Genomic DNA, 461,373 nt, shown 5'->3' with positions numbered 1-461,373 from the left:
GCGCGGATCCGTTCGACGTCCTTCGGCTCGAAGTGCGGCGAGGTCAGCGCCATCCGCAACAGGTCGTAGGCTTCGTCCTTGTTGTCCTTGAGCATGCGCAGCGAACCGCGGAATTGATCGCGGTTCGACTGGAAGCTGAGCTCGATGGCGCGGCGCTCGAGCCGCTCATGGTAGGTTTTGGAATCGAGATCGCCGGAGCCCTCGTCGAGCAGGTCGGCGACCAGATTGCCGACGCCGGGCTTGCCGGGCGGATCCTGGCTGGCGCCGCCGCTGAAGGCATATTCCATCGCGATCAGCGGCACGGTCGCGTCCTGCACGAACCAGGCCTCGATGCCGCCGGGCGATACCAGCCGCTGGATCTTGGCCGCGGCCTGCGAGGGCACTGAAGTCAGCGTCAGCAGCGCGGCGCAGGCGCCGCCGATCAGCGCCGCACGGCGGGTGAGGGAATAGATCACGAGCGCTTCTCCTCACGTTTCGGCGCAGTATCCTTGATCAGGTAGCCGGTCACCGACCGCTTCTTGTCGAGCCAGCTGGCGGCGGCATTGCGCACCTGCTCGGCGGTGACGGCGCGGATGCGGTCCGGCCAGCTGCGGATATCCTCGATGCTGAGCCCGGTGGTCAGCGCGCCGCCATACCAGCGTGCCAGCGTCGCCTGGTTGTCCTGGGCGTAGATCGCCTCCGCGATGAGCTGGGTCTTGACCCGTTCGAGATCCTCGGCGCGCGCCGGGTTCTGCGCGAGGTCGGCGATCACCTTGTCGATCGCGTCCTCGATCTGCGCGAACTCGACGCCGGGTTTCGGCGTCACCGAGATCGAGAATTGCGACGGATCGAGCGAAGTGCCCTGGTAGCCGGCGCCGGCCGAGATCGCGAGGCCCTTGTCGATCACCAGCGAGCGGTAGAGATAGGAGTTGGCGCCGCCGCCCATCAACTGCGCGAGCACATCGAGCGCCTGGCTCTCGCCTGAAGCGGCGGTTGTCGCCGAGGGCACCAGGTAATAGCGGCGCAGGCTCGGCTGTTCGACGCGCGGATCCGACAGCGTCACGGTGCGCGGCGCGGCCGGTGTCGGCTCCTGCGGCCTGACCCGCTTCTCGGGGATCGCATGCTGCGCCGGGATCGGGCCGAAGTTCTTCTCGACCAGCGGGCGGATATCCTTGACGTCGACGTCGCCGGCGATGACCAGGATCGCGTTGTTCGGCGCGTAGAAGCGGCGGTAGAAGGCGAGCGCATCCTCGCGGTCGAGCTTCTCGATCTCCTGGTGCCAGCCGATCACCGGCCGGCCATAGGGATGGTTGAGATAAAGCGCGGCCATGATCTGCTCGGTCAGTCTTGCATCCGGGTTGTTGGCAACCCGCATGTTGAACTCCTCGAGGACGACATCGCGCTCGGGCAGCACGTTCTCGTCCTTGAGGATCAGGCCGGTCATGCGGTCGGCCTCGAACTCCATCATGGTCGGCAGCTGCTCGCGCGGCACGCGCTGGAAGTAGCCGGTGTAGTCGACCGAGGTGAAGGCGTTCTCATTGCCGCCGACGCGCAGCACGGTCTGCGAGAACTCGCCGGCCGGATGCTTGGCGGTGCCCTTGAACATCAGATGCTCGAGGAAGTGCGCCAGGCCGGACTTGCCGGGCGTCTCGTCGGCCGAGCCGACCTTGTACCAGATCATCTGCGTGACCACCGGCGTGCGGTGGTCGGGGATCACCACGACCTGCAGGCCGTTGTCGAGCGTGAAACTGGCGGGGCGTTCCGAGGTGACGGTGGTCTGGGCGCGGAGGCTGGCACCCGGCAGCGGGATGGTGGAAACGAATGCGGCAGCGAACAGGGCGATCGATCGGCGAGAGCGCATCATGGTCCTTATGAAAGCCCGGACCCACGGCCGGGGCGCGAAAGCATGCCATCGTACACGGTCGTTCCCGTGCCGATGGTCACGAAGCGGAGAGACACCCGCCGCCCCGCATTAAGCTTTGCTCATGTCAGCCTTCGCCCGCGGAGGCCAAGCGATCACTGTACCGGTTTTCCGCTCATGACGTCGTATTGGCCTTCTTGCGACTTCGGCATCATCGGTCCGGTGCCGTAGGCAAAGCCCGAGGACGGGGTCTGGTAGCCCGGCGGCGGCTCGGTCAGCGAGTCGCGCGTCGGCTCACCCTTGAACGGTTTGGACTCGCTGCTGTTCCCCTTGAACATGCCGAGTAGGCCGCCGGTGTAACCGAGCTGGCTCGGCATCAGCGACGGATTGGTGCTCACGCCGGGCTCCAGCGGCTCCTTGCGGCCATCGGTGGCCGTCTGCTGCTTGCGGCCCGCCTCTATCTCGGCCGGCGTCAACGCCACCGCGGACTGCCACGGCTCTTTCTTGACATCCTTCTTGCGCGCCGCGATCGCAGCCTTGCGCGCCGCGATATCAGGGTCCTTCGGCCAGTTCGGCGCGTTGACCTGGGCGGTCGATGCCGGCGGGGGCAAATCCAGCTTCGGCGGCACCACCAGCGGCGAGCGCTCTCGGTAGTCGATGCCCTTGCTGGCCGCGCTCTTGGCGCCGAGCCCGGTCATCAGATTGTCGACGATCCGCTCTTCGAAGGTCAGTCCATCGTCGCCGTCATCCTCATCGTCGCCGGCGCGCACCGGGCCGGCCGTCATGACAAGGCCGATCCCGGCTGCGACGAACGCCAGGCGCAGGCCGCGCATCAGCGGCATCCGGGACGTTTCGATCAGGTAACCGCGGGCTTTGGTGTTGCGCATCGCGCCATTCCCATCTCAAAATTCGCCAAAGCGATCACTGGCTTAGGCACAGTTCCGCTTGAGCAGGTGTCGACCGCTGACCGGCTCGTATCGGCCGGGATCAGGGCGCTTTTACGGCGGGGGTCCCCACCACGGAATCATACAATAGGGCTGCCACGCCAGCAACGATGGCTACGTCGGCGAGGTTGAAGATGTACCAATTGAAGGTTTTTCCCCCGATCTCGGCATGAAGCAGGGCAAAATCGACCACCGCGCCATAGGCGAAACGGTCGATGCCGTTCCCGATGGCACCGCCGATGATCAGGCCGAGCGACACCGTCGCGAGCCAGGTCCGCGACCGCGCCATCCAGATCGCCAGCGCGATCACGGCCGCGGCCTTGATCACCATCAGCAGGATCTGGGCCGCCGGGGTCTCGCTCTGGAACCAGCCGAAACTGATCCCTGGATTCCAGGCCAGCACCAGGTCGAAGAACGGCGTCACCCGCACCGGGGCGTGATGCACGATGTCGAGGACATGGAGCAGCCAGAGCTTGGAGGCCTGGTCGGCGATCAGGGTGATCACCGCCGCAAGCACACCGGCGCGAACGGGCGAGCTCAAGCCGAGACCTCCAGCGCCTTCCATTCGCGCAGCGCTTGCGCGTCGCGCGGCGAGACGTCGGGATATTCGGGGTCCTCGCCCACCGTCGGCAGAATCTTCCACGAACGGGCGCATTTGGTGCCGACCGCCTTCTCGACCACGACAGCAACTCCAGGCACGGCATCGAGGCGGAAGGCTGTGGCCGGCGCCTCGCCCTTGCGCACCTCATAGTTCGAAGTGATGCAGACTTCGGCGAGATCGATGTCGAACAGCGTGGCCAGCATCTCCCTGTCGGCGACGTAGATCACCGGCGATGCCTCGAGCGAGGAGCCGATCCGCTTGGCGGCGCGTTCGAGCTCGAGCGCGCCGGTGACGACGCGGCGGACGTTGCGGACCGTTTCCCACTTCGCGGCAAGCGCGTCGTCGCGGAACTGCTCGAGACCTTCAGGGAACAACGTGAGATGCACCGAAGGCTCGGCGTTCGGCCGATACATCCGCCAGGCTTCGTCGGTGGTGAAGCTGAGGATCGGCGCCAGCCATTTCAGTATCGCGTCGCAGAGCAGATCGATCGTGGTCAGCGCCGCCTTGCGCGCCACCGAGGACGGCGGATCGCAATACAGCGTGTCCTTGCGGATGTCGAAGTAGAACGCCGACAGCTCGGAGTTCATGAAGGCCGCGAGGCTTGCGACCACGGTCTTGTAGTCGAAGTCGGCATAGGCCTTGCGGATGGTCTCGGTGTGGCCGGCGAGCTCGTGCAGCATCAGCCGCTCGAGCTCGGGCATCTCGGCAAAGGCGACCTTCTCGCTCGGCTTGAAATGATGCAGCGTGCCGAGCATCCAGCGGATCGAGTTGCGTAGCTTGCGATAGGTCTCGATGGTGTTCTTGAGGATCTCCGGGCCGATGCGCTGGTCGTCGGCATAGTCGGTGGCGCACACCCACAGGCGCAGGATATCCGCGCCGGAATCCTTGATCACCTTCTGCGGTTCGACGGTGTTGCCGAGCGACTTCGACATCTTGCGGCCGTTCTCGTCGAGCGTGAAGCCGTGGGTCAGCACGATGTCATAAGGCGCGCGGCCGCGCGTGCCGGCGCTTTCCAAGAGCGACGAGTGGAACCAGCCGCGATGCTGGTCGCTGCCTTCGAGATACATCACGGTGTCGTTGCCGCCATCGACCTTGCGGACGATGTTGCCGAGCTGCGGGAAGTTCTGGCGGTCTTCCAGCACGAAGGCATGCGTGGAGCCGGAATCGAACCAGACGTCGCAGATGTCGTCGACCTTCTTCCAGTTCTCGGACGCGCGGGACCCGAGGAAGCGCTCGCGGGCGCCGTCCATGTACCAGGCGTCGGCGCCTTCCTCCATAAACGCTTCGGTGATGCGCTGGTTGACCACCTCGTCCTGCAGGATCTCGGCCGAGCCGTCGCTGTTCTCGCGCACGAACACGGCGATCGGCACGCCCCAGGCGCGCTGCCGCGAGATCACCCAGTCGGGGCGATTTTCAATCATGCCGTTGATGCGATTGCGGCCCGCTTCAGGAACCCACTTCGTTTCACCGATAGCAATTAGTGCTCGGTTTCGAATCGTGTCCAAAACAGGTTCGTCATCAACAAAGTCTACGTCGTCGACCCGCGATGCCGGAAGTTCAGGAAGGAGTTTCGCTGTGATAGGCTTATCCATCGCGATAAACCATTGCGGTGTGTTGCGAAAGATCACCGGCTTCTTGGAACGCCAGGAATGCGGATACTGGTGCTTGAGGCGGCCGCGCGCGAGCAGCCTGCCGGCCTCGATCAGCGCCTTGATCACGGCCTCGTTGGCATCGCCCTTCTCGCCCTTGTCGTTGAGCACGCGTTTGCCGGTGAAGCCCGGCGCCTGTGCGGTGTAGGCGCCGTTCTCGTCGACCGTATACGGGATCGCGGTCGGGATGCCGCGCGCATCGAGCTCGCGGGTGTTGGCCGTCCAGACGTCGAAGTCCTCGCGGCCGTGGCTCGGCGCGGTGTGCACGAAGCCGGTGCCGGTGTCGTCGGTGACATGCTCGCCGGCGAGCAGCGGCACGATGAATTCGTAGCCGCCACCGAAGCCGCGCAGCGGATGGGCGCATTCCACCGCGTCCAGCGTGTCGCCGGGAATATCGCGGACCTTCTCATAGGACGTGACGCGGGCCTGCTTGAACACCTCGGCGGCAAGTGCGTCGGCCAGGATCAGGAGATCGCCGGTCTTGGCCCAATTGTCCGCCGGCGCGTCCGTCACCTTGTAGAGGCCATAGGCGATCTTCGGCGAGAACGAAATGGCGCGGTTGCCGGGCAGCGTCCACGGCGTGGTGGTCCAGATCACGACCGAGGCATTGGCCAGCGCGCCATGCGCCGGCGAGGTGACCGGGAATTTCACCCACACCATGTCGGAGGTGTAGTCCTCGTATTCGACCTCGGCTTCGGCAAGCGCGGTCTTCTCGACCACGCTCCACATCACCGGCTTCGAGCCGCGATAGAGCGTGCCGTTGGCGGCGAACTTCATCAGCTCGCGGGCGATCTGGGCCTCGGCCGGATAGCTCATCGTCTGGTAGGGATGGTCCCAGTCGCCGATGATGCCGAGCCGCTTGAACTCCTCGCGCTGCACGTTGATCCAGTGCGTCGCATAGGCACGGCATTCCTTGCGGAACGCGACCATCGCCGCCGAGTCGCGGAAATCGGGCTTCTGCTTGCCCTTGGAGCGGTAGTTCTCCTCCTCGATCTTCCATTCGATCGGCAGGCCGTGGCAGTCCCAGCCCGGCACGTAGTTGGAGTCGAAGCCGAGCATCTGCTGGCTCTTGGTCACGACGTCCTTGAGGATCTTGTTCAGCGCGTGCCCGATATGGATGTTGCCGTTGGCGTAGGGCGGGCCGTCATGCAGCACGAATTTGGCGCGGCCCTCGGCTTCCCGGCGGAGCTTGTCGTAGAGGCCGATGTCGTTCCAGTATTTCAGGATTTCCGGCTCGCGCTGGGGCAGGCCGGCGCGCATCGGGAAATCCGTCTGCGGCAGGTAAAGGGTCTTGGAATAGTCCCTAACGTCAGTCTTTTGGGCGTCGATCTTTTGCGGCTTGTCGGACATGAAAGCTCTGATTTGGCAGGTGCGGGCGCGGATACGCGATCAATCGCGGGTGAAACGGCGAAGTCCCGGTCTTGCGCCGAGCCTTCAGGCTCAGGCGGAAGCCGGGCCGCTAATCCGTATGATGCGCCGCGAAAACATGGGGTTTCCATAGCAGCCGGACGGGGAAATCGCAAAGCCCCCGGTGGCTCGCAGGGCCGCGCATGGCGCGGTTCAGGCCGGCCGTGCCCGGGCCGGATTTCCCGCCACGATCGCGCCGGGGGCGACGTTCCGTGTGACCACGCTGCCGGCCCCGACCAGGGCGCCGTCGCCGATCGTGATGCCGGGCAGAATGATGGCCCCCCCGCCGATCCAGACGTCGCTGCCGATCCGGATCGGGCGGCCGAATTCCAGCCCGGCGCGGCGGGTTTCGGCATCGCGCGGGTGGTCGGCGGTATAGATCTGCACCGCGGGTCCGATCTGGGTCCGATCGCCGATCGCGACCTCGACGACGTCGAGGATGACGCAATTGAAGTTGAGGAACACGCCGTCGCCGAGGCTGATATTGCTGCCGTAATCGCAGAAGAACGGCGGGCGGATCACGGCATCCCTGCCGACCTTGCGGAAGCGCTCGCCGAGCAGCGCGTGCAACTCGGCCGCGGACGATGCGCCCGACGCATTGTAGCGTGCCATCCATTGTTCCGCCGCTGTATGCTCGGCGGCGAGCTCTGCATCCGGGCGATACAGCTCGCCCGCCAGCATTTTTTGCTTTTCAGTCCGGTTCAACCAATCACTCCGAGCTGCGGGAACGCGTCGGGCGCCGCGGCCAGCACCGCGCGCGCCTTGGCGCTGTCGTCATCCATCTGGCGTATCAACGCCTCGATGGTGTCGAATTTCAGCTCTTCGCGAATGAAACCGATGAATGCGACATCAAGGACCGCGTCGTACAGATCGCCCTTGAAGTCGAACAGGAACACCTCGAGCAGCGGCGCGCCGTTGTCGAAGGTCGGCCGGCGCCCGAAGCTTGCGACACCGTCGAACCGTTGCGAGCCCTTGCCGACCCGCACCGCGTAGATGCCGTGCTTCAAGCCGCAATGCTTGTCGAGGCGGATATTGGCGGTGGGGTAACCGAGATCTCGGCCGCGCTTCTCGCCGTGGACCACCTTGCCGGTGACGAACCACGGTCCGCCCAGCATCGTGGTCGCATCCGCGATCTCGCCCTCGGCGAGCGCCATGCGGATGGCACTGGAGGAAACCGGACGTTCCTCGATGTCGACATGGGCCTGCACATCGACCTCGATGCCGAGCCGCGGCGCTTCGCTGACCAGGAGGCTCGGGGAGCCCACCCGGCCCTTGCCGAAATGGAAGTCGTAACCGACTGCGATCCCGCTGATGCCGAGCCGGCCGATCAGGTCATGGTGAATGAAATCCTGTGCCGAGGTCCCGGCGCGCGCCTTGTCGAACGTCATCACGACGGCACCGGCGAGCCCGGTGGCCGCGAGCAGCCGCAGCTTGTTGGTCTCGTCCGTGAGACGGAATTGCGGGGTGTTCGGGCTGAAGAAGCTGCGCGGATGCGGCTCGAAGGTCACGGCAAGCGCGGGCACGCCGCGTGCTCTGCCCATCGCAAGCGCCGCGCCGATCACGGCGCGGTGACCGAGATGGACGCCATCGAAATTCCCCATCGCGACCACGGCGCCTTTCGGAATGGCGCTTGCGGGGGTGTTGTCGCGGATAACGGTAAAGCCGGTGCTCATGAGCGGTATTCTTCAAGGATTCTTAAGCATGATTGGTGCGGGCCGGACCGTGACGCGGCGGCGGCGTGGAAGTCAAGGCTAACGAAAATCGCGTCAAATCCGTAACAATCCGGATTCAGCCGGTTAACGCGCTGTTTAACGGCTGCTGTTAGTCGTTGGCGGAAAGCTGCGTTTGTGCAGAAGCCAAGTTGCGTTTGTGTTTTGGGGGGAAAGATGGCGGTTGATTTGTCCATGCCGGTTCTGGTGGTTGATGATTACAGCACCATGATCCGCATCATCCGGAATCTTCTCAAGCAGCTTGGATTTGAAAATATCGACGATGCCTCCGACGGCTCCGCAGCGCTGAACAAGATGCGCGGCAAGAAGTATGGCCTGGTGATTTCCGACTGGAACATGGAGCCGATGACCGGCTACGACCTGCTCAAGGAAGTCCGCGCCGATCCCAACCTCGCGACCACGCCCTTCATCATGATCACGGCGGAATCCAAGACCGAGAACGTAATCGCGGCCAAGAAGGCCGGCGTGAACAACTACATCGTCAAGCCGTTCAATGCGGCCACGCTGAAGACCAAGATCGAGGCGGTGTTCCCGGACATGGCCACCGCGTAACACGCCCGTCCATCCCATCGATTGAAATTCACGTCATGCCCGGGCTTGTCCCGGGCATTTGCATTTGATCACGCTTCCCTTCACCCCGCCCCGCTTGCGGGACGAAGGGGGCGGCATGATTTCGGAATACTAGAAGAATATCGCTGAGTTGCCCGACGTGTCAAGGCGCCTGGTCGAACACTGTCAGTAGCTCGTGATCTGTCGCCTGTTTGTAGCTCGTGAAGTGTCGTGTTTTCGGTGCTCCGGAACAAAGGGGGCGCGATGGGCACGGCATCCATTCACGAGGGTGTACGACGGATGCGGTTTTCAGATTTGCTGGATCGGACGGAGGCGAAGGAACTGACGCAGGAGGCAGCATCGGAGGTTCTTGGGATCAGTGTTCGGACGTTTCAACGCTGGGCGGAGCGCTATGAGGCGGAGGGCGACGACGGGCTGGTCGACCGCCGGCTGGGGCGTCGTTCGCCACGGCGGGCGCCGGAGGAGGAACTGGAACGAATGCTTGCGCTGTACCGGGACAAGTACGCGGACTTCACGGTGAAGCACTTCCACGAGCAGATGCAAAAGCGGCATGATTATGTGCTGGGCTATACGGTGACGAAGCTGGCGCTGCACGCGGCAGGGCTGGTGCGGAAGGCTCCGAAGCGTTCGGCGCACCGCAAGAAGCGGCCGCGGCGGCCGCTTCGGGGCATGCTGCTGCACCAGGACGGATCGCGCCACGTTTGGATCGAAGGCCTGCCCGCGAGGGACCTGATCGTCACGATGGACGATGCGACGAGCGAGATCTACTCGATGGTGCTGGTCGAGGAAGAAGGAACGGCCTCGACCTTCCAGGCCTTGCGCGAAGTGATTGGCGAGCATGGCCTGTTCTGCGCGCTCTACACCGACCGCGGCAGCCATTATTTCCTGACCCCAAAAGCTGGCGAGAAGATCTCGAAGACGCAACAAACCCAGGTGGGACGGGCTTTGTCGCATCTTGGGATCGAGCATATCGCAGCCTATTCGCCGCAGGCGCGCGGGCGCTCCGAGCGGGTGTTCGGCACCTTGCAGGACCGGCTGCCGAAGGAGCTGCGGCTTGCCGGGATCACGACGGTTGAGGCTGCCAACGCGTGGCTGAAGGCGCATTACATCCCCGGGCACAACGCCGCGTTTGCGATCAAGCCCGAACAGGAAGGCTCGGCATTCGTGGCCGACCGGCATGAGGCCTGGCGCGAGGCGCTGTGCGTGATCGAGGAGCGAACCGTCGCCAACGACAATACCGTTGCATGGAACGGTCGGCGGCTGCAGCTGCCGGAGAGCCGGCTCAGACCTCACTTCGTCAAGGCTGTGGTGCGCCTACATGAGTATCCCGATGGCACCGTCAGCGTGTTCCTTGGACCGCATCGATTGGCGAGGTTTGCGCCTGACGGACAGCAGATCAGCCCCGACGCGCTTCAGCCTGGCGGCGTGCTCGGAACCGTCAAGGACAAGCCCTGGCGGGCGCGCAAGCGCGCGTCCTTGACCGCTCCTGCGCGCGCCGCCGTCGAGACAGCGCGGGTCGGGACGGAGAAACGGGCTTCAAGTCGAACAAAGAAACTCACCCACAGGGCTAAAACCGCCACAACAGCCGTGGCATGATCAATCAGGGAAAGCCGTCCCCGCCTTCCGGCTCCCCTGCAAATCAGAAACGAAGGCGACAGATCACGAGCTACAAAAACACGACATCTTCACCCGCTACGGACAGGCGCCTGGTCGAACACCGGGCGCCATGGGCTACTTTGCATGGGGTTGTTTTCGATATTTTGGCAGCGCGCCCCTTTACCTCGCCCCGCTTGCGGGGAGAGGTCGGATTGCATCGAGAGATGCAATCCGGGTGAGGGGGTACAGGTCTCTCGGCATCCAGCGCTTGGGGAGGCAGCCCCTCACCCCAACCAAGAGCGAGCTTTGCTCGTCTCGACGCCGCACAAGAGCGGGGCGAGGGAGTCCGACGACTTTTTGGCTACCACTTCAGCTCGCGCATCAGCGCGCGCGGCGGATGGCCGAACAATTCCTTGATCGAGGCTGCATCGAGCTGCTCGATGCCCTCGAACTCTTCGGAATGGATGCCGCGGGTGACGAACAACAGATCGATGCCGAAGCCAAGGGCGCCGGTGAGATCGGTGCGCACGGAATCGCCGATCGCGAGCACCCGGCTGAGCTCGGTCGGACGCCCGCGGCGCTCGGCGGCCAGAGCCATGGCGCGCTCATAGATCGGCCGGTGCGGCTTGCCGTAGAAGATCACCTCGCCGCCGAGCTCGCGATAGAGTTCGGCGACCGCGCCGGCGCAGTAGATCAGCCGGTCGCCGCGCTCGACCACGATATCGGGATTGGCGCAGACCAGCGTGAGCTTGCGCTCGAGCGCCTTCAGCAGCGTGTCGCGATAATCTTCGGCCGACTCGGTCTCGTCGTCGAACAGGCCGGTGCAGATGATGTAGTCGGCCTGCTCCAGCGGCACCAGCGTGGCGTCGAGGCCGCGGTGGATCGAGCTGTCGCGCTCCGGGCCGATCCAGAAGATCTTCTGGCCCGGATGATCGGCCACGAAGTGGCGCGTCAGGTCACCCGAGGAGACGATCGCATCATAGGTCTCGTCGGCGACGCCGAGCTTGCGCAGTTGTCGCTGCACGGAATCGGCCGGCCGCGGCGCGTTGGTGATCAGGATGACCGTGCCGCCCTGCTGGCGGAAGGTGTGCAGGGCCTCGCAGGCCTCGGGAAAGGACTCGAGCCCGTTGTGCACGACGCCCCAGATATCCGACAGCACCACATCGACGCCGCCGACGAGGTCGCGCAGCTGCTCCACGAAACGCAGTGAGGTCATGATGCGAATTGCCGGCTAATTTGGACCGAGGGCGCGGCGCGCCAGCGCGGCGCTGCCGGTTGCGCGCGGCGGAGCTGCGGGGCTGGAGACAGGGGTTGAAGTGCTGGCGCCATTAAGATCCTGGGGGTTGGTCTGTGGAGTCTCGGCGGTAGCAGATGCCCCCTCCGGCCGCAACGGCCGCGGCGGCGCGAACAGGAACCCCTGGCCGAACCGGACATCGTAGTCGAGCAGGTCGACCACCGAGCGTTCGCCCTCGATCCGTTCGGCGATCAGGTCGATGCCGTAGCGGCCGAGCAGGTCGGACAGATCCGAAGGATGGATATCGGTGCTCGCGATCTGCTTGGCGTCAAGCAGCAGCGCCGCCGGCACCTTGATGAAGCGGACGCCGCGATCGGCGAGCTCGCGCGGCTCGAGGCGAAGGTCGCTGACATGGTCGATCGAGAACCGGTAACCGCGCTGCGCCAGCGCCGCGAGGTTCTCGCTCTCGGTCGGGCCGAGATTGCGGAAGGTCGCCTGCTTGAACTCGAGCACGAAGGACGGCGCCAGCGCGCGGTTGGCCTCGAGGAAGTCGAGACACTGGGTGAAATGCGCCGGGTTTGACAGCGTCGCCGCCGAGACGTTGCAGAACACGCCGACATCCTTGCTGCGGATCATCAGGCGGCGCAGCACCTGGACGCAGCGAAGCATCACCATGTGATCGATGCGGCCGATCAGGCCGCCGGCCTCGGCCGCCTCGATGAAATCCTCGGCGGCCAGCACCTGGTCGCGCTCGTCGCGCAGCCGCGTCACCGCCTCGTAGTAGCGCACCTTGCGCTGCGGCAGCGTCACCATCGGCTGCAGGTAGATGTCGAGGCGGTTCTCGTCGATGGCCTGCTTGATCGCGCCGATCAGCTGGGTCTGGCTGCGCGAGACCTCCGGCGGAGCCGCAGGTGGCGGCGGAGGCGCAACCACGACGGTCGGCGCCGGCGCAACCCGTTGCAACACATCGTCGCGCGGGGACGCGACCGGCTGCACCGCCGGAGCCGCCGCCAGCAGGTCCTCGTGATGGGCGACGGATGCCGCAAGCTGCCGCACCAGTCCGCCGAGCTCGCTGATCTCGCCGGCCATGCCCTGCATCCGGTCGGCGCCAGAGGAGTTGGCCGAGGCGACGCGGCCTTCGACCGCGGCCAGCCGGCGGCCGAACTCGGCGACCTGGCGGGCAAGGTCGGCGGTGCCGCGCGACAGATCCGCGATCTGGCCGCCGACGTCGCTGCGGTCACGCAGCCGCATCGAGACCGCATTGTAGAGGATCAGGCAGGTGAGGGCGGCGAGCGCCACGATCGCCGATTCCGATCCGCTGATGCCTGCCACCGAATACAGCACGAAGCCGAGCGAGGCTGCGACCAGCACCATGCAGATGGCGATGAAGATCGTCGAAATGCGAATCATGTCGCGCGCCCGCGCCCTCTGTCCGAACGTCCCCGGACCGCGACCTTAGCACCATTGTTGATTCGACGGGCCAGCGATCTTCGGAACCGGCTGGAACTGCACACGATTTTCGCTTCGCCCGGATCGGGCTCCGCAAATCGCCGGAGCCGGCGGCGGCACGCCGGTCAGAGGTCCGCGGCAGCGATCCAGAACACCTCGCCCTCGGAGTCCTCGGTGTCGAGCCAGAGCAGCGGCAGGTTCGGGTAGGCGGCCTCGAGATTGCCGCGGCCGCGGCCGATCTCGCAGAGCAGGCCGCCCTGCGGGGTCAGATGTTGCCTCGCCTCATCGAGCAGGCGACGTACGATGTCGAGCCCGTCAGCGCCGCCGTCGAACGCGATCTTCGGCTCGGCACGGCACTCACGCGGCAGCGCCGCCATGCCTTCGGCGTCGACATAGGGCGGGTTCGAGATGATGAGATCGTATCTGTTGTCGCCGAGCGGCTTGAACAGGTCGCCGCGATGCAGCGTCAGGCGATGGTCGAGGCCGTGATCGGCGACGTTGCGCGCGGCGACCTCGAGCGCGTCCTTTGAAATATCGACGGCATCGACCGCGGCGTTGGGGAAATGCCGGGCCGCCAGGATCGCAAGGCAACCGGAGCCGGTGCAGAGGTCGAGCACGCGTTCGACCTCTTCGGGATCGCCGATCAGCGAGGTGCCGTCCTCGTCGCCGCCGAAATGCGAATCCAGCAATTCGCCGACGAAGGAGCGCGGCACGATGGTGCGCTCGTCGACATAGAACGGCAGGCCGCGCATATAGACCTTGTTGACGAGATAGGCGGCCGGCTTCCGCGTCGCGATCCGGCGCTCGATCAGGTCGAGGATCTGCTTGCCCTCGGCAATCGTGACGCGCGCGGTGGCAAAGTTCTCGAACTGGTCGGGATGCAGGTGCAGCGTTTCGCAGATCAGGAACGCGGCCTCGGCCACCGGATCGGTGGTGCCGTGCGCGAACACGAGCTTGGCCGCGTTGAAGCGGCTCACGGCATAGCGCAGGAAATCGAACAGGGTGTGCAGCTCGCCGGCGCCGACTTTCGGCGCTTTCGGCACGGCGAGGCTGCGTTTGGCCGGCACTTTGCTGCGCTTGGCCATCAGGATTTGGTCCAGCGCGCGGCGGCCGCGTCGTCATGGCCCTGCGCCTCGATCCAGCTCGCGCCGCGCGTGCTTTCCTCGCGCTTCCAGAACGGTGCGCTGGTCTTCAGATAGTCCATCAGGAACTCGGCGGCCTCGAACGCGGCCTGCCGGTGCGCCGAGGCGGTCACGACCAGCACGATGTTCTCGCCCGGCGCGATGCGGCCGAAGCGATGGATGATGGTGAGGCCCTGCAACGGCCAGCGCGACAGCGCCTCGTCGGCGTGGCGTCCAATCTCTGCTTCCGCCATGCCCGGATAATGTTCGAGCGTCAGCGCCGCGATCGGCTCGCCCTGTTCGTTGCCGCGGCAGATGCCGCTGAAGCTGACGACCGCGCCGACATCGGTGCGGCCTCGGCTCAAGGCCGCGATCTCCTGCGCGACGTCGAAGTCGGCTTGCTGGATACGAATGGTCGCTGCAACGGTCATGTGGACTTCTTTGCTTGACGCGTTTTCTTCACGCGAACCGGTACCCACTTCGCTCGAAAACGCTATCCTACCCGCCGGTCATCGGCGGAAAGAACGCGATCTCGCGGGCGCCGGAGATCGCCGCGTCCGATTTGACATGGGCGTGGTCGATCGCGGCGCGGATCACCGTCGGCTTCTCGAAGGCATAGGCATAGGCTTCATCGCGCGCGGCAAGCCATCCGATCAGCTCGCCGACGGTGCGCACCTCGGCCGGCGGCTCGACGATCTCTTCGGCCTTGCCGATGCGTTCACGCACCCAGGCGAAATATTTCAGCTTCATCCCTCATCCTCCTTGATGAGGTGATGGATGCCGGCACGGAAGTAATCCCAGCCGGTGTAGATCGTGAAGATCGCCGACATCCAGAGCAACACGATGCCGATCAAGGTGGTGGCAGGGAAGACCTGCTCGCCCGCTTCGCCGGCAATCAGAAAGCCGATCGCTACCAGCTGGATCGTCGTCTTCCATTTCGCCAGCTTGGTGACGGGAACGCTGACCCTGAGCCCTGCGAGATATTCGCGCAGGCCCGAGACCAGGATCTCGCGGCACAGGATCACGATCGCCGCCCACAGCGTCCAGCCATGGATCGAATTGTCGGCGGCCAGCATCAAGAGGCTGGAGGCGACCAGGAGTTTGTCGGCGATCGGATCGAGCATCCGGCCGAAGGCGGACTGCTGGTCCCAGATCCGGGCATAATAGCCGTCGAGATAGTCGGTGACCCCCGCCGCGATGAACACGGCCAGCGCCACCCAGCGCAGCCACAACGGGCCGTCCAGGATCGATTGCCAGTAGACGCAGCCGATCACCACCGGGATCGCGGCGATCCGGGCGTAGGTCAGGATATTCGGGAGGGACATGGTCTTGGTCTGTCCCCGGGTCGTGGCGATGTTCATCCGTTCTACCAATACCGCTGAAGCGAGAAGGTCAACCGTGCGGACGCGTCAAGCGCGACCAGATTGCGCTTCATCGTCATAGCGCCTTAGCCCGTTGTTTAAGCATGATCTTTTCGGATAACTGCCTCACACTTTTCCGCATCATGCCCTAGATGCCCTGTCGCAGGCGACGCCCTGATGACTCGCCTTTGGTTTAACCCGGCTGGGCGTGGAAAAACTCGAAAATCTTGCGGGCGCTCTCGGCGCTGACGCCGGGAACCTTGCCGAGGTCGGCGATCGAGGCCCGCTCGATCTCCTTGAGCGTTCCGAAGTGGTGCAGCAAGGCACGCTTGCGGGACGGGCCGATGCCCGGGATCTCCTGCAGGCCGGCCTCGCGGATGTCCTTCTTGCGCAGCTTGCGGTGCGAGCCGATCACGAAGCGATGGGCCTCGTCGCGCAGCCGCTGGATGAAATAGAGCACCGGGTCCCGCGGCTCCAGCTTGATGGCCTCGCGGTCGGGCATGAACAGGGTTTCGCGCCCGGCATCGCGCTCCGGACCCTTGGCAACTGCCATCAACGAGACCTCGGTCAGCCCGAGATTCTGGAAGATCTCCCGGACCGCGTTGAGCTGGCCGCGGCCGCCGTCGATGATGACGAGGTCGGGCCATTGCGGGAACGAATCGTCATCCGCTTTCGTCTTGGCTGCGGCCTCGCCCTCCGGCGGCTTCAGCAACCGCTTGAAGCGGCGTTCCAGCACCTCGCGCATCATTCCGTAATCGTCGCCCGGCGTCAGCCCTTCGGACTTGATGTTGAACTTGCGGTACTGGTTCTTCATGAACCCGTCGGGTCCCGCCACGATCATCGCGCCGACCGCGTTGGTGCCCTGGATGTGGCTGTTGTCGTAGACCTCGATCCGCTTGGGTCTGTGCGGCAGGCCGAGCGTGCTGACCATGCCCTCCAGCAGCCGGCTTTGCGTCGCGGTATCGGCGAGCTTGCGGCCGAGCGCCTCGCGCGCGTTGGTGAGGGCGTGGCCGATCAGCTCCTTCTTCTCGCCGCGCTTCGGCACGGTGACCTCGACCTTGGATCCGGCCTTGACCGACAGCGCGTCGGCGAGCAACGCGCTTTCCTCGATCTCGTGCGAGAGCAGGATCAGCTTCGGCGGCGGCTTGTCGTCGTAGAATTGCGCGAGGAACGAGGACAGCACCTCCTCGGGCGTGAAGCTCTTCTCGGCCTTCGGGAAATAGGCGCGGTTGCCCCAGTTCTGGCCGGTGCGGAAGAAGAACACCTCGACGCAGGAGTAGCCGCCCTCCTGGTGGATTGCGAACACATCGGCCTCTTCGACCGTGCGCGGATTGATGCCCTGCTGCGACTGGATCGCCGACAGCGCCGCGAGACGGTCGCGGTACAGCGCCGCGGTTTCGAACTCGAGCTCGCCGGAGGCCTTCTCCATCTCGGCCGCGAGCAGCTCCTTCACGGCGTGGCTGCGGCCGGAGAGGAATTCGGTCGCCTCGCGCACCAGTTCGCTATAGCCGGGGAAGTCGATCTCGCGCGTGCAGGGACCGGCGCAGCGCTTGATCTGATAGAGCAGGCAGGGCCGGCTGCGGCTTTCGAAGAAGCCGTCGGTGCAGGAGCGGATCAGGAACGCGCGCTGCAGCGCCGTGATGGTGCGGTTGACCGCGCCTGCGTTGGCGAACGGGCCGAAATAGCGCCCGGGCCGCGACTGCGCGCCGCGATGCTTGAGGATCTGCGGCGCCCAATGGTCGCCGGTGATCAGAATATAGGGAAACGACTTGTCGTCGCGCAGCTGCACATTGAAGCGCGGACGGAGCTGCTTGATCAGATTGGCTTCGAGCAGCAGCGCCTCGGTCTCGGTCATGGTCGAGACGATCTCGACCTGCGTGGTCGCCGCGATCATACGCAGGATGCGCGCCGGCAGCGGCGCGTTGGCCCGCGCATAGGACGACAGCCGCTTTTTGACGTTCTTCGCCTTGCCGACATAGAGCACGTCGTTGGCGGCGTTGAGCATGCGATAGACGCCGGGCGAGGTCGGGGCGAGGCGGACCGCGTTCTCGATCGCGGCATGTCCGACCGAGAGCGTGCCCTCGGCGACCGCCTCGGCGGCGTCCTCCGAAGCCTCGGGCAGGCGTGCCTCGTCGTCCTCCTCGGCGGCGGAGGTTTCGGGATCGACGTCGCTTGTATCGAGCGCCAGATCGTCCTGTGGCAGGTCGGACTTTGAACCGCGCCGTGGCTTGGGGTCAGCCTTGGAGTCAACCTTGGGGGCCGGCGTCGGGCGCTCGGGAGAATCGTGAACCATGGGCCGTAAACTAAGTGCTTGGGCGACCGGTCGCCAGCGCTGACGGCACCAACAAAAAGCACCTCGATTGCAGGAGGTTACCGGGGCCCCGCGCGCATGCGGGAGGGGTGTGTAACACCTTGTTAAGACTGATGAGCGGGCCGGTAACCGGGCTTAACAGCCCTTTAACTTAAAACTCTCGATAAACCTTAGCGAAAAAAGTGGAATTCCGTAACCACGCCGGCCCTGGCCGGCGGGCTGCGGCAGTTGCGTTCTGGAGAGTACCAATGCCCCGGTTTGTTGCGCGTGCGCTGGCACTGATCGTTGCAGGCTGGACGACCTCGGCGGCGTCGGCCGATCTCAACTACGGATCGCCCTATACCGTCTATCAGCCGCTCAATGCCTATAGCTGGGCCGGCCCCTATCTCGGCGGCAATGTCGGCTATGGCTGGGGCTCGGTGGAGAACAACCCGACCAAGCCGTCCGGTTTCGTCGGCGGTGTACAGGCCGGCTACAACTTCCAGAACGGCTCCCCCTGGGTGTTCGGTATCGAGGCCGATATCCAGGGCACCACAGCCGACGACCGGTTCGCGCCGTGGAAGTTCTCCAACCCGTGGTTCGGCACGGTGCGCGGCCGCGCCGGCTATGCGGTCAACAACGTGCTGTTCTACGCGACCGGCGGTCTCGCCTTCGGCGAACTGCGCGGCGAGACGTTCGGCATCACGGAGAGCCACACCAATGCGGGCTTCACCGTCGGTGCCGGCGCCGAAATGGGCTTTGCCCCGCACTGGAGCGCCAAGATCGAGTATCTCTACGTCGACCTTGCCAACAGCAATTTCACGATCACCGGTGGCGTGTCGAACGGCTACAGCTTCAGCCTGGTTCGCGCCGGCATCAACTATCACTTCTGAGAACAAGAAACGTCGACCATTAACTCCCGGCCGCGCCGTGCACGGCCGGGTTTTTCTTTGTGTTGATGATCTCAACGTCGCGCACGGCCGTGTACACGCCGCGGCGTGCGCGAATCCAATCGGTGGGCCGCACGTGTGGGATATGCGGCTCCGCCGGTCGCGTCCGCATCATGCAGGTGGTCATCCAGCGAGCGCCAGCCACGCGCTCGGCAGCCAACTCACACGCAACGCCTCATTCGGTGTTCATTCCGAGCCGCGCATCGCGAGCGCTCGTCATGAGACCACCAGGTTGACCGCCTTCGGGCCCTTGCCCTTCTTGTCGGGCTCAACCTCGAACGTAATGCGTTGTCCTTCAGTCAGGTCCTTCAATCCTGCACGCTCGACAGCTGTGATGTGAACGAACACATCGCGGCCGCCATCATCAGGCTTGATGAAGCCGTAGCCACGCTCTCCGTTGAAGAACTTGACTGTCCCAGTCATGGCCATCGGGAAACTCCTCCCCCGTATTGCTCCACCGCTACGCGCACGCCGCGTAGCGGTTGACCGACATTCGCTTGTCGGAAGCTTGGCCACCTGAACAGGCCGGCGTCACGCCGCCGGTCTGCCTGGATTTATTTCGGCCTTGTCACTCCGCCGCAACCATTCGCGGAAGCGGAACGTAAAGCCAGTCGTAACAGGATGAGCATAATACGGTTCCGCGCAAATTGCCTATGCTCAAAATTGAACTTTTCAGTAGGAGGTTGTCGATCATGGTTTAGGCGTCTCGAGTCTGAAGCGTCCCGCGCCGCCTTGACCGAGCGGCTTCTCGAGTTCGGGCAGGATGATCTTCAACTCATTCGCCAGCGTCCACGGCGGATTCACCAGCAAAAGCCCTGTGGAAACGAGGCCTGCGCCTGCTTCTTGCGGTGCCACACTGAATTCCAATCGCAGGCATTTGCCGGCGGGCCGGCTGCTTGCTGCTGCAGCAGCCACACTGCGCGTTAGCTCATCGGTGGCTCTCCGGGTTTTTACGGGGTACCACAAAAGATACGAGCCGGTCGGCCACTTCGCGTACGCTTCCGTGAAAGCACTGGCCAGCCGCTCGAACTCGTCCTTCGCTTCGAACGGCGGATCGATCAGCACCAGGCCGCGCCGTTCGTTCGGCGGCACGAATGCGGGCAGCGCCATCCAGCCGTCGAGATCGACGACGCGCGCTTGCGCGTCGCGTCGCAGCGCGTCGATCAGTTGTTTGCGCGCCGTCGGTTCGATCTCGCAGGCGGTGAGGCGATCTTGCGGACGCAGCAGCGCCCGCGCGATCAACGGCGAACCAGGATAGGCTTTCAGCTCGCCTTTCGGATTGAATGCTCTGACGATGTCGAGATAGGGCGCGATCAGCGGCAATGCCTGGTCGGAGAGCCGCGCCTGCATCAGCCGCGCGATGCCGGTGAGCCATTCGCCGCCGCGCTGCGCTTCGCTCGACGTCAAATCATAGAGACCGGCGCCGGCATGGGTGTCGATGACGCGGAACGGCGCCGGCTTGTCCTGCAGATAGGTGAGCATGCGCACCAGCACGATGTGCTTGATGACGTCGGCAAAGCTGCCGGCATGAAAGGCGTGACGGTAGTTCATGTGATGATCGTGCTGCGCTCCCAAAGGGTGCGCATGTTGTACTCGTCATGCCCGGGCTTGTCCCGGCCTTCGCTAAAGCTTCGGCGGGGGTAACGTCCGAGCTCGGCGAAGCCTTGGCGTAGCCGGCTCCCGGGCATCTGCGCCTTATCTTGCTTGTTTCGCGATGGCGCAGGTGGCCGGGACATGCTGCGCGACGACGCGCAGCGCGGGTCTGCCGGCCATGACCCAGAGTTTCAGCCGCCGCGAACCGGCGGCATCAGCACCTGATCGCGGCGGCAGGCGCGGCGGTCGATTTCCTCGCAGGAGCGGAATTGCAGATCCTTGCTGAGGCAGATCCGCACCTCGCTGAGCCGCTTGCTGTCGCAGGTCACCGAGATCGCGGAGTTGCTGAGGCCCGGATTGACCTTGATGAATGCCGTCTCCAGCTCGTCGGGCGCGACCGTCTTCGGCTCCGACAATTGCAGGAATTCCTCGGGGATCTTCACCGTGGCGCGGGCCTTGCGGATGGCTTCGAAATAGGCGCGCTCGCCGAGACCGGAGCAGGTGCCGTGCTTGTCCCACTCGTTGTAGATCAGCCCGGGCGCCGGCATCAGGTCGAGCATCGAGCTCATGATGCTGCGGGCGAGTCGCGGCGAGGGCCGCTGGCAGTATTCCGGAAAGCCCCGCTCATATTGCGGCCACAGGCCGTGTACCACGAAGGAATAGGGCCGTCCGCCGCATTGCGCCTGCGTGCCGCGGCCGTTGTTGCCGCGCTCGCTCGCCGCCTCGCAGAACGAGGGCGACCACGACAGCGACAGCACATAGAAATCGAACTCACCGGGCGCATTCTGGCGGCGATCCTGGGCCGACGCCCCGACCGCACCGCACAGAATAATGGCAACCGAAATCAAAAATCGGGAAATCGTGTCCAACCGAGGCATCAAACGCTCCCTCACTCGACCGCCCAGAGCCTAGCAGGCTGCGAGAACATTTCAAGAACAAAAAGCCGCCGTCCAAATGGCGGCGGCTCCTGCTTTAGCAATCTGGTCGGAGATCAGGGCCGCGCGGCCTTGCAGGACGGGTTATAGGTCCAGTTGCGGTCGAGCCCCGCGACGCACCATTCGACGCCCTGATTGATGCTGGCAAAGCCGCCGTCCTCGATGATCGAATAGTGCACCTTGCGCACTTTGCCGTCGCTCAGCATCGCCTCGCCCGTGCAATAACGGCGCGGGATATTGTCGGACTGCCAGGGGCGGAAGGCGGTTTCGTGAATCCCGTTGAAGCCGGTGATCACGAGCGGCGAATTCCAGAAGGTGGCTTCCTTTTCCTGGAATTGCGTGCTGATGACCGTCAGGGCCTTCTCGCATGGGGCCACATTGCCGTCATAGCGCGGGCCGGACAGCCAGAAGTTCATTTCGAGCGGATTGGCGGCCTGGGCCGTACCCCCGAAAGCCAGCAGGCCGACCACGAGTGCGGCGCCGAGGCCGAGCTTGCGGCCGAGTTTATTGCGGGAGTTGAACAGGTTGCGCATGGGAATCCACCCGATTATCCGATGCCGCGGACGGTGCCGCGAAGCCCCGGCAAGGTCAAGTGCAGGGCGGCAACACCTGCGGAGAAGTCCACTTTGGGGAGCCGGCTCGTTCTTTTCACGGTCGCCGGCGCACTCTATGTTGGCTCGAAGCGAAATGGAGTCTGCGATGCGAAGGAAATTGGCCGCGTGCCTGGTTGCCGTTTGCGGGATGCTGGCCGTTGTGCCGGCGCGGGCGGATTGGATGCAGCCGGTACCGCCGTTCAAGGGCAATGATACCGGCGGTATCATCGCCTATACGCTGGCGACCCAGAGCGACGCCCGGCAACTCGCAGTCGATCACTGCGCCTCCTACGGCAAGGTGGTTAAGTTCCTTGCGATGCAGAACTATCCGGGCGGCTACATCTCTTTCGCCTGTCGCTGGGTGCCCTATGGCGCAGCCCAGAGGCCGCTGCGCACGCTCTACTGAGCGCGCACCGGATCTTTCGATCGTTCAGCCGGGAGCCGACCGCATGACCCGACAGCTTGCCTTGCTTGGTTCGGCTGTGTGCCTTGTCCTGTCCGCTGGCGCCGCAAGTGCCGTCGACCTGCCGATCCGCAAGGCCGGTCTGTGGGAGATGAAGATGGTGCGCACCGGCGGGCCGATGCCCGAAATCACCATGCAGCACTGCACCGACGAGACCACCGACAAGGAGATGAGCGCGGCGGCCTCGCCGATGGCCAAGGAAGTCTGCTCGAAGCAGGATATCCAGAAGACCGCGACCGGCTATGTCAGCGACAGCGTCTGCAGCGTCGCCGGCATGACGATGCAGAGCCATGCCGAGATCGTCGGCGATTTTAATTCCGCCTACACGGTGAAGAGCACCTCCCATGCCGAGGGCGGCGCGGCCGGCTCGCGCGACACCACGATGACCATCGAGGCGAAATGGCTCGGCGCCTGCAAGAGCGACCAGAAGGCCGGCGACATCATCATGCCCGGCGGCATGAAGATGAACGTCAAGGACATGGAAAAGCTGAAGGGCCTCCTGCCCAAGCAGAAGTAGCGCGCAGCGCATCCGGCTGTTGCCGCGCGCCTGAATGCATCGCCTCGCACGCTGAGAGGCGGCGCCGCTTGCCGCACCATCATTTCGAGTAGCTCGCGACGAAAATGCGGAGCAAACCTTGCGCTGACGCGATGCGCAATCCATCCGATCCTTCCCGTCACCCCCAGGGCTATCGCATATGCCCCTTGGCGACCGCGCAAGTGCTTGGCCTCGTGGTTCGAGACGCGCCGCAAGCGGCGCTCCTCACCATGAGGGTCTACTATTGTGCCGCAGAACAAGACCTCATCCTGAGGAGCCCGCCGAAGGCGGGCGTCTCGAAGGATGGCCACGAGCACGCCGCCACGAAATGCGATAGCCTTTGCGCGGAGATGACGGTTCACCGCGTTCGTGCGCTCCTTGGCGCGCGATGACGTCGACGGGATGCAACATCATTGAATGATCGCCGCGTGCTCCCGCGTTCGAGACTCTCTGCGAGAGACGACGCGCATCGCATTCGTCGTGTCGAAAGCCTGACCCGCCAACATGTCGTTTTGAATCGTTCCAGTGATGCGCATCTTGAACCACTCCAGTGTTGCGCTTCGTTGCTGCTTCCATCGATTCTATTTTGCGCGTGTGGAATTTCGATCATCCCGCCGATAGAAGTCCGCCCCAATCGATGTCGGCCTTGTCGCAAACGCGACTCGATCGATGTCGGCGTAAGGCAATGTGGGGATTTGTTCGGTGGGAATGGCTTCGTTGCGGAGCAAGCGCGGCTTGCTCGCATCAACGGCTGCGATCAATGCGGCGCTACTCGGTTCGGTCATACTTGTGCCAATGGGTGCAGACGTCGCCAGCGCTCAGGCGCAGACAAGTCCTCCGCAGAGCAATGTCAGCGAACTTCCCGCAGTGACGGTGGATGAACCTGGCGCCGCAAGGAAGCGCGGTGCCGTCGTTTCAAGCCAGAACACCAGGACTTCGCGCGCGGTCGCGGCGAACCGGCGCCGCAGTGCCGCGGCGCCCGCCCGGAGCCAGGCTCCGCGGTCGCAAGGCACAGGAGGCGCGATCGGTACGACCACGGGGTACGTCGCAACCGCGAGCACGGCCGGCACCAAGACCAGCACAGCGCTGATCGAAACGCCGCAGTCGCTTTCGGTCGTGACGCAAAAGGAGCTAAGGGATCGCAACGTTCAGACGCTCAAGGACGCCGTCAGCTACACGCCCGGCGTGACGACCACGGCGTTCGGCTATGATCCAAGGTTCGATAGTTTCTACATCCGTGGCTTCGACGCGACCTATACAGGGATCTATCGCGACGGCCTGCGCCAGGGCGGCGGCAACTTCGCAATTCCCAAGATCGAACCTTACGGTCTCGACAGCGTGTCGATCCTCCGCGGACCAGCCTCGGGCCTCTATGGCCTCGGCTCTCCGGGAGGCATCGTGGATGTCACGACCAAGCGGCCGCCGTTGACGGCATTCGGTGAGGTGCAGCTGCAGGGCGGCACCTACGACCGTTACCAGGGCAGTTTCGATGTCGGTGGTCCGGTGCCCGGCAGCGATCAGCTGCACTACCGGCTGACGGGCCTGCTTCGCGACGCAAAGACCTGGTACCCCGGCAACGACGACGATCGCGCCTATATCGCGCCGGCGCTGACCTGGCGGCCGGACGCCGACACGTCCTTCACCATCCTCAGCGAATATCAAAAGAGCCGAACCGCCGCCAGCATCGGCAATTTCCGCACGCCTGACGGACAGTTGACCAACATCTATTCGAATGATCCGGCGTTCAGCGCGATGGATCAGAAGCAATATCGCATCGGCTACGCGTTCGAGCATAATGTCGACGACGTGTGGACGGTGCGGCAGAACTTCCGCTTCTACCAGGTCGACGTCGACGCGAAATACACCCAGATCGATTCAATCGACAGCAGCACCAATCTGGCGTCGCGGTCCGCGTGGCGGATCCTGGACAGCTTCAACACGGTGACGCTCGACAATCAGGCCGAGGCCAAGTTCATGCTCGGCGCGATCAAGAATACCGTGCTGTTGGGCGTCGACTACGGTCACTCCTACTACAACGACAAGATCGGTTACGGCCCGGCGCCCGATCTCAATCTCCTGACCATGAACTACGGCGCCCAGGCCATCGCGACGCCGGCATTCTCGATCTTCAACAAGCAGTCGACCGACGAGGTCGGTGTCTATGCGCAGGAGCAGGCCAAGCTCGGAGGCTTTATTCTGACGCTCAACGGCCGCCAGAGCTGGGTGTCGCAGACCACGACCGCGGGTCTCGACGGCGTGCCGTCAACGCAGAAGGCGACCGCCTTCACGGGCCGTGCGGGCCTGAGCTACGTCTTCGACAACGGCATTGCGCCCTATATCAGCTACGCGACGGCATTCGCCCCGCAGGTCGGCGTCGACGCATCCGGATTGCCGTTCAGGCCGACCACCGGCGAGCAGAAGGAAGTGGGCATCAAGTACCAGATGCCGAACGTTCCGGTGCTGTTGACCGCCGCGGTGTTCGACATCACGCAGGACAATGTGCTGCGTACCGATCCGAACAACATGGCATTCCAGGCAGCGACCGGGCAGGTCGAATCCAAGGGTGTGGAGCTCGAGGCGAAGCTCGCGCTCAAGCAGGGATTTGATCTCACCGCCGCCTACACCCATCTCAACGTCGTGATCACGCAGGGCAATCCCGATACGACCGGCAATGAGCTCTCCGGCATTCCGAGGAATTCCTTCGCCGCCTTCGGCAAGTATACGTTCCAGTCCGGCGTGCCCGTCGAAGGCCTCGGGCTTGGTCTCGGCGTGCGTTATATCGGCACGAACTTCGGTAACGACCAGAACACGTTCCAGAACGCTGCGACGACGTTGTTCGATGCGGTGATCGATTACGATCTGGGCAAGCTGGACCGGCGCTTCCTCGGCGCCACGATGCGCGTCAACGCGACCAATCTGTTCGACACGCACTACCAGACCTGCCAGTCCGGTTACTGTTATGCCGGCGAACGGCGGCAGGTCATCGGCACCTTGTCCTACCGCTGGTAGGTTACACCGGCACCCGCACGACGGCGCGCAGGCCGCCCATCGGACTTTCGCTGAGCATGATGTCGCCGCCATGCGAGCGGGCGATGTCGCGGGCGATCGCAAGCCCGAGCCCGGTGCCGCCTTCGTCCTGGTTGCGGGCATCGTCGAGCCGCAGGAACGGCTTGAACACTTCCTCGCGCATGTCGGCGGGGATGCCCGGCCCGTCGTCGTCGACCGTGACGTTGAGATAGCGATGGTCGCGATGGCCGGTGATCGAGATCGTGTTGGCGTGGCGCGCTGCATTGGAGACGAGGTTGGCGAGACAGCGCTTGAACGAGGCCGGCTTCACCGTGACGACGGGCAGGCCGTGGAATGCAACGGTTGCGGTGTGGCCGTGGCGCTCGGCGTCGCTGCGCAATTCCTCCAGCGCCAACGCCATGTCGGTCGGCTGCGCGACCTCGCCGGAATCGCCGCGCGCGAAGGCGAGATAATCCTCCAGCATCATCGACATCTCGTCGACGTCCTTGCGCATCGCGTCGATCTCGGGGCCTTCGCCGATCAGGGCAAGCTCGAGCTTGAAGCGGGTCAGGATGGTGCGCAGATCGTGCGACACGCCGGCGAGCATCGCGGTGCGCTGCTCGATCGAACGTTCGACGCGCGCCTTCATCTCGATGAAGGCCTGCGCCGCGCGCCGCACCTCGCGCGCGCCGCGCGGCCGGAAGTTCGGCGCCTCGCGGCCCTTGCCGAAACTTTCGGCGGCGTCGGCGAGCCGTAGGATCGGCTTGATCTGGTTGCGCAGGAATAGCACGGCGACGATCAGGAGGATCGTCGAGGTGCCGAGCATCCAGAAGATGAAGATCTCCGAATTGGAGGCGTAGGCCGCGCTGCGCTGGGCGAAGATCCGCATCACCGAATCGTCGAGCTGCACGCGGATCTCGACCAAATTGGATTTGCCGACGGTGTCGATCCAGAACGGGCGGCTGATCTGGCGGCCGAGCTGCACCGAAAGCGTCTGGTCGAGCAGCGAGAAGAACGGCTTCGGCCCCGGCGGCGGCATGTCGCCGGCGGGAAGGAAGTCGACCACCAGCTGCAGTTTCTGGGCGATGCGGCGAAGCTGCGCGCGGTCCTTGTCCTGCGGGTAGCTCTTGTAGACGTCGATCAGCGCGGCAATATCGGACACCACCGCGGCCGACAGGCGCCGCGTCACCGTGTTCCAGTGCCGCTCCATGAACACGAACGCCACCACGGTCTGCAGGATCACCATCGGCACGATCATGATCAGCAGCGCGCGCGCATAGAGGCCGGTCGGCATCCAGCTCTTGAACGCATTGCCCATCCAGCCGTTCGCCTTCGAGACGCGCTGCGAGGCGTTGCGGATCAGGGTCAGGCCGGAGTCGAGCGTGCTCATGTTCGATACTTATAGAGCGATGGGATTTCGTAGCCCGGATGAGCGAAGCGATATCCGGGGTTTGCCAACCCCGCATATCGCTTCGCTCATGCGGGCTACTTTCTGGGTCATGCTCAGGGCGAAGCCACTAGGCGATAGCCGATGCCGCGCACCGCCTGCAGAAACAGCGGATTGGCAGGATCGTGCTCGATCTTGCGGCGCAGGCGGTTGATCTGCACGTCGACCGCGCGTTCGTTGACGGTGCCGCCGGAGGTCAACTCGGCGCGCGGCACGGTCTCGCCGGGCGCGCTGGCGAGGATGCGCAGCATCTCGCGCTCGCGATCGGTGAGGTGGATGATCTCCTCGCCCTGACGCAGTTCGCTGCGCTCGATGTGGAAAATATAGGGGCCGAACGCGATCTGCTCGACGACTGCGACCTGCGGCGGCGCGCTGCGCTTGAGGATATTGCCGATCCTGAGCACGAGCTCGCGCGGCTCGAACGGCTTGGCGACATAATCGTCGGCGCCGATCTGCAAGCCCTCGATGCGGGCTTCCGCCTCGTGGCGGGCGGTCAGCATGATGATCGGCACCGTCGAGGAGCTGCGGATGAAGCGGGCGAGGTCGAAGCCGTTCTCGCCGGGCATCATCACGTCGAGGATCAGCAGGTCGAAATGCAGCCCGAGCAGCTTGGCGCGCGCATCGGTGGCGCTCATTGCCGTCGTGACCCGGTAGCCTTCGCCGGAAAGAAAGCGCGACAGCAGGTCGCGAATGCGGCGGTCGTCGTCGACCAGCAGAAGATGCGGCGCGTCGTCGGCCGGCTCGACCGGCGCGCGCATCATGGTTGCAGCCTGCACCAGCTCACTCCCTCGTTTTTCTGCCGCCGCCGAAGATCGCTTCGAGCACCTTGTCGGGATCGTCGCGGTCGATCATCGCGCGGAGGAATTGGCGAACCGTCTCGACGCCGGCCGGATCGATGCCGGCGACCGCCCGGTTGATGCGGTCGGTCTGCAGCCCCGCGAGCTTGGCGACCAGCGCCTCGCCCTTCGGGGTGGCGTAGAGCAGGCGCTGCCGGCGGTCGTTGTTGCCGGTCTTCTGCACGATGTAGCCCTCGTCGAGCAGCTGCTTGAGCACGCGCCCGAGCGACTGCTTGGTGATGCGCAGGACGTCGAGCAGGTCGGCGACCTTCAGGCCGGGATAGCGGGTGACGAAGTGGATGACGCGGTGGTGGGCGCGGCCGAAGCCGAACGCCTCCAGTTCCTGGTCGGCATCGCCGACAAAGTCGCGGTAGGCGAAGAACAACAGCTCGATGATGTCCCAGCGCAGGTCGCGCGCCCCCGCCCCAGGAGCGTTGTCGTCTCCCTGCGAATCGGGCTTGGCAGCCATGCCTGAGAAATTTATGTCAGTCATATTGACGTATCTTGGGTTCAATGTTACAAAACCGCCTGTCACGACGAAACATTAGGTCGTTTTGTCCTCGACAGCGCTTAAGGCGGCCTGAACGAGCCTGTGAGGCGGTTTGGGCCGCAAATTGGACTACCGTGCGATTGTCGAGCGGCATTTGGGCAAACATACTGGACTTCAGCATTCCGCAAAAGCATGTCTAAACGGCATGTTGGCGATGGAAGCCGGCGGCGCGGCCGGCGGTGGTGAAGTTCGGGCCAGCCGAGCCTGATGGCTCCGGGGGAAACAGGCCGGCGCCGGGTATCGCGCCGGTTCCGACAGCGGAAAGCAAGAAAAATGACTTTGAAATTTGATATCCAGCCTTCGCCGAATGCGACATCCGACAAGGATCGCGCGGCGAAGCTCGTGGACCCTGGCTTCGGCCGGGTCTTTACCGATCACATGGCGATCGTCCGCTACAGCCAGGGCAAGGGCTGGCACAGTGCCCGCATCGAGGCCCGCGCGAATTTTCCGCTCGATCCGGCCGGCGCGGTGCTGCACTACGCCCAGGAAATTTTCGAAGGCCTCAAGGCCTACAAGCGCGACGACGGCGGCGTGAACCTGTTTCGGCCGGACGCCAATGCCCGCCGCTTCCATGATTCGGCCGAGCGCATGGCGATGGCGCCGTTGCCCGAGGATTTGTTCATCGATGCGGTCGAGCAGTTGGTGCGGATCGATCGCGCCTGGATCCCGGGCGGCGAGGGCAGTCTCTATCTGCGGCCCTTCATGATCGCGAGCGAGGTCTTCCTCGGCGTGAAGCCGTCGGCCGAATACATCTTCTCGGTCATCGCCTCCCCGGTCGGCTCCTATTTCAAGGGCGGCCCTGCGCCGGTGTCGATCTGGGTGTCGGAGAATTACACCCGCGCCGCGATCGGCGGCACCGGCGCCGTCAAGTGCGGCGGCAACTACGCCGCCAGCCTGCGCGCGCAGGCCGAGGCGATCGAACGGGGCTGCGACCAGGTCGTGTTCCTCGATGCGGTCGAGCGCCGCTACATCGAGGAGCTCGGCGGCATGAACGTGTTCTTCGCATTCGACGACGGCTCGCTGCTGACGCCGCCGCTCGGCACCATCCTGCCCGGCATCACCCGCGACTCGATCATCGCGCTTGCCAAGGATGCCGGCACGCGTGTGCGCGAGGAGCCCTATACCATCCAGCAATGGCGCGCTGACGCCGCCAGCGGCAAGCTGAAGGAGGCGTTCGCCTGCGGCACCGCGGCCGTCATTTCGCCAATCGGCAAGGTGTGCTCGGCGAGCGGCGACTTCCAGATCAGCGGCGGCGTGGCCGGCCCGGTCGCCATGGGCCTGCGCAAGAAGCTGGTCGACATCCAGTACGGTCGCACCAACGACCCGCATAACTGGATCAGGAACGTCCAGTGACGGACGCAACGTCATTCCGGGGCGAGGCGCAGCATCGAACCCGGAATCTCGAGATTCCGGGTTCGCGTCGTTCGACGCGCCCCGGAATGACAGCGTAGCGGCACCGGTTGCCGCCTTGCGCGCCGGCTGGTAAACGGCCGCTCATGGCCGAGAAACCCAAAAAACCCCAGAAAATGAAGGCGCGCCTGCCGCGCGGGCTGGAAGATCGCGGCCCGGCCGCGATCAATGCCACGCGGGCGATGGTCGAGAAGATCCGCGCCGTCTACGAGCTCTACGGCTTCGAGCCGGTGGAGACGCCGGCGATGGAATACACCGACGCGCTCGGCAAGTTCCTGCCCGACCAGGACCGGCCCAATGAGGGCGTGTTCTCGTTCCAGGACGATGACGAGCAGTGGATATCGCTGCGCTACGACCTCACCGCGCCGCTGGCGCGCTATGTCGCGGAAAACTTCGACGCGCTGCCGAAGCCTTATCGGTCGTATCGGTTCGGCTATGTCTTCCGCAACGAGAAGCCCGGTCCCGGCCGCTTCCGCCAGTTCATGCAGTTCGACGCCGACACGGTCGGCTCGGCGACGCCGGCGGCCGACGCCGAGATTTGCATGATGGCGGCCGACACGATGGAAGCGCTCGGCATTCCGCGCGGCTCCTATGTCGTGAAGGTGAACAACCGCAAGGTGCTCGACGGCGTGCTCGAGGCGATCGGCCTCGGCGGTGAGGAGAATGCGGGCCGCCGTCTCACGGTGCTGCGCGCGATCGACAAGCTGGACAAATTTCCCGCCGACGAGGTTCGCAAGCTGCTTGGTCCCGGACGATGGGATGGCGGCGAAGAAGGCAAGGGCGACTTTACCAAGGGCGCCGACCTGAGCCCCGCGGATGCCGATATCGTCCTGGCCGTCACGCAGCAGCGCGACGATTGGCGAGAGGCGATTGCTGCGGCGGAGACCTATCTGGCGAAGAGCGAAGTTGGTCAGGCCGGCGTGAGCGAGCTCGAGGAGATCGCCAAGCTGGTCGCGGCGTCCGGCTATGGCGCGGATCGCATCCGCATCGATCCCACCGTTGTTCGCGGCCTCGAATACTACACCGGCCCGGTCTACGAGGTTGAGCTGCTGCTCGACACCAAGGACGAGAAGGGCCGCCCGGTGCGGTTCGGCTCGGTCGGTGGCGGCGGCCGCTATGATGGTCTGGTCTCGCGCTTCCGCGGCGAGCCGGTGCCGGCAACCGGCTTCTCGATCGGCGTGTCGCGCCTGCAGGCGGCGCTGACGATGCTCGGCCAGCTCGACACGCAGGCCGAGTTCGGTCCTGTCGTCGTCACCGTGTTCGACCGCGATCGCGTCGCCGACTACCAGAAGATGGTCGCGCAGTTGCGCCAGGCCGGCATCCGCGCCGAGCTCTATCTCGGCAATCCGAAGAACATGGGCAACCAGCTCAAATATGCCGATCGCCGCAACTCGCCCTGCGTGATCATCCAGGGCTCGGACGAGAAGGCGCGCGGCGAGGTGCAGATCAAGGATCTGATCGAGGGCGCCAAGGCCGCCGCTGCGATCGCCTCCAACCAGGAATGGCGTGAGACGCGTCCGGCGCAGTTCTCCTGCGCGGAGGCCGATCTGGTCGCCAGGGTCCGCGAGGTCCTGGCGCGGCATGACGTGGCGTGGGGATAGCCATTCGCTTGTGACGTCATGCCCGGCCTTGTGCCGGGCATCCACCTCTTGTTTGATGCGCGGCGACGTGAATGGCCGGGAGGAGCCCGGCCATGGCGACAACAAGAGGGAGAGCAACAATGCCTGAGATCACCGTGAGCATGGCCGCCGGCCGCACCGACGAGCAGAAGCTCGGCATGATGCGCGACATCACCCAGGCACTGGTGAAGAATCTCGGCGTCGATGCCGACGCGGTCGTGATCCAGATCAACGAAGCGCCGCTGCATCACAAGATGAAGGGCGGCAAGTCGTTCGTCGAGCGCGCGGCTGCGGCGAAGAAGTGACGCGCGAAAGCGCGTCATCCCGGGGCGCGCATTAGCGCGAGCCGGGGATCTCGATCAAAATCTCCAGATTCCCCGATGCGCGATTGCGCACCTGAGGTTCACGCTTCGCGTGCCCCGGAATGACGAGCAAGGCATCCATGGACGCACGCGATTTCATCAGGATCGGCATGAGCGCCGAGCGCATGCTCGTGGTGCCGCCGGAGCGCACCGTCGGGCATTTCGTGCCGGGCATGCCGATGGTCTATGCGACGCCGATGATGATCCTCGAGATGGAGATGGCGTCGGGCGATGCCATTCGCGCCGCGCTGCAGCCCGGCTGGGTCACGGTCGGGACCGAGGTCGATATCCGCCATCTCGCCGCCGCGCTGGTCGGCGCCACCGTGCGGACGACCTCAAAAGTGATCGCGGTCGAACGCCGCGTGATCCGCTTCGAGGTCGAGGCCTTTGAGGGCTCGCGCAAGCTCGGCGAAGGCCGCCATGCCCGCGGTCTGATCAATGTCGAAAGCTTCAACAAGCGGCTGGCCGGGACGTCGGGTTCGGCGCAGTAGGCGGCCTGTGTCGTTGGTCCGGCGAACTCGTCATGCGCGGGCCTGACCCGCGCATCCATCAAGGAAGAAAGCGTCCTTGTTCGATGGATTGCCGGGTCAAGCCCGGCAATGACGGTGCATGCGCTACTTCGCCAACTCCCTTGAGCGCCTTGTCGCGGCGGCAATCGCGCGGGTCATCAGCGGCTGCATGCCGTCACTGGCCATCAGCACCTCGAGCGCCGCAGCCGTGGTGCCGCCGGGCGAGGTGACGTTCTGCCGCAGGGTCGCCGACGGCAGATCCGAGCGATGCAGCAACTCGCCGGAGCCGGCGACGGTCGCCCGCGCCAGCGTGGTCGCGAGCTGCTCGGGCAGGCCGGCCGCAACGCCGGCGCGCGCCAGCTCCTCGGCGAGCAGGAAGACATAGGCAGGGCCCGAGCCGGAGACCGCGGTCACCGCGTCCATCAGGCTCTCATCGTCGACCCATTCGACGAGCCCGGTCGCTTTCAGCAGCGCATCGGTCATCGCGCGCTGCCCGGCGGTGACGCGCTTCGACGGTACAGCGACGGTGATGCCGCGGCCGATCGCTGCCGGCGTGTTCGGCATCGCGCGCACCACCGCGCCGCCGACAACCTCTTCCAGCGCTGACATGGTCGTGCCGGCCATGATCGAGACGACGAGTGTCGAGGGACCGACGAAGGATTTCAGTGCGGCGCCGGCGTCGCGGAACGATTGCGGCTTCACCGCGACGACAAGCGTGTCGACCGTGCCGAGATCCTTCGCCTGCGGATTGAGCCGCACGCCCTTTGCGGCAAGCACGGAAATCTCCGGCGAGAGATGCGGGTCGATCACCGCGACGCGCTCGGGTGCAAGGCCCTGCGCGAGCCAGCCGGTCAGCATGGCGCCGCCCATCTTGCCCGCGCCCGCGAGCGCGATGGTGCCGGTCGAGTTTTTCAGTGCGCTGCTCGTGCTCACAGGCGTCTCCACAAACCCGGTGTCGTCCCGGCGAAAGCCGGGACCCATAACCACAGGCGGTTCTAGTGAAGTGAAGCGCGAGCCACAAGCTGCCAAATGTCATTGCCGGGCTTGACCCGGCAATCCATCGGAATGAAAGCAGCTTTGTCGGATGGATGCGCGGGTCAAGCCCGCGCATGACGATTGAGTCCGTGGAGCTTACGCCTCGCCCTCGGTATCGAACATCGCCGCGGCCATCGCGTCGGCGGTCGACTTGCCGGCCCACACCACGAACTGGAACGCCGGGTAGTAGCGCTCGCAGGCGTGGATTGCGTTGACCACCATGGCCTCGCACTGCGCGGTGGAGGCGGTGAGGCCGCCGGGCAGCACCAGCGCCTGACGGTGCATCACCATGCCGGTGTGGGTCCACAGATCGAAATGGCCGACCCACAATTGTTCGTTGATCGCGGCGACCAGCCGCTGCACCTCGGCGCGGCGCGCCTGCGGCATCTTCATGTCGAAGGCGCAGGCGAGATGCAGCGCCTCGATCTCGCCCATCCAGGTGAACGAGAGCTGATAATCGATCCAGTCTCCCTTGGAGACGATCGTCACCTCGTCTTCGCCGGAACGCTCGAACGCCCAGTTGTTGTCGGTGGCAATATCTTCGACCACCGCAAGCGGGTTATTCCGGGAATCGATAATGCTTTCGAGGAGGGACATGCCGTCTCGGACCTTGTTCTTATGATCGCTTGATACGCACACGGAAGCCGGCACTTGCGACATACTGCGTCGTGGCCGAGTGCAGTTCCTGATGCGGGCTTCCGGATGCCCCTGGACCTGACGCCGATGAAGTGATGTGATTTGCGGAATCCGCGCAACCGCACGCCGAGTCCGTCCACAGCCAAAGCGCGCATCGTCCACAGCTGATCTCCGCCACATCTGTGATTTTGAGAACAAATCGGAATCTAGGCGTTTGCGTAACGCTTTGTTAACCATTTGCCGGCGCTTCGCCGCGCCTGTGAATCAGCTGTCGGGCCCTCGCATCAACCTCGCAGAGCCGCAACGCGCTCATGGGGACATGCCGTTTCCCCATGCCAAAGGCCTTGCCCGGCTGTCGCGCTTTGGTCATATTTCTCCTCAGGCACGTCCATCCCGGGCGTGCCGAGTTCTCAGGGCGGGGTGAAAATCCCCACCGGCGGTAAGGGTGATGAGCCCAAGCCCGCGAGCGCCTTCCTCCGCGAAGCCGGCGGAAGGGTCAGCAGATTCGGTGCAATTCCGAAGCCGACGGTTACAGTCCGGATGAAAGAGAACGGTTGCGGCAGCCAACGCGATTTTCGCGTGGGCTCGTGTCGTTGTCCGTGTGCCCTGATTCTGGTCCTGAAAGAGGAAAGCCATGAATCAGATGTTGCAAGATCAAGACGTTCAAGCTTCTCAAGTCCAAACCCCCCAGGCAGAAATCGCTCCCGATACGCCGGCCAATCCGCCGACGCCGGAGCATCCGCACTTCGCAAAGCCGCAGCGCGTTGCCTTCGTGCAGTCGTCCTGGCATCGCGACGTGGTGGAAGAGTGCCGCATCTCCTTCCTGAAGGAGATCGAGGCGCGCCATATCACCAATGTCGACGTGTTCGAGGTGCCGGGCTCGTTCGAGATCCCGCTGCATGCCCAGCTGCTGGCGAAGACCCGCCGCTACACCGCGATCGTCGCGGCCGGGCTCGTCGTCGATGGCGGCATCTACCGCCACGAATTCGTCGCCGACACCGTGATCAAGGCGTTGATGGATGTGCAATTGCGCACCGAGGTGCCGGTGTTCTCGGCGGTGCTGACGCCGCAGCAATTCCACGAGACCGAGGTGCATTACGAGTTCTTCCGCAAGCACTTCGTCATCAAGGGGATCGAGGTCGCGGAAGCCTGCGCCAACACGCTGCTCAGCCTCGAGCGTCTGCGCGGCCAGGTCGCGGCGGGGATCCCCGGCTAGCATCGGCGGAAAAGCGATTCCGGCATGCGTGCCGGGATCGCTCTCGCCTGCGGCGCGTTCGGTTATGCTTGCGGCATAAAACCAAAACGCGCGGGAGGCGCCCCATGACCGAACAACATTCTTCCGACTGGCTCGGCCTGTCGGGCCGCGTTGCCGTCGTCACCGGCGGAGGCGGCGGTATCGGCCGCGCCATCGCCGTCAGTTTCGCGCGGGCCGGCGCCAGGGTCGCCGCGCTCGATCGCGACGAGCGCTCCCTCGCGGAGACCAAGGCAAAGCTTGGCGAGTTCGGCGACGGTCATCTCGTCGCGACCTGCGACACGACCAGCGAGGACAATGTCGCGGCAGCCGCCGACGCCGTCGCGCGCACGCTCGGCGCTTGCGACATCCTCGTCAACACAGCGGCGGTGCTGCGCCCGGGCGGGCTCGACACGCTGCCGCTCGCGGAGTGGAATGCGGTGCTGGCGGTCAATCTCACCGGCTATTTCATCTGCGCCCAGGCGTTCGGCCACCAGATGCGCAAGGCCGGACGCGGCAGCCTCATCCACGTCGCCTCGATCGCTGCCAGCAATGCGCAGGGGCAGAGCGGCGCCTACAGCGTCAGCAAGGCCGCGGTCGTCATGCTCTCGCAGCAACTCGCCGCCGAATGGGGGCCGCATGGCATCCGCAGCAATGTGGTCAGCCCCGGCCTTGTCGTGACGCCGATGAGCCAGGCCTTCTACGACACGCCAGGGGTCACCGAGCGGCGCACCGCCGTGGTGCCGATGCGCCGGATCGGCGCACCGCAGGACATGGCGGACGCGACCCTGTTCCTGGCCAGCGACCGCTCGTCATACGTCAATGGTGAGGAGATCATCGTCGATGGCGGCTATGCGCGGACGCTGATGAGCCACGTTCCACGGCCGGGGTTTTAGCGGGGTGGCTGCCACATACTCGGTGTCGTCCCGGCCTTGAGCCGGGACCCATAACCACCAATGCGAATTGATTGACAACGCTGGAGCCACAGCCTTCGCAACAACAAGGCCTGTGGTTATGAGTCCCTGCTTTCGCAGGGACGACAGCAAATATCGATTTAATCGAACAGGCTCGAAACCGACTCTTCCGCCGCGGTGCGGCCGATCGCTTCGGCGATCAGGCCGGCGATGGAGATCTGGCGGATGTTCGGCGCCTTGTTGACGGCTTCCGTCGGCAGGATCGAGTCGGTGATGACCAGTTCCTTCAGCCGCGACGAGGCGATGCGCGCGGCGGCGCCGCCGGACAGCACGCCGTGGGTGATGTAGGCCGAGACTTCCTTGGCGCCGTGCGCGATCAGCGCCTCGGCCGCATTCACCAGAGTGCCGCCGGAATCGACGATGTCGTCGACCAGGATGCAGTTGTAGCCGGCGACGTCGCCGATCACGTTCATCACCTCGGACTCGCCGGGGCGCTCGCGGCGCTTGTCGACGATGGCGAGCGGGGTGTTGATGCGCTTGGCGAGGCCGCGGGCACGCGCCACGCCGCCGACGTCGGGCGACACCACCATCACCTTGGCGAGGTCGAACTTTTCTTTGATGTCGCGCACCATCAGGGGCGCCGCGAACAGGTTGTCGGTCGGGATGTCGAAGAAGCCCTGGATCTGGCCGGCATGCAGGTCGAGCGTCATGACGCGGTCGACGCCGGCGTGCGAGATCAGGTTGGCGACCAGCTTGGCCGAGATCGGCGTACGCGAGCCGGACCTGCGATCCTGCCTGGCGTAACCGAAATAGGGCACCACCGCGGTGATGCGGCGCGCCGAGGAACGGCGCAGCGCGTCGGTGATGATCAATAGTTCCATCAGATTGTCGTTGGCCGGAAACGACGTCGACTGCAGGATGAACATGTCCGAGCCGCGGACGTTCTCCTGGATCTCGACGAAGATCTCCATGTCGGCGAAGCGCCGGACCACGGCCTTGGTCAGTTCGATGCCAAGTCCCTTGGCGATGTCCTGCGCCAGCGCAGGATTGGAGTTGCCGGCGACGAGTTTGATTGATCCGTTCTTTGCCGACATCGATGCTTCCCCCCGCGCCTTGCTGGATACGACGTTCAGCATCTCAAGTCCTTACAGAACCGGCGGGTTTTCGGTGCGCGAGGGAATATCAGGCAGGCGCATCCGATGGCAACCCATTAGCCGGCTTTGGCCGCCGTTTTCCTGGGCAAAAAACGCATTTCCCCGGGCGATAACGGGGTTTAGTCGGCGGAATAGCCGAGCGCCACGGTCTCGGGCGCGGCGGCGGCCGGGGCGCTTGCCACCGTGGGCCCGCGGAGGTCCGGTGCCGGGGCGGGCGCGGGGCTGTCCGCCGGGCCGCCATTGATCATGCCGGACAGGCCGCTGAGGCCGGCCTGGGCGATCTTGCGCAGCACCAGGTCGTCGGCGGCGGCCCACGCGTCGCGGCCGGCCTTGCCGGCGGGCTCCTCGCCGGAGAGCCGCAGCGCGCGTTGCTGGTTGCTGTCGTAGACGTCCCACACCCAAGCGATCATGGTGCGGCCGCGCACCACCTGCGCCGACAGATAGCTGCGCACGCGATAGGCGGCAGCGCCCTGGCGCGACACGATCGACAGGCTGCGCAGCTTGGACTCGCTGTCGAGCACGCCGACCATGCGGTCGAACACCTGGGGCGGCGGGCCGTCGATCGATTCGAACGCAACGGTTGCGCCGCTGCTTGCCGGCGTGGCCATGGCGTAGGAGTCGGCCACGTTGCCGCCGGCCGCGCAGCCGCCAAGCGCGCACGCGACCGCGAGCCACGAACATGCGATCGCGGCACGCACGGCTGTCCCAGTTTGAAACTGGCGGTTCGACGCTTCCCTCATTGCATCCTGCGATATCGTTAAAACGGCTTAACGTCTAGGGCAGGACGGCCACAGCACTTAACCGATCCGGGCGGCGCGCCACGAGGTTTCGGATTTCCCTGCTCAGTCAGAGAGATGGTGCCGCATGGCTGCGGTGATCCAGGCCCATTCGCGGTTCGGGCTCGCGTCCGGCGATTGCCCGCGCATGATGGCGACGAGCTCCCAATAGCGCGCCGCACGGGCATCGTGCAGGGCATATTTGCCGCGGATCCAGTTGCGGAATTCCAGATCAGGTTTTCGCTTCAGCAATCGCGCCGATGTTTCCAGCCAGTCGCGCGCCAGCGCCTGGCCGGCCTCCGACGTCGGGCCGAGGTCGCGCGCGATAATCTCCTTGGCTCTCGCCAGCACGGTTTCGTTGGCCGCTTGCCAAGCGGCGAGATCCAGCACGTGGTGATTCCAGACGTCCTCCGCGTTGGCGCGGATGTTGGCGACGAGGGAAGGGTCGTTGAGCATTTCCGAAAGCTCGATCCAGGCATCGCACTGCTCGGGCGTCGGCTCGTCCGGCAATTCGGGCACGCTGGTCTCGATCATCTGCCGGATCCATTTCCGGTCGATGTTGATGCCGTCGGACACTTTCTCGAAAAAGCGTTCGACGACGTTGCGGCGCTCGGTGCGGGACAGCTGCGTCATGGTCAAAAATCTCCTCAAGTCTGCTTCGGTGAGTTGCGGTGAACGCAACGCAGCCCGTAGGGCCGAGGCGACGCGGCGCTGTGCCGCGATCTCCGCTTCCAGCGTCTCGAGGCGAAGCTGCAGCGCCTCGACCAGCGAGAGTTCCTTGGTCAGAACCTCACGGATGGCATCGAGACCGAGCCCCGCATCGCGCAGGCAGCGGATCAGGTCGAGGCGAACCAGTTCGTCGTCGGTGAAGACGCGATAGCCGCTCGCGGTGCGGCCGGCCGGCGGCAGCAACCCCTGGTCCGAATAGAAGCGGAGCTTGCGGACGGAAATTCCGCTGAGCCGCGCCGCCTCGCCGATGCTGTAGGTGCGTTGTGTCATGCGCCGCTTGTCCGGTCTCCAGCAGGTGGAGAGTCAAGACGCTTGTCGCACAAAAATCGCGGGAGTGCCCGGCGTCAGCCTTCCAGCGCGATGGCGTGAACGAGCCGGCCGTAATCGGCTTCCTTGCGATGCACGGAGCGGCGGTAGCTGAAGCAGCGCTCGTCGGAATAGGTGTCGATGCCGAGATCGTCGATCATCAGCACGCCGGCATTTTCCAGCCGCATGCGGATGAAGCCGGCAAGATCGAACATCGCGTGTCCGTCGCGTTCGGCGGGCATGAAGAACATGCCGTTCTCCGCATCGGCCTCGATGAAGCGTTCGACGAATTCGTTGCCGACCTCGTAGGACTCCTTGCGGATCAGCGGGCCGATGGCGGCGACGATGCCGCCGCGCTCGGCGCCGAGCTTCTCCATCGCGTCGATGGTCGATTCCAGCACGCCGGTCAGCGCGCCCTTCCAGCCGGCATGCGCCGCGCCGATCACCCGCGCATTGGGATCGACGAACAGGATCGGGCCGCAGTCGGCCGTCGTGACCGATATCGCAAGGCCCTCGGTGCGCGTGACGAGCGCGTCCGCCTTCGGGCGCGCGGCGCCATTCCATGGACCGGTCACGGCCACGACGTCAGGCGAGTGAACCTGATGCACGCTGACGAGGTGATCGAGCGGCACGCCGAGCTGCGCCGCTATCCGCCGTCGGTTCTCCGCGACCTTGGCCGGATCGTCGCGCGAGCCGAGCCCGCCATTGAGGGCGGCATAGATGCCCTCCGACACGCCGCCCTCGCGCGAGAAGAAGGCATGGCGCAGGCCCGGAATGGACGACAGCAGCGGTGATCCTAATGTCATTGTTCGGTCTCGTCAGGCTGATCGCTCAATCCGGCGATCGAGGTGAGGCGCGGGTCGGAGATGGCCATGACCTTGAACATCGAGCCCATCCCGCCTCGTCCGGAATCGGTCAGCCGCTTCAGCGCACCGGCGACGTCGGCGGAGACTTCGGGGCTTGCTTTCGCCATCAGTCCGGCCGCACGGGCCTCGACGCCGAGGCGCTTGAGGAAGTCGCCCTGCGTCGCCGGTCCGTGGACGCGCGCGCCGACATCCTCGGCGGCGCGCGCCAGGGCCTGGAAATCGACATGCGCGGTCACGTCGGCCTGTCCCGGGTTCTTCAGCGGGTCGGCGAAGCTGTGGCGCGCGATCGCCTGGAAGGTGTCGCCGGCGTCGCTGCGCAGATGGCCGTAATCGATGATCAGCGCGGCGCCGTCCTGGTCGCGCAGCCGCGTGGCGAGCTTCATGATCTCGTTGTCGGGCCGCCATTCGAACACCGCGCCGAGCGGGGCGGCGCGCACCAGCGGCGGCAGCAGCACCTCGAAATGCGGCGTCGGCTCGGGCGCGGGAGCGAAATACAGATTGCCATTGGCATCCATCCCGACGGTCCGCTCGTGCCAGCCGGTCTCGCGCCGGACCATCTGGTGAATCGGCAGCACGTCGAAATATTCGTTGGCGAGGATCACCGCCGGTCCCTCGGGCACGTCATCGATGCTATCGTGCCAGGTGATGTTGCGCACGCCCGCCAGCGTCGCGTACTGCTTCTCGCGCAGCACCGGGTTGACCTCGACGAGGTGGATGCTGAGCGACTGGTAGAGCGGCGGCAGCACGCGTAGCGCACGGAGCGCGTCGGACATCATGGTGCCGCGGCCGGGCCCGAGCTCGATCAGGCGGAACGTCTCCGGCGAGCCGATCGCGCGCCAGATCGAGGCGCTCCACAGCCCGAGCAGTTCGCCGAACATCTGGCTGACCTCGGGCGCCGTGGTGAAATCGCCCTCGCGGCCGAGCGGATCGCGCGACAGATAGTAGCCGTACCGCGGATGCATCAGGCACAGTTCCATGTAGCGCCAGACCGGCATAGGCCCGGACAGCTTGATCAGCTTCCTGATCTCATCCAGCAGCGGGGAGGGTTCGTTCACGGCCTTCCTTGGATTGCACTTGCTTTAGATTGAACTTGTTCAGGTTGAACTCGGTGCCGGACCGTTCGCCCTGCGGCGGACGGCGGCCGTGATGATGATAACGCCCACGATGATCATTGGCACCGACAGCAGCATGCCCATGGTAAGTCCGCCCCACAGGAATCCGAGTTGCGGGTCGGGCTCCCTGAAGTGCTCGCCGATGATTCGGGCAACGCCGTAGATCGTGATGAAGCTGCCGAGGATCAGGCCGGGACGCTTGAGCGCGCCCATCCGGATCATGATCGCCAGCGCCGCAAACAGCACGATGCCCTCGAGCCCGGCTTCGTAGAGCTGGCTCGGATGCCGCGGCAGCGGCCCGCCATTGGGGAAGATCATGGCCCAGGGCAGGCTCGGATCGGCGTGACGGCCCCATAATTCGCTGTTGATGAAATTGGCGAGCCGGCCGAGGAACAGCCCGATCGGCGCGACCGCGGTGGTGATGTCGCCGAGCGACAGGATCGGGATGTTGTTGCGGCGGGCAAACAGCATCACCGCGGCGACGCAGCCGAGGAAGCCGCCATGGAACGACATGCCGCCCTTCCACAATTCGAGGATTTCGGCCGGATGCGCGATGAAGAAGGGCAAATTGTAGAACAGCACATAGCCGGTGCGGCCGCCGACGATGATGCCGATGGTGACCCAGAGGATGAAATCGTCGAGCTGCGGCAGCGTGATCGGTGCCGGGCCGCCCCACAGCCGCTCCTTCTTGATCAGCGAGCGGGCGTAGATCCAGCCCAGCACGATGCCGACGATGTAGGCCAGCGCATACCAGCGGATCACGATCGGCCCGAGCGAGAGCGCGACGGGATTGAACACCGGAAAGTCGATCAGCAGGAACGGCATCGTGCGTCTTGAGGCTCAGCCCACGAGGTTGCGCCGGTAAAGCGCGAGGAGCCGCTCCCAATGGCGTTCGGCGGCGTCGCGGTCATAGACCGGACGCTTGGGGAACGCAAAGCCGTGATGCGTGCCGGGATAGATCTCGACCTCGTTGTTCGATCCCTTCATGCCGGCCTTCACCTGCTCGATGATGTCCTGTGGCGCGTAGATATCGGTCTCGGCGCAGGCGAAATAGAGTTCGGCCTTTGTCTTTTGCGCGGCAAGATGCGGACTGTCGGGCTGGTCGGTCGCCAGATGCGTGCCGTAGACCGAGGCGGCGGCCTTCACGCGATCGCCGAAATGCGTCGCCGCGTTCACCGCATAGCGGCCGCTCATGCAATAGCCGACGGTGCCGATGATCCTGGTGTTGGCGGCCTTCTGCGTCTCGGCATAGGCGAGCAGGCCCTTGGTGTCTTCCATCACCAGCGGAATGTTGAGCGAGTGCATCAGCTCGAACATGCGCTTGCGCTCGGGCGATTCCGGATCGGGATTGATCGGGCCGAGCTCCATCACGCCGGCGCGGTAATACATATTGGGCAGCATCACATAATAGCCGGACGTGCCGAGCCGACGCGCCATGTCGCGCAGCTCCTCGCGGATCGCCGGCGCGTCCATGTAGAAGATGACGACGGGGAAGGGGCCGCCGCGCTCGGGATGGGTGATGAAGGTGGTGGTCTTGCCGTCCTTGGTCGGGATCTCGACGGTCTGGTCGATCATGGCGTTTCTGCTCGCGTTATGTGTGCGATTTCTGTTGTGAGTTCATACGATTGCAAGGAAACCGGAGCATGACAAGGCAAGCCTCGGGAGGCCTGCCATTCGCGGCGGACTTGAACCGGATGGCTGAGATCGCCATTGTCTTTGGCGCGAGGCAGTGAACGCGGAGAGTTTTGCGAGATGACCCAGACCAGCAACCGGTTTTTCGATGAGATCGGCCGTCTGATGAACGATGCCGCGGGCGCCGCCCAGGGCGTCAAGCGCGAGGTCGACACGGTCATGCGCAACCAGGCGGAACGGATCCTGCGCGACCTCGACGTGGTCAAGCGCGAGGAATTCGACGCGGTCAAGGACATGGCCCGCCTGGCGCGCGAGGAGAACGAGGCGCTGAAGGCGAGGATCGCGGCGCTGGAAGCCAAGCTCGGCGGTACGGCCGGCTGAAAAGGCCCGGAGCGCAGCCCCGTAGCCCGGATGGAGCGAAGCGCAATCCGGGGCCGGCCCCGCGGAGGCAGTGGTCCCGGATTTCGCTTCGCTCCATGCGGGCTACGATCCTCGCTCGGTAACCCAAGAAAAATCCCTTCATTTCCTTGTCATTTCGGCCCTTTGGGGCTAAAAGCCCGCCACGTCCGCGGCCCCCGCACCCCTGGAGGCTTGCTGTGGACCTGAGCATGGGCCGCGCTGCGGCCTTTAACTTTTTAAATACAAGGACTTAACGCTATGGCGACCGTCAAGGAATTGAAGGCGACCGCGCGTCCGAAGAGCGGCAAGGGGGCCGCCCGGGCAGAGCGTCGCGCCGGGAGAGTTCCCGGAGTGATCTACGGAGACAACCAGCCCCCCGTCACCATCTCGGTCGACGACCGTGAACTGCGCCAGCGCATCCTGGCGGGCCGGTTCCTCACGACGCTGTTCGATATCGATCTCGAGGGCAAGAAGCACCGCGTGATTCCGCGCGACTACCACCTCGACCCGGTGAAGGACTTCCCGGTCCATGTCGACTTCATGCGGCTCGGCGAAGGCGCCACCATCCGCGTCAGCGTGCCGCTGCACGTCGTGAACGCGGAAACCGCCCCCGGCATCAAGCGCGGCGGCACCGTGAACATCGTCACCCACGCGCTCGAGCTCGAATGCGCGGTCGACAACATTCCGCAATACATCGAAGCCGATGTCGGCAGCCTCGAGATCAGCCACTCGCTGCATCTCACCGACATCAAGCTGCCCAAGGGCGTGAAGTCGCTGACCCGCGAGGACGCGACCCTGGTCACCCTCGTGCCGCCGTCCGGCTACGCCGAAGAGCAGAAGGCCGCGGCTGCGGCTGCTGCCGGTGGCGCTGCTCCGGCCGCGGGTGCTGCAGCTCCGGCCGCTGCGGCCGCTCCGGCTGCGGGTGCTGCAGCTCCGGCCGCGGGTGCCAAGGCTCCCGCCGGTGGCGACAAGAAGAAGTAACCGATCAGGTCGGCGCGCGATCGTCTGATGGCGCGCCGACGCGGGATGCCGCGCCATGCGCCTTTTTGTCGGTCTCGGTAATCCCGGCGCGAAATACGCCAGCAACCGGCACAATATCGGTTTCCTGGCGGTCGAAGAGATTGCACGGCGTCATGGTTTCGCACCATGGCGCCGTCGCTTTCAGGGCGAGACCTCCGAGGGCGTCGTCGATCGCGAGAAGGTCGTGCTGCTGAAGCCGACCACCTACATGAACGAGTCCGGGCGCGCGGTGCAGGAAGCGGCGAACTTCTTCAAGCTCGCGCCCTCCGACATCACCGTGTTCCAGGACGAGCTCGAACTGCCGCCGGCCAAGGTGCGGGTCAAGATCGGCGGCGGGATCGCCGGCCACAACGGCCTGCGCTCGATCTCCGCGCATATCGGCAACGAGTACCGGCGGGTGCGGCTCGGGATCGGTCATCCCGGCGTCAAGGAGCTCGTGCACAGCCACGTGCTGTCGGACTTCGCCAAGAGCGACCGGGCGTGGGTGGAGGCCCTGTGCCAGGCCGTCGCCGACAATGCCGGCCTGCTGGCTGCGGGGCACGACGCGTCGTTCGCCAACAAGGTGCATCTGACGATGCAGGCCAAGGGATTTTTCGACAAGGGTGAGAACGGCGGCGAGAAGCCGGCCTGATCTCCCTTATTCGTCATCGGCACGAGCCCGCCATGACGAACCAGAGAATATTGAGGAAGACATGGGATTCAAATGCGGGATCGTCGGGCTGCCTAACGTCGGCAAGTCGACGCTGTTCAATGCGCTGACCGAGACGGCGGCCGCCCAGGCGGCGAACTATCCGTTCTGCACCATCGAGCCGAATGTCGGCGAGGTGGCGGTGCCCGATCCGCGGCTGGAGAAGCTCGCGGCGGTCGCGAAGTCCGCGCAGATCATTCCGACCCGGCTGACCTTCGTCGACATCGCGGGCCTCGTCCGCGGCGCGTCGCAGGGCGAAGGTCTCGGCAACCAGTTCCTCGCCAACATCCGCGAGGTCGACGCCATCGCCCATGTGGTGCGCTGCTTCGAGGATTCCGACATCACCCATGTCGAAGGCAAGATCGCGCCGCTCGCCGACATCGAGACCATCGAGACCGAGCTGATGCTGTCCGATCTCGACAGCCTCGAGAAGCGCGTCGACAACCTCTCGAAGAAGGCCAAGGGCAACGACAAGGAAGCCAAGGAGCAGCTCGAGCTGGTCAACCGCGCGCTGGTGTTGCTGCGCGACGGCAAGCCTGCCCGCGGACTGGAACGCAAGCCGGAGGAGGAGCGTGCGTTCCGCATGCTCGGGCTCTTGACCTCGAAGCCCGTGCTCTACGTCTGCAACGTCGAGGAAGGCTCGGCCAAGGACGGCAACAATTTCTCCAAGGCAGTGTTCGAGCGCGCCAAGGAGGAGGGCGCGGTCGCGGTCGTGATCTCGGCCAAGATCGAATCCGAAATCGCGACGTTGTCGCGTGAGGAACGCACTGACTTCCTGGAGACGCTGGGTCTGGAAGAGGCCGGCCTCGATCGGCTGATCCGCGCCGGCTACCGGCTGCTCGATCTCATCACCTATTTCACCGTCGGCCCGAAGGAAGCCCGCGCCTGGACCATCGACCGCGGCACCAAGGCGCCCGCTGCCGCCGGCGTGATCCATACCGATTTCGAGAAGGGCTTCATCCGTGCCGAGACCATCGCCTATGCCGACTACATCGCCGGCAACGGCGAAGCCGGCGCGCGCGATGCCGGCAAGCTGCGGCTTGAAGGCAAGGAGTACGTCGTCGCCGACGGCGACGTCATGCATTTCAGATTCAATACCTGAGCATCGATTTCGAGAGAGCTTTTTCCCCACGTCGTCCCGGCGAAGGCCCATAGGCGCTAAGATAGTTTGATCATAGTCTGATAGTGGCGCTTATGTCTGGGTGGCTCGCGTAGATGTCGCCGGAGAGCGTGACTGGCTCTGCAGAGTAGAGCGATTGCGGGCTGTGGAATGATCGCTTGCCGTAGCGAAGCTACGAGCTGGCGCAGCAGACGCCACGTCACTGGGTGGGTCAGGCGGCGTCGGCCAAGCGGGGAGAGTCTTCGAGTTCGTCGACGAGCGGCTCGAGCAATAGAATGATCAGCAGATGAGCGAGGATATGGGGTCTGGCGGACCGCTCGTCGGTTCCGGGAGGTCCCTTCAGGCCAATCAGGCTTTTCAGCCGCTTGAAGCCGAGCTCAATGCGCCATCGCAGCCGATAGAGGGCGAGGATATCTGCAGTCGTGAAGTCCTCTGGCCTGAGTGAGGTCACCAGGATCACCCAATCTGCGGCGTCAAGTGTTTGCCTGGAGAGCTGATGACCTCCCTTTTGTGCAGTCCGGCGCGCCTTGCGTCGCGCAGCCGCAGCAGCTTGCGCCGGCTTCTTCGCGGCAACCAGACGCACTGCGAGCGGCGGCGCACCTGACTTGCGCTTTATCCAAATCGGCCGATCGATCAGGCCACGCGCCGAGGCGTTGCGCAGTTCGGCAGTGAGGTCAACAAGATTACCTTCGGCATCGAGCCAGCGCGCGCTCTTCCAGCCGGCCCGGATCACGAAGTCCGCATCGGCATCGACGAGATGCGCCATGCGCTCCGGTTGCAGATAGGCGCGATCGGCAAGACGGATCTCACCGGCAACCGCCGGTATCCGATCCAGCGTCTCGCCCGCTCGCTGATCGGTCAGTTCGAAGTGACCAAAGCGCTCCTGCGGAAGATCGAACGCGCTATGGATACGCCACACTGCGTTCTTGTTCCTGCCGCTCGTCCCAGCCTTGGGGACCGTCGTGGCGTCAACAATACGGATCAGACGACCGCGGCTCGCCTTCGGCGCCGCGGCGGCAAGCGCCTGCTCGACCAAGATTGCCAGCCAATCTCCGCACTGACGTAAGCGATACAACAGAGCCACGTTGGAGATATCGACAAGCCCAACCGACGTGGCCCATGCCGCCGTCAACCGCAGCCCTTTCTCACCAAGGCAATAAGCCAAGATCAGGCGCAGCAAGTCGACCGCATTGCTGATCTCCCGCGGACGGACAAACGCCTTCGTCTTGCGCGCGCTAATGTTCAGAGCCTCGGCTCCGCCAAGTCGGGCGACAACGCGCGCCCAATCTTTGTTCACAAGCGATTCGTGTGCCATTCCATCTTGGAATCACAAGCGAATCCAAGGCGCAAATCCTATTTTAGCGCCTATGGGCGAAGGCCGGGACGACACTGAGTGTGCGGGTGGCGCTCTTTCCCACGTCGTCCCGGGCAAGCGAAGCGCGACCCGGGACCCATAAGCACAGGGTCGTGTTGTTGAAGCGAGCTGTGGCCCCAGCGCGCTTCATCGCCACGTCCTGTGGTTATGGGTCCCTTGCTTTCGCAGGGACGACATCGAGTATGGGGCGGCGCTCGCCTCACCTATCCGCGCGCCCGATCACGTCCATCAGTTCGGCGATCTTGCGCCGCTGGTCGGCCTTGTCGCCGGACGAGATCGCATGCTCGACGCAATGCGCCACATGATCGCGCAGCACCTCTTCCTCGACGCGGCGCAGCGCCGCGCGCGCGGCCGCGATCTGCGTCACCACGTCGATGCAATAGCGGTCGTCCTCGACCATGGCGGCCAATCCGCGGATCTGACCTTCGATCCGTTTGAGCCGTTTTAAGCAGGATGTCTTGACCTCGTCTCTCATAGGTCTCATATACCCCCCTAGGGTATCTAAATCAAGAGGTCGGGTTACCGGCCGGGAAGAGTTTCGTGGCACACGCAAAGCACGACCATTCGCACGCGGATCATCACCACAATGGCGCGGCCGCGCATTCCTGCTGCTGCGGCAAGCATGATCACGACACGCCGCCGGCCGAGGCGGCGTTCGCTATCGATCCGGTCTGCGGCATGAAGGTCAATCCGGTGACCGCCAAGCACCGCTTCAGCTACCAGGGCGAGGAGTACCTGTTCTGCAGCGGCCGCTGCCGCGAGCGCTTCGAAGCCGACCCTGAGAAGTATCTCAAGCCGCGTGAAGAGGAGCCGCCGGCGCCCGCGGGCACCATCTACACCTGCCCGATGCATCCCGAGGTGCGCCAGGTCGGCCCCGGCAGCTGCCCGATCTGCGGCATGGCGCTGGAGCCCGAGCAGGTCTCGCTCGACGACGGTCCCGATCCCGAACTGATCGACATGACGCGGCGGTTCTGGATCGGCCTCGCGCTGACCTTGCCGGTGTTCGTGCTCGAGATGGGCAGCCATCTCGGACTGATGCAGCTGGTGCCGCTGCACTGGTCGAACTGGGTCTCACTCGTGCTGGCGACGCCGGTCGTGCTGTGGGCCGGCGCGCCGTTCTTCGTGCGCGGCTGGCAGTCGCTGGTCACCCGCAATCTCAACATGTTCACGCTGATCGCGATGGGCACCGGCGTTGCCTATGTCTACAGCGTGGTCGCGACGCTGGCGCCGCAGCTGTTCCCGCCCGCGTTCCGCGACATGCACGGCGCGGTCGCGGTGTATTTCGAGGCGGCAGCCGTGATCACGGTGCTGGTGCTGCTCGGCCAGGTGCTGGAATTGCGCGCCCGCGCGCAGACCTCGGGCGCGATCCGCGCGCTGCTCGGTCTCGCCCCCAAGACCGCGCGGCGCATCACCGAACATGGCGACGAGGACATCGACATCGACGCGATCAAGGTCGGCGACCGCCTGCGCGTGCGGCCGGGCGAGAAGGTGCCGGTCGACGGCGTCGTCATCGAGGGCAGTGCGGTCATCGACGAGTCCATGGTCACAGGCGAGTCGATGCCGGTCACGAAAGCCGAAGGCCAGAGGGTGATCGGCGGCACCGTCAACCAGAGCGGCGGCCTCGTGATGCGCGCCGAGAAGATCGGCCGCGACACCATGCTGTCGCGGATCGTCGACATGGTGGCGAAGGCGCAGCGCTCACGCGCGCCGATCCAGCGGCTGGCCGATCGCGTCGCCGGCTGGTTCGTGCCGGCGGTGATCGCCGCTGCCGCGCTCGCCTTCATCGCCTGGACGGTGTTCGGCCCCGAGCCGCGCCTGACCTTCGCGCTGGTCGCCGCCGTCACGGTGCTGATCATCGCCTGCCCCTGCGCGCTGGGGTTGGCGACGCCGATGTCGATCATGGTCGGCGTCGGCCGCGGTGCGCATTCCGGCATCCTGATCCGCGACGCGCAGGCGCTGGAGCGGATGGAGGCGATCGATACGCTGGTCATCGACAAGACCGGAACGCTCACCGAGGGCAAGCCGAAGGTCGTGCGCGTCATTGCTGCCGAAGGATTCGACGAGAGCGATCTGCTGCGCGTTGCCGCCAGTGTCGAGCAGGGCAGCGAGCACCCGCTGGCGCAGGCGATTATCGCCGCTGCCAGGGAGCGCAAGCTCGCATCCGCCGCCGTCAGCAATTTTGCCTCGCCCTCCGGCAAGGGCGCGACCGGCACGGTCGAGGGCAGGCAGGTTGCGCTCGGCAACGCGGTGCTGATGGCCGAGTTGAAGATCGCGACGGCAGCGCTCGACGAGGCGGCCGAGGCTGCACGGCGGGACGGCGCGACGGCGATCTATGTCGCGGTCGACGGCCGCATCGCCGGGGTGATCGCAATTGCCGATCCGGTCAAGCCGTCCGCGACCAGCGCGCTGCAGGCACTGCGTGCCGAGGGCCTGCGCATCGTGATGCTGACCGGCGACAACGAGACAACCGCGCGGGCGGTGGCAAAGACGCTCGGCATCGACGACGTCGAGGCCGGCGTTCTGCCGGAGCGCAAGAGCGAGGTCGTGCAGCGGCTGCGCGGCGAGGGGCGCACCGTCGCGATGGCGGGCGACGGCGTCAATGACGCACCGGCGCTCGCCGCCGCCGATGTCGGCATCGCGATGGGCGGCGGCACCGACGTCGCGATCGAGAGCGCCGGCGTCACGCTGCTCACCGGCGACCTGATGGGCCTGGTGCGCGCGCGGCGGCTGTCGGTCGCGACCATGCACAACATCCGCCAGAACCTGGCATTCGCCTTCGTCTACAACGCGGCCGGCGTGCCGATCGCGGCCGGCGTGCTGTATCCGCTGTTCGGCATCCTGCTGTCGCCGATGGTCGGCGCCGCCGCGATGGCGCTGTCTTCGGTCAGCGTGATCGGCAATGCGCTGCGGTTGGCGAGGACGAGGCTGGATTGAGCCAGCAAGATCGGTAGCCCGGATGAAGCGCAGCGTAATCCGGGGCCGGTCTCGCCACGTGGAGATGCCCCCGGATTTCGCTGCGCTGCATCCGGGCTACAAGACTTAGGCTGGCAGCAGCAGCTGCGCGCGGCGCTCTATCTCGGCATCGAGCCAGGTTGCGAGATCCTCGCTCACCGCGACCATCGGCAGCCGCACCTCGGGGCTGTCGATCAGCCCCTGTCGCCACAGCCAGTGCTTGGCCGGCGCGGGGCTCGGTTCGGCGAACAGCAGCCTCGTCAGGCCGACGACGCTCTGCCAGGCGGCCAGCGCCGCGTCGCGCTGGCCCTGCTGCAGCAGCGTGCGGATCGCAGCGAAGGTGTTCGTTTCCAGATGTGCGGACAGCAGGATCGCGCCGTCGGCGCCGTCCGAGAGCGCATCGAAGGTTTGCGCGTCCTCGCCGGTCAGCACGCGAAAGCCGGCCGGCCGGCGGTTGAGGAAGTCGATCGACTGCGCGCGGTCGGCGCAGCAATCCTTCATGCCGGCGATGTTCGGATGGTCCGCGAGCGCCAGCAGCGTCTCGTTGGTCAGGTTCACCGCCGTGCGATAGGGGATGTTGTAAAGCACGATCGGCCACGACGCGTGATCGGCGAGCGCGTTGAAGTGCTGCACGAGCCCGCGTTGCGAGGGCCTGATGTAATAGGGGCTGGCGATCAGATAGCCGTTGATCGGCCAGTCGGCCGTATCATCCAGCGCTTCCTTCATCCGGGCGGTCGAGGCGCCGGAGAGCCCGAGACAGACCGGCAAATGGCGGGAGCTGGCACTGAGCTCGTCGAGCACGACGCTCACCAGCCCCTCCAGTTCGTCCACGCTGAGCGCCATGCCCTCGCCGGAGGTTGCGCCGAGAATGAACCCGTCGACGGGGCCATTGGCGTAGTGCCGTACGAGACGCCGCAGCGACGTGACGTCGAGCTCGCCGTTACGGAATGGCGTGATCAAAGGCAGCCAGAGGCCCTGCAATTGCTGATGTAGATCGGTCATGTTCCATCTCCTTAAGAAGGCAAAGCCGGAGACGGGACCAACAAAAAACCCCGTCCAGGCGGCGGGGTTTCGGGATCGGTCTGAATGCGAAGGTGATCTTATCGCGCGCGATCTCGTGTCCCCGGGAGGGGAGCTTTTTTCGACGACAGAACGGCGCACGAAGTCGTGATCATTGGATAATGATGCTGCGCTGCGAGGTTGTTGTCAATGCACATGCTGATCGGCGCGTGCGGCGCGTTTTGCGCATGACGTGGAGGTGAAAAGGCACGGCGATGAAAAAAAGCCGGGCTCGAGTGAGCCCGGCTTAAGGTATTGGCCACGTGAGGCCGACACAATCACCTTCCAAGAGGGATTACTGAACTTCCGCGCCACTGGAGGAGGGGGACATATGCGCGACGCGAACGCTCAGCGTGTAAGCACTATGATCCCCATCGACGGCTTGCAGCAACTATCCAGGTCGCATGTCAGTCATGCGGAGACCGGGGGCAGCACGGATATCCCTATAAAGCAGCCCTATAAGGGCGGCTTAATCACGACGGCCAGCGCTGCGCCTTGCTGACCACGAAGTCGCGGAACACCTGCACCCGGGCCACCGTCTTCAGCTCTTCCGGATAGACGAAGTAGGTGTCGAGCGCGATCGAGTCGGACTCGCCGAACAGCTGCACGAGGTTGTTCTGTTCGACCAGATAGTCCGGCAGCGCGGCGATGCCGAGGCCCTGCTGGCAGGCGCGCACGAGGCCGAGGATGTTGTTGACCTTGAAGTAGGGCTCGCGCGGACCGGAGCCGTTGCGGCCGGCATCGATCAGCCAGCTGCGGTTCTGCAGATGCGCCGGCACCTGCGAGTCGCCGAGCATGATGATGCGGTGCGAGTCGAGATCATCGAGCGTGCGTGGCGTGCCGAAGCGCTTGATGTATTCCGGCGAGCAGTAGGCATGGAAGCCGATCGAGAACAGCTTGCGCTGGATCAGGTCCGGCTGGGTCGGCTTGCGGGTGCGGATCGCGACGTCGGCCTCGCGCATCGAGAGGTCGAGATCCTCGTCGGTGACGATCAGCGAGATCCGGATGTCGGGATAGAGCGCGGTGAACTCGTCGAGCCGCGGGATCAGCCAGTTGATGCCCAGCGCCGGCGGCGTCGTGATCTTGAGGTCGCCGCTCGGCCGCTCGCGGCTGTCGGTGAGCTTTGCGCGGGCCGCCTGCAGCTGCATGAACACGTCATGCGCGGTGCGGAACAGGAGGTCGCCCTGTTCGGTGAGGATCAGGCCGCGGGCGTGGCGGTGAAACAGCGACACCGAGAGCTCCTGCTCCAGCGCGCTGACCTGGCGGGAGACCGCCGATTGCGACAGGCCAAGCTGTTCGCCGGCATGAGTGAAGCTGCCAGCCTCCGCCGCTGCGTGAAAGACCTTCAGCTTGTCCCAATCCATATCCGTAAATCCGTCGCGAGATCGTGCCATGATTATTCCGCCGCTGCGCGATCGCTCGCGCGAAGAGCCAGGAAGCGTTCCGCCTCGAGCGCAGCCATGCAGCCGAGGCCGGCGGCGGTGACCGCCTGCCGGAAGGTTTCATCCGCCACGTCGCCCGCGGCGAACAGGCCGGGCATCGAGGTCGCGGTGGAGTTCGGCGCAACCTCGACATAGCCCGACGGTTTCAGCTTGATCTGGCCTTTGACGAGCTCCGTCGCCGGCGCATGGCCGATCGCGATGAAGACGCCGTCGGTTTTGAGGTTCGTGAGCGCGCCGGTCTTGACGTTCTTTAGCCGCACATGGGTGACCTTGTTCGGGTTCTCCGATCCGCAGATCTCGTCGATTGCCGAATCCCACACCACCTTGATCTTGGGATGCTTGAACAGCCGCTCCTGCAGGATGCGCTCGGCGCGGAAATGACCGCGGCGATGCACGATGGTGACCTGGGAGGCGTGATTGGTCAGGTACAGCGCTTCCTCGACCGCGGTGTTGCCGCCGCCGACCACCACGACGTCCTTGCCGCGATAGAAGAAGCCGTCGCAGGTCGCGCAGGCCGACACGCCGCCGCCCTGGAACTTCTCTTCCGAGGGCAGGCCGAGCCAGCGCGCCTGAGCGCCGGTGGCGAGGATCACGGTCTCGGCAAGATAGACGTCGCCGGAATCGCAGGTCAGGCGAAACGGGCGCTGGCCGAGTTCCAGCTTGTTGACGTGATCGGTAACGATCTTGGTGCCGACATGGGCCGCCTGCTTCTCCATCTGCTCCATCAGCCAGGGGCCCTGGATCACATCGGCGAAGCCGGGATAGTTCTCGACGTCGGTGGTGATGGTGAGCTGCCCGCCCGGCTGGATGCCCTGGATCAGCACCGGCTCGAGCATCGCGCGTGCCGCGTAGATCGCTGCGGTGTAGCCGGCGGGGCCGGACCCGATGATGACGACCTTGGCGTGGACAGGCGCGGGCATTAGCTGATCCCTCTCTGCTGGGGACTTTGACGGGGACTTGTGTGGGAAGCACCCCGGAAGCAGGTCACGGCGGTGCTGAAAGTGTCAAATCCAAGTCTAAGATATCTGGGAAGCTATGCAAGATTTGCAATCCATGGCAGCGATTTTTCCCCGGAACTGAAGTCACATTCGCGAAATCGTGCGCTGCACGCGCAATAAAATTGCGCAATGCCAGCGGGCTGCGCTATGAGAGTTGCCGGCGGATCCGCCAAGCCTTCCAAACCCCTAGGGAACTGTAGTCGCGTGTCGAAGAACCTTGACGAGATCGACCTCAAAATCCTCGCCGAGATCCAGGCCGATGGCCGAATCACCAATGTGGAACTGGCCAAACGCGTCGGTATCTCGCCGCCGCCCTGCCTGCGCAGGGTCAGGGCGCTGGAGGAGGAAGGCTACATCCAGGGATACCGCGGCCTGCTCGATCCGCGCCGCCTCGGCTACGACGTCACGGTGTTCGCCTCGGTGCATCTGTCGAGCCAGGCCGACGCCGATCTCCGCGCCTTCGAGAATTTCGTGCGCGCCGAGCCGCTGGTGCGGGAATGCTGGATGCTGTCGGGCGAAGTCGATTTCATCCTCAAATGCGTCGCGCCCGACATGGCGACGTTCCAGGATTTCGTCACCCACCTGACGGCGGCGCCGCATGTGCGCAACGTCAGGACGTCACTGGTGCTGCACAATTCGAAGTACGAGGCCGCGGTGCCGCTGGGATTGAAGGCGGTGGGCTAGAGCGCTGTGCGCGTCATTCCGGGGCGATGCGTTAGCATCGAGCCCGGAATCTCGAGATTCCGGGTCTGACGCTAACGCGCCATCCCGGAATGACGTCATCAAGGAGTGGGAAGCGCCTAGCGCTGCTACCTCTTCCCCATCGCAGCGTCGACGCTGATCGGACCCGGGCCCGAGGTCGCGAGGTAGAGGCAGGCGAAGCAGAACGCGATCGCCAGACTGCCGTTATTGAGCAGCGGGTAGAACCCTTTTGGGAAATGGCCGATGAAGTAAGCGAAGGCCATTTCACCCGCCAGGATGAAGGCGACGATCCGCGAGAACAGGCCAATCATCAGGAGCCCGCCGAGCACCAATTCGAGTGCGCCGGCCGCGCCGATCAATGAGAACAACTCGACCTTCTCGAACATTGTCCCGGGTGGGAATTTGAGAATCTTGGCAACGCCGAACTGAAACAGCAGCAGTCCGGTGATGAACCGGAACAGGCTGAGCGCCACCGGCTGGAGCTTGGAGAACATCTGGTCCATTGTCATTTACCCCCTGTTTGACACACTGGAACGTTGCAAGATGCAGAAACACACGGTGTCCGCCACCGGAGTGTGATGTCAACACCTTGCGCCTGGAATCATTCCTCGCGCGATGGCAGTTGCGAGAGAACGCGGCAGCGGCACGGTGACGCGCAGCGATCCGTGTTGCGACGCGATCGTCAGCCCGAACTCCGTCCCCCGACATGATTATACTGCATAAACATGTCACGGCCTCACTGGCATGGCGTGCAGCGGCTCTCCATTCACATTGCTGTCAGACCGGGGAGAAACGCGGGGCATAAAAAAAGCCGCGTGCGGGACGCGGCTTTTCTGCACCAGTCACGTGAAGGTAACTACCGCCACTCGACCTTGGTGATCTCGTAGGCCTTGGCGCCGCCCGGCGCCATCACCTCGACGGTGGTCCCCTTCTTCTTGCCGATCAGCGCGCGCGCGAGCGGCGAGGTGATGGAGATGCGGCCCTTCTTGGCGTCGGCCTCGACTTCGCCGACGATCTGCCACACCGCCTTCTTCTCGGTGTCCTCATCGATCAGCGTCACGGTCGCGCCGAACTTGATGGTGTCGCCTGACAGTTTCGAAATGTCGATGATGTCGGCGCGCGCGAGCTTGTCCTCGAGCTCGGCGATGCGGCCCTCGTTGTGCGACTGCTCTTCCTTGGCGGCGTGATACTCGGCGTTCTCCGAGAGATCGCCGTGCGAGCGCGCTTCCGCGATGTGTTCGATGATGCGCGGACGATCCACCGATTGGCGATGCTTCAACTCGTCCGTCAGCGCGGCGTATCCGCCCGCGGTCATCGGAACCTTATCCATCATCTTCGTCCTTCATCGCGCGCGCCCGGCGGCCGTGCACGAATATCCAGTTCAGCTAACGCAGGAATCAGGGCGCCAACGCGCCCGGAAGCCCAGTGATATTCGGCCCCGCTAAGGGCCGTGACAACATCCAATCGCGCGGTGAGTTCCAGCCATTCGGCTAATTGACCGCTTCGGGCCTTCAGCCCGGGCAGCGGTCAGCTTTCGGAAAAGTAACTCTGAAGCGTGCGGACCTCAAGGTCCCCGGCCCGATAGGCCCGGATTCCCCGTGCGGCCGCCACCGCGCCCGAAAGAGTGGTGTAATATGGCACTTTATGCAAGAGGGCAGCCCGCCGCAGCGAGCGGCTGTCGGCCAGCGCCTGCGGACCTTCGGTGGTATTGAAGACCAGCTGGACGTCGCCATTGGTGATGGCGTCGACGATGTGCGGACGGCCTTCGAGCACCTTGTTCACCTTTTCCGTCGGCACGCCGTTGTCGCTGAGGTAGCGCTGCGTGCCCGAGGTTGCCATCACCTTGAAGCCGAGCGAGTGCAACAGCCGCACCGCATCCGCGATGCGCATCTTGTCGTCGCCGCGCACCGAAACGAACACCGTGCCCTGCCGCGGCACGCGTGTGCCGCCGCCGAGCTGGCTCTTCGCGAACGCGACCTCGAAGGAGCGGTCGATGCCCATCACTTCGCCGGTCGAACGCATCTCCGGTCCGAGCACGGTATCGACGCCGGGGAAACGCGCGAACGGGAATACCGATTCCTTCACGCCGACATGGCCGAGCTTCTTCTTCTTCAGCTTGAAGTCAGCGAGCTTTTCGCCGGCCATGATCCGCGCCGCGATCTTGGCGACCGGCGTGCCGATCACCTTGGCGACGAACGGCACGGTGCGGGATGCGCGCGGGTTGACCTCGAGCACGTAGATCTCGCCGTCCTTGATGGCGTATTGCACGTTCATCAGGCCGACCACGTCGAGCCCGAGCGCGAGCTCGCGGGTCTGCCGCTCCAGCTCCTCGATGGTCTTGGCGTCGAGCGAATGCGGCGGCAGCGAGCAGGCGGAGTCGCCGGAATGGATGCCGGCTTCCTCGATGTGCTCCATGATGCCGACGATGAAGGTGTCCTTGCCGTCGCAGAGGCAGTCGACGTCGACTTCGGTCGCGTCGGACAGATAGCGGTCGAACAGCAGCGGGTTCTTGCCGAGCACGGTGTTGATCTGCCCGGTCTTGTCGTTCGGGTAGCGCGCCTTGATGTCGGCGGGCACCAGCTCGGGCAGCGTTCCCAGCAGGTAGTCGTTGAGCTGGTTCTCCTCGCGGATGATCTGCATCGCGCGGCCGCCGAGCACGTAGGACGGACGCACCACCAGCGGCAGGTCGAGATCGGCGGCGACGAGGCGGGCCTGCTCGACCGAATAGGCGATGCCGTTCTTCGGCTGCTTGAGACGCAGCTTGTCGAGCACGCGCTTGAAGCGGTCGCGGTCCTCGGCGAGGTCGATCGCATCAGGCGAGGTGCCGAGGATCGGCACTTCAGCGGCTTCGAGCGCGCGGGCAAGCTTCAGCGGGGTCTGGCCGCCGAACTGCACGATCACGCCGTGCAGCGTGCCGTTCTTGCGCTCGGTCGCGATGATCTCGAGCACGTCCTCGGCGGTCAGCGGCTCGAAATACAGCCGGTCGGCGGTGTCGTAGTCGGTCGACACCGTTTCCGGGTTGCAGTTGACCATGATGGTCTCGTAACCGGCGTCCTCGAGCGCGAAGCAGGCGTGGCAGCAGCAATAGTCGAACTCGATGCCCTGGCCGATGCGGTTCGGGCCGCCGCCGAGGATGATCACCTTCTTGCGGTCCGACGGCGCGCTCTCGTCGGCGAGTTCGCCGGCGAACGGCCGCTCATAGGTCGAATACATGTAGGCGGTCGGCGACGCGAACTCCGCCGCACAGGTGTCGATGCGCTTGAACACCGGGCGCACCCCGAGCGCGTGGCGCTTGGCGGTGACGTCGGCCTCGATGGTCTCCGTGAGCACGGCGAGCCGCGCGTCGGAGAAGCCCATCGCCTTCAGCATCCGCATGGCGAACGCATTGGTCGGCAGGCCGCTGCTGCGGATCTTGCCTTCCATCTCGACGATGGCGCGCAGCTCGGCGAGGAACCAGGGATCGATCTTGCAGGAATTGAAGATATCCTCGTTGGACCAGCCGAGCCGCATCGCCTGCGCGACCTGCAGCAGGCGGTTCGGCGTCGGCGTGCCGAGCGCCGCGCGGATCGCGTTCTTGTCGTCGCTGCGGCCGAGGCCCTCGATGTCGATCTCGTCGAGGCCGGTCAGCCCGGTCTCGAGCCCGCGCAGGGCCTTCTGCAGGCTCTCCTGGAAGGTGCGGCCGATCGCCATCACCTCGCCGACCGACTTCATCGAGGTGGTCAGCGTGGAGGAGGCGCCGGGGAATTTCTCGAACGCAAAGCGCGGAATCTTGGTGACGACGTAGTCGATCGTCGGCTCGAACGAGGCCGGCGTCGCGCCGCCGGTGATGTCGTTGGCGATCTCGTCGAGCGTGTAGCCGATCGCAAGCTTGGCGGCGACCTTGGCGATCGGGAAGCCGGTGGCCTTCGAAGCCAATGCCGAAGAACGAGAAACTCGCGGATTCATCTCGATCACGACCATGCGGCCGTCGTCCGGATTGATGCCGAACTGCACGTTGGAACCGCCGGTCTCGACCCCGATCTCGCGCAGCACCGCAATCGATGCGTCGCGCATGATCTGGTATTCCTTGTCGGTGAGCGTCAGCGCCGGCGCCACCGTGATGGAATCGCCGGTGTGCACGCCCATCGGATCGACGTTCTCGATCGAGCAGATGATGATGCAATTGTCCTTTTTGTCGCGCACCACCTCCATCTCGAACTCTTTCCAGCCGAGAACGGATTCCTCGATCAGCACCTCGTTGGTCGGCGAGGCGTCGAGGCCGCGCTCGATGATGTCGAGATATTCTTCCTTGTTGTAGGCGATGCCGCCGCCGGTGCCGCCGAGCGTGAAGGAGGGGCGGATGATCGCGGGCAGGCCGATGTCGGACAGCGCCATCAGCGCTTCGGCCAAGGCCTGCTGCTGGTAGCGCTTGCGCCGCTCGTTCTCGCCGCCTTCCCACTGCCGTTCGAAGGCTTCGAGCTCGGGGCCGGACAGCTTGGCCTGATCGGCGAGGTACTTGTCGCGGTCGGACTTCTTCAGCGCCGACGCATTGGCGAGCCGCGACCTCGGCGTCTGCAGCCCGATCTTCTCCATGGCGTCGCGGAACAGCTGGCGGTCTTCGGCCTTGTCGATGGCGTCGGCGGTGGCGCCGATCATCTCGACGTCGAACTTCTCCAGCGTACCCTGCTTGCGCAGCGACAGCGCGCAGTTCAGCGCGGTCTGGCCGCCCATGGTCGGCAGCAGCGCGAAGCCGCCGGGCACGACGTGGCGTTCCTTCTCGATGATCTTGGCGACGATTTCGGGCGTGATCGGCTCGATATAGGTCGCATCCGCCAGCTCCGGGTCGGTCATGATCGTCGCCGGGTTGGAATTGACCAGGACGATCCGATAGCCCTCTTCCTTGAGCGTCTTGCAGGCCTGCGTGCCGGAATAGTCGAACTCGCAGGCTTGGCCGATCACGATGGGACCGGCGCCGATGATCAGGATGGTGGAGATGTCGGTTCTTTTGGGCATCGGCTCTCGCGGACTGGAATTTAGGCACAAAAAAAGGGCGCGCTTCCCGCGCGTCCCTCGAGCCATGCGCTACATGTTGTAGCGCTGGAAGCGCGATCCCTCGCGCGCGGGTGGTCTTTAGACCAGTTTCCGCACCCGCGAAACCCCCAAAAACGCGCAATCAACCGCGATTCTGGGGGAAAATCCGCATTCGGCGTATGCCCGTTGGGGGCGAGGGATGGGGAGGGGGCTATCGGCCCGGCTTCGCCCTGCGGGCTACGCCGCGGCAGCCTTCGCTACGAGAAGGCCTGCCGAGCCGAGGCTGCGTCAGCAGCGAAGGCTGGAGGCCCGGCCTGGATTTGAACCAGGATAAACAGTGTTGCACCACTGCCGCGTCGAAGCTTCCGCCACCGGGCCGAGTGGATCATTGCTGATTATTTCAGCGGCCGCCACGTTTACTGGTGGGTAACGTTAATAGCTGGCGCAACCCTGGATCAGTGGTGCGCCACGAACGTCATTCGCCACGGATTGTGCCCGATGTTGCGCGGCGCGCGCCGGGCGCTGAACCCCGCGGCCCCGAGCTTGGCGATCATCTCGTCCTCGCGGTAGCGCTGCAGTCCGATCCTAGTGCGCAGCTGGCGGTAGTCGGACAGCGCGGTCGAAGCCAGCCCGACCAGCGCATCGCGCAGGAAACCGTGGGTCGCCGCAAAGCGCAGCAGGGCCACGACGTCCCTCGCCATCCCGACTTCGGGCCGCAGGATATCGCCGAGCACGAACCGGCCCGAGGGCTTCAGCAGGCGGTGGATCACGTCGAACGCGGAATCGAGCTCCTGCGGCGTCATGTATTGCGCCACCGAGTTCATCACCACGAGGTCGATCGAGTCCGCGTCCATGTGCTTCAGGTCATCGAGCGAGCGGACACGGATGCGGGTGTCGGGCGCAAAGCGCGCGACCAGACGGCCGCGTACGCCGGGCGCCGGCTCCGCCAGATAGAGCTGGGCGCAGGCATTGGCGACCTTCGCCGCCGACAGCGCCTCGCCGCAGGCATAGTCGAGCACCACGGCATCCGGCGAAGCGATGTAGCCGATGATGTCGTTTGCGATGATCTGGAAATGCAGGTCACGGTGCAGTCGGCTCGCATAGATCGTATGCGTGGAATCGTAATAATCGATCCATTCATCCATCGCGTTTGGTATCCGGCAGAACGGGTTCCTGGCCTCAGGAACGGGTGGGCTGATGATGCGTTAGCGGTCCGGCGGCCAATGTTCAATGCGCCGAAATACGGGTTCCTAACAGGAAGGTCCAACGTGAGCAAAGCCAAGACTGACAAGATCTCGCCCGATCTCGACACGCCGAGCGACCTGCCGCAGGCTGCGGTTCACACGATCTCGGCCTCGCTCAACACGCTTCTGGCCGACGCCTTCGCGCTCTATTTGAAAACCAAGAATTTCCATTGGCACGTCAGCGGCCGGCATTTCCATGATTACCATTTGTTGCTGGACGAGCAGTCGGAGGCGATCTTCGCGACCACCGACCAGCTCGCCGAGCGGGTGCGCAAGCTTGGCGGCGCGACGCTGAAGTCGATCGGCGATATCGCCAAGCATCAGACCATCAAGGACAATGACGACGATTATGTGCCGCCGCGCGAAATGCTGCGCGAGTTGATGGAAGACAACAAGCACATGGCGGCTGCGATGCGCAAGGCGCACAAGCTGGCTGACGACCAGGAGGACTCCGGCACCGCAGGCCTGCTCGAAACCTTCATCGACGAAACCGAGCGCCGCACCTGGTTCCTGTTCGAGGCAAGCCGCCAGGAAGGCAGTAACGCGGCGTAAGCTGCGCGCCCGCACCCGCGAGGAAGCAGTCCAGAGCTGTGCAGCAATCCAGAGCTGTTTTGCTGCGGATTGCTTTGCCAAGGTCGCTGTCTAGCCGCTCGGCAGCGGTCAGTGCGGTTGAAGCTTACTGAGCCGAGAAACCCACCGTCGTCTGCGATCTCTCGATCGGCGGAGGATTCCACTTTCCGGTCAGCGCCTCCGATTTCGGACTGTAAAGGCGCATGGTCAGGTTGAAAGCGCCCTTCGGCGCCGGGAGCCAGTTGGCTTGCTTGTCCGCGCCCGGACTTTCGTTCTGGAAGTAGAGATCGAGCGAGCCGTCCGGGTTGTATTTGAACGGCATCCAGCTGGAGACCGCGAAGCGGTTCAGCACGTTGCCGACCTGGAATCCTTCCTGGTCGTAAAGCGTGATCGACCAGAAGGCATTGACCGGCGGGGCCGCGCCCTTCTCAAAGGTGATCGTATACTTGTTGGCGCCGTCGAGCGGTTTGCCGGTACTGTCGGCGAGATTGAGCGGATAAATCGCGTCCTCCGGCAGGTTGGCGCCAAGCCCGAGCTGCGCGACGATCGCACGCTTCAAATAGTAGTTGCCGTAAACGCCCATCGTGTCGGTGTTCATCGACCAGCCGTTCGCAACGCGCGCCAGCGTCGGCACCTTCCATGCCATCAGCTTCTGCCCGTCCTGCGGCGCCGTCTCCAGCGCCCGTTGCAGCACCGGGTCCACCTTGCTGATTTCGAAGCTCTTGCCGGGCTCGATGCCGATCCTCTTCATCTGCGCGATGATTGGTTCATCGGTGATGTGCGGCGGGTGAAGCTTGAGCAGCTCGGCGGCCTGCGCGAAGTAGACGCCGGCCGACATGGTATCGACCTGCACCTTGGGCGCCGTCTTCATGTCGACGCTGGGATCGATCCTGACCTCGGTCGGCTTCTGAGTCTTGCCGAACTCGGAAAGAGGCGTGACCTTGTAGCCGGCCTGGATCTTGTGGACCGCATCGTAGTCCGGCGGGCCGTCCGTCTTGGTGCGGCCAATGACCCAGACGTAAGGCGTCGGCGCGTCGATGCGCTGGGTATCCTTCGGAAGCTTGAACTCCTCCGCAAACCTGTCGCGCAGATCAGGCCGCCATCCCGGAGCCGTCACCAGAAAGGTCCCCGCTTTGGTGCCCGTGGTGCGCCAGCCGGGCGAGGCGAACACATCCGACCACATGTCCAGCATCGGGAGCAAATAGAAGCGTCCATCGGTATCGGGAACGGAGACGACAACCGGCTCCTTGGTCATGTCCAGCCATGAAACGGAATAGAGCGTATCGAAGTTGGACCGCACCACGCCCTTGAAATTCGCCGGTGGGTATTCGGGCACGTTGACGAAGGTATTCATCGGGCCCTTGAAGTTGTCCTTGCCGGGCTCGACGTTGGTGAACTGCTTTCGCGTGATGTCCATCGTCAGGAGCGGGTAGAAGTAAATATAGGCGTCCACCGCGATCGCGTGTGCCTCCTGCTCGTTGATTGCCGGCGCCGTCTGGGCCAGCGCTGCAGGCGCGGTAGCCGCGCCAATGCAGAGCGACAATGTCAGCGTCAGAATTCCTCGAAACATGTCGAATTTCCTCTTCTGATATGTGTTGCGGTTGCTTGTGGGAAGCGCGGAGCATCTGATGCCGTCAGGTGATGTGTATGACCTCCATTGCTCATGCAAAAAAGCAGCAGCGGACGCGGAAGTGTTGTTACCCCCTAGATAAATCGCGCGTCTTGATGGGTCATTGGCGGCATAAATCGCCGCGGCGCATGCTGACTTAAATCAAGGAGCTTGGAAATGTGAAGCCGGCAGGCTTGATTGAAATGGCCTGCAATTCCGATGATCGATTCAGGTTGCCTGTATCCGGTCACCTCTCGCGAGGGGGCAGGGCAAGAGCAACCCGTTCGACCATCCTAGATCTTATCGCTTCCACAGCCGCACCAGCGGCCCGTCCTTGCCCATCACCGGATCGGTCGCGGGGGTCGCAACCTGTGGGATCGTCTTCAGCGCCTTGGCGTGGTTCTCCGGCGTCAGCCGCTGCAGATCCATCGGCGGGCCTGGCGGATAGGCGCCGATGACGCAGAAATCGTCGCTCGCCGACAGGCATTGATGCCCGGTGCCGGCCGGCAGGATCGCAGCGTCGCCGGCCGCGATCTCGATTGCTTGCCCGCGTTCGCCGCCAAACTGCACGCGCGCGCGGCCGCGCGCGACGCCCAGCACCTCGTGCACGGTGGCGTGGTAATGCGCGAAGTCGTAGACGCTGTTGCGCCACATCGCGCCCCAGCCATTCTTGCCGAACAGCTGCTCGATGGTGGCCTCGGGATTGCTGCTGACGTCGACGGCGGCCTTGTAGACCAGGAACGGCATCGGGTTGTTCGGCACCAGGCCGTCGTCCTGGAAGACGATGGTCAGGGGTTCGATATCGGTACGGACGACCGACATGGTGGCTCTCCAGCGCTGCGAGGTGCCGTGGTCTTCAAACCAACAAACCCTCGGTCCGCAAACCGTTCCAGCTAGATTTTGAACTTCAGCACGTCTTCCTTAAATTTGAGCCCGTGCCCGGGCCGCTCCGGCGCGGTGATCATGCCGTTGGCGATTTCGGGCGGGTCGACCCAGAGATCGTCGATCAGCGCCATGTTCTCACACCAGATGCCGTTCGGAATCGAAGCCAAGAGGTGCACATTGAGTTCGGGAAACAGATGCGGCGCGATCGTGATGCCGAACGTGTCCGCAAGCGCCGCGATCTTGCGCAGGTCGGTCATGCCGCCGCGCATCGGGTCGGGTTGCAGGATCGGCAGGCAGGGATTGAGAAAGAACGGCCGCAGATCGTAGCGCGTGAAATGCGTCTCGCCGCCGACGACGCGCATGTCCAGCGCCGCCGCGATGCGCTGATAGCCGGCGAAATCATCGGCCGGCACCGGCTCCTCGAGCCAGTAGATATCGTACTTCTCGAACTTGCGTCCCATCTCGATGGCGACATCGGCGCTCCAGCCCATGTTGACGTCGATCATGATGTCGATGTCGGGCCCGAGCGCCTCGCGCATGCGGCGCACATTGTCGAGGTCCTGCGCCGGAGTGTGGACATGCGCGACCTGCATCTTGATCGCCTTGTAGCCCTGCTTCACGAAATGCAGCGCCTTCTCGATCATCCCGTCGCCACCGGCGCCCCGGAAGCAGCCGGAACCATAGATCGGGATTTCGGAGCGATAATGCCCCCACAGCCGGTGCAGCGGCAGGCCGGCCCGTTTCCCGACCGCATCCCACAGCGCGATGTCGAGCGCCGACATGGCCATCGCGGCGATGCCGCCGCGGCCATAGGTCATCGTCGCCGTCCACAGATCGCGCCAGATCGCCTCGATCGCGGTGGCGTCCTTGCCGATGACGCGCGGGATGATGCACTCGTCGAGACAGGCCGCGATCGACTTCATCGCCGGCTTGAACACGAACAGATAGCCCATGCCGGTAACGCCGCCGGACGTTTCGACGTCACAGATCAGAATGTCGCGCGTCGCGCCGAGCGCTGCGCCTTTCAGCCAGAGATCGTCGGCCCAGGGCAGCCGCAGCATCGTCACGCGGATGTCGCGGATGGTCATGTCTGAATGGGCTGAAATCATCGGCGTTTCCTTTCCAGGCCGGATCATGTTTGCCTGATCTCGGACAGGGAAACTCAATCACAGAGCGCAGGCCGCGATCCAGCGCGCTTCGTCATGGCTCCAATGCGCCAAGATCTGGCGCCAAGATCTGGCGCCAAGACGCAATTGCCCTCAGGCATTCTTGGGCAGCTCGAACACCAGGCAGGTCGTGGTGGCATGCGCGAGCAGCTTGCCCTTGCCGTCGGTAATCCGCGCTTCCGCGGTCGCAATCCGGCGGCCGGCGTTGAGCACGTGGCCCTCGGTGCGGATTTTGCCGGTGTCCCGGCTCATGCCGCGGACAAAGGAGATCTTGAACTCCAGCGTGGTGTAGCCAAAGCCCTGCGGCAGCGTGGTCTGCACCGAAAGCCCCATCGCGGAATCCAAGAGGATCGCGGCGTAGCCGCCATGCACCGAGCCGATCGGGTTGTAGTGGCGCAGGCCCGGGATGCTGTGGATCACCACATGGCCGGTCTCGGCGGTGCAGTCGAACGGCTCGACATTCTCCATGATCGGCGGCTCCGGCAGGGTCCGGGCGAAGATGCCGCGCACGAAGTCGAGCCCGGACATCGACGTCATCACCGCCATCGAGGAGACGCCGTAGACGGGCTTCGGGGTGGCGGGGGCGGTCATGTCGAGATTTCCCGTGATGTGATGCGAAGACGCATTGCTGCTGTCGGTGCCAGCCGCGCGCATGCCCGGACTTGATCCGGGCATCCATCTTCTTCAAGGGATGGATTGCCGGGTCAAGCCCGGCAATGACGATCGGGCTCTAAGCCGCGCGCTTGTTCTTCCGCATCAGATCGGCGAAGCGCTGGAACAGATAGTGCGAGTCGCGCGGGCCGGGCGAGGCTTCCGGGTGGTACTGCACCGAGAACACCGGCTTGCCCTCAAGCGCGATGCCGCAATTGGAGCCGTCGAACAGCGAGATATGGGTCTGGGTCGCGCCTTTCGGCAGCGTCGCCTGGTCCACGGCAAAGCCGTGGTTCATCGAGGTGATCTCGACCTTGCCGGTGGTCTCGTCCTTGACCGGATGGTTGGCGCCGTGATGGCCCTGATGCATCTTCATGGTCTTGGCCCCGACGGCAAGGCCAAGCATCTGATGGCCGAGGCAGATGCCGAAGGTCGGCGTCCCCGACGCGATCACCTTCTGGATCACGGGCACGGCATATTTGCCGGTGGCGGCGGGATCGCCGGGGCCGTTCGACAGGAACACGCCGTCCGGCTTCATCGCCAGGATGTCTTCGGCGGCGGTCGTCGCCGGCACCACGGTCACCTTGGCGCCGACGCCGGCGAGCAGGCGCAGGATGTTGCGCTTGATGCCGTAATCGATCGCGACCACGTTGAATTCCGGCGCGGTTTGCTGGCCGAAACCGTTGCCCCACACCCAGGGCGTCTCGTCCCAGGTGAAGCGCTGGCCGGAGGTGACCATCGGCACCAGGTCCATGCCCTCGAGGCCGGGCCATTCGCGGGCTTCTTCCTTCAGGCCGTGCAGGTCGAACTCGCCGTTTCTGGCGTGCACGATCACCGCATTGGGCATGCCCTTGGAGCGGATCAGCGCGGTCAGTGCGCGGGTGTCGATGCCGGAGAGGCCGATGATGCCGCGCGCCTTCAACCACAGGTCGAGATGGCGGGTGGCGCGGTAATTCGAGGGATCTGATATCGCCGAGCGCAGGATCACGCCGCGCGCGCCGGGCGTCGCCGCCATGTTCACCGTCTCGATGTCTTCTTCGTTGGTACCGACATTGCCGATATGCGGGAAGGTGAAGGTGATGATCTGGCCGGCATAGGACGGATCGGTGAGGATCTCCTCATAGCCGGTCATCGCGGTGTTGAAGCAGACCTCGCCGACGGCGTGGCCTTCCGCGCCGAGACCGAAGCCTTCCAGCACGGTACCATCGGCGAGCACAAGGAGCGCGGTCGGTTTATGGTCCGGCCAGGCGGGAGCGTTTTCGGATGTTGTCATGAGCCCTTTAAATAGACGCCGCACCCTGCGGCGTCAAAGCGAAAGGGCACGGATTCACACGGCAATACCGGCCGATTTGACAGGCCCGAACGGCCTTTTAATCTAAAGTTCCCTGAAGCGGCCGTTTGCTTGCCGAAAATGACCCGTCCGGAGCTCCCGCATGGATAATACGATGCCGATCCTGCTCGTCCCGGGCCTCATCTGCTCGCCGCGGATTTTCGCCCCCGTCATTCCGGCGCTGTGGCGATGCGGGCCGGTGACGGTCGCCAACCATATCAGGGACGACAATATGGGGGCCATCGCCCGCCGGATCCTGGCCGAGGCGCCGCCGCGCTTTGCGCTCGCCGGGCACTCGATGGGCGGCTACATCGCCTTCGAGATCATGCGGCAGGCGCCGGACCGGGTTGCGAAGCTGGCGCTGATGAGCACCCAGGCGCGGGCCGATACGCCGGAAGCGACCGCGCGTCGCCGCGGCATGATCGAGCGTGCCAGAAGCGGCCAATATCGCAGCGTGGTCGATGAGCTGTTTCCGGGCTTCGTGCATCCGTCGCGGCAGGGCGATGCAAACCTGCGCCGGATCGTCGACGACATGAGCGAGGACGTCGGCGCCGAGGCTTTCATCCGCCAGCAGAACGCGGTGCTCAGCCGGCCGGATTCGCGGCCGAGCATGGCCTGGATCAAGTGCCCGACCTTGGTGCTGACGTCGGATACCGACAACACCGTGCCAAATTCGCTGTCGGACGAGATGGCCAACGGCATTCCCGGCGCAAAACTTGTAGTGCTCGCCAATTGCGGTCACCTGCCGCAGCTGGAACTGCCGCAGGCCTGCGCCGATGCGCTGGTCGAATGGCTGAGGAACTAGGTTGTTCTGCCGGTGCAAACTGCCTAGATGAGGGGATTGCTGGCTCAAGGACAACGAAATGCTGCGCGACGACATCAATACTGCGGTCAAGGAAGCGATGAAGGCGAAGGACGAGCGCAAGCTGTCCACGCTGCGCATGGTCAATTCGACCATCAAGAACGCCGACATCGACGCGCGCGGGCAGGGCAAGCCGCCCCTCTCCGATGCCGACCTGCTCGGCCTGCTGCAGAAGATGATCAAGCAGCGCCAGGAGTCGGTCGAGCTCTATGACAAGGGCGGCCGCGCCGAGCTAGCGGCCCAGGAGCGCGAGGAGATCGCCGTGATCTCGGCGTACCTGCCGAAGCAGATGTCCGATGACGACGTGAAGGCCGCGATCTCGGCGATCATCGCCGAGACGGGTGCCGCCGGCATCAAGGACATGGGCAAGGTGATCGGCGCGTTGAAGGCGAAATACGCCGGCCAGATGGATTTCGGCAAGGCCAGCGGCCTGGTGAAGGCGGCGCTGACGGGCTAGCCGTTCGTCCCGGCTGGCTTGCGGCGCAAAGTGCCGCGGACCGAATTGTGGGAACCTTTCTGCTGACGGAGCATCTGACGGGCATGACCTCGCGATGACTCCGCAAAGGAAAGGCCCCGATGAACCCGATTGTGCATGCGCTGGATCATGCAAGAGCCGCTCAAACCGAATCCGACAAGCCGACCCGGGCCGAAGTCGAGGCAGCAGTCCGCACCATCATCCGCTGGACTGGTGACGATCCCGAGCGGGATGGTTTGCTTGAAACTCCGGCGCGTGTGACGCGTTCGTTCGAGGAATTCTTTGCGGGTTACGACCAACGTCCCGCGGAGATCCTGGAAAAGACCTTCGAGGAGATCGAAGGCTACGACGAAATGATTGCCCTGCGGGGCATCCGCTTCGAGAGCCATTGCGAGCATCATATGGCGCCGATCATCGGTCAGGCCTGGGTTGCCTACATCCCGAACGGCCGCGTGGTCGGCATCAGCAAGCTGGCGCGGGTGGTCGAAATCTATGCCAGGCGTTTGCAGATCCAGGAGAAGATGACGGCGCAGATCGCCAACACCATCAACGACGTCTTGAAGCCTCAGGGCGTAGGCGTCATCATCAAGGCATCGCATCACTGCATGACGACCCGCGGCGTGCACAAGCCGGATACCGATCTCGTGACCAGCCGCATGCTGGGTTGCTTTCGCGACAATGCGCTAACCCGCCAGGAATTCCTCGGCATAGCGGTTTAGAGCGTCACAGGGCGATGGAGGAATGATATGGCCGATCAGCAAGCTCCTTCCGGTCCCGATCTGACACAGGGCGTGGCACTCTCCGACTTCTCTGGCGCGATGTTGCTCGGCCATGTCGGCGACGAGGACGTGCTGCTGGTGCGTTCGGGCGCGGATATCTTCGCCATCGATGCGCATTGCAGCCATTACCACGGCCCGCTCGCCGAAGGCCTCCTTGAGGGCGAGACCGTCCATTGCCCCTGGCATCACGCCTGCTTCGATATTCGCACCGGTGAAGCGACCGCCGCGCCCGCCTTCAACGCGCTCGCGGTCTGGAAGGTCGAGCGCGAGGGCGATCGCATCATCGTGCGCGAGAAGCGCGCGCAGCCGAAATTCCGCGTCAAGGGCCCGGTCGATGCGCCCGGCAGCATCGTGATTGTCGGCGGCGGCGGGGCAGGGTTCGCCGCCGCCGAGATGCTGCGGCGGCAGGACTATCGCGGCAGCATCGTCATGTTGAGCGGCGAGGCCGCGCCACCGGTGGATCGTCCGAACCTGTCGAAGGACTTCCTCGCCGGCAGCGCTCCGGAAGACTGGCTGCCGCTGAAACCGGACGATTTCTATCGTGATGCGGCGATCGATCTCAGGCTCAGGACCGAGGTCAAGTCGATCGATACCGGCCGCCGCAATGTCGTGCTCGCCGGTGGCGAAGTGCTCGCCTATGACCGGCTGCTGCTGGCGACCGGCGCGGAGCCGGTGCGGCTGCCGATCCCGGGCGCGGATCAGCCCCACGTTCATGTGTTGCGCACCGTCGACGATTGCCGGGCCATCATCGCCTCGGCCAGCGGAGCGCGCCGCGCGGTTGTGATCGGTGCGAGCTTCATCGGCCTCGAGGTGGCGGCCTCGCTCCGCGCGCGGGAAATCGAGGTCCACGTGGTCGGGCTGGAGCAGCGGCCGATGGAACGCGTGCTCGGGCCTGAGATGGGCGATTTCGTCCGCGCGCTGCACGAAGAGCATGGCGTCGTCTTCCACCTCGGCGACACGGTGACCGCGATCGAGGGCAAGCGAGCCCGCCTGAAGAGCGGGCCTGTGCTCGATGCCGATCTCGTCGTGGTCGGTGTCGGCGTGAAGCCGCGGCTGGCGCTGGCGGAAGCGGCCGGGCTCGCCATCGACCGCGGCGTGACAGTCGACGCCTATCTCGAGACCAGCGTTCCCGGCATCTACGCGGCCGGCGATATCGCGCGCTGGCCCGATCCGCACAGCGGCGAGACGATCCGGGTCGAGCATTGGGTGGTGGCGGAGCGCCAGGGCCAGACCGCCGCGCGGAATATGCTTGGGCAGCGCGCGGTGTTCGACGCGGTGCCGTTCTTCTGGAGCCAGCATTACGACGTACCGATCAACTATGTCGGCCATGCCGAGCAGTGGGACGAGATCGCGGTGGATGGCAGCATTGCCGGCAGGGATTGCGTGCTGCGCTACAAGCGCGGCGGGCGCGTGCTCGCGGCCGCATCGATCTATCGCGACCTCGATAGCCTCAAGGCCGAGGTCGCAATGGAGCAGGCGGCCGCCTGACGGCTTTCTCCTCAAGGATGGTCGTAGCCCGGATGCAGCGAAGCGAAATCCGGGTGAGTCCGTCCGCTCGATGAGAACCCCGGATTGCGCGGAGCCTGTCATCGGGCGCGTTCGCGCGATCCGTTGGCTCCATCGGGGCTACGCATTGTTCATCCGGGCGCCACTTTCTTCGTCAGCCCGGACTTGTCCCGGGCATCGACGTCCTTACAATCTGCCGCAGCAAATGCGGATGGCAGGGGAAAGCCCGGCCATGACGAGGGACGGAAGCAAAACACACCATGCTCAAGGAAGCCGCTACTTACGACGAGCTCTATCGCAACTTCCGCTGGGACGTTCCCGCGCGCTTCAACATGGCGACCGCGTGCTGCGACCGCCATGCCGACGGCACCGGGCGGCTCGCCCTGGTCTATGTCGACGAGGATGGCGGCACCACGCGCACCTCGTTTGACGAGGTCGCGGACGCCTCGCGCCGCTTCGCCAATGTGCTGACCGCCGACGGGCTGGTGCGCGGCGACCGTGTCGCGGTGTTCCTGTCGCAATCGCTCGAACTGCCGGTCGCGCATCTTGCGGCGTTTCGCGCAGCGATGATCTCAATCCCGCTGTTCGCGCTGTTCGGCGAGGACGCGCTCGAATTCCGCCTGTCGAATTCTGCTGCCAAGGCCGTGATCACCGATGAAGCAGGCTGGGAGAAGATCGCGAAAGTCCGCGATCGTCTGCCCGAGTTGAAGAGCGTCTATATCGTCGGCGATGAGACGCCGGCGGGGACGAAACCGTTCTGGAGCGCGGTCAAGTCGGCATCGCCCGAGTTCGCGACCGTCGACACCTCGGCCGACGATCCCGCGCTGATCATCTACACGTCGGGCACCACGGGTAACCCGAAGGGCGCGCTACATGCGCATCGCGTCGTGCTCGGCCATCTGCCCAATGTCGAGATGTGCCACAACTTCCTGCCGAGGCCCGGCGACCTGATGTGGACGCCGGCCGACTGGGCCTGGATCGGCGGCCTGATTAACGGCCTGTTCGCATTCTGGTACCACGGCATCCCGATGGTTGGACACCGCGCCCGCAAGTTCGAGCCGCAGGCGGCGATGCGGATGATGGCCGAGCTCGGCATCCGCAACGTGTTCCTGCCGCCGACCGCGCTGAAGCTGATGCGGCAGGCCGATGTGAAGAATTCCGGCGTCAGGCTGCGCAGCATCTTCACCGGCGGCGAGTCGCTCGGCGGTGAATTGCTGGATTGGGTGCGCGACACCTTCGGCATCGACGCCCATGAGGTGTTCGGTCAGACCGAATGCAACCTCGTGATCGGCAGCAATTCCAATCTGTTTCCGATCCGTCCGGGCTCGATGGGCCGCGCTACGCCGGGCTTCGACGTCCGCATCGTCGACGAGAAGGGCGAGGAGCTGCCGCGGGGCCAGCGCGGCATCATCGGCGTGCGCCAGCCGTGCCCCTGCACCATGATCGAGTACTGGCGCAATCCGGAAGCGACCGCGAAGAAATATGCCGGCGAATTCCTGCTGACCGGCGATCTCGGCGTGCAGGATGAGGACGGCTATTTCTGGTACGTCAGCCGCGAGGACGACGTCATCACCACGGCCGGCTATCGTGTCGGCCCGTCCGAGATCGAGCACACGCTGATGAAGCATCCGGCGGTCGCGATGTCGGCGGTGGTCGGCATCCCCGATCCGATCCGCACCGAATCGATCAAGGCCTGGATCGTGCTGCGGCCGGGCTACGCGCCGGGCGATGCCCTGGCGCGCGAGATCCAGGAGTTCGTCAAGGTCCAGCTCGCCGCCCACGAGTATCCGCGCTTCGTGCAGTTCGCCGACAGCCTGCCGATGACGGCGACGGGCAAGGTGCTGCGGCGGGAGCTGAGGGCGCTGGGCTAGATTCTCTCGGACAAGTTCGTCACGATACGCACATGCAAAAGACTGCCTCGCAGGCCCCCGGCCTGCATCGCGCCTCGCTCAGGAAGCTCCATGAACTGGATGCGGCGCTGGAGCTGATGTACTACGGCTGGCGCGGGATGACGCTGGCGGCTGACCAGTATCTTGCCACGGTTGGCCTGTCGCGCCCGCACCATCGCATTCTCTACGTCGTTGCGCGGCGGCCCGACATCTCGATCGGCTCGCTGATCGAGGTGCTCGGCATTTCCAAGCAGGCCCTGAACCGGCCACTTGGCCTGTTGCTGGAGCGTAAGCTCGTGGCGGCGAAGCGGTCGCCCGAGCAGCATCGTTCCAAATTGCTGCACCTGACCGCAGCAGGGCAACGCATCGAGCAGCGCGCGTCCGACCACGAGCGCGAGGTGCTCCGTGAGGCGTTCGGTCGTGTCGGCGCGCCCGGCACCGCCGCATGGATGGCGGTGATGGGAGCGATCGCCGACAACAACTAGGCTAATGTCAACATAGTTGACGTGAGAATGCCGCCGTGCCAGTCTTCCCGCGGTCACCGAGGGGGAGGGCAGTCGAGTGGGCGAACAGATCATGGACCGGGCGGCCGCCGGACGCTTTGTCGAGGCGTGGTGCGCGAACTGGTGCAGGGTCGATATCGACGCCGTCGTCGCGCACTTCGCTGAGAATGCCGAGATGCGCAGCCCGTTGGCGCTCAAACTGACAGACTCACCCGTAGTCACGGGGGCCGAGAATATCCGCGCCTACTGGCGCAAGGCCTATGGCAGCATCGCAAGCGCGGACCTCAAGATCCTGAACTGGAGCTGGGACGAGACGATCGCGCGCCTGACGGTGTGGTGGCAACTCGGCGATACGCGCGCCAGCGAATTCATGGACTTCGATGGCGCCGGCCGGGTGGTGCGCAGCGAAGCATTCTACGGAAAATAGCCCATGCGATTTTTGGATGTCGTCCTGCTGCTCAACGCGCTCTGGTTCGGCGCTGCATTCGTCCAGTTCAGCATTGCCCAGCGCAACACGCTGAAGATCCTGGTCCCACGCGAGGAGCGTGGCAATCCAATTGCGCCGACCTTGTCGGCCAGCGTCGCGTTTCTCGGCGGCATCAATCTGCCGATCGGGCTGCTCTCGATGTATTTCCTGGTCGCAAGGCCACCGTTCTTTCAGGGCGTTGAGGCGCAGCTCTCACTGTTCCTGTTCTTCGCCGCGTGTCATTTCAGCCAGTTCGCCTACAATTTGCCTGTGCTGATGCGCGGCGGGCGCGTCGGGGTCGCTTACTGGCCGGTGCTGAAGGGCCCGATGCTCAGGATCTTCGTCATCGACGCGACGCTGTTCGTGGCGAATCTGATCGTTGCTCTGCTGCTCGTGGCGTGAGTTACCGGTGCTGGGCGCAATCTCTCCCAGCGTCGTCCCGGGCAAGCGAAGCGCGACCCGGACCCATAACCACAGGGCGAAATTGTTGCGCGACGCTGTGGCCCAGCGAATGCCACACGCAGAGCGGTGGTTATGGGTCCCGGCTTTCGCCGGGACGACGGCGGAGTATGGAGCGACTGTGTCGCTATCATCACGTCGGCATCGCGATTCCCAATTCCTTCAGCGCGGCCATCATGCGCGCTGGCGGCTGCATGGGGATCACCATGGCCTTGCCGGTCTCCACGAGGCTCTTCAGGCTGGAGAGGATCGCCGGCCAGCCGGTGCGGCCGCCTGCGAGAATGTCGTCGCTGATCGGACGGTCATGCGATTGCAGGAGCGTCAGCTTCACGCCGTCGCCTGCCGGTTCGATCTCCCAGGTGACGAGCGTCGGCCCGAGCTTTTCGACCAGCTGCGGCCAGTTGACGTTGAAGGTGACGGTCAGCCGCTTCAGGGGATCGCACTCGATCACCTCGCCGGAGATGTGCAGCGCGCCGTCGGGCGTCCGCACGACGTAGGCGCCGCCGATCCGCAGGTCGACCTCGATCGCGTTGCCGGAGAAATACTGCCGGCTGAATTCGGCAGTCGTCAAAGCCTGCCACACCTTCTCGGGCGTGGCGGCGATGTAGATTGCGTAGACGATTGCCGGTTTGAATTTCTCGATGTTCATGTCCGTTCGCACCCGTCGATAGATTTTCATTGTCATTCGAAGCCGTCGATCCCGAGCGCGGCCGGCGGGATCGTGACCGCCTTGCCGGTCTCGAGCAGGCTCTTGAGTCCCGACAGGATCGCCGGCCAGCCCTTGGAAATGCCGTCGAGCAGCTTGCTGCCCGCGCCGAAGCCCTCATGGGTCACGGTCAGCTTCACGATCTTGCCATGGGCTTCGAGCGTGAAGACCACCTTGGTTGCCGGCTCCTTGCGCATGTCCTCGTCGAGCACGTGCTTGAAGGTGTAGGCGAGGCGCCGCGGCCGGTCGGCCTCGAGAATCTCACCGGTGTCGGTGGTCTTGCCGCCCATCACCAGCGCGAGCGGCGAGCCGACCTTCCAGTCCGATTGCAGCTCGGTGTCGAACCAGTATTGCCGCGTGAACGCGCTCTTGGTCAGCGCGTCCCACAGTTTGTCCGGCGTGGTCTCGATGTAGGTGACGTAGGCGAATTCGGGCTTAGGCATGGTAGGCCTCCCTGGCGCCGCTGGTGAGCAGGTCGGCCGGCAGCTCGCGCCCGGTCTCCAGGAAGCTCTTCAGGCTTGCGATCACCATCGGCCAGCCGCCGGAGATGTCGCGCAGCGTCTTCGGGCCGAGATTGTCGTGCGTCACGGTCAGCTTGACGACCGTGCCGTGCGGTTCGATGTCGAAGGTGACGCGCGAGACCTGTTCGCGCTCGACGCCTTCCTTCACGACGTCCCAGCTGTAGGCGAGCTTGTTCGGTGGATCGGCGATCAGCACCTCGCCCTGCACGCTGCGTCGCCCGTCCTTGGTAAGACAATAAAGCGAGCCGACCTTCCAGTCGGAGCTGACGCGATAGCCGAACCAGAAGCGTTCGGTGAATTCGCTCGAGGTCAGCGCGTGCCACAGTTTCTCGGCCGTGGTCTCGATATAGGTGACGTAGACGTAGTCCGGTTTACTCATCACGCTTCTCCAATTGTCTTTTCAACTCGCTCAGCGCGGCGAGTTTCCCGCGCTCGAACTTCCTGATCCACCGCTCGCCGATCTGATGGATCGGAACCGGGTTGAGATAGTGCAGCTTCTCGCGGCCATGCTTGATCGTGGTGACGAGGTTGGCCTCCTCGAGAATCACAAGGTGCTTGGTGACGGCCTGACGCGTCATGTCGAGGCCGTCGCAGAGCTCACCGAGCGTCTGCCCGTTCTGATCGTGAAGTCGGTCAAGCAGCGTTCGCCGTGAGGCATCCGCGAGGGCTTTGAAGACTTCATCCATGGGTCGGATAATAGGCAACCAAATGGTTGCATGTCAAGAGCGTGTGTTTTGGCATCGGCAGCACCGTGCTAGCCTTGCCGGCAGCCAACGCAGATTGGTGTGGAACATTGGGTGGTGCGCATGGGCGGTCGCGTTACGGCAGTTTGCTGCACGTTGGTTCTTGTCCTGCTCGCGAATGGTGCGAGCGCCCAGCAGAAGATCGGCGATCCGCCCGAGGCCTCCAACATGAGGCTGGTTGGAACCAACGATTTGCAGGCGCGCAGCGCCTATCAGCCGACCATCCATCATCAGGGCGACAGATGGATCGCCTATATCGGTCATCACGGCGGCACCGACGACATCCCCGATCCCGTCAACCCGATGACCGGCAAGGCCGAGCCGAACGGCACCTCGATCGTGGACGTCACCGATCCCGCGTACCCGAAATATCTGCGGCACATTCCCGGACAGGAAGGCAAGTATGAATCCGGCGGCGCGCAGATGGTGCGGATCTGCGACGGCAAGGATCTGCCGAAGGGCGATCGCAACGCGGTCTACATGCTGCGCACCTTCGGCAGCGAGGCGCACGAGATCTGGAACGTCGCCGATCCCGCCAATCCGGCGCTCGTCACCCGGATCGGCGGCCTGAAGGACACGCACAAGAGTTTTTGGGAATGCGGCACCGGCATCGCCTTCCTGGTGTCGGGCGCGCCGGACTGGCGCACGCGGCGCATGACGCAGGTCTATGATCTCTCCGATCCCGCGCACCCCACGAAGATCAGGGACTTCGGCCTGCCCGGGCAGGAGCCGGGCGCGACCGGCGCGGTGCCGACCGAACTGCACGGGCCGATCTCGACCGGGCCGCAGGGCAATCGCGTCTATTTCGGCTATGGCACCAACAAGGGCGGCTTCCTGCAGATCGTCGACCGCGACAAGCTGCTGAACGGACCGAAGGAGCCGACGCCGGACAATCTGAAATTCCCGGAGATCGCGCGGATGCCGCTGTCCGCCATGAACGGCGCGCATACGGTGTTTCCGATGCCCGGCATGCCGATCGCCGAGTTCGCCCACGACAAGGATGGCAAGAGCCGCGACATCGTGATGATCGTCGACGAGGCGATCCAGAACGAATGTGGCGAGGCCCGGCAGATGGTGTGGTTCGCCGACGTCACCACCGAGGCGCGGCCGATGCTGATCTTGAGCTACACGGTGCCCGAGGCCTCCGGCGCGTTCTGCGCGCGCGGCGGCCGGTTCGGCTCGCATTCGTCGAACGAGAGCATGGCGCCGGTCTACTACAAGAAGCTGGCCTTCATCGCCTTCTTCAACGCCGGCGTCCGCGCGCTCGACATCCGCGATCCCTATCATCCCAGGGAAGTCGGCTACTTCATTCCCTCCATCACGGCGGCGACCGACAAGCGCTGCGTCACCATCGACGGCAAGGACCGCTGCAAGGTCGCGATCCAGACCAATAATGTCGAGACCGACGAGCGCGGCTACATCTACGCGGTCGACCGCGCCAACACCGGCCTGCATATTCTCGAACTGACCGGCGCGGCGCGCGCCGTCGCCGGTCTGCCGTGAGCGCGCGATGATGCGCTCCTGGCCGGTCATCGCGGCGATGGTCCTCGTGCTCGGCGGGCTCTCCGCAGTTGCGGGCTACGAGATGGCGCCGCCGCGCGCGGCCGCGTGGCGCGAGATCGCCTGGCCGTTCCCGCGCGACGGCTGGCCCGCCGGCCGCGCCTTCCGTTGCGGCGCGGCGGAGTGCGGTGACGACCTCGAGGTTTATCTCAGGCCAAAACTCGGCTTTTGCAACTGCGACAGCGGCGTCGCCGATGACGACGAGGTCGACCGCGTTTCCGACGTCGACATGACCAGCCCGCGCTTTGTGCCGCTGAAGGCCGGCGATGTCGTTGCTGTCGCCGATATGCCGGGGCGGATCAGGGTCTATGATCTCGAGATGCCCAACGGGAAGCGCACTGCGATCGGCATCGCGGTGTCGCATCGCTGCGACCTGATGGCGGTCGTGGCGCAGGGGAGCGGCGATGTTGGGCGCGTGCAAGGCGCGACGTTGAAATTTCTGGAGGGGCGAGAGATCAGGTCATGGATGATCGCGGCAATGGAAGGCCGTTGAGCGTGATCTCTCTTCACCTCGCCCCGCTTGCGGCAGGGGTGTCCGGGGAATGATTCACTGTGTCGCGGTGCATGCTCGGCAGGACCGAGGCAAATCGGTCTTTTCTGGTTGTCGAGACACAGAGGGCCGAGCATGCGATATCGCGGTAGCATTTTTGGAAGGCTGCTTGAACCGATCAATCGACGGCAGTTTCAGACGGTTGTGGATCGTCTGGACGGGGATGCCTACGACAAGTCGTTCAGGAGCTGGGATCATCTGGTGGCGCTGATCTATGCCCAGCTTAGCGGCAACAGCAGTCTGCGCGGGGTGGTGACTGGCTTCAACGCCAATTCGCAGCATCACTATCACTTGGGAACCGGCAAGCTGTCGCGCTCGACGTTGTCCGATGCCAATGCCCGCCGTCCGATCGGCATTTTCGCGCAAACCTTTGCGGCGCTGTCGGCGATGGCGCGTCGCCAGCTGCGGAGTGAAGGCATGGAGATGGTGCGTCTGATCGACGCCAGTCCGATCCCGCTCGGCAAGGTCTGCAGTTGGGCGACGTGGAACGGCCGCATCCGCGGCATGAAGCTGCATGTCGTCTACGACCCAAGGAGCGATGTCCCGACCTGCGTCGAGATGACGGCCGCGAACGTCAATGACATCGAGATCGGCCGACAGACCCCAATCCAGCCCGCCACCACCTATGTGTTTGACAAGGGCTATTGCCGTTTCGACTGGTGGCAGAAGATCAATGATAGCAAGGCTTTCTTCGTTACCCGGGCGAAGACGAGCATCCGTCTTCGCTCGCTCAGGCATCGCGCCATCCGCAAGCGTAACGGGGATGGCTTCGAAATCCTTGCCGATGACGAGGTGAAGCTCACCAGCAAGGGCGATTCGCGCCTTCCAATCCCGCTCCGCCGCATCAAGATCAGACGCGAGAAAGGCGGCAAGATCACACTCCTGACCAACGACCTTGCCCGTAGCGCCGTCGAGATCGCCGCCCTCTACAAGAGCCGATGGCAAATCGAGCTGCTGTTCCGCTGGATCAAGCAGCATCTCGATATTCGCAAGTTCCTCGGCGCCAACGACAACGCGATCCGCCTTCAGGTGCTCGCTGCGATGATTGCCTACCTGCTGCTGCGCATCGCCGCTCACACCAACTGCATCAAAATGCTCCCGCTCAGGTTCGCCGAACTCGTCGGCCAGCTCCTGCTCACGCGTCGATCCCTCGCTGCCATCGACAAACCTCCGCCCATCAACCCCAGCCGTCGGAAATCAACCATCTCACCTGACCAGATGGAGCTCCGCTATGCCTGAATTTCCCCGGACACCCCTGCGCTTGCGGGGAGAGGTCGGATCGCATCGCCAGATGCGATCCGGGTGAGGGGTACAGGTCTAACGACTCGCACCGCCTGGCGGAGAGAGCCCCTCACCCCAACCCTCTAAGAGCGAGCTTCGCTCGTCTCGACCCCGCGAAGAACGGGGAGAGGCGGCGGGCCGCTTCCATGTTCGGCTCTTGCGTGCATAATGACGATAAGAAACAAACGAGCTCTCCCATGTCCCTGCAAGCCTATTTCGCCTTCGTCGCCGCCTGCATCGCGCTGGCGCTGCTGCCCGGTCCGATCGTCACGATGGTGATCGCCAACGGGCTGCGCTACGGCACGCGCGCCGCGCTCACCAACGTGCTGGGCGCGCAGGTGGGACTTGCGATCGTGATCGGCACCGTCGCGGTCGGGTTGACCTCGCTGATGGCGACGATGGGGTACTGGTTCGACTGGGTGCGCTTTGCCGGCGCCGCCTATCTGGTCTGGCTCGGCTTCAAGCTGATCCGCTCGCCGGTCGAGGGCGTCAGCACCGACGACACGCCGCCGCCGCCGCGCGGCGGCTTCTTCCTGCAAGGCTTTCTGGTGCTGCTCTCGAACCCGAAGGTGCTGGTGTTCTTCGGCGCCTTCATCCCGCAGTTCATGGATATGGACAAGCCGCACGTTCCGCAGGTGGCGCTGCTCGGCCTCACCTTCATGGCGACCGCCGTGCTGACCGACGCCGCCTACGCCTTGGCGGCCGGCCGCGCCCGCAAATTCTTCTCCAAGGAGCGGACCCGGCTGATGTCGCGCATCTCGGGCGGCTTCATGATCGGCGGCGGCATCTGGCTGGCGCTGACCCGGGCGCGATAGACCCGCTGGGCGACAGCCTCAAGGTCGTCGTTGACAATGCCGCCGATTTCCAGCCTGGGTAAGCAGCGCAGACGTTTGCTCTAGCCCGGAGGCCGTCAGCCGTGCTTTGATCGGCGACGAAAATTAACCCCTCGTCCGGGGGCATGTCCTTGACCACCGATAGCATGGATCGGCGTCTGGCAGCGGTTCTGGCGGCCGATATCGCCGGCTACAGCCGGCTGATGGGAATCGACGAGGAAGGCACTCTGGCCAAGCTGAAGTCGGTCAGGCGAGCGTTGCTGGATCCAGCGCTGGCGGCACATCGCGGCCGCGTCGTCAAGACGACCGGCGACGGAATCCTCGTTGAATTCGCCAGCGCCGTCGACGCGGTGCGCAGTGCCGTCGAAGTGCAGCGCCGCATGGCCGATCAGAATGCTGCCGTGCCAACGGAGCAGCGGCTCGAATTCCGAATCGGAATCCACGTCGGCGACATCATCTTTGATGACAACGATATCTTTGGCGACGGCGTCAACATCGCAGCGCGCCTGGAGGGGATTGCCGAGCCGGGTGGCGTCTGCATTTCCGATGACGTGCAACGGCACATTCGCGGCAAGGTCGATGCGACCTTCGAGGACATGGGGCCGCAGGTCCTGAAGAATATTGCCGAGCCTATTCGGACATGGAGAGTTCGCGTCGGCGGCGCCTCCGCAGCGGCCGCGATCGCGAAGCACGCGTTCACTGCACCGGCTTCCCCAGCCGCGATTGCCGAGAAGGCCTCCATCGCGGTGCTGCCGTTCCAGAATATGAGCGGTGATCCGGAGCAGGAATACTTTGCCGACGGCGTCGTCGAGGACATCATTACCGCGCTGTCGCGCTTCAGATCGCTGTTTGTGATCGCGCGCAATTCAAGCTTCACCTACAAGGGGAAGTCCGTCGACATCAAGCAGGTCGGGCACGAGCTCGGTGTGCGATACGTGCTGGAGGGATCAGTGCGCAAGTCGAGTGGGCGCGTTCGGATCACCGCGCAACTGATCGAGGCCGGCAGCGGTACGCATCTCTGGGCGGACAGGTTCGACGGCGAACTGAGGGATGTGTTCGACCTGCAGGACCAGGTCACCGCGAATGTCGTCAGCATCATAGCTCCGAAGATCCAGCAGAGCGAAATCGAACGAACCCGAACCAAGCCGACCGACCGTCTCGATAGCTACGATCTCTTTCTGAGAGGCATTGCGGCCTATGCAGATCGCTCCAAGTGGGGCGACGCTGAACTCGGCGAGTGGTTCAACAAGGCCTGCGGGCTTGATCCGAACTATGCAGCCGCTCAGGTCATGCTGGCCTATTCGTCGCTGCTGAAACAGACCACGCGCGGCACGCCCCCCGGCGCGCAGGAGTTGGCGGAGGCGCTGCGGATCGCCGAATTCGCCTGCGTGCTGGCGAGCGACGATCCGTTCGTGCTGGCGCGCGCGGCTCACATGTTTGCCTATCTCGGCCACGACTACGATCGCGCTGAAACCATGATCGAAGAGGCGATCTCGCTCAATTCGAACGATGCTGCGGCGTGGGGATATCGCGGCTGGATTTCGCTCATGTGCGCGCAGCCGGCACGCGCGATCGAAAGTTTTGAGCACAGACTCCGGCTCAGCCCGATCGATCCCGGGCGGGCGTCGATGTGGAACGGAATCAGTTTCGCGCATTTCATGCTCGGTCAGTATGAGCAGGGCCGCGCGGCCGCCGCCAAGGCGCTGGTGATCGGCGAAGACGCACACATGCTCAGCGCGTTGATCATGAACGAGGTTGGCTCGGGGCGCCTCGACGAGGCGCGCGTCATCGCCGGCCGGCTGCTCAAGCTGCGGCCCGATTTCCGCGCGTCCTACGCGCGGCAGAATTTTCCGACCAGATCCGCCGAATGGGGCGACCGCATGGTCGCCGTGCTGTGTGAGGCCGGCATACCGGCGTAGGAATTCCTGGATCTATGCATTCCAGACGCGACGCTGTCTCGAGGCGGCGAATGGGCGCTTGATCCTACGCCACGATCCGCTCGACCACGTCGCGCACCAGGCCCGTCAGCAGCTCGAGCTTGTATCCGGTCATCGGCAGCGGCCTGGCTCCCGAGATCGCCAGCTCGGTGGCTTGCGCGATGGTCGCCGCGTTAATCTGCTTACCCTGCAGCGCCGCCGCGGACGCGGTCAGACGCAGCGGGACCGGGGCGATGCCGCCGGCGGCGATGTGGACCTGCTGGAACGCGCCGCCGGAGATCACCGCACGCACGCAGATCTCGACCAGCGGCCATTCCGCATGCGTCCGGCTGATGGCGCGCTTGTACAGCGCGCGCTCGCCGGCCAGCGGAACGGGAAGCTCGATCCGCTCGATGCGTTCGCCCGGTGCAAGCAGATTGTCGGCCGCGCCGTTGCTGCCGTCGCCGAGCAGCTCGGAGATCGATAAGCCGCTGCGCCGATCGGTGGTGACCTTCGCATCATAGGCGAGCAGCGCCATCGCCATCGTCGACGGATGCGGCGCGACGCATGGGCCGAGATCGAACGCGACGTGATAGAGGTGGTTGCCGGATCGCGCCGGGCAGTCGGGGCCGCCCTTCTTGAGACAGGCGATCTGCGGATTGCGGAAATACCAGCAGCGCGAGCGCTGGGCGAGGTTGCCGCCGAGCGTCGCCATGTGCCGGATCTGCGGCGTAGCGAGGCCCTGCGCGGCGGCGGTGATGCCGGGGTAAGCCTGGGCAAGTCGCGCGTCGGATGCGATCGCAGCGATCGTGGTCAGGGCGCCGATGCGGGCCGAGCCGTCCGCATTCCACGCAACACCGATCGTATCGGGACTGGCGGCGAGATCGATGATCGAGCCGCACGACAGGCCGCTGCGGCGGCGCTCCGACAGATCGGTGCCGGCGGCGCGGAATTCGGGCGCGGAGATGACGTCTGCAGTCGCGACACTCATGCGGCATCCCTCCCTTTCAGCGCGGCGACGATGCGATCGGGCCGGATCGGAATCTCGGTGAGGCGGACGCCGATCGCGTTGTGGATCGCGTTGGCGACAGCGGCCGAGGTCGGCACCGTGGACGCCTCGCCGATGCCGACGCTGTTGCCGAGCACATGGTCGAAGCCGGCTTCGTCGAAATGGACCTCGATCTCCGGCGTGTCGGCGATCCCAGGGATGCGATAATCCTCCATTCCCGCGGTCAGGACGTCGCCGGTCTTCGGATCAAGCTCGCGCGCCTCGTAGAGGGCGTAGCCGAGGCCCTGGATCACCGCGCCGCAAGCCTGGCTGCGCGCCAGCGCGGGCGCTGCGATCTTGCCGACCGCGATGCCGGTATGCACGTTGAGCACGCGGACATGGCCGAGCCAGGTGTCGACCTCCACCTCGATCACCTGCACCGAGCTCGGCACGCCGGCGCCGACCGCGATGTTCGAGAAGCGGCGCATCATCCAGCCGAACACCATGCCCATCAGGCCGACTTCGCGCAGCGGCGAGCGGATGCCGGGCGCGGTGTTCTTGCCGTCCTCGCCGCGCGTCTCCACCACCGCGATGTCGGGCGAGCGCGCGATCAGCTCGCGCCAGGGCGCGTTCGAGCCGGGCGCCGGCTTTCGCGTGGCCTGTTCGAGCATCGCGGCCTTCAGTTTCCGCACCGCCTGCAGCGTCGGCGGCATCACCGAGGCGGTGACGCGGCTGCCGCCGGAGCCGGGGCCTTCGGGCAGCGAGGAATCGCCGATCCGCACATCGATCTCGCCGGGTTCGAGATCGAACTCGCGCGCGATCGCGTCGGCAAGCACGCTGCGGGTGCCGGTGCCGATGTCCTGCGTCGCCGTGCTGGCGACGATGCGGCCGCCCTTGACCGCGACCTCGACCTTCACCTTCGGCTGCCACAGATAGAGCCAGTAGCCCGTGGCGACCCCGATGCCGCGGCGATAGCGGCCGTTCTGCGCCGGCTTGCGGTTGCGCCAGATCTCGAGCCCGGATGCCCAATCGTAGAGCCGCTGACGGTTGGGATCGGGATCCCAGCGCTTGCGCAAGGCGATCGGATCGACGTTGAGCCGCAGCGCGGCCTCGTCGATCGCCTGCTCCACCGCGAACGCCATCGGCGGACCGCCGGGGCCGCGGAAGGCGGCGCCGGGCGGCAGATTGCTGATGACGTCGAAGTCCGAAAGATCCTTCGCCTCGGCCGGATAGATCAGCCGCGCCAGTCCCGCGATGGTCGAGTTGGTCGCGGCCCCGGTATCGGCATGCGCGGTGACCGAGAGCGCCTTCAGGCCGCCTTGCTCGGAAGGTAGCAGCGCGACCTTCAACTCCGCGGCCGGCCGATAACCGGCGACCGAGAGTTCTTCCTGGCGATCATAGGCGACCCGCACCGGCGCTTTCGCCGCGCGGGCCAGCTCGATCGCGGCGATCGTCTCGGTGCCGAGGCTCGCTTTCGAGCCGAAGCCGCCGCCGACGTGCTCCGCGATCACGCGGACCTTGTCGTGATCGAGCTTGTAGCGTTTTGCGATCTGCTCCTTCAGGTGAAACACCTGCTGGGTCGAGGCGTGCAGGGTCAGCCGGTCGCCGTCGAAGCGCGCCACCGCGGCGTGGGGCTCGAGACAAGCATGCTGCTGCGTGGCGGTGCGGAAGGTGGCTTCGACGAGTAGCTTGTTGTTGGCCTGGCGCGCCTCGTCCACCCAGTTGCGGGCCTTCTTGGCGCGGGTCGAGAAAACAGCGGTCGGCCCGCGGATGTTCTGCTTCCAGGGCGCCGGCCCGCCGGCCGCTTCCGAGACGTTGCCGGCCCGCTTGCGGCTCGCCTTGTCGAACACCACGGGCGCATCATCCTTGCGTCCGGCGTCGAGCCCGACCACCGCGGGCAGGCGCTCGCTGGTCAGCTTGATCGCGGCCAGCGCGGCCAGCGCCGTCTTGCGATCGCGGGCGGCAACCGCCGCAATCGGCTCGCCGACATAGCGCACGACACGGTCGTCGCCGAGCAGCGACACCGCGGTAACGCCGGGGAGCGCGCGCGCCGGCGCCAGATCGAGCGTGGCGATGCGCGCATGCGCCTCGCGCGAGCGCAGGATCAGGCCTTCGAGCTGGCCGTCATGATGGATGTCGACGGTGTATTTCGCCGCGCCCGTCACCTTGTCGCGGGCCTCGATGCGGGGCGCCGTGACATGATCGCCGTCGAAACGGCCGGCACAGGCATCCGCCACCGCGCGGAAGATCCCGTCATAGGCGCCGCAGCGGCAGAGATGGCCGGACAGCGCCGCGCCGATCTCCTCGCGCGACGGCACCGCCGTTCCCCTGGTCGCGCGCCAATGGTCGCAGAACGCGGTCGCTTCCACGATGAAGCCGGGCGTGCAGAAGCCGCATTGCAGGGCGTCATGCGCCATGAACGCCTTCTGCACCGGATGCAGCCCGGACGCGCCGATGGCTTCCACCGTCGTCACCGATTTGCCGGCGGCGGCGTGTGCCGGCATTAGGCAGCTTGCGACCGGCGCGCCGTCGACCAGCACGGTGCAGGCGCCGCAGACGCCGGCGCCGCAGACGAGCTTGGTGCCGGTGAGCTTGAGCTGGTCGCGCACGATGTCGATCAAGAGCGCATCGGGATCATCGGGCAGGGATTCGACGCGGCCATTGACGGTCGTCGTGCTCATGGATGTCCTCCAGTTGTCCTGCGTGTCGGCCTCTTGGGGATTGCCGCCCTCTTGACGTACGGCTTCTGCGGTTTCGGCAAGGATTTGGACTTGAATTTCGGCTTGGCGCCGGCGCAGAGCGTCCGCACGATGATCGCCATGTCCTTCAGGAACGCTTCCGCCGGCTGCATCGCCGGATACTGCGACTTCGCTGCGTGAATCGACATTTCGACCAGCCGCGCGAACTCGGCCGGCGTCAGGTCCTGCGGCAGCGCAAGCTGCTGCTTGCGCACGATCCGCGTGATCGTCGCGACCATGCGCTCCGCATAGCGCGCAGCGTAGGTCTGGAAGAGGTCGCGCGCATGCACGAGGTGCTCGGAATACAGTTCCTCGAGATGCGGCGAGCCGTCCAGCGACCCGATCATGGTCGACATCCGTGCGGTCATGCCCGCGGCGAGGATGTCGCCGAGATCGCCGCCCGCGGTCTCCGCCGCGGCAAGGGCGGTCTCCTCGGCCGCGATCGCGGACTCATGCACGCGCTCGATCACGGCACGGAACAGCGCTTCCTTGGATTCGAAGTGGTGATAGAGCGCCTGCCGCGTCAGGCCGGCCGCCTCGGCGACCTGCTCGATCGAGGAGCGGCGAAAGCCGTGCCGACGGAACACCAGCATGGTGGCATCGAGGATGCGGGTTTTCGGTCCCATTTGACGATTTTGACAAATATGGAAAAACTGTCAAATCGCGATTTGGTGAGGAGGCGGTGCTGGGGCTTGATCACCATTCCGCGAGGCCGCCGCGCGGCCGGCGCCCATGTGAACCGCCTTGCGAATGGTCGCGTCGAAGAAACGTGGAGCTCCAAAGATGACCTTCTGGTCCGGAGCTTGCGAGGATACGCACATGACCCAGGTCTTTTTCCATTGCTCGACCACGCACGGGGTGCTGATGGATCGCCGCGGCACCTCGGTGACAAGCCTCTCGGAGGCCTGCGAGGCGGCGACGTGCATGATGCGATCGCTGGTCGCAACGGTCAGCCTGGAAGACTGGCGCGACTGGGTCGTGCATGTCAGCGACGAGTCCGGCGAGGAGATCGTGATCCTGTCCTTCGCATCCGTGCTCGGCAAGCCGCACTGAGAGGGCGCCATGCTGTCACCGCACGCATCATTGCTCCTTCTGCGCGACAGCTGGAACGCGATTACGGCGGGCTTGCAGAATCTGATCGCGCGAATTCGCGATCCCTACCGGCCCGAGTTGCACTACATGCGCGGACCGGGTCCCAAATGGCATGCCAAGCATGCCGTGCGAGCCGCGCCGGCCGGTTGAACGCGGCGCTGTTCAGCTCTCGCTTCTCGCCGGGCGGTACATCTCGCGCCGCCACGCCGCCGGGCTGACGCCGACCACGGCGGAAAACACCCGCGTGAAGTGGCTTTGATTGGCAAAGCCGGCCGAAATCGCGATCTCGGACAGCGACAGGTCGCGCGCCGCCATCAGCTGCTTGGCCACCTTCAGGCGCTGCTGAAGCAGCCATTGGTGCGGTGGCAGGCCGGTGGAGATGCGGAAGGCGCGCGAAAAATGGCCGACCGACAGATCGAGCTCGGCCGCAATCTGCTTCAGCGAAATCTTCCCGCTGAGGTCGGATTCGAGCTTTTCGCAGGCGCGGTTGATCTGCCAGGCGGCGAGGCCGCCGCGGGCCGGTCCGGTCGGGTGTTGTATTCCGCCATAGGTGCGGGTGACGTGCGCGGTCAGCGCCAGCATCATGTGGTCGATGAACAGCTGGTTGGTCTCGTCCGGCCGACGCAATCCCTCGCGCAGCAGCGCCCCGACATGACGAATGACGCCATCGTCGTGACCGGTGCCGATTTCGCAGGACAGTTCACCGATGCGCGGCGAGCCGGTCTGTTCGGCGAAATCAGTGAGCGCCGAGCGCGGCAGATAGAAGAACAGCGAGTGGAACGGCTTGTCGATCACGTAGCGCGGATCGCGTTTGAGATCGTAGAGATAGGTCGCGCCCGCCGGGATGTCCCGCTTCATGAGGCACTTGCCGCCCTCCCACAATTCGCAGTCCGGATAATCGTGCAGCTTCAGGCTGACCAGAAAGGCATCCTCGGCGGTGAGCGATCCGGACAGCCCGGGCACCGGGTTGTCGTCCCGGGTTTCGGTGACCGCGAGCTCGGCGCTGCGCAGCGTGCGCGTGATCAGCGCCGGCGGCGTATCCCTCAGGCGTAGGAATTGCCCGAGCCGCTGCCCGTAGGCGCCCGCCTGTGCCATGCGTGTTGAGTCCATCATTGATGTGCAGCCGGGCAGGGACTTGTCAGTCAGCCTGCGAAGCCGTCACTCATTATCCGGGATTGCTGCGGCGCAGTCCAGTTGTCTCACGCGATCATGAACGATGCTGCCGGTCGTTCAGCGCAATGCGATTCCGGAATGAATTCAACTGCTTTGGTCCAATCGACCGTGCCGGACGCAGAAATGTCGCAGCCGCGCGCTTGGCGCAGAATTGGGCAAAGCATGGCCGTTTCAGGAAAGACATTCGAACTGCGCGGCGCTTAGGTCCGGCGGGCAGTTCCGCGCCTCATGGGTCCGACAGACCGGCCCGCAAGGAGGGAGCGCATGAGCCTTCAAACGCGAGCACAGGTGATGAGTAAGCCGATCCTGCACGATCCTTTGCGGGATTCGCCCGCCGCATCCGATGCGCGGCAGGCCGAGGCGCCGGCCGGTCCGCGCTGCCCGGCCGGCCAGGAGATGGCCCGCGTGCTCAAGACGCAGCCGCTTCGCATGGCGGCCGACCCGTCGAGCGGCGCGATCGCCTATTGGAAGCATGACGCGCTGCACGACGTGGTCAGGCCGATGGTCGACCACGTCGTCATGAGCTATCCCGCAGGCTCGCAGCGGCTGGAGCGGCGCACCGGCAGGGTGGCTTCGATCGGAACGGCCCGGTCCGGGGTCGTGACGATCATCCCGGCCGGCTCGAGCTCGCGCTGGGATATTCACCAGTCGGTGCATGTCGTTCAGCTCTATCTTCCGCATGCGACGCTGGCGCGCGTCGCCGGCGAGGCCGACACCGCCGCTCCCGGCGATCTGCTGGAGCGCACCGGGCATCCCGATCCGATTACATCGCGGTTGCTGCTGAGCGCCGCTGATGCGCTCGATGGCAGCGCGGCGCTGGATGCGCTGTTCCGGCAGCAATTGACGGATCTTTTGGCCACGCGCCTGCTGTCGGCGCATGCCGGCGTGCCTGCCACGGTTCAGGCGACCGTGGGCGGTCTGGCGCCGACGGCGCTGCGCCGCGCCATCGAGCGGTTGCGCTCGGACAGCGATACGGACGTCTCGCTCGCGGCGCTGGCGGCGGATGCCGGCCTGTCGCGCTTTCACTTCTGCCGCGCCTTCAAGGAGAGCACCGGGCTTTCGCCGCACGCCTGGCTGCGCCAGCACCGGCTCGAGCAGGCCATGAACATGCTGCGCGACACCGACGCATCCGTGGTCTTGATCGCGGCGGCGCTCGGCTACAGTTCGCAGACCGCGTTCGCGGCCGCGTTCAGGAAGCTGACCGGCGAAACCCCGAGCGATTGGCGGCGCCGTCTGCGGTAGCCGCAATCGCTCTTCAGGTCGGGCAATCGCTCTGGGGCACTCATAAGGCCAATTCGCTAGATCACCGTGGCGCCCACGCCAACAACGGAGACAAGCGATGGCCTGGAAGGATTTCGGTAGCTCCCTTGCAATCACGCGGCGACGCCGGGTTCTCGCGACTGCACTGATGTACGGGCTTACGCTCACCGTCCGCTTCACGTCGGCAACCGGCGAGGATGCCGATGCGCCGGCGCAGGCCGTTCAGGGCGCCGATGCCATGACGTCGGTGATGATCAGCGACGCCGCCCAGGCGCTCTACCGCGATTGGCTCCCGGGCGCCGCACTGCCGATCGGCCTTCAGCATGGAGCGCTGTCGGGCGCGAGAGGCTGCCGCGCAGCGTGCATGCCCGGGGCGCGCACGCCGTTCCTGTCGAGCTGCGCCCGGCAATAGGCGCTCGATTTTCGTTTCACCTCTTCGCGTCGCCGATCGCGACAGGCTTCGCCGCAAGCGGCAGGCAGCGGCGGCAACGCGCGGACATCAGAGACTGCCAACCCAGAGGAGATACCCATGCGAATTGTCATCATCGGCGCCGGCTTTGCCGGCATGTACGCCGCGCTCTCCGCAGCCCGCCTGCGTGACATCAAGGGCGTCTCGCCCGAGGAGCTCGAGATCGCGCTGGTCGCGCCGGAGCCGACCCTGGTGGTGCGCCCGCGGCTCTACGAGCCGAAGCCGGAGACACTGACCGCGCCGCTGCTCGACGTCTTCAACGCGATCGACGTCGTCTATGTGCAGGGCAGCGCCGAAGCCGTCGACACCAAGGCCCGCACCGTGCAGATCGTCACCGCCAAGGACGCGCGCAAGACGCTGCCTTATGATCGCCTTGTGGTGGCGACCGGCAGCCGGCTGTTCCGTCCGAACGTGCCCGGCCTCGCCGAGCATGGCTTCAGCGTCGACAATCTTGCGGACGCGATCGCGCTCGACCGTCATCTGCATGGCCTCGCCAAGCAGCCGGCCTCGGTGGCGCGCGACACCGTCGTCGTCGCCGGCGGCGGCTTCACCGGCATCGAGGCGGCGACCGAGATGCCGGCGCGGCTGCGCGAGATCCTTGGCAAGGACGCCAAGCCGCGCGTCGTCATCGTCGATCGCAACGCCGCGATTGCACCCGACATGGGCGAGGGCCCGCGCCCGATCATCGAGGACGCGATGCGCAAGCTCGGCGTCGAAGGCCGCTTCGGTGCCGGCGTCGCCGAGGTCAGCAAGTCCGGCGTCACGCTCTCCAGCGGCGAGCATATCGAGGCCGCGACGGTGGTCTGGGCGGCAGGCATTCGCGCCGCGCCGCTGACCACGCAGATTCCGGCGGAACGCGACAATTTCGGCCGGCTGCTGGTCGATCGTGATCTGCGCGTGCCGTCGGTCGCGGGCGTGTTCGCCACCGGCGATGCGGCGCGCGCTGCATGCGACGATGTCGGCAATTACGCGCTGATGTCGTGCCAGCACGCGACGCGGATGGGCGCCTTTGCAGGCAACAACGCCGCGGCAGAGCTGCTCGGTGTCGCGACCAGGCCGTATCACCAGAAGGCCTATGTCACCTGCCTCGATCTCGGCGAGGCCGGCGCGCTGTTCACCCGCGGCTGGGAGCGCAAGGTCGAGATGGTCGGCGACGTCGCCAAGAAGACCAAGCGGGAGATCAACACCGTCTGGATCTATCCGCCGCGCGCCGAGCGTGCCGCGGCGCTCGCATGCGCCGATCCGGAGCACGTCACCGAAGTCTGACGCTGAGCTCGGCGAGAGCACCGCAATTGCGATCATCGCTTCCGCGCACGGCGTCGTTCGATCGCTGTGCGCGGAACTGACTCGAAGTATCGCGGAGCGAAACGCAGTTTAGAATCGTCCTTAGAAGCGCTCGAAAAATCTGAGGCGCATTGACGCAGTTTCGCTGCGTTCACGTTGCGAGCTCGCAACACCATCGGCGATAAGCCCAACACTGGACGTGTTCTAATCACCGATCAGCTGCGTACGTCTTTCATCGTGTTAGTGACGGCGAGGATGAAGGCGATGTGAGTTGACGGGGGTCGGATGTTTCGTCGCACTGCGCTGGCGGCCGGATACATGGCCGGCAGCGGTTTGTTCGTGCTGAGTGTGGTGATGCCGCGTGAAAGCGTTGCGCAATCGGCGCTGCCGCCGGTGACGGTCGAGGCGCCGAAACAACAGCAGCAGGCGCGGCGGACGCTGCCGGCGCGACGCGCGGCGCGTCCTGCACGTACGACGCCGCGATCGATCGCGAACCGGGCGCCCGCGCAGAACGTTCCAGCACCGGGGGCAGGTGGCGGCGGAGAGCGCGGCAACGGGCCGGTCACCGGCTATCTCGCCAGCCAGAGCGTCACCGCAACCAAGACCGACAGCCCGGTGCTGACGACGCCGCAGTCGATCTCGATCGTCACCCAGGATCAGATCCAGGCGCAGGGCGCGCAGAACATCACCGAAGCACTGCGCTACACGCCCGGCGTGACGATCGAGAGTTTTGGCGCCAACGCGTTCTTCGACGAGTTCAAGCTGCGGGGGTTCACCGCGCCGCGCTATCTCGACGGGCTGCGGCTGCCGACCGACACCACGACCTTCGCGGTCCCGCGCATCGAGACCTATGGTCTCGAGCGCATCGAGGTCCTGAAGGGCCCGTCATCCGGCCTGTATGGACAATCCGATCCGGGCGGCCTGTTGAACCTGGTCAGCAAGCGGCCCACCGAGACGCCGCATTACGAGATCGAGGGATCGTTCGGCTCGTTCGATCGCTTCCAGGGCGCCTTCGATATCGGTGGTCCGGCCGACAAGGACGGCCGGTTCCTTTACCGCATCGTCGGCCTTGGCCGCGACAGCAACAGCCAGACCGACTTCGTTCAGGACAACAAGCTGTTCATCGCGCCGAGCTTCACCTGGCGCCCGACCTACGACACCAGCTTCACCGTGCTCTCGCAGTACCAGAAGGTCGACAACAAGGGTTACCAGCAATACGTCCCGGGACAGGTGTCCTTCCTGCCCAACCCCAACGGACATATTCCTTACAGCCGTTACCTCGGCGAGCCCGGGCTGGATGGCTATCATCTCGAGCAGTTCGCGGTCGGCTACGCGTTCGAGCATCGCTTCGACAACATCTTCCAGTTCCGGCAAAACCTCCGCTACACCCAGGTCAGCAACGACCTCGCATCGGTGCGGACCGAGGGCATGGTGACGGATCGTCTGGTCGCGCGCACCTACAACTACGTCAAGGCCAACGCCGCCAATGTCGCGCTCGACAATCAGCTGCAGGCGGATTTCGCCACCGGGCCGCTGGTCCACAAGGTGCTGGCCGGCGTCGACTACTTCGATCTGTGGGCGAACACGGACTATCGCACGACGCCGATTGCGCCGATCGATGCCTATAGTCCGGTCTACAGCACCGCCGTTCCGTCAGCCAGCTCGCTGGCGCCTTTCATTCTGCGCGACGACAGGCAGTCGCAGCTCGGCGCCTATCTGCAGGATCAGATCAAGCTCGATCGCTGGACGCTGACCATGAGCGGCCGCCAGGACTGGGTCAGCTCCGGCTTCACCAGCATGGCGTTCTATCCGCCGGCCGGCCACTATTCGCGCGATGACTCGGCGCAAACCGGGCGCATCGGCCTGAGCTACCTGTTCGATATCGGCCTCGCGCCCTATGTCAGCTACGGGACCTCGTTCACGCCCAACCTCGGCGCCGACAGCGCCGGCCGGTCGTTCAGGCCGACGACGGGCGAGGGCGCGGAAGTCGGCGTCAAGTTCAAGCCGAACGGCTCGAACTTCATGGTGACGGCGGCAGCGTTCGATATCCGTCAGCAGGACGTGCTGACCGCCGATCCGTTGAACCCGCTGTTCAACGTGCAGACCGATGCCGTGCGTGTCCGCGGCCTCGAGCTCGAGCTGAAGGGCAATCTCACGCGCGAGCTCGAGATCACGGCGGGATACACCCATCTCGATCCGCGGGTGACGACGAGCATCGCCGGCTATGCCGGCAAGTACATGATGAACACGGCGCAGGACCAGGGCGCGGTCTGGGGCAAGTATACCTGGTATGACGGCGCGCTCGCGGGCCTTGGGCTCGGCCTCGGCGTGCGCTATGTCGGCGAGACCTACGGCGACAACTTCAATACCTTTGTCATTCCCTCCTATGCCTTGCTCGATGCGTCGGTCAGCTACGACTTCGCCTATCTGCGGCCGGACCTGAAGGGATGGAAGGCGCAGGTCAACGTCACCAACCTGACCGACCACTTCTACGTTGCATCCTGCCTGACCGGGCTTCCCTATTGCGGCCTCGGCAATGGCCGCACGGTGCTGGGCACGATGAAGTACACCTGGAACTAGGTAACGAAATTGACTGCGACGACCAGATCCTTGCGGCGATGGGGCGCCGTCCATAAATGGACCAGCCTTATCTGCACGTTGTTCATGCTGCTGCTCTGCATCACCGGCCTGCCGCTGATCTTCCACGAGCAGATCGACGATCTCCTGCACAGCCAGGTCAAGCCGCCCGACGTGCCGCCAGGCACGCCGCCGGCCAATCTGGACCGTCTGCTCGGCAACGCGCTGGCGCAGGCGCCCGGGAAGGTGCCTCACTTCCTGATCTGGGATCGCGACGATCCGAGCGCGATGTTCGTCAGCGTCGGTCCGACGATCGATGCCGATCCGACCAACAATTTGCTGATCCGGATGGACACCCATACCGGCGCCTATCTCGATGCGCCCGATGTGACAGGCCGCTTCACCTACATCATGTTGAAGCTGCACACCGACATGTTCGCCGGGCTGCCCGGCAAGCTGTTCCTCGGATTGATGGGGATCCTGTTCTGCGTCGCGATCATCTCCGGCATCGTGGTCTATGCGCCGTCGATGCGGAAGCTGCGCTTCGGCGCCTACCGCGCGCAGCGGACCCGTGTCGTGCGCTGGCTCGACGTCCATAATCTCGCGGGCATCCTGCTCGTCGCCTGGACGCTGGTCGTCGGCTTCACCGGGGTGATCAACACCTGGGCCGACCTCGTGCTTAAGATGTGGCAGTTCGGCCAGCTCGCCGAAATGACCGCGCAGTACAAGGACCGGCCGGTGCCGTCGAAGCTGACCTCGCTGAATGCGGCGGTCGAAGTGGCCACCCATGCGGTGCCCGGCATGACGCCGAGCTTCGTTGCTTTCCCGGGAACCCTGTTCAGCAGCAAGAGCCACTACGCCGTGTTCCTGCATGGCGATACGCCGCTGACCTCGCGGCTGCTCAAACCGGCGCTGATCGACGCGGAAACCGGCAAGCTGACCGACACAAGGGACATGCCCTGGTATGTGACGACCCTGTTCGTCTCGCAGCCGCTGCATTTCGGCGACTATGGCGGCATGCCGCTCAAGATCGTCTGGGCACTGCTCGACATCCTGACCATCTTCATCCTGGTGACCGGCGTGTATCTGTGGATGCGCCGCCGCAAGGCGGGCGTGAGCCAGGAACGCGCGATCGCCAACGCCGCCTCCCTCGACAACCCCGCATTATCGTCGTGACGCCAGCATGGTCTCGCATCGTTCATTGACCCAGATCTTCGCCGCCCCGCTCGTCATCGCGATCGTGAGCACGGTCGGATTGATCAGCGCGCTGGTCGGCGACGGCTGGTGGGATGCGGTCTCGTGGGCCGGGCTCGGCCTGCCTGTGCTGCTCTATCTGGTGTTCATCTGGCGGCGCCAGCCGAATTGATCGGGTTCGCCTGATCGCGCTTCGAACCGGCCGGGCAATCAGCAAAGCCGGTCCAATCGGAATATGCCGATCCCTGCGGTGTCTCATCCGCGGAGATGCGCAAGAAGCCGTACCGGCAACCGAACAAGCAGTCGCGGCCGCGCAGGTGCCTGGCGTGCGGCATCGGTCTTCACTCCGGGAGCCCCGCCATGCGTAGCGGGTTGACCAATGCGTCCAGGTCGCCCTGTCGACGATACGGCAGCAGCCCCGCCCAGCGGGCCAGGCTGAAATTGGGGTGGCCCGCCAGCAAGTCGCTTGAGATCATCCGCGCTTCATCTTGCCGGCCGAGATTCCAGAGCGCCGCTATGAGTGTCGACTGCGCGGTCAGCCAGAGCGGCCGCTGCCTCAGCACGCGGGAGGCTATATCGTGCGCCGCCGCGAAATCTCCGAGATGAAATCTTGCGCGCGCTTCGTCCACCATCGATTCGTTGCGCTCAATCGGACTGAGCCGTTGGGCGTGTTCCTCGTAGAGGACGGCCTTTCGGAAATTGCCGGCGTAGCCGTGGTACATGCCCGCCATGTGATGGGCGTCAGAGCTGCTGGGAGCGAGGCTGATCGCCGTTTCTCCTGCTGCCACAGCCTCATCATGACGACGTTGATAGGTACGAACATAGCCGATCACCAGGTATGCTTCCCCGAAGCTCGGGTCGGCGGCGAGAGCCCGATCAGCGCAGCCCAGTGCGGCTTGATACGCTTCATTTTCATCCTTGATCCAACCGAAGCGCGCCTGGTCGGTCAGGGTCAGACCCAACAAGTAGAGCGCCGGCATAAACGAGGCATTGATCTCCAGCGCCTGTTCAAAAAGCTTCCGGGCCTGTGCGTGAGTTTGCCTTGCGAAATTAACGTACAGGGCGCGTCCCTTTAAGACATACTCATAAGCCAGCGGACTGCCCGAGCGCTTTCTCCACACCCTTGCGCGTTCGCCGACCGTCAACTGGACCTCGAGCGCTTCGACGATCTCTTGCGTAATTCGGTCCTGGAGATCGAACACGTCGTCCAGGTCTCCGTCAAAGCGATCCGCCCAGAGATGGCCGCCGTCTCGACCATCAATCAACTGCGCCGTCAACCTGATGCGATTGCCGATCTTTCGAACGCTCCCCTCCAGCAGATAACGAGCACCCAGGATCTGCCCGATTTCGCGAATGTCCCGGTTCTGCCCCTTGAACGCGAAGCTCGAGTTGCGAGCTATCACCATCAATTCCTGTATCTTTGACAGGGTCGTAAGGACGTCTTCCGCGATCCCATCCGCGAAATACTCCTGCTCGCTGTCGCCGCTCATGTTCTGAAACGGCAGCACCGCGATGGAGGGCTTTCCCGAAAACGGGCGCATGTGATGCGATTCGGCGGGAGTTGGATGGCGCTCAGGCGAAGGTCTGGCGCCAATCTTCATTCGCCAGGCGCGGATCGGCTCAGTGATGTTTTTCAGATTCTGTTGGCCCATGTCTTCGAAGGCTGCATCGACCTTGCTCCGGATCTGCCGGTAGGCGTCGTCAGACAGGCATATGCCGCCCGGGTCCGCGATGTTCTCCAACCGCGCGGCGATGTTGACGCCGTCGCCGAAGATGTCGTCGTTGTCGATGATAATGTCGCCGACGTGAATGCCGATGCGAAATTCGATCCGCTGCTGTTGCGATGCGGATGCGTTAAGCTCCGCCATCCTGCTCTGGACCTCTACAGAGCTGCGCACTGCGTCGACGGCGCTGCCGAATTCGACCAGCATACCGTCGCCGGTCGTTTTGACGATGCGGCCGCGATGAGCGGCGATCGTTGGATCAATGAGATTCTTTCTGGCCGCCTTGAGCCGCGCGAGCGTGCCTTCCTCGTCCGTTCCCATCAGGCGACTGTAGCCGGCGACATCTGCCGCCAGCACTGCTGCCAGTCGCCTTTCCACTCGCTCGGGCGCCACGGACTACCCTAACTTGGAAGTTCAACCCGGCCAATTAAAGCACGTCGAGCCGCCTTCGGGCTAGAGGCCACGCCCTGGCTGACCGTCAGTCGCTAGATCAGCGCTTCCGTGCGCAGCGTCGCCTCGATCTCGCCGAGGATGCGCGCCAGCCGTTCGGCCCACGCCGTCTCGCCGGCCTGGTCGGAGATCAGGTCCTGGCGGATCTCGATGCCCGAGTTCATCAGGCCGCGTGCCTCGCCATGCACGGGGATCGTGTAGTCGGTCTCGTCGCTGACCGCATAGGGCTCGTTGTCGCCGACCACGAGATCGCCCTCGGCGCGCAGATGCTTCAACAGCAGCGGCGGCAGCATCGTGTCGCGGTGGTAGAGCGTGCCGATGTGCCAGGGTCGCGCGATGCCGGCGTAGATCGGCGTGAAGCTGTGCAGCGACACCAGCATCGTCGGCAGGCCCCGACGCGCACGCGCGTCGATGATCTCGTCGATGCGTTTGTGATAGGGATCGAAGATCTGCGCGCGGCGCATCTCGGCTGCCTCGCGCGACAGGCCTTCATTGCCCGGCACCGTGGTGGCCTCGCTGATCAGCGGGATCGAGCTTGCGACATGCGGCGGACGGTTGCAGTCGATCACGAGCCGCGAATAGCGCTGCGCGATCAAATGCGCGTCGAGCCGCTCCGAGAGCCGGGTTGCGACGCCGGCGATGCCGATGTCCCAGGCGATGTGCCGCACCAGCTCATCTTCGGGCAGGCCGAGGTCGCCGAGCGGAGAGGGAATCAGCCTGCCGTAGTGGTCGCAGGTGAACAGGAACGGCGAGCGGCCGTCGGCATTGTGTTCAAGAACCGGTGAAGCGTCGGTGCTCGCGAGCAGGAACGATGGACCGCCTCCGTAATTCAAGGGCTTTTTTCCTCAACTTTGCCTATTCAGGCGGCATGCTGATCTGGAATCGGGCAGCTTTCTCTATAGATTATGCAGCCCGAAATCACGATGATTGTTTGAAGATGCCGCTGCTGACTATTCATCACAAGACCGTTTATCGCTACGCGCGCCCGGTGGCGTTCGGCGAGCACCGCATCATGCTGCGCCCCCGTGACGGCCATGATCTGCGCGTGCTCGACAGCGCACTTGTGATCGATCCACAGCCGATGTCGCTGCGCTGGATCCACGACGTGTTCGGCAACAGCATGGCGATCGCCGCCTTCGACGAGCGCGCCGACATGCTGTCCTTCGTCTCGACCGCGACGGTGGAGCACAATCCGGCCGATACGTTTGCGCTGACGCCGGACGATCCCGCCTATTTCTATCCGTTCCTCTACGACGATGAGGAATTCCCCGATCTGCAGCAGTTCATCACGCCGCAATATGGCGACCCGAACGGCGAGCTGTCGGCCTGGGCGCGGCGCTTCCTCGATGTCGAGGCGCCGACGCCGACTTTCAAGATCCTGAGCGGCATGACCCACGGCATCCGCGAGGCGTTCAGCTATCGCAAGCGCTATGAGCAGGGCACCCAGCATCCGCTCGACACGCTCCGCACGCAGTCCGGCACCTGCCGCGACTATGCGCTGTTCATGATCGAGGCGCTGCGCCGGCTCGGCGTCGCCGCGCGCTTCGTCTCCGGCTATCTCGCCATGCCTCCCGGCAGCGCGCACGGCTATGTCGGCGGCGGCTCGACCCATGCCTGGGTGCAGGTCTATCTGCCGAGCGCGGGCTGGATCGAGTTCGATCCGACCAACGGCATCGTCGGCACGCGCGATCTGATCCGCGTCGCGGTGGCGCGCGACCCGCGCCAGGCGATCCCGCTGCACGGCGTCTATCTCGGCGCGGCGGACGCCTTTCTCGGCATGGATGTCGACATCAAGGTGGTCTCGGTCGGCGAGAATGCGGAGCAGGAGACGGCCTGACGATGCAGATCAAGGTCGGCTTCGAGATCACCTACACGGCGGCGCAGCCGACCCCGATGGTGATCATGCTGTCGATCCATCCGTCGCGCTACGCCGACATCGTCGGCACCGAGCGCCTTTCGACCGAACCGGACGTGCCGATCGGCCTCTATCGCGACGGCTTTGGCAATGTCTGCGGGCGGCTCGTTGCCCCCAGCGGTGGCGTCACCTTCCGCGGCAGCGCGCTGGTGCGCGATTCCGGACTGCCGGATCCCGTCAATCCGGCGGCGCAGCAGCTGCCGATCGAGCAATTGCCTGACGATATGCTGCTCTATCTGATGCCGAGCCGCTACTGCGAGACCGACAAGCTGACCGACATTGCCTGGTCGCTGTTCGGCAACACACAGCAGGGCTGGGCGCGGGTGCAGGCGATCACCGATTTCGTGCACCACCACGTGACGTTCGGCTATCAGCACGCCCATCACATGAAGTCGGCGCACGACGTCTATGAAAGCCGCGCCGGCGTCTGCCGCGACTTCGCGCATCTGACGCTCACCTTCTGCCGCTGCATGGGCATTCCGGCACGCTACTGCACCGGCTATCTCGGCGACATCGGCGTGCCGCCGGACCCGGCGCCGATGGATTTCTCCGGCTGGTTCGAGGTCTATCTGTCCGGCCAGTGGTACACCTTCGATGCCCGCCACAACACGCCGCGGATCGGCCGCATCCTGATGGCAACCGGCCGCGACGCCGCCGACGTCGCCCTCACCACGAGCTTCGGCCGCATGACGCTGACGAAGTTCGTCGTCGTGACCGATGAGGTGGCGGCGGCCTAGCGTCCCCCGGGATTTTCTGTCATTCCGGGATGGTGCGTTAGCACCAGACCCGGAATCTCGAGATTCCGGGTCTGGTCCTTCGGACCATCCCGGAATGACAACTGAACCCATGACCCCCGATCTTCTTTTCGTCTACGGCACGCTGATGCGCGGCTTCGACCATCCGATGGCGAAGCTGCTCGCGGGCAATGCCGAGTTTCTCGGGCCGGCGCAGTGCAGCGGCCGGCTCTATCTGGTGAAGCATTATCCGGGCCTGGTCGTGTCGGACGATCCGGCCGACATCGTGCATGGTGAACTGTTCCGCTTGCGTGAGCGCGAGGCCATGCTGCGTGAATTCGACATGTACGAAGCCTGCGGCGAAGGCTTTCCGCCGCCGACCGAATATGTGCGCGAGATGCTCAAGGTCACGCTTGCCGACGGCAGCGCGCGCGAGGCGTGGACCTATCTCTACAACTGGCCGGTCACCGAGCTGCCGCGGATCGCGTCAGGAAAATTCCTCGAGCATTAGCGCCCGGACGTACCGCATCTTTCGTCATGGCCCGGGCTTGACCCGGGCATCCATCTCACTTCGCAAGAGTCATTCTTTTGATGGATTGCCGGGTCATAGGCGAGCGGAAGCGACGCCGTCTTCTGACGGCTGTGCCGGCCACGACGAAAGAGAAGTCAATCCTCCCGCACCACGCGGATATCGACCTCGCGCTCGACATAGGTCCATTCCTCGGTCGCGCGCAGCATGCCGACCAGTTCGTCGAACAGGGTGACGTGGTCGGGTGCGAACTCGAACCAGGTCAGGAAGTCGAAGGGCATGCCGAGGTCGCGCGAATGAAACAGCTGGCGGGCGATCGCAGGGAGGAATTTCAGGGTGCCTTCGATGTGGTGCGACTTGTCCTCGAAGATCTTGCGGCGCTCCTCCTGCGTCAGCTCCCACCACGCCGCGGATTTCCGGATCGGAATCAGCGCCGCGTGGGTTGCCTCGCTGCGGCCGAGCCCGGCCTGCACGGCCAAGAGCTTCTCGCGCTCCTCCTTCTCGGTGTAGCGCAGATGGCTGGCGACGCCGGCGAGCCGCCAGGAGGTCTGCGCCGGCAGCAGCGGCAGCGCGATCGACTCGCTCGCAACGATCGACAACGCCGCGACCTTCGGCAGCGTCTCGCCCTTCACCCGCGTGATGGACGTGACCTGCCAGCCGCCGCTCTGTCCGCCTCTGAATGTCGTGAACATGGCCTATCCAATCCCGGAAGCGGGGAGGGGGCAAGCTTGCCGCACAGGCTCTCCACCGTGGATTTGGGGGTAGCCCGCTCGACGGAGCCGTGACGGGCCAGACCTGTGAATAGCCCGGAAAAGCCCCACATTGTTCGGCATGGCGGGCCGTGCCGCTATATGGCTAACCGGTTGTCCGCGATTCGCCGCCCGAGCCCAAAATCCTGACTGATGCGTTTCACGCCCGAATTCCTCGATGAGCTGCGCGCCCGGCTTCCGGTCTCGGAAGTCGTGGGCAGGCGCGTCAAGCTCAAGAAGGCGGGCCGGGAGTGGAAGGGGCTGTCGCCGTTCCAGCAGGAGAAGACGCCGTCGTTCTTCGTCAACGACCAGAAGCAGGCCTGGTTCGACTTCTCGTCCGGGCTGAACGGCAACATCTTCGACTTCCTGATGAAGACGGAGGGCGTGACTTTCCCCGAGGCGGTGGAGCGTCTCGCCGCGATGGCGGGTGTCCCGCTGCCGGCGGTGACGCCCGATGCCGCACGGCACGAGCAGCACCGCCGCACCCTGCACGACGTGATGGAACTGGCGACCAAATTCTTCGCCGACACGCTGGCCTCGCGGGGCGGCGCCAAGGCGCGCGGCTACCTCGCCGACCGCGCCATCTCGCCGGCGACCCAGCTCCAGTTCCGGATGGGCTATGCGCCGCCGGACCGCTTCGCGCTGAAGGAGCATCTCGGCGCGTTAGGGATCTCCACCGACGACATGGTGGAGGCCGGGCTTCTGGTGTCCGGCGAGGACAAGCCGGTGCCGTTCGATCGTTTCCGCGACCGCGTCATGTTCCCGATCACGGATGCCCGCGGCCGCGTCATCGCCTTCGGCGGGCGTGCGCTGGAGAAGGACGTTCCGGCAAAGTACCTGAACTCGCCGGAAACCACGCTGTTTCACAAGGGCGACAATCTCTACAATCTGTTCACCGCGCGGCAGGCCGCGCATGACGGCGCGCAGCTGATCGTCGTCGAGGGCTATGTCGACGTCATCGCCATGGTCACGTCGGGCTTTCCCGGCGCCGTCGCGCCGCTCGGCACCGCCCTGACCGAGAACCAGCTCGGCCTGCTCTGGAAGATGGTCGACGAGCCGATCCTCTGCTTCGACGGCGACCGCGCCGGCCAGAAGGCGGCTTATCGTGCTGCCGACCTTGCATTGCCGCAGCTCAAGCCGGGCAAGAGCCTGCGGATTGCGCTGCTGCCGGAAGGGCAGGACCCCGACGATCTCGCCCGCTCCGGCGGCCGCGGCGCGATCGAGGACGTGATCTCGGCCGCGCGTCCGCTCGCCGAAATGATCTGGTCGCGCGAGATCGAGGGCGGCAATTTCGACACGCCCGAGCGCCGCGCCGCGCTGGAGGCGCGGATCGGCGAGCTCACCAATGGCATCCGTGACGAGGTGGTGCGCCGCTATTACCGGCAGGACCTGCAGGAGCGGCTGCAGCGCAATTTTGCGCCCGAGGGCGGCCGCGGCGGTTATGGCCGCGGCGGCTACGGAAGGGGCAATTTCGGCGGCGGCCGCGGCGGCGAATCACCCCGCCAGTTTGTCCCCCGGGGACCTGCCCAAAACGGCCGACAGGGAGGCCCGCAGGGCGGCCGGTTCGGTGCCACCCCCGGGATTTCACGGGGTCCCTATCAGGCCGCCAGCCCCCAACTGGCCAACAGCCCGATCATGCGCGGCCAGCGCAGCGCGGTCTCCCGCCGCGAGGCCCTGATCCTGCAATCGCTGATCAACCACCCCTGGCTGCTGCACGACCATCTCGAGGAGGTGGCGGCGCTGGAGCTCGCCCATCCCGAGGCCCACAAGCTCAGGGCCGCCATCATCGCCGCCTTTGCCCACGACCATCACCATTCCCCTGACGCCGAGGAGCAGGCCGAGAAGATGCGGGCCGACCTCGAAGCGGGCGGATTATCCCCGATTCTTCAAAGGGTTGAGCGGGCGATCACAACCCAGGCGGTGTGGGGCGCGCAGGTCGGCGCGGCGCGCGAGGATGTTTTATCAACCTGGCGTCAACTCGTTGCCTTGCATCAGAAAACCCACGCCTTACTTAGGGAAAGAAAAGATGCGGAAGCGGCTTTGGCTGAAGACTCCAGCGAGGCCAATCTGGCATGGTTGCAGGATATCCAGGCCCGGATGGCAGAAGCCGACGGGACCGAAGCCCTGATTGAAGGGTTCGGCGAATTATCGGGCCGGTTCCAGCGTAATGTCTGATAACAAAAATGCTGCGGACGGCGCTGGCCGCACCCGCGAAAAGACTCGCCAAATCCATGGTTTGGCTGCAAAAACAGGGTTAAGCGAAACTTAATAGCTACCGTAGCATTTTCAGGCGAAGTGGTTCCCGGTTCGCCGTCAGAAAATGCGTCAGATCTAGATCTGTCGCGTCTTCCGATCGTAAAACCGGTGTCCACTTTTACGGAAGACGCGACGGGCTATTGCAGATTGGAAACCGTCGAGACGGATGACAGGGGTGGCGAGATATTGCGCCGCCCTTTGTGCGTCGAGAGAGTAAATCTAGATTTCGTGCGGATGCGCGTGCGTGGCGCCATTTTGCATGACCGCGTTTCGGGAGCTTAGTGAATGGCCACCAAGGCAAAGACGCTGCAGGTTAAGGACAAGGAAAAGGACGACAAGGCAGCGGATGCTCCTGAGAAGGATGCCGCTGACGCGCCGTCGCCGTTGCTCGACCTGTCGGATGCCGCGGTGAAGAAGATGATCAAGCAGGCCAAGAAGCGCGGCTTCGTGACCTTCGATCAGCTCAACGAAGTGCTGCCCTCCGATACGACCTCGCCCGAACAGATCGAAGACATCATGTCGATGCTGTCCGACATGGGCATCAACGTCACCGAGGCCGACGATAGCGAGGGCGAGGACGAGAAGGACGACGGCGACGACGAGACCGATAACGAACTCGTCGAGGTCACGCAGAAGGCCGTCACCGAGGTCAAGAAGTCGGAGCCCGGCGAGCGCACCGACGATCCCGTGCGCATGTATCTGCGCGAGATGGGCACCGTCGAGCTGCTGTCGCGCGAAGGCGAAATCGCGATTGCAAAACGCATCGAGGCCGGCCGCGAGGCGATGATCGCGGGCCTCTGCGAAAGCCCGCTGACCTTCCAGGCCATCATCATCTGGCGCGATGAGCTCAACGAAGGGAAGATCTTCCTCCGCGACATCATCGATCTCGAAGCCACCTATGCCGGCCCCGAGTCGAAGGGCGGCATCAATCCGAACCTGATCGGCAACAACGGCGCCGAGGGCGCCGCCGCCGAAGGCAATGGCGGCGACGCGCAGGCCGGTGCACCGGCCCATGTCGCGCCGCCCGCAGCGCCGCCGTCGCCGACCCCGTTCCGCGCCGCGCCCGCCGGTGGCGAAGCCGCCACCGAGGAGAAGGATCCCGCCGAGGCCGCCGCCGAAGGCGACATGGACGACGACGAGTTCGAGAACCAGATGTCGCTCGCCGCCATCGAGGCCGAGCTGAAGCCGAAGGTGGTCGAGACCTTCGACAAGATCGCGTCCGAGTACAAGAAGCTGCGCCGCCTGCAGGAGCAGGACATCGCCAACCAGCTGCAGAGCGAGTCGCTGTCGCCCTCGCAGGAGCGCAAGTACAAGAAGCTGAAGGACGAGATCATCGTCGAGGTGAAGTCGCTGCGCCTCAACCAGGCCCGCATCGATTCGCTGGTCGAGCAGCTCTACGACATCAACAAGAAGCTGGTCTCGTTCGAGGGCCGCCTGCTGCGCCTCGGCGACAGCCACGGCGTCGCGCGCGAGGACTTCCTGCGCAACTACCAGGGCTCCGAGCTCGACCCGCGCTGGCTCAACCGCGTCTCCAAGCTGTCGGCCAAGGGCTGGAAGAACTTCGTCCATCACGAGAAGGACCGCATCAAGGACCTGCGCCACGAGATCCAGTCGCTGGCGGCGCTCACCGGGCTCGAGATCGGCGAATTCCGCAAGATCGTGCACGGCGTGCAGAAGGGCGAGCGCGAGGCCCGTCAGGCCAAGAAGGAGATGGTGGAAGCCAACCTCCGGCTCGTGATCTCGATCGCCAAGAAGTACACCAACCGCGGCCTGCAGTTCCTCGACCTGATCCAGGAAGGCAATATCGGCCTGATGAAGGCGGTCGATAAGTTCGAATATCGCCGCGGCTACAAGTTCTCAACCTACGCCACCTGGTGGATCCGGCAGGCGATCACCCGTTCGATCGCCGACCAGGCCCGCACCATCCGCATCCCCGTGCACATGATCGAGACGATCAACAAGATCGTCCGCACCTCGCGCCAGATGCTGAACGAGATCGGCCGCGAGCCGACCCCGGAAGAGCTCGCCGAGAAGCTCGGCATGCCCTTGGAGAAGGTGCGCAAGGTCCTCAAGATCGCCAAGGAGCCGCTGTCGCTCGAAACGCCTGTGGGCGATGAAGAGGATTCGCATCTTGGCGATTTCATCGAGGACAAGAACGCGATCCTGCCGATCGACGCTGCGATCCAGTCCAACCTGCGCGAGACCACGACGCGCGTGCTGGCCTCGCTCACCCCGCGCGAGGAGCGCGTGCTGCGCATGCGCTTCGGCATCGGCATGAACACCGACCACACGCTGGAAGAAGTCGGCCAGCAGTTCTCGGTCACCCGCGAACGCATCCGCCAGATCGAGGCCAAGGCGCTGCGCAAGCTGAAGCACCCGTCGCGGTCGCGGAAGCTGCGGAGCTTCCTGGACAACTAATATTTCCGATTGCCATTGCCGGGCTCGACCCGGCAATCCATCGAGACAACAACGGCGGGCCTGGGCCCGCCGTATTCATTTTGATCCGGCTCCGACGTCATTGCGAGGAGCTCGGCGACAAAATTGCGAAGCAATTTTGCGCTGAAGCGACGAAGCAATCCATACTGCGCCTGCAGCACGATGGATTGCTTCGCTGCGCTCGCAATGACGTGGATAGAACTAACTGGACGCCGCTACTTCTTCTTCGCGCCGACGCGCTCGATGGACTTGATCTCGAGCGGCGGGCGGCCGCCCTTTTCGGCGATCTCGCGGTCCTGCTCGCGCAGGAAGGCGCGCACCGGCTCGTCGCCGTCGAGCCCGCCAATGAGCTCCGACGGCACGCGGCGGTTGGAGCGCTGCGAGCCGTCTTCATAGAAGACGTTGAAGAAGGCGAATTCGCCTTTGGGATTGGTCCCGGGTTTTTTCGGCATGCGCGGCTTGTCCTCGATCGGGGCGCCGCTGTCAAAGCAAATCGCCTGCGTCCGCGCGCCGGTCTGCCCTGCGCGATGGGGTTGCGTGCGGCCCTTGCGCAACGTCGGGCGCAGTTCGGCACGGCATGCGCTCGCGGCGCCCGCCCGGTCACATCAACGACATATACGGCTCAGCCCTCGAACAGCACGAACGCCGCCCACACGCTGGCGTCGCCCGCGCCCGCGACCTTGCCGTCGCGCGCATCGCGCCTCGTCTGGCGCAGCGCATCCGAATAGGTCAGGCCCTCCGCGAGGTGCTCGTAGAACCGCACGGTGAAGTTCGCGGTCCCCTCGTCGGCGACCGGCCACAGCGTCAGCAGCGCGCGCCGTGCGCCGGCGATGCCGAGCGCGGTCGGCAGGCCGCGCAGGCCGCTGACGAAGCTCTCGTCGCCGCGGCCGGTTTCGCAGGCCGACAGCACCAGCAAGTCGAGCCCGGACAGGTCCCAGTCCATCAATTCGAAGGCATAGAGATAGCCGTCGTTCTCGTCGCGCAGCGGAAATCGGCTGTCGCCGGCGCCCGACAGCACGATGCCGCTCTGCCAGAGTGTGTCGAGGCCCGACGCCGTGCTGTCGTGATAGAAGCCGTGCGTCGCCAGATGCGCGATGCGCGCCTTGCCGATCGCCGCGCGCAGCGTGCCTTCGCTGACGTTGCGCCCGGTCAGCATCTCGACCGGCGCGCCGCGGGTGCGGGCGAGTTTGGCGATCGCCTCGATCTCGGTCCGCGTCGCGGGCAGCGGCATCGGCCCCGGCTCGCCGTATTCGATGCCGCCGGCGAGCAGCATCGCGCCCCGCTGATCGAGCGTCTCGCGCGCATGGATCGCGATCAGCGCATCGGGGCTGGTCAGCATCCGGATCGTGAACTTGTCCTCCAGCAGGCCGCCGCCACTGCCAGGCAGCAGCGCGAACGGCACGGCGAACAGGAAGCCGTCAGGCACGACATAGAGCGTGGTCTTGTCCTTCAGCAGCGGCTCCAGCGGCGCGAACAGCCGCGCCCGGAGGTTCTGGAAGCGGCCCTTGACGTCGGGCGCGTGCGTGTCCGGATCCGACGCAGCGGCCCGTGTCGCGCGCAGCCGCGCGATCTCGGTGCGCACGCCGGTGTCGACCATCCGGCCGGGATCGCCGAGATCGACCACGCGCGCCTCGCTCGTTGCGGTCTCGACGATCGCGTAGAGCACGGTCGCCGCCAGCGGCGCATTCGCCTGGCGATCCGCCTTCCATTGCCGGGTGATGAAATAGTTGACGACGGCTTCCTGCGCCGCGAGCAGCTGTGACGGACGGATCGGGTCTTGCGGCAGCTTCGCACCGATCGCATCGAGCCGCTTCTGCAGCGCCTTCTCGGCGGCGTCCTGCCGCCCCCACACCGACCTCGCCCAGTCGTCGATATTGCCCGACGAGAACAGCTCCTGTTTCTCGCCGTTGAGCCGGAGCGCCGTCCGCAGCAGCGTCGCGGTCTCCTCGTCCTTGCCGGCGACCTCCGTCTCGAGCTGGCGCAGCGCCGTGGCGTCGGCGCCGCCGAGCGTCTTCCAGCGCAGCACGGCGCCGGTGGCGAAGCGGCCGAACGCGAACAAGAGATGGTCGGCATGGGCGCGGATCGCTTCGGCGACGGCGCGATCGCCCGATGTGCCGACCTCGCGCTTCATCCAGTCGAACATCTCGCGGTCGAGCGCGGCGAAGGCCTGCACCGCGCGGCTCGGATCATCGGCGATCAGGGCGGTCGCGATGCCGAGCTTGATCTCGAAGCTGATCGGATGCTGCGCGGTGAAGGCGCGGCTCGAGATCGCCAGCGCGGTCTCGCGCAGCCGCATCCCCTTGTCCCGCTCGCCGCGCTGCTCGCGTTGGCCGGCAGCCAGCACCGCGGATTTGATGCGCAGGAAATCCGCAAAATTCGCCTCATTGGCGACGATCGCCTCCAGCCGCGCCAGATCGGCCGGCGCGATCGCGGCATCGCCGGCGGCGAGCATGTCGGTGTAGAACAGCCAGGCGTCGGCCTGTCCGGCAAAGCTCGGATCCTTCGGCGCCATCGCGGCCGCGATCGCGCGGTGGCGGCGGAAATAGCGGCGGGCGTCGTCGAAGCGGCCGAGATTGAGGAAATCCTGGCCGGCGTTGTTGACCGTCACCAGCGTGTTGAGATGGTTCTCGCCATAATGTCTGGCGCGCTTCTCGATCGCGAACAGATCGAGCTCGAGCGCCTTCGCCGGCGCGCCGATCTCGCGCAGCATGTCGGCATAATTGTTGGCGAGCTTCCAGGTGGTGCGGTGGTCGGGCCCGAGCGCCTTCTCCGCGCGCTCGAAATTGTGCCGGCCCAAATTGGTCGCCGACGCCGCCGAGCCGTTGGCGGACAGCGCGACCGCGAGCTTGTCGTTTGCGATCAGCGATTCCTCGGAGCCTTCGCCCCAATAGGCGTTGAACGCCGCGATCGCCTTCATGTAGAGCGGAACGGCTTCGGCGATCCTGGCGTGGTCGGACAGCAGGATCGCGTACATCAGCAGCACGTCGGCATTGCCGGGCGGCCGTTGCGCCGCCGCCTTGCTCTGGAACGCGCGCACGAACAGTTTTTCGGCGAGATCGTCGCGCTTGACCGCGCGCAGCGTCGCGGTCGCGTCGAAATACTGCTCCATGACGAACTGGGCGTCGTCGAGCTTGTCTGCGGCATCCAGTGCTGCAAGCAGCTGTGCATAGCCGGCGTCGAACTTGCCGCTGCGTGTCAGCGCGATGGCGTTCTTCAGCTGCGCGGCGATCGCCTGCGTGCTGCCGCCACCTTGCGCCGGCGCACGCTTGGCGGGGAGGTTCTGCGCGGCGGCGGTGTCGATCGCTGCGCTCAAAACAGCGCCGAGCGCGAGCACGACACCGATCGATGCGGCAGCCCTGCGCGCGCGTGCGAAACCCCCGGCGATCGTCATCGGCAGCACACCCTCATCCCCAAACGCGTCATCGGATGGCATCCCCAAATGACGGCGGCGTTGCAGCCGGCGTGCCTGGCTTTAGCGGCGCGGCGTTGCATGAACAAGACAGCGCGGCCGGCCGCGTGGCGGAAGCGGCTTGCCCGGCCCGTGCTTCTTGGTCGCGGCCGGCGGCTTCGGCGTTCATGCGTCGCGTCCTCAAATGCTGCCGTGCGGTGCGTCGCTCGCCGCCGACCGCCGCTTGCTGCCACCGGCAGTCAAGCCAACGGATGATGTTACCGCCGGTAGGCCGGCCGGCCCGCCGTGGCTGGCGGCGGAGCCGCGCAGCGCGCAAACGAACGACGGCCGAAAGCTGAGCTTTTTCTGACCATCGTCACTTGCGCCATCCCGTCCGATTCGCGTATGAGGCGCATCTCTCTCTTTCTACAACCTTTCCTTCGAGAATCGATCGCCGATGTCCAACGCCACAATCGACGCCAACAAGGCGCTCGTGCTCGCGCATTACGACGCCGTGACCAACCGCCACGATCCCGAGGCGATCCGCGCGCAGTTGGCGCCCGACTTCTTCGACCATGCGGTGGGCAAGCGGCTGAGCGCCGAGGACGTGATCGCGCATTCGGCCGCGATGCACGAGACCTTCGCCGACCTGTCGGCGGTGGCGGAATGCCTGGTGGCCGAGCGCGACATCGTCGCCGGCCGCTTCGTCTGGCGCGGCCGGCACCGCAGCCCATGGCGCGGCATCGCGCCAACCGGCCGCCAAGTCGAATTCCGCGGCATGACGTTCTGGCGGATTCAGGACGGCAGGATTTCCGAGCGCTGGGCGGAGATCGATTTTGTGGACCTGGAGCGCCAGCTCAGGGATTGAGCTTCGGCTACGTGCCGATCGGTTGATGGATGCGCCGTGGTCATTCACCGTGCGAACATGGATGGAGGCGCGTAGCTGCCCGCCGAGGATGGAGTGTCGTGCCGACGCTTTGACTGCCTCGTTTGCTCCATGGCATGATCGGCCAATCGAAGCAGGGGGATTTTTTGCATGCTCAGGTGTCGTTTGGCGGTTGTGTTCGGCGCCTTGCTGCTTGCCACCCCCTCCTACGCCGCGCGCTGCGGCGGCAGTTTTCCGACCTTCGTCCAGTCGTTCTCGCAGGAGGCGGCGAGCGCCGGCATCCAGCAGGACGTGATCTCCGCGGCGCTCGGCGGCGTGCAGCAGGATGGCGGGGTGCTCGCCTTCGACCGCCGGCAGCGCTACACCTTCAACAAGACCTTCGAGCAGTATGTCGCAACCCGGGTCGGGCCCGGGCGCATCAATGGCGGCCGCGCGATGCTGCAGCGGCACGCCGCGCTGCTTTCGAAGATCGAGCAGCAGTATGGCGTGCCGCGCCAGATCCTGGTCGCGATCTGGGGGCTCGAGACCGATTTCGGCAAGGGCGACATGGGCAAGCTGCCGGTGTTCCGCGTGCTCGCGACGCTGGCGCATGATTGCCGCCGCACCGACCTGTTCCAGGGCGAGCTACTCGCCGCGCTCAAGATCGTGCAGCGCGGCGATCTCCGTCTCAACGACATGATCGGCGCCTATGCCGGCGAGATCGGCCAGACGCAATTCTTGCCGTCGTCCTACATCAAGTATGGCGTCGATTTCGACGGCGACGGCCATGTCGACCTGCGCCACTCGGTCGCGGACGTGCTGGCCTCGACCGCGAACCTCCTGCACACCAGTGGCTTCAAGATGGGCGCGCCCTATGGCGAGGGCACCGCGAATTTCGAGGCGATGCGCGAGTGGAACAGGGCGGTGATCTATCGCAAGACCATCGGGTATTTTGCCGATCAGCTCGTGGGGCGGTGAAGGCGCGGCGGCCTTGTCCGTCATTGCGAGCGGAGCGAAGCAATCCATCTTTCGGCAAATGCGGGACGATGGATTGCTTCGTCGCTTCAGCGCAAAATTGCTTCGCAATTTGTCGCCGAGCTCCTCGCAATGACGATTGTTTCCATCGGGCCGCATCACGCATGGAAAAATGGATTCCGGGTTCAGCCCTGCGGGCTGCCCCGGAATGACGGTTGAGAATTCTGGTGTCTCCATGGAAACCATCGGCAGCCAAAAAATCTGGTCGTTCTTCGACCGCCGCGGATGCCAGGTCGCGAAGAACTCGGCGGTGCGGGAGGGGCCGGGCCATCGCGTCGGCTCCTATCTCGAGCTCGCCACCAAGATCGCCGAGCTGCAATTCCTCAACCGCGATCATGTGCTGCTGTTTCGCGGCCAGGGCGCCGACTACAGGAACATCAAGCGCAACTCGTCGCTGAAGCCGACGCTGTTTCGCGGCGGCCGCGGCAATCCCGATCAGGCGACGCTGGTCGGGCGGTTCGATGCGCTGCAACGCGCCGAGCGGATCCTGATCGCCGAATACGCCAGCGAAAAGCTGCTCGGGCTCGAGCGGTTGAAGCGGCATCGCATCCTGCGCTGGTCGATCCTGCAGCATTACGAGGTCTGCACCACGCCGCTGCTCGACGTCACCCATTCGATCCGGATCGCCGCCTCCTTTGCCTCGCTGGCGGAGACCGGCACCGCCTTCCTCTATGTGCTCGGCGTGCCGAATCTGAGCGGCGCGATCACCGCGAGCGCCGAGGCCGGCCTGCAGATCGTGCGCCTCGCCAGCGTCTGCCCGCCGTCGGCGGTGCGGCCGCACATCCAGGAGGGCTATCTGCTCGGCGAGTATCCGGAGATGTCCGGCACCGAGCAGAAGGAAAACTACTTTCCCTACGAGATGGATTTCGGCCGGCGGCTGGTCGCCAAATTCTCGTTCGCGCCGGCGTCGTTCTGGAAGAACGACAATTTCCCGCAGGTCGCGAAGAGCGCGCTCTATCCATCGGAGCGAAGCGATCCGCTGTTCCGGCTGGCGCTCGGGGTGAGGAAGCAGCTGGGCGGGTAATCTCGTGTCGCGATGACGCGCAGGCGTGACTCGCAGGCATGGTATGACCCGCGGGCCGTGCAACATCCCCGGTGTCGTCCCGGGCTTGACCCGGGACCCATAACCACAAATGTCCGTGTTGCACGACGCTGTGGCCCCCGGCGTGTCTCGCCAACCCAATCCTGTGGTTATGGGTCCCGGCTTTCGCCGGGACGACGGCGGTGCGCGGGTTACTCCGCGCTATCGTGCTACTGGCTCGCCCTCGCGGCATCGCGCGCGATCCGCCGCGCCGCCGTCTTCTCCATCATCCGTTGCATCGTTTTCCAGTAGGTCGCCGGGCGGAAGCGTTGCAGCAGGTCCATGAAGTATGCGTCCTTGCCGATCAGGATGCGCGGCTGGTTCTTCTCGATGCCGGCGATGATGCGCTGCGCGGCCGCGGTCGGCGTGGTCCTGGCCAGTGCGTCGAAGCGCTCGATCGATTCGGCGCGGCGGGCATTGTCGGTGACGCCGGTGCCGGCGCGCGAGTTGCGCGCGATGCTGGTGGCAACGCCGCCCGGATGCACCACGGACAGACGCACCGGGCTGTTCGCCACCGCAAGCTCGTGGCGCAGGCTTTCCGAGAAGCCGCGCACCGCGAACTTGGCCGCGCAATAGGCGCTCTGGCCGGGCGGGGCGATGATGCCGAAGATCGACGAGATGTTGACGATATGCGCCTCGCGCTGCCGCGAAAGCTGCGGCAGGAAGGCGCGGGTGCCGTGCACCACGCCCCAGAAATTGATGTTGAACAGCCACTCCATCTGCGCCTGATCGAACTCGCCGAACTCGCCGAGCAGCGCGACGCCGGCATTGTTGACGACGATGTTGAGCGAGGGGTGCGCTGTAACGGCGGCCTCCGCGAACGCCGTGATCTGGTCCGGCTCGCTGACATCGAGCCGATGCACGGTGACCTTGCGCGGGCTCGCTTTCGCGATCTCCGCGGCGGCGGCCTGCAGGCCGGCCTCGTCGCGGTCGGCGATCGCCAGATCGCAGCCGCGCAGCGCCAGTTCATGCGCGAGCGCGCGGCCGATGCCGCTGGCGGCTCCGGTCACGGCAGCGGCGGATCCAGGGATCGCGGTCATGTCGGGTGAGCTCCATCTCAACGGGGGTGGTGGTTGCCAAGCGAGGAACACGGCATTTCCACGCTTTTCTCAAATTGGAACTGAACCATCCAGTGATTTTGGGCATTTAATCTATGTTACGCGCTCGAAGCGAAGCATTCAAACCAAGGGAGCCACACCCATGGGACAGTCAAAGCCCTACCGTGCGAAGGCCCTGGTGGTTGAGGACGACCCGATGCAGCGCGAGATGATCGGGCTGCTGCTGGAGGAGAGCGAGTTCGACGTCATCGCCTGCGAGAGCGCCGAGGCCGCCGAGCTGGTGCTGCAGGGCAACGGCGACAACGTCGTGCTGATGATGACCGACGTCGAATTGGCCGGAAACATGACCGGCATCGAGCTCGCTTATGCCGCGAAGAAGTACAGACCCGATCTCGACGTGATCGTCACCTCGGGCAAGCCGCTGCGGCAGCGCCTGCCCGAAGGCGCCTTGTTCTGGGCCAAGCCCTGGGCGCCGCTGGACGTGATCCGGGTCGCCGAGATGAAGGCGTCGGAGCTTTCGCATCGCGGATGGCGCAGGTCGTCATAACGGGGTGTCGACGCTGGCGCCGGGCGGAGGCCGGCAGCCGCTTCCGCCGTCCCCGTCGCCGTGATATTGGCGGACGATGTCCCGTCCGCCTGTCCCGCCCGCCGAGGATTTGAAGTGACCTGGTCCTTTCTGCTGACGTCGCTGATCGTGGTGGCCTCGCCCGGCACCGGCGTGCTCTATACGCTGGCGGTGGCGCTGACCCGGGGAGCGCGGGCGAGCGTCGCGGCGGCGTTCGGCTGCACGCTCGGGATCGTGCCGCAGATGATCGCGGCGATGCTCGGGCTCGCCGCCATCCTGCACACCAGCGCCGTGGCGTTCGCGGCGCTGAAATGGGGCGGCGTCGTCTATCTGCTCTACATGGCCTGGCAGGCGCTGCGCGAGCGCGGCGCGCTTGCCGTCGACACCGAGATCAAGCCGCGCTCGCGCCGGCGGGTGATCGTGACCGCGATCCTGATCAACATCCTCAATCCGAAGCTGTCGATCTTCTTCCTGGCCTTCCTGCCGCAGTTCATCGCGGTCGACGAGCCGCACCCGCTGGCGCGGATGGTCGAGCTCAGCTGTGTCTTCATGGCGATGACCTTTGCGGTGTTCGCGGTCTACGGGCTGTTCGCCGCCTCGGTGCGTGACCGCGTCATCACCCGGCCGAAGGTGATGGCCTGGCTGCGGCGAAGCTTTGCCGCGGGCTTTGCCCTGCTCGGCGCCAGGCTCGCCTTCGCGGAGCGCTGACGTCGCGGCCGTCACGCCCGGACGCAGGCAATAAAAAAGCAGGCGTTGCGCCTGCTGCCTTGCGCCCCGTCAGTTCGGGGCCGATCGATGTAGGGTGGTGAATTCGAGGTTGACGTCGCTGCGACCGGTTGTCCCGGTCCGGGTGCCCGGGCAGGGCAAGAGCCGCTACCCGGGCTGGAATTCGTTACTTCTTGGCGGCCTTCTTCTTGGTGGCCTTTTTCGCCTTCGCCTTCTTCGCCTTCTTCGCCTTCTTCGCTTTCTTAGCCATAGTATCCTCTCAGGGTTTCATGGATTGAACGCGACTCCGAGGCATGCTTGGCGGAGGGCCAGCCTCGCAACATCCTCGATATCAAACTCAGCAGATTCGGAGGCTGCTGCCGCGTGCTGTCACGGCGTCGTCATCGTGTTATCCACAACTGTTACGCGTTTTCGCCAGCTTTTTCGCAAAGCGTTGCGCATGTCGCGCGTCGCGGCGTCGGCGCATCCGTCATGCTTAACGATGCGCAAACGGCGGATGCGCAGATCTTCATCAATTCAAAACCACGGCGCGGATTGGCACGTTGTGGGTGACGCTCCGTTAAGCGGCGCGGCCGCATGCTGTTCCGTAAGACAACGGGGATTGTCATTTGAGGAAACGCCCGGAGGGGGCAGACGGTCATTTCAGGAGAGGCGAGGCCGATACGGCTCTCGAACAGGGGCGATGTTGAGCGTTCCGACGCTTTGGACGGTATTCATTATCAATTTTCTCGCGCTCGGGCTGATCTGGGCCTATGTCGCGCGCAGCTATCCTGCTTTCGGCGCGGCGCGGTTCTGGACCGCGTCGGCCCTCGTCGCCTCCGCCGGGGCCAGCTGCGCGATGCTTCGCGTGATGCTGACGGACTCGCTGCTGCCGCTGCTTGCGGCCGGGACCTTGATGGTGTTCGCCGCCGGCCTTGCCGCGATGGGCATCGAGCGGTTCTACGACAAGCCTGCGACCTGGCGCGCCACCCTGCTGACCACGGCGCTGGCCTTCGCTGGTCTCGGCACCTTCATCTTCGCCTATGACAGCATGCCGATGCGCATCCTGGTCTACACCATTGCCCAGGTCACGCCGTTCGCGCTGACGCTGAAGCTGTTGCTGTCGTCCGAGAACGGCCGCGTCAGCCCCGGTGCCCGGCTCGCCGGCATCGTCGCCTCCGTGCTGATCGGCATCTATGCGCTGCGTGCCGTCGGCGCGCTGCTGCAGCCCGGCGAGTTCTCCTTCGTCCGCTTCTCTGCGGGGCAGTCGCTGGTGATCCTGCTGATGGTGTTCCTGTCGATGGCGCTCAATTTCGGCTTCCTGCTGATGGCGATCGACCGGCTGCGCAACGAGGTCGCCGACCTCGCGCTGCTCGACGATCTCACCGGCGTCGGCAACCGCCGCCATCTCTTGCAGCGGCTGACCGAGGAATGCGCGCGCTCCGACCGCAACGGCGAGGCGTTCGCGCTGCTGGTGATCGACCTCGACGGCTTCAAGGGCATCAACGACACCCATGGCCACGCCGCCGGCGACGCCTGCCTGCAGCATTTCACGCTGATGGCGCAGACGCGGCTCCGCCCGGGCGACATGCTGGCCCGCACCGGCGGCGACGAGTTCTGCATCGTGTTGCCGTCCTCGACGCTGCGCGAAGGCGCGATGATCGCGCGCCGCGTGCTCGAGGTCTGCCGCGCCGATGCCGAGCAGTGCACCGGCAGGGACATTCCGATCGCGGTCTCGATCGGCGTCGCGCAATGGACCCGCGAGATCGGCCTGCATCCCGATCGCCTGGTCGCCGCCGCCGACCACGCGCTCTACGACGCCAAGAAGGGCGGCAAGAACGGCTACGCGACCTACGAGCCGAAGCCGGCGCCCGAGACGGTCGAGGCGAGCCTGCGCAAGCGCGCCTGAGCGTGCTAACGAGAGACGACACCGGATCTTCCGTGATGATGCCTCGCCTGCTCACCGCGCTCGTCGCGCTGGTCCTGTCCGCTGCCGCATCGGCCGAAACGCCCGATCTCGCGACTATCGCGCGATCGCAAGGCACGCCCGAGATTCCCGGCTTGAAGATGGTCTGGCTGGCGCCCTGGGGCGACGTCGCCAAATCGCATCCCTGGCGCAACATCATCGTGCACCAGACCGAGGGGCCGCAGGGCTCGGCGCGATACGGCGCCGAGGCGCAGCACAAGAACCCGACCCGGCGCGGCGTCATGGTCTGGGTCGAAACCGACGGCACGGTCTATTGGGCGGTCTCCGACAACCTCGTTCCGACCCACACAGACGGCGCCGATCGCAACGACAACAAATACATCGACAACAGCAAGACCTATCACCAGGTGAACAAGGACACGTCGATCGGCGTCGAGTTCGCCGGCAATTACCCCGACGTCACGACCGGCCCGACCGACGCACAGGTCGCGGCCTGGCGGGTGCTGGTGAAGTTGCTGCGCGCGCGTTACGGCATCCCGCCGGAGCGCGTCTACGCCCACAACTGGATCGACTTCAAGGATGCCCGCTACTGCGAAGGCTGCGCGCTCGCCACCATGGCGCGGCAGTGGGGCGAGTAGGGCGGCGTACTCATCAAAATCCGGGACGCCTGCGTTCGGGGACGAAGCGGCAACCCGGCCCGGCCTCAGCGATATCGCCTTCTGACGCGAAGCGGTCATCTGGCTGTCCCAACCCCAACTCCCACCTTAAAGGTGACAAATTTTCAGACATTGAGAAGAGCGGACGCAAGTTGTTGCGTGACGTCGGAGTGCACTAGGATGAGCCCTTCTGGAGCTTTGATCGCGATCCTGCCGTGCAATGACCTTGATGCGTCGGAGCGGTTCTACAATCGGCTGGGCTTTGCGCGCCCGGACAGCGAAAGGCCTGCTCCGGGAGAGCCCGACACCTATCGCATGCTGTCGAACGGGAAGGGCGGATATCTACATCTGACGGACGCGGTCGAGGGATGGCTGACGCCGGGCAGAAACCCTTTTGGGCTTTATCTTTACCTCGAGAGTGTTGATGCTGCGGCGCGCGAATTTCAGCAATCACCCGAAGACAAGCCGTGGGGGATGTACGAATTCGCGATCTCTGACCCGGATGAAACGTTGGTCCGTGTCGGTTGGCCAACCCGTCTCCGCGCCGAAGCGCAATAATTCGTCTGCTTTTGGCCGATTTTGTTGCAAAAGTCGGCTGCTCGCGATGGATTGTTCGGCCATCTCGCCAAGGACGACCGGCTTTGGTTTGCCGGCCCTGACGCTCTCTACGCAACTCTACGCGGTGTACACCGTGTGTGCCGGTGGCGGCCGCGCGACCAGGCTCGCGAGCCGCCGTAGGTTCTGAGCGATGGCGGCCAGAACAAACTCATCCTGGGCGCCTCGTGGGCCACGCAGTCGCAGTCGGCCGAGCCTCAGGATGCGCTTCAGGTGTGCGAACCGCATCTCAATCTTCTTTCGCTCACGTCGCGACTGTTCAAAGGCCTCGGTGCCAGCGAAGGAGCGTGCAACGTCTCGGGCGCGCTCATGGACGTCGCGCGGGATCTTGCGTGAGGGCTCCTTTGGGCAGCACTGCGGTTTGAGCGGGCAAACATCGCAGTCGAGCTTGCTTGCGCGGTACAAGAGCGTCTTGCCCTCGTGTGCTGTGCCGCTTGTCCCGAGCCGCTTTCCGCCTGGGCAGTGGTAGACGTCGCCGGCCGGATCATATCGAAAGTCGTTGCGCGAGAAGGTGCCATCCTCGCGCTTTGACTTGTCGATGACCGGAATGTGTGGCGCGATGTCCTTCTCTACCAGCCAGTTCAGCATCGGCGCCGATCCATAAGCGGTATCGGCCGCGAGCCGCTCCGGCTTGAGGCCAAAACGTTCCTCTGTTCGTTCGATCATTGTCTTTGCGGTACCGACTTCGGCTTGCCGAATGGCACGAGACGCCTCGACGTCCAAGATGACGCCGAACTTCATGTCGATGAGATAGTTGTCAGAGTAGGCGAAGAATGCCGCCCCTTTGTGTGCGCCGGTCCACTGCGCCGCGGGATCGGATGGCGAGACGAACTTCGGCACAACCTCCGTAGCGGCACCCCATGCCGTGTCTTCGAGAGTCGCCAGATACTCCTTCACGGCGCGGCTGGACCTCGCCGGATCGCGATCCCTGCGCCAATCCTGACCCGCGATCGAGCGCCGCTTGTTGGCGTCGGCCGCAATCAGGCTCGCATCAACTGCAAAGCCTTCACCACCAACCAGACCGGCCGCAATACACGCCTCGACGACCCGCTCAAACACATGGCGAAAAACATCTCCCTCGCGGAAACGCTCGTTGCGGGCACGCGAGAACGCTGAATGGTCGGGAATAGCATCTTCGATGCCAAGCCTGCAGAACCAGCGATAGGCGAGGTTCACCTGTACTTCGCGGCAGATCAATCGCTCCGAGCGGATCGCAAAGACATACCCCACCACCAGCATCCGGATCATCAGTTCAGGGTCGATCGACGGACGACCCATGGACGCATAATGGGACGCAAGCTCGCCGCGAAGCCACGACAGATCGAGAGCAGCATCGATCGTCCGCACCAAATGATCTTCGGGGACCGCATCGCCAAGACGAAACTCGTAGAACAGTTGACCTTGGTCACTCTTCAGACGGCCCATCATGGATCGACCTCGCCGAGAATCGCGTCAACACAACGGAATCATCGTTCGAGGCCTCACTCAACCGACTTTTGCAACAAAATCGGACCCTAGCCGAAATAGCCAAGAGCGCCTGTTTTGTCCGCTTCGTAGGATGGGTGGAGCGCAGCGATACCCATCAAGCTTGTGCTGCGCGGTGGGATGATGGGTATCGCTGCGCTCCACCCATCCTCATATGGGGATTTGTGAGTCAAGTCTCTTCGCGAGGTCTGGGTTGGTGTTTGACGGCAAGAGGGCGGCGCGCGGAGCCGAGCGTAGCGCAGCGCGACGACCGGGCAACGAACAGGGATTGGCTTCCGAAGATTGCTGCAGTTCACTGCATCACCTCATATCCGGTCGGATTGTTTGATCCGTACCCACTTTCCGCATGCTTGCGGCGAGGAAGCCTGGCGAGGATGAGACCCATCTACGAAACGGCGGTTGAAGCCCTAGGATGGCACGGTCATCATCCATCCCGCACGGAGCGCGGCGAAGCCGCGGCGCGTGGTGGGGTGGTCGGTTTTACGCCTTGATCACGGCCTGGTCGGGGACGAGGCCGGTGGTGAGATAGCGCCACAATGCCACGATCAGCTTGCGCGCCAGCGCGACGATGGCGATGCGTTTGGCGCGCTTGCCGGCGTCGGCGGTGCGGGTGCGGAACCAGCGGCTGAGCGTGCTGTCGCCTTGATGACGAAGCCACAGCCAGGCCAGTTCGATCGCCTTGTGGCGGGCGCGCCGATTGCCGGCCTTGCTGATGCCTTGCTCGCGATCGGTGCCGCCGCTCTTCCAGGGACTGGGCGTCAATCCGCAATAGCTGGCGACCTCGCGGCGGTTGCGGAAGTCCTTGTAGAACAGCTCGTTCACCAGCGTTGCCGTGAAGGCCGGGCCGAGCGCCTTGAGCCGCTGCAATTGATCTCGTCGCTCGACCATCGGCGTCGGAACCGCCGGAGAAGTGTCCGCAGCCTGGGTCTGCTCCAGCGCCGCGAGTTGCTCACACACCAGCATCAGCCGGGCGTGCTCGCGCTTGATCTCGGCCAGAAGATGCGGCGGCAGCGCCTCGCCCTGCCAGTCGCGCTGCCGCTCGAGCCAGGTAAGCCAGTCGCGCCGCCGCGGATTGCCGACCGCCATCCCCCGAAGACGCAGCAACGCCTTGATCCGGTTGCTGTGGGCGGTCTGCTCGGTGACCAGGCGGTCGCGTTCGCGGCTGGCGCGCCGGGCATCCTCCGCTTCCACGCGCGGCACCCGCACGATCCGGACCACCCGCGGCTCACCCCGCAAATAGGCCATCAGCGTGCGCAGCAATAGCTCGCCGTCGATCCGGTCCGTCTTTGCTCGCCGTGCCCGCTGCTCCACCGCAATGCTCGCGGGGTCGAACACGAAGTTCAAAATCCCGGCCGCCTCCAGCAGCCGGTGCAGCCAAAAGCCGTCATAGCCGGCTTCATAGCAGCTCACCACACGCGGCACCGATCCGAGCTTCTCCGCCACCCGGGCGCGGGTCCGTTCGATCAACGCCAGCAGTTCGGCGTGATCGCCTCCTTGCAGCTTGTGGCGCGACATCCGATCCCGGTCCGGGCTGTGCAGCGTCACAAGCCACGTCTTCTGACTGAGTTCGATCGCAACAAAAATTGTGCCACAATGGCTGGCGGCGGGCGTCCCTGCGGTCGATGCTTGCATCTGACTTCTCCGATGGTTCGAGTGTGGAAACCCAAATCTATCGGAAAGGCCACGCTCACCGCCCCATGGAATCTACGGACTGGCCAGGGCAGCCTTGACCCATCGCGGACATTTCCTCGTCTTCATCCATTGATCTGGATCAATGCGTCCCCTCACGCTCGCGTTGGCATCGTTCGTTCTGCCAATCCATACGGAGGGTACTATGGAAAGCGCATGCAGGTATCCCTTAGCGTTGATCGTCTTTGCGTTGGCACCGTCTGCTTTCGCCGCCGAGCTCCCAAAAGAAGGCAACTTCGATTACACGGCGTGCTGGTCGGGCGCGAGCAGCACTATCTCATTTTCCAAGACCCACATCGCGCGAAGCTATGAGCATACCGGCTCTATCCGAAGCAATCCTCCGGGTGGGCTTTTCGACAAAGATACATTCCGGTGCGTAGGGGTTAGTGCGTCTCTTGGTGGGAAGATTACTGGCACCACGGTCTGCGAGTCCATTGACCGAGACGGTGATAAGCGACTTTCGTACTTCTCGACGTCAGAAGGAAAGGTAACCAGAGAGACAGTGGCGGGGACTGGGAAGTACGACGGCATGGTCATGACCGCAACGATACAACCCTTAGGGCCTTTCCCGGTCATCAAAGAGGGAACCTTTCAAGACTGCAATCACCAGACTGGTACCTATACGTTGAAGTGATGTTGCATCTTTGCGCGAGGGCCGCCTTTGGGCGGCCCTTGCTTTGCCCGAACCGGCGATCGAATGTGGACGATGGGTGTTGCAGCACAGGGGCTGGCGTTAACGACGCTTGGCGATTTCCAGCCTGGGCGACATCGCTTCGAAGCTTGTTAAAATTTGCCGGATACCCCTTCCGGGCACAGCGATCAGGGGAGAGGTATGGGTAAGCGGGCCAAACGTGGAAAGACCGAGACGCTCGCGCTACCAGTGGCCGGAAGAGTTGTAGTTGGCGTCGTGGCCGCTGCCGCATTGGGGTACGGCTTGCTGTGGCGGCCGGCGAGCGTTCAACCGATACGGAAGCAAGCCGCGCACCAGGTGCCGGCACCATCTAGTCCTACGCCGTCGACTCCCATTCACGTAGCGGCGGCGGTTCAGGCTCCAGCGCCAGCTCCGGTTCCGATCCCGGTCCCCGCGCCCCGGATCGAAACACCAAAAGCCGCTGACGCTCCCGGAAAATTTGCTCGGCAGGTGGTTGACTACGTCAGTCATCAGCCGCCGGGCACCGTCGTCATCGATACCGGAAACACATTCCTCTATCTGGTTCTGAATGGCGGGCAGGCGATGCGCTACGGCATCGGTGTCGGCCGCGAAGGTTTCACATGGTCCGGTGAGCAGGTCGTGGCCCGCAAGACAGAATGGCCGGATTGGCGTCCGCCGGCAGAGATGATTTCGCGCCAGCCTTATCTGCCGCGGTTCATGGCGGGCGGTCCTGGCAATCCGCTCGGTGCCCGGGCGATGTATCTGGGCGATACCGAATACAGAATCCACGGCACCAACAAGCCCGATACGATCGGGAAGCGGGTTTCATCCGGCTGCATCCGGCTGACCAATGACGACGTCATGGACCTCTATGATCGGGTGAAAGTCGGCGCGAAAGTGATCGTGCTTCCGGCACCAGCTGCCCATCGACCATCCCCGGGCGCGCCGCCCGACGCCGCCGTCTCATCGCAGGAACCGGCGTCGCCGTCGAGCCGGCCCTCGGCAGTCAACGCGCAACCGCAGGCTTCTCGATCGAAGATGGCCGACGCCCAGTAACTCAATTCTTCTGTCCCAGATCTACAACTTGAGAAGCAGCCCCGTTCAAAATGGGCTGGGTGGCCGCACCGTAACCTGCGGCATGCCAGGCGTCGGTGCGCTGTATGAGACCGTATGATCGCGTGCGTGGGGCATTGGTAGTAGCGCGCTGCAGCAACAGCGGTTTCTTGTGGATCAAATTCGGGAAAGTCGTAGCGTCGTGAGTAGAGGCTGTGCCGCTACAGCCTTCCAGCCCCGGCAGCCCCAGCTCACCCCCTGAGCTGGGGCTTGCTTGGTTCCTCGTTCGATGGTCGATCGGGATGGATGGCGTCGAGTACAGCCTGATAGGTCTAGCGATAGTTTTCTTCGTCGTCGGCGGGGGCGCTCTTCTGCTCGGATGATCAGCGCTACAACCCCCACACCATCGCGACGGCCAAGAGCACCAGCATGCAGGGACCGCGGTCACAGGCGCCCTTTCGCGTTAGCGATCACGTCTCACTGAGCACATCGTAAATCGGCAAATGCCCGCGGCAATTGCCATTCGGAACTGGTCCTAACCAACAGACGGGCAGGCAAATCGCATGCGCAAAAGTAGTAGCGCGCCGCAGCATTGCGGTTCGTAGTGGATAGAAATTGGGAAAAAGGCGCAATGTAACGTCGTGGGCGGAGGGCGGCCGCTACAGCCTTCGAAGCCGCGTCAGTCCCAGCTCAATCCGCCTTCCAGCTGGGCGCACCGGACGGGGAGGGAGATCTCATGAGGGCAGCGCTCTTGGCATTATCGCTCGTTGGTCAGCCGCCCGTACAAATTTCAGACAGTGTTCCCAACTTCGACATCAAGTCGCTTTGCGCGGACGTTTCCGTTGACGATAAAGCGTCGGGACTTCCCCAGGACGCGAGCAAGTGCGTGAGTGACGAGGCGGTTGCGCGGCAGCAGCTAAACTCGATCTGGCTAACTGTCCCGGCGGGACCGCGAGAAAGTTGCGAACTCATGGCAGGGTCAGGGCAAGTACAAAGCTATGTCGAACTCCTCATTTGCTTGAAAATGATTGACTGGGACTCGCCATCGACAGTGCCCTCTCAGAGGCCCAAGCAAGGTTCGAAAACGCCAGGCAATTGAGCGCCGTTCGATGAATTGCGACGGAGCGCTGTGAAGCGTGCGGAGAGGTCACCATTCAGTCTCCCGAGCGCAGTGCCGCTTCGATGCGCTGGATCAGCCGCTCCCGCAGCGAAGGCACCGCGTTGCCGAGAACGGCGAAGGTGCGGACGATGGGCAAATACGGCTCCATTGCCGCCGTCAGCTCCGCGAGAGACATGCCGGCCAGCCGAACATATTCGGATTGCGCCGCCGCATTGGTCGCGCGCGGCCGCTCCGGATTGTCCGCGACTTCCGGCCCGAGCTCGGACAGGATCACGTGCAAGAACCCAAGCTCGAGGACGGCGGGCCCGCGCATCGCGCTGACCCAGTCGACCAGCCTTGGGCCTTCCGCTGTCATGATCACGTTACCGGGGCTCAGGTCGGTATGGCAGAGCCCGTCGCCCGGCGGCAAGCGATCGATCAGCGCGAGGATTTCAGTCGCGATGTGCTTCGGGAGCTTGCCGTCGTCGTGCTCCAGCTGAGCCTCCATATACTCGCGCATGGAGAGGACCTCCGGCGGCAGGGGCGTCCTGTGAATGGACATGGCAAGAGCCGCGACGATCGCGCCGGCCTGTTCGAACGTCACCGCGCCGGTTCGGGTTAGCTGCAGCAGGGTCGGTCCGTCGAGGCGCTGCAGCACGATGCCGAAGCGCCCGTCCAGGGTCACCTCGCCGAACACCTCCGGCACCGGAGCGCCGGCGGCGTGGACGGCGCGGATCATATGCACCTCGAACCAGGGCATCCGCCGCGGCAAGCCGGGCTTGAACAGTTTGACGACTTGCCCTGGCGCCCAGGCGTAGGCTTCGGAGTAGGCGCCTTCACCGATCTTTTCCCCCAGCGATCCCTGCATCTTTAGCCTCCGTGTTGCTGTGACCCTCACCCTATGGTCACTCGTCATAGGCGGAGCGAAGCGACGCCGTTGTTCGAACGGCCATGGCCGGGCATGCCGCCTTCGCTGAAGCTTCGGCGGCCGAGCGAGTATGTCGGCCCGGCGTAGCCTTGGCGTAGGCGGGATGACCGGGAGTAATCACCCCGCCGGGCGCAGGGCCGCCTCGACGCGCTGGATCAGCCGCTCCCGCATCTCAGGCATGGCTCCGCCGAGCAGGAGGAAGACGCGGACGATCGGCAAATAGGGCTGCATCGCCGCCGTCAGCGCCGCAGGGGCTATGCCGGCCAGCCGCGCATACTCCGCCTGCAGAACCGAATTGACCGTGGCCCGCTCCGGATCGTCGGCGTGTTCCGGGTCAAGCTCGGCAATCAGGACATGGCACTGTGCAATCTCGTAGGCGGCGGGCGCACGAGCCGCGCCGAGCCAGTCGATCAGTCTCGGACCCTGCGCCGTCATGATCACGTTGCCGGGGTGAAGATCGGAATGGCACAGCACGTCATCGGGCGAGAGGTGCTCGATCAGCGCGAGGACGCCGGTGGTGATGCGCTCCGGAAGCACGCTGCCGCCGAACCGCAATCGGGCGTCCATCGCCTCGCGCAGCGAGGGTGCGTCCGGCGGCGGTCGCGTCTTGTGGACGGCAAGGCAGAGCGTCGCGAGGATTGCGCCCGCTTGTTCACGCGTGATGGCGCCGGTGCGCGTAGCCTGCGTCAGGGTCGGCCCATCGAACTGCGGCAGCACGATGCCAAAGCGGCCGTCCAGGGTGACTTCGCCGAGCACCTCCGGCGCCGGGCCGCCGGCGGCGAAGACCGCGCGGGTCATTTGCATCTCGTGCCGGACGACCCACTGCGGGATACTTGGCTTGGACAATTTGACGACCTGACCGGGCGCCCAGGCGTGGACATCAGCGAAGACGCCTTCACCGATCTTTTCCCCCAGCGATCCCCGCATGCCCGTTCTCCGCCGTGCAGAGGAAACACCGGCGGCGAGCAAAAAGGAACCCCCTCCGTCGCGGGGGCCGCGGACACCATCGCTGACGGCCTGCGTGACCATCGAGAACGCCGGGTCTTCGAGGTGAACCGGAAGTCCCTCGGTAGCGGCAAGGCTTTGGCGAGTCTCGTCCGAGCCTTTAGCTCGGTTCAATCCAATGGGAAGGATTCGAGACGTACATGGTTCCTCGCGTCAAGAAAGCGGACAATTCAAGTCCCACACCTAAAAACGGCAAGTCGAGCACAATGACGCCCGAGCCCTTGGCTGCCTCGAATCCTCCGTACAGCGTGTGGAGTGCATTTCTCACGTTCTGAAGCAAGCCGATAGCCGTAAAGGTGTTTCGCGTATTCAGCGCGGGTGCCACGTACCTGCCGTTTTTCAAGCCATCGATGAAGTACTTGCTGTTATGGATCGATTGTAGTGCCGATTTCGAGATCAGCTTTTCGGTAAATGCGACATTGACGCCCCAGTCATTCAGGGGTTCACGGTGCAACTCATATGGAACGCTGAAACCAAAGCCGATAACAGCAACCGCCCCTCCGCTGCCTCCAAGACCCAGTCCCCACCGGCTGCTAATAATCTGGAGATCAAAGGTCTCCAAATCTCCCAGGTTCACGACGTACGCGGTCGTGCTCTCGATGCCGCCGATCAACAACTGTCCGCCAGACTTGACGCCGAAGCCAAGCCAACGTTTGAAGAATTTGCGTTCCTCCGGATAAAATTGAGGTTTCGGTTGAGGCGGCGGTGGTGGCGGCGGCGGCGGTGGATTTGGCTTATTCCAAACCGAGATGATCACACCACGCCAGGCTTCGTTTTCCACCCCATCCATTTCACCTGCATACCTGGCCGCGCGTTCCCCTTTCGCCACCTCGAGCGCAACTTTGAAATTGTTGGGCACTTGCTTGCGAAGCAAATCAATTACAGCCCGCAGCCTATTCTGCGACAATTCCATGTTGAAATCGTCGCTGCCGGTACGACTCGCAAGTCCTATGATTGTAAGGCTTCCTCCGCTCCTCAATTTTGGAGCGACGACACTGATCAGCCAATTGGAATGTTCCGGCTTTATGGCGAACTTGCCGACTTCAAAGTTGAATAACTTCGCCGCAATCGTATCCGGTGCCTGCGATCCGTACTCCTGGATTTTTCCAGGTGATGCCATGTTGACTATCTCCCAACGGAGAGACCGACTGCGGAACGGGTAGGACCCGGATTGAAATATCCGCGTATCAATATCCGCGTATCAATGGGTCGCTTTGGAGTTTATGCCGGTTCATCGTCGCCCTCGGAGTCCCGGCGGCTACTTGAAGGTGCCGTCGAAGTCGGTGAAGGCGAAGCCATAGGACACTCCGTGGTTTTCGGCGGAATGAGCGTGCGCGGCTCGGGTTTCATTGCGATGTCGCGGCGAAGCGCGGCAGTGGGCGAGTAGGGCCGCGTACTCCATCAAAATCCAGAACGCCTGCTTTCGGGGACGAAGCGGAAACCCGATCCAAGTTCACGGATATCGCCTTCTGACCCGAAGCGGTCCTGTACGCGGATGGCGCGTCGTCGCGTGCGCCATCCGCTCCTGCAATCTATCTCTTGCTATCTTTTGCGAAGAAAAAGAGCCTTAGGCCTTCAGGTCCGTGATCCGCATGATCGCGACCACATTCCCATCGTTGTACGCCTGCTCTTTTGTTTCCTTGTTACAGGTCCAGACAAAATTCTTCTTGCCCGTAAAGGTCTTTCCGTCCTGCTCAAGCCGAAGCTCCCCTTCGGTGATATGGCAGATCATGGCATTCATCATCGGGGGGCCCATGGTCTTCGATCCCGGCTGCATAATGACATCGCGCATTGAGACCGTCTTAAATCCTGGGATCAGGGATGGTGTCTCGCCTTCATATTCACGCACCACGACACCTGGCCAAGGTGCCGCATCCTTGTAGCCCGTGGCTTGAGCCTTGGCGGGCTTGATCATGGCAGTCGAAACCGCTGCCAACGCGATTCCCAGTGCGGACCTTCGATCGACCTTCCTCATCGCTTTTCTCCCGACGTTACCGAACGAGCGGCCGCAAATGCAGCGCGCAAAGTTCGTGGTGAACGGTGGTGTGAAACCGAAAAAAGAACGGCCTCTAGGAGAGCGTGTGCCTGCCGATAGCACCTGTGCTGCTCGTTTGCCCGGACGGTGATTTCGGCACGTCCCGCTTCAAGGGCCGTGACATTCTACGCCACCTGACGCATCCGGGGAACAGGTGGCGTTGCACGAAGACACTGCAGCCTGTCGGGAAGGTCCGAAACTGGCCCCTTAGCCGGCATGACCGAGTGCGCCTCGCGGGTCCGCACCCGAGGCTGATGCGGACATTCGTCGGCAGGCGGATTGATGGCTACACGCCCCGGATCGAGGTGCGTGCCGAGCACCACTTTGCAAACAACAAAAAAGCCGGCGTTGCCGCCGGCTTTCGTGTCTGTTGGCTCGCTGCTGCGCGATCAGTGCGCGGCTTCGAGCGCGGCTTCCTGCCGGGCAATCGTGCCCTTCACGGCCGACTGCACCTTCTCGAACGCGCGGACCTCGATCTGCCGCACGCGCTCGCGCGACACGCCGAACTCGGCGGCGAGGTCTTCCAGCGTCATCGGCTCGTCCGCCAGACGCCGCGCCTCGAAGATGCGGCGTTCGCGCGGGTTGAGCACGCCGATCGCACCGTTCAGGGCCTGGCGGCGATGATCGAACTCCTCGCTCTCGGCCATCAGGGCTTCGGCGTTGGGCGAGTTGTCGACCAGCCAGTCCTGCCATTCGCCGGCTTCGCCGTCGTCGCGGATCGGGGCGTTGAGCGACGCGTCACCGCCGAGGCGGCGGTTCATGTCGATCACGTCCTGATCGGTCACGCCGAGGCGCTTGGCAATCAGCTTGACCTGGTCGGGGTGGAGATCACCCTCTTCCAGGGCGGAGATCTTGCTCTTCGCCTTGCGCAGGTTGAAGAAGAGCTTCTTCTGGTTCGCGGTGGTGCCCATCTTCACGAGCGACCAGGAACGCAGAATGTACTCTTGTATTGACGCCTTGATCCACCACATGGCGTAAGTGGCGAGACGGAAGCCCTTCTCGGGCTCGAATCGCTTCACCGCCTGCATCAGGCCGACATTGCCTTCCGAGACGACCTCGGAAATCGGCAAGCCGTAGCCGCGATAGCCCATGGCGATCTTGGCCACGAGCCTGAGATGGCTGGTGACGAGCTTATGCGCCGCGTCGCGATCGTCATGCTCGCGCCAACGCTTGGCGAGCATGTACTCCTGCTGGGGTTCCAGCATCGGGAACTTGCGGATCTCGGCGAGGTATCGAGAGAGGCCGGATTCTCCATTGAGGACCGGCAACGTAGCTGTACGGGCCATTTGAGCGCCCTCCAGTGGTTCAGGCCCCCGATAGCGGCGGGCCCGGCAGGTGGCCGCTGGGTTAAAGCCGGCCATGCTGCGATGTTCCGCGCTGGATATTCAGCGCAGGTGCAACATACACCAAACTGTCCGTGATAGGGAAGGATTGCTGACGTCACGTCCCCGTGTGGCAGGTATAACCTGTTGTCATAACGCGGCTTTTCCGGAAGGGGTGCGTCATACCGCCGCTTCCAGCGCCCGTTGCAGAAGAAGCAAATCCTCCGGCAAAGGCGCCTCCCAGTGCAAAAGTTCTCCGGTCCGGGGGTGCTCCAATGCCAGCAGATAGGCGTGCAGGGCCTGCCGGCCCAGCGCAGTGAGTGTGTCCTTACCTTCCGCGCCGAGCTGCCCGGCCTTGGTCTTGAAGTGGGCGCCGTAAACGCTGTCGCCGAGCAGCGGATGGCCGAGATGGGCGAGGTGCACCCTAATCTGATGGGTCCGCCCGGTCTCGAGCCGGCACGCCAGCAGCGAGGCGACCGGCTTGCCGTCGCGGCCGGCGAAGCTCGAGAGCACCTCGAAATGCGTGATCGCCTCGCGGCCGCCCTGGCGCACCGCCATCTTCTCGCGGGCGTGCGGGTGGCGGTCGATCGGCGCGTCGATGGTGCCGTGGGGCCGGTTCGGCACGCCCCAGACGAACGCCATGTAGCCGCGCTCCATCGGCCCGGTGCGGCCATGGTCGGCGAACTGCGCGGTCAGCGACTGGTGGGCGTGGTCGTTCTTGGCGACCACCATCAGCCCCGTGGTGTCCTTGTCGAGGCGGTGCACGATGCCCGGCCGCTTGACCCCGCCGATGCCGGACAGGCTCGAGCCGCAATGGGCGATCAGCGCGTTGACCAGCGTTCCGCTGGCGTGGCCGGCGGCGGGATGCACGACGAGGCCCCTCGGCTTGTCGATGACGATGATGTCGTCGTCCTCGAACACGATATCGAGCGCGATGTCCTCGCCCTGCGGCTCGGCGGGCGCGGCCTCCGGCACGTCGATTATGATCGTATCGCCTTTGGCGACATGATAAGCGGGGTCGCGGACGACGGCGTCCTTGACGGTCACGGAACCGGCGAGGATCAGCGCCTTCAGCCGGGACCGGGACAGCTCGGGACTGCGCTGCGCGAGCACGCGGTCGAGCCGGGCCGAGCCCTCGTCGCCGGCGACGACGACCTCCAGCTTCCGACCGCCATTCGAAGAGACTTGTTGCGAAGACACTTGCAAAGATAGAGCCTTGTGATGACCGACACCGCTGTGACCGAACCGACCCCCGACCAGGCCGCGCTGATCGCGCGGGTGCGGCGCATGATGCTGATCGCGGGCCTGACCTCGGCACTGGCCGTGGCCGTCGTATTGATTGCCATCGGCTACCGCCTTTATCGCAGCGAGGGAAGCCCCGTTTCCGTTTCCGACGTCACTGCTGCGCTGCCGAAAGGCGCGCGCATCGTCGCCACCGGTGTCGCCGGCGAACGATTGGTCCTCACGCTTGACGTGGGCGGTGCAACAGAGATTCGCACATTTGATGCAAAGACGCTGAAACCTGTCGGCAGGCTGAGCTTCGTCAACGAACCCTGATCGCAGCAGTCGCGAAGCCGCGTCGTCGATCAACCGAAAGCTGCAGCGTATTTTTTGCGCATGCGTTCGCGCATCGAGAAGGTGTGCCGCCATCTTTTCGGCCGAGTTGCACGTTCAGCTTGCGCCATGTCGCGATCCAACCCGAGCGCTTCCATCGAACAGTCTGGTGAGTCCGATCTGTCGGGCTCGTGCGCCGACCCGACGCGCCGCGCGGTGTTGACCGCGCTCGCAGGCTGCGCCTGCCTCGCCGCGATCGAGCCTGCGGCCGCCGATGATGACGAACAGCCCGGCGCCAATGAGCGGCCGCAAAAAGCGGATCGGCTCGTGCGCGCCGAGGGCGACAAGGCGGGCCAGGTCATCAAGTCGGAAGATCTGACCTTGGGCGGCCCGCCCATTCGCGCCTGGCCGCAGGATCCGAAGACCTCCGTCATCCGCAAGGGCTCGCGGCTGAACGAGGTCGTGCTCGTCAAGCTCGATCCGAGCGAACTCGACGATGCCACGCGCGCCCGCGCCCCTGACGGCATCGTCTGCTACTCGGTCGTCTGCACGCATGCCGGATGTCCGATCACCGCCTGGTTGAAGGAAGAGCAGGGCGACAAGAACGTGCTGAAATGCCTCTGTCACAACTCCGAATACGATCCGCGGCAGAATGCGCAGGTCGTATTCGGGCCGGCGCCGCGTCGCCTCGCGGCATTGCCGCTGACGGTTGCCGACGGCGCGATCACGGTCGCAGCGCCATTCGTCGGAAAGGTGGGTGCTCAGCAGGGAGGATGAGGCCACATCGGGATTTCTGCATGACCTAAACTGAAAAAATCAAAACAGAGCAGGGAGGTAGCATCTCATGACAAGCAAGCAGTGGTTACTGTCGAGTTGTGTCGCATTCACGTGCCTCATTTCGACCTATGCCGTCGCAGGGCCGATCGAAAACTACAGTTCGGTGACCTCGGCGCGTCTCGAAAATCCCGAACCCGGCAACTGGATGCTGTATCGCCGGACCTATGACGGACAGGGGTATAGTCCGCTCAACCAGATCAACACCTCCAACGTCAAGAGCCTCAAGCCGGTCTGGACCTTCTCGACCGGCGTCATCGAGGGCCATGAGGCGCCGCCGATCGTCAACAACGGCGTGATGTTCGCCGCGACCCCGATGGGGCAGGTGATCGCGCTCAACGCCAAGACCGGCGAAGAGTACTGGCGCTACAAGCGGCAGCTTCCCGACGATCTGTTCCAGCTGCATCCGACCAGCCGCGGCGTCGGCCTGTGGCAGGACAAGGTCTACTTCGCCACCACCGACGACCATGTCGTGGCGCTCGATGCCAAGACCGGCAAGGTGGTCTGGGACACCAAGGTCCAGGACTACAAGAAGGGCCAATACCTGACGCTGATGCCGCTGGTGGTCGATGGCAAGGTGATCGTCGGCGGCTCCGGCGGCGAGTTCGGCGTGCGCGGCTATGTCGTCGCCTACGATGCCGAGAGCGGCAAGGAGCTCTGGCGCACCTTCACCATCCCCGGCGAAGGCGAGCCCGGGCACGAGACCTGGAGTGGCGACGACTGGAAGTCGGGCGGTGGATCGGCCTGGATGACCGGCACCTACGACAAGGACAACAAGACGATCCTCTGGGGCGTCGGCAACGCTGCGCCGTGGCCGGGCTCGGCTCACGCCGGCGACAACCTCTACACCAGCTCGGTGATCGGCCTCGATCCAGAGACCGGCAAGATCAAGAAGCACTTCCAGTATCACCAGAACGATTCCTGGGACTGGGACGAGGTCGATGCGCCGATGCTGGTCGACCTGCAGCGTGACGGACGTTCGTTCAAGAGCCTGATCCACCCGGGACGCGACGCGATCTTCTGGATACTCGAGAACAAGCCCGACAAGATCAACTACGTGTCCGGCTGGCCGTTCGTGAAGACCAATGTCTGGAAGGGCATCGAGGCCGAGACCGGCCGGCCGATCGTCGATCCCGAGCACAAGCCGGTGCTCGGCAAGCGGGTCGAGTTCTGCCCGTCGCTGTGGGGCGGCAAGGATTGGCCGTCGGCGGCGTACAGCCAGAGCACCAAGCTCGTCTACGTTCCCGCCAACGAGAACTTCTGCGGCGGCTTCACGGGCGAGAAGCAGCCGCTGGTACCCGGCCAGCTCTGGCTCGGCACCAAGCCGGAGGACATCGGGCTGACGCCGGCACCGAACGCCGATCATTTCGGCGAGTTGCAGGCGTGGGATCCGGCCACCGGCAAGAAGGTCTGGCAGCACGACTTCAAGACGTCGCAGCTGTTCGGATCGGTGACGGCGACCGCGGGCGACCTGGTTCTCGCCGGCGGCACCAACGACCGGATGTTCCGCATCTTCAACGCCAAGACCGGCGAGCTGTTGTGGGAGCAGAAGACCAACTCCGGCATCATGGCGATGCCGATGTCCTATGAGGTCGATGGAACGCAGTACATCGCGGTCCAGTCGGGCTGGGGCGTCGACGCGCAACGCATCCAGGATGCTCTGGCCGGCAAGGTCAAGGGCTTCGAGAACAACGTCCCGCAAGGCGGCGTGATCTGGGTGTTCGCGCTCGACAAGAAGTAAGCGACGTGATGTGAGCTTCGGTCCTGATTGAATCAGGACCGAAGCTCCGGCTTGTTAAGACGCGTTTTCTCCAAGCGAAACGGTGTTCGTTTCGTTCGAAAACGCTTCTCACCTATAGGGGGCGATGCGATCGGGAAGCGGCGGATGGGGAGACCGCCGCTTCCCGGTCCGCGCTTGCTTTATTTGCCCTTGGTATCGACCTTCCGCTTCTCGTCGTCGTTCATCTGCTTGACCGTGGGATCGCGGCTGGCCTCGCCGGTGGTCTGGCCGGTGGTCGCTGGCGGCCCGCTGCTCGGAACCGAGCTCTGGTCGGGCAGCACCCGCGCCGGACGGGTCGCCGTCGCGCTTGGCGGCGAGGCGGTCTGGGCAAGCGCCGTCTGTGTCGCAAAAAGCAAGACGCCCGCGGACAGGGTTGCCGCGAGCGTCCCGAATGTTTGAGGTGGGGTTCTCATCGATCTGCTCCAATGGATCGATGAGAACGACCTATCCCGCCTGACGTTCCAGCCTCACGTCTCCAGCTGCTTGCCGATCGGAAGGGCGCGGATGCGCTTTCCGGTTGCGGCAAAGATCGCGTTGATCAAGGCCGGCGCAAACGGCGGCACGCCGGGCTCGCCGACGCCGCTCGGCGGGGTGTCCGCGCCGGGCGGCACGATGTAGACGTTGGTGATCACAGGTGACTCGTCCATCCGGATCACCGGGAAGTCGTCGAAATTGCCCTGCTGCACCTTGCCGTCCTTGAAGCTGATCTCACCGTATTTGGCGAGACTGAGCCCCATGATCGCAGCGCCTTCGATCTGCGAGTGGATTCGTTCCGGATTGACGTAAGTGCCGCAATCGATCGCGGTGTCGACCCGCGGCACCGAGAACTTGCCCTTGTCGTCGACCGCCACCTCGACGATGGTCGCGATGTAGCTGACGAACGAGCGGTGCACCGCGATGCCGAGGCCGTGGCCCTTCGGCACCTTGCGGCCCCACTCGCCCTTCTCGGCGACCAGCTCGACCACCTTGCGCAAGCGCGCGGTGTCGATCGGGTAGCTGTCATAGGGCTCGCCGTAGTTCCAGGGATCCTTCACCGAGGACAGGTTGACGATCCGCGGGCTTCCGATCAGCTCCAGCAGCATCTCCTTCTGGTCGCGGCCCGTCGCATGCGCGATTTCCCCGACCATGGATTGCACCGCGAAGGCGCGCGGGATGTTGGAGACCGAGCGGAACCAGCCGATCCGCGTGAACGCGGCCGCTTCCGGATTCTCGCACTGCAGGTTGGCGATCTCGAACGGGTTGTCGATCAGGCCCATGCCGAGCTCGAACGGCGCCTCGTGATTGGCGCCGGCGGCGAAGGTCGAGGCGATGGTTGGCGCCACGCTGCGGTGCCGCCACGCAATCACCTTGCCGCTCTTGTCGAGACCGGCCTCGATCCGTTCCACCGAGACGGTGTGCAGGAAGTCGTGATGCACGTCGTCCTCACGGGTCCACTGCACCTTGACCGGCGCGCCGAGCTCCTTCGACAGCAATGCCGCCTCGAGCGCGAAGTCGCATTTCGACTTGCGGCCGAAGCCGCCGCCGAGCAGCGTCACGTTGACGGTGACATTGTCCTCGGGAATGCCGAGCGTCTTGGCGACGTCCTCGCGGGTGCCGCCGGGGCTCTGCACCGGCGCCCAGATCGTGGCCTTGTCACCCTTGACGTCGGCCACCGCGACCGGCGGCTCCATACTGACATGGGCGAGATGCGGGAGATAATACTCGCCCGTGATCACCTTGTCGGCGCCCTTCAGCGCCGCATCGACGTCGCCTTCCTTCCGCACCACGAGGCCGGGCTTGCGCGCGGCTTCCTCGAGCGAGGCACGATAGGTGATGGAGTCGTATTTGGCGTTGGCGCCGTCGTCCCAGACGATCTTCAGCGCGTCGCGGCCCTTGATCGCAGCACCCGTGTTGCGCGCAATCACGGCCACGCCGCCGAGCGGCTGGAACTTGGACGGCCAGGGCCAGCCCTTGACCTCCATCACCTTCTCGACGCCCGGCACCTTCTTGGCCGCGCTGTCGTCGAACGACTTGAGCTTGCCGCCGGTGACCGGCGGACGCGCGATGACGGCGTATTTCAGGCCGGGCAGCCGGACATCGGCGCCGTAATGCGCCTTGCCGGTGGTGATGTCGTGCAGGTCGACGATCGAGACCTGGCCCTTGCCGAGATAGCGGAAGTCCTTGGGGTCCTTCAGCTTGAGGCCCTCGACGCTCGGCACCGACTCCTTTGCGGCGTCGGCCGCGAGTTCGCCGAAGCCTGCCTTGCGGCCGCTCGCGCTGTGCACCACCTCGTGGTTCTGCGCCTTCACCTCGGTGACCGGCACGCTCCATTTCTTGGCGGCGGCGGCTTCCAGCATCGAGCGCGCCGAGGCGCCGATCTGGCGCATCGGGATCAGATAGTGCCGCGTGCTGCGCGAGCCGTCGGTGTCCTGGTTGCCGAACTTGACCTCGTCGCCATGCGCCTGCTGGACATGGACGCGCGACCAGTCGGCCTCCATTTCCTCGGCGACGATCAAGGGCAGGCTGGTGCGGACGCCGGTGCCCATCTCGGAGCGGTGCGCCAGGATGGTGACGATGCCGTCGGGGGCGATCGCGACGAACACGCGCGGATCGACCACGACGCCGTGCGGCATCTTGCCGGCGCCGGTTTCATAGGCGAACGCCTGGCGCGTCATCACGGGCGCGGCGAGCACGAAAGAGCCGGCGATGCCGAGCCCCTTGAGGATGCTGCGGCGCGAAACGTTCTCGACCTTCACGTGCTTCTCGAAGCCGCGAAGCTTGCTGGGGTTGGTGCGGATATTCATGTCACACCCCCGTCGATGCGAGATGGACGGCATTCTCGATCCGCTGGTAGCAGCCGCAGCGGCAGATATTGCCCGCCATGGCTTCGCGGATCTGGTCGTGGCTTGGCTTCGGGTTCTGGTCCAGCAGCGCCGCGGCCTGCATGATCTGGCCGGCCTGGCAGTAGCCGCACTGCGGCACGTTGACCTGGCGCCAGGCCTTTTGCACCGGATGGTCGCCGGTCGGATGCAGCCCCTCGATGGTGGTGACCTCGCGGCCGACGACGTCGGACACCGAGGTGATGCAGGCGCGGACCGCCTCCTTGTCGACGATCACGGTGCAGGCACCGCATAGCGCCTGGCCGCAGCCGAACTTGGTACCCGTGAGGCCTGCTTCGTCACGGAGATACCAGAGCAGCGAAAGATCCGGGTCGCCGTCCCAATTCTGTTCCTGGCCGTTGATTTTTAGTTTGATCATGGTCTGTCCTCGCTCTGCTTAAGCTATTGACCTGTGCGGCGCGAGGTGCGGAACGTCTTCCATGGCCTGCGACCGCGCTGATGTTTGTTGTGCCAAGATATTCGTGAGCCAAATCTGCCGTGCGCCAAGGCCGTCAAGCGCTTGCGCTTTGTTCCAAGCACTCCTCTCGCTTGTCCGGCGCCGTGCGGGGCGCAGCATGGTGAAGGGCTGCGATGTTAGCAGAGACGGACGCCGGGTGACTTCACAGCCAAGTGTTTTGCATTGCCATTTGGCGAAAGCAGGGCCGTGCACGACGACGACATGACATCTCAGGGTGGCCATCATGCAATCGCGAGGGCGGTGCCACTGTAGCGTGCAGGTGCGATGCGCCCGGGCACAGGCACGCGCGGCATTGCACCCGGCAACGTCTTCCCCGGTGCGCGATTGCGCACCTGAGGGCATCGCGCGGCGATGAACCGGAATCCAGCGGTATGGCGCCGGATGCCCCCGGGGGCGTTCGTAAAGCATGCGTGACAAAATCCCCGCCGCAATGCACAAGGCATCTTGCGGCGGCCGGATTTCAAGGCTATTGCCTTGCCTCTCAACGCTCCCTTCGTCTAGCGGTTAGGACGCGGCCCTCTCAAGGCTGAAACAGGGGTTCGATTCCCCTAGGGAGCGCCAGCCTCGCACCTTTCGACTTGATTTCCCTTTCGTTTTCGGCGTTTTCCCCAAACTTGCGGAAGGGGTTTGGGGAATCCTGTTCGCGTTGTGTCCTTCAAGCTTGATCACCGCGTCTTCAGCGAGGGTCGCCTGATCAGCCTCCTCCGTATAGCGCTCAGCTTCAGCTAGCGTCGTGTGTCCGAGGACAGACATGATCATCTTCGCCGTTGCGCCGGCTTCGGCGAGCAAACGTCCGGCGGCTTTGCGTAGACCGTGCGGCTTGCAATCGAGAGGCAGTCCGGCCTTCGAGATAGCGTCGCGCATCCATCCACTGAAACCATCAACCGTGAAGGACTTGCCATAAGCAGTCGTAATGATCACGACGCGTTGCATGTCATATGCGTCGAGCGCCTCGACGGTGTCCCGATGCAACGGGATGAGAAGCTCGCGCCCGGTCTTCTGTTGCTTTATCCTGATCTTGCGTTCTGGCGTGATGTGCGTCTGCGCCATCCTGACTACGTCGGAGCGACGCTGACCCAGATTGAGGAACAGGTGAAACGCAGTGCGCTGCTTGGTGCCGAGCGGCCAGCATTTTTTGAATTGCTCAATTTCGTCGTCGGTCCACGACCGAATTTTCTTGATCTTAGGCCGCTTGATACCCAATGACGGATCATGCTTCAGCCATCCGATATTGATCGCGTGACGGATCAGTATCCGAAGCTTCTTCAGTGTATCGAGTGCCGCACCTGGGCGATTCGCATAGGGTTGAAGAATGCCAGTGATGATTCGCTCGCGCGAGAGCCCGGCGATTGTGCGATGACCGTGTTCGACCCGGAGCGTCTCAAGACGGCCAATGTAGCCCGTCTTGCTCGTGTCACGGAGGCCAATGTATTCGGCGCTCTTCATGTAGGAAGCAATAAGCGCCGCGATAGTGCCTGACGCGGCCGGAACAAACCGATTTCGGACCGGTACAAATTGGCCGAGCAACGCGGCTTGGTACGCCACCATAAATTCTTCGCTCGTGGGATCATTCGGCAAACGAGAGCGGGGTCCTTTGCCACGACGAAACGATAGATAGGTATGGCCCTTGACGTGATTACGCTCGACGTAAGGCGGCAGCTTGCGGGGCATCGACATCATTCCACGTGTCATCAACGCGAGTATTATTGCCATCGGAAGGCAGTTCATCAATGGCGATGTCTAGTTGACGGACATCCCAAGCCCGACGCCGCTCCCCGAGCAATCGTGCTCGGGGCATTTGGCCGTTTTTCACCATCTCATCAAACGTGTTGGGCGACACGCAGACGTAAGCGGCGGCGGCTTCGCGACTGATGAGCCGTGGTGCAAGTGATGGCGGTAGCGCTGTTTGCCGTGGCATCGCGATGCCCTGTGCCAGGCGATCCATTCCGCCGATCTGTAAATCGCAACATGAAGGTGCTTGGCTCGTCCAAGCAAGGGCGCGCGGTCCCATTCGGAAGCCCATGCGTGCAATGGCGCACAAATCGGACGGTAGCACGGGACAATGCGTGTTCAGCCTCAAAATTCTCGTCGATGAATGTCGGGCCTTGCGAAGGAACAGAAGAGGCTGTCCCGCGAGCAGGTCGGTCAGGCAGGCATGGGTCGCAAGAGGTGAAGTGACGATCAGGAACTGGCTGGCACGATTGGCGGACAGTTGGTCCGCGCTGTGCGTCCTGACAAGCTTTCGCGGATCCTCGCCGAGACTCCAAGAGTTCCACTATGCCGCCAAAGCACCCCAACTGGCTAAACATGGTTGAGATCGAGATGGGCGTTCTCGCCGCAAATGCCTCGATCGGCGCATCGACAATTTCCCCCGCCTCGTTGCCAGACCACCGGAGAAACGGCGCAATGCTGACCACGCCAGCGTCAAATGGTCGTTACAACCCAAAAGGCTCGCGCAAAAAAGCGCGCACCTATCCACGGCCCTCGGCCAAATCAGGTCGATTTCAACGAATCAAAACCTCTGTGTCGAGGTACTAGTCAGCTTCTCGAAAGCCAACCTTCCTAGAATTCGAAATTGGTCTGGATGCCGATGCCGCCTTTGACTGAACTGGTCACGAACCCAGGGCAACCCGCTGGGCGGATCGGCGACTGGCTTTGCCACTCTTAAGAGCAAGGAGAGCATTATGGATTCCAATCGGATAAACGGTGCCGGCTCGCCAGGTTGCCAAACGGGGTACGTCTGTAGACAGGAGGATCATAATCTATTTGGGCGGGCTGTGAATGAAGCCAGGTCACTGTCTGCCGTGCTTGCACCGGCAAAGGCTCCGATTTGGAGTTCGAGCGCTCCATACGGGAACTTCTCACGCAATGGCTACACTTGGAACAACGACGTGTGGGGAGCGGGCGCTGGGCCTCAGACGATTTCGGTGCGTGAAGTCAACCAGTGGGGCGTGTGGTCGAACCAGCCTAATACTGCTGGCATCAAGAGCTATCCGCACGAGGCATTCAATGTCGGGAAACCGCTCAGTTCAATCAGCGCTCTGCGCTCCAGCTTCAATCAGGATGTTCCTACTAACGGTGCCTGGGACGTCGCCTATGATATCTGGGACAGCTCGAACCAGCATGAGATAATGCTCTGGACGAATTACACCGGAAACCCGGACGGCAGCGGCAACGTCAAACCAATTTCCTATCATTATCGGCAGGATCCTTCCGGGGCGGCTATCCCGGTCTACACCAACGTCAACGTGGGCGGAGCGACTTGGAATGTTTTTGAAGGCTTCAACGGTCACAAGGTCATCTCACTCCTGCGTACTTCGAAGACCAACAGCGGCACAGTGGACATCAAGAGTATCCTGCAGTGGATCAAGTCGAAGGGCTACTTCGGCGATATAAACGTTGGTAGCGTTCAATACGGCGTCGAGATCACCTCGTCCCCGGGGGGAATGAACTTCAACTTCAACAACTGGAGCGTGACCTCAAAGTGAAGATCCGCGGGCGGTGAGGTGATTTGAGAGACTTCGGGTGACGCGCGAGGCCGGCACACTATTCAGCCAAGATCAAGCGGGTCACTGTCGACGCCACTGTGCAGCCCGAAGGTCATCAGCTTCCCAACGGACGCTACGCTTTTGCATGCTGCGATCCAGGAGGTGAATCGCATCTGGCGAGGAAGCAAGACGTCAGTCTACGGCAATCCTATTCTCGCGTGGCCAACTGCGCCGGGGTCGTTACCGCCATCGAGGTGACCAGCGACCCTGGCCCTGACGGTTTGATAATGAGGTGCGAAGCTCGCCGCCAATTCGGATGCTTTGCGGCTTCCGTGCCGCTGCCGACGAAGACGCCCTGCACGATGCTCGGCACGTAGATCGAGATGATGAAGACAACGACGGAGATGCCGCCGATCGGCGCATCGACAATTTCCCCCCGGGTTCGTCGCCGAGACCGCCCCGGGGAGAAACGATCGCGCCCCGCGTCAAATGGATGTTCGTAACCGAAAGCCTCGCGCCAAAATGGCGTGCTCCTATCCAAGGCTCTCAGCCAAATCAGGCCTATTTCAACGAACCAAACCCTCTGTGTCGAGTTACTATAACCTATCTTAAAATTGGCGGACCAGGATCAGCAGGCAAGCGAGCTGAACGAAAGAAGCCGAGGAGGTTCTGCGGATAGAACTCGCAGCCAACCAGAAAGCGGCGCCTCCAATGCATACCGGCGAAGAAGCATTCGACGAGCCAGCGCCGAGAATAGCGAAGACCGAGAAACGGCCGAGCTGCTCTTAAACAACAATGAGAAACTTGCTGCGGTCCAAAGAGACCAGGCGGAGCACTTGCACAAACAGCGAGAACTCGAAGACGCCCGCAGAGAGACGGATCTCACGGTTGAGAAGAACGTACTGAACAGCTTGCCGGCGCAATGACGAAAGCCAAGCAGAAAGCCGAGCATGAGCTGATCTCAAAGCGAGGTCCTGGAGCTTGAGCTGGAAAAGTGTTCAATGCAAGGTTTCCGAACGACGTTTTGAGCCGGCAGCAAGGGGCGAACCGGGGAGCCGACGTTGGTTCAGCGTATTAACGATGCGATCGGGATGACTGCGGTGGGTGCTGGGAATCAGAACGGATCGAGAGCGTTCTGTCTGGCAACGTCACCAGTCTCGCGCGGCTGCGGCCAGCGTTCCGTTGCGACAAACCTTGGTTTAGGGTTTGCAGCCTATTCTATATTGCCCGCTTACCTTCGTAGAGTTGAGCAGCCGTCAGGTCGCTTGTACTTTCGATGTTGAAGCTGGATCATTCGATCGACGGGTCGGTGCGAAGCTTTAGGCTGAATTGATACCTTGCTCGAAGTCGTTGCGTTTCATTCAGGCGTGAGGACGAAACATCTTGGGTCGGACCTCTGGTCGATTGCGCGGCAAAAAAGGACATGGGTCTCTATCCTAAGAAGGTGCTCCCCGATCCGAGATCGCGATCAGCGATCCGAATGGCAGGGCCGACTTTCATCCAGGCAACGAAGATGGTGAAGCGGCGAAGATGGTGAAGCGAAGGAGCGAGCTGTCTCTGCTTTGGAATGTGTGAGCCGTTAGAGCAGTCGTTCCCGCTTATCTCATGCTGCAGGCCTTAGCCGTAGTCGTCGCATTGATGGCCGTGGCCGTACGCGACTTGCTAGCGAATTTGCGTCACCTCTTTGAATGCGAGTCGAAATGGCATTTACCGAGCTTTTCATCAAACGTCCGGTTTTGTCTGTCGTAGTTAGTCTCCTGATTCTGCTGATCGGCCTTCGCGCGGCTGCCGTTCTGCCGATCCGGCAGTATCCCAAGCTATCTAATACGGTCGTCAATATAACGACCTCCTATCCTGGCGCCTCCGCCGACATGATTCAGGGGTTCATCACGACTCCCCTGGAGCAGGCAGTCGCTTCCGCAGAGGGCGTCGACTACGTCACTTCCTCATCGGTGCTCGGTACCTCAACGATTCAAGTCTACATCAAGCTCAATTTCGATCCCAACGAGGCGCTCACCGAGGTGCTCTCCAAGGTCAACTCAGTCAAATATTTGATCCCCAAAGAATCGAACGATCCGGTTGTCACTAAGTCAACCGGGCAGGCCACCGCTGTCATGTATATCGCCTTCTCCAGCGATGAGCTGACGGCCAGCGCGATCTCCGATTATCTCTCGCGCGTCGTGCAACCGGTTATGTCTACTGTAGACGGCGTCGCGGCGGCAGACATCTTGGGCAGCCAGAGTTTTGCGATGCGGCTATGGCTCGACGCCGCGAAAATGGCGGGGCACGGCGTTTCGCCCGCTGATGTTTCGGCTGCAATCGCCGCCAACAACTTCCAGGCCGCGGCCGGCCAGACCAAGGGCTATTTCACTATCTCCGACGTCACGGCGAACACCGACCTGCGCAGTGTCGATGACTTCAAGCGTATGGTCGTCAAGTCCAATGACGGCGGCTTTGTGCGCATGGAGGATATTGCGACAATCGAGCTCGCCGCGCAGACCACAGATGTCAGCGTGTCCATGAACGGCGAGCACGCGGTCTTCATCGGCGTGCAGGCGAGCCCCCAAGGCAATCCGCTAAACATAGTACGAGGTGTTCGGGCTCTGTTTCCAGAAATGGAACGTAACCTGCCGCCATCACTGAAGATGAAAGTGGCCTACGATTCTACCAAATTCATTCAATCGTCGATTGATGAAGTGGAGAAGACGCTAATTGAGGCCATTGCGATCGTGGTGGTGGTGATCTTCCTATTCCTGGCATCGCTGCGGTCAGTCATCATTCCTGTCGTCACCATTCCGTTGTCGCTCGTTGGCGTCTGCAGCATGATGCTGGCGCTGGGATTTTCATTCAATCTCCTGACCCTCCTTGCGATGGTGCTCGCAATCGGTCTCGTGGTCGACGATGCGATCGTCGTGGTGGAGAACATTCACCGCCATCTAGAGGAAGGTGCGCCGCCCCTACAGGCTGCTACGAGGGGCGCTCGCGAGATCGTCGGTCCGGTTGTCTCCATGACGATTACATTGGCCGCTGTGTACGCCCCAATCGGCTTTCTCGGCGGCCTCACCGGGGCGCTGTTTCGCGAATTTGCGTTTACGCTGGCGGGGGCGGTGATCGTGTCGGGCGTGATCGCTTTGACGCTGTCGCCGATGATGTGCTCGGTCCTCCTGAAGAGTGCTGAAGAGGGGCGGTTTGCCAGATCTGTGAACCGCGTGTTCGGCGCCATGACCCGCTGGTACGGGCGCAAACTCGACCGCTCACTCGATTATCGACCGATTACCGGGTTGTTTGCGCTGACCATGCTGGGCCTTGTCGGCTTTCTCTATTTGCACACGTCCAAGGAACTAGCACCCGAGGAGGATCAAGGGATTGTATTCGCACTGACCAAGGCGCCGAAATACGCCAATATCGACTACCTCGACTATTACGGCGCCAAGCTCGAAAAGGCGTTCAAGAAGTTTTCCGAGACTGATTTGAGCTTCGTGCTCAACGGTATTAGCGGCTCGCGGGGTGGCATGGCCGGCATGTTGCTCAAGCCATGGGACGAGCGCAGGCGATCATCGATCGCGCTAAAGTCCTTGGTCCAGGCCGAGCTGTCCAAAATCGAAGGCATTAACGCATTTGCTTTTAGCTTGCCGCCGCTTCCAGGTGGTTCGGATGGCTTGCCAGTGCAGATGGTGATCGATTCGACGCTAGGCTTCCAATCGGTCTATGAGCAGATGTCGAAGCTGAAGGATGCTGCGCGCAAGAGCGGCCTGTTCATGGTCAGCGACTCTGACCTTGAGTTTAACCAGCCGGTGGTGCGAATCAAGGTCGATCGATCCAAGGCTAACGAGCTTGGCGTCACCATGCAGAACATCGGTAACGCGCTCGCCACCCTGCTTGGCGGAAACTACGTCAATCGCTTCAATCTGCAGGGCCGCTCCTACCAGGTGATCCCGCAGGTGCCACGGGAGCAACGCCTGGCGCCGGAAGCGATCGGGAATTATTATGTGAAGACTGCGACTGGCTCGATGCTCCCGTTGTCTACCGTAGTCTCCATCGAAACTGCGACCGATCCGAACGCGCTTACCCACTACAACCAGCTCAACTGCGCGACCTTTCAAGCCGTGCCGATGCCCGGTGTCACGATCGGTCAGGCCGTGGACTTCCTGGAAGCGGAGGCAAAGAAACTGCCCGCAGGCTTCAGCCACGACTTCCTTGCCGACGCCCGGCAATATGTGCACGAGGGTAACCAACTGGCCATCACCTTCGCATTTGCCCTGATCGTCATATTCTTGGTGCTTGCGGCGCAGTTCGAAAGTCTGCGCGATCCCCTCATCATTATGATCAGTGTGCCGATGGCGATCGTCGGCGCCTTGATACCGTTATTCTTTGGCTGGGCGACGATGAACATCTACACTCAGGTCGGACTGCTGACGCTGGTCGGCTTGATTTCCAAGCACGGGATCCTGATGGTTGAGTTCGCCAATGAGCTCCAGCTCAAGGAGAGACTCGACCGTCGCGCGGCGATAGAAATGGCGGCGCGCGTCCGACTTCGTCCAATCTTGATGACGACGGCCGCGATGGTCACGGGCCTGGTACCCCTATTGACCGCAACGGGAGCTGGTGCGGCGAGCCGCTTCTCAATCGGGCTCGTGGTCGTCGCTGGCATGTCTGTTGGCACGCTATTCACGCTCTTCGTGCTGCCGGCGGTCTACGTCGCCATCGCGTCCGATCATCGTGTCGACACGAGTTCCGGCCACGAGAAGAACGCCACCGAACTCGACTTCACCGTCGCCGCTGATGCCCAGCTGGCCAAGCAATGACACAAAAATCGATCCGGGTTGGCTCGATTGCTGCTCTCGATAAGGGCATTGCCTGCCGACCGCGGTAATTTGATAGACCCGAAATTGGTGAAGGATGATCTGGTTGCTGAGCTCGTCGATCCATCGTTCGCCCGCGAAGGACTACGCCGCCAAGAAATACGATCCTTTCATGACGCCGGTGTGGTGAGCGACGGAGTCTGGGATGGCTTCACGCTCCCTTGCACATCGAGCTCTTCATGCCTGTGCTGCCGAGCTTGTCATGCATCAGGTGCTCGGCGAAAAACATGTCAGCGATCCGTTGCTGCTCGGCCAGGGCGAATTGCCGGACGGTGACGGCCGCGGAACGCCCAAATTCGTACTCGCCGGGGGCGAGAGAATTTATACTCCCCTGATCAAAAAGAGGCGTTGCCATTATTCTAGCGCCTCTTGAAGTAGAATTATTTACTCCGCGTGGCCGCCGTATTGGCTGTGTGATCGTAGTCAGGTAGTGGGAAGTACGGCATGGCTTCTCAACTGAAGCCGATAATAGGAGCAGATGTTGAACCGGTGCACTTGACCACATCCACTGCCACTATGAAGGCGGCATGAGCTGTCAAACGACTGGTCAGAATCCGCCTCAATCCAGATTGACCAATGTTCGGGTCTGATTCCCTGACGCATGGCGCGACGCCCTCCTAAGTGCGAAAGTTACGAATGCCTGAGTTTGATGCAGCTATGTTGTTTTTGGCCGCCACAACGTGTTTTGCGGCCTTTGTAAATGGAGCCATCGGATATGGGTTTTCGTCGCTCACTGTACCCCTTGCGCTGGTTTTCTACACCAATCGCATTCTCAACCCAGCGATTGTTATTGTCGAGGTCTTCGTCAACGTTTGCGTCCTCTTCATCAATCTGAAGGGCGTGCCGGCGGTTTGGAGACGAGTGTTTCCCATTTTGCTTGGGCTCTTGCCGGGCATTGCGCTCGGCGGCTATGCGTTGGCCTCGCTGCAGCCGGGCTGGATCAAATTCGCCACCTACACGATCATGCTGCCCCTTATCCTGCTGCAAGCCGCGGGTTGGCGCCGCCCTATCGAAGCAAGCTGGCTGATCGGTCTGCCATTTGGGTGGATGCTGGGAATCCTATATTCGGTGACGACCATTTCCGGTCCGCCTTTGGCGATATTGTTTAACAATCAGGGCCTGGTCAAAAACGAATTTCGCGCCGGTCTAGCCCTGGTTCGCGTGGTTGAATCGAGCGTGACCGCCTTCGTCTATTACAAGCTAGGCCTGTTTATCTCCGAAAGCGGCAGCCTTCTCTATGCGTTTATACCCAGTGTTGTGCTCGGTATCCCGCTGGGATCTTACGCCATCCGCCGGCTTGATCCGGAGATATTCCGACGCATCTGCATGAGCTTTGATGCTTGGATCGTCGGCTTCGGCCTCTCACGGGTGCTGATCGAGCTCGATCTAGTGCGGAGCTCTTGGGCTTATAGCGTGATGTCGGCGACGATACTGATCGATCTTTGTCTGCTATACTCGTTCTTTACCACGCACAGTCCGGCCTGGTCAGAGCGACGGTCTCGGCGCGCTGCGGATATTAGCGCCTGAACGATGTCGGTGAGCACCTCAGTATCGAACGCGCGCGCGTCCTGGACCTAACCAGCCCGATAGAAAAGGTAATCGATGACTGCGCGCGATGCTGATGTGGGCCCGTCGGCGTCAACGATAATGACACGGAGCATCTTGCTGATTGCCTCACGACAACTAAGGCTCCGGTGGAATCACAGTTCTGAAACCGTCGGATCAGTGCCGTTGCTTTTGGTGTGAACTTCCGGATTGGTATCGCATGCTGTCGAGGAACTTACGGCCGTGTTCGCGCGAGCTGTAGCCTTCTCCTCGAAGCACACGCAATTCTGGGTGCCGTCGGCTTTGTACGTTTTGCAACAAAGCCAGCTTTAGCTGTTGCGCCTCCGACTGTCGGAGACGAGCAAAAATAGCGTCCCCGCAAGGCTAGCCCGAGAGAGATAGGCCGAAACACGCATCCGGGGTGCTTCACGATCACTCCTCTTTGCTCGCCTGTTTTGAGGTGGCCCGAACTTTTTGCGGTGGCATCGCATTTGCAGGGATGAAAATGTCAACGTGAGGCCATCATCGCCGAGCTGCGGGCCGCTTGCAGGCGACGCACAGGATGAGGGGCGCCGTGCTCACGAGCCCGTTCTCTCAGGAGTGCCTGTGATACCATCTGCCAGTTGGGCTGCCGGCCTGCTTGGGACGCGGCTTGCGTTTTTTGTCGCCGGATTTGGCCTGGCGGCGTGGGCGCCTTTGGTGCCGCTCGCCAAGGAGCGGCTCGCGGTAGACGATCGCATGCTTGGGCTTCTGCTGCTCTGTCTCGGTGCGGGATCCGTTCTCGCTATGCTTTTGACCAGCGTGTCGAACGCGCGGTACGGCAGCAAGCCCATTATCCTCGTGGGTGGACTCGGCCTGGCGCTTATCCTGCCGTGGCTTGCTATCGCCGGAACACCTCTTGCACTCGGTGCCACGCTGTTTGCTTTCGGAGTTTCACTCGGTTCGATCGATGTCGCCATGAACATTTATGCGCTCGAATTGGAGCGCGGCGCCGGCCGCCCACTGATGTCCGGTTTCCATGCCCATTACAGCATCGGTGAGTTCACCGGCTCTGCCGCAGTGACCTCGCTCCTCTCACTTCAGCTTGGTCCGCTTTTTTCGACGTTGGTCTGTTCGGCGTTAATGATGACCGCGATTGTGTTGGCTTGGCCGCGGTTGACGGCGACGACTGTGACGCAGCAAGGGCCATTGTTTGTCTTGCCCCATCGCAGTGTATTGCTGATAGCTGCGCTCGCGGCGATCACGTTTCTCGTTGAAGGTGCAATGCTTGATTGGAGCGCTTTGCTTCTTGTCGGGCAAGATCTTCTCGCGGAGGCACATGGAGGTCTTGGTTGTATGCTCTTCGCCGTCGCGATGACCGCAGGACGTCTCGGCGGAGATGCCGTGGTGGAGCGAATCGGCGACCGTGCCACGTTGATGCTCGGAACTCTACCGATCATGACAGGCTTCTTGGCTGTGGTCGCCGCGCCGGTTGCGGTGGTTGCCATGGCGGGGTTCCTGCTTATTGGACTGGGTATTTCAAATGTTGTACCTGTACTGTGTCGCCGCGCCGGCAAACAGAAAGTGATGCCGGTAGGCGTTGCGATCGCGGTCATCACGACAGCCGGGTACGCCGGTATACTGATGGGGCCCGCCAGCATCGGGCTCGTCGCACATATGACTGGCCTGCCTTTTGCGTTCGGGATGTTAGGCGCGCTCATGTGCATCGTCATGCTGTCGGCGCGGATGGTGATGGCCGACCCTCGATAGGCCGCTGATCGTGAGGAAAAGGACACCGGCACGTTCCGAGCTAATGATCGGTCGGGGCGGCGTTCGAGATTGGGGTCGATCAGGTTCAACTGGGTAGCAGTAGAGCAGCACATCTCGAGCATGACATTTCTGTTTCCTGCGAGATGGTTGGCTGAGCCGTAACCAGAATATGTAGGGTCACTCGGGTGATCGGACGTCCAACCGAGCGCTCTTGTTGACGAAGAGCGTTGGGCGACGCGTGGCAAGGTTAATCATTACGCGAGGACGGGGCCAGCTAGGTTGGGACATTTGCTGCCCCGCGGATCCTCGGATGGGTCTGCTTGCGCCCGCTTGTCGGGGACAAGCAGTTCACTCTGGCGCAGTCCATTTGCTGTCGGCGAGAAATGCCCGGTACGCTAGCTGAATCCCGTCCTCCAGCGTGGTCTGGGCGCGCCAGCCGAGCCTGGCCAGACGGCTGACGTCGAGCAGCTTGCGCGGCGTGCCGTCCGGACGCGAGGTGTCGAAGCTGATCTCACCGCGAAAACCGACCGCCGCCGCGACCATGAGCGCGAACTCGGCGATGGTGATGTCCTCGCCGGTGCCGATATTGACCAGTTCCGGCGAGGAGTAGGTCTTCATCAGATGGACGCAGGCGTCGGCGAGATCGTCGACATAGAGGAATTCGCGGCGCGGCGTGCCGGTGCCCCACACCGCGACGTTGCCGGCGCCCGAAACCTTGGCCTCGTGGAAGCGGCGGATCAGCGCGGCGACGACGTGGCTGTATTCGGGGTGATAATTGTCGCCGGGGCCGTAAAGATTGGTCGGCATCACGCTGATGAAATCGGCGCCGTACTGGCTGCGATAGGCCTCGGCCATCTTGATGCCGGCGATCTTGGCGATGGCATAGGGCTCGTTGGTCGGCTCCAGCGGGCCGGTCAGCATCGAATCCTCGCGCAGCGGCTGCGGCGCCAGGCGCGGATAGATGCAGGACGAGCCGAAGAACATCAGCTTCTCGGAGCCATTGGCGTGCGCCGCCTGGATCACGTTGCTCGAGATCGCCAGATTGTCGTAGAGGAATTCGGCCCGCAGCGTGTTGTTGGCGACGATGCCGCCGACCTTGGCGGCGGCGAGGAACACGGCCTGCGGCCGCTTCGCGGCAAACCAGGCGTTGACCGCGGCTTGGTCGCGCAAATCGACCTCGCTGCGCGACACCGTCAGGAGATCGGCCTCCTCGCGCGCCAGCCGGCGCATCAGCGCCGAGCCGACCATGCCGCGATGGCCGGCAACGAAGACCGTCTTGCCCTTCAGCTCAAACGCCGTGCTTGCCATTGGCCGCGTCCTGCCTGGCCTCGACGAGATCGCTGGCGACCATTTCCTTCACCAGCTGCGCGAACGGCGTCTTCGGCGCCCAGCCGAGCCTGGCGCGCGCCTTGCTGGCGTCGCCGATCAGAAGATCGACCTCGGTCGGGCGGAAATAGGTCGGATCGATCTGCACCAGGGTGTTGCCGGACGCCTTGTCGACACCGACTTCCTCGACGCCCTTGCCGCGCCATTCGATGCTGCGGCCGACCTCGGCAAATGCCAGCTCGACGAACTCGCGGACTGACCGCGTCTCGCCGGTCGCGAGCACGAAGTCGCCGGGTTCGTCGACCTGCAGGATCCTGTGCATACCCTCGACATAGTCGCGGGCGTGGCCCCAGTCGCGCTTGGCGTCGAGATTGCCGAGATAGAGCTTGCTCTCGAGGCCGACCTCGATGCGGGCGACGGCGCGGGTGATCTTGCGCGTCACGAAGGTCTCGCCGCGGATCGGGCTCTCATGGTTGAACAGGATGCCGTTGCTGGCGAACATGCCATAGGCCTCGCGGTAGTTCACCGTGATCCAGTAGCCGTAGAGCTTGGCGACGCCATAGGGCGAGCGCGGATAGAACGGCGTGGTTTCCTTCTGCGGCACCTCCTGCACGAGCCCGTAAAGCTCCGAGGTCGAGGCCTGGTAGAACCGCGTTTCCTTTTCCATGCCGAGGATGCGGATCGCCTCCAAGAGGCGTAGCACGCCGATCGCGTCGGCGTTGGCGGTGTATTCCGGGCTCTCGAAACTGACCTGGACGTGGCTCTGGGCGGCGAGGTTGTAGATCTCGGTCGGCCGGATCTGCTGCACCAGGCGGATCAGATTGGTCGAATCGGTCATGTCGCCATAGTGCATCAGGAACGGCACGTTGCCGGCATGCGGGTCCTGGTAGAGATGGTCGACGCGCGCGGTGTTGAACGAGGACGACCGGCGCTTGATCCCGTGCACGGTGTAGCCGAGACCGAGCAGATATTCGGCGAGATACGCGCCGTCCTGCCCGGTCACGCCGGTGATCAGCGCAACGCGCCGCTTTGAGTCCTGAGCCGCCATGGTCTTTCTTGGTTGCGCCGGAAAGAAAGCGCCCCTTCGAACCGCGATTGCGGAGCGCTTCCTCGAGATATCTAGATCCGCAAGCGCGCGACATCCACAACTAGAGAAATCAATCGTTAGCTCCAGTCATACACTTCATAGAGAAATGCGCACTATATACATTGATTTATCTGGACTAGAGAGGCGAGAACCATTCAGATTGGAAAAAGAACGGCAGTTAACAAACGCAACCCGCCTGACACCCGCGATGATCCTAAGCAAACGAGCTGGGAGCTAAATGACGATGGTCTGTGTTCCTATCCATGTTCGGGCGCATGTTATGTTCATCTTGCGTGGTCTCGCCGCACTGGCCAATAGGGACATCGACCTCCGCACTTCTTAATAGCGCGACTCTGCAGAGAGTGGACGGCCGACGCAAGACGGAATGAGAAAGGCTAGCAAACGTTGGTATCTTTCTTCGAACGTTTCGATATTGAAGGCTTACGTTCGTACAATGGAGCGTTCGACGACGATCGTTTAAGTCGTCGTCCCGCCGAGTATAGCTTGCATCCAAGTAACGATGAGCCTCTTGAGCCAGCACGACAGAAATGTCTCCAATAACACGGGCCAAGTCACACCAGAGCGGCTGCGTAAAACACCGAGAAGACCATGTGGAAAGTGAAGCTGCATCCTTCTACCAGTCTAATGGAGCGCGGCCGGTGCAAGCCTACCTAGGAGACCCTCGGTGAGGCGCGGGGATTTAGTTGCCCATGCGCCAGCTGCTAACCCGATCGGCCGCGTCGCCGTTCGCTCCATTGGGATTTGGAGCTGAAGAGTCGTGAATGAGGTTCATCAGCGACGATATGACGGCTTGCGCGATATATCCTCGCAGTGGACTTGCGCGACGCCGACGGTTGTCGTCGCCATCGAGCAAAGGGTTTGTTCGTGTCGGGATTAGATGCCGTACAAAGCCGATCGAGATCACCTCGAAGCAATCACGCCATTCGCGGCCGCGTCGCAGTTTGTACTCGATGGTGACAACCAAAAAGCGGAGTGTGGCTGAGCGAGGCGATGATGGTTGAAAGTCACGCTTGTAAATGCGGCAGCCTTACAGGCAGCCACATCGAATTCAGAACTTGATATCCATCACCATCGGCTAAGCGATCCTCCAAAGGGGCGTTCGGCTCCTTGAACTTGGGCTGCATTGATCGACATGTGTGGAATAGTCGGCATCTTGGGACGTGGTCCTGTCGCTGGGCAATTGGTCGCTTCGCTCAAGCGATTGGAATATCGTGGCTACGACTCCGCGGGCGTCGCGACGCTCGAAGGTCTCCGTATCGAGCGCCGGCGCGCTGAAGGTAAGCTGAAAAACCTTGAGGAGCGGCTGCGCGATTATCCGCCGTCGGGCCATAGCGGTATTGGTCACACTCGCTGGGCGACGCATGGAAAACCCACCGAGAACAATGCTCATCCGCATGCAACGGATAATGTCGCGGTCGTTCATAACGGAATCATTGAGAATTTTCGCGAGCTGCGAGCTGAGCTGGAGCAGAACGGAGCCCATTTTAGCTCGGAGACGGACACCGAGGTGGTGGCGCATCTCGTCGAATCTTATCTCAAGAATGGCTACTCGCCGCAGGATGCGGTACAAGCCGCGTTGCCACGGCTGCGCGGGGCCTTCGCTCTGGCATTCCTGTTCAAAGCCCACGACGATCTTCTGATCGGTGCGCGCAAGGGATCGCCCCTTGCAATCGGGCATGGTGACGGCGAAATGTATCTGGGATCGGACGCGATCGCGCTCGCGCCCTTGACCGATACTATAACCTATCTTGAAGACGGCGACTGGGCCGTGCTTAGCCGCACGGTCTGCGTGATCTATAGCATAGACGGGACCGTTGTCCGTCGGGAGCCATCAAGGTCTGGAGCGTCGTCATTCCTGGTCGACAAAGCGAACTATCGCCACTTCATGGCCAAAGAAATCTACGAGCAGCCGACGGTAGTCGGTCAGACATTGGCGCATTATCTCGATATGGTGGCCGAGCGCGTAGTCCTACCGCTCTCATTACCGTTCGACTTTAACTTTGTTCAGCGCATCTCGATTGCCGCGTGCGGCACGGCAAGCTATGCCGGTCACATCGCCAAATACTGGTTCGAGCGGTTGGCACGCTTGCCGGTGGAGATCGATGTAGCGTCCGAGTTCCGTTATAGGGAGGCGCCCTTGCGCCAGGGCGATCTCGCGATCGTCATCTCGCAGTCGGGAGAAACCGCTGACACATTGGCTGCATTGCGCTATGCCAAGAGCCAGGGCCTACACACAATATCTGTAGTCAACGTCTTGACGTCGACGATTGCGCGGGAGAGCGAATCCGTTTTGCCGACGCTGGCGGGACCTGAAATCGGCGTCGCCTCCACCAAGGCATTCGTGTGTCAACTGGTAGTGATGGCGGCGCTTGCCATCGCGGCAGGCAAAGCGCGCGGTGAGTTGTCCGAGATTGAGGAATCGAGGCTCGTGCGCGAGCTCATCGAAGTGCCGCGGCTAATTGCTGCTGCGCTTTTGGTCGAACCGCAGATCGAGAAACTCGCGCGATATATCGCCAAGTCGAACGACGTTCTCTATCTCGGCCGAGGAACATCGGCGCCGCTAGCATCGGAAGGTGCGCTCAAGCTGAAGGAAATCTCCTATATCCACTCAGAAGGCTATGCCGCCGGCGAGCTCAAGCACGGACCGATCGCATTGATCGACGAGACCGTACCCGTTGTGGTGATCGCGCCTTACGACCAGGTCTTCGAGAAAACCGTCTCGAATATGCAGGAAGTCGCCGCTCGAGGCGGCAACATCATCTTGATCACCAATTCGACGGGGGCATCGGAAGCAACGGTGGATACGCTCATGACCATTGTGTTGCCAGACATGGCTGCAAGCTTTACTCCGATGGTTTATGCGATCCCCGTGCAGCTTTTAGCTTACCATACCGCCGTCGTTATGGGGACGGATGTGGATCAGCCGCGCAATCTTGCAAAATCGGTCACAGTCGAATAGGCGCCGTCTCAACGCCGAGGTGCTCTTCCGTCGTCTAGCCAATAGGTTGTATTGGCTACGGCAGTTCTGCGAATGCACGACAGATAGCATGGTCATGATTGGTCTTTGCTGCTGGGGGTTGAGCCGCGCGCCGCCGGAATTTCGAGACCACGATCTGGATGATCTAGCGCTAACACGAGCCACGTCAGCTTGTGGTAAGCCAAGCTGCCTATCACTTCCGCAGGGCCTAACTGGCCTGAACTAAACGCGGAAATGTATGCCCGATCGGAGCACCAATCGTCATGTATAATCGGATCAATGGCTCGTCCTATTACCAATCCTCGCGCTTTGCCGAAGATGACGAGCAAACGGATGCAAGCAGCTTCGCTGATGCGTTCGCCAATATGCGCTTAGCCGAATCGACGTCGAGTGGCGGCTCATCTTCAGCAACAAGACCGTATTCGCTCGTTTCAGATCCTCCCATAATAGAGTTTAAAAATCGTCATTCATTCCGAGAGGCAGCGAAGACCTATCATAGCGATGAAATCAAGTACATCGCCGATAACCCGCAAGAGTACTCGAAATTCGTCTCCGATAAGGCAAAGCGAACTGTAGAAGTTGCTAAGGACTATGGAACAACTCGAGATTCCGACGATGCAAGATATTTCAGCTACCAATTAGGGAACAAGAGTGTCGGACTTCTGAGAATGGAGGGCGGCGACAGCATGACGGTGTTCGACGTGGAAAGATGGCAGGAGCTTTTTCCCGGACGGACTGGGACTACCTCTACCGTGGACTTTCAAGTTGTTCATCCGCTTGTCGAGAACGCCGGCGATATCCTGCTTGAGCATCAGCTGCGAGAGGATGGCAAAAGGCCGTTGCTCAATTTGCGTCCGGCGAATCAGGAAGCAAGAGCCCGTGCGGCAAAGATGGGGTTCGTTGAGGTCGATGCCGACAACATGGTTCTCGACCCAGAGAAGTCAGGCAAGTGGATCAGGAACGGTGACGGTGATTGGCAGCGAAAAGGCACCAATTCGCGCTATCTTTCAAAAGCTGACGACAGTGAAGGCAGCGATACTAAGATCGCAGAAAGCCCCTCGACATACGATTATGAAGACGATTTTATGTGATCATAAGATCTGCTGAAAATTCCGGTCCTCGCGCGATCGTCACTTCGCTCGGCGGTCATTTGCCGCTTACAATCAGAAGAGCTCCCGCTGATTTTAGCCAAAAACTGCCCAACGTGCACCGGATAGTTATTCTTGCCGAGCCATTGGCTCAGGAGCAGAGCCTCCGACAGGCGAGCTAATAGTTTGAATTGCTCGGATGGGGGATGAACTGCATGAGGATCGGGCAAAAAACGCCCGGCCGCCGTAAGGCGGCCGGGCGCTTTTCACGTGTGTGCCGAGCATGACCGGCAGCTTGGAGGTGGAAGTCCTCTATCCAGCCTGATGACGGTGAAGGATTAGCGAAGCGCAAGGGCGTCATCGCGAGGTGGGGTCTGAAGGAAGCGTGGAGCAAAGCCGCGGCCCGATGGACAAAAACCGGATAACGAGGCCTACCCGGCCGGACGAGCGAGCACGTGATCGCGAAGTCCACGGTCATCAAGGGCCGGGGTGGTAAATCCGGCGGGCGTGCGGCGAAGGCGGTCGATCTTACCTCGGGAGATCTGCGCTGCGTCTCGGCAACGAGACTGAGGTCGTCGTAAGGCGATCTGACCGCAGTGCAGAAGTCAGCAGAGGGCATAGTAGGCGGAACGAGTTTCGCCGAAGGCCTGAACGCTGGAAGTGACGAGTAGATGCAGCGATATCGCATCGGCCATGCGACTGAATTCCGGGCAACTGGCCTCGGAACGGCGGGAAGGGGTGAAACCCTGACTGACGCTGATCAGAGGAGTCGAAGCTGGCGCGACGATTGCTGACACCCAAACTACGGCGGCAACAGAACAACTCTTGCCGCTTAATCCAGCGAACCGCCGTATACGGACCCGTATGTACGGTGGTGTGGGAGGGGAGGGGCTGCGAGGCTCCCCCCTATCCCGATTGAATATCTGGGACAGCTTGACGGTGTCCAGGCCATCTAATGATGCGCACGAGTTCACGTGGGCTGAAGGCGCCGGCAGGAAGGGGAGGTCCGAAGGAGGCACGGAACGATGCTGCGCTCCAAGAGACAAGAAGTTCAGGTCTGTGACGGGCGCGTCGCCGCGAACAGGAGCTCGTGCCGCAGAGCTCTTTGCCTGCCAACCAAGATCACCCCAAGTTGTCAGCAATTGTTCCCCTAAAGGCACTCACAGATCATCTGGGGTGAGGGGGAGCTCTTTTGTCGTACATAAGTGGTATCCAGTCGCTACGAGCCTAAGCGAAGCAAGCGCTCGTCTGTCGGGAGCTTCCGGTAAACATTATCCGGCCATCAACAGGCTGGAATGAGCTGACACAGTGCCACGCACTCCGGCCTCGGGCGGCAAGCTCGTTCTGGCCGGCCTGAGCGCCTGTTGGTCAGGTCACGGACCAACAACGCAACTAGATAGAGCTTGCCCGCTGCCGATGCCTTCTAATTTCGGAGTGCTATAGGAGATCGTAGCGGGTCACGATAGATCTATAGATTTTGAGATTCAGCGCTCAAATTAGCTTGGGCGAGCTCAGGGTGACAAGCCGAGAAGACGGGTGAAATAGACTTGTCAAGGAGCCCAGCCCGACCTCAGCGGAGTCTAACGACAGGGCGACGGCGGCCGGCTGCTGGTTTCAGATGTCTCCGCTCTCCAGTGCGGCATCAAGGCACTCGATCAGGGCATGTCCTGTGAAGGGCTTGGCCAAGAATCCGGTCGCTCCCGCGCTCAGGGCTGAGGTGCGCACGCGATCGTTGGGAAACGCCGTAATGAAAATGAACGGCACGCTGTAACCTCTGTTCCGCATTTCTGTCAGGAGGTCCAAGCCGGTCATAATGGGCATCTGCACATCCGTGACGACACAGGAGGTTTCGTTCAACCGCGGTGACCTCAAGAACTCCTCAGCCGACGCAAATGTTTGGACTATATAGCCACGCGATTTCAAAAGGTTCTCTGTCGCCGCACGGACCGATGCGTCGTCATCAACGACAGAAATCAACGGCGTGGACAAGGCAAGCCCTCCTGGCGCGGGACTAGCGTTTGCCGAGGCATTAGCCGACCCTGGGCGAAAAGTGGGCTTGAGTGGTTAAATTGTAAAATCATACTTAGGTTTGTTCAGGGCGGTTAGCTCGGATTCCGAGCGCCTCAGTCATTCTAATCAAATCCGCCAGCGACCGGGCGCGCATCTTTTTCATCACGTGTCCCCGGTAGATCTTAACCGTAATCTCGGCGAGCCCCAACTCGGCGGCTATCTGCTTGTTCATCAGGCCGGTGGCGACCAGTTTCATCACCGCCTGCTCGCGCGGGCTTAATGTTTCAAATAGGGACTTCAGGTTCGCGACGGTCTTCTCGTCCTCTCGTCTTTTGCGATCGCGTTCGGTCGCTGCGATCACGGCGTCCAGCAGTTCCTGATCGCGGAACGGTTTGGTAAGAAAATCGACCGCTCCGCCCTTCATGGCCCTGACGCTCATGGGAATGTCGCCATGGCCCGTAATGAAGATGATAGGAATATGAATGCTCGACTTGGCTAGCTCGGTCTGAAACTCAAGGCCGCTCAAGCCTGGCAGCCGGACGTCAAGAACCAGGCAGCTAACGACATCCGGAAGTGTGCTTTGCAGCATTTCGCGGGCCGATCCGAATGCAACGACGTCCAGGCCCACCGATTGAAAAAGGTTCGTGAGCGATCGGCGCATCGAAACGTCATCTTCGACAACGAAGACAATCGCATTTGCCGACGTCTCGGCCTTGCTGCCTTCGCGCTGGGAGTTAGAGCGTTCGCTCACGACACGACCTCCTGGTGCAATGGCAGATCAAACCGAAAGCTTGCCCCCGGCCCCCGCTTGCGGGCGATTGAAAGGCGCCCTCCATGAGCTTCCACAATCGAGCGACAGATCGAAAGGCCCATGCCAAGGCCATTCGACTTTGTCGTGAAAAACGGGTCTAACACTCGGTCGGCGTCATTCTCGGCGATGCCGACGCCACTATCAGTCACCGCAAGCCACACGTGTCCCATATCGTCCCTGGATGACTGAATCACTAGTTCGCGCGTCCGGTCCGTAACTGCGTCCATAGCTTCGATCCCGTTCATCACCAGATTGATAATCACCTGTTGCAACTGAATTCGGTCTCCGTAGATCGCGGGCAGCGCTGCCGTCAAATCGGTCTTTAGCGCCACTTGATGGCTAATCAGCTCTCGCGTCACGAGCGCAATGACGTCCTTAACGACGTCATTAATGTCGAGTGGTAGCATCTCGATCTCGCCTTTCTTCGCAAGCGCGCGAACCCGACGGATCACCTCGCTTGCTCGGATTGCGTCTTCGATTATCCACTCAACCGATGACCTCGCGGCGGAAAGATCGGGGGTTTCGCGGTTCATCCAACCGAGGCACGCGTCGGCGTTGCTGATAATAGCGGCAAGTGGTTGGTTGATTTCATGGGCGATGGTGGTTGTCAGCTCTCCTAACGTCGTCACACGCGTCACATGCGCAAGCTCCGCCTGAGCCTTTCGCAGCTGTTGTTCGGCTTGATCTGCGCGAATGATAGCCGTGATGTCCGTGCTGACGCCGCGGTAGCCCAGAAAATTACCGTCGACACCAAAGAAAGGCTTGCCACTCGTTCGGACGTAGATCGGAGTTCCCATCCGATTGATGGTGCGATAGACCAGATCCCGAAATGGGAGGTGCGCCTCCAGGGTCGCTCGATGCTGCCGCCACTTCTCAGGCTCTTCTTCGACGTCGCACGCGATATCCCAACGAAGCGTACCCATCAGTCCTGTCGCCAAAATTCCCGCAGCGCTGGTGTGCTCGGACAGGTGGGTGACCTGATGATCCGGCCCGGTCTCCCAGAGCCAGTCGGAAGCCGTTTCGGCGTAGTCGCGAAAGCGCTGCTCGCTTTCCAGCAGCGCGGCAAGTGTGCTTTCCAGGCGGTCTCTGGCTGCGTATTGCTCCGTGACATCCATATGTGTTCCAATGAGCTCGCTGACATTGCCGTCGCTGCCAACCACGACATGGGCCACAGAATGTATGTGCCTCATCGAGCCATCAGGGAGGAGGATTCGAAAATCATACTCGAATCGCCCATCCTTGTCGTCTCTAGCCAGGCGCTGCACTTCCTGAAGGCGAGGCAGGTCGTCCGGATGGATACGCGAGCGAATGGTCTCTATCGATACAGCCTCTTGCGGCTTGAAGCCGAAGAGACGATCCACTTCGGCGGAGCGATAGATGAAATCGAGACGGTAGACGTCCCAGGACCAACTGCCCGTGTGACTGAGACGTTGGGCTTCGGCAAGATAGGCCTCGCTACGGCGCAATTGTTGCTCTGCTTGCCTTGCGGCCGTGATATCCGTCGCCGCCCCGACGAAGTCGATGTCACCAGTCGCGGTTCTCGTCGTTCGTGCCCGCGCATGGATATGCTTCACCGATCCGTCCGGCAGCACTAGCCGGTATTCATGCTCGAAATTCTTTGGATCTCGCATCGCTTGATCGATGGTCTCCTTGACCGACGACCTATCGTCTGGATGCGTGCGTGCGACGATCAGTTCCGGCGCGGGAACGGTCTGCGGATCCAACTGGAGAATCCGATATAGCTCCTTTGACCAAAAGGCCTCGCCGGTGGCGACGTTCCAGCTGAAGCTGCCTGTATTGCTCAACTCCTGTGCCTGAGCCAAATGTGCCTCGCTTCGCTGCAGGGCAAGTTCGGTCCGCTTTCGTTCTGTGATATCTTCGCAGGCTATGAGGACAACGGGCCGCTCATCGGCCCAGAGCATCGCTTTGGCGTTTTCACGTACCCACAATATCGAGCCGTCTTTCCTAACTTTCTGCGCCTCCCAGGTTTGCGATTGACCGATCTCTTCAAGGCACGTCCGAATGCATTTGCGAGCAAACGCGCGATCCTCCTCCAGAAAGACTCCCAGGATGGATTGACCAATCAGTTCGGAACACGCATAGCCGAGTTGTGTCGCGCCGAACGTATTGACGTTGAGGACGGTGCCGGCTTCATCGACCATCACGTACATGGACGGATTGTGCTCAAAGATTGCGCGCCACCGCTTTTCACGGTCTTTCAGGTCGGCAGCGCTGCGCCGGAGTTCGGCCGCAGTCTCACGTGCAGCCTCTCTTTCCTGGCGGACCTTTCCAATCAGGTGCGTTCCGACGATCGAGACAGTGAAGAAAGCGACAACTACCAGAAGAACTTGAGGGTCGTCGATCCGCAAACTGAACGCCGGCGGCGCAAAGTAGTATGCCAAAGCAGCGATAGCTAAGACCGAGAGCGCGGATGATGCAACAAAGCTGCCGATCAACGAAAACAGCAATATCACTAGCAAATAGCCAAACGCCGTCGCAGCGAAATGTGTTTGAAGGTGCAAGGAGGCGAGCGTCACTATCGCCAGCGTTATGCTGCCGAAAGTAAACTGCGTGGCTGACCGCTTGAAATTATTGATGTGGTCATACATTCTTGGACCGTCCGGCCTTTCTCCGGCGGGAGAGCTATAACATTTTAGGCAAAAATGGGGCAACCCTTCCGGCCCATGAGGGACGCTCGCCTTCGGTTCCGGTCAATTGCTTGCGGCTGAACTCAGCACGTGCCGCAGAAAGGCGCATCACAAACGTAGGTATAGTTGTCCTAAACCTTTCATTATGGCGCGCTGACATGCGTACAACCGAGGCTGAGATGTCCGTTTTCCTTCGCTGACTATATTGCTCGGCGGGCGCTCGGGGGCTGCGAAGGCCGCGGCCGAACCACAGCTGCGCGGCGCCAAGGCATGTTTCAACGACGCGGACAACGCCTACATCGAGTCAACGAAGACACTGACCCTGCCCAATGAGGCACGCGTCGCCAAATTCATAAAGATCCACGATAAGCTGTGGAGCCCTGACGTGACGTCAGTTCGACGAATCCATTTCAGCCCGCGAAGGTGCCAGGCTGGTCCACCGTGATCATACGCGCGCCGGCCTGATGCCGCAACGCGCGCCGGAACAAACGGATGACTGAGTCGGAGATCGCCGCCACTCGTCGGCCGGAAGAGGCCTGTTCAGTGGCCAAACGGGCCAGGCTAACTGTGGCTAGAACCCAGTACCTCGGCCCGTCAGGCAGGCAGGTCTTGCCGGAATCTATTGTTCTGCCGCGGTTACGTCGGCATTGGCTAGGGAAATAATCGTCGAAAAAGCTGTTTCGTCATCCACGTTTGCATGGATGTTGGGCGTGACACGGAACAAGTGGCGATCCGCAGGTCCCGCAGAGAAGTTCTGGCTCGCAGTTTCAAGTCGGCTGTGCCGATTTGGAACTGCGAAAGAACTACGGAGTTGGCTACGCTCAGTTGAGCGCTTTGAAATCACGAATAGGATCCGGCCTACCTGCTTGAGCTTCGTGTATCGATATCGCTGGAAACGGTGGACTGCTTGAGCCGGGCGTGCAGTCTCGCGTTGTCGAGCTCGCCTTCCCACCAGGATACAAACACCGCCGCGATGCCATTGCCGGTAATGTTGGTGAGGGCTCGCACCTCGCTCATGAACTTGTCGATCGAGAATACGATCGCCATGCCCGGCACCAGCGCTGGATTGACCACCGACAATGTCGCGGCGAGCGTGATGAAGCCTGCGCCGGTGACGCCACTTGCTCCCTTCGATGTGAGCATTGCCACGAGCAAGATCGTGAGTTGCTGGCCAAAGGTAAGATCGACCCCGAGTGCCTGGGCAATAAACAATGTCGCAAGCGTCATATAGATGTTGGTGCCGTCGAGGTTGAAGGAGTAGCCGGTTGGCACCACGAGACCCACCACGGGCTTTGAGCAGCCCAGCCGCTCGAGCTTCTCCATCAATTGCGGCAGCGCGCTTTCCGAGGACGAGGTGCCGAGCACGATCAGAAGCTCGTCCTTGATATAGATAATGAATTTGAAGATCGAAAAGCCGACGATCCGCGCAATCAGGCCGAGTACGACGACTACAAATATCGCGGCCGTCGCATAGAATAGCACGATAAGCCCGATCAGATTACCGAGCGCCGCCGGCCCGAACTTGCCTATCGTGAAAGCCATCGCGCCGAACGCACCGATCGGGGCCGCTTTCATGATGATGGCGATCACGCCGAACACCGCGTGCGCGATGTCGTCAATCATGCCGCGCAGCCGTTCTCCACGCTCCCCCAGCGCCATCAGCGAAAAGCCAAACAGGATCGCGAACAGGAGAACTTGCAGTACATCGCCGCGAGCGAGGGCGCCGACCACAGTATCGGGAATGATATTGAGAAAGAAATCGACGGTCTTCGAGGCTTCCGCCTGCTTGACGTAACTGGCGACCGCCGCAGCGTCCGGTTTGACCGCAAGACCATGGCCGATTTGGACCAGATTGCCCATGACAAGGCCCAATACCAAGGCAAAGCTCGATACGATCTCGAAATAGACCAGCGCTTTGACGCCGACGCGCCCGACTTTCTTTGCATCCTGAATATGCGCGATGCCGGATGCGACGGTGCAGAATATGATCGGCGCGATCACCATCTTGATCAGCTTGATGAAGCCGTCACCGAGCGCCTTGACCCAGTCGTTGGTCGCGACCGACGGCCACAGCCAGCCGACGATGGCGCCAATCACGATCGCGATCAACACCTGGACGTAGAGAATTTTATACCAAGCCTGCGACGCGCGCACAGGCGCCGCAGTTGCCATGGTGGTCATGACGCTTCCTTCCCGAATACACTCGCTGCGAGCCGCTGCGTCGTTGAGACGCGACGGCATCATACGAGGCTGTCATTTTAGCCGTGTCCGATTGAAGACGGTTCCGAGAGCCGGCGCGTCATTCCAAAGGCAGGCGTTCAGTTACGTTATCTTTTTTCGTCAAGCAAGTTCTGCACCAGAGGCCTAACGCGCAGACGACCGGGGCGTCATTGGATAAGCCGCCTGTCTTCTGACGAGGTCTGTTTGAATTGTCGAACGGCATTTGTGAGGTCGATCGCAACGGTGTTGCTCAACGTCACGCCGCATTTTGCTGGCAAATCACCGAGTCTCGTCTCGGCACAGAAGTACTAGAGTGATCGGTACGCTTCGATAGCCAAGGTTGATGCAACAATACGCAACATTGGTAAAATTGATTGTTTGGATCGTAGGCATCCAGGCGGTGGAAGCTGTGACATCTAGCGGTGATGTGAGGCGTATCCGCATCGGCGCTCGATGAGCCGTTTAGGCGTCTGGGTGTTACGATGGAGCTCTCAACTCGATCATTCCACTTTTGGCAGTTTTGAACGTCCTTTTTCTGAGCGCTTTTCCTGGCAGGACGAGACCAATGTGACTAGTTCTGGCTGCGATTGTACATTTTCGACAATCGGATGACGGAGCGCAGCAGCACAAAAGTATAAAGTATATAGGGTGCGGTGAAACCGGATGGTTCGGCAGATTTCTGCGCAAAAGCGATTCTGCTTCCGCATTGCGAAGGCGCCCGATCACCGTGCGCATATCCTTCTGTGCAAGGTGCGTCTTTGCAGCCGCGAGCCCGGCGCTAAGAAGAGGGCTTTGCGCCCAGGGCGTAGGAGACGAGCGGCGCCTTCAACTTGGGGTGCCGAAAGCCGCTTCCTCGATATTCGGTATCCCTCCAGAGAGCACGCTTCTCCATGATGATGGTGCGAACAAAGTGCCGCCATTCGCGGCCGGCCTCTCACCTGGAGCTCTCAAATGCCCGATCCGATGTCACGTCTATCCACGCGGTTCCTGCGTACACCGGAGGCTGCGCGTTATCTTAGCCTATCCGGCCGCACGCTCGAAAAGCACCGCACATATGGCACGGGGCCAGCGTATCGAAAGATCGGCGGTCGCGTCATCTACGCACTAGAGGATTTGAGAGCATGGGCCGATCTCGGCACCAAGACGTCGACGTCCGATCCCGGCAGGGGACTGTGCTGCCGGCTAAGAAGCGCCCAATGTTGCGCCCCTACGCAGGCCAGGAACATCGCCGATAGCCGTACGAAGCCGCGACAGTGCAGGACGAGGTGCGGCGGGATGTACACGATGGCGAGCTCGGATTGAGCCGGCAGCTGTTTTGGTTAGCGGTACCACCGATTTTTCGCTAGGGCCGAGGTGAAGTCGATTAGCTTCTCGTCGACCCTGCTCTGTATACAGAAACGCCATCACAAGCCCGTATATTCGTCAATTTTCTGGCTTGTTTTGAGGTCAATGTATACAGACAGTGTCCAATGCGAGGAGCCGCCTATGAGCCGTTGCTTTCCGACGAATGTCTGGTACGTGGCCGCTTGGGATGCTGAGGTGAGGCAGGCGCTGTTGCCGCGCACAATCTGCGGCAAGCACGTCGTGATGTATCGGCGCGCCAACGGTGAGGTGGCGGCATTGGAGGATGCCTGTTGGCATCGGTTGGTGCCGCTTTCAAAAGGGCGTCTTGAGGGCGACAGCGTCGTCTGCGGCTACCACGGGCTGAAATTCAACGCGCAGGGCCGCTGCATCTTCATGCCCTCGCAAGAGACGATCAACCCCTCCGCCTGTGTGCGTGCCTATCCTGTGGTCGAGCGCGATCGCTTCGTCTGGCTGTGGATGGGTGATCCGGCGCTAGCCGACCCGCGCTTGGTGCCGGATATGCACTGGAACGATAATTCCGCCTGGGCCGGTGATGGCGACACCATCCACCTGAAATGCGATTATCGTCTGGTTGTCGACAATCTCATGGACCTGACGCACGAAACTTTTGTGCATGGAGCCAGCATCGGCAATGACGCCATCGCGGAAGCGCCGTTTGACGTCACCCATGGTGAGAAGACCGCTACCGTAACGCGCTGGATGAAGGGGATTACCGCGCCGCCGTTCTGGGCCAAGCAATTGCAAAAACCTGGTCCGGTGGACCGCTGGCAAATCATTCGTTTCGAGGCGCCGTGCACCATCAATATCGACGTCGGAGTGGCGCCCGCTGGAACTGGCGCGCCGGAAGGCAACCGATCGGCTGGCGTCAATGGCATTGTCCTCAACACCATTACGCCCGAAACGGAAACGAGCTGCCATTACTTCTGGGCTTTCGTGCGCAATTATCGCCTGAACGAACAGCGCCTGACCACTGAACTCCGCCAAGGCGTTTCTAGCATCTTCCGTGAGGACGAGGTCATTCTCGAGGCGCAGCAGCGTGCGATCGACGAAAATCCTGACCGGGTCTTCTATAACCTCAACATCGATGCGGGCGCGATGTGGGCCCGCCGCTTGATAGATCGCATGATCGAGGCCGAGGATCCACAGCACAGTCGGCAGGCCGCGGAGTAGGGCATGGTCGAGCGCGACAGTGATCGCTCCGTCTCACAGACGGTGCGCGCCCAGCTCAGCTTGCGCGATCTGATCCTGTCGGGCGACTTGCGGCCGGGCGAACGGATCTCCGAGTTGCAAGCTGTGGAGACGATCGGCGCATCGCGTACTCCGGTGCGAATGGCATTGGTTCGACTGGAGGAGGAAGGACTTCTGGAAGCGATCCCTTCTGGCGGCTTCATGGTGAAGGCATTTTCCGAACGAGATGTCCTGGATTCGATCGAACTGCGTGGCACGGTGGAGGGGCTGGCCGCGCGATTCGCCGCCGAGCGCGGCGTTTCGTCGCGCGATCTTGAGCCTCTTAAAGGATGTCTCGACGAGATCGACGGCTTGGTGAGGCAGGATCCCATCTCCGTCGAGGCTTTCTCCTCCTACGTCGCGCTCAATGCGCGTTTTCACGCGCTGTTGACTGAATTGTCGCGCAGTCCGCCCTTGATCCGGCAGGTCGATCGCGCGTCGGCGCTACCATTCGCTTCGCCTAGCGGCTTTGTGATGACCCAATCGACGCTACCGAATGCGCGCCACACGCTCTTGATTGCGCAAGATCAACATCGCGTCGTGATCGATGCAATCGAAAACCGCGAAGGCGCACGAGCCGAGGCAATCATGCGCGAGCACGCCCGAGTGGCGGCGCGCAATCTGCGCGTTGTGCTCAGGAATAAGACGCATTCTGATCTGCTGCCGGGACTGGCGCTCATCAAGATGCCAGGCGATTAGAGGAAATCTCCATGCGGTTCATTGAAAGCTGGACACAAGCAGCGCTCGTCGCGACGCGCGATCTGACACCTTCGATCCGCGAGTTCCTGATCAAACCGGAAAACTTTGATGGCGCGGCCTATCCGGTCGGCAGCCATATCAACATCGCCGTCACTATCGATGGACGTCCTGAAACGCGGTCCTATTCCCTGGTCGGCGAAGCCGACCGAGCCGGTTATCGTATCGCCGTGCGGCGCGCGGAGGACTCCCGCGGCGGCTCGCAGTACATGTGGTCGCTCGCGCCGGGCGCGCGGTTGACCATTACATCGCCCGCCTCGCTGCTGCCGATCGACTGGGCGTGCAGGCACTACTGCCTAATTGCGGGTGGGATCGGCATTACGCCACTGGTTGGGGCAGCTCAGGCGCTGGCGCGCCGCAATGCCGACTTCACTCTGCACTATGCAGTGCCTTCCCGTGAGCAATCCGTATACTTGGATGTTCTCTCTCCCTTGCTGAACGATCAGCTTTTTGTCCATGCAGGCAACGAAGGGCGCCGGCTCGATTTCGACGACTTATTCGCATCACTGCCGCCTGACGCCTTGACTCTCTTCTGTGGTCCGATGCGGATGCTTGATGCGGCGCGCCGGGCCTGGACCGGCGCGGGACGCGCACTATCCGACCTACGCTACGAGACCTTCGGTTCGAGCGGCTCGCTGCCGACTGAAGGTTTCCGGGTGCGCCTTGCAGATCGGGCCCTCGAAGTGGAGATTCCGCGCGATCGCTCGTTGCTGGACGTGCTCAATGAGGCCGGTTACGAGGTGATGGCAGATTGCCGGCGCGGCGAGTGCGGCGTCTGCGCCATCGACATCGTCCACATTGACGGTGAGCTTGACCACCGCGACGTTTTCTTCAGCGAACAGCAAAAGCACGCCAACGAAAAGATCTGTGCATGTGTCTCTCGCGCCCGTGGTACTATTACCGTCGACATACTGCATCGCCCGGACGCGCTGTAAGTTCGCTGCAACGTGTTGGTTTCGGTAGCAGGTCCCGGCTCAGTCGCTCGGCACAATGGCCATGTCCAAGGTAGTGCTACGTTACCATAGAACGGTGCGCGCATGCTTACCGGACGAAGACGATCGGCGATGCCTGGTTATCCTTCTTCCAAGTAAGAAGAAAGTCGAGCACGACATGTACTTCTAAACCTCTGTTCAGCCGCGTTCATTCCCGCAAGGGATTTGGCGGGCCGTCTGCGCCTGCACGCGCTGGCCCTCGAGGATCCCAAACAGACCAACCAATCCTACGAAGCAGAATCCACGCGAGGATTTGCATCGAGTGATCACAGAGTGTCGCAGCACCCAAGAGCGTCTCTCGGGCGGCAAGCTCTGCCGTTTCATTGTGTCGTCGCTGTCTGCTTGAGAACAAAGATGCCGGAAATCTGACAGCGCGTTGCGTCCACTCCACAGTGAAGGGCATCTAGGCGCGCTTTTCTTACGTTAGGCACAGAGCGCGCCAAATTTCGCAAGCGGCACGAGGATTGCTGGGTGGCAAGCGAGGAGTTGCCGCCGTCAGACCGGGCGAAGCGGCCCTGTCACCGGAGTTTCCGATGAGGTGCTTGCGATGCTGATCGTGCTCGCAGAAGCGACGGGCGTCAATGTGGCGACCGCCACGAAAAGCTGCATGCCGGACGATAAGCTTGCCGGGTGGTCGACTGAGGCAAGACGACCCGAGACCGTGTCGAATATTGGCGCGAGCGGCGATCTCTACGGTCATGCCACGCAGTTAGCAACAGTTCAGGTGTTTCGTTCGGGCGACAGCATTCGCCCGACTGGACTGCATGAGAACGGCCCTGCGGCTCCGGAAAGCCGCTTCAGCTCGGCGGCGTCGACTTCGAACACCATAGATGAAAATGAGACGCGCAAGCCGTCGTCGTTCACGGCCCTGTCCAGGCATATCGCGGCTTGGACGAACACAATGAATGCGGTTGCCATGCCGCAGCCGGCGCGGCTGGTGCAGGGGGCACCCGCCCCACAGGCCGATCGATTGATTGAGACCGGAGACCCAGACTACAGCTCCGCTGCGCTGTCGCTAACAGGCCACAAGGCGGGTATGCGCTGGCTGTTAGCGAGGCGTCTTATCGAGCGATCCGGCAGGGCGTTCCGTTCTCGGAGGTTGGATCTGACCAAAAGGCGATACGCGCCAAATCTCTCAGCGAACTGGATGTGCAGGCGATCGCTGCGCCGGTTTCGCGGCGGGCTCTCACCGAGGGGCTGACGCACATGGACGCCCTTTCGCCCGAGATCTGGCAATCCGTTGCGCTCACGATCGAGCTCGCCAGCGTGACGACGACGATCCTGCTGGTTGTTGGCGCGCCGCTCGCGTGGTGGCTAGCACGCTCAAAGACCGTTTTGAGCCAGGCGGTTGCAACGATCGTCGCACTGCCGCTTGTGCTGCCGCCGACGGCGCTCGGGTTCTGCGTACTCGTCCTGCTCGGCCCGAACGGACCCGGAGGTCTTCTCGCCTCCTTCTGGGGCGAGCACACGCTCGCCTTTACCTTTGCGGGAATCGTAATCGGGTCGGTCCTCTCCGCGCTCCCCTTGGTGGTGCAGCCGATCCGTAATGCCTTTGTTGCAACAGGTGAGCTTCCGCTGGATGTCGTGGCCAGTCAGCGCGGTTCTGCGCTGTATGACTTCATTACCATTGGCCTGCCGCTGGCGAGATTTGAGCTTTTCAAGGCTGGCGTCGTCGGCTTTGCTCATACGATCGGCACGTTTGGCGTCGTGATGATGATTGGCGGCAACATTCCTGGGCGCACCAAGGTGTTGTCGGCCTACGTCATAGACTACGTTCAAGCATCGCGCTGGCGGGAGGCAAGTTGGGTTGCTGGCGGTATGGTGATGTTCGCGATTGCGGTCATTCTCACCTTGACCCTCATCGACAAACGTTGTGCCAGAAGAAGTACATGAGCGCAGGCCGGCGCAAAACACCTTCGGCGCGCCGGCCAGATACATTCGATCAAGACGGCAGCCGTCTCGCAAGTCAGGTCCATCCATCCATTGGCGAGAGCTCAATGAACAAGCTTGTTGTGGCCGCGGCGGCCGCAGGAATCAGTTTCGAGTCAGTACACTCCGCGCCTCTGCCCGAGGCCAGCGCGGATGACGTCGGCGTTTCTCAGCAGCGCCTTGCGAAACTAGACGAGTTCTTCGCTCGCGAGATCGCAAGCGAGCGCGTGCCGGGCGCGGTGGTTGCAATCGCCAGAGACGGCAAGCTGATTTACTACAAGGCGTACGGGCAGCTCGATCCACCGAAAGGAACGTCGATGCGGCTGGATGCGATATTCGCCCTCGCGTCTATGACCAAGCCGATGGTGGCGGTTGCTGGGCTTAGCCTCACGGAACAGGGTCGCCTGCCTTTGCGGGCCAAGCTTACGGATTACTATCCGCAATTCGCCAACATGAAGGTGGCGGTGCCGCAGCCTGACGGTTCATTAGAGTTCGAAGCGCAGAGTTCTCCGATCTACATCCACGATCTTTATCGCCACACATCAGGCCTAACTTATGGCGCGCCGAATTCAGGTCAAGTTGCGCGTCTCTATCCGGATTTCGCAGCTCCGCCAATCAAGGGCGATAAGGAGGCTTTCATCGAAGGCATCACCAAGCTGCCGCTAGCGCATCAGCCGGGAACAGAATTCGAATACGGTTTCTCGACTGATGTGCTTGGAGCTGTCTTGGAACAGGTTAGCGGGCAGCGATTGGGCGATTATCTTGCCGGCAACTTGTGGAAGCCGATTGGAATGCTGGACGCCACTTTCCATTTGTCGACATCGCAACGCGAACGCCTCGCGCGTCCATTTCCAAACGACCCGCTGACGGGAAAGCCACAAAGCATCGAGCTCCTCGGAAGCCCGACGAGGTTTGACTGCGGGGGAGCCGGCGCATTTGCGACAGTGGGTGACTACGTGCGCTTTGGGCAAATGCTGCTCAACGGCGGGGAGCTCGACGGGCACCGCGTTCTCGGCCCCAAGACGGTGCATCACATGATCTCCAATCACCTTGGGCCGGAGATCAAGAACAAAGTCGGCAATGTGGAGCCGCACCGTGCCGGCTTTGGGTTCGGGCTCGGAGTAGCTGTACGCATAAGCGACGGTCTGTCGGCCGTTCCAGGTAATCCAGGTGAGTTCACCTGGACCGGCGCTTACGGAACTCAATTTTTCTGTGACCCCAAGGAGCGTCTGATCGTGGTGGTTGGAACGGCAGCACCCGGAGAGATCCGCAAGTACTACCGCGAGCAAGTCCAGAATATCGTCTACGCCGCAATAATCCGCTAGTTCGGCTGGTGCGGTGCCCGTCAACTGCAACAACAAATTGCTGTTCAGCATTGTCATGCCGCACGCGTGTCACGGCCACGTCGAAAGCGAGCATGACGTATTCATCGTATAGGGCGAATATCCTGCTGTTTTGTTGGAGTTCTCACATCGACGTTCAAAACCGGACGCTATTGGCGCGGTGGACGGTCACAGGCGGGGGGCTTGTGCCTCGCTAGCCGGGCTTTCTCATCGGCATTGCGGCCGGCGAGCAGCGGCTTGGTATCTGTCAGGCGCTTCACGCACCCTGGCCTGTTTCTTGCTGCTTAACATCAGTAAGCGGTATAGCCCGGCGATTACTGGAAGGGATCATAGGCGTGGCAACGGAAACTTTCTACGGCGTGATCAGACGTCAGGGCATCACGCGTCGCAGTTTCCATAGATTCTGCAGTTTGACCGCCGCAAGCTTCGGACTCGGCCCGCTCGCCGCGAGCACTATTGCCAATGCGCTGGAGACCAAGCCGCGTGTGCCCGTCATCTGGCTGCACGGCCTTGAGTGTACCTGCTGCTCGGAAAGCTTTATCCGCTCGGCCCATCCGTTGATCAAAGACGCGTTGCTGTCAATGATTTCGCTAGACTATGACGACACGATCATGGCGGCGGCAGGATACCAGGCCGAAGCCATCCTGGAGGAAACCCGTGCCAGATACAAGGGCAAGTATGTGCTTGCCGTCGAAGGCAATCCGCCGCTGAACGAGGCGGGCATGTTCTGCATCGACGGTGGCAAGCCATTCGTTGAAAAACTCAGGTCGATGGCGGAGGAGTCCATGGCGATCATCGCTTGGGGCACGTGTGCGTCCTGGGGCTGTGTGCAAGCGGCCAAACCCAATCCGACTGGTGCCACGCCGATCGATCAGGTGATCACCAACAAGCCGATCATCAAGGTGCCCGGGTGTCCGCCCATTGCGGAGGTCATGACCGGCCTTGTGACTTTCATCACGACGTTCGGAAAGCTTCCGGAACTCGATCGCCAAGGGCGGCCAAAGATGTTTTATTCCGAGCGCATCCACGACAAGTGCTATCGGCGTTCGCATTTCGACGCCGGCCAATTTGTCGAAGAGTGGGACGACGAGTGCGCACGCAAAGGCTATTGTCTCTACAAAATGGGGTGCAAGGGCCCGACCACCTACAACGCCTGTTCGGCCGTTCGCTGGAACGGCGGCGTTTCGTTCCCGATTCAATCCGGCCATGGCTGCCTCAGTTGCTCCGAAGACGGCTTTTGGGACAAAGGTTCGTTTTACGATCGACTCACGACCATCAAGCAATTCGGCATCGAAAAGAACGCCGACCAGATCGGCATGGCCGCTGCCGGTGCTGTTGGCCTGACCGTCGCCGCACATGCGGCGGTGACGGCCGTGAAACGGTTGACCGACAAGGCGCATCGCGCAGCTCACAAAGGTAAACCGAATTGAGGGAAAGGCCGACGGTGGCCGTCCGGACACCCAATGGGTTCAATCTCGATCGTTCTGGCAAGCGTATTGTCATCGATCCACTGACGCGGATCGAAGGCCATCTGCGCGTCGAGGCCAATCTCGATTCGGACAGCGTGATCCGCAACGCCGTCTCGAGCGGGACGATGTGGCGCGGCATCGAAGTCATTCTGCGCGGGCGCGATCCGCGCGACGCCTGGGCGTTCACCGAACGGATTTGCGGTGTCTGCACCAGCACCCATGCGCTCACCTCGGTGCGCGCCGTTGAAAATGCGCTAGGGATCACCATTCCGGAGAATGCCAACTCGATCCGCAACATCATGCAGCTGTGCCTGCTTGTGCATGACCACCTCGTGCATTTCTATCATTTGCACGCGCTGGATTGGGTCGACGTGGTCTCCGCGCTCAAGGCCGATCCCAAGTCGACCTCGGCGCTGGTGCAGTCTATCTCGCCCTGGCCGCTGTCATCACCCGGCTATTTCAAGGATTTGCAGATCAGGCTGACTAAATTCTTTGGATCAGGGCAACACGGTCCGTTCAAGAATGGCTATTGGGGGCATCCGGCTTACAAGCTGCCACCGGAAGCGAACCTGATGGTTGTGGCGCATTATCTGGAGGCGCTGGATTTCCAGAAGGAAATCGTCAAGATCCAAGCCGTCTATGGGGGTAAGAACCCGCATCCAAACTGGCTGGTCGGCGGCGTGCCTTGCCCAATCAATATGGATGGGACAGGCGCGGTGGGGGCGCTCAATATGGAGCGTCTCAACCTGATCTCCTCGATCATTGACCGTTCGATCGAGTTTGTCGAGCAGGTCTATCTGCCCGATATCGCAGTAATCGGCTCGTTCTATAAGGACTGGCTCCATGGCGGCGGGCTTTCAGGCCAAAGCGTGATGTCCTACGGCGACATTCCCGAACACGCCAACGACTGTTCGGCGAAAAGCCTCAAGTTGCCGCGCGGCGTCATTCTCGGTGGCAATCTGAATGAGATCCTGCCGATTGACCATGGTGATCCCGAGCAAATCCAGGAGTACGTCGCGCATTCCTGGTACAAATACCCCAGCAAGTTCTCCGGATTACACCCTTGGGATGGCATCACCGAGCCGAGTTTTCAGCTTGGGGCAAAGGTCAAAGGCAGCAGGACAAATATCGAGGAACTCGACGAAGGCGGCAAGTATTCCTGGATCAAAGCGCCGCGCTGGCGCGGCCACGCTGTCGAGGTCGGGCCGTTGGCGCGATACATCATCGGTTATGCGCAAGGCAAAGCCGAATTCAAGGAGCCGGCCGAGAAATTACTCAAGGGGCTCAATCTTCCCCTGACTGCACTATTTTCGACGCTCGGCCGCACCGCGGCGCGGGCGCTCGAATGCCAGTGGGCGGCGCATCAGATGCGCTATTTCCAAGATAAGCTGGTACTCCACATCAAGGCGGGCAATAGCGCAACTGCCAACGTCAGCAAGTGGAAGCCGGAAAGCTGGCCTAAGGAGGCCAAGGGCTACGGTTTCACTGAGGCGCCACGGGGGGCGCTCGGGCACTGGATCAAGATCAAGGACACCAAGATCGACAACTACCAATGTGTCGTGCCGACGACGTGGAACGGATCTCCTCGCGATTCCAAGGGCAATATTGGCGCTTTTGAAGCCTCCCTGATCGGTACCCCGATGGCCGACCCGCAGCGGCCGCTGGAGATCTTACGCACGATCCATTCCTTTGATCCATGCCTGGCGTGCTCGACCCATGTGATCAGTCCTGCCGGCCAAGAACTGGCCTCAGTCAATGTTCGTTAGGGACATGCTGGATAAATCTCCGCAACGCCTTGCCGCCGTCGATTCGGCGCAAGCTGGTCGCGGCGTCGGCCGTGGCGTCACCTACGTTTATGAAGCGCCGGTGCGGCTGTGGCATTGGGTCAATGCGGCGGCCATTCTGGTGCTCGGTATAACCGGCTATCTCATTGGAACGGGGACCCCTGCGATGCCGGGGGAGGCTAGCGGCAATCTCCTGTTCGGCTATATCCGCTTTGCGCATTTCTCTGCGGGATATGTGCTGAGCGTCGGCTTTCTGCTGCGCATCTACTGGTCCTTGATGGGAAACTCGCATGCCATGCAGATCTTTTGCGTGCCGCTCTGGCGCAGGTGCTTTTGGCGCGAGGTGTACCACGAGATTCGCTGGTACGCCTTCGTTGCAGTCGAGCCGGAGAGGCACGTCGGGCACAACCGGCTGGCTCAGCTCGCGATCTTCTTCATGTTCACGCAGACGATGACGTTCATGGTCGTGACAGGCTTTGCACTTTATGGGCAGGGTGCCGGTGATGATAGCTGGCAGTACGAGCTGTTCGGCTGGGCATTTGCAATCTGGCCGAACAGTCAGGACGTCCATACCTGGCATCATCTCGGCCTATGGGTGATCGTGACCTTTGCGGTGGTCCATATCTACGTGGTGATCCGCGAAGACATCATGTCGCGCCGGAGCATCTCCTCAATAATTTCCGGCGAACGCGAGTTACGCGATTGACCGGGAAGCGGTTGCCGGGTCCGGAGAATAAGAAAAGGATCCTGGTGCTCGGCATCGGGAACATCCTATGGGCGGACGAGGGATTCGGCGTGCGCGTCGTAGAGGAGTTTCACCGCCGCTACGCCATCGAGGACAACGTCACCATGCTCGATGGCGGAACGCAGGGTCTCTACCTCGTCAGCTTTCTTGAGCAGGCCGATTGCCTGATCGTGTTCGATGCCATCGACTATGGACTTCCGCCGGGGAAGTTGAAGCTCGTGAGAGATGACGAGGTACCAAAATTTAGCGCTGCCAGGAAGGTCAGCCTGCATCAGACCGGCTTTCAGGAGGTCCTGAGTGCGGCCGACCTGCTCGGACGCTGCCCGCGAGAGCTCGCTCTCATCGGCTGTCAGCCGCTGGACCTGGATCATTGGGGCGGTCCGCTGACTGATCCTGTGCGCTTTCAGATTAACCCCGCGATTGAACTGGCTTGCAAACTGCTTGCCCAGTGGGGCTCGCCGGCAAAACTGCGGATCGCGCCGCTGCCTGCTTCAGAATGGCTGTTGGCGAACAATATCGACCGTACAAATTATGAGATAGGGAGCGCAGCCGATCTAGCGGCCCGCGGCTGACCATGTGCCTTGGCTTGCCAATGACGATCGTTGAGACCAACGGCATCACCGCGCTGTGCCAGCATGGCGATGAACAGCGGCATGTTTCGGTGATGCTGCTCTCCGGCGCGTCGGTCGGCACTAAGGTGCTCGTCCATATCGATACCGCAGTGCGGCTCTTGGACGAGGATGAAGCAAGGCTGATATCGGAAGCACTCGACGGACTTGAGGCCGGCCTCAACGGCCAGGACTGCGATCGCTTCTTTGCGGACTTGATCGGTCATGAGCCGCAATTGCCCGAGCACCTACGCTAGCGGTACCGCTTGCCGACATTGGGCTGCGTGCTCTTGCTCCCAACTGGAGTTTGCAATCGCAGCGCAACATTCACACGAAAATGTCGAGCCGCTGGTTCGAGCGGAGAATGTGATCGGGCGAGACGATGATGGCATGTGGCTTGCTAACACCTCGCCTAGCAGAACCAAAAACTATCACAGAGGTGTCCGATGAAGTTCCATCCGGTGCAGCACGATCTGCCGTGGCCCGGTCTGTCCGATGTGGAGAGAGCGGGCGCTGATGCGCCTCTGGCCGCGGAGAACCCCGGAACGGGGGGCGCGGCGCTGCTGCCGGCGGCCAATCCACCGCATTCGCTCTGGGCCATCCACGTGGCCATCGGGCTTTCTGAATGGATCAGGCCGTTTCGGCCGCGCGTGCGGAGGGCAGTGACTGCGCGGGGCGCCGGTGACGAGCCGGGCGGGCGCCGCAGCCTGCTCGGCTCGCAGACGCCGATCGAGTGCCATCAGCAGGGTACACGGCGCCAGATCCTCACGAGGCTGGTCCGTCTGCCCAAGATCGACCGCACCTTGGCACCGACCGCTCGACCACGCGCCGGTGGCGCTCGTATCGCCAAAAGCACCGCCTCTCGGCATGCCCAACGGAAGGCCGCATCATGAAAGCAGCGGCCCGCGTCGGATCCGACGGCGCCGAGCAGGCGGTGAGCGAGTTTCCCTTGGGGTTGAAAAGTCTCGACGTAATCCATGGCGGACTGACGACTGTGGTGGCGCCGGTCAAGTGCGCTTGGCACGATGGCGACGAGCTTGCAAGGGACCGTGCGAATGCCGTCAAGCTGTTATCGAAGGCCGCTGCTGCCGCCGGCGGCCAAAGAGGCGGCGCGCGGACGCAACTGTACGGGCTGGCGAACCTCAGTGATCTCGAACGCACGCTGATTGCCGAAGTGCTTGGGGAAGGCGAGGTTGCCGGCGTTGTCGCGCTGCCGGATGGCTCCCTAGCGCAAATTTGGGAATCCGTGCTTGCGGGAATCTGGCGCGTGCGCATCGGGACCGAGCCCGCACATGAATATGTCGAGGTCGGGGCGATCCCGCAGATTGTGCGGCGTGCCGCAACTGACCTGACGTCCACTGATCTTGTGATCGCCGCTCCGCCGGAGGGCGCGATGAACGTGCTGCCGGTGCTCGCCGAAATACGCGAGCGGGCCCGTGCCTGGCGGTTTGGCATGCGCGCGCACGTCATCAACCTCACGCTGCTCCCGATGAACGCTGTCGATCTGGCGTTTCTGCACAAAAGCGTGGGCAACGGTCCGACCCAGCTCGTCTTCCGCGGCTACGGCACATGCCGGGTGCAGGCGACCGGGATCCGGAACGTCTGGTTGGTGCAGTTCTTCAATTCTACGGACAACATCATCCTGGATACGCTGGAGGTCGGCGGCGTGCCGATTGTTGCGTTGGCCGCGGACGAGGATTTCGAGGATTCCGCCGAACGCCTGCGGGAAATGATCGAGGTTTACGCCACATGAATAGCTTGGAGAATAGCTGGCATCGGGCGGATTCCGGCAGACGGCGCGCCTGCAATTGGCGTTGGCTGGATCATGCGCAACGGACCGGAGAGCGATGGCGGCGCAGACTGCTGCGCGAGCGCGTGGCGCCAAGAATAAAAAGTTTTTTCAGATTTCGCACCTTCAGGTTCGGCTTCGCGTCCGTTGAAAATGGTGCTTGAGCGCGAACGGGACGATCGTAGGAGCAAGCACGCCGATGTGTCGACGTCTGAGAAGATGCTCGCAGCAGCCTATTGGGGTATCGCCGGTCGAACCATGCGCACGCGACCGACCTTGAACGATCCGTGTACAGGGTCGAAGCGATCGGGTTTCGCACACGCGCAGGGCAGGGCCGTTAGCGTGATGGGCGCGACTTGGGCCATGAACGTGGTTATCGTCCTGCGTAACGATACCCGCCAACGCCATGCTGGGCAGAGATCGAACCTGCGCTTGCGAGTTCGATCCGGCGACATTGAACTTGTTGTCAGCGAAATCGCGTCGTTGAGCTCGATTGCCCGTTGCTCCCTGCTCTCGGCGACCTCGGCACACAAAGACAAGGGGGACGTCCGTGCCGAAGCAGTGGTCGGTGCCATGATACGGCCGGACATGCGCCGAGCTCAATATCATATCCATGCACCACATCTCTGTTTGATCGACCGCCGGCATTTCTTGCGCGAGATGATGGCGGAGCGGTGCGCATGACTCTCCTCGCCCGCAACAAAATCGATGTCACCATATTGCTTGCTGCCGACGTCATCGCCGCGGTCGAGATCCTGCCGCGAGCCAGGCCGCCGTTGGCGCGGCTGTTCACCGGCAGGCCGGCCTCGTCGTTGTTCGAGGCGCTGCCGCGGCTCTTCACGTTATGTGCCGCTGCGCAGCAAGCCGCATTGCAGTCCGCGACCGAGGCGGCGCGCGACGAAGAGATCGTCCTGGCGACAAAACAACGTCGTATCATGCTGGTCGTTGCAGAGCGCATTGCAGAATTGCTGCGAGGCCTCTTTGTCGGACATCCTACGCCGAACGTCACTGCGGCGGCGATCCGGTCCCTCATAGGGGGATTGTCAGCGCTTGTCGGCTGCGCACGGCCAGCTCGCGGCTCTGCTCGACGCGAGGCTACAGCACAGATTGTGGCTGCGCTCGCTGCACTCGGCATGCCGGATGAAGATGGCGCGCCGAGGCCCGGTAGCCCGTTCGCGCTATGCATTGCAGCGCTTGACGAGGTCGACTTGAAGTCCATCCCGATCGCGCACTCGTTCCTGTCCGTTGCCGACGACCGCAACATCATTGAACGGCTGCTCGGCGATGACCCGACGTTTTGCCATTGTCCTTACCTTGGGGGGCATGCGCCCGAGACGGGTCCATGGGCGCGCCAAATGACGCGTGATCGGCTCTGGCTGGGTCGGTCGGGTGCCGTCGAGCGGCTGAAGGCCAGAATTGCAGAAATCGTTCGGCTATGCGACTGGCTCAAGGCCGGTGCTCATATCGAGTCGGCGGAGCCTGGGATCATCGCAAGCTACAGGCTAGGTCCTGGCCGTGCAGCGGCCGCGGTCGAATGCGCCAGGGGCCGGCTCTATCACGCGGTTGAGCTCGATCCTCAGGGGCAGATATACCGCTTCGAGTTTCTTGCGCCGACGGAATGGAATTTCCATTGGCGCGGTCCGCTTGTCCGGAACCTGCAGGGCGCGGTGCTGACTGCGAGACGACATCAGCAAGCGGTTCGTGCGGTGATTGCATCGCTTGATCCCTGCGTCGGATTCACACTCAAGTTTCGCAAAGTTGACGATGCATGAAATGGCGCTTTGTCAAAGCATCATCGAAATCATCGAGGACGAGGCGCGCCGTCGATCGCTTTCGCAGGTGCGGAGCGTCTGTCTGGAGATCGGGGCGCTGAGCCATGTCGCGCCTGAAGCGATCAAGTTTTGCTTTGCAGTCGTTGCAGCGCGGACCATTGCCGAGAGTGCGGCTCTTAAAATTGTCGAACTTCCCGGCGGGGCCTGGTGCATGAGCTGTTCGAAGAGCGTCGAAATTCCCCGGCGCGGTGAGCGCTGCCCTTGCTGCGGCAGCTACCAGTTGCAGGTAATCGCGGGCGAACAGATGCGGGTAAAGGAGCTGGAGTTCGATTGATGTGTACCATATGCGGCTGCAGTGAAGGAATGCCTTCAGCGGAAGTTATCCAAGCGCATGATGCGCGAGACCAAGGGCGTCACCATGCTCATGGGCAGGACGATTGCGATCGCCATCATGCCCATCGTCATCGTGACCAGGGCCAGCCGCATTCGCGCGATGCTCGCCGCCGCCATGATCACGATCATCATCCTGGCCATCACCAGGCGCATCGAGAGCGGGCGCCTTCGAGCTGCGGCGCCGGATCGGCCACGTTGAAGCTCGCGCCCATGAACAGCGAGCGGCTCGTTCAGATCGAGCGCGACATCCTTGGCAAGAACAACAGGATCGCCGCAGACAACCGCGCGCGTTTCGTGGCCGATAACGTGCTGGTTTTTAACCTTGTGTCCAGCCCGGGTGCAGGCAAGACCTCGCTGCTGGTCCGCGCCGCGTCAGAGCTCAAGCGCAGTCGCCCGATCGGGGTTATCGAAGGCGACCAGCAGACCTCGAATGATGCCGAACGCATTCGCTCGGCCGGCGTGCCGGCTATTCAAGTCAATACCGGCAAGGGTTGCCATCTCGATGCAGCAATGATTGGCGAGGCTTATCGCCGCTTGCCGCTGCTGACGCGCGGTATTCTCTTTATCGAGAACGTCGGTAATCTGGTTTGTCCGGCAGCCTTCGATCTCGGCGAGGCTTGCAAGATCGTGGTGTTGTCGACCACCGAAGGCGAAGACAAGCCGCTTAAATATCCGGATATGTTTGCTGCTTCTTCGCTCATGCTGATCAACAAGATTGATCTGACCTCGCTGCTAGCGTTCGATTTGCCAAAGACGGTCGAATACGCAAGACGAGTCAATCCAAAGGTCGAAGTGCTGACGGTCTCGGCGCGCACCGGCGAGGGTTTTGGCGCCCTGTACGCCTGGATCGATCGGCAGGGGCGCATCAAGGATGCACCGGAGAGGACATAGGGCGATGAGCGCCGCGGCTATCGCCTGCGACCCGACACGGCTGCGCGTGCGCGTGAGCGGAGCTGTGCAAGGGGTCGGCTTTCGTCCCTACGTGTATGGCCTTGCCAAGCGGTACGGATTAGTGGGGTTTGTCGTCAATGACCCCGAGGGCGTCACAATCGAAGTCGAGGGCAACTGGGCTGCGGAGTTTGTTGCCGCTTTGCCGCTGGAGGCGCCTCCACTGGCACGCATCGACGAGATCTGCGTTCACCAGACCGCGGCGCTCGGGACGAAAGACTTTTCGGTCACCACGAGCCAAGCTGGCAGATTGTCGACGCGGATCGTCGCCGATGCCGCGACCTGCGAGCGATGCCTTAGTGAGCTGTTCGATCCTGAAAATCGTCATTACCTTTATCCCTTCATCAGCTGCTCCCATTGCGGTCCACGCTATACCATCGCCGAACGGCTTCCATACGATCGCCGCAACACGGTCATGAAGGCCTTCAGCCTGTGTGCCGCCTGCGCGGCCGACTATGCCGATCCGGCGAGCCGCAGGTTCCATGCGGAAGCGATCGCGTGTCCGACCTGCGGCCCTCGGCTCAACCATGGGATCAATGCCATTGTCGCGGCAATCGCTGGCGGCCAAATCGTCGCGATAAAGGGGCTGGGCGGGTATCAGTTGCTTTGCGACGCGCGTAACCAGCGCGCCGTCCAGCGTTTGCGCAGCAGAAAGCAGCGCCCTCAGAAGCCGTTCGCGGTCATGGTCGGTTCCATCGCGCAGGTCAACGAGATCGCAGAAGCGAATGGGCCGGAGCTTGCGCTGCTCGAATCCTCAGCACGTCCCATCATCCTTCTACCTACGCGCAATGATCTGGCGCCTGCCATAGCTCCTGGCTTGTCGCGCGTGGGTGTCATGCTGCCGCTAGCTCCGCTGCATCACCTGATCTTCCATGAGCTTCGCTCCACAGCAGCATGGCTTGCTGGACCCGGCCCGGTTATCGTTGCCACCAGTGCCAATCCTTGCGGCGAACCGCTTCTGATCGACAACGCGCAGGCGCGGCGGCGGCTTGAGGGGATCGCCGATCTTATCGTGACCCATGATCGCGAGATCCTGACGCGTGCCGATGATTCCGTGATGTCAGTGGTGGCAGGCCGGCCTCAATTCATTCGCCGTGCGCGCGGTTATGTTCCCGAACCGACCCGTCTTGCGCGGTCGGTGCCGCCCGTGCTTGCCGTCGGCGGCGCACTGAAATCGACCGTCACCATTACGCGGGGCAACGAAGCGTTCGTCTCCCAGCATATTGGGGATCTCGACACGGCCGAAGGCCTCCGTGCGTTCGAGGAGACGATCCGGCATCTCACATCGACCCTTGACGTGGAGCCCGTCGTCATTGCCCACGATCTGCATCCCAATATGGCGTCGACCCGGTTTGCGGAAGCGAGTGGTCGCACGCTGATCGCTGTCCAGCATCACCACGCACACGCCGCCGCCGCCATCGCTGAGCATGGCCATGCGGGACCTGCGCTTGCCCTGGTGCTCGACGGCCATGGCTTCGGCTGCGACGGCGGAAACTGGGGTGGCGAGCTATTGTTGTGCGAAGAATCGAGGTTTCGACGCATCGGGCATCTCGCGCCCCTGCAGATGCCTGGCGGCGATCGTGCAGCCCGCGAGCCGTGGCGCATGGCGAGCGCAGTATTACACCGGCTCGGGCGGGGAAACGAAATCGGGCCTCGCTTTGCAGCGCAGCGACAGGCTGAGCGCGTGCCGGCATTGCTCGATCAGCCGGGCGGGGCCACCACGACCAGCGCGGGCCGCTTGTTCGATGCCGCGGCGGCGCTGCTGGGGGTCGCGAGTTTGCAGAGCTATGAGGGCGAAGCTGCGATGAAGCTCGAGGCGTTGGTGCGGCGGACTGCTATTCTCGAAACGGGCTGGAGCATCGAGCGCGACGTGCTGTCGCTTCGTCCGCTATTTTCGCGGTTGATTGCAGACGACCTCGACGCCGCGGACGGAGCCGGCCTGTTTCATGGCACCTTTGCCGCCGCCTGCATTGACTGGGTCACGCACGTTGCGCGGAGAACCGGTGTCAGTACCATCGTACTAAGCGGTGGCTGCTTCCTGAACGCGGTGCTGGCGGAAGAAATTGAGCGCGGTTGCCGCAGCGCAGGCCTCACCCTGCTGGTGCCACGCCGGCTGCCGCCCAACGATGGTGGTCTTAGCCTTGGGCAGGCCTGGATTGCTGCTCTACAGATTGCCGAACAGTCGTCAACCCTGGAAGGAGCAGTCTGATATGTGTCTTTCGGTCCCGGCAAAAGTCACAAAAATCTTACCCGACGATATGGCGATCGTGTCCGTTGATGGGGTCAGCCTGGAGATATCGATCGCTCTCATTGAGGAGATCGATGTCGGCGACACCGTTCTTGTCCATGTCGGCTATGCGCTGTCCAAGATCAACCCGACAGAAGCCAAGCGCACGTTGGAACTGTTGCAGGAGCTGGGCAGTGCAGGGCAGGAACGCTGATCATGAAATATGCCGACGAATTTCGTGACAAGACCATCGCGCAGGGGCTCGCGCGCGCGATCGGCGCCGAAGCCGGTCAGCGACGGACTTACCGCTTCATGGAATTCTGTGGCGGACATACTCATGCGATTTCCCGGTACGGGCTGGAGGATTTGCTGCCCGCGAACGTGCGCATGATCCACGGGCCCGGTTGTCCCGTCTGCGTTCTGCCCGCCAGCCGGATTGACATGGCGATCCGGCTCGTTGAGCGGCCGGAGGTCACTCTGTGCATCTATGGCGACCTGATGCGCGTACCTGGCTCGCAGGGGCAGTCCTTGCTGCGAGCCAAGGCCCTCGGCGCAGACATTCGGATGGTCTATTCGACGCTCGACGCAATCCGGCTCGCCGAACAGGTGCCAAGCCGCGAGGTGGTGTTCTTTGCCATCGGATTTGAGACCACGACGCCGCCGACGGCGGTGATGGTCCGGATTGCCGATAAGAAGCGGCTGAAGGGCCTCAGCGTGTTCTGCAACCACGTGCTTACGCCTTCTGCGATGCACAGCATTCTCGAGAACCCGAACATGCGCAAGATCGGTGGGGTCGCAATCGACGGCTTCGTTGGTCCTGCGCACGTCAGCACCATCATCGGTACGCAGCCTTACGAGCCCCTGGCGGAACAATTCGGTAAGCCGGTCGTCATCGCGGGATTTGAACCGCTCGACGTGATGCAGGCGATCCTGATGCTGGTGCGGCAGGTGAACGAAGGCCGCTACGAGGTGGAGAACCAATACAGCCGTGCGGTTACGCGCCAAGGCAATCAACGCGCCAAGGACGAGATCTCGCAGGTATTCGAACTGCGTGAGCAGTTCGAATGGCGTGGGCTTGGGTTCGTTCCCAACAGTGGACTGAAGCTGAAGCGGGCTTACGCGGGATTCGACGCCGAGGCGCGTTTTGCGATGCACGAGCTGCGTGTCGCCGACAATCCGGCATGCGAGTGCTGCGCGATCCTGCGCGGCGCCAAGCGGCCGGTCGACTGCAAGCTGTTTGGAACCATCTGCACGCCAGAAACACCCATAGGATCTTGCATGGTTTCCTCGGAAGGCTCTTGTGCCGCGTATTGGACCTATGGCCGAGTTCGCGATGATCAGGTGAGGCGGATGTCATGAGCGTAAAGGCCTATCAGCGCAAGCTCGACATCGAGAACGGACGCGTTGATCTTTCCCACGGATCCGGGGGGCGTGCCATGGCACAACTGATCTCCGGTATTTTTCACCAAGCCTTCGGTAATGAATGGCTCGCCCGCTGCAATGATCAGTCGGCGTTTGACGTTGCGGCAGGCAGGATGGTGATGACGACGGACGGCTATGTGGTCTCGCCGCTGTTCTTTCCCGGCGGCAATATCGGGTCACTGGCTGTGCACGGCACAATCAATGATGTCGTGATGGCCGGCGCGCGTCCGCTCTATCTATCGGTTAGCTTCATCATCGAGGAGGGGTTCCGGTTTTCAGATCTAAGGACGATTGCGCAGTCGATGGGCGCGGCGGCGCGCGGTGCCGGCGTTTACATCATCACTGGAGACACCAAGGTCGTTGAGCGAGGCAAGGCCGATGGTCTGTTCATCTCTACGACTGGGATTGGGGTTCTGGCCGATGGGCTCGATCTTTCCGCGGACAAAGCAAGGATCGGGGACCGTGTGCTGGTGTCGGGCAGCCTTGGGGATCATGGAGTGGCGATCATGTCAACGCGCCAGCACGCTGCTCTTCAAATTGAGATCGTCTCGGATTCCGCATCGCTGCATAACCTCGTGGCTGCCATGATGGCGGCTGGCGGCAGCGGCATCCGGGTGATGCGTGACCCTACGCGCGGCGGTCTTGCAGCGGCTCTCAATGAGATTGCGCATCAATCTGGCCTTGGGTTCCGTCTGCAGGAAGCGGCCATTCCCGTAAAGCCTGCGGTTGCGGCGACCTGCGAGCTCCTTGGGCTTGATCCGATCCATGTCGCCAATGAGGGCAAGCTCGTTGCGATCGTCGCGCCCGATACGGCTGATGCCGTGCTTGCAGCCATGAAGACGCATCCGCTCGGGTGCGATGCAGCCGATATTGGCGAGGCGGTTGCTGACGATCACAAATTTGTCCAGCTGGCGACCAGCTTCGGCGGCGGACGAATTGTCGATTGGTTGTCGGGTGAACAATTGCCTCGAATCTGTTGAAGGCGCCGCGCCCACCTGCGGCGAGCCTGAACGAAACAATGGTTAAGTTAAGCGAACATAGTCACTCAACCCGCTCGGCATCTGTTTGTTTGAAATCCTGCGTAGCTGGCCAAAGATCGCTGAATTCCTGCGCCATTTAGCCGCCTGCATCGCAATATCGCTGTGCTCTTGCGATTAAAAAGGCCATCCAGGCAGGGAGTTTTCAAATGAAGGTCGGAGTCCCCAAGGAAATCAAGGCGCACGAATATCGCGTGGGCCTTACCCCTGGAGCCGTCCGCGAATACGTGGCAGCGGGCCACCGCGTCGTGATCGAGACCAATGCCGGCGCCGGCATTGGTGCAACCAATGACGATTATCGCGCCGCCGGCGCAACGATTCTGGATTCCGCAGCCGAGGTATTCGCATCGAGCGAGATGATCGTAAAGGTTAAGGAGCCTCAGCCATCCGAATGGAGCCAGCTGCGGGAGAGCCAGATCCTCTTCACTTACCTGCATCTGGCGCCAGATCCGGAGCAGGCCAAAGGGCTCCTAAAATCCGGGTGCACCGCGATCGCCTATGAGACCGTAACTGATGCCCATGGTGGCCTTCCACTGTTGGCGCCGATGAGCGAGGTCGCAGGTAGGCTTGCGATCGAAGCAGCGGGTAGCGCGCTGAAGCGGAGTGCAGGCGGACGAGGGCTGTTGATCGGTGGAGTGCCCGGTGTTCAGCCGGCTCGGATCGTGGTGATCGGAGGTGGCGTCGTTGGCACGCACGCGGCACGCATGGCGGCCGGTTTGGGCGCAGAGGTCACCGTCATCGACCGTTCGATACCCCGGCTCCGCGAGTTGGACGAGCTATTCGAAGGGCGCGTTCGTACCAGGTTTTCCACCATTGAATCCGTGGAGGAGGAGGTATTTGCGGCAGATGTGGTAATTGGTGCGGTGCTCGTTCCAGGAGCGAGCGCGCCGAAGCTGGTGCGCCGGAGCATGCTGAGCTCAATGCGCAAGAGGGCGGTCATCGTGGACGTCGCCATCGATCAGGGCGGCTGCTTTGAGACATCGCATCCAACCACTCACGCTGATCCAACTTACGAAGTGGATGGTATCATTCATTACTGCGTGGCCAATATGCCCGGCGCTGTTCCGCTGACCTCGAGCCAGGCACTGAATAATGCCACGCTGCCGTTTGGCTTAGCTCTGGCCAACAAGGGTTTTTCCGCCGTGCTCGAGAATCCGCACCTGCGCGCGGGCCTTAATGTCCATCGGGGCCGGCTAACTTACAAGGCCGTCGCCGAGAGCCTCGGACTTCCCTTCTCTCCGATCGAACAGGCTGCGGCCTGATCCCAGAGGCCCCACACGGGCGTTTCCTCCCTGACTTGGGCCACCCTTCGGGGTGGCTTTTTTTTGGCTCTATCAATCTGCTCAGCACCGCTGGGATTTCTCTGGAACGCGGAGCGAAGGATCCCAGACGATCGCGCTCGGCTTGCAGTCGTGGCCGTATGCGAGACAAACCACTTTCGTCCCATACAGGGTATAGAATGCAGGCCTGCCGGTAATCCGCGGAGAGTGAATATTGCCTTCAGCGGCTTGCTCTGAAGGCATGCGATCATCGAAGCGACTTTATCTGCGCGATCGCCGCGACGTTTCTGGCTGTGTTGCGGAGACGCGGACCGGCGACGACTGCACCAGCTCTTCATCGTCGCGCTGTAGCTCGATCCGCTCTGTTCGGTGAGAGAACCGATGTGCAGCAGAGCACTCGGAAGAGGCGGTGCCCAATTGTAGCCGCGCCACCGCGGCCATGCGAAGGATCATGCCGTTGAGCCGGCGGGCGCGGTTCACCTCGCCGGCTGACCGCCGCCGGATCGACCTGAGCTCAAACTAGGCGTTCAGATCAAGCCGCTGTGATGCCGATTGTCGCATTTGCGACAACCGTTGAGGCGGCGAGATGCGCTTTGGAAAATAGCCGAGACAAATCAATCCTAAGATCTTTGGCATAAGACTTGAAAGCAAGAAGTGGTCCCGCACTTTTGCTTATGGAATCGCAGTGATGGCCTACAAGATAATTGCATCCCAGTGCACCGTCTGCGGCGCGTGTGAGTTCGAATGTCCCAACGCCGCGATCAGCCTGAAGAACGACATATATGTCATCAATCCGGCCCAGTGCACCCAATGTGAGGGGCATTCTGACGCGCCGCAATGCGCTGTCGTTTGCCCAGTGCCCGATACCTGCGTGCCGGCATAAGGGTGGCCGATGAGGGGGTCCCGGTGCAAAACATGATGAAGACTCGAGCGACGGCAACAGCTGCCTGGATCGATCATCTGATTCTCTTACTCGCTGGTCCTGTAACGTGCGCGATCAGCGGAGGCGGCGCGGGGCAACCATCGTCGACTGAAGTCGTCCATGCGCGAGCGGAGTAGGCAATGGTAGCCGTGCCAGAGACGGTCGAGCGCGTCCGGCGCATCGACGTCGACCAGTATCGATATGGATTTGAGACGCTGATCGAGTCCGACAAGGCCCCGAAGGGGCTGTCGGAAGACACCGTCCGCTTCATCTCCGCAAAGAAGAATGAACCGGCCTGGATGCTGGAATGGCGCCTGGAGGCGTATCGCCGCTGGCTGACCATGACCGAGCCGACCTGGGCGCGCGTCGACTATCCGAAGATCGACTACCAGGACATCTACTACTACGCGGCGCCGAAGCCGAAGAAAACGCTGTCCTCGATCGACGAGATCGATCCGGAAATCCTCAAGACCTACGAGAAGCTCGGTATCCCCTTGCGCGAGGTCGCGATCCTCGAGGGCGTCGAGCCGCCGCCCGGTGGCGAGCAGACGCCGAACCGCAAGATCGCGGTCGACGCCGTGTTCGATTCGGTTTCTGTTGCGACCACCTTCCAGAAGGAGCTGAAGGCGGCCGGCGTGATCTTCATGCCGATCTCGGAGGCGATCCGCGAGCATCCCGAGCTGGTGCAGAAATATCTCGGCACCGTGGTGCCGACCTCGGACAACTACTTCGCGACATTGAATTCGGCTGTGTTCTCCGACGGCTCGTTCGTCTACGTGCCGCCGGGCGTGCGCTGCCCGATGGAGCTGTCGACCTATTTCCGCATCAACGAGCGCAACACCGGCCAGTTCGAGCGCACGCTGATCATCGCCGACAAGGGCTCCTACGTCTCCTATCTCGAGGGCTGCACCGCGCCGCAGCGCGACGAGAACCAGCTGCACGCCGCCGTGGTCGAGCTCGTCACGCTCGACGATGCCGAGATCAAGTATTCGACGGTGCAGAACTGGTATCCGGGCAATTCGGAAGGCAAGGGCGGCATCTACAATTTCGTCACCAAGCGTGGCGACTGCCGTGGTCGCAATTCGAAGATCTCCTGGACCCAGGTCGAGACCGGTTCGGCGATCACCTGGAAATATCCGAGCTGCATCCTGCGCGGCGACAATTCGAGCGGCGAATTCTACTCGATCGCGATCTCGAACGGTTTCCAGCAGATCGATAGCGGCACCAAGATGATCCACCTTGGCAAGAACACGTCGAGCCGGATTATTTCCAAGGGCATCGCCGCGGGCAAGTCGCAGAACACCTATCGCGGCCTGGTCAGCGCGCATCGCAAGGCCACCGGCGCGCGCAACTACACCGCCTGCGACTCGCTTCTGATCGGGGACAAATGCGGCGCGCACACCGTGCCCTATGTCGAGGCCAAGAATGCCTCGGCGACGTTCGAGCATGAGGCGACCACGTCGAAAATCTCCGAGGACGTGCTGTTCTATTGTGCGCAGAGAGGTTTGAGCGAGCAACGGGCCATTGGCCTCGTCGTCAATGGTATCGCGAAAGACGTTCTGCAAAAATTGCCGATGGAGTTCGCGGTGGAAGCGCAGAAGTTGATCTCGATCTCGCTCGAGGGATCCGTCGGATAACCAAACGTTCCGCGAGCCCTCCCGATTGCGGCTTGCGTTCGGGATGACGCATTTCAGGGGTCAGATCACAATGGCGCTACTCGAAGTTCGAGATTTGCATGCCGGTATCGAGGACTGCGAAATTCTTCGCGGCCTCGATCTTACGGTCAATGCGGGTGAGGTACATGCGATCATGGGGCCGAACGGCTCCGGAAAGTCCACACTCAGCCACATTATCTCCGGCAAGCCTGGCTATCGAGTGAGCACTGGTCGAATCCTGTTCAAGGATGAAGACCTACTCGCGATAGAAGCAGACGAGCGCGCCGCCAAGGGCGTATTCCTTGCATTCCAATATCCGGTGGAAATTCCCGGGGTGACCACCATGAACTTCCTCCGCGCGGCGCTTAACGCCCAGCGTGGGGCGCGCGCACAAAAGGAGTTTTCGACCCCCGATTTTCTGAAACGAGTTCGCGAGGTCGCTAAGTCGCTCAACCTCCCGGAAGGCGTGCTCAAGCGCGGCCTCAATGTCGGATTTTCCGGCGGCGAGAAGAAGCGCAACGAGATTTTGCAGATGGCGCTGCTCGAGCCGAGCCTGTGCATCCTGGATGAGATAGATTCCGGCCTCGATATCGACGCGCTGCGGATTGTCGCGGACGGCATCAACGCTCTGCGTTCGCCGGAACGAGCGATGATCGTGATCACTCACTATCGGCGGCTGCTCGACTACATCGAGCCGGACGTTGTCCACGTAATGTCGAAAGGGCAGGTAAGGAAGAGCGGCGGCAAGGAACTCGCGCTGGAGCTTGAGGCTCGTGGCTACGCCCAATTCGAAGGCGCGGCGTGACCGCTCAAGGAACTTCCCGATGAAGCAAATTGTGGCCAAAACCGCCGCCGGGCGCGCGATGGGCAATCTCTTCGCCGCGGCGCATGGACGGCTGCCTGGCTCCGGGCCCGTCGCTCATATTCGTGCGAGGGCATTTGAGGCCTACGAGCGTGCCGGCCTCCCGCATCGGCGCATCGAGGCTTGGAAATATACCGATCTGCGCGCCCTGATTGGCGAGGTCCTTCCACTCGCTCCGCGACCCGATGCGGCTGCGCTGGTGCGCGCAGCGAGGTCGGTTAAGCAAGCGGCAGCCGATCAGGCGGTCAAGCTCGTCTTGGTGGATGGTATATTCGCCCCCGAGCTTTCCGATGTCGGCAGGCTAGAAAACGGGGTCGATGTGCGATCGCTCCGAGAGGTCCTGGAAAATTCTGCCGATAGCGCGATAGCCGCTCTGGTGCTGTCGACGACGACTGACGCGGTGATCTCGCTCAATGCGGCAATGGCGACCGATGGCTTGGTAATTTCGATCGCTGAGGGCAGAGCGGTAAAACGTCCGATACAGATCGTCCACGTCGCAACCGGATCGTTGGTGTCCACCTTCACGCGTTCCTATCTGCAGCTCGGCCAAGGCGCGCATGCGGCGGTGCTGGAAAGCTTTGTCTCAGCCGAAGGCACGAGCGCCTATCAGACCAACGATGCGATCATCGTCCTGGTTGGTGACGAGGCGAGCCTTTCGCATATCCGACTGGCAGCCGATGCTGCTGACGCGGTGAACATCTCGTCAGGGATCATCGCGGTCGGCGCCGGGGCGAGGCTTGATCTCTTCAGCATGACCTGCAGCGGCTCCATCAGTCGCTATCAGGGATTCGTCACGTTGGCCGGCGAGGGATCCGAGCTTTCGGCGAACGGGGTCAATCTCATCAGGCACAAGCAGCACGTCGACACGACAATCGTCGTCGACCACGCCGTGCCTCATTGCACCAGCCGGGAGAAGTTCCGTGCGGTTGTCGACGATTGCGGTCGTTCGGTGTTCCAAGGCCGGATTGTCGTTCGTCCCGGCGCGCAGAAAACGGACGCCACGCTGACGACGCGAGCGCTGCTTCTGTCCGAGGAGGCCGAGGCCGACAACAAGCCCGAACTTGAAATCTTTGCCGAGGACGTGACTTGCCGTCATGGATCGACATTAGGCGCGCTGGACGGCGCTCTCGTATTCTATATGCGCGCTCGCGGTCTATCCGAGAAGGACGCGCAGGCGTTGCTGATTAAAGCATTCCTGGGTGAGCCGATTGAGGAAATCGCTACCGAAAATCTGCGCGATCTTGTGAGCGCGCAAGCTGAACACTGGCTGCTGGCGCGGCGATGAGCATGCATCCCGCGATGAGCAATGGCAGGTACGACGTTGACCGGCTGCGTGCGGACTTTCCAGCGCTGAGCATGACGGTCTACGACAAGCCGCTAGTCTATCTCGACAATGCTGCCTCGGCGCAGAAGCCGAATGCGGTACTTGACCGCATGATGCGGGTGTACTCAAGCGAATATGCCAACGTACATCGCGGTTTGCACTACCTCGCTAACGCGGCGACCGAGGCGTATGAAGGCGCCCGCACCAAGTTGGCTCGATTTGTGAACGCCCATCTATGCGAAGAGATCATCTTCACCCGCAGCGCCACAGAGGCAATCAATCTGGTCGCCCAGACCTTCGGCCGCGAACGCGTCACCCCAGGGGATGAGATCGTTCTCTCGGTGATGGAACACCATTCCAACATCGTGCCGTGGCATTTTCTCAGGGAGCGGCACGGTGCGGTGATCAAATGGGCGCCAGTGGATGATGACGGCAACTTTTTGCTGGATGAATTTGAGCAGCTTCTGACCCGGCGCACCAAGATGGTTGCGATCACACACATGTCGAATGTGCTCGGGACTGTCGTGCCGGTAAAGGAGGTGGTGAGCATCGCGCACGCTCGTGGTATCCCGGTGCTGATCGATGGTTCGCAAGGATGCGTCCATTTGAACGCCGACGTCTGCGACATCGATTGCGATTTCTATGTGATGACGGGCCACAAACTCTATGGTCCGACGGGCATCGGCGTGCTTTACGGCAAATCTGGGCATCTGGCGTTGATGCCACCTTTCAATGGCGGCGGCGAGATGATCCGTGAGGTCTCACGTGCCGGCGTCATCTATGGTGATCCGCCGCACCGGTTCGAGGCGGGCACCCCGCCGATCGTCGAGGCGGTCGGTCTGGGGGCGGCTGTGGATTACATCAATTCGATAGGCAAGGAGCAGATCCGCGAGCACGAGAGCGGGTTGCTTGCCTACGCTCAGCAGCGGCTGGGGGACATCAATTCCCTGCGCATGGTCGGGATACCGGCCGAGAAGGGGCCGATCATCTCCTTTGATATGAAGGGTGCCCATGCGCACGATATTGCCACCGTCATCGACCGGGAGGGTGTAGCGGTGCGGGCGGGGGCCCATTGCGCGATGCCGCTGCTCAAGCGCTTCGGTGTTCTGGCGACGTGCCGTGCGTCCTTCGGACTCTACAACACATGCGAAGAGATTGATGCGCTTGTCCGTGCTCTTATCAAGGCGCGGCAGCTGTTCTCGTGAGCCGGCGCGTGGGCCACGTCTAAGTGGCTAGGCAGCTTGTATCGACCTCCGCAGGCGATGACGTCATGCACAAGATCATCATCGTCATCGCTGATGATAAGCATCGGTCGTCTCGGCAAACATAGGTGGTATTGGCAAGCCGGAGCCGCCCAGCCGGCTTTACCTATTACTGGCCGCTTCCGACCGAGCGCGATTGCAAGGTGCTGCAAACAACGGCTATTCCGCGGCTGCGAGAATTGCGACGTAATTTGAAGCCTATCCAGGCCTTGTTCCATTTCGAACAGGGCCAGGACGAAGAATTCTCCGTGCAAAGCGCGATGTCGCCTTCGCAACAACAACCAGCCCCATCGGACGAAACGCGCTAACTGTTTTTATTTATTCTGCTTTTTGTGCTCGCGCCGCGCTGGCATGCTCGTTGCAGTCTTGTTCAAGAAGCTGCTCCCGCAACAGCCAATTCTTGAAGGACATCAGCATGAGTCTCGCCACGACCCAGAGCATCGCAGAAATCAGGGCTCGCAACAAAGAGCTGATCGAGGAGGTGCTGAAAGTCTATCCGGAGAAGACCGCGAAACGGCGTGCCAAGCACCTCAACGTTCACCAAGCCGGCAAGTCGGACTGCGGGGTCAAGTCCAACATCAAATCAATACCTGGTGTGATGACAATCAGAGGCTGCGCCTATGCAGGATCCAAAGGGGTGGTCTGGGGACCGATCAAGGACATGGTCCATATCAGCCATGGCCCGGTCGGCTGCGGTCAGTATTCGTGGGGCTCGCGTCGCAACTATTATGTTGGCACGACGGGCGTCGATAGTTTCGTGACCCTGCAGTTCACCTCCGACTTCCAGGAAAAGGACATCGTATTTGGCGGCGACAAGAAGCTGATCAAAGTCCTTGACGAAATCCAGGAGCTGTTCCCGCTCAACAACGGCATCACGATCCAATCGGAATGCCCGATCGGACTGATCGGGGACGACATCGAGGCAGTGTCAAGATCGAAATCCAAAGAATACGGCGGCAAGACCATCGTGCCTGTTCGCTGTGAGGGCTTTCGCGGCGTGTCGCAATCGCTTGGCCACCACATTGCCAATGACGCGGTGCGCGATTGGATCTTCGACAAGCTAGAGCCCGAGGGCGAACCAAAGTTCCAGCCGACGCCCTACGACGTTGCGATCATCGGAGACTACAATATTGGCGGCGATGCCTGGTCATCGCGCATTCTGCTGGAAGAAATGGGCTTGCGGGTGATTGCGCAGTGGTCCGGCGACGGTTCCCTCGCCGAACTCGAAGCAACGCCGAAGGCAAAGCTCAATATTCTGCATTGCTACCGTTCCATGAACTACATCTCCCGCCACATGGAGGAGAAGTTCGGCATCCCCTGGTGCGAGTATAACTTCTTCGGACCGTCGAAGATCGCAGAATCGCTGCGCAAGATTGCGGGCTATTTCGACGACAAGATCAAGGAAGGCGCCGAGCGAGTAATTGAAAAATACCAGCCACTGGTGGACGCCGTAATCGCAAAATATCGCCCCCGCCTGGAGGGCAAGACTGTGATGCTGTACGTCGGCGGGCTTCGTCCACGTCATGTGATTGGCGCGTACGAGGATCTCGGCATGGAAGTCGTGGGCACCGGATACGAGTTCGGCCACAACGACGATTATCAGCGCACCGCCCAGCACTACGTTAAGGACAGCACGCTCATCTACGACGACGTCAATGGCTATGAATTCGAGCGCTTCGTCGAAAAGGTCCAACCAGATCTGGTTGGCTCGGGCATCAAGGAGAAATACGTTTTCCAAAAGATGGGTGTGCCGTTCCGGCAGATGCATTCCTGGGACTATTCCGGCCCATATCACGGCTATGACGGCTTTGCGATCTTCGCGCGGGACATGGACATGGCTGTCAACTCGCCGATCTGGAAGAAGACGAAGGCCCCCTGGAAGGAAGCTGCGAAGCCGAAGCTCTTGGCTGCAGAATAACAAGCACTTGGTTCCACAATAGAGCGACCAATCCCGCTCTCTGCGGAGAGCTGGGGCGACATCATTTCGATAGTGAAGGATCTTAACAATGGCGCAGAGTGCAGACCATGTGCTCGATCATCTCGAACTGTTCCGCGGTCCAGAATACCAACAAATGCTGGCCGACAAGAAGATGTTCGAGAATCCCCGCGATCCGGCCGAGGTCGAGCGTATCAAGCAATGGACGAAAACGCCCGAATATCGCGAGAAGAATTTCGCGCGGGAGGCGCTTGCGGTAAATCCGGCCAAGGCTTGCCAGCCGCTTGGCGCCGTATTCGTCTCGGTTGGTTTTGAGGGCACGCTGCCCTTCGTCCATGGCTCGCAGGGCTGCGTGGCCTATTACCGCAGCCATCTGTCGCGGCACTTCAAGGAGCCGAGCTCCTGCGTGTCTTCGTCGATGACGGAAGACGCCGCTGTATTCGGGGGGCTGAACAATATGATCGATGGCCTCGCCAACAGCTACAACATGTACAAACCCAAGATGATTGCGGTCTCGACGACCTGCATGGCCGAGGTGATCGGCGATGACCTGAACGCCTTCATCAAGACATCAAAGGAAAAAGGCTCGGTTCCGGCGGAGTTCGACGTGCCTTTCGCGCACACTCCAGCGTTCGTCGGCAGCCACGTCACCGGCTATGACAACGCACTCAAGGGCATTCTCGAGCATTTTTGGAACGGCAAGGCCGGAACGGCGCCGAAGCTGGAGCGCAAACCAAACGAGGCAATCAACATCATCGGCGGTTTCGATGGCAACACCGTTGGAAACCTTCGTGAGATCAAGCGAATCTTAGCGTTGATGGGCATCAAACACACGATTCTCGCCGATAACTCTGAAGTCTTCGATACCCCGACTGATGGCGAGTTCCGGATGTATGACGGCGGTACCACGCTGGAGGACACGGCCAACGCGATTCACGCCAAGGCGACAATCTCCATGCAGCAATGGTGTACGGAAAAAACGCTGCCGTTCGTGTCCGAGCATGGACAGGACGTTGTGTCTTTCAATTACCCGGTAGGTGTATCCGCGACGGATGATCTTCTCGTGGCCTTATCACGCATCAGCGGCAAGGAGATTCCGGAGCAACTCGCGCGAGAGCGTGGCCGCTTGGTTGATGCTATCGCGGATTCCAGCGCGCATATCCATGGCAAGAAGTTCGCGATCTACGGCGATCCAGATCTCTGTTATGGGTTGGCTGCCTTTCTGCTCGAACTCGGCGCCGAGTCAACTCATGTGCTGTCCACCAACGGCAACAAGGCGTGGCAGGAAAAAATGCAGACGCTGTTTGCAGGCTCGCCATTTGGACAGGCTTGCCAAGCCTATCCGGGACGAGACCTCTGGCACATGCGCTCGCTCTTGTTCACAGAGCCGGTCGACTTTCTGATTGGCAACACCCATGGCAAGTACCTGGAGCGTGACACTGGAACGCCATTGATCCGCATCGGCTTTCCAATTTTTGATCGGCATCACCATCACCGCTTCCCTGTATGGGGCTATCAGGGCGGCCTGAATGTGCTGGTGAAGATCCTCGACAAGATCTTCGACGAAATCGACAAGAAGACCAGCGTTCTTGGCAAAACTGACTACAGTTTCGACATCATTCGTTAATGACGGGCAGTGCGCGTGCCGTCGACGAAACACGCGGCGATGGCACGCGCGCAGGATGGTTGACATTGAAATTTGCTTCCGCTGAGAGGAAAATGCTGATGAGTTCGCTAGCGGCCACGGTCCAGGGTATTTTCAGCGAACCGGGCTGCGCCAAGAATGGAAGTAAGTCGGAGGCTGAGCGCAAGAAGGGCTGCGCCAAGCAACTGCAGCCGGGCAGCGCTGCGGGTGGCTGTGCCTTCGATGGCGCCAAGATTGCGCTTCAGCCGTTTACCGACGTCGTTCACCTCGTGCATGGTCCGATCGCGTGCGAGGGCAATTCGTGGGACAATCGCGGCGCGGCGTCTTCCGGCTCAAGTCTGTGGCGCACCGCATTCACAACCGATATGAGCGAAACCGATATCGTATTCGGAGGCGAGAATCGGCTCTGCAAAGCGATCAAGGAGATTATCGATAAATACGACCCGCCGGCGATCTTCGTCTATCAGACCTGCATCCCGGCCATGATCGGGGACGATATCGACGCGGTTTGTAAGGCGGCCTCGCAAAGGTTCGGCAAGCCGGTGATCCCGATCAATTCTCCGGGGTTCGTTGGTTCCAAGAACCTTGGTAACAAACTCGCCGGCGAGGCCTTGCTCGATTATGTGATCGGAACGCAAGAGCCGGACTACACCACACCGTACGATGTCAACCTGATCGGCGAATACAATCTCTCGGGCGAACTCTGGCAGGTAAAGCCGTTGTTCGATGAGCTGGGCATCCGGATTCTCTCTTGCATTTCCGGCGATGGCAAATATCGCGAGGTCGCTTCATCCCATCGTGCGCGGGCGGCGATGTTGGTGTGCTCGAAGGCCATGGTCAACGTCGCACGCAAGATGAAGGAACGCTACGGGATCCCGTTCTTCGAAGGGTCGTTCTACGGTATTCAGGACTCAAGCGATTCGTTGCGCCAGATCGCACGCTTGTTGGTTGAGCGCGGCGCGCCGAAAGATCTGCTCGGGCGCGCCGAAGCTGTGATCGCACGCGAGGAAGCAAGGGCGTGGGCTGCGATCGAGCCGTACAAGCCACGATTCACAGGCAAGAAGGCTTTGTTGATTACCGGCGGCGTCAAGTCATGGTCGGTCGTTGCGGCATTACAGGAAGCCGGCCTCGAACTGGTCGGAACCAGTGTGAAGAAATCGACAAGGGAGGACAAGGAACGCATCAAGCTGCTCATGGGGCAGGATGCTCACATGATCGAGGATATGACGCCCCGCGAAATGTACAAGCTGTTGAAGGACGCCAAGGCAGACATCATGCTCTCGGGCGGCAAATCGCAGTTCGTTGCACTGAAGGCGGCGATGCCCTGGCTCGATATCAACCAGGAGCGTTGCCACGCCTATATGGGCTATGTCGGAATGGTCAAGCTAGTGGAGGAGATCGATAAGTCGCTCTCCAACCCGATGTGGGAGCAGTTACGCCGACCGGCGCCCTGGGAGGCATTGGCCAAGGCGATGGTGCAGTTGAAATCACCGGTCGCCGCGATCGCCTGCGATCCGGCGGTCTCGGAGGCGGCGCGGCGCGGGAGGAAGGTCTGTTTTTGCAATACCGTCGATCTCGGCACAATCGAGGATGCGATCTACGCGCATGGCCTGACGAGCGTCGAGGCAGTCAGAGACCACACAAATGCAGTCGGTGGCTGCTGCAAGCGACGCATCGAGGACGTCCTGGCGTCCACGCCGCTCGCTGGGCTGCAGGCCGCCGAATAGGGAGATGTCATGGCCATCGCCACGATGCCGACAAAAGCATGCGCCGTTAACCCGTTGAAGATGAGCCAGCCGATCGGCGGCGCATTTGCCTTCATGGGCATATGTGGAGCGATGCCGCTTCTGCACGGCTCACAAGGTTGCACGTCCTTCGGGCTCACGCTCTTTGTGCGGCATTTCAAGGAGGCTGTACCTCTGCAGACCACCGCAATGAGCGAGGTTGCGACCGTGCTCGGCGGCTATGAAAATCTCGAGCAAGCGATACTCAATATCTACAACCGTACTAAGCCAAAGATCATCGGAATCTGCTCAACCGGCGTCACCGAGACCAATGGAGACGATGTGGATGCCTACCTCAAGTTGATCAAGGATAAGCATCCGCAACTTGCGAAATTGCCGCTGGTCTATGTCTCGACGCCTGATTTCAAGGGAGCATTCCAGGACGGCTGGGAGAAGGCTGTGGCGCGCACCGTGGAGTTGCTGGTGGAAGGGCCAAATGTCGATGGCCTGCGCGATCCATCGAGGGTGAATGTTCTTCCAGGATGTCACCTCACGCCGGGTGATCTCGATGAACTCCGCGCCATCCTTGAGGATTTTGGGTTGCGGCCGTCCTTCTTGCCTGATCTGGCGGGGTCGCTCGATGGGCATATCCCCGACGAGTTTACGGCAACGACCATCGGCGGCATCGGCGTCGACGAGATTGCGAGCATGGGCCGCGCCGGGTGGACCATTGCAGTCGGCGCGCAGATGCGGCGAGCAGCAGAGCTCATGCAGGCCAAGACCGGCGTGCCATTTCGCCTGTTCGAACGGCTGTGCGGTCTCGGTCCGAACGACGACTTCATGACGTTTCTGAGCGAGATCAGCGGCCGCCCCGTGCCACCGAAATATCGGCGCCTGCGCGGTCAGCTTGCCGATGCAATGCTGGACGCGCACTTCCAGATTGGCGGTCGTAGAGTTGCGATCGCGGCCGAGCCAGATCTCCTATTCGACCTCTCCAGTATGCTGCACGACATGGGAGCGCAGGTGACTGCGGCCGTGACGACCACGCAGTCGGCGGTGATCGAGCGCATCAAGACGGAGGAGGTGCTGATTGGCGATCTCGAGGATCTGGAAGAGGTTGCCAGAACCAAGCATTGCGACCTGCTGATCACGCATTCGCATGGCAGGCAAGCGGCGGCTCGGCTGAAAATTCCGTTCTATCGAGCCGGCTTTCCGATGTTCGATCGGCTTGGCGCGGGGCACCAACTATCCATCGGTTATCGTGGCACGCGCGATCTGATCTTCGATATCGCCAATCTTGTGATCGCGGACCGCGAGGAAAACCATCAGCCGACGCCCGATAAATGGCGCGCATCGGCCGCGCTGCCACTAATGTCGGGCCATTGCAGTGCAGCTGAGAGGGCGATCGCATGAAAGTCGCATTCGCAACACAAGACCTAAGACGCGTCGATGCCCATTTTGGTTGGGCAAAGAATATCGCCATCTACGATGTCGCGCCAAACGGACACGTGTTTCTCAAAGCGGTTGAGTTCGAGGGAGATCTCGAGGAAGACGGCAACGATGACAAGTTGGCTCCGAAGATCGAAGCGATCAAGGATTGCGCAATCTTGTACGTTGCGGCCATCGGCGGTGCAGGCGCTGCGCGGGTGGTCGCCAACAACATCCATCCCATCAAGGTAAGCAAGCCAGAAAATATCCTTGTGCTGCTCGAAAAGCTCGAGCACGTCCTGAAGGGCACGCCGCCGCCTTGGCTCCGCAAGGCCTTGGCGAAGGACCAACGGCGCACATTCGAGTTCGACGGATGAGGTGAAATGACCGAGGCAGCAGAAAAAGAGCGGCAGGGCGGCACCCTCGATGGGCCCTTCCTCAAGGAGCTAGTCAAGATATGGCGCGCTCAAGATACCAACGGAGCCTGGGAGGCCAAGAGCGATTTCGACCTGCTCGAACCTTATATCTTGGACAAGGAGAAACGGCGTGCACTACCGATTGTCGGCGATCCTGATCCCGATACCCTGTGGCGGCTGGAGCTGTTCTTCAATGCGGTCGCACTCTCAATCGAGAAGGCGACGGGCGTGATGATCCAGCCGATGCTGAAGATGCATCATGAAGGCTTTGGCCGCATGGTGCTGATCGGAGGTCGGTTGATCGCAGTGAACAAGCAGCTGCGCGATGTGCATCGCTTCGGCTTCGATAATCTCGCAAAACTCGCAGAGGAGGGCGACAAATATGTCAGGGGCGGAATCGACTTGATTCGGAAGTTTCCGGACGTTGCGAACTATTGAGGGCACTCATGAGCGATCGTGAAACACTGAAGGCAGAACTAAAGAAGTTGTCAGCCAAAGCGCTGCAAGCCAAAATGGATCTGCACGACCTTTCAGAAGAACTTCCCATCAACTGGACTTCGATCATGGTGGTAGCGCAGGAGGCGCACGATGCCTATGCCGAACTTGAACGCAAGAGCCATGATTTGAGATCGCTAGAAAAAACGTGAAGGGTTTCGAAGCATGTCATTTGCAACGCGCGATGGCCGCGACTGGACGCCGGATTACCTGATCTCGATCGATGCCAAGAAGTGCATTGGCTGTGGCCGTTGCTTCAAGGTGTGCGGTCGAGACGTCATGACGTTGAAAGGAATCAACGAGGAGGACGAACTCGTCGATCTCGACGACGACGAGGACGATGAGATCGAAAAGAAGGTCATGGTTCTGAGTGATCAGGGCGCTTGCATCGGATGCGGTGCCTGCGGCAGGGTTTGCCCGACGAATTGCCAGACACACGTTTTAGCCACAGCAGAAGCTGCCTGAGTGACGGCAAGGTCCCCCTCGCGGCTGGCGCGATATATGCAAGGGAATAGTCGCATTAAGCATTCCAACCTGCTGTTGTCTCAATGACGAAGAGATGGTGGTGTAGACCTATGCCGTAAGCGGCCAGTCCTTGAGGGATCGACCGTCGAGGGGATCATGCAATGCCTGCCTATAGATTGCGGCTTGATGACTGGCGGTTGTTTGCCGGTCGCGCGGATGACTGCTCGTCGTGTGGGACTTCGGACAGATGCTCTGCTCCTATGGGTCAGCTTGTAGTCAGCTAAGTTACATATTCTCGTCCGCGAGCTCGCGCGGCACGAGCTCAACAGGTGCAATTTTGCCGATAGGAAAGCGATCTGATGTATGGCAGAATCGTCGGCTCATCCAGCCAGTCCACACGCGCTAGCCAAGCTGATGAATCGGGAGAGGCTGGTGATAGCCCCCGCTTTGCGGAAACAGTTGCGGGCATCGAGTCAGGTGGATCGTCGTCGGCGCCGTATTCTAACGATTCCGATCCGCCCATTATAGAGATCGAAGACCGATCTACCTTCATGGAAGGAGTGAGGAGATATTTGGGTGGCGACATCAGGGACATCGTTAGTAACCCACAAGAATACTCGCGTTTCGTATCCAATAAAGCTGAGCGCGCAGCAATGGTCGCTGGAGGCTATTCCAGTAAATACGATGATCCGAACATAGAGGCGAAATTTTACAGCTATCAACTGGGTGATGAAAGTGTTGGCCTTCTAAGAGTAGGAAGCGGCCCGGTTGAGATCAATGAAGAACGTCTTCGCCAGCAGTTTGGGCGCGACGATATCACGTCTGTGGTGGACCTTCGGGTGACTCATCCGCTGGTCGAGAACGCGGGCGATATTCTGCTGGAACATCAACTGCGAATCGACGGCGCTAATCCGTTGGTCCTGTCACGTCCTGCCTTGGACGGCATGGAACGCCGCCTAGGGGAAATGGGCTTTGTTCACGTGGGTGATAATGACTGGGTGCTTGATCCTAATCGGCATCCCGAAGTGTGGACAAAGAACGAGAACAACCAGTGGCAGCGAGTAGACAGGCCTACGAAGTATCTTTCCAAAGTAGTAGAGGACGAAGTACAAGGAGCGGACAATAATTCCGATGCTGAAACCAGCATCGAATCAAATGCTTCTTCCGACGATGATCCATCATTCTACCTGGAGCGCTACCTTCAAGGACTGAGCATGGGGTAAAGCAGGCGCGATCTCGACACCCGCGCGGAAGATGACCGGCTTTTCCTGACTGCACGCGCCGGCGCAATAGTCTCCGCCTAAGGGGCGCACGCCTGCAGCGTGCGCCCCTTTGCCACCTAGACTAGAGATCAAAACGGCTGAAGACGCTGGCCGTCAACTCTTGATGGACGATCGCAGCGTGCGACGGGTTGAGTTTACAATGTCGCTCCAGCTGGCGAGAAAAGGCCGGCACATCTCTTGACAAGAACTCCGGTGTCCGCGCCTGCAGGTCCGCGTTGCCAAATTTTTGGTGCAGTTGGTTAGTTGACAGAGCAATGAATGCAGTCAGATGTCATCTACGCGATTTGCAGCCTTAAAGATATTCCAAGCCGCCGGGCCATGGGATTCCATCTTATGGTCATCGATGACGAGGGCAATCAACGGCCGTGGTCCATCGTTGTGATCCGATGGGGCAAGAAAGTGTTTGGCTATATCAACAAATGCCCGCACGACAGCGTCAATCTAGATTGGGAACGAAACGAATTCCTCGATCCATGCGGTGTCCGGCTGATGTGCGGCAAACACGGATCGACCTTCGAACTCGGCACCGGGCGGTGCGTCGACGGTCCATGTAAGGGGAGAGCGCTGACGCCGATCGCGTTGACAGTGCTGGACGGCGATATCTGCGCCGTCGGCGTCCGTCTTGTCGAAGGCGATGCGCCCTCCAACGAATGAACCGTTGCGCTCAGACCGGTCGATTTTCGTTGCGATTCTTGACGGGTTCCATCCTCTTCAGGCCATCTTCGTACGAGATCTCGTCATAGGACAGATCGAGATTCCTTGCTCCATCGAGCAGGTAATCAAGCTTGCCACCTGAATCGAGCTTCTTGATGTCGTCCTTGTTGATCCCGACCAGGTCCATCATCTCCTTCCAAACTGTGGACTCATCGCACGGGAGGACGTGGAACGTAGCATTGCCAAGCTCGACTCGGTATTTCGCCAGCAGATCTATATTGTTGCAGAACATGAAGTAGCTGCCGTCGCGGCTTAGCGCGCCGTCCAGCACGCCTGCAACGTCGGCAAGATACGCGAAGGAATGCAGATAGCCGGCCAGCACCGGAATGGTTTGCTCTCCGTCCTGCGCGATCGTCAAAACCTGCTCGATCGAATAGTCCGGCGGCCGTTTCTCGTCCGCGACTTGGGCCTGGAATTTCAGTGCGACGTCGCCGCGAAAGCCGAACCGGCCGGGCTTAATGGTCCCGCCTTTGAATACGGCATTGAGCAGGCGGCCCTCCTTCTCAAGTCTACCGAGTGCGGTGTTCTCGATTGCAGTCATTAAAATCGTCCTCAATCTAAGCGTTTAACCGACGCGCTGGCCGGTGCGAGACGCAATGCAAATTGCTTGCCGCCCGTGCGCAGCGGTCTTTGGCGTTGCTTGCAAGGAAGGGACGCAAATGGCTCCGACCGCATCAAGCCGGCTTGTCGGAAATTCGACACGAGTTCCAAAGCCAACAGGCACGACCCGAAAAGGTGAACATCATCAAACGTCTGCATGCTGGCACATGACTTGCCATTGGCAGGCAGCCCTTTGCAGATGAAGGATAAGTCATGATCAACCTGACGGATAGCGCGGTGAATGCGGTCAAGAGCGCGATATCATCATCGACGCAGCCGGCAAGTGGCCTGCGCATTATGGTCGAAGCAGGTGGCTGCAACGGGTTCAAATACAGGATGGGTCTGGCCGAGGAACCGAAGCCCGACGACAAGGTGATCGAGTGCGGTGGCCTGAAGGTGTTTGTCGACAGCAAGAGCCATGAGCATCTGGTCGGTACAACCATCGATTTCGCGATGGCGCTGGAGAGCCCGGGCTTCACCTTTCATAACCCGAACGCCGCCTCAAGTTGCTCCTGCGGAAAATCGTTCAGCTAGTCTGGAAGAGACGTCAAGCATGCTGCCTGAATCAGAGCAACTGAGGCAATTGCGGACAGCCGCGAACGGCCGAGAACTGCGTATTCGCGCCGTAATCGAGGTTATCCGATCCATTTTGCAACGCGGCGGCTACAGTCGGCTGATTCGGCTCGATGGCAGCGGATCACCGTCAGCCTGGTGCCTGCGCGTTCTGCAAGCTTCCGAGCGGGTCGCTGGAAAGCATTCAAGCGTGGCTTGCCGATAGGCTAGGCGAATTCGTCTGTCATCCCGGTTGCTGCCGCAGCCAAGGCATGAGATTGAGCGAGGGGCAAGTGGCGATTTATCTCGATAACAATGCGACGACGCGGACCGATCCATCCGTCGTGCAAGCCATGTTGCCCTTCTTCATCGAGCAATTCGGCAATGCGTCATCCAGCCATGCCTTTGGCGGCGAGGTCGCGATTGCGATGAAGCAGGCGCGCCGTAGCTTGCAGGATCTGTTGGGGAATGCCCACGATCATGAGATCGTTTTTACCTCAGGTGGGACCGAGGCGAATAACGCCGCCATCCTCTCGGCGCTTGCGACCCAGGAGGACCGCGACGAGATCGTCACCACCTCGGTTGAGCACTCCGCCATCCTTTCGCTGGTCGAGCAATTGTCGACGAAAGGCGTCAAGACGCATATCGTACCCGTAGATTCCCGCGGCCGGCTCGACGTCGAGGCGTTTCGCTGCGCGCTCGGTCCACGCACAGCGATCGTCTCGATCATGTGGGCTAACAACGAGACCGGTACTATTTTTCCGGTGGAGTTTCTAGCCGGGTTGACCCGTGAGGCAGGCGCGCTGTTTCACACAGATGCGGTCCAGGCCATAGGTAAGATACGTGTTGACCTAAAGGATAGTGCGGTCGACATGCTGTCGCTTTCAGCGCATAAGCTGCATGGCCCGAAAGGGATCGGCGCGCTCTATCTGCGCAAAGGGACAAAATTCCGCCCGCTGATCTGGGGCGGATCGCAGGAACGTCGGCGCCGCGGCGGAACTGAGAATATCCCCGGCATCGTCGGCCTTGGAAAAGCTGCGGAGTTGGCGGTCGAGCGGCTCGAGCCGGAGCGTGTTCGCATTGGTGCGTTGCGCGACCGCCTGGAGCAGGGGATTTTGCACAATGGCGAGTGCGCGGTGCTCGGCGGTGCCAGCAACCGGCTACCGAACACGGCCAATATCGCCTTCGATGATCTCGATGGCGAAGCTATCGTCCATCATCTCAATCGTGCGGGCATTGCCGTGTCGCTGGGATCAGCTTGCAACTCCGGCTCAATGGAGCCGTCGCATGTTCTGCGTGCCATGCAGGTGCCATCGCGGAGCATGCGCGGCGCGGTGCGTTTTTCCCTGTCGCGTGAAACCTCTGTTGCGGAGGTCGATGAGGTCGTATGCGTACTGTCCGACATCGTGGCTCGCCTCCGCGCCAACTTGCGGGAGTCTGCCAGTCTGGCCAACCATGCTACGCAGTCGGGGGAGTTGAGTTCGTGAAGATCATGATCCGCCGCTCCCCGGACGTGGGCCTGTCGATCTACGTGCCGAAAAAGGATCTCGAAGAGCCGATCGTGGAATCCGAGCACGAAACGCTATGGGGCGGCTGGATCAAAATAGCTAATGGCTGGGTGCTCGATTTGCCGGAGATGGCGAGCGATACGCGCTTGCCGGTGACAATCAACGCCAAAAAACGGGGCGAAAACGGTGACGATCCGTGAAGGCGACCCAGCAAATCGATTTTGTCCACGCGACCGATGCTAAGGCCATTCTCGCGGACCTCGCTGCCGGACTGAGGGCTGCGAGCGTTGTTCCCTATCTCGGTCCCGGCCTCGCCGAACTGTCGAGACCCGACGTGCCGACGACACCCGAGGCGTTATCTGATTTCTTCGGCAGCAAGGTTGCGCTGCCGCGGCGGGCCAAGGGTAACGTATGGGCCGCGGCGCAGCACATCGAGATCAGCAAACATCGCTCCACCGTGACGGCATTGATGGCGCACGCCTTCGCTCGGCCGGTCGCGCCGATCCCGTTGCACCATCATCTTGCGTCTCTGTCACTGCCAATCATAGTTGACACTTGGTATGATGGGTCGATGCGCGCGGCGCTGGACAAGCACGATGGATGGGGCGAAGTGCAGGGTACCACCCGCGCCGGCATTGGCGAGAATCGCTGGTATCGCTTTTATGACCCGGCTGGCCAGGAGGTCGACAGTATCGTAGCGGACGGCTGGGCGACGGTGTTGTACAAGCCGCACGGCAGCGTGCAGCCGGCAAAGAACTTCCTGATTTCCGACTCCGATTATGTCGAGGTGCTGACCGAAATCGACATCCAGACACCTATTCCGGACATCATCAAGCAAAGGCGGATCGGACAGAGCTTTCTCTTTCTCGGTTGTCGCTTTAACGATCAACTGTTGCGTAGCTATGCCCGGCAAATCATCAAACGTTCGGCCAACACGCACTATGCGATCATTGACGTGGATTCACTTTCACGCAATGAGCTCCGTTTTCTACGTGAGCAAGGCTTGACACCGCTTGCGGTTGCACTGCCTCGCGCGGTCGAGATACTGCTCACCCGTTAGCGGCGTTGCGAAGCCGGATCGCCCAGCTCGCATTGGCCTGTTGTGAGAGGCCGCATCGCATCAAAGCCAATAGAGATGGGAGCCGGGCGCGCGAGCCTGGCGGGTAAATGAATGCACGCGGCCGTGGAGCTCGGCGGCAGAAACACGACGTACTTGTCAGGTTTCCTGCATGCGCATGATCGTTTTCCCCGTATGCGTTGGCGTCAATGTTCCCGCTAACTCTTTGGCGCATGGCTGCAATGTCAGCGTCTCCGCGATGGCATGTGAGTTGCTACTGCTCTTCTTGAGGCGCTCGGGCTGATCCTGAGAAGCCGATGATTGCCTGCAGGGAGAAGTGGAAAATGAACGCGGTCGTCGGGCGCGAATATGCCAAAGCTGCGGTAGATGCCGGCAAGATGGTGCAGCCGACCGCCGAGCATAAGGGCTGCCGTACCTCGTCCAACATCGGCCAAGCGAGCTGCGGCTCGCGGGCGGGGCAAGGCGATCTGCCGACCGAGACCTGGAAAAAGGTGAAGAACCATCCCTGCTACAGCGAAGAGGCGCATCATCATTACGCCCGCATGCACGTCGCGGTGGCGCCAGCCTGCAACATCCAGTGCAATTACTGCAACCGCAAATACGACTGCGCCAACGAATCACGCCCGGGCGTGGTGAGCGAGAAGCTCACGCCCGAGCAGGCGGTAAAGAAAGTGCTTGTGGTAGCCGCCACTATTCCTCAGATGAGCGTGCTCGGCATCGCCGGTCCCGGCGATCCGCTGGCCAATCCAGAAAAGACGTTCAAGACGTTCGAACTCGTCGCCAAAGCGGCTCCGGACATTAAGCTGTGTCTGTCAACCAATGGGCTGAGTCTGCCAGATTACGTTGACGTCATCGCCAAATCCAAGATTGACCATGTCACGATCACCATCAACATGATCGATCCCGAAATCGGCGCCAAGATCTATCCCTGGATTTTCTTCAACCACAGGCGCTACACCGGAATCGACGCGGCAAGGATACTCACTGATCGCCAGCTGCTAGGCTTGGAGATGCTTAGCGAACGGGGAATCTTGTGCAAGGTCAACTCTGTGATGATCCCGCATATCAACGACCATCACCTGGTCGAAGTCAACCAGGCGGTGAAGTCACGCGGCGCCTTCCTCCACAATATCATGCCGCTGATCTCAGCACCCGAGTACGGCACAGTATTTGGCCTCAACGGTCAGCGCGGGCCGACAGCGCGGGAATTGAAGGCGCTGCAAGATTCTTGTGAAGGGGAGATAAATATGATGCGGCACTGCCGTCAGTGCCGGGCCGATGCTGTGGGTCTGCTCGGAGAGGATCGCAGCGCAGAGTTTACCACCGATCAGGTCATGAAGATGGACGTCGAATATGATCTCGAGATGCGCAAGGCTTATCAAGACCGCCTAGAGGATGAGCGTGCCGCCAAGGCCGCGGCCAGCAAAGCCGAGCTCGGGAAATTGGCTGAGGAAGCGAGTGAGATCTCGCTTCTGGTGGCAGTCGTAACCAAAGGCTCGGGGCTAATCAACGAGCACTTTGGACATGCGAAGGAATTCCAAATCTACGAACTTTCCACTTCGGGCACAAAATTCGTCGGCCACCGCCGGGTGGACGCCTACTGCCAGGGCGATTATGGCGAGGAGGATAGGCTTTCGACCATCATCCGAAGCATCCATGACTGCCATGCGGTGTTTGTGGCCAAAATCGGCGGTTGCCCGAAAAGCAATCTGATCAAGGCTGGAATCGAGCCGATCGATCAATACGCGCATGAGTTCATCGAGAAGTCGGCGGTCGCCTGGTTCCGGTGCTATCTCGACAAGGTGAAAAGCGGTGAGATTCAGCACGCGAAGCGCGGCGACGCGTCGATTCGGCAGAGAGCCCTGATCTCTGCGGCGTAGGGAGGTCATGTGCCATTCAAGATCATCGCCTCGCAGTGTACGAGTTGCTCAGCCTGCGAACCCTTATGCCCGAACGTTGCAATCTCGGAGAAGGCGGGGAGCTTCGTGATTGAACCAGCAAAATGCACCGAATGCATAGGTTATTTCGACGAGCCGCAATGTGTCGCCGTCTGTCCGGTCGACAATACTTGTGTCGTTGACAGGTCCTTGCCGCGCTACCAGGCGTCGGCCTAAAGGTGAGCTCCATGAACGGATTGCCGCCGCTGCTCGATGATGTGGACGAAACCGTGTCCAGGAATGCGGCTCATGTGCTTGCTCCTGCGGTTGCGAAACGGGTCCCATCGCAGCCTCGTCCGGCCCGGATCTTCGTTTGATGCGAGGGAGTGACGCCGATGCCGCCCGGCCAGGAGGATGAAGTTAATCGTGCCGTCGCGCGCCGCATCACGCCGCAGCCGTTCGACCGATTGATGAGCGATGAGGAGGTCGAGTTCCGCCACATTGTGGCACGCGATGTCCAAAATGAGTGGCCGCTAGCCATAGCGATCGACCCGGACGCCTCCGTGCGGTTCGAAAACACACAACGGTTGCTGCCGAAGGCGCAAACTGCTCCACAGCGCGATCCTGACCGGCACGTCCGCCATGAAATGGCGCGCTGCATTGCCGCTGGTGGATCGCCAAACGTCTTCGAGGATGAGGACAAATCGATGCAGGACCTCGCTCGCGCGGGTATGGCAGCGTTTGAGGGAGAGCTGCATGAATAAAATCGTCCGCGACAGCGACGTGATCGAGCTCAGCGGGCCGCCTGTCTTCAGCTTTAGCGAGAAGGTGCGAGCCAATCGCACCATCCGCAATGATGGCACCTATCGCGGCAAGGAGATTGGCGAGATTTTGGTCAAGAAGGGCGACGAGGGTTACGTCGTTTCGATCGGCACGTTCCTGCAGCAATTCTACATCTACGGCGTCCAGTTTTTGGAAAGCGGCTATCGCGTTGGCATGAAGCGCAAGGAGCTCGAGCCGGTGGACGTGGGCGAGGAGAGCGATGATTTGCCATTGCCGGAAGAGGTTGCGTCATGACTGAGGTCCGTTTTCCGAAGTATCGGCGGGGCCAGCGCGTTAAAGCCGTGGTCGATCTCATCAACGATGGTTCTTTTCCCAATACGGAACCGGAGGGGCTCGTTCTCGGCGCCGGAGCAACCGGCGATATCGTCGGGGTCGCTATCCATACCGAAGCGGACGTGCCGATCTATACTGTCGATTTTGGTGAGCAGCTGCTCATTGGCTGTCTCGAAGAAGAAATCTCGGTGCTCTGAAGGGGAGCTTTCGCGATGACTGCCGCGCTGATGAGGAAGGTAAAGACCGGGCTGGTCCCTCACCCAAACGAGGTCGATCGCAAGCGGATCGAGCGCGGCTTGAGCTCGCGCAAGCGCTATCTCTACGTCTCGCCGAACGTGACGCCGGTGAGGGGGGGCTATCTGGTCGAGAGTCCCTGTTGCTCGCGCAATATCGACAAGGATGGCGGTCTCGTTGATGTCGCGCTAGTTCTTTATGATGCGGTGAGTGGAATCTGGAAGCTGTTTTGCAAGGATCACGCGCGAGGGATCTGGGAGTTTTACAGTCTTTACCACCGATTGACTTCAGCAATCGATGAATTGAACGCAGATCCGGAGCATCTGTTCTGGCAATGACAACCGCCTTTGGCGAGTGATAGAGGGGCCATGATGGCGCTCACTGCGGAGGAACTGATCGAAGTCGAACGGCTACTTGCGGCTGATGTCCCTGACACAGGCCCCTTTGTCGAGCTGCGGCGCCGCTTTCCGCGGCTTGCGTGCGTGCGCTGCGATGCGTCGGATGTGACGGATAGGCCATTCCGGCAGTTTCCTCGCTTTGACCTGCATTTGCTCGATGGGTCGGATCACTGCGTGCAGATTACAACGGATCCGGCGCGGGCAACCGGCATCGTATTGGCAAAAAGGAATGTTGCCCGGTGAGTGGCATTGAATTCGCAGACCATCGGCTTGAAGGCGCGGACAGGATGGAGACAAATACATCCTTCATTCCACTGTCTGATCCTGATATCAGCTTCGCGGAGCTCTCCGCCGTGGAAACGGTTCTGTGCTCGCCGCAGATCTCCAATGGGCGGGTCACTGAGGCGTTCGAGCGCGGTTTTGCAGCCTATCTTGGCCGCGAATATGCCGTTGCGGTCTCGAGCGGCACCATCGGGCTCCTGCTGGCGCTCAAGTCGCTCGGCATCGGGCCAGGGCAGGAGGTTATCGCCTCGCCCTATTCCTTTCGCGAGACGGTCCATGCGATCGGTCTTGCGGGCGCACGGGCGGTATTAGCTGACATTGACTATTGGTCGGGAACCTTGGTCCCAGAGAAAGCCGAAGAGCGCATTACGGCCAACACGCGGGCGATTGTCGCCGGCAATCCCAATGGTCACCCCGCGCCGTGGTCTGAACTGCGGGCGATCGCGCAGCGCCATCATCTGGCGCTTTTGGAGGATTCCACCGAAGCAGTCGGATCGCGCTACAAGGGCGAACTCGTCGGCCGGTTTGGCGATCTGGCGGTGTTCGACTTTGCCCAGCCCTCGGCTCTAAGCTGTGGCGAAGGCGCAATGGTGGTAACGGACGATATCGAGATCGCGGTCGGCTTGCGTCGCTATCGCGCCCACTGCCTGGACGAGCGCTCCTCCGTGATCGTCGGTGCCGCAGCACCATACCAGGCCGGCATGAGCGATCTCACGGCCGCCTTAGGGCTGGCGCAGCTCAAGCGTCTCGATGAAATCCTGGAGCGTCGTCGGCTGGTGGATCAACTCTACAACGCGCATATGCAATCATTTGAGGGCATCAAGCCGCCTTATGTTGGTCCTCATGTGACCGATGTGAACTGGTTGCTCTATCTCGTCCATCTCGGGACACGCTTCACGCGATCCGGCCGCGATGCCATCGTCGATGATCTGCGCGCCGCTCAAATTGAATCCGCCGCCTATAGCCAGCCGCTGCACTTGCAACGCCACTATTTTGAGCTCGGCTATCGACGGGGCGATTTCCTGGTTGCGGAAAAGATCGCCGATCGCGCTCTGGTCCTGCCGTTTCACACCCATCTCACGAACAACAAGATCGAGTTTATTGTCGAGACCATGAAAGATGCGTCGATCAACGTGGGCGCAGGGGCAGCGATCTACTGAATGCGCGTCATCCACCACATGGCAGGAAGAGGATTGAGTGGCAATGATGCGACTTTTGTGACATCGGGCGAGATGAGCAAGGCGACCGAGGACAGGCCCCTGCGCGAAGAAGGCCTTCTTGCAGGTAGCGAGGCGCGGTCTCCAAGCTGCGGCTTGAGGCGCGCCAAGCTGCTGAAAAACGAGCACGTTACGATAGAGATTCTCAGTTTCGGCTCGGGTCTTTAAAGTCCGCCAAATAGGGGATTGCTATGAACTCGCAACAAGTCATCATTCACGTCCGCTTCGCTCCGAACGGGAGGGTGATCCAAATCAGCGAGCGCCCAGCGAAGCTCACGCCGACCCAATGGTTTGATGTTCTCAGCACCCGCGCTGGATCGACCTATCGGCCGCTCGCACGTGGCCGCGGCGCTTTTCGGCTGGCCCGGGCAGCGGTCGAAGCCTTCAAGCAGGAAACTGCGAGGCCCGGATGAGCAAAGGGATGATCGGCCCGATCGGCGATCAGATCGAGGTGTTCGCCGTGTGTCCGTCCGATGCCATCGAGCGGAGTAACGCGAGGGGCTTTATCTTGTCGCGGGTCGACGACAGCGGCGAGAGCCGGCCGTTTCCAATTGTTGTGGTTCGCACTTTCGGCGACGAATATCTAGGGTACGTCAATCGTTGTCCGCATGATAGCGTATGGCTCAATATCGGTTCCGGCGAGTTTTTCTCCTCCGATCGCTCGTTTCTTAGATGCGGACGGCACGGTGCGAGATTTGAGATCGACACTGGGTTGTGCATCGATGGTCCGTGCAATGGACAAACGCTTGAGCCGGTCGCGCTCGCCGTCATCGAAGGTGACGTCTGCCTTTGTGGCGTCAAGCTGCTGGAGGACGATCGGTTTTCCAATGCGTTTGAGGACAGCGACGAAACCATGGATATAACGATCCATCCCGATTAACAGCCGTATCACTTGGCCGTTGCTCAAGTTGCTGCCCCGGCGCGTTGCCACCGAATAATGTCATCGTACTTGTGAGTGCTGGCGCGGCCGCGCGTCAATGCCTTTGAACTCAGGGGCAAATAGGCGGCCCGTCGTATCCCGGGCAATCGCGATCTTGGGCGGCACCAACGAGGTGCTTTGGCGCTAGCAATACAATATCTTCGCGAAGGAAATGCCCTCGGCGGTTACAAGTTGGCCGAGGGCATCGTCTGGGCTGGGTGAAATGGGGGGACCCAGACTGACAGGACCGTTTGGTCTGGAGGAATGACGATCCTGTGTCGCGATTCTTGGACGGTCGCCGAAGCGGGCGTAGCAATTGCAATGCCAAGCTTCCGTTCATGCGATGCCCTTAGCGAGTGCCGCCGCCCTAGTCAGCCGATGGCGGCAGCCAAGGTCGAATGCATGAACGGGCAAGCGGGCGTCGCCCGGCGATTTTGCGTGCGAACTCGAAATGCAAAAGGGTGAAGCGGCGGAGCATCAAACGCGATGCGACACTTGTCATGCACGAAACAGCGGTGGGCGACATTGTCGCAACCTTGGCATAATTGTCAGTCGCGGCGGCGTGGAAAATGAGATCGATTGCAGAAATGAGCGCCACGCATCTGGTGCGGAACTTGCTTGAGGAGGTTGATGGTTAAAGTGATACGGAGGAAGAGTATCGCGAGGGTGAAACTCTGTTCTAGATGCCGAGTATCTGTCGCTGATTGTCAGCGATAATCATCATTATGTCGCCCGCTCATTTCGCCTGCTTTCGCAAGCTCGAGTGGGAATTAGTAGGATCAATTGGTCGATGCGGCGTTCGACTGAAGAGCAGATTGTTTGAGCGGATACGCTCGGATCCTGTCCTTTTCAGATGACGGAGCCCATTGATTGCAGGATAGGCGCATGAACGCAGAAACTGAATTCGAGCTTCCTCAACTTTATAGACATCACGTCTTTGCCTGCCACACGCAGCGTCCGCCGAATCATCCGCATGGCAGCTGCGGCGCTTCTGGGGCGCAGGCCCTCTGGGATCGGTTGGGTAAGGCAATTGAAGCCCAAGGCCTCACCGATGTCGGTTTCACGGTGGCGGGCTGCCTTGGCTTTTGTAACTCCGGTCCCTTGATGGTTGTCTATCCTGACGGAGTCTGGTATCGCGCCACCACTCCTGAGGACGTTGATGAAATCGTAGAATCCCATCTCAAGCAGGGCAAACGTGTCGACCGCCTTGTGATGGTGCTGAGGCGAAGCTAAAGACCTCGCTTTAGCGCCGCTCGTCCCGGGGTATCAAACGTGGCTGGCCTATCCGGCCAATAGCTGGCATCTCGGAACAGTTGACGATGACCGGTGCCCTCATGCTTCCAGTACGTGCGTAGCGGCGGACGACTGACCCGTCGCTATGGCCCTGTCCGCAACATTCGGTTGGAGGGAGGCTCGATTGAGTCTTGCTCATGATCGCAGTCGAAGAGCCATGAGCTCAAGTTCTCGCAAGGCGGTCATTTTCACACGGTAGCGTGCCGGCTTGAATTCTAGGCTCTGATAAGCGAGCAGCCGCTTCTGCTATCGCCGATAAACACGAGCAGGATCATTTGAATCGCTATTGGTTCGATCCGTTTGTGTTCCACAGCTTACCGCCACGTTCGTAGTCCGCAGCGAGTGCAATGCTGCGAATGGCTCCCGGCCTTCGGCGAGACGACGTGTCTTTTACACATCATCTCGCTCACCTTTGGACTGCACTACAGCGGGGGGAGACGCACCCGACGATTCGGCGCGTCCGAAAGTTCACTGAAGCGTGTGTCTAGCTTCAGAACTTGTAAGTGACGCCGCCGCTGACAAGCCATGGGTCGATATTGGCGCGCCCGGTGACGGCGATCGCATTGTTTACGGTCGCCGTATAATCCGGCCGCAACCACAACTTCTTCACGTCGAAGTTGAGGCCCCAATGGCGGTCAAGCATGTAATCGAAGCCGAATTGGACCGCAGCGCCGAACTGGTTGCCGATGTGCAAATCCGTCACCGCAAGGCCGGCGAGCGACGTATTGGCTGCCGATTGCTTGAAGAATACGGTGTAGTTGATGCCCGCGCCGATGTAGGGCTTGAACGGGCCGAAATCGGTGAAGTGATATTGCAGGGTCAGTGTTGGCGGCAACAGCCAAGCTTTGCCGATATCCAGGCCATTTAGCGTGCCGGTGCCTCTGATGTGATGGCGGGTCACGCCGAGAATGAGTTCGGCGGCAACGTTGTTTGTGAAGAAATAGGTGATATCGAGCTCCGGTACCGCTTGGTCGCTGATCGATAGGCCGGAAGCGGGCGAGGACAGCAGCGGCGCCCCGGCGACATTGACGGAGCTGCCTGCGGTATCCGGCAAAACGCCCAGCACGCGCAGGCGGATCATCCAGGGATTGAAGGGTTCGATTTGAGGTGCTTTGTAGTAGATCGGGGCCCGCGCCAGGTCCGCGGCCTGTACCGAGATGCTGGCCAACGGACACGTGAGCGCAAGCAGCGATGCCGTCGTCAGAATTGTTTTTGTCCTCATCGAATTCTCCATTCCAAAGTTCGCGCGCAAAGTCGCGCGAGATCTCTGTCACACATGGAGGACGGCGAAAGATTTGATGCTGATCAAATGGCGAGACGGCGAACGCAATTATGCTGCCACGTTGCATAAGGATCACGAAGCGTCGCGGCTCCGTTCGGATCCTTATTCAGTTCAATGTTCTGTCTGAGCCGAATCGATTCAATAAGCCGTGTCACGGCCTGAAGCTCCGACCAAATGCAGACTGCAGGAATCATGCGCAATAAACGCGGTTCGAACTGAGCGGTGTCATATATCGCTGGCGACGGAAAGGTCATATTCAAACCGAGCAAATCTGAGCCCCGGTGGTTACGAAGAGCCACGTACGTCGGCGTTCTCAGCGAACTGCCGTCGGTCATCCTGAAAAAGCCGAAGTGGGAGCGGCATTGTTCGCATTGGTTGGCGGCATGGTATTATGATCGATCGTGTCCTCACATCTACGGACAGTGCGTGCTCTTTTGATCCTGGTAGCATCCCTCAAGGCAATCTGGCGTGTCCCGGCCAAGCAGCGACAGCACAGATTCATGATCAAATCCGGCGCATCTAGCGCCATCGACGTTGATCAGCGGTCGCCTGATCAGGAGTGGATCTGCAAGCATCAACGCGAGTGCACTCGCTGCGTCGACTGCATCAGGATTGACTTCGCCCGACTTGATACGAGGTGCGGCTCGGTTGAACCAGGATGCGATCGGCATATTGTTGAAGAAGCGTCGCAATTGCTCCGCAGCCCACTGCTCCTTCAATATGTCCTTGGCTATCACATCATGGCCAGCGGCCTTCAGCGCCAGCATCTGACGCGCATTGGTTACGCAGCCGGGCTTCTGATAAAAGAGGATTGTCGCCATGGTATACCTATGTCGGTAAGCTGAGATGAACGATCGACGCGGAGCTGGACCTCATTTAGCTTCGACCTGCAGGGCCCTTGTAAGGCGCTTCTTGCTGCCTTTAAGCTCATGCGCACCGATTTGATTAGCTGGATCAATCGGGAGGTCAGCCGCACAATTGATCTCGTCATCCTCGACCACGAACCCCATCGCCGGCCATTTGCCTTAGAGGTTCTGAGCTCGACCTGCATATTGCTCTCCGCAAATTGCGTCACTGGCTCGCAAGAAGAGGAGCAAGTCCCGTTCCAGTTGAGGAAGTCGAACCAGATCATGCCAAACCGGCGTTTTCCGGTTGATGGGTGTGACCGTTGTTCGTTTTCTGACAGCCGCGCAGATCCTGTCCGGTGCAAACCTCCCTGGGTAGCTCAGCGGCTCGTTGGCTTTTTAGAGCGTAATCAGAAGCTTAATAAGCGCGGACAGTGTTGGCATGGCGATTGCTGTTGAGTTGCAGCAACACTGAGTGAGGGCTGGGTGCACGCCGACGCGTAAGACGAGCGATGCGCTCCTTCCCTTGAACCCGTGTGCCCCGTTTCTGAGAGAGAAACAAGCTCGCGTGTCGGAAGCACGCAACTTTTGGCAAATCGGTTGATGGAGAACAACATGTCTTCACTGAGACAAATCGCGTTCTACGGAAAGGGCGGCATCGGCAAGTCGACCACTTCCCAGAATACGTTGGCGGCACTGGCCGAGATGGGCCAGAAAATCCTGATCGTGGGATGCGATCCTAAGGCGGACTCGACGCGCCTCATCCTGCACGCGAAGGCGCAGGACACGATTTTGAGCCTTGCAGCGAGCGCTGGCAGCGTGGAAGACCTCGAACTCGAGGACGTGATGAAGGTCGGCTACAAGGACATCCGCTGCGTGGAGTCCGGTGGTCCTGAGCCGGGTGTCGGCTGCGCCGGCCGCGGCGTCATCACCTCGATCAATTTCCTGGAGGAGAACGGCGCCTATGAGAACATTGACTATGTCTCATATGACGTGCTCGGCGACGTCGTTTGCGGTGGCTTTGCGATGCCGATCCGGGAAAACAAGGCGCAGGAGATCTATATCGTGATGTCTGGAGAAATGATGGCAATGTATGCCGCAAACAATATCTCCAAAGGTATCCTGAAATACGCCAACTCTGGCGGCGTGCGGCTGGGCGGTCTGATCTGCAACGAGCGGCAGACCGATAAGGAGCTGGAATTGGCGGAGGCGCTGGCCAAGAAGTTAGGTACTCAGCTGATCTACTTCGTGCCGCGCGACAATGTGGTGCAGCATGCCGAGCTACGGCGCATGACGGTGCTGGAGTATGCGCCCGATTCGCAGCAGGCCGATCACTATCGCAATCTTGCGACCAAGGTTCACAACAATGGCGGCAAAGGCATCATTCCGACCCCGATCTCCATGGACGAGCTCGAGGACATGCTGATGGAGCATGGCATTATGAAGCCCGTCGACGAATCCATCGTCGGCAAGACCGCCGCCGAACTCGCGGCCTCGTAAAGGTCGCGGGTCGCGGCCTCGTGAAGGCGCGCGACGGATGCCGGTCTCCCTCACCCCCCATCCGGGGAGACCGGCATTCTGACGATTATCTGACCAGCCAGAGTGGAGCTGGGCAACCGTGACCGCTATGGGAACCCAAAACATCATGACAGGAGCGCACTTCCTTCCGCTTATGGCTTCTTGCGCCGTCGAGGCGAGCAGCAAGATGCAAAGAGGAATTGCGACCTACCGAGCGCTCACTGGCGTGCCTCCTGAAGAGGCCGACATTGCGACCGACAGCAATTTCGATTGCCATGTCCTGGCGTCAATCCTGGCGGCCGCCTCGATGGATGGTGGCCCGCTTCCCGAGAAGGCCGGCCTGTCCGGCCACCAGCTGGCGACCCTGCTGGCGCAGCAATTTCCATCGGTTGAGGTCGATATCTCGGAGCAGCTCCTGGCGTCTAAGTGCGATGAGAATGACGAGATCGCGATGGTGCGCGATCTTTTGCTCAAGCAACGCTCGACGGACGGGCATATCGGCGGCTGGCTAGCCGCGATGATCGCGCGCCGCGCCATAGAGCCAGATCACCTGTGGGAAGATCTCGGATTACGCAATCGTGGCGAACTCTCTCGGCTGCTAAGCCGTCACTTTGCGCCGCTCGCCGCGCGCAATATCAACAATATGCGCTGGAAGCGCTTCTTCTACCGCTCGCTGTGCGAGGACGAAGGCCTCGTCATGTGCACAACGCCCGTGTGCACGCAATGTGACGACTTCAATCTCTGTTTCGGCGAAGAGGGCGGCGAGAGCCGGATGGCCGAGCGCCGCCGCGACCTTCTGTTGCAGGCGGCTCGCCCGGACGTCAGCGGCGACTGGCCCATTTGAGTTGTCACAAGGATCCTCGATCTCACAGTCCATCTGAGAACGCCTCATGGGCTTTGGCCACTCCGCAGGAGTTGAGGGGCGCGGCTAACGCCGTTTCGATGCGAGAGCGACGATGGGCCCAAGGCGGTTCCAAGCCACAAACAATTCCTGCATCACGGCGTGCCGCAACCGGGTTAACGTTCGAGCTCAGCGTGGCAAGAGGCAAGGTGAGGCGTCCGCTTCCTAAACCTGTCGCGTTTGCGACAAATCATTTGCGAAGTACGCTGGCCGAGGAAGAGAGCTCCGTGTTTTCAATGGGTTGCCAGGGATGGCGGGCTGGCACGCGGGTTGCTGAAGCGTAGGTGGGTCAAAAAATATATGGAGCCTTTTCGTGATGGCCGCCACCACCAAACAGTCTTGGCATGAGCAGGCGCGCGCCAAGCCAACTGTGCTCAATGACACGACATTGCGGGACGGCGAGCAGGCGCCCGGCGTTGCGTTCACCACAGAAGAAAAGCTGGCGATCGCGCAGGCGCTGGCCCGGGCCGGCGTGACGGAGATCGAGGCGGGAACGCCCGCGATGGGCAAGGAGGAGATCGCCGCCATCCGCGCTGTCGTCAATGCAGAGCTTCCACTGACCACCATAGGCTGGTGCCGGATGCGGGAAGCAGACATCGACGCGGCGATCGAAGCGAAGGTGTCCATGGTCAATATATCGATCCCGAGTTCCGATGTGCAGATCGCGGCCAAGCTTGGCGGTCGTCGCGACCTGGCGCTGGAACAAGTGAAGCGAGTGGTAGATTATGCGCGCGAGCGGGGACTTGAGGTCGCCGTCGGCGGCGAGGACTCCTCCCGCGCCGATGTCGATTTTCTCATTAGACTGATGGAAGCGGCAAGAGCGGCGGGCGCGCGTCGCTTTCGTATTGCCGATACGCTCAGTGTGCTCGACCCGGACACAACCTCTGCGCTGGTCGGAAGTTTGCGTGCGACCACGGATCTCGAACTCGAGTTTCATGGTCACGACGATCTCGGCCTGGCAACCGCCAATACGCTCTCTGCCATCAAGGCTGGCGCGAGCCACGCTTCGGTAACCGTTATCGGCCTCGGCGAACGGGCCGGAAATGCACCGCTCGAGGAAGTCGCGGTCGCGCTCGAGCAGCTCTATGGCTGCGAGACCGGCATCATACTGCCGGAACTCGAGAACGTCGCCGTGGTGGTTGCAGCCGCAGCCGCACGTGCGATTCCTCCGAACAAGGCCATCGTCGGAGAGCATGTGTTTACGCACGAATCGGGCATTCATGTGGATGGCCTTTTAAAGGATCAACGCACCTACCAGTCGCTTGATCCGGCTCTGCTTGGGCGCTGCAACAGTTTTGTGATCGGCAAGCATTCTGGGCTCTCGGCGATCACTGCGTTGCTCACTGAATTACAGCTCGTTGCCAGCGCCGATCAGGCTAGACAGATCCTGTCGCAAGTCCGCAAGCATGCCATCGAGCACAAGCTACCAGTCGAGCGCGAAGCAGTCGCGGCGATCTGGCGCGATGTGTGCGGATGCTTGGCGCCCCGCCGCGCGTGAAGAGGCCTGCCCAGCACCGTTTGTGCAGACCATTCTAAAGCCAGGCGCCGCGATGACGAGGTCTGTTAGCTGATCGGCGGCAACGATGACGGCCTGCCTCCGCTTGGTTGTGCGAGGTGTGGGGCTGCAACAGGATCACCGGGCACTGCCGCGTTTTCGCCGAATGTCCACAAGCAAATTCAAAAGGAGATTTTGGATGAGTAACTCGCACCCAGCAGCCGGTATCCTGGACCGGCTCAGCAAGGCCTCGTCGGCGGAAGAATTTTTTTCGCTGCTAGGCGTCGAGTACGATCCTGGGATCGTCAATGTCGCGCGCCTTCACATCCTAAGGCGCATGGGACAATATTTTGCCAAAGAGCAATTCGCTGGTGCCGCGGAGCCGGACATCAGAGCTCGTTGCAAAGCGATGCTGGAGCAGGCCTATGCCGACTTCGTGGCATCGTCTCCGCTCGACGAGCGAGTGTTCAAGGTTTTGAAGGATGCGACCACGGAGCATGACAAGCCGAAGGCCTTTGTCCCATTGAGCGAGCTGAAGTGATCTTGCGCTTCACCGCAGCGAGGTTTGTCCCAAGTGGCGTCGTGGCAGCCCCTCCTGCAGTCTTCCTCTTCATCCAGATCAACTCCCTACAGTTATCGTTCGAGCGGCGCTGTCGTATTCCCGACCCATGTTCGGACTGGTCATGTCGTGGGTATTAGCAACCATTCTAAGTGTCTTCCAACTCATTGCTTCCGCCGGCTTTTTCTTGGTTCTTGCAACTGGTACGACACTTGCTGTTGTGGTGCCGATCCCGTCATCGATGCCGACAAATGGTAGCCGTCCGAGATGAGACTTGAAGGAAAAGCTTTCACGTTACTTCTACTGCCTGCCGAGAGCCGCGGCATCATCTCTTGGCTCATGCTCACGCAGTGCCATCCGAATGCGATTGAAGCCGGTATCGAGCGCAAAATGGTGGTCAATGGGTAAGTCGTCCGTCCACGCTGCAGCCAGGGAAGGTATGCATCGCATCAAGCTGCTACCCGATTCTGCGCAGGTCCACATCTACCCCATGGCCGATACCAATATGGGCCTGGAGAAGTGGCCCATGTCGGCCCACGGGCGCTGCAGGCTGAACACGGATTGCATGACAGTGTGGTGGCAAGATAACCCTGGTCGTCACAGCCAATGTGGAGCGCTGGGTCGAAAGCGAGGTGTAGCTATTCCGCAGCAAGCGGAGCCGCGTACTCAAGCATGGAAAGGGCCAGACAGAGCGATCGACGCGGCCTGGTCGCCTCGCTGGCGCTTGTCGAATAGAGCGCGCAAGAAATCTGTGTCGGGGCGCACTCGGAACCTGACACGCCGGTACGTTCACCCCAGGCGACGTCTCTCGTTGCGCGATTGGGCCGCGCCGAGCAGGCGGGACCACCGAGCACCCGGCCACCGCTGATCAAAGGTGAACATAGCAACCGAAGTGGAAAATCCTGTGGCGCGGGCGCCCGTATTATTGAGGGGAACTTAAAGCATGAGCAATGTCACCAAAACGGCCGCGCCGCCGGCCGCCGGCCGCGCGGCGGCCAAAAAAGAGCTGCCGGAGCACTTTAAGGCATACAAGCATGTCTGGGTTTTCGTCGAGCAGGAGCGCGGCCAGGTGCATCCGGTTTCCTGGGAGCTCATGGGTGCGGGGCGCAGGCTTGCTGACAGGCTGAAGGTGAATCTCGCCGCGGTGGTTATCGGTCCGGAGGGGCAGCCGACGCGCAACGCCGCGCTGGAGTCATTTTGCTATGGGGCCGATCTGGCCTATCTCGTGAGCGATAATGTTCTGTCGAATTACCGCAACGAATCCTATACGAAAGCGCTAACCGAACTCGTCAACACCTACAAGCCTGAGATCCTGCTGTTAGGCGCGACGACACTCGGTCGCGATCTTGCAGGTTCGGTGGCGACCACCTTGTCGACGGGACTCACCGCCGACTGCACCGCCCTCGACGTCGACGCCGATGGTTCGCTTGCGGCGACGCGTCCGACCTTTGGCGGCTCGCTGCTGTGCACGATCTATACCTTGAACTATCGTCCGCAGATGGCAACCGTCCGCCCGCGCGTCATGCCGATGCCGGAGCGCATCGTACGCGATGCCGCTCGCATTATTATCCATCCGCTGGGCCTCGTTGAAGACGATATCGTCACGAAAGTGCTGACGTTCATTCCCGACCGAGATTCCGAAACGTCCAATCTAGCCTATGCCGATGTCGTGGTGGCCGGCGGCTTGGGACTGGGATCGCCCGAGAATTTTCGGTTGGTACGCGAACTGGCGGCTCTGCTTGGTGCCGAGTTTGGCTGCTCGCGTCCTCTGGTGCAAAAGGGGTGGGTGACGTCTGATCGGCAGATCGGCCAGACTGGCAAGACCATCCGGCCAAAGCTCTATATTGCGGCCGGCATTTCCGGCGCGATCCAGCACAGGGTCGGCGTGGAGGGCGCGGACCTGATCGTCGCCATCAATACCGACAAGAATGCGCCGATCTTCGACTTCGCCCACGTCGCGATCGTCAGTGATGCCATGCAGTTGCTCCCGTCGCTGACGGCAGCATTTCGCGCCAGGCTTTTGCCGAATTCGCGCGCCCGCATCGCGGTCTAGAGGAGATGATGTGATGATTGAAGAGAGATTCGATGCGATCGTTGTTGGAGCCGGTATGGCCGGCAACGCGGCGGCGTTGACGATGGCAAAGCGCGGCATGAAGGTGCTACAGCTCGAGCGAGGTGAATATCCCGGATCGAAGAACGTGCAGGGCGCAATTCTCTATGCCGACATGATGGAAAAGCTGATCCCCGAGTTTCGCGAGGAGGCTCCGCTGGAACGCCATCTGGTCGAACAGCGTTTCTGGATGATGGACGATCGCTCCCATGTCGGGATGCACTACCGCTCGGATGACTTCAACGAGGAGCGGCCCAACCGATACACAATCATACGCGCGCAGTTTGACAAATGGTTCTCCTCGAAGGTGCGGGAGGCCGGCGCGACCGTGCTGTGCGAGACCACAGTCACCGAACTCGTACGGGACGACCATGAGAGGATCGTCGGAGTTCGTACAGATCGCCGCGACGGCGAAATACACGCCGACGTCGTCGTGCTGGCCGAGGGGGTCAATGGCCTGCTCGGCACGCGAGCGGGTCTGCGCTCACGGCCAACGCCGGATAATGTTGCGCTCGCAGTGAAGGAAATGCACTTTCTGCCTCGCGAGACTATCGAGGCGCGGTTCAATCTCAAGGGCGACGAAGGCGTCGTGATCGAGGCGGCCGGTACCATTTCCCGCGGCATGACCGGAATGGGTTTCATCTATGCCAACAAGGAGTGCATTTCGCTCGGCATCGGCTGTCTCGTCGCCGATTTCCAGCGCACCGGCCAGACGCCCTACGGCATGCTCGACCATTTCAAGCAACATCCGTCCGTGGCGCCGCTGATCGCAGGTTCCGAAGTCAAGGAATATGCGGCGCATCTCATTCCAGAAGGCGGTTACAAAGCAATCCCGCAGCTCTACGGTGAGGGCTGGGTGGTGGTGGGGGACGCGGCACAGCTCAACAATGCCATTCATCGCGAAGGCTCCAATCTTGCGATGACCTCAGGCCGCATCGCGGCCGAAGCGATCGCCCAGGTGAAATCGCGCCGCGAGCTGATGTCCACGAAAAATCTGTCGCTCTACAAGAGGATGCTGGACGAGTCCTTCGTCATCAAAGACCTCAAGAAGTACAAGGACATGCCGACGCTGATGCACACTCATTCGCAAAACTTCTTTCTTACCTATCCGCAGCTCATCTCCAAGGCGCTGCAGAACTTTGTACGCGTCGATGGTACGCCGAAAGTTGAGAAGGAGAAGGCGACCCTGAAATCCTTCGTCAAGGCGCGTTCATGGACAGGTCTGTTCGGAGATGCGTGTCGTTTTGCTCGCGCCTGGCGCTGAGCGGCAACGGTGTGAAGTCCTGCAATTGGAAGGTCAAAACATGAATGTCGAGCCCTCAGTGCGCGTCGAAGACAAGCTGTACTACAACCGCTATCTTGTCGACGTCGGTCACCCTCACGTCACCGTGCGCGCGCACACGACGCCGTCGCCGCAGCTACTTGCGCTTTTGAAGGCCTGCCCTGCGCGATGCTACGAACTCAACGACAATGGCCAAGTTGAGGTAACCGTCGACGGCTGCATCGAGTGCGGCACCTGTCGCGTGATCGCTGAACCTACCGGCGACATCAAATGGAGCCATCCGCGCGGCGGGTACGGCGTGCTGTTCAAGTTTGGGTGAGAGTGTAACGAAGGGCCCGCGGTGCGATCGCCATGAAACGGTGGATCTCACTGCCGTTGTGGCGCGTTCCGGCTCGTCTGCACGGAGGGTGAAGTTCGAACGAGCGAGCACCCGAGGGGACGCGCAGCAAGACAGCTTGAGGATACTACACGCGCTTGGGATTGGCGAAGGAATGATCGTAGCGCCATTGAGTGGCGCCACAACCGATGAAGATCGGACGGAGCAAAGAAATCAACCCGTCGCCTTCGAGGGGGCGAGCCCGGCGGCCTCGATCGCAACCGCCACTGATTGCACAATCGCAGCAAAGCGCACGGCAGTCTGGATCACTCCGGAACTGACGCCCTCAGCCCGCAGCGTCTTCTCGTGAGCGTCGACACAGGCACCGCAGCCGTTTATGGCCGAGACCGCCAAAGACCATAGCTCGAAGTCGGACTTGTCCACGCCAGGATTGCCGATCACGTTCATGCGCAGTCGTGGCGGCATGCTCTTGTATTCCGGGTTGGATACGAGGTGAACGAATCTGTAGTAGACGTTGTTCATGGCCATCACAGAGGCTGCGGATTTCGCTGCGGCAATCGCGGCAGGAGTCATCACGGCAGCGGCTGCCGCTTCGATCGCGGCAATCAGGGCTGCATTGCGAGTGGCAATCGCAGTCGCCAGCAGCAGGCCGTATTGTCGCTGCGGCGACAGCGTATCATCGCCCAGCAAGGACGCCAGGTTAAGCCTGACGTCCTTGGCGAAATCGGGGATCGTCTCATTCAACTGCTCAATTGACGACATGTTGCCTCACGCAACCTTCAGGGTTTCGCCGCCTACCTCGCGGTTGCAGGCACAGAGTTCGTCGGTTTGCAGCGCGTCCAGAACGCGGAGCGTGTCCTTGGGGCTGCGCCCGACATTGAGATTGGTCGCATAGACGTGTTGGATTGTGTTGTCGGGATCGACGATAAAGGTGTAGCGGTAGGCGACGCCCTCGGGCGAACGCACGCCAAGGCCATCGACTAAGGTCCCTTTGGTGTCGGCAAACTGCCAAATCGGTAGATTGTGCAGGTCCGCATGCGAACGTCGCCAGGCGAGCTTACAGAACTCATTGTCGGTCGAACCACCCAGTACAACAGCATCGCGATCGGCGAACTCCTTGGACAGGCGGCCGAACTCGGCGATCTCGGTCGGACAGACGAACGTGAAATCTTTGGGGTAGAAAAAGATGATCTTCCATTTCTCTGGAAAGCTTGTTTCGGTCAGCGTCTCGAATGCGCTGCGTCCTTCTTCTTCCTGCGCCTGAAAGCCGGGCTTCACACCCGTGATTTCGAACGGCGGCAACTGACTTCCAATTCCGAGCATGCTGACCTCACAAGTTTGCTTTGCGTAAAGTTGTGCTATCACCGGTGAAGCAAGCGACATGCCATCCGTTCTCAAGATCGGATTGTCGCAATTAACCAGCGGCCTGGCTGCAGACACTGATCGTGAGGTCTGATGGCTCTTACATCCACCTCCAATCATGCTGACTGGATACGCAATGCTTGATCGCTTGGAACGTCGTGTGAGCGCCGCGTAAGTGCTGAGTGGGGCGCCGCAGTGTAAAAGCCGCAGCCAGATTCGTCGACCAGCGATTGATCCGCTGGTTGAGACGTCTAAGTGGCGATCGAGAATGGATCCTCCGCGTCCTCGCAGAGCATCACGGTAGCTCACGGTGTGAAACGGCTGCCGAAGCTAAGGCTGTTTTCGTAGGAAACGAAGGTGTCCGACCGGCGATTGCTGTGTCGACGCTGGCGACATTCTCGCAGCCGTCATCAAGCTGTCCGGTATCATCGTCCCAAAATAGCCCCAGCTCGGGCTGAGGGCGTGGCGCCGCGCCAAGCGCGTGGCGACGTCGCACCACCATTTCTCTACGGCTTGGCGATCGCAATGTAGCAGCGTGCAAACATCACCGGTAAAAGCTCTCCAGTCGGCAAGGCATTTTCTTAGAACCGCTGTCAGGAGCGGCACACCCCGAGTGATCGCGTCAACGAATTCAGCGCGCAGGCCGCGGCCGGCGGCTTCTTGTTTGGCGAATTTGCTGATCACGAGGAGATCGATCTTGTCGCGAAGCGCCTGGGAAACTACAACTGCGGCCTCGGCTAGTCCGTTTGGATCGAGCTTACAGGATGCCGCCCCGCTGCCGAGTAGCTGGGAAATCGAGATCTCTCGCCCTGTCGCAACGTCGACTGCGAGCATAACGTGCGTGCCGCCTGCATTCCTGAAGTGTCGCTGGACGAGGCCGCCGACGCGTACGTCATGCCGCGCGAGATCCTGGACGAAATCGGCAAGCAGCTTATCGGCGTCGTCTTCTGGCTGGTAGAGAATCGCTGCCACATCGGTCGGATCGATATTATCAAGCTTTTCGATCATGGTCGTGGTCCTATTTCTATTCGCTTCGCGTGTCCGCGCTCAGCTGTGAAAGACCTCCTACCGGTGTCGCGGGCGTTATGAGCAATCGCTCGGGGGGCGAGACCGGCAAGGCTCGCGCGACCTCGGCGAATACGTCCATTCCGTTACTGAGCCTTAGCGCATCAAAGGAGCGGCGTGTGATGCGGGCCAAAAGCGGTACGCCCGAGCGGCCAGTTTCGAGCGCCAGAACCAGCGTGATCTCAGCTTCGTCGAACGGCAGGGAGGCTTTGATGCGTGCCGGAAAGACATTCAGGAAGGAGCTTGCGCGCGGAGCTTCGCGCACGATGCTGACGTCGGCAGCTGCGATGCGCAGCCGTAGCTGCGCGCCAGGTTTGAGCGGCGGCCCAGGTATCAACAGACGCGCGCCTCTGAGGCGGACGATGACCAGTCCATAGCGCCCGTCATAGCCGCCGACCACGGTATCAACGCAAACCGCCGCTTCGCCCCGCGCTGCAAGCGCTGGATTGCTCTGAACGACGTGCAGCGGCCCGGAAGCAGTCACAATGCCATCTTTCATCATGACGAGATAATCGGCGAAGCGCTCGATGTCGGCCATGTCGTGGCAAACATAGATCATCGGCAACGTGAGCTCCTCACGCATGCGCTCGAGAAATGGCAGAACCTCGCCCTTGGCGGCACGGTCAAGCACAATGAGCGGGTCGTCCAGCAAAAGTAGCCGCGGTTGAGCTAGTAGCGCGCTACCTAGAGCAAGTCGCTGTCGCTCGACGCCAGAAAGATGTGACGGCGAACGGTCCAGCAATGGCGCCAAATCGAGCAACTGAACCACGCCATCAAAGTCGATCACTGTCGATGTCGATTTCGATGCGTTGTACAGAAGGGTGCGCTTGACAGACAAATGGGAAAAAAGAATCGGTCGCTGGAATACATATGCGACGGGACGCAGATGAGGCGGCCGAAACGTCGTTTCGTCCTGCCAAATTTCACCATCGATGCCGCAGAATCCACCCGGCAGACGTTGGACGCCGGCGATGCAGCGCGCGAGCGTGGTTTTGCCGCACCCTGGCGGACCGAAAATTGCCGTGACACCCTTGGCCGGCACGCTGAATCGCGCATCCAACGGGATGCTTGCGGGGGCGCCGTTGAAGGCGACTTCGATATAGCCCGGTTTTGCTTCTCTCACGAGCCCGCGCCTATGCTGTATCTTTCCATCAAATCACGACGAGAATGGCCGCAAAGGCGATGATCACCATGCTAGCGAAAATCCAGTCCGTTTTGCGCCAGCGCAGCGTTTCCGCCCCGAGGAGGCCAAAAGGTGCCGCGGCAGCATTGCAGATCGACGGTGTTACGACGGCCGGCATCTTGAGCATCTCCCTGTCATCGAGGATCGTGGCGATCGAACGCTGCCGGAAGCGCTGACCGATCACACATGCAAGGCGGGCGTCCAGTATCGCGGAATCCTCAGCCGGCTTGGCCGGACGCAGTTTATCCGCCGGATGAACTGGCGTGGCTTGCGTCGTTTGGCTGTAGACGCGTCGGCTACCGCCAGGGCTTGATATCGCCTCGTGGTCGGCAATCGGCTCGAACGGCGCCACAGCGTTAGGGGCCGATGTGAAGTGTTCGCGGACGCCGGGGTTCATGGCTTCTGCGACTTCAGGTGCAAGCAGCATCAAAGCCAGGTCAAATCGGATAAGCCTCATTGGGACTCCGAAGATGGTCCGCTGCGGCCGCTTTTTCTCGCGGCAGCTCCTTGTTCCTCACCCAGCAATCTGCGTGCCGGTTAATAGCATGGTGCACGGGGAGGTTTCGTTCATGGTGAAGCTCGTATGGGCCCCACCCCGCGTGTGAATCGCCCCATCGTTTTGTCGAGTTCCAGACGTCCGCGTCGCGAACCGGCCATGCAGGATGGACGGGATGGAAGCTGAAGATGATACTGTCGGCTCTTGCGGCGAGAATGGGTTGGAGAGGCCACGACCGCGACATTCGCCCCTCATGCAGTGGTCGGCACTAGGATTTGTCGTCTGGCTGTTCTGCGCCGACGAAAAGGGGATGCTCTCACTGGCTGCATTTGGCCACTTAACTAGAAGGTAGTGATCTCCTGGACGGACATTTCAAGGATGCGCGTTATCGTGAACTCAAGAGCATCACGATCTAGCCCTCGTCCACAGCCTTTACGATCGCCCTTGCAGTGCTGAGGGCGATGTCTCAATGCGAATTCACAATTGATCTCCTGATCTCATTACCAGCACGCAGGCGTTTTCGTCTGCGAACAATCGCTTGCGCCAACCACTCTCGCGTCCTGATACGCGCGCGTATGAGAGGCTATGACTATCGCCCCGCTACGCATCAGCTCACCGCAGTCGCCGTATCGAGATTGCGACATCGCAGTCTTGGATGAAGCGGACCCGACGGCACCGGCTAGGGTCATCTGCACTGATGTCGCCACGGGCTTGATCGTCGGCAGCCCGTCAATTGCACCGGACCGCTGGGACCGTCAATAAAATGTCAACGCAGACGAGGTCATCCATCTGATCGGCGGCACGTAACGCCTAGCGTCGATAGGCGTTGAGATCGGGGCGCGCGATTTGGCGAGGCAGAGCCGTCGGGTATCTGATGAACTGCAGCTACGCCGGCGTTTGTGGCGAAGGAAGAGGCGGACGTCGCGTTGTTAGCTCTCACGGCGCATTCATTTGGAACACGCGGTGCTCGCTCGCGGACTGGCCCACCAGCAGGGCGGCGGCGCGCTTAGAGGCTATCAGGAAGATTCTCACCGGCTGACCCCGCCAAGCGCCATTTGTGCTTCAGGCTGTTCCAACTGTGCCCGTCAAGTTCGACAGGATCGGGAGCGATGGCCGACTATTTCTATGGTCTCGCCGCATACCAGAAAATCTCTCAGCGCGTTCATTTCGTCGGCGGACCCGCGGCCAACGTGTCGAGAGGAATCTAAGATAGATTGTTGCGGTCTGTGTCCACGGCGCATCAGCTGAGTTATCGTCGTCGAATTGACCTGAGCATCGATCTATAGATCGGCTCAGTCCGGCGCTGCCCGGAGTCCCAGAGCTGCTTGTTTGAGTGGTTCGCCAAGGGGCGCGACAATAGCTGCATCCGCAATGACACTCCGCGACGTCGTCTGCCTCAGGTGATCACGCGCAGCATGCGTGTTGTGCTCGGCCCCTGATGCGCGCCTTGTTTCAACACCACCGATCTTGTTGCGCTGACGGCATCGTGGTCAAGAAAGCCGCGTGCTTGCGGATCAGTTTGTTGGCATAAATTCTGCTCACCACAAGCGGCGTGGAAGTGATGCGACAATGTCGGCGAATTGTTCGTCAGAGTACCATACGGCTCTGCCTCGAGGCTGAGTGCAAGTTTCATGTCGCTTAACGTGCAACAAGGTCAGCCAAATGGCGAATTGCATACCGCGAAGTAATCTCAGGTCGGTGTCGGCATGCAAGAGGAGAGGTTGATCATCATGTACAAAGTTGGTGCCCTAATGCTTGCACTGTTGGTTCAGCAGGAATGCAAAGCTGCGCACGGCCTGGCAGACGAGGTCGTGAATGCGCCGGTTGGGCGGTCCGATTACGAGCGGGCGCTCACGATTGAGAACCGATATAGCCGGCTTACTGCCAATGTTCCCGACGTGCCGTTCTGGCTCGGCGAGGGCGAGGGCGAGGCGTTCGTCTATCGGCGGACGACCCAAGGCAAGCACCAGTTCATGCTGGTTGATGCCGACGAAGGCTCAAAGCAGCCGGCTTTTGATCAAGCCCGCCTCGCGGCGGCGCTGAGCAGGGCGAGCCACAAGAACTATAGGCCCGAGGATCTTCCGTTCGACCGTTTCGAGCTGGCCGACAAGGGTGGCAAGATTAGCTTCAATCTCGCGCATACGCATTGGAGTTGCGATCTTGTACGCTATGACTGTACAGGCAATGCCATGCACCCGGGCACCTATCCGCAGAGCCCGTACGACGACACGCCGCCGGCAGAGAACGATCCGAACAAGACAAGCGCATCACCTGACGGCAAATGGCTGGCCTACATTAGAAACTACAATATCTTCCTGCGCAGCCAGGACGACTTGCAGGACATCCCGTTGACCTGGGACGGGGCTGAGAGTGACTATTATGCTCTCTCGACGCTAAGATGGTCTCCAGCTTCAACTCACCTGGCCGGCTACCGAGTCCGTCCAGGCCACCAACGGGAGGTCCATTACCTCGAATCATCGCCGGCGGACCAGCGTCAGCCCAGACATTCGACCATGGTGTATCCAAAACCGGGCGATACCCTGACGCTACTCCAGCCCGTGCTGTTTGAGGTCAGCAGCCGACGCGCGATCGCAATCGATAATGCAGCGTTCCGAAATCCTTACGGTCTTTCGGCGATCCAGTGGTGGAAGGACGGGCGGGGATTCACTTTCGAATACAATCAGCGTGGGCACCAGCTCTATCGCGTGGTGGAGGTCGACGGCGCCACGGGCCGAGCGCGCTCGCTGATTGATGAGGCAAGCAAGACCTTTGTCGACTACCAGCCATTGGTGATGAGCCGTGTTAACACTGGAAAAACGTTCCGCTACGACGTCGATGATGGGAGGGAGATCATCTGGGCCTCGGAGCGTGACGGTTACGAGCACCTCTATCTGTTCAACGGCCGGACAGGCGAACTCAAGAACCAGATCACCAGAGGAGAGTGGGTGGTCCGTGCGGTGTATTGTGTCGACCCGATAAAGCGTCAGATCTGGTTTGGCGCCAGCGGCATGAACCCTGGCGAGGATCCCTATTTCGTCCATGCCTATCGCATTGACTTCGATGGAAAAGGACTCACGGCGCTGACGCCTGAGCCAGCCAATCACCACTTCGAGTTCTCGCCCAGCGGTCGCTACTATGTCGACCTGTGGTCACGCATCGGCGTTCCGCCCCGTATGGTGTTGTACCGTGTCAGTGATAATGCCGAACTGATGCAGGTTGAGAGCGCCGACATTTCTGAGCTCGTTGCCGCTGGCTGGCAGCCACCGCTCAGCTTCCACGCCAAGGGGCGCGACGGCGATACGGACATATGGGGTGTCATTCACTTGCCGATCAATTTCGATCAACGCAAAAGGTATCCCGTGGTGGAGCACATCTATGCAGGCCCCACTGGTTCCTTCGTTCCCAAGTCCTTCTCGGCTTCAATCGAGCCGCTCACACAACTCGGTTTTATCGTTGTTCAGATCGATGGAATGGGTACCAACCATCGCTCGCGCGCGTTCCACGACATTGCCTGGAAAAATCTGAAGGATGCCGGCTTTCCCGACCGGATCCTATGGCACAAGGCGGCGAGCGCGAAGTATTCCTGGTATGATATATCCAACGTCGGCATTTTTGGCACTTCCGCCGGTGGGCAGAACGCGGTGAGCGCGTTACTTTTCCATCCTGATTTCTATAGGGTCGCGGTCGCGAACAGTGGCTGCTACGATAACCGGCTAGACAAGATCTGGTGGAACGAACAATGGATGGGGTGGCCGGTCGGCATCGAATACTCGCAATCCTCCGCCATCGACAATGCCGACAAGCTACAAGGTAAGCTGCTGCTCATAGTCGGCGAAATGGACCGCAACGTCGATCCGTCCGCCACGTTTCAGCTTGCTGATCGGCTCATCAAGGCGGGAAAATACTTCGATATGCTTTATGTGCCAGGCGCAGATCACGGAACACCGGGCAGTTATGCACAGCTCAAGCTCCTGGAGTTCTTCGTCCGTAACATTCTCGAGCAGACACCGCCAAACTGGAACGCGGAATCAATCGAGCTGACGAAGAGCAAACCAGGCCATGATGGCTGACGATCCATCGAGATCCACGCCCCGGGCCGTAGCGCTCCACGACGCGTTCTCGAAATTGAGGAATGCTCGTGCCTCGAGAGGCAGACGGGCTCAGGCATGTATTTGCTTCTGTGGCAGAAGCCGAGGGAGCCAGCCGGAGGAACTCAGAGCCGGAGTGTTGGACTGCAAGCTCGAGTCTGAAACGGTGCATTTTGACTTGGTTGCGGAAAGCTTGAGTCCCCGCGCCATTTCCCTCTTCGCAGTTGACGAGTGCTTGGCACCGTTAGGTAACAGTCCTATTTGTCCATAGAGGGCTTTGGCGTTGTATCGGTACGCGTGGGCAATATCGGATAATCAATCTTGGGCAGCTGGCCGGTAAGCGAATTTAGAAACGCGACGATGTCGTCTTTTTCTGTATCGTTGAGCTTCGCTCCGAGTTGTATCTCACTCATCACGCCAACAGCTTGCTTGAGGCTCCAAACTTGGCCCGAATGGAAGTAGGGAGGACGCAATGCGACGTTGCGCAACGGCGCGGAGCGGAAAACATACTCGTCGCCGGGCACCTTGGTGACGGCGAAGCGGCCCTTGTCGTCCCTCGGCAGCAGGCTTGCGGTTGGCCGTTCCATCACGCCGAACGGGAAGTAATCCTGGCCACCGACGTTGATACCATTGTGGCAGGATGAGCATCCCTTTTCCATGAATAGCTTTAATCCTGCTTTCTGCTGAGCACTGAGAGCATACGGATCGCCCTCGAGGTATTGATCGAAGGGAGCGGCGGGCGTGATCAAAGTTGCCTCGAAGGCCTCGATGGCCTTGGCGAAATTGTCAAAGGTAACGGGCGTCGCATCGTTAGGGAATGCCTTGCTGAACATGACGATATAATCCGTCATTGAATTCAACGTGTTGAGAAGGCGAGCGGGTGTCGCGTTCATTTCCGCACTGGCCTGGACAGGGCCTGCAGCCTGCGCCTTGAGGTCAGCCGCGCGCCCATCCCAGAACTGCGCCACATTGAAGACCGCGTTATAGACCGTTGGCGCGCGACGTGAACCTAGCTGCCAGCGATGACCAACCGACTTCGGGCCGGCATCTACTCCACCGGTCCCAAGGTTGTGACATGTATTGCAGCTAATGACCCCGCTCGCCGATAGCCTCGGATCGAAGAACAGGGTCTTGCCGAGTGTGACTTTTTCGTGGGTGATAGGGTTGTCCTTGACCGCAGGAACGATAGAGGGGATCGGCTTGAAAATCTGCCTCGCCGCACTCATCAAATCATCATCGGCGCCTGCCGTTGACGAAGCCAGAATCCCAGCGGCCAGAACACATAACCTGCCTACGGTGTAAAGCTCTCGTACCGCTGATTTCCTCATCCCAGGCTTCGCCCTTGTCATAATTCGTGCGCGAACAGGTGCGGGTCGCCGCTCGCCCGCCTGTCATCAGAATGAGTCCCTACAGTCAAGGACGAATGGCGTCTTTTCGGTATCTCGCCCAGATCTCATCCGGTATCGTTGTTGGTAGCAACCGCTGTGCCAGTTTGGTAGCGACCGCTGTGCCAGTAGAGAAGGTCTGGCTGTTGATGTGGTCTTCAATTACAGCAACGGCAGCAGTCGGCTCGAACCCTTGGAATCAACCGACCGTCCCACACGCGACAATCAGCACCCTGAGAAGGCATTCCGGCCCACGATTTTGGCAGGTCGTAAAGCTGTCGGTCCCATGATTTGAGCGCGCAGGCTTGCGACCTAGGTCGGACGCCTATCAAAACGAGCAGCGTCGACGTAAATCGACGCGATGGAATCATGTGCCCTTGCGAAGCCTTCAACAATGTGTTCGGCCTCGCGTAGCCGGGCTGTTACCGGTCGGCGTTGGGTGATGTCTGCCACGCGCTGCCGCCGGTGAAGTGTCTAGTTGTCGAGGAACTCTCCTTATTGTCTCCCGTCAGATATGGAAATGCCCTTCTTGGAGCGCATTGGTAATTGTTTGACGATCAAAGTGCTTGAATCGACCGTAGCGTCAGGTTGTAGGCAATGCGGGACCGGCCGCCTTTGCAGAAAGTCATGTTGGGAACTGACGTCGCGAATGTCACAAGACCTAAACACATTAGCTAACGTGGCTGCAGCGCGCTGGAATGCAGCCATCCTATGCTGTGCTTTGATCTTGACCGCAATGCCTGGCGCGCGATGCAGCGATGATTCGGATGTCCCGCAACAACGACACCAAGTCCGCTCCTGCCAATGCGGCGACCTGCTTTGCTAGGCAGACGATACTCGCAATGGCAAAAAACAATAGTGAAGGGTATGCAGCTTAAGAGAGGTTTGTTGAGGCAAAAGCGACGGACGGGTTGGACTTATCCTGCGCTTTGCCATGTAACCGCCCTTGTTGCGATTGCGATCGCAGCCACGGGATTCGCTCGCGCGCGAGAACGAAGATCAGAAGAGATCTTGACGTCTTGCAGACCAGACGTGATGCGCTTCTGTGACCGATTTACAGGGCGTGGCGACGTGGACGCGGCCATGTTCTGTCTTAGAGACAATTTCAAGGGGTTGCGTGTCGAATGTCGCCAGGTGATGCCAACCGCGGCGGAGAGAAAGAGCGGATCAAAAAAACGAGGTGTCAACAACGTTCCGGTCCTGCATCGAGACTGAGACACCGGAGCAGAAGCGCTTCTTAAGCAAGCCCCCTGATGATTGACCGCGCAGCCACGAGAAGCCGCTCGCATTAGCCGCCGATCGAGCTCCCGACGGAGCCGGTTGATGCCGTTGAGGCGTTCTCAACAAGTGCTTCGGTGGATTCACTTAAACCGATCGGATTGCTTTCGGACGATTTCACTCCAGAACTCAAGACCAGAGGAAATGCGGTCGTCAAGAGCCGTTCGAAGGCGGAAAGCTGTTCAAGGAGGCGCTTCTCAACGGCCACACTCTCCTCGCGAGGCAATTCCGTCGTAAGCAACCTGCGACAGCGCCAGATCTCGTTTCGCACCCATCTGATTTCACTTAGTTTATCATCAATCGAAGTCATCACAGATGCAGGTTTACTTGGACATTGGAAGTAGAACCAACGCGTACGCGTCAGCACTGAGACGCTCAATCCGCATTCATGCCGATGGAGTTACGCGTGATAACACGCCATTCGTCGCCATTGCCTGGCGGATTTGGCAAGCGGTTCAATGTATTCAAGACTGTCATCAACACATATCACCTTATGCTGGGCGTGCGATCGGAATTTGCTGCGGATCACCGCGGTTTTTCGGCGCTACGATCGTGTGAGTTGCGTAATTCCTGCGCTCCACAGGGTTGATCGGCGTCGAACTCACAGCAGTAGTTCACGAGGGGAAACGTAGCGATGTTGACTCCAGCAGCATGGGTACGACCGTCGCGGCTTCATTGCGCTCGCCGTCCCCGGCGGTGATCAGTGTCGCGCTTGCCGCCGGACAATCACAATCGTTTCTCAATGGGCATGTCTACGAGTAGGGTTGTCGCGCTCACCAGCATCATGGAAATGGCCAGGCGGCAAGATAAGACGAGCTTACCGCGAGATCCTGCGCGTAGAAGCGCAGGAGCGGGCTTGGGACCTCAGGGGGTAAATGTCATTCGAAGTCGTGTCGAACTGAATAAGGGCTGCGATCGTCACCTTGATTGTCGTCTGTGCAAGGTCCACGCCACGATACCCATTTAATAGCTTGAACCCCACGCTGCGTCAGGTTGTAGTCTCGTAAAGACAAAGGCAGTTCAATATGTTCAGGCAGAGGTGGCTTCCTAATTGCCGATGTTGTCGCTTGCGGGCCATTGGCAAGAAAACAATTGGCATCCATCGGCGCGGGCGATGCCGTGCTGGCCGTTGTCAATCGCCCTGCTACGGCTGGAATCGTGATGTGTCATGAGGTAATGGAATGATGCGCGCAGTAGAATGTCGCTGACAAATTCTACAATCGCATTTCTTGCTGTGCAGCGAGGGCTCGCCAAGTGAGCAGCCCGGCTCTCGCAAGCAGGTGCTTCAACTGCAAGGCGGTTAATATTCAGCCGGGAGCGGTGACCGGTCGCATTGAGCTGGTGGCCGCACAAGGTGCTGCGGCGAAAGCTCGGAAGGTCCCATGTCTGCTCAAGCCAATCTGACGACGGCGCTAAGCGAGATCGATCGTGCTCGCGACATCGTTGAATTCTCAACCGTGGTGGTTGCGCGGGACAAACAGCTGCGCAAGACGGACCATCCGGTTTTTCTGCAAAAGGCAGCCCTTGAGTTTCAATCTAGATTCCTGCCGGGTTTCGAGGAAAGCGTCCGTGCCGGGAGGTCGTGGGGCTATGCCACGACATGCAATGCGGTGAGCCGAAAGGCCGGAGGTCAGGCGGGCCGGGACGCTTGCGAGAGAATAGCGTCTCGCGTGTCGTTGCTTGACCATGGGTTGATTGGGAAAATTGGAATAAGAGCTCTTTCTATTTTTGCAGCATCATTCGGTCGGCACTCCAATAGAGCGGAATGTCGCAAAGGGGCGATCAGAATAGCTAAGTTTTGTCGTGAGGAAAGCAGGCCGCTTCAAGAATTGAACAATCTGAGCCTGGCGGCGCTGGTAAACGGCTTCAGCAAATGGCCGGAAGAGAAAGAGTTTCGCCAGGCCGCCGTTACAATCGCGGGCGATGTCATTCGGCGCGCGCGCCGTCATCACCAGCTCTCTGACTTTACACAGCAAGGATTGGTGAGCCTGGTCAACGGATTTAGCAAGTGGCCGGACGAGGCGGCCTCGCGCCAGGCCGCAGCCGCGCTTGCACTTGAAATTCTGCATCGTTCCGGCCGGCTCTGCGAGTTTCCTCAGCAGGGATTGGCCATCCTGGTGAACGGTTTCAGCAAGTGGCCGGAAGAGCTGGCCTGTGGTCAAGTCACGATTGCGATCGCAAGCGAAGTTCTTGAACGAGTCGCCCAGTTTCATGAGTATAGCGAGCAGGATCTAGCAAATTTGGTGAATGGCTTCAGTAAATGGCCAGATGAGGCGGTCTCTCGTCAAGCCACTGTCGCGATCGCAAGTGAGCTCCTGCGCCGTGCTGACCAACTTCCTCATTATAGCCAGCAGGGACTAGCGAATCTGGTGAACGGGTTTTGCAAATGGCCTGACGATGCGACCTGCCATAAGGCTACAGTCGCGATCGCTGGGGAGGTGCTTTGGCGTGCTGATCAGCTCCCCGATCTTACTCAGCAGGGCTTGGCAAACCTGGTGAATGGTTTTAGCAAGTGGCCGGAAGAGCCGGCGTTTCGCCGAGCAGCGGTTTCACTCGCTCGTGAGGTTCTACGCCGTGCCACTCAGCTCTGCGACTTTTCTCAGCAGGGACTCGCGAACTTAGTGAACGGCTTCAGCAATTGGCCGGAGGAACTGCCGTGTGGTCAAGTGACCGTGGTGCTCGCGGGCGAAGTCCTTCGTCGTGCCGGCCGCAAGTCGGGGCTCTCAGACTTCACCGCCCAGGACCTCAGGGGCTTGGTGATCGGTTTTAACAGATGGCCGCAGGAGAGTGCAGCTCGGCAAGCCACGATCGCGATTGTCACGGAGGTCCTTGGCCGCGGTGTCCGGTTCTTTGACTTTACCAAGCCAGAATCGGAGAGTCTGTTGGATGACTTCAGCAGATGGCCGCAAGGCGCAACGGGCCATGAGGCGATAGCGAAGATCATCGGGGAACTGCAACTCATACAAAGTGAAGCTACCCAGCCTCGTACGGGGGAGAAGGGGTTCCACCAGACGAGGCAATCGACCAAAGAAATCTCTTCCTAGCGGTGTTCAAAGCGCATGATGCGGCGACGTCGCAATGCGACAATCCCACGCAGCGATGCCCTCGTGATGCCGTCGGCGGCGTCTACAGTTCACAGAATTGAGCAAACAATCAGGAGGATGTAGTTCTTGATCCAGGCTGAGGAGGCTGTCGTCGAGCAGATGCTCTCATCGTTGGCGATCAGCTTGTTGCAGAATCGTGTTGCGCCTTCCTACGAACAGGTGATGCACCATTTCGGCTTAGCCTGCGAGAGGGCGGGGTTGATCGCTACGGAAGAGGTGGCAATTCGGATATTAAAGCGCGTCTCGCGCGAGATCAACGAGTCGCAGTCGGTGCTCGAGTTTATCGGTCGCGGGGCGGATCTACTACATTGAGCTCGAGGCGAAGGACTTCCATCGCATCTGCAAATGCAGCTATTCAATCATTCAACCGAGAAGGCATTCCGGCAAGAGTCAGGTCGTCAGCTTTTGCTGGCCGAAGCCTGCGGCGTGAGTCGATCTGGCGAGGATCGGCGCCGATGTCGGACTAGGTGGGAGTGCGTCATCCAGGAAGACATAAGCCAGCCTTTTCCGATTGCGTCGGGCGTGCCGCCTCGCAGTGAAGCGCGAGTGATCTTACATGGATTGCGGGCTTTCAACCTAGGGTACCGACGCGGCTGTCTGAACGAGCAGGGAGGAACTGTGGCCTCGCGCGCAACAGTGGCTGCAACTGGCCGTCTCAGCGCCGCTGTCGAGGCGCCATAAACAGCGAGCAATCTGCCAAGCTACCACCTCCGTTGATCCTCGTTCGCGTTTCGTCAGTACACAGTTGACATCTCAGCTTCGAGAGAGGCCGATGGCTAGCCATCCCCCCTTGTTCCTTGCTCCGAAGCCCGTCAGCTTATCGACAGCTCGGTCTCGTAGCATAAGGTCTTTGCTGGTTGGCTGGCAGGTCCGGCTTCAGATCTGGCGGAAGAGAATTAGAGGGATTCCATCATCAAGCGATACCACCGGGCCTTGGTGCGGGCGCTCTGCATCCGCCTGCAGCGGACCGGCCGAAAGACCGGCAGGGCGTTTGCGCCGGTCGTGGGTCGTGACCGCGCGATGATCGCCAGCTTTGTCATCAGTCGATGAGCGCGCCAACCATGGTGAGGTCTGGCGGCTTAAAGGTGCGGCTCCGGACGCATTCGCTTCATTTGGACAGGAAGAAACGGCGTCGATGAATACAGAACAGCTTGGCTCAGGCTCTCCTTCCGAAACTTCCGATTCGGAAACCTCCGAGCCGGGGTCTCCGGCCACAACGCAGTGGCGCGAAGCTCTGACGGATGCGCTGGCATTCGCCGGTGAGGCATCCAGCCGGCAGCACGAGGCCTTGGTGGACTGGGCTGCCCACCAAGACGGGCAGGGGCAACATGAGAATCGCCAACAGGCGGTAAGTCGAACGATGGATTGGCGGCAGAGGGGCGACGTCAATGAGGCCCTGGATCTGTCGTCGCTGTCTCTGACCGCCTTGCCTGGACCGATCCTGGCCGGGCTGCGTCGCCTGAATGTCGACAACAATCAACTGAACAGCCTTCCCGCGGACCTTCCGGCTGGTCTCCGGCGGCTCTATGCCAGCAATAATCGGCTGATCAATCTGCCTGAGCTGCCAGCTGGCCTGCGACGGCTATATGTCATCAGCAACGGGCTGACCAACCTGCCGGCACAGTTACCGCCCGGGTTGCGGCGCCTGAACGTCGATAACAATCAGCTGGCCAGTCTGCCTGATCGCCTTCCGGCGACGCTTGAGGAACTGGACGCCAGCGGCAATCGTCTGACCAGTCTGCCCGAGCTTCCAGGTGGGCTCCAGCGCCTGAACGTCGATTACAATCAGTTGACGGCTCTGCCCGAGCCTCTTCCGGCCGGGCTCGAATGGCTCAGCGCTAGCCATAACGAGCTGACCGGTCTGCCCGAAACGATGCCTCCCGAACTGCTATGGCTCGGCGCCAGCAACAACCAGCTCAGCAGCGTACCCGACACCCTGCTGACACAGCTAAGCCGTGACTCGAGCGTTGATCTGGAGAATAACCCGCTCCCCGATTGGGTGCAGGCCGGCCTGGCGACGGCGATACATGCCGCAGGCTATGCAGGTCCGCAGGTTTTTTTCTCGACCGCCGAAGGAGCTGTGGAAGTCGAGCCGCGGTCTCTGCAAGAGGTTATTGCGGACTGGCTCGAGGCCGAGCCATCGGTAATGGCCACCTGGCATCGCTTCGAACAAGAAAGAGGGGCCCCGGAATACGCGCGGTTCCTCGACCGGCTGTCGAGAACAGTGAACTCTAGCGATGAGGGGTTCCGACGGACGGTGGTTAACGATCTGCGGCAGGCCGCGACGAACAGCAACTTGCGTGAGCGGTATTTCGACCTGGCCCTTGACGCCAGTGAAACGTGCGAAGATCGGGTCACGTTGACCTGGAACGCCATGCAAAACGCACGCATGATCGAGGACGTCAAGAATGGCGTCTATGATAATGACGGTCGCCTTGCCGATCTCATCGATCTGGGCCGGGTCATGTTCCGCCTGGACGCGCTGGAGGGGATTGCCCGCGAGAAGGTCAAATCGCTGCAAACCGATGGTCGCATCGGCGATGTCGACGATATCGAGGTCTACCTTGCCTATCAGACGAGGCTGCGGGAGCGCCTGGGACTGGAGCACATCGCTCCAGCTATGCGCTTTTTCGGCGTCTCGGAAGTCACTGACGCTGATATCGACAGGGCAGAAACGATCGTGCGGGACAAGGAGGCGACGGAATTCGCCAACTATTTGGCGACGCGCTGGGAACCTTGGGAGGTGGTGGTGAAGCGCATTGCACCGGAAGCCCATAACGTGATGGAGACCCGGCTCCACGAAGCGATGGGGGACGAGTTCAAGCACCGGCTGAATCACCGGCTCGCGGGTCTTCAACTGATCGGCGACGAGGACGCCGAGCGATTGCTCGGACCCGAGATCTCAGAAGGGATCGCCTGCAGGATCAAGGGCGCGCTAATGCGCCAGGTGCTTGCTGAGCGCGGCCTCCAGCTGTGAAGCCGCATTCAATTCCAAGGCCTGCCAGTCCGATGCTTCCTATCGGCGGGTGTCACTACGGCGGGGCAATCTGGGTAGGCGGAGCCAGGCAATCAGGGGGGCTTCCGCATACTTGGTGCCGTATGAGCGATCAGGATTAGATAGGTTGTCCGGTCGTTCTCGAGCAGCCAAGAGCGCGCGACGACGCATGCGGGTGGCGCCAAGCACATTTGTGTGCCGGTGCGCCAGAGCTATTTGCGCCTCGCTAAGCGCGCAGCCATCATGATCGACCGCTATACTCATGCTCGTCAGTTCAAGCGCGCCCGGTGCCAGCCAAGCTCCTTCGGACACGGCTTGGCCGGATTCGTGATATCCGCCGCAAGATCGGTGACGGTACAATTCTGGAAGCTCGCTTCGGCCCACTGCTCCGGTTTAACGCAGCGGGGTGCGCAGCCAGGATCAGCATTAGCGCGGTCCAAATATCTATGCGTTACATGCGCCGGAGGTCGAGCGCAACGGCAAGGGCAAAGCCCGCGCTCCTTACGAGTTCGGCTGCAGGGTCAGTATCGCCACCCCTTGACGTCTCAAGGGCAGACAATTCCTCATCCTTGCCAAAGCATTGCATTGCAATCTCTTCGACGGGCACACGCTCGGCCTCGTCATTGCCGACATGGAGAAGCTCACCGGCATGGAGCCCCGCCGCATCGACGCGACAAACTCGCCGCATCCACGCGACAAAGGGGCATCATGGTCACAACCACCCGCATCGGCTTAAGGTCTGGATTTCGGGCCAGGTCCGCCGCGTCACCGCCTCCATCCGTCGCGAGATGAAGCGTCGCGCGGCTATCCATCGAAATAGATGGCGAGCCGGAACTTCAAGTTACCCTTGTGCGCCGTAGGCTCTCGATATTCGTCGCCCGGGATCGATAAGGTCCCCGCAGCATTACGTTCGATTCCAGATCGCGAAACATGGTGTAATTTCGTCGGATCCACTGATGCAGCTCGGAAGACCAGTCCTTCTCGTTGCGCAGATATCCGGTAAAGGAAAAGCTAAGTCGGTCTATATATCTCTTTAGAAACAGGGGCAGCGCGGGAATTCGAAGCACCCGCTCTGTATCCATTGCTTCAGGTAATCCTCCGCACAGCACGAATTCATTGTGGACGGTGACCAGCGACGCCGCAGGAATCTGCCGCCGCAGCATTTCATAGCCACGAAAGGAAATGCGGTCAGCGCCCGCAACGAAGAGGATGATAGGCGCGACACGGCCGCGCGCAGCCTCTTTCATAAAGCCGATCTCCTCGCACATCTTGAAAAATTCATCGAAGGCGTGGAAGCCGAGGTCGATCACCTTGGCGACCCGATCGTGAATGATCAGCGGGTCCATCAGCTGCATCTTGCCATAAGTATCGATCACATCTGCGGTCTCCGTGATGTTGGGGAGGTAATCGAGCAATGACGGCTCCTTCAGATTGACATCGAAGGAGAGCGCCGTGCCATTCTTCAGCAGCAAGTACTCGCTCACGAGGCGAGCGAGGAGAGTTTTGCCGACCTGCGGGCTAGGAGAGCAGATGATGTAGATGGGTGTCGCTAACATAGCCAGCAGATCAATCTCGCGTCGTGCTTGGGCTCAACCCGTCGCTCGTCGATAATGCGACTACTTCTCGGCACTCCGGGCCGTTGACTTGGCGCCGGCCAATTCCGTCAAGTTGATGCGATCAAATTCGCTCCAGACATTAGCCAACCAGTGCCGTACATAGCCGCGCAGCACGAAGGAGTTGTTCGCTGGCTCATCGTTCCGCCCCTTGTTTGCAACGAAGTCTACGAATGGGACAGAAGCGACTTCGACCTGCTCATAGGCCATCTCGTTGAGCTTCGGTATGGTCAATTCGGTCGCATGCTTGATGCGATGAAAATAGGAATTGTAGGTCGACTGGTCCCACTGGAAGAACTGAGTGTCGTTGATGAAGTTCTTGACCAGATAGTACTTTGCGCCGTCCATGAAGGTCGCAGTCTCGGCGATCTCGTCCAGCGAAGCGATGGATGATCCCAGGATATGGAATACGGCAAAGGTGATCTGGCCGGACCGCGCCGAATCCAAAAAGCCGATGTCGCGCAAGGAGGTCAACGCTGTGGATAGTAAGCCGGCGCGAGCGTCGATGACAGTGACGGACAGCCCTGAGTTCAGGGTATCGAAGATCTTCATCTGGTCCGCAGTCGTCGTCATATCGACGATTTCTGTGATTGCGGGATAGAAGCGCTTCAGCGTTCCTCGCGGCGACTCCGTGTCGAATGCGCGTGTTTGCACGTTATTGACATTGAAGTAGTCCAGAAGCGTTCGTGACACGGTCGTCTTGCCGACACCTCCCTTGTCTGCGCCCACCACAATCACAACTGGCTTCACCATAGAATTCTCCTGAGACACACTCGCTATTGCCGCGCGCGAAGTGCGCAGACGGCGAGTCTCTGCTTTGGGTGTGAACATGGCGGAAAGAAGGGGTAATTGAATCTTCGATGCGGGAGCGGCGCAACTGATGAGTTTTTCCAACGTCGAGCCATTAGAGATTTTTTATTGCAACGGCGATGCAGTCGAGAACAGTAGCTAATCGTCCGTGATCGTGCTTCACGTGAGGTTTGTGAAGAGCTGAAAGAGCAATTCGTCAAAGAGCCGCTGCGCGCAGGTGATGACCATCGCGATCACCATCAACCGCACAGTTCTGTTGGTCATTGATCAGCATGAAATGACTTGAATCTGACGTAACGTCAGATGGTAGGCTTAGTGGAAGCATGATCGAGGCGGTGTCGCGCGGGTGCGCAGGCGCTTTCCGCCCGTCGGGTTGCGCGGCTGTGATGACCTGGTCGATCATCAAACGTCTAACTCGACAATCATGGCGGCCGTCGTCTTCAACAGGTGCCGTGGCTAGTCAGTTCGAAGATGGCAATGAAAGAGTCGAGCCATGGTCTGCGCGATCGGCAGAACTCGAGCTGGAAGCCAAACGCGCGCCCGATTTTTTGCAGTGTTTCGGAGCTCCGATTCGCTACACCGCGCTCGATCTCGGCGACCTGACGCGTCGTAAGTGCGAAGAGCTTCGCGGGCTCGGGTTGCGTTAGCCCCAGATCATGCCGCACAATGATCGATGTGAAGGCAATTCGGAAGAAGGTCGGACTGACGCAGGAGGAATGTGCCCCGCGCTTCTCTGTAAAGCTGGCCAGCCTGCGAGATTGGGAGCAAGGGCGATATGCTCCCGATCAGACCGCGCGCCTATCTGACGATTATCGATCGTGATCCGGTCGCCGTGGAGCGTACGCTGGCGCAAGGGTGTGAAGCAGCTTGAGTGTCTCTAGGGGTGCCAGTCTCGCGCGCGCCCGGCGTGAGGAGTCTTTCACGGCGTACCCTAGACGACGTGCACCGGGTGATCTGTGCATCGCTGGCGCCACGGTACATATCGCCAGTCCTCGACGGTAGCACTAGCTGAGCACAACTGTAAGGCGCCTAAAGGCAGAGTTTACCGCATCAGATCGAGTAAGGATCGGAAACGGGAAGCGTCGACCTCATAGCTCCTGCTTCTTCGTCCCGGAATCCTCCAAAAGGAGCAATTTATAGCTATGAAGACTTCCGGGTGCCGCGGATCGCTGCTTGAGCCAGAAGGTGAAAGATTAGCAACAAGGCAATCGGCGAGCGGTCATTTGTGTTGCCCAGCCGTTGGTCCGCGAGTTTGAGCCGGATCCCCCAGGGTAGCCAAGTGCCAGTTCTCCACCGGAAGGAGAAGTGGAGAGCGAGCCTTGTGGCTACGACGCCGAGCTGCCCAAAAGCTAATTTGGTTCTCCCGGTAAGGTGGGTGATGGCGTGGCGCTTAGCTGGTCGACGTGTGGCGGGGGCGTCGTGGCCGATGGGACAGGGGACGACCGGTCTGCGCCCAGCGGGGCGCGGCCGACAATAACGGTGAGTAGACCCTGGCCCCACAGCCGCTGCGCGACCCTCTTGGCGTCCTCCAACGTCACGGAATCGACGACGGCGTTGTGCTTTTGGAAATAGTCGATCGGGAGCTTGTCAAGCTGATGCTGCAGCAGTGTTCGCGCAAGCTTCGATGATGAGTTGAGCGCCAGCATCTGCGAGCCTTTCAGGCAAGACTTTGCGTCATCGAGTTCCTGCTGGGTGGGCCCTGCCTCGGCGATGTGGCGGGCTTGCTTCTCGATCTGTTCGACCGTCTCGCCGGCGCGATCGGCTCGGGTCCCGCTTTTGCCGACAAACATGGCCGAATGATCCCTCCAGACCAGGTGCTCGCGTACGAAATAGGCTAGCCCGCGCTTCTCGCGGACTTCGCGGAACAGCCGCGACCTCAGACCGGCACCGCCGAGGATATGGTTGACGACATAGGCGGCCATGAAATCGGGCTCGCTGCGGCGAACGCCGGGACCGCCGAAAGCCACGACTGTCTGCGGCACGTCGAACGGAATGAACACGCGCTGCGGCGGCTTTGCCGCGACCACGTCGGGTACCGGCGTCGAGTCCGCCTTGGCGGGCAGGCCGCCAAAGGTCTTGTCGAGAAGCTTGCAGAGAACTTCTGGATCGACGTTGCCAACCACCGCGATCTTGAGCGTGTCTCTTGCGATCACGCGTCGGACATGGCTCTTGAGATCCGCGACCTTGATCTTCGGCAAGCTTTCGATCGAGCCCGCGGCTGGGCGAGCATAAGGATGATCGTTGAAGGCGACCTCGAGGAACTTGCGATCGGCGAGCGACGATGGATCTGTCGAGTAATGTCGAAGGCGCGCAAGCATGCTGGCACGGATCCGTTGGACATCGGTCGGGTCGAAGCGGGGCGAGGTTAGCGCCATCCGTAAAAGGTCGAAGGCCTCGTCACTGTTGTCCTCGAGGGTGCGCAAGGCACCACAGAAGTGATCGTGGGTCGATCCAAAGCTTAGCTCAATGGCACGACGGTCGAGTCGCTCATGAAAGGCCTTGAAGTCGAGATCGCCGGAACCTTCGTTGAGCAGGCCAGCAACCATGTGGCCAACCCCGGGTTTGTCGGTGGGATCTTGGGTCGCGCCGCCGCCGAAAGCGAATTCCATCGCGATCAACGGGACAGTGGAATCTCGGACGAACCAGGCTTCTATGCCGCAAGACGAGACCAGACGCCGGATCTTGGTCGTGATGGCGGCAACCGAAGGTGGAGAGGCGAGCATCGCGATTGAGAGCGACGCTCCGCCGAGGAGAACTTCACGTCGTGTACAAGAATACGTCACTGCAGCTTCTCCTGGTGCTGTGGCGCTGACTCTTTGATGAGATACCCGGTCACCGAGCGTCTCTTGTCGAGCCATTTCCGCGCGGCCTCCTGCACCTGCTGGGCGCCGACGGCGCGGATGCCGTCCGGCCAACCTCGGATATCGTCGATGCAAAGTCCCGTCGCCAGGCCGCGGCCATACCAGCTCGCGAGCAATTCGTGATTGTCCTGGGCGTAGATTGCTTGCGCGATCAGCCGGGTCTTGACCCGCTCGAGATCTTCGGTGCTCGCGGGATGATGCGCAATGTCGGCGATCACCTCGTCGGTCGCGCGCTCAATCTGGCCGAACTCGACGCCAGGTTTTGGTGTGACGGAAATCCAGAATTGTGAGGGATCGAGTGCGGTAGCGTGGTAGCCCGCCGAGGCACTGACCGCGAGCTGCTTGTCGTTTACCAGCGCGCGATAAAGATATGAGTTGACGCCACTGCCCATCAGTTTCTCGAGCGCCTCGAGCGCTGCACTGTCCCCGGCGTCCGCGGTGTGAGCCGACGGTGCGAGATAACAGCGGTGCAAGGCAGGTTGCTCGACGAGGGGATCGGCCAGCGTCACGGTGCGCGGCGCGGCCGGCGTCGGCTCCTGCGGTCGCAAGCGGTCCGCGGGGATTGATGGCTGCGGGGTGATGCCGCCAAAATTCTCCTCCACCATCGGGCGGATCTCACTGACCTCGACGTCACCCGCGATGATCAGGATGGCATTGTTCGGCGCGTAGAAGCCCTTGTAGAAGGCGAGCGCGTCCTCGCGGTCGAGCTTTTCAATCTCCTGCCGCCAACCGATCACAGGCCGGCCGTAGGGATGGTTGAGGTAAAGCGCTGCCATCATTTGCTCGAAGAGCCGCGCACCTGGATCGTTGGCGACGCGCATATTGAGTTCCTCGAGCACGACGTCGCGCTCGGACAGCACATTCTCGTCTTTGAGAATGAGTCCAGTCATGCAGTCAGCTTCAAATTCCATCATCTTGCCGAGGTGCTCGCGCGGCACATGCTGGTAATAGCTGGTATAGTCCTTCCCGGTGAAGGCATTTCGGTAGCCGCCGACGCGCAACACGGTCTGGGAAAACTCACCCGACGGATGTTTGGTGGTGCCCTTGAACATCAGGTGTTCGAGGAAATGCGCCAGCCCCGATTTGCCCGCCGGCTCGTCGGCGGAACCGACCTTATACCAGATCATCTGAGTTACAACGGGTATCCGATGATCCGGGATTACCACCACCTGCAGGCCGTTCTGAAGCGCGAAGCTAGCTGGTCGATCCGACCTGATCGTGTCCTGGGCAAAGACGCTCTCCTCCGCAAGAAAGTATAGGTTACGATCCGTGCTATCATCCGTTCTGTGTTCGACCGCCAGGGCGGTACGCCTCATCGAATCTATGGCGCCAGTGGCGATATCTTGCGCCGTGGCAGTGACCGAAATCCGGTTCTTCATCGCATCGCCTTTCGATCCATCGAGAGTCACGTTCCGTGGCGCGGACAGACTGACAAAGCGGGCAGCTGCACACCGTTTGGCAAGTAACGGAGCAAAGGCCGGGCCAATTGCCCGATGGCACGCGCACGGACGAACGGCGCGCCAAGCGGGCGCAAAACAGAACCGACGTGCATGTTCTGCCAAAGGTCGACAGCCGGCATGTCGTGAACACGACATTGCGCACGAAGCGCACAGTGTTCGCCATCTGGCAACTTACAGGGAAGGACGGATTGAGCCGCGATATGGCGGCTAATCAAGTTTCGTAGGGCTCGCTGTTACAGTCTCGCTCTACACCGTGAGTGGCTTGGCAATATTTCTCATGGTCGCGAGACGAGAGTTGGCGAGCAGCTCCTTGGAGTACACTGTGCCAAAGTAATCCAGGACGAAGGTGCCACAATAGCGTAGATTATCGCTCGCGCGGATTAGGTTGTCGAGGATTGGGCCGACTTGGCCAATGCGGTCGCGATAGCGCGCGCGAATAACGTTAACAGCATTCATCGAATGAACCGCCTCGTCGGCAATTACCTCTCGCAGCCAAAGATGGAACGTCTTGTTCCCAAGACCGTCATAAAACGGCTTTTCTGCTGCGTAGGCGCGGCAAGTGCACATCTCATCAAATGCGATCATAACCATTAGGGAGAATTCGTCCTTCAGGTGTTCAATGATCGGACCAAAATCATGCGGTCGAGCGTCCAATCTCTCCCGAAGATCCTTTTCGGATTCATTAGCGACAAGTTCAATGATGCGGATGAAGCCATCGGTGTGGCGCTCTTCATCGATCGCCCAGGCGTTGAGAAATGCCGCAGCTTCATCGGTAACGACTAGATTTCGGGTCGCCAATTCTTGCTTCAAATATCGGGCGTCATATTCCGTGTACAGATCAGGCCACAATTTCTCCCAACGTGCGCGTACGGCCGATGGTTCGGCGGTGAACATCGCAGGCGTAAGACCATTGAATAATTCTTTTGGACTCCAGTTCCGTCGAACCGGCGTGATCATCCGAGTCCCCTGGTCGCGAGCGGTGCGAGCGCTCTGGCTACAAACTATCTTTCGAACAGTCGCATAGGATACTTGTTCAAACAAAACGTGCTGTCACCTCCTTATTTCGGTGGGATGCTAGTGCCTGCGCCACAAACAGTTCGGCCCGGCGTAAAGTGTCGTGAACGGCGCAGCACAGAGGTTCGCGGTGCTCAAGCGGCCAAGCCAGGAATGCTTTTAATTACCGGTCTCCAGTCAGGACACGTTTTGCTACGGGACGAAGTTGCACGAGCAAATCTGCGAACCAGGTGAGCGGCCGCAGCGATGGGCCTCACGCTCGAGCGACGTGCGGGCAAGGATTGCGCGTCGGCGGGTGGCACTTAGCAGATTCCGTCTGCGGAGGAGCCATTCCGATCGTTTCGCGCGAGATCTTTGATGACGCTGCCAAGGCAGATTATAATCTAAGGTCAAGTGGTCCTCGGCTTCCGTGTAGCCGTAGGAGGCAGGCAATCTAATTCTCCTGCCGCCGGCGTGACACGCCTAGGCAGCGCGGCGCGGACATCCACGATGGCCCGCCGACGTTTCGGGCTGGCATAGTGCGCCTGAGCGCGCCTTCACGTCCCGCTCGACAGTGCATAGTCAGACGAAGTGCCGAAGCATCTTGATATACAAGGCTGGTTTGATTTCCCGCGGGGAGGAGCTCATCATAGGACATCGGGCTAGCAAGGTTTTGCCAACCATTTGCGCTTTCTGCGCTGACCGCTAACGGATCAAAAACAGTTCTGCACCAAGCTCTCGCCTCGAACAGCAGGTGGAGAGATCAGACATGACAGGAGTGGCCGTTATGGAAAACGTGCGCCGCTATCGCGCGATAGCTTCGCTGTGCCGTCAGACCGCGGCATTTCGGCCAATCCAAGAGTGCTCATTGCTGGCGCAAGCCGCGGAGTGGGAGGAACGGGCAATTGCGGAGCTCGAGAGACATTTTATGAGTTCGCGCGTGCTTACCTGATGGATTCGCTCGGCAGCCAAAAATCTCATAATGATGGCGCGCCCGACACGAGTCGAACATACTTTGCCTTCTGAGCAGATAACGTGCCCATCGGCGAGTATGGCCTCGGAAACAGTCGAGGAACGATGCGTGATGAGTCACTGATGCGGATATACGTGACGATTCCCATTCCACCAAAGACATCATTTCCCAGGAAAGCGGTCCTCGAGCATCGCGGCGAATAGTCAACCGTCAGGCAAGCATCAAGCATTTGTGGTTCGCTCTTAGTCGCTGGTCTATCTCGATCGGGCCAATGCCTGTCGGCCGTCCCACTGCGATTGGGGCTTGGCGTTCTCTGGCTCTGTCTTGCCGTCAAGTGCGAGCGATAGCGTGAGATTGTTGCGCAACATCGGATTTGCCGGTTCGGCTGCGAGAGCTTGGCGGTACAGCGCTTGGGCCTCCCGGTGGCGGCCCTGGTGATCGAGGACGACGGCTTTGGCGTTCAGTGCGCGCAGGTCGCCGGGTGACGCCAACAAGACGCTATCAAGCACCTCAATCGCCTCGCCCGGGCATTTACGAGCCAGCAGTGCCCGCGCAAGAGGAATCGCCGCATCGGTGTTGCCCGGTCTTTGCTTCAGCGCATCGCACAAGTGCTGCGCGTCAGCGTCCCGAACGAGGGCGTGAGCGATGCGCTCTCGCATAGCGGGATCGATCTCCGTAACGCCAACCAACTCTGCTGTGGGCGTCTGCTGTGATGAAAGGCCCGGGTGGTCTAAGTTAGCGCAGCCTGCGAGCAGCAAAACGGCGAGAATTGGGAGAATGGCTGAGCACGAGTGCGGACGAAAGCTGCGCCGGCACCGCAGAACGTCAATTTCATATGATTTCATGGGTTATCTCACGCCCACAGCTTTACTCGTCAGCCGGCCGCACGGAGGAGATCGCGATGCTCTCCTGTGGAGGTCTTGTCCTTGCCCGCGGAAAGCTTGACGGAGCCAATCGGCTGGACCGTGAAGTCCGCGGCAAGATCCTGATACGAGAGAACTGGCAGATCGATCCCGTTGCGGGTGAGGAAGCCGCGGACGAAACGCCGGATATCCATCGAGCCAAGAATGACTGGCTGGCTCTGACTCCGCGCGAGGCTCGCATGGATCTGATGGAATTGTGAAAGCAGCATCTCACTTTGCCGATCCTCCAAAACGAGATAGGGACCGACAGCGGTTTCGCGCACGGCACCACGCACGATATCCTCGGTTTCGCGCTCGACGATGAAGGCAGCGACAACACGATGGGCGTTGGCATAGCGATGACAGATCTGCCGTTTCAGACCGGAGCGGACATATTCGGTCAGCAGCACGGCATTCTGCTCCCGTTCGCTCCATTCTGCGAGCGCCTCCAGGACTAGGCGAGTGTTGCGGATCGGGATGCCCTCATCCAGCAAACGGCGCAGGACGTCCGCGATGCGGGGAATCGGCGTCGTGCGTAGCACCTCCTTCACGAGATCAGCATATTCTTGCTCCATCCGGCCAAGCAGCTGACGGGTTTCCTGAATGCCGACTAAGCGTTTGGCATAGCGCCTCAACGTCGACTGGACCCGCAAAGCGATCACATCGCTTGCACGGTGATAGCCTATTCCGGCTGCTTTGAGAGCAGGAGCATGAGCTTGTTCGATCCAGATCCGGTTCGTGTCTGGGTCCTGCCGAAAGGGGATTCCGCTCAATTCAATGTTTACGGCGTCGTCGTTGAGCAAGAGTTGTGTCGGATTAAGGCTGTCCGCTTCGACGGGCACTCCCTCGACATCCACCCTGAATTGCGAATCCGCCAACTGCTGGTCGACCTTGGTTGGAATGCGTGGAATTGTGATGCCAAGATCAGATGAGACCAGTGCCGAAACCCGTCCGATGCCCTGCTCGAGGTCTGCTTTGTCGATCGCTTGTGTCAGGTTCGGTGCTAGCAGGAGCGTGATCGGAAGTGCTTCCGCAGGCACGGTTTGCTTCTGACCCTGCGCGGAAGTGGGAGCCGAACCGGTCGAACTGGCGCCTGTCTTGATGTCCGCTTTGCCATCCTGCATACCAACCTTGAGAAAGCTCGCCGCACAGAAGAGTGCGGCCAGAATGACGAAGGGTGGCAAGGGGAAGCCGGGAACAAGCCCCATCACAACGAGGACGCAGGCGGCCAGCCGTAGCGCTTGTGTGCTGGCAGTAAGCTGGTTGACGATATCGGCGCCAAGATTAAGCCTGGAGGGACCGTTGACGCGAGTGACGATGGTCGCGGCTGTAATTGAGAGCAGCAAGGCCGGAATCTGCGAAATGAGCGCATCGCCTATAGTCAGGATGGTATATTGATGCATCGCCTCCTCAAGGGACATGCCCTTCGAAAGCGAACCGATCGTGATGCCGCCCAGCATGTTGATGCAGATGACGATGAGGCCGGCGACGGCATCACCCTTCACGAATTTCATAGCGCCGTCCATGGCCCCGTGAAGTTGGCTTTCTCGCTCCAGCGCGCTGCGCCGGCTGCGGGCTTCGTGCTGATCGATGTGGCCGTTGCGCAGCTCCGCGTCGATAGCCATCTGCTTGCCAGGCAGGGCGTCGAGCGTGAAGCGCGCCGACACCTCTGCGACGCGTTCGGCACCCTTAGCGAGAACCATGAACTGCACCATGGTCACGATGAGGAATATGACAATTCCGACGGCGATGTTGCCCGATATGACGAAATCGCCAAACGTATGGATGATGCTGCCGGCATCGCCTTCGGCGAGTATCAGCCGCGTCGTTGCAACGGTAAGGGCTAGACGAAAGACGGTGGAGATAAGGATGACGCCCGGCAGCGACGAAAAGTCGAGCGGCGTATTGAGATAAAGGGCGACCATCAGCAGCAATATGGCAAAGCCAAGATTGAAGCCGATCAGCATATCGAGCACCACGATTGGGATCGGCATGATCATCATTCCGATCGCCAGAAGCAGCATCAACGCGACCATCAAATCCGGGTGAGACGGCGCGCGGGCGACGAGATTTCGTAGGTGCCTGGCCATGCAAAGCCTTATTGTTTGACCGGAGCCGTGCTGCCCCGCAATGAAACATAGCGCTTGAAAGTGGCCTGCGCCTCGACCATGCGGCCAGCCTGACGCAGAGCATGGCTGCGCAGCAGCAGCAATGGCAGGCGCGACGATGGCTGATCATCAAGCACGTCCAGCCTGTCCAGTACCGATAGCGCTTCCTCGCCGAGGCGCTCTGAGATGAGAGCATAGGCGAGGATACGAAGCAGCTCGACGTCTTGAGAACGTTCGTGAACGACGGGCCGTAAAAGAGCCAGACTGTGTGCGCTCTGCCCGCACGCAAGGTGGACATAGGAAAGCGCGCAGAGCAAATCGCGCTCGGGCCCAGAGATCGGCACCACCCCATCGGTTTTGGAAACATGCGACGACTGGGCAGGTGTGAAGTGTTGCACTCCGCGCGGATCTGGCATTGCTAGCCTTGGATCAAGCCGTTGTGATTCTGCCGAAGCAGGATTAAGCGCCGCAGCTCTAGCTGCAGAAGCGCGGCCCCTTCGCGTGCCACCGAGCCCTCTGGCGCGGCTGACAGCGCATCAGCCAGCCGCTCGAGGAGAAGGCCGTGTTGCTCTGGACGCACAACATGCGAATGACGCAGGCGGGGCGTGACGAAGGAGAGCAGGCTATCTGCGAGATTGGGGCCGTTCAGCCAGACAAGTTCCGAACTCGTTTCGATCTTACCTGCGTGTTCGGTGGCATCGGTGGGATTGATCCGCGAGATTGGATCGATTGACTTGAGTTCGCGCGCGTTATCGATCGTGTTGGCAGCCAACCGCTCCTGCGCTTCGCGGTCTTGAACAACTGACGTGTGACCATTGCCGCCATTTCCATGGACCTTGTCGATGCCGAGGCTGCTGGCCTGAGGTGTGGCCGGGGCGATGACAGGTGCATGATGCTCGTTGTTGATTCCCTGAAAGGCGGTGCCAGGCTCTACGGACCGCTGCGGCAGCCTAGTCATGAAACGTTCCTTCGTTGCCCGCGGACTAAAACTCTAATAGGACAGAGCAGCAAGCTGGCCGTTGCGTGTCAGCAGCACACGTCCGTCTTCGATCTCCTTTACGGTCCATCCATTGCTCAGGAGCGCACCCACGAAATACTTTTGACCAGCAATGACCAGATAAGGGTCGTTTCCGCGCCAAACTGCCTGGACGGCAATCGCGGGGGGCGTCTTCTCCTCCTTGATGGCGACCGCGCTGACGAGCGTATAAGCACCATTGCTGTGGACATCGAACCGCTGCTGGACTTCCCGCCATTTAGCGAGCGAGGCAGGCGTAATGGTGCCATCGGCGGTCACAACGCCCGGCCCATAGCCGACTTTGATACCGAGCAGGCCCGCTGCATCAACTTCCCCTTGCAGCCGTTGAGCAGCTGCGTCGGTGGCCGGAGCATCAGGGGCGGCGAGCGCGACTTTGGGGCCAATGTCCGTGGCGGGGGACGAAGCGCTCAGTGCTGCGGCGCCGTCGGACTGGACAAGGCTCGTTGAGACGGTGCCAACTGCGGCAGAGCTGATCAGGACCAAGGCGAGCGCGGCAATCGGTACATGCCAGCGGCCGGTAGAGCCGGCTTGTTGAGAGCCTTCGATCGACCAGCGAATGGACATCGCGCCCATATGGATGACGGCAGGAAGAGGGACAACAACGGTCTCATTTGGCGCAATAGGGTCGCGGCCTTCGATCGCGACGTCCGCGGCAAGGGCCTCGATCTCGATCGAGCTGACATGCCTGCTGACGCGAAGATGGTGCGGTTCGAGGCCTTGCTCGATGAAGACCAGATCAGCATCGAGGCTGCTGCCAATCAAGCACGAGCCGCCCCCCGCTTTGCCGGTCAGCCCAGAATAACACCCCGACAACACTTCGAAAAGCGGGGAAGCTGATTCATTCACGGTCGCCTCCTGAACGAAGAACGAGGCCGTACGGCAAAGCCGTACGGCCCGTTGCGACTTCACAGATCATTGCGGCCGGCAAAAGCGGGAGGATATAACGCCGTCCCGCTTCATCCGTTACTGCACCCGCTCGTCGGCCGCCTTCTTGACGGTCGAAAGCTCTGTCGAGACGACGCGAACTTCTACATCCCTTTCAGCAGCCTTCGTGCTGCTGGCAGTCAGGGCGGCGAGTTGCCTGTTGAATGCCGCTTCTCCCGCAGCTTCAGCAGCGGCGGAACCAGCGGCTGCAGCAGCGGTACCACCTGCGCCACCCGCGGTCGAGGTATGAGAAGCACCAACCTTATCATTCATACTGTTTCTCCTGTTCATTCGAACATTGCCGCGCCTTGCGGCTCCGATTTTCCTGACGCCGCAACATGCGAGGTCAGGAATCCTGCTCTGTCTCGGCCATGGCGTCGTCGAAACGACCCATTTCACTACTTACAAATTGCATAGCGGCGGCGCCGAGAGCGACGTTGAACGCTTGCTGAATAGCAGCGGCGTGCGAGCCAGCGTCTGGGCTAGACGTGCCGCCATTTATGGAGGGAGCTCCTGCACCAGGCGATTGGCCATGATCATCGTGCTCGCCAGGGGGCCGAGATCCCTTTTTGCCGCCGCCAGTCGCATGGAGGTCGGAATCAAAGTGCCCAGCGGCGCTTGAGCTGGAAATGCGCATCGGGTTCTCCTACTTCAAGCTTCGTTCGCGCGGAGGAAGCAGTCTCCGTCATGTCCACTATGGAAGCATTAGCTTTCGACAAGCTGACGAGCCTCAGAAATAAAGTGAGCCGATCTCATTGTTGCTGTTTCTGGACAGGCCGCCTCACATGTCGGCAGTGGGCTGGCGAAAGCCGCAGATCAGAGAGTTGGTGGAAGGCCTCGACTATGTGGCATTTGATCAGGCAAGCCCGTTGTTCATCCAAGCGCAGTTTTGATAAGCGGAATGTAGGCGCCAGGACGGATAAAATGAGCTTGATCTTTGACGTGGTCTCGGAGGCCCGCCTGGCCGGGACCACTCGCAGCTCGTTCGGCAATTTACTTGCCTCGAACCACGCGGCGATTTGGCTCGATCCTGCCCCAGGGCGGGGCGGCAGGTCAAAGTTGCTAATGAGGGTCAGCAACGAAGAGCGATCCTCCAGTCCCGCTTGTGGCAGACCCATAAAATTGGCCCACTGACGAGGACAGCGATCAGGAGGCGCTGGAGACAAGGACCTTGAGCCTCCACGCAACACTAATGTGTTCTCGATCCGACGACGTAAGCTGGTCAGGTTCGCCGCTCCGTCCGGTTTTTGTGGCGGCGTGAAGGCATCGACAAGTTCACCGTCCGCGATGGGCGGCGCAATCAGCGCGGCGAAACCTTCGCGGTGGCGCACGCGATGGAGAATGTCCGTCGGACGCTCGAGTACAGCCGACAAATGCGCTGATTTAGCTAGCGACAAATACGCTCGTCGGTGTAAGCCGAATATGTTGGCGGAGCTTGCAGGACCTGCACCGCGCGGACGACCCTGCCGCGCGGTGGCCTCGCAAGCGAGCCTTTCGTTCCAGATTTATCCTGTGTCGAGAGCGCCGCTACGACCTAGGCGTAGGCACCTGCAGCTTGCGTTTGCTCGGATTCGATCCGTACCTTGAGGTTATTCAGATAGTCCTCCGCGTAGGACTGAGCCATCGACACCGGCAGGTTGATGCCGGCCGTCGCCGCTTCTTGAATTGCCTGCTTCACCAAGCCTTCCCGAATCGCTATCTTGACCTCGGGGCCGGAGATGCAGCCCACGGCCTGGGCCGCAAGACTGAGCCCGGCTTCCTCCAGCGCCTTCTTTATGTTGCCGCCGCTGATCGCGGTGTGCAGAAGATTTGCAGCTTGGGCCTCGGCCTCGATCACCATTGAAGCAAGATCGGCCAGTTCGCCCAGCCCTGGAATGAAGCCGAGTACACCAACGGCCGTCGCTGTCCAGTCGAGCACCTTCGAGCCTACCTTGAGCACGTCATCAAGTTCGTGCATGAGGGCGCCCCCGTTCTTCTTGGGAGACTTGATGTCGGGCTGGTCTGCCACGCCAACCATCATGTCCGCGGTGGCTTCCTGTTCGGCCGGCGTTCGAGCGGCATGCGTCTTCAGTTGCGGAGCGGCGCGGTTCGCGCCAGACATGTTGTTGAAGAACTGGTTGAAATCGTTTCTGCTGATGTTTCCGGAATCAACCGTATGGCCGCCGCCGAAGTCGAAAAACTTGTGGTGGGTTTTGTAGCCGGTAATCGCGTTATTCATCAACCCGAACAGCACAGGATCCGAGAGCAGCTGGGAGGCCGCTTGTCGTACCTCGGGAGAAAGGCTCTTGTCGTCCACCATACTCACGAGCTTTTCCCGGGTCAGAACGCCATTTCCAAAGAAAGCGTCCTGGTTCTTGTTGATCGTGTTTAGTGTACCCAGCTCGGGGCGAGTGAGACTCATCGATGATGAAGCGACCTGCAGAAAGTCCTCTTTGTGGACCTGATCTATCGAGCCGCCGTACAACTGCTTCCATTGGTTCGGGTGGTCGAGAAAATATTGAGCCGCCGCGAGGACCTGTGGGGGGCATTTGCCAATGTCGGCGTTGCCGTCCACGATGTGCCTGAAATCCGCAAGGCTCAAGTTCTTGGGCAGGTTATCGGAATAGCGGTAGAGTTCGCGCAGGGCGTCGGTCAGGGTCATGACCGATGGCTCACCATTCCCGGTCCCGTCGGATGGTATGTAGTTCTGCTCGTAGGTCTGCGCCCGCTGCTCTTGGAACGCGGCAACTTGGGGGTGGTGATCGGAAAAGCCGCAGAGATCGCCCGCTTTGATTTTGCCGCCACAGCGGCCGTCGCCTTGCGAACCGATCGCATAGAAGAGCTCCGGGTCCTGTTGCAGTGCCTCGATCGCCGCCTTTAGATCCGGCGGTGTCGAGGGATCGTTGGCCAAATCTCCCAAAGACTTCCAATCAAGTGGGCATTTGTCCTTGTGGCGGTTCAGCACAGAGACAATATGCAGTTCCGCATTAGTCAGCGTGCCACCGTTCCAGGTGATCCTTGAGCTTTGTACGGGTGCCTCCGCAATGATTGGGCTGCTCGCAGCGCAGGATGGCTGTGGGTCATCCTGATATGCATCCAGTGCTGCCCTAATCTCTGGTGGCAGGATATTCCGCGTCTCCTGCGTGAGTTCCTCCGTCAGTTGCTTGGCTGTGTCTGTGGGGGCCGGCTCCTGCGGTGCGGAATGATCGTTGGTCGTGTCTTTCGACGAGAGGCTGGCCAGCATCGCCTGAAAGCTGGAAAAGTCCTGCGCCGAAGACGGCGGGGCGGGCATTCCGGGTAAAGCCGCAGTTGAACTGGCGGTTGGCGATAGGTCGACTGACATTATACGTCCTCCGATATAAGAGTGCACCCACAAGACGATCACGTAACGCGCCCCGAGATCGCGACGAACAAGGAGTGTTGATCGACAGAGTTCAACAGGTGCTACGGACTTGCATCCGGTTGCTCAGTGCGGCTCCAGCGCTCAGTTCCGCGACTATCCATGGGAACACCGCCGTCTAGATTTTCACGCCGTATGGTAGGACGGACAAGCTTTCGAGAAGCTGACGGCGCATAGACGATTTCAAGGTGATTGATGAATTGGCCTTGCCAACAAAACCGGACGTATTTTCAATGCCGGTGCCAGATTCGTTTGGTTGCGTTCGCCCGGCCTGGTGCCATGTCGGCGAGTTAACGGCCTTCACGTTTACCTATCCGCAGCATTCGTTGATTTGATCCAACAATCTCGCAAGAGCTCCGGAGCATCTCAAGGTGGACGCTGATTTCGCAGTAGCCACCCCGCGCCTGCGCCAAAAAGTGCTGGCGCCCTCTGAGCCGCGCATCCAGCATGGTCGGATCAGATACCGGTCGTCGACCAAGTCCTCGAAAAACTCGATCGTCAAAGGCGTTGAGCGGACCCAGGTTGCTCTGACAAACGTCAAAGCTCGGACGCCCCGGCCTTTGTTCTTTTATTCGTCCTTAGCCGCCGCGCTCGTTCGACCCGGCATCGAATCCATGTCCCGGGCTCAGTACGGGATAACCGTTCGATCACCCGGTGTACGAAGGGTGGACGCAAACTGGCCCCAAGAGCGGGTCTAGCGACTTTTGAGACGAATAAGTCTTCTCCTTGCCATTCGGCCGTGTGAGGCACACCCACGATGGCGAAGGTTGTTGTCCGGAGATGCCTGCCCGACATCACATTGCAGCTTCTCAAGATGTCGATCTAAGAGTCTGACTCATAAATCACCCAACCTTAGCTGCAGCCGCGAGTCTGCGGGTCAGGAGCCTGATGTGTGCAATCAGCAGCCAGGCAGCTTCGGTTGCCACCGTCGCCTCGAAGTCCTTGGCGAGGCGGCGGCATCTGCCGAACCAAGCGAATGTGCGTTCAACCACCCACCGCCTCGGCAGAAGCTGGAAGCCTTTGACGCCTTGAGGCCGCTCGACGATCTCGACAGTCCATGGACCGCAGTCTGAGAGCGCGTCGAGGAGTTGATTTCCGCGGTAGACCCGGTCGGCAAAGACGTGGCGCAGCCGGGGGAAGTTCATCCGCACGTTCTTCAGCAGCGGTACGGCGCCATGGCAGTCCTGAACGTTGGCGGGATGAACATGAACCCCGAGGAGGAGGCCATTGGTATCCGTCACAATGTGCCGCTTGCGGCCGTAGATGCGCTTGCCTGCATCGTAGCCGCGCGGTCCGCCAGCTTGCGTGGTTGGCGCACTTTGACTGTCGATCACGGCTGCCGTCGGCTTCGGTGTCCGTCCAAGCTTTTTTCGCGCCCGTCGGACAAGCACGCTGACAATCCTCTGCCACCGGCCTGTATCCCGCCATCTATAAAAATAGCCCTGCACCGTCGAATAGGGCGGGAACTCCTGCGGCAACGCCCGCCACTGGCAGCCGGTCGAAACGATATAGAGGATCGCTTCGATCACACGACGCAGCTCCGTCTTACGCGGCCGGCCGCGCCGGTTCGCTCGCGGCAACAGGCGTCTGATCACCGCCCACTCCGCATCGGTCATATCGCTTGCATAACGCAGATCGTCCCGCCGATATTGCTCCCGAGTGATCTTGGTCCAGGGCATCGTGCTCTCCCTCGAATCTTTGCAAATCCGATGGAATCACACCCCACTGAGATCACTCACCCATTTTTCAGTCAGGCTCTAAGGAATGTGGGGGCTGGGTGAGTGGAGACCCGTGGTCCTTGGCGGGACGTCCGGGAACTGGACGCTCGCCGTCATCCAATGATGGCTCGGCGCGTGACGGCGCGGCTGCCAGCTTCGGCCAAATCAGATCCAAGTTAAATTCGTCCGCTTCATGCGGTCCCGTCAGTTTCTGCTCAAAGCTCCTTGGATTGACCGTGCATGTCGCTTATTGGCGCGTTGAAGCCCGTTTACTCCTGACAGCGGAACGTCCCTCATCCTTCGACGAATTTCATCCGCATGACGAATCTTGGAGAGCAATTCGCATCAGGAATAAATCCGCAAGCCGCAATCTGGAATGCCGCTACCTTCTAGCTCGGACAGCTGTTGCCCGGAGCCTGTAGCGTCGTTACGATAGGTAACTGCTTCGCCGTTTCAACACCGGCGCGCTCATGCCGGGCAGCACCAGCTTTCGAAAAGCGGAGAGTATGCACAGACGCACTGAATTTCTTCGCAAGCGGCTTTTTGTGATCGACTCATTGTCGGCCAGAATTGGTCGCATGGACCGGGCTGTCTTGATGCGGTGCCTGCGGCGAAGCAGTGGCATCCGGTCGTCCGTCGCGAATGACCGTGCTTGAGGATCCCCGAAACAGCATCAGAACCGACTCGTGCGGCGACCTGTCGACACCGGCCGTACTCTGCCGTGCCTGTGTCTCCGCCAGCAGTCCTTTCAGCGTTTCCTCCACAAGTGTGATAAATCGAGGCGGACCATAAGCGAAGACGAGACCATCTCCTGGTGTAGCTCTCACGATGTAACGCTCATCTGAGATGCTGAGTGCATCGAGTGTCGTCTTGAATACATCGAAGCTGATCGGATTCAAGACCAGTAGTCGGCTTTGCGCCTCGTGGGCGTCGGATATGTAAAGCACCAGCCCATCGTAGTACCATTGAAGGTTATAAAGATGGATCAAGCGGTCGAGAAACCCTCGCGGTGGGAGCTCCGGTATCCGCCCGCGAATCCGCCCCTTCACCTCAGTACTTACATTGACCCGGATATTCAGATTGTTGCCGAATTCCTGCAGTGCGGCCGCGAGGTCCTGATCCAGAACCGTGTAACTGTAAGGCGTCGATGGCAGCGTCAGCGGCGCGCCTAGCGTCCTGCCGACGTTCAAGCAGATGAAAACAACAGCACATAGCACTTTCTTCAAGATGACAGCCTCCGAGATCGGATGATTCCTGCTATTTTTTCACGACAGGATCGACACCAAAATTCGTCCCAAATTTGGAGATCGATGCTTCTTCCTAAATGGAGGCCAACCGTGATCATCAGGTGACGAACGCTCGTCAGCTTTCGGTCAGCTCGCTTCTCTAGGGTACTGGCCCATTCGCGCTCACGAAGCTGCCAATCTCATCACGTGACAAAAACGGTTCTTCTCATGTTGCCTGCCGTTGCCTCGATCGCTCTCAACCCGGCCGAATGTCTCTCCAGCGGCTGTTCAGCGGTGCGGGACCAGTTTCATGATAGTCTTGCGCAGGCGGCTTCGAAGCAAGGTGCGGCTTCTTCGGCAGCCGATCGCCCGCCAGCTCCGGCGCTGTCGGAGGTTCAGCGTACAGTCACGCCGGCGAGCCCGCTTGGCGATCGCGTCCTGCAGAATATTTCTGCAATCCACCGGCGCAAACCATCTTCTGCGGGTGCGGTCCCGCCGACCGTTGTCGCTGCGCCCGATCCTGCGAAGAGTCTTCAGCTCGGGCCGGCCGCGCAGCCGGTCTTGCGCTCGCAGCAAGTCGAGGTGCAGCCGGCAGGTAAACCGGAAGGTGGCGACCATTTCGATTCGGCCTTGACGAATCTGCGGGATGTTTACGATCGCGTCATTCAGGTTTCGCTCATCTCCAAAGGCGCCGGCGCCGTCAGTTCATCTCTGAACAAGCTTCTATCGGCGGGCTGAGCGGGCTGATAGGTTCTTCACACAACGGCAGGATCGCTCACGCCGCGACGGCGGGAGAGTGGTTTGATGCTCTTGTCCGTTTGCCGCTTCTGCTATCGCATCGGCGGATGTAAGACCGATCTATATACCCTATATACAAGTGCGGGCGGGTACGAAGGCAACAGCCGTCCAGTTGCTTGCAAATGAGATGGGAGACATTGCGTTGCGGATAGATTTTTCGCGTATCAATCGGTCCAAAGCTATATTCCACGATATTTATGCTTCGGATGATCCGAGGGCATATTTCTCGGTCCTCGGAGACCTGGATTATATGATCCCGGACGTGGCTGAGCCGGTTGTGCGCCAAATCCTGGCAGCGAAAGCTTCGGCAACCGGCCTTAAGCCCGTCGTGCTCGATGTTGGTTGTTCATACGGCATCAACGCAGCGGTGCATCGCTTTCCGCTGACCTTCGGGGGCTTGCGTCACCGCTACGCCCGGCGTGAGATGAGAGCGATCAGTTCTGAGACACTCGTGAGTCTCGATCGCAATTTTTATGCAGCCTGGCCTGATGTCGGGTTGGCGCGCTTTGTCGGCCTCGATGTGTCAGCACGGGCGGTCAGCTATGCAAAAAGTGTTGGCCTCTTGGAGCAGGGCATTGTCGCTGACCTTGAAAAGGAGGCGCTATCGACGGACAGCGCGCGCATTCTCCGCTCCGTGGATGTTATCATGTCGACCGGATGCATCGGCTACGTTACCGAGAAGACGTTCAGCGAGATTCTCGATGCGACAGAGAAGCAACCATGGATCATCTCCTTCGTGCTACGAATGTTCCCATTTGAGTCGCTGGCCGCGACGTTCGCAAAGCGTGGTCTTGTGACAGAACGTCTTACCGGCGCGACGTTTATCCAGCGTCGCTTTCGCGATGCTGAAGAGTTTGAAAGTTGTTTGGCCAGCTTGGCGGCCCTTGGCGTGGATGCCACCGGTCTCGAATCGGAGGGGCTGTTTCACGCCGATCTGATCTTGTCTCGCCCCGAGGCGGATGCGCGCGCCACGCCTCTCGAAGACGTTGTCACCGTCGCCAGCGGCAGGGGACGGCCGATCGGACCCCGTTACGTTCATGTTGAAAGTAAGGAGGGCTTGCAGGTCGCGCTGGAGCCGTGACGGGTTAGGAACTATTGTGCAGCGCGCGAGTCTCTTCGGCGCTGGATCAAGACGTCGAAAACGAGGCCATTCTGGTCGACGGCGCGCCAGAGCCGATTCTGTTCGCCGGGCGATGGATAACGACTTCGTCCAGATGCCATTTGTTGCAGGGAGCGGGAGCACTGCGATTCAGATCGGAGAGCGCCTTGCCGAATTCCTTGTCCACTGACGCGCGGTTCATAGATCGCATCAATGCGACGCGCGGGCCAGAATTTCCTTGACCATGCGCAAGCTTAACGGAAACCGGACATGCCGCCAACGGCATCTCACCTGCAGCGGAAGCGACAGCGGTGATTGAGTAGGCCGGGCGGTCAGCATGTTTTTGCCTCCTTCTAAATCTTGATCTCTCCAGTTGACGAATCCCGGCGAGTGGTGCCTATGTCTAGCCAGTCACGGTCTTCCGTTCCCCACATCTTGTAGGTCGGAAGCTAAGAGGGAACCCGGTGCGCCGAAACGGCTACTCCGGGGCTGCCCCCGCAACTGTAAGCGGCGAGCGGGTGTCATCATGGCCACTGGCGCGACACAACGCCGGGAAGGCCGACAGCCGCAGCGACCCGCGAGCCAGGAGACCTGCCGCGACTGAACGAAAGTCCTCGGGCGGGGTGCCCCGGTGGGTCGCTTGCAGCCGGGGACATTTGCCAGCTCTCCTCGCAAGTCGTCCGCGCGGGCCCCAGCGTCTAACATCGCGGGGTTGCCGATGTCGCCGTCTTACGATTTCGATCAGCATGGTCATCTCGTCGCGCCGCCGAGTGTGCGGCCGCGCCTAGCGCAGGCAAAGCCTATCGCGCCTGAGCCGTGTCTGGTGCCCCTTTCGCCATCGCCGGCTCCACTGCCGTGGCCCCTCGCGCCATCGCCAAAGCCGGCCGACCTTACGCTCGATCCGTCGCGCGACGACCTGTTGACGTCGTTCGGCAAGCTGATGTTGAGCGACCGGTATCTGCTCGCCGGCGAAACTTACCAGGACATGTTCGCGCGGGTGTCTTGCGCTTTCGCGGACGATGTTGCGCATGCCCAACGTCTCTATGATGCGATGTCTCGGCTGTGGTTCATGCCGGCCACACCGGTGCTCTCCAACGGCGGGACCACGCGCGGCCTGCCGATCTCCTGCTTCCTCAACTCGGTGTCGGACTCGCTCGAAGGCATCGTCGGTACCTGGAACGAGAACGTCTGGCTTGCTTCCAACGGCGGCGGCATCGGCACCTACTGGGGCAATGTTCGCTCGATCGGCGAGAAAGTAAAGGGCGGGGTCACCTCAGGCATCATCCCGTTCATCCACGTCATGGACGGCCTGACGCTGGCGATTAGCCAGGGCTCGTTGCGGCGCGGCTCGGCGGCGGTCTATCTCGATATTCACCATCCCGAGATCGAGGAGTTCCTCGAGATTCGCAAGGCGTCCGGCGACTTCAACCGCAAGAGCCTCAACCTGCATCACGGCGTCAACGTCACCGATGAGTTCATGCGTGCCGTGGGCGCCGGCACCGCGTTCGCTCTGCGCAGCCCGAAGACTAACGAGGTCGTCCGCGAGATCGATGCCCGCCAGCTGTGGCAACGCATCCTTGAGAACCGGCTCCAGACCGGCGAGCCTTATCTCTTGTTCATCGACACCGTGAACCGCGCGCTCCCCAAGCATCAGCGCGAGTTGGGCCTCAAGGTCTCGACCTCCAACCTGTGCAGCGAAATTACCCTGCCGACCGGCATCGATCATCGCGACGAGGAGCGCACCGCGGTCTGCTGTCTGTCGTCGCTCAACCTCGAGACCTGGGACCAGTGGAGTGAGGAGCCCATCTTCATCGAGGATGTCATGCGCTTCCTCGACAACGTGCTCAGCCACTTCATCACGGTGGCGCCGGACGGCATGAAGCGTGCCCGCTACGCCGCCCTGCGTGAGCGCTCCGTCGGCCTCGGCGTCATGGGCTTCCACTCCTTCCTGCAGGCCAAGGGCATTCCAATGGAAAGTGTCATGGCCAAGTCTTTCAATCTGAACATGTTCCGAAAAATCCGTCGCGATGCCGACGCGGCATCCGTGACGCTCGCGCGCGAGCGTGGCCCGTGCCCGGATGCCCTGGAACGCGGCGTGATGGCGCGCTTCAGCCATAAGATTGCGATCGCGCCGACCGCCTCGATCAGCATCATCTGCGGCGGCACCAGCGCCTGCGTCGAGCCGATCCCGGCCAACATCTACACCCATAAGACGTTGTCAGGCGCCATCTCGGTGCGTAATCCGCATCTCACCAAGGTGCTGACCGCGAAAGGCGTAGACACCTCGGCGATCTGGCATTCGATCATCGCGCACGAGGGGTCGGTCGCCCATCTCGACGTCCTGTCAGAGCACGAGAAAGCGGTCTTTCGCACCGCCTTCGAGATCGACCAGCGCTGGGTCGTCGAGCTTGCCGCCGACCGCGCCGCGTTCATCTGCCAGAGCCAGTCGATTAACCTCTATCTTCCGGCTGACGTCGACAAGTGGGACCTCCACATGCTGCACTGGACGGCCTGGAAGCACGGGGTGAAGAGCCTCTACTACTGCCGTTCAAAATCGATCTCGCGCGCGGCGTTCGCCGGCAGGATCGGCGACGGCGACAAGCCCGTGCCACCGCAGCCGCGCACCGACTATGAGGAGTGCCTCGCATGTCAGTGATCGATCTCTCGTCCGTCGATCCACGCACGCTGATCGGCAAGGGGCGCGTCGGCCTTCTCGACTCGACCGGCAGCTATGACGTCGATCGCTACGCCTGGGCTTACGAGTTCTGGAAACGCCAGCAGCAGACCCATTGGATGGGCGAGGAGGTGCCGCTCGGCGCCGACCTCAAGGACTGGGCGTCGGAGCGCGTCACCGCCAGCGAGCGCACACTGCTCACCCAGATCTTTCGTTTCTTCACTCAGTCGGACATCGAGGTCGGAGACAACTATCTCAAGCGCTACATCCCGATCTTCCAGCCGCTCACTGTTCAGATGATGATGGCGGCCTTCAGCAACATGGAGACGGTCCACATCGACGCCTATGCGCTGCTGCTCAAGACGCTCGGCATGCCCAAGACCGAGTTCGACGCATTCCGAAGCTATGACGAGATGCGCGCCAAGGCGGACTACATGCACGAGTTCGGCGTCGACAGCGTGGCCGATGTCGCTCGGACCTTGGCGATGTTCGGCGCCTTCACCGAAGGCATGGCGTTGTTCGCGAGCTTCGCCATGCTGCTCAACTTCCCGCGCCACAACAAGATGAACGGCATGGGACAGATCGTAAGCTGGTCAGTGCGCGACGAGAGTCTGCATTGTGAGGGTATCATCAAGCTGTTTCACGAATGGCACCGCGAAACCGGCGCGGTGACGCGCGCTGTCCGTGACGACATCGTCGACGTCGCCAAGACCATGGTGAAGCTGGAGGAGAACTTCGTCGACCTCGCCTTCGGCCTCGGCAAGATCGAGGGCATGCGAGCTGAGCAGATCCACGCCTACGTCCGCTATGTCGCCGACTGGCGACTGACCCAACTGCGGATTGACCCGGTCTTCGGCTTCTTCGAAGCCAAGGAGAGCGGATTCACCCAGCTCAAGACGCATCCGCTACCGTGGCTTGTCGAGATTCTCAATGGTGTCGAGCACGCCAATTTCTTCGAGCAGCGCGCCACGGAGTACTCCAAGGCGGCGAGCCGCGGCAGCTGGGACGGCGAAGACGGGGTGTGGGCAGCTTTCGGCCGCTTGTAGGCAGCCGGAACAGCGCTTTGGTGCGTCCGCTCGTACATCCCGGGCGTTCGCGAAAGGAGGCTCCGCCGCTGCTTGCGGGGGGGGGGGGGGGGCGCAGCGGACATCAGTGGCATGCTTTACGCCGCTCGAAATCATGATGGGTGGGCATCGGCGTTCGGCATCGATCGGCCAAATTGGAGGCGGTGAGACCATTTAACGGTTCCACCGGTATCAGAGCTTATCACAAGGCTCTCGGCGGGATGAGCGGAGACGCGCGGTATAGGGCAACCGATCGAAGAAAACTGCGTCCGTTGACGTGCCGATGCGCAAATGCACTCAAGCCCAAGTTGCGTTCGCTTGAGGTGCAGACGTAATCGATGTCGAGGCTGCTTGCATCGAGGCCTGCGATGCGGCTTGGGAAGGAGGGGTTGCGCGCTCGCCGTCTTTTTTGAGAAGGGCCGACGGAACAGCTTTACGCATCTTGGCCAAAGGCTTCGTGGCCCCGTACAACGCAAGGCGGAGAGGCCAAAAGCGAGAAAAGCGCGGACTGGTGATCGTTCGTCAGGTTTTCGCTGTCCCTGCCGAGGCACGGGCTATGGTCGTTAGCGAGTAGTCCGATCTTCCCCAAAGTCTGCGGGGCGATCTTCAGCGGGATCTTCGGGCTAAAGGGTTGGGTCCAACGCTGTAGACGAATGAAGTCCTCTTCTCCATTCGGATCTTGGGGGCTAAGCATTCCCGAAGGCCTTCCGCCTGAGAATCAACCTGGAATTTCGTTCCGGCTTGGAAGTCAACGTAATCTTTAGAGGACGCAACCAGCGTAGTTTTTCGTCAGGTTTTCGTCAGCTCACCAATCTACGCTTGATACGTTCATCGGTCGACAACGCCTAGTCTCATCAACGAGCACAATGACTCCTTATATGATGTTAGGCGCAACGCCGATCTCTCCCAGTCCAGCCCACTGTCTTTCCAATGCCTGCTCGCCGGCGGCTCCCGGCGAGCAGGCGCGCTTTGAGCCGTCTCTTGGCCAAGTGGCCTCCAATCAGGATGTCGCCTCATCAGTTGCAGATAGGACCGCAGTGGTTCCGACGGTATCGGAAGTGCAGCGCGCGAGTACGCTGGCGAGTCCATCGGGCGACCGCGTCCTTCAAGCCCTTTCCAACATGTACCACAGCCATGCCGTTGCTCCGGCGGCCGGCAGCGCGCGGTCTGCGCCGAACGGCATGCAGCCTGGACCTGCCGCGCAGCCGCTGTTGCAACCGGTCGACATCGGCGCGCATGTGGCGGTTAAGCCGGTGGATGCGGATTTCGATGCGATGGTGGTGAATCTGAGGGATGTCTACAGTGGTGCCGTTCAGGTTTCCCTCGTCTCCAAAAGCACCGGTGCCGTCAGCTCGTCATTGAATAAGCTGCTATCGGCGGGTTGAGTGAAGCTGATGACTGGTGCGATGCACAGCGGGGGCAACGGCGGCCGTCAATCTTGGCGGCAGCTTCGCATTTGCCTTGCTCTGCCGCTTCTTCTTCCGTTGATCGGCTGCAAGGCTGATCTCTACAGCAAGATTCAGGAGCGTGAGGCCAATGAGATGCTTGCGCTTCTCCTGGGCAAGGGTATCGATGCCGTTCGTGTTGTCGCCAAGGACGGAACCAGCACGATCCAGGTCGAGGAAAGGCAGCTCGCATATTCGATCGACCTGCTAAATATTGAGGGGCTGCCGCGCCAATCTTTCAAGAATCTTGGCGAGGTGTTCAAAGGATCGGGTCTCGTTGCCTCCCCGATCGAGGAGCGCGCCCGTTACGTTTATGCGCTGAGCGAAGAATTGTCGCGCACCATTAGCGATATCGATGGCGTCCTTTCCGCCCGCGTGCACGTGGTTCTGCCGAAGAACGATCTGTTGCGGCAAGATGCGACCCCGTCTTCGGCGTCGGTTTTCATCCGGCATGGCTCGAATGCGAGGCTCTCGGCGCTGTTGCCTCAGATCAAGATGCTCGTCGCCAACAGCATCGAAGGGCTGTCTTACGACAAGGTGGCGGTGGTCTTCGTGCCGGTTGAGCGGGCTCCACTTGAGCAGCCGGCGCCGACGGCAGCCGCTTCGGCTCAATCAGCAAAGTCGGCTTCAACTCCGTGGCTTGCGCTCGGGTTGGGGGGCGCCGGCGCCACATTCGTCATTGCATCTTATGTGTTGCTTGGCGCGCGTCTTCGTCAGTTCGGGCAATCATCGCGCAAACTGATCATGTTCGGCAGGCGTTCGAATGTGCCCGCTGTCCAGGCTGCTGGTGAAAAGATCACGTCTGATGCGGCATAGCCGGGACGCTCATGTCGGCATCAATGTCACCCACCGAACCCAATCGTTCGTTCCCGCTAGCTTCCGATCGGCTGCGCAAGTTTGCTGCCTCGATCCATCCGAGCCGTCTTGCTGCGGGTCTTGATCCGCTGCTGTCGCCTTCGACATTACTCCGACTACAGCAGAGTTCCAGGCTGCAGCCAAGACTGGCCGAACTGCTGCTCGGCAGCGAAGTGGATGTGAGCGGATCTGGCTGGAACGACGACCTTCTGCTCGGACATGATCCGCGTCGGGCTGCCCTGCTCGCGGGCAGTATCTGGCATGCACGCTCCGTCCTGAAGCTGGTTTCAAAGCGCGATCTTTCGATTTTGGTCGCGATGATCGGTGCTGAAGCGCATGTTTTCGCCATCCGGCATCTATCCGCGGCGGTTGCAACGACGCCCGTTGCCGATCCGGAACAGTTGTCGCGACAGATTGAACACGATGGACATGCCTGCCTCGGCGCCTGGCTTGACGAGGCTCCGGCGCTTGACCGTATCCGCGTGCTTCTACGTCTGCCTATTGGGACCGCCGTGGACAATCCCGCGGCTGAGCATCGCAGTGTCGCAGATCCACTGCTTTCGCTGGTCGTTTCCCATTTGGGGATGGAGGCTGCCGCGGTATGACAGTCGACGTCCCAGCACTGCCCGTGGCGCCGCAGATCCGTCCGCTCGGCCCCCTTATTCCGGCGGCCGAGCTCAAGATCTGGCATGACGCCATACACGCGCGGGCCACTGCCGAGCGGCATCTGCAGCGCGTTCGCAGTTGGGGGCGCAAAGCATATGAGCGCGAACGGGCGCGCGGCCATGCTGAGGGCGTAAAGGCGGGCGCAGAGGAGATGGCGCGGTTGATTGCGCAGGCTGCTTGCGAACTCGCGCAGCGAAAGGCCGTTCTGGAACGGGAATTGCCCGAACTGGTCATTGAGATCGTGCGCGATTTGATTGGCGCCTTTGATCCGGGCGAGATGCTGGTGCGCAGTGTTCGTCATGCGATCGAGCAAAAGTACAAAAACACAGAAGTTTACCTTCACGTGTCCCCCCTGAAAGCCGATCTGCTTGCCAGGGAATTCGCCGCCTACAACGGACAGGACGGTCGGCCCAAGGTCCGGATTGAGCCGGATCCGGCGCTGGCGGCGGACCAATGCGTTTTGTGGAGCGAGTTTGGCAATGTCGATCTCGGACTTGCCGCACAGCTCCGCGCGCTTCGGCTGGGGCTTGGCCTGTCTTCGCAGGAAGGTGAGCCGTGACCACGCAACGACCGAGCCACGATGCCACGGCTGAAGAGGGGGCTGTCCACGCCGCACTCTCATCCTTAAGATCTTCCGCCACGCATATCGATACGCGTGCCGTCCGGGGGCGGATCACGCGGGCGATTGGCACGCTGCTCCATGCCGTCTTGCCGGAGGCCCGGGTCGGGGAACTATGCCTCTTGCGGGATCCTCGCAGCGGATGGTCGCTCGAGGCGGAGGTGATCGGTCTATTGCCGGACGGGGTGTTACTCACGCCGATCGGCGACATGGTCGGGTTGTCCAACCGGGCGGAAGTCGTCACGACCGGGCGAATGCAGGAAGTGCCAGTCGGCCCCGACTTGCTCGGCCGCGTGATCGACAGTTTCGGCCGCCCGCTCGATGGTAAGGGCCCAATCAAGGCTGGCGAGGCTCGCCCGCTGCGCGGCAAGGCCCCCAATCCCATGAAACGGCGCGATATCGAACAGCCTTTTCCGCTCGGCGTTCGTGTCTTGGATGGGCTTCTGACATGTGGAGAAGGCCAGCGGATCGGAATCTACGGCGACGCCGGTTGCGGCAAGTCGACGCTGATGTCGCAAATCGTCAAAGGCGCAGCCGCCGACGTCACGATTGTCGCGCTGATCGGCGAACGCGGCCGAGAGGTGCGTGAATTCATCGAGCGTCATCTTGGCGAGGCGCTCCGCCGTTCGGTCGTCGTCGTTGAGACATCCGACCGTTCGGCGATGGAGCGGGCACAATGCGCCCATATGGCGACGGCGCTTGCCGAGTATTTTCGTGATCAGGGACTTCGCGTCGTCCTGATGATGGACTCTTTGACGCGCTTTAGCCGCGCGATGCGCGAAATCGGCCTTGCCGCAGGAGAACCTCCGACCCGGCGCGGATTTCCGCCCTCCGTCTTTGCGCTGCTGCCGGGCCTGTTGGAGCGCGCCGGCATGGGCGAGCATGGCTCCATCACGGCCTTCTATACCGTACTTGTCGAAGGTGATGGTACGGGCGATCCAATCGCAGAAGAATCACGCGGCATTCTTGACGGCCACATCATTCTCTCGCGCGCGCTGGCCTCGCGAGAGCATTTTCCGGCGATCGACGTGTTGTCGAGCCGAAGCCGCGTCATGGATGCGATCGTGTCTGTGCCGCATCGAAAGGGGGCGTCCGTCTTTCGTGATCTGCTCTCGCGCTACGCGGAGGCGGAGTTTCTAATCAAGGTCGGCGAATACAAGCAAGGCTCCGATCCGCTGACCGACCGGGCGATGGCCTCGATCGAGGAGTTGCGGGCGTTCCTGCGGCAGGGCCAGGACGAGGCATGCAACTTTGAGGAGACAGTCGCATGGATGTCGCGTCTGACCGCCTGAATCTCGTTCAGGCGTCGAAATTGCGGCTCGTGAAGGACATGAGGGAGCGGAGTGCCCTTCGTGAACTGGCCAGCATGGAAACCAAGCGCCGCGTCGCAGGTGAAGCCGTCGAACGAGCTTCGGAGCAGCTTGCAAATGCCGAAAGACACCGTGCAAGGGTCGAAACTGAGCTTTATCGGGAGATGTTATCGGCCGATGCGATATCCGTCAGCGAACTCGAGCGCCGCCATCATCTCATCATCGGGCGGCTCACAGAGGACATTGCGGCGGCGCAGCGGGTTCTTGACGAGGCGCGCACCGCTCAAGATCAAGCCGAGGCAGCGGTCCTTGAGGCGCGGACGCTTTGGGCCAAACGTTCGGCTGCGTGCCACAAATGGCAAAAGATCGAGCGTGACGTTGAGCGCATCACCAATGCTCATGTTGAAGCCGCAGCGGAAATCGAAGCCGATGATGAGATCTTGCTTCGCTATCGGAGCGGCGCGCCCGCCCAAAGGGGAGGCGAGCCGAGCTGATGGCCGATTCTCCTTTGCCGGCGCGGACGTGCCGTGATGGGCAGGCGCCGCCTGCGATACAGAGGCCGGGTGGATCCGCACCATTCAGACCGGCGCTGACCCTCTCTCATGCTGTGGTCTCGTGGCTCAATGAGGTCGCAGCTTTCCGCGGACCTCTGCAAAGCCGTCTCGGTGATAAGCCGCTATCGCTGCGTATGAACCGGCTTGTCTGGCAGGTCGAGCCGCCTGAGACATCGATGCTTGACTGCGTCTTTGATGCTGGCGGCGAAAAGCTCGTCCTATCGTTACCTGGTCCGCTTGCCGAAGTGCTGATTGCGACCGTGCAGAATGGCCTGACTTTACCTTCCGAGCCGACGCGTTCGCTGGTTCTTGAACTGGCGCTTGAACCGTTGCTGTCCTCCCTGGAGAGACTAATGCGGCGGCATTTGCGGCTTATCCGCACCGATGAAGCGACGAAATCAGGCCCATACCTGGAATTCGACGTCGCCTATGGTCCGCTCACGAGCAAGGCGCGCCTGCTCCTGTTCTCGTCTCTGGACGGTCCAGTTCCGCCCGCGTTCACCGCCCTTGGGGAACTGCTTGGCCGATTGCCGCGACAGACGCCCAAGCTTGGTTCTGAACTCCCTGTCATCGTTGCAGGCGAGATTGGCTCGCTCCGGGTCACAATCGGCCTTGTTCGTCAAGCCCGGCAAGGCGATGCGCTGCTGCCGGACGAAATTCCCCTTGCTCGGGGCCGACTCATCCTCACCGCCGACCGATTGTGGGCCCCTGCCGAGATTGCCGGCGACCGGCTGGTCCTGCGGGGGCCATTCCGCTTGCAAACCCACCCCCTGAAAAGTGGACACATGACGACACAAACCGAAGCGCAGCAGCTCCCTTCCGAGGCCGATATTGACGCTCTCGAGATCACACTCGTATTCGAATGCGGCCGCTTGCCGATGCCGCTGGGAACTTTGCGAAGCATCAACGAAGGCCATGTGTTCGAACTTGGCCGGCCGCTCGACGGCCCCGTCGATATCCTTGCCAACGGCCAACGTATCGGCCGCGGCGATATCGTGCGGATCGGCGAGGAACTTGCCGTTAGGTTGCGCGGCAGGTTGGCGGTCAATGACTGACATTCAACCCAGCATTCTCGCGCTTCTTGCGATCACGGTCGGTCTCGGCCTGCTCGCCTTCGCAGTCGTGACAACGACCGCCTTCATAAAGGTCTCGGTTGTTCTTTTCCTGGTGCGCAACGCCCTCGGGACCCAGTCGATACCGCCTAACATCGTCCTGTACGGCGCTGCGCTGATCCTGACCGTCTTCATCAGCGCCCCGGTTTTCGAGCAGACCTACAACCGCCTGACGGATCCGCAACTTCGCTACCAAACGTTTGATGACTGGGTGACAGCCGCCAAGGAGGGGCAGGAGCCGCTGCGCACCCATCTGAAGAAGTTCACCAATGAAGAGCAGCGCCGGTTTTTCCTGTCCTCGACTGAACATGTCTGGTCGGAAGAGATGCGCGGCAGCGCCACGGCTGATGATTTTGCAATTCTTGTGCCGTCGTTCTTGATCTCGGAGCTCAAGCGTGGCTTCGAAATCGGCTTTCTTCTCTATCTTCCCTTTATCACCATCGACCTGATCGTCACGACGATTTTGATGGCCATGGGGATGTCGATGGTGTCGCCTACGGTGATATCTGTTCCCTTCAAGCTCTTTCTGTTCGTCACCATCGACGGCTGGTCACGTCTCATGCACGGCTTGGTGTTAAGCTACGCGACGCCGGGAGGCTGACAATGAACGAAGCCAGCATCCTCATGCACCTGAGCCAATCGCTCGTGCTTTTCATGATCTGGGTTCTGCCGCCGCTCCTCGCGGCTCTCATCTCGGGATTGATCATTGGCCTCATCCAAGCGGCAACCCAGCTCCAGGATCAAACCTTGCCCCTGACGGTGAAGCTTCTGGTGGTCGTCGCCGTGCTCGCCGGATTTTCTCCGGTGCTCAGCGCCCCACTCATCGAACAAGCCGAGCGTATTTTCCGGGAGTTTCCTGCACTCACCTCAAGATACTAGCAGGGCTTGGATGGCTGGCTTGTCACCCTCAGATGCGCACGCTCTCGTCCAGGGCGGAATCGAACTTGTCGCCGCAACCGGCCTGAGCGCGGCCCGCGCCTTAGGCATCATGCTGGTTCTTCCCGTCTTTACCCGGCCGCGTATCAGTGGCCTGATCCGCGGAAGCCTGACGATTGCGATCGGACTACCGTGTCTGGCGCAGATCAAACTCGGCCTCCAGGCGCTGGACCCGAACACGCGTCTGGTCAGCGTCACCATGCTCGGTCTGAAGGAGGTGTTCGTCGGCCTTCTGCTCGGCATCCTGCTCAGCATTCCCTTATGGAGTATCCAGGCAGTCGGCGACATCATCGATACCCAGCGAGGAATCTCAAGCCAGGTTGCGGCGGAAGATCCTGCGACGCACAGCCAGGCGTCGGGAACCGGGCTTTTTCTCGGTGTCACCGCGGTCACGATCTTCGTTCTGGTTGGCGGCCTCCAGACCATGGTGAGCAGCCTTTATGGCAGCTATCTGATCTGGCCCGTGTATCAGTTCCTGCCTGCGGTGACGGAACAAGGGGCAATGGAATGCCTCACCCTTCTCGATCATATCATGCTGACGACGCTATTGGTCGCCGGGCCGGTGCTGGCTCTGCTGCTGCTGATCGACATATCGGTCATGATGCTCGGCCGCTTCGCATCGCAGCTCAAGCTGAACGATCTTTCGCCTACGATCAAGAATGTGGCCTTCGGCGTCATCATGGTCAGCTACAGCGTCTATCTCCTCGAATACGCGGGAGCTGAAATCCTCACCTCGAACAATATGCTCGAGTATTTCAAGAAGCTCTTGAAATGAGCGGCACGAGCGAGGAGAAAAAGCTTCCTCCGACCCCCAAGAAGCTGCGCGATGCGCGCAAGAAAGGGCAGAGCGCGCGCAGCTCCGATCTGGTGAGCGGGGTCAGCGCCTGCGCCGGCTTTTCCTGTCTGTGGTGGAGAGCGGGGGCGATCGAAGACAAGTGGCATGAAACGGTCCGGCTGATCGACAAACTGCAGGAGCAGCCCTTCTCGAGTGCAGTTCCGCAGGCACTCAACGGCTTACTGGAACTCTCGGTTGCGGCGGTTGGGCCATTGCTTGCGGCTGCCGTGGTAGCAGGCCTTCTGGCCAATGTTCTGGCCAATGGCGGCTTCATGTTTGCTTTGGAGCCGCTCAAACCGCAACTTGAGAAACTGGATCCGATCAAAGGCTTGAAGCGGATCGCATCGAAACGTTCGGCCATCGAGCTTGGCAAGACGCTGGTTAAGGTGATGCTCCTGGGAACGTGCTTCTTCCTCACCGTGACCGCAAGCTGGAAAGCGCTGGTGTACTTGCCGGTCTGCGGCATCGGCTGTCTCGGAATAGTCTTCACCGAGGTCAAGCTGCTGGCAGGAATCGCTGCTGGGGCCTTTCTCGTGGGCGGATTGGCCGACCTTCTGATCCAGCGCTGGTTGTTCATGCAGGAGATGCGCATGACCGAAACCGAGGCCAAGCGCGAGAACAAGGAACAGCAAGGCAATCCGCAGGTGAAGGGCGAACGCCGGCGTCTGCGCCAGGTGTCGGCGAACGAGGCTCCGCTTGGCGTCAATCGCGCCAACTTGATACTGAGGGGGTCCGCAGCCTTGATTGGGCTGCGCTATGTTCGCGGCGAAACTGGCGTGCCGGTTCTGGTCTGTCGGGGTGAGGGCGAAGCTGCTTCCAAGTTGCTTGGCGAGGCGCGCGCGCTGCGCCTCAAGATTGTGGATGACGACCTCCTGACGCGTCAGCTGCTCGGCAAAGCAGGACTTGGCAATCCGGTTCCGTCGCAATATTTCGAGTCGATCGCAAAAGCGCTTTACGCTGCCGGGTTGGTCTAGAGCGTTTTCCAGCGAAGTGGACACCGGCTCGCGCGAAAAAAAACGCGTCAAAACAAGAATCTGGAGTTCCGTTCCGATTCAATCGGAACGGACAAGGCTCTAGGGTGTTTTCGAGCGAAGTTGGGTACCGGTTCGCGGAAGAAAACGCGCCAGAACAACAATCCAGCCTGCGATTCAATCGGCACGGAAAAGCGCTAGATCATTTTGATCAGCCGGTAGCGATGCAACGCCGTCATCGAGGAGGCTGTACGTCCCTCGTTGCCGCCGCAGGGGCTTCCGACGCGGCCCCACTGCTCTGTCCGCCTTCTCCGTTGCTCTTGTTGCCTGGGCCAAACGTGCCGTAGCTGGCAACCGGTATGGCGGCGCGATCGCCTTTGCTCGTCATGACCGACCGATTGTCCAGCAAGTCGAGCGGATCGTTGACCATGACTGCCAGATTGCTTCTGGTCGAGCAGCCAAGCGTCGGGTCGAACGAATTATCGTTGACTGCAGGCCCGACGATGGAAAGCGACGGACAGACAGGAGGGTGGGCTTCAAAGGTGATCGCCTCGATCCTTACCCCGAAATGGGAGGGCAGATCGAGAGGTGAGGCGGATAGCCGGATATTATAGGGGGCAATGCCCATGGCACGGACCTCGTGGGCCACCTGTGCAATGAGCCGGGGCGAGCCAGTGACATCGACATGGAGTGCGTCCCGCCGGCCGCCACTTGCACTCGCAATGAAACTCCGCAGCCGATGTCTTTCCGAGCCACGAAGGCTCTGTAGGACCAAAACACTGTTCTTCTGCTCCACCTGGATCGCCTGTTCAGCCGGCCCGGGGGGGATCGAAGCACTGTTTGCGCATCCGCCCAATGTTGCCGCAACAACGACCAAATGGCACAAACGTCGCAAGGTCATTTGGCGATCCTCATTCGATGATAAAGCCGGCGCTGCCGGTCAATCCTGGTGCGCTCGTGCGGGGCGCATCGCGGTCTTTTGGCGGCCGCGCCAGCGTGTTCGTCAAGATGCGGCCTGTGTCTGAGGGCGGTGCTATGCGGTCGGTCGGCGCACTTATCCGGGTCGGGTTCGATCCCGGCCGCACGATGTAGGGCGTGACAATAATAACCAGCTCGGTCTCGCGCTTTTGAAACGATGAGGAGCGAAAAAGGGCGCCGAGGATCGGCACGTCGCCGAGCCAAGGAAACTCGCCAATGTCATTGTTGAAGTTGCGCCTGATGAGCCCGCCGATTGCAAAGCTCTGACCGCTGGCGAGCTCGACCACGGTGCTGGCCCGCCGGGTTGAGAGAGCAGGGACTTCCATGCCATTGATTTTGACTTGGCCTTCGCTCGACAGTTCGCTGACTTCGGGCTTTACACGGACATTGATCTGATTGTTGTTAAGAACCGTCGGGACGAACTCGAGGCTCACGCCGAACTGGCGGAATTGAACCGACACCTGCCGATTATCCTGCATGACCGGAATCGGAAATTCGCCGCCGGCCAGGAAGCTCGCGGACTCGCCGGACATTGCCGTCAGATTCGGCTCAGCCAGGATCGAGGCGAGGTGCTCGCTGGCGAGTGCGTCAAGAACAGCGCTCAGATTGGTATTGCCGGCGCTAAACCCGATGCCGATCGTGCCGCCGCCGCCGGCCGCGCCGGACCCGCCATCTTTGCCGCTGATAAGGAAAGCGCCGTTCGGGCTAGATGCGGTGAAGTGGATATTGAGATCCTTGACGGCGCTTCGGGAGACTTCTGCGACCCGCACGCTGAGATTTACCTGCAACGAGCCGGCCACCTGGATCTTGTTGACGACCAGCGCCCCCGCGCCGAGAAACTGCTCGGTGACTTTCTTGGCAGTCTCAACAACCTCCGCATTGGGCGCCGTACCGCTCAGGATCGCCCCGCGCGGGGTATAGCTGACCTGGATCGGATAGTCGCCGACCTCGGCTCGAAGCGTGGCTCGCAGGTCCTCGATCGGCTGTGTGACGACCACGCGCAGCTCGGCGAGAGCCTCGCCGCTTTCGTTCAGGGCAAAGAGGCTGGTGCGTCCTGATTTCTTGCCAAACACGAAGATCGTCGTATTCGACGGCGCCTGATAATCCGCAATCGTCGGGTCGGCAACAAATATGCTCGCCGCTGCAGCAGTCAGATGGATCGTCTTGCCCTGTGAGGAAATCAGGTTCAGCGTGCCGGAGGTGCTGCCGGGCGCGCTACGCGGCGGTTCTGCTTTGCCATCCCGCTTGGTCTCGGCTGCCGCAGCAAGTGGAAATTGCAGTGCAAGTCCGCACAGGACGTAGCATATGAGAGGCAAAACAGCCGAGCGCGCCGCCCCGGCGACCATCCACGGCTCATCAGCGCCGGCAGCATTGTAAACGACCTTCAAGGGATTGTTGCTTTCAAGTTCGATTCAGTTAGGCGGCCGATGCCGCGCCAATGAGTTCAAGGGTGTAACCGACGCCGCGCGCGGTCTTGATCCTGAGCGTCGCGCCCGACTGGTTCAAATGCGTGCGCAAGCGATAGATCCCGACTTCCAGCGCATTGGTCGAGACCTCGTCATCGAACGCATAAAGGCTATCCTCCAGCGATGCGCGCGGCACGGTGCGGCCGGCGCGGTTGAGCAGATGTTCAAGAATGCACACTTCGCGGCGGGCAATCCGCAGTACCCGACCGCCGACCGCGACTTGCCTCCCGATCGGGTCGAAATGCAGATTGCCGAATGTCACGACCGGCGCCGTCATTTGCGTCGACCGCCGCAGAATGGCCCGCATGCGCGCGATGAGTTCGTCAGTCGACACAGGTTTGGGAAGGAAATCATCCGCACCCGCGTTGAAAATCGCAATCCGCCGGCCGATGTCGTTGAGACTGCTCATCATCATGGCCGGCATTGAGCGTCCCTCGCGTCGCAACTGCTTCAGCCAGTCCAAGCCGTCTCCATCAGGCAGAACCAATTCGAGCAAAAGAATGTGGTAGTTGGCGCAATCGAGCGCGGCCGCCGCCTCATCGAGCGTGCGCGTCACATCAACGGCGAACCCGCAATTCAGCAGCGCCTCCTTCACAGCACGGACAAAGTCCGAATGATGATCAATCAGGAGAATTCGCATTTCATCGCCTCTCGTCCATCCACGCCAAGACGTTAAGCGCGTCACGGTTGAGCAAGAGGTTCGACGGAACTGGCAGACGCCCGCTTTGGCGCCTGCGCAAAATTCCGAGGGCGATGAAGCAGAGCATGATGGCGGGCGAGCAATCCTCGTGATTTGCACGTCTTCGGATTGAAGAATGCCTCGCCATCGATGAGGGCCCTCGTGTCGAGAAGAACCGCGAAATCACTGGCGAAGCCGAAAGCCGTAGGGGCAGGTTGGTGCATCTGAGCGTCGATTGCAGCTGTATCTGCACGCGCTGAGTAGCCGCCATCGACCATGACATCGCTAGAGCGCGCAATCGAAGCGCAAGCGCCGACGGTTGGATTGGTGGCTGAGCAGCCTGGCGAAATCGACATTTAGGAACTCCCCACTTTTGTCCGGTCTCGCGGTCAGTCTTGCTATGCTGTCGAGCCTGTAGCATCGCCATAACGAGGCAAGCTTTTCCGCGTGAAAGACAGGTTTCACCTCACGCATCTGGATCAGTGTTCCAGCGCCGCGGTGCGCGACGAATAGATCGATGCTCCTCCCGACTACGGAGTAAGCCGTTCCCTGACGGCAGACAGACCTGCGGGAGGCCAACGATCCCGATGTTTTGTCGCGTCCGATGCTGCGCCCGACCGACAGCAGCGAACGAGCGGAGGATAGGGCCGCCGCTCGTCGGAACCGCGGCGCGTGTGATTGAGGTCAGGCAGCCAGCTGCATCTCATCTTGGATGAGCTGCGGCGGAATGATCGAAGCCCGAATCGTTGGTTGCGTCGTGCGCGGAAATCGCGAGGTAAACAGAGCCTGCGTTCTGCTCGACTGCGAAATGGCGCCGCCGCTGCAACGGGCATGGCGCTGAGCTCTCCGTGCTGTATACGAGCGGTTTTAAGAACACGTCGTCGACGGGTGTGATCGACCGGGGTGACGAAGTGGAGCGGTGCGGCGTTGAGTTTGAGAGACGTTCGCAATTCTTGCTACCTGTCAGGAAGTGTTCGCGCGAGCGGGGGCTGTGTCGCGAAGCTGTCGGAAATCCTACAATCTGACGTTAGGAGAGTTTCAAGTCTCTTTAACAGTTGGTTACACGCGTCTTCAAACTAACGCGGGTCGTGAAGCGACAACGACATAGTCTGGACACGTCATAGCCTTGAGGATCGCGACTTTCTCCAACGTCGTGAGCATTTTGTCTGTCCAATATCCCATGATGTGCAGGTTGAGCCACAGCGACGGCGTCGTGTGAAGATCCAACCGTTCTTGCTTCGCTCCAAGGCAAGCCATAACGCGCGTGCGCGTGCGACTGCCCGATCGCCTCACATGTGGCAATTGGCGGGCAGGCTTGCCGCCAGATGCGTTGATTTGAGGCGTGAGGCTTAACGTCCTGGATGCAGACGGCGATTACCCAAGCGGAATTGACCGGCAAGGGATTGAAAAGAGAATCGATTGTCACACCACATTCTTGAATGCTGCCTCCAAAGATTGAGGCCGACTATGGGGGCGTCAGGCAAGATCGGCAAAATCAATTGTTTTGATGGAACGCATTCAAGCGGCGGATAGGCGTAGCGTGCGGCGCTGCTCGCCACGTCTGATGTGGCCTCCACTGGGCTGCTACGTGATGCAATCGCATCCAGCCGTCTTCTGGCCAAAGGCGAGTCAGCGTAAGGCCGAGCCGGCCATGAGTAGAAGCGGCTTTCAGGCTCTCGTGCCAACGAGCCGTTGGCGAAGTGACGAGGCGATCACGGATATGCCAAGCAGTTCTCGGAAAAGTCGTCTCGATCTCACTGGCCCGGCTGGATTGCCGCGACCATTGCGATTGGTCGATTCAATGTCACCTGCGCTCGATCACTGCTGGGGCGGCGGGTGCACTGACCAGACTGGCTTGGCAAAAACTAACCTACGAGGTTGTGAGGTCGGATTAGTCCTCGCGACCACTTGCGCATGAGTGCGACAGGTTGTTGTTCTCGCAAGCACGACGCGCTTGATGTCTGAAAGCAGCCAATCGGGTTGCGAAGACGTCATCATGCGAGTGTCAGCTTAGGCGATCTGTGATTATAATGGAGGGAGAAGAGCATATGAAGTTTACTGTCAAAGGCTTGGCGATCCTGTTGTCTCTGCTTTCGGCGACAAGCGTGAGCACGAACGCCAGAGCCGATGAGCCCTCGCCAAAATACACCGAGGTGCTCAATGCCCTGCAGACCGGCAAGAATGTGAAGCTCATACTGGACATGAGCCGCTGTACCGCCGCGGAGGGGGGCAAGCCTGCGTCTGCGACGCAAGCCGGTCTGGTCATCAATGCCTTCAGGGTCACCGCCCAGAATGGCATCAGCTTCGCCAACGCGCATCAAACGGTGGATAGCACGGGACATGCCGTGACGGAATACATCCGCCATAGTCTCAGCCGCGAAGGTAGGCTCACGGTGCGTGCCTCCAAGCTTGTTGTCGGAACGACTGAGCTCGTGAACCAGGGCGAGTTCATCTGCGACCTTCCTGATGGTGCAAAGTTCATCTGGTAAACGAGAAGCACCGCGCAGGGGGATTGGTGTCGAAAGTTCGATCCCCCTGACCCATGTGAAACGGCTTCGCAAGCCATGAGACCTGGTCTCGATGGTGACGACGGCCAGATTGCTTCTAGTCGTCGTGATTGTTCACAGCCATCCTATTGTGGCGATCGTGCGAAAATGCTCGTCGATAAGCCATGTCACGGAAAGCCCGGCTGTGCTGGACCTCCGAGCAGGAGCTGGCCGGCACGCTGAAGTGTTCCCTCATTCAAAGCCGCATGCTGAGCAACGACGAAGCTGTCGCACATCGCGCGCGCCAGATTGCTCGCCGTGTACAGCGAGCCAGTTCCGGCGAGACTGCTTGCGATGTTGCAGACTTCGGCGCTTTGTAGCGCGGCGTGGGTGGCGGCGAGCCGCATCAGCGTTGCGGTGTTCGGATTTATGGAGCCATTCAGCGCCTCGTTCCACAGTTCTTCGGTAGCCTCATAGAAGAAGGATCGCGCGGAACGCAGTTTGGCTTCGGCTTTGGCCGTCTCCAATTGGACATAGCCACGCTGTCCCATCACAGGCGCTCCAGTGATCGAGGGGCGGCTCCGGCTTATCGCGATCAGCTCGTTCAGCGCGGAGCGTGCAATACCAATGCCAACGACCGCATGCGCCTGGGCGGCGAAGGCGACTGACGGATAACGGTAAATCGGCCGGTCGAGTGTCGGCGAGCCGCCGCGGATCAGGGTCCATTCCTCCGGCACGATGATATCTTCGAGAACCACGTCGTGGCTGCCGGTTCCTTGCAGGCCAATGACGTCCCAATGGGGGCGGATAGTCACCTTTTCGGCTGGCACTACGGCTACACGTGGAAAGCCACCGGTTGGGTCGTCTTCCACCGCGATGCCGACGCCGATCAAAGCCGCGCCGGGCGAGCCGCTGGCGAATGGCCACGCGCCGCTTACGACAAATCCGCCGGTGCTTCGCCGGGCGGGCTGTAGCGGGAAAATCGCAGCTGAGTACACCACGTCGGGTCCATTTGCGTAGATTTTGCCAAGCGTTTCATCTGGAAGAGCAGCGAGATTGCAGGCCCCATCGCCAAAGCTGGCGACCCAACCGGCCGAGCCGTCGGCCTCGGAAATGCGTTCGATCAGGCGACAAAACTCGGCCGGCGTTCGCTCCTCGCCGCCGAAGCGCTTTGCGACCATAGCCCGATAGACGCCGACTCGTTTGAAGCCCTCGATTATATCGCCTGGAATTTGTTGAGCGACGGCGAAATCGTTTCGACGGGCGCGGATCTCAGCGAGCAGCGTCGGGAGGTTATCCCCGGTGGCAGGCTTGACGTCGCCGTCTGGTGGGATCATCTCTGGCGAAGCGTTCATAACTGTCTCCGGTGCTCATACGAGCGCTACTGCGCGTCACTGAGAAGAGCGGAGATCCTGGCCGCATCGCAATGCGGCGGATTCGTCTTCAACATTGCGCCGTATAAGACGGCTGGGGAGCGCGCTGTATTATCGCGTTTTTCTATGATGACAGCAGCGCATGCTTGTCATGGTGTTCTCGAACTAGGGGCTGTCACATTCGTTGCCAAGTCAGTCGACCTACGTCTGCGAACTCCTGCCCGGCGACCGAGCACACCGCCTTGCCATGTCCCAGCAATCCACGTGCCAATGAGATATGTCTGTCACCCATGTTGGGGTGAGTGAGGCTGCGTGATCCGCGCCGCGCCGCGTAGCTTCATGTCCGATGTCCGGCATAGCACGTTGTCAAACGAACACGATGGTCTGAACATGACGGTGTCGGCTTTGACTGAGAACCATTCCAATTTCGATCACTCGGAGTTTCAAGTGATCCGGCGCGGAAAGCTGTCATTGCAGATTCCGTAGCGCTATAGTTCGAGTGTTGCTGGTGATGTTCTCGACCGCCGGATCCACTAGCGGCTGCGTGCTGGAAATCTCTCTGGACTTTGGCTGGCGTATAGCCAAGAATCATGCATATGACTTTGCATCAATGTGGGGCGACTTTTAGTCAACACACTCCGGGCGGATCCGATCCGTAACCTGCATCCTGCACGTCGATCGGCTATGACGCGTATAGCAAGCTCATCTGGTAGGGCCCCAAAACCGGCGATCGACGTGTTGAGTCTAGGCATAGCGCCCGTCGTTGTTGCAAAGTGACCGGCTAGGAGATCTCGCTCTCTCCCATGCGGCGGCGCTCGTGTGACAGTCCCCATACGATTGTGGTCGCGCCCGGAAACAAAGCGAGGTTCGAAGACGCCGAGCAACAATTGAGCCATCAGTTCTAGATGCGAGCAACTAGCCAAGCTGTCCCCGCGCGTTCAACCAGCATCAGTCCCATTGAAAGTGCCGCGCTGCCGCATATGAGTATAATGCAATCGATATATCCAGCCGCATATCACTGGCCATGATGGGACTGCCTATGATGGGCTTACCACAGTCGAGTTCACTCGGAGGCAGTTGTAGGATCCCTGGAAAACAAAAGATCTGACCTGGTTTCGGCAGCGGCTCGAGCGTAGCTGCCGGGGCGCCCTTCGCTCAGCCAAATTGCGGCCGATGAAAGAGAAGAATGGTGCCTCCGGGTAGGTTTTCGGCCGTGTAGGGTTCACCATGGATCAAAAAGCGGGTCATCGGGACATCCTGGCTTGGCAGAAGATCCAGGTTTTGGAGCATGTCGACCACGACAGGAGAAGCGACCCGGGGGCCGTGCCTGAAGTCATCGCCGAACAACTGTCCCAGTTCAGGCATTTGCGGGGGCGGCTGCTGACCCGATGCCTGTGCGGCAGACGGCAGTAGAAGGTCTGGCGCAAGCGCCGAAGAAGCGTCCGTTCGCAATTCGAACGACATGCGCGGCTCAAGAGCGCCGTAGCGATCTGGGGGAGCCGTCGGCGTCGTAACGGCAGCGTCACCCAGCAAAGCGAGCCGAAGGTGATGAACGAGTTGAATGTCATTGGGACCCCCCGGTCCCAACACAGCCGTGTAGCGTTCGCCGCCAATCTGGTAGTTCATGACCGGATATTCAGTGTCAGGCAAGAAGTCCCACTTACCCAACCATCATGTCGGGGGCGGGCTGGGTGCGATGGGAAAAATCCTCGGGAACGGCGAACGAAACATCAAATGTATCGCCGACAGCAGGAGACCTCAGATGGATAAGCTGAACATCATTGCGCCCTTTCGGTCCTAATACCGCCGTATAACGTTCACCACGAATGTCGTAGGTCTTTACCCGCTGTGCTGCGTCTGGCAACAGACCCCAGCGGCCCAGCTTGGAGCGCATCATATCCGGCGCGGACTGGCTGCCATGGGAGAAATCCTCGGGAACGACCAAGGAAGCATCGAAGCTCTCGCCGTCCGCGGGGGACGGCGGATCAAGTGCGGCCGGAGCCGCGCCGTCCCGATCGATCATCCGTCCAACGTATTCTTCAGAGGCGGGATTGTGCGGCAGCGAGTTGGCCTGCCGGGTTACAGCATCGAAAGGATTCTCTCGGCCGACACTTTGTACGGGCGGGCGGGCGGTTGCGCGCACTGTCGGCCAAAGCTCCGGCTCATTGAAACCATCAGCAGGCGCAGAGCCGCCCCGTTCTGCTGCGTCGAAAAGCTGTTCCTGAGCGATGCTTTGTTCAGGCGAGCGGGCGGCGGAAGTCGCCCACTGCCACTGTACCGGCACATCGAAGGTCAAGGCTGTGAGCAGGCCCTCTCGATCCGCGGCCTCGAAAAGCGCTTCCTGAGCAAAACTTTGTACGGGCGAGGGGACGGCGGAACGTATTTGTTCTGGCGCAGCGAAGCTGGCACCCGGAAGCATGCTGCTTCGGGCCACAGCGTCGAAAAGCATATCCTGGGCGACACGTTGCACGGGAGAATGAGCGGCTAAACCCATTCCCTGCCAAGCCTGCGGAGCATTGAAACCATCGGTCGGCGATGGGGCGCCCCGATCTGCGGAGCTCATCAAAGGCTGCTCATGATCGAAAAGCTGCGCTGGCAAATCCGCGGCCGGGTGAGCCGGTAGACGCAAGGTGCTGCTTGCTTCACCACCCGAATTGTCCTGCCCAGCGATCGCGCGGTAGTCGCTCAGCCGATTCAACGCGTAGATGAGTTTCTTGTCGTTCCGAAATAAGGTGTCGGCGTGGCCGAGCAGCGCTTTGTGGCTGAGCTTAACAAGTGACAAAGGTCGCAGTGCTGCTGCTAGCTTCCGAAGACAGCTAGCATAATTTGCGGCAGTCTTTTCGTCGATTGCTCGACCAAAGCCCGCCTCGGTGGCCTCTCTGATGAGGCGTTCGTCTTCCTTGGACGGACGGTAATGTGTCGTGAGGGGCCGAGCGCGGTCGCTAGGCTCGCGGTACCTGCTAACGATGCCAATGCGGGGGCGATGACCTTGTCTCCTGGCAGTAGCTTTTTGGAGCAGTCGAGCAACGCATCGTCATCGAGCCCAGCAATCGATTGGCCAGACTGCTTCAGCGCCTCAGCCAATTTGCGAAGCCGACGATCATAAATTTCGACGGTGGTCGCATTCGGCGGCGGCCCTCGCTCGAGGGCAGCGCCAGATGCTGCTTGGATGAGGCGATCGTCTTCCTCAGTGATATCGTAAAGCTCACTATGGGGATATGTGGGACCGACCTGTCGCGCCTCTCCCAAGTGCTGCTCAAACGCCGCTTGCGGCCGTTGCGGCTGTTCCACGGTCGCATCGGACGCGGCGGGCCCTTTATCGGCGGGGTTGATCGAGTTGAATCGGTCCATGGTCAGTCCGTTGGCGTCGCTCCCTCGTTACTCACGTTAGCTTTCCAAAACCTGACGTGGCCGGGCGAAAAGGTGGAATGGTTGGTGGGCGGCATTTGCCTTGCTGCAGCATCGCTCCTGCCGCCAAAGAAAGCGCTGGACGAAAGCGCCTTCAACGGAGGACTTGAGCTGCAATGCGAGGTGCTGCTCCACGGACGATCGGGATCGTCTTGACCTTCAGATCTCAATCGCGGCGATCACGGCGCAATGATCGCGGCGCTCGGTATGCCATTCAGCAGGTTTTCGATTGGTTGTAGGTCGGCGTGAGGTGACGTATCGCGCGCTCCTTCAAATGAACTAGATATCCATTTCGGCGGCATGAGAACCGTGAATTGAGCCCATTTGTGTGTTCCTGACGACTCGTAGAGACGTGAGTTTTCAATGGAGCGCATTTCCGCCTTCTGGCCGACTGCCGCGAGAATAGCCGCGAAACGCAGCCATTCATGTACCACATCGGTTAGACGTGTTCGGTTTCTGACACCGTTGCCGACACGCTGGGGCAGCCCAGCTTGGGCCCGCCGGCGACGTTCTTGAAGGAAAATCAGCAGCCGAGCGCGTTTTGAGTGCTGATGGCACGGCTGTTGCTATTGAGAGACAACGATAGTTTGCGAAGGCCGAGTGCATTCAGAAACGCAGGATCGACCATGCTCTCATTCCTGTAGACCCGGGTGTGCCTGTACAGAGCACCGAGCGTGGGGCAGCTGCCGTACTCGCTCAATAGGCACCGATCGAATGGGTGGCGATGAGGCAGAGCAGCTTCCGAGCGCGCTACAAAATTGGAGAGTTGTAATGACCGCCCCCCTAGCCATATCGACACGGCGCCAAACGACCGATGTGGACGCAATGATCGCCGATCTGCGGTCATGCGAACACCCGCACGATGTGGAAGTGTGCGGTATGGTCTTGCACATTCTCCCCGGCGTGCTGTCGCCGCGCCTAAGTCACGCTCCCGACGCCCTGATATCGAAGTGGCACATCGAATCTGGAGCAACAGTGTTAGATCTGGGATGCGGATCGGGTGTGTTGGGACTGGCGGCACTCCGCGCTGGGGCTGAACGCCTGGTGGCTCTCGATATTAATCCGCAAGCCGTTCTCACCACAAAGCTAAACATCGAGCGGTTGGGTTATTCGGAGCACGCAGAAGCGCGCCACAGTGACATTTATTCTGCGCTGCGGCCTAGAGAAAAATTCGATCTTATTCTCTTTGCGGCCCCGTATTGGAACCGAAAAGCAAAGGACGAGCTGGAGCGCTCTTGCTTTGACGAAGATCATAGCGTCATGGCCTCAGCTCTAGGGGGAGCACATATTTGGCTCAATGCCGACGGCCGAATGTATGTCGTCTTTTCTGATCAGGGAGATATTGGGCGCGTCCTGAACCTGATCGATGACAGTAAGCTGCGAGTTAGAAATATGCACATTTTCCGACCATCGATTCATGGAGGGCACATCCGCGTCATCTGGGACCTCACGCTTCGGTGAAGCCCCTTCCGCTCGTGAATCCTCCCGGACGCATCCGCTGGTCAACCTGTAAAAGTGCCAGTTCAGCACTAGGCGTGTTCGGATCGGCAGTTCGATCACACGCACCAACGAAGGTCGCCGGCCGAGGTCTAATGGAGCCGCAGAACGAGTTCGTCGGATGCAAGGCAATCGCAAATCGCACGGCTTATGGGAGCTGACGGCGCCAGCGCCGCCGTATACCGGTCCTCTCGTGGGTGATTTGCAAGCCGATGTCGTTGTGATCGGCGGCGGATACACCGGACTCTCTGCGGCTATTCACCTCGCGAAGGCAGGCGTGGGCGTTATCCTGCTGGAGGCATCCGAAATTGGATTTGGTGGTTCCGGGCGCAACGTCGGGCTCGTCAATGCGGGCATGTGGGTCACGCCCGACACGCTCTCAGCTACACTCGGTCCTCCATTTGGAGAGCGGCTCATCGAATTACTGAGTGGAGGACCGCAGGAGGTTTTTGAACTGATCGAGAGATATGGGATCGACTGCGAAGTTGAGCGCGCAGGGACCTTGCATTGCGCAGTCGGCCACAGGGGCTTGGAGGAAGTCCAGATTCGTGCCGAACAGTGGCAGAAACGCGGTGCTCCGGTCGTGGTGCTTAATGCGGAGGAGACGCGCAAAAAGATTGGCGGTGGCAGCTACACCGCCGCGCTGCTAGACAAGCGCGCCGGTACAATCCAGCCACTGGCCTATGCGCGCGGCTTGGCACGCGTTGCGCTTGCAGCGGGTGCGAGGATATTCGCACAAACTGAGGTCCTCACAGTCAGCGATATGGGGTTGCGCTGGAGGGCTGGGACGGCAATGGGATCCGTATGTGCTGAGTGGGTGATCGTCGCCACCGACGCCTACGGCAAAAAGCCTTGGCCGCAGGTTCAGGGAGAGCAGATCCACCTACCTTACTTCAATTTGGCCACGCGGCCCTTACCAGACCGTCTCAGGACCTCAATCTTGCCCGAACGGCAAGGAGCATGGACTACCAGCGAGGTCCTTTCCTCGTTTCGCTTCGATCGGTTGGGCCGTCTGGTGTTCGGCAGCGTTGGCGCTCTAGAGGGTATCGGCGCGTTGGTTCACCGCGCCTGGGCAATCAGGTCGCTACGGAGGCTGTTTCCGCAGCTCGGCGACCTCGAGTTCGATACCGGCTGGTGCGGGATGATCGGGATGACTTCCGACCATCTGCCGCGCTTTCACAAGCTCGACCGCAACGTGGTCTCTTTCGGTGGTTACAACGGGCGCGGGATTGCTCCTGGGACCGTCTTCGGCGGTGTGTTGGCCTCTTACGTCCTCGGCCACCTTGCGGAAAAGGATCTACCACTTCCAGTCACGCTAGTTGAACATCGGCGGTTTCGTGCCGCCCGTGAAGTCCTCTACAGAGCAGGCTCTCAGCTGGTTCACTTCACTGAAGCGCGGCTCTGATCCGCCTGATGTCACTCGTATACCCAAATCCGGCAAGTTTCCCATAAGTTTGGCACGAGGCGAGCGAAATTGACTTTGGTCGTCTGTCGTTCTTCAGAGAATTCTCAGTATCCGCCCTCGCGCGGGCCTGCCTTCACGATTGTTGGTCGGCAACCATACAGCACTCCAACGTCTGCGGATTGGCAAACTCACACATCCTGCAGAGCAGAAAGCCATCCATTCCGTTCATGCGATCGATGACTTCGCGAAAGATTGGTCCTTCAAAGAGATATTCGTATTCGTCGCGCAAAAGATTGCCCAAGACATGACGCCGCTCAAAATCCATGCAGCACAGAGTAACGTCGCCGTTTGGGAGAAGGACATTGCGATATTGTTGTTTGCCAATACAAGTCAAAGTTCCGACGACCGGCTGTCGAGGTTTGATGATATTCGGATCAAGACGTCCCCGCCTGCTACTCAGCGGCCGCAGGCGCTCTAGCGTCTTGGTGGGAATGATGTCGGCGAGATCGGGATGGACTTTGCCCAGGACGACGAATCGAATTGAGGGAATGTTCGCCTCGAGCAGTCGGCGCATGACATTGAGATAAGACCTTCCGACGAGGCGACTGTTCATATAAGTTCCGTCGTCAGGAACGTGGACAACGAAAGCCCTGAACTGGAGCATTTGCAAGCGCCGGACGTCACTCCCATTCATTCCGACAAGGGTTGTGAAAATCCGGATGTCATGGCCGCGTGCGTGAGCATGCTCAACCATCCTGGTGCACTCCGGATGCAGCCAAGGCTCCGAGTAGCCGGCGAAACTGATGTCGGTCTCCGTTGGTACGCGTGCCAAACATCGCTGGAAATCTTGAAGACCCAGGTGCTTTGCTTGAGACACAGGTCTTTGGCGATCGACGAACTTGTCCTGGGGGCAATAAGAACACCGGACGATGCATCCTGCGGTCGTGGTTATCTCCAATACCCTGCGACCAGGATTGGCGGCGCGTAAGTTTTGTAACACCATGGGATATGCCGTCATTCTGTCTGGTCCTTTCAGGCACGCGGAGCAAGAAATTGCTGTAACGACTTAGCGTTCATTGTGCAGCGTTCGCCGCGCTCTCATGGGTTGCAATTCGCGATAGGCTCATTGACGAAATGCCTTAGATGCAGCTCGCATCTCGTGGGCGTTGAATTCGACAACACCGCTATGGCGGGCGCGACGCGCCTCTTACCTGTCGACTGCCGCTTAGCATTATTGGTGCCAATGATATTCTCGTTTCGTTTTGACGCCGCCGTAAGTTGGGCTCCGCGCCCCTCGCTGGGTTGTTCGGTTTCGAGGATCATCCGCCTTAAGATCACACGAGGCGACGAATTGACGTTTGCCTATCCGCAAAATGATGCCTTGCCCGAAAGCTTCGTGCGTCTGGCTTTCGATAATTTATTGGTTCATCCGACGGATGGTCTTGATTTGGCTTGATACTCTCAAGCCTCTTGGTTCTTGTCTTTAGTATCCCAGCCGTACCGCAAAAGCAGGTCACGTGTTCGAACTGAAACGTCGAGCAGGTACCGCACGTTTCATCCGATTGCGAGCTGGGCAGCCGGCTCGACCCGTCGATCCCTGACCGGCTGAGTTACATTCAGATTGACTGCGTGCGCTCCTGTGGCCGGCGCGATCGTGCTCCGGACGATTGTCACGGTATATACTTCTGTGATTGTGGGTCGTAGCAAAGAGCGGCGCATGGCCAGGATTTTCGGTCGAGATGTAGTCCTGGGCGTACGGGTTGTCGGCCTGCTCAGATGAAGCACGCCCTTTGCCACCGCTAAAACAGGGGTGCACCGTTAGGCTCGCCCATTTCGCGCGACCGGAATCGTAGCCTTTTCTCGGTCTCACTGATGTTCTGCTATTCCTACGGCGATATTGTACTTCGCGTACCCGTCATGCTATCAAGACGGGACGGGGGCGAGTCGTCATGACCAGCCCCGGCGCACAGATTTGTCATTGGTCTCCGGCTTTCCTTCGCCTGAGCGCCAGAACCGCTTGATGCTCATGTTCCAAATTTACGTGGATGAGAGTGTTTCCGACGACCCGCCGGTCTACGTAATGGCCGGCTTTATCTCGACTGCGGAGAAATGGGCATCATTTTCCGATGAGTGGCGGCAACGCTGCGAAATGAAGCCGCGGATCGCATACTTCAAAATGTCCGAGGCGATGGGCTTTGGCGGCGAGTTCGCAGGGTTTTCTGAGGAGTCCAGAAACGAAAAGATCATGTTCCTAGATTCCCTGATCCAGGAGCATGTGATGGGCAGCATAGCAATCGTTCTAGATCACGCTGCCTATAAAGCTCTTTTTGGAAACCCGACTGTTCCGAAAGAGCTGCGAAGCCCTTATTACTTCCTTGCGATGCAAATGATGAAAGAGCTTCCCCATTTTCAGGACCATTTCAATATTGGGTCGGGGATTGATTTTCTTTTTGACGAACAAGTCGGCGAGATGAACAGGATCGTCGCTGCTTGGGAGGATTTCAAAGTTTATTCTGGCGTGCCGTGGAGCCGCTTGAGTAGCATTCCTGTGTTTCGCGATGAAAAAAAGGTGCTTCCTCTACAAGCTGCAGACATGCTCGCTTGGATAACACGGAAGAGAACCGAGGACGGCCTGTTGCGCAATCCGCCCACTAAACTACCTCTGTTTAAGGGGCGCGGCGAAGTTCCATTTCTACTATTCCCTTACGATAGAACGGCGCTCGAAAGACTATATAGGGAAGTGACACAGGAGCCACGACTGCACTTCACATTCGGCCGATGGCGATACGTCCAATTGCTGAATGCTCGCACGGGGCCTCATCTACCTGCCGCGCCCCTTCTCTGGACGCGCCGGAATTAGCCTATCGAGGGCCGCCTCAAATTCTTCGCCCGTCTCGTCAACGCCGAGCTCCCGAGCGGTCACTTTGAACCGCTCGGATTGCTCCTTGTCTGACAGCTTAGGCTTTGGCTTTTTCTTTTTTGGCGCGCCTGCTTTCGGGGCCATATGGTGCGGTCTCACTGATTAGTCGTTCGATAGGTTAGGCGCTTTCCGCGAACGCTCGCGCCAGATCGTCGTAGCCAGTCGCGATACGGTTGCTGTAGCGGAAATCAAACTCGCTCAAATATCGGTGCAGATGCTTCTCTTTGCAATGCTGATAGACTCCCTTCATGCCGCGCTTGAAGATGCTGTAGTAGCCCTCCACGGTGTTGGTGGTGATCAGCCGGTCGGCTTCGCGGCGAAGTACTCGTCCTTTGAGTGGGTGACGGTGTCATGGCTAGCAACAGCGCCAGACTTGGCGGCATATCGGTAAGTGTACATTTCGTCGGTCATGAGTTGGGCTTCGCGGCTCAGGTTCTCTTTGATGATGGGCATCAAGTCGCCAGCGCGCACGATGTGGAAGCTACGTGCAGAGCCGCCGCGTTCAACCAGAGTGAAAACGACGTTCTTGAAAGACCAAGCATTGCGGCCCTTCTTTTGGCCGCTCTCCACGAAACCGATAAACGTCTCGTCAGCCTCTACGACGCCACCACCGCTACCCATGGCGGCATCGTCAGGCCATTGACGCGCATGGCCTCGCGGATGCGATGCGAGATAAACCAAGCGGTCTTGAGGGTGCAACCAAGGGTGCGGTGCAACTGGTTGCTGCTGATGCCCTGCTTGCTGGAGGTCATCAGGAAGATCGCTTGCAGCCAGTGGCGCATGGGGACGTGGCTGGCCTCGAAGATGGTGCCAACCTTCACAGTGAACGGCTTGCGGCACTGGTAGCACTTGTAGGTGCCAATGCGGGTGCTCGTGCCGCCCATCTTGGAAATGCGATCCACGCCGCCGCAATGCGGGCAGACAGGGCCGTTCGGCCAAAGGCGCGCTTCGACGAAAGCGTAAGCCACCTCTTCGTCGTGGAAGTGGTTGGCTGAAAGGACCGATTTCATGACGATTCTCCCTTGTAGACCAGATATATACCGATCTACTGGGTACGCCAAATACATCGGCTTCACAGAAACGTTATATGGCCGCTTGTTCCGCGCCGTCAAAAATTGGGAACGGAACGCTTTCCTATCGAAGAATCTAGGGGCATAAGGGACGTACAACACGCCCTAGCTGTATTTTTATCACACCTAAGGACCCACCTAGCTTGTCAAGAGTTAAGATATATATTAACCGTTGCCGCCGAAAATAGGGTCTGCCATCTTGGTTTCGGCCGCCGGATTTGAGATTGTATGTACGGGAGAGATAGCGGACGTGCGACTGTCCCCTGACGCTCGGGCCGAATACGACGCTCTGTTGTCGCGCAATGACAACACTTCGCGCGGTCAGGCACGCCAGTTGCAGAGATATATGCAGAGGTTCTGCAATAGCGAACCCCACAGAATGATCGAGGAGCATTATCGGCATGAGGGCAGCCATTCTGCCGGTCAGCCCGGTCGAAGGAACGTGTCTGTATGGGCCTTTAAGCCAGACGGCTGGCGACTATATGGGGCGGTCCTGACAGTTGGGAGCAAGAAATGCTTCGTTGGAGTAGACGTTGACCCGGCGAAGAAGAAGCAAAAAGTAGATCAAGCAAGACTGAAATCAGTCGCACTTGAAATTGGCAAATTACAAGAATGGACTTGAGGAGCATGGATATGCGCAACAACTACGAAGCCTGTGCGGACCACATAGAGGCGCAGGAAGACCTGGTTATTGATGCTCAGTTCCTTCTCCATGATCTGATGGTTGAGCGCGGCGTGACCCGAAGCGAATTGGCGCGTCGCGTTGGCATCAGTAAAGCTAGGCTCTCTCAGATTTTCAGCCCTAAGGCGAATCCAACACTCCGGACTCTCGCTATCCTTTTCCACGCCATGGGCGAGACCGTGAAGGTTGAGCGCGGCTGCGCGCCTTCAATTCACGCCAGAATTGAGCCGTCTTGGACTGAGGATGCGCTTCAAAAAAGTCCCGAGGTGAAGACTCTCTCAGAGAAGGACGCAACTCAGATCATCTCATCAATTGAGCGTGTTTCTCGTCTCAAGTTTGCTCAGCCAAAGCCAGCGAATGACTCTTTCGCGCCCGGAACATTCGACTATGAGGTCGCCGCCTAAATGGCCGATGACACTCAAAAGAGTGAGGTTACCAGTCCGGAAGAAGCGCAGCAGCGACGGATTAAGTACAATCAAGCCGTGCGTAAAGCACGGCTCGTCACGCTAACGCTTCGATCCGTGAACTTTACCGTCAACCGAGAAATCCTCGATGCTGATGACGACGACGCCGACGTAAAACCAACTTACGGCGGACGCGTTAAGCAAGTAGCGTTCGACACAAAGGAAGGAAACTTGCTTTGCACAGTCGAGTGGACGGTCGATTTCAAATATAAAAGGAAGCGCTTCGTAAAGTGCGCGGCCGACTACGATGTAGCTTATGGAAACTTGATGGACTTCGACGAGTCGACCGCTGTGCTGTTGGCGGAAAACGTAGCCAGACCCGCCAGCTATGCTTACTTCAGAGCGCTGTTCGCGAATCTAGACTGGTCTGCTGAATTACGATCCCCGCCCTTACCCGTGATTATGTTTCAGCCGAAGATTTAAAGCGGCCTGAAAGGGCGAAGGTGAAATATTCATCTTCGCCCTTTTTTATTTTGCTCCTTGGGTACGCAAAGTACAATATCACCATTCCTGCCGCGCTCGCAACCAGATCGAGCGGCGCTTCAACAGGATCAAACAGTGTCGTCGGGTGGCAGAGCGCTATAGCGGACTCGCCACCAACTACCCTGCCTTCGTTCAACTCGCGGCAATCAGTTTGGCTGCGCCCTAATGAGTCCACGTCTTGGTCCGTCAGCTGAGCGCCGTTGACAGGACGCTTGAAAGCCCACGGAGAGCTTACAGACGGTTACGATCTCATTCTTATACTTCGTCAGATTCCCGAAAGCTAAGCCTCTTAGCAAGAGCGTGTTCATCCGTGTCCGGCGTTAGCTGCTCAGATCCGTAAAAGGAGAATGGCGTGGATCCGTTCAACAACCTCAACCCATTCGAGACCCCAGATGTCGAGCGGGACGGGCTAGAACAGCAGCAGGTGGACCAAGCGGGCTTTCAGCAGCACCTGAACGAGTTCAATCCTCGCGAGCGACAGACTTCAAATACAACTAACATTGACGTCCCCTATATTGTGCCGAACAGAGATGCGGATTCTTTGGAAATGCCGCACGGCGATCGCGTCGGGCAAGGCACCTCGCGGATGCCCACGGATCCGTCCGCCTGCTCTGAACAAGGGGTCAATGAGTCCGGCAGTTTCGGTCCGTTGGATTGTTGGCATGACATGGGTTCAGCGGCCACTTGGCCGACGCACAGTATCGATCAGGAGGAGCATTCGTGGATGGAGGCCGGTGACATGGTGCCGGAGTGGCCAACGACCTCCGAAATTCCTTGGGAGCAAAACCTCGATGCATCGATCCTCATCCGAGAGCCGGCGCCCGGCGTTGGCGATACTTCAAGAGGAGGCCACCGGCTCACCTCGACCGGAGCGCAATGGACCGAAACGTTGGAGGGCACGTGGGCCTCGAGCTGCGCTAGCGGTCCGACTGACCTTGAAGACCCCGTCCTCAGGCAATTACGGCTTGACCAGATCTTGGGCGCCTGGGCCTGCGAGGAGGGGCAGACGGAAACCGAGGACCGGCAAGAGGCGATAAGACGAATGAGTGCCTGGGTAGAGGCCGGCGACGTCTATGCAGGGCTGGAGCTGTTAAACCTAGGCCTGACGACATTGCCCGGCGTCCTTCCGCCCGGGGTCCAGTCACTCAACGTGAGCCAAAACGAGCTGGCGCGCCTGCCTGACCTCCTCCCGCCCGCACTCCGGACGATCGACGCGAGCGGCAACCGGTTGACCCGTCTGCCCGACACCCTGCCGACGGGACTCCAGTCAATCGCCATTGGCCGCAACAGGCTGGCCAGCCTGCCCGAAACCCTTCCGGAGGGGCTGTTGACACTCGCCGTCGGCAACAACCGGCTGACCAGCCTGCCAGACATGCTGCCGGCCGGCCTCCAGGACCTCGATGTCCGCAGCAATCGGCTGACCAGTCTGCCCAATGCCCTGCCGACCGGACTTCAGTTGCTCGCCGTCGGCGGCAACCGGCTGACCAGCCTACCCGACGCCCTTCCGCCCGAACTCCAAGAGCTCGAAGCCGATGGCAATCGGCTGACCAGACTGCCCGATACTCTCCCCGCCGAGCTCCAGTTGCTGTTCGCGCGCGACAACCACCTGAACAGCCTTCCCGAGACCCTCCCATCTGAACTCCAGAGACTCCACGTCAGCGGCAACCGGCTGACCCGCTTGCCCGAGACCGTCCCGGCCGAGCTCCAAGTGCTGGAGGCTCGCGACAATCGACTGACCAGCCTGCCGGAGGCGCTGCTAACTCGGCTAGGTTCTGGGTGCATGGTCTATGTCGAGGACAATCCGCTGTCCGAGCAGGTGCGGACGAATTTGGCGACAGCCCTAAATACCGCGCGCTATTCCGGCCCGGCGGTCTTCTTCTCAATGGGCGGAGTAACGGCGGCAGATCAGGAAAGGCCGTTGGCCGAGGTGGTAGCGGACTGGATGGAGGACGAGCCGGAGGCGATCGCCGTCTGGCAGAACTTCGCCGAGGAGGCGGGTGCTCCGGAATACGCGCTCTTCCTCGACAGGCTGCTGAAGACCGTCAATTATGGCAATCCCCATTTCCAGCAGGCCGTGACCGACGATCTGCGGCAGGCCGCGATCAGGCCGCAATTGCGTCAGCGGTATTTTCAGTTGGCCTTCGGCGCGAGCGAGACCTGCCAGGATCGCATCACTCTGACCTGGAACGGCATGCAGACCGCACGTCTGAACGCTGATGTTGAGGACGGGGCCTACGACGACCGGCTCGGCGAGCTCATCCAGCAGGCCCGAGTCCTGTTCCGCCTGGACGCGCTCGAGCCGATTGCCCGTCAGAAGGTCGCCTCGCTCCGGTTCGTCGACGAAATCGAAGTCTATCTCGCCTATCAGGTCAAGCTACGTGATCGGCTCGACCTGCAGCTTATCGCTCCGGACATGCGGTTCTTTGATGTCTCCTACGTCACTGAGCGCGACCTCACCGAAGCCGAGATACAAGTAAGGAATGAGGAGGCGGCGGGGTTCGCCGACTATTTGGCGACTCGCTGGCAACCTTGGGAGACGGTTGTGAGCCGGATCGCCCCCGAAGCGCATGCAGAGATGCGGAACCGGCTCGCCGAGGCATTGGACGAGGAGTTCCGGAGCCGCCTCGACCAACGGCTCGCCGATCATGGCCTGACCGGACATAGCGATGCCGAGTTGCAGTTCGGAGCCCTCATTCGCGAGGAGATCGCCCGCGAGATCAAAGGTGCTCTGACGCGCCAAGTGCTCGGGGACCACGCACTTGAGCTGTGAAGCGGCCATCCAATTGCAAGGAAGAATCTGCCGGCGCCGTGCCTTTTGCCGCGTGGGAGATTTTCTCGCTTCCGCTCGACGCGCTTCAGCGCATGTCAGATCGCGCTATCGATCAAGCTTGTCATCGCGTTTCACCAAGCAACCGGGATCACTCAAAGAAAGCGTGATGGTTTGCCGAAGCGAAAGCTGTGCCCTGTTCTTTCAATAGCCCAACTGCCAGAACATCCCCTACACGCAATGCAGAAGGACCGCCAGTGATTCATTTTCCAGAGCCATCGTGAGAGAAATGGTTTTGCAAAATCAATGGGCCCCCCTACCAGACATGGTAGGGGGCAGCCCGCTGCACTTTGGAATATTCTGGTCCAGCGATGACCTACTCGTAACCAAAATGCTGGGGCAAACTTGAGAACCGGGGCAAGCGCAAAACCATGGATCGCGGCCAATGGATCCGTAAATTTCTCAAGAGAACAAAATCTGCGGAGGCGATCATGAAAACGCGATTGGCGGACTATAGAGCCGGCGACGCGTATACTATCTCGTTGAGCAATCTGGATGTAAGCGAAGCCAGGCGCTTTCAAGATGATAGCATATGGGGTTGCTTTGAGCGGCTACGAAGGGAAGACCCCGTTCACTACTGCCAGGACAGCCCCTACGGTCCATATTGGTCCGTAACGAAATACCGCGATATCGTAGAGGTAGATACTAGTCACAAAACATTCTCATCGGAGCAGGGTGTCACCATTGTCGACGTGCCTGACAAGCACTGGACTCAGAGTTTTATCAAGATGGGTCCTCCTAAGCATCGTGAGCAGCGTGATACTGTAAGTCCGATCGTCGCGCCGGAAAACCTTTCGAAGCTCGAAAGCTTGATCCGCCGTCGCGTCAGGACGATTCTGGACGGCCTGCCGCGCAACGATGACTTCAATTGGGTGGATATGGTCTCCATCGAGTTGACGACGCAGATGCTTGCTACGCTGTTCGACTTTCCATTTGAGGATCGGAGGCTCTTGACCTACTGGTCGGACGTAGCTGTTGCAATTCCGAAAACTGGCCAGCCCATCGACAGCTGGGACAAACGAAGTGCGATCTTGTCCGAGTGCTTGGCGTTTTTCGCGCGGCTTTGGAACGAGCGCATCAATGCCGAGCCGCGTCTCGACCTGATTTCCATGATGGCGCACTCGCCTGCCACTCGACACATGGAACCGAGTGAATTTCTCGGCAATCTGATTCTGCTGATCGTGGGTGGGAACGACACCACGCGCAATTCGATTACCGGCGGCCTCCTGTTCATGAACCAGCACCCCTCCGAGATGCGAAAGCTACGCGATAATCCCAAGCTGGTCTCGAGCGCCGTGTCCGAGATTATTCGATATCAAACACCCATTTCACATATGCGCCGCAACGCCGCGGCGGATATCGTCGTAGGTGGGAAACAAATCAGGAAGGGCGACAAGGTCGTCATGTGGTACATCTCTGGTAACCGGGACGAAGATGTCATCGAGAACGCCAACAGATTCGTGATCGACCGCAAGAACGTTCGGCAGCATCTTTCGTTCGGATTCGGAATTCATCGCTGCGTTGGGCGACATCTTGCCGAGCTGCAGCTGAAAATCCTCTGGGAAGAAATCTTGAATGCGCGGTTGGAGATCAAAGTTGTCGGCCAACCCAAGCGAATTGCGTCCAATTTTGTGCACGGCTATTCCGCACTCCCCGTGCAGATTGCAGCTTAGGCCGTGATGACTTAGGAGCCGCCCAGCAGCACTGTTTCGTCCTCCTCTTTGATTACTCTCGTCGCTGCACATTGCCGAAAGCGGTTGATCGGCGTGAGGAACGTCCGCATCTCGGGAACTGGGCGGCATTCAGCAGGCGTGAACGCCTGTGAGGGGCGATGAGCGGTGGTGCCCCGGCCGAGGGCTTTTTGCATTTCCAGCTGTCTAAGGCAGCCCAGAGATGGATACGTCCTTGGAAGTCCCTTTTTGACCTAGCGTTTTCGACATGTCAGGCTATGAGCTTAACATTGAAGATTGTAGCGGTGGGAGCGATTTTCTTTGGAGAAGCGCTTTCAATAATCGCAGAGTTGATTGCCTCAAAGCAGTTTGGAAAAGCCGGCGGGGACCTGACAACACTCTTGCCGATGTTCCTGCTGATATCCGTCGGCGGCATCCTTCTCGTCTTCGGATATGCACTGGGATACATGCATCTTGAGAATATATGGATAATCATCGCGATATCGGTGGGAGCCATTTTAGTGGTGGAACCAATTCTCACGATTCTGCTGTTTCGAGATGTGCCGACGACAGGTTCGCTGATCGGATTGGTGCTCGGTGCGCTTGGCACGCTCGCTGCGATATTTTTATGAGCGTATTCTAAGTGCGCTTAAATGGGCGGCACCTTCAGGCGAGATCCTGTTTGAAAAGGAGTTGCGCAACATCGGTTCTGCTCAATTCGAACGTGAGAATAAGATGTTGTTTTGACGGGCGTTCCACACTTAGCCAGGATCCGCGCGTTGTTGGATTCGCGACTCTTCGGTCGAAGACCAGCACCTCCTTCCCGTTAGTAGGACGCTTGCTGCTACCGAAGGTTCTGCAAATCGCATCCTCCGGTACTTCCTTCGTCACAATCCTCGAGTCCGTTCCACTGTGTGGGCATGCTCGTGATGGCCTTCAGTATCCGGGGTGGCCTTTGGCAAGACTGTTCCATTGACAAAGCCGCCGCCATCGGCCGCGTTATTAAGGATCGCCGTCACGGTGGAGACAGGCGCAGCCTGGCAGCGCACATTTCCTTGGTAATCACGCGAGGCAGCGCCAGCCGCGGCCACGCGCTGCAACTGACTATCTCGGCACGTGATGGGGCCATCGCGTATTGCTGCATCTAGCGCCACAACAGCTTCCAATGAAATTGGAACTCGGGTGACTCGGGTTTTCTTTGTGCCCGGGAGCGTCCTTCGTCAGCCAATCGTCAGCCAGGCGGTCTATCCAGCGAGGCTGCGCATTGTTGACTGTATGGGAGATGGAACATGACGGGCATTGGCCGACCTGGCGAACCGCACGTTGGGACTGCAGGAGCCGACAGCACGTCGGGATCGAGCAGTTCGCAGTCCAGTATTATCCCTGCGGAAGGCGGCCGATTTTTCGATTCTGTCGTGGAGCGGTTGCGCACTGCGCCTGAAGATCGAATGGCGATGCTCGCGAGCCTGCCGTCAGGTTCGGGTGTGGCAGTCCCCATTTCCTCAGGCGGTGAGGGGATCAACGCAGCGAAGCGAAAAATGGACAGCCTGCTTGAGGAATTTGATGCTTACCGCAGTGCGGCCATGCACGCTCAGAACTCGTCGGAGGCGCAAGAGCTGATCGATCAGGTTGTCAAAGCGGGCGGAGCGGTTCTGGGCTACTACGCGAGCCTGCCCCCAGATGTGGCGCGCAGCATTCAGTCCGACGATCGGGCTCGCCGGATTCGTGACGAGACGCTCGATGCGGGGGACCAATGCAACGCGCTGGCCGCACCGACTATCTACGCCCTGGAGCAGAGTAGGAAGAATGCGGGAAAGATACTCGAGCGGATGCGCCAATCCAATGCTCCGCCCGACCAACTGATCCGAGTGGCTTCTAGTGCGGCGAAACACTATTTGGCCTGCACGGAGTGGTGGGAAAAGAAGGCGTTGCGCTTGGAACGGATGCAGTCCGTCTGCGCAGTCACTGCCGACTTGCCAAGTGCAACGGCCGAAATGCGACAGGCCGAACAGGCGACACTACGGCTGCACACCGGCTGGGCACTGTATACGAAGTGCGTGCATCTGCAATCGCAGGGCGCTCTCGCGCGGGTCAAGATTGAGTCGCAGGCGAGCACGCTGGACCCGGCCGTCAGGCAAATCCTCTTGGATGAGAACGGTCGGGCGCGTCTACTCGGAACCTTCATGGAGGATGTTGTTCCGGCGTTCCTCTCGACGAGCGATGCTGTTCTAAACAGCAAAGGACGGGCCCTCGACGCAGAGCACTGCGCCGTTCTTGAAGGGGTCATGGAGCGGCTATCGGAATTTGCGTCAGGGTTGCCCGACATCGTTGCCAAGCTAAGGAATGAGGGAGCAGATCCCGAGCTTCCGTTGGAACTGTTGGATCAGATCGTGGAGGGCGCCTGGGTCACCGCGCATGAGGTCATGCGCCTCCTGGCAATGCAGCCGAAGACGCCAGCCATGATTGCAACACCGGCCGAGGTTGACCCCGCGATACCGGCCAACACGATCGGCGGGGCTGTAGTAGCCGAAGGCACCGCAGCGCGCAGGAAGGGGAAAGGCAAGCGCACGCAGGCCGCAGGCGCGGGGAGTTCGGCGGCCGGGCAGCCCGATCAGCAGTCCGCTAGACCCGACGCCCATACGGCGCCAGCAGCCAAGGTTATCGTGCTCTCGGATCTGGGCACGAAGAAACTCGCGAGCGCGGAGGAGGCGCGCGCGAGGGCGGCATCGTCGGCGACGGGACACTTGGCGATATGGCAGGCTCCGCCATCGAAGGAGGCCCTGACACGCCTGCTCGAGCGATTGGACGAACTTTTGCAATTCGATCTGCGCGGTCAGCAAAGGGCCATCTCGCAGGCGCGCCACATGAAACCCGAAGATGCCGGCCACGTCGTGGACACCGTCGTCGGACGCCTACAGAGCCACGCCGCCGAGATTGAGGCCTGTGTAGCCGCGCTGGAAGAACCTCGTCGACGCGGCCTATTCACGCCTGCGCAACTACCCGAAGTGCACGGCAAAATAGTCCGACTCAAGGCGATTTTGTCCGAGGTGCAGGGGCAGGCAAACGCTTTAAAGGGGCAAAGGGCCGCGATCAAGATGAATTGCATGAAGACCTACGCCTTCCCCTCGCAGAATTACCTTGAACAGATGCAGGCGGCCGAGGAGTTGGTGGCTCCCTTGGAGCCACCGCGCGCGTTGAAGGGCGAGCCAGGCACGCTGTTCGAGGTCAAGCTGCAGCCGAAGGGACTTGGCAATCGTGCAATGCCAAGTCCAATGTGGGTGCACATCCATACGAAGCGGCCGGTCCCTGCGTGGCAGCTGCCGACATTGGATGACGCCGACTTCGCCGCTTGCCACGTGAAATCCAATGAACAGCGCGGCTACAATCGTCTCTGGCAGAACGCTCGAGCTGAAATGGGCCACGAAGACGTCGTTATCCACCGCGGCAAGCTCACGCCTGCGTTCTGCAAATCCTTGTTAGGCACGGCTTTTAGCGCCTACCCACGGTATCCTTTTGCCGAGGCAGAGCACGGGTCGACGCAGGCCACTCGATATGGGACTTAGTGTCTGTTGGCAGATTGCCGCTTGTGGTGGCGGCATGCCTTTGAATTTGACACCGCGGGTCCGCTGAACCGCGCCGAGGCCCAGCAGGCTCCAGTTCCTGAGAAGATGGCTGCGGGAAGAGAACACGCTCCTTATCTACCACAGGCTCGCCGGCGTGCGATCCGTTTTCCTTCACGGGGCGAGCGAGTCCACCACGTGGTGCTTCGACCGGATGCGACGAAGATCGGCGCCATGACAAGCGGCTCCACGTGTGCGTCAGGTCGGAGGACCTTGCGCCGACGGCGCTCCGTCCGGGTCATCGCGCTCGGCGTGAAAGGCCTGTAAGTCGCCCGCGAACTGGTGGGCAAAGCTCCGGCGGGATCTTGGGTTAGGATGATTGAGATATCCGGAGCATAAGCATCCCGAGCCGGTTTGACGAATCGAATCGGCGATGCACAATGAGGTTGCCTATCCATTTGCTACTCTCGGATCAGGCGACGATGGCCCCAGCATCCCGGCTTCCACGGCCCCCAGAAGGTGCTGGGGCTTTTCGTTTTTAGCCTTCACCAGGCCTAGCTCGTTCCCGTCTTGCAGGATCGTCATCCAAATATTCGAGCCGCTATTGTTGTTCGCACCGCCAATATCCGGCGGGCGACGCTTTAAGATCGGGCTATCCTGAACAGTCTCAAAGGCTCGAGCCTGTTCCGCGTGTCTTGCAAAACGGTCCTTTCCGGCGGCCGCCCAGCGGAGGACTTCTTCCAGTTTACGCATTGCTCGCTATCGCTCTCCCGGCCACCAAGTCTATGGCGGCTTGAAAGGGGCCGACTAGTTGTGGCCGCCTTGGTCCCCTTGTTTCGGACGCTCAGTGGACGAGAGCCGCTGTAGCGGCGCCATTTGCGGCTGGGTCTGGTCGATTACCTCCTCTTCTTCCTCTCTCTCATCAGAACGCTGGTGGCGCCTCTTCACGATGAGGCCGACCAGCAATAGTATGAAGCCAGCAGCAATCATGAAAACTGCGATAACTTTTTCCCATTCCAAGGTCGAAGCACTCATGGTTGCATGACCACCATTCCATTTTCCGAATTAGCCAGAAACGCCTCTGCGAAGTTGATCTCCTCTCCCAATCCAGCCGCGAGCTTCACGCGGAAATGAGGGAGTAACTCGTGCTTCGGCCTCCAGCTGGGTCCTTGACGAGGATACCTTAATCCACCAGACCCTGAATCCCGCAGAGCGGCATCGGGCGAGAACTTCTCAATCGCCGCCCACTTCGTCGATGTCAATTGCCTTCGAAGCCATCCAATAGCTGGTTCAGCATATCGCGCTGCCGTTCGTTGATCGCGGCCATGGCATGCCGCGTCCGGAAGTACCGCTTTTCTAAGCACGGTTGCGAGAAGGTTTCGGCCCCGCTGAAGGCGCGCTCGAGGCAGCCCAGGAACCACTCAAGCCATTGCGTGACGTCGAGGTCTCCCTTCTGGGTGGTCTCCAGCATGTCATAGTAGATTTTCCGCTCGCTGCGTATCCGGGCAAACATGCTGTAGAAGCGAAGCGGAATTCCTTCAGAGCGGGCAAGCGGCATATCGGCAATGGCGCGCGTGATGCGTCCATTGTCGCCTTCAAAGGGATGGATCGTCACGAACCACAGATGTGCGCAGCCGATCATCACCTTCATGGCCGACGCCGTCACCGGCACCGTCGAGGAACTCATTCGAACCCGCCACGCATCGGAATTGTCCGAACTCTGGCGGGAGCGCCGTAAATTCCGCAAGGGATCGACGGCGGCGCGCGCTCTCGAGAAATTTCATCACTAACCGGTTGTGACAGCCAAGCGGCTCGCAGAACTCCTTGAGATCAGTCCTCCGCAAGCTCATCAAGCGATTAATCAATTGGAGGACGCCCGAATCCTCAAGAAGCGAACCGGCTATGCGCGAAATCGTGTGTACATAGCTTCCGAGGCGCTCAGTCTCATCAACCGCCCCTTCGGCGAAGAGCCCATTCTTCCCGAGCAATTCGATCCGCGCGAAATTTCGGATCGGAAGATCCCGATCGACCGTGAATGACAATTGCGCTGCCCCGGGAGCTCAGCGCGGCCGCAAATCAGCGAACCTCTCGGGGGACCTCGGCATCGGCATCCCCAAAAGGGCCGCCGGATCTAGGATCTCGGACGAACTGTGTCGTCGCGCCAAGAGCTCCCCCTTTGCGTGACCGTGATCGACGCAGCTCGACGTAACCAGTATGCCGCGTGACGCATTCGGCTCCGATCCAGCGACTGGCCAGCGACCGCGAAACCCTTGGCGCTCAGATGATGGTCCATCGGATGCCTTTCTCGTCCTCTTTGCAGCGGGGCAAAGGTCTATGCGTCGGTCAAATTCCGCAGTCCGGGCAAGTTCATTGGCCTTGTGATTGACACATTGGCGCCCGGATAGCTCGAGGTCGGCGGCACTGCAGTCATCGCAGATTGCTGCCGGCGGGCCGGTTACTCACGTCTTCCGAAACGGTCACAGTAGCTCCGCTTCCCCACGCGTCATACACCTAGCGCTCTATCAGCCCCATCAGAATGGCTTTGGCGCGCATTGAAACCGCCATGTAGTGCTGTGCGGCTTTTATGGACCTATAGCGCCCCGGATCATTCTGAGCGATGTTAGGATCAGATAGCAGGCGCTGAAGTCGCTTCCGCCGCCATGCCTGCACGCGGCGAAGGCGCGGCAGGATCGCCGATTGCTCTTCAACTCTGATCCGTTTCTCGATCGTCAACTCGGCCTCCTCTGAAGGTTGTAAGCTTAGCTTGACTCGCGAAGCCGAGGGAAGAGCTCCCCGGGATGCTACGGGATCAGGTGCGATCAATGGGTTCAAAATCTTCGATAGTATGCTTGCGGCCATCAATGATGCCTGGGTTGCTTAGCGGTGGCATTTGCGCGGCGCTGGATCGCGAGACGTGAGAAGGATGACCACAATTGCAATGGATGATCTCGAACGCGGACTTCAAAAACTGGCATCGGATTGCCTCAGAAAAGAGAACCGTTTTCAGCTTTCAAGGCGTTCCGGAAGCGGGCAACTGCTCGTTTCGGAGAAGACGCGAGACCACTACTGGAACGAACCCTCGCCCAAGCACAGCGGGATGCCCTCAAAGATTCTGCGTGTCACTCAAGCCCAACGCACAAAACGAAAGGCCCGGGTTTCCCGGGCCTCTTCATTCGATTGATGTGCTCAACGGAAGTAGATGCGGATCACGTGCCGCGCCATGCCAAGCGCTGAAGCGGAGGCAAGTCACTAAGCCGCTCCTCTATTCGCGAGAAAAGGAGCGCGCCTCGATTGGTGAGGCATGTGAACTGCGTACACGCCTATATTTTATGCCAGTACGAGGCGTCTTCCAGCTTCGCTGCTCTTGAGTCATGATGCCTTGGAATCCCAGGATTCCATGCTTTCCTGCACCGTTAGTTGGCCAGCGATCTCGCCGTTGTGCCGAGCGCGCCGGTAGAAGGTCTCGATTTTGGAAGGGGTACGTCATTGGTGGGTGTGCCAGCACCCAAAACAAGGCTGCTGACGCGAACTACTCGTTCTTGGAAAAGCTGAGCTAGGGTCAGTTGATCCAATAGGTGACGATGGCGGCGAGGTACACGGCAACCAAGAATTCTCTCGCAAGTTTGTCGTAGCGAATTGAAACGGCCAGGAAATCCTTGAGTCTGCAAAGCAGCGCTCCATGACATTGCGTTCTCCGTAGGCGCGTTTGCTGAAGCTGTCGAGGGGCAGTCCGTTAGATGTGGTTGGAATGATAGCTTCGCACCGCGATGGATAGGGCGCCCGGCAATGGTGATGACTACCGCATCTAGTAGGTTTGTCGTTGTCCGGCCTGAGCTAGTGGTTAGAGCCTTTTTGATAGACACGCCTCGCGCACCAAAGTAAGCGCCGGGACAGGAGAAACTCGATGAAACTGGCCGCGCCGCGCCGCATTTCTCTCGCGCTGATCCTGTTTGCCTGCGGCGTAATGGGGAGCGCACGGGCCGACGATCCGCCGCCATCCGCCCAGGTCACGACGCCGGCCAGCCAGAAGGGTGGCGCCGGCCAAACGTCGAGTATGCCGTCGGCGGCCGATCGGCATCGCTTGCCGCCGGACTCAAGCACCAGACACTCGCTTGAGCTTCCTGGGCGGACGCTTTCTTTCGTCGCGACCGCCGGCTCCATCCGCCTGTTCGACGACAAGGGCGAGCCGCAGGCCGACATCGTCTATACCTCCTATCAGCTTGACGGTACCGATCGCGGCACGCGCCCGGTAACATTCTTCTTCAACGGCGGACCCGGCTCATCATCGGCCTGGCTGCAGCTCGGCAATGCCGGACCGTGGCGGCTGCCGATCAATGCTGACGAGGTCACGCCATCGACGTTTCCGGAGGTGAGACCAAACGCGGAAACTTGGCTCGATTTTACCGATCTGGTGTTTCTCGACCCCGTAGGTACCGGCTATAGCCGTTTCGCGCGGAGCGGTGATGATGCGCGCAAGCGGCTCTATTCCGTTGAGGGCGACGTCAACGCGCTCGCGCTGGTGGTCCGCCGCTGGCTCGAAAAGCATGACCGGCTGTTGTCGCCAAAGTACATCGCGGGCGAAAGCTATGGCGGCATTCGCGGGCCAAAGGTTGTCCACCAATTGCAGATGCGGCAGGGCATAGGCGTCAAGGGCCTGATCATGGTCTCGCCGCTGTTCGACTACAGCCAGTTTGCCCGCACGAGCCTGCTGCAATATGTAGCTAGGCTGCCAAGCTATGTCGCGACTCTGCGTGAAGCCGAGGGCCCGGTAAACCGAACCGATCTCGCCGACGTGGAAGCTTATGCACGCGGCGAGTTTCTGGTCGATCTCATCAAGGGCCAGGCGGACAAGGAAGCGACTACGCGTCTGGCCGACAAGGCGGCGGCACTGACCGGCATCGACCAAGCGGTCAGTCGTAGGCTCGCCGGCCGCTTCGAACTCGCCGAGTTCCGCCGTGAGTTCGACCGTAAGAACGGCAGGTTAGTCGGCAACTATGATGCCTCGGTGCGTGGCCTCGATCCATATCCGGAGTCCGATTTCCACCTTTCCGGCGATCCCTCGAGCGATACGCTGTTGGCGCCTCTGACCAGCGCCACAGTCGATCTTCTTACGCGCAAGCTTAACTGGCGGCCGGACGGCTCCTATGAGCTGCTCAACGGCACGGTGGGGCAGGCTTGGGATTTCGGCCGCGGCCCCCCGGAGTCTCTTTCGGAGCTGCGCCAGATCCTGGCAACGGACCGGAAGATGAAATTGCTGGTCGCGCACGGCCTTTTTGACCTCGTCACGCCTTATTTCGGATCACAGATCGTGCTCGATCAGTTGCCGCCGTTTGCTTCCACACCGCGCGTCAAACTTGTGGTCTTTCCGGGCGGCCACATGTTCTATTCACGAGACGCCTCGCGCCAAGCGTTTCGTGCAGAAGCCGAAGCGATGATGAAGTAAGGCCGACGACGAGCTCGGTCACAAGAAAAGGTGGCGGTCGTACAGCATCATAGTTTCTCAACGAGTGCAGATGAAATCTCGCTCCGATCTGTGCGAGACCCGGCTAGCCGCATCGTGATTCGAAGCGATTAAGCGGGAGCTTGTTTGATGACTTGATTGATCTAATAGACGACCATAGGGGTGAGGCGCACAGTAGGATAGCGCCGTTTGGATTCTAAGCTCCAGAGAATGAGCGCATCGATGAGTGATTGGCTAGCCCTACGTTCGGGTCGGGAGGGTGTGTGAGAAGGTGTGCGGTCGAAGTCATTCATCTTTGCGGTTCGCGGAAGCGCAAGCGCGTAGGTCACGTAGGTTACTGCACGTCGCGGGTAGTTTTCGATTGTCAGATAATCTCCTGGTGACTTGTCCGGGAGTTCATGAGAGCGAACATATGCCTGATACTCGCAACTTCGGAGTTATCAGGCGGCAGCTCGGCAGGCGCCAATGAGGGCGTGAGGCTGGCAGCCTGCTTTGGTCATCTTCAGGGCCAAGGCCAGGGCGTCCAGCACGGGCCGGCCAAACTACCGTCCTTGGCGCGACCAAGACATCCGGGGTCGCCGATAATCTGCTCCATCTCGGGGGTGGGCCAGTAAAGCTGCGGGGCATCGTCGGACGTAGAGCGGATGGCGCCCTTCTCACCAAACACTGGAAAGTTGTTGTTCGGCGGCTGACGATAGCCGGGCAGGAAGCCATAGTCATGCCAGTGAGGCTTGTGTCGCTTGTGCGCGGGCGCCGTGTGCGCAACAGCTGATAGGAGCGAGAGGAGAATGGCAGTCGATAGGAAGATTACGCGCGACATGGATGTAACATTACTGGTGCGCTGCGCCGACGCGAATGTTTTCGAGCAGCGGAAGCTGGAGGGACGCCTGATTGCAAAGGACGACACAAGCAATACCGGATATGCGGATTGTTCTTCGGCGACTGTTTGAAGCTAGGGCAGCGATAGGGCCGCCGACCATCGGTGAAGACAAGGGCGCAGGACTGGCCACACGCCCGTGTCGACGTTCCTCGGCTCGAGTTGTTTCGACCGGCGCTCCAAGCCGTTCGACATTCGAGGAAAAGCAGCGGATCGGCAGCGGAGCTGCGGACAATGTCACCATGTCGACCCCAACACACTCGACGTCGACTCCAGCCCGAGACATGAAGCACACGTCAGCTCCGGTGGGAATGAGGGCTCTCTGCAGCGGTCGTCTAGTGATGCCTCAAGCCAGGAACTATGGTCGTTATAGCTACACCTGCTGCGTGCCCCAAAATTCCGGCAATTGCCCCTAACGATATCGACCCTCCCGAAATTGCAGCTGCTTGTTCGGCGGTAGTTCAGTTACATGATAGGCTGACATATCGATCCTCATCATAGTCTCCTTTTCCGAACGAGAAGGTCCGGCGCGACGCTGGCCGACAACGGCTACAGCCTCGCGCAAATAGAAAATCAAGATTCGTGCCAACGGAGCAGAGACAGCGGTGCGAGAAAGAGCGCGGCTTCTTGAAGTATTGGTCCGTAACGAACTCGATCTGGCCGCCCCGGTAGCAACGCACAAGGGCCGGGCACAAAGGAAGGCGCTCGCAATCACGGGTCCGGTACTGTGTCGGGCGCTGCGGATTGCGCGCGCTAAGCGCGTGGAACTTCAATCTCATTCGCCCCGAAAGTGTGAAGAAGGCGGTACGCTTCCGGATTGCGCCCGCAGCCATCCGAGAACTGCTGGAACGAATTCCCGTCAGCAGGACTGCAAGATCGTGGCTGACGCTGCACGGTTCGAACCTGCGGCCGACGACCATACCATGTTCGTCGCATCCTCCATTGGCGCTCAAGTAGCTAACAATGGATCTTGCTTCCGCCTGGGTTAGTCGCGTTCGCGACGTGATCTTCGAGCGGTCTACCGCAAATTTCAATCAAAGCTCTCAACAACATGCAGAACATGTCCTTCTCCGCGGTTGGCGCGAGCTTTGAAAGCCCCCGCGTTGGGGGCAGAAGTTGCTGACCCGCCGCACTGTGTGAAAGGTAACAAAGGTAATACATGAATATGTCGGCTTATGGCGTCACCGAATTGACTCTTGAGAAGCATGTGGCGCTGGGGGAGGGCATGATCAAAGATGCGGGTGAATCCACGAGCCCAACTCGGATGATACTTGGACCATCGCACCAATGTGCTCGAAGCAAGCCTGACGTGGCTCTTCTTTCTGAATCGTCGTCATCTCTCACCGACCCAGCACCATCTGTAGGGCCGATAAGATCGTCGTCTTAGACAGGAGAGGATCGTTGCCGAGGGCAGGCATACTGATCAGTTGGCTGAAAGCGCTTATGCTGGCTTGTGCAGACGCAAACCGGAGGAGGCTAAAGTTGCAGCTAATGAGTTCATAGCAAAATTGGGCGGAATTGTTGGCTAGCTCTCGGATTGCGGGCCGATTCATGTGCATGGCCGTCTGGTGCGAGATAATGACCACAGGCTCCGGCACGGACATCAATTGATCATGAGGTCGCGGCGCGCTTGGCCTCCCGCGAGCCTATGCTGAATGATGAGCACGACAATTTCAAATGGCTGGTCCAAGGCGGTCGGCGACCCTAACGGCCACCCGCGGGCTGTAGGAGGTCATTGTGTCCGCTCAGAGGCTGATGGAGGCTGGTTCAGGGCGTGGGGCCTCGTCTACCTTGCCTCGGGCGCATTGAAGGAGCATGCGACGGAGTTCCGGAACGCCTGTGACCAAAGCCCTTCTCGCCGTTGTGATCTTGATATCGGCATTCCTTGCGACGCCGGCCCGCCCGCAGAACGCGGCTGCACCATTTGATGGCGACCTGCAGCGGCTGGCCGAGATCCTCGGCGCGCTGCACTATCTGCGCGGCATCTGCGGCTGCAAGGCGGGAGCCAAATGGCGCAACGAGATGCAGGCGCTCATCGATGCCGAAACCCCCTCCGGTGCCCGCCGCGCCCGCATGGTCGCTTTTTAACCGCGGCTACATCGGCTTCGAGCAGACCAACAGAACCTGCACGCCCGCAGCTTACGTGGCGATCAGACTTCATATCGAGGAAGGGCTGAAAATCTCGCGCGACCTGACGGACCGCTATGCCAACTGAACGCGCGAACTTCTTCGATGTTTGGTCGCGCATGACCGGAACGAAACAAGTGGCAAAACTGGCACGTGAACAGTTGAGTTGATCCTGTAATACGTTGCCAGTCCGACGGCCGACCATGTCCGCGAGTTCGCAGTTGGGTTTTTTAGCTATTGCAGGTGTGCCGTCTACTTCCCGGCTGGCGAATGGTAGTGACGAGCGAAGTTGGCGAGGCGAGCATCGCCATTGAGAGCGAGGCCCCACCGAGGAGAACCCCAAGCCGTGCGCAATCAGAGGTCACTATCGCTTCTCTGTGTGCTTTGACGTTAACTCTTTAATGAGGCAGCCGTTCACCCGAACGGTTCTTGTCGAGCCACTTCCGCGCGGCCTCCTGCACCTGCTCGGCGCTGACCGCACGGATCCCCGAGGTGATGTAGTAGCCGCGCCAGTTCCAGCTGTCCGCGATCTTCCGTCCAGCCTCGAACATCATCGATGCACAATCCTGTCGTGAGACCGCGGCCATACCGACGCGCAAGCAATATCTTGACCATCTGGTTTGGATTATTTGCTCGATCAGCCGCGACTTGACCCGCTCCAGATCTTCGGTGCTCGCTGGATTATGCGTAATGTCGGCGATGACTTCGTCGATGGCGCCCAATCTGACCAAATTCGACGCCCACGCTTTGGTGTAGCAGAAATCCTCAATTGCGAGAGATCGGGCGCGGTACCGACTTTCAAATCTTACCGCAACTGTTACGGTTGCTAGATGCGAACCGTTGAGGATGTGGCGAACTTCGTCGGGGAACAGCCTCTCTTGACGGGGCTGTTGCGCTCTGTCGCAACGCTCGCCATCGATGATTGTTGGATCGGCGCTGGCGTCATTCGCAATGCAGTCTTGGACCACCTACATGGCTACTCCATCGAACTCCTCTCCGGCAGCGATGTCGACGTGGTTTATTGTGATCATTCGAACGTGAGTTCCGAAAGAGACGTGGCAATCGAGCGCCGACTAATCAATGATCGGAACGGCATCCCTTGGTCCGTCCGCAATCAAGCACGGATGTACGAGCGGAACGGCGACGTGCCTTATCGGGACAGTGAAGATGCAGTTCGGTGTTGGCCCGAAACGGCAACTGCAGTTGCAGCGAAGCTTTCGGACGGACGAGTCGAAATCATGGCGCCGCATGGCATTGACGATCTCTTGCACATGATCATTAGGCCAACCCCCGTGTTCAGAACAAAAATGTCAGTCTATAATCGAAGACTTGCTTCGAAAGACTGGGCTCGACGGTGGCCGAGGCTCACCTTTCTGTGACACAACCCTCTCGTTGCGGCACTTACTGTCATTGCATCCAAAGGCGGCGACCTAGATTCTTGCCGGGCCCCGTGGGCGGCGCGCGATATCCTCCGGAAGTAGCCCATGATCACATTGTCCAGCGCTATGGCGGGTCTTTCTTATTCACGGCCCACTGAATTTTGAGCGGTGCGGTCTTGGGCATCATAAGCATGGCACAGAGCCCCGCCGCGCTAGCGACGAGCATATACCAGGCGGGCGCCAGCGCGCTCCCGGTCATGTGGATCAGCCAGGTGACGAGTGGTTGAGCTGTGCCTCCGAAGATCGCTATTGCAAAAGCATAGATCGTCGCGAAGGTGCCACCTCGAATGTTCTTGGGCAAAACTTCGGCCATGCTCATATAGAAAGCGCTATACGGAATCGTTCCGATCAGGGTGAGCGCGCCGAGGCCTCCGAGAAGTGCGAGGGCACTGCGGCTCTCTGAGATCCAGAAGAACACCGGATAGGTCATCAGCAACGCAGCGACCTGCGGCCAAATCATGACGTGCCGGCGGCCCGCGCGGTCTGCGAGCCAGCCGCCCAGCAGTGCGGCAGCAATTCCTACCGTATTGCTGATGAGCGTGGCGCCAAAGGCGAGAGGCGCAGAAACTTGCAGGGTGTTCAGCGCATAGGTGGTCATATATCCCGTGACATAGGTGACGATCGTGCAACTGGCCAAGATTACAAATCCCAAGCCCACGATGCGGCGAGCGGCAAGCGACCTCCTTACGGGCTGAACGCTGGAAACCGGCTCTTCGGGGCAGTGCAACGTTTCGGGCAGGGCGCTCCGCAACCAGAGCCCGAACGGCAGCGTGGCGGCGCCGAGCAAAAGTGCAACCCGCCATCCGTACGCATTGAGTGCCTCGCTTGTCAGGGTGAGGGAGAGTATTTCTCCGACCAACGCGCCGGCCGTCGCGGCGATCTGTTGACTGGCAGGCTGAAACGAAACAGCAAGACCGCGCCGTTCGGCCGGGGCCGCTTCCAGCAAATAGGCGGTCGTCGGACCAACCTCACCGCCGAGCGCAAAGCCCTGCACCAAACGTGCAAAAATGACCAGCAACGGAGCGGCGATTCCTATTGTCTCGTACGAGGGCGTAACCGCCAACACAAGGATCGCAGTACTCATCATTGCAAAGCTGGCGGTCATCGCGGGCCGGCGGCCGGCCCGATCCGAGTACGAGCCGAGCAGGATGGCCCCGATCGGTCTGGTCACAAAACCCGCGCCGAAGGTTGCGAGCGACAGCATGAGGCTGGCGAACGGGTCGCTTGCCGGGAAGAACGCTTGACCGATCTGGATAGCGAAAAAGCTATAGGTCGCGAAGTCGTAGAATTCGAGAATATTGCCGATGGTTGCGCCCCACACGGCGCGGCCGGTCAAGCGCTCGTCTGCCGGAACGAAGACCGGCTGCGGCTTCTTGCGAGCCAACTGCCCGGCCATACTCGATCCGTTCTGAAGCGTAATCGCTGGCCTGAACATTTCGATCAGACAGCGCGCGCGTTGCATTCCACTTGCGTTACATGTCGTCTAACTTGAGGTGACCGGCCACGCGCCCCGCTGCTCCACATCTGCCTCACGCATGGCAGGACGAGCTCATGGCGATGAGTGCAATAAAAATGCCTGTCTACTGCAGCCCCATTCAAACCTTGAACTGATCGCGGCAATCGCAAGCAAAGACGAATAAAGGAACGCGCTGCAAGTTGTCGGGTCGGTCCGTCGTTATGCTCCTGTGCAATGGCGGGTTCACGACAAGATTGGCGGGCGCCGAACAGGCGGCGCCCGTCTTCGCATAAAACGGCCGCCGCGCGTGGATGCTGCGGCCAGCTGATTGCACGTGGGCGGACGCATCAGGCGGTTTGGCCCGGCTTTTGCTCCCCTGCTTGTTAGTTGCGCGCGGCTGCCGGCCCTGTCGGGATTGGTCCGCTGCAGAATGCAGGATCTTCGTGCGATCAATAGACAATAGGAGTTCGCATTGCCGCAGGCATCAGGGGGTCGTCTTCGGTCTGGCGAGCAGCGGCTCGGCGGAGCGCAAATGCAAGCGTGGTGCTCTAGTTCTGAGCTCCAGGAATTTGAAATCTAAGTCACCAGCAATGGGGGCACGCCTCCTTGAGTGGACTTGGTTTCATCAAGGCCGACCCAGGGAAATAATCTTCCTTTCGTCTTGAAGTGCTGCCGTCAGGTTATGGCACGCGAACTGCGCGGCTGATGTCTGACCAACGGCGGCCGTGCTTTGCTCGCGCATCTGCGTGCACCCGCGCTCGAAGTTGGATGGCAAAGCACGCCTGCAATCAATGCCTCGAATAGAATGTGTAGTATGAAGACGAAGACAGTTGCGACCATCGTACTTGCGGTTAATGCGTTGCTGGCTTCGCCCAGTAGGGCCGTTGAAACTTTCGATGTCACAGACACGAACGGCCTGCCCTTCATGCGAGCGCAGATATTCGGTCCCGGTGACGGCCCCTATTGGGAAGGTGACAAGGGTTCAACGCGTAATTTGTCGCAATCGGAAATAGATCATTCACTGGCGGCGATTCGATATTGGGCGGAAATCATCAAGGCTACACCGGGTCAAGCGCCGGCCATTGTCAACTTCGGTGCGAATAGCGAGGAAAACGCATTTGCCTATAGTGGTATGTCCCCCGGTGGTGGCACCAAGGTGCAGGCGGCACTCACGGGCCAGGATCCTGGCGAGCTGCAATACGGCGCGCATGGGATGGTTACAATTGGCCAGATGGGGTTTTCATCCGAAGCATACATCCCCTCGCAATTGCCGACGACTCCAAACATTGGTCTTACACCCGTAGTGATCCATGAGCTCGGCCATGCGCACGGTATGCTCAGCACTATCAGCTATGAACCATCTCCGTACTTCCCTGGGGCGATATCAACGTTTTTCCCTGAAAAGATAAATGCCTGGACGGAGCATTTGCACGACGACAATGGCAAACAAGCCAAGCCTGGACAGACGATCTATTGCTCCGTCTGCACGAACCAGCCAGCTGATGACGTTTTCGACCTGCGCCGCGATCGGGGCTATTTCGCCGGGAAGCATGTGAGTGAGGTGCTGGCCGGTGCCATGCCAGGTATTCCGGTGCGAGTGATGGACGAGCATGGTCAACGGCGTGATATACCCTTCGTCTCGCATAGCGAGCTTAAGAACAGCCTGATGAGCCACCAGAGATACCGGAACTACACCGCCCCGATGGAGGCGGAGATCGCCGCGTTTCAGGATATGGGCTACGGCATCGATAGGCGCAATCACTTCGGTTACTCCATCTACGGCAATGGTCAGAATCTCGTCAACGACAATCCCTTCTTCGCTCGTAATGCTGACGGTACCGCCTATCTGCCAAATACATACAATACGGCTACGCTCGGGCTTGGGCTGCACGTCTATGGCAGCGGCAATACTGTGGTCCAGCGTGCCGACCTGCTTTCGAAAGGTGCAGGGAGCGCTGGCATCCGCGTCGATGGCGTAAACAATCAGATCATAATCCCGCCTGGGACTAGCGTATACGCCGACGGCGCCTATGGGCGCGGCGTCATGTTCGCTTATGGCAAGGATCACACGTTTACTCAGCGCGGAAGCGTGCAGGCGCTCGGCGAGCAGGGCATCGCAGCAAGTTTCGATTTTGGCAACAATGTGATGGGGAATGACCGCGAATACCGTGGTTCATATATTCGCACGATTGGCGATCACGCGGCCCCGATGCTGAACGAAATCGACGGCCCGCTCGTCAGCGCGTTCGATCTGACCGGGCGACTGGCTGGCAGTCATGCAGCGATTTACATGTCGAACAATGGTTATGTCGGCGAGATCAATGTGATGCGTGGCGCAACGCTGTCAGGGGACATCCTGTCTGATTACGCCCAGCTTGACCCGAACGGTGCTCCACGCCTGACCAGATTGACATTCGGCATGACGCCTGATGCGGACGGGCACTCAACGGAGCAGCCCGACGCAAGCTTTGCAACCCGCTATGAAGGGAATATCGTTGGGCGCAACCTGTCGCTGCAGTGGTCGGGTGGCGTCACGTTGTTTACCGGCAATCACGAAGTGTATGACGCAACTGTCGCGCAAGGCGCGACCTTGTCCGGCAATGGCAGTTATCTGCTCAGTGCTGACGGCCGCTTCGCCAATAGCGGTTCGGTCGCGCCGCTTATCGGTGGTGTTGACAACAGCATAAAAGTGAAAGGCGACTATCTGCAGACCTCGACCGGTCGCTTGCAGGTCGCGTTGAATGATAGCGGTGCGTTCAGCCGCCTGGTGGTGAACGGCAATGCGACGCTCGACGGTACGCTCACGATCACCCCGCAGCGCGGTTGGTATGGCAGTGGCTTTAGCTTCTCGTCCAATCAGTGGCTGAACGCGACAAATCTCACCGGCTCGTTCGCCAACGTGGCGACATCGCTGCAATCGCCGACGTTGCTGGCGAGCGCTACTGCCGAGGGCGACAACACCTATGCGTTGACACTCTCCCGATCAGCCGATGCTTACTCGCGATATGGGGCCGATGCCAACAGCCGCCAGGTGGGCGCGGCGCTCGATCAAGTCGCCGGCCACGCTGCGTTGGGGCTGCACCCGCTCGTCGCGGCACTCGACTTCTCCGCATCAGACGGCACGGCGGTGACATCTGCGCTGCGTCAGCTTTCGCCGTCCGCCTATGCGTCGGAGCAGGGCAGACGTGTCAACGACAGCTTCTATGCGCGATCGGCAGTTTACAATCGTCTCGAACAGGCGTTTGGCGGGGCGCCATCATCACCGATGGCGGTGATGGGATATGGTCCTGAGCAGGGGCGAGGCGGCAATTCAGCCTCTGCCATCGGCGCGGTCGCCCCGGCCACCTTGGGCCTGCCATCCTCTGACCTGCAGGATTATGCCGCGTGGACTTCTGCTTTTGGCGGCTGGGCGACCCAATCAGGTGACAGCAATGCCGCAAGCACGAGATCCACGATCAGCGGCCTTATGACCGGTATCGACACGTCGATATTTGATGACTGGCGCTTCGGTGTTCTTGCGGGCTACAGCCGTTCCACTTTCAAGGCTGGCGCTGCTTCTTCGTCAGGCCGCAGCGATAATTACACGTTCGGGACCTATGCCGGCACCGAGTGGACCGTGCCGGAAGGAGCCATCGCCTTCCGCTCAGGCATTGCCTACACATGGCACGATCTTGAGATGAGCCGCAATGTAAGGTTTCCGGGGTTCAACGACAATCTGATCTCGGACTACGACGCGGGCACTTTCCAGATCTTTGGAGAATTGAGCTATAAAGTCCATCTCGGCAAGTATTCCATAATCGAGCCCTATGCCAATCTCGCTCATGTTCGTGTCGCGACGGATGGCTTGAGCGAGAGGGGATTGAACGGGGCGGCGCTTGATATTTACGCTAACACGATGGATACGACGCTCTCCACGCTCGGCGTCTACGCGACCACACGTTTTCAGCTTGGTCAGATAGCCACAACTGCGCGAGCCGATATTGGCTGGCGCCATGCCGTTGGTGACCTCATTCCGTTTTCGACAGCCAGCTTTGCTGCTGGTTCTAGTGCTTTTGCAGCTTCGGGCGTATCCATTGGCAAGGACGTCGCGCTCGTCGAATCCGGTCTGGACTTCCGGCTTTCGAGCAACAGCATCCTTGGGATCGCCTACCAAGGCCAGTTCGGTTCAGGCATCACTCAGAACGGACTGAATGCCACCTTCAACGTGAAGTTCTGATATGTAGGGTCAGTCGATTTTGGATCGGCGCGCGCGCAATGGAACCATGTCGGTTTCGATCCACATCTCGCGGACAAGAACCTTGCGCCGGCGATCGAGGTTGGCCTGCCTGAACGCCGGCGCCGACGCCGGCGCCGGCGTCTCGGCGCGATGTCTGAGCGAGCTCGCTGAAGGTCGAGTAGCCTTTTTGTCAGCGCTCGTCTAACGCGCCTCAAGTCCGGCGGGATCGAGCGGCTGCTTCGCCGGGCACTCCGAGTTCTCGTCCGACTTGGGGACAGACCAGAACGGGCCGACGGAAAGGCCTCCCGTGAAGCCGGTGAAAGCGAGGCGCTGCCAAAAGTCGGGCGTGAGGAGGAACGGCTATAGCCGAATCCGAAAAGAACAGCGGCTCTGAAAGACCGAGCGCCTTTCGGGAAAAGCCCACGTAACGGGATCGCGGACGGTGCGACAAGTCGACGGCTACGGCGCAGGCAGCGCTGGACAGGCCGAGCGCGAGCACGCGAGACGGGTTGCGGCCATCTAGGCCAGGCCGAGGCTTGAGGCGCCCTCGGGGCGCGCCCTGGAGTAGGCCGCCGGGTCACTTTAGCTATCGTGTTTCCTCGCACAAAAAAATCAGGTTGAACCTTGAAACTCTTCTCGGTCTGCCAAATTCTTTTGGCGTCGTCACTAAAGCGCTGGATGCCTAAGGGCCCCGCGACCTGCGTCGGGCGCCGGATGGTGTCCGGAGCCTGCTCGTACCCATGTTGCTCCAAGGAGGATTTGGATATGAGGTATGATTGGACTCCCCTCTGGAGGTCGACGATTGGATTCGATTGCCTTTTTGACGTTCTCGACGAGGTCTGACTATAGCGCGACAATCAGGATGAGAGCGCGTATTGCCCGGATCGCCGCCGCGCAGTCTGACTCACCTTCGACAGCAATTTGTCCAGCAAATAAAGAACGTGCGCCCAATTGGCGCCTCGGTGGCGATCTTTACATTTTCCGTGGCCGTCAGAGCAACCTGTCCGACATCTCAATGTTACCGGTCCTGTTTGTAGATCTGCATACTTAGGCATGCTAGTTGACGGTGGCGCTGCGGCGCAGGTCGTAGCGCTGATGGATCAGGCCTTGTGGACGCTCGAGAATCTTGCCGCAACGATTTGCCGAAGCACACGATGATTCGTTTGCGAGAGATCCAAGCTCTTTTTCCTGGCCAGAAGGAGCGGAGCCGATGGATCCTTTTCCTCAAGTATCCTCAAGCGTTTCGTCCTCGCTCTCCGTTTGAAGGATGGTTTGCGACAGGAGCACGGCGGCTCTTTGAAGTGGAGGAATAAAACGGTCAAGCTCTGCAAAGCTGACTCGTGCCGCGGGCACCGACACACCAAGACAGGCTATCAACTCTCGGTCCGGAGAAACGATAGGAACCGCGCAGCCGACGACGCCCTTCACGTATTCCTCATTGGTCTTGGCCCACCCATGATGACGCGTGGTCTCGAGAAGCTTCAGGAGGGTCTCGCAATCCACGATGGTGTTATCAGTGTACTGTGTCAAAGCGAGCGAGCGGCATAACTTTTCACGCGCTCTCTCGGGTAATCGGCTCATGTAGATCTTTCCGGTCGAGGTGCAGTGAAGTGGAGCTGCCTCACCGGGATTGAATTGAAGCCCCTGTGGTTGGGACACGCGCACGCTGTCAACGTAAGTGACGACATTGTCGCGCACGACGCCGATCTCGCACTGTTCGCCGATCTCGCCGGCAACCGCGCGCAGCACCGCGTGCCGCCGCGCCGTGCGAAAAGCCGCGCCGATGACTTTGGCGGACAGCATGACCAACTGATTGCCTACCACGTAGCGCTTCGATCCAAGCGCTTTCTGAAGGAGGCCGCGTTCTTCCAAATTTCCGACAAGCCGATGCGCCGTCGGAACGGGTAACGAAAGGCCGCTTGCGATCTCCGCCACCGAGATGGCCTTTGTTTGATTGGCGACATGGCCAACTATGGCGAGCGCCCGGTCGAGGGGCCCAGTAGTCTCTTTTTGCTTCACCATCGCGAAATCCCCCTGGAGATGAAATTATCATTTTTCGGAACTATTACTACTAAAATATGAAAAACATGTTGGACCAACCGCGGAGTTGCTCATATTGTTGGCGTCATCGGTCGTTGAACGCCTTTTGTGCATCGCACAGGTTCGGTAGCGACCGAGCCCGGGAATTTGGCGGAGCGGCCGGCGTGTTTTGAAAGGGAGAGCGGGGAATGTCTCGTCATTACGACGTGGAAGCTGTGCGCAAGGAGTTTCCCGCAGCCGAAAGGATGATCTACCTCGACTCCGGTTTTCAGGCGCCGCTCGCGCGTCCCGTAATGGCCGCCATCGAAACCTTTCTTCGTGAAGGCTTGGAGACAGCCGGACCGAAAAGCTTGTGGCTCGATCGGGTTGAGCAAACGCGTGTCAAAGTAGCCCGTTTCCTGGGGGTGTCGGCCGACGAAATTGCCTTCACGAAGAACACATCGGAAAGCATGAACATCGCGGCGAACGCGTTGCCTCTGCGAGCCGGCGATAGCGTCTTGATGATCCATGGCGATCATCCAAACAACACCTATGCTTTCCTCAACTTGAAGAAGAAGGGTGTCCGGATTGACTTCCTTCCCATGACGGATGTCGTAAACGCCCACGCTTTCACTCCCCACATCGACGACACGACCCGCGCGATTTCGTTGTCGCACGTCACCTTCCACGCCGGACATCGCTTCGATATCGAGAGCATCGGCGCTCTTTGCGCGGACAAGAAGCTCTACTTCGTCGTCGACGTCATGCAGGCAATCGGGGTCGTTCCGATCGATGCGAAGGCTATCCAGGCAACCTTCGTGGGCTCCGGAAGTCACAAGGGATTGCTCGTCCCTCAAGGTCTCGGATTGCTCTATTGGGACCAGACCCTGAAGGAACTGGAGCCCGCCTATCTTGCAGCTGCCAGTTTGGCGGAGATTCCTCACGACCTTATCGCTCGTCCCGACCGCTTGGCATCGTCTCCCACCGCGCGACGCTTCGAGTTGGGCAACTTCAATCTTCCTGCAATTCTTGCGCTCGGAGCCTCGCTCGACATGATCGAGCAGATCGGCGTGAAGAACATTCAAAACCATTGCTTCGATTTAGGTGATCATCTGGTCGCCCACCTAGACGAACTCGGCCTCAGTCTCATCGGTCCGCGTCAGCGGCAACATCGATCGCCCCACATCTACGTCGTTGGGCTACCCGCGACAGAATGGCTCAGCTACTTCGAAGAGAATGGCGTGCGTGTTTCCCCCGAGCGAGACGGCATTCGTATATCGTTCGGCATGTTCAACACGATCAACGATGTGGATCGGTTAATGCATCTCATCCGCGGGCGCCTGTCAAAAAAGTCATTCAAGGCTGCATAGGATTCGGCGTGGGAGCAGTTCGAGAAAAAGCCCTCGGAGCGGACGTGGCCAAGCGCGAAGAACATGGCCTTCCGCTTGCCTGTACGCTGAGGTGAGAGGATCGCGCATTCAGGTGACGCGGTCGATTAGTGCCGGCACAACGCGCACGACGAGCGACCCAGCGAAGCATGGTCGTGCACACCCGCAATCGTGAGGTTCGCGATGTTCGGAGTTCTTCTTGAAAAGACCATGGATGGCCAGCGTTACATCGACTGGCTTCTTTCGGGTCTTGGTTGGACCTTGGCGCTTGCCTTCTTCGGCTGGTGGATTGCATTCGCAATCGGAGTCGTCGTCGGCATAGGTCGAACTGTGCAGAACCCCTTCTTCCGGGCCTTAGCTCGGTTGTACGTGGAGATCTTTCGAAACATCCCCGTTCTCGTGCAGATGTTTCTCTGGTACTTCGTCCTGCCCGAGCTTCTTCCAACTACCATGGGCGACTGGATAAAGCAGGTTCCTCCGCCTTGGGGATCTTTCTTTCCGGCTTTGTGGTGCCTGGGCCTCTACACCGCCGCGCGGATCGCAGAACAGGTTCGCGCAGGCATCGAGGCCTTACCCAACGGGCAAGGGGAAGCGGCTGCCGCACTCGGCCTAAGCGGATATCTGACGTATCGCCATATCATCTTGCCGCAGGCACTTCGCCTTATCGTGCCAAGCCTGACAAGCGAGGTGATGGGCATCTACAAAAATACGTCGGTTGCTCTAACCATCGGCTTGATGGAGTTGACCGCTCAGGCGCGCCAAATCAGCGATGCTACTTTCCAAACCTTCACGGCATTCGGTGCCGCCACACTCGTCTATCTTTCTTTGGCTTTGATCGCGTACCAGACGATGATGCTCATCGACAAAGCGGTGCGCATTCCCGGTACCGCAGCGAGCGAGGATGCCGTCGGGTCAGATTTTGACGATGTGAAGCTGGAAAGCCGAATGCCTGGCAGTATGGAGGTCGTGAAATGAACAGTCTCGATTTCTCGATTGTCGTGCAGGCATGGCCCTATCTATGGTCAGGATTGCTGTTCTCGCTTTCCTTGACGGCAGCCGCCTTCCTGGTTGGGATGTTTCTTGGTACTCTCTTTGCCCTCGTGCAGCACTTTGAGCTCCGGATTCTGAGCCAGTTCGTCCGTAGCTACGTCGCCCTGATGCGATCGATTCCGCTCATTCTTGTCCTGTTTTGGTTCTTCTTCTTGGTGCCCATCGTTCTGGGGCACCTGTCAGGCAATGGTCGTCCGATTCCAGTCGGCGCTACCTATACAGCGTTCATCACGTTCGGGTTGTTCGAAGCTGCTTACTATTCGGAAATCATCCGTGTCGGGTTGCGCGCGGTGAACAAAGGACAATTCGAGGCTTGCCAGGCTCTCGCCCTATCGACATTCGATACGTATCGTCATGTCATCCTTCCGCAGGTGCTTCGAGTCGCCAGCCCGATCATACTGAGCCAGACCATTATTCTGTTTCAGGATACGTCCCTCGTTTACGTCCTATCGCTCACGGATCTCCTTGGTGCGGCTTCGAAGCTTGCACAGCTCAATGGTCGCCTCGTCGAGATGTATCTCGTGGTAGCCGTTGTTTATCTCATCATAAGCTCCGCCGCGTCCCAACTCGTCGCCTCGCTCCGCAAGAAATACGCGGTCGCGGGCGCCCATCGATAGTGAATCGATTAGCTGATGGCCCGTCGTTCCCTGGGCTACAACCTGGAGACCAGCATGCAACAAGAGCGCACAGTCGGCCCAGCCGACTCGTTCCCGATGGTTGTCGTCGAGCACCTCGTCAAGCGGTTCGGCAGCTTCAATGCCCTGAGCGACGTCAACCTCAACGTTGCGAAAGGAGAAAAGATCGTGCTCTGTGGGCCGTCGGGTTCCGGGAAGTCGACTCTCATCCGCTGCATCAATCATATCGAAAAGCACGATTCCGGCCGTATAGTCGTCGATGGGATCGAACTGACAGACCGGCTTCGCGATATCAACAACGTTCGCTCCGAAGTCGGCATGGTCTTTCAGAGCTTCAACCTGTTTCCGCATCTCTCGGTGGTCGAAAATTGCATGCTGGCTCCAATGAAGGTCAGGGGGCTTGCTCAGCCTGACGCACGTGACCGGGCGATGATGCTGCTGAGGAAAGTCCGGATCCACGATCAGGCCAAGAAATATCCCGCGCAATTGTCGGGTGGCCAGCAGCAACGTGTCGCAATAGCCCGTGCCCTGTGCATGCAACCCAAGATCATGCTCTTCGACGAGCCGACTTCTGCCCTCGATCCGGAAATGGTCAAAGAGGTGCTCGAAACCATAGTTGAGCTTGCGCATGACGGGATGACGATGGTCTGCGTCACGCACGAAATGGGTTTTGCGCGCGAAGTTGCGGATCGTGTGGTCTTCATGGATCGCGGCTCAATCATGGAAGAAGGCGATCCGAGCATCTTCTTTCGCGCGCCGCGCACGGAACGCGCGAAGGCCTTCCTCAATCAGGTCATTCACTGAGGTCCCGGCCGGCACAATCTGCCCTGAGGCGCAAAAAAAAGCGGGTTTTATGAATTGGAGGAATTCCCATGGCTAAAAGGTTTGCGCTGCTTTTAGCGGCTGCGATTACCGGAATAGCGATCTCCACGGCCCAAGCGGGCCCAACGCTTGACAACATCAAATCGAAAAAGGTGATCACCATTGGTTATCGCGAAGCTTCGATACCCTTTTCCTATCTCGGCGCTGACCAGAAGCCTGTTGGCTTTTCGCTCGACCTGTGCGCGCACGTCGTCGATCGTCTGAAAGTTGATTTCGGCACGCCGGACATTCAGACAAAGCTTACGGCCGTCAACTCTTCCAACCGGATCCCACTTATCCAGAATGGCACGATTGACATCGAGTGCGGTGGCACCGCCAGCAGTAAGCAGCGTCTAGAACAAGTCTCATTCAGCGTTTCAACCTTCGCCAGTCAAACGGCTTGGCTCGCAAAGGCGTCGAGCGGGCTCAAGACACCGAAAGACCTGAAGACAAAGACTGTTGTCGTAACTCAGGGGTCCGACGCTCTCGGCATTGCCAAGGGCATTTCGCAGGAGGACGATCTCAATCTTACCATCGCGCAAGCCAAAGATCATGCGGAATCATTGCTGCTGCTCACGACCGGCCGTGTGACGGCGTGGGTGGAAGCTGACATTCTCTTGGCCGGTATGAAGGCCGATTATTCGAAACCAGCCGACCTCATCTTTCTAAATGCCAACTATGGTACCATTTATTATTACGGCCTGATGTTCTCGAAAGATGATCCAGATTTCAAAAAGATGGTCGACGACGTTCTCTCCAAACTCATGGCTTCCGGCGAGTTCGCCAAACTCTACGACAAATGGTTCGTGGCTGCGATCCCGCCGAAAAACATCAATCTGAACTTCCCGATGAGCGATGCGCTTAAGGAGCGCGTTGCCCACCCTAGTGATGTCGTCAACTACTAAGCTTGCCAGCGAACTTGCGGAGCCGTCGCGGCGATAGGACGTCAACACCAGACCTACAGCATGGTCCAATGCTTGTTGTGATCGTGAATGCGGACGCAAGCAACTGTCGTCACCTAAAGGAGTACCAAATGAGAAGCGGAGCGGTTGGCTGGGAGTCGATGACAGACGCGGATCGACAAATCGCGCAATGGGTCGAGGAGACGCCATTTGTCGACACCCATGAACATCTGATCGAGGAAAGTCAGCGCCTGTCCGGAGCGGTCCATCCACGAACATTGCCATGCAACGACTGGGCCTATCTATTCAGATCCTATGCTGCCGAGGATCTGGTGGTTGCAGGTCTGCCAGCGACCGACCTACGAGCGTTTCTCGGGCCGGATCTGACGAGCCAGGAAAAATATCGGCTGATCGCCCCCTATTGGGAACGCATCCGCCACACGGGCTACGCCCAGGCGCTGCGCCATACGTTTCGTGGCGTTTACGGTGAAGAGGACCTGACCGCCGAAAGCCTGCCCCGCATCGCCGAGAAATACCGTGAAACCGTTCAGCCGGGTTTTTACGCACGCGTTCTAGGCCTGGCAAACATCAAAGGCTGCCACGTCAATTCACTACAGCGCATCTTTATGGAGACCGAGCAGCCAGGATTGCTCGACCACGACATAAGCATCCTTCAATTGTGCCGGTGTAGTGCTGCTGACTTTGCGTGGGTGGAAGCCGAAACTGGCAGGCGCCCGACAACGCTTGATGAATGGCTCGAGGTTATCGACTTTTATTTCGCAACATACGGCGCCAAAGCCGTGGCTGTAAAATCGCAAATTGCCTATTCGCGTGCTCTCGATTTCGAGCCGGTGACCAAGGCGCGGGCCGCAAGACTATTTCCTCACCATGCCGACAGAGTCGGCGCATTGCACGCCCTTGGTCCTGAGGACCTCAAAGCGCTGCAAGACTATCTATTCAGCTATTGCGTCGGCAAGGCTGGCGAGCATGGCTTGCCCGTCAAGCTGCACACCGGCGTTTTGGCTGGCTACGGCGTGATGCAACTCGCCCGTACTCGCGGCAATGCAGCAGACGTCTGCCGTCTGCTGCAGGATTTTCCTGAAACCCGATTCGTACTCATGCATATCGGATATCCATACGAGCACGAGTTTATCGCGCTGGCCAAACATTATCCTAACGCTACGATCGACATGTGCTGGGCATGGATCATTAATCCCGTGGCGGGTGTTCGCTTCTTGAAGGAGTTCTTGATGGCAGTTCCGTCCAACAAGATCTTCACTTTCGGCGGCGACTATGTCGCTGTCGAGCCAATTTATGGCCACGCATGCGTAGCGCGCCGTGGAATCGCACGAGCTCTCTCGCAATTGGTCGCCGAGGGCTGGATCGCGCTTGAGGACACCCGTGACCTGATTGACCGGATCATGCGCGGCAACGCACTTCAGTTTTTTCAGAAAGCGCATCGGGAGGATACGGCTCAGCCGTGAACGTCGGACAACAGCTTTGAGGTTTGTCGACGTCTATGACCGTCAATGATGTAAGGTGGTTGGCGCGCCCAGGGCATCGAGCATGATTAAGCGGCCAGTGCCGCTTTCCCTTGATGGGCCGCGTCGATGCACGGACAGTCAGGCGAGTAAAGAAGGCGGCCGACATCATCCATCATGAGTGGCAACCGCTTGATGCCCTGCCGGTCGCCACCACGACCGCCGATCGCTAACTGATGGCGCATCGGTCAACCTCGAGCTTGGCCGGCTCGCTCCATCCCTGTTGAGCTCGGTGCAGCAGTGCTCGAGAGGTTTCGCAATGCCCTGCTCGAACGGCATCGGGAACCACCAACGGAAGTCCTGAATGTACATAGAAATCAATTTGAGCTGGAGCGGAAATGTCGCTTGCAATAGCTGCGACCAGCTCAAGGCGGGTACGCTGTGATGAAGATTGCACGCCCGCAGCCAGTAGTTTACCGCGCTTGACCCGTAAAGGGGGCGCTGAGAATCGTCTATATCTTCATTTCTTCATGCCGTTGGACGATTCTCTTCGCCCGCGCATGGATCTCACGGTGAAATTCACCATAGGACTGGGAGCTCTTATGCAATGCAGTATGATCGGATAGACGCTCGCATCCTCGAAATTGTGCAGAAGAACAATCGTCTTACTTCCGAGGTCATCGGCGAAATAGCGGGGCTTTCTGCTACCGCATGTCAACGCCGGTTGAAGAGGCTGCGCTCGCAAGGCATCATCGAGGCCGATATCTCGATCGTTTCGCCGAAAGCCGTTGGAAGACCCATCCAAATGCTTGTACTTGTGACTATGGAGCGGGAGCGTTCTGATATCATTGACAGGTTTAAGAAGGCCATCAAATCGTCAGCTGAAGTCGTCAGTGGCTTCTACGTCACCGGTGATGCTGACTTTATTTTATACGTTACCGCACGTACCATGGAGGACTACGAGCAATTCACCAGATGCTTCTTTTACGAGAATCCGGACATCAAATGCTTCAAGACACTGATCGTATTAGACCGGGTGAAGGCAGGCTTTTCTGTTCCCGTTGAGGTGCCTCCCTGTGATAGACGAGCCAATCGTTGATCGGGTGTCTCGATCGAGAAGATCCACCAGCAGCTGCGCACTGAATTATGCCGGCCATTCTCCAGGCCACTGACTTACTATTGAGTGAAGTCACGGTCCGACGCGGCGCATCTGTTCTTGCTGGTTAGCCGCCGCCGCGAAACCGGCGCCATGCCGATCACGTCGGACCGCGGCGTTGCCGAATCGGCCCCGCGCTCGCTGATCCGAGGTCGCCATTGATGGCTGAGCGCCGCGCGCCTATATGAGCGCATTGCACGGCGCTCACCATACTAGAATCCAGATCTCGAACGACTGGATAGATTGTTCTCCTCATGCAGGAGGCAAACGGATGTCCTCTAGGCTAGTGTTCGCGAGGCGCTCCGATTATGAACCGTTGTGGCGCTTCAGGCGCCTCACAGGCAACAACCTCGGCGGCCCGTTTGGAGACAAGGGCTATCGTGTCGATTCGCATGGCTTCGACTGCGAAGTTGTTGTCGAACTCTTTGCCCGACCGTTTCAAGCGTCATCCGGCGCATTTTGGGGTTACATCACCAGCCGAGGAGCCGAGGTAATATCTATGGGCTGCACCTTGCCCGCGAGTTCTGCCCGGATGTGCAGAACTCGTGCGATCCTTCGCGATGTCGGTATCGGCGCGATTTATGTCCATTCCGACGCTGCCTGTGCGCGCTGGGCTGGACCTGCGAAAGTACGCGACGCTTGGCCCGGCGGGCATTGCATTGTCACTGAACAGACTGCCGCGCCAAGGTCATGTTCTTGTCGTCGCCGTTTTACAATGGGAAGGCATCGCACCGGCACCATGGAATAGTCATAGGCGAACAACTGGCCAGGTCGAGCGCAACTTTGCTCGGAATTGCCCGAGTGTTAAGTCTTACCCAATGTTACCCAACATTCGTTTGAAAAGCCGCTCAAGACGGAAAAATAACAGATTAGCGTACCTGAACCGCGGCCTGGAAGGGGAGAGCGCGTGGTTTAAGGGTCACAGAGCCCATTGGAGGGAATGATGCCAAGGAAGCTCGCCACTTGTTGCGGCCATTCGGCTAATTTTGTCCAAATAGCTTTTATCTGCTCTACGCTTTTGGCCGGAATGGCTATCGCGTCTACCCAAGCCAAGGCGGATGACATCAATTGGCGCCAATTCGAAGGCGCTTCGATCGTCTGGGCTTACGACATCCATCCATATGCCGACGCAGTTGCAGCCCAGTTGCCGGAATTCGAGAAGCTCACGGGCATCAAGGTGACGCCCGAGCTTTATCCGGACGATGCCTACTGGAACAAGCTAACAATCCAACTCAGCACCAAGGCGCCTAACTGGGACGTTGTGGGCACGGGCATTCAACCAGCCTGGGATCTTGCACCAGGTCAATTGCTTGAGCCGCTCGATAATTACCTGAATGATCCGAAACTCACGGCGGCGGGCTACGACTACCAGGATTTCTTCCCCACTCTGCGGGATGCGCTGACCTGGAAGGTCAAAGAAGGGCAGATCGAGCCGGGAAGCGGACAGATCTGGGCCATTGCGCATGGCTTTGAGAACATCCAGCTGTTCTACCGCAAGGACATACTCGACAAACACGGAGTTAAAGTCCCAACGACGCCACCGGAGATGTCCGCGGCTTGCGAAAAACTGAAGGCTGCGGACCCCACGATCACACCTTTGGGCGTGCGAGGCGTGCGATTTTGGAGCAGCATCCACACGGCTGCAATCTCGATTGCCAGGTCCTATGGGGTGCATGATTTCGTCATCAAGGATGGCAAGGCGGACACGGGCCTCGACTCGCCCGAATCGATTGTGTTCCACAAGGACTATGTGGACATGATCAAGAAGTGCGCAGCTCCGTCCTTTGCCAACGACAATTGGTACCAGGTGGTCGATGGCATCAGTTCGGGGCGAACGGCAATGGCGATCGATTCCAATATGTTCGGCTTTTGGAATGACGTGGCCGGCAAGCCTGCCTCGGGGAAGATTGCATTCGCGCCTCCGCTGCACGCTCCGAACAACAACAACTTCGAATCCAACATCTGGATCTGGTCGCTTGCGATGAACGCGGCGTCGAAGAAGAAGGGAGCGGCCTGGCTGTTCATCCAATGGGCAACGTCAAAGCAGGTCGAGCTGAACGGCGCCATCGCCGGCAAGCTCGTCAACTCTCCGCGTGCCTCTACCTGGAGCGACAAGGCCTGGCTCGAATATGCAGCAAAGCCGGAGTTCAACAACTTCGTCGATACGTTCAAGACCGTCCAGGACAGAGCGAAACTCGCATTTACAGCTCGTGTCGGCTTTGCAGAAGCAATGAATGCTTGGGCCGTTGCCATGCAAAAGATGGTCAATGGAGCTGACGTAAAGGCCACGCTGGCCGACCTTGCCTCCGAGATCCGCTCGTCGATGTGAAACGCGCCGGGGCGACGAGCATGATCGCCGTCCTCTGCACTATAAAGATGTGGTGAGATGGGCCTCCGAGGACTCAACGGAATCGTGACGCTGCGGTCTTCGACCGACCAACTTGCTCCGCCAAAAGATACGACGATCAGGAGCGCGCGATATTCGCGCCTTGATTGGTGGAGCCTTGCCGCAATCGCTCCCGCGATCATCGTACTTGTTGGCTTTCTTTTCCTGTTTCTCTATGGCGTCCTTCAGTCGATGACCGATCTCAAGTTCGGTCGGGCTGTGGTCCACTTCATCGGCCTCAACAACTATGCGGCATTGATCAAGACAGGAGATTTCTGGAACAGCATTCGTGCCACTCTCGTCTACGCCGGATCGGGGGTGCTTGCGGAGGCTGTATTCGGTCTCGCGGTCGCCAAGCTGTTCGCAACTGACGTCATTCTTGCGCGCGCGATGCGGCCTGTCATTCTCTTGCCGCTCGTTCTGCCACCGATGAGCGTTGCGCTCATGTGGACGACAATGATGGACCCGCAAAACGGGATTATGAACTACCTGCTCTCCCTTTTCGGGATAAGCCGATTTGCATGGATTTCAGATTCGAACACCGCGATGTTCTCGCTCGTCCTTATTGATGTCTGGACCTATACGCCATTCTTCGCGCTAATCATCTTCGCCGGCCTTCAAGGCATCAATGAAGAGATTAGGGAGGCCGCACGTGTAAATGGCGCGAAAGGATGGGCAACCTTCTTGCATATCGAGTTGCCGTTGATTGCGCCATACATTCTAATCGCCGCAGTGTTTCGGCTGATCGAATCCCTCAATCAGTTCGATATCGTTTTTCGGGACAACGCAAGGCGGGCCTGGCAATAGCACCTCTGTACTTTCGGTGCGAGCTTACATTACCGCGTTCCAAAATCTCGCCTTTGGGCGTGGTGCCGCACTTATGGTCGTCAACTGGATGATCGTGTTGATCGGAGCGTTTGCCATGGTGAGGCTATGGCGCTTCGTTCGGCAGCGCGTAAGTTGAGGATGCAGCCTATGCGATTGAAGCGATCGACCTTCACCAATCTGCTTTTGAACCTACTCATCGGCATTTGCGGATTGATCCTGGCCTTTCCACTCGTCTGGATCGCGATGACTTCGCTGAAGCGCCAGGCTGAAGTGATGACCTGGCCGCCAACTTTCCTGTTCGTGCCGACGCTGGAGAATTTTCGTGTTCTGTTTGATGTCGCCCAGGCCGGAGCGACCAGCTATGGCACCATCAAGGTCGACTTCTTGACGCCGATCATGAACAGTGTCGTCATTGCGCTGGGCTCGGTTGTCATCTCTCTTCTGATTGGGCTGCCAGCCGGCTACGTCCTGGCCAGACGCGACATACCCCTCAAGGAAGACATTGCTTTCTTCATTTTGGGCTTCCGCTTTGCACCGGTCCTCTTGGTCGTCATCCCACTCTTCAGCGTCTTTCAGGCGATCGGACTGTATGACACGTATATTGGAATGATCTGGGTCTACCAAGTCGTTACCTTGCCAATGATTGTTTGGCTGAGCCGCTCCTATATCGAGGATATCCCGAAGGACATCGAAGAGGCGGCTGCCATGGATGGCGCAAAGCCGGTCCGAATTGTGGTGCATATCGTGCTGCCGCTTTTGAAGCCGGGCCTCATCGGGGCCTCGCTGCTCATCTTTTTGCTCGCCTGGCACAACTTCGCCTTGGGTCTGATCCTCAGTTCGACCAAGGCGCCGGTAACGGTCGCCCTTCTCAAACTGCTCAATCCAGGCGTGCAATTCTACCCGGTCATGGCCGCGGGGCTGGTTGTGACGATGATCATTCCCGTCATCCTGATCGCAATCGGTCAGCGTCACCTTGAACGCGGCCTAACCTTCGGTGCGGTAAAATGAATGCCAGGCCATTGATGTTCTTCGGAACGACGAATCTCGATCTGTGCTTCAATGTCGAGCGGCTCCCAACGCCGGGTGAAAGCCTAATGGGTGCGTTGACCCGTCACCCTGGAGGCAAAGGGGCCAACCAAGCTGTTGCGGCCGCGCGGCTTGGGCTCAAGCCGCTCTTCTACACGCGTCTCGGTGATGATGATGCCGGTCAGTCGCTTTTAAAGTCGCTTACTGACGCTGGCGTTTGCACTGACGCAATCACGGTCTGCGCAGGCGAAGTCTCGGGTTTGGCCCTGGTTATGGTCGCTGACGACGGCTCCAACATGATCGTCATAGAGCCAGGCGCCAATTCGAAGGTGGCGCCGGATATGATCCAGAGCGCAGCCAAATTCATCGAGCGCGATGCAATCGTCGTCGCCGAAATGGGGATGCCGATTCCTGCGCTCCATCGACTGTTCGAGATGAAGCGCGAGAAAGGCTTCGAGCTTATTTTCAACCCGGCCCCGGTGAGGCCAGGTCTTCCATCGACTGCATGGAGAAACGTTGATTTCGTCACGCCGAACCAAACGGAAGCCTTCGAGTTGACCGGCATTGAGGTGTGCGACTTCGAGAGCGCTGCACGCGCGGCGGAAAAGCTGCTTGACCTCGGGCCGGGCGCCGCGCTGATCACCCTGGGAGCACAGGGAGCCTACTATGCCGACGGTAAAGGCTCCTTTTCTCTGCGAGCCTTTCCGGTCAAGGTGGTCGATACCACAGCCGCGGGAGATGCTTTCAACGGAGCTTTCGCAGCATCGCTCGCTCAACGGCTGCCTCTTAAGGAAGCAGTGAGAAAGGCGCTAGCCGTTGCAGCCTTGTGCGTAACACGGCGCGGCGCTCAAAGCTCAATGCCAACGGCTCAGGCAGTTGACGAGTTTCTTCAGTCTCAAACGATCTTGGAGTTGGAATGACCGAACAGTTCTCAGTTTCCGACCGAACGGTGCTCGTCACCGGCGCAGGCGGCGGTATTGGCTCTGCCATTGCCAATGCGTTTCGCCAGGGAGGCGCGAATGTCGTCGCCACCGATGCCAATCTAGAGAACCTCAGAGACACTCTGCCAAGGCTGCCCTATGGTAATGGCATACTTCCCATGGCTATGGACGTCGCCCGCGAGGAAGACATCGGGCGGGTCCTGGAAGACATTGCCAAACACTTTGGCCGGCTGGACGTGCTGGTCAATAATGCAGGCATTAAATCCGCTCAGGCGCTGCTCGGTGGAAACTCCGAGAAAATTGAACGTACGATCCAGATCAACTCGGTCGCTGTCCTGCGTTGCTCAAAGCTGGTCGTTGAACGCTTCATGAGAAGCAAGGGCGGCCGGATCGTCAATGTCGGCTCCTCGTTGTCCTCGCAAGGCGCAGTGTTCAACTACCAGGCTGGCGGAAGCGACTATTGTCTTTCGAAGGCAATCGTTCACGACGTGACCAAGCTGCTTGCCTATGAATGTGCGCCCCTTAGCATCAATGTGAACGCGATCGCACCCGGCATTATTGATACTCCCATGCACGGTCGCCCGCGGGAGGAAACCGAAGCGCGCCACAGCGGCCGCATTCCGTTGGGACGTGTTGGAGTGCCCGAGGATATCGCAGGGCTAGCCGTGTTCCTTGCCAGTCCTGCGGCTTCCTACATGACTGGGCAAATCGTTCATGTGAATGGCGGGATGCTGATGAATGGTTAGCCCAAGCTCGCATCTCAATTGGCCTCCTATCGCAGGGGTCATTTCGGATCTCGATGGGGTCCTCTATCGTGGAGATACCGCAATCGTCGATGCCGTAGAAGCGTTTGGTCGATGGCAAGCGGCCGGACTGCCGTTCTGCTTCGTGACAAACAATTCGACCCACACGCCGGAGGACGTCGTTCGCAAATTGGGAGCGTTTGGCCTTGCAATCGCGCCGAACGAAGTGGTTACCAGCGCGATTGCGGCCGCAGAACTCGTTCGCGCGAATTACCCGAACGCGAAACGGGTATTTGTTATCGGAGCGGCCTCGCTCGCGAATGCGGTCGCCGCGGTAGGTCTGGACGTTACTGACCAGGAGCCGGAGATCGTCGTGATGGGTCTCGATCGCCACATCACACATGAGAAAATACGGATTGCTGTTGAGGCGATCTTGAACGGGGCCGCCTTCATCGGCACCAACCCTGATCTCCTCCTGCCGACCGCCAATGGATTCGAGCCGGGGGCAGGAGCAATGATTACCGCGGTTGCCGCTGCCGCCCAGGCCAAACCCCTGATCGTGGGAAAGCCTGAACCGCACATGATCGAAACTGCGCTTTCCCGCCTCGGGACGATGCGCAGCGCCACACTGATGATCGGCGACCAGATGGCGACGGATATTCAGGCCGGTAAGCGAGCTGGTCTTCCGACCGTATTGGTCACGACCGGCGTTCCGCCCCGAGAGAATCCCGCCCTCGCGCGACCAGATTTCATCGTATCGAGCCTGGCAGAGATTGAGGTCCCACCGGCGCTGGTTGGAAGCCCGCGACAGAGGAGAGCGTGATGGCCGATGTTCGTCTCGAAGGCGTCAGCAAGGCCTACGGGACTATCCAGATCCTGCGGAATATCGACCTGACAATCGACCATGGCGAATTCGTCGTGTTCGTGGGGCCATCCGGGTCCGGTAAGTCGACGCTGCTGCGCATGATCGGGGGGCTAGAGCGAATTGGCGCTGGGCGGTTGCTGATCGACAATGAAGTCGTCAACGATGTTGACGCGGCTGATCGTAACCTCGGCATGGTCTTTCAGAGCTATGCTCTCTATCCTCATATGAGCGTGCGCGACAATCTCGCCTTTCCTCTGCGTATGGCGAAACTTGGCAGGGCAGAGATTGACGGCAGGGTTGCGAAAACTGCGTTGCTGCTACAAATCAATCATCTGTTGGATCGTAAGCCTCGCCAACTCTCCGGCGGGCAGCGGCAGCGCGTTGCAATCGGTCGTGCCATTGTGCGCGAGCCCCGGGTGTTTCTGTTCGACGAGCCGTTGTCCAACCTGGATACGGAGCTGCGCGTTCAGATGCGGGTTCAGATCGCCAAACTTCACACGCAGCTTGGCAATACGATGATTTATGTCACGCACGATCAAATCGAAGCGATGACCATGGCGAACAAAATCGTCGTGCTTAAGGACGGCATGATCGAGCAGGTGGGTAGCCCACATGATCTCTACCACAATCCGGCGACCAAGTTCGTCGCGGGTTTCATTGGTTCGCCCAAAATGAATTTCCTGAGCGGTAAGGTCGAGGCAGCGCATGAATCCGGCATGGACGTTCGGCTGAATTCAGGTGTGGTGTTCTCGGTTCCCGTGAAGCCGGACAACTCGCTGGTGGGGCTGCCGATCACGCTTGGCATCCGGCCCGATGATTTCTTGCCACCTTCCGAGAGCGACATCGTGATCGATCTCGAGCTCGACCTGGTCGAGCGTCTCGGCGGCGTCACCTACATTTACGGCAGCGCCGGAAAAGAGTCCGTCGTGGCAAAAGCGCCAGCCCCCGAGCTGCTGAACAGATCCGGCAAAGTTCGCCTTGCGGCCTCCCCGGCGGATTGCCATCTGTTCATGATGAACGGAAAAGCGCTGCGACGGTTGCAAGCGCCTGCAAAGTGGAGCTAATTTTATCGGGCGCCGGCCGGCAGCAAACTCGGTCGTTAGACACGGGCGGGTGAGGTGAAGGGAGACGGTATCAAGCGGTTCTTCCGGAACTCCCGTTCCTTTGTGCTGGGGGCGGGTATCGGATCAGGCATGGCCGCAAGAGCGGCCGAACGAGCAGGAGCAGATTTCGTCCTCGCGCTCAATGCCGGTCGATTTCGCGCGATGGGCGGCTCTTCGCCCGCTTCAATCCTTCCAATCCGCAATGCCAACGATTTCGTGGCCGGCTTCGGTCGGACCGAGATCCTGCCCAGCACGAAATTGCCGGTGTTCTTCGGCACGTGTACCTTTGATCCGCAACTCGACATTGATCGTTGGCTCGACCGGATCAGCAGATGGGGTTTTGCGGGAGTCACTAACTTTCCTTCCGTCATCCACATTGATGACTACAGGAGATCATTGCTTGAGAAATCCGGCCTGGGTTACGCCCGCGAAATAGAGCTGCTGGTGAAGGCGGCAAAACGTGGCCTGATGACCATCGCCTATACTCGGACCCAGTCCGAAGCAAGGCGCATGGTTGAAGCCGGTACTCAGGCCATCTGCATCAATTTCAATCTCAACCGTGGCGTTGAAAGCGCGTCCGACCCATCGATCAGCCTGTCGGAGCTTGCCGCGCGCACGAGCGCAGTGGCGCGTGTGGCCCAAGCCGTCGATCGAAACGTGATCTGCCTCCTAGGCGGCGGGCCGATAACGAAGCCGGACGAACTCTTGGATATCTGCAGCGAGACGGGCGTCAAGGGTTTCATCGGGGGCTCCTCGCTCGATCGCGTCCCGCTGGAGATGTCTGTCCTTGAGATCACCTCGGGATTTAAAACTCTTCACTTGTTGCGGGAGAAGGTCGACCTCCTCGAGCGCCAACTCCAGTTGAGCGGCTTCAGGCACGGCATCATCGCGCAGTCCTCAATCATGAAACGCGTTCTTGAGACCGCAAAGCGTCTAGCCTCCCATCCAAGTCCGGTGCTCGTCTGGGGCGAGCCCGGGTCGGGCAAACGAAGGATAGCCAGCCTGGTCCATGCCTTCAGCGATCGCAAGCACGCGCACGCAGCGCTGTTTCAATGCCGACCCGGTCCGCCCATCGATACGGTCGGTGCGCTTTTCGGGGCCGAGCGCGACCAGAACAGAAGGCGCCAACTGTCGCTGCTAGAAAATGCGAGCGATACGACTGTATTGCTGCTGCATCTCGATCAGCTTTCGCGTGATGGGCAGGAACGCCTGGCCGATTACCTCGAGACCGGCAGTTTTTCGCCCTTGAACGGCGCATCCATTGTGCGCTCTGGCGCTCGAATCATCGCAACTGCCACGGTTGCACGCGCGGCGGCCCTTCAAACGGTGCTGTGTCCCCGGCTGCTCGGCTTGTTTTCGGGGCTCGACATCAAGCTACCTGCCTTGCCAGACCGATTGGAGGATCTTCCACAGCTGGTTCAGCATTTCACGGTCGAGGCAAAGGGGGATTCAAATGCTCAAACGCTCGCGCTCGAAAACTCAGCATTTTTGGCGCTTGCTGGCCATGATTGGCCCGGCAATCTCAGGGAATTGCGCCAGATCGTGAACCAGCTGGTGACGCTTCCTGATGCGCATATCAGCGCAGGCATCCTGAGGCCATTGTTGAACACGCCCGCACCGACTAAGCCGAAAAATGCATTCTCCGAGCGGGAGTGGATCATCGAAGGTTTGAAGCGAAACAGGCTTCATCGCGGAAAGACAGCGAGTTCTCTCGGGCTTTCTCGAAAAACCCTCTACAACAAAATCAAGAGACTGCGGATCTTAGAATAGCAGTCCGGCCGCTTAGTCTGCTCACCAAGCGATTTCGAAGCGGTCCCTCCAGAGGCGTGAATACTTGTCATGACGACCGCAACCAACCAGATGCTCTCCCTTGGGCTAGGCCGATTGCTGCCGTGGAGCTGCGCTGATCTCGGCTGAGACACCGGCGGCAACATCGCTGGCTCGAGGAGTTTTCCTCCATAGCATCCCATCGCACCATATGTGCTCCACGCGGCCCCACTTGCAGGCCGCTGCAAGATGAGGGAAAAACCCACGCCCATGGTTATTGGCGCTCGTATTGCAAAGCAGCGGAATGCCCGTCAGCGCTTCATATTCGACCAGAAGCTCGGCAACTTTGTGTTGAGAAGTCCTGCTGATCGTCTGCAGTCGCGCAGATCCGTCGAGATGGACAACCGCGGGGATTCTGTCCCGCCATTCTGCGCGAGTTTGATGATCGAAAAGCATGTAAGGATCCGGCGTTCCTGGATCGAAAATTTCCGGCGCGCGATCTTCCAGGCAGATCGGCGCCACTGGCCGGAAGTGCTCGCGATGCTTGATATCATTGAGATAGTCCTTCATTCCCGGCGATGTTGCGGCTGCAAGAATGCTTCTGCTACCCAATGCCCGAGGCCCAAGCTCGGCGCGGCCGGCAAGAAAAATCACGGGCTTGTCGCTGGCGAGAATAGTCGCCAGTTCATGCATATTACAGGGCGAAGCATCCCATTCAGGCGGCACATCACTACCTTGCAGCGCCGGACCACTGTAGACCGACCACTGCAACGGCACGAGACCTTTGTCAGCTACCATTCCACAACATGCTGCACCGATCGCGGAGCCACTGTCATTTGGAAATGGCGGTACCCAAACAGCATCGAACAGTCCTGCCGACCGTAGTGTACTGTTCCATTTGATATTGAGGCCGCAGCCGCCTGCTATGCACAAATTGCGAGCGGAAAAACCGGACTGTCTTTGCAAAGCACTCGCCATTTTGTGCACGAGCAGGCGCTCGAGGAAACAATGAAAGGATGCGAGCACATCCTCGGCCGCCTTGGCCTTCAAGAGCGGCGCGCTTGCGTCGAAGAAGTCGTGAATGGTCGTAAGCTCAAACTCCATGCTCCCGAGATCGGTACGGTAACTCTCCCGCTTGGTGTCAGCTTCAAAGTGCTCTTTGTAGAGCTCCTGAAAGACCTTGATGATGTTTTCGTCGCCGGAGCCGAGGGCGATATAGGCCATCAGCTTGCCGGCGACACCTAGATCGAGCTTGCCGGCGCCGCCTGGGTCCACCTTGCCGGGTTTACCCAGGTCCCAATTGGTACGATCAGCCCGCTTGTATGGCCCAAAATGAAGGCCCGCAGCGGCATAGATGTGCCCAAACAGCGGGAATAAACTGTCGATGAACCGGGCGCCCCCGCGTTCTACATGATACAGTCGTGGATAGGTGCCCCCATCCCACACGAGGCAGAAAGCAGGCTGTCCGGCTTTGGCAAACGGGCTGGTGCAGTATGCGGCAGCCACGTGGCTAGCCACGTGAGGATAGCTCTTATAGGGGAAATCCCTGCCGTCGAGCCTAAGGCCAAAGCCATCGCGAGATGTGAGGAGGGCCTCGGGATGAGGTTCAACATAGGACGCCCCCTTGAGCGTGATAGGAGCCGCTCCGCTGCGGAGTTTGTATTGAGCTTCCACTTGCCCCAGCCAGCCGTCGACGACGAACTGATCAACGTCCTGCACATCCAGACCGTGCTCTGCCAAAGCCATGACGACTGCATCGAGATTGTCTATCGTCTGATAGCGCGGATTGTTGCTCCGCTTCTCCTGCTCGATACAAAAGACGAGCCGACCGTCCTCGATCAGCGCGATCGCTCCGTCATGCGTCAGCTTGATACCGCAGATGCGCATAATGCCTCCACTTTTGATGCCGGCAATTCGATGAGTTAAAGGTCAAGTCTGGAGTTCGAGAACGTGCGATTGAGCAATCGTCGTTGTCCCGACTCATTCTCGGGCCGCTCGGGCTAGACCGCGAACCACCATTGGTCGCGGTCGCATGCCCACGGCCGATTCCGTCGCATGGCTCTTCACAGGAGCGGACGCGTTGGTCGTTTCAAAGAGCGTGCCAACAGCCAGTGCTGCTTTTCTTAGCTTATTCCTATCCAGCGCGTGTCGCGTAAAGAACGGGATGTCTTGTGACCGACAGTGGCGTTGCAGACGCTCCGGTTACTTCAGCGGCGCGCCGCAATTGTTGACAGCGCGCGAGGCGGCTTTGTTTGATGCGATGAAGACCCCGTTGGAGTCGAGATCAGCGGCTCGGCGGACTCTCCAACCAATCGCCTCCCCATTTTGACGCCAAGCAGCTGGTTGGGAAGGGACGATGACGATTCAGGAGAAATCCGTTTGCGCGAATCTCCGGCAGGCGACGGGGGAGCGAGAGGGTCCGCAACTCGATTTTAGAAACGGCGGCCGCTCGGAGTTACGATAGCGCGTCGCACGGGCTGCGCGCCGTGCAAGTTTGAACCCGCAAATACCTCCGCGCCAGAGCCGCCTTGGTCGACTCATGCTTGACGGTAGCTGCTTAAGAGGGGGACGCGAGACCCGCCTTCAGTCAATTTGATTGAGCTGAGTATCTCTGCGCCTAGTCTCCACACGGCGAGCCCCTGTTGCATTTCTCTTTTCCCGCGGCCCGGCAATCTGGCTTGAGACAATCGTAGCAGGACAAAATAAAACCACTACGGTTATCCGATCGTTGACAACGTGTGCAACGATCGAGCTAGCCAACTGGCTTTGCTCGGCAGATTGATTCACCGACGAGTTCAGAATGCCGCGCGTCGACACAGTAGCATCGCGCTGCGGCTTTGTGCGCTATTCATCGTCGAAACTATCCTTGCGCATTTGTCGGGCATTGCGATGCGAAGGCGGTTTTGGCCTTGAACACGCATTGCCGCTTGATGGCGTCGAGGGCCCCCGCTGTTTCTTGACATCGCATGCAATATTGCCAGCCTCCACTCCCGCCGCTAAACCGCTGCATTCTCCTCAGCATCGGTGAAGAGGTCAGGTCAAGCGCTTGATTGCGTGCAGCCGGTCTTGCTGTCATCGAGAACTGCGTTCCGGCCATCAACTTTTCAGATCGAGGTCAGTAGTGAACAGCGACTCATTGACGACAGATATCCGCGAGTTCCTGGAGCTCTGGCAGCGAACCTTCAACAGGCATACGCCGGATTGTCTGGTTGCGTTGTACACAGATGATTCGATGCTGCAGGGTACATCGAGTGCAAAGCTCTATGTCGGGGCCAGAGAGATAGCCACTTACTTTCGTGGCGACGCTAGCGTGAAAATGGGTGTCTGGCACTCTGTCACGTTGGCGCACGACGTTGTCCTGGTCGCGGGCAGCTATGTCTTTTCACAGACATCGAAAGGCCATCAGCAATCAACGCCGGCGCGATTCTCCTTTGTACTGCGCCGTCAGGGCGACACATGGAAGATCGTGCATCATCACTCATCTGCCAACCCAACTTGAAGGCCGAACCGAGCTACGCGGCATCGCGCAGTTTGGGAATTGAGTAACAAACTGAAGCGGAAATCAGCATTCGGCCCGTGCATTTGCAGGTTCAGGATCCCAAAGGCGCCGTTTTGCTCAGGGGCGTTCACGAACTTCCTAAGTTATCGGCTGCTCCTCTCTAGGCGAGAGGGGCCATACGATAAGGCCATACGAGTTCTTCGGCTCTTCATTTTTTTCGTGCTCTGACGCGTAGCGGACGAGCTTGCCTGCCGCCTGGCGCGCGTGCCTTTGCTCTTCTTTTTTGCAGGGCTTTTGCCGCGCCGGTTATGGCGTCGCATCTACGATTCGGCATGGCATTTCCCCTTCGTCCATCGGCGCCCCAGGGTCCGGCGCCGAACAAGAACTTCAGACGGCATGCGCGCGAAAAATTCTGCCCCGCTTCGCCACTTTCTTGGCAAAATTACCCAAATTTACCCACAGTGGGCAGCCGACGTCAGCTCCGGCCAACCTGCAGTCGACTAGGCTTGCCGAATTGAGCCCATCGCAGAGTGGGTCTGCCCTTGAAATTACAGGAGCGCCCAATGTCAATTGTCCCGCCCACGCCCGCGCAGTTGCGAGATGTCGCGTCACAATGCGGTCTTTCACTTACCGACGAGGATATCGTCTCCTTCCGCGGACTTATCAACGAGTCCCTCGAGTCCTACAGATACATCGAAGCCGTCCCGGATGAGTTGCCTCCAGTAAAATATCCACGCACCCCGGGGTATCAACCACCGCCGGAAGAAAATCTGCACAATGCATGGTACCGCAAGGCGAGGGTCGAGGGAGCACCGAGCGGAAAACTCAAGGGCAAGACGGTCGCTCTGAAAGATAACGTCATGTTGGCTGGGGTGCCAATGATGAACGGCTCGGCGACGCTCGAAGGCTTTGTCCCGGACATCGACGCAACCATTGTCACTCGAATGCTCGATGCGGGCGCCGAAATCGCAGGTAAAGTGCATTGCGAATGCTTTTGTACATCCGGTGGAAGCCATACTGGTGCGCTCGGACCGGTCCATAATCCTCATAGGATGGGTTACTCCGCGGGCGGCTCGTCTTCGGGTTCGGCCGTTGTGGTGGCGCTTGGCGAAGCCGATATGGCGATCGGCGGCGACCAGGGCGGCTCAATACGTATGCCGTCGTCGTTTTGCGGCATCTACGGCATGAAGCCCACCTGGGGTCTTGTCCCCTATACCGGCATCATGCCCAATGAGCTGACGCTCGACCACACCGGCCCCATGACCGCAACGGTGGCCGACAACGCCCTGCTATTGGAAGTAATCGCCGGAGACGACGGATACGATCCACGCATCAAAGCGCCGAAGGTCGAACAATATACGAAGGCACTCGGTCAAAGCGTCAGCGGATTGAAGATCGGCCTTCTGAAGGAGGGTTTTGAGCAGCCGGGGGCGGAAGCCGATGTCAATAGAGTGGTTCGTGAAGCGGCCAGGCGCTTCAAGGATCTCGGGGCCTCGGTGGAGACGGTGTCTGTACCAATGCACCTGCAAGGCGCGGCAATCTGGACGCCGATCGGCACCGAGGGCGCCACACAGACCATGATGTTCGGTGACGGCTTTGGTACCAGCCGATCAGACCTCTTCTCACTGTCACTCATGGACTTCCATCGAGGCTGGCGACAGAAGGCGAACTTCCTGTCAGAGCAGGCCAAGTTGTTCCTGTTGCTCGGCACCTATGTGAACAACACGTACGGGCCCCGCTTTTACGGCAAGGCCGTCAACGTCTCTCGTCGTCTGAGCGCAGCTTACGACAGGGTCCTTAAGGACTACGATCTCCTTCTTCTGCCGACGACGCCCATGACGGCGACGCAACTTCCTCCCCATGACGTCAGCCGCAAGGACTACATCACTCGCGCAACGGAGATGTTCACCAACACCGCTCCGTTCAACATCACGCATCATCCAGCGATGTCGCTGCCGTGCGGAATGGTGGATGGCCTGCCGGTCGGCCTTATGCTTGTTGGCCGCCACTTCGACGAAACCACCATCTATAAGGCGGCGCACGCGTTCGAGCGGATCGGAGACTGGAAGAAGATGTGACCAGGGCAATGTGGTCGACGACAACAGGCCATCGTGGCGTACGCGGCACGGTGTGGAGTTCTGCGCCTCGCCGCCATGGTTCGTTCCGACGTTAGGCAAAACGCTATGAGCGTCGAATTCGTCGCTTGCCGATACGTTAATGGCTTGGCTAGCAGACGGATTGAAAGAAAGGCCAATCATCTACAGCAAACTAATACGAGGAGGGTGCATCAATGCGGAAAATATCGACTTACTTTTTTGCGACCGTCGCATTCCTGGGAGCTGCCGGCAGCGCGATCGCCGAGGACGTCCTATCCGAAGTGTCGACATTAGAAAATGAATATTTCAACAACTGGTCGCAGGGTGCCGAACAGGCTGCAAAAGCCCTCGGCCTGAATTATCGCATCCTTTCAGGCAAAGGTGATGCCGCAAAGCAGATCGAAATCTATGAGGCCCAATTCGGCGCTGGTGTCAGGATCACGTTCGGCGAGAACCTCGTTGCGGCGAACATAAAGCCCATCGTCGAGATGGCCAAGAAGGTCGGTGCGGTGCATGTTGCTGTTTGGGAGTCGTTGCCTGGCTTCCATCCTTTGGACGCGGGGTTAAATAACTACGCTTTTGCGACGTTTTTCTCGCCCGATGACGTCGAAAATAGCTATAGAATCGCAAAGTTGCTTTTTGACAAGATCGGGGGAAAGGGCAACGTCGCGCACATTACTGGTTTTCCAGGTGTTGATGCGGACATCTCCAGAACTGCGGGCTTCGATAAAGCTCTGGCCGAATACCCCAATATCAAGCTCATCGCCCGCCAGCCTGGAAAATGGAATCAGGTTGACGCTCGCAAAGTCATGGAAGACCTGTTGGTGGCGCACTCCAAGATTGACGCTGTCTTCGGGCAAAACGACTCGATTGCACTAGGCGCGATGCAAGCCGTCGAAGACGCTGGTATGCACATTCCGATCGTCGGCCTAGATGGCAATCGAGAAACCCTCAAGCTGATAAAGGAAGGCCGCATTCTTGCGACCATGGGCTTTACCCCGCAATGGCAAGCGGGTTTCGCGCTGGTGCGCGCATACGATGTTGCCAAAGGATTTAAGCCGAGCCCATGCGAGCGCATGATGTATACGGGAGCCACGCTGATAACCGCTGAAAATGTAGACAAGTATCAAGCATTTCTCGCCGGCGAGAAGCTTCCGTTTGATTGGAGAAAGATGTCGCGGGTTCTTCATCCCAACGATTGGGATGCTCAAAACTATGTATGGCCGATCGATGTGAAGACCTATTGGGGAGCTCGTACGCCGGCCGGTTATAAGTTTCCGAAGGCTTATCAAGATGCCGTTGACGAAGGTTGCGTCGCTCAGCTCAAGGCTGAGTATAACAATCACTATCAACAGCGTATCCCCGAGTGACGCCGTGGATGCCTCTCTCCATCGGGAGGGGCATCATGTTTACCTCGCCTTTGATGGATCGCAAAAATGCTACAAGCGTCGCGGGCAGGTTGCAACGATGGCGAGTTACGGCGGCGGGCCGTAACCATCTTCGTCTTCATGATTGCGATTGTAGCGTTTGGTCTCGTGGCTCCATCGTTCGGAACGCTCGCAAACATCCGGGCTATTGAACTATCGAGTTCTGTTCTTTTGATCGCATCCATCGGCGCGACCTTTGTGATCTTGATGGGCTCGATCGACTTATCCATCGGAGCTGTTGCTAGCTTTTGCGGTATGCTGGTTGCGCGCTTATCACCAGACCTGGGCTTTTGGTCGGTTCCCATCGCATGCGTGGTCGGCTTGGTGTTTGGTGCGATCAATGGGCTGGTCTATGTCCACCTCAGAATTCCTTCGATTCTGGTAACGCTTGGATCCGCAACAACCATTTCAGGAGCGGTGCTCTTCATTTCAGATGGCCGCTCATTATCCGTATCGGACCCAGCCGTAATCGATATGGCCCAGGGCGCACTGGCGAATGTGGTCCCCAATGCGGTGCTGATTTCGGCGGTGATCTATGGTGCTGCGGTCCTCCTAGGTGATCGCACGCGTTTTGGGCGAATGACGCTCGCGATCGGTAGCGACGAGCAAATTGCGGCTCTCATGGGAGTGAGGGTCAATGCGATCAAAGTCCAGGCGTTCGCATTGTCAGGCCTTCTTTCCGGTTTTGCCGGGGTCCTGTTGGCGGCGCGTCTAGGATCCGCCACGGTCACAATGGGCAGTTATATGACTCTCGACACGATCACCGCGGTGGTCGTTGGCGGAACTGCGATTACAGGTGGCTCTGGCAACGTGCGCCTGACAATCATCGGGGTGCTTTTCATAACGACATTTTCAGACGGCATGAACATTCTCGCCTTGCCGCCCTATCTGCAAACAATCATCCAAGGAACCGTCATTCTGCTCGCCGTTCTTCTGAACACCAGACGCGCGAGCGCGGAGGACGTCAAATGAATGGTGTGTCCGCGCCGATCTATTCAATGCGTAACGCCTCCAAGCGCTTCAATGGCATTGCCGTGGTCGAAGGCATCGATCTCGATGTGTTTCCCAACGAGATTGTTGGTATTGCCGGGGAAAATGGCGCGGGCAAATCAACCACACTCAGAATGATCGCCGGCATCCATGCACCGAACGCCGGAAGTATGAGACTGTTTGGCAAGAGCTTCAGGCCCCTAAGCTATACCCACGCTGTTGAGGCCGGAATTTCGATGGTCTTCCAGGAACAGGCTCTTATTCCAAGCCTGGCTGTCTACGAAAATATATTCCTCTCGTTAGAACCCTACTTTACCAGTCGGATCGGCATCGTCGACAGAGATGCGATGATAGCCGTGAGCGAAAGCCACCTCCAAAATCTCGGTCTTGGCTACATCGATCCTCGCCGCCGCACAGGCGATTACGCTTTCCATGATCGGCAGATGATCGAGATTGCCAAGGCGTTCGCGTTGGCCGAGCATTTCCATATCGATCATCCAATCATCCTGCTCGACGAACCCACTGCGGCAATCGGCGAGCGAGAGATCAGGATTCTCTTTGAATCAATTCGTCGATACCGTCGTCGTGCGTCATTCGTGCTTATCACCCACCGTCTTGCGGAGTATGTGGAGCTATGCGACCGCATTTACGTGTTCAAGGACGGGAGAAATGTCGGCGAGTTCGCAGGAGAACAGATCTCCGAACAAAGCCTTCATCGGGCGATGGTTGGACGAATACGAGACGACGAATACTTCATGGAAAAGCGCCAGCTAAGCCTGGGCGGGGCGCCAATCGCGGTTTCAGCTCATGGTCTAAGCGGCCAAAACGTCAAGAATGTCAGTTTTGAGATTCGCAAAGGTGAGATCCTTGGAATTGGCGGTCTCGTCGGATGCGGCAAAGAGGCGCTTGCCAGGGCCCTCGTCGGTTTTGAGCCCTTTCCCCCAAACGGCACCGTGGAATTGGGCGGCGAAGCCTTGCCGCTTCGCGGACGTGGAAAAGCGGCGATCAAGCGTGGGGTGGGTTTCGTACCCAAGGAACGCAAGAGCGAAGGCATCGTGCCTTACATGTCGGTTCAGGCAAATATGTCGTTGGCCTCGCTTCCGCTCGTCTCGAGCCTCTCTGGGTTTCTTTCCCGCTCCCGAGAAAGGCGCCTGGCCGAAAAGTACATCAATCGGTTGCGTGTGAGATGCAAAGGGCCAGCACAGCTTTGCCAGTTTCTTTCCGGCGGCAATCAACAGAAGGTGGTGATCGCCAAATGGCTGGCCCGAAAGGTTCAAGTGCTCGTCCTCGACAATCCCACGCGGGGGGTCGACGTCGGCGCCAAGCAAGAGATCTACAGTGTTCTGAGGGACTTGGCTGAGGAGGGGGTGGCTATTCTTCTGGTTACAGACGATCTGCCCGAGCTGATTGGAATGTCGAACCGCATCCTCGTGATGCGAGAGGGAGAACTTCAGTTCGAGTGTAGCGCGCCTGCCGACAATAAGCCAACGGAGGCAGGAACTTGTCCAACACATGGTATGAGCCGCAAACGGCTGGGTCGAGATCAGCTGCAGAAGGAAAATTGCAGATCGCCCAATTTTATAACCGTCGCCGTGTCATCATAAATGCGCTCGGGCCATTGTTGCTGCTGATGGCAATGGTCACGGTATTCGCGCTGATCAACCCGCGCTTTCTAAGTTGGATAAATCTTTTCAACCTGATGCGGCAGTCCTCGATCCTTTTGATCGTCTCAACAGGCATTACATTTGTAATTCTTATGGGAGCGCTCGATCTTTCCGTCGGAGCCATTGTGACGCTCGTGGCCATTTCATCTGCGGTTCTGATCCGTGACTTCGATGTCGGTGCAACCGGGGTAGCCTTCGCTGCAGCAGGCATGGGAGCGCTTTGTGGTCTTGTAAATGCGACGCTCGTTCTTCGTCTCCGGCTCCCCTCCTTCGTCGCCACATTGGGCTCAATGACTATTCTTGGCGGCATTTCGACGTGGATCAGCGGGGGTGGCAATGTGTTTTTCCAAAGCCCGAACCTCACCTGGATTGCGTCCGGCTCCATGATCGGCCGTATTCCGAACTCCGGAGTTTGGGCGCTTCTCATTTTTGCTGTGGCGTCTTTTGTCGGTGCGAGAAGCCACTTCGGAAGAGCCCTGTTTGCGATCGGAGGGGGCGGCCTCACCGCGCGACTTTCGGGCATTGACGTCCTTCGCACCAAAGCGATCGCTTTTGTTGTCTGCGGAATGCTTTGCGGCGTTGCGGGCTTGCTGCTCGTCGCGCGAACATCAACCGGAACTTCGCGTATGGGTGATGATCTTTTGCTTCAGGCGATCGCCGCGGTCGTCATGGGCGGTACTGCGCTATCTGGAGGGGCGGGGGGAGTCCATCGCACCCTGACTGGCGTTCTAGTGATCGCCGTACTGCAAAATGGCCTCAATATCGCTGGCGTGCATACATACCTGCAAATCATGGTGACGGGGCTCATCGTCGTTCTGTCTGTTACAATAACCCTCGATCGATCTCGGCTAGCCTTTATTAAATAGCGGAGTTGTCAGGGCGATATTGAGCCTACAACCACCTCCGTCTGACGCAGCTGATATAGACGCGCGTGGTGCCGGAAAAGGTGTTGGCCTGGATTGCTCGCGCTGTTGGTGAGAAGGTCCGGTCAACCGATAATCCCCCGTTGACGCCCTGGCGGCGGCGGAATCGAATAGCGCGTCGAGCGCTCCGTTTCTAGATGCGTCAGTCGAAATGCCTGTCCAACTTGCTGCCGGCTCGGTGTCATCTTAAATGCGGCCCTATGAGATGAGCTTGCCGACACGATGCATCGCCGCGAGCATGCGATTGCAGGATTGACGTCGGTAGCCAAGTCAGCGATCGGGCCCCTTGAGATTTCTCTTCGAAACATCGCCGGTTGCTGTTCGAGCGCGTGTTTGCCGCGAGTCCCCTTTGGATTGGGAATAAGCTAGCCCGGCCTCGTGGCGGCGAAGTGCCCGCTGCTCTTTGACAGCCGCGCGGGAGCGGAGTGCCGGCGAGCTTGGTATTCTCCCCGTGCGACTCCGCAAGCTTGTGCTTCCAGGACGCGGCTAAGTAGCTGTCGCGTCAGACCAGGATGAAAGTTGCGTCTTATACGGTCGGTTACCCAACGTTACCCAGATGCGGGTCTCCCGGCAGTGACCGCTTGGGCCATCGTCTGGATAATAGCAATCGGCAACCAAAAATCCGCTCTGACCTCTTGGGTGTGATCTCTTGGGTGTGATCTCTCGGATCCGCTGGCAGACCGGTTCGTCTGCTTTCTCCCGAGACTTGAGCCGCTGCCAGAGAAATCCGGCAGCGGTGTTTTTTTGACCGGCACCATGCCTCCCTTTTTGCAGCAGTGATGGCGAGGTAATTGCCGGCAAGATCGACGGCCCACGGCAAGTAGTCACCCTGAAAAATGCACCTTACACGAACGCAGTGAGCAAAAGGGCGGGCGACGAACAGTCATTGACCCAATGTGTTCATGGCGAGCGGCGCCGGACGGCATCTGACAAATGCATCCGGCCCTCCCGAGCCTTGAAACACGCTAGACTAGCGAGATCATCCTTTGGAAAGCGTGATGTCTTGATGCCGAATGCCGCGACCCCGTCGCAAAGCCAAGAGCATGATCCGGAAAAGTGGAAACCGGTTTTCCGAAAAATCATGCTCAAACAAAGAGATGGGATCATGATGCGGGTCCGTGGAAACGCATCATGATCCAGCGCTCCGATCTCGAGCCATCTGTGTTCCCTGATGCGCGTATCAGGCGGCTGAGCTCCCTAGCGATCGCGTTCGCACCGGCTAAGCCGGACAATGCGTCTCTTGAGCAAGCATGAATCTCGCGCAAAGGTGACCGGTCCTAATGGATCTCTAAGAAAATCCTCTGCGGAAAATGAAAAACTTGCGGATCATAGAGTAACGGCCCGGCTCGTCACGTTGCTGAGGTTTGCCGTTTCGATGCGCTTCCGTCCAAAAGCGCGAACATCGGTAATGTCGATCCATGCAGGCCAAGGCTTACCAACTCCATCTCCTCGCTCATCGTCCGTGTCAGAGCCTCCGCTGGTAGATGGATGAGCCCCTCCAGATGAGCACCAAGTCGCTTCTCCGCCGCGGTAATTTCAGTATCGCTGGCGATGGCGAACAGCGCCTTGAATCCAAGGCTCGTGAACCATTCCATCCGCCGAAGTTCGAGCTCCTGTCCGGCGTCAATAGGTACGCCCGCCGCCGACCGCTCGATCAAAGATGCCGGCGGGAAATTGGCAACGCCGGCGATGCCGGCATCTTTCAACGATTCGGCAATGTCCTCCCAGCACGCGAAGGGGTCGATCATCAATATCGCCGCATAGACATGCGGCGCGGACGTCGCTTTGTTGAGGCTTCGCAGGTCTCGCAAAAGACACTCGTTCCAGTCGAGGATCGGCAAGGTCGCCATGACCAGCAGGGAGCGGTTTGGAAGGCTGCGCAAAGACGGCGCGTAGACCTGCAATTGTGGCCCTTTAGCTATGGCCGACATGTGTATGGCAAGTTTGCCAGTAGCTCTCGCCCTCATCGCTTCTACCCAATCTTACCCATTTGGTCGCCAGGCTGATCTTATACGCGGGTAAAGCCGGGTCTAGACAGTCTGTTGTAAGGAATGGTCTGGGAGGAAGATCGTGTCGCACCATTGCACGGACGACCAGAGGTCGGGCCGGGATGGTAAGCTTTCAGGACAGCCGACCGGATTCATCAGGGACGCTGTTGCGATCGTTGCCACGCTGGATACCAAGGGGCGCGAGGCGTCTTACCTTGCGGACCTCATCGAGGCGTGCGGTCGCAAGACCATCCTCATTGACGTCGGCACGAAGAGAGATGACGGCGACAAGCAGGCCGATACGAAGGCCCCCGCCGAACTGCTGAAGCAGATTGCGGAAAGAACGCGCGCCAAGGTTGGCGATCTTCTCGGATCGGTAACGATCAGCGCGATTGTCGGAGTTGCGGGCGGCAAGGGAAGCGCGGTTTTCGCCGAGGTTGTGTCTGAGCTGCCTTACGGCTTTCCGAAGCTTCTCGTAAGCAGCGCGAGGCCGGCGCTACTCGCTGAATTGGCCACTCACAATGACATCATCCTTTATCCGACGCTGGTCGATCTCTTCGGCATCAACGTCTTTACCACAAGGGTACTCGAGAATGCCGGACGGGCCGTTGCGGCCATGCGTTATGCACCCATCAAGCCTGGACGAGACAAGAAGGTCGTCGCGATCACCGCCTTTGGCGTGACAACGCCTGCGGCAAATCAGTGCGCAGCGCGGCTTGCCGATGGTGGGCTAGACGCGATCGTCTTTCCAGCGAACGGGGCGGGCGGCCGCAAAATGGAGCAACTGATCGCGGCTGGTGAATTCGACGCCGTCATTGATTTGACCACCACAGAGCTCGCAGACGAAATCGTCGGAGGCACCGCGAGCGCCGGCCCGGATCGACTGAAAGCAGCGTCGAAGCAAGGGATACCGCAAGTGATTGCGCCTGGCGCGGTCGATATGGTCAATTTTGGCCCGCCATCGAGCGTTCCTGATCGGTTTCGCGGACGCCGATTTCATGCCCATACGCCTTACACGACGCTCATGCGCACAACTGCGTCTGAGAATGCGAGCATTGGCCGCCTCACGGCAGAACGGCTATCGCGAGCAAAAGGATCCACAATTGTCCTTTGGCCGGCGAAAGGCGTGTCCGATTACGACCGCCAAGGCGGCATCTTCCACGATCCCGAGGCCGACAAGGCTTGGCTAGATGCGGTCAAGGCACATCTCCCCGCGCACGTGATGGTGCGCGACCTGAACTGTCACATCAACGATGGCGAGTTCGCCGAGGCTGCCGCGGCCTGGATCCTGAAACAACTCACGCAAGGAGATTCATCCGATGCGGATGTTTGAGCGAGGTGAAATTCTTTCCAGGATTGAAGGACAGGTGGCGGAGCGAAAAGCAATTCTCGCGGCAGGAAGTAGCTGCGGCCTGGTCGCCAAATGCGCCGTCCTTGGAGGTGCCGACATGCTGGTGGTCTACTCGACCGGCCTGTCGCGTCTGATGGGACTTCCGACGAGCCGGATTGGTGATTCCAACGCACGCACATTGGAGCTCGCGGCGGAAATTCGTAACGTGGTGTCGTCCGTGCCGGTGGTCGGCGGCATCGAGGCTTGGGATCCTCTCCGGCTCGATCTCGATGCCCTCTTGGACAAATTCTGGGCCGCTGGGTTTTCTGGCGTCATCAACTATCCGACGATCTCCACCATGGGTGAGAACTGGCGTGAGCGCCGCGGCCGCGTCGGGTTCGGCTTTGAACGCGAGGTCGAACTGATCGCTTGCGCGCGCAAGAAGAATATTTTCTCGCTCGCCTATGTCGCAAGCCCGCAAGACGCCAAGGCGATGACAGGTGCAGGGGCTGATTGCATCGTCCCCCATGTCGGCGCAACGCGGGGCGGGCTCGTCGGTCACGAGGACGGGCAATCCATAAAGGATGCGATCCGCCGCATCAACGAGATCAACGCAGCAGCGCGAAGCGTCCGGCCGGACGTGCTCTCGCTCTGCCATGGTGGGGCAATTGCCGAACCTGGAGATACGATCGAGGTCTATCGAGCGACCCAGTGTGTCGGCTTTGTTGGCGCATCGTCAATCGAGAGAATTCCAATTGAGCGCGCGGTGAAAGCAGCGGTGGCGGAGTTCAAAGCTGCTCCACTTCCGCAAACTCATTGACGTTCACTGCAACACGTGCAGCGAGGCCGCATGACTACGCAAAACAATCGCGATAAACCTAACCCGATCGCTGTCGTCTCCAAAGAGGTGGCTAGACCTGGGCAGGACCGGGAAACAGATGTCCTCGTAATCGGCAGCGGTGCCGCGGGCTTGTCAGCTGCGCTTTTTGCGGCAAAAGCCGGACTGCGCGTAATAGTATGCGAGAAATCTCCGCGACTTGGCGGAACGACAGCCTTGTCGAATGGCATGATCTGGGTTCCTCGTTCTTGCTCAGGCACGTGCGGCAAACATCGATGATTCCATCGCCAAGGCCAGCACCTATCTGCAGCATGAACTTGGCAAATACTACCGCGCTGAATTCATCGACGCCTTTCTTCAGGACGGTCCGCCGGCGCTGGCAGCGCTCGAGGAGGGGACGGATGTCAAGTTCACGCTGGTCTCCACGCCCGATTATCACTCGAGCCAAATTGGCGGCGTTGACAGGGGGCGTGCTTTGAGCCCTGCCCCCTATGACGGGCGGCTTCTGGGCAAGGATTTTGATCTGATTGGCGACCCCATTCGGGTTCTGCTCGGGGGCATGATGATCTCATCAAGTGAGGTCAGAAGCTTCCTCAACCCGTTCCAATCCGTTGCCTCGTTCAAGCACGTCCTAACTCGCCTGAGCCGCTATGCACGGGATCGACTGAGTTTCAGGCGTGGTACTGAGCTCAGCGGAGGAAATGCCTTGATCGCGCGGCTGCTCGTGAGCTTGCGCAAGTATGATGTAGAGATCTGGCCATCTTCTCCAGCCCTCGAACTGAGCAAGGAAGGCGGGCGCGTCACGGGTGCCGTTGTCAAGCGGCTCGATCTGGACACTCGCGTGCGTGCCTCGCGCGGTGTTATTCTCGCATCTGGTGGCTTTGCCGGGAACGCGCAGTTGAGGGCTGACCTCGGTGGTGCACACCAGCATGACCTTACGTTGGCCCACGCCGACGTCAAGGGCGATGGCATTGGACTTGCAACTGCGCTTGGAGCCGCCATCGACAAAAATGTCGCATCCGCCGGTTTCTGGACCCCGGTGTCGATCTTGAAACGCGCGGGCGGCTCGCAGGTCGTCCCGTACGGCTGGCTTGATCGCGGCCGTCCTGGGGTCATTGCAGTTGGCCCCAATGCCAGACGTTTCGTCAACGAATCGAATTCGTACCACGATATTTGCCTGGCAATGTTTGAAAGTGGTTATCCAGCGGATAAGCGATTCTACTTCATCTGCGATCAGCAGTTCGTGCGGTTGAGAGGCATGGGACACCTGCTGCCATGGCCCTGGACGTTGAGCATCGGAAAATACGTCCGTCTCGGCTACGTCAAGGCAGGCCGAACGATTGCCGAGCTCGCAAAGCAGCTGGGACTGGATCCCGTTGTGCTGCAAAACACGATCGAAGAACACAACGCGCATGCCGCCCAAGGACGGGATCCCTTCTTTAAGCGCGGGGAATCGGCTTTCAACCGCACGCTCGGCGATCCGACGATGGGAGCAAATCCAAACCTTGGACCAATCAAGAACGGACTGTTCATCGCGTTGCCGATCGTTCCGGCAACGCTTGGCACGGCAAGCGGATTAGCGACCGACAGTTACGGAAACGTTCTTGATGCGCAAGGCAACGCAATCAGGGGTCTTTACGCCTGCGGCAATGACATGACTTCGCCGATGCGCGGAATCTATCCAGGCGCTGGCATAACAATCGGTCCCGCCATCGTGTTCGCATATCGCACTGTCAACGCAATGGTGCTTTCCACGGATCAGGAGCAAAAAGCAGTCGCTTCCGGAGCTTGACCGTCCACGCACCGGCTTGGCGGGGATCATGTGTTCGGAGCCGACCGCGCGGATTGACGCGATGGGAGGTCGGACCGCTTCCCATAACAAGCTCTTGGCTGAGGAGGGGACCGGCCTGCCAGATTCACGAGATGGCAGCCGGGTTCGAGCGTACTGAGCCGCGGGGAAGGCGAGGATCGCCGCAGCTCTTCGATGTCTTACAAGGAGCAGAGCTTAGATAGGTGTTCCAGGGCATATGACAGAAATTGATCGTCCAACAGGTCGGCTGCGCGGTGACGAACCGAAGATGTCGGGACGAACTGCGCAGTCGTCTGCTTTCCCGGGCCGATCGCAATCCGCTGGCCGCGAGACAGTGATGCAACTCGACAAGATCGATTTTCGTCTTCTTGACCTCCTCCAACGAGATAATCGCCTCTGTAGTGAACAACTCGGTGGGAAAGTCGGCCTGTCTGCATCCGGAGTTCAGCGTCGGCTGAAGCGACTTAGATCGAGGGGAATAATAGAAGCGGACGTTTCCATCATTTCTCCAAAAGCAATTGGGCGGAATGTGACGGCAGTGGTTCTCATTTCCTTGGAGCGCGCTCGGGCCGATACCGTTGATCGCCTAAAGCGGAAAATTCGCAAGATGCCGGAGGTGATGAGCGCATTCTACGTTACAGGTTTGGCTGACATCGTCTTGCTCGTCACAGTAAACGATATGGAAGATTACGAGCGGTTTGCCAAGCGTCTTACAGACGAAAGCTCAGACATAAAGCGCCTTGAAACAATGATTGTCATGGATCGGTTCAAGGCAGGATTCACCTTACCAATCACGTCCATCGCATGGTGTCGAGCGAGCGACGAAGATGACACTGGCTGCTCAACTGCCGCCGAACGCGACCCTTAAATCGTCGCCTTGGACGTCTCCCTAGATTGACAGCACTCGTTCATTGGAGGAATACGTTGCGTCGCTCGCGTCACGCCAAGATCGTCGCAACCATCGGCCCGGCGAGTGCCGGATCTGAAAAGATCCGTGCGCTCTACCGTTCCGGAGCAGATATCTTTCGGCTAAACTTCAGTCACGGAAGCCATGAAGACCATGCCAGGGCCTATGAGTGTATCCGTGGACTCGAGCGGGAATTTGGTCGACCGATAGGCATCCTGCAGGATCTCCAAGGTCCAAAGCTCCGCATCGGCTCCCTTGAAGAAGGCGGCCTGGTTTTGCGTGCTGGCGAAACGGTGCGCTTTGTGACCGAGGGTACGAAAGGGAACAAGCAATCGATACCCTTGCCCCACCCGGAGATTTTCGCAGCTGTCCATCCCGCACAAGAACTTCTCATTGACGATGGCCGGGTGCGCTTAAAGGTCACCGAGCCAGGACACGGAGAAATCGTTGCGCAAGTCGTTGTCGGAGGCGCGATCTCGGACCACAAGGGGGTCAACGTACCCGGGGCGATGCTCGATCTATCTCCGCTCACCAAGAAGGATCGGGCCGACCTCGCCTTCGGCATCAATCTTGGGGTCGACTGGGTCGCCCTGTCCTTTGTTCAGAAGCCGTCCGACCTGATCGAGGCGCGCGCCCTGATCGGAGAGGCCGCAGGTCTGATCGCGAAAATCGAGACGCCGATGGCGCTCGAGCGCATTGACGACATCATTGGGTTGTCCGACGGCGTTATGGTGGCGCGTGGTGATCTTGGCGTCGAAATCCCGCCTGAGGAGGTGCCTGGCCGGCAGAAGGAGCTCGTGCGCGCCTGTCGGCTTGCCGGAAAGCCCGTCATCGTCGCAACGCAAATGTTGGATTCAATGGTGGCTGGGCCGACGCCGACGCGCGCGGAAACGTCAGATGTCGCGACTGCCATCTATGATGGAGCGGACGCAGTGATGCTGTCCGCTGAATCGGCAAGCGGCGCCTACCCGGTCGAAGCGGTTGCCATGATGGATCGCATCATCAAAAGCACGGAACGGCATCACCTCTATCGGTCTCATATTGAGGCTTCTCGACCCGACGTGGAGGATACCCCTGCCCACGCTGTCGCGGCCGGAGGCGCAGATCTTGCTGCTACGGTTGGCGCCAAGGTCATCATCGGTTTCACGGCCGGCGGAACAACGGCCGTTCGGATTTCGCGCGGGCGGCCGCCGGTGCCGATCCTCGCCCTTACTCCGGATGAGAGGGTCGCTCGGCGCTTGTGCTTGTCGTGGGGGGTGCACAGTGCCGTGTCCAGCGATCCTACTGGTTATGAGGAGATGACGCGGATCGCCTCGGCGACCGCGCAGCACGAAGGCTTTGTAGGATCGGGCGACCTGGCTGTCATCGTCTCTGGGGTGCCGTTTGGACTTACAGGCGCGACAAACAACCTTCGCGTTGTCGCATGTTAAGCAATGTCCTTGTATTACCTTTCGGGCGAACTCGGCAAGCTGCGATTTTTCGGGTGAAGATAGGTCGCTTATTGTTAGCTCCCCCTCTTAGACCTCGTCATTCTTTTACGACGCCTCACTAGTAGCGAGACGTTCTCTTTGAAGAACTTCCTCAATGTCGGAATAAAGCCAATTAATGCCGCGGCCGAGCTTCCGATTGCCACGGCGGAAGCCGCAATCCAGCTGGAATCGGCAACGAATGTCCTTATGCGTTGAAATACGGTAACATCGATCTCGATCTCTTCGCTGAGCGTCGTGACCTGGACGCGGCTCTTATCTGCTCCGACTGAAATGTTCGCGAACACGTCGACGGTCACCGACTTAATGCCTGCAGATAATGGTTTGACTTTCCATTCCCACTCGACCGGCTCAACGCGTGTAGCAGTCCGCGCCTGAGGACCGGGCGGAGTGATCTCGAAATCGTCACCGCTCAGGGTGGCTTCAATCGATTGCGCGAAATGCTTGTCGGACCGCGTCGTCACTGTCCCGGGTAATGCGTCAAACGAGGCCGTTTGACCATCAGCGGTTAACAGAGCAAGGCGCATTGTAAATACCTCGTTGAGCGCTGCCGAGCCTGGTTTGTTGAATTTGTACGTTCCACGCTTCAGCTTGGCGACGATGTCTTCAAGCTCGATACATGGAGCGTTAGGGGTGGCAACAACTCCGAGCGCTCGGTTGTTTTGCCGGCATTTTTCGTCCGAATCTCTGGACGGGATTCCGAAGTGCCAGCCGCCGCCTTTTTCGAACGTGGGCGGAAAGCGAGTAGCCGCGTCGCCGGGTGCACTCGCTCGGGGCTTCGGCATGTTGTGATATGGTCTTGATGAATACGAGAACAAGCCGAAACCGGCCGCCACAAGCAGCAGTGCGGCGACGCTAAAAATCCACCGCTTCATGTCTGAAAATCCTTTGACAAAATCCGCATCCTGCCTTGCGCTACGATGGATTGCAATAACGCTGTCTAGCACGCAAACGGGGAGACGTGATGCAGCCTAAATCGACGCTGCGACATCGTACGGATCGTACACGGATCGCGATGGCTGATAATCTGGGTGTCCAGCACGGTTCAACCGTGTCAGCCGTTCTTGTCTCACGGGGAGGGGCGAGTTCGCCAAGCTGAAGAACCGCGGGCCATCGGCGGCATCGAATTGGATCCGCAGCGGCAACATCACCGAGGTTGCGCTGATCGATCGCGGAGGCCCGGGAGAGATCGCTGTAGACCCGACGGACGGCGATCCGGCTGCCGGGCTCAGGCTGCCAAGCAGGTCATCCACGCATTGCCGATCCTGCTTCGTGCACAAGCGGGGCCGCTACGCACGACGAGCGAGCGAGCTGTGGCTGTCATCTTCGCTCAATTCGATGCGGGCGCTATTTGCGATGGTGGCAACGGGCACGACCACCATATGTGATCGTTGTGCCCATGGTTCTTTTTGCCGCCGATGTGAACGGCGAATCGCGAATGCAGTAAAGCGGCAGCTGCCAAACAGTCAAAGCCAATCGTCGCGAAGCTGCTGCCGTCCGGGACATCATCCATGACGATGCGATCGCGTTTGGATCAAAGCCGGCGGCCGCCAGAAGCTTTCTCGCAGTATCGGAGGCCCGGATCTCAACGCCGCCTGAAATGGCCCATTAAATTCGCGCCTGCAAAAGCGACGGCACAGCCGAATTCTACGAGCTAATACGCAGAGCCGGCCCCCGGCGCGATCTCAGGATCGGTCATAGCGCAAACGCACCCTGGGACCTGATTTCGAGCGAAGAAGGGCACATTGATCTCGCCAACAGGTTGGCTGAGTTCGTTGATGTAAAGAATGCATCAAATGCGGCTCGATGCGGTCCTGATGGCGGTCCACGCACGCTGCCCTTTAACTCTTAGAACAGATTGAGCGTTGTTATTCATCAGACGAACTCGTTGTCCTTCAGACAGATTGTCGCAACACCGCCAGCTCAGTTGTCTGACAAAGGAGACCACGAGAGGTGGATCTCGACACCTATTGGTTTGATGTCCGGGCAAATTGCTAAGGGCATGGTACGAGGCTTGCTTAAGTGCGGGACTACATCTTCTTGGATCAGGAATACGTCCGATGGTGATGGATTCCGAACACGGTCGCTACGTGAAGGGGCAGAATGTCAGGTATCGCCGCCGCTTTTCTCTTGCCTTGGAGTAGTTCCCATCAGACAGTTTATGATCGGCTCCAGCACATGCTTCCAAAGCTCGCACTTCGCGGACAAGCAGAAGTCGCCGTCACCTCTTTCATACACAACCAAAGCGTTCGACATGGCGGCGCCTCTCGGACGTCCCACGAACTGTCTGGCATTCGCAAGAATAGGCATGATCTGGAGGTCAGCCCCCATGTTGCAATTGCCTTTATTAGCGGCCGAGTTTGCAGGCAGGATAGGAACGACGATCCATCAAATCCCAAGCGCTCGGCATCGTCCCGCCAACTGACAATGTCGGTAGACGGAGCGTTAGCAAATGGCCGTGAGGTCAGGGCAGAACTGATTGCCCAAGGTCACACCCGGGTTGGTCGGACGGATGCCGAACTGTTACTCAAGCTGATCGAGCATATTTGTGAGAGGGATTATTGGCGGCAAGGCGTGCGGGTCAAGTACGAGAACGTTTTCCGTGAAATCGATGAGCGCATTGATGGGGCTATCAGTGCGCTCTTGCTGGACCCAGAGGGAAATCTAGTTGCGTTCCGCAATAGATATGGTCTGCGTCCGTTGGAGTTCATGCAGACGGACGATGGATTCTTGCTCTTTGCCTCGGAAAATTGCGCCTTCGCCGGGCTTCGAGGCGAGTCTGATCAAATTCTGCCGGGCTATATCAAATATGTGGATGGCAAACGGGGGCATTGCCTCGACCGGCGCGTCAGTGTTTCTCAAGAAACTGCCAAGCTATGCGTTTATGAGGCCCTTTACCTCGGAAACCCGGATACGTCCATCGAGGGCCAATCTCATCGCGAAACTCGTTACAATATCGGCTTGTCGCTAGGTGATCTTATTGCGCAACGGATCTGCGCTGAGCAGGACCCAGATCCCATCATCGTCTCGTCCATGCCTCATACCGGAGGGCCCTACGCTGACGGGTTATTTTCATCTCTGGTAGCACGCGGCGTTAACGTCGAACGACGGGAAGTCATCGAGACGCAGTTCTCTGAGCGAACTCTCATCGGCCCAACCAGCGAGCGCAAGCATCGTATCGCGTGCAAGTATCGGCTGGCTTCGACTGACATTGGCAGACGCACAATACTCATTGCCGATGAAGCCCTCATTCGTGGCGATACCAGCCGGACCATAACGAATATGCTCCTTGCTGCGGGCGTCAAAGCTGTCCATTGGGCAATCGGCTCGCCACCTATCGTGGCTCCGAATTACTACGGCGTGGATATTGAGGCCATCGATGAACTGGCCTTTTGGCAGGCATGGAAACGGCTGCCCGCCCAACAGCAGAAGCAAAGCCTGCTGTTCAAAGACATCGAGCCGCGTGTTCTCCAATCGGTTGAAAGCAGAATCGCCGCCGCGATCAACGCGGCAACTGTGACTTACTTGCCCTTCTCCCGATTGTCCTCGTTGCTGCCGCGGGGGAGCGAGGGAGTAGATTTATCACCCTTCACATTCGAAATGCCAACTCCTGCAGGTCAAAGCCGCGCAAACAGAGATCTGCATAACCTTGTCGCTGACTACCAGAGCGCTGCCTGAGGGCTGAATATCATGAGGCCGGTTCTTGTTTTTGATTGGAATGGCACGTTGCTTGACGATGCCAGCGCACTCCTCCAAACGACGAATGCCATCCTGGAACGCTTCGGTCGCCCGGCGATCGATTTAGACACCTTTCGGGATCATTGCGATGTCCCACTGTCCATTCTTTTCCGAAACATCGGGATGTCAGAATCGGAAGTCGCAGCCGTAGATCGCGATGAGAGTGCAATCTTCCATGACACTTACGAGCCGCTGGCCGACAAAGCAGACCTACGCGTGGGAGCGCGCGCAATGCTGAAATGGGCTCGCCAGGAAGCGGCTTCGTCCATCATCGTGAGCAACCATATAGTCGCACCTCTTGTTGCTCAATTACAAAGGCTCGGCATCGATCGCTGCTTCAACGACGTCCTGGCCTTTGAAAGCCGCGCCACGCAGTATAAGACGATGAGCAAAGGGGAGCGACTCCGGCGGTATATGGAGCAAAACGATCTAAAGCCCGAGTCGACTTTCATTATCGGTGATATGCCAGTAGAAACCGATATTGCTCGAAGTCTTGGACTGATCAGCGTAGCCATTGCCGGCGGATTTGTTTCTGAGGCACGCTTAAGGGCTGCGAATCCGGACCACATCATCCACAACTACCACGAGCTATTACCGATCGTTCGAGAGCACGGCTTTTTCCACTAGCAGGCCGTTGAAGAACTCAGCCGCGTTCGCAAACGAAGGCTGAATCGTCGCCATTGTGGATGTAGAAGTGGCCAACGAGCCTGCCCGCAGTGCCGATCATGGCCCATCCGCGACCACAGGACGGATCATTCTCGTCGTGCCCCTCCCATGAGAACTCGGCGCAGGCCGATCCGTCGCGGGTGCCGTAGCGAGCATCCAGGAAGCCCTTGAGAGCCCCAAACGCTATTTCGCCATCGGACTTGCCACGGAAGGTGAGATGCGCCTCTCCGACAAGATCGAGGAAGTCGCGATGCGATCCGGCCGGCAAGTCGATTGTAGCTCGCACTAACTGCGTCGACACGGCCAGCGAGTTTCGCGATGTCGCTGCGGAGTCCTTCGGCGATAGCATTTATGCCGTCGAGAATCTTTTGTTCGTCCATGTGTGGTGCTTCCTTTGAGAGTCGTTGTGTTCGAAATGCAGACCCTGCAACTCTGCACCGCAGACTGACCTTAGCAGAGATTTTTCGCTCCGCGTTGTTACCCTGTGTAAAAACTCAAGATGCGCGAGCGAGAGAGGGTAACAATCGATGCCGCGTTGTGTTCGTCGCTCGGATGTTGCATTGTCGCGCTTGCTTTCTTCGCGCGTTGTGTTCGTCGCTGATCATAGAGAGCCATGTGGGCGGCCCGTTGCACGAGAATTGAATCTCCTCGTGGAGCGGGCCGTTCGCCCTTTTTATGAGAGACCGGGTAGCGATCGCGAATGTACCGACGCGACCGGGGCCTCCTGAGATCGGCGCTGTCACGCCATGCGACAGACAGCGCCGACAATGGCCGCCGACGCGCGGCCTCTATCTCGTTGGGGGGCTCAGTTGAGCGTCAAGCTCTCGGATCGCCTTCGTCGGCCTTTGTCGAGATGTCTGTCAGCGTGTTTACAACGTCTTGCCGTGTACGGGCTTCAGCCTTCGTAAAATCAAACTCTATATGTCTGCCGATTGCCGGCTTGTCGGGCTGATCTTTCGCGATCCGGGCGATATACCCCGCGCTCTCCTGGTACTGATAGTATGCCTCTGTAATTTTCTGAACCTCGATTGGCGTAAGCAATCCTAGATTCTGGATGTTGGCAATGTAGACCTTAAAGCTCTCGACTAGAGGGATCCAGATGAAGTCATTGTGCTCAACATAAGCGATCTCTGATCTCATCAGGTTCGCCAGACTTGTGAGTTCAGCTTTTAGCGAGGTGCGCAGTACGATCCGAGTGTTCTCGCGCAATCGCTTTTCCGTTCTCGGTGCTTGAAACGCGTTCCATCCGAGGCCCGCCAATACTCCGACGAAACCAAAGACGCCGGACACGATAGAAGGCAAGATCGAGATGGTGGTATTTTCTACTGTCATGACGGGTCCCCCGATCGAGTGGTCGCGCGCATCCTACACGCCAAGGTTTTACCGAGAAAGGTCGCGTTCAGGCACTCTTGGGGCACCTTTCCGCCCACGAGAGAGCCGCAGGCTTATTTCATGGCCCCTGAGGATGGACAGGAATCGTCATTGGATCGTCTCTCTGACCGCGACCGTGCATCCCTTTGCAACAAGCCGAGAGAGCGCGCCGTAAAAGCGGTCATTCGTCCAACTTCCGCCGGGCATGTCGCGTCGCACCTTGTCAGCCAATTCGAATGTGCTCTCGCCGTGATCAAAGTGGCACAGCTCCAAGAGTACGAATGCATCGGGGTCTCGCAGGCGCAGCTCTTCGGTGAAGAGCGGTGCGTCGGGGGTGATCTTCAGTCGCACCGGTCAATTTCCTTTCGGTGGATGGTGGTTAGTCGGTTTCATCGTCCGCCTATACATGACCGGGCGCAGCCGAATTATTGAAGGTCGGCGAACGTGCCCCAAGACGCTGCCCCATTATGTACGGCCAGCCGTGGTAGGCAGGGATGGCCGCGACACCGGCTTCGCCTTCTAGATCGCTTTCGAAGCATGCTAGCCAGTCGCCAAGCGATGGCACGCCATGATGCGGCGTCCTGTTCAGAAACGCCGTGGCAGCGTCCACGATGTCATGGGCCGCATGCCCCTTGCGAAGCAGCGCGTGCCAATGGATCAGCGGGTCATCCTCCCAGGTGCCGGACCAGCCATCGAGCTTCTTTAGCTCGTCGAACGCGATCGCTGCCTCCACCTTGCTCTGCCGGTACAGAGCGGGACTTCGGGGCAAGGGGAGTGGCCTGCGGGTGGTGGCAGACGGTGAAGTCCTCTGCGATCGATCGACCGCGCTGGCGTCCGCTGCGTCAGCAGCGTGACGACTGTTATCTTTCTTGGTTGAATCGGTACTTGGTAAAAGATCAGTACTTAGTAGTGACCTGTTTTCAGGCGTCGGTGTTTCAGGTGCCGGTGCATCCGGCAGAGCGAGAACGTCATAGTCGGCCGAGCCCCATCGTCCTGCGATGCGCTCTTGGATCTTCCGGATATAGCCGGCTGCGATCAATTCATTGATGGCGTTGCGAACGCGGTCCCTGCCAGCCTTGAAGCGCCGTGCAAGTTCCGTCTTCTGCACTATCCAGTCGCACGGCTTGCTTCGCAGGTAGGTGAAGAGTGCCAGCGCTTCGAAGCTCAAGCGCTCGTCATTGAAACAAGCGTTACCGATGACGGTATAGTTGGTCGTGAAAGTGTGCTGCACGATCGTCACTTGTCGTCCCTTCATTGCGTTCGAAAGGGAACGACCGACACGACGCTTGATAAACGGCGGCGTATGCTCTATGCGAGAATCTCGCTAGAGACTTCCGCAAGGGGGCGTATCCCTTGTGTTCACACCCGTCGGTTCACAGCCGGCGGGTGTTTCTTGTGTGCCGAGCATGACCGGCAACTTGGAGGTGGAAGTCCTCTATCCAGCCTGATGACGGTGAAGGATTAGCGAAGCGCAAGGGCGTCATCGCGAGGTGGGGTCTGAAGGAAGCGTGGAGCAAAGCCGCGGCCCGATGGACAAAAACCGGATAACGAGGCCTACCCGGCCGGACGAGCGAGCACGTGATCGCGAAGTCCACGGTCATCAAGGGCCGGGGTGGTAAATCCGGCGGGCGTGCGGCGAAGGCGGTCGATCTTACCTCGGGAGATCTGCGCTGCGTCTCGGCAACGAGACTGAGGTCGTCGTAAGGCGATCTGACCGCAGTGCAGAAGTCAGCAGAGGGCATAGTAGGCGGAACGAGTTTCGCCGAAGGCCTGAACGCTGGAAGTGACGAGTAGATGCAGCGATATCGCATCGGCCATGCGACTGAATTCCGGGCAACTGGCCTCGGAACGGCGGGAAGGGGTGAAACCCTGACTGACGCTGATCAGAGGAGTCGAAGCTGGCGCGACGATTGCTGACACCCAAACTACGGCGGCAACAGAACAACTCTTGCCGCTTAATCCAGCGAACCGCCGTATACGGACCCGTATGTACGGTGGTGTGGGAGTTGCGCCTTGCAAGCGCGTTGAAGTCTGCCGTCTGAGATGACGGCCGCGGCAAAGCCTAGCGAGCAGCCGCGAACCGAGTCTTGCGTGGCGTCCGGTAACGGCCGTTGCGAAGCGTAGACAGGGAGGTTGTAGGCCGGAATGAAGTGAACGGGAAAATAGCCCCGAAATCGAACGTGATCGGAGTAGCCGACCCTGTCTCTCAAAGGGGAAGGCGGAACCGCGGGCCGCGACAACGCGAGCGGTCAGAGGTGCTCCCGGGGTTCGTACCGCCAGCATGCAATCAAAGGAAGCAGCGTGAACAAGGGAGATCCATCCGGTTCAAGCGCAAGCTTTGTAAGACCTGCCAAGCCGCTGAGGTGAGAAGGGTCTGACGACCGGGTGGAAGTCAGACTGACCGATAGTACTCCGAGGACGGGAGAGCCGGCCACATGGGGAAGCGGTCAGCGGTAGTTGGATTGTTCTTGGGCGACATGGGCTCCATTCAACGGGAGTCACGGCCTTCTATTCTAAGAGAAGATCAGCTGACCATGGAAACGAAACTTGAACAAATAGCAGTGAAAGCTCGACGCGAGCCAAATCTTCGCTTCACCTCGTTGGCCCATCACATCACGCGCGACCGAGTGCAAAAGAATCTATTACAGATTCCGAAGCGCTCCGCCGCCGGGGTGGACGGACAGACGGTGGAGGCGGCGAAGGAGAGCTTCGAGGACTGGATGGGGCCAATGCTCCAATCCATCCATCGCCAGGGATATCGGGCGCCGAACATTCGGCGGGTCTATATCCCCAAGCCCGGTAAGACGGAGAAGCGCCCCCTCGGGGTTCCAACTGTCTCCGACCGGGCGCTCCAGCGCAGCACGGCTGAGGTATTGTCCACCATCTACGAGCAGGACTTCTTGCCCTGCTCGTTCGGCGGCAGGCCGAAGCTCAGCGCCCATCATGCCTTGGCGACCCTCAATGAGGTCATCGCCGGCGGCATGATCAGCTGGGTGTTGGAGGCGGATTTGAAGAACTTCTTCGGGAGTCTCGATCATGATTGGGTCCTCCGGTTTGTCGAACATCGAGTCGGTGATCCGCGCCTGATCAGCTTGATCCGGCGCTGGTTGAAAGCGGGCGTCTTGGAAGACGGAGCGGTGCACCCGAGCGAACAAGGAACGCCACAAGGCGGATCGATCAGTGTACTTTTGAGCAACCTCTACCTTCATTACGTTCTCGACCTCTGGTTCGAACGCGTGGTGAAGGGTCGGTTGCAGGGCGAAGCCCGACTGGTGCGCTATATCGACGACTTTGTGATCTGCTTCCAATATCGATCGGACGCCATCCGCGTACAGGAGGCCTTGCGTCTTCGGTTGGGGAAGTTCGGCCTCGCTCTAGAGCCGACCAAGACCAAGTTGGTCGAGTTTGGTCGGTTCGCGCAAAGACACGCGGGCAAACGCGGCAGAAACCGCCCGGAAACAATCTACTTTCTGGGTCTGACGCTCTATTGCACGCGAAACCAAAAAGGCAACTTCAAGGTTGGGATGCGCACCGAGAAATCTCGGCTAAAGCGCAGCCTTATGTCTCTGCAGGAGCTGATGCGGCGAATACGGCATTACAAAATCAGTGACCAGGCCGGTGAAATCAACGTCGTCCTGCGCGGCCACTATGCCTATTACGGCGTCGCCGGAAATCTCCGGAGTCTCGTAAAAGTTTATCGGGCCGTGGAGCGTTACTGGCGCGGAATGCTGCGCAGCCGCAGCTGGGCAGGCGGCCACCTCACTTGGGACGCCTTCAACCAAATCAAAGAACGGACACCGTTGCTGAAGCCTAAGCTGCGCCTTCCTTATCGGGAGCTGCAGGCGCTTGCGGTGCTGTGAACCAACTGTCGAAGAGCGTCGGTGCGGGAAATCCGCACGCCACGTTCTGTGGGAACCGGGGGCGGGCGACCGCCTCCGGTGACTCGGTGGGAGGGGCTGCGAGGCTCCCCCTATCCCGATTCTCAGCAATGCAAATCCCGAGCGACGGGGGTACGCCCGCCGCTGAGCGCGGCCTTGACTTGAAAGCGGGCGGGAGGTCCCGCAACCACTGCTCAAGATCAGCGCGCAGGATGCGAACGTGGCGGCCGCATTTCTTCGCTGGCAGCTCGCCAGCCTGCATGGCGCTATACAGATAGGTGCGGCTGACGTTGGCCGCCGCGCAGGCTTCCTGGATCGAAAGCGCGAGGGACTGTTGCTGTGGTGACTCGTCCATGTGACGCATTGCTCCGCCCGATCGAAACCGGGATTGATATGATGGCAATGAACTTCTGGACGATGTCGAGATACCCGGAAGCGGTGGCCGACTGCAAGCGCTATCCTGCAGCCAGGGCTGCATTCAATCGGTATCTAGCCGCCGGCAACGTAGTCGCGTCCCAGCCGGTCCCGCAGCTTTTGCACGAGTGCTCTTTTTGGCTTGAGATAGATTTCAGCCATACGCTGCGACAGCTCAGCGAGATCTGTTGCGACGTCGCCGAGGGCTGAGATGAAGTTCACCAAGTCCTCAAATTGTAGGGACGAGTGCTTCTTTGACTTTGCTCGGGTGTCGAATTGGTTAGGTTTGAGCGACGGATATAACACCTCTTCCTCTTCACCCGCCGCTACAGCTTCGAGGAATCCCTTGCCTGCATGAACCTCCTGGTGAGCCAAGCGAACACGAGTGTCGTTTAGCTTCCTAAGCTGCTTTGCGATCGCGAGCCACTGTGGGCGCTGGTCTTGATACTGTGGATCGTTCTCGAAGAGTTCGTCGATAATCGAGAGCCAGGCATGAAAGTTAATGATCGAGTAGAAAACGAGACCTGCCTTTTCGAATGTCGTGCGCAGCAGAATAGCGCCGACGGTAACGAGGAGACCTTCGTTCCGGGACCATGCCGAAATGCCCTTGCCGATAGTGGTATAGTAATTTTCGTTGAACTGGCGCTGCAGCTCTTCAAACTCGGCAATTTCTTCTTGGGTCGGCTGCTCTTCAGACTCCCCCATAGCTCAACCGCCTTTATCGGTCACCGGGAGACATCAATGTCTTCGGCGTAAAGACCGACCGGATTCTTGCGCTGCTCTTTGGTCGATCGACCGAACGTGCAAGCGAGAACGACGGGGCTATCGGTCTCATTGTGCAGCCGCCAATGGGCGCCGATCAGGTGGCCGCCACCGGTGCAAACATCGTCGAACAGGATGATGGGTCCCTCGATCTCAGCAATGACTTTGTAAGCATCCTCAAAGTGCTCTGGAGCGCGCGGGCCACCTTCGCGAGACTTCTGCTGCACCTCCTTGAAGACCAGCGCAGGTTCGACTTTGAACAGCCCATTGCTGTGTTCCGCGATCTTGTTTGCAAGCTCAAGCGTTTTAAATCCCGCCGTGTCGGGCGCCATCACATGGGAATTAGGTATTGGGACGATCGTAGCGGCGGTTTCGTAGTGCCGAAGAATGTTGGCGCTCAGCGCTCTCGGCACGCGCGCGACGAATTGTTGAACCGTCTTCTGATCATACTTGCGCCACTTCCCACCAACCTGGCTGCTGAAATACCCCTTGATCGGGTCGCCTTTGATTGCTTTCACCATCTTGGACGCGCGATAGTCTTCGGGACGCCATTTGACATCCGTGTCCGTTAGATAGGCGCAAACGCTGATGAGCTTAAGCTGGGGCAATGGCATTGAGCACGTCGTCGATCGACGACAGGACTCCGACCTTCGGTTTGCCAATGAAGTTCTTTGGCCATGACAAGGCGGGATCGTCGACTACGGATTTAGCGATGAACAACCAACGGCCGAGGCGTCCGCACTCGGCAGCTTGATGCAAAGTCCCGGACGTATCGGAAGCTTCGATAATCACGGTCGCGTCGCTGACGGCGGCCATCACTCGATTCCGTACCGGAAAGTTCGACCGGAACACGCGGTCGCCTTCTTTGAAGGGCGACATCAACAGGTGATGGGCGTAAATTTGCTGCTGAAGGCTCGCATTCTCGGCCGGGTACGCTTTGTCCAGCGGCGTCCCGATAATAGCCGCAACATTGCCGCCGTGATCGATAGCCGAACCCAGCGCGGCGGTATCGACGCCTTTGGCCAGACCGCTCACGATTGTTACACCACGCTTGGCGAGTTCGCGCGCCAACTGGGACGCGCGTTTCCACCCCGCGTCGGAAACCTCTCGGGTGCCGACAATTGACACCGTCGGGGCGTCGAGCAAATCGAGGTTGCCGGCATAGAATACGGTTGCCTCTCGTCCCGTCGCAGCGTCGCGCAGGAAATCCATCTGCCTCTCTTCGAGTGACGGTCGGCCGATACGTTTTAGAAGCTCCGGAAAGGGATAGGCGTGCCGCTGGGGCGGAGGCGTGTATCCACTTCTGCGCCGTGAAGAGCCGGCGGGCGTCGAGCCGCGAGTTGCGTGGAGGGACATGCTGCGAATCCGCAAGTGATGGTTTCAGAGTTTACCGGCATTAACGCTTGTGTTCATGGTTTTTTCCTCGTCCGGCGGCAGAGCCAGTTGACGCAGGGGCTGACGCTAGGGCAGGGCGCGAAACGCGCCATAAAAGTAATAAAAATCAATAGCTTATGTGGATTCGTGGCGGAAGGGGTGGGATTCGAACCCACGGGCAACCGGTCAACTTCCATGTTCCGTGCTGCGATTCAGTTCACGATTAATGCGATCTTTAACCCGTCGGACCGCAAGAATTTGCAGCCTGGTTCGGGTCTTGCCACTGATCCTCTTGCTATCGACCTCAAAACTGTAGCGCCACTCGCCGGGGAGTGCTTCGCGAATGCTGAATTGGACACCTCTATGTTGCATGAATGCTTTCAACCACGATGACAGACGTTGCAGCTACAGCCGGCGTCGTCGAGCTGCAGATCGCTGTAGGAATTCCTCAATCATGAGAGCGCCGACTTGATATCGAAGAGGACCGCCGATCCGATTGGACCGGCGGCCAAGTCAAGGGAGGAAACGCCCGCTAGGGCAGCGGTAGCGATACTACCGCCTAGGCACCGCCAATCCCTTGGCGGATCTCGAATAATGGTTTGCGAGGAATCAGAAGAAAACCCGCCTCTCCCAATGGAGGTCATGCGAAGAGTCGATGCGTCACCAGATAATTCAATTGAGGCTGTACCAAAAGAGAAACCTGCGTACGCAACGTACTGATTGGGTGTTTCGCTGTGTCGTTATGTCTTGCCCATGGCTCTGCAAACCGATTCGCGAATACCCTGCTCGCCGTTCGATGGAGGCTCCCCCCTCACACTTTAAAATTGGCGGCTAATCGCAAGAAATTCCTAAACAGCACGGGCCCTTGCTGAGTAAGGACGGACTCCGGATGGAACTGCACGCCATGGGTCGGATGCTGCCGATGGGACAAACCCATGATCTCTCCTTCATTCGAGCGGGCTGTCACCATGAGATTCGGTGCGTGTGATTGATCCAGTTCGACCGCCAGAGAATGGTAGCGCCCGACACAAAATGGCGACGGGAGTTCCTCGAACAACCCGCGACCATAGTGTCTTATCAGCGAGCCTTGGCCGTGCATGGGACGATGTGCACGCACCACCCTTCCGCCGAAAACGCGTCCAATACACTGGTGACCCAGACAGATACCAAGGATTGGGACGCGTCCCGAGAGTTCCCGGACAACCGCGTTGGATATGCCAGCCTCCATTGGCGTGCAGGGTCCGGGCGATATGACGATTGCACTAGGCTGGAGCCCAGCGAGATCAGCCACGCTGATCGCGTCATTTCGGACCACTTCCGTCTGTCCGCCAAGCTTGCGGAAATAGCGCGCAATGTTGAATACAAAGGAATCGTAATTGTCGATGATGACAATCAAAATGCACCGGTTGGATCGACACCGAAGGCCTGAAACAGTCGTTTTGCCTTGGCAAGCGTTTCCTCATATTCGGCTTCAGGATCCGACATCGCCGTTATTCCGCCGCCGGCATGAAACACAGCCACGTCATCGTCGATCACAACGGTGCGGATCGCAATGTTCGTGTCCATGAATCCGTCGAATCCGATGAAGCCGATCGCCCCGCAGTAGACCTCTCGTGCCACTTTCTCGATGTCTGCAATGACTTCCATTGCTCGCACCTTTGGAACTCCGGTCACGGAGCCGCCCGGAAAGCAGGCGCGAAGCAGACTGACGGCGTCTTGGTCTGCGCCAAGTGCGCCTTCGACCACCGACACAAGATGGTGCACGGAGGCATAGGATTCCAAGTTGCAAAGAGCTGAAACGTCGACCGAATTGTCGGTACAAACGCGTGAGAGATCGTTGCGCAGCAGGTCGACGATCATAATGTTCTCGGCGCGATCCTTTTCGGAGGCCAAAAGGAGCTCCGCCCGGAACCCATCTACCGCAGAATCGGCGGAGCGCGCGATTGTGCCCTTGATCGGCCGTGTTTCGACCTGCCGTCCGTCAAGTTTCAGAAATCGCTCAGGAGAGCTCGATGCGATCGTCAGCGCGTCATATTGTAGGAGTGCCGCAAACGGGGCTGGGTTCAAAGAGCGGAGCTGGCAATAAAAGGTAAGCGGATCGAACAGGGGGGAGACCTTGGCACTGAAGCGTTGTGCGATGTTCGCCTGGAATATGTCTCCAGCGAAGATTAAATCGATGACACGCTGGACGGCCGCTTTGAACCCTTCCCGGCTAAAATTCGAATGCCATTGACCCGCGGTGCAAGGGATTACGATCCGCGGCGACTTTGGCCTGGCAAGCAGTGCTGCAAACTCGTCCGCGCGACGACGCGCCCGCTCGGCCCGTCGAGTGGACTCCTGCTCCGGCCAGCCGGTCGAGACGATCCAACACTTCTGATCGGGGTGATCGAAGCTGACCACCACATCGTAAAAATGCAGTATTGACTGGGGTAACCCGAGACCCGGAATTGACGGTGCCGGCAACTCCTCCAGTGTTCGGTTCAGATCGTAGGCAAGAAAGCCGGCTGCGCCGCCCTGGAATGGGGGGAGATCCGGGCGATGCGCTTCCTTGTATCTGGCAAGAAGCCCGCGGAGGGCCTCCCATGGATTTCCTATAAGGGCCTGTCCATTCCAACTTGCCTGTCCATCGGCGACGAAATATGTGCCGAACGGCTCGCAAGCCAGGTATGAGTAACGTCCGAGCAGCTCATGCTCTGCCGCGCTATCGAGAAAGGTAAGCTGCGGCCGCTGCGCAAAGCAGCGCAGCGCCTTAATAGGCTCAATCCATGGCAACTCGCAGACGTGCATAGTCTACCTGCTACGACGACCGGCAGGCCGTGAGGTCCGCGCCCCAATTGCCATCCCAACGAGGGCTATTTCCGCCCGACACGTACAAAGTCCTGCGACTGATCATCAAGCTACTCACGACCAACTGGTCCGCTGCGCCGAGCGACTTGCCCCAGGCCTGCCGTTCCTGCGAAATGCACGTCTGTCGACAGCTCATAGTCAGCGGCAAAGCGCAACTCCCGGAGTGGTCGTACGCACCGGATCGCTTCCTGATATAGATGGTGCGCCTTGTACGCAGCAAGATCCGCCTCGCTGTCGAACTCACCATACACCACGACATCGACATCATTGCCGAGCTGGTCGCTCTTGCGGTTGCGGGCAATCTCGAGCCGGCGCGCATACGTGATTGAGGTGAGAACCGAGAGACCTTCGATGATTCGGTCGAGATCGGCTTTTTCCTTGGCTGTGAAGAAGACGATATGACGGATCATGGTGGCCGCAAAAGTGACGCCGTAACTTGGTCCCGTTCTTATCTCGGGATTTAGCTTGAGGCAATGCTGACGGGCTTTGACAGCCGGAGCATCTTTGACATCGATAATGCCGCGAATGTGCCGCAGCGCTCGCACTTGAGCAGGATCTGAGAATTGTCGTGCCCAATGGTCCGAACGTAGCTTACGTATAAAGGTGATCGAGGTGGCGCGCTCTGAGCTCCTGTAAGGGCGCTGCTCGCGACCTCGACATCAAACAATGTCGGAACTCGTTCCGTTGGAAAACAGACACTGGGTGCATACCAACCAACACCCAGCGAGGCGTCGATGTGTTATTTGCAGGATCATGGTGATTGATTACGCGAAAATCTACTGGGGCCGCCCGCCATCGATAAACTCGCGTGCTCAAGTCAAACCTGCAAAAATCCCGTCGAGTCACGGCTAATATGCCCCGATCGGCTATTTTCCGACAGATCAGGTAAAATCACCCACAATCGCACAGCTGTCGCTCGAAGCGGACCGTTCTGTATCTATTGGGATACACCCAGTGGCTCGTGAGCATCTCCGTCCAATCCGGACAATATTTGCGCGCCGATAACAATCTTAACCTGCCACAACGCATCAAGCGCAACTCTAGGAGGGAGCTGTCGTGCCGGCCGACCGTCTATAGTTGGATGTAACAGTCCGCATTCGGAGCTTTTTGAGACGGGTCGGTGGACGCCAATCACGACGAGCATCCCGGGTATATCGCACTGCTGTTCAGCGTTGAGGGGGGGGGCGATGCACGCAGCAGCATCGATGAGCAGTCGTTGCTAGATCCGGAAGTTGAGGGCACCGGCGTGAACGACTTGCGAAGAGTAAGCGGTTTTTGCGCCGGCGCCCGCTGCATATAATGGAGAATGAGGTGGGCACAACGCTTGACAAGAGATCAAGATCGGCGAGCCAGCAGCGGATCGCGGTCACGGCTACAGGCGCCGGCGTCGGAAAGACCGTGTTCTGCGCTGGGCTCGTCAATCTCCTTGGCGCAAAGTTCTGGAAGCCGATTCAGGCCGGCCTCGAAGGAGAGACGGACACCGAGTGCGTCGCTCGGCTTGCCAGTCTTCCGCCGGATCGCATTGTGACTGAGGGGTACCGACTGCAAACGACCGCTCGGCCGCATTGTTCCGCGGAAATCGACGAGGCTCGCATTAAGCCCGAATTGCTGGATGTGCCGGACACCGGAGGACAGCCGCTCGTGATCGAGGGGACCGGGGGACTGATGGAGCCGCTGAATTGTGGTTCGCTTTACATTGACCTCTTGGAGAGGTGGCGAATTCCTGTAGTGCTGTGCACCAGTACAACTGCGAGCACAATTAATTGTTCATTGCTCTCCATAGAGGCGCTCCGAAGGCGCCAGATCGACATTCTTGGAGTTGCCTTGATTGGCGAAAAGAACCCGGACGCCGTGAGAGCGATTTGCGAGATTGGACGGGTGCGGTGGTTGGGGCGACTGCCATGGATTGCGCCTCTGTCGGCAGATAGCCTGGAAGCTGCGTTCAAGGCCTCGTTCTTGCGTGACGATTTCACGTTACGGCGCTAACGAAGAAGTTGTTAATCTGGCACTCAACGTGCCGCTTGCAAAATGACGAGAGCAATCCAAGCCAATAGTGCTTATCTTTTAGCCGGAAGCGTTACCCGCCGGTCGACCTGAAGACCATCGCTGGCGGCCATATTGCGTCAAAGGGCAGGCCTCTGCGCTTCCCCTCCCTTGCTATTTCGGCTTCGACGGCTTGGCAGGGGCTTCGGGGCGACTGCCTCGTGTCGGTTGCACAGCTGGCATCGGTGCCTTCGCTGGCTTGGTTGGCAAGACGGCTCCCTTGTGGTCGCCAATAACCCTATGTCCTCCTTGAGGAACATTGATCTTCTTGTCGCTCATTGTCTCTAGGCCTCCTTGCCTTGGCTTAGATAGATCGAAAAATAGTCCTGGACCTCTTCATCGGCTCGCTTTTCGAACCTCTTATTGTTCGGCAAGCCGGCGGCCGGAAAGGCCTTCTGCACGGCCGCGAGCTTGCGCTGCTTCAAGTCGAACCGTAGCTCGTGGATATCCTCGTCATATAAGCTGCCCGAACTCACCCGAAACCAGCTGTTCTCAGCTGCGAGACTGATTGCATTCAGATCCTGGGAGAGGCCTGTCAGCGCTCGCAAACGGTTCTTGTAGGGCAGATACTCCTTGACCACCTGCAAGACCTGGGAGGCAGCAACGATGGTGGCCCAGAGAAACGAATACTCCTTGAAAATGATCCAACTTCCAATGGATGAGCTTGCCGCAATCGCAAGCGCTCCCTTGATACATCGGTCGATCGTTTCAGTGCGAGCGAGGCAAAGATCAACATAGCGAGCATCGCGCTTGAGAGTGATCATTTCTTGCCAATAGAGGCGCTGCATCTCCATGCCTCGGCTATCCCCAACTCAACGTCGTCCTTCCTCACCTCGATCTCTTTTCGACCAGGGTGGTGGACAACGTTGGTACTTGGGGATGACCTCAATCCTTGCGGCGGTTGTATGGGCTTTGATTTGTCGGACTGAGCGATACGCCCTCGGACGAGGCTTTATTGTAAACTGCGTCCGCGGTTCGCCCAAGTTTCAGCCCAATGACGCGAGTTGGGGTATTGTTCTTTGCGAGCTGCTTGAGTTGCGTCACATCCTGAGAGGTCCAGGGCTTGCCCGTATTGCGCGTTGATTTTGCCATTGGAGCGCCTCTCAGTACCGCGGCGTCCGGGTACCGAATGTTCCGTTATTGGGATTGTAATTGCCGCGAGTGCCGTAGTTGTCGCGCTGGGTGCTATTCGGGTTCGTAGCGGTGTAGGGCTGCACATAAGTGCCGTTGCTGCGAGTATAACCTGATACGCCGTGGCTGTTGGGATTTGAGCCGGTCCCCAAGTATTGAGCTTGCGAGGTGCCGGCCACGCCAACCATCAGCCCTACGCCAATAATCAATCGGATCATCTTACCCCCTTGGCAACTTGTTTCATGGCATACAATCGCAGGTTTACAGAACAATCAAAGCCCTACTTTTGAGGGGGCGTAACTCGACGGGTCGGTGTATGGGGCCGTGCAGTGGCCAATCGGCGAGAGATATCCAGATCGGGTCAGATGTTCGCTCAGCAGTGCTGGTGAAATCCTTCAATGATCGCGCTCGGCCGAAGAATTCGAGCATTAACGCGACACTCGGTGCGCTCTGTATCTTCCTCGAGAGAAAACGGCAGCAGCTCGCACGCCGTGATCGCGTTTCTGGCGCCAGGGTACCTCGCGCCCGTCAACGAAATCCGCGAGAGACTGTCCGAGCGAACCCGCCCCGCACATTTCAACATCCCGCTTTTGTCCGAAACGTGCAGTCCTGTGGCGGAGACGCAGCAGCGGGTTCATGAAATCCAATAAGACAACGTTTGCTGGTTGCGCGCTCAGATGGAAAAGCATTCGATAACAACCAGTTTTTTTGATCAGGGTTGACCGGAGTGGCCCTCGGCTCCTCCAGAAGCCTGCACACTGTAAAATTCTAAGCTCGGGGATTTGGCATGTTGAGGCCAGGAGCCAATTTGATTGCACTTTTCGCTGGTTGTGTGCTTGCCGGATGCGGGTTGCGCGTCCCAGAGATCCGCGATTTTCCTAACGGTGGGTCATACGCCTCCAATAATGCCTTGGTGCAGGCGATCGTTCGAAGCGTTCATTGCGAACTAGAGGATGCCGTCACCAGGGTTCTCAACGCAAGAGCCGGTTCGTCTGATGCGCTTTTCTTGCGCAAGTGGGGCGCTCAGGTCGCCCTCACTATTCAGCTTGAAGAGAAGTCGACCGCTAATCCGACAGCCGTTTGGCTCCCTCCGTCACCACCTTCGTCGATCTTCAGTTTGAGCGGTGCATTCAATGGATCGGCAGACGCGACTCGCGTGGATAAAGTAAACTTCTATTACAAGGTGAGCGAGCTCTATCTGGGACCAAACGGAAGATGTGAGCGTGACACCACGGCGCCGACGGACTCACTACTGATTCAGAGCGACTTGAAACTGGCAGAGTGGCTCGACGCGATGGTCAACGGCGTCGCGACAGGGCAAATCACAAGCGTCGCGAAGCAAAATGTGCTTTCGCACCAAGTAACGTTCGAAATCGATACCAGCGGAAGCATTACTCCTGCATGGAAGCTCGTGAGAGCGACGTTCAATCAGAGCGGCAACTTGTTGTCGGCTTTGCGCAATCGCAAGCATGACCTCGTGGTGACCTTTGCGCCGCTCGACAAGACACAGAGCGGAAATTTCCTCATCCCGATCGGCGAAAGCACGCACATTGCTTCGCAGTTGACCAGCGGCATTACAACCGGCTTCAAAAGTGCCCTGGGCCAATAGAATTTCTAACGTAGATCTTTGATCGGAGGGTAATAATGGCCAAAAAAACGAGAAAGCAGCGCGCTGTCAAGACAGCAAGAATAACCAGCGCGGAGGCCGTCTCCGACTCTCTGTCGGATGACCCAGCAACGAATGCTTTGGTTGACCGAGTTGCGCGTTGTAACAAACCGCCGCTCAAATGGCTCAAGCAAGCTGATGGGTCGTGGCTGGAATGCTCCCTTCGGTCAGACTGCACCTACGGCAACTGCCACGAGGTAAGTGCCAATGAGGTGCCACCCGAAATCCGCAACGCTTGAGTCGCGCCGCGTGATCGGACTGCAGCAGGCGCTCACAAGCCGAGCGAGCTCATGGTCCGGACATATTCGGGCGCTGAAGGCCCAATTTGGTAAGTCGTTGATCAGCGGCTTTAGCGAAGCGATCCTGCCATTTTTATTCCGGATAGATGCTGGTCGTTCGGTCCTGAAATCAACTCTTCCTCGAAGCGTGCTCGATGTCACTAATGCTCCGATACCTACCGACCAAATATCGCAGCATAGTGAAGCGATGCGATAGGCCAAATGCCGAAGCGGTTTATCGGAAGCCCCCAACGACAACGCCATGACATCGTGATGTTCAGAAGCGCCGTTTTTGTTGCGCCGGCTTCTAGCTGGCTTGACTTTTTATTGGAGCACACCCATGGCAAAAGCACTCTTTTGGGGAACCCTTTTGTTCGTCCTGGCCATCGGCGGGCTATCCTATTTCTATACTCGAGCTTTGAACCAGCTTCAGGCGGACAGCGAAAAAATCGCTCAGATACGGGCAGACTACGAAACGCGATTACAAGAGCTGCAGAAGAACCTAACGGTCGAGCAAACGAAAACTGTGGCCGTTCCGACGCAGACCGTGACAACGGAATGCAGGTCACCCAACATTAATCTCGGAGGCATCAAGCTTCCGCCCGTTTGCACCCCTGTTGTCAAAACGACCACCCAGAACGTCCAGCAGGTTGTGAAAGTGGAGGATGCAAAGGTACGGGCAGAAGGCCTTGGTACGAGTTTGCGCAGCAATTAATGAAGCCTGTCATAAGCATCATCGTTCTTATTGTGAGCCTGATCATCATCCTCTCGAAGAGATACAATGCCGATCAAGAAAAATGGGCTTTCGGCTCCCTCGGTACAATCATTGGTGTGTGGTTGAAGTAGTTCGTTGCGCGTGGCGTGGCGAAGATAGACAAATTGTGACCTTGCCCCCGAATTGTATCCAGTCCTGAGTTCGTCCTTGCCGTTGGATTTGCCCGGTTGGGGATTGAAGCGACGGGGCTGACGCGGAGCCTTCGGCATAGCGCAGCGCCCATCCCGGCGCGGGTGGCAGGTCATCGCGAACTCGGACGGGGTTCTCCAGCCAAGCTGCGAGTGTGGTCGTGTATCTTGTCGTCGGCCCGCCAACATCTATGTGAAGCGGGCTTGTGCCAGTGACGTGAACAACGTCTCGTTCAACAGCCCATGCCGCCGCCGTCCGTTGATGGGGAAGACGGCTCCGCTCTCTCGGCGCCAGCGATATACAGTCAATGCACGAACCCGCCAACAGGAGTTCACCAATAAAAGCCGCGACAATTGGGTTGGATATTTGGAAGCACGTGTTTCACATCCATGCAGTTGATAACCGGGGCCGAGTGACCGGTCGTCAGTACCTGCGGCGAGGTGAAGTCATGTCGTTCTTCTCATCGCTTGCACGTTGCCTGGTTGGCACCGAGGAGGGCTGTGCGACCGCTCATCACTGGGCGCGGGAGAGTCGGCGGTTTGGACACGATGTAAGATTAATTCCACCGGCTTACGTCAAACCTTATGTGCGACGGGGAGCCAAGAACGATGCGGCTGATTCGGCAGCAATCTGCGAGGCGGTCACACGTCCCAATATGCGGTTTGTTCCGATCAAGAGCGTCGAGAACCAAGGCTTCTTGATGCTTCATTGCGCAAGAGGGCCTGCTCGTGCGCCAGAGAACAATGACGGCTTGCGCTATTCGAGCTCACTTTGCTGAGTTCGGAATCATTGTCGGGCAGGGCCGGGAAAAAGGGTGGATGGGCTGGTGGACTTGCTGGGTGACGAGGGCTTGGCGCTACCTGCCAATGCCCGTATGGCACCGGCTGTTCTTGTGAAGCGACTGAAGGAATTGGACCAGCAAGTCGATGCTATCGACCGTGAGCTGACCAGATCCAGAGAGTGAATCCGATTGCGAAGTTGTTGTCCTCGAGTCCCGGCATCGGTCCCATATGCCCTTACCGCGTGTAGCGGTGGGGGCCGATCCGATGTTAATCTTGAATGGAGTTGATTTCGTGGACGTTGACGGCGCGTTTTGGCGCTCGAGATAGCGGGCTGATATTAGGGAGCGGTGGCTTTGTTCCGCCAGACGTGTCGTTGTGGCTGATGCAAGCGGGCGCGGGGTCCAGGGAACGGGACGATTTGCTATGGTCGTCTTCGGTCGTCATCCGATAGAAAGGCGCGGCGACATGCGCCGCCGCGCAGGATCATCAACCTACGGAGCTTTGGCTCGGCAGGGATCCATCGATCGTGCTGGCTGAAAAATTCGCGACTTAGCCGAGCTTCTTGCAATCATCGCAACGTGGCCTGTCATCTCGACCGGGTTCGCGGTGCCATTGCTTGATCTGTTTTCCGGTCGGGCAGTCGTCGTGGTCGTGATAGACGTTGCGATGAGACGGCGGATATTCATGTGAATTCGTGTGGTAGGCAGGAACTTTTGACATCATTTTTCCGCTATTATCAGTGGTTGAATAGTCGATATATATCAATCAAAGAGTGAGATTCGCAATTAGTAATTCTGTAATTTGTGTGCGGACAGAGGCAGACGTGGTCCCGTCAGGTGCGAACGCAGCTCGCAAGGGGGGCTGCCACCAGCGATGCCGCCGCAGCGCCCGAAATTGAGCAATGCAAACGTGCGGAGCGCGGCAATGTGAACACGGATTCCATTGCTGGCGGAAAGAGTTCTGTCGGTTGCCGACCACAGGACGCGGCGTGTATCCGCGCAAGAGCGGGCGCCCAAGCACTTGAAGTGCAAACTACAACTCCGTCCCGCCTGCAGCCGAGCGGCCGCTCTGAACGCCGATCTGCTCTTTGACATCAGGTCTGCGTGCATTGCTGCAAGCGGCCTCGATCCGCCGAGTGCGGTGCGCCGACACGAGACGCCGCCAGCCGAGCTCCCCGCATACCACGCTCGTCCCCGCAAACTGCACCGTCCGGTCCCGATGATGGCTTCCAAGTGTCTTTCAAGGTACGCGCCAGCTTCACAATTTGAGACGGGCGTCTACTTCGCACAACGGCGCTGGTGAAATCCGTCAAAAAATCGCGCTTGACCGAGGAATTTGAGCCTTAACTGGACGACCTGTGCATTTTATCGATGGCATGTGTCGCTTGAGTTCATCCAGCCTGCGAAAGACCACGTTGGTTTTAGCGACCGCAGCCAACGTCGATGCCACTATTGTTTCGTCGCAGGGCCCTTCAAAAGATGGAAGCCGAGCTGAGCGGGCGCGTACGCTGACGATTGGGTGAATGATTCTTCGATGGATTTGGTTGAACTCGAATTGACTGATGGATGTTCTTGTCGTCGATCGATAACACAATGCTCTTCTGATATTGGATCTTCGTTGGATTCGACATTACACCGCGTCCAGCGGGAATCCCCCGCTGCTCTCGGGTATATGGATCACGTATGATGATCGCTATAGTTCTGGCCACTATCAATGCGCCTCACGGCAAACAGCTGGACGCGCAGACGCTCGTTTTTTGTCTAAACGATCCAGCTACCGCTAAGACTGTGCCTGGACACATGGCAGCTTTCTTTGGCGAAGTTGAGTCGTCCTTGCAGAAAGAGTTCGCACATCAATTCGGCATCAGCGATGCGGAGCTTGTCGCTTCCGCGAAAGCCTTTTCCTGCTATTCCGGTGAGCATTATCCGTTGGCAGCGTAGTATCTTCGATATCGCTGTTTCCACTTCTCGCCGGGATCGTGTCCCCGGGCGCGGTGTAGCTGGCGGTGGGTCACCGCGTTCACCGGCAAGAGCCGGGCGGGTCAGCTGGCGATCGCCGGAAGGCTGACGGTTGGATCATCGCTCAACGGCGCGATGGTTTCCAGCGTCATGTAGCGGGCGCGCCCACCCAGGCCGAGCGAGCGCGTTGTCGCTCAGGCGGCGGCCGGCTGCAATGAGTACGGCTTGATCAGGAGCTCAAGAGGAAGCTTCCAAGCTTCGTTGATCCTTCGGATCATATCGATCGAGAGAGCGCGCTTCCGATTCAAAACCTCTGACGCACGCGATCGCGATCCGAGCAGCTCCGCGAGTTCGGCTTGGGTGTGTCCGAGTTCATCGATGGCAAATTGGATAAGCTCGATGGGATCCATGTTACTATCGATCGGCCAGCGTGTCGCCTCGTAGCGGCTGACCAGAGTCGCGAGAAGATCGAGCTTGTCGTCATCCTCCGAACCTTCGACAGCATCCCAAAGCTTCGCGATCTCCGCGAGCGCTGCAGCATGGTCCTCATCGTTCTTGATCAGGCGAATTTCCATATTGCGTCCTCTAAAACATCGAAACCGTCAAAGCGTCGATCTTGTCGTATTCGGCATGGGTCCCGATGAAATTGACGTAGGCGATTTGTCTCCGGAAATGGATCATCACGATCAGCCGATAGTTACCGCCCGCGATCTCAAACCTTACACGCTGAGCGTTCAAGATCACTGCATGGGGCGCAGCCTGGCGGACCTCATCCATCGACGTCCAACTGGCGGCTTCAACTAGGTTCTTGAACCGCGTAAGGGAAGTTTTCGTCTCCGGATGCTTCGCCGCGTAGGCTGCCAAGGTGCTCCAAGCGATAATTCTCATGCCCGAAGAATGTTCCCTTTTTGGGAGCGTTTGTCAATCTTGATATTCGAATGGGCGATTATCGAGGCGGTTTTCTATTGCAGCTCGCCTCCAACCTATTGAAAAACATTGGTTTTCTCGCTTGGAATGTGGCGCGTGACACGAAACGGATCAATACGATCTCACCTCAGCCCACCTCGCGTGGCGGAACTTGAGCATGCCGACGATGTCTGAAAGGGCGCGACTGACCGAGCCAGGCGGCGGGCCTCATGAGAGCCCGGTCAGCCTGCCGTACTGTTGGCTGCCGGAGCAGCGGCAAATGTACCAATCTTGGCTTGAACTGAGACCCGGCATTGCCTGTCAGCGACGAAGCCGCGATTTCAGCTGGTTGATTCGATTCTTGGAAAAATCCGCATTTGCTCCATTCAAAGTGATCCCTGCTTGAGTATCGCAAGTTGCTAAGCACGGCGGTTGAGAGGTAGTTCTCGTTGTGCTCGTATGGCGACATCCGCTTGGTGGCTTGCATCCCGATCTGAGACGATCTTCAGAGGGAATTGACCGACCGGCCTTGCGAATTCCATCGCAACGTTGCCGCCTGCTTTAGCGACAAGCGCCTTGAGGCGATCGAACTCGCCGCACCAGATCGTTTCCATGTCGCGGTCACGATTCGCATCGCGAGCTTCGGCCGAGCTGCCGATCCCCACGGCGCGCACCTGAAGGAGATCCGATCTCGATCCGCCCAACAGTTCTACCCCGTAGTCAGGATTGGCCGCCTTACGCAGGACGATCTGGCCGTTCTGGACCCAGGCGGTCGCCATTCCCTCCGATACCTCATATCCGAGGCTGGCAAGACCTTCGAGCACCGCGCGCCTGCGCTCCGCGGCGGCCATCACCTTGAATTCTTCCTCGATGAGAAAGTCCGCACGTCTGACGAGTTCTTGCCCATTGCTGGGCGACGGCGAGGCGAGGATCTCGTCGATCTCGGTCAGCAGCGAGGTCGCCTCGGCTGACTGCATCACTGAAAGCTCGGCGCCTCGCGCCCGGAGCTCGTCTGCTAGCCGCGCCTTGGCACGGCCGTCCTTCACAGCCGCGGTCAGATCCAACAGAAGGCTATCTGCGATAAGCGATCTTCGAGCCGCCGGCTCTGCTTCCAGGGACGCAACACGGTGCGAAAAGGGGGAGGGATCGATGCCAAGCCCGAGCAATTCGCCGAGGAAAGCATCGACCTGTCCCAAGGCTGGATCCTCGATCTCCTGAGGCTGTCGAGCGATCCATTCCTGCAGAGTGTCACGGCGTTCGCCTGCGCCCAGGCGAATGGCAAGCTCGCGTTGGCGATCTGTCGCAGTATCCTGTGCCGCCTCGGAAGGAAGCAGCAACAGCGCCTTTGCCATGGCCGCTTCCAGGCGTTCGGAAGATGCCGCCGAGCCACTGAGCTCGCTTCGAATGTCGACGGGAATCTCGACTTTCAGAGCTTGCAGTCTTTGTAGCAGCGCCTCGGCTGCTGCTTTGGAACGCCTCAAATCACGCTTCGAACGGGCCGCAATTTCGGCAGCGCGTTCAATCCGGCGTTCCGAGTCCGCCTGAAGGAAGCCGATTTCGGCGGCGACCTGTTTCTGAAGTTCGGCGAAACGATCGGCCTCGAGCAGGCGACGAACCTCATCCCGCCGGGCTCTGACCTTGTCGATGTCCTTCTGCTCAATCGTCCCGTTGCGTCTGCCGGCGGAGGTCCAGCTTTCGATCGCGGCGTCAAGCCGCGCCAGATTGCGGCGGCAGATCGCGATGATCTCGGCTCGGGTAACGATCCTGAATGCCTTGGGCCCGCTCATTGCAATGCTCCCCCACCGAGTGCGTGTTCGACAGCTTTCTTGAGCCGCTGGCGTTCGGCGTCTGGAGCATGAGTCCAAGCATACGACGAAACCCTGTGGACGTAAGGGACAGCTCTGCCCAACACGTTGGGACGCCAGATTTCGCGGGCACGCGCTCTTTCCAGCAACCGATGTCGCGGCGCGTCGCATTCCACGCCGATCGCGTAAAGGCCGGTCCGAGGATCGGTTACGGCGAAATCAAGGCTGAATGCGCCGCCATCGCGGGCCCGACTGGGCTTGTAGCCATTCGCCTCCAGGAAGGCTTCGACTGATCTTGTGAAGCCGTCGTCCTCATGACTGCCAGAATCGTTGTGAGGGCGCTGTTCGCTGACCATCCGGTCCAGAAGCGTCTTCCCGGAGTCTGTAAGTCCATCGGAGATGGTCCTGGCATATTCGAGATAGCCCTGCAGATAGTCGCGCGGAACCCTGGGTCCGCTCCGCCTGGTCAATAGATCCGATATCTCCGATATCGGCATGGATGTGGCTATGACCACCTTCTCCCTTGCGCGCGTCACGGCGACGTTCAGGCGGCGCTCGCCGCCAGCGTGCCCCAGCGCGCCGAAGGTCTTGCGGAACACGCCATGCTCGTTGCGACCAAAGGTCGTGGAGAAAACGATGATGTCCCGTTCATCGCCTTGCACATTTTCCACATTCTTGACGAAAAAGCCCATGTCCTCGCCGTGCTCGATACGTTCGCGCTCGCGCATCAATGCCTCTCGGAACGCTGCGTCGTCTTCGGCCCGCTCTTCCAAAGCATCTTCTATGGCGTCGGCCTGCTTGCGGTTGAACGTGACGACACCGACGGACGGCGGCGATGGATCCTCCCAAAGCTCGGCCAGGTATTGCACGACATCGCTTGCTTCTTTTTGGTTCGTCTGGGCCTTGTAAGTGCCGTCGGAGCGCACCACTTCGATCGGCTTGAGCCTGCGGATTATGTCTTGGGGATGGCGAACGGGGACGCTGAGCGTGTTGCCGTAGAACGATGCGTTCGAGAATGAAATCAGCTCTCGATACTTTGAGCGATAGTGCACCTGCAGAGTACGGGTCCTAAGAACGGAGCGGGCGAGTTGGAGCAGGTCGGGACAATCCTTGATCTCTCTGCGATTCCACGTCTCCGCGAAGGCCTCGCGTTCCTCCTCGCTGGCTCCCTCTTCTGGTTCTTCACCGTCGAATATCGCCGCTTCATCGTTCTCGACCCTACTTGCGAAGAAGGAGGTCGGCGGCATCTGCTTTTCGTCGCCGCTGACGACAACGAGCCTGCTGCGGAAGAGCGAGGGCAGGGCATATTCAACCGGCATCTGCGAAGCCTCATCGAAGATGACGGTATCAAACAGTCCGGCGCGCGGTTGCAGGACGCGGCTCGCGACATCTGGTGTCATGAGCCAGACGGGCCGGAGCGCGAAAAGGCCAAGTGGAGCGGCGCGATCGATGAATTCGCGCAATCTTAGCGCTCTTGGGCCACGCAGCCTTGTGATCGCGTCCCAATCGCCGGTGGGACGCACTTTTGCTGCATCGATACCTTGGACGAGAAGATCGCGGTTGTATTGCCTGATCTGCGCGTCAGCTTCCGCCAGCGATTTTACCTTCGCATCCAGCTCCTCGGCGTCGAACAAGACGTCAGGATTTGCACCCTCCATGTCGGCCTTCCATGCCAAACGGGCCTCGCGCCCTATGGTGGCGCGAATGCAGGCGTCGAGGTCCTCGGAAGCCACTTCCGCAAGTTCGCTCTCTCTGGACCTGAGCGTTGCGAATATGGCGCGCTCCTTGGCGTCCAGTCGCGAAGATCGAAGTCGATATTCCTGGTAGTTGTTGAGCATTGGCAGAGCCTGGACGATCTGATCAATGGCGCTCGCATTGGAACGGCCATTCTCGATCGCCGAGCGTCTCGATCCGAGCCACAGTTCATCAAAATAGGTCTTGAGCCGCTCCAAGGAGGCGCGGCTCTCCTCGCGCGTGTCATGCCTTGTGAGCGCGAGATCAGCCCGCTCGAAGAACGATCCGAGCTCTTCGATAGTTCCGGCCGACAGCGCCCCGTCGAGCTCAAGCCGGCTCGGGCAGCGATCGATCAGCGAATTGTGGCCGCCCAGACCATTGACGAACGAGCCAAGGCGCTCAGCGAAGTCGGCGAGCTTACCGGGCGCCAGATCCAGATTGGGCGCGCGGCCGAACAGAATCGTGAAATATTGCTCGAGTTCGCGCCTCGGCTGGCGAATGGCCAATTCGAGCTCGACTGCATAATACAACGAGCTGATGGCGTCGTTATCTTGCGGGAGCTGCAATGAGGCGAGGAGCTGGCGTACACGGCGCGTTCGTAGCCAATGGAGCGGATTGATCCATTGTAGGGCGCGTGCCGGCAAGCGGACCTGGCCCGCGAGCTCTCCAGCGGAGCAGAGCTCTTCCTCATCGAAGGCGATGAGTTTGGAGCAAAAGTTCGGCTTGTAGGACGGACCGTCCAGCGATGAGAAGATTTCCTTGATCGCTGATAGGCCCTCGAGAATACGCGTGGCTTCCGATGTCCCGTCCTCGACGTTGCGAAACAGCGGCCGCAATCGAGCGAGATTTGCGCAGACTGAATCGCTGATCGAGCGGAGCTCGTCCGCTTCGGCACGCCAGGAACGAAATTCCACTGCATCCGATATTTTCAGGCAGTTCGATGTCTCAGCGTCGGTTTGCTCCCGCCGGGCGTCGGCTTGCGAAAATGCCTGCAGATGCGAGGCGAGGGCGGCGGCGGTACCTCGGTCGGGATTGAACGGCTTGAGCGCGGACAGGGGATTGTCTTCGAATTTCGACGCCAGCCAGAATTTCGCGAGCGGACCGCAATTCTCCTCGATCGCAGCCACCTCCGCTGGATGTATATCAGCCAGCAAGGCGCGGAGTTCAGGGGCGTCGATCGGCTTCGCACCACCTTCTTCGATCTCGAGCAGCTCGCCGAGCAGCGTTCGATACGACAGTCCGGTCCGATCGTCCACGGAATGGAGCGCAACCTGGCGGCGGTCCAGTTCCATCTCGAGTGTCTCGATGCGCGCGGCCAAGCGATCGCGCTCGCGCTTCCAGGCCGGAGATCCGCCAGCAGACCGGTTGTGAAAAGCCTCCACCTGTGACCGGATTGCGCCGACAATCGGTTCGCGGTCGCGATTGGCGTCGGTGATCATGACGAAGCGGTCCGTCAGACGTTCCTTGTCCAAGCGCTTGCGGACCACTTCGAGGGCGGCTTGCTTCTGGCAGATGACGAGAAGCGATTTTCCGGTGCCGATCGCGTCCGCGACCATGTTGACGATGGTCTGGCTCTTGCCGGTTCCGGGAGGCCCTTCGATCACGAGTCCGGGGGCCTGACGCGCTTCGAGCACGGCAGCCTCCTGTGAGGGATCGCTGTCCGCCGTAAAGTAGCGGTCGGCCTCTTTCACTGGAGGGAACGCCGAAGACGCCGCCTGCTGTTCGTTCAGGCGCAGGGCTGCTTCGAGTGCCGTGGCCGTCGGCGGCATGCCGCGGAGGGTCTCGAGATCCTTCATCACCGCTTGGCCCATGAAGGCCAGGTGGAACAGCACGGCTGCCGGCACCAGCTGACGCTCTTGGGCGCCGACCTGGACGTCTTTGCCGGGAAGGGCCGTCAATTCGTTGTTGGTCGGCTCGGCCAATCGGCTGAATGCGTCCATCGCCGCCTGGACCGAAAGGCTTGCATGGGTCAGAAGCTCGTTGGCAGCTTCATGCCAACGTCTCGCCTCCGGGATGCCGAGCATGGCTTCGAGCGCCGGGTTGACGAGAACGTGCTCGATCTCCGTGTCCGGGTTTTTCTCGCGCCCATAGCATAAAGTGACATGACCGCGGTTTCCGACCTCGGGATTGACGCGAACCGGCCACAGCAGGACCGGGGCGATTCGCGGTCTCGCGTTCGGCCGATGATCGCGCATGATCAGGAACGGAAATCCCATAAACAGGCCATCGATCCCGGTATCACGCTTGTAGAGCAGCGCGTGGGAATGCAGCGATCGCAACCTTCGCTCAAGGCCATCATCATCGGCGAAAGCCGCCGGATCGAGGTTTACGGTCCGGTTCGTGCGACCGATCAGTTGATCGAGAATGTCGCTTGCCGGCACTCTGGACGTACCGAGCTCGGTGAGGTCGATCCTGGTCGATTTGCCGATCAGCATCCGCGTCAGCGGCCCGCGCAAGACACCGCCCGAAATCCGCTTGGCGAAGAAGCTGAGGATGGTGGACACATAACCTTGCTTTGGCAGCGGTCTCCAGGCGTCCAGTTCTACACAGAGAAGGGCGAGCGCTCGCCCAAGCGGCATCAGTCTGTCGAGACGAAACTGATCCGCCCACTCGTCGACCTGCTGAATGCCGCATCTGGCAAAGTCTTGAATGCGCTCGTCGATCGCCTGATAGATCTCGCGCCGCGGCCGGCCGAGCAGTTCCATCGCTTCCTCGGCCGAAAACTTGCCAAGCCCCGCTGTGGACGCTTCCTTTTCTGCTTCTTCGATGACCTCGGAGGCGGAGCGGAACTGGTTCGACGTCGCGCTGAGCAGGATGATGAGGTCTTCTTCCGCCGAGATGCGGCGCTCGGTGAGGGTGGCGATGCCAGCATGATCGCTATCGGGCAAGAGCCTTCGCCGTTCCTCCCAGAGAGCGGCCAAGCGCGCCATCGAGGTCGACAGGAGGTGGACGCGCAAAGCATCCTCCTCGACCGCGATTTCGAGTTGGTCCAGTCGCTTTCGAACCGCATCCGAGCGGACCTTCAGACGCCAAAGCCAATCGTCCGGGTCGATTTTCCGGAGCAGGTCGGGGGCCGGCCCCGTGATGAGCGTGTAACCGTCACTCGGGTGATCGAGTAGCCAACCCGGCGTGACGATGTTGCCCCTGACGATCAGCGGCATCGAAGGATTAAGTGTCTTCAAAGAGATGGAGAGCTTCAAATCCTCCTGAAGATGTTCGGTCCGCACGATTTGCCGAAGACCTGCCGCAACCGCCGCTTCGAAGCCGGCTTCGGACGCCCAGCTTGCAACGGCACCTCGAAGCACGAGCGCCTTGGCTTGGTCCCAGTTCCCAGCTTCCGCCCCGGCCAATGCGAACATGTTTGCGGAGCGATATTGGTTGCCACCAAGGGAGATCGAGCTTTGCCCCTCTTTCGTGCCGGCTGCCTCAGCTGCTGGTGCTGATACGTTCTCTCCGCGCAGCCACGCCTGAACTTCCTTCCACTGCCAGCGCTGGCGCCGATCACGGGCCAACAGACCGCGCAGCAGCGTGTTGATCCGCTCATCCAGCTTTTCGGGCAGGTGTACGCCGTTGGTGAGAATATGGATCAGAAAGGCCTGCTCATTGATGCCTTGGAAGCAGGCGCCCTGGGTGATCTTCTCCAGCAGGATCATCCCCATGCTCCACCAGTCGGAAGCCGGGGCGACGCCGCCGGCGATCGCCTCGGGCGCCATATAGCGGGTGGTTTCGAGCGGAGACACGATATCGAGGTCGAACTCGGACAGTCGTGCCGATCCGAAGCCGCCGATCACAAGATCAAGCGGATCGTTGGACCGCACGAAGACGACGGAAGGGCGCAGATCCCTGTGCCGCAATCCGGCTTCAGTAAGGGCGTGAACGGCTTTGGCAAGCTCGCCGATTAAAATAGCAAACGATGCCGGATCGGCAGGATCGACGGCAAAATCCGCCAGAGTGCCGCCCTTGAATTCCTCCGCGACCTCGTAGGCGCGGTCTTGCCAGCGGCCGGTTGCGAAGAATTCGGGGACATGATCTCGAGGAAGCTTTACGAGCAGATCATAGATCGCTTGGTCGGGCTCCGAGCCTACAGCGTAAAGTGTGAGTATTCCACGTTGTCCATCTGAGGCGCGGCTTGCGACGAAGCGCTCGCGAATCGCGCTGGACGAAGTGATCCGATCCTGCAGATGCCAACCGTCGACGACGGTCTCAGTCTCCGGCGGAAGCTCTGGCACGGGAAGAGGTTCGGTTGATGAGGGCGGCTCAGCCCGTTCAATGATCGGCTCGCCGCAGACGCCGCAAACCAGGTCGCCGGGAGAGCCCTGATGACCATTTCGGCAGGTTGGATCCTTCGATGGCGTGGATAGCGGCGGAGTAGCTTTCGGTCTTGTTGTGCCGGGAGCTGTTATATCGACCGCCGACAGGTCCCAGCCGCAGGTTTGTCCATTCAAGGAGCCTTCACAGAAGATTTCGGTGACAGGCCGTTCGGTCGTGCAGTTCGGGCAAAGTCTGATCATCATTAAATTTCTAAAGAGAAGGAAAACGGGCATCTTCCGAAGTTCCAAGCGTCGAGCCGCTGTCTTCGAGAATATGTCGCAGGCGCCGGAAGTCGCCGCGCGCGGGAATGCCGGCAAGCCAGAGGTCGCCATGGTCGTCGAACATGATATCGAACGCGCGGTCTGTTTCGTCGATGCGGCGCTCGAAACTGGCGAACCGAGCGCGTCCCAAGGGCGTCAGCAGGCGCAGTTCCTGATTGTCGCTGCCACGAAGCGCAAGGGTTTGCGTCTCATCAATATTGAACGGCCCGGAAACAAGCGCATCGATGAGGGGAGGCGAGGTGGCGAGCGCTTCGCAGATCGTAGCCCACGGGTGGCCGCTAAACACGAGGATGTCGGCCTTCGTTCGAGCTCGAAGCTCTGTCAGAAGATCGAACAAGGCCTCGCGCTGGTCAAAAGGCTCTCCGCCCGAAATCGTGATCCCCTCGGCGGTCGATAGCCACGGTGAAACGGCCTTGATGACTTCTGTTATGGTCGTTGTTCCGCGCCCCTGCGCCCATGTGTCCATGGAGATGCATCCTGGACAACGGATCGAGCAGCCTTGGAACCAGATCCCGATCCTGCGGCCGGGCCCCAGGGTCGTGATCGGGAAATGGATGCGCGAAAGATTGAGCACCCTGCTCATGAGGACTGCTCGCTCACGAGATCAATCGAGGTCGATGGCCCGGGGTGGACCGCTTCGATCCTATATCTGCGTCCCGTTTCCGCTCCACGATCGAACAGAGCCCGCGAGAGCGGGTTGATGAGGTGAGATTCGACCTGGTTGCGAATGCCTCGACCGCCGTTGGAAAGATCAGAAAGGCACAGGCCGCGAAGCACCTCGCGGGCAGTTCCGCTCAAAGTCACGTCATGGCCGAGCGAACTGACGTCCCTGAGCAGGTTGTCGACCATAGAATCGAATATCTCGTTTGCGACCTCGGGGCGGATAAAGTCGAATACGATGACGTTCTCTCCGATCCGGTTCAATATTTCGGGCCGGTTGAGGACCTGCTTGAAGTGCCTTTCGATCTCGCTGCGCACCTTGCTGCGGACCGACTCGAAAGTCTCGTCCGGTGTGACGTTGGCTATTCGCTCGCCGGACGGTCCCGGTACGTAGATGCCTAGATTCGAGGTGAAGACAATGAAGGCTTCGGAGAAATAGACGCGATCGCCTCGTCCGGAGGTGAGGACGCCGTCATCGAGGACCTGGAGGAATTTGTCGAGAATCCTCGGATGAGCCTTCTCGATCTCGTCGAACAGGACGACGCTGAAGGGCTTTTCACGGATGGCGTTGGTGAGCTCGCCGCCGACGTCATATCCGATATAGCCAGGCGGCGCCCCGATCAGCCGCTGGTCGGAATGCTCGGCACTGAACTCGGACATGTCAAAGCGGATATAGGCAGATTCATCGCCGAACAGCAGGCTGGTGATGGTTTTGGCAAGCTCCGTCTTGCCGACGCCGGTCGGCCCGGCAAGAAAGACGACACCCCTTGGCCGGCCGCCCCGTGGCGATTGTCCGATCCCGGTTACCGCGCGCTTGACGATATCAAGCATATGCGTGACTGCGTGAGACTGTCCCTTGACGCGGCGCCTGACGAATTCTTCGCCCGAAGCGATCTTCTCGCGGCTGATCTTGCGCCAGGGATCCTCAGTCACGCCTACTTTGAAGCGTCGAACCGCATCTCCGATGCGATCGAACTGCACGCCTTCGCTGCGGGCGAGTTGCGCGACCGCGCTCACGTCCAGCAAGAGAAGGCCTTCGGTCTCGTCGACGAACTCTTGCGTGCACTTCTCCAATGCCGGCACTTCTGCGTTCTGCGCGCCCGGCAGACCCCGGACCAGGGAGCGGATCATGCTCGCTCTCGCAAGGTGATCCGGTCGTCCGATGGGGATGTGCCTGACTTTCGGGTTTCCGATCAGGAACCAATCGGGCAGATCCCCCTCCTTGTCGACGATCCAGACAACTGTATTGAAGAAAGGCAGCCGCTTCTCGCCCGCCGGACGGGCGCGCGCCGCATGGGAAAGGATCAGCGCGCGGGAGAAAAGCTGGTGCTCGGCGGGTGATAAGGCCTCGTTTCGTGCGACCAATCTGGAGGCAAAGTCGACAACAAGGGCGGAGGGGTGTCCGTCAGCTGCGATATGGCGCTCAAGCGTCGTCGACAGGAGATCGATACCGCCTGCCGCCGCGCCGTTTGCCGGCATCAGACCCAACCGAGAGAGGTAGCTTCCGTCCGCCGGCTCGATATCCCGAAATCCATTCAGAAGATCAAACCAGGCGATCTGCGCATAACCAGCTGCTTTCAAGATGTCCGGCAGAACTCTGGACAGGGGCGCTGCGGTCACCTCGCCAGGAGCGATCTCGTGCATCTGAAGGTCGCGGGTATTGCCCGAGAGCACGAATTGGCTGCGCAGCGGCAGAAAGCGCAGCAAATCGCGCAGCCATCTGGCTCTTTCCACGGAATCGTCGTGCACCGAAAAGGCCCCCATTTACGCGTATCGCGCGACTATACGGCATCTTACTCGCCGATTTCGAGAGCAATTCCCAGGCGTCCATAGGGAATTGGGATAAGCCGGTAAGAGGAGATCGGCGGAGCGGACGAGATCGCGCGGCTCGTAAATGGGGAGCATCGAAGCGCAGCATTCATCAGATGCCGGGATCTGGCCGGGTGATCCAAACACCTCGCCTCTACCCGGCAAAAACGCGATTTGAATGTCGCTGCTGCCGACCTCGAAAATCATTCAATGAGATCTGGCTGCATCGATGCTGACCGCTGCGAGGCAGCATCATTGGCGACGCCGAGCGGCCGGTCGATTGATCCCGGACATCGATGGGAATGCCGAGGATGCAGATTCAAGAAGCAGGTTTCGGGGGCATCGGCTCGAACGCGAACTGATCGGACGTGCCGATCATCCTGAAGTCACCTAGCGCGCGCAAAGGACCGAAGGGGCTATGGCCCGGCGGCGGCAAGACTTCGCGAACGGCAGGCAGCGCATCGTTACCCTCAGAAGAGATGGGGAAACGCGCTGAGGTGCGGCTGAGGGACGCGTCCGACGAGCCGGCGCGTCCAAGTTCGCTTCGACCTGACCTTGGAAACCAAGCTTAAGCGCTCTCCAGGCGTCCATGAAGAGCAAAAAAGAAGCGCGCCTGCGGCGCGCAAGAGGTGTGGCTGCTTTGGCGCTCTTCCGTCGGACGGAACGTATTCGAGATGGCTCGAACCACAAACTCCAAGTGGGTCTCACAGATCAAGAACGAAACAAATGCATTGTTGGGTTTCGATCGAACCTGATTGATGCAGCGCTTCACGCAAGAGCACGAGCTGCAAATCGCTCGGCGCTCCTGGTGAGAGCAGAAAATGTTCCTGGGACAGCCTTGATCGCCTCTTTCAAAGCCTCGTTGATTGCCGTGATCAGTTCGAGATCGTGCGCCTCCGATAGACTATGAGCGTTACGGCGGCAGACGTTCGCGATCGAATGCCTTAGGTCTTGCAGCCTGGAAAGCAATTCATCTCGTTTTTGCGCAGCCTCGATGTCGCTTCCCTTTACATTATTCCATTCCCGATAGGTGGACTCGTAATCCCGCAACACTTCGTGGACGGCCCTTCCCCAAAAAGAGCCCTTTGGCTCAGCCGATGCCGCAGACACAAGCGCACTGAGCAGCTCTCTGATTTTGCGGCAGACATCTTCATCAATGCCTGATTTTTCGAGCCTCTTCAGATCCAGCTGCAGATTGACCAGGGTGTCCGAGCGGAAGAAGTTGATCGCGTATCCTGTGGTGCCGCGATGCAGTCCCGTTTTCGGGGAGCTTGCACGGCGCGATTTCGAATCCTTCATCAAAATGACCTCGCTTCAATTTGGGGAACAGATCATCCTGCCGTTCGCCCACCCGCGCTGCAGGTAGGCGCATTGCAATGCAACCAAATATCGGATGAAGCGTACGCCGACGGAAATCGCGAATTGGCTGGCTCGGGATAATTCCGCACGTTGTTGCGCAACGGTGACTCTATTGTCCGTTTCGTGCAGAAGCGCCGGATAGGATCGCCTTTGCAGGAGAGCGGCGCTCACTCGTCAGAGGAGGCGTTACAGCCGGCGGCCTTAGTGCTGCGATGCAGGGGGTGAAGCTCAACTTGAGCCGAGGGACGTGGCGCGGTCGGAGCATATTTTCAAGGACGTAGCTAGCAGAGCGGCAGCAATGCGTGGACCGAAGGACATGAGGATGCAAGAGGTCGGCTCAGCGGACACCAGCGTCAGCCGGACCAGGAACGCAGGCTGATGGGATTTTGTTCAAGTCGGCCCTACCGATCTCATAGCGATAACGCTGCTCGGAATGGCTGTTCAACGCGGTGTCAGCCTGGACCGAAGGAACGCTCTTTCGGCCGGTCATGCTTTATGCGTTGGGTATCAATCACGATCTGATGCCGCCGCAACTGTTCGACGATCGGGCGAGGATGAGAGGCTTGCCCGTGCCGAGCACACCTTCGGTCGAAAGGGCGACGGCCCGCAACCCTGGTGAGGACGCAACTGCCGTACGTCGAAGACATGCTGGCCGACGGCAGAACGTGGATTTGCGGCGAGCAACGCACGGTCGTCTGTCAGTCTTTCATCCGCTGTGGTTTTGACCGACCGGAGTGATCGGTTGGCTCACGAGTTCGCGTGGTTCGCGGCCATTGGGAGTTGGACGGAGAGGGGCCGTCATCTGGGGCACGGGGGTCCGGAACAACTGACGCCGGACCAGCCGCTGGAATTGCGCAAAACGCCGCGCCGATGAGGCAGTCAAGGAACGGGTTCGACATCAAGAGAATCCGGGGGGACTCTATGGTTGTCGTGCGAGCCGCCGACTATGCGAAAGATGCGATCGCAGGAGAGCTCGTCGCTCTCGACATGCACGAAATCGCCATCCCCGTCCGAAGTGAACGTGTGAGTGGGTCGTGATACACTTTCCGCGCATCGGCTTCGAGCTGAGAGCCGCGAAGAGCAAGTATGTCATCGACGGCGCTGACGCTGTCCTCGACCGTTCGCATCGGATCTCCCGACAGATTCTGGTCGGAGCAAGCGGCCGTGGCGTGACATGTGCGGACGTCAACCTCCTGACACAGGCGATCGACAAGAAGCTGGTGATCCCGGCGCGCCTGGAGATACGCTTCACCTGGTCAAACGGCCGGGGTGAGCGGCTGCTGCAGCTTACGCTGCCACTGACCTTCGCGACTTGAGCTCGTGGTTAGGAATGCAGCGCCGTCTCGATATATCGAAACAGCCGCATGTCGATGTTCGGTAGGATAGCGGAGGCGGTCATGGTGTGATCGGCGATTCGCATCTCGGAAAATGGGCGAGGTTCGACCGGCAACGGCTCGCGAACGCCGCTCACGACGACGGCGCGAAAGCGATTCTTTCTCATCTGGGCGAGGAAGAAAGCGCGCGTGTGCCCCTCGATGATCACCGGCCCATTTGGCGTGATCTCCAACACCGGTGGGGTTATGATGCTGAAGGATCCATCGGGCAACAGATATCGGCAGGGTGCAAAGAGATCGAACCCATTGGATTCAAGCTCCCGGATCAGCTTGTCGATCTGCAGAAGCTTGTATTCCTTGATATGGGTCTGCGAAACCCGCAACTTTCTGTCGAAAGGGACGTCTTCCATCGTGAAGTTCGCGTCCACGTATTGCGGCACGCGCCTGAGCTCCTGGTAGAGATCCTGCTCTGAGAGCCGCACGATGTTCACCTGCGACACGGTCGATATCGTGCCGCCAGAAACCACCTGAGCCGCAAGTGCATTGCCCAAATTGCGGATCACTGGAAAGTCGTGTTGGCTTCGATAGAGCCGCACTACTTCACTCGTGTAGGCGAAGTCCTGTCCGACAGCACCGTCTTCGGAGCTTATTACCGCGATCGAGTTGATACCTGGATAGTCGACCACCAAGCCCGTGAATGCGAGCGCAGAAACTTCAATGACGTCGCAGCCGAGCGACGCGAGCGATTGGCGTCGCTGTCGCTCCTTTTGCGCATCTTTCGGCGGCGGCTCTTGGACCATCACGTTGACGACGACGCCTCGCTGGACCGCGCTCGCGATGATCGGATAGATAAAGAAAAGCCAGTACGTCGACGAGTCCGAGATCCAAACGGTCTTTTGTGCTTCCGAGATCGCGTACACATAGGCAAGTAGCCGTTCGTCGAAACCCACATAGGTGGTAGCCACACGGTGACGGCCCACGATTTCCCTCTCTCGTGCGACGAAATCCTCGACCGCCCGCTGGCCGTTTGCGAAAAGCAGGTTCTTTTTCGCTCTCGTCATTTTCTCGAAATCGGTCGATTTTACGTCCGCGGTAGCGATCTCGATCGAATATATGTCGGTCTGGAGAGATTGCTGGATGCTCGTTGCTGAGGAAACAACGGTGTCGGCGATGCCAAAAACATAATCCGCCGCGTCCGCGAACTTGCTTTTGGGTGCGGAAGGATCGGCCTTCAGTCTGAACGCCAATGTTTTCTCGGCGAAGCGGCCGGGATGGCCGACGCTGGGGGGAAATACGTGGCTCGGCAAATTGGAGATCGTCCCGCCATCGACGAATACCGACTGATCGTTCGAGACGGCCTGGAAGTAGAACGGTATCGAGCAGGAAGCCTGAACGGCGAAGGCCACGGAATCTTCCGGGGTCGTCGCCGAACTCCAGATCTTAGGTCCCCTCTGCAAGACGTCGGCGGCGACCACGTAAAGTGGAATCGACAGATCGGAAAAGCGTATGGGTCTCTCCGGAAGGAGCTGGCCACCGGCGGCCAGTATCTCGCGCAGCGTCGCCTCGATCCATTCGCGCACTGCCTCGGAACTGAAGCTGCCGGAGTAGCGCACGAAGCGACCCAACATTCTTAGGAAGCCGGACGGTATGGCGGTCAGTGTTGAGGCGAACATGCCGGGTTTCGGAAACGGTACGGCATCTTCGTCGGCTGGCCCTTGTAACGCCGCCAAATCGAGCTCCAAAAGCTTTGCCTTGATCGTCTCGGGCGTACCACCGGCGGCGATGAAGGCGGCCGCAATCGATCCCGCGGAAGTGCCCGCGACGCGGTTGAATCGGATGCCGGCCTTGGTCGCGGCCTCGAACGCCCCAGCATAAGCGGCGGCACGTACCCCGCCGCCTTCGAAGACGCCGGCGCAGCTTGTGAAGTGTTCAGTTCTCACCTGTGCGCCCCGGCCAATCCGCTCAGTACGCGCTCGGCAATTTGGACGACATGCGGCGAGTAGGTCTGTCGAAGCCCGGCCAGGACACGTTCGCGCCGCGACGAAGCGCTTATGGTTTCTTGCATGAAAGTCCGCACCGCAGGTGAAAGGTGGAGCGAAAGCTTCCCCGCATAGGCAGCCAGGCGCGCGCATTGCATCACGGGGAACGGAAGCGAAGAATAGTTGAAATCGAGTGTCCGTGTCCGGAGTGCCTCAAGCATTCCTCCGTCCATGAACCGGGACGGGGAAGCTCCTCGAGATGGGAAAAACAAGCCGGCGTTTATCGTGAAATCCGTGGACCGCAGTAGATTTTCGAAGCTCGGCTCAAGGTGTAGATGCTGTATCAGAAACGTCTCGTGAACAGGCCAGATGTCGAATGCCGACGCGCCGGCTCCCGACTGGACGCCGCCGAACATCGTCGGCCGGACATCGGACGGAAGCATGTCGAGCAGATCGCCGACCTCGATGCCACGAACCACCAAGTCGATATCTCGCGGTGGACCGCCCGCGATCGAAGACCGCAGGTCACCGATCGTATCTCTCAGCCAGCCTCCAAAGACGCAGAATTGCAGGCCCCGATCGTCGAGCCCGCGGGTCAGCGTCGCGAGACGATCATTGTTGCGGAGAGCATCCTGGAACCGAGCTTCGATCTGCTTGAGCAGGGAAGGGTCGTCGACCAATTTCTGGGTCTGCTGCGCCGCAACAACGGAAACGATCTCCGCATTCGCCAGCGCGCGCTTGCGCTCCTGTCCCCAACCCAATTTATCCGTCACGCCTAACCTCGGTGAATGGGGGAACGGCAATCTGTCACCGCGACCTCCGCAAATTGAACAATAATATCGACCGGCAAGATTTCTACCACGAATTGGGCTGGTCCGGTCTTTGCGAGCCGCCCCGAAAACGCCGTCTCTCATGCTTACCAGGGGTAGCCGATTCAAGCGAGCGATCGGGGTGGTGCCGGCGGGTCCGTGCCGGCCATAGCAACACAGCCGACGCGAGGGGCTCGGCCACGGCGCGATGCCGCGAGATCTCGCACGTGACACTGATTTGAACTCAGATTAAGCTGGTGACGGGTCTGTGCCGGGGCGCCAGCTCCTGTTAGATTCTCCCAATGGAAATCAACTTTCGTTCGGTCATCGCCGAGCTTGACCGTCCTGGACGCGTGCTCGCGTTTTGCGACGATACGGACCTGACGTTCGAGGCGACGTCGACGATGGTTGGCAATCTACACCTCTACGGTGGCCTCATCCTGATGTCGCAGGCCTACGGCCCATTGGCCCACAACCTCGCCGCCTACCTTGCTGAGATCGGCCAAGTCGAATTCCACGGCACCGAAATCATCAACCCGAAGCCGACGTCGAGATGGAAATCTCTGAGCTATGCCGCACGCGTGGAGGCGCTACGTCATGTCTGCATGGCCATCCGGGACAGCGGCGGCATTTTCGTCTATGCGCGCATCTGCAAGGCGCAATACGCTAACATGCTCAACACCGCAGGCGAGGCGATCGCGGAGGATTGCCATAAGGTCGCGGTAAAGCACGTCTTCCTGCGCTCGGTCGCTGAGTATCTGGCTGCTACGCCTCCCGCGATCGTCCTCATCGATCGAGACAAGAACACGCCCGGACCGGGCCTGGTCAAGTTGGAAGGAGGCGCCACGCTCGTTGGGGGCGGCGCCATTTCCGTGAATTCGGCGCACATCATCGGCCTGCAGATGGCAGATGTCGTCGCCTATGCCATTGGGCGCTTCCTCAAGCGGCGTGACAAAATTGCAGCTAAATACCCTGCGGTCTATGACTCGTTCGACACGGCGATCATGGAATTTCTCGCCAACCTGGACGGCCGCCTTCATGACATAACAAAGCCGCTCCCGGATCTACAGCAAGCGGTTTGATGCGAGCTTGAGGCGGTCCGGTGAGTTTGCCATTTCCGATGACCTACGGAACCCTAGGATACTCCGCCATGAACCCGCAGACCCCCAAAGTTTCTGATCCAACGGCTCATCGCCCCCATCGGCATGATCGGCTCTGACTTCGAGCGTTTCGGCGGCCTCTTCCTGGACGACCTGCTTTTGACGCCGCACACCGGGTTAAACTCGCTGGGCTTTCCGGTCAGCCGCATGATCGATAGCAGCAGCGCTGATGGCGCCATCGTGGTGGAATATTCGGCTCAGTACGATTACTTCGGGCGAGGGATGTCCAAGGCAGAGAATGATCTCGCCCATGCGCTGTCTCGTCAGCCGGACGCAAAATTGATTCTTCTCCTTGCAGCCCAGCTCAACGCCCCCAAAGATCATTGAGGATTTCCGCAAGGCCGCGCTCGTGAAGCCCGAGATGCAAGGCCGCTCCCTGCGGATAGGAGGTGCCGAACGCATTGCCGAACAACTGGTCGACAAGTTCACGTTCAACGACTCCGCCGTCGAAGCATTATCTTGTATCTGCCGGTGTTGACCGAGATATGGGAGGAAGCCGCGCGCAATCGCCTGTTTCCAGCGCCCGATCCTCGGCATCAGCGACGCACCGCAGCGTCGGACGAGATCCATCGCCGCCTCGCCAGCGAGACGTGCGTGTTCCTGGGCGGCGTGGGCAGCGGAAAATCGGACACGGCAGCCGCCTACGGCGCCGACCACCGCCAGTACTACAATCTTCTGATCTGGCTCGATGGCGACAAGGTTCGCCGCGTGGAAGATTTGCGAGCAGTCCTGCTGATGCGAGGGCAAGAACGGCGCAACGTCGCCAGCCTGATGCATACCCGGAGCTGCTCGTTGGTGATCGACGATCCCAAAAGCCCACTCGATGCCGCCAGTTTGGCTACATTGCGGGCCGGGCTCCCACGTCTTGATCACGACCCGCGAACTGCAGCCCAACGTGTACGAAATGCCGCCAATGTCGCCCGCCTAAGCGCGAGCCATACTCGACGCCGATGACGCGGACACTTGTCCACGGAGCGTGTTCGATACGGCCTGGGCCCCTGTCGGCGGACACCCGCTAGCTTGGTCCTGATGAATGGCGCGGCCCGCGGCGGAGCCACCTGGCGGAACATCCAGGACGACTGCTCCGGGGTTGGGCGGCTCGCTGACAGGGGCAGCGCCTGGCGGATCGCCTCCTGCTGCGGCATCGGGATGTCTCGCAAGGTGCGCTTGCTGTCTTCGAATAGGCCGCTCAGCCGCACTGCGACGTGATTTCTGCGGTTCGTGGTAAAGCCCGCCGGCATTCGAATCTGCAGACCCGCGCCCTGACAGCGGCCTACCGTGACTCCATGGTCCGCCTGCACGACGTGGTGTTCTCCATCCTCTCGAGCCTCGACCGGTGGACCCCGGTCGGCCACGCGCAGCTCGCCGACGACCTAGCCTGGCTGCTTCGGCGCGCCGCTCAAGCGGGATGGCAACGTTGCCCAGCCCGGAGAATTCATCCAGATAGCCAACATGTCCATAGGTCCCTTTATGGATGAGCCGGTGCGACAGCCGCAATGGAATCCAAACGGCATTGGCAAGCCGTCGCTTGCGAATATCCTTTAGCCTAATCGGTTTTGGTGCCGATCAGCGAGCGTACCGGCACAACGGTATCGAGGTCTTTATTCAGCATCTCGCCGTAGGCGCAGGCGATGATGTTGGCGGCGCGCAGATTGTCGTTAAAGTCAGGCGCCGTCATGATGGCGGTTGGGCGATCAAAGCCGTAATCACTCCCCGGCATCTCGGGGGATTTCTTGGCGCTCGTGTTCAGCTTCTTCTTCGCCATCTCTGCTACAATTGGGGGGCTGGTACAAGGCGTCTCGTGCCAAGAGGCCGGATACAATGTGCTTGGTGACAAATGCCCGGGGTCACTTTCCCCTGAAAACGAGAAACAACCGTAGCGTGCCGCCCTTACCACCGCAATCATCCGCGCGGCTTCTGCAGGTGATAACTGGCGCTGAGGCTATTTCTCCTCATGGAGTTCTTCGTCCAGGATCGTTCGATGGGACCCGAAGGGCCCTCGAAATATCGAGCAGCGCGCTGGCGCCTAAGCGGTTGCCATCCTTCGGAAGCATTTTGTCACGGGTGCAAAATTTTGGATTTGCTCGAGCTGCGCGTTGGTGCTGCAAATCCAGGAGCTTATGGTAGCTTCGATTGTTCATTCGGAAGCCAGCAGCGCAAAGTCCCGCAATTTTGCCCGTCTCTTGACCAGCGACATCCTCGTTGTATGCCGCGACTGGCGAGCGACAAGAAATGCTCAGTCCGCCCACCGTCTACGCAAACGATCTGTCTGCGGCCACCAGATGATTGTGGCACCCGAACCTGCGTACGAACGAAAAGTGCGTGCAGATGTGGAAGCCCACCTCGTCGCGCCAGCGCGGCTTGGGGAGCTTAAGCGATGGATGACAAGCGCGCTGCGGCCATCGATGAATGCGCGGAAGAGGGGCGATGCCCCCAAGTCCGCCTCAATGTTCAAGCAGCCGGTTCGGCACAGCTGCTCCTGGTGCGCGGAGAACCAAGACGTTGGCCTGAGCATGTGTGCGGCGAGCGCATGTACAAAATGCAGCGACTATCGTGGACCTCCTGGTTCTCCGCCAACAGCACGATTGAGGCGTGGTCCGGTAGATTGAGTTAATCATCGAGCCGCAGCCTCAGCGGCTAATCGACGATTCCGCGAACAGGGCGCCTGCGCGATTTGCTCGCCTTGGCCGGTGGTCCGTACTTTATTTTGCCTCCGTGCGCAGTCCTGCCCTCTACAGGCCAAGAAAACACGATCATGGTGTCAGTTCCCGAATCGGTTTCCCGTACTTCGAAAGCTCCGCCGTTGGTTTCTACAATGGCACGACAATAGCCGAGACCGGAACTCGTCACCACCTCGAACGGCGTGAGCTGCGCGTGCTCGTCGGGGCTTTTGACGCGTACCGTTGTGACCAGTTTGGATCCTTTCAACGCACCACTAAATTCGTATGCGCCATGACGAGTGCCTATGATAACCATGTGGCTGAGAACCGTACGCAGTGAGGATGCCGCACCACGTACTCTCGGAACCTTGCCGAACGATGCGGTCGCATGAATACTCGGATCGAGCTCTCTCGCCGTGTTCATGGCTTCTGTCACGACGTGGTTCGGGTCAATCCAGCCAGAAGCAAACTTGCCCTCTGTAAAGACGGGGCCCATGAGGTTGCGCACTGCGACCTGCATTGCGCCAAGATCCTTCTCCACCGCGTGCAGTTCGTTCGGTACAATCTGATTGTCCGCGGTGTGTGTCCAGCCGTGTATAGTCTCGCGCACGCGCTGGTTCGACCGCGCGGCAACGCTCATGATCTCGTCTCTGACGTGCGAGTTCGCGGATTGGTAAGCCACCAGGCGATTTTGTGTGTCTGCGAGCTCGCGTCGGGCCCGTGCCTCCGCCTCCTTTGCGATTTTCAGCGCATGTTCGACTTCGCCCATCGCCTTCATGGCCAAAGATACGTCTGATCCAAGGAGACACAGACGGCCATCCGACGTGACAGTCTCCATGAATTGTATCCAAGTCGCGTCGTCGATCTGCAGCCGCCAAGTATCCTTGGAGGTCAACCGTTCATCGCGCGCCGTCTTCGCAATTGTCATTTTCCAGTCGGCAAGCGATGGAAGGACATGAGGCTCCTTTGAACGGGTTAGTCGATAGAACGCGGCATTCGCGCCGACCGGCTCGCCGCTTGCCGTCCAGATCGCCAACGGATAGGGCGCTTGATGCCACCATTCGCGATCTGTGGCTGGATCATTGACGGCGATGTCAAGTTTCCGCGCCACGCGACGACCGAGGTCAGTCAGCGCGAAGCTTGCTTCTTTTCCCGACGAGGATCGCTCGATCAGCCCCGTTCCCTGCAGAGCGCCGGTCACCCTCGATAGGTTGGACTCACGAAGGCCGAGAATGCTCATGAGCGCGATATTGCTGACAGTCTTGCCGGCGCCTGCGATTGCGCTCAGAAGCGACTTGGTATGCTTTCGATTGAGGACCTCTTCCAATGGCTGGAGCTCGGCGAACCTCGCTGACTGCGAGATCAGGTCGGCAAAGGCGCGCATCCTCTCCGACATGCCGCCGGCATTCTTACTAGCGGCAAGTGCCGCGGCGTGCCGCACCACCTCGAACCATTGCGAAAGCTCGCCGCCGAAGGATCGCGACGTTAGGGTTCGCCACGTGACGTCGCGCAGCGCGTCATAGACGCGCTCAGTCAGAGATGGCTCATTAGTCAGCGCCTTTCGAATGGCGGCGGCCGCTTCGGCCGGCGTTGCATCGCCGCGCCCAATCCGATCGAGCGATATTTCGAAGGCCTTGCGGTCGGTGTCGGACATGGGACCCGGGGCGTGAGAGCCGGTGGAACTCGTTTCAGTATGCTTTACATCGGTCTGCTTTAACGCCAAGTCAACGGTCATGTAACGTTTGGCCGCGGAAGACGCTCCAAGGGGCGTCCGTGAGAAGCTGGTTTGCCACCCAGCCCGATGAGTTCCCATCAGGGTTCAGGACGAAGCCAGCGGCCTGCTTTAGCGCCGGATAGGCCTGTTGGACGATAAAACTGCGGGTACTTCGCTCGTTGTGCAAATCCTTCGCCGTTCGGATGTGGCCATCCATGGTCACCTCGTTGCCGCACGAGGGCACAATTGCGAAGTCGACGTCGAGCCACCCATAGGGGGTATGATAGCACCTATTGCAGAAATCGAGGCAGATGCCGAAGCCGAAAAGAGCTTCTTCCAGGACCACGACCGCAAGTTCGGTCCCATGCCGAATGTCTTCCACGCGGCCTTCAGCGTCTTTGTAAGCCATCCGCTTCTTGTGCCGAGCAATTTGCACGCCGTGACCGTCGTAGATCGTAGCGATGTTGTATCGCTGGCCGTCCTCCACTTCATGCCAGGAGCCTGCCACCACGATGCCCGGTGCGTCTGGCATTTCATCCTCGGCAAGCCAAGGCTTCTCGGCCAGTTGAGTTTGAATGAGACCACGTGATTGCGGGTCGATCATGAGTTCGGGAAACACAGTGGTCAGGCAAAGTTCGTCGTGAGCGGCCTTGCACGCGTCGGAGATGATGGCTTCGCCATTGGGAATGTCGACCGCCTTGACGAAGAATCTCGTCGGTGTTTCGTCGCACTCGAAGATGGCATCAGGAAACAATACGGCACCGAATGCCGACGACTTCCTGGCCATCCGGTCAGCTTTCACGATCTGAACCCTGGCGCCGTCCACGATAGCCGGGACGAACCGAAGACGCAGGAGTCCGCGCTGGTCGAAATTGCGCATGTCCTGAGCCGGATCTCTCGCCTCTCTCCAGGCTATGCGTCCCATGGGGATGAGAAAGGCGCGATGCCCGGCGTGATCGACAAGCCAATCCTTCGGATTGGTCGGCCTCGAGCCTAGATCCTGTTCGGTGTATTCGCGCTCCAAGGCACGAAGACAGCCGCCGAGCCGCTTCACAGTTTCTTGGTAGGACTCCGTGCCATCGAATGACAGGCCGTAGTCGGGCGCTTGCATGTTGAGCGCCGCAGCAAATTCGAGGATCGCCGATTCCGGCACAAGCGAGTACAAATGTTTGATCGTCGCCGACGCCTTGGCGAGAGCGGCCCACACGATGAGCATCGCCTGTCGCAAACCGTCGTCGTCCTGGCTGCGAGGCACAGCTCTCAGATCGACTGGAATGCTGAAAGCGTTCTCCCTCCACTGCTCGTCGGTGATGTCCAAAGCCGCGCCCCAACCGAAAGTGATTCCACATTTGAGGATTCGCTGGGTTGATAGCCGACGCACAAGCGCCCCGCTACCCTTTTCAGACGCACTCTCATAACGTGTGGACGACGATCGGCTGAGCTTCGCTCGCACACTTAACCGCCGCCTGACGGGGGCCTTACTTATTCACGGATCGCTACGATCTCGTGCGTTCACGTCGCTACGATCGCACGAGATTGTACGGAATGGACAATGAAGTGTCGCCGTTCCAAGCGGCGCGCCAGGTATCGTAGGTGGCGCAGCCAGGTATCGTCAGCTCTCAGTGATGGCGGATTGGTTAGCACTTTCCCTCGCCGGCGGCTCGCATCTTGTCTTGTGTACGCCGACATTTGTGTTCAGTACGTCGAGAGGATTACCGGCGCAAATTGCGTTGCCGGAAATGCTGTCATTATAGCCAATGTAGAGGATGCCGCTGCAAGCCATCGATTTGGGCCGGCAAAGTGCCAAGCCCGCACGGTGCCGTCGGCGTGACGATCGCGTGCGCGGTAGTCATGTTTAAGTGTTGGGATCGTCAAGAGCCTGCGCATTGCGCTGTAGAAGAGCCCCGCCGTTCATGCAGCTGAGGCTCCGGTCTTGCTTGCCGCCGATGAACCATTCGGTTTCAGCGCGTAGTTGTTTCAGAGCTCCGGAATTGGGAAAGGAGGTCAGCATGACTGATTGCCCCGCAACCCTGGACGAGACAACTAGCTAGCCTTGATCTTTGGGCGAGGGCGGGACCCCACGCCGGTGGCCTGACAGAACTTCCGCCCCCGATATCTGACTGCTTTTCTAACTTCGAATGATATTGCCGGTGAGCGCGTCGCATTGCGGGATCCGCACCTTCTTCGGAGCGGCGGTCAAGCGCGCGCGGGCACAGAGGTCATGGTTCTCTTTATCAAGAGCGAGGTGATCGCGACCAGCGCCAGGTCCTAACTCATATGCATTAATGCAACTGATACAAATCGCAACTATTGGGAATGGATCGATCGAGACCCAGCGCAATGGTCCCGCCGCTACCTGTTCCCCGTCATTGAGGTTCGGATCGCGATTGAGCACTTGCGGCCGGCGCGCCGCGCGACAGGTTTCACTTATCGCACCTCGAAAAATAGCTTTAAGAAGCGGCTGGTCTCGAGCGAATCTTCAACCGCCATAAGCGTTCGAGGAAGACATCTTATGGCCAGAGGCCGCGCGACGCACTCACATGCGTCTCGTATGATCAATAACGCACGAATGCCGGTCGACAACAACCTGGGGCGAGTGGCCGATGGTGTGGATTTTTTGCGTTCTGCGCGAACGAGTGAAGAAAAAACGCGCTAAATCGGCAGATCGAAGTGGAAAACATCGATGTCGCGTTTTTGGCTGTCTGCAACGAAAATCTCTTGACCGTTCAACAGAATATTCGATAAATCGCGCCACTACTGTAGGTTAAGTTCTCAATTTATAGCGCGGTGCCGATAGGTTTCGCTCGTCAGTTTGACGGCAAGCCTCTCGCAGCCTGCGGCGCAATGCTTTCGACGGGCCTAGTTACGAGTTCCTAAAATCCGAGGCTATTTCACCCGCTCGGGACGATCTCCGATAGACAGTAGGAAATTGACGCGATGACTGTGCGCGAACAGCTGTTTACATTGTTGCGCAACCTCCGGTGGATTGCCGTTCTCTCGGTGGTCATTTCAATTTTGCTGTACCTGCCAGATCAGATTCAGGAGCTCTACCGGATAGCGGCTGACGACATCGGGTGGATTACGCTCAAGGAATTTGTCGCCCTTGGGGTGATTGCGCTAACGATTTGGGCGGCCGCTTTTCAGCTTACCGCCGCAACCCTGCCTCACATCCCTCCGGCTAGGGGGCGCCTGGCTTTCTATACGAAAGCTGCTCCCGTTGTGCTCGGAGCGCTGCCGATAATCGCCGCGATGGCAGGTCAACTCGCCTCACGGCCGGCTGAAAAGATCGGTGAGGTCGAGGAGATCGGAAGCATCTTCCGCATTCAGGACCAGGCGCTCGCCTTCGAGCGGAACATGCTTGTTATCCTCGCGTTCGCGATGTTGATCCTGCTCGCCTCCTTTGTCGTCTTCGCTTGGCGGATGGGATCGAAAGGTCGTTCGACTGCGCTCGCGAGTCGAGCGAACATTGCTTATTTCACACGATACAGATTTCTCGCGCTCACGATCGCCGTCATCGCCCTGTTGACGATCGGGTTCGTCGTACTTCCGGATCGGCTTGCGCAATTCGTCGGATCGTTCGGCGTGATCGCGCTGTTTACGATGTGCGTGGTTGCTCTCACCACCCACTTTGCGCTACTGACTATCAGGTTCAGTTTCCCATTCATACCGGTTGTATTTGGAGGCTTATTCCTGGTTGCCTCCTTGCTCGGAGGCGATGGCCACGGCCTGCGCACCTCGGCGGAATCAATCGGCCAACCGGAAGAAAAGCGCGTTGCTGCAGTTGAAGCATTTCGTGAGTGGCTTCTGCAAAAACCGCGCGTGGCCGAGGCCAAGAGACTCGGAGAATATCCCGTATTCATTGTGGCCGCCCAGGGCGGCGGCATCTACGCAGCCAACAATGCGGCGCGCTTTTTGGCCAGGATGCAGGATCTCTGTCCGGCATTTCGGCAGCATCTGTTTGCGATAAGCGGGGTTTCCGGGGGGAGCGTCGGTTCGGCAGTTTTCGCGGCTGCGCTTCATGCCGACAATGCGCCACTTGATACGATCGCTCCCGACGCAAAGACATGCCCGAAGATCGCGGACTTCCTGGCCGGCGTCGGCCGGACCGAGGATATCGATGCCTCTGGGCCGGTCGAACAGCGCGTTGCAAGCGTCTTGGAGACGGATTTTCTTTCGCCCTTGGTCGCCGGCTTTCTGTTTACCGATTTCACCCAGCTGTTTTCTCCAGTCGCTATTCCCGGTTTCGATCGCGCGCGTTTTCTGGAATACACGCTGGAGAATGCTGCAGACAGAATGCTCAAGGCCCAGAAGGGCGCCGGCGATCAATCCAATCTGCTAAAAGCCGACTTTCAGTCACATTGGACAGCTTCCAACAATATGCCGGCGCTGTTGTTGAACACGACAGATGCCGGGAGCGGCAAACGCGTTGTTATCTCGCCCTTCGATATCGACCCGCTACACGCGAAAGACAAGGATCTTTGTATTCTCTCGAGCCTTGATCGCGTAGGCAGCGGAGCCGATCAAACCGTCAAAAGCCACTCGTTGCGAATTCCGCTTAGCGCTGCGGCCTTTACGAGCGCGCGGTTTCCGTGGGTGACGCCGGCCGCGACGGTCTCTTTGAAGAATGATTGCATGACCGCCAATTCGCAAGCGCGCCTGGTGGACGGCGGATATGTCGAGAATTCCGGAATAGAGACCGCGCTCGATCTGATTGAGCGGCTCAACAGTATCAGGGGCACGTCCGATGCGCCGAAATTTAGGATCTATCTGCTGTCGCTTGTGAGCGGTCAATTCGGAGACCACGGCTCCTTCATGTTCGGTGAGCTCATGGAGCCGGTGAGGGCGCTCTTGAGCACGCGAAGCTCTCGAACCTATGTTGCGCTCAATCATGCGACCAATATCGATCGTCGCCCGGAGAACGGCCTCACTTCCAGCGTGCAGCGCTTTCCAACGTTCGGACGGATCGACATAACAGGCAGGTTTTACAACCTGCCGCTTGGCTGGACGCTATCTCAGAGAACCGAAGATATCATCTCGCTGAGCAGTGGCCGCTTCTGGGATTGTGTGCCGAAGGACGATTTCGATCAATCCCGCAACAAGCAGAGCAATGCTGATTGCCTGCAAGTAAAGTTGTTCCATCTCTTGAACGGATCTGTGGCGTCCGCCTTTGAAACGCTCAGGGATGCCAAGCTTGCCCAGGCTGCTTACGCCGACGAATTGAGAAGGGAATACCGGCCCGCTCCAAAGATCAGGCCGCAGCCGCTACTTGCCTGTTACGAGACGAAGTGGTTGCAGGAGCGTGGCTATCAGAAATACCAGGATAAAGTTGCTACGTACGAGCAACAGCTGGCGCAGTCGATCAAGGACCATTCGCCGCCTCCTGCACCTGTGCCGCCATATCGAAAGAGCTATATGGCTTATTTCCAGGCCGAGCAGGTCAAAGGCTTGCTCCAGGAATGGGACCGTATCGAGGAGACCGATCCACGGATCCTGGCCTATATCCTGGGCGCAATCTCCTACGACAGCGCCGATTTTACGCGCAGCAGCGAAGACTTCTCTTATAGCGCGGTCTCACAGCTGCCGGCCAAATGGCAGAAGCGAATAGCCAAGAACAACGCGGACCTCGCGGCCGCGAACAAAGCGCCCGTCGGCATGGACGCATTGCTTAATCATCCCAAGGATTTGGCCAACTTCATTCTTGGTTATGAAGGCAACCCATTCGGAAACCAGGTCGGAACGGATGACGGTTGGCTGTTTCGTCCACGAGGAATGTATCAACTAGTCGGGCGCGAGCAATATCAGGAAGCGCAAAATCAAATGCAACAGATCGAAGAGCTGGCGGGACTTGATCTCCTGGCACTTCCCGACGCCCTGCGTGACGCGAAGATTTCAGCCAAGGTGGCTTTCGCTCACTTTCGGCTTCATCCCTATCAGAACCGAACGCTGCTCGAGCTTCTTAAGGATCGTTCGATGGACTGGATCGCCGTGCGCGCGTTGCAAACGGACATGGAGCACGGCCCGGCTGCAAGGGAGCGTGTTAATGCAAGAAGCCAGATGTTTCTCGGCTGCATTGAAGAGGCGTTACATCCGACGCAACTCAAGACATTGCAGAGCAAACTCTACGGCAGCGAGTGAACTCCCCGATCCCCGAGGCCGCACACCGCGTGCGGAGATATTGTGGCTGAAGGCGGCTTTTCTACATAGGTTTTCGTTTCTCCAATCTGACATGGGAATTGCCGACATGGCAAACAGTCAAATCCGCCGGTCGAAGCTTGGTCGGCTGTTTACAAATCTGTCCGCAGCGGGACTGATATTCGCTGTTGCTTCTGGATCAGGAACGGCCTCAGCTCAGACGCCATTAAAGCCGCTTTCGGCCAACGACGTGTCTATCCTGTTTCCCCCACCCAAGGCACCAGCAGACCTCGCTGGGCTGATTGCGGTGTCCGATCTCGCCGGTCCAACTGGAGCTCCGCAGCGGCTGTTGTCCGACGAGGATTTCGCACGCTTCATCGCTAACGCCGAACATCCAGAACGCGAAGGCGTGCCGGACTCGGGCGCGCGCCGCATTCAGCTGCCTGACGCCGTGAAGAAGATCGATGCCTGGTTCGTTGCAGGCATCCGGATCGACCCGGGAGCACCGGGATTATCTGCTGATGTCATCGCCCAGTTCGGCCGGCAGCCGCAGATCCGCCTGATCATTCAGCCGGTGACCAATGGACCTCAAGGATTCAAGGTCCATGACACTGCCGGTCACCTTATCTTCAGTTTCAACTTGGTACCCGATCCACCTCTTGATGGTTGTGCGCCGTTCCCGCGCTTCAAACCTGATGACGAAGCCTTCAAGGCAATCGTGCGGGACGTTGCGTCCTTGCGTGATCAACTCGCGGCGGGAAAATTCGGCACTGCCAAGGTCTCGACCGCCGGCGACATGAATGTGCACCCGGGACTGGTCGGTGCCTCCGCAAAGCCATTTCGTGATGCAGTCAAAGCTTTCCTGGAAAAGCATCTCTCGCCGCAGCGCCTCAACACCATGGCTGTGATGGGGATTTCACCGCCCGAACCCTGGGTGTTCGTCTCGATGCTGAGGATCCCGAAGGCCGGCCTAATACCGGTGCCTAGCCCGACGCTCGATGGCGTCCATGCCGCGCAGATGTTCAGCATCGCCGGCGAGACGCACGTCGTCCCGCGGCCTGTCACGAATAATGAAAATCCAGTGACCTGTCGCCACGCGGCGCTGCAGAGTCCTCCCCTGCCGTCCGCGGATCGTAAGGGCGTTTCAACAGCCGATTTCATCGATGCCAACGTCCCCAATAGCCGCGTCCTCGAGATCGTCAATGTCATTGCGGATCCGAAGAGGAGCCATTTCTTCAATACGGACTGCGTGAGCTGTCACACCGAAACGGCGCAGCCACTCAAAAGGAAAGTGCAAGGCTTCACGGTGCCTGGCGTGAACCGAGCCGTTCTACCGAAAGAAGACTGGAATGTTCGCAATTTTGGTTGGTTCCCCTCATTCCTGCATGGTGGCCCAGCGGCCGCGACCATCACGCGACGCGCGGCAGCCGAGACCGCTGACGTGGTGAGCTTCATCAATAGCCAATTGCTGAACAAGTAGTACGCGCCATCGTCGGCTAGCGCGCGCGGCAGAAGACGCCATTTGAGATTAGGGAGGGTTGCTATGGGGGCACGTTCGTTCAGCTCTTGGGTCGGTGGCCGCTTAAGGCGGTGGCCTCATATCGTGGGTCTCTTGTTTGCAATCGCGTTGATAATCGTGTTTGTCGCGGCGGCGTCAGTAGGCATGACGGCGTATTTCGCGCCGGAGAAGCTTCGCGATACGGCGCTCAAGATCAAGAATGGAGCAAATCTGGTTGCCCAATTGCTGCCGACGACTTTGCCCGCGCCGTCGAAGATCGATAGCGCGTACTGGCTGCCCCAGAACTGGAGTTCCCGGCAGCGTTACTGGTTCCACCACACGTCCCAAGGCACGGCGACCATTCCCGTGCCTTATCGATGGTTCCTGGCTCTGGAACGTCCTGAGTTATCCATCCACTACACGAGCTTGACGGACAACGAGTACTTGCGACGCCTCGGTTTCATCCCAAGTCCGAGCTCAAAGGACTTTGCCGCTAACGCAGCTGCATATGGCTACCACGAGGACGCCTCAAAGGACGCGAGCTCCACTTGGACACCAAGCACGCCTGACAATCCAACTGGTTTGCCTGTGGGCTTCGCAATCCTGAAGGGGGGCGTCGACCCGGCGACGGGGGCCCTTTACGAAGATCAGATAGGGCTAACCTGCGCCGCCTGTCATACCGGTCATCTCGAGTACAAGAACGTCAGCATTCGCTACGACGGTGGACCGGCGATGGTCAATCTCGGCGAGGTTGAACGGGTCATTGGGCTGTCAATCGGCTATACGCTAAAATTGCCGTGGCGTTTCGAACGTTTTGCCGACCGGCTGGAAAACATTGAAGGTCGAAGCGTTGACCGAAAGAAGCTTCGGCATGATTTGGAGCTCGCGCTTCAGAAGATCAAGGAGCAAAAGGCCGCAAGCGATAGCCTTTTGGCGGGGCAGGGCGTGACGAATCTCGACGAAGGTTTCGGCCGACTTGACGCCTTGAACCGGATCGGCAACCAGGTCTTCTATACCAATTTCCTGGATCCAGCGACCGGCAAACTTCCAGATCCGCTCCTCAAGGGAAACTTCGCGCGCAACGACGCTCCTGTGAGCTTTCCGCCAATCTGGGACACGCCGTACTTCCTTTGGGCGCAGTATGACGCCTCCGTTCTCAACGAGCTTGTTCGCAATTCCGGCGAGGCGCTCGGCGTCAGCGCCAAAATCAATATGAGGGCATCGGCGCCCGGACGGCCGCTTTTTGAATCATCTATCCATCTATCGGACATTGCGCGTTTTGAGGAGCTTTTGCGCGGTACCGATCCCTTTTCTTTGCCGGAGGCAAGCGCCAGGAAATTCAGCGGGCTTGTGGCGCCCCGATGGAAGGACGCGCAGGACAGGTTCCAAGGCGACCCCGCCTGGGCCATCGACGAAAAACTCGTTGAGAAGGGTCGGGATCTTTATCGCTCGCATTGCTTTGAATGCCACCGAGGACCGGTCAATGACCCCGCGTTTGACGCCAAGTGGCCGGAAGATTCATTCTGGAAGCCGGAGAACCCGGATCGCTCTGCCAAGGGCGAGAAGAATTGGGCGGAGATCGGCGGACGCCACTATTTCAATGTGGTTCAGCTACCGGTGAACGTGATCGGCACTGATCGTCAACAATCGAACGTCCTGACGACGCGGCGCGTTCACTTACCCCGCTCGCTCGGTCTCAATCCGATCGACGATCTGAACAAAGCCTGGGGCTGCGGCCTTCCAGCCGATCGAGCGGCCGATCCCTTGTTCGTGCTCGCGCTGATGGACGTCGTGGGCAAGACGATCGATCAATGGAACGCTGCGAACGATTCATCCGAACAAGCCAAGCAGCAGATGTGGGGGCCGAGGAAAAACTGTCAGAATCCGCGAGTCTATGTGGGAGCGAGGGCGAGCCGCAACAGCAAGGACGAAATTGTCCTCGCTCTTGAACCTCAGTACCGGGCGCGCCCGTTGGATGGTGTCTGGGCAACGGCTCCTTATCTGCACAACGGGTCCGTGCCGACGCTGAAAGACATGTTATTGCCGCAGGGGCGGCGGCCGGGTTCTTTCTGCGTTGGCAGCCGGAAGTTCGATCCTATCAACGTCGGACTTGTCACGAAACTGCGAGCGAACGACGTCTGCGCGGCCGGCCTGACGGACTTCAACGTATCGCTGCTTGGCAACAGCAATCGCGGGCATTCTTTCGAGGGTAAGGAAACCGATCTTACTAAGCTGCCGCCTGGGGTCATTGGGCCGGAACTGACTGACGCCGAAAGGCGAGCACTTCTTGAATATTTGAAGACGCTGTAGGGAGAGCCGTTAGCCTGGAAGCTCAGCGCTCGTCACCCGGATACAGAGCAAGCCGATCTGTGAGAAGAATGCTGTCGACGTAAGGACTCACGCACTGTTGAGAACATGTTATTCTTCCCTACAAGAAAGTTGCCGATGTCGTCCGGGCACCGGATGACGTCGGCGGTCTTTGATTGATGGGCGTTCATGTCAGGGCGTCGCGCTTCGCTGATCAATTCAAGCAGCCAAGGCTGGGTTCTGGCCGCCGAGCTCCGAGTCTTTTCGTGCTGCTAACTCGGCAGGTGATGGGCATACAGAATGCGCGGACATCTACTCGGATGCGAATTCGATCGTGCGCACGCGGAACCATTTGCGCATGACGCTCACGATGCGAAATAGCTCGACGATCATTGATGCCGCGAGCGGATATCTCCAACCGCGAGCCCCTGCTTGGCGTTGACAAGATAAATCAGCTCATCGAGCGCCTTGTTATGAATATGTCGGGAAACTCGCAAAAGGCGTCAGGGCTGATGACACGCGGCGCCCTTTGTTGTATGATCTCGCAACCTTAAGTATTTTTGTTCGCCAAGCCATTTCATTCGGCCTTCGAACGACCTGCGCTCCGTCGATGTGGCCGCACCAAGGCTCTCGTCGGTATCCATCCGAAGGCAGCGATTTTGGCGAACCTACCAGCTCTTCCGAACACGATTGAGCACGTTGATTTGGACCCATGCGGAATGCGCTCGCGACTGGAAGAATTCGGAGAGCGCGCTTGTCATGGAAGCAGATCCAAAACAGCTGGGCTTGCACGGGATGGCCTCCGTCGCCGTAAAACAGTCATCTATTCGCGAACATGCGGGCCTCAAAAACGGGACTGCCTTCATTAGCAATTGATTAAACAACTTACGAGGAACGAGGTTAGCTTGGCGAGCAGAGACGATGAACAGCTCGAGTGCGAACACGACTTTGGCCGATTAAGATGACACAGATGCGCGCCCGGAGGCTCAAAGGCGAGAAGATCGGGCTGATGACGTTGTGTCGGATGATCAGAACTGTCGATCACTCTGTCGCAGATAGTCTCGCCGGCCGGTGCGCAATCCTCCGACCGCTATGGCAGCGCTGTGGCGGCTCGATCAAATCACGCGATTTCTGAACATAGGCGAAGAAATCTCCGGAACGCGCGTTGAAAGCTCCGAATGAAGCTGCAATGCGTTGCGGTTGACCTGATTGGCGCGCAGCCCGGAGCAAGGCTAGCCATGGGAAAACGAGCAACGGCGCCAGCCAGTTTGCGTCGCAGGACCTAGGCGGATAGCGCTGCGTGACGAACAAGCGGACCATTCGGCGCGCGCCGCGCGTCAATCAGCGAGCGTCGTGACGGCACGCAACTGACAAGCGATTAGCTTTCGGCCATGTGTAGGAACCAGCCTGCGCCTGCCTGCTTCAGTACTAGTGGGATCGAAGCCCGCCAAGTACAGTGTGATGTCACTTCGGACTTTTTTTCGAGTTCGACAGCTTCTCCCCTGCGCTGCTCTCGGTCGCTGCGCCGCCAACGGATAGCAATTTTGCCCTGTCGCCCGCCTTGAATGTGAAGGTGTCGGCGCCGGCGCTGATGCCATTCCATACAACCGGCTCTGCGAGTGAGAGCAGCCAAAGCCCCTGAAAGCCCGACGCAGAATTGAGCTGCCCCGTCCACACGGTCGTCGAGCCACATCCGACAAAGTTCACCGCAAAACTGATCGCCGCGCCTTGATTGGTTTGAGCCAGCCAGCCAGTTGCCGTTTGAGGCACGCCTTCGTCGCAGCTATTGCTCGCATTGTTCGTGTAAGTTCCGGAGATCGCCCCCGTATTCTGGTCAAAGCTGTTGACGCTCAGTGTTGAGCCATATTGGTTTGTCCAGGTCCAGATAGGTTGCGCCTTTGCCGGAGTGGCCAGTGCCACTCCAAAGCACAAGCACACCGAAGCTATCGATCTCGTCATTTTCCAGGTCTCCAGACACATCGTCCACTCCATCTAGCTCCCTAAGGGGCCAATCATTCGGCGCATGAACTGACGTCATTCGATTGGTGAGGTTCTAAATTAAACCACGCCTGAATTGTGCTTCGATTCTTGCTGTGCCACTTGCGAGGGCGGTCTCATATGCCTCCTGTTAGCGGCTTGGGATCTGCGGGATGAGAAAGCCACCCGCTAAGAAGAGCCAGCCTTACGTGCTGGTTTGTCTCCACATGCAGTTGACGGAGCTTACTAGGACACTGCGACTAAGCTCAGGTTTGCACGATGGCTTGGGCGCGTGCGCGCGTTGTCGCGCTGATTGTGCATTCTTTCATCGTCTTCTCTTGAACCGTGCATTTTTTGGTGCGTCTGTGATTATGCTCACACGATTTACGTTGTATTCAGCGCCGTGCCGCCAATAGCAGCGCGGGAGACAATGTGAGTGTGCCGAGTCGCTGTATTGCGCGGAGCTGCGGGGATCCATGCGCAGCCCGCGCTCTGCCTCTATTCTGCTTGAGTGGGCCGCCAGGAAGCCAAAAAAATGCTCCCTGAGGCAAATCAACGCGCCACGCAGTCGCGGCCCCGGACTACCCTTCGACCTACCTGCGTTCGGCGAGAGCAGATTTCGCAAATCGAGGGATTGAGTCCGTTGTTAAGCTGCAATGGGAGTTGCAGCGTTCGAATTTTGCGGCGGCTCTCCTGCTTGGGAAAACCAGAGCGAGAAACCCAATAGACCAGCAGACCAAAGACGCGCTCATTGAACAACTTTAAATCGCGAAGAAATGATCGCATTCTCGTAGTAGGAGTGTTATATAGATTTGCAAGCTAAGATAGATTTAGAGATCATCGCCGAAGTGCGGCATTCTGTCCGATCCGCTTCGTGAGCGAAGGCGGCGAACCAGTTCGTTCTTCGTCATGCGGACAGCTATGTGTGCTGCGTGAGGTGACGAGGCGATCGTTATTCAGGATCTTCCAAGGCCGAGTTCGGAGACGAAGCGAACGTTACTCAAGATCAAAAACAAAGCTGGTTTCGTTTCATGGACTGGACATGGATTGTCTCTATGATTTGCGATGTCGGAGCTAGGGTGTTCATCATGCTGTCGATCGAGCGGCGTTACCCACAACGCTTCGTCGGATCGTAACGGATATAAGATGTATTACTATGCGGACAGAGTCTGATTACAGAATGATGGGCGGTCCGTGTCGCAATCAGGATTGGCTCATCGTGCGGCTAAGTAAGTGCGCAGAAGATTGCGCCACAAGGCGTACGATGGCCTGGTTAGCCCTCGCCGCGCGTATCGCCACGATAGGTCGAGGGGCTTTATTTAGATATCAATAGGCAGAGGCACCGTCATGAGTGACACAACGACCATCGGTACCGTCATTCCGCGCGCAGACATCGTCAAGCACGCGCTTCGGCTCGGTGCCGAGGTAAAGCACATCAGGCTATCCGATGATTTGACGGACGAGGTCATAACAGCCATTAAGCACCTGCTGCTCGAGCATAGAGTCATCTTCTTCCGTGACCAGGGACATCTTGATGACGCCGAGCAGCAGCGGTTTGCCATTCGGCTCAGCTCGCTCATAGCGCATCCCACAACGGTCGACCCAAGCGGAGACTTTACGATACCGAAAGCGCAATCATATCGTGCGAACCCAATGAATATGATGAATTTGGACGACAGCTTTAATGGCGCGCGTTCAAAAATCGCAATCCTTCGCGGTGCGGCGATACCGATTTACGGCGATCACATGGCTTGGTCGAGCACTGCGGCTGCATATCTTGATCTTCCGGATCCGCTACGAATGCTTGCCGATGATCTCTGGGCTGTTCGCTGCGCCGCTTTTGATTACGCTTTCACGGACCGGGCCATGGAATCCGATAAGAAGTGCTTGGACGATGTATCCACCGGAACAATCTATCAAACGACGCATCCCATCGTTCGCGTCCACCACGAAACCGGCGAGCGCCTCCTTTTGCTCGGTCGGTCCATCCAGCACTTTGTCGGTCTGCAGCGGTATCCCAGCCAAAGGCTATTCGAGCGGCTGCAATCGTATATCACTGCACCGGTAAACACCGTGTACTGGACCTGGAAATCGGGCGACGTCGCTATCTGGGATAATCGCGCGACGGAGTGTTATCCCCTGAACGCGGGCGGTCGTCATTCGGCTGGGGGGGCGGTCACGAGCGAGCAGGGCGTACGAGGCCTCAGAAAGCTGAGATCAAGGGCGGCTGAGGCGGCCTAGGTGTTCAAGTAGCTGGTCTGGACTGCTAAGGCACCATAGGTCGAGAAGCTGTGCTGGCTCGTCGAAGTCGAGCGAGCCGCGTCCCTTTGCCGCTGAAAAGCCCGGCGCAATTGAACTTTGACTGCAGCTGAACAACCCTCTTCTCTTCTCTTTCTCAAGGCTGAGGGGTTCGATTCCCCTAAGGAGCGCCAGCGGCTCTAGAAGCGCTGATAATCCAAGAACATCCCGCAAATCATGGCTTTGTCTGCACTCAGGTGGTAGCAGATAGAAGTAGCATTGATGCGCGCGCTGACCCGGAGAAACGTCCTCGCTAGCTGCGTGGATATCCGGTGGTCCATGGAGTACAGGATATTTATCGCGTTCAACATGCGAATGAGGAGCACGTGGTCATCTGGTGAAGGCGGCCAATCGGTTAGCTGAGACACGCGCTCTTCCTTTCCTTAGGGCTCTTAGTGCCCCATGTGTCCGCGAGCGTCGAGCAGTTGCGCCACCAACTGGCAGCTAAGCTCCACAGGATATTCTGCGGAGTGTGGAGCAGGGCGAGCAGACATGGTCTCGTTGTGCTTGCGTGGCCTATCGAAAGCGGCATTGTCCCTTGCGGAATATCACTGTTGGGCTGAATATCCAAAGCGAAATCAAGGATGTTTCGATGGCGAACGAAGAGCACGTCGCGTTAGTCAAGCAGGGCATATCCGCTTGGAACGCGTGGCGCCATAAATCGGATGTTCGACCCGATTTGAGCAATGCAGACTTGTCTCAAATGGACCTCCGCGGGGCAACACTCGGGTACGCCGACCTCAGCGGAGCAGACCTTCGCGAGGCGAATCTGAGCGAAGCATCTCTCAGCGTATCGGACCTCCGTGGAGCTGACCTCAGGTGGGCGAACCTCAGCAACGCGCACGCTCGCAAAGTGGACCTCAGGGGGGCCCGCCTTCAGGAGGCGAACGTCCAAAAGGCGTATCTCGGGAAGGCGAACCTTAGCGACGCGGAGCTTAGCAAGGCGAACCTTAGCGACGCGTACTTCGGCGAAGGCAATTTCAGTAGGGCCAATCTCAGCGAAGCAAACCTAAGCAGGACAGGTCTGTTTCAAGCTGTTTTGCGCGAGGTGAACCTCAGTCGGGCCGAACTCTTCAGGGCGAACTTATGTGCGGCGGACCTCAGCAAAGCGGACCTTCAGTGGGCGAGCCTCCTCGCTGCGGACCTCAGTGCGGCAAATCTCACGGGAGCGAACTTAAGCGGAGCGTCGCTCATCAACGCTACCTTGGTGAATACGAACCTAACGGATGCAGACCTCACAGGCTGTTGGGTCTATGGCGTATCGGCGTGGACCTTGAACCTGGAGAACGCGAGGCAGCAGAACTTGGTTATCACGAATCGCAATGAGCCAAAGATCACCGTCGATAACATCGAGGTTGCACAGTTCATCTACCTAATGCTTCACAATCAGAAGGTTCGCGACGTAATCGACACCATCACTTCCAAGGCGGTGCTGATCCTAGGTCGCTTTACGATTGATCGAAAAGCCGTGCTCGATGGGTTACGCGACGAGCTGCGGAAGCGCAATTATCTTCCGATCCTGTTTGATTTCGAGAAGCCTGCAAGTCTTGATACTGACGAGACGATCACGCTGCTTGCGCGGATGGCGAAGTTTATCATCGCTGATATCTCCGACGCAAAGTCGGTCCTGCAGGAGTTGCGCGCGATTGTTCCTGACCTCCCCTCGGTGCCCGTACAACCGATTATCCTCGCGACACAAGAGGAGCCCGGGATGTTCGACTTTTACCGTCACAGGCCGTCGTTTCTGAGCGCCCACCGTTACGCTACGCCCGAGCAATTGCTATGTGACCTTGAGTACAAGGTGATCCGTCCCGCGGAGCAAAAGGTCCTAGAACTCCGAGCCGGAACTGGGCAAGAGCAGTCCTGATCGCGCTATGCGCCGCCCGATCATTCTGGCAGACCATCGCCTATGCAATGACCGATTGTCGGCTCTGGGCCCTTACACTATCCGCCCGGCTCGGATGTCCGCTTTTCCGGAGAGCGGTGCGGACAACTTCGGATGCGGACAGGAGTGTGCCTGCATGAAGGCGGAGCCGCAATTCCTGGTCCTGCCATCCTGCCATCCTGCCACCTCGGCCCGTGCTCGTTCTCGATGACGATTTCGTTGATCGGATGGTGCTGGCTGTATCGTTCGAATGGAAGCATGGAGAGATCGCCAGCGGCGATCTCTCGGGCTTTAACGAGCGCCTGTTCAGGCGTCTCGGCTTCCAGATCGATGCTTGCGGTTTCGGCGTTGGTGCGGATGCGTGCGGAGAATGTTTCATGGCAGCCTCCTCACGCGATGATGCGTCGTTGGAGGCGTGCTTCCTTGGTGTAGGCCGTAACCGACTTGTCCGCCGTGAAGTGGATGTCACGCTCGATACGCAACCCGCCGGGCCCGGTGATGCTTTCGATCTCTCGGAGGCTGACATTACCCAACTCGGGGCACCCCATTCCGAGATCACAAAGACCAAAGGCAGTGTCTTCATCTTCGGGATCGAGTTCGGTGAGAAGCCATGTGGATGCTCTCCACGGACAGAAGAGTTTGACAACGGGATTGAAGTCTTGCTCGGCGAGTCCGTAGCCGCGAAGGATGGCGCTAGCTTTGCCGTTTGCCAGCAGTTCGGCGCGTAAGTCGTCGGGTATCAATTTCATGTGGGGCTTTCCTTTCTTGGTCGTTGGTTTTCGGCGCTGGGCGCAAGCCCGCGCTTGAAAACCAATGGACAGCCCTCTTCGGGGTGGCGGGGTGCAAGCATCCGCGCGGTGTGTCCGCACGAGGGGCCCCATTCAAAAGAAACAAAACAAAGAGCATGGGGAGGCGTGGGGATGCCGCGCGGACTTGCGAAGTGCTTGCGCCCCGCTGGAGGGGTGTCCCCTCAGCGTCTGCGCGCATAATCTCTTGGGCACGGCGATCGTTACCCGAAGGGCCGAGACGCCGAAGGCGGCTCGGTGAGCGAAGCGAGTAGAGCCCGCTTCCGGCGAAGCCGGATGCCCCCGACATTCACTTCCTGGGGATCACATTACCTTGCCAGCCAAAGCGGGGCGGTTCTTAATGGGCCTTTGATTTGCCATTGAGCATCACGTGAATCGTATCATGAAGAAGCCCGTCCGAAAGCCGAAGAAAGGCGCCCCGTCGCTCTCGCGCGAGGAGAATCCGCGTTGGCTCACGACAATCCCGACAGGCCCAAAGCCTGCGCCACCCATTCGGGCCAAGGCCCACGCGTTGCCGTTGCTTGGCATGCCGTGGGAGGACTTTGAGCGCCTATGCCGCAAGCTCGCTGAGCGTGACGGTGCCGTCGAAAAAGCCTGGTGTTACGGCGGTCCGGGGCAAGCGCAGCGCGGCATCGACATTCTTGTGCGGATGAAGGACGGCGCATTCGAAGTCTGGCAAAGCAAGCGTCACAAAAAATTCGGAAACGCTCAAGTCAAAAAGGCGGTCGATTACTTTCTGGAGCATGAGTGGGCTGGGCAGGCGACGCGGTTTGTCCTGGCGCTGGCATGCCCGCTCAATGACGATCCGAATGCAGTCGACGCGTTGGAAGAGGCGAGAACGGCGCTCAAGGCGAAGAACATTACCTTCGAGCCGCTTGGCTGCACCGAGCTTACGGAGAGGCTACGCGGTGAGCCTGAGATCATTGATGACTTCTTCAGCAGGCCGTGGGTTGACGCGGTCTGCGGGGCCGAGGCGGCAGCTCGACTTGCAGACCGTCTTTCCCGCTTCGATGTCGAGGCCTTGCGGGTGCGGCTCCGTGACTTTTACAGCGCATGGATTGCGACCGTAGATCCGGGCCTGCCGATCGCAGGGCAGGACAAGGACGGCCGCCCCATCCCGGCGCCCGCGCTCGGGCAGCGCTACGTGCTCCCCGACCTTCTCATGAATGTCGGAAGCGTCGAACAGGAGTCAGAGGCTCCTGCACCAAAGGCGCCGCCGACGAGGGATGACCCCCGGGTCCAGACGATGAAGTTTAGCGGCGGTATGCAAGAGCCGGTAATCCGCCCGCAGCCACCTCGGTCACGCGAACGATCAATCACGGTTGACCAATTCATGGCGAGCGAAAAGCGATCCGTCATTACGGCGGACGCGGGCGCCGGCAAGACCACTCTTCTCCGGTTCATTGCTCTCGATATCCTGTCCGACGCGCCCGAAATCGAGGCGGTCCGCAACCGGTATGGGGGATACGTTCCCGTTTGGGTGCCGTTTGCGCTGTGGGCCCGCATGGCGGAAGGCAACGATCACCCGCCGCCTCTGGGAGAGGTCGTCCACGCCTTCATTGCCGCACAAAACGACGTCGCTTTAGCGGCCGACATGAAGCGCGTATTGACGGCTGGGAAGATCATCCTTCTCGTCGACGGTCTCGACGAAGCGCGCGGGAGTGCCGTCCCGGATACAGTCCTGTCAGGCCTCACGACCTTCGCGGAAATGAATGACGTCCCTGTTATCGCGACGTCGAGACCACATGGAATGAAGGCCTTGAGCGGCATCGGCGGAAACTGGACGCGGCTTCAGTTGGCGCCGCTGTCCGAGACGAAACGCGATGCTCTGGCGCTGCTCTGGTATAGGATACTCGAGCGGAGTGATCTTGGGAAGAGTGCGGCACCTTCCGCAGTCGAAGCGCAAGCGGAACACCGGGCAAAGAGCTTTGCCGGTGCCCTTGCTAGAAACACCGGCATCGCTCGCCTTTCATACACGCCGCTATTTCTCGTTGCGCTTCTAAAGCTCCATCGGACCGGTCGCGATCTGCCCCGCAACCGGTTCGACGCCAGCAAAGAGATAGTTGACCAGCTTCTGGAGCACCAGCCTCGGCGCCGTGCCAAGGATGCGGTCGAGACAAAGGCGGCTTCGCTCGATGCCAGGCTTCGCGATAGGCTCCTCGATGATTTCGCGTATGGACTTCATGCCGGAGAGCTCCGTGGTTCCGTTGCCGACGGGGCCTTCGAAGCCGACGCCGTTGCACGGGCGGCAAACATCATCATCACACGGACCGGAACCGCCAATCTCGAGCTGGCCGAAGCGCAGGCGCGAACCGTATTCTCCTTCAGCGAGGAAAGCGCCGGGCTGCTTGTCAAGAAGGCACCGGATAGTATCGGCTTCCTGCACCGCCTCCTTCAGGAATACCTCGTTGCGCGTAAGCTTGTTCAGTTACCGCTCGCCGACAGGATTGAGTTTATCAGGAAGCACGCCGCTCAGCCCACCTGGAGCGAACCGATCCTTTATCTTTTGTATCTGGTGACCAATGAACAGGAGGCGGGACAGCTATTGACGGCCATCGAACAGGCTCCAGCTGCGGGCACGGCCGATCAAGTAGTCCGTAATGCCGTGCTGACCGAGGCCGTGTTCGCTGATTTCGCGCATGACTTGCCTACTGTTCGCCGGCTCGCGGAAACACTCTTCGCAGAGACCGAGCGTTTCTCATGGGGCGCACGGGAGCGGCAGTTGCTTGCTGCCGTTACGGATGGGCTTTTTTCACAATCGGTCTCGGCCCAATGCTCCGAAAAGCTGAAGGAGTGGACGCCGGATTTCCATGGAGGAGCGCGTGCGGGTGCTGTTCGTGGTATGCGTAAATGGCCCGAAAATACGCGGAGCGCCTGTCTCCCTTATCTTCTAAGAATTGTTGCGGGCGAGAACGAGTACGTCTGGCGGGACGCCGCGCAAGTCCTCGCCGAGTTCGCAGACGGCGATGCGGGCATTAAGGCTGCCTTGCTCGACTTGTTGCACAGACCCCGCTCGGTTGGCACGGTTCACGCATCGCTTTTCGCGCTCGGGCGAGGCTGGAAGGGTGATGCCGATGTGGCGGCCATTGCCGAGGCGCTTCGCGAAAGCGATCACATCGGGATTCAGACTGAAGCAATCCGCATCCGGGCCGAGCGGGATGAGGCTGACCTTACCGATCTGGAGATATTCGCGCGCATCGGGTTCGACCGTGAGCGGGATTTTTCGAGCCACGTGTTCGCGCCCGACGTCCTTAATTACTTTGGAAACAAGTACAAGGCTGAGACCCTGGGGCATCTCGAACGCGCCTTCACTAGCGCGACGCGCCGCAACGACAAGACACCTCTCGTTGGAAGTCTTATCGCTGTCGATCCTACGCACGCACTGATCGAGCCCGCTCTGAAGGAGATCCTGGCGCAAGATTACGCCCTGGACCATTTTTTTACCCGCTCAAATATTCAGACGAGCCGCGTCGTATGGACACCCGAAGCCATCGCGCTAGTCGAAGGTCATCTTAACAAGGATCATTCGCTTGATTTTGAGACCTACTGGATAAGCAAGGCGCTACGGCTGCCCTTCGTCAAGCGCGCGCTCATCGCGTCATTCAAAGATAAGAATTCGCTGGCCTTCTGGTCGGCGCGAGGCTTGGTCGAGGGGTGGGGCAAAGATGATTCCGAGGTTTCTACGGTATTTCACGAGGCCCTCGACGGCCCGGCGGACAAGATTGCGTATGTCGCTTCCTATCTTCCGGATGTCATCGACGACAAGAACGCGATACGCGCGGCCATCTTGCGTTCATTTGCAAGCCGCCCCAACCGGATCGAGATGCTTGTTACAGGCATCCGACGCCTCGGCCTGCCGCCTGACGATGAAGAGGTGTTCAGGGCCTGCTACAGCGCGGGCTCACTGACCAAGGAGACATTATCTCACGACATGTGGCGCGGGGCCATGATCAACACATTTCCCGGTCGTCCCGAAATCCGCGAACTCGCGCTGGCAGAATTGGAGCGGCGCGACGGAAATATCGAGGAAATCTCGTTCAATTTCGGCTCTGACGCCGATATGCGTGCGCGCGTACTGAAAATCATTGCTCCGCTTCCCGCGACGGCGCGGCTCGCGCTTGTTGACCATATTGAAGGGGCTGCGCATTCAAGCGAATCCGCATTCTCGATTTTGAGCAGAAGTCGCCTTGACAACGACGGCGCCGCAAGCGGTGCAGCCATTATGGCGTGGGCCGAGACCAGCGTCGCGAAAGGCATTCTTGATTCCGACAAGGAAGCGTATCTGCGAGAGGAGCTTAATGCGATCGGCCCGCAAATGGACCATCGCCGTGCTGCGGCAGTGATCGGGCTTGGCATGGCGAACAAACTCGAATCCTTTGCCGCCTCCAAGGACTATCAAGGAAGAGCTAGCACCATCAGGCTTGGGCATATGCCCCTCTTGCGGAACGACGACAGGTATTTCCGGCGGATGCTCCCCCTTTGGGATCGTTTCGCGAAAGCGCTGGGCGACGATGCGCAAGTGATCAGTCGGCTGGAACTCTCCGCCGAGACGTGCCTCTCTGTCCTTAATCCTGGCGTGGAAAATGCCGAGCGGCTTTTCGATATCATGACGGCCGCAATTCCCACCACACGCTATGTGAGTAAGTTCGACCAGATCGGTCTACTGGCGCGCTTTCGCCCGTCTGGCGATGCCTTGCGTGACCTGATCATGCCGATTGTGCTAACGCACACCCGCACCTATGGCCGGACCAATGGCGATATATGGGCGGCGATGATGGCGGTCGAGATTTTTGCGGAGCAGTTTTCGCACGATCAGGCTCTTTTGCGAAAGGTGGTGGACAGCTTTGCTGCAAATCCCGACCGCTCCTGCGCAGCGGCGGCACTTGCTGAAGTGGCTTTACGAAGACATGAGCCGGGCATTGAAACGCTGCTCACGCAACAAGCTCTCGGCCGAGACTACGACATCGCATCCGGTTTCAAGGTGATGGCCGCCGCCCGGACAGGCGACAAGATCGTTGACGCGCTGTTCTGGCTTCTCGAAGACTCCCATCGAGACACGATGTTTTGGAATTGCTCTTACTGGGCACCATCGCTGCTGCGCCGCATTGAGCGCGATCCCGAAGTAGGCGCTCAACTGCTTGACGCGGTTAGCCGAGCACCCTCCACGTCGGCCGCGATTTCGCTTCTTGCCCTTGCGGGTGGCGGCAGCAAGGGCCGGGTCAAGCATCGCGCCTTCTTCGAAAGTGAGCAAGAGAAGGTCTCAGCCGCAATCGCGCCGCCCGTTGGCTTCGACGTAACAACGGGATCGATCCGGCTCGCCAGCCACGTGCTTCAGGAAATGCTGACTTAACTCCAAGCATATCGGCGTAGCTCATGCGTGTTTATTCTGCGGTCTCATTTGGATCAGCGCTAACGAGCGAGCCGACAAAACGGTGAGCCCGGACACTAGCGCGCAGAAGCCGCCCCTCATTTTACCAGGATAACAGGCTCATTGGCCAATCTCCCATTGACGGTTGCTAGCGCGACCCTACATTTTCGGCGTAGACCGTTTCAACTTTCCCTATTTTAATCACGTCCGTTCTCCCTTCCCGCATTGTGGAGCCCTCGTTGCCATCTATAGAGCTATTCATTGGCGCGGCAATCGAGCACGCTTCGGAGCGGGCTGCCCTGCAGCGCGCCTATGAATTTCTGTCGGCGCAAGGTATTCCAGCCGTCATCCTGGCGAATGCAAGTCTTGGCGAGCGTCAGGTCGATCTTGTTATCGCGGTCGACCGGGCGGCGCTCGTCACCGAGTCAAAAGGATTTACTTCAGCCGTTCGCGGTGCCCACAACGGCGATTGGGAAGCGCGCCTAGCCTCGGGTGTATGGAAAAAATTCGGCAACCCGTATCTTCAGGCCATGAACGAGAAACTTGCCGTGCGTGATGCGATGCGAAGCTTCGTCGGCGCCGAGGTTCCGTACCCGAACGCTGCCCTGATCATCGTTCCTTCCATCCCCGCCGGCTCGACGATCCCGCCGGGAGATTTCAAGGTTTCGATTGGCGGCCTCGACGATCTTCCGCAGCTTATCGCACCGGCGAAACGCGATGGATGGTCGCTGGAACAGTGGCGCGCTTTCGCGGCGCATCATCGATTGATCCAGGCACCGTCGATCGACGCGGCCTTGAGCCCGGAACTGCTTGACGCCGAGCAATTGCTGAAGGGCTACGGTGAGGCCTTCATCCGAACCTACGGCGGGTCTTCGTCTGGCATGGTTTCCGTGCCTTGCGTTCATGAAAGTGAGGCGCTCTCGTCGGATGATGTTCTGGAGCGATCCGCGCAAGACGACAACATGCTGCTGACAGGGCCTTCAGGATGCGGCAAGAGCCTGCTTGGATACGGTATCGGGCTTGCGGCTTTAGGGCGCGGCGACGTGCCGATCATCGTCCCTGCGAAAGAGTTCGAAGGCAACATGCGGGATGTGGTGAACCGTGAGGCGGCTTTGCTCGATGCGAGGTCGGCGGCCGCGGTGATCTCCGCCGCGCGGAAGCTGAACCGTCGCCTTTTGCTCGTCGTGGACGGCTACAACGAATGCACGCCAGCCAAACGGCAACGCCTGACACGAAGCATTGCTGCGGCCATAAAGCGATATGATGCGCGTGCTGTTGTCTCAAGCCGGGTTCCGCTTGAGCGCGGTGATCTCCTGCCGGTGCGCGGCTATGCCTTACAGATCCCGGACGGCGAAACCAAACTGGTCATCGCGCAACAGGCTGCCGGCGGCGTTTCCGTCCAAGCCCTTGCGGAATTGATCGGTGCCGTTGGAAGCGGTCTTGAAGCGAAGATGGTTGGGCAACTCGGCCAACGGCTCTCTCCTGGCACGAGCAAGTATGGCTTGTTCGATGCATATGCGCGCGAACGGCTGGGCTCCTTCGCTTCTGACGGCATTCGTGCCCTGTCCCGCGTCGCCGGGATGATGACACAGCGCATTAGCTTCGGGCTTTCCGTTCGGGAACTGGATCGCTTATCGGATCGCGAGGGAGTCTCGGGAGCTTTGTTGCGGGCGCTGCAGGAAGCCAACATTCTGGACAAGCGGGGCGACCGGGTGAGTTTCAGCCACGAGATGTTCCTCAACGTATTCGCGGCCGAGGCGATCGTGCGTCGCGCGGGTGATGATCCCGAAGCGGTCGTAGCGGCGTTGCGATTGCCACAACACCTGGAAATGACACCCTTCGTACTCGGGGCCATCGACGACGACAGTTTCCGGCGCCAAGTGCTACCCCATGTATCCGATGTGCGTGTTATTCGCGCGTGCCTCTCGGGGCAATGCGGGCCGGACGCGCAGCGTTGGGCAAATGATCGTTGCGATGAGGTGGTTGCTCGTGTGCGCGAAGAAATTGAAAGCGTGCGGTTTGAGGTCTCGGACGAATTCATGTGGCACGTGCGACCCAAACCGGAGACGGTTCAGGAATGGTCTCAGCAAGATCGGGCCGTCCTTGCAGCCGTTCCCCAAGAGCTGGTTGCGGGTCGCCGTCTCGATGAACTGCTCGATCTCATTGGAAAAATGGACGCGCGGCTAGCCGAAGAACATCGTCGATTGCTCGATCAGGCAAAGGAAAAGAAACTCAATCTGCGGACGGGCCTCTACGCGGTAAGCTATGCCGGCGTCGGAATGCGCGAAACCGGGCTGTCGCGCATTTGCAGTCCTATCTCAAGTGGTGGCCTTTACGACGGACCGAAGGTTACGGCCAGCGCCAACATCCATGGGCGGCTGAAGTCCGACACGATATCGCCAGGACAAGTCGGCCTGCTGATCGAACTCGATAAGTATTCCGACCCCGCCGCGCCCTCCATCGGAACGATACTGCCCGAGCTCGTTAGGCGCTGGTGGCCGAGAGCCGCCCATCATCTGCGGCTCGGGCTGATGCACGCGGCGATGATGTGTGCCCACGCGCTGAATGATGCAGAGCGTCAGGCATTGATTGCCGCCATCGAGACAACCTGTTTGCCCGCCGGCGGTTTCGATGCCTGGGGTATCATTGATGCGCTTAAATCCCTCGGTGCGTTGGACGATGATCAGGAGAACTATGTCGCGACCGCCAAAGCGGAATTCCAAGCGGTGCTGGGGGACCGTGACAACCCCTTGATGTGGCGAGCGGCCAACGGGACGTGGAACGCGCAGTTCGACCATCCATACGACGCTGCGTATTGGGAAGCATGGAAAGGCTTGCTGGCTGAAGAGCGCAAAGCACTTCTTTTCATGGCCGCGCGAGGCGCGGAGGGCCATTCCATGTTCGCGCCGTCACTGATTGCCGAAGTGGCCTCGTTTGGAGACCCGGCCGCGGCGCCCATTCTCGCGCAGTGGACGACTCTGCCTCCGAAAAGGGAGGTGATGATGCAGGATGCCATTCGGACGTTTGAAATGGCCTATGCGGCGCTTGCGCGTCTGCGCTGCCCGATGCCTGACCGTTCGGAGGAAGCCGCGTCCGCAGCGGACCATGCGCTGCTGGCTTGCGGGCAGATTCTTTATTGGCTGAACCGCGACGATCTGCCGGTGTCGGAGCGCAAGTCGAATTGCGCGGCTTCGCTTGCAGTCCTGTCGCGCCATGAAGCGGGTGTCGCCGCTGCTGTCGCCGGAGAATTCTTCCGGTCGGACCATATGTTCGCGGAAAGCGCGCGCCGGCTCCCGGGTTCGGAGCCTGTGGCGACGTCATTTCGGCAGTATTTTCCTAATGAGATCGCCGCGATCTACCGCGCCGCGCTCGAAAAGCCGACGATCCAATCCGGGTATTTTGAGTTTTTCCGCACCGAGGACGTGATCGAGAAGGCTTTGGTGAACTTGGGGCGGTTCGGCGGTGCGCGCGATATTCCGCTGCTCCGCGTCTGGACAGTCCATCCTGATTTGGGGCGCTTTGCAGTACAGGCGATCAAAGAGATCGAGGAAGCACCCGGTCACATGAAGTCCAGCGCCAAAGGGCTAGCGGCGCCAGACGCCTTGCCCGGCGCCCGCGGGTCATGCTGAGGTATTACGTTCAGTTCACGGAGGTGCCTTTCGTGAACCAATCAGGCTATTTCGAGAACCAAACGTAATATACAAGACTAGCATAATACATAGGGAATGGGACGCTTCTGGCCCTTGCTGGAGCCATAACTATATCTAGTGTCTGGGGGCCTGTCTAAAAATTCGAAGCTCAACCGTTCTTGGAGGCTTCGATGAAAGACGTTGAAAGTTGGCTCGCCGCGCTCGGCGGCATGTCTGGCTGCGCATTGGCCGTTCTCGTGATCCTGGGTGCTTTCGCGCTCGCGGGTTTCGCGACCTACGCGGTGTTCACGCTTGCAAGGGAGCGGAAGTGATGCGGGTGCGTGACTGGGTACGGCTACCTTCGATGTGGATCGAGGAAGGCGGTCTGCAGGGTTTGCAGTGGACGAGGTCAGATACGTCGGGCTCGGACAATGCCGCAGCGCTGATGGTGTTGGCGCCAATTGCCCACGTCGCCGACGATGAGGGGTTGGCGAGTTGCATCTACGACAGGCTGGCGCTGGCCACGGGCTTAAGCCGCGTCAAGATTTCAAATGGTCTTGCCGTCCTGACCGATCTCGGCGTGATCGAGCGCAAGCCAGCGGGCCGCAGCTCCATCCAGCTCACGAATTTTGGGAACGGCCATAGCTGGTCGAAGTTGCCCGCGAGATGGCTCTACGGGAACGGCCGCGTCATCGGGTTCCAGCATTTCACCTCGCGCTCGATGACGGAGCTTCACGCCTTGAAGCTCTATTACCTGTTCGCCCGGCGCCGCTCGAACGAGACCAATATGGCGCATCTCAGCTACGACAAGATCGAGGAATATTCTGGTATCGAGCGGCATCGGATCAAGCCCGCCATCAGCGTGTTGCTCAACGCTGGGCTCATCCATGTCGAACGCACCGAGAGCCGGATCAACGATCGCGGTACGGCAAACGCCTATCGGCTGGCCTATATCGACTCCTACCTTCATTTCGGCACGCGCGGGCGCGACCCCGATTTCGCGGCGGCGGAATAGAAGGCTTTGCCGTGTGCCAACATTTAGTGTTGGGGTTATCCGATATCTCGCTTCTATCTGTGATTGACGACACTTAATGGCTTACTTAGCTTCGAATCATGTTTGAAATCACCGGGGACGAAATTTCCCATCTGAATGACACGGATCTGCGCGCGCTGATTGGACGGTTGTGCGAAGCCGAACTGCGCCGGCAGGGTCATTCTGTCTCGCACGCGACCTGGGGCGGCAGCCAGACGGCCAAGGACGGTGGTCTTGATGTGCATGTGGGGCTGCCGGCTGGCGCCACCATCGGCGGCTTCATCCCGCGCCCCGAGACGGGGTTTCAGGTCAAGAAGCCCGACATGCCCCGACAGGAAATTCTCGGTGAGATGAAGCCGGGTGGCGTGGTGCGTCCCATCCTTGTCGATCTCGCCAAGGCATCGGGCGCCTACATCATCGTAAGTGCGACGGGTTCCACGGCTCATTCAGCGCTCAAGAACCGCAAGAAGGCGATGGCGGAGGCGGCGGAGGGCATCGCCGACGCATCGAAGCTTGCGCTCGATTTTTATGACCGCAACCGCGTGGCGACCTGGCTTCGCGATCATCCGGGCCTTATTCCGTGGGTCCGGTTTTTGATCGGCAAATCAATTCCGGGCTGGCAATCCTTCGGTTCGTGGTCCCGTGCCCCGGGTGGCGTCGACGATGACTACTTGTTCGACGGTGAAGCCCGCATCAAGACTGGCGACAAGGACGAGGGGGACGGGGTCAGCGCGGTCGATGGTATCAACCGCATGCGCGAGGTTCTTGGCCAGCCGCGACAGGTGGTGCGGCTGGTCGGCTTGTCAGGCGTCGGAAAGACGCGGCTTTGCGAGGCGCTGTTCGACGATAAGATCGGCAAAGACAGCCTCGATCCATCGCTTGCGTACTACACGAACGTCGCAGAAGACCCGAACCCGCCGCCGATTGGCCTTGCATCCGACCTCATCGCGGCAGGCAGGCGGGGCATTCTTGTCATCGACAATTGCCCTTCTGAGCTTCACGGCGAGTTGGCGAAGGTTGCGCGCGCGGCGAACTCAACGATCAGCGTTATTACGGTCGAATACGATATCCGCGACGACCAGCCCGAGGGCACCGATGTGTTCGCGCTGGATTCGTCGTCACTGCCGCTCATCGAGAAGCTGGTGGCGCGCCGCTACCCGGAAATCTCCCAGATCGACGCCGGCACTATTGCGGAGTTCTCTGGCGGCAACGCGCGTGTCGCCCTCGCGCTCGCCGCGACGGTCGGTAAGAACGAGGCCATCACCGGCCTCAGCGATGCGGATTTGTTCAAACGACTGTTCCAGCAGCGGCATGAGCACGACCCCGACTTGCTCCTGATCGCGCAAGCGTGTTCGCTGGTGTACTCGTTTGAAGGGGTTAAGACGGAAGGCGATGGCGCTGAGCTACCCATCCTTGCCAGCCTGATCGGCAAGCCCGTGTCGGAAGTCTACGCGGGCATTGCCGAACTGAAGCGGCGCGACTTGTTGCAAGAACGCGCAGAATGGCGCGCGGTGTTACCGCACGCTATCGCTAATCGCCTCGCGGCCCTCGCTTTGCAGAACATTCCCGCCGCAACGATCATGAATGCGCTGGTGACGAACGCTCCCGCGCGCCTGCGGCGTTCCTTTTCGCGGAGGCTCGGCTACCTCGACGGCAGCAAGGAGGCCCGGGCCATCGTGGAAAGATGGCTGTCGCCGGGCGGCATGCTCGCGGAAATACCCGATCTCGGCGAGGATGAGCGCACGATGTTGGCGAACGTCGCTCCGGTCATGCCGGATGAGACCTTGGCCGCTATCGAACGTACCCTGAAGGACGCGGACCGCGCGACGCTCGCCAAGGGCGCGCACGTCGTGCGGCTTCTGCGATCACTGGCTTACGAGCCAGAGCAATTCGAGCGGGCCATCGCTCTCCTGATCAAGCTTGCGCAAGCGGCGGCCTCCGATGATGAGAGCAGCGCAGCGGGTATCGTGCCGTCACTGTTTCACATTGTTCTTTCCGGTACGCACGCGCCGATTGCCATGCGCCTTAAGGTGCTTGAGGGCATGCTCCGATCCGATGATCCGGCCCTGCGCGCGCTGGGATTGAAATCACTCGACGCCGTGCTGAAAACCGATCATTTCTCGTCGGGCCACGGTTTCGATTTTGGCGCGCGTTCCCGCGACTACGGCTATTACCCGCCGACCGGGAAGGATGTGCAGGATTGGTTCGGCGGGGTCCTCCACCTCGTCTCGCCCATGGCCTTGTCCAACGACCCCGTGGCGGCCGGTGTCCGGACTTCGATCGCGCACGAGTTCCGGGGGCTCTGGTCAAACACGGGACAAATCGATGCTATCGAGACGCTCGTAAAGGAGATTAGCAAGAAGGGGTTTTGGCGCGAAGGTTGGGCAGCTGTGCGCCAGACTCGAATTTATGACAGCGAACACATGCCTCCCGAGATCCGCGAGCGGCTGTCGGCTCTGGAAGAATTGTTGCGGCCGAAGGACCTCGTTGATCAGGTCAAGGGAGTGGTTCTCGGAAGCGGCGGCGGGAGCATCGATCTCGATGATCTACAAGAAGTCGAGAACGATGATTACGCCGGTGCCGCCGCACGCATGAACCGGACGGTCGAGAATCTCGGCAAAGACGTCGCGAACGACGACGAAGCCTTCAAGACCTTGCTTCCGGGCCTGGTGAAGGGTGGTTCGCGCGTTCCGCTGTTCGGGGCAGGCCTCGCAGGCAGTACCGAGAAGCCCTACGAGATTTGGCAGGCGTTCGTTACCGAATTTGCGACCACGGAGAAGCCTGCAGCAGGAGTGATGGGTGGCTTCCTGGCTGGCTTGCAAAAGCGGGACGCCAAGCTGGCCGACAAGATGCTGGACGAAGCACTACAGCATCCATCGCTTGGTCCGTACTTTCCTCAGCTCCAGACCAGTGTTCCTATCGACGACCGAGGGCTTGAGCGCTTGCACGAAGCGCTCGAACTTGGCAAAGCCGATATCACGCAGTTTTACGCGCTGGCCTATGGCCGCGTGAGCGACGAAATTCCGGGGCCCCAATTCCGTGATCTTCTGCTTGCCATTGCGAGCAAGCCCGACGGCCTAACGGTCTCGCTGGAAATCTTATCGATGCGTTTGTTTGGCGATGCGGCAGACAAGCGATCGACGGTGCCTGAGGTCGCGGAAGTCGGCAGGACCCTTCTGGATGCGTTCGAGTTTCATAAGAAGGATCGGCGCACCGATCGGGAGGATCGTGAACTGGGGCGGATCGCTCAAGTGTCGCTGGTCGGTGAAGAGGGTGTTCCCGTCGTGCGGCGCATGGTCCAAAAGATGATGGTTGCCGTCCGACGTTACGACATATATGCGCATGATCAGGACGACCTGATGACAGGGCTGCTTCAGGTTCATCCGATCGTCGTGCTGGATGAAGCGTTTTCGGGCGACGCCAAGTCCAGGGGAAACGCGATGCAAGCCTTCGCCGACTTCCAACGGTTCCACAAGAATCCGATGGCAGTTGTCTCCGACGATGTTCTGCTAGCCTGGTGCGATGCGGCTCCGGGTATCCGCTATCCGATCATGGCCGCATCGGCTGGTTTGTTTAAGCGCCCAGCGAACAATGAGCCGCATGAATGGCTTCCTTTGCCTGCAAAACTTCTTGCGAGGGCGCCTGATCCGCACGCTGTTCTCAAGGAGATTGTCCGGCGCCTTCATCCCACGAGCTGGAGCGGTTCTCTCGCAACGAAGCTTGAGGGGCGGCTGAAGCTTCTTGAGCGGCTTCCGGTCGATCAAACCCCGGCGCTCACCGATGCGCTCGATGCTGCCAAAGCGGTGTTACAGGAGAGGATCGAAGTTGAACGCAAACATGAGGCCGCAGACAGTAGGTCTCGCAATCGCCGTTTTGAGGATTGAAGACGCCTAGGACCATGGATATCGCTGCGCACCGTGCACACCCTGAGATCTCGCTCGAAAGGCACGTCAAGAGCCGCGTGGTGGAATTGGGCCAATCGCTTGAGCGTCGCACCGCTATCTACCTCGACACCAAGTTCTGGATCGTATTACGCGACTGCGTCGCCGACCGTAACCGCGATCCGGCAGCACAAGAGCTGCTGCAACGGCTTCGCAAGCTGGTGCAGGATGGCAGAGTTTTCTGCCCAATCAGCGACAGTACCTTCTTCGAGTTCCTGAAAAATGGTGATCCGACTGCTCGTCTCGAAATTGCACGCGTTGTCGACGAGCTAAGCCGCGGTGTTTCGCTTCTTGATCACCGCATGCGGCTCGGGACTGAGGTCTCTTACTTTGTGCACGGCGCAGAGGGCAGCGACGATTTGCATCCGTTGCATCATCTGGTCTGGTCGCGGGTTGCGTTCGCTGTCGGGTTTGTTCATCCGACTAACACGGGCGCCGATGCTGCAACCGAGCTTGCGATGCAGAAGGCGTTCTTCGACCGGATGTGGGATATGCCGCTTGAAGAGGTGATGCGTACGCTTGGAGCTAATTCACCGCCTGATGGCCTTGATTTCACCGTTTCTGGATTGAACGAGGGCGTGAAGCAGAACGCGGATCAACTTAAGAGCTTCGCCCAAGCCTTGGAAGCCGAGCTTAAGGGCGCGGTTGAGCTTGGCGCGGATATCGCCATGGATGTGATGGGCGATATGTTCCGGAAGAGGACGGGCGGAGAGCCCCCCGAAGCCAAGTCTTCGCAATGGCAAACATTCTGGAACCAGTGGGCAAATCTGCTCTTCATTGCGCTTAAGAAGCGTCCACAAGTCCGGCAACAGCTTCGCACGCTGCACATTCATGCAGCGCTGCATGCGGCGTTCCGTTGGGACAAGGCGCGGCGATTTACGAGCAATGACTTGTATGATTTTGAGCACGCATCGGCAGCGCTGGCCTATTGCCAAGCCTTCTTCACTGAAGATGGACTGCATTCCACTCTCGCCGCACGTCACGTTGCTCTTGATCAACTGTTTCAGTGCCGGGTAGCCTCTGGGATTGCCGATGCTATCGAGATTCTAGAGCAGATCGAGACCGAACTTCAGGGTGGCGCGCGCGGATAGCAGGGGCTATTTGCTCTTCTTCTTTCCTACCGCGGTTCTCGCGCGCTTCTTTGGTTTCAGTTTTGCCTGCGCCTTGGCAAAGCTCTCTTTTTCAACGATCAGGGCGACGTTCCCGATATCGTTCGATAGGTCACTGATAATCCGCAAAAAGATACTATTGTCGAGGGTCGGGCGAATGGTAAGCAGTGAACTGGTCGCGTTGTTCAGCGAAATTGCTGCCATGTGGATTGGGTCTGTAAAGCCGGAGTTGCTCTGTCCCACCAAGTGCACGGGCTGTACCGACTCGGCGGTGCCGAGCATGGACAGGGCCGGCCGATAGGCGAGCTGCTTGGCGCGGCGCCGTGCCTGGCCCTTGATGATCATGGGGCTTCAGGACGCTTTCGCAGCGCTCGAATAAGCTGCGGGCGGAGCGCGCGTAAGTCGGATAAGCTGCGAGCCAGATCTCGTTCCATGGATGACGGCAACGCAAGTTCGGCCCGAGCGCTGAGCAGACGGGATATCGCGCGCATCGTTGAAGCAATCCCGCCTAGCCGGTCGAGAACAGATACCAGTAGCGACATATCGACTGATGGTCTGCGCGCTGCACGTAGCGGTTTGGCGTTAACCAGGGCATGCTGGGCATAGGCAGAAAGCGTAATTCCGCTGCGGGAGGCCGCAGCATCGACGGCTTGACGCTCGGATAATGAGACGCGGATGGTAACACGGAAGCGGCGCTGCCGCCCGTCGCTCGGGCTCATGTGGTCCTTGTCAGATCAATACCCCGGCCTCAAACCGGGGATGCAACGGGGCCAGACCCCTTGCCAAGCGCGCTTCGACATTCCCCTCGAATGTCAGACAGCGCATGGCTTGCCTGTTGTTCCTGACCAAACTTATCAGTGATGATGCGATGATTGGACAGCGCGGTTTGTTTGGAAAAGTTTTCTGCCCTGCGATTGAGATGAGGAAAGTCTGCGTGCTATGGTAGCGTTTATTTGCATCAAGCCTTTATGTGAGCATGACTAAACAGGGTAGAAACGAGAAATGCGCTTGCGGCAGCGGCAAAAAGTTCAAGCACTGCTGCATGCAAAAGAAAGAAGCTGACCTCGGCCCGCTCATCTTAGAAGCCGGATTACTCAGTCTGGAGTCTGCGCGTAGTGATCGTGATGAAGCTGAACGGACGCTGCAGAAACTTGCCGCTGATCCTCGCGCAGGCGAGGACGACAAGCTGAACGCCGCCTTTACTTTGGTGGGAATTGCTCAGCGTCGAGGTGATCATCGGTCAGCGCTCAGCCAATTGGATGCGATCTCTGTCAAAAAGGGGTCTATGCCGGCGTGGCACGTGATGGAGCTGCGAGCCGTCTCCTTAAGGGAATTAGGTTACTACGACGAAGCGGCTGCATTGTTCGACCAGCTCATGTCTGAGCCGCACGTCTTGAAAAGTAAAGCTTCCGGCTGGTGGCAGCTTGAGGCTGGAAAAACCTATCATTTCGTTGATCGCATCGACGACGCGATCCGCGTCACGAAGCTGGCGGTTAGATTCTTCGAGGCGAACGAGAACATTGAGCATCTAACGCGTGCTCAGTCGAACCTTGCCATCATGATGCTTAAATCGAGCAATCCCGAGGAGGTGGCTGAAGGTGAGAGGCGCATAGAAGCCGCAAGTGACGTGAAGATTTCAATTGGCGACGCGGAAGGCGCCTCCACAAATTTCTCACAGCTCAGCCTGCACTATTTCTATCAAAACCGATTTGAGAAGGCGATCGCGTACGGCCGAAAGGATTTGTATTTATCCCGTCTGGTTGGTAACGACCGGGCAACCGCGGCAACCCTCGGCAATATGGCGATGATTTATCTCCGCGCCGGGCAACTGTCTGAAGCGCGAGCTTCCGCCCGTGAAGCAGCGGAAATCGGAGAGCGCCTAAACAATCCCGACGTCACGACGAAAATGGCGGGGCTCTTGAAGATGATCGAGGAGGCAGGCCGCGATGCAGGCCAGCGCGGGATTGCCATCGGAAAGTCAGCGTCGTGCGCTTGCGGCTCGGGGGAAAAATATGTGGACTGCTGTGGGCGCGCCGATCACGAGCCGGTGGCCTTGCGGATGCCGATCGGAGGCCTTTCAGAAGATGTCGGCGAGATCAATGAGGCTTTGAAGGGCACCGGGCTCTCCCCACTTGGGCTCGACTACGCCATGAGGCAAACGGAGGAGTCACGTCGGCGGGTCTCATGGGCTGAAATGCGAGGACACCAAGGGTGGTTTGAAATCTTCGAGCTTCCAGATATGGCCAACATTCATTTGAACGCGGCCGAAGCTCTGGCAAAGCAGGCAGACGAACATGGAGACGCTATTGATGAGCCTATTGCGTGCGCCATGCTGTCCGTTAGTGCACTAGAAGCATTCATCAACAGCACCGTGTACTTTGCGAGTGAAGCAGCCAAGAGCCGCTCTATCACTTTGCCACCTGAACTTTTGACTGACGCGTTTGCCTATCAGAGACATACGGAGCTGACTCAGAAATGGGATGCTCTTGGTCAGGCGCTGTGTACGACATGGCCGCCACCCGCGCAGATTTGGAGCAACTTCGTGCGGCTCGTACATCTTCGAAATGAGCTTGTGCACTATAAGGCCGAAGGTTTTGTGCGCGTTGCCCCGGCAGAGAAACATCCACCAGAGCACCTCCGGAATCTTCCGCCGGAGATTGTTATCCGAGACATCCCCACTAGTTGGCCAATGAGGCTTCTAACCCCATCGTTCGCGCGCTGGAGCGTCGCGGTCGCAAACGACCTTATTCGGCACTTCCGGTCGCACTATCGATATGCATTGCCATCGCTGGAGAAGGGACAAGTCACGGAATAGCGGCTCCTCCACAGGCTTGCCGCCGGTCAGGCCAAATCGTAGTGAGCATTCGGGACGGCCGGCAGATGCGGCGGTTCACCGGGCCGATGAGGAGCAAACAAATCTTCACCGAAAACTCCATCGTGGGCTGTCGGGTCAACCGGCGGAAGGACCGCTTGGACGATGTGTGACGCTGGCTGGGATTCATTCACGCTGGCTGCGTCATGGTGGAAAGCGCCTTCGGGAAGAGTGCTGAAGTCGAATTGGCCGCTTTCGGTGATCCCGACCTTGGAAGCTACTCGGCTCAAAAGATCGCTTGCCGCCTCACGGAGCGCCGCAAAGTTGAAGTGAAACGCATCGTCATGGCCCAGTCCAGCTAGCGTTTCCAGCGGATTGCCAATAGACGATGTAGTGGGGGCGTCATCGCCGTCTTGAACCGGCGGGTCGACAATCAGCGTGCCACCGGCACCGTCCGAGCGAACCGTGAAGCTGCCGACGTTCTGGACCGATGCAAGACGCCCGCTCTTCCGTACCCCGTCGTCACACCACGATCCCGGAGCACATGCCGAACGCGCACCGGCGCTATGCCGAATGGACGCCGGCGCGGATCAAACGAGAAGCCGCCAAGATCGGTCCCGCCACGATCGCTCTTGTCGAGGCGATCATGAAGGCCAAGCCTCACCCCGAGCAGGGCTTCCGGGCTTGTCTCGGCATTCTGCGGCTCGCGCGCAGCTACGGCTCGGCCCGCATCGAGGCCGCCTGCCAGCGCGGCAACGACATTGGCGCGACCACCTACGGCTCGATCAAGTCGATCCTGCAGCACGGTCTCGATCGCGCCTACGCCAACGAGAGACCACCGGACGGCCCACCGATCCGGCACGGCAACATCCGCGGCACCGATTACTACCACTGACGAAAGGAGAGACGATGTTGACGCATCCTACCCACGACCGCCTCGTCGCACTCGGGCTTAACGGCATGGCGAAGGCCCTCGACGAACAGCAGCGACAGCCCGACATCGCCGCACGGGCCTTCGAGGAGCGCCTCGCACTGCTGGTCGACCGTGAGGCGACCGAGCGCGAGAACAAGCGGCTGGTCGCTCGGTTGCGGTTCGCCAGCCTACGGCAGAACGCCGTCGTCGAGGATAGACATCAAGGCGCCCCGCGGGCTCGACAAGCCGCTGTTCCAAAAGCTCGTCGCCGGCGACTGGATCGACCGGCGTCAGAACCTGCTCATCATCCTTCGCTCGCACCTCAGCGAGTTCGCGTCATAATGCCCACCTCGCTATCACATTAAAAAAGCAGGACATTTTGTTGAGGATCATCAGACGGCGGCCTGCGTAGACGCCGTGCGTCGGCAGCGTGCCGTACTGCTTCACGTTGAAGATCACTGACGAGAATGATCCAAGGCGCACCTTTGCACACCTGTTGAGCCGGCAACGTCTTGTCGGCGATCAGACGACGAACCGTCGCCTCGCTGATGTTCAATGCCGAGGCCGCTTCGTCGAGCGTCGCCTCGCCGCGCTCGCTTCGTTCGCCCTCTCGGTAGGGCTCGATACGCCGGTGATTGCGCCAGACGCAGACGTGTGACCGATTCCAATTGAGGCCTCTGCTGGTCTTCTTGCCCGCACGGTTGAGGAGTGAAGCAATCGCGCGGTCCGGCATCTGTCGCGCAAGGGCGGTGATCAGCTCCACCATATCCTCGGTTGTACTCCATCGATGTTGTCCCGCCCGATTCTTGCGTACGCGTAACGACGTGTGATCGCCGCCTTGCCAACGTATTACCAGACTGAGCGCATCGGCTTCGACGGACACAACGATCTCATCGATCACGGTTCGGAGGATACGCTTGCGTGTCTGGGGCGTGGCGCTGGGGCTGTGCCAGGCGCGCTTGAGATCAGCCCCAAGATCCAGCAGGGCCTGCCGTTCCGGCGGGGTGAAGGGGAGCCGGGGATCCGCCGCCGTTGCGCCTCGCTCTTGCTCCAGGGCCTGAACGGCGCGAAGTCGCTCGTTCCAACGCTGCTCAAGTTCGGCCGCGACGAGCCGGTTGTCGGGGTCGACGGCGTCATATTGACGCCGAGCGCGGGCGACTTCGTAGCGGGCTTGTTCCAAGGCGAGGTCGAGCTGCCGTCGCTTCTCGGCCGCCTCATTGCGCCGCATCTCCAACGCGGCGAGAGCGGCTTCAACGCCAAGCGGCTGAAGACGCTCGATGACTTCATCGCCAACAGCGCGATCCACGCGCATGCCCCCAAACGAGATGCAGGAAGCGCCGCCATGGTTGAACTGGGCGCCACGGCAGTGATAGCGCCCCGAACTGCCGCTCTCGCCGCTATAGGCGACATGCAGCTTACGGCCGCAATGGCCACACCGGAACAGACCCGCAAGCAACGCCTCCCCCCGCCGCACAGCGCCGCGGCTCATGAAGCCCTTGCCATTGGCGTTGTCGCTGATCAGGCGCTGATTCCTCTCGAACTCCGCCCAGCCAATGTACCCTGCGTGATGGTCCAGGATCAATGTATCCCATGCGGCGCGCTCCTTCCGGAACCCCCGCACGATCTTCTTGCGGCCGTCGGCGAGTCTAATACGGCTCTCGGTACGCCCGAAGGCATAGGCCCCAGCATAGATCGGGTTGGTCAAGATATGATGTAGCGTGTTGTAAACTGGCAGCTTCCAGGTCACCGTCCGGCCGTCGGCATCATACCCCGTCGCGGGCAGCGACAGGTGCTCCTGGCGCATCCACAGCAGCACTTGGCGCACCGTCTGCAACTCTGCGAACTTGCTGAAGACCAGCGAAATCGCTTCTTGGATCCGTCGATCTGGATCCTTCTCTATCCGATCTATCCGATCGTGGCGCGCCTTGAGAAAGCCCACGGCCACAGTCAGGAAGAGTTCACCGCGCCGCGCCTTCTGCTTGAGGGCTTCGAGCGAGCGTTGCCGGAACAGCGACAGCTCCATTTCGCTCATCGTACCCTTCATGCCCAACAGAAGTCGGTCGTTGGGGTCCCGCGGCTCGTAGACGCCGTCCTCATCGATGATCAGGGTTCCGACGAGGCCGCAGAACTCCAGAAGGGTATGCCAGTCTCGCCCATTACGGGCGAGCCGCGAAGCCTCGATCGAGACGACGGCACCCACGCGCCCCTCGCAGATCGCCGCCAGCAGCTTCTCAAAGCCAGGTCTCGCTATCCCAGAGCCCGAGCGGCCGAGATCATCGTCAATGACCTCGACTGCTGCCCAACCTAGTGCCTTGGCCCGTTCAGCAAGTCCATATTGCCTCCGGCGGCTCTCGTGGTTGTTGACCATCTGATCCGTCGTCGACTGGCGGACATAGACCATGGCGGCACGCGCCAGATGATCAGGCGTGATCTTGGTCATCACCGGTCTCCTCGTCCGCGACCTCGATCGTCGCACCCATGCTCACCACTTCCGTCAGAAGGGCGAGCAGCAGCGGTCGCAGTCTCGTTTGTACACCTGTCGGTAAGGGCTCGACCTTCGACGGCGGTTCGAATAGATCTCGTTGACAGCTTGGAACGCTTCCCATGCCCGGCTCCTTCGCGACGGGGCGAATCCCCGTCGGCGAAGCCTAGAAGCGAGTCTACAAGTGCGCGTAACGCCATCAGCGCGCCAGGTGCAAAGCGAGGATGCGCGATGAGCGAGGCCGACCGCGCCGCATCCACCTGCGTCATCCAGGCAGGCAAAAGCGCTAGGGTGGTGTCGGGCTGACGAATGACGAAATGATCAGCGCCTCCATGGCGTTGGCGTCCGACAACCGACACCAGTTCGCCACAGCGCGGGTGGAACGGATAAGTTATCCGCACTTCAAACGTTGGACACCGGGCATTATGCCGTTGGTCTGACCGGCGTCGGCAAGAGCTGGATTGCTTGCGCCTTGGGCCACAAGGCCTGCCGGGACAACCGTTCCGTGCTCTATCAACGGTTGCCGCGGCTGTTCGAGGCGCTCACCCTCGCGCGGGGCAACGGCCGCCATGCTCGCCTCCTCAGGACCCTGGCGCGCGTCGAGCTTCTGGTTCTCGACGACTGGGGACTTGCCCCGATGACTGCCGAGCAGCAACGCGACCTATTGGAGATGATGGAGGATCGCCATGGCCGCGGCTCGACCGTGGTGACAAGCCAGCTCCGGTCGAGCATTGGCGCGAGCTCATCGGCAACCCAACCATTGCCGACGCTATCCTCGATCGCCTCGTACACAACGCCCACAGGCTCACCCTCAAGGGCGAGAGCCTACGCAAAGCCGCCGCCAAGCGTCAGACGCTTGACGACGAGCCCGCCAACGGACCTGATGACGACGTCGTCGCGAGAGCCCGCCTCGGCAGGCGGCCGGGATCATCGGAATCCCTGGCCGGCTTCAATCGGTACAGGCGGCCGGCTTCGCTCGGAATCCACGGCCGACTTCGTCGGAATGCGCACGCAGCGGCTCACGATCGTTCCTGTCCCTGATTTGGTTCGAGTCCAACAGCGGGGCGGAGCCTCTGTGGATCTTCGGCCCGGTCGTTGGTTTCGCTCGTTTAAGCAGACGCGCACCAATTCAGTTTCTCTCGTGGGGCGTGACTCCGGTGGTGACACTCTGCCGACCGAGATGTCGCGAACTCGACAGCATTTCGTTCCGTTCGGCGACTACTACGTCTTGCATCCTGGACGATTTGTGTTGGGGACTACGCTCGAATGGCTGCGGCTTCCGGCCGGACTATCGGGTTACGTCACCGGAAAGTCCTCGCTTGGCCGACATCATGGGTTGGTGATCGAAACTGCTGCGGGCGTTCACCCGTACTTCTCTGGCTGTCTCACGCTCGAACTAGCGAACATCGGCGAAGTGCCGCTCGAAATATATCCGGGCATGGAGGTATGCCAAATGTTCCTCCACCGGGTTGCTCCGTGCGCAGCCACCGACATGGGGCGGTTCTCAGGGAGACGGAAGCCCGCGCTTCCTCCGCCCAGGCCGACGGCGTGTTTCGCAAGTTAAGAGACGGCCATTAGCGATGCCAAGGTCGACAGTCAGCTCCTCTTGCGCGCTGCGAGCTTAGCGCGCCACCCGGAGGAAAGCCATCCTCACACTCGATCCGCGCGCTACTGGCTCTTTATCAGGCTTTTTGTGTGGAAAGCGCCCGGTGGCTCATATCGCGAAGGATCGCGTCGGCGCCTTGAAGCGGTCGAAAGTCACAAGCACTTCGTCGGCGTGAAAGAGACGATTGCGCCGGGCGTCCTCGGGCACGCTTACGATCTCTTTGCCCTGCAGCGCTCGGACGGCAGTATTGGCTGCGGCGAAACTGACGCCCAAGTCGTTTTGGACGTCCCCGACCGTGAATACCGGCTTCGAGATCGCATACGAAACAAGCCTGTGGACGACACTGTCGCTTCTGGTTTGCGCGAAGCGGCTTTTCCAATCCGCTTCGATCGCCTCCAACCTATCCAGGCGTACGATGTTCGCGTCGGCCGTTCTCCGCAGGAAGCTCAGCATCTGACGCACGTAATTCGTCGTATTGCCCGAGATCCTGGCGTCCTTCAGAGCGTCGATGTAGAGCGATTTATCCTCGTGGACGGCCTCTCCGAAAAACGCGCAAGCAGTGTTGGTGACGCCCTTGGCTTTCAGAACAATAGGCACCAGAAGCCGGCCGATGCGCCCGTTTCCATCCGAAACCGGATGGATATGCTCGAACATCCAATGGGACAGTATCTGACGGACCAATTCGTTCGTTCCGTCGTCCGAAGCCAGCGTGAAACCGCTCCAATCCGAAAGGCTGGCGACAACCGAAGACGGCTTTGTGTAGCCGAAGAACGCGGCGGGCGCGTCCGGATCCCGAACGTAGTTTGGCAATTCCTTAAAAGCCCCGGCGCCGGCGGCGAGCATTTTGTTCGAGTTGCCTTCGAACAGTCGTTTGTGGATCTTGAGGACCAGTCCTTTGAGATCGCCGTCTTTGAGGTTTTCGCTCAAACCCGCAGCAGCGGCAGCAACAACCGCCGCGTCTTCCCGATCCGGCGCGACGCGTAGGGCGCTTTCGTATTCCATGAGATCGGTGAAAGTGGTCGTGGAGCCTTCCGCTCCGGATGAGTGCACGGCATCCAAGCGGGCGAACAAACGACCGACGGCCCCCCTTCTGTCCAGAACCGTCAGGCGCCGATCGAACTCCCTGAGAGAGGTCAGAGCGGGATCCAAAAGGCTGTAGACGTCCTCGAGACGTGGAAATGCAAGTACGTTCGGCTTGAATAGGTGCCGCCCCTGCTCATCGTATTCGTAGCTGCCGGAACTCATAATGGATGCGGTCTCTGCTATTATTTAGATATATAGCCTATAATAACGCAGGTTCCAATTGTGAGTTGGTGCCTATTTTCGATTGCGCGGGCCTGGAACTCGATGCCTCTCGATCGCGCTTTATCTTATACGATAAAATGGCTTCGAGCTTACTTTATAAGATAAATTACCTTGACATTGGTCCCGTTATCTCTTAAGTAAACTTTCGTCGAAACTTATTCTATAAGTGAAATCGCCATGGAACAGAAGGGAACTCGTCAGCGACTGGGCTCTCAGCTGACTGCCGCTCGTCGGCGCAAAGGCTGGACCCTGAACGACCTGGGCTACCGGACTGCGAACGCAGCCAGCCGCCTAAGTAGTATCGAACACGGCAAGCTCAACGCGACCATCGATGCCTTGGCACAAGCGGGTGAGGCGGCCGGACTGACGTTGACCTTTGTTCCCGTCGAAAAGCTGGAGGAGGTCATGGCGGTGCTTGATCGGCCGTCAGCTCAGACTGCGTTTCCGAATTCAGTTCGGAGCGCTCACGAAGAGCTGTTCATCCCGGATCCTTCCGGGGAGGACGAAGAGGCGTGAGGCCACATGGCCGTACTTAACCGTCCTGGTCTCCTCGGCGTGTTCTTGCGTCCCTCCCCGGATCGAGAGGTCCGGGTCGGGACGCTTGTGCGTGATGCCAGCGGTACCGTGACGTTCGAACTCGACGAAAGTTATCTCAGGCTTGGTTCGGCCCGCCCTATCCTCAGCCTGGCGTGGCAGGGAGCTACAGAGGAAGAAACGCTCCGACGTCTTGGGGACAGAAGAGACAAGATTGCACACGGGCGGTATTTGCCGCCGTATTTCGACAATCTGTTGCCGGAAGGTGCACTTCTCGAGCTTGTCGAGAGAGAGTTCGGAACAGGATCCTTTGACAATTACGATGTACTCGCGCGGCTAGGTGGTGACCTCCCTGGCGCGGTTGTCGTCCGGCGCGAAGCCGGTGATCCGCCTCCCAGCCGTCCCGCAGGCGAAGCCGTAAAGCAGCTGACCATTCCAAAGCCGATTAGCTTCTCGCTGGCCGGCGTTCAAATGAAGTTCTCTATGCACGCAGACAAGCGTCGTCTTACGGCGCCAGGGGCAGACGAGAGCGGCGATGTCATTCTCAAGCTCCCGAGCGAGGAGTTTCCTAACCTGGTCGAGAACGAATTCTCGTCCATGCAGCTTGCCAAGTTTGCTGGCGCAAACGTTTCCGAGACGCGCCTCGTTGACATCGAAACCATCGAAGGCGTTCCGGATGAATTTAGAATAGGGAAGCACGCACTATCAGTACGTCGTTTTGATCGGGCGCCAGGCGACGTTCGAATACATACCGTCGACTTCGCGCAGATTGCTGGTACCATTACCGATCAAAAGTACTTTTGGTGGAATCAGGATACAATTCTGAATACCTCAAAGCGGTTCTCCGAGGATCCAATTGGCGATCTTCTCGAAGCGCTCCGCCGTCTCATTGTCGATATCATGATCGGCAATTGCGATGGGCACCTGAAGAACTGGTCGTTCCTTTTGCCTGATGGACGTCATGTGCGGCTCTCGCCAGCCTACGACATCGTGTCAACGCTCACCTACAGACCAGATACTATGGCGCTGAGGCTTTCCGGTACGAAGGACCCGAAGATCATCGATACTGCAAGGCTTCGTCGTCTTGGCGGTCTTCTCAAGGTCGATCCAAAAATCCTCGAGCGAGAGATGCGGCAAACGACCACCCGCATCCTCGACACGTGGCCGGCTGCGATGAAAGATCTACCGGCGCCGGACAAGATCAAGGATGCCATTTTATCTCGCTTCAGCGCGTTGGCGCTGGTACGCGAGGTCAGGCCGACGATGACGCAAGGACTCGCGTCCCTTGCCGGACCAGGCAAGGCAACATAGCAGCTCAAACGTCTCGGCAACCGCGGCGCGTAGACTCGGGCGGGTGAACAGCCCGCCGGTCAGCCCGGAAATTTACAAGCTTCCACGGATGGCCCGGCGATCGGGCGGCGAAAGGAAGGAGTCCGTGGCAGCGGTGCACTCCGTTGGGCCGCGACACTTAAAGCTTAGACCTGGTGGAAGGCCTCCTACGTGTGAGTAGGAAGGCTCGACCTCGAGTGGCAGGAGAGTTGTGCAAATGGTCCCCAGCACTGACGGGGCGGTCGTCGCATCGTTAAGCTTACCTGGCAACGTTTCCGTTTGAAAAGCGAAGGCAGTCGCTACGTCGCGTTGGCAAGTGCCGGTATGATGATTCCTTTCAGTGAGTCGTTTGCGTGCGCGCGTGAGCTTTCAATTTTCCATATTGAAGATACTCGCCGGCCAGCCGGCCGGGCAAAGTATTGAAATCGTCAAGCAGCACCTGGCCATCTACTACACTAGCGGGCCAGAATGGCCTGCCCGTATGACGCGCATCGCGAGTCGCGCGCCCGACCTCAATATCTTCGGGCAAAAGTTGATCGAACGGGAGGTGGGCTATTGGACCATCACACAGGAGGGCAGGAGGGTCCTCGAGTCCCTCGAGCAGTTGGATAGGGATGTCGCGCCGGGGCAGAAACTTCCGCCGCTGGCCGAGCAACCAGCCGCCGGTGAGCGCCCCTCATTGCCTTCTGCGCCGTCGCGATCGATCGCGGGCCGCAACCGTGCCCGTCGTAAGCGATTGAGGATTGGAAAGGACGCTCGGCGTGACAGCGGCCCTGCCACTTACATCCTTGATGATCGCGACGCTTTTCGGTAGATCGCTAGAGTTCTTTTTGGAGATAATGCAATGGCAATGGGTATTGTGAAGTGGTTCAACGCGACCAAGGGATACGGCTTCATCCAGCCTGACGATGGGGGAGCGGACGTCTTCGTGCACATCAGTGCGGTAGAAAAGGCCGGCTATACCGGTCTCGCGGAGGGCGCGCGGGTGAGCTACGAGCTGCAGACGGGGCGTTCGGGCAAGGTGTCAGCCGAAACTTTGCGGATCGGATAGTCTCTCGTCGGCAAGCCTGCCTGCCGCTTGTTCTGAAAGTAAGTAGGTGCGAGGACACGCATTTCGAATCGGCGCGGACAGGTGCGCGTACGGGTCTGTTGACTACAACTACTGCTTCGCTCCCTCCCAAAAGCCGCAACTTTTGAATATCTCGGACACTTGCCCATAGAGGACGCGAAACGTTGAAAGGGCTACCGTCTCGTATCGATCGGCATAATCGAGATGCGGTATCTGCACATTGCTTCCGGCCAACATCGCGTTCAGCAGGTCGTGGGCCTCGATGCTATTGCCGAAACGCTTTCCGTCGACGATAACGTAGCCTCGACTACTCGTACTGATCGTCCGGAGGCGGCCGAAATTGACGCCACTTCCATCCGGCGCGTCAAACTCGAGCATGAGTGAGTTTTCCAGCTTGGGAACGGAAGATATGCTTGCCCCCGTCCCGCCCAGTCCTATGCCCCAACTGTCCCCGGTGCTCCATTTGCCTGGAAAGTCGTTAAAGGCGCTCTTAAGGCACTGGGAAGAGAGCGACGTGAGCTTTGCGGGAAAGTCAGAGCCGCAACTGGGGTCGGACGTGTCGGTTTGAGAGTTCTTGCAAAGGGCAGCCCGGATCTGCACCAAGCAGCCCCTCAGTGTGATCTTGCCCTGACATTGACGGTAGCCGTCGGCGACATCTTTGATGTCAGCGGTCACGACTCTTTCCTCTTCAGGAATTGGGGCCTTGGGTGGGGGAGTGTTGATCTCCAAGGAGCTTGCGTCAAAGCAAGTCATCAAAGAGACGACAAGTGGCCTTGCATCACTCTGGCACTCGTACTCCCGATCCAGTCCTCTACATGTGAAGCCCAAGAGGTTTTTGCCGGAACGCGGCGTTTCCTTCTTGAACTGGCAACTCGACGAGACGCATCCTTTAACCATCTCGTCGAAGAACGTCGTTTGGCGGGCTTCGTCGGTTGGTGAGACCTCTCGTCCGAGGATTAATTTATTGGTCCGGGCATAGAAGTCCGGCCAAATGCACTTTCGCGACCCATCTCGCTCAAGTCCGCAAATTGGGCTTAGGAAGTACTTTGATAGTTTTTTCTCCTCAGTTCCGAAGTCTTTCGGAAGACCTTCCATGTCTTGATGCTGCTGGCAAAGCTGCGCCTGAATCTTCTTCTTTGCCGCTTCACTCGCCTGCTGAACGGCCTGTTCGAATTCCGCCTTTGGTACGGCCCCAAAGGCTACGTCGAAGGAGACTGCAAAGTCTCTCATTTCAAGGATGGATTCTCTCGCCTTGATTTGTGTCCATGCTGCTTTTGCCGCAGCAATTCTCTCCGGTCGTTGCGCGGCCGTCGACTGAACAAGGCTGTCAAATTGCTTCGCGCAGGCACGTTCAATTATCGTCTTCAGATTGTTGATCGGGGCGACCTGAAAACTTGAACCGAATGCCTCGCCTAGTTCGTCGCGGCCGCTGGTCCTGTTTATGCTGATCCCCTCGATCAAGTCGAGACGACGCATCACTTCTTGGTATGCAAGGGTCTCATGGGCTGCCCTGTTGCAGAACGGACCTTCCTCATCTCGCGGCCAGCAGCGTCGATTGCTCAGGCATTCCGCCAACGGCGCATAGAACCTCTCGAGGGCCCTCACGTTGGAATAGAAGACGCCGGACAGCAGCTTCCATCTCTCCTTCCCATTCGATTGCAAGATGTTCTTGGGGACGTCGTTCACCAGACTGTCGTGAGCGACAAGAAATGCTCGACCGTTCGCTTGCACCGTCGTCTGGTAGGTGCTTTCGAATGCGTCATTGCGGCGCTCCTGATAGTACCGAAAGCCAGCCATACCCGCGACCGAGATAACAATCGCTAAAATGACCGCGCCCAACAGCGCATGCCTGTGGTTCAATCGGGAAAACATCATCGGAATGAGACCAATTTTTTCACTAGCGGATTAGAGTGAAGAAAGAAAAACTAAAATACAAAGCCTCTATTCGACGAACATGTCTATGACGTTGGTCGCGTCAGCTGCTCGGGACTTTATTGTGAGCAGCCTTCGGACCAGGATTCTTCAACGCGTGGTACGATCTTGATGACGTCGTCAACTTGCCCATCGGCTGACGTCAGCGTCAGCAGACCGTCCTGGATGCTGACAGACCGACAGGTCGTCACGCCGTCGAAGTCCACGAAGCAAAGGCGGCCGCTCGGGTCAACTCGCCAAAGCATAAACTGGTGCCCCTTAGCGTTTGCGAGTAGGCCAGTACCGTCCTTGCAAAGCACGCGGATCCTGCCTGGATCTCGCGTCGAGCACCACGTCACGTCTCCGCCCAGTTTTCTGAGAGTCGCCGCGTCGATGCTCCCGGGACTCTTTTTCATTTGTTCAAGCAATGCCGTGACGCCGTCAGCTCCGTCGTTGCCCTTTGCTTCGCGCTCGAGTGCTTCAGCTCGTTTCTCCAGATCATCGATGACACACCCGATGAAGGCTTTCTTCTTATCGAGCCAAATCGCCTGGTCGGTACGATCTGTTGTCTCAAGGAGCCGGCAGGCCTTGTATGAGGCATCTTCGACTCCAGTCATCTGCTTCGAATCGACCTCGCTGAAGCAACTGCGTCCCAACCGATAGCATCGGTCGTAGTCATACTGACGGAGCCGATTTACGGCCTCGCGGAGGTCCTCTGCCTGCGCCAACAATTCCCCAACGGGAACGCTCACCTTCGGTTGGGTGGGACATGCGTCGACGTCGAGTTTGATCCCTGCCGCGAATGTCAGGGACGCTAAGCTCATCAGGCAGGCAGCAGATAGTATAAGGTTCGCTAGCCTCCCGCCGATCCTGACGGCGAGAGCACAATTAACGTTCTGAATGTTCAACGCAAAGCGAGCCATGTGACCCTTTCGACGGCGTCAATCGACCGTCCTGAGATCTTTAATCGGACTATGCGCGACGTTCGGATCAAGTTTTTGGAGCAAATCTAAATCCGCGTCGCCACGTAACCGAATTTCTCGGTAATTCGATACGATCTGGACGCAGCCCGAAAGCTGTCTCTCTGCGTCTGCGCGCATCGCTGTATGCAAAGCCGAGTACAACTCATCGGCCTCAGTCGGAGTGAGGGAGTCCACGCGTCCGACCAGGTCGGCCGCGTGCAGGAAGGCATCGACCACCGCCGCCGGCAAAAACCGTTTGGCGAGCACCACATGATCAAGGGGCAGGAATGCGAACTCCGGCGCCGAGCCGACGATTGCGGCGACACATTTATCCAGCCTATCGGCCGATGCCGGAACGGTCGATAATTGCTGAAGGAAGCGCTCGGATGCGCTCATCTCCGCGTCCCCCGTAAGTCTTGCTCCCTTAGAGTCGACCGGATGGAAGCGGTCCAGGAGCTTATTCTGCAGGTTCGAGTTTCCAAGGCCCACCAGCGTAGCTGCGGCCGCCTGCAGACGCCAAAGGGCCTTCACGGCGTCCCGTCCGCCGGTGAGACGGCTGAGCGCTGTCTCGTAGTCCTTGGCAATGGACTTGGCCCTTGTGACCAGATCAGGTTCAATGGCTTGCGACGCCGTCCCGGTGAGCAGGGCTGCCAACATGACCATTGTATATGGCGGTGGCGTTCGCATAAACTTTCCATCTGGAGTAGGGCATCACCTTACCAGATTAAATTGATTGCGCGACGGCAGATTTTTTCGACGGAGCAGCCTGGTGATAAGACTAACAGCCTTGGGCAACGCAGCCTTGGTCGCCGTTGTCGTTTCGACCGCGGCCATCGCAGCCGAACCGATATGCCCGAAGACCGGCCCGTCGGCATATTGTTGCGCACAGCAGGAGCCTCCGTTCACGGACGACCCTGCCAACTATCAATGGCATACGGACAGCAAGATGTGCGAGGGGCTGATTTCCGTGCCCTTCGGGGCGCCCGACATGAGCTTGGTCGGCTTGATGAACGAGCCGGTGCCCACGGACGCTGACCTAAAGCCCTTGAGGTGGGGCGACCGGGTGACGATCTCCATCCCTGATCTACCACCTACAGTGAGGCAACCACTTCGGATGAGGGGAGCGTCCTTATCCGGCGGTCGATATTTTATGGCTGCGGACCTCTCGGATGGCGAGCCAAGGAAATGGAACGTAAAGCAATTTCGCGATCACGCGGCGCTCCTGAGTTTCGATTTCGTGGCCTTCCATCCTGCTGATCAAAAGAAGGGGACTGACGTGGTGTACGTGCCCGTTCGGTTGACGCTTCCATCTAATCCGCCGGGAAAGGGTCTGCGGATACGCCTTCTGGCCGCGCGACCGTTCGAAGGTGCGCGTGCCACCTATTTGCCGTTGGGAGCGGATTTGAAGCCGGAGCCCATCAAACAGGAAGCGGAGTTCGCTTCCGAGATTATCTCGCTCCGGCAACTTGTCATTCGCGTCCCGGATGGAACACCATCGGCGTTCCGTTTGCTCGTAAGAACCTGCGTTCGAAAGGACGACGATTGCAACCTCGAGAAGTCGACCGCCGCAACGTTCGATATCGTGACGTCACGATGATGAAGTCATGAAAGCAACAATATGACTCAGCCCGCGCAACCGTCCAAGGGAGTTAAACCGGTCGCAGCGGAAGCCCTTGAGGCTGACACTGTGGCAGCTGAGGCCCTTGCGCGGGCAAAGATGCTCTATCTTGAAGACCTAGCAAGCCGTTCCAATACCGCCCCAACCGCTCAGGATATTTTGGCGCTTCAAGCCATCGCCGGCGACGGCAGTGGTCTGGTTGGTATGAGGCGCGTTGTCACAGCCATTGTCATCGTTTTCGTGACAGTCATTGTACTGTTGGTCGGATTACGTAAAGCTCCAATCACTCAGATCGAACTACGTGCGGTGGCCGATCATGTGGCGGTTCAATTGTCCAAGACAACGGACACCTCGGGCTTTGAGCTTTCGTCAGCAAATCCCATTGAAAAACTAGACTACAAAGGGATGGGGACGGCCAGCGTGGACCTGAATGCCGGCGCCGCCCCCGGCAAACCCTGCTCTGCGATTGATATCAAGGGACGTATCATTACTCTGCAACGTCCCGAAGGGGTAAGATTTACCTATTCGCCGGGTACGTTGCTCGCCTTCTCAACCTACAAGAAGATAGGTGTGAACCGGATTGACGAACTCCTGATTGACGCCCGCGGGACCGTTACCCTTAAGGCGACTTTGCCATCGTCCGAAAAACCGTTTGATCAATGCGATCAGTTCAAAAGCAACATCTGGTACGGTCCTGCCAGCGTAACTTTTGATCCACCCGCAGGAGATTCGGACGCGTCCATCAATATTTGGGTGAACGCTGCGGACAAGGATGCTTTGCCGGCGACCGCCGTTCTCCGGCCGCTCCGGCTGGATGCACCTCAAGTGACGTTCGGCGATGTCGGGCTCGATAGTCAGCAATGGGGCGCAGCTCCGTCAAGGTGCTCGATCCAAAGCGGTAGCGTAGATTTCCTGCAGCGAGCGTTTGGAATTGAGTCTGCCGGGCACGCAGATCTACGAACCCGCCAGTGTCCGATCATAAAATTGAAAGCACCCGATAAAGTCATCTGGAAGGTCAGAGTTGGGCCGTCGGAAGGTGGGCTCTTCGAGGTCACCCAAAGTGCGAGAGACGCAGGCGGACTGGGGAGTCTGTATGTCGACGGCGCCTGGCCCGGCCGCGGGCTAGGCAAGAGTTATCTGGAAATCGTGAAAGAGGATCCGGGGCTAACCCTTATGATTGCTGTTACTACGCTCATCTTGTCGAACCTATGGAGCTTCGCTCAGTTGCTGAAGAGATGGATTGGATGAAGGTCAACGGTATTTGTGCAATCGCCATTTCTGCGTCCCTGTCTACCGGGGCATTGGCCATGTCGCTCAGCGACATCCAGGACAGTGTTGCTTCGCGCGTTGTTCAGATAGCGCCCATTAAAGGGGGGGAGCTTGGGTCGGGCTTTCTTATTGGCGCGGCAAACGGCCAGATTCTGATCGCAACCGCCTATCACGTCGTCGAGGAGGTAAAAGATCAGAAGCCGGAGACTGTCTTCGAGGTCCGGTGGACCTCGCATCCGGACGGTTGTAGCGAACGCCCGATCCCAAAGTCAGTTCACCATCTCGTTGGACTGAACGATGACCCAGCTCCCGACGTTGCCCTCATCGTCGCAGACTTCAATTGTGCAATCAACGTGCGCCAAGTGCCTTCAGCCTGGGGCGGGGGACCGCCATCGCCAGGATCCCGTTTCTCCGCCATCGTTCCCGCGGGCGATCCGCCGACCACCAAATTCGTGCGCTTCTACTTCGAAGATGACTGCTTGAGAAAAGACCGATGCGTTCGCATGGAAAGGCTCGAGTTGGCGGTCGGAGGAGAGGTGAACGAGCCTAGTATGTCGGGAAGCCCGGTGGTTTCCAAAGCGGGTTTGGTCGGTCTTGTTCGCGGTAGCAACACTGTAGTCTCCGAACCTGCCTTGGGACTTGTCAGGGCGCTGTGTGGCGAGAAGGAAGGCCACATGACCATTCCGGGCTTCGATTCCGAGAAGGTCAAATGCATGTCATCGCCACCCGGCGCGTTGATTCCGTCGGTTTTCGCAGACGCCGGGAAGCCCGCTGGATGTGATCCCAAGATCGGGCAAAAGCTGCACGACATGAACGAGATTGGCGTCGCTTACCGCTGCCGTCTCGATCTGCTTGAGAAGAATTGGAAGGTTCGACAATCTCAGCTCGATTGCCGGCAGTGGGAGCTTTGTCGAGTCGAATGGTTTGCGACTGTCTCCGCTGCGGGGTTCGTTCTAGGTTTACATCCGCCGGATGAGTGGGAAGATCTCCTAAACCTGCTGGGTCTTCGGAGCTACCCTGCCGATCTCGTCCTTAGCACTCCCGACCGAGCGGCGGATTTCCGCAAGGAGTTTCAAGCTCATGGTTTTGAGTGAGTTTGAAACCTGGGATACCGGACCTCGATGCAAGGGCGCAGATTGGCAATCGCATAGGCGACATGATGTCGCCGTGGACCAATAATAGCGACGATGATGCTGGCAGTTGCACGGTCGATACTGGCAGTCGCTTGGCCCATGAGTCACCCGTTGGACTAGCTACCAGAAATATTATGCTTACCGGCAAGTCATTCTATTGGTTGTGGAACATATGCCAAGAGGCCCTAAAGGCGCTGAGGCCGACCACCAGCGCCGGGGAACGCGATGGTAGGAGTTCGAGCAGATGGCGTTCGTTGGAAAACTTCAATCGTAGCCACCAAACATGAAGAGCAACAGGTTCTCATCGAGCATGTTGACAAGGGCGTGAAACTGCCCAGGTTTCACTAACGAAAGGTCGCCTGGCTTCATGATCCGCAGTTCAATCGCACGCTCTCGTGAAGGCACTTTTTCCCAGTCGCCCATCACCATGAGCCCGCGCCCCTCCATCAGCAGGAACACTTCTTGATTGTCACGATGCCGGTGCATGCCGATGACCGCCGCGGGCCTAAGAATATGTAAGTCCATGTAGTCGACAGCGAAGAAATCCTCTCGCCTCTTTCCTGATGGCCGGTTGTGATCGGCATCAAACTGCCAATCTCGTAAGATCCGACCTAGCTCGGGCGTCCATGAAGGTCCGAGCTCGCCACGTCGTTGGGCCTCGTGATCGAAATAATTCGAGTAGAGGTTACGATATTCGAGGCCACCGATGCCTCCGTGAGGATTTTGGCTGTCTCCGATCGCAAAGTAGCTGCCCCAGCCGCGCAGCGACATCGAGAATTCGTAGACGTGGTTGCTGCCCTGCGCGTTGTCCCACCTCGTTGCCGTTGAATCCGTCCAAGCAAGTTCGAGCCGCAGCGGGCGCACCGGATGCATAGTGTGATTGGGGGCCAGGTCGAGCATGTTGATGCCTCGTCCCGCATTTCGGGCCGTTGCCCGGGCCTCATCGAACGGAATCCCGACGAAGTCGCTGAGCTGGCCGTGAACAAGATCAGGTCGTGCCAGCAGCGCGCCACGGGCGACGGCATCCTTGCCGCGAGGCCCTAGCCGGCCCGCTAGCTCGTTGCCCGAGTAGGCCCAAAGCTCGATCTCGTAGCGAGCCGATTCCGCATTATAGGGGACGGTCAGGTAGTTTGTGCCGGTCTCATCCTGGCCGATCCTGAGGTATAGCCGAACGGAGTCGCCCGGAAATACGCCGTCAGGACCGAGGAGCGGCGGCCGCGGCACGTAGGCTATACGCAGGAAGCTGCCGGTCCAGTCGCCGGCGTGCGCGTAGCCGCGGGTGATCTCAGTCCCGTTCAGGATGAAATCATAGAGATTTTGCTTCTGGAAATCCTCCTTGATGTCCTGAAGGCGTGGATCTTTGTTCTGCCATTCGTTGCCTGTGGGCCCAATCAGCGCCACTTCCTGCAGCCCAAACAGATGCTGAAACGTTTCCGGCAGGTAGTGCTCGCGATCGGCATGAAGCTTGGTCTCTTCGAGCACCTTCACCAGCTTCCAGATCGGGTTGTTTTGATTGTAGTTAGGCCGCGCGTCTGGCGGAAACGTCCTGACTTTGGTGATCTCCGCATCAACGATGGACATGGCCCAGCTCGCTCCCGGTCCGTATCAAGTGCTGTGGTAGAGAAACGCCGCAAATCGCAACGGGTCGTCGTAGGGATTCTCAATTCCGTGAATGCCGCCGCTCTTTGTGTAGATCACGCTGCCCGGGCCGACTTCGAGCTTCTTACACGGCTTTGGATCGAGACCGTAGATCGGGCGCGTTACGACTGGGATTGTATTGTCTTCGGCAAGTCTGGGATCATCTTCGGCACCCATGTACGCGATGCCGCGCCCCTCGAAGACGTAGTAGAGTTCTTCACTGCCAATGTGCTGGTGGGTGCCCTCGATGGTGTGCGGCGGGATCGTCACCTCATGGAAGAACACGACCGTGCCGCCAAATTCCTGCTGCAATACCCATCGCATCTCAATGATATTGTCATCCCTCGCATCCGGATTGCCAGGCTCCATCATGCCATTGCGATAACGGACAGGTGGGATATCTCGGACCTTCTTGATGAACCAGCCGCGTTCGAAGTCCACGCCGTAGCCGTTCTGCTGCACCGTGTTGCCGTTGCTGCTCGGTTCTTGAGTGTTCGGTACTTGAATATTGCGATTGAAGTAATTGTCCCAAGCCGCATCCTTGTCTTCCACAATCGTACGCGACGGGTAGGATACGTCATTTTCGCGGAAGGCGAGGTCGATCCGCTTTAGGGCGCGGAGATCGGCGAGCGCGCCCGCGAACTCAGGTATCTTGGTGATAGAGCCGCGATAGCCCATCATATCTAGCACCTGGTAATCATGGTGCTTGCCCGCTGGCGCATCCAAAGTCTCCCATAACTCGACTTGGTAGCCATGAATCCAAGGACAGAAATGCATGCGTACCTGGGCGTCCACTTTTGGGCCGCCGACCGGCGTGAGGCCGACGTTAGCCATGATGTCCGGTCCCATCAAGCGGCCTCTCTGCCGGACGACTTCGGCCAAACGGCCACCGCGCGCTTCGATCCGAAGAAAGTTACAGATCTGGAGCCCGTCGATGAATACGTAGCCCTTAAGAATGGTGATCTCTGACTTTCCTCGGACCTCTTGCACTACATAGCGGTAGCGGCTGCTGCGCGTAGCATTGAGGTATTGCGCGTGATAAACCCGGTCAGGAAAAAACATCACCTGGAAGATCGAATTGCAGGGATCTGCCGCGATGTCATTGAACCTCGGGTCCATCAGAACCTCAAACTTGCTTCAAATGATCGGCGACGCGGAATGCGTTCGCCTGGATCGTGAGAGTGGGATTCGCGCCGCCCGAAGTCGGCATGAACGAGCCGTCCGTGACGTAAAGATTATCAATGTCCCAAATCCGGCAGTTTGTGTTCAGAACGCCTAGCTCGCGCGTCTGTGCGAAGCGAGCGCCGCCCAATATATGGTTCGCGATGCGCACCGCGTTGCCGTAAACCGAACCCCAGCCGAGCTCAGTGCGTTCCGGAACACCGGCGGCCATGATCTGACGACACACCTCAGCGAATGCGCCCATCACCTGTTCGTCGTGTGGGTGGAAGTTCTTGATGATATGGCCGCACTTGCGGTTCCATTTGTCCCGAACATCCGCGTGCAACTCAATTCGATTTTCGAGACGGGGTATCTGGTTCGCCATAAAGGCTGCGGACAGGCGGGCGCCGAATGCGGAATTGAGCCATTGCAGCGCCGCCTCCGAAGTGTGGCCCTGGGCACCCATGAACCCGCCCCAGAAAAAATCGAGGTCGGTGTCACCTTCGGTCCGGGCCATCGTAATCGGCAGGCACTGATCGGACGTGTTATTGTAAATGGCGCCGCCAGCCCACAATCCGTGAGCATCGAGGAAGTCCTGAGATGCGCAGGAGTCGGTAGCATAGTCGCTGTCGAGTGAAATCGACTTGTCGAAGCGCTGGCCCTTGATCTGCACCTCGGCGCCACCGAATGCATGGGTCAGGAAGAAGCGCCCGAGTAGAGTGGCATCCTCCTGATAGCGCACGAGTGGTCCGAACGTTGACCGATCTTCCTCCGCGGAAAGCATGAGAAGCCGTATCGATTCGATTGCCGAACAGGCCACCACCACTATCTTACCGCTGACCGTGCATCGGCGACCGCTCGCATCCCTATAGTGAATCTTGGAGATGGTGCGACCGCTCGCCTCAAGATGAGTGACTACGCAGTTCGGCCGCAGTTCGAGATCGTGCCCCTCGCGGATGGTCGGACGCAGCAGAGACACCCAAGTGTTGGACTTGTAGCCGAGCGGATCGCCATAACGGTTTACGTAACCGACCTTTGGATCACCCGCCCTGCGGCCGCTCGGGGGATGATCTTCTGTGATCACAGCGAGCGGAGTGCGGTAGGTCTGAAGGCCGATCTTTTCCATGCCCACACGGGCAAACTCGCTGATGGGGTTCGGCGGCAGCGGCTTCTGATAGCTATTCTTCGAAAACCTCTTAGCTTGGCCTGCTACTGTCCCGTTCAGACCGATCAGATGCTCGGCTTTGACGTAGTAAGGCTCAAGGGTGTCGTAATCGAATGGCCAGTCTATCACATGCCTGAGTGCGTCGCCGTTCGGATCGCCCTTGAGCTTGCGCCCTTCATTGGCCGACTTCAGCTTGAAGTCCCGCTCGGCAAAGCGAAGTGAAACCGCGCCGTAAAGCTGCGTGCCGCCGCCCACGACCTGAGCCGTATATCCCTCGATGGTAATCTTGGAGCCGTCCTGTGGCCTATCCACATTTGTGAAGACGTGCGGCTCGTCGTTGAGGTCCGGTTCGACATGGCTGGTGAAAAAGCTGGCGCCTGTATTCACCATCCCAGGGGTGGTGATGATCCGCTCCGGGCCGGCGTTAAACATCTCGTCCCGCTTGAAGTCGCTGAGCCTCCCAGCGCCTCGCTCCTCCTGGGTGCGTAGGAGGGGGCCTTTTTCGAGCACCAGTACCGATTTCGCTTCCCTGGCGAGCTCGTAGGCGATAGGTGCACCACCTGCGCCGCTGCCAATGACAACAACGTCGAAGTGATCCCGCATCGCGCCCATCACCTATCCTCGATATTCGGTGCTCTTTCCAAGCGGCGCCTCGAGGGCGCGCGCCCAATCGAATGCAGACTTCGTAGGATCTGCGGTACTGCGAAAGGTTTCACCCAGAAAGGCCCAGCCGAGCCCGCCCGGGTTGCCACCGTATTTCGGATGAGCAAACGCACCAGTCCAAGTGTGGCGCCGGAGGATATAAAGGAAATAGCCTGGGTTGTCGTAGATTGCGCGGTCCCATCCGTCATCGATCAACGTCGGGGATCTATTCTTCATATCGTCGAATAGTGCCTTGTAGTCGGGATCGCTGACGTTGACGGGCTCGACACTTGGGTGCCGTTTGCGCAGTACCCGGTCGATCATCGGTAAGCAAAGCCGATAGGAATGCAGATGGTGCCGCTCTTCGCGTGCCAGGATGTTGTCGATATAGTTCGCGACACCAGCCGGTATATCCATCCGGAAAAAGTGTGCGACGTTGCCGTCGTTCAAGCCTCGCTCGACAAGGTTGCGAGTTTCGCGCCCCTGGAACGGTAATAAGGCATTCGTCATGCGCCGGACGAGGGCCATTTCCCAACGTTCAAGATTGATGGGCTCGTTGTATGTCCACGTCCAGAAGCTTGACCAAGTCTCGTTTTGGGGAGTCGTTGTGGTTTGTGGATTGATTGGATCGAGTTGCGCAAGGCCGTCGACGATGAAACGATAGCGATGCCGCCGTCCTTTAGGAACGCGCAAGGTCAGCGCAAGGTAGAGGCTGTCATCGACGGGGTTCAGCGCGACGGGTGCGTGCAGCCCCAAGCACGGCGTCAGCAACCGGACGGCTACATTCGGCCGATCGTCCGGCGCTCGATAGATGAAGGTCACGTGGTTCCACTCGGAGGCATCCGCAGCACCGCTGTCGTCGGCGTCCACGATCGGAAATCGCCAAGACTCGCTAATGCGTGCGCGCGCCTGACCAACATCTGAGCCAAAGAAGCTATGCCGCTCGTCAGTATTGTCACGCGCTAAGTACTTAGCGCAGTGATTGAGGACGTAGTCGGGTTCTTTCTGAACCAGAGCTGCGAGCATGCACCCTCACTTTGAGGGAATGATTCCATACTATTTTGCTCTCGTCTAGGTAGCAAATCTGTGCGAAGCTTGCCTAGGTCCGACCAGCAGGAACGTTTGTAGATGCCTGCCAGCCAAGCCCACGTGACCGGTGATGTCCTAATGGGATCGACGCTAGTCGACGGCGGTTGCCTCTTCCGTGTCTGGGCGCCGCGGGCGGATGCGGTCCACGTATTGGGAGATTTCAACTTTTGGCAACAATCCGACGCTTCGCTATTGGTGAAGAATGCGAACGGCCACTGGATGGGTTTTTTTCCTGGCGTGCACGAGGGTCAGACCTACAAATATTGGGTAGAGGGGACAGGCTCCAGGGGCTGGAAGCGTGATCCGTATGCACGCGAGCTCGAAGGAACCAAGTGGAATTGCGTAATTCGCGATCCGAAGGCCTATCCGTGGCATGACTCTGAGTTCAGACCACCCGCCTTCGAAGACCTCATCATCTACCAATTCCATGTCGGCTCCTATTTCGCGGTCGATGGCCACGGCAATGATGCACGCCTTGGCCGAAGAGGCCGATTTCTCGATTTGCTCGAAAGAGTCGAATACCTCGCGGAGCTTGGCGTAACCGCGGTGCAGCCTCTGCCGATCGTGGAGTTTCTTACGCGCTTCAGCCAAGGCTACAATGGTACCGATTACTTCTCGCCGGAATTCTCTTACGGGCTCGACGACGGCGAGCTAGACCGCTACTTGGCGACCGCCAATCGCCTTCTGTCCTCGCGCGGCAAGTCGCATCTGAAGCGGGAACACCTCCAAGGCGCGGCCAACCAGCTCCGCGTCGTTGTCGATATCCTTCATGTCTATGGAATCGCCGTGCTCTTCGACGTGGTTTACAACCATGCTGGTGGAGACTTTGGCGATGAGAGCCTTTTCTTCATCGACCGGCTCGCCTACGGCAACAACAATGACAGTCTCTATTTTACTAACGAAGGCTGGGCCGGTGGGCTGGTCTTTGCGTACTGGAATGACGGCGTCAGACAGTTCCTGATCGACAATGCCAAGTTCTTCCTGGATGAATTCCATGTGGATGGCTTTCGCTACGACGAGGTGAGCGTCATCGACAAATTCGGTGGGTGGCACTTCTGCCAGGCGTTGACCCAAACGTTACGGTTTGCCGTGCCATCCACCATCCAGATCGCCGAGTTCTGGAATCCGAACAAGGAGTTTGCGGTCAAGCAGCCAAGCGCTGGTGGAGGCGGGTTCGATCTAGTCTGGGACGATCGGATGCGCGATGCGGTGCGCGGCATGCTCGCGCAGGCGGCTGCAGGTCGTGACGCGCCGTTCTCATGGTTAGAAGTCGCGAAAGCGTTGGGTTCTGCTCCAGGTTTCGACTATCAATGGCGAGCTGTCGCCATGCTCGAGAACCATGACCTCTTGCTCGCCTCCCACTCGGATTCAGACAAGAAACCGCGCGTCGCAGCCGCAGCCGACCCCAGCAATCCGAGATCGTGGTATGCACGCAGCAGAGCCCGCGTTGCCGGCGGATTGCTCATGACTGGTCCAGGAGTCCCATTGCTGTTCATGGGGCAAGAGTTCCTGGAGGACAAATACTGGGGTGACTCAGCGGAGACCGCTGACCTCCTAATCTGGTGGGAAGGGCTTAGCGTCGATCGAGCAATGTCGGATTACCTGCGTTTTATGCGCGAGCTGATCGCACTTCGCCGCAATCTAGATGCGCTTCGTCGGGGTCAAATTAACGTCTACCACGCTTGGGATCCCACACGCGTCCTCGCCTTCCATCGTTGGATCGAGGGCTCCGGCAACGACGTCGTCATCGTCGTCTCACTGAGCGAAGTCACCCACTACGAGTATGCTCTCGGCTTTCCCCGCCCAGGCCATTGGATCGAGTGCTTCAACTCAGATGTGTACGATAATTGGGTAAATCCGGTTGCGGCGGGTAACGGTGGCAGCATTGTCGCATACGAAGGCAGTATGCATGGATTGCCCGCGCGCGCGGACGTAGTCATACCCGCGAACGGGCTACTAGTTTTCAATTTTGTGCCGCCGTGACGACCGGTATCGGCGAGATCTCAACCACGCAAATGCGAGACCGCGAGCAACCGCCGGGCAGGGTCCGTTGCGAGCGGTCACCTTGGATGCAGTCATTCTGAGCGCAGCACGTATTACTACGCCATCTAAAGCCGAGAAAAAAGGCGAGGTAAGCTTAGCGATCGTAGTACTTTGATCCTCTGTCACAGTGATCCGAGGGACGATGGTGGACAGAATTGTCTCATTTTTCACGCGGGTCGCCGAGCGCTCCATCTACCCTATCATCCGTTGGATGCAGCGCCTCCGAAGAAAGCGGGTTGTCGCCTCGTTGCTTGTCCTGTTTGCAGTAGTTGGCAGCCTTTATTCTTACGCGGATGCTATCTACCAGTTTGTCAACAAAGCGCTCGTGGTGGTCGGCTTCGATAACGCGACTAATCGCGAAAGAAGGATTACTCTTTTGCGTTCATATCAGCTCGGCAAGAGTTTGGCGCAGAACATCACCTATACATACCGCCGGAACCACGGCGAGCACTCTGATTTTTTGGACAGCCAGATCACATCAACGGCCGCTATGACGAATTCAATCGCAGCTCAGCTTGGCTTTTCTCTCGAGGTCCAGAAACTGCATACACAGCCAGTATTATCAACGACTTTTTGGGATTCTTCGCCAGGCGTCCGTTTCATTCGCGAATCGGTCAAGACGGCAAAGGGGGCTGAGGCGGAAATCGCATTCGACACCGGCTTCAACTACTCAATATTCGAGCACAGGACAAACAGGGGGGAATACAATCCGTTCGAGTTCATGGTCACTTTCCCTGAGGAGATCGACATAGGCTTGAGACCGGCGACGGTTCGACTGAAATTCCCTGATTATAAGAAGGTGAGGCTCAAGATGGGCGACGGGAAATCGGCGGATCAGGTTAGAGAAGACAACAAGGATTACATCTTGATGTCTCTTT

General features: G+C 60.1%; 391 protein-coding genes, 2 tRNA genes, 11 pseudogenes and 2 riboswitches (2 of these 406 running past the window's edge). Of the genes and pseudogenes, 236 read left to right on the top strand and 168 right to left on the bottom strand.

The window, feature by feature from the left end:
• The 7 genes from ACVIYL_RS02260 to ACVIYL_RS02230 form a co-directional block, all read right to left on the bottom strand.
• Window positions 1-455, bottom strand: the 5' end (the start) of a protein-coding gene (locus ACVIYL_RS02260) for a M16 family metallopeptidase (protein ID WP_456777617.1). Its footprint begins 910 nt before the window's first position; the window shows 455 of its 1,365 coding nt (coding positions 1-455); its start codon is at window positions 453-455; the stop codon falls past the left edge of the window.
• On the bottom strand, window positions 452-1,843 hold the full coding sequence (locus tag ACVIYL_RS02255) for a M16 family metallopeptidase (protein WP_310879657.1): 1,392 nt from the start codon (window positions 1,841-1,843) through the stop codon (window positions 452-454). The genes ACVIYL_RS02260 and ACVIYL_RS02255 overlap by 4 nt, the downstream gene beginning before the upstream one ends.
• 152 nt (window positions 1,844-1,995) lie before the next feature.
• A complete protein-coding gene (locus tag ACVIYL_RS02250) occupies window positions 1,996-2,727 on the bottom strand; it encodes a hypothetical protein (RefSeq protein ID WP_253604237.1) in 732 nt (243 codons plus the stop codon).
• A gap of 100 nt (window positions 2,728-2,827) precedes the next feature.
• Window positions 2,828-3,349 (bottom strand): signal peptidase II, encoded by a 522-nt coding sequence (gene lspA / locus ACVIYL_RS02245; protein ID WP_456777616.1) that lies wholly within the window; start codon window positions 3,347-3,349, stop codon window positions 2,828-2,830.
• Window positions 3,322-6,384 carry an isoleucine--tRNA ligase gene (ileS, locus tag ACVIYL_RS02240; RefSeq protein ID WP_456777615.1) on the bottom strand — a complete coding sequence of 1,021 codons (3,063 nt, stop codon included), beginning with the start codon at window positions 6,382-6,384 and terminating at the stop codon, window positions 3,322-3,324. Before ileS ends, lspA begins: the two co-directional genes overlap by 28 nt.
• Window positions 6,385-6,594: 210 nt before the next feature.
• The gene (locus tag ACVIYL_RS02235; protein WP_168856566.1) at window positions 6,595-7,146 is read right to left on the bottom strand and encodes a sugar O-acetyltransferase; all 552 of its coding nucleotides are present in this window, start codon (window positions 7,144-7,146) and stop codon (window positions 6,595-6,597) included.
• On the bottom strand, window positions 7,143-8,114 hold the full coding sequence (locus ACVIYL_RS02230) for a bifunctional riboflavin kinase/FAD synthetase (RefSeq protein WP_310879661.1): 972 nt from the start codon (window positions 8,112-8,114) through the stop codon (window positions 7,143-7,145). Before ACVIYL_RS02230 ends, ACVIYL_RS02235 begins: the two co-directional genes overlap by 4 nt.
• A 213-nt stretch (window positions 8,115-8,327) precedes the next feature.
• Here ACVIYL_RS02230 and ACVIYL_RS02225 point away from each other — a divergent pair, with 213 nt between their 5' ends.
• Both ACVIYL_RS02225 and ACVIYL_RS02220 read left to right on the top strand, forming a co-directional pair.
• A complete protein-coding gene (locus tag ACVIYL_RS02225; protein WP_016844467.1) occupies window positions 8,328-8,723 on the top strand; it encodes a response regulator in 396 nt (131 codons plus the stop codon).
• 297 nt (window positions 8,724-9,020) lie between these two features.
• Window positions 9,021-10,337: an ISNCY family transposase gene (locus tag ACVIYL_RS02220; protein WP_456777614.1), complete on the top strand. Its 1,317-nt coding sequence runs from the start codon at window positions 9,021-9,023 to the stop codon at window positions 10,335-10,337.
• 361 nt (window positions 10,338-10,698) lie between these two features.
• Here ACVIYL_RS02220 and ACVIYL_RS02215 read toward each other — a convergent pair whose 3' ends face one another.
• The 7 genes from ACVIYL_RS02215 to uvrC all read right to left on the bottom strand — a co-directional run bounded on the left by ACVIYL_RS02215 (window position 10,699) and on the right by uvrC (window position 17,795).
• On the bottom strand, window positions 10,699-11,553 hold the full coding sequence (locus ACVIYL_RS02215) for a TIGR01459 family HAD-type hydrolase (RefSeq protein ID WP_456777613.1): 855 nt from the start codon (window positions 11,551-11,553) through the stop codon (window positions 10,699-10,701).
• Window positions 11,554-11,568: 15 nt separating this feature from the next.
• Entirely contained in the window at window positions 11,569-12,981 is a 1,413-nt protein-coding gene (locus tag ACVIYL_RS02210; RefSeq protein WP_456777612.1) for an EAL domain-containing protein, read from the bottom strand.
• A gap of 164 nt (window positions 12,982-13,145) precedes the next feature.
• Window positions 13,146-14,105, bottom strand: coding sequence for a 50S ribosomal protein L3 N(5)-glutamine methyltransferase (gene prmB / locus ACVIYL_RS02205; protein WP_456777611.1), 960 nt, complete (start codon window positions 14,103-14,105; stop codon window positions 13,146-13,148).
• Complete coding sequence (locus ACVIYL_RS02200; protein WP_456777610.1) at window positions 14,105-14,572, bottom strand: molybdenum cofactor biosynthesis protein MoaE; 468 nt, start codon at window positions 14,570-14,572, stop codon at window positions 14,105-14,107. Before ACVIYL_RS02200 ends, prmB begins: the two co-directional genes overlap by 1 nt.
• A gap of 67 nt (window positions 14,573-14,639) precedes the next feature.
• Window positions 14,640-14,891, bottom strand: a complete 252-nt coding sequence (moaD, locus tag ACVIYL_RS02195) for a molybdopterin converting factor subunit 1 (protein WP_456777609.1) — start codon at window positions 14,889-14,891, stop codon at window positions 14,640-14,642.
• Entirely contained in the window at window positions 14,888-15,502 is a 615-nt protein-coding gene (gene pgsA, locus ACVIYL_RS02190; protein WP_028333075.1) for a CDP-diacylglycerol--glycerol-3-phosphate 3-phosphatidyltransferase, read from the bottom strand. Before pgsA ends, moaD begins: the two co-directional genes overlap by 4 nt.
• Window positions 15,503-15,695: 193 nt before the next feature.
• Window positions 15,696-17,795 (bottom strand): excinuclease ABC subunit UvrC, encoded by a 2,100-nt coding sequence (gene uvrC, locus ACVIYL_RS02185; protein ID WP_456777608.1) that lies wholly within the window; start codon window positions 17,793-17,795, stop codon window positions 15,696-15,698.
• Window positions 17,796-18,061: 266 nt separating this feature from the next.
• Here uvrC and ACVIYL_RS02180 point away from each other — a divergent pair, with 266 nt between their 5' ends.
• A complete protein-coding gene (locus tag ACVIYL_RS02180; protein WP_253604218.1) occupies window positions 18,062-18,685 on the top strand; it encodes an outer membrane protein in 624 nt (207 codons plus the stop codon).
• A gap of 273 nt (window positions 18,686-18,958) precedes the next feature.
• Here ACVIYL_RS02180 and ACVIYL_RS02175 read toward each other — a convergent pair whose 3' ends face one another.
• From ACVIYL_RS02175 to ACVIYL_RS02160, 4 genes are all read right to left on the bottom strand, one after another.
• Window positions 18,959-19,171 carry a cold-shock protein gene (locus ACVIYL_RS02175; protein ID WP_016844477.1) on the bottom strand — a complete coding sequence of 71 codons (213 nt, stop codon included), beginning with the start codon at window positions 19,169-19,171 and terminating at the stop codon, window positions 18,959-18,961.
• 261 nt (window positions 19,172-19,432) lie between these two features.
• Window positions 19,433-20,293, bottom strand: a complete 861-nt coding sequence (locus tag ACVIYL_RS02170; RefSeq protein ID WP_057016622.1) for a 23S rRNA (adenine(2030)-N(6))-methyltransferase RlmJ — start codon at window positions 20,291-20,293, stop codon at window positions 19,433-19,435.
• Between the two features lie 233 nt (window positions 20,294-20,526).
• Window positions 20,527-21,213 carry a ribonuclease T2 family protein gene (locus ACVIYL_RS02165; protein WP_057016621.1) on the bottom strand — a complete coding sequence of 229 codons (687 nt, stop codon included), beginning with the start codon at window positions 21,211-21,213 and terminating at the stop codon, window positions 20,527-20,529.
• A 113-nt stretch (window positions 21,214-21,326) separates the two neighbouring features.
• Window positions 21,327-21,803 carry a hypothetical protein gene (locus ACVIYL_RS02160; RefSeq protein WP_057016620.1) on the bottom strand — a complete coding sequence of 159 codons (477 nt, stop codon included), beginning with the start codon at window positions 21,801-21,803 and terminating at the stop codon, window positions 21,327-21,329.
• Between the two features lie 166 nt (window positions 21,804-21,969).
• On the opposite strand from ACVIYL_RS02160, the gene ACVIYL_RS02155 reads away from it, so the two are divergent.
• The 3 genes from ACVIYL_RS02155 to ACVIYL_RS02145 all read left to right on the top strand — a co-directional run bounded on the left by ACVIYL_RS02155 (window position 21,970) and on the right by ACVIYL_RS02145 (window position 25,870).
• On the top strand, window positions 21,970-22,269 hold the full coding sequence (locus ACVIYL_RS02155) for a hypothetical protein (protein ID WP_028341043.1): 300 nt from the start codon (window positions 21,970-21,972) through the stop codon (window positions 22,267-22,269).
• 43 nt (window positions 22,270-22,312) lie between these two features.
• Window positions 22,313-22,843 (top strand): DUF3617 domain-containing protein, encoded by a 531-nt coding sequence (locus ACVIYL_RS02150; RefSeq protein WP_018269802.1) that lies wholly within the window; start codon window positions 22,313-22,315, stop codon window positions 22,841-22,843.
• A gap of 891 nt (window positions 22,844-23,734) precedes the next feature.
• Window positions 23,735-25,870 carry a TonB-dependent siderophore receptor gene (locus ACVIYL_RS02145; RefSeq protein ID WP_456777607.1) on the top strand — a complete coding sequence of 712 codons (2,136 nt, stop codon included), beginning with the start codon at window positions 23,735-23,737 and terminating at the stop codon, window positions 25,868-25,870.
• A gap of 1 nt (window position 25,871) precedes the next feature.
• Here ACVIYL_RS02145 and ACVIYL_RS02140 read toward each other — a convergent pair whose 3' ends face one another.
• The 3 genes from ACVIYL_RS02140 to ACVIYL_RS02130 all read right to left on the bottom strand — a co-directional run bounded on the left by ACVIYL_RS02140 (window position 25,872) and on the right by ACVIYL_RS02130 (window position 28,643).
• Window positions 25,872-27,257 carry an ATP-binding protein gene (locus ACVIYL_RS02140; protein ID WP_028333083.1) on the bottom strand — a complete coding sequence of 462 codons (1,386 nt, stop codon included), beginning with the start codon at window positions 27,255-27,257 and terminating at the stop codon, window positions 25,872-25,874.
• Window positions 27,258-27,370: 113 nt separating this feature from the next.
• A complete protein-coding gene (locus ACVIYL_RS02135; protein ID WP_375166656.1) occupies window positions 27,371-28,075 on the bottom strand; it encodes a response regulator in 705 nt (234 codons plus the stop codon).
• 19 nt (window positions 28,076-28,094) lie between these two features.
• Window positions 28,095-28,643 (bottom strand): MarR family winged helix-turn-helix transcriptional regulator, encoded by a 549-nt coding sequence (locus ACVIYL_RS02130; protein WP_375166630.1) that lies wholly within the window; start codon window positions 28,641-28,643, stop codon window positions 28,095-28,097.
• A gap of 330 nt (window positions 28,644-28,973) precedes the next feature.
• On the opposite strand from ACVIYL_RS02130, the gene ACVIYL_RS02125 reads away from it, so the two are divergent.
• The 4 genes from ACVIYL_RS02125 to ACVIYL_RS02110 all read left to right on the top strand — a co-directional run bounded on the left by ACVIYL_RS02125 (window position 28,974) and on the right by ACVIYL_RS02110 (window position 32,582).
• Window positions 28,974-30,053 (top strand): branched-chain amino acid aminotransferase, encoded by a 1,080-nt coding sequence (locus ACVIYL_RS02125; protein ID WP_456777606.1) that lies wholly within the window; start codon window positions 28,974-28,976, stop codon window positions 30,051-30,053.
• A gap of 143 nt (window positions 30,054-30,196) precedes the next feature.
• Window positions 30,197-31,711 carry a histidine--tRNA ligase gene (gene hisS / locus ACVIYL_RS02120; protein WP_456777605.1) on the top strand — a complete coding sequence of 505 codons (1,515 nt, stop codon included), beginning with the start codon at window positions 30,197-30,199 and terminating at the stop codon, window positions 31,709-31,711.
• 119 nt (window positions 31,712-31,830) lie between these two features.
• Entirely contained in the window at window positions 31,831-32,034 is a 204-nt protein-coding gene (locus ACVIYL_RS02115) for a tautomerase family protein (protein WP_018269806.1), read from the top strand.
• Between the two features lie 137 nt (window positions 32,035-32,171).
• Entirely contained in the window at window positions 32,172-32,582 is a 411-nt protein-coding gene (locus ACVIYL_RS02110) for a thioesterase family protein (RefSeq protein ID WP_253604206.1), read from the top strand.
• A 123-nt stretch (window positions 32,583-32,705) separates the two neighbouring features.
• Here the strand turns inward: ACVIYL_RS02110 and proC are convergent, their stop codons facing one another.
• On the bottom strand, window positions 32,706-33,581 hold the full coding sequence (gene proC / locus ACVIYL_RS02105) for a pyrroline-5-carboxylate reductase (protein WP_456781768.1): 876 nt from the start codon (window positions 33,579-33,581) through the stop codon (window positions 32,706-32,708).
• A 150-nt stretch (window positions 33,582-33,731) separates the two neighbouring features.
• Window positions 33,732-34,232 carry a YbjN domain-containing protein gene (locus ACVIYL_RS02100; protein ID WP_456777604.1) on the bottom strand — a complete coding sequence of 167 codons (501 nt, stop codon included), beginning with the start codon at window positions 34,230-34,232 and terminating at the stop codon, window positions 33,732-33,734.
• 441 nt (window positions 34,233-34,673) lie between these two features.
• Window positions 34,674-34,827: riboswitch (FMN riboswitch) on the top strand.
• A gap of 78 nt (window positions 34,828-34,905) precedes the next feature.
• Here ACVIYL_RS02100 and ACVIYL_RS02095 point away from each other — a divergent pair.
• Window positions 34,906-35,487 carry a 6,7-dimethyl-8-ribityllumazine synthase gene (locus ACVIYL_RS02095; protein WP_283064504.1) on the top strand — a complete coding sequence of 194 codons (582 nt, stop codon included), beginning with the start codon at window positions 34,906-34,908 and terminating at the stop codon, window positions 35,485-35,487.
• A 104-nt stretch (window positions 35,488-35,591) separates the two neighbouring features.
• Window positions 35,592-36,398: an SDR family NAD(P)-dependent oxidoreductase gene (locus ACVIYL_RS02090; RefSeq protein ID WP_456777603.1), complete on the top strand. Its 807-nt coding sequence runs from the start codon at window positions 35,592-35,594 to the stop codon at window positions 36,396-36,398.
• Window positions 36,399-36,556: 158 nt separating this feature from the next.
• Here the strand turns inward: ACVIYL_RS02090 and ACVIYL_RS02085 are convergent, their stop codons facing one another.
• The 7 genes from ACVIYL_RS02085 to ACVIYL_RS02055 form a co-directional block, all read right to left on the bottom strand.
• Window positions 36,557-37,510 (bottom strand): ribose-phosphate pyrophosphokinase, encoded by a 954-nt coding sequence (locus ACVIYL_RS02085; protein ID WP_028344316.1) that lies wholly within the window; start codon window positions 37,508-37,510, stop codon window positions 36,557-36,559.
• A 179-nt stretch (window positions 37,511-37,689) separates the two neighbouring features.
• The gene (locus tag ACVIYL_RS02080; RefSeq protein WP_310879671.1) at window positions 37,690-38,310 is read right to left on the bottom strand and encodes a hypothetical protein; all 621 of its coding nucleotides are present in this window, start codon (window positions 38,308-38,310) and stop codon (window positions 37,690-37,692) included.
• 102 nt (window positions 38,311-38,412) lie between these two features.
• Window positions 38,413-39,345, bottom strand: coding sequence for a MerR family transcriptional regulator (locus ACVIYL_RS02075; protein WP_092089027.1), 933 nt, complete (start codon window positions 39,343-39,345; stop codon window positions 38,413-38,415).
• Window positions 39,346-39,419: 74 nt separating this feature from the next.
• The gene (pgeF, locus tag ACVIYL_RS02070) at window positions 39,420-40,187 is read right to left on the bottom strand and encodes a peptidoglycan editing factor PgeF (RefSeq protein ID WP_456777602.1); all 768 of its coding nucleotides are present in this window, start codon (window positions 40,185-40,187) and stop codon (window positions 39,420-39,422) included.
• Window positions 40,184-41,242 (bottom strand): class I SAM-dependent methyltransferase, encoded by a 1,059-nt coding sequence (locus tag ACVIYL_RS02065; RefSeq protein ID WP_456781767.1) that lies wholly within the window; start codon window positions 41,240-41,242, stop codon window positions 40,184-40,186. The genes pgeF and ACVIYL_RS02065 overlap by 4 nt, the downstream gene beginning before the upstream one ends.
• A gap of 99 nt (window positions 41,243-41,341) precedes the next feature.
• Window positions 41,342-42,184 (bottom strand): prolipoprotein diacylglyceryl transferase, encoded by an 843-nt coding sequence (lgt, locus tag ACVIYL_RS02060; RefSeq protein ID WP_057016609.1) that lies wholly within the window; start codon window positions 42,182-42,184, stop codon window positions 41,342-41,344.
• A 15-nt stretch (window positions 42,185-42,199) separates the two neighbouring features.
• Window positions 42,200-42,934 (bottom strand): dienelactone hydrolase family protein, encoded by a 735-nt coding sequence (locus tag ACVIYL_RS02055; RefSeq protein ID WP_057016608.1) that lies wholly within the window; start codon window positions 42,932-42,934, stop codon window positions 42,200-42,202.
• Between the two features lie 177 nt (window positions 42,935-43,111).
• On the opposite strand from ACVIYL_RS02055, the gene ACVIYL_RS02050 reads away from it, so the two are divergent.
• The 4 genes from ACVIYL_RS02050 (at window position 43,112) to ychF (ending at window position 46,200) form a co-directional block, all read left to right on the top strand.
• A complete protein-coding gene (locus tag ACVIYL_RS02050) occupies window positions 43,112-43,372 on the top strand; it encodes an accessory factor UbiK family protein (protein WP_050384261.1) in 261 nt (86 codons plus the stop codon).
• A gap of 276 nt (window positions 43,373-43,648) precedes the next feature.
• Window positions 43,649-44,371: a 50S ribosomal protein L25/general stress protein Ctc gene (locus ACVIYL_RS02045; protein WP_283064486.1), complete on the top strand. Its 723-nt coding sequence runs from the start codon at window positions 43,649-43,651 to the stop codon at window positions 44,369-44,371.
• A 55-nt stretch (window positions 44,372-44,426) separates the two neighbouring features.
• Window positions 44,427-45,041, top strand: coding sequence for an aminoacyl-tRNA hydrolase (gene pth / locus ACVIYL_RS02040; RefSeq protein ID WP_253604190.1), 615 nt, complete (start codon window positions 44,427-44,429; stop codon window positions 45,039-45,041).
• 61 nt (window positions 45,042-45,102) lie between these two features.
• Window positions 45,103-46,200 (top strand): redox-regulated ATPase YchF, encoded by a 1,098-nt coding sequence (gene ychF / locus ACVIYL_RS02035; RefSeq protein ID WP_057016605.1) that lies wholly within the window; start codon window positions 45,103-45,105, stop codon window positions 46,198-46,200.
• A 229-nt stretch (window positions 46,201-46,429) separates the two neighbouring features.
• Here the strand turns inward: ychF and ACVIYL_RS02030 are convergent, their stop codons facing one another.
• Entirely contained in the window at window positions 46,430-47,515 is a 1,086-nt protein-coding gene (locus ACVIYL_RS02030) for an IS4 family transposase (protein WP_253604643.1), read from the bottom strand.
• A 277-nt stretch (window positions 47,516-47,792) separates the two neighbouring features.
• A complete protein-coding gene (locus ACVIYL_RS02025) occupies window positions 47,793-48,068 on the bottom strand; it encodes a metal-sensitive transcriptional regulator (protein WP_018269815.1) in 276 nt (91 codons plus the stop codon).
• Between the two features lie 65 nt (window positions 48,069-48,133).
• Here ACVIYL_RS02025 and ACVIYL_RS02020 point away from each other — a divergent pair, with 65 nt between their 5' ends.
• Window positions 48,134-50,527, top strand: coding sequence for a heavy metal translocating P-type ATPase (locus ACVIYL_RS02020; RefSeq protein WP_456777601.1), 2,394 nt, complete (start codon window positions 48,134-48,136; stop codon window positions 50,525-50,527).
• A 105-nt stretch (window positions 50,528-50,632) separates the two neighbouring features.
• On the opposite strand, the gene ACVIYL_RS02015 is transcribed toward ACVIYL_RS02020, so the two are convergent.
• From ACVIYL_RS02015 to trxB, 3 genes are all read right to left on the bottom strand, one after another.
• Window positions 50,633-51,547, bottom strand: a complete 915-nt coding sequence (locus ACVIYL_RS02015) for a 4-hydroxy-tetrahydrodipicolinate synthase family protein (protein ID WP_253604181.1) — start codon at window positions 51,545-51,547, stop codon at window positions 50,633-50,635.
• Window positions 51,548-52,077: 530 nt separating this feature from the next.
• Window positions 52,078-52,998 carry a LysR family transcriptional regulator gene (locus tag ACVIYL_RS02010; RefSeq protein WP_026192264.1) on the bottom strand — a complete coding sequence of 307 codons (921 nt, stop codon included), beginning with the start codon at window positions 52,996-52,998 and terminating at the stop codon, window positions 52,078-52,080.
• Window positions 52,999-53,000: 2 nt separating this feature from the next.
• Window positions 53,001-53,966 (bottom strand): thioredoxin-disulfide reductase, encoded by a 966-nt coding sequence (trxB, locus tag ACVIYL_RS02005; protein ID WP_456777600.1) that lies wholly within the window; start codon window positions 53,964-53,966, stop codon window positions 53,001-53,003.
• 282 nt (window positions 53,967-54,248) lie between these two features.
• Here trxB and ACVIYL_RS02000 point away from each other — a divergent pair, with 282 nt between their 5' ends.
• The gene (locus tag ACVIYL_RS02000) at window positions 54,249-54,728 is read left to right on the top strand and encodes an Lrp/AsnC family transcriptional regulator (RefSeq protein ID WP_016845095.1); all 480 of its coding nucleotides are present in this window, start codon (window positions 54,249-54,251) and stop codon (window positions 54,726-54,728) included.
• Window positions 54,729-54,853: 125 nt separating this feature from the next.
• On the opposite strand, the gene ACVIYL_RS01995 is transcribed toward ACVIYL_RS02000, so the two are convergent.
• The 5 genes from ACVIYL_RS01995 to ACVIYL_RS01975 form a co-directional block, all read right to left on the bottom strand.
• Window positions 54,854-55,249, bottom strand: coding sequence for a DoxX family protein (locus tag ACVIYL_RS01995; protein WP_310879676.1), 396 nt, complete (start codon window positions 55,247-55,249; stop codon window positions 54,854-54,856).
• Between the two features lie 353 nt (window positions 55,250-55,602).
• Window positions 55,603-56,076 (bottom strand): transcription elongation factor GreA, encoded by a 474-nt coding sequence (gene greA, locus ACVIYL_RS01990; protein WP_018269816.1) that lies wholly within the window; start codon window positions 56,074-56,076, stop codon window positions 55,603-55,605.
• Window positions 56,077-56,273: 197 nt separating this feature from the next.
• Entirely contained in the window at window positions 56,274-59,738 is a 3,465-nt protein-coding gene (gene carB, locus ACVIYL_RS01985) for a carbamoyl-phosphate synthase large subunit (protein WP_456777599.1), read from the bottom strand.
• Between the two features lie 320 nt (window positions 59,739-60,058).
• Window positions 60,059-60,134: transfer RNA gene (locus ACVIYL_RS01980), tRNA-OTHER, on the bottom strand.
• Between the two features lie 77 nt (window positions 60,135-60,211).
• A complete protein-coding gene (locus ACVIYL_RS01975; RefSeq protein WP_016840682.1) occupies window positions 60,212-60,901 on the bottom strand; it encodes a class I SAM-dependent methyltransferase in 690 nt (229 codons plus the stop codon).
• A 123-nt stretch (window positions 60,902-61,024) separates the two neighbouring features.
• On the opposite strand from ACVIYL_RS01975, the gene ACVIYL_RS01970 reads away from it, so the two are divergent.
• Window positions 61,025-61,552, top strand: a complete 528-nt coding sequence (locus ACVIYL_RS01970; RefSeq protein WP_456777598.1) for a Dps family protein — start codon at window positions 61,025-61,027, stop codon at window positions 61,550-61,552.
• A 124-nt stretch (window positions 61,553-61,676) separates the two neighbouring features.
• Here ACVIYL_RS01970 and ACVIYL_RS01965 read toward each other — a convergent pair whose 3' ends face one another.
• The 5 genes from ACVIYL_RS01965 to carA all read right to left on the bottom strand — a co-directional run bounded on the left by ACVIYL_RS01965 (window position 61,677) and on the right by carA (window position 67,154).
• Complete coding sequence (locus tag ACVIYL_RS01965) at window positions 61,677-63,140, bottom strand: DUF1254 domain-containing protein (protein WP_456777597.1); 1,464 nt, start codon at window positions 63,138-63,140, stop codon at window positions 61,677-61,679.
• A gap of 339 nt (window positions 63,141-63,479) precedes the next feature.
• The gene (locus ACVIYL_RS01960) at window positions 63,480-64,001 is read right to left on the bottom strand and encodes a hypothetical protein (protein WP_456777596.1); all 522 of its coding nucleotides are present in this window, start codon (window positions 63,999-64,001) and stop codon (window positions 63,480-63,482) included.
• A gap of 71 nt (window positions 64,002-64,072) precedes the next feature.
• Window positions 64,073-65,173 carry an enolase C-terminal domain-like protein gene (locus ACVIYL_RS01955; RefSeq protein WP_438077838.1) on the bottom strand — a complete coding sequence of 367 codons (1,101 nt, stop codon included), beginning with the start codon at window positions 65,171-65,173 and terminating at the stop codon, window positions 64,073-64,075.
• 150 nt (window positions 65,174-65,323) lie between these two features.
• Window positions 65,324-65,821: a PaaI family thioesterase gene (locus ACVIYL_RS01950; protein WP_456781766.1), complete on the bottom strand. Its 498-nt coding sequence runs from the start codon at window positions 65,819-65,821 to the stop codon at window positions 65,324-65,326.
• A gap of 139 nt (window positions 65,822-65,960) precedes the next feature.
• Entirely contained in the window at window positions 65,961-67,154 is a 1,194-nt protein-coding gene (carA, locus tag ACVIYL_RS01945) for a glutamine-hydrolyzing carbamoyl-phosphate synthase small subunit (protein ID WP_057017029.1), read from the bottom strand.
• A gap of 160 nt (window positions 67,155-67,314) precedes the next feature.
• Between carA and ACVIYL_RS01940 the strand changes: the two genes are divergently transcribed.
• The 8 genes from ACVIYL_RS01940 to ACVIYL_RS01905 all read left to right on the top strand — a co-directional run bounded on the left by ACVIYL_RS01940 (window position 67,315) and on the right by ACVIYL_RS01905 (window position 74,093).
• On the top strand, window positions 67,315-68,016 hold the full coding sequence (locus ACVIYL_RS01940) for an alpha/beta fold hydrolase (RefSeq protein WP_456777595.1): 702 nt from the start codon (window positions 67,315-67,317) through the stop codon (window positions 68,014-68,016).
• 58 nt (window positions 68,017-68,074) lie between these two features.
• A complete protein-coding gene (locus ACVIYL_RS01935; RefSeq protein WP_028333117.1) occupies window positions 68,075-68,530 on the top strand; it encodes a GatB/YqeY domain-containing protein in 456 nt (151 codons plus the stop codon).
• A 119-nt stretch (window positions 68,531-68,649) separates the two neighbouring features.
• The gene (folE, locus tag ACVIYL_RS01930; protein ID WP_456777594.1) at window positions 68,650-69,267 is read left to right on the top strand and encodes a GTP cyclohydrolase I FolE; all 618 of its coding nucleotides are present in this window, start codon (window positions 68,650-68,652) and stop codon (window positions 69,265-69,267) included.
• A gap of 27 nt (window positions 69,268-69,294) precedes the next feature.
• Entirely contained in the window at window positions 69,295-70,815 is a 1,521-nt protein-coding gene (locus ACVIYL_RS01925; RefSeq protein WP_456777593.1) for an FAD-dependent oxidoreductase, read from the top strand.
• A 278-nt stretch (window positions 70,816-71,093) separates the two neighbouring features.
• On the top strand, window positions 71,094-72,704 hold the full coding sequence (locus ACVIYL_RS01920) for an acyl-CoA synthetase (RefSeq protein WP_456777592.1): 1,611 nt from the start codon (window positions 71,094-71,096) through the stop codon (window positions 72,702-72,704).
• Window positions 72,705-72,736: 32 nt separating this feature from the next.
• Window positions 72,737-73,207 (top strand): MarR family transcriptional regulator, encoded by a 471-nt coding sequence (locus ACVIYL_RS01915; RefSeq protein WP_438077851.1) that lies wholly within the window; start codon window positions 72,737-72,739, stop codon window positions 73,205-73,207.
• A gap of 91 nt (window positions 73,208-73,298) precedes the next feature.
• The gene (locus tag ACVIYL_RS01910) at window positions 73,299-73,652 is read left to right on the top strand and encodes a nuclear transport factor 2 family protein (protein ID WP_456781765.1); all 354 of its coding nucleotides are present in this window, start codon (window positions 73,299-73,301) and stop codon (window positions 73,650-73,652) included.
• Window positions 73,653-73,655: 3 nt separating this feature from the next.
• Window positions 73,656-74,093 (top strand): hypothetical protein, encoded by a 438-nt coding sequence (locus ACVIYL_RS01905; protein WP_456777591.1) that lies wholly within the window; start codon window positions 73,656-73,658, stop codon window positions 74,091-74,093.
• Between the two features lie 190 nt (window positions 74,094-74,283).
• Here the strand turns inward: ACVIYL_RS01905 and ACVIYL_RS01900 are convergent, their stop codons facing one another.
• From ACVIYL_RS01900 to ACVIYL_RS01885, 4 genes are read right to left on the bottom strand one after another with little or no spacing between them, the layout of a single operon-like run.
• The gene (locus ACVIYL_RS01900) at window positions 74,284-74,799 is read right to left on the bottom strand and encodes an SRPBCC family protein (protein ID WP_456777590.1); all 516 of its coding nucleotides are present in this window, start codon (window positions 74,797-74,799) and stop codon (window positions 74,284-74,286) included.
• 32 nt (window positions 74,800-74,831) lie between these two features.
• Window positions 74,832-75,299: an SRPBCC family protein gene (locus ACVIYL_RS01895; RefSeq protein ID WP_057018077.1), complete on the bottom strand. Its 468-nt coding sequence runs from the start codon at window positions 75,297-75,299 to the stop codon at window positions 74,832-74,834.
• Window positions 75,292-75,756, bottom strand: a complete 465-nt coding sequence (locus tag ACVIYL_RS01890; protein ID WP_456777589.1) for an SRPBCC family protein — start codon at window positions 75,754-75,756, stop codon at window positions 75,292-75,294. The genes ACVIYL_RS01895 and ACVIYL_RS01890 overlap by 8 nt, the downstream gene beginning before the upstream one ends.
• Window positions 75,749-76,063, bottom strand: coding sequence for an ArsR/SmtB family transcription factor (locus ACVIYL_RS01885; RefSeq protein WP_028343393.1), 315 nt, complete (start codon window positions 76,061-76,063; stop codon window positions 75,749-75,751). Before ACVIYL_RS01885 ends, ACVIYL_RS01890 begins: the two co-directional genes overlap by 8 nt.
• Window positions 76,064-76,183: 120 nt before the next feature.
• On the opposite strand from ACVIYL_RS01885, the gene ACVIYL_RS01880 reads away from it, so the two are divergent.
• The 5 genes from ACVIYL_RS01880 (at window position 76,184) to ACVIYL_RS01860 (ending at window position 82,263) form a co-directional block, all read left to right on the top strand.
• Window positions 76,184-77,623 carry an LVIVD repeat-containing protein gene (locus ACVIYL_RS01880; RefSeq protein ID WP_456777588.1) on the top strand — a complete coding sequence of 480 codons (1,440 nt, stop codon included), beginning with the start codon at window positions 76,184-76,186 and terminating at the stop codon, window positions 77,621-77,623.
• Window positions 77,624-77,630: 7 nt separating this feature from the next.
• Window positions 77,631-78,173, top strand: coding sequence for a hypothetical protein (locus ACVIYL_RS01875; RefSeq protein ID WP_456777587.1), 543 nt, complete (start codon window positions 77,631-77,633; stop codon window positions 78,171-78,173).
• Window positions 78,174-78,305: 132 nt separating this feature from the next.
• Window positions 78,306-79,469 (top strand): IS4 family transposase, encoded by a 1,164-nt coding sequence (locus ACVIYL_RS01870; protein WP_057015126.1) that lies wholly within the window; start codon window positions 78,306-78,308, stop codon window positions 79,467-79,469.
• A 239-nt stretch (window positions 79,470-79,708) separates the two neighbouring features.
• Entirely contained in the window at window positions 79,709-80,326 is a 618-nt protein-coding gene (locus ACVIYL_RS01865) for a LysE family translocator (protein ID WP_028333127.1), read from the top strand.
• Between the two features lie 143 nt (window positions 80,327-80,469).
• On the top strand, window positions 80,470-82,263 hold the full coding sequence (locus ACVIYL_RS01860) for an adenylate/guanylate cyclase domain-containing protein (protein WP_456777586.1): 1,794 nt from the start codon (window positions 80,470-80,472) through the stop codon (window positions 82,261-82,263).
• A gap of 64 nt (window positions 82,264-82,327) precedes the next feature.
• Here the strand turns inward: ACVIYL_RS01860 and ACVIYL_RS01855 are convergent, their stop codons facing one another.
• The 3 genes from ACVIYL_RS01855 to ACVIYL_RS01845 are packed head-to-tail and all read right to left on the bottom strand — an operon-like array spanning window position 82,328 to window position 86,612.
• Entirely contained in the window at window positions 82,328-83,251 is a 924-nt protein-coding gene (locus ACVIYL_RS01855; protein ID WP_456777585.1) for an FAD binding domain-containing protein, read from the bottom strand.
• The gene (locus ACVIYL_RS01850) at window positions 83,248-85,929 is read right to left on the bottom strand and encodes a molybdopterin-dependent oxidoreductase (RefSeq protein ID WP_456777584.1); all 2,682 of its coding nucleotides are present in this window, start codon (window positions 85,927-85,929) and stop codon (window positions 83,248-83,250) included. Before ACVIYL_RS01850 ends, ACVIYL_RS01855 begins: the two co-directional genes overlap by 4 nt.
• Entirely contained in the window at window positions 85,926-86,612 is a 687-nt protein-coding gene (locus tag ACVIYL_RS01845) for a TetR/AcrR family transcriptional regulator (protein ID WP_456777583.1), read from the bottom strand. Before ACVIYL_RS01845 ends, ACVIYL_RS01850 begins: the two co-directional genes overlap by 4 nt.
• Window positions 86,613-86,805: 193 nt before the next feature.
• Between ACVIYL_RS01845 and ACVIYL_RS01840 the strand changes: the two genes are divergently transcribed.
• Together ACVIYL_RS01840 and ACVIYL_RS01835 are read left to right on the top strand one after the other, a co-directional pair.
• Complete coding sequence (locus ACVIYL_RS01840; RefSeq protein ID WP_028333132.1) at window positions 86,806-87,039, top strand: DUF6894 family protein; 234 nt, start codon at window positions 86,806-86,808, stop codon at window positions 87,037-87,039.
• Between the two features lie 9 nt (window positions 87,040-87,048).
• The gene (locus tag ACVIYL_RS01835) at window positions 87,049-87,228 is read left to right on the top strand and encodes a hypothetical protein (RefSeq protein WP_438077875.1); all 180 of its coding nucleotides are present in this window, start codon (window positions 87,049-87,051) and stop codon (window positions 87,226-87,228) included.
• A gap of 12 nt (window positions 87,229-87,240) precedes the next feature.
• On the opposite strand, the gene ACVIYL_RS01830 is transcribed toward ACVIYL_RS01835, so the two are convergent.
• Window positions 87,241-88,173, bottom strand: coding sequence for a helix-turn-helix domain-containing protein (locus ACVIYL_RS01830; protein ID WP_456777582.1), 933 nt, complete (start codon window positions 88,171-88,173; stop codon window positions 87,241-87,243).
• A gap of 369 nt (window positions 88,174-88,542) precedes the next feature.
• Here ACVIYL_RS01830 and ACVIYL_RS01825 point away from each other — a divergent pair, with 369 nt between their 5' ends.
• The 6 genes from ACVIYL_RS01825 to ACVIYL_RS01800 all read left to right on the top strand — a co-directional run bounded on the left by ACVIYL_RS01825 (window position 88,543) and on the right by ACVIYL_RS01800 (window position 95,207).
• Window positions 88,543-89,493 carry a helix-turn-helix transcriptional regulator gene (locus ACVIYL_RS01825; RefSeq protein WP_456781764.1) on the top strand — a complete coding sequence of 317 codons (951 nt, stop codon included), beginning with the start codon at window positions 88,543-88,545 and terminating at the stop codon, window positions 89,491-89,493.
• Window positions 89,494-89,590: 97 nt separating this feature from the next.
• A complete protein-coding gene (locus tag ACVIYL_RS01820; protein WP_456777581.1) occupies window positions 89,591-89,923 on the top strand; it encodes a hypothetical protein in 333 nt (110 codons plus the stop codon).
• Window positions 89,924-90,040: 117 nt separating this feature from the next.
• On the top strand, window positions 90,041-91,246 hold the full coding sequence (locus ACVIYL_RS01815; protein ID WP_456777580.1) for an NAD(P)/FAD-dependent oxidoreductase: 1,206 nt from the start codon (window positions 90,041-90,043) through the stop codon (window positions 91,244-91,246).
• Window positions 91,247-91,582: 336 nt separating this feature from the next.
• Window positions 91,583-93,844: a TonB-dependent siderophore receptor gene (locus ACVIYL_RS01810; protein WP_456781763.1), complete on the top strand. Its 2,262-nt coding sequence runs from the start codon at window positions 91,583-91,585 to the stop codon at window positions 93,842-93,844.
• Window positions 93,845-93,874: 30 nt separating this feature from the next.
• Window positions 93,875-95,017 carry a PepSY-associated TM helix domain-containing protein gene (locus tag ACVIYL_RS01805; protein WP_274612973.1) on the top strand — a complete coding sequence of 381 codons (1,143 nt, stop codon included), beginning with the start codon at window positions 93,875-93,877 and terminating at the stop codon, window positions 95,015-95,017.
• Window positions 95,018-95,024: 7 nt separating this feature from the next.
• Window positions 95,025-95,207, top strand: a complete 183-nt coding sequence (locus tag ACVIYL_RS01800) for a hypothetical protein (protein ID WP_016839685.1) — start codon at window positions 95,025-95,027, stop codon at window positions 95,205-95,207.
• A 169-nt stretch (window positions 95,208-95,376) separates the two neighbouring features.
• Here the strand turns inward: ACVIYL_RS01800 and ACVIYL_RS01795 are convergent, their stop codons facing one another.
• Together ACVIYL_RS01795 and ACVIYL_RS01790 are read right to left on the bottom strand one after the other, a co-directional pair.
• Window positions 95,377-97,116, bottom strand: a complete 1,740-nt coding sequence (locus tag ACVIYL_RS01795; RefSeq protein WP_456777579.1) for an adenylate/guanylate cyclase domain-containing protein — start codon at window positions 97,114-97,116, stop codon at window positions 95,377-95,379.
• 128 nt (window positions 97,117-97,244) lie between these two features.
• Window positions 97,245-98,042 carry an N-formylglutamate amidohydrolase gene (locus tag ACVIYL_RS01790; protein ID WP_456777578.1) on the bottom strand — a complete coding sequence of 266 codons (798 nt, stop codon included), beginning with the start codon at window positions 98,040-98,042 and terminating at the stop codon, window positions 97,245-97,247.
• A 104-nt stretch (window positions 98,043-98,146) separates the two neighbouring features.
• Here ACVIYL_RS01790 and ACVIYL_RS01785 point away from each other — a divergent pair, with 104 nt between their 5' ends.
• The 3 genes from ACVIYL_RS01785 to ACVIYL_RS01775 all read left to right on the top strand — a co-directional run bounded on the left by ACVIYL_RS01785 (window position 98,147) and on the right by ACVIYL_RS01775 (window position 100,369).
• The gene (locus ACVIYL_RS01785; RefSeq protein WP_168855223.1) at window positions 98,147-99,046 is read left to right on the top strand and encodes a transglutaminase family protein; all 900 of its coding nucleotides are present in this window, start codon (window positions 98,147-98,149) and stop codon (window positions 99,044-99,046) included.
• Between the two features lie 2 nt (window positions 99,047-99,048).
• Window positions 99,049-99,861: a transglutaminase-like domain-containing protein gene (locus tag ACVIYL_RS01780; RefSeq protein ID WP_456777577.1), complete on the top strand. Its 813-nt coding sequence runs from the start codon at window positions 99,049-99,051 to the stop codon at window positions 99,859-99,861.
• A 109-nt stretch (window positions 99,862-99,970) separates the two neighbouring features.
• On the top strand, window positions 99,971-100,369 hold the full coding sequence (locus ACVIYL_RS01775; protein ID WP_456781762.1) for a gamma-glutamylcyclotransferase family protein: 399 nt from the start codon (window positions 99,971-99,973) through the stop codon (window positions 100,367-100,369).
• A 155-nt stretch (window positions 100,370-100,524) separates the two neighbouring features.
• Here ACVIYL_RS01775 and ACVIYL_RS01770 read toward each other — a convergent pair whose 3' ends face one another.
• Complete coding sequence (locus tag ACVIYL_RS01770) at window positions 100,525-101,079, bottom strand: chlorite dismutase family protein (RefSeq protein ID WP_253604122.1); 555 nt, start codon at window positions 101,077-101,079, stop codon at window positions 100,525-100,527.
• Window positions 101,080-101,289: 210 nt separating this feature from the next.
• Between ACVIYL_RS01770 and dnaG the strand changes: the two genes are divergently transcribed.
• Both dnaG and rpoD read left to right on the top strand, forming a co-directional pair.
• Window positions 101,290-103,311: a DNA primase gene (gene dnaG, locus ACVIYL_RS01765; protein ID WP_456777576.1), complete on the top strand. Its 2,022-nt coding sequence runs from the start codon at window positions 101,290-101,292 to the stop codon at window positions 103,309-103,311.
• 366 nt (window positions 103,312-103,677) lie between these two features.
• Window positions 103,678-105,810, top strand: coding sequence for an RNA polymerase sigma factor RpoD (gene rpoD, locus ACVIYL_RS01760; protein WP_057018061.1), 2,133 nt, complete (start codon window positions 103,678-103,680; stop codon window positions 105,808-105,810).
• Here the strand turns inward: rpoD and ACVIYL_RS01755 are convergent.
• The 3 genes from ACVIYL_RS01755 to ACVIYL_RS01745 all read right to left on the bottom strand — a co-directional run bounded on the left by ACVIYL_RS01755 (window position 105,807) and on the right by ACVIYL_RS01745 (window position 109,219).
• Window positions 105,807-105,989, bottom strand: a complete 183-nt coding sequence (locus ACVIYL_RS01755; RefSeq protein ID WP_456777575.1) for a hypothetical protein — start codon at window positions 105,987-105,989, stop codon at window positions 105,807-105,809. The two genes, rpoD and ACVIYL_RS01755, sit on opposite strands and share 4 nt — an antisense overlap.
• 54 nt (window positions 105,990-106,043) lie before the next feature.
• Window positions 106,044-106,280 (bottom strand): hypothetical protein, encoded by a 237-nt coding sequence (locus ACVIYL_RS01750; protein WP_026192271.1) that lies wholly within the window; start codon window positions 106,278-106,280, stop codon window positions 106,044-106,046.
• 170 nt (window positions 106,281-106,450) lie between these two features.
• Entirely contained in the window at window positions 106,451-109,219 is a 2,769-nt protein-coding gene (locus ACVIYL_RS01745) for a CHAT domain-containing protein (RefSeq protein WP_456777574.1), read from the bottom strand.
• A 454-nt stretch (window positions 109,220-109,673) separates the two neighbouring features.
• Between ACVIYL_RS01745 and ACVIYL_RS01740 the strand changes: the two genes are divergently transcribed.
• From ACVIYL_RS01740 to ACVIYL_RS01730, 3 genes are all read left to right on the top strand, one after another.
• Window positions 109,674-110,084 carry an ester cyclase gene (locus tag ACVIYL_RS01740; protein WP_456777573.1) on the top strand — a complete coding sequence of 137 codons (411 nt, stop codon included), beginning with the start codon at window positions 109,674-109,676 and terminating at the stop codon, window positions 110,082-110,084.
• 168 nt (window positions 110,085-110,252) lie between these two features.
• Window positions 110,253-111,059: a lytic murein transglycosylase gene (locus tag ACVIYL_RS01735; RefSeq protein ID WP_076827939.1), complete on the top strand. Its 807-nt coding sequence runs from the start codon at window positions 110,253-110,255 to the stop codon at window positions 111,057-111,059.
• A gap of 205 nt (window positions 111,060-111,264) precedes the next feature.
• Window positions 111,265-112,140 (top strand): FRG domain-containing protein, encoded by an 876-nt coding sequence (locus ACVIYL_RS01730; RefSeq protein ID WP_456777572.1) that lies wholly within the window; start codon window positions 111,265-111,267, stop codon window positions 112,138-112,140.
• 227 nt (window positions 112,141-112,367) lie between these two features.
• Here the strand turns inward: ACVIYL_RS01730 and ACVIYL_RS01725 are convergent, their stop codons facing one another.
• Window positions 112,368-113,237 carry an SDR family NAD(P)-dependent oxidoreductase gene (locus tag ACVIYL_RS01725; protein WP_283064377.1) on the bottom strand — a complete coding sequence of 290 codons (870 nt, stop codon included), beginning with the start codon at window positions 113,235-113,237 and terminating at the stop codon, window positions 112,368-112,370.
• A 160-nt stretch (window positions 113,238-113,397) separates the two neighbouring features.
• Here ACVIYL_RS01725 and ACVIYL_RS01720 point away from each other — a divergent pair, with 160 nt between their 5' ends.
• The 5 genes from ACVIYL_RS01720 (at window position 113,398) to ACVIYL_RS01700 (ending at window position 117,666) form a co-directional block, all read left to right on the top strand.
• Window positions 113,398-113,802, top strand: a complete 405-nt coding sequence (locus ACVIYL_RS01720; RefSeq protein WP_057018055.1) for a response regulator — start codon at window positions 113,398-113,400, stop codon at window positions 113,800-113,802.
• Window positions 113,803-113,916: 114 nt separating this feature from the next.
• The gene (locus tag ACVIYL_RS01715) at window positions 113,917-114,528 is read left to right on the top strand and encodes a LysE family translocator (RefSeq protein WP_028333152.1); all 612 of its coding nucleotides are present in this window, start codon (window positions 113,917-113,919) and stop codon (window positions 114,526-114,528) included.
• A 700-nt stretch (window positions 114,529-115,228) separates the two neighbouring features.
• On the top strand, window positions 115,229-116,434 hold the full coding sequence (locus ACVIYL_RS01710) for a GGDEF domain-containing protein (protein WP_253604106.1): 1,206 nt from the start codon (window positions 115,229-115,231) through the stop codon (window positions 116,432-116,434).
• Window positions 116,435-116,469: 35 nt separating this feature from the next.
• Complete coding sequence (locus ACVIYL_RS01705; RefSeq protein ID WP_456777571.1) at window positions 116,470-117,090, top strand: peptidoglycan recognition protein family protein; 621 nt, start codon at window positions 116,470-116,472, stop codon at window positions 117,088-117,090.
• 198 nt (window positions 117,091-117,288) lie between these two features.
• On the top strand, window positions 117,289-117,666 hold the full coding sequence (locus ACVIYL_RS01700; protein WP_456777570.1) for a VOC family protein: 378 nt from the start codon (window positions 117,289-117,291) through the stop codon (window positions 117,664-117,666).
• Window positions 117,667-117,783: 117 nt separating this feature from the next.
• Here the strand turns inward: ACVIYL_RS01700 and ACVIYL_RS01695 are convergent, their stop codons facing one another.
• Window positions 117,784-119,151, bottom strand: a complete 1,368-nt coding sequence (locus tag ACVIYL_RS01695) for an IS1182 family transposase (protein ID WP_310883540.1) — start codon at window positions 119,149-119,151, stop codon at window positions 117,784-117,786.
• A 537-nt stretch (window positions 119,152-119,688) separates the two neighbouring features.
• Window positions 119,689-120,840, bottom strand: a complete 1,152-nt coding sequence (locus ACVIYL_RS01690; RefSeq protein ID WP_456777569.1) for an IS110 family RNA-guided transposase — start codon at window positions 120,838-120,840, stop codon at window positions 119,689-119,691.
• Between the two features lie 889 nt (window positions 120,841-121,729).
• Here ACVIYL_RS01690 and ACVIYL_RS01685 point away from each other — a divergent pair.
• Window positions 121,730-122,605, top strand: coding sequence for a L,D-transpeptidase (locus ACVIYL_RS01685; protein WP_456777568.1), 876 nt, complete (start codon window positions 121,730-121,732; stop codon window positions 122,603-122,605).
• A gap of 1,151 nt (window positions 122,606-123,756) precedes the next feature.
• Here the strand turns inward: ACVIYL_RS01685 and ACVIYL_RS01680 are convergent.
• From ACVIYL_RS01680 to ACVIYL_RS01655, 6 genes are all read right to left on the bottom strand, one after another.
• Complete coding sequence (locus ACVIYL_RS01680; protein ID WP_456777567.1) at window positions 123,757-124,569, bottom strand: aminoglycoside phosphotransferase family protein; 813 nt, start codon at window positions 124,567-124,569, stop codon at window positions 123,757-123,759.
• 177 nt (window positions 124,570-124,746) lie between these two features.
• The gene (locus ACVIYL_RS01675) at window positions 124,747-125,556 is read right to left on the bottom strand and encodes a phosphotransferase (protein ID WP_456777566.1); all 810 of its coding nucleotides are present in this window, start codon (window positions 125,554-125,556) and stop codon (window positions 124,747-124,749) included.
• Window positions 125,557-125,734: 178 nt separating this feature from the next.
• Window positions 125,735-126,754: a hypothetical protein gene (locus ACVIYL_RS01670; protein ID WP_456777565.1), complete on the bottom strand. Its 1,020-nt coding sequence runs from the start codon at window positions 126,752-126,754 to the stop codon at window positions 125,735-125,737.
• A 447-nt stretch (window positions 126,755-127,201) separates the two neighbouring features.
• The gene (locus tag ACVIYL_RS01665; protein ID WP_057018049.1) at window positions 127,202-127,609 is read right to left on the bottom strand and encodes a hypothetical protein; all 408 of its coding nucleotides are present in this window, start codon (window positions 127,607-127,609) and stop codon (window positions 127,202-127,204) included.
• Window positions 127,610-128,058: 449 nt separating this feature from the next.
• A complete protein-coding gene (gene rpoH / locus ACVIYL_RS01660; protein WP_024581019.1) occupies window positions 128,059-128,955 on the bottom strand; it encodes an RNA polymerase sigma factor RpoH in 897 nt (298 codons plus the stop codon).
• Window positions 128,956-129,171: 216 nt separating this feature from the next.
• Window positions 129,172-130,191: an RluA family pseudouridine synthase gene (locus tag ACVIYL_RS01655; protein ID WP_244435987.1), complete on the bottom strand. Its 1,020-nt coding sequence runs from the start codon at window positions 130,189-130,191 to the stop codon at window positions 129,172-129,174.
• A gap of 21 nt (window positions 130,192-130,212) precedes the next feature.
• On the opposite strand from ACVIYL_RS01655, the gene ACVIYL_RS01650 reads away from it, so the two are divergent.
• From ACVIYL_RS01650 to ACVIYL_RS01640, 3 genes are all read left to right on the top strand, one after another.
• Complete coding sequence (locus tag ACVIYL_RS01650) at window positions 130,213-130,548, top strand: hypothetical protein (RefSeq protein ID WP_028333161.1); 336 nt, start codon at window positions 130,213-130,215, stop codon at window positions 130,546-130,548.
• Between the two features lie 126 nt (window positions 130,549-130,674).
• Window positions 130,675-131,322: a QcrA and Rieske domain-containing protein gene (locus ACVIYL_RS01645; RefSeq protein WP_456777564.1), complete on the top strand. Its 648-nt coding sequence runs from the start codon at window positions 130,675-130,677 to the stop codon at window positions 131,320-131,322.
• A gap of 67 nt (window positions 131,323-131,389) precedes the next feature.
• On the top strand, window positions 131,390-133,120 hold the full coding sequence (locus ACVIYL_RS01640; protein ID WP_456777563.1) for a methanol/ethanol family PQQ-dependent dehydrogenase: 1,731 nt from the start codon (window positions 131,390-131,392) through the stop codon (window positions 133,118-133,120).
• Window positions 133,121-133,299: 179 nt separating this feature from the next.
• Here the strand turns inward: ACVIYL_RS01640 and ACVIYL_RS01635 are convergent, their stop codons facing one another.
• The 3 genes from ACVIYL_RS01635 to ACVIYL_RS01625 are packed head-to-tail and all read right to left on the bottom strand — an operon-like array spanning window position 133,300 to window position 136,396.
• Window positions 133,300-133,572, bottom strand: coding sequence for a hypothetical protein (locus ACVIYL_RS01635; protein WP_456777562.1), 273 nt, complete (start codon window positions 133,570-133,572; stop codon window positions 133,300-133,302).
• Window positions 133,573-133,626: 54 nt separating this feature from the next.
• Window positions 133,627-135,942, bottom strand: coding sequence for a xanthine dehydrogenase family protein molybdopterin-binding subunit (locus ACVIYL_RS01630; RefSeq protein ID WP_168855213.1), 2,316 nt, complete (start codon window positions 135,940-135,942; stop codon window positions 133,627-133,629).
• Between the two features lies 1 nt (window position 135,943).
• Window positions 135,944-136,396, bottom strand: a complete 453-nt coding sequence (locus tag ACVIYL_RS01625; protein ID WP_028333166.1) for a (2Fe-2S)-binding protein — start codon at window positions 136,394-136,396, stop codon at window positions 135,944-135,946.
• 585 nt (window positions 136,397-136,981) lie between these two features.
• On the opposite strand from ACVIYL_RS01625, the gene ACVIYL_RS01620 reads away from it, so the two are divergent.
• Window positions 136,982-137,056: transfer RNA gene (locus tag ACVIYL_RS01620), tRNA-Glu, on the top strand.
• Window positions 137,057-137,245: 189 nt separating this feature from the next.
• Here the strand turns inward: ACVIYL_RS01620 and ACVIYL_RS01615 are convergent.
• Window positions 137,246-137,698, bottom strand: a pseudogene (locus ACVIYL_RS01615) (tyrosine-type recombinase/integrase); the annotation flags it as partial.
• A gap of 9 nt (window positions 137,699-137,707) precedes the next feature.
• On the opposite strand from ACVIYL_RS01615, the gene ACVIYL_RS01610 reads away from it, so the two are divergent.
• The gene (locus ACVIYL_RS01610) at window positions 137,708-137,974 is read left to right on the top strand and encodes a hypothetical protein (RefSeq protein ID WP_456777561.1); all 267 of its coding nucleotides are present in this window, start codon (window positions 137,708-137,710) and stop codon (window positions 137,972-137,974) included.
• Window positions 137,975-138,131: 157 nt separating this feature from the next.
• Here ACVIYL_RS01610 and ACVIYL_RS01605 read toward each other — a convergent pair whose 3' ends face one another.
• Window positions 138,132-138,440: a helix-turn-helix transcriptional regulator gene (locus tag ACVIYL_RS01605; RefSeq protein WP_310879709.1), complete on the bottom strand. Its 309-nt coding sequence runs from the start codon at window positions 138,438-138,440 to the stop codon at window positions 138,132-138,134.
• Between the two features lie 739 nt (window positions 138,441-139,179).
• Here ACVIYL_RS01605 and ACVIYL_RS01600 point away from each other — a divergent pair.
• Together ACVIYL_RS01600 and ACVIYL_RS01595 are read left to right on the top strand one after the other, a co-directional pair.
• On the top strand, window positions 139,180-139,983 hold the full coding sequence (locus tag ACVIYL_RS01600; protein ID WP_456777560.1) for a glycoside hydrolase family 12 protein: 804 nt from the start codon (window positions 139,180-139,182) through the stop codon (window positions 139,981-139,983).
• A gap of 25 nt (window positions 139,984-140,008) precedes the next feature.
• Window positions 140,009-140,225: pseudogene (locus ACVIYL_RS01595) on the top strand (IS5/IS1182 family transposase); the annotation flags it as partial.
• Here the strand turns inward: ACVIYL_RS01595 and ACVIYL_RS01590 are convergent.
• The gene (locus ACVIYL_RS01590) at window positions 140,192-140,524 is read right to left on the bottom strand and encodes a hypothetical protein (RefSeq protein WP_456781978.1); all 333 of its coding nucleotides are present in this window, start codon (window positions 140,522-140,524) and stop codon (window positions 140,192-140,194) included. The pseudogene ACVIYL_RS01595 and the gene ACVIYL_RS01590 sit on opposite strands and share 34 nt — an antisense overlap.
• Before the next feature lie 1,159 nt (window positions 140,525-141,683).
• On the opposite strand from ACVIYL_RS01590, the gene ACVIYL_RS01585 reads away from it, so the two are divergent.
• Window positions 141,684-144,788 carry a multidrug efflux RND transporter permease subunit gene (locus ACVIYL_RS01585; RefSeq protein ID WP_456777559.1) on the top strand — a complete coding sequence of 1,035 codons (3,105 nt, stop codon included), beginning with the start codon at window positions 141,684-141,686 and terminating at the stop codon, window positions 144,786-144,788.
• Window positions 144,789-144,996: 208 nt separating this feature from the next.
• Here ACVIYL_RS01585 and ACVIYL_RS01580 read toward each other — a convergent pair whose 3' ends face one another.
• A complete protein-coding gene (locus ACVIYL_RS01580; RefSeq protein WP_310879712.1) occupies window positions 144,997-145,200 on the bottom strand; it encodes a hypothetical protein in 204 nt (67 codons plus the stop codon).
• A 281-nt stretch (window positions 145,201-145,481) separates the two neighbouring features.
• On the opposite strand from ACVIYL_RS01580, the gene ACVIYL_RS01575 reads away from it, so the two are divergent.
• Both ACVIYL_RS01575 and ACVIYL_RS01570 read left to right on the top strand, forming a co-directional pair.
• Complete coding sequence (locus ACVIYL_RS01575) at window positions 145,482-146,372, top strand: sulfite exporter TauE/SafE family protein (RefSeq protein ID WP_310879713.1); 891 nt, start codon at window positions 145,482-145,484, stop codon at window positions 146,370-146,372.
• Window positions 146,373-146,996: 624 nt separating this feature from the next.
• Window positions 146,997-148,139 (top strand): MFS transporter, encoded by a 1,143-nt coding sequence (locus tag ACVIYL_RS01570; RefSeq protein WP_456777558.1) that lies wholly within the window; start codon window positions 146,997-146,999, stop codon window positions 148,137-148,139.
• Window positions 148,140-148,487: 348 nt separating this feature from the next.
• On the opposite strand, the gene fcl is transcribed toward ACVIYL_RS01570, so the two are convergent.
• Both fcl and gmd read right to left on the bottom strand, forming a co-directional pair.
• Entirely contained in the window at window positions 148,488-149,447 is a 960-nt protein-coding gene (gene fcl / locus ACVIYL_RS01565) for a GDP-L-fucose synthase (RefSeq protein ID WP_456777557.1), read from the bottom strand.
• Entirely contained in the window at window positions 149,428-150,513 is a 1,086-nt protein-coding gene (gmd, locus tag ACVIYL_RS01560) for a GDP-mannose 4,6-dehydratase (RefSeq protein WP_456777556.1), read from the bottom strand. The genes fcl and gmd overlap by 20 nt, the downstream gene beginning before the upstream one ends.
• 1,192 nt (window positions 150,514-151,705) lie before the next feature.
• On the opposite strand from gmd, the gene glmS reads away from it, so the two are divergent.
• Together glmS and ACVIYL_RS01550 are read left to right on the top strand one after the other, a co-directional pair.
• Window positions 151,706-153,532: a glutamine--fructose-6-phosphate transaminase (isomerizing) gene (gene glmS, locus ACVIYL_RS01555; protein WP_456781761.1), complete on the top strand. Its 1,827-nt coding sequence runs from the start codon at window positions 151,706-151,708 to the stop codon at window positions 153,530-153,532.
• 281 nt (window positions 153,533-153,813) lie between these two features.
• A complete protein-coding gene (locus ACVIYL_RS01550; RefSeq protein WP_456777555.1) occupies window positions 153,814-154,641 on the top strand; it encodes an Effector protein NopP in 828 nt (275 codons plus the stop codon).
• 1,611 nt (window positions 154,642-156,252) lie between these two features.
• Here ACVIYL_RS01550 and ACVIYL_RS01545 read toward each other — a convergent pair.
• The 4 genes from ACVIYL_RS01545 to ACVIYL_RS01530 all read right to left on the bottom strand — a co-directional run bounded on the left by ACVIYL_RS01545 (window position 156,253) and on the right by ACVIYL_RS01530 (window position 162,288).
• Entirely contained in the window at window positions 156,253-156,627 is a 375-nt protein-coding gene (locus ACVIYL_RS01545; RefSeq protein WP_456777554.1) for a response regulator transcription factor, read from the bottom strand.
• Between the two features lie 94 nt (window positions 156,628-156,721).
• Complete coding sequence (locus ACVIYL_RS01540) at window positions 156,722-157,399, bottom strand: response regulator transcription factor (protein ID WP_028338114.1); 678 nt, start codon at window positions 157,397-157,399, stop codon at window positions 156,722-156,724.
• On the bottom strand, window positions 157,396-160,068 hold the full coding sequence (locus ACVIYL_RS01535) for a PAS domain S-box protein (protein ID WP_310885467.1): 2,673 nt from the start codon (window positions 160,066-160,068) through the stop codon (window positions 157,396-157,398). The genes ACVIYL_RS01540 and ACVIYL_RS01535 overlap by 4 nt, the downstream gene beginning before the upstream one ends.
• 897 nt (window positions 160,069-160,965) lie before the next feature.
• Entirely contained in the window at window positions 160,966-162,288 is a 1,323-nt protein-coding gene (locus tag ACVIYL_RS01530; protein WP_028338112.1) for a dicarboxylate/amino acid:cation symporter, read from the bottom strand.
• Window positions 162,289-163,278: 990 nt separating this feature from the next.
• Between ACVIYL_RS01530 and ACVIYL_RS01525 the strand changes: the two are divergent.
• The 38 genes and pseudogenes from ACVIYL_RS01525 (at window position 163,279) to ACVIYL_RS01340 (ending at window position 201,484) form a co-directional block, all read left to right on the top strand.
• Window positions 163,279-163,562, top strand: a pseudogene (locus ACVIYL_RS01525) (helix-turn-helix transcriptional regulator).
• 250 nt (window positions 163,563-163,812) lie between these two features.
• Window positions 163,813-164,862: an aromatic ring-hydroxylating dioxygenase subunit alpha gene (locus tag ACVIYL_RS01520; protein ID WP_456777553.1), complete on the top strand. Its 1,050-nt coding sequence runs from the start codon at window positions 163,813-163,815 to the stop codon at window positions 164,860-164,862.
• 3 nt (window positions 164,863-164,865) lie between these two features.
• Complete coding sequence (locus ACVIYL_RS01515; protein WP_028336750.1) at window positions 164,866-165,618, top strand: GntR family transcriptional regulator; 753 nt, start codon at window positions 164,866-164,868, stop codon at window positions 165,616-165,618.
• A gap of 11 nt (window positions 165,619-165,629) precedes the next feature.
• Window positions 165,630-166,610, top strand: coding sequence for a PDR/VanB family oxidoreductase (locus tag ACVIYL_RS01510; protein WP_456777552.1), 981 nt, complete (start codon window positions 165,630-165,632; stop codon window positions 166,608-166,610).
• 604 nt (window positions 166,611-167,214) lie between these two features.
• Complete coding sequence (locus ACVIYL_RS01505; protein ID WP_310879723.1) at window positions 167,215-167,868, top strand: type 2 periplasmic-binding domain-containing protein; 654 nt, start codon at window positions 167,215-167,217, stop codon at window positions 167,866-167,868.
• Window positions 167,869-167,873: 5 nt separating this feature from the next.
• Complete coding sequence (locus tag ACVIYL_RS01500; protein ID WP_456777551.1) at window positions 167,874-168,560, top strand: molybdate ABC transporter permease subunit; 687 nt, start codon at window positions 167,874-167,876, stop codon at window positions 168,558-168,560.
• Between the two features lie 104 nt (window positions 168,561-168,664).
• A complete protein-coding gene (locus tag ACVIYL_RS01495; protein WP_456777550.1) occupies window positions 168,665-169,921 on the top strand; it encodes a serine hydrolase domain-containing protein in 1,257 nt (418 codons plus the stop codon).
• 347 nt (window positions 169,922-170,268) lie between these two features.
• Window positions 170,269-171,369 (top strand): hydrogenase small subunit, encoded by a 1,101-nt coding sequence (locus ACVIYL_RS01490; RefSeq protein WP_456781760.1) that lies wholly within the window; start codon window positions 170,269-170,271, stop codon window positions 171,367-171,369.
• Window positions 171,370-171,383: 14 nt separating this feature from the next.
• The gene (locus ACVIYL_RS01485) at window positions 171,384-173,174 is read left to right on the top strand and encodes a nickel-dependent hydrogenase large subunit (protein ID WP_456777549.1); all 1,791 of its coding nucleotides are present in this window, start codon (window positions 171,384-171,386) and stop codon (window positions 173,172-173,174) included.
• 4 nt (window positions 173,175-173,178) lie between these two features.
• Window positions 173,179-173,898: a Ni/Fe-hydrogenase, b-type cytochrome subunit gene (cybH, locus tag ACVIYL_RS01480; protein WP_456781759.1), complete on the top strand. Its 720-nt coding sequence runs from the start codon at window positions 173,179-173,181 to the stop codon at window positions 173,896-173,898.
• Between the two features lie 11 nt (window positions 173,899-173,909).
• Window positions 173,910-174,509, top strand: coding sequence for a HyaD/HybD family hydrogenase maturation endopeptidase (locus tag ACVIYL_RS01475; RefSeq protein ID WP_456781758.1), 600 nt, complete (start codon window positions 173,910-173,912; stop codon window positions 174,507-174,509).
• A gap of 2 nt (window positions 174,510-174,511) precedes the next feature.
• Window positions 174,512-174,802 carry a HypC/HybG/HupF family hydrogenase formation chaperone gene (locus ACVIYL_RS01470; protein ID WP_456777548.1) on the top strand — a complete coding sequence of 97 codons (291 nt, stop codon included), beginning with the start codon at window positions 174,512-174,514 and terminating at the stop codon, window positions 174,800-174,802.
• A gap of 189 nt (window positions 174,803-174,991) precedes the next feature.
• Window positions 174,992-175,438, top strand: coding sequence for a hypothetical protein (locus tag ACVIYL_RS01465; protein ID WP_456777547.1), 447 nt, complete (start codon window positions 174,992-174,994; stop codon window positions 175,436-175,438).
• On the top strand, window positions 175,435-176,298 hold the full coding sequence (locus ACVIYL_RS01460; RefSeq protein ID WP_456777546.1) for a hydrogenase expression/formation protein: 864 nt from the start codon (window positions 175,435-175,437) through the stop codon (window positions 176,296-176,298). The genes ACVIYL_RS01465 and ACVIYL_RS01460 overlap by 4 nt, the downstream gene beginning before the upstream one ends.
• Before the next feature lie 189 nt (window positions 176,299-176,487).
• A complete protein-coding gene (gene hybE / locus ACVIYL_RS01455) occupies window positions 176,488-177,018 on the top strand; it encodes a [NiFe]-hydrogenase assembly chaperone HybE (protein WP_456781757.1) in 531 nt (176 codons plus the stop codon).
• A complete protein-coding gene (locus ACVIYL_RS01450) occupies window positions 177,015-178,106 on the top strand; it encodes a hypothetical protein (protein WP_456777545.1) in 1,092 nt (363 codons plus the stop codon). The genes hybE and ACVIYL_RS01450 overlap by 4 nt, the downstream gene beginning before the upstream one ends.
• Window positions 178,099-178,440 (top strand): hydrogenase maturation nickel metallochaperone HypA, encoded by a 342-nt coding sequence (gene hypA, locus ACVIYL_RS01445; RefSeq protein WP_456777544.1) that lies wholly within the window; start codon window positions 178,099-178,101, stop codon window positions 178,438-178,440. Before ACVIYL_RS01450 ends, hypA begins: the two co-directional genes overlap by 8 nt.
• The gene (hypB, locus tag ACVIYL_RS01440; protein WP_310879732.1) at window positions 178,440-179,390 is read left to right on the top strand and encodes a hydrogenase nickel incorporation protein HypB; all 951 of its coding nucleotides are present in this window, start codon (window positions 178,440-178,442) and stop codon (window positions 179,388-179,390) included. Before hypA ends, hypB begins: the two co-directional genes overlap by 1 nt.
• Before the next feature lie 4 nt (window positions 179,391-179,394).
• Window positions 179,395-181,656, top strand: a complete 2,262-nt coding sequence (hypF, locus tag ACVIYL_RS01435; RefSeq protein ID WP_456777543.1) for a carbamoyltransferase HypF — start codon at window positions 179,395-179,397, stop codon at window positions 181,654-181,656.
• Window position 181,657: 1 nt separating this feature from the next.
• Entirely contained in the window at window positions 181,658-181,888 is a 231-nt protein-coding gene (locus ACVIYL_RS01430) for a HypC/HybG/HupF family hydrogenase formation chaperone (protein WP_456777542.1), read from the top strand.
• A 2-nt stretch (window positions 181,889-181,890) separates the two neighbouring features.
• Complete coding sequence (gene hypD / locus ACVIYL_RS01425) at window positions 181,891-183,033, top strand: hydrogenase formation protein HypD (RefSeq protein WP_456777541.1); 1,143 nt, start codon at window positions 181,891-181,893, stop codon at window positions 183,031-183,033.
• The gene (gene hypE / locus ACVIYL_RS01420) at window positions 183,030-184,076 is read left to right on the top strand and encodes a hydrogenase expression/formation protein HypE (RefSeq protein ID WP_310879736.1); all 1,047 of its coding nucleotides are present in this window, start codon (window positions 183,030-183,032) and stop codon (window positions 184,074-184,076) included. Before hypD ends, hypE begins: the two co-directional genes overlap by 4 nt.
• A gap of 206 nt (window positions 184,077-184,282) precedes the next feature.
• Entirely contained in the window at window positions 184,283-185,395 is a 1,113-nt protein-coding gene (ald, locus tag ACVIYL_RS01415) for an alanine dehydrogenase (RefSeq protein WP_310879737.1), read from the top strand.
• Between the two features lie 706 nt (window positions 185,396-186,101).
• Entirely contained in the window at window positions 186,102-186,296 is a 195-nt protein-coding gene (locus ACVIYL_RS01410; protein WP_310885454.1) for a 4Fe-4S binding protein, read from the top strand.
• A gap of 179 nt (window positions 186,297-186,475) precedes the next feature.
• Entirely contained in the window at window positions 186,476-187,972 is a 1,497-nt protein-coding gene (sufB, locus tag ACVIYL_RS01405) for a Fe-S cluster assembly protein SufB (RefSeq protein ID WP_456777540.1), read from the top strand.
• 70 nt (window positions 187,973-188,042) lie between these two features.
• The gene (sufC, locus tag ACVIYL_RS01400; protein ID WP_456777539.1) at window positions 188,043-188,795 is read left to right on the top strand and encodes a Fe-S cluster assembly ATPase SufC; all 753 of its coding nucleotides are present in this window, start codon (window positions 188,043-188,045) and stop codon (window positions 188,793-188,795) included.
• A gap of 19 nt (window positions 188,796-188,814) precedes the next feature.
• Window positions 188,815-190,137, top strand: coding sequence for a Fe-S cluster assembly protein SufD (gene sufD / locus ACVIYL_RS01395; protein WP_456777538.1), 1,323 nt, complete (start codon window positions 188,815-188,817; stop codon window positions 190,135-190,137).
• The gene (locus ACVIYL_RS01390) at window positions 190,134-191,381 is read left to right on the top strand and encodes a cysteine desulfurase (protein WP_456777537.1); all 1,248 of its coding nucleotides are present in this window, start codon (window positions 190,134-190,136) and stop codon (window positions 191,379-191,381) included. Before sufD ends, ACVIYL_RS01390 begins: the two co-directional genes overlap by 4 nt.
• Before the next feature lie 472 nt (window positions 191,382-191,853).
• Complete coding sequence (nifD, locus tag ACVIYL_RS01385) at window positions 191,854-193,356, top strand: nitrogenase molybdenum-iron protein alpha chain (RefSeq protein WP_310885451.1); 1,503 nt, start codon at window positions 191,854-191,856, stop codon at window positions 193,354-193,356.
• 88 nt (window positions 193,357-193,444) lie between these two features.
• A complete protein-coding gene (gene nifK / locus ACVIYL_RS01380; protein WP_456777536.1) occupies window positions 193,445-195,001 on the top strand; it encodes a nitrogenase molybdenum-iron protein subunit beta in 1,557 nt (518 codons plus the stop codon).
• A 98-nt stretch (window positions 195,002-195,099) separates the two neighbouring features.
• Complete coding sequence (gene nifE, locus ACVIYL_RS01375; protein ID WP_456777535.1) at window positions 195,100-196,746, top strand: nitrogenase iron-molybdenum cofactor biosynthesis protein NifE; 1,647 nt, start codon at window positions 195,100-195,102, stop codon at window positions 196,744-196,746.
• 9 nt (window positions 196,747-196,755) lie between these two features.
• Complete coding sequence (gene nifN / locus ACVIYL_RS01370) at window positions 196,756-198,156, top strand: nitrogenase iron-molybdenum cofactor biosynthesis protein NifN (protein WP_456777534.1); 1,401 nt, start codon at window positions 196,756-196,758, stop codon at window positions 198,154-198,156.
• Window positions 198,153-198,548: a nitrogen fixation protein NifX gene (nifX, locus tag ACVIYL_RS01365; protein ID WP_456777533.1), complete on the top strand. Its 396-nt coding sequence runs from the start codon at window positions 198,153-198,155 to the stop codon at window positions 198,546-198,548. Before nifN ends, nifX begins: the two co-directional genes overlap by 4 nt.
• A gap of 6 nt (window positions 198,549-198,554) precedes the next feature.
• Window positions 198,555-199,025: a NifX-associated nitrogen fixation protein gene (locus ACVIYL_RS01360; protein ID WP_310879746.1), complete on the top strand. Its 471-nt coding sequence runs from the start codon at window positions 198,555-198,557 to the stop codon at window positions 199,023-199,025.
• An 8-nt stretch (window positions 199,026-199,033) separates the two neighbouring features.
• Window positions 199,034-199,234: a CCE_0567 family metalloprotein gene (locus tag ACVIYL_RS01355; RefSeq protein WP_310879747.1), complete on the top strand. Its 201-nt coding sequence runs from the start codon at window positions 199,034-199,036 to the stop codon at window positions 199,232-199,234.
• A gap of 13 nt (window positions 199,235-199,247) precedes the next feature.
• On the top strand, window positions 199,248-199,547 hold the full coding sequence (gene fdxB / locus ACVIYL_RS01350) for a ferredoxin III, nif-specific (protein WP_310879748.1): 300 nt from the start codon (window positions 199,248-199,250) through the stop codon (window positions 199,545-199,547).
• A gap of 359 nt (window positions 199,548-199,906) precedes the next feature.
• Window positions 199,907-200,770 (top strand): host specificity protein, encoded by an 864-nt coding sequence (locus ACVIYL_RS01345; RefSeq protein WP_456777532.1) that lies wholly within the window; start codon window positions 199,907-199,909, stop codon window positions 200,768-200,770.
• A 318-nt stretch (window positions 200,771-201,088) separates the two neighbouring features.
• Window positions 201,089-201,484, top strand: a complete 396-nt coding sequence (locus tag ACVIYL_RS01340) for a Rieske (2Fe-2S) protein (protein ID WP_310885449.1) — start codon at window positions 201,089-201,091, stop codon at window positions 201,482-201,484.
• A 10-nt stretch (window positions 201,485-201,494) separates the two neighbouring features.
• On the opposite strand, the gene ACVIYL_RS01335 is transcribed toward ACVIYL_RS01340, so the two are convergent.
• The gene (locus tag ACVIYL_RS01335) at window positions 201,495-202,085 is read right to left on the bottom strand and encodes a hypothetical protein (protein ID WP_456777531.1); all 591 of its coding nucleotides are present in this window, start codon (window positions 202,083-202,085) and stop codon (window positions 201,495-201,497) included.
• A gap of 272 nt (window positions 202,086-202,357) precedes the next feature.
• Between ACVIYL_RS01335 and ACVIYL_RS01330 the strand changes: the two genes are divergently transcribed.
• From ACVIYL_RS01330 to ACVIYL_RS01255, 16 genes are all read left to right on the top strand, one after another.
• Complete coding sequence (locus ACVIYL_RS01330; protein ID WP_028336716.1) at window positions 202,358-202,678, top strand: HesB/IscA family protein; 321 nt, start codon at window positions 202,358-202,360, stop codon at window positions 202,676-202,678.
• Window positions 202,679-202,968: 290 nt separating this feature from the next.
• Window positions 202,969-204,183 (top strand): cysteine desulfurase NifS, encoded by a 1,215-nt coding sequence (gene nifS / locus ACVIYL_RS01325; protein ID WP_456777530.1) that lies wholly within the window; start codon window positions 202,969-202,971, stop codon window positions 204,181-204,183.
• Window positions 204,180-204,404, top strand: a complete 225-nt coding sequence (nifT, locus tag ACVIYL_RS01320) for a putative nitrogen fixation protein NifT (RefSeq protein WP_456777529.1) — start codon at window positions 204,180-204,182, stop codon at window positions 204,402-204,404. The genes nifS and nifT overlap by 4 nt, the downstream gene beginning before the upstream one ends.
• Complete coding sequence (locus ACVIYL_RS01315) at window positions 204,401-205,264, top strand: SIR2 family NAD-dependent protein deacylase (RefSeq protein ID WP_456777528.1); 864 nt, start codon at window positions 204,401-204,403, stop codon at window positions 205,262-205,264. The genes nifT and ACVIYL_RS01315 overlap by 4 nt, the downstream gene beginning before the upstream one ends.
• A 341-nt stretch (window positions 205,265-205,605) precedes the next feature.
• The gene (gene nifB, locus ACVIYL_RS01310) at window positions 205,606-207,162 is read left to right on the top strand and encodes a nitrogenase cofactor biosynthesis protein NifB (RefSeq protein WP_456777527.1); all 1,557 of its coding nucleotides are present in this window, start codon (window positions 205,606-205,608) and stop codon (window positions 207,160-207,162) included.
• 9 nt (window positions 207,163-207,171) lie between these two features.
• A complete protein-coding gene (locus ACVIYL_RS01305; protein WP_310879756.1) occupies window positions 207,172-207,396 on the top strand; it encodes a 4Fe-4S binding protein in 225 nt (74 codons plus the stop codon).
• A 158-nt stretch (window positions 207,397-207,554) separates the two neighbouring features.
• Window positions 207,555-207,923 (top strand): hypothetical protein, encoded by a 369-nt coding sequence (locus ACVIYL_RS01300; RefSeq protein WP_456777526.1) that lies wholly within the window; start codon window positions 207,555-207,557, stop codon window positions 207,921-207,923.
• Complete coding sequence (locus ACVIYL_RS01295) at window positions 207,916-208,236, top strand: nitrogen fixation protein NifZ (RefSeq protein ID WP_456777525.1); 321 nt, start codon at window positions 207,916-207,918, stop codon at window positions 208,234-208,236. The genes ACVIYL_RS01300 and ACVIYL_RS01295 overlap by 8 nt, the downstream gene beginning before the upstream one ends.
• Window positions 208,233-208,472, top strand: coding sequence for a nitrogen fixation protein NifZ (locus ACVIYL_RS01290; RefSeq protein ID WP_310879759.1), 240 nt, complete (start codon window positions 208,233-208,235; stop codon window positions 208,470-208,472). The genes ACVIYL_RS01295 and ACVIYL_RS01290 overlap by 4 nt, the downstream gene beginning before the upstream one ends.
• 15 nt (window positions 208,473-208,487) lie before the next feature.
• Window positions 208,488-208,847, top strand: coding sequence for a DUF3024 domain-containing protein (locus ACVIYL_RS01285; RefSeq protein ID WP_310879760.1), 360 nt, complete (start codon window positions 208,488-208,490; stop codon window positions 208,845-208,847).
• A 33-nt stretch (window positions 208,848-208,880) separates the two neighbouring features.
• Window positions 208,881-209,150 (top strand): hypothetical protein, encoded by a 270-nt coding sequence (locus ACVIYL_RS01280; RefSeq protein WP_456781756.1) that lies wholly within the window; start codon window positions 208,881-208,883, stop codon window positions 209,148-209,150.
• Window positions 209,151-209,194: 44 nt separating this feature from the next.
• A complete protein-coding gene (locus ACVIYL_RS01275; protein ID WP_456781755.1) occupies window positions 209,195-210,349 on the top strand; it encodes a DegT/DnrJ/EryC1/StrS family aminotransferase in 1,155 nt (384 codons plus the stop codon).
• Window positions 210,350-210,574 (top strand): hypothetical protein, encoded by a 225-nt coding sequence (locus ACVIYL_RS01270; RefSeq protein WP_456777524.1) that lies wholly within the window; start codon window positions 210,350-210,352, stop codon window positions 210,572-210,574.
• Window positions 210,575-210,597: 23 nt separating this feature from the next.
• The gene (locus ACVIYL_RS01265; RefSeq protein ID WP_310879762.1) at window positions 210,598-210,819 is read left to right on the top strand and encodes a hypothetical protein; all 222 of its coding nucleotides are present in this window, start codon (window positions 210,598-210,600) and stop codon (window positions 210,817-210,819) included.
• Complete coding sequence (locus ACVIYL_RS01260; RefSeq protein ID WP_310885446.1) at window positions 210,816-211,286, top strand: Rieske (2Fe-2S) protein; 471 nt, start codon at window positions 210,816-210,818, stop codon at window positions 211,284-211,286. The genes ACVIYL_RS01265 and ACVIYL_RS01260 overlap by 4 nt, the downstream gene beginning before the upstream one ends.
• Window positions 211,287-212,210: 924 nt before the next feature.
• Window positions 212,211-212,558, top strand: a complete 348-nt coding sequence (locus tag ACVIYL_RS01255; protein WP_080667215.1) for a (2Fe-2S) ferredoxin domain-containing protein — start codon at window positions 212,211-212,213, stop codon at window positions 212,556-212,558.
• 550 nt (window positions 212,559-213,108) lie between these two features.
• On the opposite strand, the gene ACVIYL_RS01250 is transcribed toward ACVIYL_RS01255, so the two are convergent.
• Window positions 213,109-213,852 carry an OmpW/AlkL family protein gene (locus tag ACVIYL_RS01250; protein WP_456777523.1) on the bottom strand — a complete coding sequence of 248 codons (744 nt, stop codon included), beginning with the start codon at window positions 213,850-213,852 and terminating at the stop codon, window positions 213,109-213,111.
• Window positions 213,853-214,313: 461 nt separating this feature from the next.
• A complete protein-coding gene (locus ACVIYL_RS01245) occupies window positions 214,314-214,721 on the bottom strand; it encodes an ArsC/Spx/MgsR family protein (RefSeq protein WP_456777522.1) in 408 nt (135 codons plus the stop codon).
• Window positions 214,722-215,360: 639 nt separating this feature from the next.
• Between ACVIYL_RS01245 and nifH the strand changes: the two genes are divergently transcribed.
• The 7 genes from nifH to ACVIYL_RS01210 all read left to right on the top strand — a co-directional run bounded on the left by nifH (window position 215,361) and on the right by ACVIYL_RS01210 (window position 222,929).
• Window positions 215,361-216,245, top strand: coding sequence for a nitrogenase iron protein (nifH, locus tag ACVIYL_RS01240; RefSeq protein WP_028336705.1), 885 nt, complete (start codon window positions 215,361-215,363; stop codon window positions 216,243-216,245).
• A 127-nt stretch (window positions 216,246-216,372) separates the two neighbouring features.
• Window positions 216,373-217,107: a nitrogen fixation protein NifQ gene (locus ACVIYL_RS01235; protein ID WP_456781754.1), complete on the top strand. Its 735-nt coding sequence runs from the start codon at window positions 216,373-216,375 to the stop codon at window positions 217,105-217,107.
• Window positions 217,108-217,480: 373 nt separating this feature from the next.
• The gene (gene nifV / locus ACVIYL_RS01230) at window positions 217,481-218,662 is read left to right on the top strand and encodes a homocitrate synthase (protein ID WP_456777521.1); all 1,182 of its coding nucleotides are present in this window, start codon (window positions 217,481-217,483) and stop codon (window positions 218,660-218,662) included.
• A gap of 196 nt (window positions 218,663-218,858) precedes the next feature.
• Entirely contained in the window at window positions 218,859-219,200 is a 342-nt protein-coding gene (gene nifW, locus ACVIYL_RS01225) for a nitrogenase stabilizing/protective protein NifW (RefSeq protein ID WP_310879768.1), read from the top strand.
• Window positions 219,201-220,161: 961 nt separating this feature from the next.
• Window positions 220,162-221,271 carry an electron transfer flavoprotein subunit alpha/FixB family protein gene (locus tag ACVIYL_RS01220; protein ID WP_310879769.1) on the top strand — a complete coding sequence of 370 codons (1,110 nt, stop codon included), beginning with the start codon at window positions 220,162-220,164 and terminating at the stop codon, window positions 221,269-221,271.
• Window positions 221,272-221,284: 13 nt separating this feature from the next.
• Window positions 221,285-222,592 carry an FAD-dependent oxidoreductase gene (locus tag ACVIYL_RS01215; RefSeq protein WP_310885443.1) on the top strand — a complete coding sequence of 436 codons (1,308 nt, stop codon included), beginning with the start codon at window positions 221,285-221,287 and terminating at the stop codon, window positions 222,590-222,592.
• A 40-nt stretch (window positions 222,593-222,632) separates the two neighbouring features.
• A complete protein-coding gene (locus ACVIYL_RS01210; protein ID WP_310879771.1) occupies window positions 222,633-222,929 on the top strand; it encodes a ferredoxin family protein in 297 nt (98 codons plus the stop codon).
• A gap of 231 nt (window positions 222,930-223,160) precedes the next feature.
• Here the strand turns inward: ACVIYL_RS01210 and ACVIYL_RS01205 are convergent, their stop codons facing one another.
• The 6 genes from ACVIYL_RS01205 to ACVIYL_RS01180 all read right to left on the bottom strand — a co-directional run bounded on the left by ACVIYL_RS01205 (window position 223,161) and on the right by ACVIYL_RS01180 (window position 228,686).
• Entirely contained in the window at window positions 223,161-223,709 is a 549-nt protein-coding gene (locus tag ACVIYL_RS01205) for a carboxymuconolactone decarboxylase family protein (protein ID WP_456777520.1), read from the bottom strand.
• A gap of 6 nt (window positions 223,710-223,715) precedes the next feature.
• Entirely contained in the window at window positions 223,716-224,270 is a 555-nt protein-coding gene (locus ACVIYL_RS01200; RefSeq protein WP_310885441.1) for a peroxiredoxin, read from the bottom strand.
• Between the two features lie 369 nt (window positions 224,271-224,639).
• Complete coding sequence (locus tag ACVIYL_RS01195) at window positions 224,640-225,317, bottom strand: DUF2478 domain-containing protein (protein ID WP_456777519.1); 678 nt, start codon at window positions 225,315-225,317, stop codon at window positions 224,640-224,642.
• 16 nt (window positions 225,318-225,333) lie between these two features.
• A complete protein-coding gene (modC, locus tag ACVIYL_RS01190; protein WP_456777518.1) occupies window positions 225,334-226,497 on the bottom strand; it encodes a molybdenum ABC transporter ATP-binding protein in 1,164 nt (387 codons plus the stop codon).
• Window positions 226,498-226,525: 28 nt separating this feature from the next.
• Complete coding sequence (locus tag ACVIYL_RS01185; protein ID WP_310885438.1) at window positions 226,526-227,014, bottom strand: hypothetical protein; 489 nt, start codon at window positions 227,012-227,014, stop codon at window positions 226,526-226,528.
• 1,435 nt (window positions 227,015-228,449) lie between these two features.
• On the bottom strand, window positions 228,450-228,686 hold the full coding sequence (locus ACVIYL_RS01180) for a hypothetical protein (RefSeq protein ID WP_310879776.1): 237 nt from the start codon (window positions 228,684-228,686) through the stop codon (window positions 228,450-228,452).
• A gap of 97 nt (window positions 228,687-228,783) precedes the next feature.
• On the opposite strand from ACVIYL_RS01180, the gene ACVIYL_RS01175 reads away from it, so the two are divergent.
• Window positions 228,784-231,123 (top strand): DPP IV N-terminal domain-containing protein, encoded by a 2,340-nt coding sequence (locus ACVIYL_RS01175; RefSeq protein ID WP_456777517.1) that lies wholly within the window; start codon window positions 228,784-228,786, stop codon window positions 231,121-231,123.
• Window positions 231,124-231,398: 275 nt separating this feature from the next.
• Here ACVIYL_RS01175 and ACVIYL_RS01170 read toward each other — a convergent pair whose 3' ends face one another.
• Window positions 231,399-232,469 carry a cytochrome-c peroxidase gene (locus tag ACVIYL_RS01170; RefSeq protein WP_310879778.1) on the bottom strand — a complete coding sequence of 357 codons (1,071 nt, stop codon included), beginning with the start codon at window positions 232,467-232,469 and terminating at the stop codon, window positions 231,399-231,401.
• Window positions 232,470-233,814: 1,345 nt separating this feature from the next.
• Window positions 233,815-234,012 carry a hypothetical protein gene (locus ACVIYL_RS01165; protein ID WP_456777516.1) on the bottom strand — a complete coding sequence of 66 codons (198 nt, stop codon included), beginning with the start codon at window positions 234,010-234,012 and terminating at the stop codon, window positions 233,815-233,817.
• A 1,174-nt stretch (window positions 234,013-235,186) separates the two neighbouring features.
• Here ACVIYL_RS01165 and ACVIYL_RS01160 point away from each other — a divergent pair.
• The 4 genes and pseudogenes from ACVIYL_RS01160 to ACVIYL_RS01145 all read left to right on the top strand — a co-directional run.
• Window positions 235,187-236,848 (top strand): hypothetical protein, encoded by a 1,662-nt coding sequence (locus ACVIYL_RS01160; RefSeq protein WP_456777515.1) that lies wholly within the window; start codon window positions 235,187-235,189, stop codon window positions 236,846-236,848.
• Between the two features lie 126 nt (window positions 236,849-236,974).
• On the top strand, window positions 236,975-237,220 hold the full coding sequence (locus ACVIYL_RS01155; protein ID WP_244481735.1) for a hypothetical protein: 246 nt from the start codon (window positions 236,975-236,977) through the stop codon (window positions 237,218-237,220).
• Between the two features lie 823 nt (window positions 237,221-238,043).
• Window positions 238,044-239,885: an NEL-type E3 ubiquitin ligase domain-containing protein gene (locus ACVIYL_RS01150; protein WP_456777514.1), complete on the top strand. Its 1,842-nt coding sequence runs from the start codon at window positions 238,044-238,046 to the stop codon at window positions 239,883-239,885.
• Between the two features lie 198 nt (window positions 239,886-240,083).
• Window positions 240,084-240,712, top strand: a pseudogene (locus ACVIYL_RS01145) (IS5/IS1182 family transposase); the annotation flags it as partial.
• A gap of 27 nt (window positions 240,713-240,739) precedes the next feature.
• Here the strand turns inward: ACVIYL_RS01145 and ACVIYL_RS01140 are convergent.
• Both ACVIYL_RS01140 and ACVIYL_RS01135 read right to left on the bottom strand, forming a co-directional pair.
• Window positions 240,740-241,459, bottom strand: a complete 720-nt coding sequence (locus tag ACVIYL_RS01140; RefSeq protein ID WP_456777513.1) for a hypothetical protein — start codon at window positions 241,457-241,459, stop codon at window positions 240,740-240,742.
• Between the two features lie 60 nt (window positions 241,460-241,519).
• Window positions 241,520-242,269 (bottom strand): P-loop NTPase family protein, encoded by a 750-nt coding sequence (locus ACVIYL_RS01135; protein WP_310879783.1) that lies wholly within the window; start codon window positions 242,267-242,269, stop codon window positions 241,520-241,522.
• A 443-nt stretch (window positions 242,270-242,712) separates the two neighbouring features.
• Between ACVIYL_RS01135 and ACVIYL_RS01130 the strand changes: the two genes are divergently transcribed.
• Window positions 242,713-242,973 carry a hypothetical protein gene (locus ACVIYL_RS01130; RefSeq protein ID WP_456777512.1) on the top strand — a complete coding sequence of 87 codons (261 nt, stop codon included), beginning with the start codon at window positions 242,713-242,715 and terminating at the stop codon, window positions 242,971-242,973.
• A gap of 19 nt (window positions 242,974-242,992) precedes the next feature.
• The gene (locus ACVIYL_RS01125) at window positions 242,993-243,148 is read left to right on the top strand and encodes a helix-turn-helix domain-containing protein (RefSeq protein ID WP_152977411.1); all 156 of its coding nucleotides are present in this window, start codon (window positions 242,993-242,995) and stop codon (window positions 243,146-243,148) included.
• 527 nt (window positions 243,149-243,675) lie between these two features.
• On the opposite strand, the gene ACVIYL_RS01120 is transcribed toward ACVIYL_RS01125, so the two are convergent.
• The 3 genes from ACVIYL_RS01120 to ACVIYL_RS01110 form a co-directional block, all read right to left on the bottom strand.
• The gene (locus ACVIYL_RS01120; RefSeq protein ID WP_375167040.1) at window positions 243,676-245,109 is read right to left on the bottom strand and encodes a M16 family metallopeptidase; all 1,434 of its coding nucleotides are present in this window, start codon (window positions 245,107-245,109) and stop codon (window positions 243,676-243,678) included.
• Complete coding sequence (locus ACVIYL_RS01115; protein ID WP_456777511.1) at window positions 245,106-246,566, bottom strand: M16 family metallopeptidase; 1,461 nt, start codon at window positions 246,564-246,566, stop codon at window positions 245,106-245,108. The genes ACVIYL_RS01120 and ACVIYL_RS01115 overlap by 4 nt, the downstream gene beginning before the upstream one ends.
• A gap of 327 nt (window positions 246,567-246,893) precedes the next feature.
• Window positions 246,894-247,604, bottom strand: a complete 711-nt coding sequence (locus tag ACVIYL_RS01110) for a hypothetical protein (RefSeq protein WP_456777510.1) — start codon at window positions 247,602-247,604, stop codon at window positions 246,894-246,896.
• An 805-nt stretch (window positions 247,605-248,409) separates the two neighbouring features.
• Between ACVIYL_RS01110 and ACVIYL_RS01105 the strand changes: the two genes are divergently transcribed.
• The gene (locus ACVIYL_RS01105; protein ID WP_310885430.1) at window positions 248,410-248,592 is read left to right on the top strand and encodes a hypothetical protein; all 183 of its coding nucleotides are present in this window, start codon (window positions 248,410-248,412) and stop codon (window positions 248,590-248,592) included.
• A 275-nt stretch (window positions 248,593-248,867) separates the two neighbouring features.
• On the opposite strand, the gene ACVIYL_RS01100 is transcribed toward ACVIYL_RS01105, so the two are convergent.
• From ACVIYL_RS01100 to ACVIYL_RS01060, 9 genes are all read right to left on the bottom strand, one after another.
• Window positions 248,868-249,458, bottom strand: a complete 591-nt coding sequence (locus ACVIYL_RS01100) for a tetratricopeptide repeat protein (RefSeq protein ID WP_456777509.1) — start codon at window positions 249,456-249,458, stop codon at window positions 248,868-248,870.
• A gap of 29 nt (window positions 249,459-249,487) precedes the next feature.
• The gene (gene sctV, locus ACVIYL_RS01095) at window positions 249,488-251,605 is read right to left on the bottom strand and encodes a type III secretion system export apparatus subunit SctV (RefSeq protein ID WP_456777508.1); all 2,118 of its coding nucleotides are present in this window, start codon (window positions 251,603-251,605) and stop codon (window positions 249,488-249,490) included.
• Window positions 251,606-251,613: 8 nt separating this feature from the next.
• Entirely contained in the window at window positions 251,614-252,039 is a 426-nt protein-coding gene (locus tag ACVIYL_RS01090; RefSeq protein WP_456777507.1) for a histidine kinase, read from the bottom strand.
• A gap of 2 nt (window positions 252,040-252,041) precedes the next feature.
• On the bottom strand, window positions 252,042-252,581 hold the full coding sequence (locus tag ACVIYL_RS01085) for a hypothetical protein (RefSeq protein ID WP_456777506.1): 540 nt from the start codon (window positions 252,579-252,581) through the stop codon (window positions 252,042-252,044).
• A 33-nt stretch (window positions 252,582-252,614) separates the two neighbouring features.
• On the bottom strand, window positions 252,615-253,505 hold the full coding sequence (locus tag ACVIYL_RS01080) for a SctD/MshK family protein (protein ID WP_456777505.1): 891 nt from the start codon (window positions 253,503-253,505) through the stop codon (window positions 252,615-252,617).
• Between the two features lie 117 nt (window positions 253,506-253,622).
• The gene (locus tag ACVIYL_RS01075) at window positions 253,623-253,856 is read right to left on the bottom strand and encodes a nodulation protein NopA (RefSeq protein ID WP_456777504.1); all 234 of its coding nucleotides are present in this window, start codon (window positions 253,854-253,856) and stop codon (window positions 253,623-253,625) included.
• Window positions 253,857-255,117: 1,261 nt separating this feature from the next.
• Window positions 255,118-256,806 carry an HrpF/NolX family T3SS translocon protein gene (locus ACVIYL_RS01070; RefSeq protein WP_456781753.1) on the bottom strand — a complete coding sequence of 563 codons (1,689 nt, stop codon included), beginning with the start codon at window positions 256,804-256,806 and terminating at the stop codon, window positions 255,118-255,120.
• Window positions 256,807-257,804: 998 nt separating this feature from the next.
• Window positions 257,805-258,641: an IS5 family transposase gene (locus tag ACVIYL_RS01065; RefSeq protein ID WP_253625200.1), complete on the bottom strand. Its 837-nt coding sequence runs from the start codon at window positions 258,639-258,641 to the stop codon at window positions 257,805-257,807.
• A gap of 593 nt (window positions 258,642-259,234) precedes the next feature.
• The gene (locus tag ACVIYL_RS01060) at window positions 259,235-259,909 is read right to left on the bottom strand and encodes a nodulation protein NolW (protein WP_456781752.1); all 675 of its coding nucleotides are present in this window, start codon (window positions 259,907-259,909) and stop codon (window positions 259,235-259,237) included.
• 225 nt (window positions 259,910-260,134) lie between these two features.
• On the opposite strand from ACVIYL_RS01060, the gene ACVIYL_RS01055 reads away from it, so the two are divergent.
• The gene (locus ACVIYL_RS01055) at window positions 260,135-260,644 is read left to right on the top strand and encodes a nodulation protein NolB (RefSeq protein WP_456777503.1); all 510 of its coding nucleotides are present in this window, start codon (window positions 260,135-260,137) and stop codon (window positions 260,642-260,644) included.
• Window positions 260,645-260,852: 208 nt separating this feature from the next.
• Window positions 260,853-261,785, top strand: a complete 933-nt coding sequence (locus ACVIYL_RS01050; RefSeq protein WP_456781751.1) for a class I SAM-dependent methyltransferase — start codon at window positions 260,853-260,855, stop codon at window positions 261,783-261,785.
• A 14-nt stretch (window positions 261,786-261,799) separates the two neighbouring features.
• On the opposite strand, the pseudogene ACVIYL_RS01045 reads toward ACVIYL_RS01050, so the two are convergent.
• A pseudogene (locus ACVIYL_RS01045) lies at window positions 261,800-262,082 on the bottom strand (DDE-type integrase/transposase/recombinase); the annotation flags it as partial.
• Window positions 262,083-262,200: 118 nt separating this feature from the next.
• Window positions 262,201-262,416: riboswitch (cobalamin riboswitch) on the top strand.
• A gap of 210 nt (window positions 262,417-262,626) precedes the next feature.
• Between ACVIYL_RS01045 and ACVIYL_RS01040 the strand changes: the two are divergent.
• From ACVIYL_RS01040 to ACVIYL_RS00980, 13 genes are all read left to right on the top strand, one after another.
• Window positions 262,627-264,459, top strand: coding sequence for a ribonucleoside-diphosphate reductase subunit alpha (locus ACVIYL_RS01040; RefSeq protein ID WP_456777502.1), 1,833 nt, complete (start codon window positions 262,627-262,629; stop codon window positions 264,457-264,459).
• The gene (locus ACVIYL_RS01035; RefSeq protein ID WP_456777501.1) at window positions 264,450-265,523 is read left to right on the top strand and encodes a ribonucleotide-diphosphate reductase subunit beta; all 1,074 of its coding nucleotides are present in this window, start codon (window positions 264,450-264,452) and stop codon (window positions 265,521-265,523) included. The genes ACVIYL_RS01040 and ACVIYL_RS01035 overlap by 10 nt, the downstream gene beginning before the upstream one ends.
• A gap of 884 nt (window positions 265,524-266,407) precedes the next feature.
• Window positions 266,408-266,926: a nodulation protein NolB gene (locus tag ACVIYL_RS01030; RefSeq protein WP_456777500.1), complete on the top strand. Its 519-nt coding sequence runs from the start codon at window positions 266,408-266,410 to the stop codon at window positions 266,924-266,926.
• A gap of 9 nt (window positions 266,927-266,935) precedes the next feature.
• Window positions 266,936-267,802 (top strand): type III secretion system inner membrane ring lipoprotein SctJ, encoded by an 867-nt coding sequence (sctJ, locus tag ACVIYL_RS01025; protein WP_456781750.1) that lies wholly within the window; start codon window positions 266,936-266,938, stop codon window positions 267,800-267,802.
• 11 nt (window positions 267,803-267,813) lie between these two features.
• On the top strand, window positions 267,814-268,446 hold the full coding sequence (locus ACVIYL_RS01020) for a nodulation protein NolU (protein WP_456777499.1): 633 nt from the start codon (window positions 267,814-267,816) through the stop codon (window positions 268,444-268,446).
• A complete protein-coding gene (gene sctL / locus ACVIYL_RS01015; protein ID WP_456777498.1) occupies window positions 268,443-269,066 on the top strand; it encodes a type III secretion system stator protein SctL in 624 nt (207 codons plus the stop codon). The genes ACVIYL_RS01020 and sctL overlap by 4 nt, the downstream gene beginning before the upstream one ends.
• Window positions 269,063-270,418: a type III secretion system ATPase SctN gene (gene sctN / locus ACVIYL_RS01010; RefSeq protein WP_456777497.1), complete on the top strand. Its 1,356-nt coding sequence runs from the start codon at window positions 269,063-269,065 to the stop codon at window positions 270,416-270,418. Before sctL ends, sctN begins: the two co-directional genes overlap by 4 nt.
• Window positions 270,394-270,930 carry a hypothetical protein gene (locus tag ACVIYL_RS01005; RefSeq protein ID WP_456777496.1) on the top strand — a complete coding sequence of 179 codons (537 nt, stop codon included), beginning with the start codon at window positions 270,394-270,396 and terminating at the stop codon, window positions 270,928-270,930. The genes sctN and ACVIYL_RS01005 overlap by 25 nt, the downstream gene beginning before the upstream one ends.
• Before the next feature lie 113 nt (window positions 270,931-271,043).
• Entirely contained in the window at window positions 271,044-272,045 is a 1,002-nt protein-coding gene (gene sctQ, locus ACVIYL_RS01000; protein WP_456781749.1) for a type III secretion system cytoplasmic ring protein SctQ, read from the top strand.
• A complete protein-coding gene (gene sctR, locus ACVIYL_RS00995) occupies window positions 272,038-272,703 on the top strand; it encodes a type III secretion system export apparatus subunit SctR (RefSeq protein ID WP_310879804.1) in 666 nt (221 codons plus the stop codon). Before sctQ ends, sctR begins: the two co-directional genes overlap by 8 nt.
• A 2-nt stretch (window positions 272,704-272,705) precedes the next feature.
• Window positions 272,706-272,981, top strand: a complete 276-nt coding sequence (locus tag ACVIYL_RS00990; protein ID WP_310879805.1) for an EscS/YscS/HrcS family type III secretion system export apparatus protein — start codon at window positions 272,706-272,708, stop codon at window positions 272,979-272,981.
• A 10-nt stretch (window positions 272,982-272,991) separates the two neighbouring features.
• The gene (gene sctT, locus ACVIYL_RS00985) at window positions 272,992-273,813 is read left to right on the top strand and encodes a type III secretion system export apparatus subunit SctT (RefSeq protein WP_456777495.1); all 822 of its coding nucleotides are present in this window, start codon (window positions 272,992-272,994) and stop codon (window positions 273,811-273,813) included.
• Window positions 273,810-274,847, top strand: a complete 1,038-nt coding sequence (locus tag ACVIYL_RS00980) for an EscU/YscU/HrcU family type III secretion system export apparatus switch protein (RefSeq protein ID WP_456777494.1) — start codon at window positions 273,810-273,812, stop codon at window positions 274,845-274,847. Before sctT ends, ACVIYL_RS00980 begins: the two co-directional genes overlap by 4 nt.
• A gap of 232 nt (window positions 274,848-275,079) precedes the next feature.
• Here ACVIYL_RS00980 and ACVIYL_RS00975 read toward each other — a convergent pair whose 3' ends face one another.
• From ACVIYL_RS00975 to ACVIYL_RS00965, 3 genes are read right to left on the bottom strand one after another with little or no spacing between them, the layout of a single operon-like run.
• The gene (locus ACVIYL_RS00975) at window positions 275,080-275,745 is read right to left on the bottom strand and encodes a CpaD family pilus assembly lipoprotein (RefSeq protein ID WP_456777493.1); all 666 of its coding nucleotides are present in this window, start codon (window positions 275,743-275,745) and stop codon (window positions 275,080-275,082) included.
• Between the two features lie 10 nt (window positions 275,746-275,755).
• Window positions 275,756-277,210 carry a type II and III secretion system protein family protein gene (locus ACVIYL_RS00970; protein WP_456777492.1) on the bottom strand — a complete coding sequence of 485 codons (1,455 nt, stop codon included), beginning with the start codon at window positions 277,208-277,210 and terminating at the stop codon, window positions 275,756-275,758.
• A 28-nt stretch (window positions 277,211-277,238) separates the two neighbouring features.
• Window positions 277,239-277,928, bottom strand: coding sequence for a response regulator (locus ACVIYL_RS00965; protein ID WP_310879810.1), 690 nt, complete (start codon window positions 277,926-277,928; stop codon window positions 277,239-277,241).
• Between the two features lie 2,087 nt (window positions 277,929-280,015).
• Here ACVIYL_RS00965 and ACVIYL_RS00960 point away from each other — a divergent pair.
• Entirely contained in the window at window positions 280,016-280,456 is a 441-nt protein-coding gene (locus tag ACVIYL_RS00960) for a VirK family protein (RefSeq protein WP_456777491.1), read from the top strand.
• Between the two features lie 185 nt (window positions 280,457-280,641).
• Here ACVIYL_RS00960 and ACVIYL_RS00955 read toward each other — a convergent pair whose 3' ends face one another.
• From ACVIYL_RS00955 to ACVIYL_RS00945, 3 genes are all read right to left on the bottom strand, one after another.
• Entirely contained in the window at window positions 280,642-281,808 is a 1,167-nt protein-coding gene (locus ACVIYL_RS00955; protein WP_456777490.1) for an acyl-CoA dehydrogenase family protein, read from the bottom strand.
• Window positions 281,809-282,981: 1,173 nt separating this feature from the next.
• The gene (locus tag ACVIYL_RS00950) at window positions 282,982-283,452 is read right to left on the bottom strand and encodes a hypothetical protein (RefSeq protein ID WP_456777489.1); all 471 of its coding nucleotides are present in this window, start codon (window positions 283,450-283,452) and stop codon (window positions 282,982-282,984) included.
• A gap of 34 nt (window positions 283,453-283,486) precedes the next feature.
• The gene (locus ACVIYL_RS00945) at window positions 283,487-284,608 is read right to left on the bottom strand and encodes a hypothetical protein (protein ID WP_456777488.1); all 1,122 of its coding nucleotides are present in this window, start codon (window positions 284,606-284,608) and stop codon (window positions 283,487-283,489) included.
• Between the two features lie 383 nt (window positions 284,609-284,991).
• Here ACVIYL_RS00945 and ACVIYL_RS00940 point away from each other — a divergent pair, with 383 nt between their 5' ends.
• The 3 genes from ACVIYL_RS00940 (at window position 284,992) to ACVIYL_RS00930 (ending at window position 288,136) form a co-directional block, all read left to right on the top strand.
• On the top strand, window positions 284,992-285,390 hold the full coding sequence (locus tag ACVIYL_RS00940; RefSeq protein ID WP_456777487.1) for a hypothetical protein: 399 nt from the start codon (window positions 284,992-284,994) through the stop codon (window positions 285,388-285,390).
• A gap of 615 nt (window positions 285,391-286,005) precedes the next feature.
• Complete coding sequence (locus ACVIYL_RS00935) at window positions 286,006-286,695, top strand: methyltransferase (RefSeq protein ID WP_456777486.1); 690 nt, start codon at window positions 286,006-286,008, stop codon at window positions 286,693-286,695.
• A gap of 157 nt (window positions 286,696-286,852) precedes the next feature.
• Window positions 286,853-288,136 (top strand): NAD(P)/FAD-dependent oxidoreductase, encoded by a 1,284-nt coding sequence (locus ACVIYL_RS00930; protein WP_456777485.1) that lies wholly within the window; start codon window positions 286,853-286,855, stop codon window positions 288,134-288,136.
• Window positions 288,137-288,269: 133 nt separating this feature from the next.
• Here the strand turns inward: ACVIYL_RS00930 and ACVIYL_RS00925 are convergent, their stop codons facing one another.
• Window positions 288,270-289,154 (bottom strand): SPASM domain-containing protein, encoded by an 885-nt coding sequence (locus tag ACVIYL_RS00925; RefSeq protein WP_456777484.1) that lies wholly within the window; start codon window positions 289,152-289,154, stop codon window positions 288,270-288,272.
• Window positions 289,155-289,295: 141 nt separating this feature from the next.
• On the opposite strand from ACVIYL_RS00925, the gene ACVIYL_RS00920 reads away from it, so the two are divergent.
• The gene (locus ACVIYL_RS00920; RefSeq protein ID WP_456777483.1) at window positions 289,296-289,592 is read left to right on the top strand and encodes a hypothetical protein; all 297 of its coding nucleotides are present in this window, start codon (window positions 289,296-289,298) and stop codon (window positions 289,590-289,592) included.
• Window positions 289,593-290,108: 516 nt separating this feature from the next.
• Window positions 290,109-290,996, top strand: coding sequence for a DUF3800 domain-containing protein (locus tag ACVIYL_RS00915; protein WP_456777482.1), 888 nt, complete (start codon window positions 290,109-290,111; stop codon window positions 290,994-290,996).
• Between the two features lie 155 nt (window positions 290,997-291,151).
• Here the strand turns inward: ACVIYL_RS00915 and ACVIYL_RS00910 are convergent.
• A pseudogene (locus ACVIYL_RS00910) lies at window positions 291,152-292,066 on the bottom strand (IS1595 family transposase).
• A gap of 693 nt (window positions 292,067-292,759) precedes the next feature.
• On the opposite strand from ACVIYL_RS00910, the gene ACVIYL_RS00905 reads away from it, so the two are divergent.
• The 7 genes and pseudogenes from ACVIYL_RS00905 to ACVIYL_RS00875 all read left to right on the top strand — a co-directional run bounded on the left by ACVIYL_RS00905 (window position 292,760) and on the right by ACVIYL_RS00875 (window position 301,815).
• The gene (locus ACVIYL_RS00905) at window positions 292,760-293,212 is read left to right on the top strand and encodes a helix-turn-helix domain-containing protein (protein ID WP_456777481.1); all 453 of its coding nucleotides are present in this window, start codon (window positions 292,760-292,762) and stop codon (window positions 293,210-293,212) included.
• On the top strand, window positions 293,213-293,695 hold the full coding sequence (locus ACVIYL_RS00900) for a hypothetical protein (RefSeq protein WP_456777480.1): 483 nt from the start codon (window positions 293,213-293,215) through the stop codon (window positions 293,693-293,695).
• Window positions 293,696-293,786: 91 nt separating this feature from the next.
• Window positions 293,787-293,921 (top strand): annotated as a pseudogene (locus ACVIYL_RS00895) (IS5/IS1182 family transposase); the annotation flags it as partial.
• A gap of 186 nt (window positions 293,922-294,107) precedes the next feature.
• Window positions 294,108-296,525: an NEL-type E3 ubiquitin ligase domain-containing protein gene (locus ACVIYL_RS00890; RefSeq protein ID WP_456777479.1), complete on the top strand. Its 2,418-nt coding sequence runs from the start codon at window positions 294,108-294,110 to the stop codon at window positions 296,523-296,525.
• A 488-nt stretch (window positions 296,526-297,013) separates the two neighbouring features.
• Window positions 297,014-298,255, top strand: coding sequence for a cytochrome P450 (locus ACVIYL_RS00885; RefSeq protein ID WP_456777478.1), 1,242 nt, complete (start codon window positions 297,014-297,016; stop codon window positions 298,253-298,255).
• 287 nt (window positions 298,256-298,542) lie between these two features.
• Window positions 298,543-298,884, top strand: coding sequence for a hypothetical protein (locus ACVIYL_RS00880; RefSeq protein WP_456777477.1), 342 nt, complete (start codon window positions 298,543-298,545; stop codon window positions 298,882-298,884).
• A gap of 657 nt (window positions 298,885-299,541) precedes the next feature.
• Entirely contained in the window at window positions 299,542-301,815 is a 2,274-nt protein-coding gene (locus tag ACVIYL_RS00875; protein ID WP_456777476.1) for a hypothetical protein, read from the top strand.
• 447 nt (window positions 301,816-302,262) lie between these two features.
• Here the strand turns inward: ACVIYL_RS00875 and ACVIYL_RS00870 are convergent, their stop codons facing one another.
• From ACVIYL_RS00870 to ACVIYL_RS00860, 3 genes are all read right to left on the bottom strand, one after another.
• Entirely contained in the window at window positions 302,263-302,565 is a 303-nt protein-coding gene (locus ACVIYL_RS00870; RefSeq protein WP_456777475.1) for a hypothetical protein, read from the bottom strand.
• Between the two features lie 54 nt (window positions 302,566-302,619).
• Window positions 302,620-302,847 (bottom strand): hypothetical protein, encoded by a 228-nt coding sequence (locus ACVIYL_RS00865; protein ID WP_456777474.1) that lies wholly within the window; start codon window positions 302,845-302,847, stop codon window positions 302,620-302,622.
• A 223-nt stretch (window positions 302,848-303,070) separates the two neighbouring features.
• Entirely contained in the window at window positions 303,071-303,463 is a 393-nt protein-coding gene (locus ACVIYL_RS00860) for a Fic family protein (protein ID WP_456777473.1), read from the bottom strand.
• On the opposite strand from ACVIYL_RS00860, the gene ACVIYL_RS00855 reads away from it, so the two are divergent.
• Both ACVIYL_RS00855 and ACVIYL_RS00850 read left to right on the top strand, forming a co-directional pair.
• Window positions 303,462-303,602, top strand: coding sequence for a hypothetical protein (locus ACVIYL_RS00855; protein WP_456777472.1), 141 nt, complete (start codon window positions 303,462-303,464; stop codon window positions 303,600-303,602). The two genes, ACVIYL_RS00860 and ACVIYL_RS00855, sit on opposite strands and share 2 nt — an antisense overlap.
• Before the next feature lie 6 nt (window positions 303,603-303,608).
• Window positions 303,609-303,851 (top strand): hypothetical protein, encoded by a 243-nt coding sequence (locus tag ACVIYL_RS00850; RefSeq protein WP_456777471.1) that lies wholly within the window; start codon window positions 303,609-303,611, stop codon window positions 303,849-303,851.
• A gap of 472 nt (window positions 303,852-304,323) precedes the next feature.
• On the opposite strand, the gene ACVIYL_RS00845 is transcribed toward ACVIYL_RS00850, so the two are convergent.
• Window positions 304,324-304,545, bottom strand: coding sequence for a hypothetical protein (locus ACVIYL_RS00845; RefSeq protein ID WP_456777470.1), 222 nt, complete (start codon window positions 304,543-304,545; stop codon window positions 304,324-304,326).
• Between the two features lie 1,171 nt (window positions 304,546-305,716).
• Here ACVIYL_RS00845 and ACVIYL_RS00840 point away from each other — a divergent pair.
• From ACVIYL_RS00840 to ACVIYL_RS00830, 3 genes and pseudogenes are all read left to right on the top strand, one after another.
• A complete protein-coding gene (locus tag ACVIYL_RS00840) occupies window positions 305,717-307,255 on the top strand; it encodes a S10 family peptidase (RefSeq protein WP_456777469.1) in 1,539 nt (512 codons plus the stop codon).
• Between the two features lie 806 nt (window positions 307,256-308,061).
• On the top strand, window positions 308,062-308,223 hold the full coding sequence (locus ACVIYL_RS00835) for a hypothetical protein (RefSeq protein ID WP_310879830.1): 162 nt from the start codon (window positions 308,062-308,064) through the stop codon (window positions 308,221-308,223).
• A 1,742-nt stretch (window positions 308,224-309,965) separates the two neighbouring features.
• Window positions 309,966-310,365: pseudogene (locus tag ACVIYL_RS00830) on the top strand (TIGR02301 family protein).
• A 310-nt stretch (window positions 310,366-310,675) separates the two neighbouring features.
• Here the strand turns inward: ACVIYL_RS00830 and ACVIYL_RS00825 are convergent.
• Window positions 310,676-311,245 (bottom strand): hypothetical protein, encoded by a 570-nt coding sequence (locus ACVIYL_RS00825; protein WP_456781977.1) that lies wholly within the window; start codon window positions 311,243-311,245, stop codon window positions 310,676-310,678.
• Here ACVIYL_RS00825 and ACVIYL_RS00820 point away from each other — a divergent pair.
• Window positions 311,126-311,656: a nucleotidyltransferase family protein gene (locus tag ACVIYL_RS00820; RefSeq protein WP_375166658.1), complete on the top strand. Its 531-nt coding sequence runs from the start codon at window positions 311,126-311,128 to the stop codon at window positions 311,654-311,656. The two genes, ACVIYL_RS00825 and ACVIYL_RS00820, sit on opposite strands and share 120 nt — an antisense overlap.
• Window positions 311,657-311,780: 124 nt before the next feature.
• On the opposite strand, the gene ACVIYL_RS00815 is transcribed toward ACVIYL_RS00820, so the two are convergent.
• Window positions 311,781-313,112 carry an MFS transporter gene (locus ACVIYL_RS00815; RefSeq protein WP_456777468.1) on the bottom strand — a complete coding sequence of 444 codons (1,332 nt, stop codon included), beginning with the start codon at window positions 313,110-313,112 and terminating at the stop codon, window positions 311,781-311,783.
• 874 nt (window positions 313,113-313,986) lie between these two features.
• Between ACVIYL_RS00815 and ACVIYL_RS00810 the strand changes: the two genes are divergently transcribed.
• Window positions 313,987-317,388 carry an autotransporter domain-containing protein gene (locus tag ACVIYL_RS00810; RefSeq protein WP_456777467.1) on the top strand — a complete coding sequence of 1,134 codons (3,402 nt, stop codon included), beginning with the start codon at window positions 313,987-313,989 and terminating at the stop codon, window positions 317,386-317,388.
• A gap of 1,224 nt (window positions 317,389-318,612) precedes the next feature.
• Here ACVIYL_RS00810 and ACVIYL_RS00805 read toward each other — a convergent pair.
• Window positions 318,613-319,410 (bottom strand): IclR family transcriptional regulator, encoded by a 798-nt coding sequence (locus ACVIYL_RS00805; RefSeq protein WP_456777466.1) that lies wholly within the window; start codon window positions 319,408-319,410, stop codon window positions 318,613-318,615.
• A gap of 206 nt (window positions 319,411-319,616) precedes the next feature.
• Between ACVIYL_RS00805 and ACVIYL_RS00800 the strand changes: the two genes are divergently transcribed.
• The 15 genes from ACVIYL_RS00800 (at window position 319,617) to ACVIYL_RS00730 (ending at window position 336,542) form a co-directional block, all read left to right on the top strand.
• Complete coding sequence (locus tag ACVIYL_RS00800) at window positions 319,617-320,777, top strand: aminotransferase class V-fold PLP-dependent enzyme (protein ID WP_456777465.1); 1,161 nt, start codon at window positions 319,617-319,619, stop codon at window positions 320,775-320,777.
• 201 nt (window positions 320,778-320,978) lie between these two features.
• A complete protein-coding gene (locus ACVIYL_RS00795; RefSeq protein ID WP_456777464.1) occupies window positions 320,979-321,770 on the top strand; it encodes an amino acid ABC transporter permease in 792 nt (263 codons plus the stop codon).
• Complete coding sequence (locus ACVIYL_RS00790; RefSeq protein ID WP_310879837.1) at window positions 321,767-322,462, top strand: amino acid ABC transporter permease; 696 nt, start codon at window positions 321,767-321,769, stop codon at window positions 322,460-322,462. Before ACVIYL_RS00795 ends, ACVIYL_RS00790 begins: the two co-directional genes overlap by 4 nt.
• Window positions 322,463-322,516: 54 nt before the next feature.
• On the top strand, window positions 322,517-323,284 hold the full coding sequence (locus ACVIYL_RS00785) for an amino acid ABC transporter ATP-binding protein (protein ID WP_310879926.1): 768 nt from the start codon (window positions 322,517-322,519) through the stop codon (window positions 323,282-323,284).
• A gap of 68 nt (window positions 323,285-323,352) precedes the next feature.
• Window positions 323,353-324,246 carry an amino acid ABC transporter substrate-binding protein gene (locus ACVIYL_RS00780; RefSeq protein WP_456777463.1) on the top strand — a complete coding sequence of 298 codons (894 nt, stop codon included), beginning with the start codon at window positions 323,353-323,355 and terminating at the stop codon, window positions 324,244-324,246.
• A gap of 68 nt (window positions 324,247-324,314) precedes the next feature.
• Window positions 324,315-325,727, top strand: a complete 1,413-nt coding sequence (locus ACVIYL_RS00775; protein ID WP_456777462.1) for an amidohydrolase family protein — start codon at window positions 324,315-324,317, stop codon at window positions 325,725-325,727.
• A 604-nt stretch (window positions 325,728-326,331) separates the two neighbouring features.
• Window positions 326,332-326,823 (top strand): Lrp/AsnC family transcriptional regulator, encoded by a 492-nt coding sequence (locus tag ACVIYL_RS00770; RefSeq protein ID WP_456777461.1) that lies wholly within the window; start codon window positions 326,332-326,334, stop codon window positions 326,821-326,823.
• Between the two features lie 1,000 nt (window positions 326,824-327,823).
• Window positions 327,824-329,209, top strand: coding sequence for an extracellular solute-binding protein (locus ACVIYL_RS00765; RefSeq protein ID WP_456777460.1), 1,386 nt, complete (start codon window positions 327,824-327,826; stop codon window positions 329,207-329,209).
• An 84-nt stretch (window positions 329,210-329,293) separates the two neighbouring features.
• Window positions 329,294-330,073, top strand: coding sequence for a carbohydrate ABC transporter permease (locus tag ACVIYL_RS00760; protein ID WP_456777459.1), 780 nt, complete (start codon window positions 329,294-329,296; stop codon window positions 330,071-330,073).
• Window positions 330,074-330,241: 168 nt separating this feature from the next.
• A complete protein-coding gene (locus ACVIYL_RS00755; RefSeq protein WP_456777458.1) occupies window positions 330,242-331,102 on the top strand; it encodes a carbohydrate ABC transporter permease in 861 nt (286 codons plus the stop codon).
• On the top strand, window positions 331,099-332,040 hold the full coding sequence (locus ACVIYL_RS00750) for a ribokinase (RefSeq protein WP_456777457.1): 942 nt from the start codon (window positions 331,099-331,101) through the stop codon (window positions 332,038-332,040). The genes ACVIYL_RS00755 and ACVIYL_RS00750 overlap by 4 nt, the downstream gene beginning before the upstream one ends.
• Window positions 332,037-332,807: an SDR family NAD(P)-dependent oxidoreductase gene (locus tag ACVIYL_RS00745; protein ID WP_456777456.1), complete on the top strand. Its 771-nt coding sequence runs from the start codon at window positions 332,037-332,039 to the stop codon at window positions 332,805-332,807. The genes ACVIYL_RS00750 and ACVIYL_RS00745 overlap by 4 nt, the downstream gene beginning before the upstream one ends.
• Complete coding sequence (locus ACVIYL_RS00740; protein ID WP_456777455.1) at window positions 332,800-333,627, top strand: HAD-IIA family hydrolase; 828 nt, start codon at window positions 332,800-332,802, stop codon at window positions 333,625-333,627. The genes ACVIYL_RS00745 and ACVIYL_RS00740 overlap by 8 nt, the downstream gene beginning before the upstream one ends.
• Window positions 333,624-334,733: an ABC transporter ATP-binding protein gene (locus ACVIYL_RS00735; protein ID WP_456777454.1), complete on the top strand. Its 1,110-nt coding sequence runs from the start codon at window positions 333,624-333,626 to the stop codon at window positions 334,731-334,733. Before ACVIYL_RS00740 ends, ACVIYL_RS00735 begins: the two co-directional genes overlap by 4 nt.
• A gap of 54 nt (window positions 334,734-334,787) precedes the next feature.
• Entirely contained in the window at window positions 334,788-336,542 is a 1,755-nt protein-coding gene (locus ACVIYL_RS00730; RefSeq protein WP_456777453.1) for a phosphoenolpyruvate hydrolase family protein, read from the top strand.
• Window positions 336,543-336,647: 105 nt separating this feature from the next.
• On the opposite strand, the gene nodU is transcribed toward ACVIYL_RS00730, so the two are convergent.
• The gene (gene nodU, locus ACVIYL_RS00725) at window positions 336,648-338,426 is read right to left on the bottom strand and encodes a nodulation protein NodU (protein ID WP_456777452.1); all 1,779 of its coding nucleotides are present in this window, start codon (window positions 338,424-338,426) and stop codon (window positions 336,648-336,650) included.
• Window positions 338,427-339,660: 1,234 nt separating this feature from the next.
• Between nodU and ACVIYL_RS00720 the strand changes: the two genes are divergently transcribed.
• The 6 genes from ACVIYL_RS00720 (at window position 339,661) to ACVIYL_RS00695 (ending at window position 347,081) form a co-directional block, all read left to right on the top strand.
• The gene (locus ACVIYL_RS00720) at window positions 339,661-340,038 is read left to right on the top strand and encodes a nuclear transport factor 2 family protein (RefSeq protein ID WP_456777451.1); all 378 of its coding nucleotides are present in this window, start codon (window positions 339,661-339,663) and stop codon (window positions 340,036-340,038) included.
• 563 nt (window positions 340,039-340,601) lie between these two features.
• Window positions 340,602-342,116, top strand: a complete 1,515-nt coding sequence (locus tag ACVIYL_RS00715; protein ID WP_456777450.1) for an amidase — start codon at window positions 340,602-340,604, stop codon at window positions 342,114-342,116.
• Window positions 342,117-342,328: 212 nt separating this feature from the next.
• Complete coding sequence (locus ACVIYL_RS00710; protein WP_456777449.1) at window positions 342,329-343,504, top strand: sugar ABC transporter substrate-binding protein; 1,176 nt, start codon at window positions 342,329-342,331, stop codon at window positions 343,502-343,504.
• Window positions 343,505-343,570: 66 nt separating this feature from the next.
• A complete protein-coding gene (locus tag ACVIYL_RS00705) occupies window positions 343,571-344,533 on the top strand; it encodes an ABC transporter permease (protein WP_456777448.1) in 963 nt (320 codons plus the stop codon).
• A complete protein-coding gene (locus ACVIYL_RS00700) occupies window positions 344,530-346,155 on the top strand; it encodes a sugar ABC transporter ATP-binding protein (RefSeq protein WP_456777447.1) in 1,626 nt (541 codons plus the stop codon). The genes ACVIYL_RS00705 and ACVIYL_RS00700 overlap by 4 nt, the downstream gene beginning before the upstream one ends.
• Window positions 346,113-347,081 (top strand): ABC transporter permease, encoded by a 969-nt coding sequence (locus ACVIYL_RS00695; protein ID WP_456777446.1) that lies wholly within the window; start codon window positions 346,113-346,115, stop codon window positions 347,079-347,081. The genes ACVIYL_RS00700 and ACVIYL_RS00695 overlap by 43 nt, the downstream gene beginning before the upstream one ends.
• A 1,406-nt stretch (window positions 347,082-348,487) precedes the next feature.
• Here ACVIYL_RS00695 and ACVIYL_RS00690 read toward each other — a convergent pair.
• Window positions 348,488-349,042, bottom strand: coding sequence for a hypothetical protein (locus tag ACVIYL_RS00690; RefSeq protein ID WP_456777445.1), 555 nt, complete (start codon window positions 349,040-349,042; stop codon window positions 348,488-348,490).
• Window positions 349,043-349,208: 166 nt separating this feature from the next.
• On the opposite strand from ACVIYL_RS00690, the gene ACVIYL_RS00685 reads away from it, so the two are divergent.
• The 6 genes from ACVIYL_RS00685 to pyk all read left to right on the top strand — a co-directional run bounded on the left by ACVIYL_RS00685 (window position 349,209) and on the right by pyk (window position 355,441).
• On the top strand, window positions 349,209-350,459 hold the full coding sequence (locus ACVIYL_RS00685; RefSeq protein ID WP_456777444.1) for a Tm-1-like ATP-binding domain-containing protein: 1,251 nt from the start codon (window positions 349,209-349,211) through the stop codon (window positions 350,457-350,459).
• Window positions 350,446-351,276, top strand: coding sequence for a phosphoenolpyruvate hydrolase family protein (locus tag ACVIYL_RS00680; protein ID WP_456777443.1), 831 nt, complete (start codon window positions 350,446-350,448; stop codon window positions 351,274-351,276). Before ACVIYL_RS00685 ends, ACVIYL_RS00680 begins: the two co-directional genes overlap by 14 nt.
• 30 nt (window positions 351,277-351,306) lie before the next feature.
• Entirely contained in the window at window positions 351,307-351,573 is a 267-nt protein-coding gene (locus ACVIYL_RS00675; RefSeq protein WP_456777442.1) for an FAD-dependent oxidoreductase, read from the top strand.
• Window positions 351,566-353,086: an FAD-binding protein gene (locus tag ACVIYL_RS00670; protein WP_456781748.1), complete on the top strand. Its 1,521-nt coding sequence runs from the start codon at window positions 351,566-351,568 to the stop codon at window positions 353,084-353,086. Before ACVIYL_RS00675 ends, ACVIYL_RS00670 begins: the two co-directional genes overlap by 8 nt.
• A 355-nt stretch (window positions 353,087-353,441) precedes the next feature.
• Window positions 353,442-353,972 carry an Lrp/AsnC family transcriptional regulator gene (locus ACVIYL_RS00665; RefSeq protein WP_456777441.1) on the top strand — a complete coding sequence of 177 codons (531 nt, stop codon included), beginning with the start codon at window positions 353,442-353,444 and terminating at the stop codon, window positions 353,970-353,972.
• Window positions 353,973-354,028: 56 nt separating this feature from the next.
• Entirely contained in the window at window positions 354,029-355,441 is a 1,413-nt protein-coding gene (pyk, locus tag ACVIYL_RS00660) for a pyruvate kinase (RefSeq protein WP_456777440.1), read from the top strand.
• A 74-nt stretch (window positions 355,442-355,515) separates the two neighbouring features.
• On the opposite strand, the gene ACVIYL_RS00655 is transcribed toward pyk, so the two are convergent.
• Window positions 355,516-356,373 carry a hypothetical protein gene (locus tag ACVIYL_RS00655; protein WP_456777439.1) on the bottom strand — a complete coding sequence of 286 codons (858 nt, stop codon included), beginning with the start codon at window positions 356,371-356,373 and terminating at the stop codon, window positions 355,516-355,518.
• A 1,228-nt stretch (window positions 356,374-357,601) separates the two neighbouring features.
• Here ACVIYL_RS00655 and ACVIYL_RS00650 point away from each other — a divergent pair.
• The gene (locus ACVIYL_RS00650) at window positions 357,602-359,176 is read left to right on the top strand and encodes a hypothetical protein (protein ID WP_456777438.1); all 1,575 of its coding nucleotides are present in this window, start codon (window positions 357,602-357,604) and stop codon (window positions 359,174-359,176) included.
• A 12-nt stretch (window positions 359,177-359,188) separates the two neighbouring features.
• A complete protein-coding gene (locus ACVIYL_RS00645) occupies window positions 359,189-359,863 on the top strand; it encodes an HAD family hydrolase (protein ID WP_456777437.1) in 675 nt (224 codons plus the stop codon).
• 16 nt (window positions 359,864-359,879) lie between these two features.
• On the opposite strand, the gene ACVIYL_RS00640 is transcribed toward ACVIYL_RS00645, so the two are convergent.
• The 4 genes from ACVIYL_RS00640 to ACVIYL_RS00625 form a co-directional block, all read right to left on the bottom strand.
• Window positions 359,880-360,170 (bottom strand): hypothetical protein, encoded by a 291-nt coding sequence (locus ACVIYL_RS00640; RefSeq protein ID WP_456777436.1) that lies wholly within the window; start codon window positions 360,168-360,170, stop codon window positions 359,880-359,882.
• A gap of 548 nt (window positions 360,171-360,718) precedes the next feature.
• Entirely contained in the window at window positions 360,719-361,234 is a 516-nt protein-coding gene (locus ACVIYL_RS00635; protein ID WP_456777435.1) for a hypothetical protein, read from the bottom strand.
• Between the two features lie 147 nt (window positions 361,235-361,381).
• Window positions 361,382-361,624, bottom strand: coding sequence for a hypothetical protein (locus tag ACVIYL_RS00630; RefSeq protein ID WP_456777434.1), 243 nt, complete (start codon window positions 361,622-361,624; stop codon window positions 361,382-361,384).
• Between the two features lie 49 nt (window positions 361,625-361,673).
• Window positions 361,674-362,513 (bottom strand): hypothetical protein, encoded by an 840-nt coding sequence (locus tag ACVIYL_RS00625; protein ID WP_456777433.1) that lies wholly within the window; start codon window positions 362,511-362,513, stop codon window positions 361,674-361,676.
• A 1,294-nt stretch (window positions 362,514-363,807) separates the two neighbouring features.
• On the opposite strand from ACVIYL_RS00625, the gene ltrA reads away from it, so the two are divergent.
• Window positions 363,808-365,133 carry a group II intron reverse transcriptase/maturase gene (gene ltrA / locus ACVIYL_RS00620; protein ID WP_456777432.1) on the top strand — a complete coding sequence of 442 codons (1,326 nt, stop codon included), beginning with the start codon at window positions 363,808-363,810 and terminating at the stop codon, window positions 365,131-365,133.
• Here the strand turns inward: ltrA and ACVIYL_RS00615 are convergent.
• From ACVIYL_RS00615 to ACVIYL_RS00600, 4 genes are all read right to left on the bottom strand, one after another.
• Complete coding sequence (locus ACVIYL_RS00615) at window positions 365,084-365,506, bottom strand: helix-turn-helix domain-containing protein (protein ID WP_456777431.1); 423 nt, start codon at window positions 365,504-365,506, stop codon at window positions 365,084-365,086. The genes ltrA and ACVIYL_RS00615 overlap by 50 nt on opposite strands.
• Before the next feature lie 134 nt (window positions 365,507-365,640).
• On the bottom strand, window positions 365,641-366,270 hold the full coding sequence (locus tag ACVIYL_RS00610; protein ID WP_456777430.1) for a hypothetical protein: 630 nt from the start codon (window positions 366,268-366,270) through the stop codon (window positions 365,641-365,643).
• A 20-nt stretch (window positions 366,271-366,290) separates the two neighbouring features.
• The gene (locus tag ACVIYL_RS00605) at window positions 366,291-366,941 is read right to left on the bottom strand and encodes a hypothetical protein (protein WP_456777429.1); all 651 of its coding nucleotides are present in this window, start codon (window positions 366,939-366,941) and stop codon (window positions 366,291-366,293) included.
• Window positions 366,922-367,539 (bottom strand): DNA-processing protein DprA, encoded by a 618-nt coding sequence (locus ACVIYL_RS00600; protein ID WP_456777428.1) that lies wholly within the window; start codon window positions 367,537-367,539, stop codon window positions 366,922-366,924. The genes ACVIYL_RS00605 and ACVIYL_RS00600 overlap by 20 nt, the downstream gene beginning before the upstream one ends.
• Window positions 367,540-367,701: 162 nt before the next feature.
• Between ACVIYL_RS00600 and ACVIYL_RS00595 the strand changes: the two genes are divergently transcribed.
• Window positions 367,702-368,094: a hypothetical protein gene (locus ACVIYL_RS00595; protein ID WP_456777427.1), complete on the top strand. Its 393-nt coding sequence runs from the start codon at window positions 367,702-367,704 to the stop codon at window positions 368,092-368,094.
• Between the two features lie 418 nt (window positions 368,095-368,512).
• Here ACVIYL_RS00595 and ACVIYL_RS00590 read toward each other — a convergent pair whose 3' ends face one another.
• The 3 genes from ACVIYL_RS00590 to ACVIYL_RS00580 all read right to left on the bottom strand — a co-directional run bounded on the left by ACVIYL_RS00590 (window position 368,513) and on the right by ACVIYL_RS00580 (window position 371,093).
• A complete protein-coding gene (locus tag ACVIYL_RS00590; protein WP_456777426.1) occupies window positions 368,513-369,097 on the bottom strand; it encodes an anthranilate synthase component II in 585 nt (194 codons plus the stop codon).
• The gene (gene pabB, locus ACVIYL_RS00585; protein WP_456777425.1) at window positions 369,094-370,488 is read right to left on the bottom strand and encodes an aminodeoxychorismate synthase component I; all 1,395 of its coding nucleotides are present in this window, start codon (window positions 370,486-370,488) and stop codon (window positions 369,094-369,096) included. Before pabB ends, ACVIYL_RS00590 begins: the two co-directional genes overlap by 4 nt.
• 110 nt (window positions 370,489-370,598) lie before the next feature.
• Window positions 370,599-371,093, bottom strand: a complete 495-nt coding sequence (locus ACVIYL_RS00580; protein WP_456777424.1) for a Dabb family protein — start codon at window positions 371,091-371,093, stop codon at window positions 370,599-370,601.
• A gap of 766 nt (window positions 371,094-371,859) precedes the next feature.
• Between ACVIYL_RS00580 and ACVIYL_RS00575 the strand changes: the two genes are divergently transcribed.
• A complete protein-coding gene (locus tag ACVIYL_RS00575; RefSeq protein WP_456777423.1) occupies window positions 371,860-372,534 on the top strand; it encodes a dethiobiotin synthase in 675 nt (224 codons plus the stop codon).
• 341 nt (window positions 372,535-372,875) lie between these two features.
• On the opposite strand, the gene ACVIYL_RS00570 is transcribed toward ACVIYL_RS00575, so the two are convergent.
• The 3 genes from ACVIYL_RS00570 to ACVIYL_RS00560 all read right to left on the bottom strand — a co-directional run bounded on the left by ACVIYL_RS00570 (window position 372,876) and on the right by ACVIYL_RS00560 (window position 373,940).
• Complete coding sequence (locus ACVIYL_RS00570; RefSeq protein ID WP_456777422.1) at window positions 372,876-373,385, bottom strand: hypothetical protein; 510 nt, start codon at window positions 373,383-373,385, stop codon at window positions 372,876-372,878.
• A 91-nt stretch (window positions 373,386-373,476) separates the two neighbouring features.
• Window positions 373,477-373,683, bottom strand: a complete 207-nt coding sequence (locus ACVIYL_RS00565; RefSeq protein ID WP_456777421.1) for a hypothetical protein — start codon at window positions 373,681-373,683, stop codon at window positions 373,477-373,479.
• Between the two features lie 11 nt (window positions 373,684-373,694).
• Entirely contained in the window at window positions 373,695-373,940 is a 246-nt protein-coding gene (locus tag ACVIYL_RS00560) for a hypothetical protein (RefSeq protein WP_456777420.1), read from the bottom strand.
• A 590-nt stretch (window positions 373,941-374,530) separates the two neighbouring features.
• Here ACVIYL_RS00560 and ACVIYL_RS00555 point away from each other — a divergent pair.
• Both ACVIYL_RS00555 and ACVIYL_RS00550 read left to right on the top strand, forming a co-directional pair.
• Entirely contained in the window at window positions 374,531-375,331 is an 801-nt protein-coding gene (locus tag ACVIYL_RS00555; protein WP_456777419.1) for a hypothetical protein, read from the top strand.
• Between the two features lie 675 nt (window positions 375,332-376,006).
• Complete coding sequence (locus ACVIYL_RS00550) at window positions 376,007-376,381, top strand: hypothetical protein (protein WP_456777418.1); 375 nt, start codon at window positions 376,007-376,009, stop codon at window positions 376,379-376,381.
• Here ACVIYL_RS00550 and ACVIYL_RS00545 read toward each other — a convergent pair.
• Both ACVIYL_RS00545 and ACVIYL_RS00540 read right to left on the bottom strand, forming a co-directional pair.
• On the bottom strand, window positions 376,378-376,650 hold the full coding sequence (locus tag ACVIYL_RS00545; protein WP_456781976.1) for a hypothetical protein: 273 nt from the start codon (window positions 376,648-376,650) through the stop codon (window positions 376,378-376,380). The genes ACVIYL_RS00550 and ACVIYL_RS00545 overlap by 4 nt on opposite strands.
• Window positions 376,622-376,830: pseudogene (locus tag ACVIYL_RS00540) on the bottom strand (integrase core domain-containing protein); the annotation flags it as partial. The gene ACVIYL_RS00545 and the pseudogene ACVIYL_RS00540, both read right to left, overlap by 29 nt.
• A 77-nt stretch (window positions 376,831-376,907) precedes the next feature.
• Here ACVIYL_RS00540 and ACVIYL_RS00535 point away from each other — a divergent pair.
• Window positions 376,908-377,382: pseudogene (locus ACVIYL_RS00535) on the top strand (IS110 family transposase); the annotation flags it as partial.
• Between the two features lie 1,655 nt (window positions 377,383-379,037).
• A complete protein-coding gene (locus ACVIYL_RS00530; RefSeq protein ID WP_456777417.1) occupies window positions 379,038-379,292 on the top strand; it encodes a hypothetical protein in 255 nt (84 codons plus the stop codon).
• Between the two features lie 212 nt (window positions 379,293-379,504).
• Here the strand turns inward: ACVIYL_RS00530 and ACVIYL_RS00525 are convergent, their stop codons facing one another.
• From ACVIYL_RS00525 to ACVIYL_RS00495, 7 genes are all read right to left on the bottom strand, one after another.
• Window positions 379,505-379,885 (bottom strand): helix-turn-helix domain-containing protein, encoded by a 381-nt coding sequence (locus tag ACVIYL_RS00525; RefSeq protein ID WP_456777416.1) that lies wholly within the window; start codon window positions 379,883-379,885, stop codon window positions 379,505-379,507.
• Between the two features lie 10 nt (window positions 379,886-379,895).
• Window positions 379,896-380,198, bottom strand: a complete 303-nt coding sequence (locus ACVIYL_RS00520; RefSeq protein WP_456777415.1) for a type II toxin-antitoxin system HigB family toxin — start codon at window positions 380,196-380,198, stop codon at window positions 379,896-379,898.
• A 437-nt stretch (window positions 380,199-380,635) separates the two neighbouring features.
• Window positions 380,636-382,003, bottom strand: coding sequence for a hypothetical protein (locus tag ACVIYL_RS00515; protein WP_456777414.1), 1,368 nt, complete (start codon window positions 382,001-382,003; stop codon window positions 380,636-380,638).
• On the bottom strand, window positions 382,000-388,269 hold the full coding sequence (locus tag ACVIYL_RS00510; RefSeq protein WP_456777413.1) for an AAA domain-containing protein: 6,270 nt from the start codon (window positions 388,267-388,269) through the stop codon (window positions 382,000-382,002). Before ACVIYL_RS00510 ends, ACVIYL_RS00515 begins: the two co-directional genes overlap by 4 nt.
• Window positions 388,270-388,276: 7 nt before the next feature.
• The gene (locus ACVIYL_RS00505) at window positions 388,277-388,930 is read right to left on the bottom strand and encodes a 4Fe-4S single cluster domain-containing protein (protein ID WP_456777412.1); all 654 of its coding nucleotides are present in this window, start codon (window positions 388,928-388,930) and stop codon (window positions 388,277-388,279) included.
• Entirely contained in the window at window positions 388,927-390,756 is a 1,830-nt protein-coding gene (locus ACVIYL_RS00500) for an AAA family ATPase (RefSeq protein ID WP_456777411.1), read from the bottom strand. The genes ACVIYL_RS00505 and ACVIYL_RS00500 overlap by 4 nt, the downstream gene beginning before the upstream one ends.
• 828 nt (window positions 390,757-391,584) lie before the next feature.
• Entirely contained in the window at window positions 391,585-392,115 is a 531-nt protein-coding gene (locus ACVIYL_RS00495) for a hypothetical protein (protein WP_456777410.1), read from the bottom strand.
• Window positions 392,116-393,209: 1,094 nt separating this feature from the next.
• Here ACVIYL_RS00495 and ACVIYL_RS00490 point away from each other — a divergent pair.
• On the top strand, window positions 393,210-393,491 hold the full coding sequence (locus ACVIYL_RS00490) for a hypothetical protein (protein ID WP_456777409.1): 282 nt from the start codon (window positions 393,210-393,212) through the stop codon (window positions 393,489-393,491).
• A gap of 8 nt (window positions 393,492-393,499) precedes the next feature.
• Here ACVIYL_RS00490 and ACVIYL_RS00485 read toward each other — a convergent pair whose 3' ends face one another.
• Together ACVIYL_RS00485 and ACVIYL_RS00480 are read right to left on the bottom strand one after the other, a co-directional pair.
• Window positions 393,500-395,449 (bottom strand): patatin-like phospholipase family protein, encoded by a 1,950-nt coding sequence (locus tag ACVIYL_RS00485; protein ID WP_456777408.1) that lies wholly within the window; start codon window positions 395,447-395,449, stop codon window positions 393,500-393,502.
• Window positions 395,446-396,261 (bottom strand): hypothetical protein, encoded by an 816-nt coding sequence (locus ACVIYL_RS00480; RefSeq protein ID WP_456777407.1) that lies wholly within the window; start codon window positions 396,259-396,261, stop codon window positions 395,446-395,448. The genes ACVIYL_RS00485 and ACVIYL_RS00480 overlap by 4 nt, the downstream gene beginning before the upstream one ends.
• A gap of 338 nt (window positions 396,262-396,599) precedes the next feature.
• Between ACVIYL_RS00480 and ACVIYL_RS00475 the strand changes: the two genes are divergently transcribed.
• The 3 genes from ACVIYL_RS00475 to ACVIYL_RS00465 all read left to right on the top strand — a co-directional run bounded on the left by ACVIYL_RS00475 (window position 396,600) and on the right by ACVIYL_RS00465 (window position 398,411).
• Entirely contained in the window at window positions 396,600-397,379 is a 780-nt protein-coding gene (locus ACVIYL_RS00475) for a DUF3800 domain-containing protein (protein WP_456777406.1), read from the top strand.
• 123 nt (window positions 397,380-397,502) lie between these two features.
• The gene (locus ACVIYL_RS00470; protein WP_456777405.1) at window positions 397,503-397,784 is read left to right on the top strand and encodes a hypothetical protein; all 282 of its coding nucleotides are present in this window, start codon (window positions 397,503-397,505) and stop codon (window positions 397,782-397,784) included.
• Between the two features lie 132 nt (window positions 397,785-397,916).
• Window positions 397,917-398,411: a hypothetical protein gene (locus tag ACVIYL_RS00465; protein WP_456777404.1), complete on the top strand. Its 495-nt coding sequence runs from the start codon at window positions 397,917-397,919 to the stop codon at window positions 398,409-398,411.
• A 592-nt stretch (window positions 398,412-399,003) separates the two neighbouring features.
• Here ACVIYL_RS00465 and ACVIYL_RS00460 read toward each other — a convergent pair.
• The 4 genes from ACVIYL_RS00460 to ACVIYL_RS00445 all read right to left on the bottom strand — a co-directional run bounded on the left by ACVIYL_RS00460 (window position 399,004) and on the right by ACVIYL_RS00445 (window position 403,842).
• Entirely contained in the window at window positions 399,004-399,222 is a 219-nt protein-coding gene (locus ACVIYL_RS00460; protein WP_456777403.1) for a hypothetical protein, read from the bottom strand.
• A gap of 872 nt (window positions 399,223-400,094) precedes the next feature.
• Window positions 400,095-401,771 carry a hypothetical protein gene (locus tag ACVIYL_RS00455; protein ID WP_456777402.1) on the bottom strand — a complete coding sequence of 559 codons (1,677 nt, stop codon included), beginning with the start codon at window positions 401,769-401,771 and terminating at the stop codon, window positions 400,095-400,097.
• A 70-nt stretch (window positions 401,772-401,841) separates the two neighbouring features.
• Window positions 401,842-403,149, bottom strand: coding sequence for a hypothetical protein (locus ACVIYL_RS00450; protein WP_456777401.1), 1,308 nt, complete (start codon window positions 403,147-403,149; stop codon window positions 401,842-401,844).
• Between the two features lie 537 nt (window positions 403,150-403,686).
• Window positions 403,687-403,842: a hypothetical protein gene (locus ACVIYL_RS00445; protein ID WP_456777400.1), complete on the bottom strand. Its 156-nt coding sequence runs from the start codon at window positions 403,840-403,842 to the stop codon at window positions 403,687-403,689.
• A 926-nt stretch (window positions 403,843-404,768) separates the two neighbouring features.
• Here ACVIYL_RS00445 and ACVIYL_RS00440 point away from each other — a divergent pair.
• The 3 genes from ACVIYL_RS00440 (at window position 404,769) to ACVIYL_RS00430 (ending at window position 411,771) form a co-directional block, all read left to right on the top strand.
• Entirely contained in the window at window positions 404,769-407,966 is a 3,198-nt protein-coding gene (locus ACVIYL_RS00440) for a hypothetical protein (RefSeq protein ID WP_456777399.1), read from the top strand.
• Between the two features lie 106 nt (window positions 407,967-408,072).
• Entirely contained in the window at window positions 408,073-409,443 is a 1,371-nt protein-coding gene (locus tag ACVIYL_RS00435; protein WP_456777398.1) for a hypothetical protein, read from the top strand.
• A 123-nt stretch (window positions 409,444-409,566) separates the two neighbouring features.
• Complete coding sequence (locus ACVIYL_RS00430; protein WP_456777397.1) at window positions 409,567-411,771, top strand: di-heme-cytochrome C peroxidase; 2,205 nt, start codon at window positions 409,567-409,569, stop codon at window positions 411,769-411,771.
• A gap of 1,461 nt (window positions 411,772-413,232) precedes the next feature.
• Here the strand turns inward: ACVIYL_RS00430 and ACVIYL_RS00425 are convergent.
• Window positions 413,233-413,748 (bottom strand): avidin/streptavidin family protein, encoded by a 516-nt coding sequence (locus tag ACVIYL_RS00425; protein ID WP_456777396.1) that lies wholly within the window; start codon window positions 413,746-413,748, stop codon window positions 413,233-413,235.
• Window positions 413,749-415,092: 1,344 nt separating this feature from the next.
• On the opposite strand from ACVIYL_RS00425, the gene ACVIYL_RS00420 reads away from it, so the two are divergent.
• Both ACVIYL_RS00420 and ACVIYL_RS00415 read left to right on the top strand, forming a co-directional pair.
• Window positions 415,093-415,986, top strand: a complete 894-nt coding sequence (locus ACVIYL_RS00420) for a TauD/TfdA dioxygenase family protein (protein ID WP_456777395.1) — start codon at window positions 415,093-415,095, stop codon at window positions 415,984-415,986.
• Between the two features lie 649 nt (window positions 415,987-416,635).
• Complete coding sequence (locus tag ACVIYL_RS00415) at window positions 416,636-417,910, top strand: pentapeptide repeat-containing protein (protein WP_456777394.1); 1,275 nt, start codon at window positions 416,636-416,638, stop codon at window positions 417,908-417,910.
• A 407-nt stretch (window positions 417,911-418,317) separates the two neighbouring features.
• On the opposite strand, the gene ACVIYL_RS00410 is transcribed toward ACVIYL_RS00415, so the two are convergent.
• On the bottom strand, window positions 418,318-418,677 hold the full coding sequence (locus ACVIYL_RS00410) for a DUF2958 domain-containing protein (RefSeq protein ID WP_456777393.1): 360 nt from the start codon (window positions 418,675-418,677) through the stop codon (window positions 418,318-418,320).
• Window positions 418,678-419,116: 439 nt separating this feature from the next.
• Between ACVIYL_RS00410 and ACVIYL_RS00405 the strand changes: the two genes are divergently transcribed.
• The 6 genes from ACVIYL_RS00405 to ACVIYL_RS00380 all read left to right on the top strand — a co-directional run bounded on the left by ACVIYL_RS00405 (window position 419,117) and on the right by ACVIYL_RS00380 (window position 433,796).
• Window positions 419,117-424,084 carry an NACHT domain-containing protein gene (locus tag ACVIYL_RS00405; RefSeq protein ID WP_456777392.1) on the top strand — a complete coding sequence of 1,656 codons (4,968 nt, stop codon included), beginning with the start codon at window positions 419,117-419,119 and terminating at the stop codon, window positions 424,082-424,084.
• Window positions 424,085-424,341: 257 nt separating this feature from the next.
• Entirely contained in the window at window positions 424,342-427,731 is a 3,390-nt protein-coding gene (locus tag ACVIYL_RS00400; protein ID WP_456777391.1) for an NERD domain-containing protein, read from the top strand.
• Between the two features lie 191 nt (window positions 427,732-427,922).
• Window positions 427,923-428,063: a hypothetical protein gene (locus ACVIYL_RS00395; RefSeq protein ID WP_456777390.1), complete on the top strand. Its 141-nt coding sequence runs from the start codon at window positions 427,923-427,925 to the stop codon at window positions 428,061-428,063.
• A complete protein-coding gene (locus tag ACVIYL_RS00390) occupies window positions 428,063-428,746 on the top strand; it encodes a hypothetical protein (protein ID WP_456777389.1) in 684 nt (227 codons plus the stop codon). The genes ACVIYL_RS00395 and ACVIYL_RS00390 overlap by 1 nt, the downstream gene beginning before the upstream one ends.
• Window positions 428,747-428,844: 98 nt before the next feature.
• Complete coding sequence (locus tag ACVIYL_RS00385) at window positions 428,845-432,648, top strand: hypothetical protein (protein WP_456777388.1); 3,804 nt, start codon at window positions 428,845-428,847, stop codon at window positions 432,646-432,648.
• A 14-nt stretch (window positions 432,649-432,662) separates the two neighbouring features.
• Entirely contained in the window at window positions 432,663-433,796 is a 1,134-nt protein-coding gene (locus tag ACVIYL_RS00380; RefSeq protein ID WP_456777387.1) for a hypothetical protein, read from the top strand.
• Window positions 433,797-433,802: 6 nt separating this feature from the next.
• On the opposite strand, the gene ACVIYL_RS00375 is transcribed toward ACVIYL_RS00380, so the two are convergent.
• Together ACVIYL_RS00375 and ACVIYL_RS00370 are read right to left on the bottom strand one after the other, a co-directional pair.
• Window positions 433,803-434,159, bottom strand: a complete 357-nt coding sequence (locus tag ACVIYL_RS00375; RefSeq protein WP_456777386.1) for a hypothetical protein — start codon at window positions 434,157-434,159, stop codon at window positions 433,803-433,805.
• Entirely contained in the window at window positions 434,156-434,533 is a 378-nt protein-coding gene (locus ACVIYL_RS00370; RefSeq protein ID WP_456777385.1) for a plasmid mobilization protein, read from the bottom strand. Before ACVIYL_RS00370 ends, ACVIYL_RS00375 begins: the two co-directional genes overlap by 4 nt.
• Before the next feature lie 257 nt (window positions 434,534-434,790).
• On the opposite strand from ACVIYL_RS00370, the gene ACVIYL_RS00365 reads away from it, so the two are divergent.
• From ACVIYL_RS00365 to ACVIYL_RS00350, 4 genes are all read left to right on the top strand, one after another.
• A complete protein-coding gene (locus ACVIYL_RS00365; RefSeq protein WP_456777384.1) occupies window positions 434,791-436,629 on the top strand; it encodes an SEC-C metal-binding domain-containing protein in 1,839 nt (612 codons plus the stop codon).
• Between the two features lie 203 nt (window positions 436,630-436,832).
• The gene (locus ACVIYL_RS00360; RefSeq protein WP_456777383.1) at window positions 436,833-436,988 is read left to right on the top strand and encodes a hypothetical protein; all 156 of its coding nucleotides are present in this window, start codon (window positions 436,833-436,835) and stop codon (window positions 436,986-436,988) included.
• A gap of 182 nt (window positions 436,989-437,170) precedes the next feature.
• Window positions 437,171-437,521 carry a hypothetical protein gene (locus tag ACVIYL_RS00355; RefSeq protein ID WP_456777382.1) on the top strand — a complete coding sequence of 117 codons (351 nt, stop codon included), beginning with the start codon at window positions 437,171-437,173 and terminating at the stop codon, window positions 437,519-437,521.
• 14 nt (window positions 437,522-437,535) lie between these two features.
• A complete protein-coding gene (locus ACVIYL_RS00350; protein ID WP_456777381.1) occupies window positions 437,536-437,904 on the top strand; it encodes an ATP-binding protein in 369 nt (122 codons plus the stop codon).
• On the opposite strand, the gene ACVIYL_RS00345 is transcribed toward ACVIYL_RS00350, so the two are convergent.
• Window positions 437,901-439,979 (bottom strand): recombinase family protein, encoded by a 2,079-nt coding sequence (locus tag ACVIYL_RS00345; protein WP_456777380.1) that lies wholly within the window; start codon window positions 439,977-439,979, stop codon window positions 437,901-437,903. The two genes, ACVIYL_RS00350 and ACVIYL_RS00345, sit on opposite strands and share 4 nt — an antisense overlap.
• Complete coding sequence (locus ACVIYL_RS00340; protein ID WP_456777379.1) at window positions 439,979-440,380, bottom strand: hypothetical protein; 402 nt, start codon at window positions 440,378-440,380, stop codon at window positions 439,979-439,981. Before ACVIYL_RS00340 ends, ACVIYL_RS00345 begins: the two co-directional genes overlap by 1 nt.
• A 74-nt stretch (window positions 440,381-440,454) precedes the next feature.
• Here ACVIYL_RS00340 and ACVIYL_RS00335 point away from each other — a divergent pair.
• Together ACVIYL_RS00335 and dcd are read left to right on the top strand one after the other, a co-directional pair.
• A pseudogene (locus ACVIYL_RS00335) lies at window positions 440,455-440,876 on the top strand (ATP-binding protein); the annotation flags it as partial.
• A 28-nt stretch (window positions 440,877-440,904) separates the two neighbouring features.
• Window positions 440,905-441,585, top strand: coding sequence for a dCTP deaminase (gene dcd / locus ACVIYL_RS00330; protein ID WP_456777378.1), 681 nt, complete (start codon window positions 440,905-440,907; stop codon window positions 441,583-441,585).
• A gap of 150 nt (window positions 441,586-441,735) precedes the next feature.
• Here dcd and ACVIYL_RS00325 read toward each other — a convergent pair whose 3' ends face one another.
• Window positions 441,736-442,872: a Fic family protein gene (locus ACVIYL_RS00325; protein WP_456777377.1), complete on the bottom strand. Its 1,137-nt coding sequence runs from the start codon at window positions 442,870-442,872 to the stop codon at window positions 441,736-441,738.
• Window positions 442,873-443,109: 237 nt separating this feature from the next.
• Here ACVIYL_RS00325 and ACVIYL_RS00320 point away from each other — a divergent pair, with 237 nt between their 5' ends.
• The 4 genes from ACVIYL_RS00320 (at window position 443,110) to ACVIYL_RS00305 (ending at window position 445,846) form a co-directional block, all read left to right on the top strand.
• On the top strand, window positions 443,110-443,448 hold the full coding sequence (locus ACVIYL_RS00320) for a helix-turn-helix domain-containing protein (RefSeq protein WP_456777376.1): 339 nt from the start codon (window positions 443,110-443,112) through the stop codon (window positions 443,446-443,448).
• A gap of 6 nt (window positions 443,449-443,454) precedes the next feature.
• Complete coding sequence (locus tag ACVIYL_RS00315; protein ID WP_456777375.1) at window positions 443,455-444,777, top strand: type II toxin-antitoxin system HipA family toxin; 1,323 nt, start codon at window positions 443,455-443,457, stop codon at window positions 444,775-444,777.
• Between the two features lie 358 nt (window positions 444,778-445,135).
• The gene (locus tag ACVIYL_RS00310; protein ID WP_456777374.1) at window positions 445,136-445,609 is read left to right on the top strand and encodes a hypothetical protein; all 474 of its coding nucleotides are present in this window, start codon (window positions 445,136-445,138) and stop codon (window positions 445,607-445,609) included.
• Between the two features lie 30 nt (window positions 445,610-445,639).
• Window positions 445,640-445,846 carry a cold-shock protein gene (locus tag ACVIYL_RS00305; RefSeq protein WP_456777373.1) on the top strand — a complete coding sequence of 69 codons (207 nt, stop codon included), beginning with the start codon at window positions 445,640-445,642 and terminating at the stop codon, window positions 445,844-445,846.
• A gap of 108 nt (window positions 445,847-445,954) precedes the next feature.
• Here ACVIYL_RS00305 and ACVIYL_RS00300 read toward each other — a convergent pair whose 3' ends face one another.
• From ACVIYL_RS00300 to ACVIYL_RS00290, 3 genes are all read right to left on the bottom strand, one after another.
• The gene (locus tag ACVIYL_RS00300) at window positions 445,955-447,703 is read right to left on the bottom strand and encodes a hypothetical protein (protein ID WP_456777372.1); all 1,749 of its coding nucleotides are present in this window, start codon (window positions 447,701-447,703) and stop codon (window positions 445,955-445,957) included.
• A gap of 152 nt (window positions 447,704-447,855) precedes the next feature.
• Window positions 447,856-448,698: a hypothetical protein gene (locus ACVIYL_RS00295; protein ID WP_456777371.1), complete on the bottom strand. Its 843-nt coding sequence runs from the start codon at window positions 448,696-448,698 to the stop codon at window positions 447,856-447,858.
• An 18-nt stretch (window positions 448,699-448,716) separates the two neighbouring features.
• Window positions 448,717-449,424, bottom strand: a complete 708-nt coding sequence (locus ACVIYL_RS00290; RefSeq protein ID WP_456777370.1) for a hypothetical protein — start codon at window positions 449,422-449,424, stop codon at window positions 448,717-448,719.
• Between the two features lie 463 nt (window positions 449,425-449,887).
• Here ACVIYL_RS00290 and ACVIYL_RS00285 point away from each other — a divergent pair, with 463 nt between their 5' ends.
• The 3 genes from ACVIYL_RS00285 to ACVIYL_RS00275 are packed head-to-tail and all read left to right on the top strand — an operon-like array spanning window position 449,888 to window position 452,718.
• On the top strand, window positions 449,888-450,334 hold the full coding sequence (locus ACVIYL_RS00285) for a hypothetical protein (protein WP_456777369.1): 447 nt from the start codon (window positions 449,888-449,890) through the stop codon (window positions 450,332-450,334).
• 21 nt (window positions 450,335-450,355) lie between these two features.
• The gene (locus tag ACVIYL_RS00280; RefSeq protein WP_456777368.1) at window positions 450,356-451,603 is read left to right on the top strand and encodes a hypothetical protein; all 1,248 of its coding nucleotides are present in this window, start codon (window positions 450,356-450,358) and stop codon (window positions 451,601-451,603) included.
• Complete coding sequence (locus ACVIYL_RS00275) at window positions 451,600-452,718, top strand: hypothetical protein (protein WP_456777367.1); 1,119 nt, start codon at window positions 451,600-451,602, stop codon at window positions 452,716-452,718. The genes ACVIYL_RS00280 and ACVIYL_RS00275 overlap by 4 nt, the downstream gene beginning before the upstream one ends.
• Before the next feature lie 303 nt (window positions 452,719-453,021).
• Here the strand turns inward: ACVIYL_RS00275 and ACVIYL_RS00270 are convergent, their stop codons facing one another.
• The 4 genes from ACVIYL_RS00270 to ACVIYL_RS00255 are packed head-to-tail and all read right to left on the bottom strand — an operon-like array spanning window position 453,022 to window position 458,389.
• A complete protein-coding gene (locus ACVIYL_RS00270) occupies window positions 453,022-454,338 on the bottom strand; it encodes a cupin domain-containing protein (protein ID WP_456777366.1) in 1,317 nt (438 codons plus the stop codon).
• A 24-nt stretch (window positions 454,339-454,362) separates the two neighbouring features.
• Window positions 454,363-455,514: a cupin domain-containing protein gene (locus tag ACVIYL_RS00265; protein ID WP_456777365.1), complete on the bottom strand. Its 1,152-nt coding sequence runs from the start codon at window positions 455,512-455,514 to the stop codon at window positions 454,363-454,365.
• Window positions 455,515-455,521: 7 nt separating this feature from the next.
• The gene (locus tag ACVIYL_RS00260; RefSeq protein ID WP_456777364.1) at window positions 455,522-457,333 is read right to left on the bottom strand and encodes a GMC oxidoreductase; all 1,812 of its coding nucleotides are present in this window, start codon (window positions 457,331-457,333) and stop codon (window positions 455,522-455,524) included.
• Window positions 457,334-457,336: 3 nt separating this feature from the next.
• Window positions 457,337-458,389, bottom strand: coding sequence for a gluconate 2-dehydrogenase subunit 3 family protein (locus ACVIYL_RS00255; RefSeq protein ID WP_456777363.1), 1,053 nt, complete (start codon window positions 458,387-458,389; stop codon window positions 457,337-457,339).
• A 102-nt stretch (window positions 458,390-458,491) separates the two neighbouring features.
• On the opposite strand from ACVIYL_RS00255, the gene ACVIYL_RS00250 reads away from it, so the two are divergent.
• Both ACVIYL_RS00250 and ACVIYL_RS00245 read left to right on the top strand, forming a co-directional pair.
• On the top strand, window positions 458,492-460,435 hold the full coding sequence (locus ACVIYL_RS00250) for an alpha amylase C-terminal domain-containing protein (protein WP_456777362.1): 1,944 nt from the start codon (window positions 458,492-458,494) through the stop codon (window positions 460,433-460,435).
• A 202-nt stretch (window positions 460,436-460,637) separates the two neighbouring features.
• Window positions 460,638-461,373 carry the 5' portion of a hypothetical protein gene (locus ACVIYL_RS00245; protein WP_456777361.1) on the top strand. The gene runs 41 nt beyond the window's last position, so only the first 736 of its 777 coding nucleotides appear in the window; it begins with the start codon at window positions 460,638-460,640; its stop codon lies off the right edge, out of view.

The organism is Bradyrhizobium sp. USDA 3315 (assembly GCF_054056795.1).
The sequence above is the reverse complement of the archived record's forward strand: the minus strand, read 5'-3'. Positions and strand labels throughout refer to the sequence as shown.

Coding starts and splice junctions, on each gene's coding strand:
- ACVIYL_RS02255 (WP_310879657.1), bottom strand. CDS start 1,843: ATGATGCGCTCTCGCCGATCGATCGCCCTGTTCGCTGCCGCATTCGTT.
- ACVIYL_RS02250 (WP_253604237.1), bottom strand. CDS start 2,727: ATGCGCAACACCAAAGCCCGCGGTTACCTGATCGAAACGTCCCGGATG.
- lspA (WP_456777616.1), bottom strand. CDS start 3,349: ATGGAAGGCGCTGGAGGTCTCGGCTTGAGCTCGCCCGTTCGCGCCGGT.
- ileS (WP_456777615.1), bottom strand. CDS start 6,384: ATGTCCGACAAGCCGCAAAAGATCGACGCCCAAAAGACTGACGTTAGG.
- ACVIYL_RS02230 (WP_310879661.1), bottom strand. CDS start 8,114: ATGAGCACCGGCTTTACCGTTATCCGCGACAACACCCCCGCAAGCGCC.
- ACVIYL_RS02225 (WP_016844467.1), top strand. CDS start 8,328: ATGGCGGTTGATTTGTCCATGCCGGTTCTGGTGGTTGATGATTACAGC.
- ACVIYL_RS02220 (WP_456777614.1), top strand. CDS start 9,021: ATGCGGTTTTCAGATTTGCTGGATCGGACGGAGGCGAAGGAACTGACG.
- ACVIYL_RS02215 (WP_456777613.1), bottom strand. CDS start 11,553: ATGACCTCACTGCGTTTCGTGGAGCAGCTGCGCGACCTCGTCGGCGGC.
- ACVIYL_RS02210 (WP_456777612.1), bottom strand. CDS start 12,981: ATGATTCGCATTTCGACGATCTTCATCGCCATCTGCATGGTGCTGGTC.
- prmB (WP_456777611.1), bottom strand. CDS start 14,105: ATGGCCAAGCGCAGCAAAGTGCCGGCCAAACGCAGCCTCGCCGTGCCG.
- ACVIYL_RS02200 (WP_456777610.1), bottom strand. CDS start 14,572: ATGACCGTTGCAGCGACCATTCGTATCCAGCAAGCCGACTTCGACGTC.
- moaD (WP_456777609.1), bottom strand. CDS start 14,891: ATGAAGCTGAAATATTTCGCCTGGGTGCGTGAACGCATCGGCAAGGCC.
- pgsA (WP_028333075.1), bottom strand. CDS start 15,502: ATGAACATCGCCACGACCCGGGGACAGACCAAGACCATGTCCCTCCCG.
- uvrC (WP_456777608.1), bottom strand. CDS start 17,795: ATGGTTCACGATTCTCCCGAGCGCCCGACGCCGGCCCCCAAGGTTGAC.
- ACVIYL_RS02180 (WP_253604218.1), top strand. CDS start 18,062: ATGCCCCGGTTTGTTGCGCGTGCGCTGGCACTGATCGTTGCAGGCTGG.
- ACVIYL_RS02175 (WP_016844477.1), bottom strand. CDS start 19,171: ATGGCCATGACTGGGACAGTCAAGTTCTTCAACGGAGAGCGTGGCTAC.
- ACVIYL_RS02170 (WP_057016622.1), bottom strand. CDS start 20,293: ATGAACTACCGTCACGCCTTTCATGCCGGCAGCTTTGCCGACGTCATC.
- ACVIYL_RS02165 (WP_057016621.1), bottom strand. CDS start 21,213: ATGCCTCGGTTGGACACGATTTCCCGATTTTTGATTTCGGTTGCCATT.
- ACVIYL_RS02160 (WP_057016620.1), bottom strand. CDS start 21,803: ATGCGCAACCTGTTCAACTCCCGCAATAAACTCGGCCGCAAGCTCGGC.
- ACVIYL_RS02155 (WP_028341043.1), top strand. CDS start 21,970: ATGCGAAGGAAATTGGCCGCGTGCCTGGTTGCCGTTTGCGGGATGCTG.
- ACVIYL_RS02150 (WP_018269802.1), top strand. CDS start 22,313: ATGACCCGACAGCTTGCCTTGCTTGGTTCGGCTGTGTGCCTTGTCCTG.
- ACVIYL_RS02140 (WP_028333083.1), bottom strand. CDS start 27,257: ATGAGCACGCTCGACTCCGGCCTGACCCTGATCCGCAACGCCTCGCAG.
- ACVIYL_RS02135 (WP_375166656.1), bottom strand. CDS start 28,075: ATGATGCGCGCGCCGGTCGAGCCGGCCGACGACGCGCCGCATCTTCTG.
- ACVIYL_RS02130 (WP_375166630.1), bottom strand. CDS start 28,643: ATGACTGACATAAATTTCTCAGGCATGGCTGCCAAGCCCGATTCGCAG.
- ACVIYL_RS02125 (WP_456777606.1), top strand. CDS start 28,974: ATGACTTTGAAATTTGATATCCAGCCTTCGCCGAATGCGACATCCGAC.
- hisS (WP_456777605.1), top strand. CDS start 30,197: ATGGCCGAGAAACCCAAAAAACCCCAGAAAATGAAGGCGCGCCTGCCG.
- ACVIYL_RS02115 (WP_018269806.1), top strand. CDS start 31,831: ATGCCTGAGATCACCGTGAGCATGGCCGCCGGCCGCACCGACGAGCAG.
- ACVIYL_RS02110 (WP_253604206.1), top strand. CDS start 32,172: ATGGACGCACGCGATTTCATCAGGATCGGCATGAGCGCCGAGCGCATG.
- proC (WP_456781768.1), bottom strand. CDS start 33,581: ATGGGTCCCGGCTTTCGCCGGGACGACACCGGGTTTGTGGAGACGCCT.
- ACVIYL_RS02100 (WP_456777604.1), bottom strand. CDS start 34,232: ATGTCCCTCCTCGAAAGCATTATCGATTCCCGGAATAACCCGCTTGCG.
- ACVIYL_RS02095 (WP_283064504.1), top strand. CDS start 34,906: ATGAATCAGATGTTGCAAGATCAAGACGTTCAAGCTTCTCAAGTCCAA.
- ACVIYL_RS02090 (WP_456777603.1), top strand. CDS start 35,592: ATGACCGAACAACATTCTTCCGACTGGCTCGGCCTGTCGGGCCGCGTT.
- ACVIYL_RS02085 (WP_028344316.1), bottom strand. CDS start 37,510: ATGTCGGCAAAGAACGGATCAATCAAACTCGTCGCCGGCAACTCCAAT.
- ACVIYL_RS02080 (WP_310879671.1), bottom strand. CDS start 38,310: ATGAGGGAAGCGTCGAACCGCCAGTTTCAAACTGGGACAGCCGTGCGT.
- ACVIYL_RS02075 (WP_092089027.1), bottom strand. CDS start 39,345: ATGACACAACGCACCTACAGCATCGGCGAGGCGGCGCGGCTCAGCGGA.
- pgeF (WP_456777602.1), bottom strand. CDS start 40,187: ATGACATTAGGATCACCGCTGCTGTCGTCCATTCCGGGCCTGCGCCAT.
- ACVIYL_RS02065 (WP_456781767.1), bottom strand. CDS start 41,242: ATGCCGGTCTGGCGCTACATGGAACTGTGCCTGATGCATCCGCGGTAC.
- lgt (WP_057016609.1), bottom strand. CDS start 42,184: ATGCCGTTCCTGCTGATCGACTTTCCGGTGTTCAATCCCGTCGCGCTC.
- ACVIYL_RS02055 (WP_057016608.1), bottom strand. CDS start 42,934: ATGATCGACCAGACCGTCGAGATCCCGACCAAGGACGGCAAGACCACC.
- ACVIYL_RS02050 (WP_050384261.1), top strand. CDS start 43,112: ATGACCCAGACCAGCAACCGGTTTTTCGATGAGATCGGCCGTCTGATG.
- ACVIYL_RS02045 (WP_283064486.1), top strand. CDS start 43,649: ATGGCGACCGTCAAGGAATTGAAGGCGACCGCGCGTCCGAAGAGCGGC.
- pth (WP_253604190.1), top strand. CDS start 44,427: ATGCGCCTTTTTGTCGGTCTCGGTAATCCCGGCGCGAAATACGCCAGC.
- ychF (WP_057016605.1), top strand. CDS start 45,103: ATGGGATTCAAATGCGGGATCGTCGGGCTGCCTAACGTCGGCAAGTCG.
- ACVIYL_RS02025 (WP_018269815.1), bottom strand. CDS start 48,068: ATGAGAGACGAGGTCAAGACATCCTGCTTAAAACGGCTCAAACGGATC.
- ACVIYL_RS02015 (WP_253604181.1), bottom strand. CDS start 51,547: ATGACCGATCTACATCAGCAATTGCAGGGCCTCTGGCTGCCTTTGATC.
- ACVIYL_RS02010 (WP_026192264.1), bottom strand. CDS start 52,998: ATGGCACGATCTCGCGACGGATTTACGGATATGGATTGGGACAAGCTG.
- trxB (WP_456777600.1), bottom strand. CDS start 53,966: ATGCCCGCGCCTGTCCACGCCAAGGTCGTCATCATCGGGTCCGGCCCC.
- ACVIYL_RS01995 (WP_310879676.1), bottom strand. CDS start 55,249: ATGGACCAGATGTTCTCCAAGCTCCAGCCGGTGGCGCTCAGCCTGTTC.
- greA (WP_018269816.1), bottom strand. CDS start 56,076: ATGGATAAGGTTCCGATGACCGCGGGCGGATACGCCGCGCTGACGGAC.
- carB (WP_456777599.1), bottom strand. CDS start 59,738: ATGCCCAAAAGAACCGACATCTCCACCATCCTGATCATCGGCGCCGGT.
- ACVIYL_RS01975 (WP_016840682.1), bottom strand. CDS start 60,901: ATGGATGAATGGATCGATTATTACGATTCCACGCATACGATCTATGCG.
- ACVIYL_RS01965 (WP_456777597.1), bottom strand. CDS start 63,140: ATGTTTCGAGGAATTCTGACGCTGACATTGTCGCTCTGCATTGGCGCG.
- ACVIYL_RS01960 (WP_456777596.1), bottom strand. CDS start 64,001: ATGTCGGTCGTCCGTACCGATATCGAACCCCTGACCATCGTCTTCCAG.
- ACVIYL_RS01955 (WP_438077838.1), bottom strand. CDS start 65,173: ATGATTTCAGCCCATTCAGACATGACCATCCGCGACATCCGCGTGACG.
- ACVIYL_RS01950 (WP_456781766.1), bottom strand. CDS start 65,821: ATGACCGCCCCCGCCACCCCGAAGCCCGTCTACGGCGTCTCCTCGATG.
- carA (WP_057017029.1), bottom strand. CDS start 67,154: ATGACAACATCCGAAAACGCTCCCGCCTGGCCGGACCATAAACCGACC.
- ACVIYL_RS01940 (WP_456777595.1), top strand. CDS start 67,315: ATGGATAATACGATGCCGATCCTGCTCGTCCCGGGCCTCATCTGCTCG.
- ACVIYL_RS01935 (WP_028333117.1), top strand. CDS start 68,075: ATGCTGCGCGACGACATCAATACTGCGGTCAAGGAAGCGATGAAGGCG.
- folE (WP_456777594.1), top strand. CDS start 68,650: ATGAACCCGATTGTGCATGCGCTGGATCATGCAAGAGCCGCTCAAACC.
- ACVIYL_RS01925 (WP_456777593.1), top strand. CDS start 69,295: ATGGCCGATCAGCAAGCTCCTTCCGGTCCCGATCTGACACAGGGCGTG.
- ACVIYL_RS01920 (WP_456777592.1), top strand. CDS start 71,094: ATGCTCAAGGAAGCCGCTACTTACGACGAGCTCTATCGCAACTTCCGC.
- ACVIYL_RS01915 (WP_438077851.1), top strand. CDS start 72,737: ATGCAAAAGACTGCCTCGCAGGCCCCCGGCCTGCATCGCGCCTCGCTC.
- ACVIYL_RS01910 (WP_456781765.1), top strand. CDS start 73,299: ATGGACCGGGCGGCCGCCGGACGCTTTGTCGAGGCGTGGTGCGCGAAC.
- ACVIYL_RS01905 (WP_456777591.1), top strand. CDS start 73,656: ATGCGATTTTTGGATGTCGTCCTGCTGCTCAACGCGCTCTGGTTCGGC.
- ACVIYL_RS01900 (WP_456777590.1), bottom strand. CDS start 74,799: ATGAACATCGAGAAATTCAAACCGGCAATCGTCTACGCAATCTACATC.
- ACVIYL_RS01895 (WP_057018077.1), bottom strand. CDS start 75,299: ATGCCTAAGCCCGAATTCGCCTACGTCACCTACATCGAGACCACGCCG.
- ACVIYL_RS01890 (WP_456777589.1), bottom strand. CDS start 75,756: ATGAGTAAACCGGACTACGTCTACGTCACCTATATCGAGACCACGGCC.
- ACVIYL_RS01885 (WP_028343393.1), bottom strand. CDS start 76,063: ATGGATGAAGTCTTCAAAGCCCTCGCGGATGCCTCACGGCGAACGCTG.
- ACVIYL_RS01880 (WP_456777588.1), top strand. CDS start 76,184: ATGGGCGGTCGCGTTACGGCAGTTTGCTGCACGTTGGTTCTTGTCCTG.
- ACVIYL_RS01875 (WP_456777587.1), top strand. CDS start 77,631: ATGATGCGCTCCTGGCCGGTCATCGCGGCGATGGTCCTCGTGCTCGGC.
- ACVIYL_RS01870 (WP_057015126.1), top strand. CDS start 78,306: ATGCGATATCGCGGTAGCATTTTTGGAAGGCTGCTTGAACCGATCAAT.
- ACVIYL_RS01865 (WP_028333127.1), top strand. CDS start 79,709: ATGTCCCTGCAAGCCTATTTCGCCTTCGTCGCCGCCTGCATCGCGCTG.
- ACVIYL_RS01860 (WP_456777586.1), top strand. CDS start 80,470: ATGTCCTTGACCACCGATAGCATGGATCGGCGTCTGGCAGCGGTTCTG.
- ACVIYL_RS01855 (WP_456777585.1), bottom strand. CDS start 83,251: ATGAGTGTCGCGACTGCAGACGTCATCTCCGCGCCCGAATTCCGCGCC.
- ACVIYL_RS01850 (WP_456777584.1), bottom strand. CDS start 85,929: ATGAGCACGACGACCGTCAATGGCCGCGTCGAATCCCTGCCCGATGAT.
- ACVIYL_RS01845 (WP_456777583.1), bottom strand. CDS start 86,612: ATGGGACCGAAAACCCGCATCCTCGATGCCACCATGCTGGTGTTCCGT.
- ACVIYL_RS01840 (WP_028333132.1), top strand. CDS start 86,806: ATGACCCAGGTCTTTTTCCATTGCTCGACCACGCACGGGGTGCTGATG.
- ACVIYL_RS01835 (WP_438077875.1), top strand. CDS start 87,049: ATGCTGTCACCGCACGCATCATTGCTCCTTCTGCGCGACAGCTGGAAC.
- ACVIYL_RS01830 (WP_456777582.1), bottom strand. CDS start 88,173: ATGGCACAGGCGGGCGCCTACGGGCAGCGGCTCGGGCAATTCCTACGC.
- ACVIYL_RS01825 (WP_456781764.1), top strand. CDS start 88,543: ATGAGTAAGCCGATCCTGCACGATCCTTTGCGGGATTCGCCCGCCGCA.
- ACVIYL_RS01820 (WP_456777581.1), top strand. CDS start 89,591: ATGGCCTGGAAGGATTTCGGTAGCTCCCTTGCAATCACGCGGCGACGC.
- ACVIYL_RS01815 (WP_456777580.1), top strand. CDS start 90,041: ATGCGAATTGTCATCATCGGCGCCGGCTTTGCCGGCATGTACGCCGCG.
- ACVIYL_RS01810 (WP_456781763.1), top strand. CDS start 91,583: ATGGCCGGCAGCGGTTTGTTCGTGCTGAGTGTGGTGATGCCGCGTGAA.
- ACVIYL_RS01800 (WP_016839685.1), top strand. CDS start 95,025: ATGGTCTCGCATCGTTCATTGACCCAGATCTTCGCCGCCCCGCTCGTC.
- ACVIYL_RS01785 (WP_168855223.1), top strand. CDS start 98,147: ATGCCGCTGCTGACTATTCATCACAAGACCGTTTATCGCTACGCGCGC.
- ACVIYL_RS01780 (WP_456777577.1), top strand. CDS start 99,049: ATGCAGATCAAGGTCGGCTTCGAGATCACCTACACGGCGGCGCAGCCG.
- ACVIYL_RS01775 (WP_456781762.1), top strand. CDS start 99,971: ATGACCCCCGATCTTCTTTTCGTCTACGGCACGCTGATGCGCGGCTTC.
- ACVIYL_RS01770 (WP_253604122.1), bottom strand. CDS start 101,079: ATGTTCACGACATTCAGAGGCGGACAGAGCGGCGGCTGGCAGGTCACG.
- dnaG (WP_456777576.1), top strand. CDS start 101,290: ATGCGTTTCACGCCCGAATTCCTCGATGAGCTGCGCGCCCGGCTTCCG.
- rpoD (WP_057018061.1), top strand. CDS start 103,678: ATGGCCACCAAGGCAAAGACGCTGCAGGTTAAGGACAAGGAAAAGGAC.
- ACVIYL_RS01750 (WP_026192271.1), bottom strand. CDS start 106,280: ATGCCGAAAAAACCCGGGACCAATCCCAAAGGCGAATTCGCCTTCTTC.
- ACVIYL_RS01745 (WP_456777574.1), bottom strand. CDS start 109,219: ATGACGATCGCCGGGGGTTTCGCACGCGCGCGCAGGGCTGCCGCATCG.
- ACVIYL_RS01740 (WP_456777573.1), top strand. CDS start 109,674: ATGTCCAACGCCACAATCGACGCCAACAAGGCGCTCGTGCTCGCGCAT.
- ACVIYL_RS01735 (WP_076827939.1), top strand. CDS start 110,253: ATGCTCAGGTGTCGTTTGGCGGTTGTGTTCGGCGCCTTGCTGCTTGCC.
- ACVIYL_RS01730 (WP_456777572.1), top strand. CDS start 111,265: ATGACGGTTGAGAATTCTGGTGTCTCCATGGAAACCATCGGCAGCCAA.
- ACVIYL_RS01725 (WP_283064377.1), bottom strand. CDS start 113,237: ATGACCGCGATCCCTGGATCCGCCGCTGCCGTGACCGGAGCCGCCAGC.
- ACVIYL_RS01720 (WP_057018055.1), top strand. CDS start 113,398: ATGGGACAGTCAAAGCCCTACCGTGCGAAGGCCCTGGTGGTTGAGGAC.
- ACVIYL_RS01710 (WP_253604106.1), top strand. CDS start 115,229: ATGTTGAGCGTTCCGACGCTTTGGACGGTATTCATTATCAATTTTCTC.
- ACVIYL_RS01705 (WP_456777571.1), top strand. CDS start 116,470: ATGATGCCTCGCCTGCTCACCGCGCTCGTCGCGCTGGTCCTGTCCGCT.
- ACVIYL_RS01700 (WP_456777570.1), top strand. CDS start 117,289: ATGAGCCCTTCTGGAGCTTTGATCGCGATCCTGCCGTGCAATGACCTT.
- ACVIYL_RS01695 (WP_310883540.1), bottom strand. CDS start 119,151: ATGATGGGCCGTCTGAAGAGTGACCAAGGTCAACTGTTCTACGAGTTT.
- ACVIYL_RS01690 (WP_456777569.1), bottom strand. CDS start 120,840: ATGCAAGCATCGACCGCAGGGACGCCCGCCGCCAGCCATTGTGGCACA.
- ACVIYL_RS01685 (WP_456777568.1), top strand. CDS start 121,730: ATGGGTAAGCGGGCCAAACGTGGAAAGACCGAGACGCTCGCGCTACCA.
- ACVIYL_RS01680 (WP_456777567.1), bottom strand. CDS start 124,569: ATGCAGGGATCGCTGGGGGAAAAGATCGGTGAAGGCGCCTACTCCGAA.
- ACVIYL_RS01675 (WP_456777566.1), bottom strand. CDS start 125,556: ATGCGGGGATCGCTGGGGGAAAAGATCGGTGAAGGCGTCTTCGCTGAT.
- ACVIYL_RS01670 (WP_456777565.1), bottom strand. CDS start 126,754: ATGGCATCACCTGGAAAAATCCAGGAGTACGGATCGCAGGCACCGGAT.
- ACVIYL_RS01665 (WP_057018049.1), bottom strand. CDS start 127,609: ATGAGGAAGGTCGATCGAAGGTCCGCACTGGGAATCGCGTTGGCAGCG.
- rpoH (WP_024581019.1), bottom strand. CDS start 128,955: ATGGCCCGTACAGCTACGTTGCCGGTCCTCAATGGAGAATCCGGCCTC.
- ACVIYL_RS01650 (WP_028333161.1), top strand. CDS start 130,213: ATGACCGACACCGCTGTGACCGAACCGACCCCCGACCAGGCCGCGCTG.
- ACVIYL_RS01645 (WP_456777564.1), top strand. CDS start 130,675: ATGTCGCGATCCAACCCGAGCGCTTCCATCGAACAGTCTGGTGAGTCC.
- ACVIYL_RS01640 (WP_456777563.1), top strand. CDS start 131,390: ATGACAAGCAAGCAGTGGTTACTGTCGAGTTGTGTCGCATTCACGTGC.
- ACVIYL_RS01635 (WP_456777562.1), bottom strand. CDS start 133,572: ATGAGAACCCCACCTCAAACATTCGGGACGCTCGCGGCAACCCTGTCC.
- ACVIYL_RS01630 (WP_168855213.1), bottom strand. CDS start 135,942: ATGAATATCCGCACCAACCCCAGCAAGCTTCGCGGCTTCGAGAAGCAC.
- ACVIYL_RS01625 (WP_028333166.1), bottom strand. CDS start 136,396: ATGATCAAACTAAAAATCAACGGCCAGGAACAGAATTGGGACGGCGAC.
- ACVIYL_RS01610 (WP_456777561.1), top strand. CDS start 137,708: ATGCTTCAGCCATCCGATATTGATCGCGTGACGGATCAGTATCCGAAG.
- ACVIYL_RS01605 (WP_310879709.1), bottom strand. CDS start 138,440: ATGGATCGCCTGGCACAGGGCATCGCGATGCCACGGCAAACAGCGCTA.
- ACVIYL_RS01600 (WP_456777560.1), top strand. CDS start 139,180: ATGGATTCCAATCGGATAAACGGTGCCGGCTCGCCAGGTTGCCAAACG.
- ACVIYL_RS01585 (WP_456777559.1), top strand. CDS start 141,684: ATGGCATTTACCGAGCTTTTCATCAAACGTCCGGTTTTGTCTGTCGTA.
- ACVIYL_RS01580 (WP_310879712.1), bottom strand. CDS start 145,200: ATGGCAACGCCTCTTTTTGATCAGGGGAGTATAAATTCTCTCGCCCCC.
- ACVIYL_RS01575 (WP_310879713.1), top strand. CDS start 145,482: ATGCCTGAGTTTGATGCAGCTATGTTGTTTTTGGCCGCCACAACGTGT.
- fcl (WP_456777557.1), bottom strand. CDS start 149,447: ATGGCAAGCACGGCGTTTGAGCTGAAGGGCAAGACGGTCTTCGTTGCC.
- gmd (WP_456777556.1), bottom strand. CDS start 150,513: ATGGCGGCTCAGGACTCAAAGCGGCGCGTTGCGCTGATCACCGGCGTG.
- glmS (WP_456781761.1), top strand. CDS start 151,706: ATGTGTGGAATAGTCGGCATCTTGGGACGTGGTCCTGTCGCTGGGCAA.
- ACVIYL_RS01550 (WP_456777555.1), top strand. CDS start 153,814: ATGTATAATCGGATCAATGGCTCGTCCTATTACCAATCCTCGCGCTTT.
- ACVIYL_RS01535 (WP_310885467.1), bottom strand. CDS start 160,068: ATGTATGACCACATCAATAATTTCAAGCGGTCAGCCACGCAGTTTACT.
- ACVIYL_RS01530 (WP_028338112.1), bottom strand. CDS start 162,288: ATGACCACCATGGCAACTGCGGCGCCTGTGCGCGCGTCGCAGGCTTGG.
- ACVIYL_RS01520 (WP_456777553.1), top strand. CDS start 163,813: ATGAGCCGTTGCTTTCCGACGAATGTCTGGTACGTGGCCGCTTGGGAT.
- ACVIYL_RS01515 (WP_028336750.1), top strand. CDS start 164,866: ATGGTCGAGCGCGACAGTGATCGCTCCGTCTCACAGACGGTGCGCGCC.
- ACVIYL_RS01510 (WP_456777552.1), top strand. CDS start 165,630: ATGCGGTTCATTGAAAGCTGGACACAAGCAGCGCTCGTCGCGACGCGC.
- ACVIYL_RS01505 (WP_310879723.1), top strand. CDS start 167,215: ATGCTGATCGTGCTCGCAGAAGCGACGGGCGTCAATGTGGCGACCGCC.
- ACVIYL_RS01500 (WP_456777551.1), top strand. CDS start 167,874: ATGGACGCCCTTTCGCCCGAGATCTGGCAATCCGTTGCGCTCACGATC.
- ACVIYL_RS01495 (WP_456777550.1), top strand. CDS start 168,665: ATGAACAAGCTTGTTGTGGCCGCGGCGGCCGCAGGAATCAGTTTCGAG.
- cybH (WP_456781759.1), top strand. CDS start 173,179: ATGCTGGATAAATCTCCGCAACGCCTTGCCGCCGTCGATTCGGCGCAA.
- ACVIYL_RS01470 (WP_456777548.1), top strand. CDS start 174,512: ATGTGCCTTGGCTTGCCAATGACGATCGTTGAGACCAACGGCATCACC.
- ACVIYL_RS01465 (WP_456777547.1), top strand. CDS start 174,992: ATGAAGTTCCATCCGGTGCAGCACGATCTGCCGTGGCCCGGTCTGTCC.
- ACVIYL_RS01460 (WP_456777546.1), top strand. CDS start 175,435: ATGAAAGCAGCGGCCCGCGTCGGATCCGACGGCGCCGAGCAGGCGGTG.
- hybE (WP_456781757.1), top strand. CDS start 176,488: ATGGTGCTTGAGCGCGAACGGGACGATCGTAGGAGCAAGCACGCCGAT.
- ACVIYL_RS01450 (WP_456777545.1), top strand. CDS start 177,015: ATGACTCTCCTCGCCCGCAACAAAATCGATGTCACCATATTGCTTGCT.
- hypA (WP_456777544.1), top strand. CDS start 178,099: ATGCATGAAATGGCGCTTTGTCAAAGCATCATCGAAATCATCGAGGAC.
- hypB (WP_310879732.1), top strand. CDS start 178,440: ATGTGTACCATATGCGGCTGCAGTGAAGGAATGCCTTCAGCGGAAGTT.
- hypF (WP_456777543.1), top strand. CDS start 179,395: ATGAGCGCCGCGGCTATCGCCTGCGACCCGACACGGCTGCGCGTGCGC.
- ACVIYL_RS01430 (WP_456777542.1), top strand. CDS start 181,658: ATGTGTCTTTCGGTCCCGGCAAAAGTCACAAAAATCTTACCCGACGAT.
- hypD (WP_456777541.1), top strand. CDS start 181,891: ATGAAATATGCCGACGAATTTCGTGACAAGACCATCGCGCAGGGGCTC.
- hypE (WP_310879736.1), top strand. CDS start 183,030: ATGAGCGTAAAGGCCTATCAGCGCAAGCTCGACATCGAGAACGGACGC.
- ald (WP_310879737.1), top strand. CDS start 184,283: ATGAAGGTCGGAGTCCCCAAGGAAATCAAGGCGCACGAATATCGCGTG.
- ACVIYL_RS01410 (WP_310885454.1), top strand. CDS start 186,102: ATGGCCTACAAGATAATTGCATCCCAGTGCACCGTCTGCGGCGCGTGT.
- sufB (WP_456777540.1), top strand. CDS start 186,476: ATGGTAGCCGTGCCAGAGACGGTCGAGCGCGTCCGGCGCATCGACGTC.
- sufC (WP_456777539.1), top strand. CDS start 188,043: ATGGCGCTACTCGAAGTTCGAGATTTGCATGCCGGTATCGAGGACTGC.
- sufD (WP_456777538.1), top strand. CDS start 188,815: ATGAAGCAAATTGTGGCCAAAACCGCCGCCGGGCGCGCGATGGGCAAT.
- ACVIYL_RS01390 (WP_456777537.1), top strand. CDS start 190,134: ATGAGCATGCATCCCGCGATGAGCAATGGCAGGTACGACGTTGACCGG.
- nifD (WP_310885451.1), top strand. CDS start 191,854: ATGAGTCTCGCCACGACCCAGAGCATCGCAGAAATCAGGGCTCGCAAC.
- nifK (WP_456777536.1), top strand. CDS start 193,445: ATGGCGCAGAGTGCAGACCATGTGCTCGATCATCTCGAACTGTTCCGC.
- nifE (WP_456777535.1), top strand. CDS start 195,100: ATGAGTTCGCTAGCGGCCACGGTCCAGGGTATTTTCAGCGAACCGGGC.
- nifN (WP_456777534.1), top strand. CDS start 196,756: ATGGCCATCGCCACGATGCCGACAAAAGCATGCGCCGTTAACCCGTTG.
- nifX (WP_456777533.1), top strand. CDS start 198,153: ATGAAAGTCGCATTCGCAACACAAGACCTAAGACGCGTCGATGCCCAT.
- ACVIYL_RS01360 (WP_310879746.1), top strand. CDS start 198,555: ATGACCGAGGCAGCAGAAAAAGAGCGGCAGGGCGGCACCCTCGATGGG.
- ACVIYL_RS01355 (WP_310879747.1), top strand. CDS start 199,034: ATGAGCGATCGTGAAACACTGAAGGCAGAACTAAAGAAGTTGTCAGCC.
- fdxB (WP_310879748.1), top strand. CDS start 199,248: ATGTCATTTGCAACGCGCGATGGCCGCGACTGGACGCCGGATTACCTG.
- ACVIYL_RS01345 (WP_456777532.1), top strand. CDS start 199,907: ATGTATGGCAGAATCGTCGGCTCATCCAGCCAGTCCACACGCGCTAGC.
- ACVIYL_RS01340 (WP_310885449.1), top strand. CDS start 201,089: ATGCAGTCAGATGTCATCTACGCGATTTGCAGCCTTAAAGATATTCCA.
- ACVIYL_RS01335 (WP_456777531.1), bottom strand. CDS start 202,085: ATGACTGCAATCGAGAACACCGCACTCGGTAGACTTGAGAAGGAGGGC.
- ACVIYL_RS01330 (WP_028336716.1), top strand. CDS start 202,358: ATGATCAACCTGACGGATAGCGCGGTGAATGCGGTCAAGAGCGCGATA.
- nifS (WP_456777530.1), top strand. CDS start 202,969: ATGAGATTGAGCGAGGGGCAAGTGGCGATTTATCTCGATAACAATGCG.
- nifB (WP_456777527.1), top strand. CDS start 205,606: ATGAACGCGGTCGTCGGGCGCGAATATGCCAAAGCTGCGGTAGATGCC.
- ACVIYL_RS01300 (WP_456777526.1), top strand. CDS start 207,555: ATGCCGCCCGGCCAGGAGGATGAAGTTAATCGTGCCGTCGCGCGCCGC.
- ACVIYL_RS01295 (WP_456777525.1), top strand. CDS start 207,916: ATGAATAAAATCGTCCGCGACAGCGACGTGATCGAGCTCAGCGGGCCG.
- ACVIYL_RS01290 (WP_310879759.1), top strand. CDS start 208,233: ATGACTGAGGTCCGTTTTCCGAAGTATCGGCGGGGCCAGCGCGTTAAA.
- ACVIYL_RS01285 (WP_310879760.1), top strand. CDS start 208,488: ATGACTGCCGCGCTGATGAGGAAGGTAAAGACCGGGCTGGTCCCTCAC.
- ACVIYL_RS01280 (WP_456781756.1), top strand. CDS start 208,881: ATGGCGCTCACTGCGGAGGAACTGATCGAAGTCGAACGGCTACTTGCG.
- ACVIYL_RS01275 (WP_456781755.1), top strand. CDS start 209,195: ATGGAGACAAATACATCCTTCATTCCACTGTCTGATCCTGATATCAGC.
- ACVIYL_RS01270 (WP_456777524.1), top strand. CDS start 210,350: ATGCGCGTCATCCACCACATGGCAGGAAGAGGATTGAGTGGCAATGAT.
- ACVIYL_RS01265 (WP_310879762.1), top strand. CDS start 210,598: ATGAACTCGCAACAAGTCATCATTCACGTCCGCTTCGCTCCGAACGGG.
- ACVIYL_RS01260 (WP_310885446.1), top strand. CDS start 210,816: ATGAGCAAAGGGATGATCGGCCCGATCGGCGATCAGATCGAGGTGTTC.
- ACVIYL_RS01255 (WP_080667215.1), top strand. CDS start 212,211: ATGAACGCAGAAACTGAATTCGAGCTTCCTCAACTTTATAGACATCAC.
- ACVIYL_RS01250 (WP_456777523.1), bottom strand. CDS start 213,852: ATGGAGAATTCGATGAGGACAAAAACAATTCTGACGACGGCATCGCTG.
- ACVIYL_RS01245 (WP_456777522.1), bottom strand. CDS start 214,721: ATGGCGACAATCCTCTTTTATCAGAAGCCCGGCTGCGTAACCAATGCG.
- nifH (WP_028336705.1), top strand. CDS start 215,361: ATGTCTTCACTGAGACAAATCGCGTTCTACGGAAAGGGCGGCATCGGC.
- ACVIYL_RS01235 (WP_456781754.1), top strand. CDS start 216,373: ATGGGAACCCAAAACATCATGACAGGAGCGCACTTCCTTCCGCTTATG.
- nifV (WP_456777521.1), top strand. CDS start 217,481: ATGGCCGCCACCACCAAACAGTCTTGGCATGAGCAGGCGCGCGCCAAG.
- nifW (WP_310879768.1), top strand. CDS start 218,859: ATGAGTAACTCGCACCCAGCAGCCGGTATCCTGGACCGGCTCAGCAAG.
- ACVIYL_RS01220 (WP_310879769.1), top strand. CDS start 220,162: ATGAGCAATGTCACCAAAACGGCCGCGCCGCCGGCCGCCGGCCGCGCG.
- ACVIYL_RS01215 (WP_310885443.1), top strand. CDS start 221,285: ATGATTGAAGAGAGATTCGATGCGATCGTTGTTGGAGCCGGTATGGCC.
- ACVIYL_RS01210 (WP_310879771.1), top strand. CDS start 222,633: ATGAATGTCGAGCCCTCAGTGCGCGTCGAAGACAAGCTGTACTACAAC.
- ACVIYL_RS01205 (WP_456777520.1), bottom strand. CDS start 223,709: ATGTCGTCAATTGAGCAGTTGAATGAGACGATCCCCGATTTCGCCAAG.
- ACVIYL_RS01200 (WP_310885441.1), bottom strand. CDS start 224,270: ATGCTCGGAATTGGAAGTCAGTTGCCGCCGTTCGAAATCACGGGTGTG.
- ACVIYL_RS01195 (WP_456777519.1), bottom strand. CDS start 225,317: ATGATCGAAAAGCTTGATAATATCGATCCGACCGATGTGGCAGCGATT.
- ACVIYL_RS01185 (WP_310885438.1), bottom strand. CDS start 227,014: ATGAGGCTTATCCGATTTGACCTGGCTTTGATGCTGCTTGCACCTGAA.
- ACVIYL_RS01180 (WP_310879776.1), bottom strand. CDS start 228,686: ATGAAACTTGCACTCAGCCTCGAGGCAGAGCCGTATGGTACTCTGACG.
- ACVIYL_RS01175 (WP_456777517.1), top strand. CDS start 228,784: ATGTACAAAGTTGGTGCCCTAATGCTTGCACTGTTGGTTCAGCAGGAA.
- ACVIYL_RS01170 (WP_310879778.1), bottom strand. CDS start 232,469: ATGAGGAAATCAGCGGTACGAGAGCTTTACACCGTAGGCAGGTTATGT.
- ACVIYL_RS01160 (WP_456777515.1), top strand. CDS start 235,187: ATGTCTGCTCAAGCCAATCTGACGACGGCGCTAAGCGAGATCGATCGT.
- ACVIYL_RS01150 (WP_456777514.1), top strand. CDS start 238,044: ATGAATACAGAACAGCTTGGCTCAGGCTCTCCTTCCGAAACTTCCGAT.
- ACVIYL_RS01140 (WP_456777513.1), bottom strand. CDS start 241,459: ATGTTAGCGACACCCATCTACATCATCTGCTCTCCTAGCCCGCAGGTC.
- ACVIYL_RS01135 (WP_310879783.1), bottom strand. CDS start 242,269: ATGGTGAAGCCAGTTGTGATTGTGGTGGGCGCAGACAAGGGAGGTGTC.
- ACVIYL_RS01130 (WP_456777512.1), top strand. CDS start 242,713: ATGACCTGGTCGATCATCAAACGTCTAACTCGACAATCATGGCGGCCG.
- ACVIYL_RS01125 (WP_152977411.1), top strand. CDS start 242,993: ATGATCGATGTGAAGGCAATTCGGAAGAAGGTCGGACTGACGCAGGAG.
- ACVIYL_RS01115 (WP_456777511.1), bottom strand. CDS start 246,566: ATGAAGAACCGGATTTCGGTCACTGCCACGGCGCAAGATATCGCCACT.
- ACVIYL_RS01110 (WP_456777510.1), bottom strand. CDS start 247,604: ATGATCACGCCGGTTCGACGGAACTGGAGTCCAAAAGAATTATTCAAT.
- ACVIYL_RS01105 (WP_310885430.1), top strand. CDS start 248,410: ATGACAGGAGTGGCCGTTATGGAAAACGTGCGCCGCTATCGCGCGATA.
- ACVIYL_RS01100 (WP_456777509.1), bottom strand. CDS start 249,458: ATGAAATCATATGAAATTGACGTTCTGCGGTGCCGGCGCAGCTTTCGT.
- sctV (WP_456777508.1), bottom strand. CDS start 251,605: ATGGCCAGGCACCTACGAAATCTCGTCGCCCGCGCGCCGTCTCACCCG.
- ACVIYL_RS01090 (WP_456777507.1), bottom strand. CDS start 252,039: ATGCCAGATCCGCGCGGAGTGCAACACTTCACACCTGCCCAGTCGTCG.
- ACVIYL_RS01085 (WP_456777506.1), bottom strand. CDS start 252,581: ATGACTAGGCTGCCGCAGCGGTCCGTAGAGCCTGGCACCGCCTTTCAG.
- ACVIYL_RS01075 (WP_456777504.1), bottom strand. CDS start 253,856: ATGAATGATAAGGTTGGTGCTTCTCATACCTCGACCGCGGGTGGCGCA.
- ACVIYL_RS01070 (WP_456781753.1), bottom strand. CDS start 256,806: ATGCTGGCCAGCCTCTCGTCGAAAGACACGACCAACGATCATTCCGCA.
- ACVIYL_RS01065 (WP_253625200.1), bottom strand. CDS start 258,641: ATGCCCTGGACCAAGATCACTCGGGAGCAATATCGGCGGGACGATCTG.
- ACVIYL_RS01055 (WP_456777503.1), top strand. CDS start 260,135: ATGTTGCCTGCCGTTGCCTCGATCGCTCTCAACCCGGCCGAATGTCTC.
- ACVIYL_RS01035 (WP_456777501.1), top strand. CDS start 264,450: ATGTCAGTGATCGATCTCTCGTCCGTCGATCCACGCACGCTGATCGGC.
- ACVIYL_RS01030 (WP_456777500.1), top strand. CDS start 266,408: ATGACTCCTTATATGATGTTAGGCGCAACGCCGATCTCTCCCAGTCCA.
- sctJ (WP_456781750.1), top strand. CDS start 266,936: ATGACTGGTGCGATGCACAGCGGGGGCAACGGCGGCCGTCAATCTTGG.
- ACVIYL_RS01020 (WP_456777499.1), top strand. CDS start 267,814: ATGTCGGCATCAATGTCACCCACCGAACCCAATCGTTCGTTCCCGCTA.
- sctL (WP_456777498.1), top strand. CDS start 268,443: ATGACAGTCGACGTCCCAGCACTGCCCGTGGCGCCGCAGATCCGTCCG.
- ACVIYL_RS01005 (WP_456777496.1), top strand. CDS start 270,394: ATGGATGTCGCGTCTGACCGCCTGAATCTCGTTCAGGCGTCGAAATTG.
- sctR (WP_310879804.1), top strand. CDS start 272,038: ATGACTGACATTCAACCCAGCATTCTCGCGCTTCTTGCGATCACGGTC.
- ACVIYL_RS00990 (WP_310879805.1), top strand. CDS start 272,706: ATGAACGAAGCCAGCATCCTCATGCACCTGAGCCAATCGCTCGTGCTT.
- sctT (WP_456777495.1), top strand. CDS start 272,992: ATGGCTGGCTTGTCACCCTCAGATGCGCACGCTCTCGTCCAGGGCGGA.
- ACVIYL_RS00980 (WP_456777494.1), top strand. CDS start 273,810: ATGAGCGGCACGAGCGAGGAGAAAAAGCTTCCTCCGACCCCCAAGAAG.
- ACVIYL_RS00975 (WP_456777493.1), bottom strand. CDS start 275,745: ATGACCTTGCGACGTTTGTGCCATTTGGTCGTTGTTGCGGCAACATTG.
- ACVIYL_RS00965 (WP_310879810.1), bottom strand. CDS start 277,928: ATGCGAATTCTCCTGATTGATCATCATTCGGACTTTGTCCGTGCTGTG.
- ACVIYL_RS00960 (WP_456777491.1), top strand. CDS start 280,016: ATGAAGTTTACTGTCAAAGGCTTGGCGATCCTGTTGTCTCTGCTTTCG.
- ACVIYL_RS00955 (WP_456777490.1), bottom strand. CDS start 281,808: ATGAACGCTTCGCCAGAGATGATCCCACCAGACGGCGACGTCAAGCCT.
- ACVIYL_RS00950 (WP_456777489.1), bottom strand. CDS start 283,452: ATGAACTACCAGATTGGCGGCGAACGCTACACGGCTGTGTTGGGACCG.
- ACVIYL_RS00935 (WP_456777486.1), top strand. CDS start 286,006: ATGACCGCCCCCCTAGCCATATCGACACGGCGCCAAACGACCGATGTG.
- ACVIYL_RS00930 (WP_456777485.1), top strand. CDS start 286,853: ATGCAAGGCAATCGCAAATCGCACGGCTTATGGGAGCTGACGGCGCCA.
- ACVIYL_RS00925 (WP_456777484.1), bottom strand. CDS start 289,154: ATGACGGCATATCCCATGGTGTTACAAAACTTACGCGCCGCCAATCCT.
- ACVIYL_RS00905 (WP_456777481.1), top strand. CDS start 292,760: ATGCGCAACAACTACGAAGCCTGTGCGGACCACATAGAGGCGCAGGAA.
- ACVIYL_RS00900 (WP_456777480.1), top strand. CDS start 293,213: ATGGCCGATGACACTCAAAAGAGTGAGGTTACCAGTCCGGAAGAAGCG.
- ACVIYL_RS00885 (WP_456777478.1), top strand. CDS start 297,014: ATGAAAACGCGATTGGCGGACTATAGAGCCGGCGACGCGTATACTATC.
- ACVIYL_RS00875 (WP_456777476.1), top strand. CDS start 299,542: ATGACGGGCATTGGCCGACCTGGCGAACCGCACGTTGGGACTGCAGGA.
- ACVIYL_RS00870 (WP_456777475.1), bottom strand. CDS start 302,565: ATGCGTAAACTGGAAGAAGTCCTCCGCTGGGCGGCCGCCGGAAAGGAC.
- ACVIYL_RS00865 (WP_456777474.1), bottom strand. CDS start 302,847: ATGAGTGCTTCGACCTTGGAATGGGAAAAAGTTATCGCAGTTTTCATG.
- ACVIYL_RS00855 (WP_456777472.1), top strand. CDS start 303,462: ATGGCCGACGCCGTCACCGGCACCGTCGAGGAACTCATTCGAACCCGC.
- ACVIYL_RS00860 (WP_456777473.1), bottom strand. CDS start 303,463: ATGAAGGTGATGATCGGCTGCGCACATCTGTGGTTCGTGACGATCCAT.
- ACVIYL_RS00840 (WP_456777469.1), top strand. CDS start 305,717: ATGAAACTGGCCGCGCCGCGCCGCATTTCTCTCGCGCTGATCCTGTTT.
- ACVIYL_RS00835 (WP_310879830.1), top strand. CDS start 308,062: ATGGCAGTCGATAGGAAGATTACGCGCGACATGGATGTAACATTACTG.
- ACVIYL_RS00815 (WP_456777468.1), bottom strand. CDS start 313,112: ATGGCCGGGCAGTTGGCTCGCAAGAAGCCGCAGCCGGTCTTCGTTCCG.
- ACVIYL_RS00810 (WP_456777467.1), top strand. CDS start 313,987: ATGAAGACGAAGACAGTTGCGACCATCGTACTTGCGGTTAATGCGTTG.
- ACVIYL_RS00805 (WP_456777466.1), bottom strand. CDS start 319,410: ATGGTGAAGCAAAAAGAGACTACTGGGCCCCTCGACCGGGCGCTCGCC.
- ACVIYL_RS00800 (WP_456777465.1), top strand. CDS start 319,617: ATGTCTCGTCATTACGACGTGGAAGCTGTGCGCAAGGAGTTTCCCGCA.
- ACVIYL_RS00795 (WP_456777464.1), top strand. CDS start 320,979: ATGTTCGGAGTTCTTCTTGAAAAGACCATGGATGGCCAGCGTTACATC.
- ACVIYL_RS00790 (WP_310879837.1), top strand. CDS start 321,767: ATGAACAGTCTCGATTTCTCGATTGTCGTGCAGGCATGGCCCTATCTA.
- ACVIYL_RS00785 (WP_310879926.1), top strand. CDS start 322,517: ATGCAACAAGAGCGCACAGTCGGCCCAGCCGACTCGTTCCCGATGGTT.
- ACVIYL_RS00780 (WP_456777463.1), top strand. CDS start 323,353: ATGGCTAAAAGGTTTGCGCTGCTTTTAGCGGCTGCGATTACCGGAATA.
- ACVIYL_RS00775 (WP_456777462.1), top strand. CDS start 324,315: ATGCTTGTTGTGATCGTGAATGCGGACGCAAGCAACTGTCGTCACCTA.
- ACVIYL_RS00770 (WP_456777461.1), top strand. CDS start 326,332: ATGCAGTATGATCGGATAGACGCTCGCATCCTCGAAATTGTGCAGAAG.
- ACVIYL_RS00765 (WP_456777460.1), top strand. CDS start 327,824: ATGCCAAGGAAGCTCGCCACTTGTTGCGGCCATTCGGCTAATTTTGTC.
- ACVIYL_RS00755 (WP_456777458.1), top strand. CDS start 330,242: ATGCGATTGAAGCGATCGACCTTCACCAATCTGCTTTTGAACCTACTC.
- ACVIYL_RS00750 (WP_456777457.1), top strand. CDS start 331,099: ATGAATGCCAGGCCATTGATGTTCTTCGGAACGACGAATCTCGATCTG.
- ACVIYL_RS00745 (WP_456777456.1), top strand. CDS start 332,037: ATGACCGAACAGTTCTCAGTTTCCGACCGAACGGTGCTCGTCACCGGC.
- ACVIYL_RS00740 (WP_456777455.1), top strand. CDS start 332,800: ATGGTTAGCCCAAGCTCGCATCTCAATTGGCCTCCTATCGCAGGGGTC.
- nodU (WP_456777452.1), bottom strand. CDS start 338,426: ATGCGCATCTGCGGTATCAAGCTGACGCATGACGGAGCGATCGCGCTG.
- ACVIYL_RS00715 (WP_456777450.1), top strand. CDS start 340,602: ATGTCAATTGTCCCGCCCACGCCCGCGCAGTTGCGAGATGTCGCGTCA.
- ACVIYL_RS00710 (WP_456777449.1), top strand. CDS start 342,329: ATGCGGAAAATATCGACTTACTTTTTTGCGACCGTCGCATTCCTGGGA.
- ACVIYL_RS00705 (WP_456777448.1), top strand. CDS start 343,571: ATGCTACAAGCGTCGCGGGCAGGTTGCAACGATGGCGAGTTACGGCGG.
- ACVIYL_RS00700 (WP_456777447.1), top strand. CDS start 344,530: ATGAATGGTGTGTCCGCGCCGATCTATTCAATGCGTAACGCCTCCAAG.
- ACVIYL_RS00680 (WP_456777443.1), top strand. CDS start 350,446: ATGCGGATGTTTGAGCGAGGTGAAATTCTTTCCAGGATTGAAGGACAG.
- ACVIYL_RS00675 (WP_456777442.1), top strand. CDS start 351,307: ATGACTACGCAAAACAATCGCGATAAACCTAACCCGATCGCTGTCGTC.
- ACVIYL_RS00665 (WP_456777441.1), top strand. CDS start 353,442: ATGCAACTCGACAAGATCGATTTTCGTCTTCTTGACCTCCTCCAACGA.
- ACVIYL_RS00655 (WP_456777439.1), bottom strand. CDS start 356,373: ATGAAGCGGTGGATTTTTAGCGTCGCCGCACTGCTGCTTGTGGCGGCC.
- ACVIYL_RS00650 (WP_456777438.1), top strand. CDS start 357,602: ATGTCAGGTATCGCCGCCGCTTTTCTCTTGCCTTGGAGTAGTTCCCAT.
- ACVIYL_RS00645 (WP_456777437.1), top strand. CDS start 359,189: ATGAGGCCGGTTCTTGTTTTTGATTGGAATGGCACGTTGCTTGACGAT.
- ACVIYL_RS00635 (WP_456777435.1), bottom strand. CDS start 361,234: ATGACAGTAGAAAATACCACCATCTCGATCTTGCCTTCTATCGTGTCC.
- ltrA (WP_456777432.1), top strand. CDS start 363,808: ATGGAAACGAAACTTGAACAAATAGCAGTGAAAGCTCGACGCGAGCCA.
- ACVIYL_RS00615 (WP_456777431.1), bottom strand. CDS start 365,506: ATGGACGAGTCACCACAGCAACAGTCCCTCGCGCTTTCGATCCAGGAA.
- ACVIYL_RS00610 (WP_456777430.1), bottom strand. CDS start 366,270: ATGGGGGAGTCTGAAGAGCAGCCGACCCAAGAAGAAATTGCCGAGTTT.
- ACVIYL_RS00605 (WP_456777429.1), bottom strand. CDS start 366,941: ATGCCATTGCCCCAGCTTAAGCTCATCAGCGTTTGCGCCTATCTAACG.
- ACVIYL_RS00600 (WP_456777428.1), bottom strand. CDS start 367,539: ATGGATTTCCTGCGCGACGCTGCGACGGGACGAGAGGCAACCGTATTC.
- ACVIYL_RS00595 (WP_456777427.1), top strand. CDS start 367,702: ATGGTTTCAGAGTTTACCGGCATTAACGCTTGTGTTCATGGTTTTTTC.
- pabB (WP_456777425.1), bottom strand. CDS start 370,488: ATGCACGTCTGCGAGTTGCCATGGATTGAGCCTATTAAGGCGCTGCGC.
- ACVIYL_RS00570 (WP_456777422.1), bottom strand. CDS start 373,385: ATGGAGATGCAGCGCCTCTATTGGCAAGAAATGATCACTCTCAAGCGC.
- ACVIYL_RS00565 (WP_456777421.1), bottom strand. CDS start 373,683: ATGGCAAAATCAACGCGCAATACGGGCAAGCCCTGGACCTCTCAGGAT.
- ACVIYL_RS00560 (WP_456777420.1), bottom strand. CDS start 373,940: ATGATCCGATTGATTATTGGCGTAGGGCTGATGGTTGGCGTGGCCGGC.
- ACVIYL_RS00550 (WP_456777418.1), top strand. CDS start 376,007: ATGGCAAAAGCACTCTTTTGGGGAACCCTTTTGTTCGTCCTGGCCATC.
- ACVIYL_RS00545 (WP_456781976.1), bottom strand. CDS start 376,650: ATGCCGAAGGCTCCGCGTCAGCCCCGTCGCTTCAATCCCCAACCGGGC.
- ACVIYL_RS00530 (WP_456777417.1), top strand. CDS start 379,038: ATGATCGCTATAGTTCTGGCCACTATCAATGCGCCTCACGGCAAACAG.
- ACVIYL_RS00525 (WP_456777416.1), bottom strand. CDS start 379,885: ATGGAAATTCGCCTGATCAAGAACGATGAGGACCATGCTGCAGCGCTC.
- ACVIYL_RS00520 (WP_456777415.1), bottom strand. CDS start 380,198: ATGAGAATTATCGCTTGGAGCACCTTGGCAGCCTACGCGGCGAAGCAT.
- ACVIYL_RS00515 (WP_456777414.1), bottom strand. CDS start 382,003: ATGAGCGGGCCCAAGGCATTCAGGATCGTTACCCGAGCCGAGATCATC.
- ACVIYL_RS00510 (WP_456777413.1), bottom strand. CDS start 388,269: ATGATGATCAGACTTTGCCCGAACTGCACGACCGAACGGCCTGTCACC.
- ACVIYL_RS00505 (WP_456777412.1), bottom strand. CDS start 388,930: ATGAGCAGGGTGCTCAATCTTTCGCGCATCCATTTCCCGATCACGACC.
- ACVIYL_RS00495 (WP_456777410.1), bottom strand. CDS start 392,115: ATGAAGGATTCGAAATCGCGCCGTGCAAGCTCCCCGAAAACGGGACTG.
- ACVIYL_RS00475 (WP_456777406.1), top strand. CDS start 396,600: ATGGAAATCAACTTTCGTTCGGTCATCGCCGAGCTTGACCGTCCTGGA.
- ACVIYL_RS00470 (WP_456777405.1), top strand. CDS start 397,503: ATGATCGGCTCTGACTTCGAGCGTTTCGGCGGCCTCTTCCTGGACGAC.
- ACVIYL_RS00460 (WP_456777403.1), bottom strand. CDS start 399,222: ATGGCGAAGAAGAAGCTGAACACGAGCGCCAAGAAATCCCCCGAGATG.
- ACVIYL_RS00455 (WP_456777402.1), bottom strand. CDS start 401,771: ATGTCCGACACCGACCGCAAGGCCTTCGAAATATCGCTCGATCGGATT.
- ACVIYL_RS00445 (WP_456777400.1), bottom strand. CDS start 403,842: ATGCTGACCTCCTTTCCCAATTCCGGAGCTCTGAAACAACTACGCGCT.
- ACVIYL_RS00440 (WP_456777399.1), top strand. CDS start 404,769: ATGACTGTGCGCGAACAGCTGTTTACATTGTTGCGCAACCTCCGGTGG.
- ACVIYL_RS00435 (WP_456777398.1), top strand. CDS start 408,073: ATGGCAAACAGTCAAATCCGCCGGTCGAAGCTTGGTCGGCTGTTTACA.
- ACVIYL_RS00425 (WP_456777396.1), bottom strand. CDS start 413,748: ATGTGTCTGGAGACCTGGAAAATGACGAGATCGATAGCTTCGGTGTGC.
- ACVIYL_RS00420 (WP_456777395.1), top strand. CDS start 415,093: ATGAGTGACACAACGACCATCGGTACCGTCATTCCGCGCGCAGACATC.
- ACVIYL_RS00415 (WP_456777394.1), top strand. CDS start 416,636: ATGGCGAACGAAGAGCACGTCGCGTTAGTCAAGCAGGGCATATCCGCT.
- ACVIYL_RS00410 (WP_456777393.1), bottom strand. CDS start 418,677: ATGAAATTGATACCCGACGACTTACGCGCCGAACTGCTGGCAAACGGC.
- ACVIYL_RS00405 (WP_456777392.1), top strand. CDS start 419,117: ATGAAGAAGCCCGTCCGAAAGCCGAAGAAAGGCGCCCCGTCGCTCTCG.
- ACVIYL_RS00395 (WP_456777390.1), top strand. CDS start 427,923: ATGAAAGACGTTGAAAGTTGGCTCGCCGCGCTCGGCGGCATGTCTGGC.
- ACVIYL_RS00390 (WP_456777389.1), top strand. CDS start 428,063: ATGCGGGTGCGTGACTGGGTACGGCTACCTTCGATGTGGATCGAGGAA.
- ACVIYL_RS00385 (WP_456777388.1), top strand. CDS start 428,845: ATGTTTGAAATCACCGGGGACGAAATTTCCCATCTGAATGACACGGAT.
- ACVIYL_RS00380 (WP_456777387.1), top strand. CDS start 432,663: ATGGATATCGCTGCGCACCGTGCACACCCTGAGATCTCGCTCGAAAGG.
- ACVIYL_RS00375 (WP_456777386.1), bottom strand. CDS start 434,159: ATGATCATCAAGGGCCAGGCACGGCGCCGCGCCAAGCAGCTCGCCTAT.
- ACVIYL_RS00370 (WP_456777385.1), bottom strand. CDS start 434,533: ATGAGCCCGAGCGACGGGCGGCAGCGCCGCTTCCGTGTTACCATCCGC.
- ACVIYL_RS00365 (WP_456777384.1), top strand. CDS start 434,791: ATGACTAAACAGGGTAGAAACGAGAAATGCGCTTGCGGCAGCGGCAAA.
- ACVIYL_RS00360 (WP_456777383.1), top strand. CDS start 436,833: ATGGTGGAAAGCGCCTTCGGGAAGAGTGCTGAAGTCGAATTGGCCGCT.
- ACVIYL_RS00355 (WP_456777382.1), top strand. CDS start 437,171: ATGCCGAACGCGCACCGGCGCTATGCCGAATGGACGCCGGCGCGGATC.
- ACVIYL_RS00350 (WP_456777381.1), top strand. CDS start 437,536: ATGTTGACGCATCCTACCCACGACCGCCTCGTCGCACTCGGGCTTAAC.
- ACVIYL_RS00345 (WP_456777380.1), bottom strand. CDS start 439,979: ATGACCAAGATCACGCCTGATCATCTGGCGCGTGCCGCCATGGTCTAT.
- dcd (WP_456777378.1), top strand. CDS start 440,905: ATGACGACGTCGTCGCGAGAGCCCGCCTCGGCAGGCGGCCGGGATCAT.
- ACVIYL_RS00325 (WP_456777377.1), bottom strand. CDS start 442,872: ATGAGTTCCGGCAGCTACGAATACGATGAGCAGGGGCGGCACCTATTC.
- ACVIYL_RS00320 (WP_456777376.1), top strand. CDS start 443,110: ATGGAACAGAAGGGAACTCGTCAGCGACTGGGCTCTCAGCTGACTGCC.
- ACVIYL_RS00315 (WP_456777375.1), top strand. CDS start 443,455: ATGGCCGTACTTAACCGTCCTGGTCTCCTCGGCGTGTTCTTGCGTCCC.
- ACVIYL_RS00305 (WP_456777373.1), top strand. CDS start 445,640: ATGGCAATGGGTATTGTGAAGTGGTTCAACGCGACCAAGGGATACGGC.
- ACVIYL_RS00295 (WP_456777371.1), bottom strand. CDS start 448,698: ATGGCTCGCTTTGCGTTGAACATTCAGAACGTTAATTGTGCTCTCGCC.
- ACVIYL_RS00290 (WP_456777370.1), bottom strand. CDS start 449,424: ATGCGAACGCCACCGCCATATACAATGGTCATGTTGGCAGCCCTGCTC.
- ACVIYL_RS00285 (WP_456777369.1), top strand. CDS start 449,888: ATGGCTGCGGACCTCTCGGATGGCGAGCCAAGGAAATGGAACGTAAAG.
- ACVIYL_RS00280 (WP_456777368.1), top strand. CDS start 450,356: ATGACTCAGCCCGCGCAACCGTCCAAGGGAGTTAAACCGGTCGCAGCG.
- ACVIYL_RS00275 (WP_456777367.1), top strand. CDS start 451,600: ATGAAGGTCAACGGTATTTGTGCAATCGCCATTTCTGCGTCCCTGTCT.
- ACVIYL_RS00270 (WP_456777366.1), bottom strand. CDS start 454,338: ATGTCCATCGTTGATGCGGAGATCACCAAAGTCAGGACGTTTCCGCCA.
- ACVIYL_RS00265 (WP_456777365.1), bottom strand. CDS start 455,514: ATGGACCCGAGGTTCAATGACATCGCGGCAGATCCCTGCAATTCGATC.
- ACVIYL_RS00260 (WP_456777364.1), bottom strand. CDS start 457,333: ATGGGCGCGATGCGGGATCACTTCGACGTTGTTGTCATTGGCAGCGGC.
- ACVIYL_RS00255 (WP_456777363.1), bottom strand. CDS start 458,389: ATGCTCGCAGCTCTGGTTCAGAAAGAACCCGACTACGTCCTCAATCAC.
- ACVIYL_RS00250 (WP_456777362.1), top strand. CDS start 458,492: ATGCCTGCCAGCCAAGCCCACGTGACCGGTGATGTCCTAATGGGATCG.